This is a genomic window from Ancylobacter oerskovii, from assembly GCF_018390555.1.
Taxonomy (GTDB): domain Bacteria; phylum Pseudomonadota; class Alphaproteobacteria; order Rhizobiales; family Xanthobacteraceae; genus Ancylobacter; species Ancylobacter oerskovii.
In genome coordinates, this window is sequence record NZ_JAHBGB010000002.1 from 113905 (window position 1) to 563127 (window position 449223).

Here is a 449223-nt window from a genome sequence, read left to right on the forward strand (position 1 = left end):
GGCGCGTTCCCGCGCCGTAGCCGGCCGAGTCGAGACGCGCGACGTCGGGGCGCGCGATGCCGGGGCGCGACGCCGGCTCGTCGCCGATGACGAAGCGCAGGATCGCCGCCCCGGTCGGGGTGACGCGCTCGCCGCCGATCCCATCGTCCCGCCAGTCGAATCCCTTGAGGATCTCCACGGTGGCGGGCGCGGGCACCGGCAGCAGCCCGTGGGCGGTCTTCACCAGCCCCCCGCCCAGCGGCAGCGGCGCCACGCTCCAGCGCGCGGGAGCGAGAGCGGCGATGAGGCAGCCGGCGGCGACCACGTCCATCAGCGAATCCCAGTCGCCGATTTCGTGGAAATGCACCTCCTCCACGGGCATGCGATGCATGCGCGCTTCCGCCGCGGCGAGGATGGCGAGGATGCCGATGGCGGCCTCCGCCGTGCCCGGAGCCAGCGTCGCCGCACGGATGCGCCCGCGCATGGCGGCGAAGGTCGCGTGGGAGGAATGGCGGGCGCCGTCATGATGGGGCATCGCGTGAGGATGCCCCTCCTCATGGGAATGGCCGGCAGCGGCGCCAGCCGGCGGAGATGGCGCGTCGCCGGGCACCGCCAGCGAGAAATGCCGCGCGGCGATGCCGCCGGAGACGACATCGGCGAGGCGCGGCTTGCCGGCTTCCGGCGGCAGCACCGCCGCCACGTCGGCGAGCACCCGCGGCTCGAGCTCCGGTCGCGCGGCGAGAAGGGCGGCGACGAACATGTCGCCGGCGATGCCGCCGACCGGATCGAGATGGATGTGCATGGTCCCGCCCCTCACCTGCTCCCTCAGTGGCCGGACGGCGGCCACGGATCGAGGAGCTTGCCGCCGGCATCGAACTGCATCGGCACCGGCTCGCTCAGGATCTCCACCCCCGGACGTCCGGCGAGTTGCGGCAGCAGCGCCTCGGAGGCGTAGAGATATTCGAGGTGCAGCGTGTTGGGAATGCGGATCAGGGTGATCGCATCCGGCGTATGGGATTCGCAGGTCTTCACCGCCGCCTGGATCGCCGTCTTCTCATCCGGCATCGCCATGGGCAGCGAGGCGGCGATCAGGACGCCGGAGGTCAGCGAGTTGGTGTAGACCGATTCACGGTCGAAGCGGTCGAACAGCCGCTCGGTGATGACGTCGGCCCGCGCCACGCCGTTGGCGTTGCCCTGGCTCTTGTCGGTGACGTCCAGCACCACGATGCGCGACACCGACGGCCCGCCCTTGATCGCGGTGGTGGAGGGCCGGCCGGTGATGTTGGGGTCCATGCCGCTGCCGGAGAATTCCTTGCCGACATAATCGACCAGCAGCACGTCGAGCGGCCCGGAGGCCAGCGGCTGGTCGAGCGGGCCGAGCGGCAGGCGCGGCATGTTGCGCATCGCCTCGGCGAGGAAGACCCGCTCCTTCTCGATCATGCCCTCGGTGGGCAGCACCACCACCTTGGAGAGGCGGTCATAGGCGTTCTCCACCGTGCCGATGCCGAACAGCACCTTGCAGGTGGCGAGCTTCACCCGCGCCATCTCCACCACGAAGCGCCCGACATAGTTGAAGCCCCAGGCGTGGCAATTGTCGGCGCCGGATTGCTTGCCGAGACCGATGGCCAGCATCTTGGCGAGCCCGCTCTCGTTCTCCCAGCGAAAGGCACTGTGCGGCTTGATGCGGTTGAACAGCACGATGCCATCAGCCTCATAGGCGAGCCGGTCGATGCGCACCGACATGCCGTTGTCGAGCACGCCGACCTCCACCGTCTCCATGCTGGAGCGGATCGGGCAGCCGGCGCTGGCCTCGGTCACGCCGAGCTGCGCCAGCACCTTCACCTGCCCCTCGGCGGTGGCGCCGCCATGGCTGCCCATGGAGGGCACGATGAAGGGCTCGGCGCCGAGCGCGCGCAGCTCGGTCACGATGGCGCGCACCAGTTCCGGCAGGCTGGCGAGGCCGCGCGAGCCGACGGTGAGCGCCACCGACATGCCCGGGCGGATCGTGTCGCGCGCAAAGGCGGCGCCGGCGAGCACGTCATGCACGGCGCGGGCGGGATCCTCGACGTCCTGCGCCGCGAAATGCTGGCGCACCAGCGCCATGCGCGGCAGCTTCACATTCTCGACGAGCTTCACATAACCCGGCCGCATCGCATCCCCTCCCGCATTCTCGTCATTGGCCGGCAGGCGCCGCCCTATTCCTTGAACACCACCTCGCGCTTGCGCGAGATGGTCGGCAGCAGCACCACGACCAGGCTCACCAGGGCGATGCCGAGCAGGGTGGCGGTGAGCGGGCGGGTGAAGAACTGCCCGGCATCGCCGCGGAACAGCAGCATGGAGCGGCGCAGGTTCTCCTCCAGCATCGGGCCAAGGATGAAGCCCAGCAATAGCGGCGCCGGCTCGCAGTCCAGCTTGTAGAGGATGTAGCCGAACACGCCCATGCCGGCCATCACCAGCACGTCGGCGGTCGAATTGTTCACGCTGTAGACGCCGATCGCCGAGAACACGATGATCGCCGGGAACAGGTAGTTGTACGGCACGGTGAGCAGCCGCACCCAGATGCCGATCAGCGGCAGGTTGAGCACCACCAGCATCAGGTTGCCCACCCACATGGAGGCGATCAGCCCCCAGAACAGCTCCGGCTTCTCGGCGACGAAGGCCGGGCCGGGGGTGATGCCGTGGATGATGAGCGCGCCGACCATCAGCGCCATCACCGGGTTGGACGGGATGCCGAGGGTGAGCATCGGGATGAAGGAGGACTGCGCGCCGGCGTTGTTGGCGCTTTCCGGCCCCGCGACCCCTTCGATGGCGCCCTTGCCGAATTCCTGCGGATGCCGCGAGAGCTTCTTCTCGAGCGCGTAGGACGCGAAGGAGGACAGCAGCGCCCCTCCCCCCGGCAGGATGCCGAGCACGGCGCCGAGCCCGGTGCCGCGCAGCACCGGCGCGGCGATGCGACGGATGTCCGCCCAGCTCAGCATGAGGCCGCCCACCTTGGTGACGGCGACCGAGCGCGTCTCCGGCGCCTCCAGGTTCCGCACGATCTCGCCGATGCCGTAAATGCCCATGGCGAGGGCGACGAACTGCAGGCCGTCGCTGAGATTCTGCAGGTCGAAGGTGAAGCGCGCCTCGGTGGTGTAGATGTCGCGGCCCACGAGCCCCAGCAGCAGGCCCAGCAGGATCATCGCCAGCGCCTTGAGCAGCGAGCCGGAGGCCAGCGTGATCGAGGCGATGAGGCCGAGCACCATCAGCGCGAAATATTCCGGCGGCCCGAATTCCAGCGCCAGCTCGGCGAGCGGCGGGGCGAACAGCGCGATGAACACCGTCGCCACCGTGCCGGCGAAGAAGGAACCGAGCGCGGCGGTGGCCAGCGCGGTGCCGGCCCGACCCTGCCGCGCCATCTGGTAGCCGTCGATGGCGGTGACCACCGAGGTGCTTTCGCCCGGCAGGTTGATCAGGATCGCCGTGGTCGAGCCGCCATATTGCGCGCCGTAATAGATGCCGGCGAGCATGATCAGCGCCGAGACCGGCTCCAGCCCGAAGGTGATCGGCAGCAGCATGGCGATGGTCGCCACCGGCCCGAGGCCCGGCAGCACGCCGATCAGCGTGCCGAACAGCGCGCCCATGAAGCAATAGAGCAGGTTGTGGAGGCTCAGGCTGGTGGCAAAGCCCAGCGCCAGATTGCCGAGGAGATCCACGCGGTGATCCTTAGGTCAGGACAGCCAGGTTCCGATCGTCGGGATGGCGAGGCCAAGCCCGAGAATGAAGACGGCCCAGGTGAAGACGACCAGCAGCGCCGACAAGGCGAGCGCGCCGCGCCAGCCCACCTGCCCGCTCGCCAGCGTCGCGAGGAAGGCGGCGATGGCGACGCTGGGCGCCAGGCCGAGGCCGGAGAGGCCGAAGCCGAAGACGAGCACCGCCGCCACCACCAGCACCAGCGCGCGCCACGCGAAGGGCGCGACCCGCCCGCCCTCGCCGATCAGCGCGCGGACGAAGATGACGAGCCCGATGAGGCCGAGCAGGCCCGACAGCAGCAGCGGAAAATAGGCGGCCCCCATGCGCACGGCGGTGCCGAGCGACAGGTCTCTCGCCAGAAAGGCGAAGCCGCCGGCGAAGGCCATGAACATCAGGCCGGAAAGGGCATCCTGGCTGCACAGGGCCTGAAGCGGAGACTTGCCGTGCGGAAACTTGCCGTGCGGAGATTTGCCGTTCATCGCAGCGATCCGTTGGGCGGAAGGGAAAGGACGGGGAAGGGCTCGGCCGTTCCCCGGCGCAGCGGCCTCACTGGGGCTTGATGTTCCCCTTCTCGATGACCTCCTTCCACTGGGCGGTCATCGTCTTGATGAGGTCGGCGAACTGCTCGGGGGTGGAGGACACCGGCGTCATGCCGAGCTCCTGCATCTTCTTCACCGTCTCCGGCTGCTTCATGAAGGTCTGGAGTTCGGCCGAGAGCTTGTCGGTCACCGCGTCCGGCGTGCCGGCGGGCGCGAGGAAGCCGTGCCAGGCGGTCGCCTCGAAGCCGGGAATGGTCTCGGCGACGGTGGGCAGGTTCTTGTCGAAATCCTGCCGCTCCGGGGTCGCCACCGCCAGCGCCACCAGCTTGCCGGACTTCACATGCGGCAGCAGCAGCGGGACATTGTCGAAGGCGAGCTCGACATTGCCGGCCAGCAGGTCCGGCAGCATGGCGCTGGAGCCCTTGTAGGGGATGTGCACCATCTGGGTGCCGGTCCGCTGCATCAGCAGCTCGCCGGCGAGGTTCTGCGTGGTGCCGGTGCCGGCGGAACCGAAGCTCACCTTGTCGGGATTGGCCTTGAGATAGGCGATGAGCTCGGGCACCGAGCGCGCCGCGATCTTGTCGGGGTTGATGACGAGCACGTTCGGCACCACGCTCACCTGGCCGATCGGCTTCAGGTCGCGCAGCGTCTGGTAGGGGAACTTGGCGCCATAGAGCGTGGGATGGACCGCGAGATTGGAGGTCGAGGCCAGCACCAGCGTGTAGCCGTCCGGCGCCGCCCGCGTCACCTTCTCCACGCCCGAGACGCCGCCGCCGCCGCCGATGTTCTCGACGACGAAGGGCTGGCCGAACTTCTTCTGGAAGTGCTCGGCGGCCATGCGGGCGATGATGTCGGCCGTGCCGCCGGCGGAGAACGGCACGACGATGGTGACGGCCTTGTCGGGATAGGCCGTCTCGGCCAGGGCGGCATTCGCCAGCGGCCCGGCGAGCGGCGCGCCGGCGAGGGCGAACGACAGGCATGCGGCAGCGAGTGATGTCAGCTTCACAGTTTCCTCCGTTGTCGTCTGCACCCTTGTCGGCGGGCGCTTGGATGCGCGGGCGGACGGCCCTGCCGGCAACATGTCGGCGTGCGGGGGCAAGCTGCCGACCTGTCCACTATTTGTCAAGATGTAATGATCAGCACGACAAACGAAGCCGGTGGGGGCCATCGATGGCGCGGGCAGCCGGAAGCGCCGGCGGCCAGGCCGGCCACAGTCGTGTCACGCAGGCTGGAAATTATTTCATCTCAAAGGGATAGATCGAGGGTACGCCCCTCGAATATCCGGCCGCGCGAGCCTTCGAGATGCTGGCGCATCCTGTCGCGCGCCGCACCGGCATCGCGCTCGCGAATGGCGTCATAAATGCCCTGGTGCTCCTTGAACACGCCGACAAGTCCGGCATTCGGCCCCATTAGCGAGACGCCATGGAATTTCATGCCGACGGCGATGTGATCCTTCAGCGCCTGCATCGAGGAGATGTAATAATGGTTGTTCGTCGCCGCGGCGATGGCGCAATGGAAGGCGTAGTCGGCATCCTCGCGGTGGCGATGCACCTGGGTGGCGTCGCGCATCAGGTCGAGCGCAGCGGCGATGGCCTCCAGCGCCGCCCCGTTCCAGCGTAGCGCGGCGTAATAGGCATGGTCGGGCTCGATGGTCAGCCGAAACTCGTAGCAGCGCTGGATGTCGGCGATGGTCTCCACCGGCGAGAAGCCGATGGCACGCGCCTCTTCCACCCGCACCTTCACGAAGCTGCCGGCGCCTTGGCGGGAATAGATCAACCCTTCGTCGCGCAAGCGCTTGAGCGCCTCGCGGATGATCGGGCGCGAGACGAGGAAGGCCGCGGCAAGCTCGTGCTCGCCGGGCAGCTTCTCGTCGGGCTGATACTCGCCATTGCTAATTCTGGCGTGCAGCATCTGGTAGGCGCGCTGCACCAGCGGCGTGCGGTGCGCCCGGTCGGCACCGGGCTCCGCGCCCTCGGGGGTGATCGCGGTGGAAGCCTCTCCGGTCGTCTCGCCCAGGGCGTCGTGCTCAGCCATTGCCTGTGTCCAGAAGTCGGTTCCCGGCCGCGCGCGTCGCGGCCGATCCCGCAAAGCCGCTTCGACGGGGCGGTTCGCAACAATTTGCGCGATCGATCTCATTTTACAAGTCCAAGATGGCTCCATGTCGTACGCGCTCTTGCATGAGATTTCAACATTACAACATGTTGACATTTTAAGTATCGCCCCCTATGCCATTCCGCAAATAAGCGGCGAGCCTCGTCGCAACGGGAGGATGGCGGCTTTGGAACGGGCTCGGGCTCCTTGCGGGCAGGCGCGCCAGGTTGCGGCAGCGGAACGCGCGGAATCGGCGCACCCGCCGGTGCGCCTGATCGCCGACGACCTGACCGGCGCGCTCGATGCCGCGATCGCCTTCGTCCGCCCCTCCATCCGCGTGCCCGTATACTGGGATATTCCGCCCGCCGGCCTGCCGTCGGGCGGCGTCGCGTTCGACAGCGGCACCCGCGAGGCCGGGGCGGCCGCCAGCCGCCGCAAGGTGGCGGCGCTGGCCGGCCTCCTCCCTCGCGACGGCGCTTCCCTCTTCTATGCCAAGCTCGACAGCCTGCTGCGCGGGCAGGCGGCGGCCGACATCGCCGGCTGGATGGAGGCGATGGCGTTCGACCGCTGCATCGTCGCCCCGGCCTTTCCCCATCACGGCCGCATCACCCGCGGCGGCCTCCAGTTCGTCCGCCGCGGCGCCGGGGAGCAGCCGGTCGCCACCGATCTCGCCGGCGACCTCCGCAAGGAAGGGCTGGAAGTGCGCCTGTGCCGCCCCGGCGACGCGGTGCCGGACGGGGTCAGCCTGTGGGACGCCGAGAGCGACGCGGATCTCGCCCGCCTCGTCGCGGCCGGCCGGCCGCTCGGCGGCACCACCCTGTGGTGCGGCAGCGGCGGGCTCGCGCTCGCCCTCGCCGGCACGCAGGCGGAGGAGCGCCTATCGCCCGCCGCCCTGCCACGCCCGATCCTCGGCCTGTTCGGCACCGATCACCCGGTGACGCGCGAGCAGATCGCCGCCTGCGGGACGGCGGTCCTCGCCCTGCCCGACGGCGGCGACGACGCCGCGCGGGCCGTTGCCGACAGGCTCGCCCGTAAAGGGGCGGCCTTGGCTTTCATCGACATGCCGGATGCGCCGTCCCGCGCGGCGGCGGCGGCGCGCATCGCCCACGCATTCGACCGGCTCGTGCAGGCGCTCGATCCGCCGGGCACCCTCGTCGTCGCCGGCGGCGAGACGCTGCGCGGCCTGTGCGGCGCGCTCGGCGCCGAACGCCTCGAACTCTACGGGCAGATCGAGACCGGAATTCCGTGCTCGATCCTGCGCGGCGGCCGCTTCGACGGCGTGCATGTCGTGTCCAAATCGGGCGCCTTCGGCGACCCGCAGCTGCTCCGGCGGCTGATCGTTCCATTCGAGGGAGACCACGCATGACGCCGCATCTGGCGATCACCATGGGCGATCCGGCCGGCATCGGCCCGGAGATCATCGTCAAGGCCTGCGCCAGGCTGAAGCACCGGCTCGCCGGCGGCAGCCTCCGCCTGCTGATCATCGGCAGCAATCCGGCGCTCATGGCCGCGCGGGCGGCGCTCGGCACCGACATCGCCCTCCCCGAGGTCGGGCCGGACGACGCATGGCCGGCGCTGGCCTGCCTGCAGGCCGGCCCCGAGGGCGAGCCGATCCGGCCGGGCGTGCTGTCGGTCGATGGCGGGCGCTTCGCCTATCTCGCGGTGGAGCGCGCCGTGCGCCTCGCCCAGGCAGGCCGCATCCAGGGCATCGTCACCGGCCCCCTGAACAAGGAAACGCTGAACAAGGCCGGCTATCACTATGCCGGCCACACCGAGATGCTGGCCGAGCTCACCGGCGCGCGCGGCTCGGTGATGATGCTGGCGCACGGCAATATGCGCGTCAGCCACGTCACCACCCATGTCGCGCTCAAGGACGTGCCGAAGCGCCTCACCCCCGAGCGGCTGCGCTATGTGATCGAGCTCACCGATCAGGCGCTCGGCCGCCTCGGCCTCGACCGCCGCCGCATCGCGGTGGCCGCGCTCAATCCGCATGCCGGCGAGGGCGGGCTGTTCGGCCGCGAGGACATCGATGTCAGCGAGCCGACCATCGCCCGGGCGGTCGCCGACGGCTACGACGTGGTCGGCCCGGTGCCGGGCGACACCGTGTTCGTCAAGCTGCGCGCCGGCCAGTACGACGCGGTGGTCGCCATGTATCACGACCAGGGCCACATCCCGGTGAAGCTGCTCGGCTTCGACGTGAACCCGGAAACCGGCACCTGGGACGCGTTGTCCGGCGTCAACATCACCCTCGGCCTGCCGATCATCCGCACCTCGGTCGATCACGGCACCGCCTTCGACATCGCCGGCAAGGGCATCGCCAACGAGCTGAGCCTGATCGAGGCGATCGACTATGCCGAGAAGCTCGCCGCCACCCGCGACGCCTGAAGGAGCACGCAACTCATGACCCTCGGGCTTTCCACCCCGATCGACCTGGTGCGCCCCGCGCGCATCGCCTTCGGCTCCGGCACGCTGCCTTCCGTGCAGCGCTGGCTGGACGAGAAGGGGCTGACGCGCATCCTCGTGGTCGCCGACGCCTTCAATGCCGGCCGGGTCGATCTGCTCGGCCTCACCGGCGAGGTGACGGTGTTCGGCGCGGTGAAGCCCGAGCCGGACCTGCCGAACCTGGAGGCGCTCCTCGCGCTGGCGGAGCAGGCGCGCGCGCAGGCGGTGATCGGCTTCGGCGGCGGCAGCGCCATGGACCTCGCCAAGCTCGCCGCCGTGCTGCCCGGCTCCGGCCAGAGCCTGCACGATGTGGTGGGCCCGGAGAAGGTGGCGGCCAAGCGCGCCGCCCTCGTCCAGGTGCCGACCACCGCCGGTACGGGAAGCGAGGCCGGCACCCGCGCGCTGGTCACCGATCCGGCGACGCAGAACAAGCTCGCCGTGCAGAGCCTGCACATGCTCGCCGACCTCGCGGTGATCGATCCCGATCTCACCCTCACCGTGCCGCCGGCCGTCACCGCCGCGACCGGGGTCGATGCGCTCGCCCATTGCGTCGAGGCCTTCACCAGCCGCAAGGCGCACCCGGCCATCGACCTCTACGCGCTGGAAGGCGCGCGGCTCGCCGGGCGCTACCTCGCCCGCGCCATCGCCGATGGTTCCGACCGCGAGGCCCGCGCCGGCATGGCGCTCGCCTCGCTCTATGGCGGCTTCTGCCTCGGCCCGGTGAACACCACCGCCGGCCATGCGGTGGCCTATCCGCTCGGCACCCGCCACCACATCGCCCATGGCGCCGCCAATGCGCTGGTCTTCCCGCATGTGCTGGCCTTCAACGCCCCGGCCGTGCCGGAGAAGACCGCGCTGGTGCTGGAGGCGCTCGGCCTGCCGGCGTCGAGCGACCCGCAGGCAGTGCTCGCCAGCACCCATGGCTGGTGCCGCACGCTCGGCTGCGAGATGACGCTTTCCGCCTATAAGGTGCCGCAGGACGACCTGCCGGCAATGGCCGCCGAGGCCCACGCCATCCGCCGCCTGCTCGACAACAACCCGCGCGACATGAGCCGCGAGGACATCCTCGCGATCTACCGCGCCGCCTACTGAGCCCACCCCTTCCACTCGCCAAGGCCCGCAGAAATGACCCGCATCAAAGGTACTTTCGTCGCCATCGTCACCCCCTTCGACAAGAACGAGGCGCTCGACGCCGGCGCGCTGCGCCGCCAGGTGGAACGCCAGATCGGCGCCGGCAACGGCATCTTCTGCGCCGGCACCAATGGCGAGTTCTATGCGCTCTCCTTCGCGGAGAAGGTCGAGGTGGCGCGGATCTGCGTCGAGGCCGCGGCGGGGCGCCAGCCGGTGCTCGCCCATATCGGCGAGATCTCGACCCACCAGACCATCGCGCTCGGCAGGGAAGTCCAGAAGCTGGGCGTGAAGGCGGTCTCGGCGATCACCCCGTCCTTCATCGCCTGCTCGCAGGACGAGCTCATCGACCACTACCGCAAGGTGGCGGATGCGCTCTCGGTGCCGGTCTATCTCTACAACATCCCCGCCCGCACCGGGAACACCATCGCGCCCGAGACCGCCCGCATCCTCGCCGACCATCCGAACATCATCGGCATCAAGGACAGCGCCGGCTCGCAGGAGAGCCTCGACGGCTTCCTGGAGATCGCCCGCGCGCGCGACGACTTCGACGTGCTGGTCGGCCCGGACTCGCTCATCCTGCACGGGCTGAAGAACGGCGCGGCCGGCAATATTTCCGGGCTCGGCAATGTCTCGCCGGTCACGCTCAACGCGATCAGCACCGCCTTCGAGGCCGGCGACCTCGCCGCGGCCGAGGCGGCGCAGACCCGCTTCAGCGCGCTGCGCAAGGATCTCTATGCCTTCGGCTTCCCGCCGGCCCTGGTCAAGCGCGCGCTGCGCCACGCCATGCCGGAGGTCGGCGCCAGCCGCGCGCCGGTGCTGATCAGCGCCGAGGTCGATGCCCAGGTGGCGGCGATCTCGGCCGCCAATGCCGAAGCGACGGCGTGAGGAGCGGGCGATGAGCTTCACCGTCGTCAGCCTCGGCGGGCCGGTCGCCCCCGAAGGCGAGGAGATGCTGAAGGCGGCGGGGATCACCTCGCTCGCCACCAAGCCCTACCCGTCCAAGCCGGAGGCGATCGATCTCCTCGCCGCGCATCAGGCGGACGCGATCATCGTGCGCCTCGTCGAGCGCGTCGATGCGGACATCCTCGCCGCCTCGCCCAGGCTCAAGGTGGTGCACAAGCACGGCGCCGGCACCAACGACATCGACGTCGCGGCGGCGAAGGCGGCGGGCATTCCCGTGCTGGCGGCGGTGGGCGCCAACGCGCATTCGGTGGCCGAGCACGCGCTGGCGCTGATGTTCGCGCTGATCAAGGACATGCGCCGGCAGGACGCCTTCGTGCGCGGCGGCGGCTGGGCGAGCAAGGCCTATCAGGGCCATGAGCTGCGCGGGCGCACGCTCGGCCTCGTCGGCATGGGCCTGATCGGCCGCAACCTCGCCCGCATGGCGAGCGCGATCGGCATGCGCGTCGAGGCCTACGATCCCTATGCGCCGGACGATGCCTTCGGCCCCGACTGCGCCCGCGCCGGCGCTCTCGACGCGCTGTTGGCGGCCTCGGACGTGATCAGCCTGCACTGCCCGCTTACCGAGCAGACGCGCGGACTGATCAACGCCCGCACGCTCGGGCTGATGAAGCCGAGCGCGCTGCTGATCAACACCGCGCGCGGCGAGGTCGTCGACGAGCCGGCGCTGGTCGTGGCGCTGAAGGCCGGCATCATCGCCGGGGCAGGGCTCGACACCTTCTCCCCCGAGCCGCCGGCACCGGACAACCCGCTGTGGCAGCTCGACAATGTGGTGCTGTCGCCGCATATCGGCGGCGTGACCGAGGAGGCCCGCCGCGAGATCTCGCTGATCGCCTGCGGCAACGTCATCGCGCTGCTGAAGGGCGAGACGGTCGAGCCGCGCTTCTTCGTGCGCGGTTGAGCAGGCCGGCGGGCCGGGCCAGCCCCGGCCCCCGCGTCCGGCTAGGCGACGGCCGCGCTTCCGCCCTGCGGGAGCGTGCCGGCCGGCGTTTCGCGGCCATGGGCGGCGATCCCCGCCGCCAGTTCCCGGAGGATGGCGGGCAGCTTCGCGCTCAGGAAATCCTCCGCGACCAGCAGCGAGACGATCTCCGCATCCTCGGGCGAGGCCGGGCGCAGCCCCTCGGCGAGGGGCAGCCCGTCCAGCCATCGGCCCGGAAAGTCGCCGCGCCCGAAGGGCGGCAACCCGCCTCCCCGTGCGTCCGCGATCGCCTCCACCTCCTCGATCGTCACGGCAACCTGCGTGCCGATCACCAGATAGGTGACGGCACCGGGCGCGATGCCGATATGCACTCCAGGGCGCCATTCCCGTACGCGGCCGAAGGCATCGGGATTGGGTACACGCAAAGCGCGCATTTTTTCCTCGGAAATATCAGAGATAGAATGGTGTAGACTTACCTCGGCCGGCCCGCAATGTCTTTGCCGAAACACCGCGCGCCGGTCTCCTTCGCATCCTTGTGAGCGGCGGGCGCCGCCGCTTCGACAGGCCGATTCATTCGCGCCCGCAGCGCGGCTTTTTCATGTCTGGAAAGCCTGATTTTACGCGGTTTCCAGCCGCAAAAGCCCCCTGTCGCAACGGCAGGCCGGCCCTCTCCGCCGGGCTTCCCCAGCGTCGTCGTGAGGCGGGATCGGCCCGCGAGTTCGGCTAGGCCGGCAGGCGCATCTCCGCCTCCTCGGACCCGACGAGCCGCGACACCAAGGCGGGATGGCGGGAGGAGGCCAGCTCGACGATCTTGTTCCGCCGCTTCGGCCGCGCGATGCGGGCCGATCGGACGATGCTGTACAGATCGGCGTGATTGCCCTCCATGCAGGCCCGCACGATGCGGAACAGGTTGCTGGTTCCCGACAATGTGCCGGTCACGTTGTGCCCCACCCACGGCACGCTGAAGATCACCGAAGAAGGATACGCCGCCTGGATCTTCCCGGCATGGAAGCGATCCCGGCGGTCATAGGTGTCGAGGAACAGGTAGACGCGCCCCGCCACATCGGCCGGAACGATGCCCATGCCGGCCATGGCGCGGGTGAAATGGCCTCCCCATCCGGGGTCGACGCCGCCGCATTCCGCCGGATCGATGGACCATTGCGGACACAGCGAGACCACATGGCTCGCCTCGAACAGCGCGGAATACTTGACCGCCGCATAGCCGCCCATCGAGCCGCCATAGAGGACGCGCTGCCGATAGGCGTCGAGCTGGGGCCGCATCGCCTCCAGCGCCTTGCGCACGCTCTCGGGTGGGAACCAGTTCGGCTTCTTCGCCACCAGCCCGAGGCAGGGCATCGACATCTTCGCCGCCGGCCCCTGCGCGAAGAAGGTCCGCTTCTCGACGGGAAAGATCAGGTCGGAAAACGTGATCAGCAGGAAATCCAGCGTGCCCGGCTGGTAATACGCCAGTAGATGCCTGTCCTCGAAAAGCAGGACGCTGTTCTCGCCGGCCATGTCCGCGCTCATCCCCCCTTGAAAGACCTTGCCGGCCGCCTTGCGCCACCGCCGCCGCCCGCCCGGAGGCGACGCCGCGCCGGGCGTGATGGTCGGCAGGCCCGTCACGCCGGCGAGCCGCCGCATACCAAAAGATGCATGATTGAATTATACACGCAATGGTTATGGCAGGAATATCGCCCGCCGGCAGCGCCCATCGCTCGCGCCTCCCCCGCCGCGGGCATATCGGCCGGTCCTTTTCCCATCCGCACGGCGGCGGCCCGGCACAGTTTAGAGTTATGCCAATTTCTAGTTGGAAGCCGGCCGCCCTCCTATATGCTGGGTCGTGAAGCGCCCGCGGGGCACCGGTCGGTGCCTGATCCGCCGTCCGCCCGTCCCCGGCGACCGGATGTCCAAGCGGGCCGACCGGATGTTGCGAGGCTTCCATGTCCTTTACCCTGAAGATCAACGGTACCAGCCACGACGTCGACGTCGACGACGACACGCCGCTCCTCTGGGTGCTGCGCGACGTGCTCGGCATGACCGGCACCAAGTTCGGCTGCGGCGCCGCGCTGTGCGGCGCCTGCACCGTGCACCTCGACGGCGCGCCGGTCCGCTCCTGCGTCACCACCGTCGACAGCGTCGGCGATTCCGCCATCACCACCATCGAGGCGGTCGGCGCCTCGCCGGCGGGCCGCCATGTCCAGCAGGCCTGGCTCGACCTCGAGGTCGTTCAGTGCGGCTATTGCCAGTCCGGCCAGATCATGTCGGCCGCGGCGCTGATCGCCGAGAACAAGTCGCCCTCCGACGACGACATCGACAACGCCATGTCCGGCAATATCTGCCGCTGCGGCACCTATGCCCGCATCCGCGAGGCGGTGAAGCACGCCGCCACATCCTTTGCCGGCGAAACGAAGTGAGGCGGCCATGCTGAACATTCCCTCTCCCCGGCGCGCCACCCCCGAGACGGCCGCCCCCGGCCTGTCCCGCCGCACCTTCCTCACCGCCAGCCTCACCGCCGGCGGTGGGCTGCTGCTGGCCGTCAGCCTGCCGACGCTCGCCGGCGAGGCGCTGGCGGCCGATGGCCCCTTCGCCCCGGATGCCTTCATCCGCATCGATGCCGACGGCGCCGTCACCCTGGTCATGCCGCAGGTCGAGATGGGCCAGGGCACCTACACCGCGCTGCCGATGCTGATCGCCGAGGAGCTGGCGGTCGATCTCGCCGGGGTGCGGCTCGAGCACGCACCGCCCAGCGACAAGCTGTACGGCAACCCGGCCATCGGCTTCCAGGTCACCGGCGGCTCCACCTCGATCCGTGGCTTCTACGAGCCGCTGCGCAAGGCCGGGGCCACCGCGCGCACCATGCTGGTGACGGCGGCGGCGCAGACATGGGGCGTCGATCCCGCCAGCTGCGACGCCGCCAGGGGCGTCGTCCTGCATCCCGCCACCGGCCGCACCGCCACTTACGGCTCGCTCGCCGCCAAGGCCGCCGCGGTCGCGGTGCCGAAGGAGGTGGCGCTGAAGCCGGCCGACAAGTTCACCCTGATCGGCACCCCGGCAAAGCGCCTCGACGCCCCCGGCAAGGTCGACGGCACCGCCGCCTATGGCATCGACGTCAAGCTGCCCGGCCTGAAGATCGCCACCGTCGCCGCCTGCCCGGTGTTCGGCGGCAAGCTGAAGAGCGTCGACGATACAAAGGCCCGCGCGGTCAAGGGCGTGCGGCAGATCGTCAAGCTCGACGATGCCGTCGCGGTGGTCGCCGATCATATGGGCGCGGCGAAGAAGGGCCTCGCCGCCCTGACCATCGAGTGGGACGAGGGCCCCAACGCCAAGCTCTCCACCGGCGAGATCGTGCAGCAGATGCAGGCGCTGGCGGCCTCGGGGCCGGCGGTCGACGACAAGAAGGTGGGCGACGTCGCCGCCGCCGAGCGGGCCGCCGCCCGCACCGTCAAGGCGACCTACCAGATGCCGTTCCTCGCCCACACCACCATGGAGCCGCTGAACTGCACCGTGCATGTGCGGCCCGATGCCTGCGAGGTGTGGGTCGGCTCGCAGGTGCTGAGCCGGGCGCAGGCCACCGCCGCCGAGGTCACCGGCCTGCCGCTGGAAAAGGTGAGCGTGCACAATCACCTGCTCGGCGGCGGCTTCGGCCGGCGTCTCGAGGTCGACAGCGTCACCCAGGCGGTGAAGATCGCCAAGCAGGTGGACGGGCCGGTCAAGGTGGTGTGGACGCGCGAGGAGGACATCCAGCACGACATCTACCGCCCCTATTACTATGACGAGTTCGCCGCCGGGCTCGACGCGCAGGGCAAGGTGTCGAGCTTCCGCCACCGCGTGGTCGGCTCCTCCATCGTGGCGCGCTGGCTGCCGCAGGCCTTCACCAACGGCCTCGACTTCGACGCCGTCGACGGCGCCGCCGGCCCCTACACCTTCCCCAACCTGCATGTCGACTATGTCCGGCATGTGCTGCCGGAAGGTCTCGTCACCGGCTGGTGGCGCGGCGTCGGCATCACCCACAACGCCTTCATGGTCGAGGGCTTCGTCGACGAGCTCGCCGTGGAGGCCAAGGCCGATCCGGTCGCCTTCCGCAGCGGGCTGCTGGCCGGCGACGCGCGGGCGCGCGGCGTGCTGGAGCTCGCGGCGCAGAAGGCGGGCTGGGGCACGGCGATGCCGGCCCGCGCCGGGCGCGGTGTGTCGCTGCTGTTCGGCTTCGGCACCTATATGGCGCAGGTCGCCGAGGTGGAGATCGGCAAGGACGGCGCGGTCAAGGTGCCGCGCATCGTTTGCGTCGTGGATTGCGGCGTGGTGATCAACCCCGACACCATCAAGGCGCAGGTGCAGGGCGGCATCGTCTATGGCCTCACCGCCGCGCTCTATGGCGAGATCACTCTGAAGGACGGCCGCGTCGAGCAGAGCAACTTCGACAGCTACCAGGCGCTGCGCATCGAGGAGATGCCGCAGATCGAGGTGCACATCGTGGAGAGCCGCGAGGCGCCGGGCGGGCTCGGCGAGCCGTCGACGGCCGGCGTCGCCCCGGCGGTGGTCAATGCGGTGTTCGCCGCCACCGGCCAGCGCCTGCGCCAGCTGCCGATCGACCCGGACCGGCTCAAGGGAGCGTGAACGTGCGTCCGCGATAGAGCGGGCGCCGCCGACCTGCTCTACCCTGCGGGAAACGGGCGGGGATGAAAGCGATGGACCTGCAGGTCGGCGCCGGCAGCGGCGTGAGGAGCAGCGCAGCGGCGGCCGGCCTGCCGCTGGTGCCGGCGGCGTTCTTCGGCATGGTGCTGGGGCTGGTCGGCCTCGGCGGCAGCTGGCGGGCGGCGCATGCCCTGTGGGGCGTGCCGGCGGCCATCGGCGAGGCGCTCATGCTCGCCGGCACGGCGGTATGGGCGGCGGTCACGGTGCTGTTCGCGCTCAAATGGATCTTCGCCCGCGACAAGGCGCTGGAGGAGGCCGCGCACCCCGTGCAGTGCTGCTTCATCGGCCTCGCCGGCGTCGCCACCCTGCTGGTCAGCCTCGCCGCCGGCCCCTATTCCCGCCCGGCGGCGCTGGGGCTGCTGGGGCTCGGCGCGCTGTTCACTCTCGGCTTCGCGCTGTGGCGCACCGGGCTCCTGTGGCGCGGCGAACGCGATCCCGCCCACACCACGCCGGTGCTCTATCTTCCCACCGTCGCCGGCTCCTATGTCACCGCCATCGCCTGCGGCGCGCTGGGCTTCACGGATTGGGGGCAGCTCGCCTTCGGCGCCGGCGTGTTCTCCTGGCTCGCCATCGAGTCGGTGCTGCTCGGCCGGCTTTACACCGCCTCGCCGCTCGCCCCGGCGTTGCGGCCGACGCTCGGCATCCAGCTGGCGCCGCCGACGGTGGGCGCCCTCGCCTATCTCTCCGTGACGCAGGGACCGCCGGACATCTTCGCCCGCGCCCTGCTCGGCTACGGGCTGCTGCAGAGCTTGCTGCTGCTGCGCCTGCTGCCCTGGATCCTGCGGCAGCCACTCTCCCCCGGCTACTGGGCCTTCACCTTCGGCTGCACCGCCTTCGCCACCGCCGCGCTGCGGCTGGTCGAGCGCGGCGAGACCGGCGCCGTTGCCCTGCTGGCGCCGGTGCTGCTGGCGGGGGCGACGCTGGTGGTGGCGATCACCGCCGCCCATTCCCTCTGGCAGCTGGTCAATGGCCGGCTGCTGCCGACCCCCGCCCCGTCGCCCGCGGCGACGCGCTCCTGAACGAGCCGGCACCGGTATCCGGCCCCGCCCCGGGGATGGTTGGCAGACCGGGATTTCCTTCCCATATGCGCGAGGACGGTTCCCGGAAAGGGAGTCGCTTGGAGGCCTTTCATGCGAAATTCAGATCCGCGGCTGTGGATGTGGTCCGAGGCGCTCGCCATGGTATCGCGAGCCGAACGTCTGCGCGGGCAGATGTTCCAGCCGGCCCCGGCGCCGCAGCGCAGCCGCGCGGTGCATTGGGAGCCGCCGGTCGATCTTCTCGAGACCGAGCACGAGCTGCTCGTCTTCGCGGCGCTGCCCGGCGTCGATCCCGAGCGCATCCAGGTCACGATCACCGGCGGCACGCTGGTGCTGTCGGGCGACCGGGTGCTGCCGCCGGAACTGCGCACCGCCACCATTCATCGCCTCGAACTGCCGCAAGGCCGCTTCGAGCGGCAAATCTCGCTGCCGCCCGGCCGCTATGAGGTTGCCCGACCCCGCATGGTCAATGGCTGCCTCGTCGTCGCGCTGCACAAGCTGGCCTGAGGGGACCCTTTCATGACCCACCCCGCTTTCCTGAATACCCGCCCCGCCCATGCCGCCGATGCCGGCGGCGCCACCGGTGCCGAAGCCGGCGACCAGCCGCTGATCCTGCTGCCGGTGCGCGGCTTCGTGCTGTTCCCCGGCGTCGTGCTGCCGCTCGCCGTCACCCGCCCGGCCTCGGTCGCCGCCGCCCAGCAGGCGGTGCGCGAGGGCCGGCCGGTCGGCCTCGTCATGCAGCGCGATCCGGCGCTGGAGGAGCCCGGCCCGCACGACCTGCACCGCACCGGCGTGATCGCCAACATCCTGCGCTTCGTCACCGCGCCGGACGGCACGCATCACATCGTCCTTCAGGGCGAGCAGCGTTTCCGCATCGAGAGTTTCGTGCGCGAGAAGCCGTTCATCACCGCGCATGTCCAGCGCGTCGAGGAGGCCAGCGAGCGCAGCCCGCAGATGGAAGCGCGCTTCCTGCACCTGCAGGGCCAGGCCATCGAGGCGCTGGAGCTGCTGCCGCAGACGCCGGCCGAACTGGTGGCCGCCGTGCGCGGGGCGAGCGAGCCCGGCGCGCTCGCCGACATGGTCGCCGCCTATCTCGACATCAGCGCGGACGAGAAGCAGGAGCTTCTGGAGACCAGCGACGTCGCCACCCGCGTCGATCGCGTGGTGCGGCTGCTGGCCCAGCGCATCGAGGTGCTCAGACTGTCGCAGGAGATCGGCCGCCAGACCAAGGCGTCGCTGGACGAGCGCCAGCGCGAGGTGCTGCTGCGCGAGCAGATGGCGGCGATCCAGAAGCAGCTCGGCGAGGACGACGGCAACAGCCAGGAGATCGCCGATCTCGAAAAGGCGATCACCGAGGCCGGCATGCCGGAGGATGTCGACCAGATGGCCCGCAAGGAGCTGGGCCGGCTGCGCCGCATGTCCGATGCCGGCCCGGAATACGGCATGGTGCGCACCTATCTCGACTGGCTGATCGCCCTGCCGTGGAAGCTGCCGGAAGAGAAGGCCATCGACATCGCCGAGGCGCGCAAGATCCTCGACGAGGACCATTTCGGCCTCGACAAGATCAAGCGGCGCATCGTCGAATATCTCGCCGTGCGCAAGCTGGCGCCGAACGGCAAGGCGCCGATCCTGTGCTTCGCCGGCCCTCCGGGCGTCGGCAAGACCTCGCTCGGCCAGTCGATCGCCCGCGCCATGGGGCGCAAGTTCATCCGCGTCTCGCTCGGCGGCGTGCATGACGAGGCGGAGATCCGCGGCCATCGGCGCACCTATGTCGGCGCGCTGCCCGGCAACATCGTCCAGGGCATCCGCAAGGCGGGCACCCGCGACTGCGTGATGATGCTGGACGAGATCGACAAGATGGGCTCGGGCATCCAGGGCGACCCCTCGGCCGCCATGCTGGAAGTGCTCGACCCCGAGCAGAACGGCACCTTCCGCGACAATTATCTCGGCGTGCCGTTCGACCTGTCGCGCGTGGTGTTCATCGCCACCGCCAACATGCTCGACACCATCCCCGGGCCGCTGCGCGACCGCATGGAGATCATCACCCTGTCCGGCTACACCGATCAGGAGAAGCTGCAGATCGCCAAGCGCTATCTCGTCCGCCGCCAATTGGAGGCGAACGGGGTGACGCCCGAGCAGGTCGAGATCGACGACGCCGCGCTCACCGGCATGATCCGCGCCTATACGCGGGAGGCCGGCGTGCGCAATCTCGAGCGCGAGGTCGGCCGCGCCGTCCGCCATGTCGCGGTCGACATCGCCGAGGGCCGGACGGGCAAGGTGCATATCGGCGCGGCGGAGCTGCCCGAGCTGCTCGGCCCGCCGATCTTCGAGGACGAGGTGGGGCTGCGCGTCAGCGTGCCCGGCGTGGCCACCGGCCTCGCCTGGACGCCGGTCGGCGGCGACATCCTGTTCATCGAGGCGACGAAGATCCCCGGCCGCGGCGGGCTGATCCTCACCGGCCAGCTCGGCGACGTGATGAAGGAGAGCGCCCAGGCGGCGATGAGCCTCGTCAAGAGCCGCGCCGCCGAGTTCGGCATCGACCCGGCGGTGTTCACGACCAGCGACGTGCATGTGCACGTCCCGGCGGGGGCGACCCCGAAGGACGGGCCGAGCGCCGGCGTCGCCATGTTCACCGCGCTGGTCTCGCTGCTCTCCGGCCGCACGGTGCGCAAGGACACCGCGATGACCGGCGAGATCTCGCTGCGCGGCCTCGTCCTGCCGGTCGGCGGCATCAAGGAGAAGGTGGTGGCGGCCGCCCGCGCCGGCCTCACCCGCGTGATGCTGCCGGCCCGCAACCGCCGCGACTATGAGGACATCCCGCAGGACGTCCGCGACCGGCTGGACTTCGTCTGGCTGGAGCGGGTGGACGAGGCGATCGCCAACGCGCTGGAGCCGGCCGCCGTGCCGGCCTCCCCCGCCGAAGCCGCGGCCTGACGCGCCCCGGCTCCATGATCCGGCTCGGCCGCGAGGTCGGGCCGCAAGCCGCCCCGGCGAAGCTCGTCGGGGCGGCCTCCCTGCCCGGTCCGCGCAGGTTCAGCTCGCGGCCGCGGCCGCGGCGGCGAAGAAGCGGTTCTCCGGCCGCGGCAGGCCGAGATGCTCGCGCAGCGTCGTGCCCTCGTAGTCGCGCCGGTAGATGCCGCGCCGCTGCAGTTCCGGCACCACCCTGTCGACGAAATCGTCGAGCCCGGCCGGCAGGAACGGGAAGGTGATGTTGAAGCCGTCCGAGCCTTCGGTCTCCAGCCATTCCTCCATCTCGTCGGCGATGCTCTCCGCCGTGCCGACGAAGGCGAGGCCGGCATAGCCGCCGAGCCGCTGCGCCAGCTGGCGCACGGTGAGGTTGTCGCGGCGGGCGAGTTCGATCACCCGCTCGCGGGCGCTGCGGCTGGCATTGGTCTCCGGCACGTCGGGCAGCGGCCCGTCGGGGTCGAAGCGCGAGGCGTCGTGGCCGAGCGCGATGGACAGCGAGGCGATGGCGCTGTCGTAATGCACCAGCCCGTCGAGCCGCGCCCGCTTGGCGCGGGCCTCCTCGAGGCTGTCGCCCACCACCACGAAGGCGCCGGGCAGGATCTTCAGATGGTCGCGCGGCCGCCCCAGCCGGTCGAGCCGGCCCTTCACGTCGGCATAGAAGGCGCGGCCGGCGGCGAGGTTCGGCGCGGCGGCGAAGATCGCCTCCGCCGTCTCGGCGGCCAGCTGGCGCCCCGGCTCGGAGGCGCCCGCCTGCACGATCACCGGCCAGCCCTGCACCGGCCGGGCGATGTTGAGCGGTCCGCGCACCGAGAAATACGGCCCCTTGTGATCGAGCACATGCAGCCGCGCCGGATCGACATAGAGCCCGCTCTCCGGGTCGCGCGGGAAGGCGTCGTCGGCGAAGCTGTCCCACAGGCCGGTGACGACGTCGAAGAACTCGCGCGCCCGCACATAGCGCTCGTCATGCTCCATATGGTCGTCGAGGCCGAAATTCAGCGCCGCGTCGGGATTGGAGGTGGTGACGATGTTCCAGCCGGCGCGCCCGCCGCTGATATGGTCCAGCGAGGCGAAGCGCCGGGCGATGTGGAACGGCTCCTCGAAGGTGGTGGAAGCGGTGGCCACCAGCCCGATCCGCGAGGTCGCCATGGCCAGCGCCGAGAGCAAGGTGAAGGGCTCGAAGGAGGTGACGGTCTGGCTGCGCTTCAGCGCCTCCACCGGCATGTTCAGCACCGCGAGGTGGTCGGCCATGAAGAAGGCGTCGAACTTGCCCTCCTCCAGCTTCTGCGCCAGCCGGACGATGTGGCCGAGGTTGAAGTTGGCGTCCGGCCAGGCCCCGGGGTAGCGCCAGGCGCCGGTGTGGAGGCTCACCGGCCGCATGAAGGCGCCGAGGTGAAGCTGCTTGCGTGTGCTCATGCCGGTCATTCCCGATGCCGATTGCGGGCGGAAGCGAGCCTTATAGCTATGCGGCAACCGCACGGCCGCAAGCGGCGGAAGGCCAGTTGTCGCGACATAAGCTTCCGTATGAGCCGGCGATCGGAGAAGAACGTTCCGTCAGGTCTCGCCGCGCTGAGGCTGCGCGGCACGGCGCCGGCGCGGGGCCGGCTTGGTGAGCCGGTGCAGGATCACCGTCGTCACGCCGAGGAACAGCACGGTCAGCGCCGCCATCACCACCACCCATTCCATGCTGCCGAAGCTGCCGAGACGCGAGGCCGTGTGCCCGGCGAGCCAGCCGGGCGACAGCATCAGCGCCGCCCAGGCGAAGGCGGAGGTGACGTTGGCGATCTGGAACGGCCGGTGCTTCATCGCCATCATGCCGGCGACCAGCGGGATGGTCGAGCGGATGGGGCCGAGGAAGCGCCCGAAGAACACCGAGGCGAAGCCGTAGCGCCGGAAGAACAGCCGCGCCCGCGCCACGCTCGGGCGGTACTGCGCCAGCGGCCATTTATAGACGAGGCTGCGGCCGACGCGGCGTCCCAGCAGATAGGAGACGGCGTCGCCGAGGATGGCGCCGAGGATCGAGCCGGCGAGGATCGGCAACGGCTCGACGATGCCGGAGCCCATCAGCCCGCCGATCAGCATCATCAGTGCGGTGGCCGGGATGAACAGCCCGACGATGACGAGGGATTCGCCGAAGGCGATGATGCCCGCGAGGAGCAGGGCGTAGGATTGATGCGCCTCGATGAAGGCGCCGACCTGGCCGATGAATTGTTCCATGAATATCCGTCTTGCCCGATCCGTGCGTCAATTGATTGACACCCCGCACCGGTTCCGCCCCCAATCGGGTGCAACATAGCCACTGCGGCGTGCCGCCCGGCAGGGGTGGGGCGATCAAAAATCGGATAGCCGCGGCCTCATGGCGAACCGCCACGAGTACAAAACCGCTAGAAGCCGACGTGACGAAGGATTACGGCTCCGCTAGAATGGCGGGGCCGAGAATAGAGTAGCAGGGTGGTGTCTCCTGCGCCCGTCATCCGGGTTCTTCCCAGCCACGGCGTCAACCTGATCCAGTCGGGATGACGTCTTGCTGGACAAGGCGGCGTTCCGACGACCATGACGGAGCGCACATGAACTACGTTCTTCTTTCGGTGGCGATTATTTGCGAGGTGATCGGCACCAGCTTCATGAGACAGTCGGAAGGCTTCACCCGGCTGATCCCCAGTGTCGTCACCGCGCTCGCCTATATCGCCGCCTTCTATTGCCTGTCCCTGACGCTGAAGACGATCCCCACCGGCATCGCTTATGCGATCTGGTCGGGGACGGGCATCGTGCTCATCGCCGCCGTGGGATGGGCGTTTCAGGGGCAGAAGCTCGATGCGCCGGCCGTTCTCGGCATGACGCTGATCGTGGCGGGCGTCCTTGTCATCAACATGTTCTCGAAAGCCGCTGTGCATTGACGCGGCAGGCTGTCCGCTCCGCCACGGCGTCGCCGGGAGCGGACAGCCCGAAGCCGTCACGCCCAGTCGGCCCGATCTGTCGGTCGAGGGGCACGTCTCGCTCCCCCATGGTCCGTGAACCCACGGGTAGCCCGCAGCAGATTGATGAAAATTTCTCACTTCCTTGCGGAAATAATACCGGATTAATTCACGACGGTTCGGCCGCTACCGTCTCTCCATCAACACGGCACCGCGCTGCGGGCCATTCGGATGGAGATCGACATGCGTACCTGGTTCATCACCGGCGCCTCCCGTGGTTTCGGCGCCCTCATCGCCCGCGAGGCCCTTGCGGCCGGCGACAATGTGGTCGCCACCGCCCGCGACCCGCGCACTGTCGTCGACACGCTCGGCGAGCATCCCCGCCTGCTGGCCGTCGCCCTCGACGTCACCGACGAGGCGCAGGCCTTCGCCGCCGCCGGCGAGGCGGTGAAGCGCTTCGGCCGCATCGACACGCTGGTCAACAATGCCGGCTTCGGCCTGCTCGGCGCGGTGGAGGAATCCAGTGCCTCGGAGGTGGAGCGGGTGTTCCGCACCAATGTATTCGGCCTGCTCAACGTCACCCGCGCCGTGCTGCCGCACATGCGCCGCCAGCGCGCGGGGCACGTCGTCAACATCTCCTCGCTGGGCGGCTATGGCGCCTATCACGGCTGGGGTGTCTACGGCGCCACCAAATTCGCGGTGGAGGGCCTGTCGGAGGCGCTGTCGCAGGAACTCGCCCCGCTCGGCATCGACGTGACGGTGGTGGAGCCCGGCTTCTTCCGCACCGATTTCCTCGACGAGCGCTCGCTGGTGAAGACCCGGGCGGAGATCGCCGATTATCACGAGACGGTCGGCGCCATGCGCAGCTTCGCCGATGGCGCCAACCATGCCCAGCCGGGCGATCCGGCCAGGCTCGCCAAGGCGTTCATGGCGCTCGCCAATGCCGAGGTGAAGCCGCTGCGCCTGCCGCTCGGCAGCGACGCCGTGGCGCGCATCGAGGACAAGCACGCCTTCGTCGAGGGGGAACTCGCGACGTGGCGCGACCTCTCGCTCTCGACCGATTTCGCGAAGGCGGCCGGCTGATCGCGACGGCAGGCCGGCCGGTCATCCGGCCGGTCGCCCTAGCCGCCGCGCGAGAAATCGATGAAGGCGCGCAGCGGCGCCGGCATCTGCCGCCGGCTCGGATAATAGAGGTAGAAGCCCGGATAATGCGGGCACCAGTCCTCCAGCACCCGGACGAGCGCGCCGCTCGCGAGGTGGGCGCGCACCTGCTCCTCGAAGAGATAGGCCATGCCGAGGCCGTCCAGCGCCGCCTCCAGCATCAGGTCCTGCTCGCTCAGGGTCAGCGGGCCGTCCACCTCGACCGAGATTTCCTCGCCGCCGCGCTCGAATTCCCACGCATAGAGCGCGCCGCCGAGGAAGCGGAAGCGGATGCACGGCTTGCCGCGCAGCTCGCGGGGATCCTGCGGCACCCCGTGGCGAGCGAAATAGTCCGGCGTGGCGACCACCGCGAAGGCATGGCGCGGGCCGATCGGCACGGTGATCATGTCGGCGGCGATGCTCTCGCCGAAGCGGATGCCGGCATCGAACCCTTCTCCCACGATGTCGACGAGGGCATCGCTGATCACCAGTTCCACCCGGATGTCGGGATAGGCGGCCATGAACCGCGCCAGCAGCGGCATCAGCACCAGCCGCGCGCACAGGCGCGGCATGTTGAGGCGCAGCGTGCCGGCCGGGCGGTCCCGAAAGCTGTTCAGTTCGTCGATGGCGTCGTCTATGTCGCGGAAGGCCGGGCCGATGCGGGCGAGAAGGCGCCCGCCCGCCTCGGTCAGGGCGACGCTGCGGGTGGTGCGGTTGAACAGCCTTACCCCGAGCCGCTCCTCGACCAGCCGCATGGAATGGCTCAGTGCCGAGGGGGTCACGCCCAGCTCGGACGCGGCGCGGCGGAAGCTGCCATGCCGGGCGATGGCGAGGAAGACGCCGAGATCGGCCGGATCGATGCGCGACATTGCTGAACCGCCCTCGCCAATGAGCCTTCACACATTAGCCAGGATGCACAATCCTGCGATCCGGCGCCAGTTGCCTCGCGAGGAACTCTCACCGGCCGGTCGCATCGGTCATTCCGGCCGCATCGTACACCTCACCGGCCCGGAAAAGGCCCGCGCTGGCGGCAGGGAAACTCCTGCTCGTGCACCACGATGCCCTCCTCCCCGGCAAGGATCACCGCATAGGCCGGCGGCTCGAAACTCACCCGGTGCGGCCCGGAAAAAGCGAGTGCCGACTGATGGTTGGTGCTGCGCACGGTGGCGAAGGGGATGCCGTGCCACGCGCCGCTCGCCCGCCGATGCACATGGCCGGCGAAGAGATGACGGACATTGCCATGCCGCCGCAGCACCGCCGCCAGCCCTTCCGGCTCGGCGAGCCGGGAGCCGTCGAGGGAGGGAATGCCGATGGCAGCCGGCGGATGATGAAGGAATATCAATGCGTTACCCGCGCCGACCAACGCCCCGTCGAGCCAGCCGAGCCGCGTTTCACATAGCCGCCCCTCGACATGCCCCGGCTCGTGGGTGTCGAGCAGCACCGCCGTCCATCCCCCGAGATCGACGGCTGCCTGCACGAAACCATCCGCCCCCGCGGCATCCGGGAAGGTCGCGGCGAAGGCGGCGCGCTGATCGTGGTTGCCCATCATCAGCCGATACGGGGCCTCGAGCGCGGCCAGGCGCGTAGCCAGCGCCGCATAGGCCCCCGGCTCGCCATCGTCCGTGAGATCGCCGGAAAACACCACCAGATCGGCATCGCCATGATGGCGATTGAGGTCGGCAATGCAGTCCTCAAGCCGCAGCAGAGGGTCCGAACCCTGCAGCGCCCCGCCCGGCATCACCAGATGCAAGTCACTGACCTGAATGATCTTTATGGCATTCACGCCGTCATCTCCCGCCGGGTCGCCGCGATCAGGGCGAGGATTTCCTCCCGCACATGCGGCGCACAGCCGATGACCGGCCCGCCGGCGATCAGGTCGCCGGCCTCGAAGTCATTGGTCCAGCCTCCGGCCTCGCGGATCAGGCACAGACCGGCCAGGCAATCCCAGGCATGGATATGCGGCTCGTAATAGGCGGCGAGCCTCCCGCAGGCGACATGGGCGAGCCCGAGCGCACCGGAACCGTGGCGCACGAACATGCCCCCCGCCGCCAGCAGCCGCTCGATGAAACCCGTGACCGCGCGCGGCGGCACGCGCCCATTGGCGCCGACGCTGACCAGCCCGCCGCGCAGATCGTGGCGCGCATCGACACGGATCGGCGCGCCGTTCAGCGTCGCCCCCTGCCCGGCCACGGCGGCGAACAATTCGCCCGCATTCGGATCGAGGATGAAGCCGGCGACCGTCACTCCCTCCCGCATCAGCGCCAGCGAGAGGCACCAGTTGCGGATGCCGTGCAGGAAGCAGCTGGTACCGTCGATGGGATCGAGCACCCAGCTGTAGCCGGAGCCCGCCGGGGTGAAGCCGTATTCCTCGCCGAGGAAACCGTCCTGCGGGAAGGCGCCGCCGATCCGTCGGCGCACGAGCTGCTCGACCTCGCGATCGGCGACGCTCACCACGTCCTGCCCGCTGGTCTTGGTCTCGACGGCGAGGCTCGCGACCCGCGCGAAATAGCTCAGCGCCAGCGCGCCGGCTTCGTCGAGCACGCCGCGCGCCACGACAAGGCGCGCGGCAAGAGGATCGGGCTGGTTCACGAAGGCACTCCGTTCGCTGGGTCGACTTCTGGCAGGGGAAGCGTGCTCGCGCGCTCGACGAATACCGCCGAAAGCCGCGTCGTCGACGGCACTGCCGAGGCATCCGTCAGCCGACGGTCGAGATGGGCGATCGCGCAGGCGGCGATCTCCACCGGATCCTGCCGAAAGGTGCTGAGGCGGTAAGCATCCCAGCTCGCCTCGGGAATGTCGTCGAAACCGATCACCCTGAGGTCCTCGGGCACCCGCAGGCCCCAGCGGCGGCGGGCCATGTCCATCACCCCGAAGGCGACGGGATCGTTGACGCAGAACACCGCCTGCGGTCGCTCCGCTCCCGCGAACAGGGCCCGTGCGGCCTCCTGCCCGCCGGCATAGTCGGAATCGGCGCCGCGCGCGGAGGCGACATGCACCTGCAGGCGTCGTGCCTCGTCCAGGAAAGCCCGCTCGCGCTCGACGATGCTGGGCGTGCCCGACGCCGAGCCGGCCAGCGCGAGCCGCGTCAGCCCGCGCATGACGAACAGCCGAGCCGCCTCGCGGGCGGCGGTATCGTTGTCGATCCGCACATGATCGCAGCCGGGTTCGGAACGGCCGATGGAAATCAGAGGCTGGCCGTTGCGCCGCGCCAGCTCGACGAAGGAGGCCGGCGGCGAGCCGGACAGGATGATGGTCGCCTCGGCGCGATAGCCGAACAGCGCCGCCTGCGCCGCCTCCAGCTCCGCCGGGGACGATCCGGTGTTGATGAGGAAGGGCAGGTTGCCGCGCCGGATCAGCGCCGCGGTCAGTGCCGAAACCAGATGCGCGCGGAAGCCGACTTCCGGCCTGGTGGCCACCAGCCCGACGAGGCGGCTGCGATTGGCGAGCAGCCCCCGCGCGAGGTCGTTGACCTGGTAGCCGAGCTCGGCGGCGGCGCGCATGACCTTCTCGCGCGTCTGCGGCGATACGCTGGCGCCCGGGGTGAAGGCACGAGACACCGCGGAGCGCGAGACGCCGGCCCGCTCGGCCACCTGCTGCGCGCTGACGAAGCCGCGCCCGCTTTCATCGGTAGTCGACATGGTCAGCGACCGACCTTCGACAGCACGTCGGATTTGAGGAAGCGCTCCACCACCAGCATGAAGCCGATGGAGGGGACGAGAAGCAACAGGGCGGTGATCGAGGCTACCTGATAGTTGCCGCCGGCCCCGGCGGTGTAGAGCAGCAGCGGCAGCATGTTCACGTCCGGCGCGCCGACGAAGTAGCTGCCGGTGAACTCGTCCAGCGATTCGAGGAACACGAAGATCGCGCTCGCGAGCAGCCCCGGCGCTGCCAGTGGCAGAGTGACATCCATGAAGGCCCGCAGCGCCCCGGCGCCGATGGAGCGCGCCGCCTCCTCCAGCTCCGCATCCACCGCCGAGAAGGCGGCGGTGGCGATCCACACCGCATAGACGAGGCCGTGGGTGACATGCACCAGCACCACGCCGGGAACTGTGCCGTTGAGCCCCAGCTGATAGAACAGCCGCGCGACATTCACATAGACCGGCAGGTTGGGAAACGCCTGCGGGATCAGGAAGGCGACAAGGATCAGCGCGCGGAACGGCAGCCTCAGCCGCGCCAGCGCATAGCCGGCGGGAACGGCGAGCAGCAACGACACGACCACCGTCAAGCCGGCGACGGTGAGGCTGTTGGCGAGCGCCTCCATCGCATTGCCGCGCGGCGCAAAGACGCGCGCCCAATAGCTGAAGCCGTAGTCGAGCGGCAGCGCGTGAGGAAAGTACCAGCGCTCCGCCACCGTCCACAGCAGCAGGTTGGCCAGCGGCCCGAAGATGACGAAGGCGATCAGCCCGAGCACAATCCCGCGCGGAATCCACCACAGGTCGAGGCCGGGGCCGGCATGGACGGCTGGGCTTGCTTCAATGCTCATGCCCGCTCCCTCACGCTGTGGCGCAGATAGAGCACGGCGACGCCGGCGCTCAGCACCAGCGAGACGAGGCCCAGCGCGTTGGCGACGCCGTAGTCGCCATAGGCGTTGATGCGGAAGGCGATGTCGGCGGTGATCATCGTCGGCGACTGGGCGTTGATCATCAGCGGCACCGAGAGCACCGACATCATGGTGACGAAGGAGAGCACCAGCGCCACCATCAGCGTGCCCGCCACCTGCGGCACCAGGATCTCCACGAGGATGCGCACCCTCGAGGCGCCGAGATTGCGCGCCGCCTCGAGGGTGCCTCGGTCGACCGAGGCCATGGCGCCGGCCACCAGCAGCGCCACGAAGGGCGTCTGCTTCCACACGAAGGCGATGACGATACCGCGCCAGTCGAGGAAGCTCGCCGCCTGCAAGGGATCGATCAGCCCGGCCCCGATGAGCACATTGTTCATCAGCCCGTTCTTGGCGAGGAAGGTGCGCAGCACCTGCCCGACCACGATGAAGGGAATGAACATCGGCCAGCGATACAGCCAGCGCAGCAGGGCGACCGCGCGCGGATTCTCGCCCAGCGTCAGATAGCCGCCGATGGCGATGGCAAGGGCGCCGATGATCGCCGTCGACAGGGCGACGATGACCAGCGTGAAGACGATGTCGAGGGTGTAGAGCTCGAAGGTCTTGACGAAATTGCCGAAGCCGAACCCGCCGCCAACCTCGAAGGCGCCCGCCACCGAGGCGGCGAGCGGCACGACGAACAGCAGGAGGATCACCGCAAGCGCGGGCAGGACGAGGATCAGTCCCAGAAAGGGGAGAGGCATTGCGTGTCTTCGCGAGTACGGCGCTTGAGGTCGTCATGGCCGGGCTTGGCCCGGCCATCCACGCCTTTCACGATCGGCATCCGGTCGAAGGCGTGGATCCCCGGGCCGAGCCCGGGGATGACGGCGGCTCCGGCGCTCAGTTGGTCGCCTGGCGCTCGAAGGCTTCGAGGATCGCGCTGTTATAGGGAGCAATGGGGAACGGCTTGCCGTTCTTTGCGAGGTCCTCCGGGGTGATGTCGATGAACAGCTTGTCCCAGGTCGCCTTGTCGAGCTCGGGCTGGACGTACTGGGCGTCAATGCCCGGATACCAGTTGAAGCGCTTCACAATGCCCTCGGCCTGCACCTTCGGGCTGGTGGCGAGCGCGACAAACTTCTCGGCGAGTTCCTTGTTCGCGCTCTTGGCCGGAATGACATAGTGCATCGGCTGGCCGGGCATGCCCGGCGCCGGCAGCACCAGCTTGAAATCCGGCGGCAGCTGGCCGTTGGCCTGCCAGGAATAGAACATGTCGACCCACACCGGCCCCATGGCGATCTCGCCGCGCGAGAGCAGGTCGAGCGTGCCGGCATTGCCCGGCGTCAGGGTCGCGTTCCTGGTGAAGTCGCGCAGCGAGGCGAAGGCGGCGTCCCACTTCTTGGTCTCGGTCTCCTCGAAGGGACCGTTCATCAGCTTGCCCGCGTCGCCGCCGCCGAAAGCATAGATCCAGCCCATCACGAAGCTGACGCCGGAGGCGCCGCCCTTGATGCCGTTATAGCCGAACTGCTTGGGATGGGCTTGGGCCCATTCCGCCAGCTCGGCGTAGCTCTTCGGTGGGTTCGGCACCAGCGCCGGGTTGTAGGCAATGGCGGTCTGGCTGTTGAACATCGGCATGACATAGCCGGTGACCTTGGTGCCGAGCGCCATGTCGGCATTGGCGCGGCTCACCAGCTTGCCGGTGTCGATCCTGTCGCGATAGGCCTCGAGATAGGCGCCCTTGATCATCGGGCCGACGAACTTCTCGTGCACCACCGCGACATCGGTGTCCCAGGTGTTGCTGCCCGCCTGCTTCTGCGCCTCGAAGCGCTCGACGATCTTCTGCGAACCGGCATCGCCCGGGCCGGTGCCGACCACGCGCACCGTGTTGCCGGGATACTGCTTCTCGAACAGCGGCGCGAGGTACTGGTTGACGTAGTCGACCATGTTCTGGTCGCCGGCGGTGATGACGGTCAGCTCGGCGGCACCGGCCGGCGCGGCGTAAAGGCCGAGCGCCAGCGCCGAGGCGACGAGCGCAGGCTTGAGGAGGCTCTGCATGGATGGGGTCTCCATTGGGATCAGGACGCAGCGAGGACGCGCTCCGCGGCCATCCGCGGGGCAAGATCGGCCGGCGGCGACAGCGGCGCGCGCGCTGGCGCGGCTGCCGCGGCGGGCAGGTTGAACAGGAACAGCCTGTCGGCCGGAATCCGCAGCCGCACCGTGGCCCCGGCGGCGAAAGGATGCGGCGCGTCGGCGAACAGCACCTCGTTGCCGATCCGAACCGAATGGCGCCACGCACCGCCGAGATAGCTCGCCGCCTCGACGTTGCCGGCCAGTTCCAACGCGGCCGTCGTCTGGTCGGCGATGACATAAGAGGGAAGGATTTCCGCCGCCTCGGAGCGGAACCGCGCTTCCAGCCGGCCGCTCGCCAAGGCCCGGCCGGCGCGCGCCACCGCGACCGTGGCGTTATGCGACCCGGCCGCGACATGCACCGTGCCGCCACTGACGAGCCCATCGAGCGTCAGCGCGTTCTCCGCGCCCATGAAGGCCGCGACGAAAGGACTGGCCGGCCGGTTATAGACCTCCTCCGGCGCGCCCTGTTGCGCGATGCGTCCGGCATCCATGATGACGACGCGATCGGCCATCGCCATGGCCTCCTCGCGATCATGGGTGACGATGATGGCGGTGATGCCGAGCCGCTTCTGCAACGCGCCGATCTCGTGGCGCACCTTCAGCCGGATGCGGGCATCGAGATTGGAGAGCGGCTCGTCGAGCAGCAGGATCTGCGGATCGACCGCCAGCGCCCTGCCCAGCGCCACGCGCTGGCGCTGGCCGCCGGAGAGCGCCGCCGGCTTGCGTGCGCCGAGCCCTTCGAGCCCCAGCAAGGCTTCGATTTCCGCGACGCGACGGTCGATCGAGGCTCGCGGCAGCCCCTTCAGCTTCAGGCCGTAGCCGATGTTCCGCGCCACCGTCATATGCGGCCACAGCGCATAGGACTGGAACACCAGCGCCATGCCGCGCCGGTCCGGCGGCTGATGCGTCACGTCACGTCCTTCGACCGCGACCACGCCGGCGGAGGGAGCGACAAAGCCGGCAATGGTCCGAAGCAGCGTAGTCTTGCCGCAACCGGAAGCTCCCAGCAGCGCCACGAATTCGCCCTTGCCGATCGTCAGGTCGAGTCCTTCCAGGACGCGGGTCGCGCCATAGCCGACCGACAGGCCGGCGATGCGGAGGAAGGTATCGTCGTTCATCCCGGCCCCTTGCACAGCTGTGCAACATTGGGCGCGTCACAAGCGCCTCCGGCTCGGGACTAATTGCTTTTCATTGCAGCCGGATGACGGCCTCCTCTCGAGGGGCCTCCGGCGTCGCGAAACATGGGATGACCAGTTGCGCCTGCGGTCGACGCCGGCAAGCAGGCTCCTCGTACAGGAGGAGCATCGAGGAGCAAGACCGCTCCCCGGCGATCGCCACCGCGATCACCGGGGCGCCATCAGGCCTGCGTCGTCGGAAAGGGCTTCGCGAGAAGATACGCGATCGGTGCGACCGCGTTCACGCCTCGGCGGGTTTCGACAGGTCGACCACCGTTGCGCCGGGCGTGTTCTTCTTGATCGATTCGATGGCGCTCAACGCCGAGGCCTTGGCCTTGTAGCCCTCGGAAGTGAACATGCTCTCGCCGTTGGAAGCCTTGAAGCGAAAACGAAATTCGCCGGCTTTGTCCTTGTAGACCTCAAACTTGTACATTTCCTGCCTCGTCATTTTTTGACGTTAGGCGGACATGTCAGCATGAATTGACGGCTTTGGGTAGCCGGAGAGGGTCAGTCGTCCACCTTGAGCGCGGCGATGAAGGCTTCCTGGGGAATCTCGACGCGGCCGAACTGGCGCATCTTCTTCTTCCCTTCCTTCTGCTTTTCCAGAAGCTTGCGCTTGCGGGTGATGTCGCCGCCATAGCATTTGGCGGTGACGTCCTTGCGCAGGGCGCGGATCGTCTCGCGGGCGATGATCTTGGCGCCGATCGCCGCTTGGATCGGAATCTGGAACAGGTGCTGGGGAATCAGGTCCTTCAGCTTCTCGCACATCGCCCGGCCGCGATATTCCGCCCGCGAGCGATGCACCAGCATCGAGAGCGCGTCCACCGGCTCGGCATTGACGAGGATCGACATCTTCACGAGATCGCCCTGGCGATATTCGGTGATGTGATAGTCGAAGGAAGCGTAGCCCTTGGAGATCGACTTCAGCCGGTCGTAGAAGTCGAACACCACCTCGTTGAGCGGCAGGTCATAGGTGACCATGGCGCGGGCGCCGACATAGGTGAGCTCGATCTGGTTGCCGCGCCGGTCCTGGCAGAGCTTCAGCACCGCCCCGAGATAATCGTCCGGCGTCAGGATGGTGGCCCGGATCCACGGCTCGCGGATCTCCTTGATCTTCACCACGTCGGGCATGTCGGCCGGGTTGTGCAGGTCGAGCACGGTGCCGTCGTTCATCTCGATCTCGTAGATCACCGACGGCGCGGTGGCGATGAGGTCGAGATTGAACTCGCGCTCCAGCCGCTCCTGGATGATCTCGAGATGCAGCAGGCCGAGGAAGCCGCAGCGGAAGCCGAAGCCGAGCGCCGCCGAGGTCTCCATCTCGAAGGAGAAACTGGCGTCGTTGAGGCGCAGCTTGCCCATCGCCGCGCGCAGATCCTCGAAATCGGCGGCGTCGACCGGGAACAGGCCGCAGAACACCACCGGCTGCGCCGGCTTGAAGCCCGGCAACGCCTCGGTGGTCGGCCGCTTCTCCTCGGTGATGGTGTCGCCGACGCGGGTATCGGCGACTTCCTTGATCGAGCCGGTAAGGAAGCCGATCTCGCCCGGGCCGAGTTCGGCCATCGCCACCATCTTCGGGGTGAACACGCCGACGCGGTCGACGTCGTACACCGCCTCGGTACGCATCATCTTGATGCGCTGGCCCTTCTTCAGCACGCCGTCGACGATGCGCACCAGCACCACGACGCCGAGATAGACGTCGTACCAGCTGTCGACCAGCAGCGCCTTAAGGGGCGCCGCGCGGTCGCCCTTGGGTGGCGGCAGGCGGGTGACGATGGCTTCCAGCACGTCGGGAATGCCGAGGCCGGTCTTCGCCGAGATGAGCACCGAATCGGAGGCGTCGAGGCCGATCACGTCCTCGATCTGCGCCTTCACCTTGTCCGGCTCGGCGGCCGGCAGGTCGACCTTGTTGAGGACCGGGACGATCTCGTGATTGTTGTCGATGGCCTGGTAGACGTTCGCCAGCGTCTGCGCCTCGACGCCCTGCGAAGCGTCGACCACCAGCAGAGATCCTTCCACCGCGGCGAGCGAACGGTTCACCTCATAGGCGAAGTCGACATGGCCGGGCGTGTCGATGAGGTTGAGCACATAGTCCTGCCCGTTCTTGGCCTTGTAGGACAGCCGCACCGTCTGCGCCTTGATGGTGATGCCGCGCTCGCGCTCGATGTCCATGTTGTCGAGCACCTGATCGGTCATCTCGCGCTCGGACAACCCGCCCGTCGTTTGGATCAGACGGTCGGCAAGGGTCGATTTCCCATGATCGATATGGGCGACGATGGAAAAGTTGCGGATGTTGGCGACGGGCTCGGTGCTCATGGCGCGCGGGATAGCATTGCCGATGCGCGCTCACAAGCGTGGCAACGCCTTGCCCGTGGGCACATGATCGACCACATTCGCCGCTCCATGCCAAGGAGCCGTCATGCCCGAACTCAAGATCGCCGTCGTCCCGGTCACGCCCTACCAGCAGAACTGCTCGATCGTCTGGGACGAGAAGACCAAGCGCGGCGCCGTCGTCGACCCGGGCGGGGACCTGCCGCGCATCCTGGCGGCGCTGGAAGAACTCGAGGTGACGCCGGAGAAGATCGTGCTGACCCACGGCCATATCGACCATGCCGCCGGTGCCGCCGATCTCGCGGAGCAGCTGAAGGTGCCGGTGGAAGGCCCGCATATCGGCGACAAGTTCCTGCTGGACGACCTGCCGGTTGCTGGCGAGCGCACCGGCATTCCCGGCAAGGTAGTGACGCCGGAGCGCTGGCTCGAGGAAGGCGACAGCGTCGATATCGGCGGCATCCCCTTCGAGGTGTTGCATGTCCCCGGCCACACCCCCGGCCATATCGTGCTGGTGAGCCGCGACAACGCCTTCGCCCTTGTCGGCGACACGCTGTTCCAGCGCTCGGTCGGACGCACCGACTTTCCTTATGGAAACCATGACCAGCTGATCGCCGGCATCAAGACGAAGCTGCTGCCGCTGGGAGATTCCGTCACCATCCTGCCCGGCCATGGCAGCGCCTCGACCATCGGCACGGAAAAGCGGACCAATCCCTTCATTCGCTGACGTCCGGCAGGGTTGAACGGAACGTTACTCGCGCGGCGGCGCAGCACGGCCAATCATGACGAAACGCCTCACCGCCGGGGAGCTTCGCACATGCCGCCGTCGCCGCGCCTGCGCCATCTCTGCTTCGCCCTCGCCGCCATCGGCCTTGCCTTTGCCGCCACGCCGGCCGCCGCCCAGGCCGATCGCTGCCCGAAGCTCGTGGCACAGGCACCGGCGCGGATCATCCCGGCCGCCTTCCGGCCCGACGTTCCCGGACAGAGCCCGCTGTTCCCGCTGGTTGCCGGCGTGCCGAAGGAAGTGACGCTGAACTATATCGGTCACTCGACCTTCCTGATCGAGACCGCCGGTGGCGTCACCGTCGCGACCGACTACAACGACTATGTCCGCCCCGACGTCGTTCCCCGCGTCGCCACCATGAACCGGGCGCACAGCACCCACTACTCCCTCAGCCCCGATCCCGGCATCGAGCATGTGCTGAAGGGCTGGAGCGACACGCCCGGGCAACCGGTCCGCCACGATCTCGAGGTTGGGGATCTCTGGATCGGCAATCTCCCCACCAACACCCGCGATTGGGAAGGCGGAACGGTCCGCAACGGCAACTCCATCTTCGTGTTCCGCGCCGCCGACCTGTGCATCGCCCATCTCGGGCATCTGCACCACCTTCTCACCGAAGACGACGTCGCCGCACTCGGGCGCATCGACATCGTGCTCGCGCCGGTGGACGGCAGCTATACGCTGGACGTCGACGGCATGATCGAGGTGCTGAAGGCGCTGGAATCGCCGCTGGTCATCCCGATGCACTATTTCAACGAAGCCACGCTGAACGCCTTCCTGAACCGGCTCGGCGCGCGGGAATTCGCCGTCATGCGCGACACGGATCCGACCCTCGTGGTCTCGCGCGAAAGCCTGCCGGGCAAGCCGACGGTTATCGTGCTGCCTCAGCGCTGAAATTCGGCATGGCGCCCGGCTTGTGCCGCGCCAGCCAGTCCGTCGCCGTCTCGGCCGTCATCGGGCGGCCGAAAAGATATCCCTGCCCGCACTCGCAGCCGAGTTCCCGCACGGCCGTCGCCTGCTCCTCGGTCTCGATGCCCTCGGCGAGGACCCGCATGCCGAGATCCCGTCCCAAGGCGGCGACGGCCCGCACCAAGGCGCGATCGATGACGGAATCGGCCATCTCGACGATGAAGGACCGGTCGAGCTTGATGGTATCCACCGGCAGCCGATGCAGGTGCATCAACGATGCGTGCCCGGTGCCGAAATCGTCAAGGGCGATAGAGAAACCCTGGCGGCGCAATTCCAGCAGGACCTCGACGACCTCCTCCCCCCTTGTCCCGAACGCGACGGTTTCCGAGACCTCGAACTCGATCTGCGCGGGCTCGACCCCGGCCTCGACGATAGCTTCGGTCAGGCCGGCAATATTGGCGCCGAGCTGGAAATCGTTTCGCGACAGGTTGATGGCGATGCGGCCGGGACGGAGCCCGACCTCCCGCCAGATGCCGATCTGCCGGCACACCTGCTGGACGACGAACTCGCCGATCGGAACCATGAGGCCGATGCTTTCCGCCTCGGTGAGAAAGCTGCCCGGCAGCAGCAGGCCGCGGGTCGGGTGGCGCCAGCGCAGCAAGGCCTCGAAGCCGAACGGGCGTCGATCGGCCATGGTGACCAGCGGCTGGTAATGCACCTCGAAGGCGCCGGAGGTCAGCGAGACGCGCAGGTCCTCGATGCACCTGTAGCGCTCATCGGCCGCCTGGCGCATGGCGAGATCGAAGAGCTGAACGCGATGACCACCTTCCGCCTTGGCGGCGTACAGGGCGAGATCGGCGTTGCGTTGCAGGACATCGGGACTGCCGCCGTCATAGGGCCACCGGGCGGCCCCCAGGCTGGCCGTGACGATCAGCCTCGCCGCCGTGAGCGGATCCTCGATGACCGCCGACAATTCCCGGCTTATGCGGTCGGCGCGCTCCTTCAGTTCCTCCGACGCGGCAACGCCCGGCAGGATCATGGCGAACTCGTCGCCGCCCAGCCGGGCACCGACATCCAGAGGTCCGGCGGCCGCCAGCAGCCGCTTGCCGATTTCGAGCAGCACCCTGTCGCCGACGGCGTGCCCGTAGCTGTCGTTGATCTCCTTGAATCCGTTCAGGTCGATGACCAGGAGACTGCCGCTCGAGCCCGTTTCGGCCATCGCATGACCGAGGCGCTCGACGAAGCGGCGACGATTGGCGAGACCCGTCACCACATCATAGCCCGCGTAGAACTCGGCGCGGCTCGTCGCCTCCACGCGATCCGTCACATCGCGCTGATTGACCAGCACGGAGAGGTGGCCCGTCACCGGATCCGCGGTGGTGCGGGCATCGATGCCGTACCAGCGCTTGCCCTTCGCGGTGTTCAGGATGAAATCGCCCGAGACGGTCCGTCCCATGAAGGCATCGGGCCGGTCGGGGTCGCGGGCGACGACCGCCTGCCACATCTGCATCCCTTCCGCCGGCCGCGCGAACATCGAGGCGAAGCCGCATCGCTCCCCGGGAAAGCAGGCTTCGGCGGCAGGGTTCCGGTAGGAACTCCAGCCCTCCTCGTCGAACAGCAGCACATTCACCAGCGTATGACGCAGCGCTTCCCCGGCGCGTAATTCGTCGGTCGAACGTTCATAATGTTCGACCTCCATCAGCAGGCCGACATTGCCGTTGTCCAGCCTCACGCCGCTCATCAGAGCATCGACGGTGAAAGGGCGATGCCGGGGATAGAAGGTCCAGCGCTCCGCAACGACCTCGCCTGCGGATACCCGCTCGATCAGCCGGCCCAGGCGCTGGCGCATGGCGTCGGAATGAGGCGTGAAGTCGCGCGCGTAGAATTCGTCTTCCTGCCCCGGCTGGACGCCCCATAGCCACAGCGCGGACGCATTGGCGAAATGCTTTCGCATCCGCCCGGTGTCAAGAATCCACACCGGGCGCCGGAGCATCTCCAGCCCTTCCGTCCGACACCGCGGAAGGGTTCGTTCAGACAGATTGTCCGTCCTCGCCATACGCGCCGCCGATACGGCATGCCCCCGCCGGGATTCCAATGAATGGAAAATACGAGCAATTTTTCACGGCAGCAACGGCAGCGTCGGAGCCGTGCGAAGCGCGCGGGGCTCAGACCGGCGCATAGGAAGCCGGGTCGAGCACGCCGGGCCGCCCCGGCAGGTCGAGCACGCTTGCGCGGGGCGTGCCCTCGGAAATCACCCTCCCCCGACGCACGACGAACAGCCGCGATGCCTTGAGACGGATCGCCTCGATCGGATCGGCGGCCTGGAGCACCACCAGATCGGCATGGCATCCCGGCGCGATGCCGTAGCCGTCGAGGCCCATGATGCGGGCGGGATTGGCCGTCACCGCCTCGAGACACCACGCCATTGCCTCGCGCGAGGTCATCTGCCCCACATGCAGCGCCATATGCGCGACCTCCAGCATGTCGCCGGAGCCCAGCGAATACCAGGGATCCATCACGCAATCATGGCCGAAGGCGACATTGATGCCCGCCGCCCGCAGCTCCGGCACCCGCGTCATGCCGCGCCGCTTGGGATAGGTGTCGTGCCGCCCCTGCAACGTGATGTTGATGAGCGGATTGGCGATGGCGTGGACGCCGGCTTCGGCGATCAGCGGGATGAGCTTGGAGACATAGTAATTGTCCATGGAATGCATGGAGGTGAGATGCGAGCCGGCGACCCGGCCCTGCAAACCGAGCCGCTGCGTCTCATAGGCGAGCGCCTCGATATGACGGGACAGCGGATCGTCGCTTTCATCGCAATGAATGTCGACGCGCAGCCCGCGTTCCGCAGCGATCTCGCACAGCGCCCTGAGCGAGGCGGCACCCTCCGCCATGGTGCGCTCGAAATGCGGGATCCCGCCGACGACGTCGATCCCCATGTCCAGGGCGCGCACGAGGTTACGGGCGGCGTTCGGCGAGCGGTAATAGCCGTCCTGCGGGAAGGCGACGAGTTGCAGGTCGATATAGTCCTTCACCCTTTCGCGCACGTCGAGCAGAGCCTCGACCGCCAGCAGCCGATCGTCGCAGACATCGACATGCGAACGGATGGCCAGCAGGCCCTGGCTGACGGCGAGATCGCAATAGCGCAGCGCCCGCTCGATCACCGCCTCATGGGTCAGCAGCGGCTTCAGTTCGCCCCATAGCGCGATACCTTCCAGCAGCGTACCGGATTCGTTCATGCGCGGCAGGCCGAGGGAAAGCGTGGCATCCATGTGGAAATGGACATCGACGAAGGGCGGCGACACCAGCCGCCCGCCGGCATCGATCACCCGGCCCGCCTCGGCCTCGATGCCCGGCTCGACGGCGATGATGCGCCCGCCTTCGCAGGCGATGTCGAGACCGGAGCGGCCATCGGCCAGGCGGGCATTTCGAACCAGAAGATCGATACTCATCGCTGTCCCTTGAAATAAGGCTTCATCAGAGCGCGCGGATAGTCGGCGCGGCGGGCCACCAGCACCAGCGCCGCAATGGAGAACAGATAGGGCAGCATCAGGAAGATCTGGCTCGGCACCGCCCCTCCGGTGATGGTCTGCAGACGCAGTTGATAGGCGTCCAGAGCGCCGAACAGCAGCGCGCCGAGCAGCGCCTTGCCGGGCCGCCAGGAGGCGAAGACGGTCAGCGCGATGCACACCCAGCCGCGCCCGTTGATCATGCCGAAGTAGAAGGCGTTGAAGGCCGAGAGCGTGAGAAAGGCGCCCCCGAGCGCCATCAGCGCCGAGCCGGCCATCACCGCGCCGATACGCAACCCGACGACGGAGAGGCCCTGCGCCTCCACCGCCTCGGGATTGTCGCCTACCGCCCGCAAGGCGAGGCCGAGCGGCGTGCGCGCCAGCAGTACCGCCAGCAGGATCACGCAGGCGAAGGCCAGCACGGTGAACGCGGTCTGTTGCCCCAGGACCGGGCCGAGGAACGACACGTCGCGCAGCAACGGCACGTCGAGCGGCGGGAAGGGCTCGATGCGCGGTGGCGTCGCGACATTTGGAAACGCCACCCGGTAGCCGAAATAGGCAAGCGATGTCGCCAGCAGGGTCACGCCTATGCCGGTGACATGCTGGGACAGGCCGAGCGGCACGGTGAGCAGGCCGTGGATCAAGCCGAACAGGGCGCCGACCAGCGCGGCCACGACCACCCCGCCCCACAGCGGCAGGCCGAGATAGACCGCCAGCCAGCCCGACATGGCGCCGGCGACGAAGATCCCCTCGATGCCGAGGTTCAGCACCCCGGAACGCTCGCACAACAGCGCCCCCAGCACGCCGAAGATCAGCGGCGTGGCGATGCGGAGGGTGGCGGCCCAGAAATTGGCCTGGGTGAGAATATCGAGTGCGGCCCACATCAGGCAGTCTCCCGCCGCACGAGCACGATACGGAACCGGGCCAGCAAGCCCCCCACCAGCACGCTCAGCAGCGACAGCGCGACGACGAGGTCGGCGAGGTAGTTGGAGACACCGATGGCACGGCTCATCGAATCCGCGCCGACGAACACGCCGGCAATGAAGATTGCGGCCGGGATCACGCCGAGCGGCGACAGGTTCGCCAGCGTGGCCACCACGATGCCGGCATAGCCGAAGCCGGGCGACAGATCGGCCGTGAGATACCCCTTCAAACCCGCGACCTCGCTGGCGCCCGCCAGACCGGCGAGGCCGCCGGACAGCAGGCCGACCAGCGCCATCGCCCGGCCCACCGGCAGGCCGGCATAGCGGGCGGCGCGGGCATTCTCGCCGACCGCGCGGATGCGGAAGCCCCAAACGGTGCGGGTGATCAGCACATGCAGGGCAATGGCACAGACGATCGCCAGCACCAGCCCCCCATGCAGGCGCAGGCCGGAGACCAGCTTGGGAAGCGCCGCCTCGTCCAGCACGGGGGCCGATTGCGGCCAGCCGAGCGCCATCTCGTCCTTCATCGGCCCCTCCAGCATCATCTGCACGAAGAGCAGCACCACGAAATTGAGCAGCAGGGTGACCACCACCTCGTCGGCGCCGAAGCGCATCTTGAACAGCACCGGCACCAGCAGCAGCGCCGCGCCGGCGAGGGCCGCGCCGATAAGCACAATCGGCACAAGGAGATAGGGCGGAAGCTCCAACAGACCGGCCCCGAGCGCGACGGTGGCGAGCGCTCCGGCATAGAGTTGCCCCTCGGCACCGATGTTCCACAGCTTCGCCCGGAAGGCGACGGCGGCGGCAAGGCCGGTGAAGATCAGCGGCGTGGCGCGCGTCAAGGTTTCCGCGAAGGCGAAGCCGCTGCCGGCGGCCCCCTGCGCCATGAGCAGGAAGGCCTGGAGCACCGGGGCTCCCGACAGCGCCAGCGGAATCGCGGTGAGCACCAGCGCGACCACCCCCGCCCCCACGGAGACGGCCAGCGTGAGCCAGAGAGGCGTGCGTTCGCGCGGGACGAAGCGGATCATGCGGCCTCTCCCACGGAATGGCCGGCCATCATCAGGCCGACGGTACGAACATCGAGCCTTGCCGCCTCGATCGCCGGCGAGAGATGCCCGGCATGAATCACCGCGATGCGGTCGGACAGGGCGAAAAGCTCGTCAAGATCTTCCGAAATCAGCAGAATTCCCGATCCACGCTCGCGGGCGGCCAGCAGGCGGCGATGCACGTCGGTGGTGGCGCCGATATCGAGGCCGCGCGTCGGCTGGTGCGCGAGGATGAGTTTCGGCGCACGCTCCAGCACCCGGGCCAGCACCACCTTCTGCATGTTGCCCCCGGACAGGGCGCGGATCGGCGCGGAGGGGCCGGGGCAGCGTATGTCGTAGTCGCGGATCGCCTGCGCGGCGCGGGCCTGTATCGCCGCCCGCCGCAACAGGCCGTGCCGCTGGTTTTCAGGGGAACCGATCGTTTCCAACACGTAGTTCTCGGCGACGCTGAGCGCGCCGATGCTGCCGTCGCGATGCCGGTCCTCCGGGATGCGTCCCACGCCCGCCGCGAGCCGGGCACGCGGATCGGAACGCGTCGCCTGCTGTCCGACGATTTCACAGAGCCCGGAACGCGGCGGCTTCAGCCCGGCCACCAGTGCCGCCAGCGCCCCCTGCCCGTTGCCGGAAACGCCTGCGATTCCAACAATTTCGCCGCCGTTCAGTTCCAGATCGCCTGCCTCCAGCCGGTCCCGCTCACCGGGCGCGCCGACCTCGACGCCGACCAGCCGCAGCACCGGCGCGCCGAGGGAGGCGGGCATACGCTCGCGGGCGGGGATCTCGCGGCCCACCATCAACTCGGCCAGCGTCGCGCGATCGGCACCCGCCGTGGGCCGGTCGGCGACCTTGACGCCGCCACGCAACACCACCACCCGCTCGCACAAGGCCAGGACCTCATGCAGCTTATGGCTGATGAAGATGACCGCAAGCCCTTTTCCTGCAAGGGTTTTTACCGTTGCGGCCAAGCTGTCCGCCTCCTGCGGGGTGAGCACCGCGGTGGGCTCGTCGAGGATCAGCACCCGCACGTCCCGATAGAGCGCCTTGAGGATCTCGATGCGCTGCTGCTCCCCCACCGAGAGCTTGCCGATGGGCACATCGAGGTCCGCCTGCAACCCGGAGTCCCGCATCAGCCGCGCGACTTTCGACCGCGCGGCCGCCTTGCCGAAGCCGAGGCGCCAGAGCGGCACGGTGCCCAGCACGATATTCTCAAAGCCCGTGAGGTTCTCGGCCAGCGTAAAGTGCTGGTGCACCATACCAATTCCGGCCTTGAGCGCCGCCTCGGCGGAGCCCCCGGCCAAGGGCGCCAGCCGCCCCGCGGCATCGGCGACATGAACCGTGCCCTCGTCGGCGACATAGTGCCCGAACAGGATGCTCATCAGCGTGGTCTTGCCGGCACCGTTCTCGCCCAGAAGCGCGACGATCTCGCCGGCGCGGATGTCGAGATCGACGGCATCGTTCGCTACCATATTACCGAAGCGCTTGGTGATGCCGGACAGCGACAGCACCGGCGGACGGGTATGGTGGGGTGTACGATCAGGCCGATCCGGTGCAGTCGGTGCGATCATCGGGATATCTCTCAACCTTGCAGACGACGAGCGGCCGCGAAAGCGGGATCGGCTCTTCTCCTCCCGGGGCAGCGGGCCGGCACAGCGCCGGCTCCCGACCTTCCCTCCCTCTCCCCGTTGGGGAGAGGTGGCCCGCGAAGCGGGGTGGCGAGGAGGGACGTCGGGAAACCAGGAAGGCCCCTCACCCCACCCCTCTCCCACCGGAAGAGAGGGCATCGCGATCACCTCCGCTCGCTCCTCCTTGTGGGGAAAGCGGGGTTCCCGGCTGGTCGCCCCTCTTGCCCTTCTCCTCATCGGCAGCGGCCGGAGGGACGACACGGGTGCGGAGCGCCCGAAGACCCCTCGCTCACCCCTCTCCCCCACGGGGAGAGCGAGCCGGGGGCCCCTCCGAGGGTTCCCTCCCTCAGAGGGGGGAGGCCGCGTCGCCTTACAGGGTCGACTTCGGCTCGGCGTCGTTGACGTTGACGCGGAACAGGCCGTCCTTGATCTCCTTCTCGCGCAGCAGCACAAGCTCGATCACCTCCGGCGGCACCACCTTGGGGTCGAGCGGGGCGAGGCTGGCGCCGCCATGCGCCATGTAGGAGAACGGGCCGTAATCCTCGGCCGTGAAGGTGCCGTCCACCACCGCCTTGATGGCGCGGTCGACGGTGGGCTCCATCTGCCACAGCGCCGAGGCGATCACCGTGCCGGGATATTGCGAGGAGGTGTCGATGACGTTGCCGATCGCCTTCACGCCGCGCTCCTTGGCGGCATCGGACACGCCGAAGCGCTCGGCGTAGAGAATGTCCGCGCCCTTGTCGATCTGGGCGAAGGCGGCTTCCTTGGCCTTGGGCGGATCGTACCAGGAGTTGATGAAGGTCACGATGAACTTCACATTCGGGTTCACCGAGACCGCGCCCTCCATGAAGGCCTGCATCAGCCGGTTCACTTCGGGAATGGCATAGCCGCCGACCAGCCCGATGATGTTGGACTTGGTCATCTTGCCGGCCACCATGCCGGTGAGGAAGGACGGCTCGTGGATGAAATTGTCGAACACCGAGAGGTTCGGCTTGGTGGGGCCGAAGGACGAGCCCATGAGGTAGGCGGTGTTCGGATAATCCGCCGCCACCTTGCGGGCCGGACGCTCCACCGCGAAGATCTCGCCGACCACCAGATCGGCGCCCTCCTGCGAATATTGCCGCATCACCCGCTCATAGTCGGTATTGGCGACGTTCTCGGAGAATTTGTAGGTGATGTCGCCGCGCGCCTCGGCGGCCTTCAGCGCCTTGTGGATGCGCGACACCCATTGCTGCTCAACCGGGACGGTGTAGATGGCCGCCACCTTGATCGGCTTCGCCTTGGCCGCGAAGGCCGCGCCGCCGAAACCGCCGAGCGCCAGCGCGCCGGCTCCCAGCGCCAGAAGCTGGCGACGATCGAGACGGCCTGACGAAAAAAGCGGCACGGTTTCCGTTGATTTGCGCATCGTGTTCACTCTCCCGAGCCTCAGGCCCATCGGCCATTTTTTCTGCCGGACAGCTTATGCGAGCAACGTGCCAATTTCGAACTGTTTGGTCCGAAATTCACCGTTTCCGCCGCTCCTCCTCCCAAGAGGCCAGAAGATAGCTGCGAATGAAAGGCGGCATCTGCTCGCTGACATCCTGCGGGCCGCGGGCGACGACCACGTCCTCCAGTTCGGAGCGCTCCTCTGCCGCCACGAAGGCGCGGATGCGCGCGGCGAGCTCCTCCGCCGCGAGCGGGCTGCGCAACTCCCGCATCAGGGCGATGCGCGGGCCGGCGAATACGCCTGTCCAGCCCGGCGCGATCTCGACATCGGCGGCATCGAGCCCGGTCTCCTCGCCGAGTTCGCGCAGCACGCTGCCCGCCAGGTCGACCGTGCCATCGGGACGCAGATCGCTGAGGTCCGGCGTGCCGGCGGCGAAATAGACCTTCCCGGCATTGGCGGTCCACGACGCCATGCGGCCGAGCAGGAACGCGCCGTCGGCCGCCCGCAGCGCCGCCATGGAGAAGGCGTTGCAGACGCTCTCGCCGGGCTCTCCCTCACCCGGGCAATCATGGCGCAGCCACCAGAGCAGCGAGGCGAAATCCGCCTCGCGGTAGCGGCCGGCCAGCACGCCATCCGTGACCGCGTGACGGGCCAGCACCAGGACGCGCCCGTTCCACAGAGCGGGATTCCTCGCCGATTGCGCGGCGAAGAAGGCGTCGACCTCGGCGCGGCGGCTCTCGGCATAGTCCCAGGCGCCGGGCTCAATGCGCATGTCGAGATCCGCCAGCGCCATCACCCGCGGGATGGCGTCCCCGCCGCTCACGCGGCACCTGCCGGGACGCGCGCCCGGACGGCGCCCTCACACATGCAGGACGCCCTCGGCGACCACCACGGCACCGCCGCCGATGGTGACTCGCGACAGCTCGCCGCCGGCGACGTCGAGGCCGAGCCGCACCACGCTGGAGCGGCCCATCTCGACGCCCTGGAGAATGTCATAGGCATGGAAGCCATCGGCGGGCTTGTCGCCGGCCATCAGCACCGCCGCCAGCGAGGCGGCGGCGGACCCGGTCGCCGGGTCCTCGTGGATGCCCATATTGGCACCGAACATGCGGGCGCGCAGGTCGCCCTCCCCTTCCTCGTCACGGCAGAACACATAGACCGAATCCGCCGTGCCGCCGAAGGCGCCGATCAGCCGCCCGGCGCTCGGGCTGATGCGCGCCAGCGCCGAGCGCGAGGCCAGCGGGATGCACACGAAGGGAACCCCCGCCGAGGCGATGACCGGACGGTAATCGTCGAAGCCGATATCCGAGCGGTCGAGCCCCAGCGCCTGGGCGCAGGCCTCGACGCTGGGCGCCTCCTCCTCCAGGATCTCCGGCAGGCGGGGCACGGTGAAGGTGGCGCTGCCGGCACGCGGGCCGCGCAGGCTGACATGGCACGGCACCGGGCCGGCGCCTTCCTCCAGCACGAAATCCGCCGAGAGCTCGACCTCGTCGCGCAGCGCGAGCAGCACGGCGGTGCCGACCGTCGGGTGGCCGGCAAAAGGCAACTCGTGATTGGTGGTGAAGATGCGCAGCCGCGCGCGATGGTCCCCATCGGTCGGCGGCAACACGAACACCGTCTCCGACAGGTTGAACTCGCGGGCCAGCGCCTGCATCTGGTTGCCGTCGAGACCCTCGGCGTCGAGGACGACGGCGAGCGGGTTGCCCGAGAGGGCGCGGTCGGTGAAGACATCAAGCACGACGTAACGGCGGACCATGGCCTTACAGCTTCTCCGGGGTGAAAACGCGCGAAGGGGTCACGAACTCGTCCTGGGCGGCGACGGTGAGGATCTCCCGCGAGCCGGCCGCCGCCGTGCGGGCGAGCAGACCATAGGCCGAGGACGCCGCCTTGCCGAGCGCCTCCGCCGTCGAATGGCTTGCCTTCCAGTGCACGAAGAACAGCGCGGCGATGGCGTCGCCGGCGCCGTTGACGGCAATGCCGAGCCTGGGCGTGCGCACGCGGTAGCAGCCGTCCGGGCCCGAGGCGAGCATGTCGATGGAATCGGCGGGCGTGTCCTCGGTATGCAGGCTGGTGACGAGGATGACGCGCGGGCCGGTGGCGTGCACCGCCGCGCAGGCGAGCCGCGCCTCCTCGAGCGTCGTGGTGGAACGACCGGCGAGGAAATCGAGCTCGAACTGATTCGGGGTGATGATGTCGGCGGCCGGCACCGCGCGGTCGCGCATGAACTCGGGAATCCCCGGCCGCACATAGACGCCGGTGTCGGTATCGCCCATCACCGGGTCGCAGCAATAATGCGCGGCGCTGTTGGCCGCCTTCACCCGGGCGACGGCATCGAGGATGGCGTCGCCGATCTGCGCCGACCCCATATAGCCGGACAGCACGCCGTCGCAGCGCGGCAGCGCGCCGAGATCGGCGATGCCGTCGACGAGATCCTGGATGTGAGAGGCGCCGAACACCTCGCCGCGCCAGGCGCCATAGCCGGTGTGGTTGGAGAACTGCACGGTCTGCAGGCCCCAGACCTCATGGCCGAGCCTTTGCATCGGGAACATGGCCGATGCGTTGCCCACATGCCCGTAGGCAACCCACGACTGTATGGAAAGGATATTCATCTGCACGCGCCCCGGCCTTGCGAAGAACGATCCGCGCATACCGCCGGCGATGCAAGGGCACAAACGAAATTAAATGTGCCGATCCATAATGTTGGCGTTCGGCGTGTCGCATGCGATACGCTTGCGGCTGCCAATGTGCGGCGCGGTGCGACCCGCCGCCCCCTCACCCGTCCCCCCGCAAAGAGACCGTGCAAGAATTCATGACCGTGATGCTTTCCGCCTGCGCCCTCGCCGCCGCCGTCCGTTCCGGGGACCTCACCCCGGCCGAGGTCGCGGCACGCTGCGCGGCGGCGATCAACGCGCGGGAAAAGGAGATCCGCGCCTTCACCGCCCTGAATCTGGAGGCGATGCAGGCCGGCGCGCAGCGCGCCGGGCTCGCGGCGACGCCGCTCGCCGGCCTGCCGGTGGGCGTCAAGGACGTCTATGACACGGTGGATTTTCCCACCACCTACGGATCGCGGATCTACGCGCATCACCGACCGGCCGCCGATGCGGCGGTGGTGCGGATGATCGCCCGCGCCGGCGGTCTCGTGCCCGGCAAGACCACCACCACCGAATTCGCCTTCACCGCCCCGGCGACGACGCGCAACCCGCACCGCACTGGCCACACGCCGGGCGGCTCCTCCTCCGGCTCGGCGGCGGCGGTGGCGGCCGGCATGCTGCCGCTCGCCATCGGCTCGCAGACCGCCGGCTCGGTCATCCGCCCCGCCTCGTTCTGCGGCGTCACCGGCTTCAAGCCATCCTTCAAGCTGATCCCGATGCTGGGCAGCCGGACCTTCTCCTGGTCGCTCGACACGCTCGGCCTGTTCGCCGCCGGGGTGGAGGACGTCGCCTTCGGCGCCAGCGCCATCACCGGGCGCCCGCTGACCGTCGACCCGACCGCGCGGCTGCCGCGCCTCGCGGTGATCCGCACCCCGCGCGCCAGCTCCGCCAGCCCCGACGCCGACGCGGCGCTCACCACCGCGGCGCGCGCCGCCGAGAAGGGCCGCGCCACGGTGCGCGAGATCACGCTGCCGCCGGAGGTGGAGAGCGCCGACGACGCCCATGCCATCGTGCAGGGCTACGAGGCCGCGCTCGCGCTGGCCGACGAGTGGGACCGCCATCGCGGCCAGCTGTCGCCGCAGCTCGTCGCCTATCTGGAGCAGGCGACGACGGTGACGCCCGAGGCCTATGACGCGGCGCGGCGCGTGACGCGGCTGGCGCGCAACGCCTTCGCCGACCTCGTGGAGGGCTTCGACGCCGTGCTCACCTATTCGGCGCCGGGCGAGGCGCCGGAAGGGCTCGCCTCCACCGGCTCCTCGATCTTCAACCGGCTGTGGACGCTGCTCGGCGCGCCCTGCGTCAATGTCGCCGGGCTGACCGGCGCCAGCGGCCTGCCGATCGGCGTGCAGATCGTCGGCCGCTTCGGCCGCGACCGCGCCGCCCTCACCGCCGCCGCCTTCGTCGAGAAGGCGATCCGCGCGGCGTGAGCCGGCTCAGCTACCGCCGGCCCTATCGCCGATGACGCGCCACAGGCGGTCCTTGAGGCCGACGAGAGGCGGCGGGGCGATGAGGAGGGCCGGCCCCTCCGCCCGGGTGCCGCGAACGGCCAGCCGGCCGACATGGATCTCGCCATCGCTCCGGTAGCGCTCGCCGCCGGCGCTACCGAACAGCGTCGGACCGAGGCCGGTGACCTGATAGATCGCGGCCAGCGCGCGGGCGTCGTCGAGGTCGGCGATCAGCCGGTCGCGCGCGGCATCGATGTCGGGATCGAGCCGGCGGGTGGCGCTACCGGGCGGATCGGGGCGATCCGCGGTCGCGGCGCCGAGCCAGACCGGCCGGCGTTCGGCGCCGATGTCCAGCACCTTCCACAACAGCACGCGGTCGCGGCGGCCGGTTTCGGCCTGCTCGCCCGTCTCGAAGGCGAGGTCCGGCAGGCGGCCGGCATAGACCAGCCGCGCCGTCGCCGGATCGCCGGCCTGCCAGCCGGCAGCGGCCATGGCGTGCAGGATCTCCTCGCGCGTGCCGACGAGGCCGACATCGATCGGGTCGCCGGGCCGGCCCTGCAGGGTCGAGGCGACCCTCGGCAGCGGCCTCAGGCCCGGCTGCTCGCCGTGATGCGTCCACAGCCGCGGCGCCATCGCATAGGCAAGCGCCAGCCAGGCGAGGAAGGCGAGCAGCGCCCAGTGCCAGACGCGACGCGCCGGCCCACCCGGAGTGGCCATGCCCGCCCCTACTCCGCCGCCACCGACTTGTGGCTGGCCGGATCGTAATTGAGCACCGGCGCCAGCCAGCGCTCGGTCTCCTCGACGCTCATCCCCTTGCGGGCGGCATAGTCCTCGACCTGGTCGCGCTCGATGCGGCCGACACCGAAATAGGACGCCTCGGGATGGGCGAGGTAGAGCCCCGACACCGCGGCGCCCGGCCACATGGCGAAGCTCTCGGTGAGCTCGACCCCGATGGAGGGCGTGGCGTCGAGCAGCTTGAACAGCGTCGCCTTCTCGGTGTGATCGGGCTGGGCGGGGTAGCCCGGCGCCGGGCGGATGCCGCGATAGGCCTCCTTGATCAGCGCCTCGTTGTCGAGCGCCTCGTCGGGGGCATAGGCCCAGAACTCGCGGCGCACCCGCTCATGCATGCGCTCGGCGAAGGCCTCGGCGAGGCGGTCGGCCAGCGCCTTCAGGAGGATCGAGGAATAATCGTCATTGGCCTTCTTGAAGGCCTCCGAACGCTCATGCTCGCCGAAACCGGTGGTGACGCAGAAGCCGCCGACATAATCCGCCACGCCGCTGCCCTCGGGGGCGACGAAATCGGCCAGCGCCAGATTGTGCCGGCCCTCGCGCTTGCCCATCTGCTGGCGCAGCGTGTGCAGGGTGGCGAGCGGAGCGTTGCGGGTATCGCCGGCATAGAGCTCGATGTCGTCGCCGACCGTGTTGGCCGGCCAGAAGCCGATCACCGCGCGGGCGGTGAGCCACTTCTCCGCGACGATCCTCGCCAGCATCTTCTGCGCGTCGTCATAGAGCGCACGGGCGGCGACGCCGACCTTGGGATCGTCGAGGATGGCGGGGTAGTGGCCGGTGAGCTCCCAGGACTGGAAGAACGGCGTCCAGTCGATATAGGGCACCAGCTCGGCGAGATCGTAGCTCTCGAACACCCGCGTGCCGAGGAAGGTCGGCACCGGCGGTTCATAGCCGGCAAAGTCCAGGGCGAGCCGGTTGGCCCGCGCATCCTCCAGCTTCACCCGCACCTTGTTGCGATCGCTCTTCGCGTGCGCGTCGGCAAGCTTGGCGTATTCGGCGCGGATGTTCGCCGCATAGTCCGAGCGGGTATTGTCGTTGAGCAGGTTCGACACCACGCCCACTGCGCGCGAGGCATCGGTGACATAGACCGCCGGGCCGCGCAGATATTGCGGGGCGATCTTCACCGCCGTGTGGACGCGCGAGGTGGTGGCGCCGCCAATCAGCAGCGGCAGGTCGAAGCCCTCGCGCTCCATCTCGGCGGCGACATGCACCATCTCGTCCAGCGACGGGGTGATGAGGCCGGACAGGCCGATGACATCGACCTTCTCGGCGCGGGCGACTTCGAGGATCTTGGCGGTCGGCACCATCACCCCGAGGTCGATGACCTGGTAATTGTTGCACTGGAGCACGACGCCGACGATGTTCTTGCCGATGTCGTGCACGTCGCCCTTCACGGTGGCCATCAGGATCTTGCCGGCGGCGGGAGCGTCGGTAAGGCCCATCTCCTGCTTCTCCTGCTCCATGAAGGGCATGAGATAGGCCACCGCCTGCTTCATCACGCGGGCGGACTTCACCACCTGCGGCAGGAACATCTTGCCGGCACCGAACAGGTCGCCGACCACGTTCATGCCGGCCATCAGCGGGCCTTCGATGACATGCAGCGGCCGGGCGGCGGCGGCGCGGGCCTCCTCGGTGTCGGCCTCGACGAATTCGGTGATGCCGTTGACCAGCGCGTGCTCCAGCCGCTTCTCCACCGGCCAGGTGCGCCAGGTGAGGTCGGCCTCCTTCTTCTCGCGCCCACCGCCCTTGAAGCGCTCGGCAATGGCGAGCAGCCGCTCGGTGGCGTCGTCGCGGCGGTTGAGAACGACGTCCTCGCAGGCCTCGCGCAGCTCCGGCTCGATCTCGCTATAGGGTGCGAGCTGGCCGGCATTGACGATGCCCATGTCCATGCCCGCCGCGATGGCGTGATAGAGGAACACCGCGTGCATCGCCTCGCGCACCGGCTCGTTGCCGCGGAACGAGAAGGAGAGGTTCGACACGCCGCCGGACACATGGGCGTGCGGCAGGTTCTGGCGGATCCAGCGGGTGGCCTCGATGAAGGCGACGCCATAGCCGGCATGCTCCTCGATGCCGGTGGCCACCGCGAAGATGTTGGGATCGAAGATGATGTCCTCGGGCGGGAAGCCGACTTCCTCGACGAGGATACGGTAGGCGCGGGCGCAGATTTGCGTCTTGCGCTCGAAGGTGTCGGCCTGGCCCTGCTCATCGAAGGCCATGACGACGACGGCGGCGCCATAGGCGCGCACCAGTCGGGCGTGATGGCGGAAGGCTTCCTCGCCCTCCTTCATCGAGATCGAGTTCACGATCCCCTTGCCCTGGATGCACTTCAGGCCGGCCTCGATGACGCTCCACTTCGAGGAGTCCACCATGATCGGCACGCGGGCGATGTCCGGCTCGGCGGCGAGCAGGTTGAGGAACGTCACCATCGCCTTCTCAGAGTCGAGCAGGCCCTCGTCCATGTTGACGTCGAGCACCTGGGCGCCGTTCTCCACCTGGTCGCGCGCCACCGCCAGCGCGGCGGGGTAGTCGCCATTGGTGATGAGCTTCCGGAAGCGCGCCGAGCCGGTGACGTTGGTGCGCTCGCCGATGTTCACGAAGGTGGCGACGGGTGCGGTCATGACGCCTGCTCTCGATGCGGGGTGACGGAAGGACGGTGGAGACGGACGCGGGTGGCGGTTCTCATGCCTGCATCTCGAACGGTTCGAGGCCGGACAGGCGCAGCCGCGGCGCGATCTCCGGGAATTCGCGCGGGGCATGCGGGGCGACGGCGCGGGCGATGGCGCCGATATGGTCCGGCGTGGTGCCGCAGCAGCCGCCGACGATGTTGACGAGGCCGGAGGCGGCGAACTCGCCGACCAGCTTCGCCATCGCCTCCGGGCTCTCGTCATAGAGGCCGAACTCGTTGGGCAAGCCGGCATTGGGATAGGCGCAGACGAAGGTGTCGGCGAGGCGCGAGAGCTCGTCGATATGGCCGCGCATCTCCTTGGCGCCGAGCGCGCAGTTGAGCCCGATCGAGAAGGGCTGGGCGTGGCGCAGCGAGTTCCAGAACGCCGCCGGGGTCTGGCCGGACAACGTGCGGCCGGACAGATCGGTGATGGTGCCGGAGATCATCACCGGCACGCGGATGGAGCGCGCCTCGAACAGCCGCTCGATGGCGAACACCGCCGCCTTGGCGTTCAGCGTGTCGAAGATGGTCTCGATGAGCAGGAGGTCCGAGCCGCCGTCGATCAGCGCGCCGGCCTGCTCGCCATAGGCGGTGGCCAGCTCGTCGAAGGAGATGGCGCGGAAGCCGGGGTCGTTGACATCAGGCGAGATCGAGGCGGTGCGGTTGGTCGGCCCGATGGCGCCGGCGACGAAGCGGCGGCGGCCGTCCTTCGCCTCGGCCAGCTTCGCCGCCTCCTTCGCCAGTCTGGCGCCCTCGAAATTCAGCTCGTAGACGAGGCTTTCCATGCCGTAATCGGCCATGGCGATGGTGGTGCCGGAGAAGGTGTTGGTCTCGACGATATCCGCCCCGGCCATGAAATAGGCGAGGTGGATGTCGCGCACCGCGTCCGGCCGGGTGAGGTTCAGGAGGTCGTTATTGCCCTTGAGGTCGCGGTGCCACGCCTTGAAGCGCTCGCCGCGATAGCCGGCCTCGTCCAGCTTCAATTGCTGGATCATCGTGCCCATGGCGCCGTCGAGCACGAGAATGCGCTCGCGGGCGGCGGCACGCAGGGCGGCGAGGGTGTCGGTCGGCTGGGTCATGGAGCGGCTCCTACTCCCTCTCCCCGTCGGGGAGAGGGCTGGGGTGAGGGGCATCCACGCGCAAAGATTCCAAAATCCGCGCGAGAACGCCCTCGATATTGTCGTTCACGTCGTTATTCCAGAAACGGATGACCAGATAGCCATTGGCCTCGATCATCCGGGTTCGTTCGGCATCGGTCTCGACGCTGTGCTGGCCGCCGTCAAGTTCGACAATCAGTTTGGCGGCGGCACACAGAGGAAGTCGACGACAAAACATCCGACCGGCTCTTGTCGGCGGAACTTCCAGCCGTCGAGCTGGCGATTTCGGAGTCGTGACCACAGGAGCTGTTCAACATCCGTGTGATCACGGCGAAGGCGACGGGCTCGTGCGATCGGGTTGCTCATCACCTTCTCCCGTCGCTCCCCCTCACCCGCCGCTGCGCGGCGACCTCTCCCCCTCGGGGAGAGGTCAAGGCGCCGCTTTGACTTTCTCCATCCGAACGAACGAGCCCCTCCCCCTTCAGGGAGAGGTGAAGTCCGCGCGCCTGCCATGCACACACAACATCCCTGCCCGGGCGCGACCGGCTCCCTCTCCCCGTCGGGGTGAGGGGGAGCGCCGGCGGATCGGCTCTTCGCTCACGCCGCCGCCTGGCCGTTGCCCTGCCCGGCTGCCGCGCCCTGCGGCGGGCGCAGGCCCAGCAGGTGGCAGATGGCGTAGACGAGGTCGGCGCGGTTCAGCGTGTAGAAATGGAACTCCGTCACCCCGCGGTCGACGAGATCGAACACCTGCTCGGCCGCCACCGCGGCGGCGATCAGCTTGCGGGTCTCCGGGTCGTCGTCGAGCCCCTCGAAGCGGCCGGCGAGCCAGGCCGGCATGTAGCAGCCGGTCTTCTCGGCGAAATTGTTCGCCTGCTTGAAGTTCGATACCGGCAGGATGCCCGGCACCACGGGGACATCGATCCCCCGCGCGCGCACCCTGTCGAGGTAGCGGAAATACAGGTCGTTGTCGAAGAAGCACTGGGTGATCGCCCGCGTGGCGCCGGCGTCGACCTTGGCCTCGAGGATGTCGAGATCGGCGTCGAAGGACGGGCTTTCGGGGTGCTTCTCGGGATAGGCCGAGACCGACACCTCGAAATTGGCGGCCCGGCGCAGGCCGGCGACCAGATCCGCCGAGGTCTTGTAGCCCTCCGGGTGCGGCTCATAGGCCTGACCGACGCCGCCCGGCGGATCGCCACGCAGCGCCACGATGTGGCGCACGCCGGCATCCCAATAGCCGCGCACCACCTCGTCCACCTCGCCCTTCGAGGCGGCGACGCAGGTGAGATGCGCCGCCGGAGCGAGGCGGGTCTCCTTCACGATGCGCTCCACCGTGGCATGGGTGCGCTCGCGGGTGGAGCCGCCGGCACCATAGGTCACCGAGACGAATTTCGGCGCCAGCGGCGCCAGACGGGTGATGGAGTTCCACAGCGTGGCCTCCATCTCCGGCGTCTTGGGCGGGAAGAACTCGAACGACACCGAAATCGGCCGCCCGCCGGGGCGGCGGCTGCGGCGCTCGACATCCGACGACATCAGGCGACCTCCTTGTGCTTTTGGGCGGGCTGCGTCGCGCGCGGATCGCGGGCCAGCCAGAGAGAAACGGTGAGCTTGCCGTCGGCCTGCGGCGCCAACGGGCGATGCGATTGCGGCACCAGGCCGGCCTGCGCCAGCCAGTGCTCGACGACCTCGGGCGCGAAGCCGAGGCGGCGATGGGCGTGCGCCTCGCGCAGGAATTCCAGATCGTGCGGGGCGAAGTCCACCACCAGCAGATGCCCGCCGGGCTTCAGCACCCGCGCGGCCTCCTTCAGCGCCCGCGGCGCGTCCTCGAGGAAATGCAGCACCTGATGCACGATCACCACGTCGAAGGCGTCGCGGGGAAGCGCAAGATTGTAGATATCCCCCTGGCGCACCGAGCAGTTTTTCGCGCCGGCACGTTCCAGATTGGCGCGGGCGACCGCGAGCATGTCGGCCGACAGATCGATGCCCACGCCGCGATCGATGCGCGGGGCGAACAGTTCGAGGATGCGGCCGGTGCCGGTGCCGAGATCGAGCAGGGCGTCGATCCCGACGCCGGCCAGCGCCTCGACGATGGCCTGCTCGACCTGGTCGTCGGGGGCGTGCAGGCGGCGCAATGCGTCCCATTCATGGGCATGGGCGCGAAAGTAAGCCTGTGCCTGCGCGGCGCGGGCGGCGCGCACCGCCTCCAGCCGCTCGTGATCGCGCAGCAGGATGTCGTCGTCCGGTGCCATCAGGGCGAGCAGCGCGTCGGTGAGCGCGGCGGCGAGGGTATCGGTGGCGCGGCGGTAGAACACCCAGCTCGCCTCGCGGAAACGCTCCACCAGCCCCGCCTCGGCGAGAAGCTTGAGATGGCGCGAAATCCGGGGCTGCGACTGGCCGAGGATTTCGGTAAGCTCGGAGACCGTCAGCTCGCCCTCGCCCAGCAGGGCGAGCAGCCGCAGGCGCGTGTCCTCGCCGGCCGCCTTGAGGCCGTCGAGCAGGGACGCGAAGCTGAGCGACGAGGTCGGCATGACGCCTCCAACGAGATATAAAGATATCTTTATGTCTTTTCGCCAGGGGATGCAAGCGGCGTCGTGGGGGAGCCGGCGGCCGGGTCGGCGTAGCGCTCGAACGGCGTCGGTCCGGCGTCGGCACAGGCCAGTGAGGTGTAGGATGAAGACGATTTCCCCGGCCGAGGCGACCGATCCGACCGATCAGGCCGATGCGGCCGAATTCGGCGTGCGCCCCGGCGAGGTGACGCGGCCCCTGCCCGCCTCCCCCGATGCCGGCGTGAACTTCATCGGCCGGCTGCGCACGCCCTGGACCCGCCGGAAGGACTGCCCGCGGAACGGGCGCGAATCGGACGCCGTCTGCACCGTCGAGCTCGACCCCGCCTTCGTGCCGGCGCTGGAGGGGCTGGAGGGCACCACGCATCTGTGGCTGCTCTACTGGATGGACCGTGCACCGCGCGAATTGCTGGTCCAGGTGCCCCGCACCTATGGAAGGGGACGCGGCACCTTCGCGCTGAGGAGCCCGGCCCGGCCCAACCCGATCGCCATGAGCGCAGTGCGGCTGCTGGGAATGGACGGCAACCGCCTCTCGGTGGTCGGGCTCGACTGCCTCGACGGCACGCCGCTGCTCGACATCAAGCCCTATTTCGCCTCGACCGACTGCCATCCCGACGCGGTGGTGGGATGGCACCGCGCTCTCGATATCGAGCGGCAAGCGGCCGATTCCGGCGACGGCCGTGCGAACAGCAACGACTTTTCAATCATTTCGAAACCATAATCCCTCACTCGACGACGGCGACATAGGTCAGGGTTACTGTTGCTTATATGCATCGCCCATGCGCTTCGTGCATGGCTGGGCCGTACAGCACCATTGATGACTTGATCTTGTCTTGAACCCGCCTTGTTCCTGCGTCATGTCGTCGTCGCAAAGGTTGTGGCATTCACTCCGGCAGGCTTGATGATGGTGGTTCGCCTAGGTTTCGCTCCCGCGGTCGCTCTGGCCCTTCTGACGTCGGTCGGTACGGCCGGCGCCCAGTATTATCCGGTCGAGACGACCGCGCAGCCGGCCGAGCCGGCTCCGGGCACCGCCGAGGTACCGGCGGCCATCGATCCCTACGGCACGTCGGGTTCGGCGTCGCAGGGTGGCGTCGCCCCGATCATGGCGCCGCCCGCCCAGGCGTCCACCGGCGCCGTGCAGCCGCCGGCCCCGGTCTCCGGCTATGCAAATGGCGGCACCCCGGCGGCCGGCTATCCCTCGCAGGGTTATTCCTCGCAGGCCGCCGCGCCGGCGCAGTCCGGCTATCCCACCGGTGCCTATTCCGGCCAGCAGCCCGCCGGCTATCCCTCGCAGGGCTATTCCTCGCAGGCCGCCGCGCCGGCGCAGTCGGGCTATCCCACCGGCGCCTATTCCGGCCAGCAGCCGGCCGGCTATCCGGCGCCGAGCTATTCCTCGCAGGCCAATCCCTATGGCGCGCCGCCGGCGCCGGTGCATGCCGCCGCCCCGGCGACCCGCCAGCCGGCCTATTCCGGCCAGCAGGAGCAGGTGACCGGCGCCAACGGCGCCTCCGTCGCCATGCTGCCGCCGGAAGACCAGCCGGAGCAGGGCCCGCCGAAGGAGCTGCCGGCCAACCTGAAGCGGCAGACGGTCGACTACACGACCACCCAGCCGCCGGGCACCATCGTCATCGATACGCCGAACACCTATCTCTATTACGTGCTGCCCGGCGGCAAGGCCGAGCGCTACGGCATCGGCGTCGGCCGCGACGGCTTCACCTGGGCCGGCACCGAGAAGATCTCCGCCAAGAAGGAATGGGCCGACTGGCGCCCGCCGGCGGAGATGATCGAGCGCCAGCCCTATTTGCCGCGCTTCATGGCCGGCGGCCCGGGCAACCCGCTCGGCGCGCGCACCATGTATCTCGGCGCCACCATCTACCGCATCCACGGCACCAACCAGCCGTCCACCATCGGCCAGTTCATGTCCTCGGGCTGCATCCGCATGCTCAACGAGGATGTCGAGAACCTGTATGAGCGGGTGAAGATCGGCACCAAGGTGGTGGTGCTGCCGGGCAACCCGGCGGCCAAGACCGCCGATGGCAGCGCCGCCATGCAGGCGACGCCGGTAAGCGCCTCCGCCCCCAACGTGGCGGTGCGCTGAACAGGCCAGCCGGCAACGGGGCGCCGAGCGCTCCGGGACAACGAGATGACACCGCCCGGACGAGGGATCGTCCGGGCGGTTTTCGTTTGTGGCGGCTTTCCCTCGCCCCTCCCGTCCGCCGGCGCACCGGAAAGGCCTTCACCGCCCCCACAGTTTCTGTGCCGGCACCCGCAGCTCGACGGGACTGCCGGCGACGAGCTCGCCCGGCCGTTCCACCCAGGCGACGAGGCCGCGCCGTCCCCGCGCCGCCGTCACGAAGGCGAGGTCGAGGCCGGTCCGGCCGGGATGATGCCGCGCCACCGCCGCGCCGGCATGGCGGCACGGCGCGTTCTCCCCTTCCACCGCCAGGCAGGCGCCGCCCGGGAAATGCAGCCTTGTGCCCGGCGGCAGGGCGGTGAGATCGGCGACACCCTCCAGCACCAGATTGGCGCCGAGCCAGGCCGGCTCCACCGCCGGCACCTCCAGCCGGCGGGCGATGAGGGCGAGCTCGTCCGGCGCCACCAGCGTCACCTGCCGCGCATTGCGGATCGGCGTGCCGCGCGGATACCACGGCACCCGCGAATCGGCGGGACGGTACAGACCGCGATGGCGATCGCCCGCCAGCCCCTCGAAATCGAGCGTCGCACGCTCCACCGGGCGGGTGATGAAATCGGCGCCGTCGGCGATCATCAGCTGCGACAGCCGCGCCGCGACCTTGCGCGCCGGCACCGAACCGTCGTCGAACAGCTTCAGGGTTTCGTTCATGCGGGCGCTCCCGTGAGGACGCCGGATCTTAACCCCGCCGCGCGACGGCGCCCGCAAAATCTGCCGGCGTCAGAGGCCGCCGGCAGCCTGCCGGCGCTCCTGCGGGCGCCCGCCGGGAAGGGCGAGGCCGTAGCGGCCGCCGAGCGCCGCGAGATCGGCGGCGACGTCCGCCGACAGGGCGATGCCGGCCTCGCCGCGGGCCTCGGCGCCGCGCGCCTCCATCTCGCCGGGCAGAAAGATCGGGCCGCCATCCACCGAGGGCATCGCCTTGATGCCGGCGATCACGCTGTCGACCCGCTCGCGGAAGATGTCGAGCGGCATGAAGCGCGCGACGTCGATGGCGACGAACAGGTGCCCGGTCCGCGACGGGCCGGCGACATCGCTGATGTTGCGCACCTCGCCGGTGAGGCCGGTGCCGGTGAGCACGCCGGTCAGCAGATCGATGATCAGCGACAACCCCGCCCCCTTCGGGCCGCCGATCGGCGCCAGGCTGCCCTTCATCGCCGCGCGGGCGTCCTGCGTCGGGTTGCCGTCGGCATCGACGGCCCAGCCGGCGGGGATCTGCGCGCCGCTCCTCGCCGCCAGCCGGATCTTGCCGCGGGCGACGATGGAGGTCGACATGTCCAGTATGATCGGCCGGTGCCGCCCGGCCGGCACGCCGAAGGCGATGGGATTGGTGCCGACCAGCGGGATGCGGGCATTGTAGGGCGTCATCGCCGGCGAGGAATTGGTGAGCACCATGCCGACCATGCCGGCCTTCACCGCCTGCTCGGCGAAATAGGCGGCGACGCCGAAATGATTGGAATTGGCGACGCCGACCACGCCGGCGCCGGTCTCCCGGGCCTTGGCGACGGCCAGCTCCATCGCCCGCAGGCCGGCGAGCTGGCCGAAGCCGTTGCCGGCATCGAGCAGGACGCTGGCGGGGGCCTCGGAGACCACAGCCATTTCCGGGTCGAGCGCCATCACGCCGGCCCGCACCCGGTCGAGATAGGAGGACAGCCGCGCCACGCCATGCGAGCCGACGCCGCGCAGATCGGCATAGATCAGCGTGTCGGCCACGCGGACCGCCGGCGCCTCGCGCATGCCGGCGGCCCGCAGCACGGCTTCGGCAAATCGGCGCAGTTCGCCGGCCTCGATGAGGATCTTGTCGGACATCGGAAGGTTCTCGCGAATGAAGGAGTTCAGGCGGAAGCCAGCGCCCGGCGATGGCGCCGGTAGGCCAGCAGGGGCGGCGCGCTGAGCGCGATGACGGCCAGCACGAGCAGGGTCAGCGAGATCGGCCGGGTGAGGAACACCGAGAGATCGCCCTGCGACATGGTCATGGCGCGGCGGAACTGCTGCTCGGCCAGCGGCCCGAGGATCATGCCGATGATCACCGGACTGGTGGGGAAGGCGTAGCGGCGCATGAAGAAGCCGGCGAGGCCGACCGCGTAGAGCAGCACCAGGTCGAACACCGAACGGCTGATGCCATAGGTGCCCACCGTGGCGAACAAAAGGATGCCGCCATAGAGATAGGGGGTCGGCACGCGCAGGATCTGCACCCACAGCCCGACCAGCGGCAGGTTCAGCACCAGCAGCATTACATTGCCGATGTACAGGCTGGCGATCAGCGTCCAGACGAGGTCGGCGTGACTGGTGAGCAGCTGCGGCCCGGGATTGATGCCGTAGCTCTGGAAGGCGGAGAGCATCACCGCCGCCGTCGCCGAGGTGGGGATGCCGAGGGTGAGCAGCGGCACGAAGACGCCGGCGCCGGCGGCGTTGTTGGCGGCCTCCGGCCCGGCGACGCCCTCGATGGCGCCGCGGCCGAACTCCTCGGGATGCTTCGACAGCTTCTTCTCGACGAAATAGGACAGGAAGGTCGGGATCTCGGCGCCGCCGGCCGGCATGGCGCCGAGGGGAAAGCCGATGAAGGCGCCGCGGATCCACGCCTTCCACGAGCGCGCCCAATCCTGCGCCGTCATCCACAGCGAGCCTTCCACCGGGGTGATCTCCTCGCGGGTGGAGCGGTGGCGGGCGGCGAGGTGCAGGGTCTCCCCGACCGCGAACAGGCCGACCACGACGATGATCACGTCGATGCCGTCGAGCAGGTCGAGCGAGCCGAAGGTGAAGCGGGGCTGGCCGGATTGCAGGTCGACGCCGACCAGGCCGAGCAGCAGGCCGAGGCCGAGGCTCGCCAGCCCGCGCAGCAGCGAATTGCCGAGCACGGCGGCGACGGTGACGAAGGACAGCACCATCAGCGCGAAATAATCGGCCGGCGCGAAGGCGAGCGCGACGCGCACCACCACCGGCGCCAGCAGGCTGAGGCACAGCACGCCGATGGTGCCGGCGACGAAGGAACCGATGGCCGCGGTGGCGAGCGCCGGGCCGCCGCGGCCGCGCCGCGCCATCTGGTTGCCTTCCAGCGCGATGACGATGGAAGCGCTCTCACCCGGCGTGTTGATCAGGATCGAGGTGGTGGAGCCGCCGAATTGCGAGCCGAAATAGATGCCGCCGAACACGATGAAGGCGGCGGCCGGATCGACCTGGAAGGTGAGCGGCAGCAGCAGGGCGATGGTCAGCGCCGGGCCGAGGCCCGGCAGCACGCCGATGAAGGTGCCGAGCGTGGTGCCGAACAGCGCCCATAGCAGGTTCATCGGCGACAGGGCGTTGGCGAAGCCGTCCAGAAGTCCCGAGAGGCTACCCATCAGAACAGATCCTCGATGAGGCCGCCGCCGATGCGCAGGTCGAGCATGCGCGCGAAGCCGTAATAGGTGGCGAAGGCGAGCACGAAGCCGATCAGCAGCGACAGCCACAGGCGGCGGGCGCCGAAGGCCCGCGCGGTGAAGGCGAACATCAGCGTCGAGGCGACGATGAAGCCGGCGGCCTTGATCAGCAGGACGTTGACGAGCATGCCGGCGGCGAGGATCGCCAGCGGCACGAGGTCGAGCGGCGGCGCCTCGGGATCGGTCGCCTCGCACTCCCACGGCGTGCGCCAGGCTTCCAACAGCAGCAGCAACCCGCAGGACAGCAGCACCAGCCCGACGGCGACGGGGAAGGAACGCGCCCCGACCACCGCGCCGGCGGCATCCGGCGGGATGGTCAGCGCCACCAGCACGGCGCCGCCGCCCAGCGCCGCGATGGCGGCGGAGACGGCGACCAGCTGCGCCCTGCCCAGCGACAGCGCGCTCATTTGGCGAGCCCGAGATCGGCGAGGACGCTGCGGGTCGCGGCGACGTCCTGCTCGAGATAGGCGGCGAACGCGGCACCCGGCAGGAACTGGTCGGACCAGCCGCGGGTGGCGAGTTGCTGCTTCCAGTCCTGCGTCTGCACCATCGCGGTGGCGAGCTCGATCAGCGCCGCGGTCTCCGCCTCCCGCAGGTTCGGCGCGCCGAACACGCCGCGCCAGTTGGAGATGGTGACGTCGACGCCCTGCTCCACCAGCGTCGGGATCTCGATGCTGGCCACCCGCGACGGGGCAGAGATGGCGAGGGCGCGCAGATTGCCGGCCTTGATCTGCTCGGCGAACTCGCCATAGCCGGAGATGCCGGCCGAGACCTGGTTGCCCAGCAGCGAGGCCATCGCCTCGCCGCCGCCGCCGGTGAAGGCGACATAGGAGAGGCCGGAGAGCGGCACGCCGGCCGCCTTGGCGATCAGGCAGGCGAAGATGTGATCGGTACCGCCCGGCGCCCCGCCGGCCCAGGTCACGGCCTTGGGGTCCTGCTTCAGCAGCGCCATGAACTCCGCGAGGGTCTTCACCGGCGAGGCGGCCGGCACCACCAGCACCTGATACTCGCCGGTGAGCCGGGCGACCGGCTTCAGCAGCCCGAGATTGACCGGCGTCTTGTTGGTGATGATGGCCCCGACCATGATCGCGCCGGCGATGAACAGCGCATTGGGATCGCCGTCATACTGGTTGATGAACTGCGGCAGGCCGATGGTGCCGCCGGCGCCGCCGACATTGGTGATGCGCGAGGAACGGACCAGGCCGTTCTTCTTCAGCACCTCGTCGATGACCCGGCCGGTGATGTCCCAGCCGCCGCCCGGCGCGCCGGGGATGAACAGGCTGACCGAGCCGAACGGCTTGGCGGCGGCGGGAAGGCCCAGTCCGGCCGTCGCGGCGGCGAGGCCGGCCGTGGCGGCAAGGAACGAACGACGATCGAGCATGGCATTTCCTCCTGGCGATTATGTTCTGGCCGTTGGCGCGGCCGGCGGCACGGTCAGACCGGGCATCCCTTCTGCCGCAGCAGGGCGTTGAAGCGCTCCCAGTCCGGCTCGCCGGTGCGGTTCTTCTCGATGATGGCGCTCTCGCGGGCGGCGTGCGCACGGCATTTGGCGAGCAGGCCCTCGGCCTCGGCGGCGGGCACGGCGACCACGCCGTCGAGATCGCACAGCATCAGGTCGCCGGGCATCACCGACAGGCCGGCGCAGGCGACCGGCACGTTGAGCTCGCCCGGCCCGTCCTTGCTCGGCCCGCGATGCACATTGCCGCGCGCGAAGGCGCCGACGCCGCCCTCCTTCCATTCCGCCACGTCGCGCAGCGCCCCGTCGAGCACGAAGGCGCGGATGCCGCGGGCCAGCGCGCTGGTGCGCATCAGCCCGCCGAGCACGGCGGTGGAGAGATCGCCGCCGCCGTCGATGACGATCACGTCGCCCGGCTGGGCGGTCATGATGGCGAGATGGATCATCAGATTGTCGCCGGGGCGCGAGCGCACGGTGACGGCGGGGCCGCAGATCGTGCCGGCCTGGGCGCCGTGATAGGCGATGAGCCCGCGCGCGCCGATGTGGCGGCCCATGCTGTCGCTGGCATGCGGCACCGGCACGCCCTCGAAGGCGGCGACGAGTTCCTTCGGCAAGGTGCAGACGCGCGGATTGACGGTGTAGCCGATGGGCCAGGGAGCGTTCGGCGTGGCGCGTGTCGCGGCGGCGAGGGGCGTGTTGGCGAGGGGCGTGTTCATGGGAATCCGCTTCACTGGGCTGGCTGCCGTTCGAGGACGGCGGGATTGACGAGAAGGCGCCGGTCGATCTTCCGGTCGATCAGCACATCGATGACATTGCGCGCCGCGCTCACCGCGACGGCATCGAGCGCGGCGTCGGTGCTGCCCCCCATGTGCGGGGTCAGCACCACATTGGGCAGGGCGAGGAAGGGGTGTCCCGCCGGCAGCGGCTCGTCCTCGAAAGTATCGAGCCCGGCGCCGGCCAGCCGGCCGGACGCCAGCGCCTCGACCAGCGCCGCCTCGTCGACGAGGCCGCCGCGCGCGGTGTTGACGAGGATGGCGCCCCGGCGCAGGCGGGCGATCTGGGCCGGCCCGATCAGATGGCGGGTTTCCGGCGTGAGCGGGCAGTGCAGCGAGACGAGATCGCTGGCGGCGAGCAGATCGTCCAGCGTGTCGGCCCATTCGACATCGTGCCGCGCGCGATCGGCGATGTGCGGGTCGTGGACGACGATCCGCATGCCGATGGCGCGCAGCATGACGGCGACGCGCCGGCTGATCGCCCCGAAGGCGACGAGGCCGGCGGTGCGGCCGGCAAGCTGCTGCCCGGCCTGCGCCCGATCCCAGCGCCCGGCGCGGATGCCGGCGTCGAGCACGGCGATGCGCCGCGCCGCCGCAAGGGCGAGGCCGACCGTCAGCTCCGCCACCGACTGCCCGTTGCCGGCATCGGCGACCAGCACCGGGATGCCCCGGCGGGTGGCGCTGGCGAGATCGACATTGTTGTAGCCGACGCCGTGGCGGGCGATCAGCCGCAAGGCGGGAGCCGCCTCGATGAGCTCGCCCGGAAGCGCCAGCGTGCGGGAGATGATCGCGTCATAGGGCACCGAGCGGACCGCTTCCGCCAGTTCCGCCGCGGTTTCGCCGGGCAGGAAGGACAGGCTGCAGCCGGCCTCCTCCAGCAGGGCGACCCCGGGCGGCGCCAGCGTCCTCGCCGTCATCAGAACCTTCAGGGTCATGGCGTTCCTCGACGTTTCCCGTTCTGACCCGACTTGACATCCGAAGAGACCGACCGTCCAATTCATAAAATTCCTCAAAAGATAGCCACGAGGAATGAATGGAACTGCGCGACCTGCATTACTTCGAGGTCATCGCCAGCATCGGGCATGTCGGCCGCGCGGCGGAAAAGCTGGGCCGCACCCAGCCGGCGCTGAGCAAGTCGATCCGCCGGCTGGAAGCGGAGGTCGGCACGCGGCTGGTGGTGAAATCCGGCCGCGGCGTGCAACTGACCGCCGCCGGCCGCATCATGCTGGAGCGCGCCCGCAGCCTGCGGATGTCGGTCGAGCAGAACTTGCGCGAGATGACGGACATCGCCCGCGGCGCCGTCGGCAATGTGCGGATCGGCGCCGGGGCGACGACGGCCGAATATCTGCTGCCGCAGGTGTGCCGGCGCCTGCTGCGCGAGGCGCCCGGCGTGAAGTTCGACATCAGCATCGGCATGAACGACGTGCTGCGCGCGGCGCTGTCCGACGGCAAGGTCGACGTGGTGGTCGGCCCGATCACCCAGGGCGACGAGGAGAGCTATGCGGTCCGGCGGATCGGCAGCGACGCGGTGGTGGTGGCGGTCGCCAAGGGCCATCCGCTGACGCGGCGAAAGGTCGGCATCGCCGATCTCGCCGGCTATGGCTGGGTGCTGCCGGCGCGCTCGGTGGTGACGCGGCAATGGATCGACGCCGCCTTCGCCTCACGCGACCTGCCGGAGCCGCGCGTCGACATCCAGACCAACAACATCTCGCTGTCGCCACGGCTGGTCGCCGCCACCGACCTGCTGACCTTCATCTCCCGCCGCAATCTCGGCCGCAGCCGGGTCGGCGAGCCGCTGGTGGAGATCAGGCTCGCCGAGACCACCATGCATCGCGAGGTCGGCATCGTGCGCATGCCGTCGAGCTATGTTCCGCCCGCCGTCGAGCGCTTCATGGAGGTGTTCGGCGAGGAAGCCTCCACCGCGCTCGCCGAGTCCTGGGGATGAGCTCCCGGGGGAGCCGGCCGATCAGCCGCCCGCCGCGGGACGGAACGAGGCGGCCAGCGCCTCGGTGGCGCGGGCGAGCAGGCCGACATCCACGCCGACGGCGGTGAACACCGAGCCCAGCTCCATGCAGCGCCGCGCCAGCGCCGCGTCGCCGGTGAGCACGCCCGCCGGCTTGCCGGCGGCGGCGATGCGGGCGATGGCGCCGGTCACCGCCTCCACCACCGCCGGATGGCCGAGCTCGCCGATGTGACCCATGCTGGCCGCGAGATCGCCGGGACCGACGAACACGCCGTCGACGCCCTCCACCGCGGCGATGGCCTCGATCTGCCCGAGCGCCTCCTCGGTCTCCACCTGCACCAGCAGGCAGATTTCCTGCGCCGCGCGCCGGCCATAGCCGGAAACGCGGCCGAACTGCGTCGCCCGCGTCAGCGCCGAGACGCCGCGTATCCCCTCCGGCGGGTAGCGGGTGGCGGCGACGGCGGCGCGCGCCTCCTCGGCGTTCTGCACATAGGGGATGAGCAGCGTCTGCACGCCGATGTCGAGATAGCGCTTGATCAGCACCGGATCGTTGCTGGCCGGGCGGACCACCGGCGCGACGGCATGCCCGGACAGCGCCTGCAGCTGGCCGAGCACGGTCAGCACGTCGGCGGGCGAGTGCTCGGTGTCGAGCAGCAGCCAGTCGAAGCCGGCGCCGGCGACCACCTCGATGCCGAAGGCGCTCGACAGGGTGCACCACAGCCCGAGCTGCTGGCGTCCCTCGCGGAGGGCGTGCTTGAAGTGGTTGCGCGGCAGGTCGACGGGGCGTGTCATGGCGTGTCTCAGGTGAAGGCGACGCTGATCGCGCCGACCGGGCCGTAATCGGCGGTGATGACGTCGCCGGCGGCGATGTCGACGGGCCGGGTGAAGGATCCGGCGAGCACGATCTGGCCCTTCTTCAGCCCCGTGCCGACGGCGGACAGCTTGTTCACCAGCCAGGCGATGCCCGCCGCCGGATGGCCCATGATGGCGGCGGAGACGCCGGATTCCTCGATGGTGCCGTTCTTGGTCAGCGTGGCGCCGACCCAGCGAATGTCGATGTCCATCGGGCGGATCACCCGGCCGCCGACGACGATGGCGGCGAAGGCGGCATTGTCGGCGATGGTGTCGACGATGGCACGTGGCACCTCGGTGCGGTAGTCGATGATCTCCAGCGCCGGCACCACATATTCGGTGGCGCGCATCACGTCGTAGATGCGGCAGCCCGGCCCTTCGAGATCCTCGCCCATGATGAAGGCGAGCTCGACCTCCAGCCGCGGCTTGATGAAGCGGCTGGCCGGAATCTGGGCGCCGTCGTTGAACAGCGCGTCGTCGAGGATGCGGCCATAATCCGGCTCGGTCATCTTCGAGGCCATCTGCATGGCGCGCGAGGTCAGCCCGATCTTGTGGCCGACCATGCGGGCGCCGGCGGCGAGGCGCGCCTGCGCCCACAAATCCTGCACCCGGTAGGCGTCCTCGATCTCCATCGCCGGGAAGGTGCGGCTCGGCTGCACGATCGGCCGGCCCTCGCGCTCGGCGCGCAGGATGTCCTCCGCCGCGCGGCGGCGTTCCTCTTCGGTGAGCATGGAATGTCTCCTGGAGATCAGACGAGGGCGATCGGCCGGATCGGCGAGCCGGTGGCGCCGCTGATCCGCACCGGCAGGGCGACGAAGGCGAAGGCGCCGGCCGCCGCGCCGCTCAGTTCCTCGAGGTCGAGGTTCTCGATGATGTGGATGCCGTTCCGGGCGATCAGGATCATGTGCACCTCGAGGGTGATGTCGTGGTGGTTCATCACCTCGAAGGCGGAGGTGTCGGAGCCGACCGAGAAGGGCCGCCGCTCGGCGAGCCAGTGCCCGGCGGCGACGCCCGGCCCCGGCGCACCGGCGGAATCGAGCCCGAGATAGCGCGGTGAATCCGCCCAGAAGCGCGCCCAGCCGGTGCGCACCAGCGCGATGTCGCCGGGGCGCAGCTGCGTGCCCGACGCCTTCTCGGCGGCTTCGAGATCGGCGACGCTCACCTCATAGGCCGGCTCCAGCGCCTCGACGCCGAGGGTCTTGGCCACGTCGAGCAGTACCGCCCGCCGGAAGATCGGGCCGATGGTCTCGGCGCCGTGCACCTTGAACAGGCCGGTTCCCTGCTGCTCCTCGGCGGCGATGTGCTTGCCATAGAGCGCGCCGTGCTCGGAGACGTGGCACAGCGCGTCGATATGGGTGGAGGAGTGGGTGCTTGTGACCATCAGCTCGTTGGAGGAGGAATGGCCGCAGCAGCGCAGCACGTCGCCGTGCCGGTTGTTCAGGGTGATGTGGAAGGGCGGATGCGCCGGATGGATCGGCATGCCCTTCTGCATCGGGTGGCTGAGATCGATCTGCCGGGCGCCGGCAGCAGCGGCGAGCCACTCCTCCATGCGGAACGGTGGCGCGACGCGGGTTTCGATGTTCATTTAAGCGCGGCTCCCTTGGTTTCGGGCAGGAAGACGAGCACGATCAGCCCGGCCAGCAGGAAGAAGCCGGCGGTGAAGGCGAGCGCGCCTCCGAGGCCGAAGCTCGTCGAGAGAAGGCCGACAATGGCGGGCGCAAGCGCGCTCACGGCGCGGCCGGCATTGTAGATGAAGCCCTGGGCGGTCGCCCGGACATTGGTCGGGAACAGCTCGGCGAAGGTGGGGGCGAAGCCGCTGTAGAAGCCGGTGCCGAAGAAGGCGACCACCGGGCCGAAGACGAGCAGCATCGTCGGCGTCGAGATCAGCGTGTAGACCGGCACCGCCAGCGCCGAGAGCACGAAGTAGATGATGAAGGCGGCCTTCCGTCCGAGCGAATCCGCGACATAGCCGAAGGAGATGAAGCCGAGCGCGGCGCCCACCTGCATGATGACGATCCACGTCGTCGACTTCACGAGGTCGAGGCCGGGGCCGCCATTGGCGACGGGGGTGGCGAGCCAGGTGGGGATCCAGGTGAACAGGCCCCAATAGCCGCACATCGCCGCCGCGGTGAAGGCGAAGCCGACCGCCGTGCTGCGGCCGTGGTCGCGCAGCAGCATGCGGATGGTGGCGCCGAGCGACAGGCGCTCGGTCTGCTGCTTCCAGATCTCCGGCTCGGGCGTGTGGCGGCGGATCCAGAAGGCCAGCAATGCCGGGGCGAGGCCGAAGAAGAACACGCCCCGCCAGCCGACGAGCGGCAGGAACACCGCCGCGACGATCGCCGCCAGCGCGTAGCCGCTGGCAAAGGCGCTCTGCACCCAGGCCATCACCTTGCCGCGATGGCGGGCGGGCCAGGTCTCGGTGATCAGCGCCGCGCCGGCCGACCATTCGCCGCCGACGCCGAGGCCGACGACGATGCGGAACAGCAGCAGCTGCGTCACATCCTGCGACAGGCCGCACAGCAGCGTGCCGACCGAATAGCACAGGATCGACAGCACCATGGAGCGGGTGCGGCCGATACGGTCGGCGAGGAAGCCGAAGATCAGCCCGCCGAATGCCGTCGCCACCAGGCTCGCCGAGGCGATCATGCCGGCGGTGGAGCGCGACATGCCGAGATCGGCGCTGATATGGCTGAGCAGCATCGCGAAGAGCAGCAGGTCCATGATGTCCAGCGCCCAGCCCAGATAGGAGGACCAGAACGCCTGCCACTGGGCCTTGGTCGCGCCGACATACCAAGCAGTCTTCGGCCCGGACGCAGTTGTATTGTCTGCAACCTCGATCGTCACGAAATCCTCCCAAGGATTTTTATTGCTTTTATTATGTGATCCGGCGCGCCGAACGTTTCGCTCTGCGCGGCTCACGCCCGATGCGACGATCGTGGCGCGGCATTTGTTTGCCTGCTTCATAGGGCAGCGGCACGAGACGTCGCAATTGACCAATTTTCAACCCGGATGTGAGGCGAATTGACAGTGCGGCGCAGCGGCCGCATGGCTGCCGTCTCCGACGCGTTCGAGATGGTGCGCCATGACCCCTCCCTATCGCTCGCTGCCCACGCTGCAGGCGCTGCGCTGCTTCGAGGCCGCCGGCCGGCTGGGCAGCTTCTCCCTGGCGGCGGAGGAGATGTGCATCACCCACAGCGCCATCAGCCACCAGATCCGCGGGCTGGAGGAGGCGATCGGCCAGCCGCTGTTCCTGCGCCAGGGCAACCGGATGGCGCTGACCGAGGTCGGCCGCACGCTGCTGGCGGAGACCCGCCGCGCGCTCGACTATCTCAGCCACGCCTATGCCGTCGCCCATGAGGCGGCGATCCCGCGTCCGGCCGTGCTCAATCTCGCCGTGCAGATCGGCCTGATGGAGCACTGGCTGATGCCCCGGTTGTCCGAACTCGCCCGGCGGCTCGACGGGGTGGCGCTGCGCATCCGCAGCCTGCCCGACCTGTCGGAGGCCTGCGCCGATGATGTCGACGTGGCGCTGGTCTACGGCACCGGCGAGGTGCCGGGGATGATCTCGGAGAAGATCGCCGAGGAAGAGGTGTTTCCCGTCTGCAGCCCCGGCTTCCTCGAACGCCATCCCGCCATCAGCCTCGAGCGGATGCACGAGGCGCCGCTGCTGCTGCATTCGCGGGTGACGTGGAATTTGTGGCTCGAGCGGGCCGGGCTGCCGATCGTCTATCCGCAGCAGTCGATCATGCTCGACGATGTCGCCCTGACCGTGCGCGGGGCGCTGGCGGGCCAGGGCATCGCCATGGCGCGCTCGCTGCTGGTGCGCGACTATCTGGCCGACGGCTCGCTGGTGCGGCTGTTCGAGCTCTCGGTGCCCGGCATCTTCAGCTATCACCTCGCCTGCCGCTCCCGGGAGATACGCGAGCGCTACCGGGCGACGCTCGACTGGATCTGCGGGATGGCGCAGCCGGCGGCCGGCGGATCCTGACGGATCGGCCTCACGTCGCGGTTGCCGGGCAGCGGGCGGCGGCCCCATCCCCACCTTCTCGCGGCGGCCGTGCGACCAAGACTGCCGCTTTGCGCGGATACGGCCTAAGATACCTCTGCCCACCAGCCACGCGCCGGAACCCGGAGACGGGATGACGCGTTTGCGATCCGCCGGCGTGGCGCCAGCATGAAGGACGAGACACGATGTCGACCCCGACCGATTCCTTCCCCTCCACGCCCGCCGGTTCGCTCGCCGGCCATCTGCACGAACTGCGCGCCAAGTGGGGGTGGTTCGTCGCCCTCGGCATCCTGCTGATCATCGCCGGCGCCATCGCGCTCGGCAGCTCCTACGGCCTGGTGGTCGGCACGCTGGTCTCGGTCTACTACATCGGCGCGATGATGGTGGTGGGCGGCATCGCCCAGATCTTCCACGCCTTCGCGGTGAAGGGCTGGGGCGGCTTCTTCTTCTGGCTGCTCGACGGCCTGCTCTATCTGGTGGCCGGCGTCATCGCCTTCACCAATCCCGACCTCGCCGCCGCCGTGCTGACCCTGCTGCTCGGGGTGGCGCTCATCGTCGGCGGCATCTTCCGGCTGATCGCCGCCTTTCGCCTGCGCCCCGCCGCCGGCTGGGGCTGGATCCTGTTCTCGGCGGTGATCGCCATCCTCCTCGGCGTCGAGATCACCATCCAGTGGCCGATCAATTCCATGTGGATTCTCGGCCTGTTCCTCGGCATCGACCTCATTTTCAACGGCTTCACCGTATTGATGCTCGGCTTCGGACTGAAGAAGACGTGAGCGAGGTTTCGTGAGCCAGAGCGCCACCGCCCGACGTGTCGCGCAGGAACAGCCGACCGGGACGCCGGCTACGTCGACCGCCGTGTCGCCGGAGCCGGCCTCTTCGCCGCCGGCCGCCGGCGGCGCGCCGGGCACCGCCCCGGCCCCGCCGGCGCGGAGCGGGCGCGACCTGCGGCTCGACCTGTTCCGCGGGCTGGCGCTGTGGTTCATCTTCCTCAACCACATCCCCAACAATGTGGTGAACTGGATCACCAACCGGAATTTCGGCTTCTCCGACGCCACGGAGATCTTCGTCTTCATCTCCGGCTACACCGCCGCCATGGTCTATGGCCGCGAGATCGACCGCTCCGGCACGCTGGTGACGTCGGCGCGCATCCTGCGGCGGGCCTGGCAGCTCTACATCGCCTTCATCTTCCTGTTCGTGATCTATCTCGCCGAGATCTCCTACGTCGTCGGCTCCTTCTCCAACCCGCTCTATGCCGAGGAGATGGGCGCGCTGCAGTTCCTCTCCGAGCCGGACGTGGCGCTGGTGCAGGCGCTGCTGCTGAAGTTCCGGCCCGCCAACATGGACGTGCTGCCGCTCTACATCGTGCTGCTCGCCGGCTTCCCGCCGGTGCTGTGGATGCTGAAGCGCTGGCCGGACGCGACGCTCGCCGTCTCCTTCGCCGCCTATGCGCTGGCGCTCAATCTCGGCTTCAACCTGGCCGGCTATCCCGACGACCGGATGTGGTTCTTCAACCCGTTCTGCTGGCAATTCCTGTTCGTGTTCGGCGGCTGGTGCGGGCTCGGGGGCAGCGACCGGCTCGGCGGGCTGATCCAGAACCGCTTCGTCGTGGCGGCGGCGGTGGCCTATCTCGCCGTCTCGCTGGCGGTGGTGGTGAGCTGGTGGTGGCGCCCGCTGGAAGGGCTGGTGCCGGAAGCGATCGGCGCCCTCATCTACCCGATCAGCAAGACCGACCTCTCGCCGCTGCGCCTGCTGCACTTCCTCGCCCTGGCGGTGGTGGTGGTGAAGCTGGTGCCGGTGGATGCGCGCTGGCTGCGCTGGCCGCTGCTGCGCCCGATGATCCTGTGCGGGCAGAACTCGCTGGAAGTGTTCTGCTTCGGGGTCTTCCTTTCTTTCGCCGCACATTTCGTGTTGAACGAGATCGATAGCTCGCTGGCCATGCAGTTCATCATGAGCGTGGCGGGCATCTCCCTTATGGTGGCTCTTTCCGTGCTGTTGTCGTGGTATGCTCGCGTGGAGCGCGAGATGGCCGCGCGGAAATATGGGTAGACGGCGCGGATCCGACGTGAAACGCACGACGCTGGGACTGAGACTGGCCTGCATGGCGTTCCTGGCGGGCGGCGCTGCCGCTCCGGCCCGGGCCGAGCCCGTTTGCGCCGCGCCCTCCGAGCTCACCCGCGCCGGCTTCGGGCTGCCCCGCCTCGCCAAGTCGCTCGACGACAAGACGCCGACCACCATCCTGGTGATCAACTCCTCGGCCACGAGCGACAAGAAGCCGGCCAAGAGCACCGGCGCCGCCAAGGACGCGGTGCCGCGGCGCTTCCCCAGCTATATCGAGGAAATCCTGCGCGCCCGCTATCCCGACGGCGGCGTGGTGGTGGCGACGCAGAACCAGCCGCGCGCCACCGCGCAGGCGATTCTCACCGTGCTGCCCGACCTGCTGCGCGTCAACAAGCCCGCGCTGCTGATCTGGCAGACCGGCACCTATGACGCCATCCTCGGCGTCGATACCGGCGCCTTCGGCGACGCGGTGGGCGACGGCATCCGCCTCGCCCACGAGGCGAAGACCGACGTGATCGTGGTCGGCCCGCAATACAGCCCGCGCACCTCCTTCGCCTTCGACGTCGCGCCCTACACCACCGCGCTGCGCTGGACCGCGCGCGGCAACGGTGTGCCGTTCTTCGACCGTTACGACATCATGCTGTACTGGCAGGACGAGGGGATATTCGACCTCGATGCCGACCGCCCGTCGCCGACGCTGTTCGACGAGGTGCACAGCTGCATCGGCCGTCTGCTGGTCGGCATGATCGCCGACGGCGTCGACAAGAGAACCCTCGGCTCCCGCTAACCCCGAACCCCGACATCCGCCACGATGCACCTGACCCGCCTCGCGCTTCCGGGCCTCCTCGCCGCCTCGCTCGCCATACCGCTCCTGCCGCTGCCGGCGGGCGCCACGCCGCTGCTGGCGCCGAGCTGCCCGGCCGGCAATGTGGCGCTGACACGGCTCAGCCAGCCGCTGCCGCGCTTCGCCAAGGCGCTGCGCGAGGGCACGCCGGTGAAGATCGTCGCCATCGGCTCCTCCTCCACCGCCGGGGCGGGGGCGAGCTCGCGGGCGGCGAGCTATCCGAGCCGGCTGGAGGCGGCGCTGCGCCAGCGCTTCCCGGGCATCGACCTCACCGTGGTCAATCGCGGCATCAACGGCCAGGACGCGCCGGAAATGCTGGCGCGCTTCGACAAGGACGTCGCCGAGGAGAAGCCGACCCTGGTGCTGTGGCAGGCCGGGGTGAACGCGCTGTTCCGCGCCAACGGGCTCGACACCGCCGAGGCGCTGCTGCGCGAGGCGATCGCCCGCACCCGGGCGCTCGGCGCCGACATCGTGATCATCGATCCGCAATATTCGCCCAAGGTGATCGGCGATGCCGAGGCGCTCGACATGCTGCGGCTGCAGCAGCGCGTCGCCGACGAGGAAGGGATCGGCGTGTTCCACCGCTTCGCGCTGATGCGCGAATGGCACGAAGCCAAGGGGCTGGCCTTCGACGCCTTCACCTTCAAGGACGGCTTCCACATGAACGATTTCGGCTATGAGTGCTTCGCCAAGGGCCTTGGCGGATCGCTCGCGGCCAATGTGGACAGCCAGCTGCGCTCGGCCGATGTGAGCGGCCCGGCCTCGCTCGCCAAGCCGGCCAAGGCGGGCGCCGCGATGACCGGCACCGCCATTCCCGGCGCGGCGGCGCCGACCGGGAAGACCTCGAACCCGGCCACGACCGGCCCGGCGCCGGAAGGCCTGCCGGACAGCACGGCGACGCCGTAGGGGCGGTTCGGAGCCCCTCGATGGGTTGACGCGGGATACCCCGCGCCTCACTGGGCCGGTGTTCCCCCTCACCCCATCCCTCTCCCCAATGGGGAGAGGGAGCCGAGCGCCTGTCCAGCCATGTGACGCGGGAAGGCGAGGCTTCCATGGGTGGGGCGAGAGGGGAGCGGCGCGGGAAGGCGGACGACTCCGGTAGCGCGGGGCGAGCGCCGGTCCATACGTGTAACGGGGGCGGCGGGCGGCTTCACACCACCAGCGCGAGGGCGAAGCCGTCATAGCCCTTGGAGCCGACCGTCTGGACGGCGGTGGCGACGAGGCGCGGCTCGGCGGCGACCCTTTCCATGAAGCGGCGGATGCCCAGCACCGATTCGTCCGTGCTCGCGGGGTCGGCGGCGCGGCCGTCGCGCACCACATTGTCGGCGACGATCACCGTGCCGGGATGCGACAAAGCGAGCGCCGCCTCGAGGTAATGCGGGTTGTTCGGCTTGTCGGCGTCGATGAAGACGAGGTCGAACGACGCCTCGCCCGCCGCGATCATCGCCGCCAGCGTCGCCCGGGCGGGACCGACGCGGACCTCGACCCGGTCCGCCAGCCCGGCACGGGCGATATTGGCCTGCGCCACCTCGGCGTGATGCGGATCGAATTCCAGCGTGACGAGCCGGCCATCCGCCGGCAAAGCGCGCGCCAGCCAGATGGTGGAATAGCCGCCGAGGGTGCCGATCTCCAGGATGCGCCGGGCGCCGCGCATCAGCGCCAGCAGCATCAGCAGCTTGCCCTGGTTCGGCGCGACATTGATGGCCCGCAGCCCGGCGGCGTCGCTGGCTTCGAGCGCCGCCGCCAGCGCCGGATCGGGCGGCAGCAGCGTGTCCTCGATCCAGGTGTCGACCTGCGACCAGACCTCGTGGGTCATTCGTCGTCGCCGCGATCCGAGAAGGCTCCGCCGAAGCGCTTCATCACCGCCTCGCGGGCGGCCAGCACCTTCTTCTCGTAGTCTATCGCCATCGGCTCGGTCAGCACGCTCTCGAGGCCGGCGAGCAGCGCCCACAGCGCCGGCACCTCCGCCTCGTCCTCGACGAACTCGGCGAGCGCGTCGCCGTCCCCGTCGTCGACGGTGCGGGAGAGGAACTCGAACAGCACCACCGCCACCGAGCGGTCGATGTGCAAAACGATCTCTTCGGACGACTTGTCGGTGGGGCCGGTCGACGGCTTGGCGGCCATGGCATGCTCTCCGCGCGATTCCCCTCCATTCCTCTCATTTTCCGGGGCGCCACGCCACACGCTTTCGCAACAACTTGCTTTCGCGCGCCGGCCATGCTGCTAGACCGCGACCCCAGAGGAGAATCCCGGTGAGCGCGGAAGCAGACCTCCACACGGTGCGCGATTTCCTGCGCTACGCCATCAGCCGCTTCAATGCCGCCGAGCTCGGCTTCGGCCACGGCACCACCACCGCGCTCGACGAGGCCGCCTTCATCATCCTCGAGGCGCTGCACCTGCCGGTGGACGAGCTCGACCCCTGGCTCGACTGCCGGCTGACGGGGGGCGAGCGCGCCCGCCTCGCCGGGCTGATCGAGGAGCGCTGCCGCACCCGCCGGCCGGCGGCCTATCTCATGGGCCGCACCTATATTCGCGGCGTGCCGTTCAAGAGCGACGAGCGGGCGATCGTGCCGCGCTCCTTCATCGGCGAATTGCTGGCCGGCGACCTGTTCGGCGGCGAGGGCTTCGCGCTGGTGCCGGAGCCGGAGGCGATCGGACGGGTGCTCGATTTGTGCACCGGCTCGGGCTGCCTCGCCATCCTCGCGGCGATGCTGTTCAAGAATGCCGAGGTGGACGCGGTCGACCTCTCGCCCGAGGCGCTGTCGCTGGCGGCGGAGAACGTGGCGTTGCACGAGATGGAAGGGCGGGTGCGCCTGCACCAGGGCGACCTGTTCGCGCCGCTGAAGGGCAGGCGCTACGACCTGATCATCACCAACCCGCCCTATGTCGACGCCAAGACCTGCGCGGCGCTGCCGCCGGAACACCGCCACGAGCCGATGCTGGCCTTCGCCGGCGGGCCGGACGGGCTCGACATCGTCCGGCGCATCCTCGAGGAGGCGCCGAAGCACCTCGCCCGCGACGGCGGCCTCATCTGCGAGATCGGCACCGACCGGGAGATCCTCGAGGCCGAATACCCGCATCTGCCCTTCCTGTGGCTCGACACCGAGGACAGCGAGGGCGAGGTGTTCTGGCTGGCGGCCACGGATTTCGCCGCCGCGCGGTGAACCGGGCGGCCTCTTCGCGCTCATGGGGACAAGGGCGCGACTATCCGGCGCCGGCCGGATTTCCGCCACGAGACCGACGTGTCCTGCCGGGCAACGCCATCGCCCGAGAGGAAACCATGCGCCGCCCCCTCCCCCTCGCCCTGTCCGTCCTCGCCCTGTCCACCCTCGCCTTGCCCGTCCTGCTGCTGGCGGCCCCGGCCCAGGCGGCGACGCTATGCACCGCGCTTGCCGATGTGGCGACCGGCAAGGTGCTGAAGCAGGACGGCCCCGGCTGCGAGCAGCGGGTGAGCCCGGCCTCCACCTTCAAGATCCCCATCGCGCTGATGGGCTACGACGCCGGCATCCTCAAGGACGCGCACCAGCCGAGCTGGCCCTACAAGCCGGGTTATCCGGCCTGGCGCAAGGAATGGAAGGCGGATGTCGACCCCACCTACTGGATGAAGGAATCGGTGGTCTGGTATTCGCAGGAGATCACCCGCGCGCTCGGCATGGAGCGCTTCCGCCGCTATGTCGAGGGCTTCGGCTACGGCAACGAGGACGTCTCCGGCAACAAGGGCCGGAAGGACGGGCTGACCGAATCCTGGCTCTCCACCTCGCTGGACATCTCGCCCCGGGAACAGCTCGGCTTCCTCTCCCGCATGCTGCGCGGGGAACTGCCGGTATCGAGGCAGGCGGTGGCGATGACCGCGGAAATCATCCGCGTCGGCACCACGGCGAATGGCTGGGAGGTGCACGGCAAGACCGGCATGGGCTTCGCGCGCGATGCCAAGGGCAAGCTGGTGCGCGGCAAGCCCTATGGCTGGTTCGTCGGCTGGGCGACGAAGGACGGGCGCTCGGTGGCTTTCGCCCGGCTCGACCGCGACGCCGCGCGGCAGGACACGCCGACCAGCTGGCGGGCGCGGGACGCCCTGCTCGCCGAACTGCCAGCCCTGCTGGACGCGGTGAAGTGACGCCGGCGGCGCGCGGGGTATGGCGCCGCCAACCAAAGGATGAGGGCGCGATATCGATGTGTCAGGCGTCCCTCTCCCGCGGATGATGTCGGCGCGCGGCGACCCCGGCTAGGTTTTCTCCCACGGATTGCCGCCGTGGCGGCCGACCGGGGGGAGAACCACATGAACGCCCGCATGCTCATCGTCGTCGCCTGCGCCTATGTCGTCGCCGCGAGTCTCGTGGTGGCGCATCCGCCCGAGGATCCGAACGGCCCGGCGGTCCCGGCCGGCCGGCTGGCGCTGGCCCGGATGCCGGCCGACTAGCGGGACGGGTCGGCGCGGTTCCTCACCCGCCGCGCATGTGCTTCAGCACGGCGGCATCGGGCCAGCAATCGAGCGGCAGGCCATTGGCCTTCTGATAGGCGCCGAGCGCGGCGCGGGTCTTCATGCCGGCCTTGCCGTCGATCTTCTCGCCGTAGAAGCCCTGCCGCGTCAGCACCTGCTGCATGAATTCGAGGTCGCGGGTCTTCACCAGCGCGATCTCCTGCCAGGGCTGCGCGAAGGGGCGGTCCTCCTCGATGCGGTCGGCGAGATGGCCGACATAGAGCACGTAGAGATCGGCGAAGTTGTAGTTCTTCAGCGCGAAATAGTTGGCCGGCGTCAGGAAGGCGGGGCCGAACGGACCGGCCGGCATGATGATCGAGGCCTTGTCCTTCATCGCCGCGGGCGGGATGCGGCGGCCATCGGCGACCTTCACCCCGCGCTTCAGCCAGTCGGCGAGGGTGAGCGTCACCGCCGGCTCGGCCTGCGTGCAATCGAAGCCGGCCGGCACGGTGATCTCGTAGGCCCAGCGCTTGCCGGGCTGCCAGCCCTCCTCGCGCAGCAGGCTGGCGGTGGCGGCCAGCGCCTCGGGCACCGAGGTCCAGATATTGGCCGTGCCGTCGCCGTCGAGGTCGACGCCGTACTTCAGATAGCCGGTCGGCATGAACTGGGTGAGGCCCATGGCGCCGGCCCAGGAGCTCTTCATCTCCGCGCGCTTCACATGCCCCTCGTCGAGGATCTTCAGCGCGGCGAGGAATTCGGCGCGGAACTCATCCTTGCGACGGCCGACATAGGCCTGCGTGGCGACGACCCGCAGCGCGTCATGGTTCAGTTTGGCGCCGCCATAGGACGTCTCGCGCGCCCAGATGGCGAGCAGGATCGAACCCGGCACGCCGAACTGCTTCTCGATGGCGGCGAGTTCGCCCCGGTACTGCGCCGCCAGCTTGCGTCCGCGGGATGCATAGGAAGCGATCGCCTTGTCGGAGAGATAGGCGGCCGGGGTCTGCACGAATTCGGCCTGCGCCCCCGGCTTCTGCGGCTTGCCGGGAATGGCGAGGTCGGGGAGCGAATAGTCCGGCTCCAGCCCCCTCGTCTCGCGCTCGAAGGTGGCGCGGGAGATGCCCATCGCCTGCGCCGCCGGCCATTGCGCCGCCAGCCAGCGGTCGAAGGCGGCGTCCGCGCGGGCGGGGGCCGATGCCGCCACGAGGGCAAGCAGGGACAGGGTGCAGGCGGCGAAGCGGGTCAGGATGCGCATGCGCCCTATGTAGCCCAGCGGGGGCGATGTGGAAAATCACCGCCGGTTCAGGCACGGCTGTCGGATCGGCGCGCCGCCGGACGTCCTTGAAGCGCCGGCGCGACGCCGGCGATCAACGGGAGAGAGACGATGGGACTGAAGCAGGCGATCACCCCCTATCTGTGGTTCGACGGCACGGCGGAGGAGGCGGCGAACTTCTACGTCTCGGTGTTCCCCCATTCGCGCATCCTCACGGTGGCGCATTATTCCGGGATCGACCCCGAGCGGGAGGGCCAGGTGCTGGCGGTGCTGTTCGAGCTCGACGGCGTGAAGTTCGGCGCCATCAATGGCGGGCCGATGTTCAAGCTCAGCGAGGCGACCTCGTTCCTGATCGACTGCCGGACGCAGGAGGAAATCGACTTCTACTGGGAGAAGCTCGGCGCCGGCGGCCAGTACCAGGCCTGCGGCTGGCTGAAGGACCGCTTCGGTCTGTCCTGGCAGGTCAACAGCCAGGAACTGGTCGAGAAGGCGCATGCCGACCCCGCCATCTCGCGGCGGGTGATGGCGGTGATGATGGAGATGACGAAGATCGACCTCGCCGCGCTGGAGAAGGCGGCCGCGGGGGCGTGAGCCCCCCGCCTCAGCCCCCTCGCCTCGCCGGCCCTAGCGCACCGCGACGATGAACAGCCGCGGGAAGCGCAGCAGTACCTTGCCGTCCACCCGCGCCGGATAGGCCTCGGCGAGGCGCGCCGTGTAGGCGGCGAGAAAGGCCTGGCGCTCGGCGGCGTCGAGCGGATCGAGATAGGGGCGCAGCGCCGTCGACTTGAACCATTCGGCGATGGCGGCGGCGCCGTCGAGCGCGTGCTGGTAGTGGGTGTGCCAGATCTCGACCCGCTGCGCCTCGGACTTGAGCCGATCATAATAGGCGCCGACCTCCGGCAGCTCGTCGCGGGTGGCGCCGGCGATCTTGCTCGCCCAGGGCCCTTCCGCCGCCGTCCGGGCCATCAGCACATGCGAGGGTTCGGCGACATTGTCGGGCATCTGCACGGCGAGCACGCCCCCCTCGGGCAGCGCCGCCAGAAGACGGTGCAGGACGGCGGGATGATCCGGCACCCACTGGAACACGGCATTGCCGAAGATCAGGTCGGTGCCGGGTTCCGGCTGCCACGTCGCGACATCCGCCACCTCGAAGCGCGCGGCCGGCAGGCGCTCGCCGGCCTGCTTCACCATGTTCGGTGACGAATCGAGGCCGATCACCTCGGCGCCCGGCCAGCGCTCCGCCAGAAGCTGGGTGGAATTGCCCGGCCCGCAACCGACATCGACGACCCGGCGCGGCGCCTCGAGCGGCACCTGTGCGAGCAGGTCCCGCGAGGGCCGCGTGCGCTCGTCGGCGAATTTCAGGTAGAGGGCGGGGTTCCAGTCTTCGGTGGAGCTGCGCATGGGCCTGCCGTATCGATGAGGTGGCGGGAACATGCCGCATGCGTGGGACGAGGCCAAGAGCCGCCCCGCAAGAACGCGGGATGGCGCCGGCCCCGACGGGCCGTGACCCGATCCTCCGCAAGGGAACCATCGCTTCCGCCTGCCGTTGGCCCGGCATGCGCAGGCTTCGTGCGCGAGCTTCATGCGCAGGCTTCGGCCGCGACGGGAGGCTTCATGCGTCACCTCGACATCGATCTCGACGGCACCGCGATCTTCTACCGCGAGGACGGCCCGCGCGACGCCCCCGCCCTGCTGCTGCCGCACGGCTATCCCGGCTCCTCCTACCAGTTCCGACGACTGATGCCGGCGCTCGCCGACCGCTGGCGCACGCTGGCGCCGGATTTTCCCGGCTTCGGCTACAGCGCGACGCCGGACAGCTTCGGCTATGATTTCGACGCCTATGCCAGCTTCCTCGCCGCTTTCACCGACCGGCTCGGCCTCTCGCGCTACGCGCTGTGGCTGCACGACTATGGCTCGCAGATCGGCTTGCGGCACGCCATCGCCCATCCCGGGCGCATCGCGGCGCTGATCATCCAGAACGGTGACATCTACGCGGACGCGCTGGGGCCGAAATATGCGGCGATCCAGCGCTACTGGGCGGAGAAGTCGCCGCAGGCGCATCGCGTGCTGGAGGAGGCCGTGAGCGAGGAGGGCTTCCGGCACGAATTCATCGGCGAGGTCGATGCGCAGATCGCCGAGCGCGTGCCGCCGGACCTCTGGAAGCTGCACTGGCCGCTGATGGACACGCCGGCGCGGCGGGCGCTCTCGCTCGGGCTGATGGAGAAGCTGGAGGAGAATCTGGCCTGGTTCCCGCGCTACCAGGCCTATCTGCGCGCATATCAGCCGCCCACCCTGATCGTATGGGGGCCGAAGGACGGCTACATGCCGGCGGAAGCGGCGCTGGCCTATCGGCGCGATGTGCCGGAGGCGGAACTGCATCTCATCGACGGCGCCGGGCACTGGCTGCTGGAGACCCATTTCGACGCGGCGCTGCCGCTGGTCCGCGACTTCCTCGGCCGCGTGCATGCCGGATAGCGCGCGCCGGGAAGGAGACCCGCCATGAAAAAAGCCGGCACGGGGCGATCCGTGCCGGCTTTCGGTCGTGCCGGAGCGGCGGGCCGCCCCTCTCTCAGCGGGTGAACTTCTTGTACTTCAGCCGGTGCGGGATGATCGAATCCGTGCCGAGGCGACGCTTCTTGTCCTCCTCGTAATCGGCGAAGTTGCCCTCGAACCACTCCACATGGCTGTCGCCCTCGAAGGCGAGGATGTGGGTGGCTATGCGGTCGAGGAAGAAGCGGTCATGCGAGATGATGACCGCGCAGCCGGCGAAGTCCTCCAGCGCCTCTTCCAGTGCGCGCAGCGTCTCGACGTCGAGGTCGTTGGTCGGCTCGTCCAGCAGAAGGACGTTGGCGCCCTGCTGCAGAATCCGGGCGAGGTGGACGCGGTTGCGCTCGCCGCCCGACAGCATGCCGACCTTCTTCTGCTGGTCGCCGCCCTTGAAGTTGAACGCCGAGCAATAGCCGCGCGAATTGATCTCGCGCTTGCCGAGATACAGCACCTCGTTGCCGCCGGAGATCTCCTCCCAGACGGTCTTCTTGTCGTCGAGGGCGTCGCGGCTCTGGTCGACATAGCCGAGCTTCACGCTCTCGCCGATGGTGATCGAGCCGGCATCCGGCTTCTCGGCGCCGGTGATCATGCGGAACAGCGTGGTCTTGCCGGCGCCGTTGGCGCCGATGATGCCGACGATGCCGCCCGGCGGCAGCTTGAAGGACAGGTCGTCGATCAGCAGCTTGTCGCCGAAGCCCTTCTTCAGGCCGTCGAAGTCGATGACGTTGTTGCCGAGGCGCTCGGCCACCGGGATGATGATCTGCGCGGTGGTCGGCGCCTTGTCGGCCGCCTTGCGGACCAGCTCGTCATAGCGCTGGATACGCGCCTTGTTCTTGGCCTGGCGCGCCTTGGGCGAGGCGGAGATCCACTCCTGCTCGGCGGCCAGCGCCCGCTGGCGGGCCTCTTCCTCGCGGCCTTCCTGCGCCATGCGCTTCTGCTTCTGCGCCAGCCAGGAGGAGTAGTTGCCCTCATAGGGAATGCCGCGGCCGCGATCGAGCTCGAGGATCCAGCCGGTGACGTTGTCGAGGAAGTAGCGGTCATGGGTGACGATCAGGATCGCGCCCGGATAGTTCCGCAGATGGCCTTCCAGCCAGTTGGTGGTCTCGGCGTCGAGATGGTTGGTGGGCTCGTCGAGCAGCAAGAGCTCGGGCTGCTCCAGCAGCAGCCGGCACAGCGCGACGCGGCGGCGCTCGCCGCCCGACAGCTTGGTGACGTCGGCGTCGTCAGGCGGGCAGCCGAGCGAATCCATCGCCTGGTCGACCTTGCTGTCGAGGTCCCACAGGCCCTGCGCCTCGATCTCGTCCTGGAGGGCGGTCATCTCGTCCGCCGTCTCGTCCGAATAGTTCATGGCGAGCTCGTTGTAGCGATCGAGGATCGCCTTCTGCTTGCCGACGCCCTCCATGACGTTCTCGCGCACGGTCTTGGTGGGATCGAGCGCCGGCTCCTGCGGCAGGTAGCCGACGCGGGCGCCCTCGGCGACCCAGGCCTCGCCGGTGAAATCCTTGTCCATGCCGGCCATGATCTTGAGCAGGGTCGACTTGCCCGAGCCGTTGGGGCCGAGCACGCCGATCTTGGCCGTGGGGTAGAAGGAGAGATGGATGTTCTCCAGCACCTTCTTGCCGCCCGGATAGGCCTTGGTCATGCCGTGCATGTGGTAGACGTACTGGTAGGAAGCCATGAGCCGAACCTTGGATGCCGAGCCTTGGGGTGCCGACCGCGCGACGCGCGGCCTTGCGGAGTGCCGAAGCGGGAAATGTGAGGTCGGCCGCTATGTAACCTTCGTGCCGGCCAGCGGCAAGGCCGTCGGCCCTCGCCGGCAGCGCGCGGGATTTTTTCCATCGGTAACGGAACGCCGTCGACGGCCATGCGTTAACGAGGGCCGCGCCGAAGCCCGGAGCGGCGCCCTGCATTTCATTACCTCCTTGATCGGCCCGGGGGCGGCTATAGACCGACACGACGGTTGATCGAGACGGCATCAGGATAAGGCATGCACCCCACGCCCCGATCGGATTGGGCCCTCTTTCTCGACATTGACGGCACGCTGATCGAGCATGCCGACCATCCCGAAGGGATCACCATCCCCGAGGGCCTGCCGACGCTGCTGATGCGGTTGCAGACGACGTTCGCCGGCGCCGTCGCGCTGGTCTCCGGCCGCACCATCGAATGGATGGACCGGCGCTTCGCGCCCGCCCGCCTCGCCGCCGCCGGCCAGCATGGCGCGGAGCTGCGGCTGAAGGCCGATGGCAAGGCGGTGCCGCTCGCCATCCCGGCATGGCGCAAGCGACTGGAGACGGAGCTCGATACGGCGCTGACGGCCTGGCCGGGCGTCTATCTGGAGCACAAGCCGCTGTCGCTGGCGGTGCATTACCGCGCGGTGCCGCAATTCGAGGAAGAGGTGAAGGCGACGATCGCCGTCATCACCAACCGGCTCGGCTCGGATGTCGAATTGCTGGCCGGCCGCTTCGTGGTGGAGATCCGCCAGATCGGCCTCACCAAAGGCACGGCGGTGAAGCGCTTTCTCGAGACCGCGCCCTTCGCCGGCCGGCTGCCGGTGTTCCTCGGCGATGACGTGACCGATGAGGACGGCTTCGGCGCCGTCAAGGCGGCGGGCGGCCTCGCGGTGGCGGTGGGACCACGCCCGACCGACCAGGCGGATTTCCGCCTCGACGGGCCGGAGGAGGTGCGTTTCTGGCTCGCCTCGGTCGCCGCCGAGACCCTCGGGACGGCGGAGGCCACGCGATGAGCTCCAATCTCAACCTCGCCGCCATCGGCAACGGCACCATCGCGGCGCTGGTCGATCCGAACGGGCGCATCGCCTGGTGCTGCTGGCCGCGCATCGACGGCGACCCGATCTTCTCGGCGCTGCTCGGCGGCGAGGAGCCGGCCGGCGGCTTCTTCGACGTGGTGCTGGACGGGCAGGTGAAGGCGACCCGCCGCTACCAGGCCAATACCGCCATCATCGAGACGGTGCTGGAGAGCGCCGACGGCGCGAAGCTGCGCATCACCGACTTCGCCCCGCGCTTCAAGCTCTATGACCGCATCTACCGCCCGGCGACCCTGGTGCGGCGCATCGAGCCGCTGGCCGGCACCTGCCGCGTCACCATCCGCCTGCGGCCGCATTTCAACTGGGGCGAACAGAAGCCGCAACCGGTGCGCGGCTCCAACCACATGCGCTTTTCCGGCGAAGACTTCACCGTGCGCGCCACCACCGACCTGCCGATCGTCTACATCGCCGAGGAGCGCCCCTTCGTCCTCGGCAGGGCCGCGACGATCGTGCTGGGGCCGGACGAGCCGTTCGCCAATTCGCTCACCGACACCGCGCGCTCCTTCGAAGAGAAGACGCGCGACTACTGGCACGACTGGGTCCGCTATCTCTCCATCCCCTTCGAATGGCAGGACGCGGTGATCCGCGCCGCCATCTCGCTGAAGCTGTGCGCCTATGAGGAGACCGGCGGCATCGTCGCGGCGCTGACCACCTCGATCCCCGAGGCGCCGCATTCCATCCGCAACTGGGACTACCGGCACTGCTGGCTGCGCGACAGCTATTTCACCGTGCGGGCGCTGAACCTGCTCGGCGCCACCCGCACCATGGAAGACTATATCCGCTACCTCACCACCGTGATCGCCTCCGAGCCTTCCGGGCGGCTGGCGCCGGTCTATTCCATCGTGCCCGGCACGCCGCTGGAGGAACGCTTCGCCCCCGCCCTGCCCGGCTTCCGCGGCATGGGGCCGGTGCGCGTCGGCAATCAGGCGGCCGAGCAGGTGCAGAACGACGGCTATGGCCATGTGGTGCTGGCGGCGGCGCAGATGTTCTTCGACCATCGCCTGCCCAATCGCGGCGACCGGGCACTGTTCGAATTGCTGGAAGGCGTCGGGGCGCGGGCGGCGGAATTCGCCTTCGAGCCGGATGCCGGCCTGTGGGAGCTGCGCGGCAAGCGGCGGGTGCATACCTTCTCGTCGGTGATGAGCTGGGCCGCCTGCGCGCGTCTCGCCCGCATCGCGCGGGTGCTCGACCTGCCGGATCGCGCCACCTACTGGAAGGAGCAGGCGACCTCGATCCGCACCCGCATCCTCTCCTTCGCCTGGAACGAGAAGATGAACAGCTTCGTCGACGCCGATGTCGACGGGCAGATCGACGCCAGCCTGCTGCTGATCGCCGATCTCGGCTTCGTGCGGCCGGACGACCCGCGCTTCATCGCCACGGTGGAGCGGGTCGGCAGCGAGCTCAAGCGCAACGGCTATCTGATGCGCTATGCCAGCGAGGACGATTTCGGCCTGCCGGAGACGTCCTTCACCATCTGCTCCTTCTGGTATGCCGGCGCGCTCGACATGATCGGCCGCCGCGACGAGGCACGCGAGATGTTCCAGAGCCTGCTCGACCGCCGCAACGAGGCCGGGCTGCTCTCCGAGGACATCGACAACCAGACGCTGGAGCTGTGGGGCAACATTCCGCAGACCTATTCGATGGTGGGGCTTATCGACACGGCGATGCGCCTGTCGAAAACATGGGAGGAAGCGTTCTGGCGCGGCTCGTAATCGTATCGAACCGGGTGGCCTCGCCGAAGGAGCGCGGGGCCAAGGCGGGTGGACTGGCCGTCGCGCTGCGCGAAGCGCTGAACAAGCGCGGCGGGGTGTGGTTCGGCTGGAGCGGGGAGACCCAGGTCGACCCGCCGGCCGAGCCCAAGATCTTCCGCTCCGGCAAGGTGACCTATGCGCTGCAGACGCTCGATCCCGAGGACCAGCGCGACCACTATGCCGGCTATGCCAACGGCACGCTGTGGCCGCTGTGCCATTACCGGCTCGGCCTGCTGAACTTCCGCCGCACCGAGTGGGAAGGCTATCGCCGCGTCAACGCCACCTTCGCCCGGGCGCTGATGCCGCTCCTGAAGCCCGACGACATCGTCTGGGTGCATGACTACCACTTCATCCCGCTGGCCAGCGAATTGCGCGCGCTCGGCTTCGAGGGGCGGATCGGCTATTTCCACCACATCCCCTGGCCGACGCCCGAGGTGTTCCTCACCCTGCCCTCGCATGCGGCGCTGGTGCGGGACCTGTCGCGCTACGATCTGGTCGGCCTGCAGACCGAGCACGACGTGCGGGCGCTGCTCACCTATGTGTCCAGCGAGGCGCGCGGCTGGATCGCGCCGGGCGGCGTGGTGGGGCTGCGCGACCGGCGCTTCCGCGTCGCCACCTACCCGATCGGCATTGACGCCGACGCCTTCGTGCGCGACGCGCAGGCGGCGGCCGGCAGCGAGGACGAGGAGCGGCTGGAGGCCAGCCTCGCCGGGCGGGCCCTGGCGGTGGGCGTCGACCGGCTGGACTATTCCAAGGGCCTGCCGAACAAGTTCGCCGCCTTCGGCGAATTGCTGAAGAGCCACCCGGAGCGCCGTTCCACCGTCACCATGATGCAGATCGCTCCGTTCAGCCGCGGCGAGGTGGCCGAGTATCGGGCGCTGCGCCGCGAGCTGGAGGAGCTCGCCGGCTCGATCAACGGCGAATATGCCGAGTTCGACTGGGTACCGCTGCGCTACCTCAATCGGCCGTTCCAGCGCGCGACGCTGGCCGCCATCTACCGCACCGCCCGGCTCGGCGTGGTGACGCCGCTGCGCGACGGCATGAACCTCGTCGCCAAGGAATATGTGGCGGCGCAGAACCCCGAGGACCCCGGCGTGCTGGTGCTCTCGCGCTTCGCGGGCGCGGCCGACGAGCTCTCGGGCTCGGTGATCGTCAATCCCTACGACGTGGAGGGCATGGCCGACGCGCTCGACACGGCGCTGTCCATGCCGCTCGACGAGCGCCGCGACCGCTGGCGGGCCAATATGGACAAGGTGGCGCGCAACACCATCCACCGGTGGTGCGAAAGCTTCCTGCACGACCTGTCGGGGGTTGACGACTATGGTGCCGACGTCGAACCTGTGGGCAGTCCTCCCCCTGCGAAGAAACCGCGCAGCCGACGGTAGACGGCCAGCGGCGCGCCTTCCCGCCTCTCAACCTCTCGGCGACATATGTGGCAGGTTCCTCCCGATCCGGTGAATGAAGCCGAACGACTGGCCGTGCTGGAAGCCTGCCGGATGATGGACTCGCCGGGCGACGAGCGCTTCGACCGGCTGGCCTGGCTCGCCCAGCACGTCTATGAGGCGGACGTCGCCTTCCTCAGCTTCGTCGACGCGCACCGCCAATGGATGAAATCGCTGAGCGCGCCGCTGGTCGGCACCGCCATCGACCGCAAGCTGTCGGTGTGCCAGCACATCATCTCCACCGGCGCGCCGTTGATGTCGCCAGACCTGCAAAGCGACCCGCGCTTCGAGGGCCATCCCGTGGTGCCGAAGATCCCGCTGCGCTTCTATGCCGGGGTGCCGCTGATCGCCGCGCCCGACCTTGCGATCGGCTCGCTCTGCGTGATGCGTCGCGAGCCGGCGCCGCCGACGGCTCCCTTCGACTTCGCCCCGCTCGAGGCGCTCGCGGCCATCGCCGTCGACGCCGTGGCGCTGGCGCAGCGCAATGAGGAGCTGACCGCGGAATCGCGCATCGACGCCCTGACCGGCCTCGCCAATCGCCGCGGCTTCGACGACGCGCTGCTGCAGGCCGCCGGCATCTGCAACCGCAGCGGCGAGCCGCTGGCGGCGCTGCTCATCGATGTCGACCGCTTCAAGACCATCAACGACCAGCTCGGCCACCTCGCCGGCGACATGGTGCTGCGACGGGTCGGCGAGGCGCTTGCCGGCGTGGCCCTGCGCCAGGGCGACACCCTCGCCCGCTATGGCGGCGAGGAATTCGTGATGCTGCTGCCCGGCAGCGACCTCGCCGGCGCGATGGAAGTGGCGGCGCGCACCCGCGACCGGCTCGTCGCGGCCGGCATTCCCCGGCCGGAGAACGGCCTCGTCACCGTCAGCATCGGCGTGGCGGCGCAGCCCGGCGACGCGATAGACGGGCTCGGCCTGATCGCCCGCGCCGACGCCGCGCTCTACGCCGCCAAGCGCGCCGGGCGCGACCGCGTGGTCGGCGACGGCGCCGAGGCGAGCGTCAACTAGCCGGGCGCGACGCCGCGGCCGCCGTCAGGCTTCGATGCGCCCGACATCGGGCAGCCAGCGCACCGACATGGCGAAACCCTGCGTGCCGCCCGGCGGGACATGCACGAGGCCCGGCTTGTCCGTGAACTCGCCGGAGGCCCCTTCCGGGCTGGCATAGCCGTGCCACGGCTCGATGCACAGGAAGGGGGCGCCGGGCTTCGACCAGATGCCGAGCTGCGGCATGGTGGGAAACGCCACCTCCAGCCCCGGCAGGCCCGCTACGCCGAAGCGCACATGATGCGAGCGCGGCGCCGTGAAGATCAGCGCGTCGCGCTCGAACAGGGCATCGGTCGGCTCGAGCACATCGCCATGGATGAGCGGGCTCGGCTCGGTGGCGGCCGAGAGCAGGCCACCGACCGGACGGTGGATCGGCGCCACCTCCGCCTTCTCGAACACCAGCCGGTGCTCGGCACGGCTGCCGCCATAGGGCAAGGGCCAGAGGAAGGCCGGATGGAAGCCGAAGCTCGCCGGCAACGGCTCGGCGCCGGGATTGGAAACGGTGGCGGTGATGAGGAGGGTCGCCTCCGCCAGCGCGTAGGTGACGCGCAAGGCGAAATCGAACGGGTACTGCGCCCGGGTCTCGGCATCGGCATCGAGGCCGAAGGTCGCCGAGGACTCGGTCTTTTCCAGGAGGGTGAAGACCCGGCGGCGGGCGAGACCATGCTGCAGCATCTTGTAGCGCTGTCCGCGGTGCACCAGTTCGTCGCCCGGAAGCCGGCCGACGATGGGGAACAGCAGCGGCGCCCGCCCGCTCCAGAAGGCGGCATCGCCATGCCAGAGCAGATCGCGCCCCTGCGCGTCGCGCAGGCGGACCAGCTCGGCACCGAGCGGAGCGACCTGCGCCGACAGATGATCGGAGGCGATGGAAACCGCCGCTTCCACATCCCCCGCGACGGCAGCGTTAGGTGTCGGTTCGACGCTCATGGCGATCTCCGCTCGCTTCATCTCGCCCGAGACTACCGCGATTCCCGCGCGGGCGACCATCGGAAGGCACCCGCCCTTCGCAAGCGCGAAGAAATATATTGCATTGCAAAGTTTTCGAAAAAACTACATTGGAATTCATATAGTCTAAGCAGATCAACGCGAATGAATAGACGGAGGATATCCACGAATTACGATTGCCGTCCGCGCCTTTCGGTTGCATGATTTTGCCGTTCCGTGCGCAAGGAAGCGACAGACATCCATGCCCGCCGTCCTTGGTCCCGAAGACATCGCCGACATTCTCCATCGTTACTTCGAGCGAGGCGAACGATCGCCCGACATCGTTCTCGATACGATGCCGCGCTCCGATGTCAGCCCCTCGGTGGTCGACGAACTGCTCGCGCGTCCCGACGTGCATGATGACGACTATCTGGTCTTCCGGCACCTCACCGCCCCCCGCACCACCATTCTCGATGTCGGCGCGAATTTCGGCTATTCGGCCACCTCGATCTGGCGCGCGGGCTCGAAAGCCGCGGTGGTGTCGTTCGAGCCGATCCCGATGTATGCGCGGGTGCTCGAGGCGCTGGCGGAGCGCATCAACCCGCCGCCCGGCGGCCTGCTGCATCGCTGGCGACACCCGAAACGCTATGAATCGTTCAGCACCGGGATCTCCGACCGGGCCGGCACCATCACCTTCCATTTGTCGGTGCTGAACGGCGACCGCATCAACAGCGCGCTCACGACGGCATCGACGCGCGTCGATATCGAGAGCTATGTGCGGAACACGCTGTTCTTCGCCGAGGCCAACGGATTCGAGATCACCTCGTTCCGCCTGCACCCGTTCACCGCGCCGGTGACGACGCTCGACCAATGGGCCGCCGATGCGCCCTCCACGCTGAAGCGCCGGAAGATCGTCGCCATCAAGATCGACACCGAGGGCTATGAAGGCCACACGATGGTCGGCGCCGCCAAGCTGCTGCACCAGCACCGGCCGCTGGTCATGGCCGAATGCGGCCATGCCATCCCGCTGGCCGTCGAAACCATGAAGCAGCACGGCTATGCGATGCTCAGGCGAAGCGGCGACCGGCTGGAGATCGCGGAGGCGCCGTCCGGGGTCAACACGTTCTACGGCCACCCCAGCCAGTTCCGCCATTATCGCGACATCGGGCTGATGAGCTGAGCCTCCCGGCCTCACGCGGCAAGGTGCCCGGCCGGCCGCCGCTCGCCGGAAGGACGGGCTGGAGCGATCCATCGTCCGATAGGGAAAAAAGGCCAAAAAGCCAATAGTAGCAAGGCGCGAAATGTGGGATCTGAATCCTGCAGCCGATCTCGACGTTACGCTGCGTCCCTCGCCTCTCGACCTGACCGGATCCGCCATGGCCAAGACCCTCGGCCCCGTCGCCGCGCTGCTGCTCGGCGTGTTCTTCCTGGTGACCGGCAGCGGCCTGCAGAACACGCTGCTGCCGCTGCGCGGCGCCTTCGAGGGCTTCAGCGCCGTCAGCCTCGGCGTGCTCGGATCGAGCTACTATCTCGGCTTCGTCGGCGGCTGCCTGATCGTGCCCCGCCTGGTGCGGCGAACCGGCCATATCCGCGCCTTCGCCGTGCTCACCTCCGGGGCGGTGGCGGCGATGCTGGCGCATCCGCTCTGGATCGAGCCGAGCGTCTGGTTCCTGCTGCGCGCCATCACCGGCTTCTGCTTCGCCGGGCTCTACCTCGTCATCGAGAGCTGGCTGAACGACCGCGCCACCAACCAGACCCGCGGCTTCGTCATGAGCGCCTATGTCATCGTCGACTATGTGGCGCTGACCGCCGGCCAGATGATGATCACCCTGTCGCCGGTGCGCGGCTTCGAACTGTTCGCCGTCGCCGCCATCCTGTTCTCGCTGGCGACGCTGCCGGTGGCGATGACCGGCTCCGGCCAGCCGGCACCGATCGAGACCGCGCGCATCCGCCCGCTGCGCTTGATGCGCGCGGCGCCGGTTGGGGTGGTGGGCTGCTTCGTCGTCGGCCTCACCAACGGTTCGCTATGGTCGCTCGGGCCGATCTTCGGCATCGGACGCGGACTGACCGCCGACGGCGCCGCCACCTTCATGAGCGCCGCCGTGGTGGCCGGCGCCATCGCCCAGTGGCCGGTCGGCTTCTTCTCCGACCGCATGGACCGGCGGCGCATCCTGTCCTGGATCGTCGCCGGCGGCATGGTCGCCGGCGTGGTGCTGGGCGCGCTGCCGCTGGGGCTGTGGGGTCTCTCCGGCCTGGCCTTTCTCTATGGCGCCCTCACCCTGCCCGCCTATTCGCTGGCCGCCGCCCACGCCTATGACCGCACCCCGCCGGCGGAAGCGGTGGAGACCGCGGCGGGGTTGCTGCTCGCCTATGGCGTCGGCTCCGTGCTCGGCCCCTCCGTCGCCTCGGTGGGCATGCTGCATTGGGGGCCGGGAGCGCTCTTCTTCTTCACCGCAGCCTGCTACCTGCTGCTGCTGATCTTCGTGCAGTGGCGGCTGACCTGGCACAAGGAAGCGCCGCTCAACACCAAGACGTCGGAGACGGTTACCTGCTCGCCGACCGGCATGGTGCAGACGCCGGAGGTGGTTGCCGCGCCGGCGGCCGGCATGGCGGCCGAGCCGGTGATCGCCGACATCACCGGCGAGGAACCTCCTCCCCTTTCGCCGGCGCTGGCGGCGCAGGACCCGGTGCTGGCGCCGCAGGACGGGCGCTCCGACGGCGCGTGAGGCGGAACCCTCGCGCGACGCGCAGGTTACCGTTGCGCCCGCATGGCCCTGCCCGATGGAGATCCGCCGATGCTGAAATACGCCGTCATCTTCCTCGTCGTCTCGCTGATCGCCGGCGGCATCGGCTTCACCGGCGTCTCGGCGCTGGCGCGACGGATCTCCTTCATCCTGTTCGGCCTGTTCTTCCTCGGCTTCCTGGCTCTGATCGGCCTCGCCATGCTCGTCGACCGTGCCATGACGACGCCGAGCCCGGTCTAACCCGCGAGGCGCTCGCCGACAAAGCCCCAGTTCACCCGCTCGTCCAGCAGCGCCTTCACATGCGCGGTGCGCCGGTTCTCCCAATCGAGATAATAGGCGTGCTCCCAGACATCGATGCCGAGCAGCGGCGTCTTGCCCTCGGCGATGGGATTGCCGGCGTCCTGCAGGCCCAGCACCTCCAGCTTGCCGTTGTCCGCCACCAGCCACGCCCAGCCGGTGCCGAACACGCCGTCGGCGGTCTCGACGATCTTCGCCTTCAACGGATCGATGCCGCCGAAATCGCGGGTGGCCGCCTCGACGAAGGCGGCGGGCGGCGCGGCCGGGCCCTCCTTGAACTGCTGCCAGTAGAAATTGTGGTTCCACGCCTGGCCGGCATTGTTGAATACCGGGGCCGCCTTGTCCGCCTTCGCGCGGCGGATCACTTCCTCCAGCTCCATATCGGCATAGGGCTTGCCGGTGACGAGGGTGTTCAGCTTGTCGAAATAGGCCTTGTGATGCTTGCCGTAATGCAGTCCGACGGTTCGCGCGGATATGGTAGGGGCCAGCGCATCTTCGCCATAGGGCAGCGGCGGCTGCTGGAACGGCGCGGCGGCGCGGGCGAGATGCGGACGGGCAAGGCCGGCGGCGGCAGCGGCACCGGCCGCGGCAAGCAGGGTGCGACGTGAGATCATGACGGGCTCCTTCGGGACGGCTCCTGATCCAGGGGCGCTCAAGGGAAACCGCGCAGGCGGCGACTTCGTTCCTGACACATCGTCAGGAACGGGCGCCGCAGCCCGGCGCGTCCCCTAGGGCGGCGACGGGAAGGCGAGGATCTCGCGCGTATAGGTTTCGACGACGACGCTGAAGGCCTGCCCGTCCGGCCGCTTCAGCACCGCGCGATGTTCCAGCAGGAAGGGCGGCACATCGAGGCCTCCGGTGCCGGCGGGGATGGGCGCGCCCATCTCCCAGCCATCCGGCAGGGGCTGCCACAGCAGCTTCGCCGAAAGGGTGGAGCGGCTGAAGCCGAGCGGGCGCACCACGCGCCCGAAAGCGGCATCGGTGGTCTCCAGCTGCCGGTTCATCTCCGGCGTGAGCAAGGCGGGGCGGTACCAATTATCCGCCTCGGACAGCACGCGCCCCCCGCAAGCGAGCCGCACCCGGCGATAGGCGACCGGTTCCTGCGGCCCGGCGCCCAGCCACTCGCGGATGGCGGCGTCGGCCGGCTTGTCGGCATCGCGCACGCGGCCGGCCACGATCTTGCTGTCGGCCGGGGCGAGCCGATGAGACGCGCACCAGCGGTCGAGGGTCAATGTGGCGCTCGGGTTGGAGAGCAGCTCCGCGTTCAGCGTCTGCACCAGCGCATAGGCCTGAAGCCGCGCCAGCGACGTATCGGGCCATACCGGGCCGCCGGCCTCGAAGGCGAAGGCCGGGACGTGAAGGCCGACGGCAAGCAGCAGGGCGGATAGCAGCCGCCACACCGGGCGATGCGGCGAACGGCACGAAGGGCGAGGTGACGACATGACGAAGCCTGCAAATCTCGGGAAGGCCCGAAGCTAGGCCGCCCGTCGCCCGACGCCAAGCGCACCGTGCCTTCAGATGAAAGCGCGAATGAAAATAGTTAGGCATTGACCTAAGTTTCTACATGACCTAACGTCACGTCATGAACCCGGCCGATACCGCGCTCGACGGCACCTTCCGCGCCCTTGCCGATCCGACCCGCCGCGCCGTGGTGCAGGCGCTGGTGCGCGGCCCCACCTCGGTGAGCGAGCTCGCCCGCCCCTTCGCCATGGCGATGCCGAGCTTTCTCCAGCATCTCAGGGTGCTGGAGGCCTCCGGCCTCATCGCCACCCGCAAGGTGGGCCGGGTGCGCACCTGTTCGCTGCGCGCCGAGCCGCTCGCCGCCGCCGGCCAATGGCTCGACGGCCAGCGGACGCTGTGGACGCAGCGCCTCGACCAACTCGACGGCCTGCTGCTCGCCTTGAAGAACCAAGAGGAAACGCCATGACGACGACCACGCCCTATGCCGTCTTCGATCCGACGCTCGACCTGGAACTGCGGCGCGAGGTGGATGTCCCGCCGCGCCTGGTCTGGCGCGCCTGGACCGAGCCGGAACTGCTGAAGCAGTGGTTCACCCCCGCCCCCTGGAAGACCACGGCATGCGAGCTCGACCTCAGGCCCGGCGGCAAGTTCCGCACCGTGATGGAAGGGCCGAACGGCGAGAGGCATGACAGCACCGGCTGCGTGCTGTTCGTCATCCCGGAGAAGCTGATGCTGTTCACCGACGCGCTCGGCCCGGGCTACCGGCCAACCGGCAGCGCCTTCATGAGCGCCTCGGTGGAGATCTCCCCGACCGCCGCCGGCACGCTCTATGTCGCCCGCGCCTTCCACAAGGACGAGGAGGCGAGGCAGCAGCACGAGGAGATGGGCTTCCACCAGGGCTGGGGCACCGCGCTCGATCAGCTGGTGGCGCTGGCGAAGCGACTGTGACCCCCCGCGCGCGGCCGGCTCAAACCTTCTGTCCCAGCGTCGACAGGAGGTCTGCCGGCGCCGATGGATCGAGTTCGACGATCCCGCCGGTCTTTTGCCCGACCAGCTTCGGCTCCGCGCCGGAATTGTCGTAGATGCGGGCCCAATCCGCCTGCTCGAGGAACCAGGGCAACTGCCCGAGCGATCGGCGATGGCGGCCGAGAATCTTGTCTTCGGCCACCGCGTGGCCACCCTTGGCGACGCGCAGCCTCACCCGCTCGATGTTCAGTTCGACGGAACGCAGCATCACATAGAGCAGGCGCAGCTCGAATCCGCGCGACTTCGCGGCCGTCACGAGGGACTGGTACTTGTCCGTGGACAGGACCGTCTCGACGCCGATGGTCTGGTAGGTCTCGACCGAGGAGCGCAGCCAGTTCTCGATGCGCTCGACCGCCGCCAGATTGGCATCGAGCAGATCGAGACCTTCCCTGACCCGGATCCGCGCCGCGAGCAGATCCGGGTTGATGATCCAGACGGATTTGCCGAAGCCCTCGATATCGGTGGCGTCGTAAAGGGTGGACTTGCCGGAGCCGTTCGGGCCCGCCACGATCCAGAGCCGCGGAGAGGCGGCGACGACGGCCATCAGCTATCGGCGAGCAGCTTGTTCGCCTTGCGCGCCTTGCGGACATTCGCGCGGAAGACCCGGGTAAGGTCATCCGCGAAATTGGCGCTCTCCGCGTTCAGCGTGCGAATGCGGACCTTCTGCCCGTCGGCGCCGACCACGGTCTTGACCCTGATCGACGTCGAGGCCCCTGCCACCGGCACGCCGAGCTTCTTGACAACGACTTCGACCATGATCGTCTCCCGATGGTGCGATCCTGCGACGAAACCTGTCAGTTGTCGAGGAAGCTGCGCAGCTTGCGGGACCGCGAGGGATGCTTGAGCTTGCGCAGCGCCTTCGCCTCGATCTGGCGGATACGCTCGCGCGTCACCGAGAACTGCTGGCCGACCTCTTCCAGCGTATGGTCGGTGTTCATGCCGATGCCGAAGCGCATGCGCAGCACGCGCTCCTCGCGCGGGGTGAGCGAGGCGAGCACGCGGGTGGTGGTCTCGCGAAGATTGCTCTGGATCGCCGCGTCGATCGGCAGGATGGCGTTCTTGTCCTCGATGAAGTCGCCGAGGTGGCTGTCTTCCTCGTCGCCGATCGGCGTCTCCAGCGAGATCGGCTCCTTGGCGATCTTCAGGACCTTGCGGACCTTCTCCAGGGGCATGCCGAGCTTCTCGGCCAGTTCCTCGGGGGTCGGCTCGCGGCCGATCTCGTGCAGCATCTGGCGCGAGGTGCGCACGATCTTGTTGATCGTCTCGATCATGTGCACGGGGATGCGGATGGTGCGGGCCTGGTCGGCGATCGAGCGGGTGATCGCCTGCCGGATCCACCAGGTGGCGTAGGTCGAGAACTTGTAGCCGCGGCGGTACTCGAACTTGTCGACCGCCTTCATCAGGCCGATGTTGCCTTCCTGGATCAGGTCGAGGAACTGCAGGCCGCGATTGGTGTACTTCTTGGCGATGGAGATGACGAGGCGCAGATTGGCCTCGACCATCTCCTTCTTGGCCTGGCGGGCTTCCTTCTCGCCCTTCTGCACCATCTGCACGATCTTGCGGAATTCCTGGATCTCCAGCCCGGTCTCGGTGGCCAGCGCATGGATTTCCGAACGCAGATCCTTGATGCCGTCGAGCTCCTGGCCGACGAAGCCCTTCCAGCCGCGCGAGGTGAGGTTCTTCACGCGGTTGATCCACTTGGGATCGAGCTCGTAGCCCTGGTACTGGCGCAGGAAGTCCTCGCGGGCGACGCCGAAGCTCTCGGCGAGGCGCATCAGGCGGCCTTCCAGCGACACGAGGCGCTTGTTGATGTCGTAGAGCTGCTCCACGAGATTGTCGATGCGCGCCTGGTTCAGCGACAGCGACTTCACCTCGCCGATCAGCTGGTCCTTCAGCGTCTTGTACTTGCGGTCCTGCGAGGGCGAGAGGCTCTCGTTCTTGAGCTTCGACTCGACGTTCTGGTCCTGCAGGCGGCGCAGCTTCTTGTAGGCGTCGGCGATGTTGTCGAAGGTCTCCAGCACCTTCGGCTTGATCTCCGCTTCCATGGCGGCGAGGGAGAGCGAGTTCTCCATGTCCTCGTCGTCGTCGGCGGCGATGCTCTCGCCGATGGTCTGCTCGCGCACCTCGTCGCCATCCGGCGCGATCGGGCCGCCCTCGACGATCGGGCCGTTCTTCGCCTCGGGACCGGCATAGGTCGCCTCGAGGTCGATGATATCGCGCAGGAGGACCTTGCCCTCGACGAGTTCGTCGCGCCAGATGATGATCGCCTGGAAGGTAAGCGGGCTCTCGCAGAGCCCGGCGATCATCGCCTCGCGGCCGGCCTCGATGCGCTTGGCGATGGCGATTTCGCCCTCGCGCGAGAGCAACTCCACCGAGCCCATCTCGCGCAGATACATGCGGACCGGGTCGTCGGTGCGCTCGCCCGGCTCGGACTTGGTCTCGGAACGGATGACCGCGCGGGGAGCCGACTCGGCGATCTCGCCGCCGCCGCTCTCTTCCTCGTCGTCTCCGCCGCCCTCGCCTTCCTCCTCGCCCTCGGCCTCGGCCTCCTCGGCCTCGACGACGTTGATGCCCATCTCGTTGAGCATCGCGTAGATGTCCTCGATCTGGTCGGAGGTGTTCTGATCGGAGGGAAGAACCTCGTTCAGTTCGTCATAGGTGACGTAGCCGCGCTTCTTGGCAAGCTTGATCATCTTCCGGACGGCGGCGTCCGAAAGGTCGAGCAACGGGCTGTCCGGGGTGTCGCCGTCCTTCTCAGGGGCTTCGGTCGCTTCCGCTGCCTGCTTCGCCATGCGCGTGCTCCTTAGACCACCGGCGGCCAACGCCTCCGGTCCAAAGCGGCGGACGAACCGCCGCCTCTCCTAACATCCCGCCGCTGAGGAAATACGGACAGAACCCCGCCTGTTTACCGGCCGAACCGTAAACAGGCGCTTGCCTGCCCCATCCTTCCCCCGCGCCGGCCGGGACCCACCGACGCAAACAAGGGCCTCTCGCGCCACGGCGCCTTCACGCTCGCGGGCGGGTGACCCTGAACCTTCCTCACATCGACCGCCCCGGTCGTCCCGAGGCGACGCCGAACCCCTCTACCAAAGCTTCGGTCCCGTCAAGTGCCGCAAGCTGTCTTTGTACATCGAGGAAACGAGCCCAGTTGATCTCGTCGGGCTCCTCGGCGAGGCGCTTTTCCGCCTCCTTCATGTCCTTAGATAGAGCGTGGGCGCGGCGGTGCAAGACCAGTCGCTGATGCCACCACAGTTCCACGTCGCTGGGCGCGGCATTGGCAAAGGCCGGCCAATCGTGGCGCGGCACCGCCTGGCCGGCGAGGCGGCGGGCGAGATCGGCCAGCCCCTCCGCCTCGATGCGGGCGGCAACGCTCTCGGCGTCCTCGCAACCTTCCAGATGCGCGGCGAGCAATGTCTGGCGCAGCCGGTCGGCCTCCTTGTTGAGGATCGGCAGGGCGGCGACGTCCTCCGCCGAACGGTCCAGCAGCCAGGGATGGTTCATCAGCGCGAAGAGCAGCAGCGCCTCGTTGCGCGGCACCGCGCTCACGGCGCCCTGGATCAGGGCCGAGCGGCGCAGCCCCTCGCCGGGAACGGCATCGAGCGGGGACAAGGCCCGGTCGTTCCAGTTCTTGCCGGAACCGCCCCTGCCCTGCCCGCCCCTGGGAGCCTTGCGCCCCTCGCCGAACGGGCGACGGGCGCCGCCGGTGGAGATGTGGGCCGGCGCGAACAGGGCGCGGAAGCGCTCCATCAGGTCGGCGCGGTAATGCTTGCGCACCGTCTCGTCGCCGATGACACGGACGATCTCGCCGATACGCGCCTCCAGCGCCGCGCGACGCTCCGGGGTATCGTAGGTGGCGTTTTCCAGTTCGCGCGCCCACAGTACCTCGGCAAGCGGCCGGGCCTGCGCCAGCACCGCTTCCATCGCCTCGCGGCCACCGGACCGCACGAGGTCGTCCGGGTCCTGCCCCTCGGGCAGCGCGCCGATATTGAGGCTCATGCCGGGCTTCAGATGCGGCAGGGCGATATCGAGCGCCCGATAGGCGGCGCGGCGCCCGGCCTTGTCGCCGTCGAACAGCAGCAGCGGCTCCGGCGCCATTTTCCAGAGCAGCGCCAGCTGCTCCTCGGTGAGCGCGGTGCCGAGCGGGGCGACGGCGGCGGGAAAGCCGGCCTCCACCATCGCGATGACGTCGACATAGCCCTCGACCGCGATCACCCTTGCTCCCTTGTGGGCGGCGGCGCGGGCCTGGAAACCGTTATAGAGCAAGGCGCCCTTGTGGAAGAGCGGCGTCTCCGGCGAGTTGAGGTATTTCGCGGGGACGTCCTTTTCCAGCGCCCGGCCGCCGAAGGCGACGACGCGGCCGCGCAGATCGTGGATCGGGAACATGACGCGATCCCGGAACCGGTCATACGGCACCGGGATATCGTCGGCGGCGATGAGCAGGCCGGCCTCCACCATGTCCTCGACCGGAATGCCGCGGGCGCCGAGCGCCTCCTTGAGCGCGAAACGCTCGGGCAGCGCATAGCCGAGGCGGAAGCGCGCCTGCGTCGCCGGGCCCAGCCCGCGATCGGACAGATAGCCGCGCCCCTTGGCGCCGGCGCGCCCCTGCAGCGCCGCCTCGTAATATTTGGCCGCGAGCTCCATTACCTCGTGCAGCGTCTTGCGGCGGACCTCCTTCGCCTCCTCCTCGCGGGAAGAGACCGGCATCGGCACGCCGGCCATGCTGGCGAGCCGCTCCACCGCCTCGGGGAAGGCGAGGCCCTCGGTCTCCATCAGGAAATCGAACTGGTCGCCGTGCTTGCCGGAGGAGAAGCAGTGATAGAAGCCCTTCTGGTCGTTGACATAGAAGGACGGCGTCTTCTCGGCGTTGAAGGGCGACAGGCCGCGCCACTCACGGCCCTGCTTCTTCAGCTGCACGCGCTTGCCCACCACCTCCGACAGCGGGAGGCGTTGACGGATCTCGTCGAGGAACGAGGGCGGAAAGCGCATGGACTGGTTTGAACCGGTGTTCGCGGACGCCTGGCAACAGGCAAGAGCCGGGCCGAGTGACCTTAGAGGCACCCCGGCAGGAGGGACGGGTCGCCGATGCGGCCTGTCGGGACGCACAAAAACCACGCCCGCTATCCCCAGTATCCACCGTGGAAAAGAGTCGCGCAACACTCAACCAATCGGTTGACAATCGGATCGCCTTGGCAGATATTCAACCACATGGTTGAGCAACTTCCGATATCCACGCCGCTGGACCTCGTGTTCCACGCCCTCGCCGATCCGACGCGCCGGGCGATGCTGCACGCGCTCTCCAACGGGGAACGCACGGTCGGCGAACTCGCCGAGCCGTTCGCCATGACGCTTGCCGGCGCCTCCAAGCATGTGAAGACGCTGGAGTCCGCCGGCCTGATCCGCCGCGAGGTGAAGGGGCGCCAGCATCTGTGCCGCCTCGACGCCGCCCGGCTCGCCGACGCCGCCGAGTGGCTCAGCTTCTATGAACGCTTCTGGACCGAACGCCTCAACGTCCTCGACGCCCTGCTGCGCGAGGAGGACGCCCAATCGGACACACAGGGAGACCAGACATGAACCAGCACGCCACCGCCCGAACCTCCGCCCAAGCCTTCGCCGCCGACGGCTACGGCACCCGCCTCGCCCCCGACACGCTGCGCTTCGAGCGCCTGCTGCCCGGCCCGGTGGAACGGGTCTGGGCCTATCTCACCGAGCCGGAAAAGCGCCGCCGCTGGATGGCGGACGGCCCGATGGAGCTGACGCCCGGCGGACAGGTCAATCTCGTCTTCCGCAATGGCGAGCTGAACGGCGGCCAGCCGACGCCGGAGCGCTTCGCCAAATATGAGGGCGAGCACCACAATGACGGCATCGTGCTCGCCTGCGAGCCGAACCGGCTGCTGCGCTTCAGCTGGGACGGCTGCTCGGCCGGCGCCTCGGAAGTGACCTTCGAACTGACGCCGCGCGGCGAGAAGGTGCTGCTGACCGTCACCCACCAGCGCCTCGCCTCGCGCGACGCCATGCTCAGCGTGGCCGGCGGCTGGCATTCCCACCTCGCCCTGCTGGTCGAGGAGTTGGAAGGGCACGAGCGCCCGGCGATCTGGTCGCTCATGTCGCGCTATGTCGATGAGTACGACGCCCGGCTTCCCAAGTAGGGGCTCGCGTCAGGCGGCGGGGGCGACGCTGAGCTTGCCCTCGACGCCGTGCCGGGCGATCAGCCCGGCGACGAAGCCGGACGCCTTGGCGGCCTCGACGAAACGGACGATCTCGTCGAGCGCCGCCGCCTTGGCCTTCGGCGTGCCGATGGCCTGCTGCACGGCGGCATACTGGCCGGGCAGCAGCCGCCCGCCCGGCACGCGGGCGAGATCGGCGAGCAGGCCGGGACGCAGGCCGGCAAGCGCGTCGCGCTTGTTCTCGATGAAGTCGGCGAATGCCTCGGCCATGCTGTCGGAGGGGACCAGCCGCGCATGGGCAATATTGCGCTCCAGCCACAGGCCATAGGCGGTGCGGCGCGTCACCGCGATCTCGATGCCGGGCGCGTCGACCTCGGCCACCGCCTGCAGGGGCGAGCCGGCCGGCACCAGATAGGTCGCCTCGATCTCGCAATAGGCGGGCGTGAAGGCGATCACCTCTGCCCGCTGCGGCTCGGCGCCGATATTGGCGATGTCCCATTCGTCGCGGGCCGCCGCATCGGCGACGAGGCCCGGCGAGGCATAGGACACCAGCTTGAGCGCCACGCCGAGATGATCGGCGAAGGCGCGCGCCATGTCCGGCGAGACGCCCACGGGGTCGCCGGCCTCGGTGCGGCCGGTGACCAGCAGGAAGTTCGACAGGTTGATGCCGGCGCGCAGCACGCCGCCGGGCGCCAGCAGGTCGCGCACCGCGGGGGACGGCGGCGCAAGGTCGGGACGGGCGCTCATGGAAGGTGATCCTGTCGAACGATGCCGCCATGCGGCGGGCGCAGGGAAAATCCGGCCAGCGGGACGCCCCGCCGGCCGGCCTCGATCACGCGGTGAGCAGCGCCTTGACCGCGCCGCTCGCCTTGCCGAAATCCATCACGCCCGTGTAGCGCTCCTTCAGCGCCGCCATGGTGCGGCCCATGTCCTTGAGGCCATGGGCGTCGATCTCGGCGATCACCGCGGCGATGGCGGCCTGCGATTCGGCCTCGCTCATCTGGGCGGGCAGGAAGGAATGGATGACCGCGATCTCCTCGCGCTCCTGGGTGGCGAGATCGACGCGGCCGGCCTCCTCATAGACCTTGGCCGATTCCTCGCGCTGCTTGACCATCTTGGTGAGCAGGCCGAGCAGATCGTCGTCCGACAGCGGGTCCTTGCCCTGACCGCGCGCCTCGATGTCGCGGTCCTTGATCGCGGCGTTGATCAGCCGCAGCGTGCCCAGGCGCAGCTTGTCGCCGGCCTTCATCGATTCCTTCAGCGAAGTATTGATCTTCTCGCGCAGCACGTCTGCCTCTCTTCACATCCTATGTCCGGGCGGCGGCGGCGACCGGTGTCGCGCCGCTCCGTCACGCCCGAAGAACTTCGAAAATACCCCACGACCCGTTCAGGCCGCCCGATTTCCGCCGCGCCAGCCGTCCATGGCAATTCCCACGGCAAGCCTTGCACGCAGCTCCGCGCTGCACGAAGAGCCGATACGCAGCGTTGCGGGCTGGCATAAGGCGCGGCAAGCGATTAATTAGGCCACACTTAACCGAGGAACAAGACACATGAGCGGCAACGCACCCGATGCGGCCACCGATGACGTGTGGGCCGAACCGCTTCCCACCGCGCTTCTCGTTCTCGCCGACGGCACCGTGCTGGAAGGCTTCGGGCTGGGTGCCACCGGCCATGCGGTGGGCGAGGTGTGCTTCAACACCGCCATGACCGGCTACCAGGAAGTGCTGACCGACCCCTCCTATGCCGGGCAGATCATCACCTTCACCTTCCCGCATATCGGCAATGTCGGCACCAATGAGGAGGACATCGAGACCGTCTCGATGGCCGGCGCCTCCGGCGTGCGCGGCGTCGTGCTGCATTCCGCCATCACCGATCCGTCGAACTACCGCGCCACCCGCCATTTCGACCAGTGGCTGAAGGCGCGCGGCATCATCGCCATTTCCGGCATCGACACCCGCGCGCTCACCGCGCTGATCCGCGACAAGGGCATGCCCAACGCGGTGATCGCCCACGCGCCGGACGGCAAATTCGATCTCGACGCCCTGAAGAAGGAAGCGGCCGAGTGGCCGGGCCTCGTCGGCATGGATCTGGTGCCGATGGTGACCAGCGCCCAGCGCTTCACCTGGGACGAGACGCCCTGGCAGTGGTCGGAGGGCTATGGCCGGCAGACCGCGCCGGCGCATCACGTCGTCGCCATCGACTATGGCGTGAAGCGCAACATCCTGCGCCTGCTCGCCCGCGCCGGCTGCAAGGTGACGGTGGTGCCCGCCACCGCCTCGACCGAGGACATCCTGTCGCTGAAGCCGGACGGCGTGTTCCTGTCCAACGGCCCCGGCGACCCGGCGGCCACCGGCGAATATGCGGTGCCGGTGATTCGCGACATCATCGAGCGCGGTATTCCGACCTTCGGCATCTGCCTCGGCCACCAGATGCTCGGCCTCGCGGTGGGCGGGCGCACCATGAAGATGCATCAGGGCCATCACGGGGCGAACCACCCGGTGAAGGACATGACCACCGGCAAGGTCGAGATCACCTCGATGAACCACGGCTTCGCGGTCGACCGCGACAGCCTGCCGGCCACCGCGCAGGAGACGCATGTCTCGCTGTTCGACGGCTCCAATGCCGGCATCCAGCTGACCGACAAGCCGGTGTTCTCGGTGCAGTACCATCCCGAGGCGAGCCCCGGCCCGCAGGACAGCCACTATCTGTTCGACCGCTTCGTCGAGATGATCGCCAACACCAAGAAGGCGGCCTGACGAACAGGAAAGGCGGCGCGAGTGTTCGCACCGCCTTTCCACAATGGCAGACCGTCATGCCCGGGCCTGGCCCGGGCATTCACGTCTTCAGCCAGTCGCACGGAACCAAGGCATGGATGATGGCCGGGCCAAGCCCAACCATAACGGCGCATTGGCGGGGCGGCCGGTGTCTTCGCGTCAGTGGGTGCCGTCGTTGAGAATGGCGAAGACCTTGGCGTAATCGCCGCGTGCCTCGGCGCCGCGCAGGAAGCCGACCCGCTCGACGCAGATCTCCGGCCCCCGTGGATTGGCCTTCAGCAATTCCACCACCTCGGCGATGAAGGCATCGAGCGGCAGGGCGTTGGGATTCTGCGACTGCCCCGGCATCAGCTCGGTGGCCACCAGCGGCGGCACGATCTCGATGACGCCGACCGAGGTATCGGCGAGCTGCGCGCGCAGGCTCTGGCTCCAGGAATGGATCGCCGCCTTGGTGGCGTTGTAGGTCGGGGTGACGACCAGCGGCACGAAGGCGAGGCCGGACGAGACCGTCACCACGGTGGCGGCGGGTCGGCGCTTGAAATGCGGCAGCAGCGCCGTCGACAGCCGGATCGGGCCGAGCAGATTGGTGGTGATGATCGCCTCGCTGGCGGACAGGTCCACCGGCTCGGCATTCAGCTGCTCCGGCAGCATGATGCCGGCATTGTTGACGACGACGTTGAGCGCCGGGAAATCCCGGACGATCTGATCGGCGAAAGTCGCCACCGCCGCTGCGTCGGCGACATCGAGCACCCGCCAGTGCATGCCGGGATTGGCCGCGGCAGTCTCCTTCAGCGCCTCCTCGCGCCGGCCGGTGATGATGATCTCGTTGCCCTGCGCCTGCAGCGCCTCGGCGAGCGCCCGCCCGATGCCCGAATTGCCGCCGGTGATGAGAATGCTGTTGCCGGAAATGTCCATATCGGCCCTCACGAAAGCTGGTGTGCGTGGTGAGGGTGTTGTAATCCCTATGCTCTCCTATCGAAAGTAGGCACCTTTTCGTTCTGTAGTTACCTGATGGAGAGTGTCGATGCCCGCTCGATCCGAACGCCTCCCGCCGGTGGAGCCCGCCCCTCGCGACGCCGGGCACGCGGCGAAGGTCGAGGCGCTGGTGAACGAGGTGATCGGCCGCGTCGCCGACAAATGGACGATGATCGTGCTGGAGGTGCTGACCGAGCATGGCGAGCTGCGCTTCACCCGCATCGGCGAATTCGCCGGCGGCATCAGCCAGAAGATGCTCACCCAGACCTTGCGGCAGATGGAGCGCGACGGGCTGGTGCTGCGCACCGTGCATCCGGTGATTCCGCCACGGGTCGAATATCGCCTGACCGATCTCGGGCTCAGCCTTGCCGAGGCCTTTTGCGGCGTCTGGCTGTGGGCGGAGGCGAATATCGAGCGCATCGAGAATGCCCGCGCCGCCTTCGACGCCGCGAAGGCGGGATGAGGACCTGGGGGATGAGGACTGGGAGATGAGGACTGGGAGATGAGGACTTGGGATAAGCCGCGGCGGCTCCCTCGCCATGTCCGAACGGACGCGCTCCCGGGGAAGCTTTGCCGCGCCCATGTGGACGCGCGGGGCCGATCCGCGCCCCGCGCAGAGCCTTCTCCCACAGCCGCCCTTCCCCCTCGCGGGAATCTGGTTTAAGGGAAGCCCCCAATTGCGGGAACCCCCGCCAACAAACTGATCCGGGTTCACCAGGACGCGTCGCAAACGCGTCCTTTTTCGTGTGCCCGGTCGAATGCGCGAGCCGCACGGGATCCGATGCCGAAACGCACAGACATCTCCACCATCCTCATCATCGGCGCCGGCCCCATCGTCATCGGCCAGGCCTGCGAGTTCGATTACTCCGGCACCCAGGCGTGCAAGACGCTGAAGGCCGAGGGCTACCGCGTGGTGCTGGTGAACTCCAATCCGGCGACCATCATGACGGACCCGGATCTCGCCGATTCCACCTATATCGAGCCGATCACCCCGGAGATCGTCGCCAAGATCATCGCCAAGGAACGGCATGTGATCCCCGGCGGCTTCGCGCTGCTGCCCACCATGGGCGGCCAGACGGCGCTGAACTGCGCGCTGTCGCTGCGCAAGATGGGCGTGCTCGACGAGTACGACGTCGAGATGATCGGCGCCACGGCGGAGGCCATCGACAAGGCCGAGGATCGCGAGCTGTTCCGCGACGCCATGACCAAGATCGGCCTGGACACGCCGCGCTCGCGCCAGATCAAGAACCTGCCGCAGGCGCTGGAAGCGCTGGAAGAGGTCGGCCTGCCCGCCATCATCCGCCCGTCCTTCACCATGGGCGGCCAGGGCGGCGGCATCGCCTACAACAAGTCGGAATATATCGAGATCATCGAGCGCGGCATCGACGCCTCCCCCACCAACGAAGTGCTGGTGGAAGAGAGCGTGCTCGGCTGGAAGGAATACGAGATGGAGGTCGTCCGCGACAAGGCGGACAACTGCATCATCGTCTGCTCCATCGAGAACATCGACCCGATGGGCGTGCACACCGGCGATTCGATCACCGTCGCTCCGGCGCTGACGCTGACCGACAAGGAATACCAGATCATGCGCGACGCCTCGCTGGCGGTGCTGCGCGAGATCGGGGTGGAGACCGGCGGCTCCAACGTCCAGTTCGCCATCGACCCGGCCACCGGCCGGATGATCGTCATCGAGATGAACCCGCGCGTCTCGCGCTCCTCGGCGCTGGCCTCCAAGGCCACCGGCTTCCCGATCGCCAAGGTCGCCGCGCGCCTTGCGGTCGGCTACACGCTGGACGAGATCGCCAACGACATCACCGGCGGCGCCACCCCGGCCTCGTTCGAGCCGACCATCGACTACGTCGTCACCAAGATCCCCCGCTTCGCCTTCGAAAAGTTCCCCGGCGCCGACCCGGTGCTGACCACCTCGATGAAGTCGGTCGGCGAGGCGATGGCCATCGGCCGCACCTTCCAGGAATCGCTGCAGAAGGCGCTGCGCTCGCTGGAAACCGGTCTCACCGGCCTCGACGAGATCGAGATCGAGGGCCTCGGCCAGGGCGACGACAAGAACGCCATCCGCGCCGCCATCGGCACCCCGACGCCGAACCGCCTGTTGCAGGTGGCGCAGGCGATGCGGCTCGGCCTCGATGACGAGGCGATCCATGCCGGCTGCAAGATCGACCCCTGGTTCCTCGAGCAGATCCGCGAGATCGTCGACACCGAGGCGAAGATCCGCGCCCACGGCCTGCCCAGGACCGCCGGCGCCTTCCGCAAGCTGAAGGCGATGGGCTTCTCCGACCAGCGCCTCGCCAGCCTCACCCGCCAGCACGAGGCGGATGTGGCGGCGCAGCGCCGCGCGCTCGACGTGCGCCCCGCCTATAAGCGCATCGACACCTGCGCGGCGGAGTTCGCCTCCCCCACCGCCTACATGTACTCGACCTACGAGACGCCCTTTGCCGGCGTGCTCGCCGATGAGAGCCGCCCCTCCGACCGGAAGAAGGTGGCGATCCTCGGCGGCGGGCCGAACCGCATCGGCCAGGGCATCGAGTTCGACTATTGCTGCTGCCACGCCGCCTTCGCGCTGGACGAGGCCGGGTACGAGACCATCATGGTCAACTGCAACCCGGAGACCGTCTCGACCGACTATGACACCTCGGACCGGCTGTATTTCGAGCCGCTGACCGCCGAGGATGTGATCGAGGTGCTGGAGCGCGAGCGCTCCAACGGCACGCTGCACGGCGTCATCGTGCAGTTCGGCGGCCAGACGCCGCTGAAGCTCGCCCGCGCGCTGGAAGAGGCGGATATCCCGATCCTCGGCACCTCGCCGGACGCCATCGACCTCGCCGAGGACCGCGACCGCTTCAAGACGCTGCTCGACAAACTGAAGCTGAAGCAGCCGGCCAACGGCATCGCCTATTCGGTGGAGCAGGCGCGGCTCGTCACCGCCGACCTCGGCTATCCGCTCGTCGTCCGCCCCTCCTATGTGCTGGGCGGCCGGGCGATGCAGATCATCCATGAGGAGGCGCAGCTCGGCGACTACCTCCTGGAGACGCTGCCGGGGCTGGTGCCGAACGACATCAAGGCGCGCTACCCCAACGACAAGACCGGGCAGATCAACACGCTGCTCGGCAAGAACCCGCTGCTGTTCGACCGCTATCTGTCGGATGCCATCGAGGTGGATGTCGACTGCCTCGCCGACGGCACCGACACCTTCATCTGCGGCATCATGGAGCATATCGAGGAAGCCGGCATCCATTCGGGCGACAGCGCCTGCTCGCTGCCGCCCTACTCGCTCTCGGCCGCCACCCTCGCCGAGCTGGAGACCCAGACCCGCAAGATGGCGCTGGCGCTCGGCGTCGGCGGGCTGATGAACGTGCAGTACGCGATCAAGGACGGGGTGATCCACGTCCTCGAAGTGAACCCGCGCGCGTCGCGCACCGTGCCCTTCGTCGCCAAGGTGGTGGGCGAGCCCTTCGCCAAGATCGCCGCCCGCGTCATGGCCGGCGAGAAGCTGGCGTCGTTCGGGCTCAAGCCAGCGACGCTCGATCATGTGGCGGTGAAGGAGGCGGTGTTCCCCTTCGCCCGCTTCCCCGGCGTCGACACGGTGCTCGGCCCGGAGATGCGCTCCACCGGCGAGGTGATGGGCCTCGACCGCTCCTTCGAGATCGCCTTCGCCAAGAGCCAGCTCGGCGGCGGCACCAAGGTGCCGAAGGCCGGCACGGTGTTCATCTCGGTGCGCGAGCAGGACAAGCCGCGCATCCTCGACACCGCCCGGCTGCTGACCTCGCTCGGCTTCAAGGTGCTGGCGACCTCCGGCACCCAGCGCTACCTCGCGGAGAACGGCATCGAGGCCGCCAAGGTGAACAAGGTGCTGGAAGGCCGGCCGCACATCGTCGACGCGATCAAGAACGGCGACGTGCAACTGGTGTTCAACACCACCGAGGGCGCGCAGGCGCTGGCGGACAGCCGCTCGCTGCGGCGCGCCGCCCTCTTGCACAAAGTGCCGTATTACACCACCCTGTCCGGTGCCATCGCAGCGGCGCGCGGGATCAAGGCCTATATTGGCGGAGATCTGGAAGTGCGGGCCCTGCAGGATTACTTCAGGCACGACCGGGCCTGAATTCGCGTTTCGCGAATCAGGCCCGCCGACAACAGACAGACACCAGCCCGACGCGAAGGTCCTTTCGCCGAGACAAGGCGGCAGGATCACTCGCGGGGGCTGCGTTTGCTTTTTGGGAGGTCATAAGAGACCTATGGAAAAGATTCCGATGACCGCCGGCGGGCATGCCGCCCTCGAGGAGGAGCTGAAGCGCCGCCAGCAGGTGGAGCGCCCGCGCATCATCGACGCGATCTCCGAAGCCCGTGCCCATGGCGATCTCTCCGAGAATGCCGAATATCACGCGGCCAAGGAGCAGCAGGCTCTGAACGAAGGGCGCATCGCCGAGCTCGAGGACAAGCTGTCCCGCGCGGAGATCATCGACGTCGCCAAGCTCAATGGCGATATCGTGAAGTTCGGCGCCACGGTGAAGCTCATCGACGAGGACACCGAGGAAGAGCGCGTGTGGCAGATCGTCGGCGACATGGAAGCCGACGCCAAGGCCGGCCGCATCTCCATCTCCTCGCCGCTCGCCCGCGCGCTGATCGGCAAGAAGCTCGGCACCTCGGTGGAGGTGGTGACGCCCAAGGGCGCCCGCTCCTACGAGATCGCCGACGTGCGCTTCGCCTGATCTCCTGACAGACCATGGCGCGCGGCGGCTCCGAATCGAGGCTCGATCCGGGCGCGTTCCCGGAACCGACCACGGTCGAGGCCGTCGCGCCCAATCTCAAGCGCCGGCTTTCCGGCGTCACCTCGACGCTGGAACGCGTGGTGCCGGTGCAGGCTCGCAGCCTCCGCATCGCCGCGCTGGGGCCTAAGCTGGCCGCCGGCGTCCCCCGCATCTCCTGGACGGATCTCCGGCATTTCTGGCGTCCTCCGCCGGGCCGGCCGGCGCGCATCTGGCATGCGCGGCGCAATATCGAGATGCTGACCGGCCTCATACTGCGCGACCTACTGCGCATGAAGCTGCGCCTCGTCTTCACCTCCGCCTCGCAACGCCACCACACCGGCTGGACGCGCTTCCTGATCTCGCGCATGGACGCGGTGATCTCCACCTCGGCGAAGACGGCGACCTATCTCAGGCGCCCTTCCACCGTGATCCATCACGGGATCGACGCCGACATGTTCCGGCCACCGGAGAGCCGCGCGTCGGCGCGGGCGGCGCTCGGCTTGCCGGATCTGACTCTCATCGGCTGTTTCGGCCGCATCCGGGCGCAGAAGGGCACCGATGTTTTCGTCGAGGCGCTGATCCGCCTGTTGCCGGACCATCCCGGCTGGGGCGGCGTGGTGCTCGGCCGGGCGCTCGCCAAGGATGCCGGCTTTCTCGACGACCTGAAGGCGAAGGTGGCGGCGGCCGGCCTCCAGGATCGCCTCCTGTTTCCCAGCGAGGTGGAGACCTCGGCGACGCCGGACTGGTACCGCGCCCTCGACCTCTATGTCGCGCCGCAGCGCTGGGAGGGCTTCGGCGTCACCCCCATCGAGGCGATGGCCTGCGGCGTGCCGGTGATCGCCACCCGCGTCGGCGCCTTCGAGGAACTGGTGAAGGAGGGCGTCACCGGCGCGCTCGTGCCGCCCGGCGATATCGAGGCGATGACGGCGGCGCTGCGCGCCCATCTCGCACTCGACGACGACGCGCGGGCGGCGATGGCCGCGCGGGCGCGGGCGCATGCCGTCTCGACGTTCTCGCTGGAACGCGAGGCGGCGAAGATCAACGCCGTCTACGAGGCGGTGTGGGACGTCGCCCGGCGCGGCTGAGCCGTGTCGGCGGCGATGGCCTGGCGCGAGCCGTCGAGGCCCCGCTCCCAATAGGCCAGCACCCAGTCGACCGGGCCAAAGCCGGGACGGTTCCGGGTGCCCCACTGCTTGGCATCGGCGCGAGCCACGTCGCTCGGCTTGGGCACGCCGTGAAACACGACGAGCGGCACCCGTCGGGGCTTACGAACGGTTTTGAACACCGCGTTCAGCGGCCAGTGCGGCACGCAATGGCGGCGGAAGGACACCGCGAAACCTTCCGGGAAATAGTGCCGCTCCCGGGCGCGCACGCCGATATAGACCTGATCGTTCTTGGCGAGCGCATAGGCGGCGTCGGGGTCGGCCATCGCGTCGAGATAGAGATGGTCCTGCTCGCCCGGCCGCCAGGCGACCATCGAGCTCTGGGCGCCGCGATCCGGGCGCATGGAGACCGGCAGCAATTCCCAGATATTCGGGTTCCATTCGCGCAATATGTGCAGCCCCGGCGTCGCGCGGGCATGGGCGACGATGGGATCGAGCGGCGCCAGGATCACCACGTCGAGGTCGAGATAGAGCGCGAGGTCGACACCCTCGAAGAGACCCGGCGCGAACATGCCGAGCTTCGGCCAGCAGCCCCGCCAGCGCAGGTCCAGCGCACCTGTGCCGGGCAGGTCGGCGGTCTCGACCTCCGGGCGCAGCCCGTCGGGCCGGTCGGTGAGGCAGATGAAGCGGAACGGCTCGGAAAGATGGTCGCGCACGCCCTGATAGAGGACGTTCACGTCCTCGGCCGGATAGGCCTCGCCCCATTTGATGCAGATGACGGCGAGCGTCACGACGGTCTCCGGGTTTCGGGAACGGACTGGCCGAGCAATGGGGCGAGCGCGCGGGCGAGGATGTCGCGCGCATCCTCGGCCGGAGGCCTGAGGCGGATCAGCGTATCGGCGAACGGCCCGGGCGTCACGCTCGCCATGGGCAGGATGGCGAGGCTCTCCCCGGCCATGCCGGCGATGATCTCGTTGGCATAGTGCTTGTGCACCACCCGCGACTTCAGCGCGATGACCGGCCGGCGGGCGGCGAGCCCTTCCGCCAGCATGCTGAGCGAATCCTCAGTGACGACCACGGCATCCGCCCCAAACAGCGCCCGCACCGACCCCGGACCGGCCGTGCGATAATCGACGAACTCGGTGATCGCGCCGGAGGCGGCCAGGGCCTCGAAGCGATCGGAGATGTCGTCCGGCGTGCGGCGCGAGGTGGTGACGCGCCATTTCACCCCATAGCGCTGCGCCACGGCCGGCACGAAGGCGAGCAGCGCCTCCCACTCTTCCGGCGGAAATTCGCGGCGATAGGCCGAGCCGCCGACGAGCAGGGCCAGCGAGGCGCCGTCGAGCGACGCGATGTCGGCCAGCGCGCGCGGCGGCGGATAGGCGTCGGGATCGACCGTCGAGGGAATCGGCGCATAGGCGGCGCCAGCATCGCCCGCCTGGCGAGGCGAGGAGACGATGTTGAGCGCGATGGCCTTCGCGTCATAGCCATCGATGCCGCCGGAAACGACGAAGGGCACCGCGAAATGGCGCGACAGCAGCATGCCCGCGGCGATGGTCGGCCGGCCGGAAGCGACGATGATATCGGGCTTCTCGACGCTTGCGAGATCGATGCCGTAGATGAGCCTCAGCCAGAAGTCGGGATCCCTGCCCCAGCGGCGCATGATCAGCTTGCGGAGGTCGTCGCGCGCCCAGCGGGCGGGACGGATCTCCAGCCGCCGCGCCTCGACGGGTCCCAGCCGCGCCACGGCCAGCGCCATGCCCTCGGCCTGGTTGAAGTGGCCGGGCTGCCGGTCGCGCAGGATGAGGACGTGGATCACGCCGGCCGCCCCGCACCGGGAAGACGGCGTCTCAGCCAGGAGCGGAAGCGGCGCCATTTGCGCAGCCGCTTCTCGATCTTGCGTGACAGCTTGGTCTTCATCCTCGCCTGCGCGAAGGGCGTGCGGGCGCGATGCGAGAGGAAGCGGTCGCGGGCCGGATGCGCGCAATCAGCGTAGTTCGGCTTGATCTGGCCGATGAAATGGATGATGGCGGCATCGTCCCACTCGACGGGATCACCTTCATAGCGCCCCTTCACCAGCCGGCGATGCAGGTTCCAGCGCTCGTCCAGCACCAGCCAGTTGCCGCGCAGCGTGCCGTTCAGCGCGTCCTGGTCCATCATCGGCAGATCGGGATGATCGGCGGCGAAGGCCATCACCCGCTCGGACAATCCCTCGCGACGCCACTGGTCGAGATCGATGAGCAGCACGCCGCTGTTGAAGTAGCGCATCTCGCCCGGCAGGCCGATGGTCTGGTTGCGCTGGGCATGGCGGGCCGGATCGAGCCGGGCGATGTCGTCCACGGCCGCCACCGCGAAGCGCTGCATGTCGAGGCTCGCCAGCGGCGCCAGCGGCGCGTTGATCAGCGTATCGCAATCGACATAGAGCAGCCGTCCCTGCGCCTGCGGCAGCAGGAGCGGCATGAGGATGCGGGCATAGGCGGTGCGCGAGAGATGATGATTGACCGGCCGGGCGCCGAAATGCCGCTCCATCTCATGGGCGAGATCGACGAAATCGATTCGGCCCGGCGGATAGCTGGCGCGCATCCGCGCCTGGTCCTCGGCGTCGACATTGTCGCAGAACACCACGACGCGCTCGACCTCACCGCCCGCATGGGCCGCCAGCGAGGCGAGCAGCACCGCGGTGAGCTCGACATAGGCGGCATCGGTGGCGGTGGCGACGATCATGTCGCCGGGCCGTCCATCGGCACGATCGCCGCGTCCTTGGCCTGCTTGAGGGTCAGCGCGGTCTTCACCTTGCTGACATTGGGGGCGCTGGTGAGCTCCAGCACGAAGTTCTGGAAGGAACGCAGGTCCGGTGCCACGCAGAGCAGGATGAAATCGGTCTCGCCGGACAGCATCCAGCAGGAGCGCACCAGCGGCCAGCGTTCCACCCGCTCGGCAAAGGCGGTGAGGTCCGCCTCGGCCTGGCTGACCAGATGCACCATGGCGAAGGCCATCAGATCGAAGCCCAGCGCCTTCTCGTCGAGCAGGGCACGATAGCCCTTGATGATGCCCTCTTCCTCCAGTGCCCGCACCCGGCGCAGGCAGGGCGGGGCGGAGATGCCGACCCTCTGGGAAAGCTCGACATTGGTGATGCGGCCGTCTCCCTGAAGCTCGCGCAGGATGTTCCAGTCGATCGTGTCGATGCGGCGCGCCACGCGGCTCTCCCGGTTGGGGCGGCGAAAGGCGCCGCGCCCGGCGCGCACCATAGAGGAGCGGCCAAACAGCGCAATAATCTTTCGCGAGAAGCGGCGCAATCTTGCCTTGGGACAACTTTGGGATAAGCCATCAGCCGCTTGCAGAGCCGCGCACCAGCCCCTACATTTTCGCATGGCTGAATTCAGTCGGCCGGCCCGCCTTTTGCTAGCAGCTTTTGGTTGCTTCCCCTCTTGCAAGCGGTGACGCCACCGGCCAGATGCAGCGGTGCTGAAGGAGCGGCCGGTGCCGCTTCACGAGATTTGCGAGTGCATTCCATGTCGCCGGCCCCCAACCACGTCAAGGTGGCGATCATCGGCTCCGGCCCCGCCGGCTATACCGCCGCCATCTACGCCGCGCGCGCCATGCTGGAACCGGTGCTGTTCCAGGGCATCCAGCCCGGCGGGCAGCTGACCATCACCACCGATGTCGAGAACTACCCCGGCTTCAAGGACCCGATCCAGGGTCCCTGGCTGATGGAGCAGATGCAGGCGCAGGCCGAGCACATGGGCACGCGCATCGTCAGCGACATCGTGACCAAGGCGGATTTCTCCTCCCGTCCCTTCCGGCTGGAAACCGATTCCGGGCAGGTGTGGATCGCGGAGACGGTGATCCTGTCCACCGGCGCGCAGGCCCGCTGGCTCGACCTGCCGTCCGAGCAGGCCTATCGCGGCTTCGGCGTCTCCGCCTGCGCCACCTGCGACGGCTTCTTCTATCGCGGCAAGGACGTGTTCGTTATCGGCGGCGGCAATACCGCGGTCGAGGAAGCGCTGTTCCTCACCAATTTCGCCTCCAAGGTGACGGTGGTGCATCGCCGCGACCATTTCCGCGCCGAGCGCATCCTGCAGGACCGGCTGTTCGCCCATCCGAAGGTCGAGGTGGTGTGGAATTCCGTGCTTCACGAGGTGAAGGGCGAGAACGAGCCCACCAAGGTCACCGGCGTGACGCTGAAGAACGTCGAGACCGGCGCTTTCTCCGAGCACAAGGCCGACGGCGTGTTCATCGCCATCGGCCATGCCCCGGCGACCGAACTGGTGGCCGGCCAGCTCAAGCTGAAGCCGAGCGGCTATGTGTGGACCGCCCCCGACTCCACCGCCACCTCGGTGGAAGGCGTCTTCGCCGCTGGCGATGTCGCCGATGACGTGTTCCGGCAGGCGGTGACCGCGGCCGGCATGGGCTGCATGGCCGCGCTCGAGGCCGAGCGCTTCCTCGCCGCCCGACATCCCCTCGCACAGGCGGCTGAATGACATGGAAGGGTCGGGCAAGGCGCGGGCACGCGACATGGACTGGGACAAGCTCAAGGTCTTTCACGTCGCGGCGGAGGCCGGGTCCTTCACCCATGCCGGCGAGGCGCTCGGGCTGTCGCAATCGGCGGTGAGCCGGCAGGTCTCGGCACTGGAGCAGGAACTGAACATCCCGCTGTTCCATCGCCATGCCCGCGGCCTGATCCTGACCGAGCAGGGCGACCTGCTCTACCGCACCGCGCACGAAGTGTTCATGAAGTTGGAGGCGGCGCGCGCCAAGCTGACCGACAGCCGCGAGAAGCCGAACGGCGAATTGCGCGTCACCACCACCATGGGCCTCGGCACCCACTGGCTCACCGCGCGGATCGGCGAGTTCCTCGAGCTCTATCCCGACATCCGCATCACGCTGATCCTCACTGACGACGAGCTCGACCTCGCCATGCGCGAGGCCGACGTCGCCATCCGCCTGCGCCAGCCGGTGCAGCCGGACCTGATCCAGCGCAAGCTGTTCACCGTGCATTTCCATGCCTTCGCCTCGGCGGAATATCTGAAGCGCAACGGCCACCCGCGCACGCTGGACGAGATCGACAAGCACCGGATCATCCTGCTCGGCGGCCCGATCCCCTCCTATTTCCAGCCGCTCAACTGGCTGGAGCGGGCGGGACTGGAAGACGGGCAGGAAGGGCGCGTCCCCTCGCTGTCGGTCAACAACGTGCTCGGTCTGAAGCGCGCGGTGGAGCGCGGCGTCGGCATCGGCATCGTGCCGGACTATCTGCTGGAAGACTCCGCGACGCTGGTGCAGCTGTTCCCCGAACGGCCCACGCCGACGCTGGAAGCCTATTTCGTCTATCCGCAGGAAATGCGCTCCGTGGCGCGCATCCAGGTCTTCCGCGACTTCCTGGTGGCCAAGGCGCAGCGCTGGAATTTCTGACCAAGCACAACCGCCCGTTTCTTGGGCAGTCCGCGCCGAGGCATCGAGGCGAGGACGGGGCTTGGGCCGAAGGACTTTCGGAAATCGGCACAAACTCGACCCGAATCGTTATAAAATTGTCATAGATCTACTAATGTACGACAGATCGTTGCCGGCCCTCGCAAAACGCATGCCTGCCATGCGGGCATAATTCATTGCCAAATGCCTCATCAACAGTCATATCTAGTTTCGACGCTGTAGCACCGAGTGCTTCAGCTGTTCCCCTCTGGAAGGTCGCCGCTCTGCGGCGAAACTCGCCGGGCTCTTTCGAGCCCGGCTTTTTTCTTTCCGAGTGTGCTGGCACGACCTCGATCGTCGCGTCGTGATCTTCAAACGCCGAGTATGTTCTCGACCATGCGGCCGGCGACCTCGCGCTCGGCATAGACCACGAGGTCCGCGCCACGGCCGCGCAGATGCTCCACCCCGTCCTCGCTATGGGCCCGGGCGGTGATGAACAGGTCGCGGCGCATGCGGCGGGCCGCCTCGATCAACGCCCCGCCCTGCAGTTCGTCCGGCACCGTGACCATCAGCAGGCGGGCGCCGGCAATGCCGGCATTCTGCAGCACCTCCGCCGGACTGCCGACCGCGACGATCCCCCGCCCTCCCCTCTGGCGCCAGCGCTCGATCTTCAGGCGGTCCTGGTCCACCACCACGAGCGGCACCTTCGCATCGGTGAGCTGGGCGGCGATCGCCGAGCCGACACGCCCCAGGCCGATGAGGATGACGGGTCCGTCGCCATGAGGCTGGTGCGGCCCGTAGACCTCCTCGTCCACCGGCTCCGCCGCCCCCTCCTCCCGGACGAAGCGCGCGGCCCAGCGTTGGGCAAGCTTGAACACGAAGGGGTTGAGAGCGATCGAGATCATCGCGCCGGCCACGATGAGGTCGCGCGCCTCGGTCGGCACCAATCCCTGCTCGATGCCGAGGCCGATGAGAATGAAGGAGAACTCGCCGATCTGCGCGAGGCTCGCCGCCACCGTCGCCGCCATGGCATGCGAGCGGCCGAGCAGACGCACCAGCCCCACCGCCGCCGCCGACTTGACCAGCAGGATGACCGTCAGCACCGCCGCGACGTCGAGCGGGCGCCGAAGCAGGATGCTCGGGTCGAACAGCATCCCCACCGAGACGAAGAACAGCACCGCAAAGGCATCGCGCAGCGGCAGGGATCCCTCGGCGGCGCGATGGCTGAGATCGGATTCGCCGAGCACCAGCCCGGCGAAGAAGGCGCCAAGCGCGAAGGACACGCCGAACAGCAGCGCCGAGCCATAGGCGATGCCGAGCGCGACGCCGAGCACGGACAGCGTGAACAGCTCGCGCGAGCCGGTGCGGGCGACCAGCGCCAGCATGGCCGGAATGACCCGCCGCCCCACCACCAGCATCAGCGCCACGAACAGCGCGACGGCACCGAGCGTGGTGCCGATCGACACGGCGAGGCTCGACATGTCGGCCTGCTGGCCGCGCGCGAGGCCGGCCAGCACCGGCAGCAGCACCAGCACCAGCACCATGGCGAGGTCTTCGACCACCAGCCAGCCGATGGCGACGCGGCCCTTCTCGGTCTCCAGCGCGCGCTGCTCCTCCAGCGCGCGCAGCAGCACCACCGTCGAGGCGACCGACAGCGACAGGCCGAAGACGAGGCCCCCGGCGGCCGACCAGCCCCAGACCAGGGAAAGCCCGAGGCCGACAAGGGTGGCGACCGCGATCTGCGCCACCGCTCCCGGCACGGCGACGCTCCAGACGCGCAGGAGGTCGCGCGGCGTGAAGTGCAGGCCGACGCCGAACATCAGCAGGATGACGCCGAGTTCCGCCAGTTGCGGGGCAAGCGAGGTGTCGGCGACGAAGCCGGGCGTGTAGGGACCCACCATCAGCCCGGCGAACAGATAGCCGACGATGGGCGAGAGGCGCAGCCGCGTCGCGAGATAACCGAGGATCGCCGCCAGCACGAAGGCAAGACAGACGGTCGCGATCAACGGCACTTGATGCGGCATTGCGCGGCGCCTCCCTTGCGCGTGACGGATGGGGTGTCGGGTGAGGCGACGCAGATTCCCGTCGCGCCACCGCAAGGTGGCCGTCCCGACCGCCGGAGGCAAGGGCCGTCATCGACCGGGCGACGATTTGCCCGGTCGATCAGTCACATGAACAGCTTCTCGGTCTTGTCCATGCCGGCATAGAGGCCGGCGACCTGCTCGCCATAGCCGTTATAGAGCAGGGTCGGGCGCCGCTCGCCGGTGCCGATGTCGCGCTCGCTGGCCTGGCTCCAGCGCGGATGCGGCACCTCCGGGTTCACATTGGCCCAGAAGCCGTATTCGCGGCCCTGTACCTGCTCCCACAGCCCGACCGGCCGTTCGGCGACGAAGGAGATCCGCACGATCGACTTCACCGACTTGAAGCCGTATTTCCACGGCAGGGCGAGGCGCAGCGGCGCGCCATACTGGTTGGGCGCCGGCTTGCCGTAGACGCCGGTGACGAAGAAGGCGAGATCGTTCATCCCCTCGGCCATGGTGATGCCCTCGACATAGGGCCAGGGATAGATGAAGCGGTTCTGCGCCGGGGCGACCGCCGGGTTCACGAAGGTCTCCATGCGGATGTACTTCGCCCCCGACAGCGGCTTGGCGTAGTCGACGAAGGCCCGCACGGGGAACCCGGTCCACGGCACCGCCATCGACCAGGCCTCGACGCAGCGATGGCGATAGAGCCGCTCCTCCAGCGACATGGCGCGGATGATGTCGTCGATGCCGACCTCGCGCGGCGTCTCCACCAGCCCGTCGATCTTCACCGTCCAGGGCCGGCGCGGCATGCGCTCGGCGATGTCGGCGACCTGATAGTTGCGGCGGTCGGAGCCGAATTCGTAGAAATTGTTGTAGTTGCCGGAAATCTCCGCCGGAGTGACCGGCCGGTCGAGGGTGAAGGCCTCGTTCCGCTTCGCCGGGTAGAGATCCTTGGTCGGATCGAGGTCGGGATTGCCCGGCGTGGGCGCCGCGGTCGCGGGAAGCCCAACTCCGGCAGCCGCCAGGAGGCCTGCCCCGGCGCCGAGAAGATGGCGACGCGACAGATAGACGGCTTCGGGCGTGGCGGCGCTTTCCGGCAACTCCCATGGGCGGTGGCGGCGGATCAGCATGATCGTCTCCCATCAACTGGCACGTAGAGGATACGTCGGAAAAGCACCGGTCGTTACCCGCCCGCCGCGTCAACTCCCCGTGCACGTCAGTCGAACCGCTTCCACGGCGTGCAAACAGAAAACGGCCCGGCATCTTTCGACGCCGGGCCGTCCCTCATGCACGAGAAAGGCTCGATCAGTTCGGCCGCAGGGTCAGGTCGCCGACGCCGACGGCGAGATTGACGCCGGTCTGGCCTTCGACGCTGAAGGGCTGCAGGGCGATGGTGTTCCTGGAGCCGCCCAGCAGCGCATTGCCGCCGAGGCCGACGCCCAGTGCCACGCTGCCCGACACACCGGCATAGCGGCCGGCGAGATCGCTGGAATCGATGCGGGTGGTCGGCGCGAACACGCCCCAGATCAGCGCGTTGCGGCCGGTGATGCCGATGTCGAGGCCCCAGCGGCGAATGGTGCCTTCATAGGCGTAACGCGCACCGCGGCGCGTGACGAAGCGGCAATCCAGCGTGCGCTTCGAGCCGATGATGAAGCTCACCGACTTCGAGCCGGTGCACTCCAGCGTGCCAACCTGCACGCGGTTGATCTGCTGGGCGGAAGCCGGCGTCGCCAGGATGCCGCCAAAGCCGGCAACCAGCGTCGCCGCGAAGGCACCGAGCGTCACATATTTGCGGAACATGATCGATCTCCTTGAACCGGGCGCCCTGCGCCGGAAACGGGACCCTTGAAGACGGCCGGCGATTACCGGCCGCCCCATATGACTACCTCAGCGCAGCGAGCCACAGAAGCGCTGGATGCGCAGGCAGGCCTCTTCCAGATCCTTGGTGGCGGTCGCATAGGAAATGCGGAACGCCGGACCAAGGCCGAAGGCGGAACCATGCACCACGGCAACGCCCTCGGCGTCGAGAAGTTCGGTCGCGAACACCTCGTCGTCGATGATCACCTTGCCCGACGGTGTCGTCTTTCCGATGACACCGGCGCAGGACGGATAGACGTAGAACGCGCCTTCCGGCTTCGGGCAGGTGAGGCCGTTCGCCTGGTTGAGCATCGAGACCACGAGGTCGCGGCGCTCCTTGAACGACTTGTTGTTCTCGGCGATGAAGTCCTGCGGGCCGTTCAGCGCCTCGACCGCCGCCCACTGGGCGATGGACGAGGGGTTGGAGGTGGACTGCGACTGCAGCGTGCCCATGGCCTTGATCAGCTCTTCCGGCCCGCCGGCATAGCCGATGCGCCAGCCGGTCATGCAATAGGCCTTCGATACGCCGTTCATGGTCAGGGTGCGGTCGTACAGCGCCGGCTCGACCTGCGCCGGGGTGACGAACTTGAAGTCGTCATAGACGAGGTGCTCATACATGTCGTCGGTGAGGATCCACACATGCGGATGCTTCACCAGCACGTCGGTGAGCGCCTTCAGCTCGTCATAGCTGTAGGCCGCGCCGGAGGGGTTGGACGGCGAGTTGAAGATCAGCCACTTGGTCTTCGGGGTGATCGCCGCTTCCAGTGCCTCGGGACGAAGCTTGAAATTGTCCTCGAGCGTCGTCTCCACCGCCACCGGGGTGCCGCCGGCGAAGTTGACGATGTCCGGGTAGCTCACCCAGTACGGCGCCGGGATGATGACCTCGTCGCCGGCGTCGACCGTGGCGAGCAGCGCGTTGAACAGCACCTGCTTGCCGCCGGTGCCGACGGTGATCTGGCTCGGCTTGTAGGTGAGGCCGTTCTCGCGCTTGAACTTGGCGACGATCGCCGCCTTCAGCTCCGGGATGCCGTCCACCGCGGTATAGCGGGTCTGGCCGTCGCGGATCGCCTTGATCGCGGCTTCCTTCACATTGTCCGGCGTCTCGAAGTCCGGCTCGCCGGCCGACAGCGCGATGATGTCGCGGCCTTCCGCTTTCAGCACCCGCGCCTTGTTGGAAATGGCGATGGTCGCGGAAGGCTTGATGCGCTTCATGGCGGCGGATACGAGGCTCATGGCCGGACTCCGTATTGGATGTTTTGCGCGCGACAACTAGTCGAGCCCTTGCACGGCGGCAAGTCTTTCCCCACCTCACAACGCACCTATCGATGCGGTAAGCTGCCGCGATTGTCCCCGCCGTTGCCGGCCTTCCCTGGATTGCCCCCGTGCTCAAGCTTCATGCGATGCAGAGTTCCGGCAACTGCTACAAGGTGCGGCTGCTGCTGGCGCGGCTCGCCACGCCTTTCGAACTCGTGGATGTCGACCTGCTGCGCGGCGAGAATCGCACGCCGGAATTCCTGATGAAGAACCCGGAGGGCCGGGTGCCGCTGCTGGAAATGCCGGGCGGGCGCTTCCTGCCCGAATCCAACGCCATCCTGTTCTTCCTCGCCGAGGGAACGCCGCTGCTGCCAGCCGACCGGCTCGCCCGGGCCGAGGTGCTGCGCTGGATGTTCTTCGAGCAGCATTCGCACGAGCCGGCCATCGCCGCCGCCCGCTTCTGGCTGAAGCTGGTGCGCGGCGGTCGCGAGTTGCGCACCCATGACGTCGACCGCTGGATGGAGGAAGGCTACCGGGCGCTCCGGGTCATGGACCGGCATCTGCAGCGTCGCAATTTCTTCGTCGATTCGGTGCTCACCATCGCCGACATCGCCCTCTACGCCCATACCCATGTGGCGGATGAAGGCGACTTCGATCTCACCCCCTTTCCGGCGGTACGGGAATGGCTGGAGCGGGTGGCCGCGCAGCCCGGCCATGTCGACATGGACTGGCGCCCTCGGGTCACGGAAGCCGTCGGTTAACGGGCCTTAACCTCCTGCCGCGAAATCGCCCCGAAATCGCGCGGCATCGCCCGAATACCGTCGAAGGCGAGCCGCGTTCGGCATCGAAGCTCCTCTCCATCGCAACGGAATGCTCCGTCGCCGGACGGATGAGGGTTTCGCCATGTCGCACCACGATGTCGTCGCCGTCGCCGAGGTGAAGCACACCTCGGTCCGCCGCTTTCGCCGCGCGCTGATGGAAGCCGGCGTGGTGCTGACCCTCACCCTCGCCATCGTGGCGGTGCTGTGCCTGTTCGGGCTTCACACGGCTTCCGCCATGGAAATGGGCGTGCTCGACAATGTCGATCCCAGCGGGCGGCTGACCATCGGCGCCGTGCTGCTTGCCGCCTTCGTCGCCCTGTGCGGCCTGTCGAGCTACATGCTGCGCAACACCCTGCAGCCGGCCGAGCCGCGCTATCGGCGCCGGCAGGGCTGAGCCCGGCTTCCGCCGGGGCCGGTGACGCGGGTTTGACCGCGCCGCCGGCCGAACCGCCCGCCGAGCCATTGCCTGCCCCGCCCCGCCTGCTCTAACGATGCGTCACCTCGACCGGCCGGCAGGCCAATCGGAGAGCATCGTGATCCGCCGCTTTCGTCTCGCCGCCTTCCTCTCCCTCGCGCTCATCGGCGTCTCGGCGCCGGCCTCGGCATCGGCACAGGACGCCGCGCCCGTCAGCCTGCAGACCTCCGCCGGCAAGATGAGCCTGGAGACCGTTGCCGGACCATTCGAGACACCCTGGGGCCTCGCCTTCCTGCCGGACGGGCGCATGCTGGTGACCGAGCGGCCCGGTCGACTGCGCATCGTCAGCCGCTCGGGAACCATCTCGGCGCCGGTGGCCGGCGTGCCGCCGGTCTATGCCAGCGGCCAAGGCGGCCTGCTCGACATCGCGGTGGCACCGGATTTCGACACCAGCCGGCTGGTGTATTTCTCCTATGCCGAACCGCGCGAGGGCATATCGGGCACCAGCGTCGCCCGCGCCAAGCTCACCGAGAATGGCGGCGGTCCCCGGCTGGAGAATGTCGAGGTGATCTTCCGCCAGCAGCCAGCGGCGGGCGGATCGAGCCATTACGGCTCGCGCCTCGCCTTCGGCCGCGACGGCACGCTGTTCGTCACCCTCGGCGACCGCTATTCGCTGCGCCCCGAGGTGCAGAAGCTCTCGACCCATATCGGCAAGATCGTGCGCATCAACCCCGATGGCTCGGCCCCGGCCGACAATCCCTTCGCCAAGACGGCCAATGCACGGCCGGAGATCTGGAGCTTCGGCCACCGCAACGTGCAGGGCGCGGCGATCGATCCGCAGACCGGGCGGCTTTGGACGGTGGAGCACGGCGCGCGCGGCGGCGACGAGTTGAACCACCCCGAAGCCGGCAAGAATTACGGCTGGCCGGTGATCACCTATGGGCGCGACTATTCCGGCGCGACGATCGGCGAGGGCACGGAAAAGCCGGGCATGGAGCAGCCGGTAAAATATTGGGATCCGTCCATCTCGCCGGCTGGGCTCGCCTTCTATACCGGCAGCCTGATCCCGCGCTGGAAGGGCGACCTGTTCACCGGCGGCCTCTCGGGCACGCGGCTGGTGCGGCTGAAACTCGATCCCTCGCGCGAGCGCGTGGTGGAGGAGGAGCCGCTGCTCGCGGATCTCGGCGCGCGCATCCGCGACGTGCGGCAGGGACCGGACGGCGCGCTCTGGCTGCTCACCGACGACCCGGGCGACGGCCGGCTGCTGCGGCTGGCGCCGGCGGAGTGAGGCCCTCGCCTACCATTTCTGGAAGATGAACCACGCGCCGAGTGCGATGAAGGCGAAGCCGATGGCATGGTTCCAGCCCAGCGGCTCCTTCAGCCAGAACACCGAGAAGCCGGCGAACACCACCAGAGTGATGACCTCCTGCATCGTCTTGAGCTCGGCGGTGGCATAGACGGCCGAGCCGTAGCGATTGGCGGGCACCGCGAGGCAGTACTCGAAGAAGGCGATGCCCCAGCTCGCCAGCACCGCGATGACGAGCGGCGCCGATTTGTGCTTGAGATGCCCGTACCAGGCGAAGGTCATGAAGACGTTGGAGGCGGTCAGCAGCAGGATCGGCAACACCGACGGCGGAATGAACGACGTGAGCGCGGGCATGGATATCTCTCGCGGGAGGAACCGGCGACAGATAGCGTCCGCCACCACGGCGTCAATGCGGCAGCCGGCGCCGGCGCGTGACCGGCAGCCTCACATTTCCACCCATTGCCGCAGCAGGTTGTGATAGACGTTGGTCAGCGACAGCACCGCGGGGGAATCGATCGGCGCCACTTCGCGGGTCTGCACGATGGCGACGTCGAGATCGTAGAGCAGCGCCCGGCGGCCGTCGTCCTTGATCATCGACTGCGTCCAGAAGAAGCTGCCCCAGCGGCTGCCGCGGGTGATCGGCCGCACCGCGTGCAGGCTGCTCGACGGATAGACCACCATGTGGCCGGCCGGCAGCTTCACCTCATGGCCGCCGAACGTGTCCTCGATGACCAGCTCGCCGCCGTCATACTCCTCCGGGTCGGTGAGCGAGAGCGTGCTCGACACGTCGGCCCGCATGCGCATGCCGGTGCCCGGAATGGCACGGATGGCGCTGTCCACATGGGCGCCGAACTCCATGCCGACATCGTAGCGGTTGAACATCGGCGGCAGCACGCGCAGCGGCATGGCCGCGGAATTGAACACCGGGTTGCGGCCGAGCGCCCGCAGGACGATGTCGCCGAGCTCGCGGGCCTCCTTCGAATCCTCCGGGATCTGCAGGTTGTTCTTCGCCTTCGCCGCCTGCGCCCCGGCCGTGGTGCGGCCATCCACCCATTGCGAGGCTTCCAGCACGCGGCGGCAATAGGCGACCTCGTCGCGGGTCAGCACGTCGGGAATGGTCACGAGCATGGGCTTATCCGAATGAAAGAAGGGGAAAGCAGGCGTGGCCTGCCCTCCCCCGAAGTGAGACGGTCTTTGGAACGGCGGACGCTCAGAACGTCGCGCCCACCGTGAGGGTGAAGGTGCGGCCCGACGCCGGCACCGCACGATTGCCGAAGCCGGTGCTGTAGTTCAGCTCGTCCGTCAGGTTGTAGCCGTTGAGGGCCACCCGGTAATTGCCCTGCTTGTAGGACAGGAGGGCATCGAACGAGAACGTGTCGGGGATGATCGAGGTGTTGGCGCTGTTGGTGTAATATTCGTCGGCATAGGTGATACCGCCGCCGACCAGCAGTTCACCCGGAATCTGCGTCCACAACGTGCTGAGATTATAGGTGGTCCACAGGGTGAAGTTGTTCGGCGAGACGAAAGCGACCGCATTGCCGACATAGGTGTCGGTCGTCGAGGTCAGCACTTCGCTGTCGTAATAGGCATAGCCCGCCTGGACGGTCCACGCCGGGGTGATGTTGCCGGTCAGGCCGAGCTCCACGCCGCGCACGCGCTGCGTCTCGCCCGTGGGAATGGAGTCGCCCGTATCGGGGTTGGTATAGAAGGCGTTGCTCTTGTCGGTCTGGAAGATCGCGCCGGTAACGCCCAGCTTGCCCTCAAGGAACGACACCTTGAAGCCGGCCTCATAGGTTTCGTTGTCTTCCGGCTCCAGGTTGTCCTGCTCCGGGTTGATGACGGTGACATCGTTGCTCGGGAAGGCACCCTGCGGCGTGAACGACTTCGCCCACGATACGTAATAGGTCTGGAACGCCGTCGGCTCCCAGATAAGGCTCAGCTTCGGACTCCAGAAATCCGTCTTGCTGTCCTCATTCCGCCATTCGCGAGTATTCGTTGCCGTGTCCACGAACCAGTAGCGATAATCCGCGGTGTAGTTGTCATAGCGCGCACCGGCGAGCAGCGAGACCTGCTCGGTGAACCAGACGCGGTCGCTGATGAACAGACCAACGTCGTTGGCGCTGGAATAGCGTTGCCCGTTATTGGCCCACGGATTGGAGAAGAGATTGTAGCCCGTCGTGTTCTCGAAGATCGGATCGTAGATCGTCGAGGTTCCCTTGTTGCCATTGACCGAGATCAGGGTGCGGTCACTGTTCGTGGTGTTCACGTCGAGGCCGGCGACCAACTCATGGCGCAGCCCGCCGGTGTTGAACTTGGCGGTCAGCGTCGAGACGTTCTGCGCGCTCCACGTCTCCTGATAATAGCCGGGATTACCGCCCCCGAAGGCGATGGCCGGGTTCAGTCCGTTGAAGAACTGCCCCGTGCAGGTCGTCTCATACTGCTGTTCCGTCGGATTGGTCACACCCGAGGGGGTGTTCGCACAGCCCGGCACGGTGGTCGCGAAGTCGCGGGTGTAATAGCCGACCCGGGTATCGTTGTTGAAGGTCAACCAGTTGTTGACTTCCTTGTTGAAGCTCACCGTCAGCATATTGGTATCGGTGACGTCCTGATCGGTTACCTTGCCGTAGAAGGTCGACCGCGGAACGCCCCATTCGGTCACCGGCTGGCCCAGCGCGCCGACCTTGGCAACGTCCGAGAAGCGCGGCGTCACGATCGGCACGCCATAGTCCGGCGTGCGGTTGCCGTGCTGGTACAGGTAGTTGATGTGCAGCGTCTGATCGGTGCCGAGGCCGAAGCCGAGATCCGCGAGGAAGCCGTAACGGTTCGACTCCACATGGTCGCGGTCGGCGATGTCCTGCTCGTTGACCATGCCGACGATACGAAACGCCGTCGACTCGTTGAGCTGCTTGTTGATGTCGAACACGCCGCGATAAAGCGGGCCGGTGCCGAACTGGCCCTCGACATCGTATTTGTCGCCGAGATGCGCCTGCTTCAGCGTGGCGTTGATGGCGCCGCCGGTGGTGCCGAGGCCGAAGCTTTCCGAAGACGAGCCCTTGAACACCTCGACGCTCTCATAGGCGAAGCTGTCGCGGGTATAGACGCCGAAATCGCGCAGGCCGTTGACGAAGATGTCGCCCTTGGCCTGGAAGCCGCGGATGCGGAACTGGTCGCCGTTCATGCCGCCGCCACCTTCGCCGATGCTGGTGGTGACGCCGGGAACGTTGCGCAGCGCCTGCTCGAGCGTCGTCACGCCCTGTTGCTGCATCGTTTCCTGCGAGATGACGGTGATGGTCTGCGGGGTGTCCTGGATCGTGCCCGGCAGCCGGGCGATGCCGGTCGTCGCCTCCAGCGAGTTAGCCGGGGCGTTCTCCCCCTCGACGGTGACGGTGGGCAGCTCTTCCGTGGTGCCGGGAGCGGGCGCGGCCTGCTGGGCCTGCGCATCCAGCAACGGTATCGCCGACATGGTCATCGCCAGGCCGGTGGTCAACGCAGCCCCCGGCATCGATGGCCTGAGCGTCTTCATCTTCGTCATTCGTCCAACCCCTGCTAGCACGTCGCATGATGTCGGATAAATGAAGAGTCCAACCCAGTTCAAATCCTATGTTTTTTAGAGATTCAAAAACTGATCTTCCCTGTAATGCCAGACTTATCCAGTTTTTAATTCTTTAAAAGAAAATGAAATTCCAAACTCCTTGCCACTAAACGATTTCATGCCCTATTTCCGTCGCAATCAAACCACCTAAGCGCCACTGTTACCCTAACGACACAATCTCCCTCATTCGCAAGATCGTGATCCTGCATGGCCGACGACTGGATTTCCCTTGCGACGCTCAAGCGCCTGGGCGTCGATGAGATAAGGAACCGCATCGCCGAAAGCCCGCAATCGGCCGCCCGCTGGGTTCAGGCCGGTGCGCTCAACGGCCTCGTCAATGCGCAGCTTGCCTGGGGACAGATGCTGCTGGACGGTACCGGCACGGCGCGCGATGCCGCAACGGCGCTGCGCTGGTTCGGCATCGCCGCGCAGGCCGGCAGCGCGGAAGGCCTCAACATGGTGGGGCGATGCCATGAGCATGGCTGGGGCACCCCGGTCGACCCGGCCCGAGCCGCCGACTTCTATCGCCAGGCCGCGCAGAAGGACGACGCCTGGGGGCAGTTCAATCTCGCCGGGCTGCTGCTCGCCGGCAACGGCGTGCCGCCCGATCGCCGACAGGCGCTGGCGCTGTATGTGCGTGCCGCCCGCAGGGGTCACGCCAAGGCCGCCACCATGGTCGGGCGCTACCTCGAGAATGGCTGGGAAAGGCCGGCACGCCCCGCCGCCGCCCGTCGCTGGTATCGGCGCGGCGCCGAAGGCGGCGACTATCGCGGCCAGTTCGACCATGGGCGCCTCCTGCTGGCCGCCGGCCGGCGGGAGGAAGGTCTCGGCTGGATGCGCCGAAGCCTCGAAAACGCCGTACCGGCCTTCTGCCGCCTTGCCGGCGACGGCCTGCGCACCAGCGCGGATCCGGCGCTCGGCACCCTCGCCCTGCTGGCGCTGAAGCGCGCCTGCGAGAGCGGCACCGCGCAGGACCAGCGGGCTTATGCCACCGCCCTCGCCGAGGGGCTGGGCGGCCTGGCGCAGCCGGAAGCGGCACGGGCCGCCTTCGCACAGGCGCGACGGATCGAGGAACATGACAGGCTGGCCCGTAGCACCGACGAGGCAGGCGCCGCCCGTCGCCCGTCGGTGAAGGCTGCACCCCGGCTGGCACGGGCCATCCGCGCCCTGTTGGGCCGGGTCGGCTAGGACGTGCCCTCAGCCACGCCTCTCCGCCCAGGCGCGGAATTCACGCAGGAGATTGGCGAAATCCCAGAAGGCCGCCGCCAGCAGCACCGCGGCAATGAGAGCGAGGAACGCCGCCATGCCCTGCGACAGATCGACCGGCCCGCGCGCGAAATCGAAGGCGGTGAAGGCGCCGAACAGCGTCACGACCGCCGCGATGACAAGATAGGCGTTGCGGTCGAGCCGGCTGGCGGCCAGCGCCAGAAGCAGCGCGACCGCGATCCCGATCGCCGCCGCCCACAGGAAGCCCAGCGAGAACAGCGTCGCCATCCAGCGCCCCACCACGAAGGAGAGATAGGCGAGCGCGGCGAGCACCAGGAAACCCGCCCGCAGGCGCAGCATGGATTGTCCGCCGATCTGAGCCATTGCCGGCCGTTCCCCGCCCTGCCATCGTCGCACCCTAATCGGTGTTTCTCCTTCGCGTCGAGCCTGCAATGCCACCTCCTCGCCCACCTCGCTCCCTCCGGCTCCACGGGCCGCGTTCGGAACCGGCGTGCCCCCGCCGTCGTTGCCGACCTGCCCGTCGTTGAACCCTCCTCCTCCCTCCCCTCCGCCATTCCCGGATTCGCCAATGCGCCATGTCCTCGTCCTGCTGAACGCGAAGGCGGGCACCCTCCAGCATCGCGACGGCGAAGCGGTGTGCCGGGAGGTCGTAGAGCGGCTTTCCCGTGACGGGCGCGAGGTCGAGGTCCGGCTGCTCGCCGGCGAGCCGCTGCTCCGCGCCATCCGCGCCAGCGGACGCGGCCCGCACGACACGGTGATCGTCGGCGGCGGCGACGGCAGCGTCAGCCTGGCGGCACGCTGCCATGAGAATTCCGGCAAGGCGCTCGGCATTCTGCCGCTCGGCACCATGAACCTGCTGGCTCGCGACATCGGTATGCCGACCGATCTCGGCGCCGCGCTCGACGCGCTCGACACCGCCCGCCCGCATCGTATCGACATGGGAACGCTGAACGGGCGCCGGTTCCACACCATCTCTGGCTTCGGCTTCTTCAGCCAGATGGCGCGAGCGCGGGAAACCGCGCGTCGCTGGGGGCTCGGCCGTTTCTTCGCGGTGCCGATCGCCGCCTTTCTCGCCCTGCGGCGCACCGGCCGCATCCATATCGATGTCGAGGTCGACGGACGACAGCGGCATTTCGCGGCCTTCTCGGCACTGATCACCGTCAACCGCTTCACCGGACCGGGCTGGCATCGCGGACACCTCGACGACGGGCTGCTCGAAGTGCACATCGCCGAGGACCGCGGCGCTCTCGCCAGGCTGAAGGCCGGCGCCGACATGGTGACGGACAGTTGGCGCGACAATCCCGGCATCATCAGCCTGACCGGCCGCGACATCGTCATCCGTCGCGGCGGGCGGCGGCGCACCTGGGTGTCGACCGATGGCGAACTGGCGCGCGAGCGCCTGCCGCTTCACTATCGTGTGATGCCGCAGGCGCTGGAACTGCTGATCCCGGAGACGACGCCTCAGCGGGCCTCGATCTCATAGGAGACGGTGACGCTGGCCTGGATCTCCGCCTCGCCCGCCTCGACCGGCACCGAATCGGCCTTCATCATCATCGGCGCCGCCATGGCCCGCGCCATCGGCCGCACGCCGCCATTGCCGGTGACGGTGAGCACCCGCACCAGCCGCACGCCGCTCGCCTGGGCGATCAGCTCGGCCTGATGCCGGGCGTCCTCCACCGCCGCCACCCGCGCCTTGTCCTCCAGCTTGGACGGATCGGCGATCTCGAAGGCGATGCCGCCGATCTGGTTGGCGCCGGAGGTCACCATCTTGTCGAGCAGGTCGCCGAGACGCGCGAGATCGCGCAGCCTCACCGAAACAGTGTTCTGCACCTGGTAGCCGGTCACACGCGGAGGCTCGGTGGAATCCTTCTTGGGCGGCGCATATTGCGGCTGCACCGAAAAGCCGGAAGTGGCGATGTCGCGCGGCTCGAGCCCGGCTTCCTTGAGCGCCGCGATCATCTCGGCCACCGCCTTGCTGTTGGCATCGAGCGCCTCGCGCGCGGTCTTGCCCTCGCTGACGACGCCGGTGGAGAAGCGCGCCATGTCGGGGACGGCGGTCGCGCGGCCTTCGCCGGTGATGGTCAGCGTCGGCCGCCGGGACGGGTTGGACATGTCCTGCGCGGCAAGGGACGACATGCCACCGATCAGACTGGCGGAGACGAGGGTGGCGGCAAAGGCGGCCTTGGCGAGTTTCATATGCACATTCCCCGAAACAAGGATGGTATCGCGCCGACGCAGCGGCAGCAGACGAAAGCATCTCCCAATGGCGGCGGGAATACGGCGGTGGACGAAGGCGAGGGACAGGTCGACCGAGTGTTGGCGCCGCGATGGGTATTTGCTAGCGTTCGCCGCCTTTCTCGGAGCCGCTCGCGCTCCGCGGCGGGCCTGTAGCTCAATGGTTAGAGCCGGCCGCTCATAACGGTCTGGTTGCAGGTTCGAGTCCTGCCGGGCCCACCACTTTGCCGTCAAGGGAGCGTTGGCGCGAGACGTGCACTGCGATCGTCGGGCGCATTTCGACCGATACAGCAGAAGACGCTTGTTGCCGGCCGCCGAAATTGCATTGGCAATCAGCTCGCCGACTAGATGATAAATCCTCGCCATGTCGTCGGCATCGATGCGGAAGCAGGTGGGTTGTTGAGTCAGTGTCGGCCCTGTTATTGCGATGAGGCCAGCAAGAGCCGCACAAGATTCAACTTGCCGAAGAACTTCATGAATCCTTTCCGCTACGGGTGCCGGTGACCGCCAGATAACGATGGGACCCTCCCGTTGTGGCTCCAACAGGAGACGCATGAAGATTGCGTCCGACATCCCGGAAACAGTCGATCTGTACGCACATCCGACCGGTCCGGTGCGGCGGTCTTGCTGTCGGGCCGGGAATGTCCGACGAATCACCTTGCGTCGGCGGCCCGGTTTTCGCGGTGTGCAGGAGGTCGAAGCCGTTGCCATCCCCGGCCGCAAACTTGCATACTAGTTTTCTACATATTAGAATCGCGTTTTCTTATCGGGTGATGCAATGGGCAGCGACTCTCGCCTGGGCAAGTTCGACGGCATTCGGCGCGGCGAGGATGGACAACTCGTCGGCGCGCCACCGTCGACCGCCAGCATTCGCGATGCGATCCGCCGCGACATCATCGCCCTGAAGCTGAAACCGGGCACGCGCGTCTCGGAGAACGAGTTGGCCGCCCGCTTCGGCACCAGCCGCACCCCTGTGCGGGAGGCGCTGCTCGGTCTCGTCGATCAGGGGCTGATCGCGGTGCTGCCCCAGCGCGGCACCTACATCACCTATATCTCGCTGAAAGGCGTGCAGCGGGCGCGGTTCCTGCGCCTGGCGCTGGAAGTCGCCATCTTCCGAAGCGCCGCCGAGCAGGGCCTGTCGCGCGCGCTGATGGGCGCGGCGGAGGATGTCATCGACGAGCAGGTGGCGGCCGAGGCCGACCCGGAGCGCTTCACCCGCGCCGACGACGCCTTTCACCGGCTGTTCGCCGACGGCATCGGCATGGGCGACCTGTGGACGGTGCTGGAACAGGAGAAGGCGCAGTTCGACCGGATCCGCTTCCTCAGCCTGCCCAATGTGACGCCGATCGACACGCTGATCGGCCAGCACCGCGCCATGCTGGAGGCGGTGCGCACCCGCGATCCGGTGGCGGCGGAAGAGGCGGTAAAGATCCACCTGTCGGAAGTGCTCAAGGTGACGTTCGAACTCGCCGAACGTCACCCGGATCTGATCATCGACGATCTCGACGCGCCTCAGAGCCCGTGACGATCGAGGATGCGGCGCCCGCTCTGCGCCACCTCGTCGCCGTCGCGGAACAGCGGCCGCCAGGCGGCGACGCCGCGCGCCACGTCCGGTCCACTCACTGCCGAGGAGAATGCCTCGACGCCGATCAGCTTATCGTAGCCCGCTGCCTTCAGCCGGGCGAGGAACGGCGCGAAGTCGATCTGTCCGCGATCGAGCAGCCCGCGATCGTTCTGGTCGAGCTCGAAATAGGCGAGATGCGGTAGAGCGGCTTCCAGCGCCGCCATCGGATCGGCTTCCTCGATGTTCATGTGAAAGGTGTCGAGATGCAGCCAGAGATTGGCCGGGCGGCCGACCAGATCGAGAAAGGCCAGCCCCTCCTCCACCGTGGTCAGCATGTTGGTCTCGTAGCGGTTCAGCATTTCCATCGCGAAGCGCAGGCCGAAGCCTTTCGCCTCCTCGGAAATCTCGGCCAGCGCCTCGGCGCTGCGCTGGCGCATGTCGGGCGTGGCGACGGCGTCGGCCTTGCCGAACAGCCCGTAGGTGATGCCGCCGACATGGATGGCACCCATGTCTCGCGCGAGGCGCAGCGCGGCGCGGTGCCGCTCGATCCCCGCCTTGCGGATCGCCGGATCGGCGCTGGTGATGTCGGCGGTGGGCAGCTGGTTGGCCGAGCCGACCGCGGTGATGCCATGCGCACCGAATGTGCGCGCGATGGCCGGGGCGTCGATCACCGCATGGTCGCGCAACGGCACCACTACATGGTCGAAGCCGGCGGCGGCGGCACGGGGCGCGACATAGTCGGCCGCCTCGGCGGACCAGCCGGGTATCCACGAGAAGGAGTGGATCGAGCGGTTCGGCATGGTCACGCGCCTTCCAGCTGATCGATGGCGGCCATCACGCCGCGCAATTCGGCGAGCCCGCGCAGCCGGCCGATGATCGGGTAGCCAGGGTGGGTCTTTCGGCCGGCATCGTCGATCAGCTCGTGGCCATGGTCCGGGCGCATGGGAATTTCCCAGTCGGCGCGGCCTTCCGCCTTGCGACGGCGTTCCTCGGCCATCAGCGTGCGCACCAGCTTCACCATGTCGGTGTCGCCGCCGAGATGGTCGGCCTCCATGAACGAGCCGTCGGCGTCCTTGCGGACGTTGCGCAAATGGGCGAAGTGGATCTTGTCGGCGAAGCGGGCGGCGATGGCCGGCACGTCATTGGCCGGATTGGCGCCGAGCGAGCCGGAGCACAGCGTCAAGCCGTTTGACGGCGAGGGCACGCAGCCGAGGATGAAGGCGATGTCCTCGGCATTCGACACGATCCGGTCGAGCCCGAACAGGCTGCGCGGCGGATCGTCGGGATGCACGCACAGGCGGAGGCCGCATTCCTCGGCGGTCGGGATGATCTCCTCGAGGAAGTGCTTGTAGTTGGCCTTCAGGTCCTCGCGCGAGACCTCGTCATAGCGCTCCAGCATGGCACGGAGCTGCGGCACGTCATAGCGGTCATAGGCGCCGGGCAGGCCGGCCATGATGTTGGTGAGCAGCCCGTCGCGATCCGTCTCGCTGGAGCGCGCGAACCACTCGGCTGCCCGCGCCAGCACCTCCGGCGAGTGACCCTTCTCGGCGCCGGGACGCTTCAGGATGTGAAGGTCGAAGGCAACGTATTCGTGGATATTGAAGCGCAGCGCCGTGCCGCCGCCCGGCAGCGGCGCATGGAGTTGGGTGCGCGTCCAGTCGAGGATCGGCATGAAGTTGTAGCAGACGACCGAGATGCCCTCGGCGGCGAGATTGCGCAGCGATGCACGGTAATTGTCGAGCAGCGGCGCGAGGTCGCCGTCGCCGAGCTTGATGCGCTCGTGGATCGGCAGGCTTTCGACGACGCTCCACCGCAGGCCCAGGGCGGGGTTTTCCACCAGCGCCTTGCGCCTGCGGATCTCTTCGGGCGTCCACACCTCGCCATAGGGGATCTGATGCAGCGCCGTGACCACGCCGGTCGCGCCGGCCTGCACGATGTGCCTCAGTTCGACGGCATCGTCGGGGCCGAACCAGCGCCAGGTCTGTTCCATGAAAGTCTCCGGTTTATCGGGTGGGGGTCGCGTGGGCGAGGCCCCGAAGCGTGGCGCGGGTGCCGTGCGTCGACAGCCGGACATAGGCGTCGGTGACGGCGGCGGTGAAGGTCGGGTTCGCGCCCAGCGTGCCGAAGATCGGCTCGATGGCGACGGCGCGGCGCACGTAACCGGCAGCGTCGGTGGCGGGCGCCGCGGCCGACGCCAGAAGCGGAGCCAGCGGATCTGACACCCGCAGCGGCGCGCCCGCATCGCTCGTGCCGCGCGCATGGCGCAGGAACGCGGCGACGACGAGGGCGAGCCTTTCAATGCCCTGCCCCGCCGCCATGCGGTCGCGGATCGGCGCGAGGATGCGCTGCGGCAGCTTCTGCGAGCCGTCCATGGCGATCTGCGCCGTGAGATGGCGCACCCCGGGATTTTCGTAGCGCGCGCGCAGCTGCGCGGCATAGGCGGCAAGGTCGGCACCGGGCGGCGGCGGCACGGTGGGGATGATCTCCTCGCGCCACAGCGCCTCGACGAAGGCGCCGATATCCGGGTCGGCGATGGCGGCGCTGACCGTCTCCACGCCGGCGAGGGTGCCGAGATAGGCCATCGCCGAATGGGTGCCGTTGAGCATGCGCAGCTTCATGAGCTCGAACGGCTCGACGTCGGTCGTCATCTGCGCACCGGCGAGATCCCAGCGCGGGCGGCCGGACGGAAAATTGTCCTCGATCACCCATTGGCGGAACGGCTCGTGCAGCACCGGCGCCTCGTCGCGCAGGCCGATCAGCTCCGCCGTCGCGGCGATGCCTTCCGGCGTGACGGCCGGCACGATGCGGTCGACCATGGTGGAGGGAAAGGCCACCTCGCGCTCGATCCATACCGCCAGCGCCTCGCCCTTCAGCGCCGCGTACTCAGTGACGACGCGACGGGTGACATGGCCGTTGCCCGGCAGGTTGTCGCAGCACAGCACAGTGAACGGCGCGAGACCGGCCGCGCGGCGCGCCGCCAGTGCCGCGACGATCAGGCCGGGGGCGGTGGCGGGCCGGCTTCCGGCCGCGAGGTCGGCGCGGATCTCCGGGTGATCGGCGCGCAAATGTCCGGTCGCCGGGTCGTGGCAATAGCCCTTCTCGGTGATGGTCAGGCTGACGATCCGCGTCGCGGGATCGGCCAAGAGGGCGGCGAGCCGCTCACCCTCGCTCGGTGCGTGGATGGCCGCGGTGAGCGAGCCGATGATACGGGCATGGCTGCCTCCCGGCCCGCGCTCGACGGCGGTGTACAGGCCGTCCTGCGGCTCCAGCCGCGCCTTCTGGTCGGGGCTGCGCAGGCTGACGCCGGTGAGGCCCCAGGACAGGTCGCCGCTCGCCTCCATCGCCTCGTCGTTGAACGCGGCGACATGGGCCCGCACGAAGGCGCCGAGCCCGATATGCACGATACCGGTGCCGACACGGGCGGGATCGAAGCCGGGCAGCCGGGCGCGGACGCGCGGAAGGCTGCGCCGGTCGAGGCGCTCGAAGGAAGACGTGGTGTCGGTCATCGGTGTTTCCGGTTCAGTCGAACATCAGGCCGGGCAGCCACAGCGAGATGGCCGGCACGAAGGAGACCAGCATCAGCACCAGGATGTTGCACAGCAGGAAGGGCACCACCTCGCGCGCCACCGTGCCGAGCGGCACCCGGGCGATGTTGCCGGCGACGAACAGGCAGACGCCGACCGGCGGGGTGGTCAGGCCGAGCATCAGGTTGATGACGCAGATCATCGCGAAGTGGATCGGGTCGATGCCGACCGCCGTCGCCACCGCCAACAGCGGCGGGAACAGAATGATCAGCGCGGCGATCGTCTCCATGAAGGTGCCGACGATCAGCAGCAGAATGTTCACCAGGAGGATGATGACGTACTTGTTCTCCGTCATCGCCAGCATCGAGGCGGCGATCTGCTGCGGAATCTGCTCGGAGGTCAGGATCCAGCCGAACAGGTTGGCGAGACCGACCAAGAGGATCAGCGCGCCGGAGCCGACGGCGCTATCGAGCAGGATCTTGGGAAGTTCCCGCAGGCGGAAGCCCTTGTAGATGAACAGGCCCACCAGGAAGGCGTAGATCGACGCGACGATCGAAGCTTCGGTCGGGGTGAAGATGCCGCCGACGATGCCGTAGAGGATGATGACCGTCATCAGGATGGCCCAGAAGGCCGCCTTGCCGGAGTTGAAGATCTCGCCGAAGCCGGCCCATTCGCCCTTCGGGTAGTTGCGCGCCCGGGCGACGAGATAGCAGGTCACCATCATGGCGAGGCCCATCAGCACGCCGGGAATGGCGCCGGCAAGGAACATCCGTCCCACCGACAGGCCGGTCAGCGTGCCGACGATGATCATCGGTACCGAGGGCGGGATGATCGGGCCGACGGTGGAGGCCGAGGCGGTGAGCGCGGCGGCGAAGCCGGCGGAATAGCCGGACTTCTTCATCGCCGGGATCATCACCGCGCCGATCGAGGCGGTTTCCGACACCGCGGTGCCGGAGATGCCGGCGAAGATCATCGAGCCGCCGACATTGGCGAGGCCGAGGCCGCCGCGAATATGGCCGAGCACCGCGCTGGAGAACCGCACGATCTGGTCGGTGATGCCGCCGCGGTTCATCAAATTGCCGGCGAGCACGAAGCCGGGAATGCAGAGCAGCACGAAGCTGTCCATGCCGGTGTACATGAACTGCGGGATGACGGTGAGGTCGATGTCGGCCGCCAGCAGATAGGCCAGCGAGGCGACGCCGAGCGAGATGGCCACGGGCACGCCGAGCAACAGGCAGGCGGCGAAGGTGCCGAACAGGAGCGCGACGAGCATCAGACCAGCTCCTCAAGCGTGGGGGTACGGCCATAGCCGAGCAGCCGGGCCAGGGCGAAGAACACCAGGCACACCGGGATGATCATCACGTCGACATAGGACCACAGCATCGGCGCGTCGAAGGAACGCGCCCGCTCGCCGAGGCTCATCTCCAGATACACCCAGGCGCTGGGAATGATGGCGAGGCCGAACAGAAGGATGACCACGTCAACCAGCTTGGCGGCGAGGTTTCGCGCCGGCTCCGGCAGCATCGAGGTGACGATGTCGACATTGACCATCTCGCCGTCCAGCAGGGCCAGCCCGCAGGAGAACGACACCAGATGGATCAGCGCGAAGCGGGAGACTTCTTCCGTCCAGGCCGGCACGTAGACATTCGGCAGCCGCCCCAACACCTGCATGGTGACGACGGCGATCAGCACGACGAACGCGACCACCGTGCCGATCCGACAAATCCACTTCATGGCGCAGAGCGCCAGCTCGAACAGCGTACGCATCCAGGTGCTCCGCGACAGGCAGGAAGGCGCGGCCCCATCCCGGGCCGCGCCGCGGGAGGGCGTCACTTGGTCGAGAGGATCTGCTCGTAGAGCGGCCGCAGCTGGTCGCCGAGCGCCTTCGACACCGCGTCCTGGCCGGCCTTGGCGAAGGCCTCCTTGTCGACGGTGACGAACTCCATGCCGGCCTTCTCGAGGGCGGCGCGGTCCTCCGCGTCGGTCTTGGTGAACAGCTCGCGCTCATAGGCCTGCGCGATCTTGGCGGATTCGCGAATGGCCTCCTGCTGCTCCTTGGTCAGCTTGTTGAAGTTGCGCTCGCTGACCACGAGATAGATCCAGCTGCGCACGTGATCGGTGAGGTTCACGTATTTCTGGACTTCGTTGAAGCTCGCCGAGCGGATCAGCGCCAACGGGTTCTCCTGCGCATCGATGACGTGGCTCTGCAGGCCGGTGAACACTTCCGAGAACGCCATCGGCGTCGCCTTGGCGCCGACCGCGTTCCAGAACACCACGTGCAGCGGCACGTTGGAGACGCGCATCTTCAGCCCCTGCAGGTCGGCGGGGCTCTTGATCGGCCGGTTGGAGGTCAGCTCGCGCGGGCCGCGGGCGAAATAGGTCAGCGGGATGACGCGGACGCTCTTCTGGATCTCCTCGGCGATCTTCTGGCCGACCGGGCCGTCCACCACCTTCTGCAGGTGATCGAGGTCGCGGATCGCGTAGGGCACCGCCAACAGCGAGGCATAGGGCGTCCAGTTCTGCATGGATTCACCAGAGATGGTGAAGTCGACGGTGCCGAACTGCATGCCCTTGATCAGGTCGACTTCCTTGCCCAGCGTGTCGTTCGGGAAGACCTGGATCTCGACTTCGCCATTGGTGCGCTTCTTCACCTCCTCGGCGAATTTCAGCGAGGCGAGGTGCCACGAATTCTGCTCATTGGCGAGATGGCCGAGCTTCATCACCGTCTTGGCGTCGGCGGTGCCGGCGAACAGCGCGGCGGTCATCGCGCCGGCCAGAATAGCGCTCTTCAGATGTGCAAACACGTCTTTCCTCCCAGTTTTTTGATGTTCGGCTTGCCAGCAAGCCGACAGGCAGCGGCGTTACTGCGCGAAATCCAGCTGGATCTTGATGGTCTTGCCCGGCTCCTTCTCGAAGAGCTCGAAGGCGGCGGCGGCGTCCTTCGCCGCGAAGGTCTGGGTGATCATCGCCTCGGGCTTCAGCTTGCCGCCCTCCAACCACTCGACCACCTTTGGGATCAGCCGGCGGTTGAGCCGCGAGCCGTAGAGCGTGAGCTCCTTCTTGACGATCTCCTGCTGCGAGATGTTGCAGGGCGCCGGGGAGAACCCCATGATCCCGACGCGCCCGGCCGGAGAGGCGACGCGGCAGGCTTCCTCCAGCAACGCGGGAACCCCGGCGCAGTCGATCACCAGAGTCGGGCCGAGGCCGTCGGTCTCCGGGGCGACGCGGGCGGGAATGTCGTCGACGCCGGAGACCAGCACCTTGTCGGCGCCGAAGCCGAGCGCGCGCTCCAGCCGCGCCCGGTCGGGATCGGCGACGATGACGCGGGCGCCGTTCATCTTGGCGACCTGCATCACCGTCACCCCGACGGTGCCGGCGCCATAGAGCAGCACGGTGTCGTCCGGCCCGCAGCCGGTGCGCTCCAGAATGTTGGCGGCGATGGAGAACGGCTCGGCCAGCGCGCCGATGCCGATGGGGGTCTCGGCCTTGAGCTTCACCGCATTACCCGCCGGCACGGCGATGAAGTTGCGGAACCCGCCATCGCGGTGCACGCCCATCACTTCGAGATGGGCGCAGACATTCGAGCGGCCGATGCGGCAGGGATAGCAATGGCCGCAGGCGACCACCGGATCGACCACGACGCGATCGCCGGCTTTGAAGCCGGTGACGCTCGCGCCGACCTCGACGATCTCGCCGGCGAATTCATGGCCGATGACGCGCGGATAGCGGGCGAAAGGATTGCTGCCGTGGAAAATATGCATGTCCGAGCCGCAAATCCCAGCACGCAGCACACGGACCAACACTTCGCCTGATTCAACCGGGGGCATGTCGGCCTCGACGACGCGCAGATCGTGAGGGCGGACGACACTGACGGCAATCATGGCGCTTCCTCCTGCCTTATGGCTTGAGGCGACATTGCAACACTAGTATGCAAGTTGTCAATCAATGGTCGGCGACCTCTTATGTCACGCGGAATCTGCCATTCCGGCCGACTGTCCGGCGCATGTCACCGTTCGCAAGGCGTTGCCGTGCCTAGTTGCCGGAAGATATTCGAAGCCGTCCCCCGACGCGGATGTCCGCTTCCAGGCAAGTCTCGATGTCCGGAGCCGGCGGAATATGCCATGGCAACCTGTTCACGAGCCACGGCGAGTGACCGGGTGTGGGAGGCGGCCTGAAAGCCCCTCCCCGCTCGAGCCGCAGAATTGTGTTGGCACATTCGTTGGCATATGCCCGACAAACGGCAACCTATATCATTATTTCTATTGAATAATTTCCATGTGATATCCGTCCTGCCGGGCCACCATTTGCCCCTCCGCCAGTCTCGCCGATGTCTGCCGAGGCACCCGATCGGCTATCCGAATTGCTCAACCGCAAAATCGATAAATGCCCGGAGCTTGGGGGTTATCCGTCGGTCCGGCGCGAAAAGAAGATGCTTTGGGCGGGTTGCCGGCAGCCAATCGGACAGGATCGGCGTGAGGCCGCCGGTCGCGATGTCTTCCTGGAGAAGCTCTGCGGCCTGGAGGATGATGCCCGAGCCGGCCAATGCGGCCTGCCGCAATGCTTGTCCGCTATTGACCGAGAATTTCGGCTTGATCGGGACGACGACCTCACCCGACGCTCCGATGAAACGCCAGGACGTCTCCAGCACCGAGCCCGCGAAACCCAGACAGTCATGCCGCACCAGATCTTCCGGTGACGAGGGAACGCCCTGGCGCCGAAGATAGTCGGTCGAGGCGCAGGCAAGGAAACCTTGGGGGCGCAGGCCACGCGCAATAAGCGTGCTGTCGGACAGGCGTCCGATGCGGAACACGCAGTCGTAGCCTTCGTCGACCAGATCCACCAGACGATCGCTCAGGTTGAGCCGGATCGTGACGTCGGGATACTGCGCCATGAAATCGGGCAGCACCGGCGCAAGGCTGTAGGTGCCGAAGGTGAACGGCGCATTGATGCGCAATTCGCCGCGCGGTGCCGCGCGGTTTTGCGCCGCCATCGCTTCGGCCGCCTCGAGTTCCGCCAGAACGATCCGCGTCCGTTCGAGGAAATCCTTGCCCGCATCCGTCAGGCTCTGGCGTCGGGTCGTCCGGTTCAGCAGCCGGACGCCCAGATGCTCCTCGAGCAGGCGGATGTGCTTGCCCACCATCGGTCCCGAGATGCCCATGGCGTCGGCGGCCGCGGAAAACGAACCCGCCTCCGCCACCTTGGCGAATACCTCCATGCTGGTCAGGCGATCCATCGATTAAAAACCACCAGTTTCCAGTGTTGCTACTGGATGCGGATTTATCACGATCCCGGCGAGATCCATATTCCCTCCAACGCCGACAGGTTCGGCATCACACATGGAGGTCGCTATGACTGTCGCTGTCATCGGTACCGGCAAGATGGGTTCGGGCATCGCCAAACTGCTTGCCGGCAAGGGCGAGAAAATCGTTATCGGATCGCGGGACCCGGCGAAGGCCGCGCAGCTCGCTGCCGAGATCGGCCATGGCGCCGAGGGCGGAGGCATCGCCGCAGCGGCGAAGCTGGCCGACATCGTCGTGCTCGCCGTCACCTATCCTCAGATCGGCGACGCGATCAGGGAAGCGGGAGGCCTTGCCGGCAAGATCATCGTCGACATCTCAAATCCCATTACCGAGGACTTCAAGGCGTTGACGGTGGGACACACCACGTCCGCGGCTGAGGAAATTCAGAAGCTTGCGCCCGAAGCCAAGGTCGTGAAGGCCTTCAACACGATCTTCGCGCAGCTGCTACCGGCGGAATCGCGCGAGGGCCGCAAGGTGCAAGTGTTTGTCGCCGGCGACGACGAAGTCGCCAAGAAGAAAGTTTCCGATCTGGTGGCGAAGGGCGAGTTCGAACCGATCGACTCCGGTCCGCTGTCGAACTCGCGATATCTGGAGCCTGTCGGCGAAATCAACATCTGGTTCGGCTTCTTCCTCGGCTGGGGCACGAGCGCGGCCCCGGCCTGGATCAAATCCTGAGCGTGACGCGGGGCAGGAGCGCACGGCGCTTCTGCCCCATACTAAAGGCACAGCGGAGCGCCCATGCGCACGGCCGAGCTTTTCGAACCCCTGCCGCTGCGGCGTGGCCCCGCCATGAAGAACCGCTTCATGCTGGCACCGCTTACCAACCAGCAGAGCGCACCGGATGGCAGGGCGACGGACGACGACGTTGAATGGATGAAGCGCGTGGCTCGAGGCGGCTACGCGCTGGTGCAGACCTGCGCCACGACCGTCGAGGCGGGTGGCCGTGCCTTCAGGGGCCAGCTCGGCATCCATGATGACGACCTGGCCCCAGAGCTCAGCCGAATGGCTGACGCGATCCGCGCGGGCGGCGCTCTCTCGGCCGTGCAGATCCATCACGCCGGCCATCGGGCGCGGCCGGAACTGGGTGGCGTGCCGGCACCGGCATCGGAGGGCAATGCGCCGGGCTACGCGGCGCTGAACCTCGACGAGGTCGAGCGCATTCGCGACTCCTTCGTCCACGCAGCACGGCGTGCGGAAAGGGCCGGCTTCGACGGCGTGGCCGTCCACGGCGCCTTCGGCTGGATCCTTTCGGAATTCCTCTCGCCCCTGCTCAACCGGCGCACCGATCGCTATGGCGGCAGCCTGGAGAACCGGGCAAGGCTGATATTCGAGGTGATCGACGGTATTCGCGCGGCTTGCCGGCCGGACTTCCAGATCGGCCTGCGGCTGTCGGTGGAGCGTTACGGGCTCCGCTTCGAAGAACTGGTCGATGTCGCTGCGGAGGTCATGCACCAACAGAAGATCGATTACTTCGATCTGGCGCTGTGGGATTCCCGCCAGGCTGCACCGGAGGGCTCATACCGGGACCGCAGCATGTTGAGCGCCTTCACCGGACTGCCACGTCACGGGGTGCGTCTCGGTGTCGCCGGCAAAATCAGGGATGTCGCGCGATGTGCCGAGCTTCTGCAGGAAGGCTGTGATTTCGTGCTGATCGCACGCGCCGCCATCCTTTGCCCTGACTTCCCCCTGCGCGCCCGAGCGAACCCCGCCTATGTTTCACCGACATTGCCGGTGAGTGCGGCCCATCTTCGGGAAATGGGACTGAGCCTCCCTTTCATCGACTACATGCGTACAGCCTGGGACGGCTTCGTTGCCCGGGAGGATGCGGAACATTGCCCAACAAAAACAGACGACCAGCCGAGGATTTAACATGCTGAGCTATGTCATGGTCGGCTCGAACGATATAACGCAGTCCGAGCACTTCTACTCCGCTTTCCTTCCCGTACTTGGCTATGAGCTGAAGCGATGGAAAGGGAAACTGATCTATTCTCTTCCCGGCATCCCGGACCGGCACAACGGTCCCGGCGCCTTCTATGTCGTGCCGCCCTATGATGGCGAACCGGCCACGGTTGGCAATGGCACGATGATCGCCTTCCGCGCGCAGACCCACGATGACGTCCGCACTTTGCACGCAGCAGGACTGAAGGCCGGGGGAACGAATGAGGGAGCGCCGGGCTTCCGGGACGACTACGGACCCCGGTTCTACGCCGCCTATCTGCGCGATCCGCTTGGCAACAAGATCGCGATCTTCTGCACCAATCCACGCGAGCCGGCTCGAGGCGAGGAAGCCCGCGCCTAGGGGCGAGAAACGACGCCATCCTCCGCTCGATCGCAGGTAGTCAGGATCGCAGCGCCGATGGCGTCGCGGCCATGGTCGCCGATGGCCGCTCGGTAAAACCACGCGTTCCGGGGTGACAGGCCGCGTACGGCACGGTCAGCGCCGGACCACTCCCGGCACTGACCTGTCAGCCGACCTGCTCTCAAATCTGCGTCATGCCGCCGTCCACGAAGAGCTCGGCGCCGTTGACGAAACTGGCGGCGTCGGAGGCCAGGAACAGCACCGCGTCGGCGACGTCCTCGGGCTTGCCGACCCGGCCGGCGGGAATGGAAGCGACCATGCCGGTCTTCACGCCCTCGGCCTGCGCCCCGCCGCCGAACAGATCGTTGAGACCCGCCGTCTCGATCACGCCGGGGCTGACGACGTTCACCCGGATATGCCGATCCTTCAGGTCGAGGATCCAGTTGCGGGCGAAATTGCGTACCGCCGCCTTGGTGGCGCTGTAGACGCTGAAAGCCGGGTTGCCGGTGGACCCGGTGACCGAGCCGGTGAGCACCACCGAGCCCCCGTCGCGCAGCAGCGGCAGCGCCTTCTGCACGGTGAACAGCACGCCCTTCACATTCGTGGCGAAGGTCTCGTCGAAATGCGCCTCATCGATGGCGCCGAGCGGGGCGAAGCTGCCGCCCCCGGCATTGGCGAACACCACGTCGATCTGCGCATAGCGCTGCTGCACGGCGTCATAGAGGCGGTCGATATCGGCGAGCTTCGACATGTCGCCGCGCACGCCGGTGATGTCGCCGCCGATCGCCTTCACCGCGGCGTCGAGCGCCTCTTGCCTGCGGCCGGTGATGAAAACCGACGCCCCCTCCGCCACGAAGGCTTTCGCCGTCGCGAGCCCGATGCCGCTGGTGCCGCCGGTGACCACCACGACCTTGTTGCTGAACCTGCTCATGATCCGTCTCCATCTCTGCGGCCATGATGGGCCGCGCCTGATGTCGAGAGATATCGAACGGGAACGCTGATGCGTGTAGACGGCGAATATGGCACCTTGCGTTCCACAAATGGAACGATGATCGACGCGCCATGCCCGACCTCAACGACTATGCCTTCTTCGCCGAGGTGGTGAAGCATGGCGGCTTTGCCGCCGCCGGCCGGGCGCTGCGCCTGCCGAAGTCGCGGCTGAGCCGCCGCATTGCCGGTCTCGAGGCGCAGCTCGGCGTGCGCCTCATCGAGCGATCTTCGCGGCGCTTCCGGGTCACTGAGGTGGGCGAGGCGTTTTATGCGCGCTGCCGCGCCATGCTGGAGGAAGCCGAGCAGGCCGAGGCGCTGGTGGCGCAGGCACAGAGCGAGCCGCGCGGCCGGGTGCGCTTCGCCTGCCCGACTGGCATGGTGGAGGTGCTGTCGCCGGGACTTCCCGTCTTCCTGTCGCGCCATCCGAAGGTGCATCTGCAGGTGATCGTCGCCGACCAGCCAGTCGACCTGATCGCCGAGCACATTGATGTCGCGCTGCGGGTGCGCGTCGACATCACCACCGACGCCGCGCTCACCCTGCGCACGCTCGGCCGTTCGCAGCGCATACTGGTCGCCAGCCCGGCATGGGCGAACGCGCTGGGGGAGGCCGGTATCGGCGGGCTCGCGGACCTGCCGACGCTAGGCTCCAGCGACGAGACCGGAGAGATCGTCTGGGATCTCGCGGGGCTGGACGGTGCCACCTTCAGCCTGCGGCACGAGCCGCGGCTCACCTGCCGCGATTTCGCGGCGTTGCGCGAGGCGGCCGCCGCCGGCCTGGGGGTGGCGTTGTTGCCCGATCATGTCTGCCGCGACGACCTCGCGGCCGGCCGCCTCGTCCAGCTTTTGCCCGGCTGGGGCGGACAGATCGGCATCGTCCACCTCGTCTTCACCACGCGCCGCGGCCTGCCGCCCGCAGTCCGGGCCTTCATCGACCATCTCGCGGCAACGTTCCGACCTCTGAGGTTGGAACTCTGATCGCCGCGCTCTGGAGTGACACATCCTCGACGTCGAGAACGTACAGGAAACCAGCGGATGAACCTGTGATCGGTCTCGGAGGGGCTTTTCGAGACGCGCCGCTCGCAAATTCTCCCTGGTAACGAAGCACCGCTCAATAGTTTCCGCGCGTCCGTCGAACACATAGGCGGAGCCGTTCGCGGGGTGGCGCTCGCAGTGGCGGTGGGATTGAGCGCCGCCGTCGCCTCCGGTGTCGGCGTCATCGGCTTCATCGGCCTCGCGTCCAACGCCCTGTGCAATGCCATCGGCGTGCGTACGGTTCGGCAGCGCCTCATTGCCGCGCCGGCTGTCGGCGCCGCGCTGCTCGGCCTCACGGATCTCGCGGTACGTCATCTCGCGCTGCTGGACGGCGTTCCGACCGGCGCAGTCACCTCGCTCATCGGCGCGCCGCTGCTGCTGTTGATGATCGGGCGCCTGCCGGCGTCACGCCCCGGCGCCGGTTCGATACCTCAGGTCTCCCGGCTCGGCCCGTGACCGATCGCGATGAGCCTCATACTGATCGGCGCTTTCGCATTGGCCTCGATGGCCGGCCGCGATGCCGAGGGATGGCGGATCGATGCATGGTCCGACGCCGTGCTTCTTTGGCCATGGCGGGGACCGCGCCTGCTCGCCGCGTTCGGGTCAGGCGCCATGCTCGGCTGCGCCGGGGCGTTGATGCAACGTCTGACCAGAAACCCGATGGCATCGCCTGAAATGCTCGGCATTTCGCCGGGCGCGGCCATCGCCGTGATACTCGCGATGATGTGGTTCCCCCGGCTTAATACCGGCTGGGTATCGATCCTGGCGTTTGCCGGGGCGTTCGCGGCGGTGAGCACCCTTGTCACGATCTCCCTGCGAACCGGCTTTACCTCCGAGCGACTGCTGTTGACGGGGATCGCGATAGGATCCGTCAGCATGGCGCTGTGCGCGATGGTCCTGGCGACGGGCGATCCACGCTCGACGCTTCTGTTGTCGTGGATGGCAGAATCCACCTATCGGATCACCCAGGCGGAGGCCTATGTCGTCGTGGCGATGGCGGCGCTCGTCTCCCTCGCCTCCCTGCCGCTGGTCCGGTCCTTGGAAATCCTGGGGCTGGGCGAGCCAGGCGCCAAGGCTCTCGGTGTCGCGTTGACGCCCATCCGCCTGGCCATTGTCGTGCTGGCGGCCGCGGCGACGGCGACGCTGTCGGTAGGACCGCTCAGCTTCGTGGGGCTCGCAGGACCGCATATGGCCCGGCTGTTCGGCTTCCGGCGGATCGCCGGGCATCTCCTTGCCTCGGCCGCCTTCGGTGGATTGGTGATGATGATCGCGGACTGGATCGGCCGCACCGTCCTGTTTCCGTTGGAAATCCCGGCCGGCGGCGTCGCGTCGTTGATAGGCGGCCCGTATGTGCTGTGGCTGATGCGGAGGCGTTGACGAGGTAACAGCCACCTCAAAAGGGCTCGCCACGCAAATTCTCCGTCGGGAAGGCGGCCTGAAGGCCCCTCCTCCTTCGTTACGTCTTCGTCATGCTCCGGCAACCTTACAGCATGCTCGGCATCTGTAGTTTCCGGCGGCCTGCCGCGAGGCAGGCTGCGGACATTCGTGTCTGTGGAGATGGAGCGCATCGTGGGGAGACGGTGCGCTCCATCTTGCCCTTGCGGGCCTCGCCCCGGTATTTCGCGTCGCGGCACCGTCTCCGCGAAACCTGTCGGACCCGTCCTTCAGCTCGCCTGTTTCAGCACGTCCGGAACCTCCTCGTCCGGCGTGCCGAGCCAGACACCGAGGTCGCGAAGGCGCGCCTGCACCTCGGCGGCCGAAATCGCCGAGGTCGGCACGCCGCGCCCTGCCGCCATGGCGGCCGCGATCGCCGCCGCCTCGCCGGTCATGGTGCAGGCAGGGACATTGCGGGTGGAGCCGAAGGCGATCGCATCGACGGAGATGCAGCGGCCGGCGACGAGAAGGTTGTCGACGTCGAGCGGCACCAGCGTACGGTAGGGAATGCCGTAGCCGATGCCGACATGATCCATGATGGCGCGGCTGCCACCCGGCTCATGCACGTCCACGGGCGAATTGCAGAGCCCGATCGCATCGTCGAAGCGCCGGTTGCCGCGCGCGTCGGCTTCCGTCAGGACGTATTGCCCGGTGATGCGACGGGTCTCGCGCACGCCGAGTTTCGGCGCGACCTCGAGGAAGATCGCATCCTCGAACCCCTTCACATAGCGCTGCAGGAAATCGAAGGCGCAATAGGCCTGCTTGCGGATCTCGATTTCCGCCCGGCTCAGGTCCCGGTCGTCGAGCCCGTTGCCCTGGTACCGGGTCACGTTGACGCTGATCTCGCCGGGGATGAGTCCGGTCTTCATGGTAATGTGGTCCTTGGGGATGATCCAGTCGAACCCTTCCGCCACCTTGTCCTTGATGCGCTGCTGGAAGCCGGTGAGCAGGACCGCCATCGCATAGTCCTCGTTGCGGTCGCCCGCCTCCTTCGGATAGACGACCTCCCACATATCCGCCCGGTTCGCCTCGCAATCGGCGATGAGCGCGGGGACGTTGACGTTCAGCACCCTGAAATAGGAGGTGATCGGCTGGGTCAGCCCGTCGCCTTCGCGCCCGAGCATGAATCGCGCGCCGGCCAGCGCCGCGACATCGCCGTCGCCCGACGCATCGATGAAAGCCTTGGCGAGAACGAGACTTTCGCCCGATTTCGTGCGGATGATCAGCCCGTGGAGCACACCGTCCTTCATCACCGACTGGACCACATTGGCGCGCAGCAGGACCTCGACGCCCGATTCCTCGACCATCTCGATGATCACGCGCTGCATCACCTCGGCATCGAAGGTGCCGGTGTACTTGCCCCAGTAGGATTCCCGGATGCGCCCGTCCGCACCGCGATAGGCGACGCAGCGGTCGAGCATCTCTTCGAAGATCTTCGAGTTGATGAGCCCGGTCGGCTTGGTCAGTCGACCGCCGGTGATGAGGCCGCCGAGAAAGCCGGTCCCCTCCAGCAGCAACACCTTCGCCCCCTCGCGGGCCGCGCGGATGGCCGCGACGATGCCGGAAGAGCCGGCGCCGGTCACCACCACATCATAGGAGCCGAACAGATTCATTTTCATTCCTTCCGAAAAGCGTCCGAGCCGGCTCAGCCGAGATATTCCATGATGTAAAGACCGGCATTGTAGTCGGTGACATAGGCGAGCCCGGCCGTGTCGACGAAGATGTCGCAGGACTGGATGATCGGTTTCTTGCCGGGGCGCCGGTCCATCAGCCCGGAAGGCGGCGGCGGCACGAGCGCCCCCACTTCCTTCGGCTGATAGGCGTTGGAGATGTCGTAGACGCGCACGCCGGCATTCTGCCAAGTGGAGAAGATCAGCGAGGAACTCTGGAAGCTCCCCGGCCGGTTCTCGTGGATGTTGTGCGGCCCGTAATGGGCGCCCTTATGCGTATAGTCCTGATCCGACGGCGGCGGCATGGTCGCGATCGGAACGGGGTTTGCCGGATCCTTCACATCGAAGATCCAGATGTTCTTGAGCCCGTCCTCGAAGTCGTCGAGCACCGCCTCGTCGACGACGACGAGAATGTCGCGCCCGGCGATCGGCAGGCAATTATGCGTACCGCCCTGGAAGGGCGGCGACCAGTTGGTGTGGCGGATGAGGGAGGGCCTCGTCCGGTCGGAGACATCCATCACCACCAGGCCGGCATCGCGCCATGCCCCCCAGGCGATATTCCCGTCGACGATCGCGTGGTGCAGGCCGCACTTCGCGTTGGCCGGCCAGGCGGGCGTCTCGCCGGCCGCCTGATGCATGCCCGGCAGCGCGTAGCGCCCCGCCTCGCGCGGGTTCGCCGGATCGGACATGTCGACGGTCATGAAGATGAAATCGGTATAGCCGTCGAGCAGCGCCGACACATAGGCCCACTTGCCGCCCGTCCACCAGATGCGGTGAATGCCGCCGGAGACCGGCATGAAGCCGATGCGCCGGGGCTCGCCGGGCTTGGTGGCGATATCATAGATGGCGAGGCCGGCATCCCAGTCGCGGGCGGCCTTCGGCGCGGCGGTGCCGAGCGCGGTGCCGGCCGCGGCCTTGTAATAGGACGCCTCGTCGGCGAAGCCGGCATCGGCAAAGACATCCTTGCCGTGAACGACCAGGAGCAGGCCATCGGCGACCTGGAGATGCACGTTCCAGGTATTGGCCGGGGCCTTCACATAGCCGGCGGCTTTCGGATTGGCGGGATCGCGCACGTCGACGATCGAAAAACCCTGACTGAAAAGATGCCCCACATACGCAAATCCATCCTGGACCATGACCTGAATGCCGTCGCGCAATCCCCCCTGGTCCGAATGGCCGATCAGCCGCATGTTTCGGGCATGGTCGGGTTTCATGATGTCTTTCGCCATGGCTCATCCAATCCGTTCGAAATACATGCCGGCGGGGCGCGATCCGTCGCGCTCCGCCGCTGACTGCATGGATCAGCTCTTGACCTTGTTGCCCCAGTTATCCGGGCTGTTGACGTTCTCCTTCCAGATCATGACAGGCTGGATGAGCGTGTTCTTTTCGACCGGCTTGCCGGAGAAATGGTTCTCCATCTCCTTTACGATCGAACTGCCCATGGAGAACGGATCCTGGCCGACATCGGCGGTCTGCGTCCCCTCGCGGATACGCTGCAGGCCCAGCGGCGTGCCGTCGAAGCCGATGACCGGGATGTGCCCCTTTTCGCCGACCAGTTCCAACCGATTGATCTGGCGAAGCGCCGAGACGACCCCGCGGATCATCTCGTCATTATGCGCCCAGATGGCCGCGACGTTCGGATCGCGGGTAAAGGCGTCGACGGTCAGCGTCTGCGCGTTGTCCGCCGTCCATTCCGCCTTCAGCGTCTCGATGGTGATGTCGGGATATTTTTCCTTCATCTGCTGGTGGAAGCCGTCGTAGCGCTTCTGCGACTGGCCGGAGCCGATCGCGCCGCGCACTTCCAGCACCCGCCCCTTGCCGCCGGTCAGCTTCGCCACGGCATCGGCCGCCGCTCGGCCGCCGGCCACGTCGTCGAAGGTGTTGTAGGCCACCCACTCGCCTTCCGGCGGCAGGTTCTCGAGCATGAACAGCGGGATCTTGGCCTCGTTAGCCTTGCGCACGCCGCCCTGCAGCAGCTTGGCATCGACGGGGTTGAGCAGGATGATATCCGGCTGCTTGGACAGCACGTCGAGCAGCTGCGTCGTCTGCGTCGAGGCGTCGCCCTTGCCGTCATAGACGGAGATCTTCATCCCCTTCTCGGCGGCCAGCTTCCTGACGTGATCGACCAGCGTCACCTGGTATTCGTATTGCAGGCCGAAAGCGATATAGGCGAGGGTCTTGCCCTTGAGAACGCTGTCTGCCGCCGAGGCCGCACCCGGCAGGCCGAGGGCGCCCGTCAGCATGAAGGCCGCGCCTGCGGTGAGTTGCAGAACGGTGCGGCGTGTCGTCGGCATCGTGATCTTGTTATGCATTGTGCTTCCTCCCAATTGGACCTTGAGCCACCCTTTCCGGGTGTTATTGGCGTTGCTGCTGCACTTGGTTTCCAGGCGAAATGATCCCGTTTCCCCCGGACGTTTTGTCCGTCTGATCGCATCGGTACGGCTGGGCCGGAGGTCACCCTCGCGACATGTCAGGTTTTCGGCGTGCGCGCCGACTTGGTGGCGATCACCTTCCTGCGCATGCCCGCCTCCAGATAGTTGCGGCGATAGACATCGAGGGAGGCCGCCGCCGCGATGACCAGGCCGGAGACGACCGAGTCCCAGTTGGGCGGCACGTTCAGGAGATTGACCGCGTTCTGCACCAGGCCGAGCAGCACCACGCCGAGCAGCATGCTGCCAATGTTCCCCTCGCCGCCGAAAAGGCTGACGCCGCCGATGACCACCGCCGCGATGACAGCGAGTTCCAGGCCCTGCGCCGCCGTCGCCGCCCCCGCCTCGAAACGGGCGGTGATCAACAGGCCGGCGATGGCCGACATCAGGCCGGAAATCATGAAGGCGAGGACGATCACCCGCTCCGTCTTGATGCCGGCCAGCCGCGCCGCCAGCGGATTGCCGCCCGTCGCGTAGATCGACCGTCCGAAGGAGGTGCGGGAGAGCACGATCTGCGCGATCACCGCGAGCACCAGCGTCAGGACGATGACCGCCGGAATGCCGAGAATGCGCGCGGCCTGGAAATCGACGAAGAATCGCGGCACCGGCGCGATATTGGTACCGCCGGAATAGATGTAGGCGAGGCCGCGGGCGATCGTCATGGTGGCGAGCGTGGCGATCAGCGCGGGAATGCGCAGTTTCGTGACGGCGAGCCCGTTGATGAGGCCGATGCCGACGCCGGCGGCCAGCGCCACCACCACGCCGATTTCAGGCGAAAGCCCCTGAAACTGCACCAGCCCCACCGACAGCACGGAGGACAGGACGAGGACCGAGGCGACCGAGAGGTCGATGCCGGCCACGAGGATGACGAAGGTCTGTCCGATCGCGACGACGGCGATGATGGTTGCCGACTGAAGAACGTTCTCGATGTTGCGCGTCGTCGCGAACACCGGGCTGAGCACGCTCATGACGGCGCCGCCGAGCAGGATCACGCCGAGCAGGCCGACGCTCTGCATGAGGTCGATGAACGAGAGGCGACCGCGCAATCCCTGCAGTCCGGCCTGTCCGGCGGGGGCGAGGCTGCTCGCCTGAGTATTCTCCATTGTCATTCCGTGTCTCCCCAACGCTCAGCCTGTGGTCGCGTAGCTCATGATGGTCTCGCCGGTGGCCTCCGCCCGCGACAGCTTCGCGGAGATGCGCCCCGACCGCATGACGAGGACGCGATCCGACAGCGACAGGATTTCCGGCAGCTCCGAGCTGATGAGCAGGATCGCCATGCCGCTTTCCGCCAGCCGGACGATCAGTTCGCTGATTTCCGACTTGGCCCCGACATCGATCCCCTTTGTCGGCTCATCGAGGATCAGCAGCCTCGGCCGGCGCGCCAGCCAGCGGCCGAGAACGACCTTCTGCTGATTGCCGCCCGACAGCGTCGAGACGCGTACCTTCGAGGACGCCGCCTTGACCGCGAGGCTCTTCATCTCGCGCGCGGCGATCTCCTCTTCGATCCGGCTCGACAGGAAGCCGTAGCGCGTGACGCGATCGAAGATGCTGAGCGTCATGTTGCTGCGAACGCTCATCAGCCCGACGAGCGCCTGCCGGCGCCGGTCTTCCGGCACGAGACCGATGCCGGCATCGATCGCCGCCTTGGGGTCGTTCGACCGGATGGGTATTCCGCCGACCTCGACGGAGCCGCGATCGTAAGGGTCGATGCCGAAGATGCAGGCCGCGAGCTCGCTGCGGCCGGCCCCCACGAGGCCGGACATGCCGACGATCTCGCCGGCGCGGACCTCGAACGATATGTCGTCGAGAACGCCCTGCCGCGACAGCTTGTCGACGCGCATCACCACCTCGCCGACCGGGCGCGGCTTGTGCAGCGCCTCGCGCACCTCGCGGCCGACCATCATGCGGATGACCTTGTCGTGGTCGAGCTCGGCGATCGGCTTCGTGCCGACCAGCCGGCCGTCGCGCAGCACGGTGACGCGGTCGGCGATGGCGAAGACCTCCTCCAGCCAGTGCGAGACGAAGACGATGCCGAGGCCGTTCGACTTCAGATCCTCGACAACGCGGAAAAGCCGTTCGATCTCCGGCGGCGACAGCGAGGTCGTCGGCTCGTCCATGATGAGGATCTTGGAATCCTCGGAAATGGCACGCGCGATCTCCACCAGTTGCTGATCCGCGGGCGACAGGCGCCCGGCCGGCGTGGAGATGTTGAGATGCGGCGCGACGCGGTCGACGGCGGCACGCGCCTTCTGCTTCTGCGCCCGCCTCGAGACCCATCCATAGCGCCCGGGCCAACGGCCGAGCATGATGTTCTCGGCCACCGACATCGCCGGCACCAGATGGGCGTCCTGGTGGATGGTGGCAACGCCGATGCGATGCGCCGAGGCCGGATCGGCCTGCAAGGGCACGCCATCGACGGTGATCTCGCCGCGATCGGGAGCGTAGAACCCCGCCATGAGCTTGATCAGGGTGGATTTACCGGCGCCGTTCTCGCCGAGCAGCGCCGTGACTTCGCCGGAGCGAACGTCGAAATCGACATTGTCGAGTGCCAATACGCCCGGGAAACCCTTCGTGATGCCGTGAGCCACAAGGATATTTCGCGGTTCACCGCCCGCCGGCCGGATATTGGCCGACGGCCCGACCGCACTCACGACAGACCTCTCGCGGCCCGCGACAGGACGCGCCCAACCCGCAGCATGAAACTTCCTCCTCCGACGGGCACGCCACTCCTGGGAGCGGGCCCGGGGCGAGATCTTCCGCCTCGCCGATGACGGGACGCTAGAGACGCCCCCCTCACCTGTCAACTGGTCAAGGCACCAAACCAGTTAGATTCTTCTCCCAACCTCGGAATGAGCGCTTCCGGCCTTTACCGCCGGAACGAGGCCAGCCGGAAAATCAGCGCAAGCCGAACATATTCGCAAGGAAACGAACGACATACACACAGGAGATACCGACCTACCGGGCAATGTCGCGCAGAAAACTCACCAGTCCGGGCCACCCTATCCATCCGCGCTCCGCCGGGCGCTTTTATGCCGGCGATCAAAATTTCCGCACCGCGGGTGAGTGACAGCCGTTTCCGAATGGTTTAACTGGACTATAAATCAGTCCAGTTTGGAGTGACGCCATGCCGAGCCTTCCGCTGTCGCCTCTGCACGAGACGATCCACAAGCAGACCGCCAAGGGGATGATCCGGGACAAGATCGTCTCGATGATCGCCTCGGGCATCCTGCAATTGGGCGACGAACTGCCGAGCGAGCGCGAGCTTTCCACCATGCTCGCCGTCAGCCGGGAGACGGTACGCGGCGCGGTTCAGCTTCTGGCGGGCGAAGGCGTGGTTCAGGTATCCCAGGGTGCGCGCACGCGCGTCACCCGCGTCGACGTCACCGTCAGCACCCAACGGATCGGCGTCACCAATCCCACCTCCATCAACGGCTACAGCCTCGAGGCGGTGCATGCCGCGCGGCTTCTGGTGGAAACCGCCGTCGCCGCCGATGCGGCCCGCAACCTAGGCGCCGACGACATCCGGCGGCTGGAAGATTCGATCGCCGCACAGGAAGAGGCGCTGAACGATCCGGTGCGGTTTCTCATCTGCGACCGCGAATTCCACCTCACCATCTACTACGCCTCCACGAACCGGCTGCTCGCGGATTTCGTCGTGGATCTCTACACCTACATGCTCGACCATCGGCGCATCGCCATGGCCGAGCCGGGGGCCATCGAGAAGAGCCTCGAGGATCACCGCTTCATCGTCAGGGCGCTGAAGATGCGCAACCCGGATGCGGTCGCAGCGGCCTTCTCCGAGCACATTCTGAGAATTCACGACACGTCGCGCGCCATCGGCGAAGGCAGCCATGCCTCGGCCGCGAAGACCCCCGCGGAACCGGTGCCCTTCAAGACCGTCGGCAGACCCTGAGGAGCAGGCTTACATGGACATATTGATCATCGGCGCGGCCGGCATGATCGGCCGCAAGCTGGCGCGCGCGCTCGCGACGGCCGGAAAGGTCAGCGGTCGGCCGATCCGCCGCATGGTGCTTGCCGATATCGTGGTGCCGGAAAAGCCGGATTTTCCCGGCGAGATCGACGCCGTCGCGATCGACCTCTCCAACCCGGGCGCCGCGGCGGCGCTGGTCGCCTCGCGGCCCGACCTCATCTTCCACCTGGCCGCCGTGGTTTCCGGCGAGGCGGAAGCGGATTTCGACAAGGGCTACAGTGTCAATCTCGATGGCACCCGCGCGCTTTTCGAGGCGGTGCGCCGCGAGGGCATGCAGCGCCCCTATATGCCACGCCTCGTCTTCACCTCGTCGATCGTGGTCTTCGGAGAGCCCCTGCCCCCGATGATCAGCGACACCCAGTGTCTGACGCCGCTGACCAGCTACGGCACCCAGAAAGCCATCGGCGAACTTCTGCTGGCAGATTATTCGCGCCGGGGCATCTTCGACGGCATCGGCATCCGCCTGCCGACGATCTCGATCCGGCCCGGCAAGCCCAACAAGGCCGCCTCCGGCTTCTTCTCGTCGATCCTCCGCGAGCCGCTCATCGGCGAGGAAGCCGTATTGCCGGTCAGCGACACGGTGCGGCACTGGTTCGCGAGCCCGCGCGCCGCCAATGGCTTCCTGCTCCACGCCGCGGAGATCGACACCCGCTCGCTCGGCCAGCTCCGCACCATCACCATGCCCGGCCTTTCGGCCACGGTCGGCGACCAGATCGAGGCGCTACGCCGCGTGGCAGGGGACGCCGCGACGCGGCTGATCCGCCGGGAACCCAACGCGACGATCGCGAACATCATCGCCGGCTGGCCGCAGAATTTCGACGCCCGCCGCGCCGAGGCGCTGGGCTTCCGCGCCGAAACCTCCTTCGAGGAGATCATCCGCGTCCATATCGAGGACGAGCTGGAAAGCGCGGTTTCGGAGAGGGCCTGACATGCTGCTCGGCGCCATCGCGGACGATTTCACCGGTGCGAGCGACCTCGCGAACACACTCGCGCGGGGCGGCATGTCGACGGTGCAGTTCTCGGGCATCGGCCACGGCGCGCGCGCGTGCGATGCGGGCGTCGTGGCGCTGAAAACCCGTTCCATCCCTGTCGCGGATGCCGTTTCCCAATCCCTCGCGGCGGTCCGATGGCTGCTCGATCAAGGATGCGAGCAGATCGTCTTCAAATACTGCTCGACCTTCGATTCGACGCCCGAGGGCAATATCGGCCCGGTCGCGGAGGCGTTGCTGGACCTTCTCGGCGCAGACATGGCCGTCGTTTGCCCCGCCTTTCCGGGCACGGGCCGGCGCCTTTTCATGGGCCATCTCTTCGTCGGCGACCGGCTGCTCTCGGAAACCGGCATGCGGCACCACCCGCTGACACCGATGGTGGATCCCGACATTCGTCGCTGGCTCGCGCGTCAGACGCAGGGGGCCGTGGGCGCCGTTCATCTGGAGACGGTCCGGGCGGGATCGGATGCGGTCCGGGCGGCCCTTCGCGCAGAGCGCGAAGCCGGCCGGCGGCTGGTCGTAATCGACGCCGTGGCGGACGAGGATCTGCTGACCATCGGCAAGGCCGTCGCCGATCATCCCCTGGTGACGGGCGGATCGGGCATCGCGCAGGGCTTGCCGGCGAATTTCCGGGCCAAGGGCCGGCTTTCGGCCGCCTTGCCCGAAACGCCGGCGGTCGATGGGCCGGCCATCGTGCTGTGCGGGTCGTGCTCCACCGCCTCCCAGCAGCAGGTGGCGCTTTATGGCGCGCACCACCCCTCCTTCGCCATTGACCCTGCCGCCCTGATGCGCGGGGAAATCACCATAGAGGCCGTCGCCTGCTGGATCCGCGAGCGGGGGGATGAGACCCCCATCATCTATTCCACGGCGGTCGCCGAAACGGTTTCCGACGCCCAGGCCCGGTTCGGGCGGGAGACGATCGCCAGCCGGATCGAGGACTTCTTCGCCCGGCTCGCGCGCCTTCTGGTCGATACCGGCCTACGCCGCGTCGTCGTGGGCGGCGGCGAGACCTCGGGCGCGGTGGTGGAGGCGCTCCAATTGGGCAGCCTGCAGGTCGGCCGGGAGATAGACCCCGGCATACCCGTGCTCGTCGGCTGGCGCGACGGTCCGGTCGCGCTGGCGTTGAAGAGCGGCAATTTCGGCGCGCCGGATGTCTTCGAGAAATCCCTGAGAGCGATGGCACGGCCATGAACGAACCGGCGATCCGCGCGAATATCGTCCGATGGGGCAAGTCGTTCTTCGAGCGCGGCCTGACGGCCGGGTCCTCGGGCAACATCTCCGCCCGCATCGACGACGGGTTTATTGCCACACCGACCAATTCCTGCCTCGGCTTCCTCGACCCGGACAGGCTCTCGAAGCTCGATGCCGCCGGCCATCATGTCGCCGGCGACCCGCCCACCAAGGAACTGCCGCTGCACTTCGCCTTCTATGAAGGCCGCCCTTGCGGCGCGGTGGTGCACCTGCACGCGACCTACGCAACCGCGCTGTCCTGCCTCTCGGATACCGACCCCGCCAATGCCCTGATCCCGCTCACACCTTATGCGGTGATGCGCGTCGGCCGGGTCCCCGTCCTGCCCTATACGCGGCCGGGTTCGGCGGACATCAAGCCGCTGATCGTCGCGGTCGTCGCGGATCATTGCGCGGCGCTTCTCGAAAATCACGGGCCGATCGTCTCGTCCGCCACGCTCGATGCCGCGGCCTACGCCATCGAGGAACTGGAAGAAGCCGCGAAGCTCGCGATCATCCTCCGTGGCCTTCCACGCCGGCAACTGACGAAAGCCGCCATCGACGACCTCAACGCCACTTTCAGGCTCCGGTGATCCATACCGAGACGCCATTCTATCCCGGGGGAAGACATGCTTGCCACGAAAACCATGCTCACGCTCGAAGCGGCCAAGGCGATCGCAGCCGCAGCCGAGGCCGAGGCGAAGAAGCTCGGCCTCAGGCTCGTCATCGCCATCGTGGATGATGGCGGGCACCTCATCCTGCTCCACCGGGACGACGGCGCACAGGTCGGCAGTGTGGAGATCGCGACGCTCAAGGCGCGCACCGCGGTGCTTTTCCGCCGCGATACGAAAGACTTCCAGGATGTCGTCGAGGGCGAAGGGCGCCTCGCCTTGCTCTGCATCCCCAACGGCGTCCCGCTCGACGGCGGCGTCTTGCTGAAGGCCGGCACGGAAATCATCGGGGCGATCGGCGTATCCGGCGCCAGCGACGAAGCGGACGGCGATGTGGGCCGCGTCGGGGCGGCGATCCTCGGCGACTATTGACGGCACTCGCCGCCACGGCCGTGAAAGTCGGTCCACGGCCGTTACCTGTTACGAGGCGGGCGCCGAAACGATGCGCCCCCTCCGATGCGCTTTCCCGCCCTTCAGGGCTCGAAGGCCATCAGGCCTCTTCGTTCAATCACGGTCCAGCGCGGTCATGCCCTCCGCGACCGGGACATCGGACCGGAGGTGGTCGTGACGGGCGCTAGCGCCACTCATACCAGCAGCGCGTGCGCCGACGCCCCCAGCGATCCCGAACACGGCGACAGACGCGGACACGTCTGCGGCGGCGGCCCGGCACGCGACGCGGAGGGGGCGGGCCCCATTGGGTTGCCTCTACCGGCGTCCCATCCGGCGTTGCGCCTGCCGCCTCGGATGCGGGATCGAGGGGAACGGCGTCCTTCAACTGCCCCAGGACCGATGCCTCGGCGGACGACATGACCGCGCCGATAGTTGCTCCCGCCCCGGCAAGACCGAGCAATCCCAACAGAAATCCCCGACGATCCATTACGTCCTCCATCCGAATGCTCCAGAAGCAGATAGGGCGCGCTTCGGATTTTGGAACATCCCGCTCCGCCCCCGGCCGGGGCGAGCCAACCATGTTCCCGCCCGAATTGTCATCGTCCCGGTCTCGTGGGGTGATCTGGTGCAGCCCGGACGGCATGCTGCGGCATGAACCTGCCGCGGGGAGAGACGGCGCGTCCGCTGCCGGCGACCATTCGGGGGCGGCGGGCCGCACAGGTCGCGGCGTGTGGAGCGACAGCAGCGAGCCGAGCCGAGCCGCGCCGCCTCCGCATCCATGGTTGCGAAAGTTTAACTATTCGCGGCGGCGAAGACATCCTATTGAGACGCCGCCCCGTGTCGCGCCCGCCCCAGGCAGCGCGATGCTCGGCATGGCCGAGCGCGACCCGCAATGCGCTCGGCCACTCTCCTCGCGGTTCTGGCACTCACCGCCCGGCATCGCGACAGCTCAAGCCCTTCAGCTTCGTCCTATCGCCGGCACGCTCGACGTCATCGAGACGTTGCGCCAGACGTCTGCCTGCCCGTGACCGACATTGACTTTGGGGAAGGCAAGTACAAGGATCCCGGTCAAAGAGAAGAACAGTGCTCCATGATCCGCACGGATCAGGCCAAGGTCAGGTGCAAGTGCCCGAGCATGTCCGCCTCCATTCGGGACTGATTCCGCCGGCAGCTGCGCGCCTGTACCGATCTCGCCCTCACGCCCCGTCCCGACGCTCCGCCCCCTTGCCCGCCCGTTTCGCGGCATCCCCGGCGCGCGGAGATGAGGCCGAGTTGCGGAAGAGAGGAATCCTATCGTGAGCCACTCCGAAGCGCTGGATGAACGCGGTCATCTTGATGACGGCATCGATCCCTCTCCCGCGCCGGACAATGGCCTTGCCGGCAACAGCCTCGCCGCGGCCGCCGCGGCGGCGCCGGTCGACAAGACCGGCAATCCCTACATAGACGGCCTCATCTACGGCGTCAGGTGGACGAGCGCGCCGACATTCAGCTTTCCCACGGCCACGTCGCAATATCCCTTCGGCTACGGGATGAACAACCAGTATAACTACCACGAGCTGCAGAACAATTTCGCTCCCGTGACGCAGCAGCAGCAGAACGCCACGCGCGCGGCCCTTATCGGCCAGGTCGTCGGCAACACGACGCAGGTCCAGACCTACAACAGCGTTTCGGCCTTCACCAAGCTCGCGATCAGCGAGCAGGGCGGCCTCGGCCAGGGGGCGAACGGGCTGGGCGATATCCGGCTCGCCATCTCCTCGGCCGCCAATCCCACGGCCTATGGCTATTATCCGCGCCAGAGCAGCAATCCCGAAACCGACCGCGGCGAGAGCGGCGATATCTGGTTCGGCACGGTCTATAACGGAACGGAGTTCGATTACCGCAAGCCGGTGCTGGGCAACTATGCCTATTACGCGCTGGTTCATGAGCTGGGCCACACGCTCGGCCTGAAGCATGGCCATGACGGTGGAGCGGGCTTCACGCTGCTGCCGGAAGACCGGGACGCCGTCGAATTCTCGCTGATGAGCTACCGCTCATATCCCGGCGGCCCGCTCAATTACCTGACGGTCGAAACATATGGTCATCCGCAGACCTATATGATGATCGACATATTGGCGCTGCAGACGCTCTACGGCGCCAATTACGACTACAACAACGGCAACACCGCCTATTCATGGAACCCGTCCACTGGGCAGATGTCGGTCAACGGCGTCGGCCAGGGCGTGCCGGGCGCCAACAGGATCCTGCTGACCATCTGGGACGGCGGCGGCACCGACATCTACGACATGTCGAACTACCCTGCCGGCGTCGCGATCGACCTCGATCCGGGCTCCTGGAGCATCACCTCGCAGCAGCAGCGCTCCGATCTGGGATATGGTCATCTGGCGCTCGGGACCGTCTACAATTCCTACCTGTTCAACGGCGATCCCGCTTCGCTGATCGAGAACGCCCTCGGCGGCGGCGGCAACGATACGCTCCACGGCAATGCCGGCCACAACGTCCTGAACGGCAATGGCGGCGCCGACAGCATGGCCGGGCGCGACGGCGACGACAGCTATGTGGTCGATCATTCCGACGACACGGTCGTCGAGACGGCGAACCAGGGCACCGACACCGTCTATGTGCGGTTCAGCGGCTATGTGCTGCCGGCGAATGTCGAGCAGGGCAAGGCGGAGGAAGGCTTCGGCAACATCGAGTTGCGGGGCAACGACCTCGCCAACCTGCTGGCGGGCAATGCCGGCAGCAACGCGCTTTATGGCGGCGCCGATGCCGACGTGCTCTACGGCATGGGGGGCAACGACCATCTCGACGGCGGCAGCGGCGGCGACGCGCTGATCGGCGGCACCGGCAACGACACCTATATCGTCGACAGCCTCTCCGACGTGGTCTACGAGGCCCCCGCCCAGGGCACCGATACGCTGTGGACCTCGGTCAGCCGTGGGTTGGACAACGACTTCGAGAACATCGTGCTGTTCGGGACGGCGACCGATGCCGGCGGCAATGGCAGGAACAACATCGTCACCGGCAACGAACTCGGCAACAATCTCTATGGCGGCGGCGGAGCGGACAGTCTCTACGGCCATGACGGCAACGACCGGCTGTTCGGCGAGAGCGGCAACGACTACATGACCGGCGGCAAGGGCACCGACGCCTATTATGGCGGGCTGGGCTATGACTACGCCATTATCGAGCAGGGCGGCGGGGTCGACTATTTCGTCGACTGGAACGTCACCCGCGACCGGGTGGTGTTCGACAGCGCGATCTTCGCCTCGCTGGAGGTGGCGCTGGCGGCGGCGTTCCAGAGCGAGACGGATGTGGTGATCTGGGACGGCAGCGACGGCATCGTGCTGCAGAACGCCAAGCTCGCCTCCCTCACCGACAGCAATTTCCTGTTCGTCTGAGATCCGGGCGCCGGTGGCTGGCGCCTCGCCCGTTACGGCCCCTCGCCCGACACCACTCTCCCGCCGCGACGCCGCCATCGCCGCAGCCCGATCGGGCCTCCAGCGGCAAGCCGGCACCCGGAAATGTCCGCCTCAGGCGTCGGCCTTCTTCCCATATGCCGCCATGAAGACCCGCACCGCGCGGTCGACATGTTCTTCGATTTCCGCGGGCGTCGGCGTCGCGGTGGTGCCGCCGAACAACTGGCCCTTCACCAGCTTGCCCTGGCACATGTTGAGGAACATGTGCGCGGCCGAGATCTCGTCGTCCAGCACCAGGCGGCCGAGATCGGCCTGCTGGCGCAATATGTCGGCGAGCCGCCGCCCGCCGTGGCAGGGGCCGGCCTCGAAAAACACCTGTCCGATATGCGGCAGCTTCTCGGCAGCCCCGATCACCATGCGGATCAGCCGGATGTGATCGGGCTGCAGCATCATCGTCATGAAGGAAATGCCGATGCGGCGCAGGAACGCCACGGTATCGTCGGCCGACGGATCGACCACGAACAGATGCTCGGCCGAACGGGCGCGGTCATTGAGCACCAGCGCCTCGAAGAGATCTTCCTTGCTGCCGAAATAGACGTAGATCGTCGCTTTGGAGACGCCCGCCGCCTTGGCGACCTCGTCCATGCTGGCGCCGTCATAGCCCTTCTCGAAGAAGACCCGCCGCGCGCCGTCGATGATCTCGCGGCGCTTCGACGATTCCTGTTCGGTACGCGGGGCGGCTCGTCCCGTGGGCTTCTCGACGATCTCGTTCATGCTTGCCTCCGGCTTTTCGACAAAGGCCACGGCGGGCCTCGCTGTCAAGCCTATTGACTAAACTGTTTAGTTTGATATGCAACAGAGAAATTGAACTGAACGGTTTAGTTGCAGCGTCCAGCGCTGCCGGAGGGCGATCATGGCTCAAGTCGAAGCGAAGGCAGTGCAAGCCGTGGAGACGGAACAGCGGCGCGGCAGCGACCCGGTGCCGCTCACCCTGCGCAAGCCGGCAGCGGAAGCTCCCGCGCCGGGCGGCGCGGTCGAGGCGGCGCCCGCCCGGCCCAAGCGCTCGCGCAAGCGGCTCGTGCTCGGCGCCGTGCTGCTCGCCGTCATCGCCGGCGGCAGCTATTACGGGCTCGACTGGTGGAAGGTCGGCCGGTTCCAGGTGTCGACCGACGACGCCTATGTCGGCGCCGACACCTCCATCCTCGCGGCCAAGGTCAGCGGCCACATACTGGGCGTCGAGGTGGATACCAACCAGCCGGTCAAGGCGGGCGACGTCATCGCCCGCATCGACGATGGCGACTACAAGCTCGCCTTGCAGGCGGCGGAGAACAAGATCGCCACCCAGCAGGCGACGATCGACCGCTATGGCCGGCAGATCGACGCGGCGCAGGCGAGCGTCGACCAGGCGCAGGCGCAGCAGGCCTCCACCGAGGCGGAGCTCAAGCGCACCCAGCTCGAATTCGATCGGCAGTCGGAGCTGGTGAAGTCGCAATATTCCAGCCGGGCGACGCTCGACAACGCCCGTGCCGACCGCGACAAGGCGCAGGCCGCCGTCGATGCCGCCAAGGCGGCCGTGACCTCGGCACAGGCCAATGTCGCGGTGCTCGACGCCCAGCGCACCGAGGCCACCCGCCTGCTCGACGAGTACCGCACCTCGCGCGACCAGGCGCAGCGCGACCTCGACTTCACCGTGGTGCGCGCGCCCTTCGACGGCATCGTCGGCAATCGCGCCGTGCAGGTCGGCCAGCTGGTGCAGGCCGGCACCCGGCTGGCGGCGCTGGTGCCGATCAGCGAGGTCTATGTCGACGCCAATTTCAAGGAAACGCAGCTGGAGCGGCTGCATCCCGGCCAGCGGGTCGATATCTCCGTCGATGCCTATCCCGACGAGACGTTCCATGGCCAGGTGGTCAGCGTCGCGCCGGCCTCGGGCTCGGTGTTCAGCCTGCTGCCGCCGGAGAACGCCACCGGCAACTTCACCAAGATCGTCCAGCGCGTGCCGGTGCGCGTCGAGCTCGACGCGGCGGCGCGGGCCAAGGCGGAGCTGCGGCCCGGCATGTCGGTGATCGCCACCGTCAACACCCGCACCGGCGGCTGAGCGCACGCGCGATCACATCCTGTAGAGCGCCCAGGAGGGCGTCATGTCGGATACATTGACCCTCGGTGCCGCCGGCGCGCGTCCCGCCTCCTCGGAAGGGAGGCGGATGTTCGCCTTCCTGTGCATGGTCTTCGGCATGTTCATGGCGATCCTGGACATCCAGATCGTCTCGGCTTCGCTGTCGGAGATCCAGGCCGGCCTCGCCGCCAGTTCCGACGAGATCTCCTGGGTGCAGACCAGCTACCTCATCGCCGAAGTGGTGATGATCCCGCTCTCGGGCTTCCTGTCGCGCGCCCTCTCGACGCGCTGGCTGTTCGTCGCCTCGGCGGCCGGCTTCACGCTGATGAGCTTCCTGTGCGCCACGGCGACCAGCATCGAGCAGATGATCGTCTATCGCGCCCTGCAGGGCTTCCTCGGCGGCGGCATGATCCCCACCGTCTTCGCCGCCGCCTATTCGATCTTCCCGCGCGAGAAGCAGCCCATCGTCACGCCGATGATCGGCCTCGTCGCCACCCTCGCCCCCACCATCGGCCCGACCATCGGCGGCTATCTCACCGACCTGTTCTCCTGGCACTGGCTGTTCCTCGTCAACGTCGTGCCCGGCCTCTTCGTCATGGTGGCCACCGCGGTGCTGGTCGATTTCGACGAGCCGGACTTCTCGCTGCTGGAACGCTTCGACTGGTGGGGCCTGCTCTTCATGGCCGGCTTCCTCGGCAGTCTCGAATTCGTACTGGAGGAAGGCCCGACCAATGACTGGTTCGAGGACGAGGCCATCTTCGTCTTCGCCATCGTCGGCGCGGTGTCGTCCGTCGCCTTCTTCGCCCGCGTGCTGATGGCGAAGGAGCCGGTGGTGGATCTCAAGGCCTTCGCCAACCGCAATTTCTCGGTCGGCTCCGCCTTCAGCTTCGTGCTGGGCATCGGGCTTTACGGGCTCACCTATCTCTACCCGCTCTATCTCGCCCGGGTGCGCGGCTATTCGGCGCTGATGATCGGCGAGACCATGTTCGTCTCCGGCCTCGCCATGTTCCTCACCGCACCGCTGGCCGGGCGGCTGGTGGCGAAGGTCGATCCGCGGCTGATGATCGGCTTCGGCTTCACCGCCTTCGCCATCGGCACCTGGCAGGTCACCGGCCTCACCAAGGACTGGGACTTCTGGGAGCTGCTGGTGCCGCAGATCCTGCGCGGCGTCGGGCTGATGATGGCGATGATCCCCATCAACAACATCTCGCTCGGCACCCTGCCGCCGGCGCAGCTGAAGAACGCCTCGGGCCTGTTCAACCTGATGCGCAATCTCGGCGGCGCGGTCGGCCTCGCCCTCATCAACACCGTGCTGAACGATCGCTGGGACCTGCACCTCGCCCGGCTGCACGAGAAGGTGCAATGGGCCAGCGTGACCGCGGTCGAACGGCTCGATTCCATGACCAAGGCGCTGGCGCCGCTCGGCTCGGATGCGGATATCGCCGCCCTGAAGAAGATGGCCGCGCAGGTGCGTATCGAGGCGGAGGTGATGGCCTTCTCCGATGTGTTCCTGGTGCTGACCGGCCTGTTCTGCCTGCTGGTGATCGCCGCGCCGCTGATGCGCCGCCCCGTCCACAAGGGCGGCGGCGGCGGCCACTAGGCCCGCCATTTCAGGCCCGGCCCGCCGCCTCGGCCGGGCCTGCCGCGGCACCGCCCTGCCCCCGCGCGGCCGCTGGAAACGGTTGCGCCGCGCCAATGGCGGGCGCATAAGCGCGGCGAACAAATTGGAGGAATTCCATGCCGGCCTATCGCTCTCGCACCACCACCCATGGGCGGAACATGGCCGGTGCGCGCGGCCTCTGGCGCGCCACCGGCATGAAGGACGACGATTTCGGCAAGCCGATCATCGCGGTGGTCAACTCGTTCACCCAGTTCGTGCCCGGCCATGTCCACCTGAAGGACCTCGGCCAGCTGGTGGCGCGCGAGATCGAGGCGGCCGGCGGCGTCGCCAAGGAATTCAACACCATCGCGGTCGATGACGGCATCGCCATGGGCCATGACGGCATGCTCTATTCGCTGCCGTCGCGCGAGCTCATCGCCGACAGCGTGGAGTACATGGTCAACGCGCATTGCGCCGATGCCATGGTCTGCATTTCCAACTGCGACAAGATCACGCCGGGCATGCTGATGGCGTCGCTGCGCCTCAACATCCCCACCGTCTTCGTCTCCGGCGGCCCGATGGAGGCCGGCAAGGTGGTGCTGGGCGGCAAGACCAAGGCGCTCGACCTCGTCGACGCCATGGTGGCCGCCGCCGACGACCGCATCGCCGACGAGGATGTGAAGGCCATCGAGCGCTCGGCCTGCCCGACCTGCGGCTCCTGCTCGGGCATGTTCACCGCCAATTCGATGAACTGCCTCACCGAGGCGCTCGGCCTCTCGCTGCCGGGCAACGGCTCGACGCTGGCCACCCATGCCGACCGCAAGCGACTGTTCGTCGAGGCCGGCCATCTCATCGTCGATCTCGCCCGCCGCTATTACGAGCAGGAAGATGCCGGCGTGCTGCCGCGCGCCATCGCCAGCTTCGCCGCCTTCGAGAACGCCATGACGCTGGACATCGCCATGGGCGGTTCCACCAACACCGTGCTGCATCTGCTGGCGGCCGCGCATGAGGGCGAGGTGCCCTTCACCATGGCCGACATCGACCGCCTCTCGCGGCGGGTGCCGGTGCTGTGCAAGGTGGCGCCGGCGGTCGGCGACGTGCACATGGAAGACGTCCACCATGCTGGCGGCATCATGGGCATTCTCGGCGAACTCGACCGCGCGGGGCTGCTCGACACCAGCGTCGGCTCGGTCCATGCGACCAGCCTGAAGGCGGCGCTCGACCATTGGGACGTCAAGCGCAGCTCCAGCGAAGCGGTGCACGACTTCTACCGCGCCGGGCCGGGCGGCGTGCCCACCCAGGTCGCGTTCAGCCAGTCCGCCCGCTATGACGACGTCGACACCAACCGCGAAACCGGGGTGATCCGCGATCACGAGCACGCCTTCTCCAAGGATGGCGGCCTCGCGGTGCTCTACGGCAACCTCGCCGAGGACGGCTGCATCGTGAAGACGGCCGGCGTCGATGAGAGCATCCTCAAATTCACCGGCACCGCCACCGTGTTCGAGAGCCAGGACGACGCCGTCTCCGGCATTCTCGGCAACCGGGTCAAGCCGGGCCAGATCGTGCTGATCCGCTATGAGGGCCCGCGCGGCGGCCCGGGCATGCAGGAGATGCTCTATCCCACGAGCTACCTGAAGTCGAAGGGCCTCGGCAAGCTCTGCGCCCTCGTCACCGACGGGCGCTTCTCCGGCGGCTCCTCGGGCCTGTCCATCGGCCACGTCTCGCCGGAAGCGGCGGAAGGCGGCACCATCGGCCTGGTGCGCGAGGGCGACACCATCGAGATCGACATCCCCAACCGCCGCATCCACCTCGCGGTCGACGACGCCGAGCTCGCCGCCCGCCGGGAAGAGCAGGAAGCCAAGGGCTGGAAGCCGGCGGCGCCGCGCAAGCGCAACGTCACCACCGCGCTCAAGGCCTATGCGGCGCTGGCCACCAGCGCCGCCAAGGGCGCGGTCCGCCAGGTGCCGTGACGCGCGCCGCCGCAAGCTGACGCGAACGCGGCCGGCCACCGCTCGCCTCTCGGCGGGCGGCGTTCCGGCCGCGGCGTCGGACGGGGCGTTTCCCGTCCCGCCTCGGGACAAAGCCGCCCCTGCCCCGCACAGGCATTGCCCGCCCGATGCAGGGCCGACCGTCTCAGCTGGTGCCGAGGTCGATGTTCTTCAGCGGCAGCTGACGCACGCGCTTGCCGGTGGCGGCGAACACCGCGTTGAGCACCGCCGGCGCCGCGACCGCGATGGTCGGCTCGCCGACGCCGCCCCAGAAACCGCCCGACGGCACGGTGATCACCTCGACCTCCGGCATCTCGTCCAGCCGCATGACGTTGTAGGTGTCGAAATTCTCCTCGACGATGCGCCCGTCCTTCACCGTGCACTCGCCATAGAGCATGGCGGAGAGCCCGTAGACGAAGGAGCCGGCGATCTGCGCCTCCACCTGCTGCGGATTGACGACATAGCCGGGATCGGTCGCCGCCACGATGCGGTGGATCTTGAGCCGGCCACCCGTCACCGACACCTCCGCCGCCGCCGCCACATAGCTGCCGAAGCCCATGACCTGGGCGAGGCCGCGATGCACGCCGTCCGCCGGCTTGGTCGTCTCCCAGCCGATGCCCTTCGCGGCGGCCTCCAGCACGGCGAGGTGCTTGGGATGGTTCGCCATCAGCTTGCGGCGGAACACCAGCGGATCGGTATTGGCCGCCTGCGCCATCTCGTCGATGAAGCATTCGAGATAGACGGCGTTCTGGTTAAGATTGACGCCGCGCCAGGCGCCGGGCCGGATATGCGGGTTGCGCATCGCATGGTCGATGAGCAGGTTCGGGATGGTGTAGCCGATCGCCATCTCCGCCCCGCCGGGCAGCAATCCCTGGAAGGTGACCGGGTCGCCATTGGCGGTCATGATCGAGGGGCGCATATAGGCCATGATCGATTGGCCGGAAATGCGCATGTGCAACGCTTCCACATTGCCATCCGCATCCAGCACGCCGCGCAGGCGGCATTGGGTGACGGGGTGGAAGCGCCCCTGCACCATGTCCTCCTCGCGGGTCCACATCATCTTCACCGGCGTGCCGGGGATCTCCTTCGCGATGCGGGTCGCCATGGTCACGTATTCGGTGGTGAGCCGACGCCCGAAGCTGCCGCCGATGCGCGTGACATGCACCTCGCACGCCTCGACCGGCAGGCCGGCGGCACTCGCCAGCGCGTCGAGCGCCGCCTCGGCCACCTGCGTCGGGGCCCACATCTCGCAGCGCTCGGGCGTCCAGCGCACCGTGGCGTTGATGACCTCCATCGGCGCGTGATTCTGGTAGGGAAAGCCGTAATCCGCCTCGATCACCCGGCCGGCGCCGGCCAGCACCGCCTTGGCGTCGCCGACGCGGTTGCCGACGAACTGGGTGTCGGCGGTCAGGCCCTCCCGCAGCATCTCGGTGATGGTCTCGCTGGAGACATTGGCATTCGGCCCGTTGTCCCATTCGACGGGTAGCGCATCGAGCGCGGTCTTGGCGCGCCAGAAGGTATCGGCGACCACCGCCACCGTCTCGTCGTCGACGCGCAGCATATGCTTCACGCCGCGCATCTTCGCCACCGCCGCCGCGTCGAAGCTCTTCAGCTTGCCGCCATGCACCGGGCAGGCCTTGGGAATGGCGACCAGCATGCCCGGCATGGAAATGTCCATGCCATAGACCAGCGAGCCGTTGAGCTTGTCGAGCGTGTCGAGCCGCTTCACCGGCTGGCCGGCGATGGTCCAGTCCTTCGGGTCCTTCAGCGTGACGGCGGTCGGGGGCGCGATGCCGTTCGCCGCTGCCGCGACCGCGCCATAGGTGGTCGAGCGCCCGCTTGCCTGGTGGGTGACGACGCCCTTCGCCACGGTGCATTGCGCCGCCGGCACGCCCCAGCCTTGCGCCGCGGCCTGCACCAGCATGGCCCGCGCGGTGGCGCCGCCCGTGCGGACATATTCCTGCGAGCCGCGTATGGCGCGCGAACCGCCGGTCGACATGTCCCGCCAGACCCGCTCGCGGCGCCGGTTCTCGCTCGGCTTGACGAGTTCGAACCGCACCTTGTCCCAGTCGCAGTCGAGTTCTTCGGCGACGAGCTGGGCGAGGCCGGTCAGCGAGCCCTGCCCCATCTCGGCGCGGGCGATGCGGATGATCACCGTCTCGTCCGGCTGGATCACCACCCAGGCATTCACCTCCGGCGCGGCCGCCTGTGTCGCCGCCCGCACCGGGAGCGGAAAGGAGAAGCCGAAGCTGAAGGCGCCGGCGGCGGCACCCGCGCCGGCGAGGAAGCCGCGACGGGAGAGGCGGCCGGCGGCGCGCATCGCGGAAGTCCGTTCGTGCGTGGTCATCGACGCCTCCCTCAGCCGCGGCTCGTGGACATGATCTCGGCGGCGAGCTTCACCCCCGCCAGCACCCGCGGATAGGTCCCGCAGCGGCAGATATTGGTGATCTCGGCCCGGATATCGTCGTCGCTGGGATTGGGGTTCTGCGTCAGCAGCGAGGAGGCCGCCATGATCATGCCGACCTGGCAGTAGCCGCACTGGGCGACGTCGAGCTCGGCCCAGGCCTGCTGCACCGGGTGGGGCGTCTCCGCGCCGAGCCCCTCTATGGTGACGATCCTGTTCTCTTCGGTCACCGCACTGACCGGCAGCGCGCAGGAGCGCGTCGCCACCCCGTCCAGATGTACGGTGCAGGCGCCGCACTGGGCGACGCCGCAGCCATATTTGGTGCCGGTCAGCCCGACATGCTCGCGCAGGACCCACAGAAGAGGCGTGTCGTCCTCGACATCGACCTCGACCACTTTTCCGTTGACGTTGAGCTTCGCCATCTCTCGCTCCCGGCTTGAGGTGAAGGTGGGCTAGTTCGCGATCGCCAGCCCTTGCAGATAGGCGGCGATGTTCGCGCGGTCGGCGGCGTTGGCGATGGACACCGTCATCGTGGTGCCCGGCACCATCGCGCGCGGATTGGCAATGAAGGTTTCGAGCTGCGCCGCGTCCCAGGTCACGTCGAGCTCCCGCATCTTCTGCGAATAGCGCGCGCCCTCGACGCTGCCCGCCTTGCGCCCGACAATGCCGGCCAGCGAGGGGCCGATGCGGTTCTGTCCCGCCTCGATGGAATGACAGGAAGAGCAACGCTGCCGGTACAGCCGCTCGCCGACGGCGGCATCCTGGGCGGAAGCCAACCCGGCCGCCCCGGAAAACAGGAAAACCAGGCTCCAGAAGCCGACGATCCGCATCATGCTCATCTCGCTGCCCACATACCGCTCCGCGACCCGAGAGGGTCGCCCGCCCAGGACCATCGAGGCCGCACCTCGCCGTTGCCGGCTCGTGACGGACCGGATGGTCACCTTGGAATCGATCGACGTTAGGTTAGCTCAGGCCATGGCCGGCCATTAGACCCTCAGGAGCGCATACGCCTATGACGGCCGTTCATGAATGACCCAGCGTAAGGCACCGGGGCATGACGACGCGCCCCCGCCTCACCCCCTGTATCTCAGCGCATCGACAAGCACCGAAAACGCCGCGGAAGGTTGCCGCCGGCTGGGATAATAGAGGTGGTAGCCGGGAAATGGCGGGCACCAGTCCTCCAGCACGCGGATCAGCCGGCCCTCCGCTATATGTTCGGTCACCCGGTCTTCCATCACGAAGCCGAGACCGAAGCCCGCCAGGGCCGCCAGTGTGACCATGCGGATCCCGTTGAAGGCCAGCTGGCCTTCCACCCGCACCCGCAGTTCCCGGCCGTCCTTCTCCAGTTCCCAGGCATAGAGCCCGCCGGAGCTCAGCATGCGCAGGTTGATGCAGCGATGATCGGCGAGATCGTTGGGCGTGAGGGGTAGGGGATGGGTCTCGAAATAGGCGGGCGAGCCCACCACCGCCATCCGCAATTCCGGGCCGATGCGCACCGCCACCATGTCCTTGGCCAGCGCTTCGCCGAGGCGGACGCCGGCATCGAAACGCTCGGCGACGATATCGGTGAAGCTGGAATCCACGCCCAGCTCGACATGGATGTCGGGATAATTCGGCAGGAATTTCTCGAGCGCCGGCCAGAGAATGGTCTCCACCGCATGCTCGGCGGCGGTGATGCGGATGCTCCCGGCCGGCTTCTCGCGCAATTCGCTCAGCGAGGCGATTTCGGCGCTGATGCTCTCGAGCGCCGGGCGCAGGGTGCCGAGCAGGCGCTCGCCCGCCGCCGTCGGCGCGACGCTGCGGGTGGTGCGCATCAGGAGGCGCACGCCGAGCTGGGTTTCCAGCCGCCTGACGGTATGGCTGAGCGAGGATTGGGAGGTGCCCAGCCTGGCGGCGGCGCGGGTGAAGCTGCTTTCCTCGGCAACCGCCAGAAACGCATTGAGATCGGCGAGATCCTCGCGACGCATTCATGAACTCCGGATATAGCTCCATGCAGTCTATGGCCTCTATTTCCAAGAATGGCTCACGACTAGGTTATCGGCTCCGCTGCCGCGCCCGCCGTCGTCTCGGGACGCCGCGCGCCGTCGCACGCCTTGCCAGGGAGTCCCAGCTATGAAGACCACCGGTTACGCCGCCCAGTCCCCCCGGGACGCGCTCGCCCGCTTCGATTTCGAGCGACGCCCCCTGCGCGCCGATGATGTCGCCATGGAGGTGCTCTATTGCGGGGTCTGCCACAGCGACCTGCATCAGGCCCGCAACGACTGGGGCTTCAGCCAATATCCCATCGTGCCCGGGCACGAGATCGTCGGGCGCGTGATCGCCGTCGGCGAGGCCGTCCAGCGCTACGCGATCGGCGACCATGTCGCGGTCGGCTGCATGGTCGACAGCTGCCGGGACTGCGACCAGTGCCGCAAGGGGCTGGAGCAGCTGTGCCGCAAGGGCAATGTCCAGACCTATAACGGCAGGGATCGCTTCACCTGCGAGCCGACCTTTGGCGGCTATTCCAAGCACCTCGTGGTCAGCGAGGCCTTCACGCTGCGCGTGCCGGACGGGCTCGACCTCTCCAAAGCCGCCCCGCTGCTCTGCGCGGGCATCACCACCTATTCGCCGCTGCGCACATGGGGCGTCGGACCCGGCAGCCGCGTCGGGGTGATCGGCCTCGGCGGTCTCGGCCACATGGCGGTGAAGCTGGCCGCGGCCATGGGCGCCGACGTCACGGTGATGAGTCGCACCCCGGAAAAGGAGGCCGACGCGCGGGCGCTGGGCGCAGACCGGCTGCTGGTCTCGAGCGACCCGGAGGCGATGGCGAAGGCGGCCGACAGCTTCGACGTGATCATCGATACCGTTCCGGTGCGGCACGACATCAATCCCTACCTGCCGCTTCTGGACGTGGACGGCACACTGGTGATCGTCGGCCAGCTCGGCCCGCTCGACGAGCCATCCACCTTGCCGCTGCTGCTCGGCCGCCGGCGCATTGCCGGCTCGCCGATCGGCGGCATCGCGGAGACGCAGGAAATGCTGAATTTCTGCGCGAAGACGGGGGTGCTGCCCGATGTCGAGATGATCCGCATCGACGAGATCAACCAGGCCTTCGAGCGGCTCGAACGGGCCGATGTCCGCTACCGCTTCGTCATCGACATGGCGAGCCTGCCGGCCCCGCAGGGCACCGCGGCATAGCCGGAGCCCACCGCGACGGCACCTTCCTTGAAGGCGGCCTCGCGCGGATGCGCTATACGGCGCGGGCGGCGGGCCCATGATCAGCCCGCCGTCGGCCGCCTTCGAGGATGGATATCATGACCCGCGCACCCGACATCGTCATCGTCGGAGCCGGCGCGGCCGGCATCGGCGCCGCCCGCCGCCTGGCGGGGTCGGGCCTTTCCCTGTTGATGATCGAGGCGCTACCGCGCCTCGGCGGGCGCTCCTGGACCCGGCAGGCGGCGGGTGTTCCGCTCGACCTCGGCTGCGAGTGGCTGCATTCCGGCGACCGCAACCCTTGGACCCGCCTCGCCGGGGAAACCGGCTTCACGGTGGACCGTCGCCCGCCGGCATGGGGCGGCCAATATGGCGATCTCGGCTTTTCCGCCGCGGAGCAGGAAGAGGCCGACCACGCCCTCGCCGACTGGAACGCCCGGCTTGCCGCCCTTCGCCCCGCCAGCGACTGCGCCGCCGACGCGCTCGTCCCCGGCGGGCGCTGGAACGCCTATCTGCAGGCCATGAGCGGCTATGTCAGCGGCGACCGGCTGGAGCGCATTTCCGCCACCGACTACACCGCCTATGACGATGCCTCGACCGGCACCAACTGGCGGGTGCGGGAAGGGTACGGCACGCTGATCGCCGGAAGCCTTCCCACGGGAACCGAACTGCGTCTCGCCACCCCGGTCGAGGCGATCACGCTGGAAGGCTCCGGCGTGAAGCTCACGACCCCGGCCGGCACGATCCGGTCCCGCCTGGCGATCCTCACCGTCTCGACGAATGTCCTCGCGGGCGAGGCCATCCGGCTGCCGCCGGCCCTCGATCCGTGGCGCGAGGCCGCCGCCGGCCTGCCGCTCGGGCGCGACGAGAAGCTGTTCCTGGAGATCGTCGGCGACGGGCCTTTCGCGCCCGAGAGCCATGTGATCGGCGACCCGCACGACGCGACGACCGGCGCCTATTACATCCGCCCCTTCGGCTGGCCGGTGATCGAAGGCTTCTTCGGCGGCGAAGGGGCCGAGGCGGTCGCGGCAGCCGGCGCGGATGCCGCGTTCGAGCGCGCCATCGGGGAGATCGTGCGGCTGTTCGGCGCCGATGCGCGGCGCCATCTTCGGCCGCTGATCGCCTCGGACTGGTCGGGCACCCCTTCCATCGGCGGCGCCTACAGCCACGCCCTGCCGGGGCAGGTCGCCGCGCGCGGCCGGCTCGCGCGCCCTTTCGAGGACCGCCTTCTATTTGCCGGCGAAGCAACGCACGCGACCGATTTCTCGACCGCGCACGGCGCCTATGAAAGCGGCTTGCGCGCCGCGGAACAGGCTCTCGCCCTGCTCGGGCGAAAGAGCCGTTCCTAGCGCCGCACGCCTCAGCCCGGAGTGCGGTCCGCCGGGCGCGGGCCGGCGAGATAGGCCTCGTCGGAAACCTTCTCCATCCAGGTCACGACGCTGCCGTCGAGTGCCTCGGCAATGGCGAAATGCGTCATCGCCTCGTCGGCGGTCGCGCCGTGCCAATGGCGGACATGCGGCGGGATCCACACCACGTCGCCGGGACGCACCTCCATGACGGGGCCGCCCTCCTTCTGCACCCAGCCCCGGCCGGAGACGATGAACAGCGTCTGGCCGAGCGGATGCGTGTGCCAGGCGGTGCGCGCGCCGGGCGAGAAGGCGACGGTGGCACCGCCGATCCGTGCCGGCTCGTCGCCACGATAATTGCCGGAAACCCGCACCTCCCCGGTGAAATAGGCGGCGGGACCGGGCGTCCCCTCGCCGGCCGGCGCGGCCCGCACGATGCGCAGCTCCGCCGGCGCGGCACTGGCCGGCGCCTCGGTCGGCGCCTGGGCCTCGCGGCTCGCGAAGACGCGCTGCAGCACCGGCACCGCCGACATGGCCCGCGGCCAGCCGGCATAGAAGGCGATATGCGCCGCCACACCGGCGACCTCGGCGCGGCTCAGCCCGTTGTCCATGGCGCGATTGGCATGGAAGGGAAGCTGCTCCGGCTGGCCGATGGCGATCAGCGCTGCCATGGTGACGAGGCTGCGGTCGCGGGGCGCCAGATCGGGCCGCCGCCACAGATCGCCGAACAGCACGCGATTGGTGAGTTCCGCCAGTTCGGGCGCCGTAGGCGCCACCCCCGCCTCCACCGTGGCCGTCCGGGCCGCCTCGGCGGCGGCCTCGAGCTCGAGACGTGCCGCGTCGCTGTCGGCGACCGGGCCGATCTTCCGCTCGTCGAACACCTTCTTGACCTCGCCCACGGCGGAGATCGCGTTCGGCCAGCCCGAATAGAAGGCGAGCTGGGTGATGAGCTCGCCGAGCTCCGCCGGCGTCACGCCGTTGTCGAGCGCGCGGCGCGCATGGCTGCCGATCTGCGCGACCTTTCCGGTCGAGACCAGCGTCGCCACGGTAACCAGGCTGCGGTCGCGCGGGGCCAGCGTCGCGCCGGGCCATACCTCGCCGAACAGCACGTCGTCGGTGAAATGACCGAGCCCCGGCGCCACCTCATAGACGGCGGGAGGAGCGACCCGCGGATTGCGGCGCTCCTCGGCATCGGCGGCGGTCGCGGCGAGCGCGGAGATCGCCACGGTGGCGGCGATGTTCTTCATGCGAGCCTCTCCTTCTGTCTGTTGGAAGCGCCGGAACGCCGCCGGCCGGACCTCGGCCCGCGGCCGAACCGGAACGGTCCGGCCGGGCCGGCGGGGTCAGAATTCCTGGGCGGTCGGCCGGAACAGGATCTCGTTGACGTCGACCTCCTCCGGCTGGCCGATGGCGAACGCCACCACGCGCGCGAAGCTTTCCGCCGGAATGGCGACGGCCTCGTAGAAATCGCGGATGCCGGCGGCGACGTCGGCCTCGGTGATGCTCTGCGGCAGCTCGGATTCGACCGCGCCGGGCGAGATGATGGTGGTACGGATGTTGTACGGCTTCACCTCCTGGCGCAGCCCTTCCGACAGCATGCGCACCGCCGCCTTGGTCGCGGCATAGACCGCGCCGCCGGAACGCACCTTGTGCCCGGCGACCGAGGAGACGTTGATGATGTGGCCGCTCTTCTGCGCCTTCATAGGCGGCAGGGCGGCGGCGATGCCGTACAGCACGCCCTTGAGATTGACGTCGATCATCCGGTCCCAGTCGGCGATCTTTCCGCGTTCCAGCGGCGAATGCGGCATGAGCCCGGCATTGTTGACGAGCACGTCAAGGCGGCCGTGAGCGGCCACCGCCTGGTCGATGAGGCGCTGCACCTGGCCGGCGTCGGCGACATCCGTCTGGACCACCGCCTGCGGGCCCAGCCCCAGTTCCTGCGCCAGCGCCTGCAATCGGTCGAGACGCCGGGCGCCCAGCACCACCCGCGCGCCACGCGCGGCGAGATGGCGCGCGGTCGCCTCGCCGAGGCCGCTGCTGGCGCCGGTGATGACCACGACCTTGCCGTCGATGTTGTCCGTCATGTTCCTCATCCTTCGAGTGCCGGGCGTGCCGAAGATCGCCGGTCGCTCAGCGGCCGGTGGTCGCCATCAGATGCGCGGGGTAGCGCTCGCCCTCGATGACGATCGCATCGGCCGCCTGCTCGATGCCGGCGAGATCGCCGGCGCTGAGCACGAGATCCGCCGCCGCGACGTTCTCCTGCAGGCGGTGCAGCTTGGTGGTGCCGGGAATCGGCACGATCCAGGGCTTGCGGGCCAGCAGCCAGGCGAGCGCCACCTGCGCCGGGGTGGCCTGCTTCTCGGCGGCGATCGCCTTGAGCAGGTCGACCAGCGCCTGGTTCTTCTCCATGGCCGCCGGGGCGAAGCGCGGCAGGATCCGGCGGAAGTCGTCGTCGGCGAACTGCGTGTCCTTGGACATGGCCCCGGTCAGGAAGCCCTTGCCGAGCGGGCTGTAGGCCACGAGGCCGATGCCGAGCTCCTCGCAGGCCTCGAGGATGCCGTTGCCCTCGGGGCCGCGGGTCCACAGCGAATACTCGTTCTGCAGGGCGGTGACGGGCTGCACCGCATGCGCGCGCCGCACCGTCTGCGCTCCCGGCTCCGACAGGCCGAAATGCTTCACCTTGCCGGCGGCGATGAGGTCCTTGACCGTTCCGGCGACCTCCTCGATCGGCACCTCGGGATCCACCCGGTGCTGGTAGAGCAGGTCGATGACCTCGAGGCCGAGCCGCTTCAGCGAGGCGTCGACCACCTCGCGAATATGCTCGGGCCGGCTGTTCAGCCCGCTCTGCCGGCCGTCGACGATGTTGAAGCCGAACTTGGTGGCGATGACCACCTCGTCGCGCAGCGGCGCCAGCGCCTCGCCGACCACCTCTTCATTGGTGAACGGGCCATAGACCTCGGCGGTATCGAAGAAGGTGACGCCGAGCTCGACCGCCTCGCGGATGAGCCGGACGCTCTCGCGGCGATCGAGGGCCGCCCCGTAGCCGAAATCGAGCCCCATGCAGCCGAAGCCGATCGACGAGACCTCGAGGTCGCTCTTGCCAAGTGTACGTTTCCGCATGATCCGGCTCCCGAATGGCGGCGAAGAGCCGCTGCGCTGCGTCGGGCGGAAAGATAGGCGCGGCGGCGTCTATCGATTAGACGGCAGAACCGGCATGTCGTCATATCGAGGGTTCATGAATGGCCTCGCCCGGATCATGATGCCCGCGTCATCGCGGAGGTATCATCCGGCCACACCAAGCCGGAATTTACCGAACATTAACCATGCCGAGCCGATGCTGGCGCCGGAATCGGCCTCAATCGAGAAGGCTCGGCGGGGTGGGCGAGACGGTCATGCAGAGGACAGCACCGGAGTGGCCGCGCGGATGGACGCGATCCGCGTCCTTCGCCGTGCTTGCGCTTCTCCTTGCCGTGCCGGCGCAGGCGGCCGACATCACCTGCGATCTCACCGCCACGGCGCTGAGCTGCGCCGGCTCGGCCACCGGCACCGATTCGACCGCCATCGGCGAGAGCGCCGAAGCCACGCAGGACGGCACCACCGCCATCGGCCAGGGCAGCAAGGCCTTCGCCAGCAATGCCAGCGCCTTCGGCCAGCTGGCGGTGGCGAACGGCGTATCCTCCACCGCGGTCGGCCAGAACAGCGCCGCCAACGGGGCCTCCTCCACGGCAATAGGCCGCAACGCCGCCGCCAATGCCGACCAGACCACCGCCATCGGCACCGACGCCGCTGCCAATGCGGTGGCGGCCACCGCCATCGGCCAGGCGGCGAGCGCCAACGGGCTGAACGCCACGGCCATCGGCCAGGGCGCCAACGCCAATCTCGACTACACCACCGCGGTCGGCTCCGGCGCCGCCGCGCAGGGTACCAACGCCTCCGCCTTCGGCTATGGCGCCCAGGCCAATGCGGCGGACACCACCGCGCTGGGCCAGGGGGCGAGCGCCGGTGCGGCGCAAGCCACCGCCATCGGCCAGGGTGCCAATGCCAATGGCGTCGGCTCCACGGCGCTCGGGCAGGAAGCGATCGCCAATGGCGCGTCCTCCACCGCCCTCGGCCAGAACGCCACCGCCAATGCCGAAGGCGCCACCGCCGTCGGCACCATCGCCGCCGCCAATGCGGCAAGCTCCACCGCCCTCGGCTGGAACGCCACCGCCAACGGGGTGGGCTCGACGGCGCTCGGGCAAGGGTCCATCGCCGCCTTCGAGGGCTCGACCGCCGTGGGCCAGGGGGCCAATTCCTCGGCCGCCAACGCCACCGCCATCGGCACCGGCGCCAATGCCTCCTATGCCGGCTCGACCGCCATCGGCAGCGGCGCGACGACCACCCGCGCCAACCAGGTCGCGGTCGGCACCGATGCCAGCACCTATACGATGCCGGGCCTCACCTCGGCGGCGAGCCGCGCCGCCCAGTCCGGCGCGGTGCAGGTGGTGACCACCGACGCCTCGGGCAATCTCGCCTCCGCCTCGCTGAACGATCTCTTCAACCTTGACAGCGTCTATCAGGAGATCGATCGCGTGCAGGAAGGCGTCGCCATGGCCCTCGCCATGGACACGCCGAACCTGCCCGCCGGCAAGGACGTCGCGCTCAGCGCCCAATGGGGCACCTTCGGCGGCCAGAACGCCATGGCCTTCTCCGGCATTGCCCGGCTGATGGACGACACGCTGTTCCTCACCGGCGGCGTCGGCTTCGGCCTGCAGGAGGGCACCATCGGCGGCAAGGCCGGGCTGGTGATGGCATGGTGATCCTCCGCGTCGCCCTGCTCGCCCTCGCGGCCGGCGCCGGCCTGGTGCTCGGCTGGCCGGCCCAGACCAGCCAGCCCGCCGGCTTCGCCACCCCGGCGCCCGCCCCGCGGGCCGCCGCCCCCGCCATGGCGATGCCCCCGCTCCCGGGTGCCGTGCAGGACGAGGTGCGGCCGGCACCGGCCCCGCAGATCTCGGCGCCGCAGGTCTCTACGCCGCAGGCCTCCCCGCCGCAGGTCTCGGCACGGCCGGATCCGGCTGTGCAGGTGCCGCCGGCACCGGTGCTGCTCGCCTTGCTGCGCAGCACGCTGGCGGCGGTCAACCAGGCCAATGTCACCGGCAACTACTCGGTGCTGCGCGATCTCGGCGCCCCGGCCTTCCGCGAGAATTACAACGCCGCCCAGCTGGCCGACCAGTTCCGCCCCTGGCGCGACAACGCGCTGGATTTCGCCGCCATCCTGCTGCTCGACGCCAAGCTGTCGCAGCCGCCCGCCATCGACGGCAACGGCCTGCTGCGGCTCAAGGGTTACTTCCCCACCGCACCGCTGCGCATCGGCTTCGACCTCGGCTTCGCGGCCACCGCCGACAATTGGCGGCTGGCGACGATCTCCGTCGATGCCAGCAAATCGGAAGCCGGGCCCGAGGCCGCTCCCCTCGCCCGCCCCGCCGCGCCCGTGCCCGCCCCGGCGAAAATCGCCGCCGGCCACACGCAGCCGCCCGCCGCACCGGCGCCGCGCGCGGCTCCCGGCCAACCGGCGCCGTTCGACATGGGTCCGCTGCGTCGCGCCGGCACCTTGCTGAACTGACGCCGCGCGCCCGGCCTCAGCCCGCCCGGCCGAAGGCGAAGCGGATGCCGAGGTTGAGGCTGGCCGGCAGCACCGACATATGCGTCTCGCCGGGCAGCAGCACGTAATCGGCGCCGAACCCCTTCGCGCCGGCGAGACGCTCGGCCATCAGCCGGGTGTTGTCGACGATGCGGCTGTCCTCGAAGGCCGCGAGGCGCTTGGCCTCGTCCTCGGCGCCGATCTGGAACGGCGCCAGCGCCTGTTCATATTCGCCGACGATCAGCAGCGCCCGGCCGCTCGCCTCGCCGCCTTCGGCGAGGAAGGCCTCGGCCGCCGTCACGATGCCGGCGCCCTCCCACCAGACGGCCGGGCTCACAGAGATCCACCGCGAGAACGCTCGCGGCTTGCGGAACAGCGTGTGCAGCACGAACAGCCCGCCGAAGGAATGGCCGAGGATCGCCTGCCGGGCGGGGTCGACCGGCACGCGGCGGGCGATCTCCGGCTTCAGCTCCTCCTCGATGAAGGCGAGGAAATGGTCGGCGCCGCCGGTGCGCACTTCCGGCCCGTCTGGCGTGAAGGGCGGATAGCTCTGGCCCGGCGGCGGCGCCAGGTCCCAGGAGCGGCGCACCCCGTCATAGGCGCCGTCCACCGGATAGCCGATGCCGACCATCACCCCCCATTCGATGCCGGTGCCCAGCGGCCAGGCGGCCTGCACGCGCATGATGTCGGCGACGGTAGCGGCCATCGCATTGGCGTCGAGATAGTACATCACCGGCCAGCCGCCTTGCGGCGGCTCGCCCGGCGGGCGGTAGAGGAAGATGCGCCAGGGCTCGCCGCCCCCCGCGGGAGCCAGGTCGAAGGTGACGGTATCCGGGATGAAGGCGGCCGACGGGGAAGCGTTCATGGGGCGGTCTGCTTTCGCGACAGGAGCCAGAGGAAGGCGGGCGCGCCGATCATCGAGGCCACGAGGCCGGCGGGCAGTTGCCAGGGGAAGGCGACGACGCGGCCGGCGAAGTCGGCCAGCACCATGACGAGACCGCCGATCAGCGCCGCCCCCGCGAGTTCCGCCAGCGGCCGGCGCAGGCCGAACAGCCGGGCCAGATGCGGCGCGATCAGCCCGACGAAGGACAGCGGGCCGACCAGCAGCGTGGCGAAGGCGGTGGCGAGGGCGGCCAGCATCAGCATCAGCGAGCGGCTGAGCGCCGCCGGCACGCCGAGCGCCCGCGCGCCCGGCTCGCCGAGCGGCAGAATGTCGAGCCAGCGGGCGATGAGCGGCAGGGCCGCGAGCACCGCCAGCGTGGCGACGAGGCTCGACGCCGCGGCCGGCGCGCCCACGCCATAGGTCGAGCCGGTCATCCAGTTGAACAGCAGCGTGGCGCGCGGGTCGCCGCTCGCCATCAGCACGCTCACCAGGCTGTCGAGCAGCGCGCCGGTGGCGATGCCGACGAGGATCACCCGCTCCGGCGCGCCCTTGGCCACCCGCGCCAGCGCCAATATGGCGGCGAGCGCCGCCAGCGCCCCCAGAGAAGCGGCGAGCGTACGTTCCACCCGCCCGATCTCGTCGAACAGGAACAGCGCCGCGACGAGGCCGCAGGCGGCGCCGGCGCTCACCCCCATCACTTCCGGGCTCGCCATCGGGTTGCCGGTCATGCGCTGCAGGATGCCGCCGGCCACCGCCAGCATCACCCCGCCGGCGAAGGCGGCGAGCGCCCGCGGCAGCCGCAGGTCCCACAGCCCACTGTGCGGCCCGGCGAATGTCCAGCCGTCGAGCCCCTGCCCGAGGCTCGCCGAGAGGACCAGCGCCGCCACCAGCACCAGCACCAGGCCGGCGAACAGCGGGGCGACGGCGATGACCGGCCCGCCGATGCGCACCGATATCCCGGCCCCGACATGCGGCGGCAGCTTCAGGCGCGGTACCATCCAGAGGAGCAGCGGCGCCCCGAACATGGCGGTCACCGCGCCGGTGGGCAGCGGCGTGCCGAACTGCGACGACAGGAGCTGGACGCCCTGGTCGGTCAGCCACAGCAGGCTCGCCCCTACCAGCGTCGAGAAGAGGAGCCGGGAGCCGATCCGGCGCGCACCGCTGAACTGCGCCAGCACCGGCGCGGCGAGTCCGAGAAAGCCGATCACCCCGACGCTCGCCACCACCAGCACGGTGAGCGCCACCGCCACAAGCAGCGCGGCGAAACGGGCCGCGGCGAGGCCGAGGCCGAGGCTGCGGGCCACGCCGTCGTCCAGGTCGATCAGCGTCAGCGGCCGCACCAGCAGCGCCGCGCAGGCGATGGCGAGCGCGAGGCGGGGCGCGAGGAAGACCGGTTCCGACCAGTCCTGCAGGCTCAGCGAGCCGGCTCCCCACAGGAACAGCCCGGAAAGATAATGATTGTTGAAGAGGAACAGCAGCGCGGAAAAGGCGGCGCCGGCGAGGCTGGTGACCATGCCCGCCAGGATCACCACCAGCGGCGCGAAGCCGCTGCGCCGCGAGAGCAGCAGCACCATGCCGATGGCGGCCAGCCCGCCGCCGAGCGCCACCCATTCGCGGCCGAAGCCGATCAGGCCCGGCGCCCAGCTCAGCGTCACCGCCAGCGCCACCGTGGCACCCGCCTCGATGCCGAGCGTGGTGGGCGAGGCGATGGGGTTGCGCAGCACCACCTGCAGCATCGCGCCGGCGAGCCCCAGCGCCGCGCCGGCCAGCAGGCTCACCGCCAGCCGCGGCGCATAGGCGAAGGCGACGAACATCTGCGCCGGATCGTCGGCATCGGGCGCGATCAGCGCGGCCCACCAGCCGCCGGCCGGCAGATGCCGCGCCAGATTGACCAGGGTCAGCACCAGCGCCGCGCCGGCCAGCAGCGCGACCAGCCGCGCGGGCCCCGGCCTCGCCCGGCGGGCGGCACGCGCGGTCGCGACGCGTTCAGCCATGCGCGGTCTCTCCGGCCAGCACCCGTGCCAGCTCGCGCGCGAAGCGCATCGCCGAGGGCAGCATGCCGAACATCAGCGCCGCCGGCATGCGATCCACGCGCCCCGCCCGCACGAAGGGCAGGCTGTTCCACAGCGGGCTGGCGGCAAGCCGGTCGAGCGTGTCGGGGGCGATGGGCTCGAGATAGACGAGCCGGCTCGCCGACGCCCCCACCAGCGCCTCGATGCCCATGGTGCTGAAGCCCCAGTAATTGCCCGGCTGTGCCCAGCCATTGACGAGGCCGGTGCGCTCGATCACGTCGCCGAACAGGCCGCCGGGGCCGTAGACGCGCACATGTCGGGTGTCGAGAAACTGGACGATCAGCACCGGCCGGCCCTTGGCGCCGCTCGCGGCGAAGGCCCGCCCCGCCGCCTGCAGGGTCGCTTCCGCCCGGGCGATCAGCGCCTCGCCTTCGGCGACGCGGCCGACGGCGGCGGCAAGCTGCCGGGTGCCGGCGACGCTGCGGTCATAGGGGTGCCCCACCGGCGGCGCATAGACGGAGATCTCGTGCGTCGGCGCGCACGCCTCCAGCAACGGACGGACGCCGGCGAGATAGGGCGTGGTGACGATCAGATCCGGCTTCAGGGCGGCCAGCAATTCGAGGTTCGGCTCGAGATCGGCGCCGAGATTGACGAGGCCGGGCGGCAGCGCCGGCTCGACCACCCAATCCCCCCATATGCCGGGATTGGGAAGGGCAAGCGGCGGCACGCCGATCTCGATGAGGGTCTCGGCGAGGCCGAAATCCATCGAGACGACGCGCGGAAGCCGGGCCGGCGCCCCGCCCGCCGCCGCACCGGCAAGCGGCCCGGTGGCGAGCGGGGCGAGAGGAAGCGAGGCCAGCCCGCCGAGCAGCGCGGCCCGGCGGGACAGGAGCGGCGATCCGCTCACCAGCGGTACTTCAGGCCGGCGATGACGGTGCGCGGCGCACCGAGATAGCAGTAGCCGGCGTCGCAGGTGACGTATTCCTCGTCGAGCAGGTTCTGCGCGTTGATCTGCGCGCTCCAGCCCTTGAGCTTCGGGTTGAGGTACTCGAAGTCGTAGCTCAGCTTGGCGTCGACGAGGGTGTAGGCGTCGTTCTCGAAGCTGTTGAGCGAGTCGCCCCAGGTGGCGCCGGTGTAGCGCACGCCGGCACCGATCCCGAGACCGGCGAGCTTCGAGCCGGGCTGGAACTGGTAATCCGCCCAGATGGCGAAGGCATTCTGCGGCTGGCCGGAAGGCGCTAGGCCGATGGTGGTCGGGTCGCCGGCGACATTGGTCAGGTCGAGATAGGTATAGGCGCCGCGCACCTTGAGCCCGGCACCGAGATTGGCGACCGCCTCCAGTTCGAAGCCGCGCGCGCGCACCTCGCCGGTCTGCACCTGGAAGAGCGGGTTGGTGTCGTCAGTGACCAGCCCATTCTCCTGGTTGATCTGGAACACCGCGGCGGTGAAGTAGCCGTCGAAGCCGGTGGGCGCGTATTTCACGCCCGCCTCGATCTGCTTGGAGGTGGTCGGCGAGAAGGCGTCGCCGTTGACGTCGACGCCGAGATTGGGCGCGAAGGAGGTCGAATAGGTGACGTAGGGCGCGATGCCGTTGTCGAACACATAGGTCAGGCCGACGCGGCCGGTGAACTCGCTGTCGTCCGTATTCTCCGACGTGCCGTTCAGCAGGTCGTCGTCCTTGCTGTCGACCCAGTCCTGCCGGCCGGTCAGGGTCAGGATCCAGCGGTCGAACTTGGCCTGCTCCTGAATATAGAGGCCGGTCTGGTTCTGCGTCTGCTTGTAGCGGGAATAGTTGAACCCGGGATCGTAGGTCGGACCGAGCGGCTGCCCGGTGTTGAAGTCGAAATCGGCCGCCGTGCCGAAGCCGATGCCGCCATCCAGCGACAGATAGGTGTAGTCGAGGCCGAACAGCAGCTTGTGCTCGACGGCGCCGGTCACGAAGTCGGCCTGCACCTGGTTGTCGACGGCGAAGCTGTCGAGGATGTCGTGCACATAGCCGGTGCCGCGCGTGCCGATATTGGTGTCCGGGTCGATGCCGTACAGGCTGGTGTAGCGCACCGTGGTATCGGCGTTGCCGTAGCGCAGGTTCTGGCGGAAGGTGAAGACGTCGTTGAACTCGTGTTCGGCCGAATAGCCGATGCGCCACTGCTCCTGCGGCTGGCTGTTATAGTCGCCCGGAGAGCGGCTGAAGGTCTCCGTGCCGGTGCCGTCCCAGCCATAGAAGGGCAGCGAGGCCGGGGTCTCCGACTTCTGGTATTCGCCGAGGAAGGTGATCTTGGTCTGGTCGTTCGGCTTCCAGGTCAGCGCCGGGGCGATATAGGTCATGTCGTTGACCCCGCCGCCGAGCGTGTTCGGCGAGTCGGCGTCGCGCAGCAGGCCGGTCAGGCGGTAGAGCAGCGTGCCGTCCTTGTCGAGCGGCCCGCCAATGTCGAACTGCCCCTGCAGCCAGTCGTAATTGCCGGCCTGCAGCTCGATCTCGCCGAAGGCTTCCTCGGTCGGGCGCTTGGAGGTGACGTCGACCAGGCCGCCCGGCGAGCCGAGGCCGTACAGCGCCGAAGACGGGCCGCGCAGCACGGTGATGTTCTCGACGCCATAGGGCTCGATCTTGAACACCGACATGTTGGCGCCCGGCCAGCGCAGGCCGTCGCGGTAGATGCCGTTATAGGTGGTGTCGAAGCCGCGGATGGTAAAGACGTCGAAGCGCGGGTCGTAGCCGCTCTGGCCGGTGCGCACGCCGGGGGTGTAGGCCACCGCCTCGGTCAGCGTCTGCACGTTGCGATCGTCGAGTTCCTGGCGGGTGATCACCGAGACCGATTGCGGCGTCTCGAGCAGCGGCGTGTCGGTCTTGGTGCCGGCGGTGCTGCGGGTGGCGACATAGCCGACCGTGCCGTCGCCCGAGCCCTGCACGGCGATGGTGTCGAGCTCGATGCCGACGGTCTCGCCGGAGCTCGCCGTCGAGGCGGCGGGATCGACGATGGTCACGCGGTTCGGCGCGGTGAAGCGATAGGTCAGGCCGGTGCCGCGCAGCAGCGCGTCCAGCGCCTGCGGCGGGCTCATGGTGCCGGAGACGGCGGAGGAGCGCCGGCCGCCGAACTTGGCGGTGTCGAAGAACACCCGCACCCCCGCCTTCTGGGCGAAGGAGAGCACCGCGCCGTTGAGGTCCTGCGCGGGGATGTCGAAGGCGATCCGGGCGGGGGCGACGCTCGCCGTCGCCTGTGCCTGCGCATGGGCGGCCGGCGCCGAGGCGCCGAGGGCCGCCGCCATCAATCCGAGGGCCAGGGCATGGCGCGCCGTACCGCCGAGATAGTGCCGCCGCAGGCGCCGCGCGCCGCTCATCCCCCGAAGCCTCATGGATCGTCCTTCCTTCATTTCATCTCGCGCGCATGGCACGGCGGCGGCTCGCGCCGGCCTGCAGGAAGGAAGACAACTCACGCGCCCGTGACCGTAAAAATTTTTGCGATTTTGCGACGATTTTCAGTAAAGCACGGTGATCAGGGGATAAATCGACCGCGATCCGATGCCGAGCTCGGTGGTGATGGTGTCGATGGCGTCGTCCAGATCGCGGGTCGGGAACACGCCGCTCACCCGGCGCTGCGCCAGGGCGCTGTCGAGGATGACGATGCGCCCGCGCCGGTAGCGGTTGAGCGTCTCGACCACGCGGCCGAGGCGGGCCCCGTCGAACACCAGCAGTCCCCGCCGCCAGGCCGTCGCCGTCTCGACGTCGCGGCTGTGCACGCGGCCGAGGCCGCCGTCGCGCCGGTAGCGCACCTCCTGCCCCGGCGACAGCACCACACCGCGCCCTGCCCCGGTCGCCACCTCCACCTGATGCTCGACGGCGAGCACCTCGGCATCGGTCCCGTTCTCCTCGATCACGAATTTGGTGCCGAGGGCGGTGGTGGTGCCGCCGGCCGCCTCGGCGACGAACGGGCGGCTCTCCTCCCCCGCGCGCGGCGCCACCGAGAAGAACCCCTCGCCGGCCAGCAGCCGCACCCGGCGCTCGCCCTCGCTGTAGTCCAGCGCGATCGCGCTGGACGGGCCGAGCTCCACCACGCTGCCATCCGGCAGCGAGACCGTGCGCAGCTCGCCCGGCGCGGTGCGGTAGTCGGCGGCGACCAGCAGCCAGGGATCGCCGAGCTGGAAACGGGCGATGCCGGCGGCGAGCGCCAGCAGTCCCACCACCGCCCCGATCCGCACCGCCTTGCGCGCGGCGGAGACCTGTCGTCCCTGCCGTCCCGGCCGCACCACCGCGCGCAGCGGGCCGGGGTCGCGGCGCAGCGCGCCGAGCTCGCGCCAGGTCGCGCTGGCCTCCTCGAAGGCCGCCCGGTGCTCGGGATCCTCGCCCAGCCAGGCGCGCAGGGCGCCCGTCTCCCGCTCGCTCAGCGGCGCTCCATCGAGGCGCGCCACCCATTCGGCGGCCCGCAGCTCGATCTCTTCCGCCTGTTGCCCGCTGTCGCCCACTGCTCATTCCATGAAATGCCGCACCCGCCCTATACGACAACCGAGGCGGGGCATGACCGTAAAAATCGCCTCAGCGCGCGCGCAGGCGCCGCGTCATATGGGCGATGGCCATGGCAAGGTGCTTCTGCACCGCGCTCTCGGAAAGGCCGAGATGCCGGGCGACCTCGGCGTGGGTCAGGTTGTCGATGCGGTTCAGCACGAAGATTTCCTGCGTGCGCCGCGGCAGCTCCTGCACCATCAGATAGATGCGCTCGAGCTGCAGGCGGGAATCGACCGCCTCCTCCGGCGAGGGCTGGTCGGCGGCAATCTCGCCGAACGCCTCCGGCGCCACCACATCGGTGCGCCGGCGGGCTTCCTGCTTCAGATGGTTCAGCAGCAGGTTGCGGGCGACGGTGTAGAGATAGGCGCGGATGTCCTGGACACGGGTTTCCGGCCGCTCGATGACGCGCACGAACGTGTCCTGCACGAGGTCGTTCGCCATGTGCTGGTCGCCCAGCCGGCGATTGAGGTACCGCTTCAGCTCGGTCCCATGCGCCGAGAAGACGAGCGACAGGTCTGGCTGCATGCGCGGGCGATCCACCATCGGCCTCAAGAGGACATGAGGGGATTTAGCATGCACGGATATGGAACGTAAGCTCAGGGAGAATATTTGGAATTACTATAACTTGTCGGCTCGGCGCCTAAGTTGCGCCACCCCTCTTCTAGACTGTGCCGGACGCCGTAATTCGATGCCTCCATTTTGAGCGGAGCGCATGCGGGCCAACGCCCCCACCTCCTGCGACCGGCCTGTCCACCGGTCACGGAGTGGTGATTAGATGATGCTCGTCATGAAGCCTAGCCTTTTACCGGGAGCGTAGAGGCGACGGCCGCCGGCCGGGAAATTCGGCGGCGCGCGCTCGCGCGTCCTCATCCCCAATGGAGAGGGCGAAGATGAAATTCACACTCAATGGATCCGAACGCACCATCGAGGCCGATGGCGACATGCCGCTCTTGTGGGCCCTGCGTGACGTCGTCGGGCTGACCGGCACCAAGTTCGGCTGCGGCGCGGCGCTGTGCGGCGCCTGCACCGTGCATGTCGACGGCACGCCGGTACGCTCGTGCCAGACGGCGCTGTCCGATGTCGAGGGCAAGAGCGTCACCACCATCGAGGGCGTCGGCGGCGAGGTCGGCACCGCCGTCGTCGCGGCCTGGCGCAAGCTCGACGTGGTGCAGTGCGGCTACTGCCAGTCCGGCCAGATCATGTCCGCCGTCGGCCTGCTCAGCGAGAACCGCAAGCCGACCGACGAGGACATCGACGCCGCCATGGACGGCAATGTCTGCCGCTGCGCCACCTATCAGCGCATCCGCGCCGCCATCCACGAAGCCGCCTCCAACCTCGCGTGAGCGCCATGCACATCATCAAGCCTGCCGACTATGCCCGGATGCTTGAGCGCCTCGCTCCGGCCGCCGCGCGCGACACCGCCCTTGCCGCCCCCTCGCGCCGCGGCTTCCTCAAGGCCGCGGCGGCCGTCTCCGGCGCTCTGGTCATCGGGGTGCGGCTCGGCCCGTCCGAGGCGCTTGCCGCCGCGCCGACCGACGGCCCGATGCCGAACGCCTTCGTGAAGATCGCGCCCGACAACACCGTCACCGTGCTGATCAAGCACCTCGACATGGGCCAGGGCGTCACCACCGGGCTCACCACCCTCGTCGCCGAGGAACTGGACGCCGACTGGGGCCAGATGCGCGCCGCCTTCGCGCCGGCCGACGCCCAGCTCTACAACAACCTGCTCTTCGGGCCGGTGCAGGGCACCGGCGGCTCCACCTCGGTCGCCAACAGCTGGGAACAGCTGCGCAAGGCCGGCGCCGCCGCCCGCCAGATGCTGGTCGCCGCCGCCGCCGAGCAATGGGGCGTGCCGGCCGACAGCGTCACCGTCGAGAAGGGCACGCTGAAGAGCGGCAGCCACAGCGGCAATTTCGGCGCGTTCGCCGAGGCGGCCGCCCGCCAGCCGATCCCCAAGGACGTGAAGCTGAAGGACCCGAAGGACTTCAAGCTGATCGGCACGCGCCTGCCCCGCCTCGATTCCGCCGACAAGACGGATGGCAAGGCGGTCTATGCGCTCGACATCCGCGTCCCCGGCATGCTCACCGCCGTCATCCGGCGCCCGGACCGCTTCGGCGCCACGGTGAAGTCCTTCGACGCCGCCGCCGCCAGGAAGGTGCCGGGCGTGGTCGACGTGGTGGCGGTGCCGGCCGGCGTCGCCGTGCTGGCTGACAACACCTGGGCCGCGATCCGGGGCCGCGAGGCGCTCGCCGCCATCGAATGGGACGAGAGCCAGGCGGAGAACCGCGGCACCGCCGAATTGCTGGAGGAGTACAAGGCGCTCGCCGGCACCCCCGGCCTCAAGGCGGCGCGGCGGGGCGACGCGAGCGCCGGCCTCGCCGGCGCGGCCAAGACCATCGAGAGCGAGTTCGCCTTCCCCTATCTCGCCCATGCGCCGATGGAGCCGCTGAACTGCGTCATCGAGAAGACCGCCGACGGCGTCACCATCCATGCCGGCTCGCAGTTCCAGACCGTGGAGCAGGCGGTCACCGCCGGCATCCTCGGCCTCAAGCCGGAGCAGGTGAAGATCGAGACGGTATGGGCCGGCGGCTCCTTCGGCCGCCGCGCCAACCCGCCGGCCGACTACATCGCCGAGGCCGCCACCATCCTCAAGGCCATTGACGGGCGCGCGCCGGTGCACCTCGTCTGGACCCGCGAGGACGACATCAAGGGCGGCTATTACCGGCCGCTCTTCTACCACAAGGTCCGCGCCGGGCTGACGGCGGACGGCAAGGTCGCCGGCTGGGAGCAGAGCATCGTCGGCCAGTCCTTCATCACCGGCACGCCGTTCGAGGCCTTCATCATTAAGGAAGGCGTGGACGGCACCTCGGTGGAAGGCGCCTCCGACACCAACTACGCCATCGGCAACTTCGCCGTGGACCTGCACTCGCCGAAGGTGAAGGTGCCCACCCTGTGGTGGCGGTCGGTCGGCCACACCCACACCGCCCATGTGGTGGAGGTGACGATCGACGAACTCGCCCGCGCCGCCGGCCGCGACCCGGTGGAGTTCCGGCTCGAACTGCTCAAGGACAAGCCGCGCCACACCGCGGTGCTGAAGCTGCTGGCCGAGAAGGCGAACTGGGGGCCGAAGCCCGGCACCGGCAAGGGTCGCGGCCTCGCCTTGCACGAGAGCTTCAACACCGTGGTCGGCAGCGTGATCGACATCTCCATCGTCAACGGCCAGGTCAAGGTCGACAAGGTGGTGTGTGCCGTCGATTGCGGCATCGCGGTCAACCCGGACGTCATCGCCGCGCAGATCGAGGGCGGCGTCGGCTTCGGGCTGGGCGCGGCGCTGCATGACGAGATCACCATGGACAAGGGCGTGGTGGAGCAGTCCAACTTCGACGGCTACGTGCCGCTGCGGATGTCGGAGATGCCGAAGGTGGAGGTGCACATCCTGCCCTCGGCCAACCCGCCGACCGGCATCGGCGAGCCGGGCGTGCCGGGCGTCGCCCCGGCGCTGTCCAACGCCATCTTCGACGCCACCGGCCAGCGGCTGCGCTCGCTGCCGTTCCGGCTGGAAGACTTCAAGGCCTGATCGGCCCCGGGGGACGGCCGGCACCCACCGGCCGTCCCCCGCCAGCCGCTCGCTTGCCGGCCTCTCCGCGTCGCGCGTCCTTTCCGTCTATTTTCGAACGATACAAAGCTGACACTGGCGTTTTCCGGGAGGAACCGCTATGTCGGATTCTCGCGCTTGGGGGCGACGGACTAACGCGATGAAATGCCGAGGCTTATCCCCGGCGGAGTGAGAGACGCATGCTGACAAGTTCGACCGACCGGGCGGCGGTCATCGCGGCATATTTCGCTGAAACCGAAAAGCTGATGGGCCGCCTCACCGAGGTGGGCGACGAGGTGGCGCAGGCCGCCGACGCCTGGATGGCGGCACTCACCAAGGGTGGCAAGGTGATCTTCTGCGGCAATGGCGGCTCGGCCGCCGACGCCCAGCATCTCGCCGCCGAGCTGATGGGCCGCTTCCTGTTCGACCGCGAGCCCATGGCGGCGCTCTCCCTCACGGTGGACACCTCGGCGCTGACCGCCATCGGCAATGATTACGGCTACGAGAACACCTTCTCGCGCCAGCTGCGCGGCATCGGCCGGGCCGGCGACGTGCTGGTCGGCATGTCCACCAGCGGCAACAGCGCCAATGTGGTGAAGGCGTTCGAGGCGGCGCACGAGATGGGCATCGTCACCATCGGCCTCACCGGCGCCAATGGCGGCAAGATGACGGCGCTGTCGGACATCCTCATCGCCGTGCCGCACGGCCAGACCAACCATATCCAGGAAGCGCATATCGCGGTCGGGCACCTCATCTGCGCGCTCGTCGAGTCGACCCTGTGCTCTCCCAAGCGCTGATCCTGTGCGGCGGGCTCGGCACCCGCCTCGGTGAGCTGACGGCCACCACCCCCAAGCCGATGCTGCCGGTCGCCGGGCGTCCGTTCCTGGATCACCTGATCCAGGAGGTCGCCCGCTACGGCATCACGCGCATCGTGCTACTGGCGGGCCGCTTCGGCGACCAGGTCGTGGAAGCCTTCCACGGCCGCGAGCTTTATGGCGCGCGGATCGAGGTGCTGGTGGAGCCGGCGCCGCTCGGCACCGGCGGCGCGCTCGCCTTCGCCGCCGGCGCGCTCGACGACGACTTCCTGCTGCTGAACGGCGATTCCTGGATCGACGCCGATCTGGTGCGCTTCGCCGCCGCCTTCCGCGCGGCGAAGGCCGCCGAGCCGGACCTCGCCGCCCAGATGCTGCTGCAGCAGGTGCCGGATGCCGGGCGCTTCGGCAGCGTGACGCTGGACGGCCACCATGTCCGCGCCTTCCTGGAGAAGAGCCCGGAGCGCGCCGGCAAGCCCGGCCTCATCAATGCCGGCGTCTATCTGCTGACGCGGCAGGTGCTCGACCTCATCCCCGCCGGCATTGCCTGCTCGCTGGAGGCCGACGTGCTGCCGCGCCTCGTCGCGGCCGGGCGGGTGGCCGGCATCGCCGCGGCGCCGGGCAGCTACTTCATCGATATCGGCGTGCCCGAGACCTTCGCCCGCGTGCAGGAGGAACTGCCGCGCGTGCGCACCCGCCCGGCGGTGTTCTTCGACCGCGACGGCACGCTGAACCGCGATGCCGGCTACACGCACCGCGTCGAGGATCTCGACTGGATGCCCGGCGCGCGCGAGGCGATCGCCCACGCCAATACCGCGGGCTATCTTGTCTTCGTGGTGACGAACCAGGCCGGGGTCGCGCGCGGCCGCTATGACGAAGCCGCGGTCCTGGCCTTCCATCGGGCGATGCAGGGCCAGCTCGCCGACATTGGCGGGCATATCGACGCGCTGGAATATTGCCCGCACCATGTCGAGGGCACCGTCGAGGCCTATCGCCGCGACTGCCGCCGCCGCAAGCCGGGACCGGGCATGATCGAGGACCTCCTCGCCGCCTGGCCGGTCGATGCGGCGCGCAGCGTCATGCTCGGCGACACCGAGGCGGACATGCAGGCGGCGGCCGCGGCCGGCATCCGCGGCGTGCGCTATCAGGGCGGTTCCGTGCTGGATCTGCTGCGACAATCGATCTAGTTTCCGAGGCACGACATGTGGATCAGCAGAACCCCCCTGAGGGCCAGCTTTCTCGGCGGCGGCACCGACTACCCCTCGCATTTCCGCTCGCATCCCGGCGCCGTGCTCGGCGGCACGATCGATAAATACGTCTTCATCCAGGCGCTGCCGCTGGCGGCCATCGCCGAGCAGCATTTCCGCGTCACCTACCGCACCACCGAGAGCGTCGACCGCATCGAGGACATCCAGCATCCGGTGATCCGCGAGGCGCTGAAGCTGCACGGCTGGACCGCGCCGCTCAACATCGCCACCATGTCGGACCTGCCGGGCTCCACCGGCCTCGGCAGCTCCTCCTCCTTCACCGTCGGCTTCCTGAACCTGCTCAACCGCATGCGCGGCATCGAGCTGACGCGCTACGAGCTGGCGCGGCAGGCCATCCACATGGAGCAGGACATCCTCAAGGAGAATGTCGGCGTCCAGGACCAGATCCACGCCGCCTTCGGCGGGCTGGCGCGCTACGAGTTCACCGGCGACACCTTCTCCATCGAGCCGCTGCGGCTGACCACCAGCCGCCTCACGCTGCTGAACAGTTCGATGCTGCTGGTCTATACTGGCGGGCAACGCAGCGCGTCGGTCGTGCTCCAGAACCAGGATCAGCGTACGAAATCGGGCGCCAATGAGAGCTATCTGCGCGAGATGTACGAGATGACCCGCATCGGCGCGTCCCTGCTCGAATCGCCGGGCGACGACCTGTCGACCATCGTGCGCTTCGCCGAGCTCCTCGATCACGGCTGGCAGCTGAAGCGCCAGTTGGGCTCGTCGGTGTCGAACTCGGCGATCGACGAGCTCTATATTCACGGCAAGGAACTCGGCGCCTGGGGCGGCAAGCTGCTCGGCGCCGGCGGCGGCGGCTTCGTGCTGTTCCTTGCGGATCCGAACCTGCACCCGTTGTTCTCGGAGCGCTTCGGCCAGGGCAACGTCGTCAAGGTGGCGCTGACCAATGGCGGCTCCACCGTAACCCACATTCCCTGACGCGCGGCGGGCCGGCGGCGCGGGTCGCGCGCCGGGGCCAGCGGCGGAACGGGGATCGGCCTGTCCGCTTCCGGTCGATCGCAGACGCCGACAACGACGTGCCAAAGGACGTGCCATGAGCAAAGGCCGCATCATCCTCATTCCGCCCGCCGCGCCGGGCAGCAAGGGCGATGAGGGTATGGTGCGCGGCGCGCTGGAACTGTTCCGCGACCATCCCGTGGTGATCGTCAATCCCGCGCCGGAACGCATGTGGCTCGACCATCTGGCGCTCCAGGACGAGAACGGCACCGTCGGCGAGGCGCCCGGCCCGCTGCGGGATTTCGGCGGTCGGCTGGAGGCGGAAGACGTCCTGTTCCTGCTCGGGGCCGACGTCCTCGACGGCACCTGCGGGCTCGAACCCAGCTTCGAGCGGCTGGATCTCGCCACCGAGGCGCTGTTGCGCGGCTTGCCGGTGTTCGCCTCCTGCTCGTTCCGCTCGCAGGTCGCGCCGGAAATCCTCGAACGCCTGCGCCTGATGCCGGGCGTCGAGTTCCTGCTGCGCGACGACCATTCGTTGGCGAATTTTCGCCGGCAGACCGGCCTGAAGGGGCGCTACTTCCCCGACATCTCCTTCTTCTGCGCCCCCGCGCCCAGCGCCACGACGCAGGCCGTGCTGGCCGCCATCGCCGCGGCCGGGGACCGGCACCCGGTCATCGGCCTCAACTTCGCCGAGCATTCGTTCCGCTCGTTCTACGACGAGCACACCGAGGAGAACCGCCGCCTCTTCGTCGCCCGGGTGATCGAGGAGCTGGCGAACGTGCATCCGCAAGCCTTGTACGTGCTGCTGTCCAATGACGAGCGGCAGTGGGAGAATCACCCCTCCGACGCCTATTATCAGGACCTCGCGCTCGACTGGATCACCCGGAACCTCGATGCCGGGCGCGCGGTCAAGGCCCCGCCGGATATCGGTTACAGCGGCAACATCGTCGTGCTCGGTGCGGTGGACCTTCTGGTCACCGGGCGCATGCACCTGTCGCTGGCGGCGTTCCGGGCTCACACCGTGCCGCTGGTGATGATGTCGCAGGGCATCGGCTATACCTCCATCGACAAGATGCGCGGCGCCTTCGAGAAGCATCTCGGCACCACCGAGGCGGTCGTTTCCGACATCGGACGGCTCGGGGCGACCAGCGCGACCTTTCTGGCGGAGCGCCCGCACCTGCAGGCACGCCTTGCCGAGCTTGCCCTCGAACAGACATCATCAAACCTGCGGGACGTTGAACGACTCATGAGCGACATCGAGGGCAGCCGGGCTCCTGCGGCCGAAGACGACGACGCCGAGCTGCGGGCAGCGCTGGTGGCGGCGCTCGCCAGCATCGTCCGGCGGTCCGACGAGCTCGCCAGGGAGCGCACGCTCTCCGACCGGCTGCGCGAGCGCATCGATGCGCTCACCGCCGCCGCCCATGAAGAGCAGGCCAGGGCCGGCGACCTCGCGCTCCGGCTGCAGGCGAGCGAACAGGCACGGAACGAGGTGGCTGCCCAGCTCGAGGCCCAGAGGGAAAGCGTCGCCCGGCTCGGCGCGGCGCTCGACGTCTGCGAGCAGGAGTTGCAGGCGCGCGACACCGCGCAGCAGAACGAAGCCGCGACCGGCGCCAACCGCGAGCGCCAGGAGATCGACGAATTGCGCCGCCAGCTCGCCGAGGCGAAGTTCGCCGGCGACGCGGCGCTGCGCCAGGCCGAGCAGCGGATCGCCACCATGAGCACCGCCGGCGACCGGCTGGTGCGCGAGCTGCGCCGCGCCTATTCCAAGCCGTTCCGCCCGTTGCGCAAGAGCCTGGAGCGGGCGGCGCTGCGCTTCCTGCTGCTGCCGGAGCCGGTGCTGCCCCGGCGCAGCGCCTCCAGCCTGCGCCGCTCGCTGGAGAGCCGCCGGTCGGCACGCTTCCAGCGCGACTGGCTCACGGCCTGCGGCCATCTGGTCGAGCCCGACCGGCCGCGGCCGCCGGCGGGAACCTCGCTATATGCCTTCGCCCTGCGCGTGCTCGCCGCCTGCGTGGCGCCGGTCTCGATGCGCACCGCCGCGCGCTTCCGCCGCTCCGCCGACAAGCGCGACCCGGTGAAGATCGCCCAGGCGCAGCGCGACGCCGAGCTGCTGATGAACCTGAGCGCCGAGGGCTCGGACCAGGGCAAGGTCAACGAGCCGGTGGTGGATCCCCAGCGCGCCCGGCGGATCCTGGTCTCCGACTACCGCCTGCCGCGCCCGGACGTCTCGGCGGGCGAGCGGGCCACCTTCGGCGTCATCGCCGATCTCTGCACCCTCGGCTTCGAGGTGGTGTTCTGCGCCACCGATCTTTCCGACACCGCGCCCTACCGGCAGGATCTCGAGGCGCTCGGCGTCACCGTGATCACCCATGCCAGCGGCTATCACAGCGCCGGCGACTATGTGCGCGAGCACGGCGCGACCTTCGGCGCCTACTACCTCGTCCGCTTCGACGTGGCGGAAGCGCTGCTGCCGGCGGCGCGGCAGGTGGCGCCGGACGCGCTGGTGGTGCTGCACGCGCCCGACCTCTATTTCCTGCGCGAGGGACGCGCCGCCGATCTGAGCGGCGATCCGGCGATGCGCGCCAAGGCGGAGGCGACGCGTGAGCGCGAGATCGCCATGATGCGCGCCGTCGACCATGTCGTGCTGGTGAGCCCGGCCGAGCTGCCCTTCCTCGAGGCCCATCTCGACCGCGACAAGATCTCGGTCTTCCCCGCGCTCTACAGCCCGGTGGTGGAGGACCCGCCGGGCTATGAGGAGCGCAGCGACCTCTTCTTCCTCGGCGGCTTCAAGCACACGCCGAATGTCGACGCGGTGCTGTGGTTCGTCGGCAAGGTCTGGCCGCGCGTGCGCGCGGCGCTGCCGGACGTCGAGTTCCACATCGTCGGCGCCGAGGCGCCCCCGGAAGTGGTGGCGCTCGGCAACCAGCCGGGCGTGCGCCATGTAGGCTATGTCGCCGAACTCGATCCGGTGCTGGCCTGCTACCGGCTGAGCGTCGCGCCGCTGCTGTACGGCGCCGGCATCAAGGGCAAGCTCGGCGCCAGCCTCGGCGCCGGCGTGCCGTCGGTCTGCACCACCATCGGCGCCGAAGGCATGGGCATCGTCGACGGCCTGCACGCGCTGGTCCGCGACGAGCCGGAAGCCTTCGCCGACGCCGTCATCGCCCTCTATCGCGACCAGGCGCTATGGTCGCGCCTGGCGGAGAACGGCCGGGTCCTGGTGCGGGAGAATTTCGGCGAGCTCGCCAACCGCTCCTCCTTCCTGCGCATGCTGGACCGGGCGCGGGTGCTGCCGCTCGATCTCTATGTCCAGCACTGCCAGGCCGCCGAGCCGGCCGCCTTCCCGAGCTACGACGCCAGCACGCCGATCGACGTGTCGATCATCGTGCCCGCCTACAACAAATGGGAGCTCACCCGGCCCTGCCTCAGCTCGGTGCTGGTGGCGGGCCGCGCCACGGGCATCCGCTACGAGGTGATCCTCGCCGATGACGGCTCGACCGACGAGACGGTGAACGCGGCAGCGCTGTTCCCCGGGCTCCGGGTCGTCAAGGGCGAGCGCAACCAGGGCTTCCTGCTGAACTGCAAGACCGCGGCGGCGCGCGCCAGCGGCCGCCACCTGCTGTTCCTCAACAACGACACCGTGGTCCTGCCTGGCTGGCTGGAGCCGCTGCTGCAGGCGATGGACGAGGATCCCCGCATCGCCATCGCCGGCTCCAAGCTGGTCTACCCGGACGGCGCGATCCAGGAGACCGGCGCCGCGCTGTTCTCCGACGGTTCCGCGAGCAATATCGGCCGCGGGCGGGCGCGGCGCACGCCGCTCTATTCGGTCGCGCGCGAGGTGGATTACGCCACCGGCGCCTCGATGCTGGTGCGCGGCGCGTTCTGGCGCGAGATCGGCGGCTTCGACGAACGCTACGTGCCCGCCTATTGCGAGGATTCCGACCTCGCCATGACCGCCCGCGACAAGGGCCACCGCGTCGTCTGCGTGGCGGCGTCGGAGGCGGTCCATTTCGAGCACGGCTCCTATGCCGCCGAAAGCAAGGCCCGGCCCCGGCAGCTGGCGGTGAAGCACGGGAACATGCTGGTCAAGAAGTGGCGCAACACCTTCCTGATCGATCACATGCCGGCCGGCACGCCGCCGGATATCGCCGCCGCGCACGCCCAGCGCCAGCCGCCGCTGTCGGCGCTGGAACGGCGCCGGTCGGGGGCGCTGAACGTGCTCTATTTCAGCCCCTTCCCCTCGCACCCGGACAATCACGGCAACCAGGCGACCATCCAGGCCTTCGCCCGCAAGTTCCAGCAGATGGGCCACAAGGTGCATTTCGCCCTGCTGGAAAGCCACATGTACGACGCCGAGACGCTGGCGATGATGCAGGCGGCATGGGACAGCCTCGACCTGCTGCCGAACAGCTGCGGGCTCGGTTCCAGCGGCCAGCCGATCCCGTTCGACGGCTGGTACGAGGAGGGCCTGGGCGAGCGCATCCAGCTGCTCTGCGCCCGCTACGACATCGATATCGTGTTCTGCTCCTACGTGTTCCAGTCGCGGCTGCTCGACTATGTCCCGGCGCACATCCTCAAGGTCGTCGATACCCACGACAAGATGGGCGACCGCTACGAGATGCTGCGCCGGAACGGCCAGCCGCTCGAATTCTTCTCCTGCTCGCCGGAGGAGGAAGGCGCCTATCTGCGCCGCGCCGACCTCGTGGTCGCCCGCCGGGCCGAGGAGGCGGAATATTTCAACTCGGTGACGGGGCGCCAGACCGCCATCGTCATCCCGCATGTGGAGGAGGCCCGCTTCCTCGACCGCGCCTTCACCAAGATGACCGATGTCGGCATGGTGGCGAGCGCCAACCGCATCAATCTCGCCATCGCGCTGCAGCTGCTGCAGGCCATCGAGCGCCAGCTCGACGGGCGGCCCTCGCCCTTCACGCTGCACATTGCCGGCCAGGTCCGCGACATGGTGCAGGACCTCGCCCCGGAGGACGCCGAGCTGTTCACCCGTCCCTGGGTGAAGCTGCACGGCTTCGTGCCGGACATCGGCACCTTCTATGCGGATGCCGACGTCGTCGTCTCGCCCGTCACCATGGGCACCGGCATCAACGTGAAGACGGTGCAGGCCATGGCCTATGGCATGCCGCTGCTCACCACGAAATGGGGCGGCAAGGGCATCGAGACCGGCGACCCGATGCACGGGCATGAGGATCTCGATGCCCTCGTGGCCAGCCTGCTGAAGCTCGCCGAGGATCCCGCCCCGCTCTCCGCGCTCGCCGAGACCAGCCGGCGGCGCTACCAGGCCTTCTACGACGCCAGCATCCGCGCCATGGAAGGCATGTTCGCTTCCGTCGAACGCTAGCGCGACGCCGGCCGGAAACGGCTGGCCCGGCCGCTATCGCGGCCCCGGCCCGGCTTCCCTGCGCGGGGCGGCGGCGGCGATCTCCGCCGCCAGCCGTTCCACCTCTGTCCAGCGCTCCCAATCCGCGGCGATCGTCCAGCCGGGCCGGCCGACGCGGGCGAGCGGCAGCCGGTAGTGGAAGGCCGGGCGTGGCCGCACCTTGCCGGCGAAGCGCGGCAGCGACGTGCCGGCATGGAAGTGCAGCAGCAGCGGCAGCAGATCGAGCGAGCGCTTGCGGGTGGGATTGGCGGCCAGATAATCGTGCCGGAAGGTTTCGAGATCCGGCCAGTAATCGGGCGCCAGCACGCGCCGCACATAGGCGGGCGGATAAGGCGGAGGGGCATGAAGGCGGGTCAGCACGCCCTCGCCATTCGCGCGGCGAAGTTCCGGCTCCAGCGTCAGGAAGGCCTTGAAGGTCGCGACGATCTCCCGCTCGTCCTCGCTTGGCTGCGCGATGTTGAAATGCAGCCCCAGTGAATCGAGAAGCGTCGTTCCATCGCCGGATGCACCGGCCGCGCGGAGCGTGGCCACCACCTCGTCCACGCCGTCGAGCTCGGACCGTTCGAGCGGTCCGATGATGATCTCGCGCGGCACGAAGGGCGCCAGCAGGCTGCCCAGCGCCGTCGTCAGGCGCCGCGGCAGGCCGGCCAGCGGATTGCCGGCGCCGCGACCGGGATGGACATGGCGGACGTCGAGTTCGACGCGCATGGCGCCGAGGCGGCTGCCGATCAGATGGAACGCCTGCGGATCCTCCTCCACCAGTTGCCCGCCGAAGCGGCGCTCCAGCGCGAAGGCCGCATCGCGGACGGAGAGATCGACGAACTCGATCTCCACGCCGACCCGGCGGGACGAAGTCTGGGAGGCATTGTGCGCGATCGACGACACCTGCGAGGTTGAAACCGGCATCGGCCATGCATGGACCGGGGTTGCCGCAAGGTCAACAAACCGGAAGCCGTATCGGCGGGCCGCGGGCCCTCGTCCAGCCGCAGGCCAAGCCCCGAATGGCTTCCGGGCGCTGCCGCTCCGCCATTTGCGGGGCAGGCCGGCTCAAGGAGTCGTGATGATCTTCGGCGTGCCGCAATTGGGCGGGGTGCAATCGGGCGTCGGCATGTCGTTCACCGATCCCGATGGCGCCGTGCCGGTGGACGGCACCTGCCGGACCGGCGGCGCGGGAGGCGCCGGCATGACCGGCGTCGGCTCCGCCTGCGACGGCCGCTGCAGCGCGGGATTGCCCGCCGGCGGCGCGGAGAGCGCCGGCGCCGAGCTGTTGCCCGTCGAGGGGCCGGCGGTCTGCGCCCCGGCGAGGCCGCCGGCGGCCAGCACCAGCAGCGCCCCGGCGACGAAGGGGGTGAGAAGGGGTCTGTCCATGCGATCCTCCCTGAGGGGGAGGAACGCCGCAGCGGCCGGCCTGTTCCAAGGCGAAACCGCCCGCCGGCCCGGCCGCCCGCGGCGGGCGCGGCGGGTGAAGAAGGCGGCCGGGCTATTCCGGCAGCGTCTCCTTGAGCGCGTGGTAGCGGCGCAGGAAATACATCAGCCCCTCGCGCGTGCCGGCCTCGTCGAGGCCCACCACCTCGCAGAACAGCACGTCATGCGTGCCTACCTCGACGAAGCGGGAAATGCGGCAGTCGAAGGAGGCCAGCGCCCCCACCAGCACCGGCGCGCCGGTCACGCCCGGCCGCCACTGACCGGCCTGGAAGCGCTCGGACGGCGGCACGCGGCCGCCGAAGCGGTCGGACAACTCCTGCTGCCCGGCCGCCAGCGTGTTGACGCACAGCACCCCGTTGGCATGCACGATGGCACTCGCCGAGGAGCCGCGGTTGAGACACACCAGCAGGGTCGGCGGATCGTCGGTGACGCTGCACACGGCGGAGGCGGTGAAGCCGTGGCGCCCGCCGGGGCCGTCGGTCGTCACCACGTTCACCGCCGCGCCGAGCCGTGCCATGGCGTCGCGATACGCCTGACGCTCCACCGGCATCGGCGTCGGCGGCTCCGGCACGATGTCCCTGTGCTGGCAGGCTCCCATTGCGATCTCCTCGTCTCCGCGCGACATGGTCGTGTCGGCTCAGAATTCGCGCAGATTGTCGCGCAGTAGCTGGTGCTTGTACTGCGTGCGCACAAGCCCGCGCGCCTGCAGCTCAGGCACCAGCCCGTCGCAGATCTCGGTGATGTAGCGGCGCGAGACGCGCAGCACCGGGGTGGTGATCAGGAAGCCGTCGCCGCCGACCTCCTCCATCGCCTCGCCCATCTTCTGCGCCACCTGCGCCGGGGTGCCGATCAGCTCCATGGAGGAGACGAGCCCGCCGCCGCCCGCCGCCGCCAGCTGGCGCAGCGTCTTGCCGGAGCCCCATTGCTGGAACTTGTCGAGCGTGCCGGATTCGCCATTCGTCACCAGCTTTTCCGGCAGCGGCTTGTCGAGGTCGTACTTGGAGAAGTCGATCTCGGTGATGGCGGAGATCGAGATCAGCACGTCGGTGACGAAATTGTCGGACATGGTGACGTTCTCGTAGCGCGCGCGCGCCTCCGCCTCCGTCTCGCCCAGGCTGGGGCAGATGCAGAAGAACACCTTGATGTCGTCCGGGTTGCGGCCGAGCTTCTCGGCGCGGGCGCGGATATCGGCGCGGAACGCCTTCATCCCCTCGACGCCGTTCGCCACCGAGACGATGGCGTCGGCATGCTCCGCCGCGAAGTCGCGGCCGCGCGGCGAGGCGCCGGCCTGCAGGTACACCGGGCGGCGCTGCGGCGAGGGCACGGTGTTGAGCGGCCCGCGCACCTTGTAGAACCGGCCCTCATGGTCGACGGTATGCACCTTGGAGCCGTCGGCATAGATGCCGTTCTTGCGGTCGAGCACCACCGCGTCCGGCTCCCATGAGTCGAATAGCTTGCCGACCACCTCCATGTACTCGTCGGCCATGGCGTAGCGGTCCTCGCGCGGAGGCAGCTGGTCCATGCCGAAATTCTTCGCCATCAGGTCCTCGGCGGAGGTGACGACGTTCCAGCCGAAGCGGCCCTTGGTCAGGCTGTCGATGGTGGAGGACAGCCGCGCCAGCATGAAGGGCGGGTAGGCCATGGTCGACATGGTGGCGACGACGCCGAGATGCTTGGTGGCCATGCCCATGGCGACGGCGAGCGGCGCCGGGTCGGCCTTCGGCACCATCATGGCGTGTTTGAGCGACAGGTCGCGCGAGGCGCCGTAGGTCTCCGGCACCATCAGCTTGTCCTCGATCATGATGAGGTCGAAGCAGGCGCGCTCCATCGCCTGCGCCATCTCGATGTAGAACTGGCCGTCCCACGGATTGCCGCCCTGGCCGAAGGGTTCGCGCCATTCGTCGGGCGTGAAGTTCATGAACCAGGCGAGGTGGAAGCGCTTGTCGGCCATTTTCGTCAGTCCTTCACCAGTGCCGCCGCGGAGGTGCCGTCGGCGGGCAAGAAAGCATCGGGAACCAGGGTGAGACGTGCCTTGGCGCGGTCCGCCTCGAAGCGGCGCGAGTCGCGCACGATCCGGCACTTCGTCTCGTAGTCGGAGACGATGGTGGCGCCGAAGCGCTCGGGCGCCTGCGGATCCTTGCGCGGCCGCTCCACCGCGATGACGCGGGTGCCGAGCAGGAACGCCTCGGGCAGATCATGCGTCACCATGACGATGGTCATGGCGTTCTCTTCCCACAGCTCGCTGACCAGCTCGTGCATCTGCTTGCGGGTGCCGGGGTCGAGGGCGCCGAACGGCTCGTCGAGCAGCAGCACCTTCGGCTTCATGATCAGCGCCTGCGCCAGCGCCAGGCGCTGCTGCATGCCGCCGGACAGCTGGGCGGGGTATTTTTCCGCATGCTCGGCGAGGCCGACGCGGGTGAGCAGCGCCATGGCGCGCTCCTCCACCGCCCGGCGGCGAGCGCCGAACAGCCGGCCGAGCAGCGGGGACGCCGCCCATTGCGGGCCCATCATCACGTTGCCCAGCACGGTGCGGTGCGGGAACACCGAGTAGCGCTGAAACACCACGCCGCGATCGGCGGTGGGCTCGGGGGCGATCGGCTCGCCATCGATCAGGATGCGCCCGCGCGTCGGGGCCTCCTGCGAGAGCAGCATGCGCAGGAAGGTGGTCTTGCCGGCACCGGAAGGGCCGATCACCGCGAGGAATTCGTGGTCGTCGAGCGTCAGGTTGATGCGCTCGAGCACGATATGCTCGCCATATTCCTTCCACACGTCGTCGAAGATGATCTGGGTCATTCAGGCCGCCTTGATCCGGTCCCAGGGATAGGCGACGGCGGCCACTTTCCGCAGGGCATAGTCCATCAGGAAGGCGAGCAGGGTGATCCAGGCGACATAGGGCAGGATCACGTCCATCGCGAGATAGCGACGCACCAGGAAGATGCGGTAGCCGAGCCCGCCCTCGGCGGTGATCGCCTCGGCGGCGATGACGAACAGCCAGGCGGCGCCGAGCGAGAGGCGCACCGAATCGAGCAGGCGCGGCATCACCTGCGGCAGGATCACCCCAGTGATCATCTGCCAGGTGGAGGCGCCCAGCGTCTGCGCCTTGACGATCTGTTCGGTCGGCAGCGAGGCCACGCGCAGCATCACGTCGCGGGTGATGAAGGGGGCGATGCCGAACACGATCAGCACGATCTTGGAGAGTTCGCCGAGCCCGAACAGGATGAACAGGATCGGCAGCACGGCCAGCGGCGGGATCAGCGAGAAGGCGGCGAAGAACGGCTCGAAGGTGGCGCGCAGATAGGGCACGAAGCCGACGAGGATGCCGAGCACCAGCCCGATCAGCGCGGAGATGCCGAGGCCGAGGAACAGCCGCTGCAGGCTCAGCCAGGTGTCCCACCAGAGCAGGTACTGCTTGGTGGCGATGTCCAGCGTGGTGCCCAGCCTGACCATGCTGGCATAGAAGGAGGCGAAGCCCGGCATCAGCTTGTCGGCGGGATCGATGGCGAGCCGCGCGCTGGAGCCGAGGAAATAGACGCCAACCAGCAGCACGAAGGGCAAGGCGGCGAGGATCACCTTGGCGCCCGAGCTCGGCGCATAATTGATGATGCGACGCATGGATCGGCCTTTCCTGGCGGTAGATGGGCGAGTTCGCCCTCGTACTTCCTTCATCCCTCTCCCCGCCCGAACTCGGCTGCTGCCGAGTTCGGTTCCGGCAAGGTCGAAACCGGAAACATCCGGTTTCGACGGAGAGGTGGCCCGCGAAGCGGGTCGGTGAGGGGCTCTAGCGATTAGGAAGCCAAGTAGCCCCCTCACCCCACCCCTCTCCCCGACGGGGAGAGGGAGTCGACGGCTTCGCCGAGTTCGGTTCCGGCGAGCGGGACGTCGGCCCCCGGCTTCGGCGGAGAGCCGGCCCACGCAAGGCCTCTTCCGCTTCTTTCTTTCCCTCTCCCCGTCGGGGAGAGGTGGCCCGCGCAGCGGGTCGGTGAGGGGCTCTGGCGATTGGGAGCCGGGAAGACCCCTCACCCCACCCCTCTCCCCCACGGGGAGAGGGAGCCTGCGGCTTCGCCGGACTACAGCCTCAGAGCTTCCCGTCGGCGGCGAGCTTGGTGAAGGTCGGGTTGATCCGCATCTTGATGTTGGCCTTGTCGCCCAGCACCGTGCCGTCGGCGACCTCGATGCCGATGCTGTCGACGCTGGCGGCGCCCTGGCCGAACAGGCCCTGCGAGAAGCAGAACTGGCGGATGCTGTCCCAGATCTTGGCGTTGTCCGCCGCGGTCAGGAAGGCGAGCGCCTCGGCCGGGGTATAGAAGAAGTGGGTGGTGTCGAGCTGGCTCTGCAGGCCGCCGGCATCGGTGCCCATGGCGCTGGTCATCACCGCGCGCATCTCCGCGCCCTTCTCGCCGCCGGCCTTGAGAATGCCGAGCGCCTCGTACCAGGCGCCGAGCACCGCCTTGGCGAAGTCGGGGTTGTCCTTCAGCACCTCGGTCTTGCCGACGAACACGTCCATGATCTCGCCGGGGATCTTCGACGAGTCGAACAGCACGGTGGTGCCGGCGACCTTCTGCATGTCCTCGGTCAGCGGCTTCCACGACACCGCGTGCTTCAGGTCCGGCTGCGACACATAGGCGGCGGCGATCTCGCTGTCGGAGATGTTCACCGTCTTGGTCGCCGTCGGGTCGGTGATGCCCGCCTGCTGCAGGCCGCGATTCAGCAGGTAGTGCGAAACGCTGTACTGCAGCAGGTAGACGTCCTGCCCGGCCAGTTCCTTGATGTCCTTGGCGGTCTTGGAAAGGACGATGTCGTTGCCGTTGGAATAGTCGGTGATCAGGAACACCGAGGTGTCGACCCCGCCCGCCGCCGGCATGGTGAGACCGTCCATCGAGGCGACACCCACCGCGTCGATCTCGCCGGCGATGAACTGGTTGACCGAGCCGACATAGTCGTTGGCCTGGATCAGCTCGACCTCGATGCCGTATTTGTCGGCCCACTTCTTCATGATGCCGGACGACTTCATGTAGGCCAGCGGCATGAAGCCGATATAGACCGTGTAGGCGACCTTGAAACTCTTCTTGGGGGCGGCATGCGCCGGGCTCTCGGCACCGGCGAGGACGACGGCGGCGAGGCCGGCGGCAAGCGCGGCGGCTCTCAGGAAACGCTTCATGGGCGGGGCTCCGGTCGCGGGAATACCCCACTATTAAGCGTTGACTTAATATGGCATGCAAGCCTAACAAATAAGCACGCATAGCATATGAGCAAGGCACAAAAATCGATGCTTTCGCCATCCGCCGTACAGGGGAGAGGCCCATGACCGCAAAAGCGGCACGCCGGCGCCTGCCGCCGGCCGAGCGCCGGGCCATGATTCTCGACGAGGCGCTGCGGCTGTTCGCCGAGCGGCATTATTCCATCGTGACGGTGCGCGACATCGCGCAGGTCTGCGAGATGAATGTCGGGCTGCTCTATCATTATTTCGACAGCAAGGACGATCTGGTCCGGCGCGCCCTGGAGCACGCGATCGGCCAGCTGATGCTCGGCTATGAGGAGCGCCGCACCCAGCAGCCCGACCCGCTGGCCGAACTCCTCGCCTGGCTGGAAATCCATGCCGAGATCGCCCCGACGCTGATCCGCATGGTGAAGCTGATGGCGGATTATGCCAGCTCCGGCATGCGCGACGAGGTGCTGGACGCGCTGATCGCCGGCTTCTATCGCGGCGAGCAGGACGTGCTGGAAGGGGCGCTGCGGCGTGGCGTCGAGGCCGGCCTGTTCGCCCCGCACGACGTCGCCCGCACCGCCCGCCGCATCGGCCTGATGCTCGACGGCATCTTCTTCGCCTCCACCAGTCGCGGCGACGATCGCGTCGAGGCGGACATACGCGACCTCGCCGACGTGCTGCCCGCCTGGGTCGGCGCCGGGACGGTCGCCGCCGCGCCCGCCTCCTGACGCCGCAGCGGCATCTTGGAACCGGCGGCCGATTGCGGCATGGTCGGCGCCGACAAACCCCGCCCGACCGCTCCCGACATGACCGGCGTCGTCGCCGACTGCGCGGCAGTCATTGCGGCGCTGACCCGATCATGAAGGGACGAGAGAAAATGGAAGCGGTTTTCGACGGCCACAACGACGTATTGCTGCGGCTGTGGGAGCATGCGAAGGCGGGCGCCGATCCGGTACGCGAGTTCGGCGAGGGCACCGACAAGGGCCATATCGACGCCCCCCGCGCCCGCAAGGGCGGGCTCGCCGGCGGGCTCTGCGCCATCTACATCCCGTCCGGCGAGCTCATCCTCAAGCAGGCCGACGCGAGCGGCCACTACGCCACCCCGCTCGCCGAGCCGCTGGAGCGCTCACCCTCACTGGACACCGCACTGGACATGGCGGCGATCGCCTTCCGGCTGGAGCGCGCCGGCCTGTGGAAGCTCTGCCGCTCCACCGCCGAGATCCGCGCCGCCATGGCCGAAGACACCTTCGCCGCGGTGCTGCACATGGAGGGCTGCGAGCCCATCGATGCCGATCTCGCGGCGCTGGAGACCTTCTACGCCGCCGGCCTGCGCTCGCTCGGCCCGGTCTGGAGCCGCAACAACATGTTCGGCCACGGCGTGCCCTTCGCCTTCCCGATGAGCCCCGACACCGGCCCCGGCCTCACCGAGGCGGGCTTCGAACTGGTCCGCACCTGCAACCGCCTGGGAATCCTCATAGATCTCGCTCATATCACCGAGCGGGGCTTCTGGGACGTCGCGAAGACCACCGACCAGCCGCTGGTCGCCAGTCACTCCAACGCCCATGCGCTCACCCCGGTGGCGCGCAACCTCACCGACCGCCAGCTCGACGCCATCCGGGAAAGCAAGGGCCTGGTGGGGCTCAACTACGCCACCACCATGCTGCGCCCGGACGGCCGCGAGGACGCCGACACGCCGCTCGACGCCATGGTCGCGCATATCCGCCATCTGGTGGAGCGCGTCGGCATCGACGGCGTGGCGCTCGGCTCGGATTACGACGGCGCCACCATCCCCGCCGCCATCGGCGACGCCGCCGGCCAGCAGGCGCTGGTCGAGGCGCTGGCCGCCGACGGCTTCGGCGCCGACGACCTCGCCAAACTGTGCCGGGAGAACTGGCTGCGGGTGCTCGCCCGCGCCTGGCATGAATGAAGGCCGGCGCGGCGGAAGCTAGTCGCCCTTCTCGCCGGTGATCTCCCCGAGCCGCCGGCTCATCTCGGCGCTGTAGCGGCGGATGGCGCGGGTCTCGCTCAGCAGGCCGACGACCCGGCGGCTGCCGTCATCCACCACCACCGCCAGCGCCTCGGCCTCCGCCCCCTCGAAGGCGGCCAGCGCCTCGCGGATGGTCATGCCGGGCGTGAGCGCGGTCGAGGCGAGCCGCAGCAGCGGACGCAGCGTCGCCGGCGCGTCGCCCTCCGCGGCATAGAGCGCGGCGGGCGGCACCATGCCGGCATAGCGGCCGTCCGCCTCGGTAGCGACGAGATCGGCCGTCGCGCCCGGCGGACACAGGCGGCGCGCCTCCCCCGGCGACATGTCGACGGCAAGCCGTGGCACGTCGGAACGCATCAGCTCGCCGACCGTGAGCTCGCGCAGCCAGCCTATGTCATAGGCCCCGCGTATGCTCTCGCCGCGCAGATGGAAGCGCCAGGTGGCGAAGGAGAAGCCGAACAGCCGGCGCGTCATCAGCGAGGAGACGCCGGAGGCCGCCAGCACCGCCAGCGTCAGATTGAGGTCGCCGGTCATCTCCAGCGCCAGCAGGGTCATGGTCATCGGCCCGCCCACGACCGAGACCGCCAGCGCGCTCATGCCGATCAGCCCATAGAGCGACACGTCGGCCGGGAGCGCCGGCAGCGCCAAGGCGAGCGCGGCGGCATAGCTGCGCCCGGCCAGCACGCCCATCAGCAGCGAGGCGAAGAACAGGCCGCCGCGAAAACCCGAGCCGATGGAGATCGAGGAGGCCGCCATCTTGGCGAGGAGCAGCAGCGCGAGCGTGCCCGGCAAGGCGTCGGCGGCGAGGAAGTGATAGACCGCGCCGTGCCCGGCGGAGAGCACGGTCGGGCTCGCCAGCGCCATCATTCCCACCGCCAGCCCGCCCAGCGCCGGCCGCAGGGCGACGGGCAGCGGCACGCGGCGGAAGCCCGCCTCGACCAGGGTGGCGCCGCGCATCACCGCGATGCCGGCGAGCGCGCAGAACGCGCCCAGCAGCAGCACCGCCGGCAGGTCGGCGAGGCCCGGCGCCGAGAGCGGCGCCAGCACCGGCAGCGCCTCCGGTGCCAGCAGGCGGCGCGTGACCGCGGCGGTGAAGCTCGCCGTCATCATCGGCACGAAGGCGGGGATCGCATAGGTGCCGATGATCAGTTCGAAGCCGTAGAAGGCGCCCATCAGCGGCGCATCGAACGCCGCGCCGATCGCCGCGCCCGCCGCGCATCCCACCAGCGTGCGCAGGTCGGCGCGGCGCAGGTGCAGGCGCTGGCCGAGGAAGGAGGCGATGCCGCTCGCCCCCTGCGTATAGCCGGCCTCCAGCCCGACCGAGGCGCCGACGCCCGAGGAGAACAGCGTCTGCACCGCCACCACGACGCTGTCCTTCAGCGACATACGCCCGCCCTGCAGCGCGTTCGCCTCGATGGGATCCACGGGCGCCGAAGCGGCCCCGCGCCGGATCCATTGGCTCGCAAGGCCGAAGACGAGCCCACCCAGCGCGGGCACGAGAACGAGCAGCAGCGGCGCGACGCCGGCGGTGACGGAGAGATGCGCATCGGGCGCGATGCCGAACAGCACCACATGCAGGAACTGCGTCGCCGCCCCCATGGCGACCACCACCAGCCCGGCGAGCACGCCGATCGCCGCCGCCAGCGCGACCAGAGCGAACTCGCTCTCGCGCAGGCCCATGCGCAGGCGGACGAGCATGGACGGGGAGGCACCAGGAGGGGACGCGGCGGGATCTGCGGTCACGGGGCGGCCTTGGCGATCGGCGGCGGGGCGGCCCCATGTCTAGGCGGTGCGCCGGCCGGGGGCAACGCGCGAGGCCGCAGCGCCGGATCGCTCCCGGCTTCCAGGCGCTTCCAGAGCGGCCGCCGCCCGGGATGACGGCCGACAGCCCTCCGGGGTGACCGCCTACAGCTCGTCATGGCCGGGCTTGGCCCGGCCGTTCCCGCAGTTCCACCGGACCCACCCGGACCAAGACATGGATCCCCGGGCCAAGCCCGGGGATGACGCGGCTCGAAGGGAACCCGCGCGAAAAGCGAAGCGCGTTCCGCGCCCTCCCGTGCCTTCATCGTCATTCCGGCTGGAGGCCGCAGCCTCATCCCGAGCGGGGGCCGCAGCGTCATCCCGGCCGGAAGCCACAGCCTGATCCCGGCTGGAGGCGAGGCCGCGGCGTCGAGATCGCTCCCGGTTTTCAGGCGCTTCCAGATCGGCTGCCAGCCGTCCGGGATGACCGCCTACAACCCGTCATGGCCGGGCTTGGCCCGGCCATCCACGCCTTGGACCCGGGTGCATCCGGCAGGATCGGGCGGATGGCCGCGCGCCCCCCGACCATGACACCTGCCGGCCATGACACCTGCCAACCCCGACCATGACACCTGCCGCCCACACCCCCCTGCCGCCCATAACCACCTGCCGGCCATGCCCCGCCGGTCGTGCCCCCTGCCGGGCCGTCCCGCGTTCGGGCGGGCGGAAGGCATCACCCCGGCGTCAGCGCCTGCCCGCGTCCGGGTCGTCTATGTCCGCCTCCGGCCGGTCGCTGCCGTCGGCGGTTTCCTGATGCCAGACGCCGGCGGCGTCCTGATAGAGGATCGGCCGGGTCTCCCCCGCCAGCGACTGGCGCGCGGCCGCCTCGCGCGCGGCCCGCAGCGCCCCTTCATGCGTGGCGTGCGTTTCGGAAAACACGTCGCCCAGCTTGTAGGCCCAGCCGCCGTCATGCTCGACGATCTCGTAGCGTATATGGCTCATGTCGCATCCTCCCGGGCTTGGAAAACCACCGGCGCCAACGCCGGTTCCCCACAGGGCCATGCGGCCAGCCTAGCACCATCCCGCCGGCGGAACTTGCTCCTTCCCATCGTCCTTGAAACGGCTTCCTCACGGGAAAGCGGGTGGCGGGATCGGGCGGAATGGTCTATCGAGCCACGCCCCGGCCGAGCGGCCGTGCGTGCAGAGTGCGGAGTGCCGACCATGCGTGCCGACCCCTACCAGCCGACCGAACCCGGCCTGCGGGCGACGCGCAAGGAATGGACCGGCCTCGCCGTCATCGCCCTGCCCTGCCTCGTCTATGCGATGGACCTGACGGTGCTCAACCTCGCGGTGCCGCAGCTCGCGCTGCATCTCGCCCCGAGCGCCACCCAGCTTTTGTGGATCATCGACATCTACGGCTTCATGGTGGCAGGCATGCTGATGCTGATGGGCACGCTCGGCGACCGCATCGGCCGCCGGCGCCTGCTGCTCATCGGCGCCGCGGCATTCGCCGCCGCCTCGGTGCTCGCCGCCTTCTCCCGCTCGGCGCAGGAGCTCATCGCGGCGCGGGCCCTGCTCGGCATCGCCGGGGCGACGCTGGCACCCTCCACCCTCTCGCTGATCCGCAACATGTTCCTCGACGAGCGCGAGCGCACGCTGGCCATCGGGGTGTGGATCGCCTGCTTCTCCGCCGGCGCCGCCATCGGGCCGCTGGTCGGCGGCGCGGTGCTGGCGCATTTCTGGTGGGGGGCGGTGTTCCTGCTGGCGGTGCCAGTGATGATCGGCCTGCTCCTGGTCGGCCCGTTCCTGCTGCCGGAATATCGCGACGCGCATGCCGGCCGGCTCGACATCGTCAGCGCCGTGCAATCGGTGGCGGCGGTGCTGGCGCTGATCTATGGCATGAAGCACGTCGCCGAGGCGGGACCGGACGCGCAGACGGCGCTCGCCGTTGCGCTCGGCCTGGTCATCGGCTTTTTCTTCGTCGCCCGCCAGAAGCGCCTCGCCGACCCGATGATCGACCTGTCGCTGCTGCGGCACCCGAGGATCGGCGCCGCGCTCACCGTCAACATCATGGCGATGTTCGGCGCCATGGGCATCTTCCTCGCCTTGTCGCAATATCTCCAGCTGGTGCTCGGCATGGGCCCGTTCGAGGCCGGGCTGTGGACGGCGCCTTCCGGCGTGTGCTTCGCCATCGGCTCGCTGGCGACGCCGCACATCGTGCGGCGGGTGCGGCCGGTCGACCTGCTGGTGGCGAGCCTCCTGCTGTCCGCCGCCGGCTTCGCGCTGCTGAGCCAGATCGAGCGCGCGCCGCTGCCGGTCATGACCGCCTCGATCGTGATGTTCTGCCTCGGCCTGTCGCCGGTCGGCACCCTCACCACCGATCTGATGATGCGGGTCGCCCCGGCGGAGCGGGCGGGCGCGGCCTCGGCGATCTCGGAGACCAGCTTCGAGTTCGGCGGCGCGCTCGGCATCGCCGTGCTCGGCAGCATCGTGGCGGCAACCTACCGGGTGAACATGGAAGGTCTCAGCCTGCCCGGTGCCGATGCCGGGCTGCTGGCCGACGCCCGCCGCACGCTGGACGGCGCCGTCGCCGCGGCGCGGCAGCTCGGCGGACCGTCGGGCGAGGCACTGATGCGGGCCTCGCACGACGCGTTCTCGCGCGGGCTGAGCCTTGCGACGCTCGCCTGCGCCGCGCTCACCCTCGCGGCGGCGCTGCTGGCGCGCCGGCTGCTCGGCGCGACGCGCTAGCCGCGCGGGCAAAGGATCGAGTTGCGGCGGAACCGGCGAGGTTTCATAGTCGCGCCAACGGATTCCCCGATCGATGATCGCGGCGCGTGCGGCCCGGCCGGGGCCACGGGCGAGCGGAGGGAGGCGAGGCGTCCGTCCCGCCTCTCCCAATCTCCCGGTGCCTCCCTTCATGCCGCGCAAACCGTCCAACATCGTCTACGCCGCCGACGACAAGATGCCGCTCGGCACGCTGCTGGTCCTCGGCGTGCAGCACGCGACGCTCGCCCTGCTCTTCGTGGTCTATCCGCTGGTCGCCGCCACCGAGGCCGGCCTGTCGTTCACCGACACGCAGATCCTGATCACCAGCTGCATCATCTTCATGGGGGTGGCGACCATCCTCGAATGCCTGCCGCGCTCGAAATCCGGCGCCGGCATGCTGCTGGTGCAGATCCCCAATACCGCGCATCTGCCGCTGGCGGTGCAGGCGCTCTCGGCCGGCGGCACGGCGCTCTATGCGGCGATGAGCCTGATCGCGGCGGTCTCGCAGTTCTCGCTCACCCGGTTCCAGAACGCGATGCGGGCGATGTTCCCGCCGGAGATCTGCGGCGTCGCCGTGACGATGCTGGGCGTGGCGCTGGCCGCGCCGGCGCTGCGCCGCATGTTCGGCCTCAGCGCCCATGAGGCGACGACGCTGCTCGACCTGCGCTACCCGCTGGTGAGCTTCACCGCGCTCCTGATCATCATCGTGCTGGCCATCTTCTCGCGCGGCGCGCTGCGGCTGTTCGCGGTGGCCATCGGCGCCGGCGTCGGCTGGGCGCTGGCCGCCTATGTCGGGGTCGCCCGCGCGCCGGCGGAGCCGGGTCTCGACGCCCTCGCCTTCATCGACCTGCCGCAGCTCGGCTGGCCCGGCCTCGCCTTCTCCTGGGCCATGCTGCCGGCCGCGGTGCTGACCGGCATCATCTCCGCCGTCGACATGCTCGGCACGGTGGTGTCGATGCAGCGCATGGACGACGCCGACTGGCGCCGCGCCGACATGGGACAGGCGGCCCGCGCCATCCGCGCCAACACGCTGAGCGACGCTGGCGCCGCCGTTACCGGCGGCTTCGCCAGCGCCTCCTCCTCGGCGGCCATCGGCGTCGCCTTCGCCACCGGCGCCACCGCCTGGCGCATCGGCGTCGTCTCCGGCGTGATGATCCTGCTCGCCGCCTTCTCGCCGAAGCTCATCGGCGCGCTGACGGTGATCCCCGATCCGGTCGTCGGCGCCATCCTGGTCTACAGCGCGGCGTTCCTGATCGTGGCCGGCATGGAGCTCATCCTGTCCCGCCGGCTGAGCGACCGGCGCATCTTCACCGTCGGCCTGGCGGTGATGGCCGGGCTGGCGGTGGCGATCCTGCCCGAGCTGGTCCATGCCGCGCCGACCTGGGCGCAGCCGATCCTGGAATCGCCGCTGTCGGTGTCGACGGCGGTGGCCGTCGCCCTCAACCTGTTCTTCCGCATCGGCATCCGCCAGGAGGCGGCGGTGACGGTGACGACCGACGACAACCCGTTCACCGCCGCCACCGAGTTCCTGGAGCTCCAGGGCGACGTGTGGGGCGCCCGGCGCGACGTGGTGGCCGCCGCCATCCCGGTGGTGGCGGAGGCGGTGGAGATGCTGCTCGACACCGGCGTCGCCCCCGGCGAGCTGGAGATGCGGGCGAAGTTCGACGAGATGAATTTCGACGTCGTGCTCGCCTATCGGGGCGAGGCGATCGAGATCCCCACGCTGCGCCCCTCGCCCGAGGACCTGCTCGGCGACAGCGCGGCGGTGGCGCGCTTCGTCGGCTACATGCTGAGCAAACGCGCCGACAAGCTGGTGATCGGCAAGACCGGCGACCGCCAGGCGCTCACCCTGCGCTTCGAGCATTGAGACCGTGCAGCGCCCGCTTGCCGGCGGGCGTCGATGTCGGATAGTTCTGATGCGGTTCGAGGCGGCCTGTGCCGCCTTGCCCGCCCCCTTGAGCCGGAGCCGTGTCTTCGATGCAGATCGACCGTTTTGTCGAGAAGGATGTGGTGATCACCGCGGTCAGGGGGCGGCTCGACAGCTCCACCTCGCCGAAGCTCGACGAGTTCATGGCGGTGATCCCCGATGGCAGCAGCGCGCTGCTGCTGGATTTCGCCGAGCTCACCTATATCTCCTCGGCGGGGCTGCGCGTGGTGCTGAAGGCCGCGAAGCTGGCCAAGGGCTCCGGCGTCACCCTCGCCATTTGCGGGCTGATCCCGCCGGTGCACGAGGTCTTCGACGTCAGCGGCTTCTCGACCCTCATCCCCATCCACCCGACCCGCGACGCCGCGCTGGCCATCCTGGCCTGAGCGTTTCCTCGAGAGCGGCAGCGGAGAGCCCATGATCATCGCGCAGCTCGATCTCCGCCTCGCGAATGACCTAGCGGAACTCGAGCCGCTGGTGCGGGCGCTGGAGTTCTTCGCCGAGGCCTCGGCGCTGCCGGAGAAGGTGGCCCATCGCCTCACCCTCGCGGTCGACGAGTTCGTCAACAACGCCGTCGACTACGGCTATGCCGACCGGCGGGCCGGCGAGATCACCGTGTCGGTCCGCCATCGCGGCGAGGAGGTGGAGGTCGTGCTCGCCGACGACGGCGATGCCTTCGATCCCTTCACCGCCCCGGCGCCGGACCTCACCAGTTCCATCGAGGAGCGCCGCATCGGCGGCCTCGGCGTGCATCTGGTGCGCACGCTGGCGGCCCGCTTCGCCTATCGGCGCGAGGACGGATGCAACGTGGTCACGCTCGCCTTCACCCTCGACGGCTAGCCAAGCGCGCCGGAGCCGCGGGCGTCAGGCGCGGTGGGCATCAGGCGCGGTGGGCCTGACTGAAGCTGTTCACCACCTGCCGCGCCAGCCAGACGATGCGCTCGAACAGCAATGTCATGCGGAAGAGCGCGTCCTGCTGCAGCGGCGTAAGCGCCTGCTGGGCGGACAGCCGCTGGCGCAGTGCCTCCATCACCTGGTCCCGATGGCCGAGCAGGCTGAGCACCAGCTCGGGATCCTCGACACCCAGGCTCTCCCCGTGCTCGGCGACGGCCCCCAGCAGGGCGTGGAGGGATTCGATCAGCCGCCGCGCGGTCGGCAGCGCCTGGGCCGGGCCGGCGACCTCGGCGAATTCGCCCAGCGCCTCGTGCAGCGCCCCGACGCTGCCGGCGGCATCGTCCAGCAGCAGCGCCACCGCGACCTGCCGGCGGCTCATCTGGCCGTCCAGCAGCGTGGCGAGATAGGACCGGACCGTGCCGGCAAGGGCGATGCCCGCCGCCCGCAACGTCGCCGGCGCGGGGGTCGTCGGATCCGCCTCCTCGCGCACCTTGTCGAGCATCATCGGCAGGCGGTCGGTCAGCCGGGCCAGTTCGCGCACGGTGAGGTCGAGCGCGGCGGCGGGATCGGACAGGGATTCGCGCAGCAGGAAGGCCGGCTGCGCCAGCGTCTCCGCCGGGCTGGCCGGCAGATAGCGCTCCAGCAGCCGGCGCGTCGCCGGCTGGGCGAGCCCGGCGAGGAAGGCGCCGCCGATCTGCGCCAGCAGGAAGATCACCGCGATCTGCGCCCGGGTGTCGTCATCCGCCGGCAGCAGCACGGCGACGGCATCGGGGAGGACGGCGGCGACGACGCAGAGCACCGCCAGCAGCAGCGAGCCGGCTCCCTTCTGCACCACCTGGATGGCGAAGATGAGCCGCCCCGCCATGGTCTCGCCGGGCACCATCAGCGCATTGTTGATCATGCCGGCGGCATTGGCGCCGGCCACCAGCGGCAAGGCCGAGTTCAGGTCGAGCAGCCCGCCGCCCACCGCGGCGACGGCGATCGCCGCCGCCACCGAGGAGGACTGCGCCGCCACCGAGAAGGCGAAGCCGATCAGCGCCAGCAGCAGCGGATGCGCGAGCGCGACGGTCCACAAGGGATTGTGCATCAGGCTGTCGCGCACCGGCCCCACCGCCACCGCGACCAGATGCATGCCGAACAGCAGCAGCCCCGCCCCCAGCGCCGCTTCCACCACATGGCGCATGCGGTCGCCGCGGGCGAGCTTGAAATAGGTGATGAAGCCGCCGAGGCCGATGACGATCCCCGCCGCCGTCGAGGTGTCGATGGCGACGATCAGCGGCAGCAGCGCGGTGCCGACATTCGCCCAGTTCGGCGCCCCCAGCGCCGGGCCGGCGGGCAGCACGCCGCCGCGCACGAAGGAGACGATGATCCAGGCTACCGCCGTCGAGCTCTGGGTGACGATGCCGGCGATGACGCCGCTGACGGCGCAACTCACCGGGCCGCGCAGCGCGCGGGAAAAGGCGGCGCGGCCGCGGCGGCCGACCAGCGGCACCAGATTGGCGGACAGGGAGCGCACGCCGATGAAGAACAGGCCGAGGCCGCTGAGCAGCAATGCCAGGGTCGCCATGCGGTCAACGACCCCTCAGGAGCAAGCGCGGCATGCCATTCCTCATCGATTGCGCGGGACGAGCGCGCCGGGGCGCGCCGCCGCCCCGTGCAAGAGCGGGGCCGATCCGGGCAAGCGCCACGCCGGGCGCATCACCCTTCCTCGCCGAGCAACGCCCGGATCTTGCCCAGCAGCCGCGGCAGCTCGACCGGCTTGGTATCGAACTCGTCGCAGCCGGCCGCCATCGCCGCCTCGCGGTCCTGTTCCATCGCATGGGCGGTCAGCGCGATCACCGGTATGGCGGCGGTCTCGGGCGCCGCCTTCACCCGCCGGGTCGCCTCCCAGCCGTCGAGCACCGGCAGGCTCATATCCATGAGAATGAGGTCGGGCCGGCGCGAGGTGGCGAGATCCACGCCCTGCTGCCCGTCCACCGCCAGCAGCACCTCGTAGCCGTTGCGCGTGAGGCGCCGCGAAAGCATGTCGCGGTTCATCTCGTTGTCTTCGACAAGCAGGATCGTCGCCATGGCCTAGCCCGCCCCGCCCGGCGCGGCCTTGCCGGCCGCGCTTTTGCCGCCCACGCCCCGGCTGCGCCCGGCGATCGCCGACAGGGCCGCCCCCAGCGTGCCGATCGGCTGCGCGCTCTTGTTGAGGATCAGCAGCGTGTTCTGCGCCAGATAGCTGCGTTCGCTCTCGGTCAGCTCCTTTGCCGTCAGCACCACGATGGGCAGGTCGGCATAGGCGGAGTTGGCGCGCACCTCGCTGAGGAAGGCGAAGCCGTCCATCACCGGCATCATCAGGTCGAGCAGCACCAGCGACGGCAGCGGATGGGCACCGAGCCAGACAAGCGCCTCGCGGCCGTTGCCGGCCTCGGCGGCGTGGAGCCCGCCATCCTCGATGGCCGCCCGCACCATCGCCCGCACGTCCGGGTCGTCGTCCACCACCAGCACCTGTCCCCCCTCCTCGCCGGGGGTGAATTTGTGGATCAGCCCCAGCAGGCGCTGCCGGTCGATCGGCTTGGTCATGTATTCGGAGGCGCCGAGCGCGTAGCCGAGGTTCCGGTCGTCGACGATGGTGAGCATGATCACCGGGATATGCGCCAGCTCCGGCTCGGACTTCATGATGCCCAGCACCGACCAGCCATCGATCTTCGGCATCATCACGTCGAGCGTGACGATGTCCGGCGGATCCCGGCGCATGATGTCGAGCGCGTCGATGCCGTCGCGCGCATGGCGCAGCACATAGCCCTCCTTGCCGAGGGTGGCCGCCAGCACTTCGTGGACGGCGGGATCGTCATCGACCACCAGCACGGTGATGGCGCCCGCCTCGACCGGGGCTCCCCCGTCGATCACCGGCGCCTCCGCCGGCGGGGCCTCGGCCGCCTCGGCCGGCAGCTCGATGGCGAAGACCGACCCCTCGCCGGGCACGCTGCTCACCGTGATGGTGCCGCCCAGCATGGCGACGAAATGCTTGGTGATGGTGAGGCCCAGCCCGGTGCCGCCGAAATTGCGGGTGGTGGAGGAATCCGCCTGGGTGAAGGCCTGGAACAGCCGGCCGATCTGCTCCTCGGTCATGCCGATGCCGGTGTCGCGCACCTCGAAGCGCACCGTGCCGACCTCCCCTTCCTGGCGGCGCGTGACGGAAAGGCTCACCTGCCCGCCCTTGGTGAATTTGGCGGCGTTGGAGAGCAGGTTGATCAGGCTCTGCTTGAGCTTGGTGACGTCGGTGCGCAGCGAGCCGAGATCGAGCGGGCAGTCGATGACGAAGCGGTTGCCGTTCTTCTCCATCATCGGGCCGACGATGGTGCGCACCTCGTCCACCGTGCGGTTCAGGAACACCTGCTCCAGATAGACGTCCATGCGCCCCGCCTCGATCTTCGACAGATCGAGGATGTCGTTGATGAGGCCGAGCAGATGCTTGCCGGCCGCCTGGATCTTGTCGAGGTCGGCCACCATGGCGGTGTCGCCATTGTCGGCGGCGTCTTCGCTGAGGATCTCGCTGTAGCCGATGATGGCGTTGAGCGGCGTGCGCAGCTCATGGCTCATATTGGCGAGGAAGGCGGATTTCACCTGGCTCGCCGATTCCGCCGCCTCCTTGGCCTCGCGCAGCTGCTGCTCCATCTGCACGCGGTCGGTGATGTCGACGAAGGTGGCGATGATGGCCGGCTCGCCGCGGAAATCGAGATCGCCATGCGCCACCATGGTCCAGATGGGCGCGCCGTCCGGGCCGGGCAGGATGAATTCGCGCCGCTCGACAGGTGGGCCGGCGAGAATGTCCCACAGCTCCCGCCCCTTGTCGGGATCGGCGAACATCGCCTCCACCGGACGGCCGGCAAGGGTGGCGGCCTCGCGGCCGATGAGCCGGCTCATCCCGCCGTTCAGATGCCGGATCAGGTGGCTGGCACGGTCGATGATGACGAGGCCCACCGGCGCGGCGGCATCCACCGCCCGCAGCTGCTCCTCGTCCTCGCGCAGCTTCATCTCGGCGAGCTTGCGCTCGGTGATGTCGGTGTAGATGGCGATGAAGCCGCCGCCCGGCACCGGGTCGCGCCGCACCTCGAGGATGGTGCCGTCGGGGCGGGTGCGCTCGAAGCGGTGGGAATGGTCGAGCTGGGCGAGGCGCCTGGCGAGCACGGCCTCTATGTCGACCTGGTCGCCGAACTCGCCCCGCGCGCCGAGATAGCGGATGTAGTCCTGGAAGGTGTGGGCGTTGTCGAAGAACTCGTCGGGCATGTCGAGATATTCGCGGAACAGCTGGTTCCAGGTGACGAGCCGGTAACTGGCATCGTACATGGCGACGCCCTGCGCCATGTTCTCCAGCGTCGCCCGCAGCAGCGTCGCCTCCCGGCCCAGGCCGCCGGGATCATAGGGGCAGGCATCGCCGTCCTGCTGTGCCGCCTCGCCGTCCATCTTCCCGTTCCCCCGACCTCTTGCGCGACCAGCAGTAAAGCCCGGCCGCGATTCCGGCTAGATCACATCCACGCTCAGCAGGATGGCCGCCATGTCGTCCGATGGCGGCTCCCCGGCCTCGAAGGCGCGCACCGCCCCGACCAGGCTCTGCAGCACGGCGCCCGGCCCGGTGCCGGAGGCGGCGAGCAGTTCGCCGACCGGCGCCTCGCCGAACAGCGTCCCCGCCGGATCCTGCGCCTCGGTGAAGCCGTCGGTCACGATGAGCAGCCGGTCGCCCGCCGCCAGCTCGGCGCGGTCGGCGCGATAGGCGAAGCCCTCGACGATGCCGAGCGCCGGGCCGCTCCCCCCGGCGAGCCGAAGGACCGCACCGTCCCGGCGGGCGAGATAGGGCGGCACATGGCCGGCCCGCACATAGGCGAGCGCGCCGGTGGCGAGATCGACGCTGACCAGCGCGAAGGTGACGAACATGCAGCCGGCATTGCCGCGCGCCAGCGCCTCGTTGACCAACCCGACCGCCCGCGCCGGATCGGCGAACAGCTCCGGTGCGTCGGGCCGCGCCGCCAGCGCCCGGAAGAGCGCATGGGTGCGCGCCATCATCAGCGCCGCGCCGGCGCCCTTGTCGGAAACGTCGCCGAGGGCCAGCACCACCCGGTCGTCGTCGATGAAGAAATAGTCGACGAGATCGCCGCCGACCTCCTTGGCCGGATCCAGCAGCGCCTCGACGGCGATCCGCCGTCCCGCCGCCTCGCCGGCGAAGGGCGGCGGCACCAGGTCGAGCTGCAGGGTCCGCGCCTCGTTGAGCTCGGCCTGCTTGCGCTTCAGCTCGTCGCGGGTGCGGTCGCGCAGCGCCTTCTTCTCCAGCGTGGCGAGCACGCGGGCGCGCAGCAGCGTCGGGTTGAACGGCTTGAAGATGAAGTCGTCGGCGCCGAGCTCGATGCAGCGCACCACCGGGTCGAGCTCGTTGAGCGCGGAAACCACGATCACCGGCAGGTCGTTGAGCCGGCCGTCGCGGCGCAGGGCTTCCAGCACGCCGAAGCCGTCGAGCTCCGGCATCATGATGTCGAGCAGCACGAGGTCGTAGGGGGTCTTGGCGATGGCCGCCAGCGCCTCATGGCCATTGGCGGCCTCGTCGATGCGGTTCAGCCCCAGCCGGCGCAGGCGACGAGCCAGAAGATCGCGGTTTTCCGCCACGTCGTCGACCACCAGAATGGTCGCATTCTGGTCCACCATGACTGCGATACCACCGTACTGCGCTTGAAAGGAAAAGCGCCGAACGACGCCGGGCGGGACTATCCGCGCAATCGTCCGGCTTCGCAACGGCCTGAATGCGCCGGAACCTGCCCGCCCCTTCCGGCATTCACAGGGAGAAGCGGAGGGGCTGCCATGCTGACGATCATCGTGCTGATCCTGATCCTCGTGCTTCTGGGCGGCGGCTATGCCGGCCACCGGGCCTATGGGCTGCGCGGCCTCATCGGCGTGCTGGTGATCGTGCTGCTGGTGCTCGCGGTGCTCGGCTTCGTCAGCGACGAGGTCGCGGTCGGGCCGGGCGTCGCGCCGATCATGCGGGAATAGGCCGTCAGCGCGCCGTCCAGCCGCCGTCGACCCGCAGGCTGTCGCCGGTGACGAAGCGGGCGCCGGGCGAGACGAGGAACAGGATGGATTGCGCGATATCCTCTGGCGCCGGCAGCTCGCCCAGCGGCACCATGTCGTAGACGAAGCGCTTGAACTCGGGGTCCTCGAACATGTCCTGCGTCATCGGCGTCACCACGAAGGTCGGCGCCACCGAGACCACGCGGATGCCGCGCGGGGCGAGTTCCACCGCCATCGCCTTGGTCAGCCCCTCCACCGCATGCTTGGTCATGCAATAGACCGTACGCTTGGGCGAGCCGACATGGCCCATCTGCGAGGACATATTGACGATCACCCCGCCGGCGCCCATCGCCCGCGCCGCCGCCCGCGCCACGCGATAGACCGAGCGGATATTGAGGTCGATCATCCAGTCGAGCGTCTCGTCGTCGACATCGACCATCAGCTTCGGCCGGTTGCCGCCGGCATTGTTCACGAGGATGTCGAGGTCTTCCATCGCCTCGATGCGGGCGAGAAAGGCCTCGTCGCGCACGTCGGCGGCCAGCGGCTCGATGCGCCCTGCGCCCTCGCGGGCCAGTTCGTCCAGATCCGCCTGCGTGCGTGCCACCGCGATCACCCGCGCGCCCGCCTGCGCCAGGGCGAGCGCGGTGGCGCGGCCGATGCCGCGCCCGGCGCCGGTGACCAGCGCCGTCTTTCCGTCGAGCGCCGCCACCTCAGCGCTCCTCGATATCGGGCGCGAGGCCGGCCGCCTCGATGCCGGCGACGGCGCAGAACTCGTCAATGTCCGAGGTGTCGCCGCTGATGCCGACGGCGCCGACGATGCGCTGCTCCGCGTCGCGCACCAGCACGCCGCCCGGCACCGGCACCACGCGGCCATCGGTGGCGGCGGCGAGGGCGGCGAAGAACGTGCCCATCGTCGCCGCCCGCGCCGCCAGCCCGCGCGAGGAGATGCCCATGCCGAGCGCGCCCCAGGCCTTGCCATAGGCGATCTCGAAGCGGGCGATGCCGCTGCCGTCCTCGCGGCGCACCAGCTTCACATGGCCGCCGGCGTCCAGCACCACCACGGTGAGCGGCCGGGCGCCGCGCGCCCGCGCATCCTCCAGCGCGACGCGGCCGATGATGTCGGCCTTGTCGAGGGTGAGATCGCTCATCTCATTCTCCCTTGTCGCCTGACGAGTTTCTGGGCTCGGTCATGCCCTTGAGCACCGCGAAGAGCGAGGCGGTGTCCTCCTTGCCGCGCCCTTCCGCCAGCGCCGCGAAATAGAAGGGCAGGCTCGCCGCCATCAGCGGGGTGGGCGAGCGCATCTCGCGGGCGAAGTCCATGATGAGCTGCAGGTCCTTGATGTAGATGTCCATCTTCATCGTCGCCGGCTCGTAGCGGTTCTCGATCATCATCGGCGCGCGCACGTCGAACATGCGCGAGCCGCCCGCGCCCGGACGGATCGCGTCGTAGACGAGGTTGAGGTCGAGCCCGGCCCGGTCGGCGAGCAGCAGCGCCTCGGCGGTGGAGAGGTTGTGGATCGTCACCAGCAGGTTGGCGATGTATTTCAGCTTCATGCCGGTGCCGAAGCCGCCGCAGTAGCGCACGTCGCGGGCGAAGCCGGCGAAGGCCGCCTCCACCTTGCGGAACGCCGCCTCGTCGCCGCTGGCATAGATGGAGAGGTCGCGCCGCGCCGCCTGCGCGCCGGTGCCGCTCACCGGGCAATCGAGCACATGCGCGCCCCGGCCCTCCAGCGCGAGGCGGCACGCCTCCTTGGCCTCGATCGGCAGCGTGCCCATCTCGCACACCACCGCGCCGTACCGCACCGCGCCGGCGATCTCCTTCGTCACCGCCTCCAGCGCCTTCACCGAGGGCAGCGCCAGCAGCAGGATATCGGCCGCCTCGGCCACCTCGCGGGCGGAGCCGGCCCGCCGGCCGCCCTGCGCGGCCAGCGTCGCCAGCGCCTCCTCGGCGACGTCGGTGCCGACCACGCCGAACCCGCTCTCCAGCAAGTTCTTCGCATAGGCCGTGCCCATGATGCCGAGACCGATGATGCCGACGGTCTCCTTCGTCTCGCTCGTCACGCGCGTCACTCCGCCGCTTGCCTGGAAATGTCGAGAAACTCCGCCACCCGTGCGTTGAAGCTGGCGACGTCCTCCATGTTCGCGATATGCGCGACGCCGGGCAGGATCTCGAACTGCGCGCCGGGCGTCTCCGCGGCCATGGCGCGCATCGCCTCGGGCGGCGCGCCGGCGTCCTCGGCGCCGACGATGTACAGCGTCTCCGGCTCCATCCGCGCGAGATGGCGCAGATAATCGAGCCCCTGCAGCGCCCTCGCGCAGCCGATATAGCCGACCGGCGAGGTGGCGAGCACCATGCGCGAGGCCCGGTCCACCACCTCCGGCCGGTGCTGCCGCGTTACGGCGGTGAACCAGCGCTCCATGGTGCCGGCCAGCACCGCGCCCATGCCGCCCGCCTCCACCGCCGCGATGCGTTGGTCCCAGCCGGCGACAAAGGGCGGCGGGGCGTCGGCGCGGGCATCGGCGCAGATGAGGCGATTCACCCGCTCGGGATAAGCGAGCCCGAGGCCGAGCGCCGTCATGCCGCCCATGGACAGGCCGAGAATATCCGCCTGCGCGATGCCGAAGCGATCCATCACCGCGACGAGGTCGCCGACCAGCAGCTCGAAGCTGTAGGCCCCCGCCGGGGCGCTGCTGCGCCCATGGCCGCGCGTATCGTAGCGCAGCACCCGGTAGCTCCGGGTCAGGAAGGGGATCTGGTCGTCCCACATGCTCAGATCGGCGGCCAGCGAGTTGGACAGCACGATCCACGGCAGGTGCTCCGGCCCGTCGACCCGCACCGCGATCTCGGCGCCGCCGGAGGCGACGATCTCCGTGATAGGCGTCATAGGCGTCTCCTCTCCGTTTCCCTTGTCTTCCGGGGCGTTTGCCGCCTCCGGCCCGCGGCGACGCTATCGGCGGCGCCTTCGGGCGGCGAAACCATAAGTTCTGATCCCGCCGATCACGAATGCTGATCGTCGTCCGCCACCGCCGTGCGCCGGGCGAAAAACGGAAGCTTCCTTTCGATTGCCGCAGCCGGGCGATTGACAAGAGCGGCGGTTGGATTTGATATTTATCAAACGATAAACAAATCGGACGCGGTTGAAAAGCCCATCCCGCCTTCCCGGAGCCCGCACATCCGGGGCCGTGCCGCACCGCCTTTCCTCCGGCCGGATGAGACGTCAGGCCGGACGCAAAAATCCAGAAAACCGAGGAAGCCCCATGGATATCACCGTCGGTCTCGCCGCCATCGAAGAAGCCTCGCGCAAGCTCTCCAACTGGGGACGCTGGGGAGCGGACGACCACAGCGGCACGCTCAACCATGTCACGCCGCAGGACGTCGTCGAGGCGGCCGGGCTGATCAGGACCGGCAAGGTGTTCGCTCTCGGCATCCCGCTCGATCGCGAGGGGCCGCAGAACGGCCTGTTCGGCGGGCGCTTCAACCCGATCCACCAGATGCTCGCCACCGGCACCGACGCCGTCACCGGCCAGCAGGACTGGAACAGGATCCGCTACGCCGACGACACGCTGAATCTCTGCGTGCAGGGCGCCACCCACTGGGACGCGCTCGGCCACATCTTCTACGAGGACAAGGCCTATAACGGCCACGACCCGCGCCTCATCAACTCGCGCGGGCTCAACGTGCTCGGCATCGAGCACTCCAAGTCGAAGATGAACGGGCGCGGCGTGCTGCTCGACATCGCCCGCTTCCGCGGCGTCGACTGGCTGCAGGACGGCGAATCCATCTCCAATGACGAGCTCGATGCCTGCGCGAAAAAGCAGGGCGTGGAGATCCGCCGCGCCGATTTCGTCATCGTCCGCACCGGCCAGATGGAGCGCTGCCTCGCGGAGGGCGAATGGGGCGGCTATGCCGGCGGCGACGCGCCGGGCGTGAAGTTCGAGAACTGCTACTGGTGCCACGAGAAGGAGGTCGCGGCGATCTGCTCCGACACCTGGGGCGTCGAGGTGCGGCCGAACGAGACCACCGAGGCCAACCAGCCCTGGCACTGGGTGGTGATCCCCGCCATGGGCCTGTGCATGGGCGAGATCTTCTACGTGAAGGAACTCGCCGAGGATTGCGCCAGGGACGGCGTCTACGAGTTCTTCTTCTGCGGCCCGCCGCTGATCATCACCGGCGGCACCGGCTCGCCGATCAACCCGCAGGCGATCAAGTAGCGCCGCATCGGCCGATCAGCCGGGGGACGGCGCGACAGCCGCCCTCCTTTCGCCGCTCATTGCATTGGAGCCGACCATGGCTGCCGCCCGCAAGGTCATCGTCACCTGCGCCTGCACCGGCGCGATCCACACGCCTTCCATGTCGCCGCATCTGCCGGTGACGCCGGACGAGATCATCGCCGATGCGCTCGGCGCCGCCGAGGCCGGCGCGGCGATCCTGCATCTGCACGCCCGCAACCCGGAGACCGGCAAGCCGGACCAGACGCCGGAGGCGTTCGGCCGCTTCCTGCCGCAGCTGAAGCAGCAGACCGATGCCGCCATCAACATCACCACCGGCGGCAGCCCCTACATGAAGGTGGAGGAGCGCGTCCTGCCGGCGGCGCGGTTCAAGCCGGAGGTCGCCTCCCTCAACATGGGCTCGATCAATTTCGGCCTGTACCACCTGCTCGACCGCTACAAGGACTTCAAGTTCGAGTGGGAGCGCCAGCATCTGGAAGCCACGCGCGACCTGGTGTTCCGCAACTCGTTCAAGGACATCGAGTACATACTCGAGACCTGCTACGGCAACGGCACCCGCTTCGAGTTCGAGTGCTACGACATCGCCCATCTCTACAATCTCAAGCACTTCCTCGATCGCGGCCTCGTCAGGCCGCCGCTGTTCGTGCAGTCGGTGTTCGGCATTCTCGGCGGCATCGGCACCCATCCCGAGGACATCATCCACATGAAGCGCACCGCCGACCGGCTGTTCGGCGACCAGTACCGCTGGTCGGTGCTGGGCGCCGGCGCCTCGCAGTTGCGCGTCGCCGCCATGGCCGCCTCGATGGGGGCCAATGTCCGCGTCGGGCTGGAGGATTCGCTGTGGATCGGGCCGGGCGAGCTCGCCCCGTCGAGCGGCGCGCAGGTGAAGAAGGCGCGGCAGATCCTCGAAGGCATGGGACTGGAACTCGCCACGCCCGACGAGGCGCGTGCCATGCTGGATCTGAAGGGCGCCGACCAGGTAGCGTTCTGACCCTCGATTCCAAACGGAGCCGGACATGCTGAACGCCGCCATCATCGGGCTCGGCCGCTGGGGCCAGACCCTCGTCGGGTCGGTGCAGGGCACCAGCGGCCTGCTCCGCTTCACCAGCGGGGCCACCGGCAATCGCGCCAGGGCGGAGGCCTTCGCCGCCTCCGCCGGCATCGCCCTGAAGGACAGCTATGAGGAGGTGCTGGCCGATCCCGCCATCGAGGCGGTGGTGCTGGCGACGCCGCATCTCCAGCATGCGGCGCAGATCGAGCAGGCCGCGGCGGCCGGCAAGCACGTCTTCGTCGAGAAGCCCTTCACCATGAGCAAGGCGAGCGCCGCGGCGGCGGTGGCGGCGAGCGAGGCGGCCGGCATCACGCTCGCCCTCGGCCACAACCGGCGCTTCCATCCGCACATGCAGCGCCTGCGTGCGCTGGTGCGGGCGGGCGAGCTCGGCACCCTCCTGCATTGCCATGGCGAGATGAGCTCGCCCACCGGCCTGTTCCTGCCCAAGGGCGTGTGGCGCACCGATCCCGATCAGTCGCCGGCCGGCGGCATGACCGGGCTCGGCATCCATCTCGTCGATTCGATGATCGACCTGTTCGGCGCGATCGAGGCCGTCGCCTGCCAGAGCGTCAACCGCGCCGCGCCGTCGGGGGCACAGGACACCACCTCGGTGCTGCTGCGCTTCGCGAGCGGGCAGACCGGCACCCTGCTCGCCTTCACGGCGACGGCGCCGGTGTTCCGCTTCGTTGCCTATGGCTCCCGGGCCGTGGCCGGCATCGCCACGCCGACGCTGGACCATTTCACCCTTGAGCCGGCGCCGACCGCGCCGGGCCAGCCGCCGGCCGCGGCCGTCCATGAGACGCTCGCCGGCTTCGACACGCTGCGCGCCGAGCTGGAAGCTTTCGCCGGCGCCGTGCGCGGGCAGGCGCCCTACCCCATCGCCCCCACAGAGATGATCCACGGCGTCGCGGTGCTGGAAGCCATCGTCGCCGCCGTCGGACAGGATCGCTTCGTCACCGTCGCCTGAGGGAGATCGCCATGAGCGTCGTCACGCCCCGCACCCTGATCGTCACTGGAGGCTCCAAGGGCATCGGCGCCGCCATCGCCCGCGCCGCCGGCCTCGCCGGCTTCCGCGTGGCGCTCAGCTACAAGGGCGACGCCGCCGGCGCCGAGCAGGTCGCCCGGGCCGTCGAAGGCGCCGGCGCCGAGGCGCTGATCGTCAAGGCCGACGTGGCGCGCGAAGAGGATGTCCTCGCCCTCTTCGCCGCCGTCGATGCCCGCTTCGGCGCGCCCGACGTGCTGGTCAACAATGCCGGCGGCGTCGGCCCGCTCGGCCGGGTGGACGCCCTCAGCGCGCAGGCCCTCGCCGAGGTGATGGCGGTGAACGTGATCGGCAGCTTCCTGTGCTGCCGCGAGGCGGTCAGGCGCATGTCGACCCGCCATGGCGGGCGTGGCGGCGTCATCGTCAACATGTCCTCGCGCGCCGCCGCGCTCGGCGGCGGCGGCGAATGGGTGCATTACGCCGCCAGCAAGGGCGCGGTGGACAGCCTCACCATCGGCCTCGCCCGCGAGGTGGCGGCGGAAGGAATCCGCGTCAACGCCGTCGCCCCCGGCCTCATCGCCACCGACCTGCACGCCAATGCCGGCGCCCCCGACCGGCTGGAGCGGCTCGGTCCGTCCATCCCGATGCAGCGCCCCGGCACCGCCCAGGAAGTTGCCGACATCGTGATGTGGCTCGCCTCCCCCGCCAGCACCTATGTGACCGGCGCCATCGTGCCGGTGGCGGGCGGCCGCTGAGGCCTCTTCCCCTTGCTACGCCTCGATGACGCGCGGGCCGCCGGCCGGGCCGCGCACGCTGCGGCGCGGCACCGATTCAGCTTGCGAACGATGCGCAAATCATCTTGCATCGTTGACATGATCGAAAATCCACGTGATTATCTATCGATAAATAAGCGACCGCTGCCGCACTGGAAACCGGCGGCAGGCAACGCCAAGCCGACGACGACAGCCTGACGACGACGCCAAGCCGACCGGGACGCCCATTGCCCGCGCGGGGTTCGTGGAACTGCCCGGCCGACACTGCCCAGAACAACAAGCCGCCCGGCAACGATCCGGGGGCATCGGGAGAAGACGACCATGGCAACACGACGCGGCGCGCTGGCGCTCGCGGCCGCATTGGCGGCCCTCATCATCGCACCCGCCGGCCTGACGCCCGCCAGGGCCGATCCGGTGAAGATCCGCATCGGCTGGTCGACCATGCCGGGGCACCTCATCCCGGTGCTCTACAGCAAGCCGGAAATCCTGAAATATTACGGCAAGAGCTATACGGTGGAGCCGATCCGCTTCCGTGGCTCCTCGCCGCAGATCACCGCCATGGCGGCGGGCGAGATCGACATGGCCGCCTTCGGCCCGCTGGTGCTGGCGCTCGCCGTCACCAATGCCCGGCTCGACGTGAAGGTGGTGGCCGACATCATCCAGGACGGCGTCGGGGACTATCACAGCGAGACCTTCATGGTCCGCGCCGATTCCGGCATCGGCAAGGTGACGGACATGAAGGGCAAGCGGGTCGGCACCAATGCCATCGGCTCGGCCTCCGACACCGCCATGCGGGCGATGTTCCGCAAGAACAACATGCAGGACAAGCGCGACTACACCATGGTGGAGGTCGCCTTCCCGAACATCCCGGCGATGATCGACGAGAAGAAGATCGATCTCGGCACCGTGCTGCAGCCGATGTCGGACCAGCTGCTCGCCACCGGCAAGTACAAGGTGCTGTTCACCTCCAAGGACGCCATGGGCCCCTCGCAGCTGGTGTTCCTCGCCGCCAACGGCAAGTTCCTCAACGACAATCGCGCCGCGCTGATGGACTTCTTCGAGGACCATGTGCGCGCGGTGCGCTGGTTCACCGATCCGAAGAACCATGACGAGGCGGTGAAGATCATCGCCAACTTCATGCAGCAGCCGCCGGAGACGCTCGGCTACCTGTTCACCAAGGAAGACTATTTCCGCGACCCCTTCATGGTGCCGAACGTCAAGGCGCTGCAGGAGAGCATCGACATCGCCGTCGATCTCGGCCTCGCCCCGCGCGCCATCAAGGTCGACCCGGACTATGTCGACCTCAGCTTCGTCAAGGAAGCGCAGAAGCGCATCGAGGCCGGCCAATGAGCGTGACGCATCTCTCCGCCTCCCCGCGCAGCCGCGCCCACACCGCCAGCGGCATCTCCGTCCGCGGCGTGTCCCACACCTATGGCGCCCGCACCGCCGGCGGCATGCTGGCGCTCGACGGCATCGACCTCGAGATCGCCGATGGCGAGTTCCATTGCCTGCTCGGCCCCTCCGGCTGCGGCAAGAGCACGCTGCTCTATCTGATCGGCGGCTTCATCCCGGTGCAGGCGGGAGTGATCGCCACATCGGCCGGACCGGTCACCTCACCGGGCCCGGACCGGAGCATCGTTTTCCAGAACTTCGCGCTGTTTCCCTGGAAGACCGTGAAGGACAACGTGCTCTACGGCCTCAAGAAAGCCGGCTTCAACGCCGCCGAGCGCGAGCAGCGCGCCCGGCATTACATCGACATGGTGCACCTCACCGGCTTCGAGAACGCCTACCCCTCCCAACTTTCCGGCGGCATGCAGCAGCGGGCCGCCATCGCCCGCACATTGGCGGTCGATCCCGGCATCCTCCTGATGGACGAGCCGTTCGGCGCGCTGGACGCCCAGACGCGGCGCGTCATGCAGGAGGAACTGCGCGCCATCTGGCGCGACAGCCGCAAGACGGTGGTGTTCGTCACCCATGACGTGCAGGAGGCGGTGTTCCTCGCCGACCGCATCTCGATCATGAGCGCCCGCCCCGGCCGCATCCAGCATGTGATCGACGTCGACCTGCCAAAGGATCGCGGCGAGGAAATACTGGAGAACCGCGAGTTCATCCGCCTCAGCGAACAGATCTGGCGGCTGGTGCGCGAGCAGGCCGTGGCCGCGACCCGGGGGGCGCATTGATGAGCGACATCCTCGCCGGCGGCCGGACTGGGCCGCCGCTCGCCTATGCGATCGTCAACACGGCGGTACGGTTTTCCCCGCTCCTGCTGCTAGCGCTCGGCTGGGAATTCCTCGGGCTCACCGGCCTCGTCTCGCAGCAGATGCTGCCGGGTCTGGGCGAAATCGCCGACGCGTTCTCCTCCATGCTGTTCGGCGGCGAGCTCCTCTACAACACCGCGCGCTCCATCAGTCGCGCCGCGGCCGGCCTCGGCGGGGCCGTGGTGGTGGGCGTGCTGCTCGGCCTGCTCATGGCGCAGTTTCGCCCGGTGCGGCTGCTGTTCAACCCGATCGTGCAGATCTTCTACCCGATGCCGAAATCGGCGCTCATCCCGGTGGTGATGATCTGGCTCGGGCTGGGGGATTCCTCGAAGATCCTCTTGATCTTCCTCGGCTGCCTGCTCCCCGTGGTGGTCGGCACCTATAATGGCGCCCGCGGGGTGAACCCGTTCCTGCTCTGGTCGGCCGCCAGCCTCGGCGCCTCGCGCGTCGACGTGCTGCGCGAGGTGGTGCTGCGCGCGGCGATGCCGGACATCCTCAATGGCTGCCGCACCGCGCTCGCCTTCTCCTTCATCCTGATGGTGAGCTCGGAATTCGTCATCGCCACCGACGGCGTCGGCTTCATGATCTCCTCGCTCGGCGACGGCGGGCAGTACCCCGCCATGTTCGCCGCCATCTTCTTCGTCGCCGGCATCGGATTTGCGGCCGATCGCCTCTACGCGATGTTCGCCCGGCGCGCCCTTCGCTGGAGGGAGGCATGATGAACATGGCCCAGGCCCGGCCCATCGCTCCCAACTCGCCGTCGCAGAAGCAGAAGCTGCCGGCACCCCGCCGGGGGCTGCACCTCTCGCCGCATATGGTCGACGTCGCCGTGCAGGTGGCGGTGGTCGCGGCGCTCGCCGGCATCTGGGAGTTCGGCGCCCGCTTCGGCGCGCTGAACCCCTTCCTGCTGCCGCCGCTCAGCGTGGTGCTGGGGCGGATCTGGGAAGATCTCATCGCCGGCACGGTGCCGGTCGATCTCGGCCTCACCCTCTACCGTGCGCTTCTCGGCTTCGCGATCGGCGCGGTGATCGGCATACCCGCCGGCATCCTGATGGCGCGCTCGAACGTGGTGCGCTGGTTCCTCGACCCGCTGGTGTCCATCGGCTTCCCGATGCCGAAGATCGCCTTCCTGCCGATCTTCATCCTGTGGTTCGACATCTACGACACCTCGAAGATCATCATGGTGGCGTTCTCCTGCTTCTTTCCCATCGTGGCGGCGACCTATGCCGGCTGCTCCAGCCTCGACAAATGGCCGATCTGGTCGGCCCGCTCCTTCGGGGCCGGGGAACGCGAACTGCTGTGGGAGGTCTACCTGCCGATGGCGATGCCGCAGATCCTCACCGGCCTGCAGGTGGCGCTGCCGGTGGGCATGATCACCACCATCGTCACCGAGATGCTGATGGGCGGGCGCGGGGTCGGCGGCGCGATGATCATGGCCGGGCGCTTCGCCGACTCCGTCGGGGTGTTTGCCGGCATCGTGCAGATCATCATCCTCGGCTTCGTGGTGGTGAAGAGCGTCGAGATGATCCGCCGCCGCATCCTGATCTGGCATCCCGAGAGCCGCCGGTGACGCAGGAGACATTGGGGCTGGCCGGCTCACCGCCGCTGGTCTTCTACGGCCTCGACAAGGCGCCGCAGGATGCGGGCCGGTTCGATCATCTCCCCCGGGTGCCGCTGCTTCCGGGGGAGGCGCTGCGGCTGAACGCGGAGGCGTTCGACCTGCCCGCTCCCGCCATCGGCCAGGACATCGCGCCCGGCCCGCGCCTCGCCGGGCATCTCAAGCATCTGTCCGGCAATTGGAGCCGCCTCGGCGGCCTGTTCATCGACGGCTATTTCGCGCATCTGCAGGGGCTCATCGCCGCCCATCGCGCGGAAATCGCCGCGCGATGGGCGGCGATGGCCGGACTGTTCGCGCCGGAGGACGTGCTCTATTCCGCGCCGCTGCCGCTGCCGCGCGCGCTGCTGCCGCTGCCGGCGGAGGGCGGAGGCATCGACCATGTGCCGGTCGACATGTTCTTCTGGCTGGGCGCCGGCCATGCGAAGGCGGTGCTGTTCGCCCCTTCGCCGCTGCTGCCGGCCGCCGAACGCCGCCGCCGCGAGAGGCTCGCCGCCGCGGGCCTCGAGGTGCGTGTGCTCGCCGCTGCCGATCTTGCGCGGCCCGGGGCCTTCGCCGACCTGCTGGGCGAGCGCGGCAACGGCTTCTGGCGCGACGAGGTGCTTCCCGCCGCGCCCGGTGCGCCGCGCCTGCCGGAATTCTAGCCCGGCCCGGCGCCGCTACTGGCACGATACCAGTCGGCGATCTCCTCGCCGGTCATCATCGCCACCTGCCGGCGCGACAGCACATAGTCGAGCAATTCCTCGAAATAGCCGATCCGGTGCGGCACGCCGGTCAGGTAGGGATGGGTGCTGATCGCCATCACCCTGGCGTTGTCCGCCCCCTCCTCCCACAGCCGGTCGAACTGGTCCACGCAGCGGCGCTGGAAGGCGTCGGAGGGCTGGTGCTGGACGGCATGCACGACGATGTCGTTGGTCTCCACCGAATAGGGCACCGACAAGATCGGCCCATGCGCGGTAGACAGCTCCAGCGGCAGATCGTCGATCACCCAATTGGCGACATAGCCGACGCCCGCTTCCTTGAGCAGGTCGAGCGTCTCGTCGTTTTCGGTGAGACCGGGGCTTTCCCAGCCCGGCGGCGGCCGGCCGGTGAAATCGCGTATGGTAGCCACCGTGTCGAAGATCGCCTTCCGCTGGTCCTCCACATGGTGCATGGGCTGCTGCACATAGCCATGGCCCATGAACTCCCAGCCGGCATCGCGCGCCGCCCGCGCCACCCGCTCATAAGAGCGGCACACATGCCCGTTCACCGCGAAGGTGGCGCGCAGGCCGCGGCTCTCGATGGCCTTGAGCAGCCGCCAGAAGCCGACCCGCATGCCGTATTCGTGCCAGGCCCAGTTGGGCAGGTCCGGCATCAGCGGCTGCCCCATGGGCGGCGGCAGCACGGTGCGCGGCATGGCGCGGGCGATGGACCACTCCTCGACATTGACGATGATCCACACCGCCACGCGGGCGTCGTCCGGCAGATGCAGGCGCGGCCGGTCCGGGAAGGCCAGATACGGCGCGCGTTCGCTCAGCAGTCCCATGCTCACAGCCCCAGCAGCGTGCGGGCGGTGCCGCCGGCGATCTTGGCGCGGGTCTCGTCGTCGAAGCTCTCGACGCTGAGAACGTGCTGCACCGGGTCGTAATCGGCCATGTCGTAGGGATAGTCGGTGCCCATCACGATATGGTCGGCGCCATAGGTCTTCACCAGATATTCCAGCTGGTGCGGGGTGAACACCACGCTGTCGAAATAGACCCGCCGCAGATAGTCGGTCGGCGGCTTGGGCAACCCGCCATTCGAATCCTTGCGCGCCCCCCAGGCATGGTCGATGCGCCCGGAATAGGCCGGCAGATAGCCGCCGCCATGCACGGCCAGCAGCTTCAGCTTCGGGTGCCGCTCCAGCACGCCGTCGAAGATCAGGTAGTGCAGCGCCACCGTGGTCTCGAGCGGATTGCCGATGATGTTGCTGAAATAGAAGCGCGAGAACCGCTCCCCGCCGGTGAAGCCGTTGGGGTGGATCATGATCAGCGCGCCGAGCTCTTCCGCCTTGGCGAAGACCGGCTCGAATTCGGGCGAGGACAGCTCGCGTCCGTTCACATTGGTGAGCAGCTGCACGCCCTTGAGACCGAGCTCGCGCACGCAGCGCTCCAGCTCGGCCGGCGCGCTGGCCGGGTCCTGCATGGCGAGCGTGCCCAGCCCGGCGAAACGGTCCGGCCGCTTGGCGACGAAGGCGGCGATGCCGTCATTCACCATGCGGTTGGCGATGACGCCATGCTCGGCATCGACGGTGTAGTAGCACTGGAAGGGCGGCGGGGCGACGACCTGGATGGAGATGCCGAGCTTGTCCAGCACCTTCAGCCGGTCGTCCATGTCGACCATGGTGACGGCCCGGTCCTGGTCCTGGCGCTGGTTCACCTTCCGCGTCTCGTCGTTGGAATGCCTGACCATCGCGATCTGGCTGACATCGAGATGCGGGGCGACATAGGCCTGCGCCTCCGGCACCGCGACATGGGCGTGGATATCGACCGTCACCGTGTCGAGCCGGGCCGGCGTCGCGGAGGGCTGGCGCGCGGAAGTGGGGCCGTAGCGGTTCACATTGCCGCCCAGCGTCGCGGCATCGATGATGCTGTGGTCCATGAAACGTCCTTTCGGGAAAATGATCGCGGCGCGCATGACCTTTTGCGCGGCCGGGTGCGGCGCCGGCGGAGGCCGGCGCCAGCCGGGCTCAGATGCTGCGGCCTCACATGCTCAGGCCTCACATGCTGCGGTCTCACATGCTCTTGGCCTTCCAGGCGGCGACGTCGGCGGCCACCTGCTCGCGCGAGAAGTCGTTGGCCGGGTCGATCAGGCTGCGGTCGAGGAAGCTGGCCGGGTCGATCTCCTTCTGCAGCTCGCCGAGCTTGACCATCGGCCCCTGCACGCGCTTCCACACCTCGGGCTGGAGATCGCCGAGCTTGGGCGTCACCGAGTAGTTCATCGGGATCGAGGCATCGAGGAATTCGCGGCCGAAGGTGGCGTTCTCCCACTCCTCCGGCACCGCCTTGCGGCACATCGCCGCCAGCGCCTCGACATCGACCTTGCCGACCTGCATGCCCTTCGACCAGGCGCGGAAGAAGCCCACCAGCGGCTGGCGCAGTTCATCGAGCTTGCCGCCATTCACCACGAAGGAGTTGGCCGGCGTGTCGGCGACCTCGGGCGGGGTGATCAGCCGGATCTTCATGCCGTTGGCCTGCAGGGACAGCCAATCCGGCACCGCACCGGCGATGGCGGAGACGGTCTGCTTGCGGAAGGCATTGGCGAGCGTCGGCCCCGCTTCGCCCACCACCACCGTCTTCACCTCGTCTATGGTGATGCCGGCAGTGTCGAGCGCGATGGCCAGCGTGGTGCGGTCGCGGTCGGAGACGAGGCCGACCGTGGTGCCCTTCAGCTGCTCCACCGACTTGATCGGACTATCGGCGCTCACCGCGATGCCCTCCGGCGCCCGCTGCATCGCCTCATAGACCACCTTGATGGGGATGCCCGCCTGCACCGACTGGAAGGTCTGCGGCGCATCGAGCATGGCGAGCTCGGCCTGGCCGTTCTGCACGAAGGCGACATAGGGCACGGTGGTGGAGGACGGCAGCAAATTGACCTTGATGCCCTCCTTCTCGAAATAGCCCAGCGCCTCGCCGGCGATCAGCGGATAGAAATTGGCCGACCGCGGCAGCGGCATGATCACGTTGATCGTGCGCAGCCCCTGCGCTGCCGCGCGGCCGGCCGCCATCGGGCCGAGCGCGAGGCCGGCGGCGGTCCCGGCCATCAGGCCGAGGCAGCCGCGACGTGAAATGAAAGCGTTGTCCGTCAGCATGACGCATCCTCCCCTTCGGCGCCTTGCGCGCCGTTGTTCTGTTCGTGCGGTCTCAACGGAAAAGCGGGCGGCGGGCGCGCCGTCGCCCGGCATGTCGCGCGGCGCTCACGCCTGCCGGCGGCCGATGATACCGGCCCAGGCCCTGGCCTTCTTGCGGCTGATCGCCGTCATCCGGGTATCGTGCCGCCAGTAGACCAGCCAGTTGTCGGCCCACTCCATCAGCACGAACAGCGCGTAGCCCATGACGGTGAGGATCACGAGCACCGCGAAGGACGAGGCCATGTTGAGCGCGAAGGTGTAGCGCTGCATCAGCACGCCCATGCCCTCGCTCGCCGAGATGAACTCGCCGACGATGGCGCCGATCAAGGCGAGCGAGATCGCCGTCTTCAGGCCGGCCATGATGATCGGCATGGCGTTGGGCAGCATCAGGCTGAAGAAGATCTGCCGCTTCTTGGCGCCCAGCGAGCGGAACATCTCATTGGCATCTTCATCGACGTTGAGCAGCCCCGTCAGCGTGTTGATGAAGGGCGGGAAGAAGCAGATCAGCGCGCCGATGGCGATCTTCGGCATCATGCCGAAGCCGAGCCAGGCGATGACGATCGGCGCCAGCGCGATGCGCGGCGTCACCTGCAGCGCGATGATGTAGGGCGAGATGTAGCGGCGGAAGCTCTCGTTCAGCCCCGCCGCCACCGCGAGCCCGATGCCGATCACCGAGCCGATCACGAAGCCGGCCACCGCCTCCCACAACGTGACGCCGAGATGGAACCACACCGTGCCCTGGTAGAGCACCATGTTGACCAGCGCGGTGGCGATCGCGCTCGGGCGCGGCAGGATCAGCGGATCGACGAGCTCATAGGTGCTGGCGAATTCCCATACCAGCATCACGGCGAGGAACAGCGCTATGTGGCGGGCGACCTGCCCGATCAGGCGGCCCCGCGCGGGTGCCACATCGGTCATGGAGAGGTTGCCGTCGGTTGCGAGGCTCATCTCAATGCCCTCCCAGGATGGAGCGGACCTCGCCGACCAGCCGGTTGAATTCCGGCGTCTGCATCAGGCCGATCTCGCGCGGGCGCTCGAACGGCACGTCGACGATCTTCGCCAGGCGGCCGGGACGTGGCGTCATCACCATCACCTGGTCGGCGAGGAAGATCGCCTCGGAAATGTTGTGGGTGACGAACAAAACGGTGGCGTCGACATCGTCGACGATGCGCAGCAATTCGAGGTTCAGCCGCTCGCGGGTGAACTCGTCGAGCGCGCCGAACGGCTCGTCGAGCAACAGGATGTTGGCGCCGGTCTGCAGCAGCCGGGCGAGCGCCACGCGCTGCTGCATGCCGCCGGAGAGCTGGCGCGGGAAGCTGAACTCGAAATCCTTCAGCCCGACCAGTTGCAGCAGCTCGATGGCCCGCTTGCGGTCGGCATCGGTAGTGGTGCCCTGCACCTCGGTGGGCAGCAGCACGTTCTCCACCGCGGTGCGCCATTCCAGCAGCGTCGGGCGCTGGAACATCATGCCGACCTCGTGCGAGGGGCCGCTCACCCCGTGGCCGAGCACGCTCAATTCGCCGGCCGACTTGCCGATGAGACCCGCGACCAGCCGCAGCAAGGTGGATTTCCCGCAGCCGCTCGGTCCCACCAGCGAGACGAAGCTGCCGCGCTTGATGTCGAAGCTGGCGCGATCGAGCGCCACCACCTGGCTGTTGAAGGCCTTCACCAGGTCGCGGGCGGAAATGACGATGTCGGGGTCGATATGGCTGGTCGAGGCGGCGACCAGATGGCTGGCAATCGCGTTCATCTCGCTCCTCCGCGTCGCGCGCGCAGCCGGCTTCATTCGCCGGTCAGGCGTCGGGACGGCATGTGGCGTTTCCTTGGCCCTCGGCCCGTCTTCTGCATGATGCGGACGGGTCCGGGGCACCCCCGTTCGGGGTCGTAGGCGCGGGCGGCGGCGAACCGGCCGCGTAGGCGATCCGTCCGTCAGGCGACGATCGGACGGCTTTCGAGGGCTCGCAGGATCTGGCTCTGCGAGCGGCCGATATGGCGCTTCAGCATGCGCGCGGCGGCGTTGCCGTTGCGGGCCTGCAGGGCGTCGATGATGTCGTTGTGTTCGCGCAGCGGCCCCTCATTGTGGTCGTGCGCCACCACCGCCGACAGGCTGATCATGCAAAGCCGCTCATAGAGATCCATCACCCGGCTCATCTCCTCGGCGAGCCGCCGGTTGCGCGAGAGACCGGCCAGATGATGGTGGAAGCGGCGATTATATTCGGTGAACACCGGGATCGAGGCGGTGTCGGCATCGCGGAAGGCGTCGAGCGCCGCGAGTTCCTCGTCGGTGGCGACCAGCGCCACCTTGCGCACCCCGGCGGTTTCGAGGATCAGCCGCAGCTCCAGCATGTCGGCGGCGTCGCTGACCGAGATCTGCCGCACGCGATGGCCGCGCCGCGGCTCGATCTCCACGAGGCCTTCGAGTTCCAGCTTCTGCATGGCGTCGCGCACCGGCGACTTGCTCACGCCGAAACGCTCGGCAAGGTCGGCCTCCCGCAGCTCCGCGCCGGGCACGATGGCACAGGACAGGATGTCCCGCCGCACCATCTCATACACCCTATTGCGAACCAGGTTCATGGGAACCGCCTCACCTCTGAGATATCACGAAGCGTATATTGATCGATCGATAACGTCAATATGCCATCGCCATTCCCTTGCGGAATTCACCCCAATCACTTGCCAGCAAGCCTTTATCCGAAACAGAGCGACTGGCGAGCCGGCCATGAGCCATCCGCCTCAGCTCCTGAGAGCAGAGTCTTGAAATATCTCACGCATCAGAAAAAATGGGCCGGAGCATAGGCTCCGGCCCGAGGGGAAGCTCACGGGAGACAGGCCGCCCGAAGGCGGCGCCGGGCTCAGCCGGTCCGGCGGGCGGCGGTCGCGTAGTCGACATTGCCGCCGCCATAGCGGCGCACGCGCACATTCGCCTGCTCGGCATGGCCGAGAAAACCTTCGAGCACGCAGAGCCGCGAGCAATATGCGCCCACCTCGGCGCTGGCCGCGTCGCTGATCACCTTCTGGTAGGTGCAGGTCTTGAGGAACTTGCCGACCCACAGCCCGCCGGTGTAGCGCGCCGCCTTCTTGGTCGGCAGCGTGTGGTTGGTGCCGATCACCTTGTCGCCATAGGCGACATTGGTGCGCGGGCCCAGGAACAGCGCACCGTAATTGCGCATGTTGTTCAGGAAATAATCCGGGTCGGCGGTCATCACCTGCACATGTTCGGAGGCGATGCGATCGGCCTCGACGACCATCTCGTCGACACTGTCACAGACGATCACCTCGCCGAAATCGCGCCACGCCGCCGCGGCGATCTCCGCCGTCGGCAGGATGGTGAGCAGCCGCTCCACCTCCGCCATGGTCTCGCGCGCCAGCCTTTCCGAATTGGTGAGCAGCACCGCCGGTGAGGTCGGCCCGTGCTCGGCCTGCCCGAGCAGGTCGGTCGCGCAGATCTCCGCATCCACCGTTTCGTCGGCGATCACCAGCGTCTCGGTCGGACCGGCGAAAAGGTCGATGCCGACCCGGCCATAGAGCTGGCGCTTCGCTTCGGCGACGAAGGCGTTGCCCGGTCCCACCAGCATGTCGACCGGCGCGATGGTCTCGGTGCCCAGCGCCATCGCCGCCACCGCCTGCACGCCGCCCAGCACCAGGATCTCTTCGGCGCCGGCGAGATGCATCGCCGCCACGATGGCCGGGTGCGGCCCGTTCTGGAACGGCGGCGCCGCCGCCACCACGCTCTTCACGCCCGCCACCTTGGCGGTCACCACGCTCATATGCGCGGAGGCGACCATCGGATATTTGCCGCCCGGCACATAGCAGCCGACCCGCTCCACCGGCACGTTCCTGTGCCCCAGGATCACCCCCGGCAGCGTCTCCACCTCGAGGTCGAGCATGCAGGCGCGCTGCTTCTCGGCGAAGTTGCGCACCTGCGCCTGCGCGAAGCGGATGTCGTCGAGATCGGCCTTCGATACCCGGGACAGCGCCGCCTCGATCTCCTGTTCCGACAGGCGGAAGCTCGCCGGCGACCAGGCGTCGAAGCGCTCGGAATAGGCGCGCACCGCCGCGTCGCCCCCCGCCTCGATTTCCTTGAGCAGGGTCTCGACGGTGGCGCGCACCTGCGCGTCGGCATCGGCGCGCTCCTCGACGGAGCGCGCGGTCTTGAGATGGCGGGCCATGTTTTCCTCCCGGCGCCGGCTGCGGTACCGATCCGGTACACCCTTGTATCCGGTCGCGATCAGTTGTTATTTATCGAGTGAAAACTAAATCCGGCGAGAGTGTCAAGCCTCGCTTGCCCGCCGTCCGCCTCCATGTTATTTATCAAGCGATAATTAATAGGAGGAACGCCATGCGAGCCACCGGCCTGAACCACCTCTCCATCGGCGCGAAGGACGTCGATGCCTCCGTGCGTTTCTATGTCGAGATGTTCGGCATGGAGGTGATCCCCACCTACAATTTCGGCTTCCGCACCCAGTATCTGCGCTGCGGCAGCCAGCAGCTGCACATTTTCGGCCTGCCCGACGCCACGCCGCACTACCAGCACTTCGCGATCAACGTCGACGACTTCATGGGCGTGTATGAGCGTGCCCGCGACGCCGGCCTCATCGACCACGCCACCTTCGGCAACGGCGTCAACGAGATGCCGGATGGCACGGTGCAGCTCTATCTGCGCGATCCCGGCGGCAATCTCGTCGAGGTCGACTGGCCGGATGTCGCCAGCCTCGACACCGCGCGCATCCCCGAGCTGAAGCGCCTTGCCGACCGCTTCGAGCAGGTGGGCGAGAATCTCGAGGCGACGCTGTTCCTCGACCGCCGCCGCGCATGAAGGGAGGCGACGATGAGCGATATGACGACGGCCCCCCTCGCCTCCCCGCGCGCGATGCGCTCGCCTGTCGAGCAGCGCCACGACGAGATGCTCCAGCGCGCCATCGATCTCGCCTCGGTCCTTGCCGGCCGCGCGCCGCGCGCCGAGGAACTGCGCCGCCTGCCGCCGGAAAGCGAGCGCGACCTGCATGAGAGCGGCCTCTACCGCATGCTGCAGCCGGCCGCGCTCGGCGGGTCCGAGCTCGGCTATGAGAGCCTGATCACCATCGGTGCCGCGCTGGCCGCCGGCTGCGCCTCCACGGCGTGGAACCTCACCAATCTCGCCAGCCATCACTGGATGCTGGCGATGTTCCCGCCCGCGGCGCAGGACCGCATCTGGAAGGAGGATCCCGACGCGCTGATCGCCTCGTCCTTCGTCTTTCCGGCGGCGAAGGTGGCGAAGGCTCCCGGCGGCTATGTGGTTTCCGGGCGCTGGCCGTTTTCCTCCGGCGTCGACGTCTGCTCCTGGAACATGCTGGCGGGCATCGTCCGCGCCGAGGGCGAGGCACCCGACCATCGCGTCTTCCTCATCCCCCGTTCCGACTACCGCATCCTCGACACCTGGCACGTCACCGGCCTCAAGGGCACCGGCTCCAACGACGTGGTGTGCGAGGAGGTGTTCGTGCCGGAAGCGATGAGCGTCTCGGTCGCGGATCTGAAGGGCGGCGCCACGCCCGGCAGCGAGCGCCACCCCGCCCCGCTCTACCGGCTGCCGGTGTTCGCGCTGTTCCCGGCGATTCTCTCCGGGGTAGGGCTCGGCAATGGCGAGGGCGCGCTCACCGATTATGTGGGCTCCACCCGCAAGCGGTCGGCCAATTACACCGGCGCCCGCCTCGCCGAATTGCAGAGCATCCAGATCCACATCGGCAGCGCCGCCACTCGGCTCAGCCATGCCCGGCGGATGATGCTCGGCATTTGCGAGGAGGCGATGCGCGACGCCGAGCGCGGACATGTCCCGGACACGGTGACGAAATTCGCCTATCGGCGCGACCTCGCCCACGCGACCGGGCTGGCGCGGGAAGCGGTCGACGAGATCAACGCCGGCAGCGGCGCCCAGGGGTTGTATCTCGCCGGTAGCCAGCAGCGCCGTTTTCGCGATGCTCATGCTATAACGGCGCATATCGCCTTCAGCACCGATGTCGCCAACGCCGCCTTCGGGCGCCTGGCCCTGGGGATGGAAAGCGACAATCCGGTCGTGTGACAGCGCGACACCGGAAAGGACGAGATGATGACACCACGCTCATCCCTATCGCCCGCCGCCGCGAAGCCGGTGGCGGCGCGGCGCACCCGCAACAAGCCCGAGGAACGGCACAGGGAGTTCGTCCGCAAGGCCGTCGAATTGTTCGCCGAGATCGGCTTCGAAGCCGGCACCCGCGAGCTCGCCCAGCGGCTCGGCGTCACCCAGCCCCTGCTCTACCGCTATTTCCCCAGCAAGGACGACCTGATCGCCGCCGTCTACCAGGAGATCTACGTCAATCGCTGGAAGAAGGAATGGCGCGAAGGCCTCATCGACGACACCCGCCCGATTCGCGAGCGCATCATCGCCTTCTACGAGGATTACACGGCGACGATCTTCACGCCGGAATGGATCCGCATCTATCTCTTCGCCGGCCTGCGCGGCGTCGACATCAACCGCCGCTACGCCGCCACCGTGGAGGAGGAGATCCTGCGGCCGATCACCCTCGCCACCCGCCACAGCTTCGGCCTTGGCGAGGAGCCGCCGACGCCGGAGGAGGTCGAGCTGTTCTGGACCCTGCAGGGCGGCATCTTCTACTATGGCGTGCGGGAGATCGTGTACCAGTTCCCGATGCCGGTGGACCGTTCGGCCATGATCCGCAACGCCGTCGACACCTTCCTCGCCGGCGTCGGCCCGGTGCTGAAGCGGCTGGCCGAGCGCGTGGAGGTTCCGGCTTAGACCATTCGACGATGGACGCTCGAACATCTCCGCTTTGATCGAAGATGCCGCGCGCCTATGATCGGCGCGGAGTCCATCGCCCGAGCGGAGAGCGCCGTGTCCCTTCAATCCGTTTCGCCCGGCGACGACGATGCCACCACGCTGGGCATCGAGATCTATGCCCGCCTGCGGCGCGATCTCATCGCCGGACATTTGAAGCCGGGCGAGCGCCTGCGCTTCCGCCAGCTCAGCGCCGCCTATGGCGTCGGCATCGCGCCGCTGCGCGAGGCGCTCTCGCGGCTGGTGTCCGACCAGCTGGTGCGCTTCGAAGGCCATCGCGGCTACACGGTGGCGCCGCTGTCGCTGTCCGATCTCCACGATCTGTGCGCGCTGCGCACCGAGCTCAGCTGCAACGCGCTGCGCCGCTCCATCGCCGGCGGCGACGAGGATTGGGAGGCCGAGATCCTCGCCGCCCTGCACCGGCTGGAGCGCACGCCGCTCCCGCATTCGGTGGAGGACCGCAAGACCGTGGACGAATGGGAGCAGCGGCACGATCGTTTCCACCACAGCCTCATCGCCGCCTGCGGCTCGCCGTGGCTACTGCATTTCTGCGGCGCGCTCTCCGATCATTTCCAGCGCTACCGCCGGGCGGTGATCGTCGTCACCTCCTCGTCGGAAGCGCTGCTCAAGCGGGTGCGCGAGCAGCACCGCACCGTCGCCGAGGCGGCGATCGCCCGCGACGCCGAGCGCGCCACCACCATCCTCGCCGAGCATTTCCAGGGCAGCGTCGAGGTGGTGATCCGCAATTACGAGGAGGTCTCGCGCAGCCTCTCCGCGGGCAATGGCGACTGAGGCTTCCGCGAACCACCAAGCTCCAACTTTATTGACATCGATATTTTGTTCGAACATCCTTGCGATTAACAATCACAAGGACCGTTCGACGGGCGCCTGCTCGCGACGATCCGTCGGGAGGACGCCGCATGCTCGACCACACCAAGGCCGCCGACGTCAAAATCGACCTCATCTCCGGCATGCGGCTGATCGCGCATGACCCGCTGGCCGGTTTCGGCGGCGTGGGGGAAGGCATGTCGCTGCAGCGCGCGCCCGATGGCCGGCGCATATTGTGGGTGGCGCATGAAGGGCCGCCGAAGAACTTCACCGGCGTCGACGTCACCGATCCCTCCCGTCCGAAGGTGATCGTGCAGACCGAGCTGCCGCACAACAAGGTGCGTTCCAACTCGCTGGAAACCACCGGCGACATCATGGCCGTCGCCTACCAGACCGCGCAGCCGGGCCTGCAACCGGCGGGCATCGAGCTGTTCGACATCTCCGTGCCGGAGAACCCGCGCTCGATCAGCTTCTTCGACTGTTCGGGCCCGCATTCGCGCGGCGTGCACCAGGTGTGGTTCGTCGATGGCGAGTTCATCCATTGCGCCGCCGGCGCCGCCGACTTCACCCCGCGCAACCCGCTCGACGACCAGGCCTACCGCATCATCGACGTGCGCAACCCGTCGAAGCCGGTGGAGGCCGGCCGCTGGTGGATGCCCGGCACCGCCGAGGGCGACGACGCCCCGCCGCCGGAACGGCTGAAGATCGACAGCGGCTTTCGCTGCCACAACACCAATGTCTACCCGGACCGCCCCGACCGCGCCTATGTCGGCTATATCGACGGCGGCTTCTATGTGATGGACATCTCCGACAAGTCGCGCCCCACCGTCATTTCCCGCTTCAGCCCGAACCCGCCCTTCCCCGGCTTCGCCCACACGCTGATGCCGCTGTTCGGCCGCGACCTCGCGGTGGCCAGCCACGAATGCATCCACGATGACGGCTTCGACTGGCCCAAGCTCACCTGGCTGCTCGACATCCGCCGCGAGGACAATCCGGTGCCGCTCTCCACCCTGCCCATGCCCTCCTTCGAGGAATATGGCCGCAAGGGCGGGCGCTTCGGTTGCCACAACCTGCACGAGAACCCGCCGCGCGACACCGCGCTGCATTCGGAGACGCTGCTGTTCTCGACGCTGTTCAATGGCGGCCTGCGCGTGCACGACATTTCCGACCCGCTGATCCCCCGCGAAGTCGCCGCCTTCGTGCCCTCCGCCCCGCCCGGCGCCCGCGTGCCGGCGATCCAGATCAACGAGGTCTATGTCGACGAGAACGGCATCGTCTATTGCGGCGACCGCCATGCCGGCGGCATCTACATACTGGAACTCGACATCTGAGCCGGCGGGGAGGCACGGGCATGACCATCCCCCGCGATCCCCTGCCCGTCGTCCTGATCACCGGCTTCCTCGGCAGCGGCAAGACCACGCTGCTCAACCATCTCCTGCGCGATCCCGGCATGGCCGACACCGCGGTGATCGTCAACGAGTTCGGCGACATCGCCATCGATCATCTGCTGGTCGAGAGCGCCATCGAGAACACGGTGGTGCTGCAGAGCGGCTGCATCTGCTGCACGGTGCGCGGCGATCTCGTCGATACGCTCGACGATCTCTGCACCAAAGTCGCGCAGGGCGAGGTGCCGGCCTTCTCCCGCATCGTCATCGAGACCACCGGCCTCGCCGACCCCGCCGCCCTCGTCCGCGCCTTCCTCACCGAGCGGACGCTGGTGGCGCGCTTCGCGCTGCGCGCCGTCGTGACCACCGTCGACGCCGTCAACGGCGCCGGCCAGCTCGACGGTTTCGCGGAGGCCCGTCACCAGGCGGCGCTCGCCGACATCCTGGTGCTGACCAAATCCGATCTCGCCCCGCCCGAGGCGGTCGCCACCCTCACCGCCCGCCTGAAGGCGATCAACCCGGGGGCTGGCCTGGTTCCGGTGGTGCAGGGGGCCATCGCGCCGGACGATCTGTTCGCGCGCGTGCCGGAAAATCCCTCGCGCACCGGCTCCGATGTCCTCGCCTGGCTCAACGGCGACGCCTTCGCCGGCAGGCCCGGCGATCCCCGCTCGCCCCATGACGACGGAATCCGCGCCTTCGCCGTCACGCTGGACCGGCCGGTGGAACGCGAGGCGCTGCGCGGCTGGCTGCGGTCGATCCTGTCGCTGCGGGGCGACGACCTGCTGCGGATGAAGGGGATCGTCGCCCTTCGCGGCGAAGCCTCGCCGATGGTCGTGCATGCGGTGCAGGCCGTGCTGCATCCGCCGGTGCGTCTGGCCAATTGGCCGAGCGAGGATCACACGACGCGCATCGTGTTCATCACCCGCAACATGGAGCCGGAAGCCTTACGCAACAGTCTCGAAGTTCTCGCCACCCGGACGGCAGCGTGAATCGCGCCATTCATCCGGCCAGACGTCGGCCTCATATCCGGGATCGTAACCATGTATGCAATACGCGCCACCGACAACAACCAGGCATCTGCGCACATAAAACAACAATTTAGTCAGTATTCCTGACATTTTCCTACCCCTGACATTCTTGTTCATTTCCCTGAATCCTATCACACACCTCTCGATCATGTCGACGGTATACAGAAATTAGACAGGAAAATCAGCAAATAACTCCGCCATATACCTCATATAACGCCATATAAACTTACAGATATTCCACGGTTACGGATAAATCCTGTCCGGGACAGACTTGCGCCCGCATCCAGGCTTGATAAACCTGTTTCCCCGGATACACGATAAATACCTCATTCATGCCGAGAAGTACTGTAGGTATGCCGTCCCGATATGGATCGATCCTGAATAAATATTTCATTTTAACTTGACAGTTCCGCAACAGCATCTTCTCTTCATGCCACAAGACGTCACAAGACGCTGTGTCACTGCCATGCCTGGGAAGGAACGCCACATGATCCAGCTTCACGTCGCTCCGCCGTTTCATTTGCGCCTCAAGCAATCCGCGGTCGCCATCGCGCTCGGCGCCGCGCTGGTCGCGGCACCGGCCGCGCTCAGGGCGCAGACCGCCCCCACCGGCCCCATCGAGATCACCACCGGCACCAGCCCCGGCGGCACGCCGGACGTGCTGATGCGCCGGGCCGCCAAGATCCTCAACGAGCAGAAGATCATCACCAACCCGCTGGTGGTGCAGAACCGCACCGGTGGCTCGTGGATGGTCGCGGCCAATTTCGTGATGGGCAAGAAGGGCGACCGCAACGTCGTGCTGTGCATCGCCCAGCCGATCCTCACCACCCCGATCACCCAGGGCCTGCCGACGCTCTATGACAAGCTCACCCCGATCAGCATGTTCATCCAGGGCGATCTGGTGCTGGTGGTGCAGCCCTCCTCGCCGGTGAAGGACCTGAAGCAGCTGGTCGCGCTCGCCGCCCAGCGCGAGCGCTCGGTGAAGGTGGCCGGCGCCCAGTCCGGTTCCACCGACCACATGGTGGCCGGCCTCGTCGAGAAGGCCGGCAAGGTGAAGCTGAACTACGTGCCCTTCGACGGTGGCGGCGCCGCCCAGGCCGCCTTCCTCGGCGGCAATGTCGACCTGATGACCCTCACCCCCAGCGAGGCGCTGCCGCTGGTGAAGAGCGGCAAGGCCCGCATCCTCGCCATCCTGTCGACCGAGCGCAGCACGGCGGCGGAGCTGAAGGATATCCCGACCGCCAGGGAGCAGGGCTTCGACATCGTCTGGGGTCAGTCCTGGGGCCTCGCCGGCCCGCCCGGCCTCGACGCCGACACGGTGAAGTTCTGGGACGACGCCATCGCCAAGCTGGTGGCCAACCCGGAATGGCAGGCGAGCCTCAAGGAAAACTTCCTGCGCAGCCGCATGGTGCCGGCCGCCGAGGTGAAACCCTACATGCAGAAGCTGCATGACGAACATCTGGCGCTGCTGCGCGACCTCGGCCTCGCCAAGCAGCCGGCGGTGCAGTGAGCGACGGGTGAAGTTCGCCCCGGCCGGCCGGGGGCCCCTCACCCCATCCCTCTCCCCCACGGGGAGAGGGGGCCGGTCGGGCCGGGTGGAACCGACGGCAGCTCTGGTGAAACGGATGCCGCATCGAACGTCGCCGCGTCTTTTCCCTCGCCCATGGGAGAGGGGCAGCAAGCCTCCCGATGCCTCGTCCGGCTCAAGCAAGCTCACCGACCGTGCCGCCGGGAACAACCTGCTCCCTCTCCCCGGTGGGGAGAGGGGTGGGGTGAGGGGGAAGCAACGCGTCCCAATCGCGCCCCCTCACCGACCCGCTTTGCGGGCCACCTCTCCGTCGAAGCTGGATGTTTCCGGCTTCGACCTTGACGGAACCGAACTCGGCAACAGCCGGGTTCGGGCGGGGAGAGGAAAACAAAGCGCCGGACGCTCCGTCCGCCCGGCCGCCTCTGCGCCTGAACGGAACCGGCAACGGAGCCTCGCATGAAAGCCGTCAACGTCATCACCGCCCTGACGCTGCTCGCTCTCTCGGCCCTGGTGCTGCTCGGCACCTGGGAGCTGCCCTATTGGGCCGAGTTCGCGCCCGGCTCGGCCTTCGCCGCCTTCTGGGTGGCGGTGGTCGGCATCGTGCTCGCCATCGCGCTGCTGGTGACGACGGCGATGGACCATGGCGGCGAGCCGCACAGCTTCCCGGACCGGCGCGGCCTCGTGCGCGTCGCCGCGCTCGCCGCCGGCTTGTGGGTGATGGTGCTCGTCATCCCGCTCATCGGCTTCGTGCCCGCCGCCATCGCCTTTTCCCTGTTTCTGCTGCTCGGCATCGAACGGCGACCGCTGGTCCCCAGCCTGTTCACCACCGCGGTGATCACCGGCCTCGTCTATGGCGTGTTCATCGCGTGGCTCGGCATCGCCCTGCCCACCGGCCCGTTCGGCATCTGACAGCGCGGGAGCTTTCAATGGACGCCCTTGCCTCCCTCGCCCAGGGCTTCGCCGTCGCCATGACGCCGACGAACCTCCTGTTCGTGTTCATCGGCGTGACGCTCGGCCAGCTCATCGGCGCCCTGCCCGGCATCGGCCCTTCGGCCGGCATGGCGCTCTTGCTGCCCGTCACCTTCGGCCTCGATCCGGTCACCGCGCTGGTGATGCTCTCCGGCATCATGTATGGCGGCATGTATGGCGGCACCCTCACCTCGGTGCTGGTGAACGTGCCCGGCGAGGCGGCGAGCGTGATGACCGCCGTCGACGGCAACCAGCTCGCCCGGCAGGGCCGCGCCGGGCAGGCGCTGGCCGCGGCCGCCATCGGCTCCTTCCTCGCCGGCATCGGTGCCGTCACCGCGCTCGTCTTCCTCACCCCGGCGCTCAGCGCCTTCGCGCTCGGCTTCTCCGCCCCGGAATATTTCCTGCTGGCGCTGCTGGGCATCACCGCCACCGCCAGCCTCGGCACCGGCTCGGCGGTGAAGGCGATGATCGGCGCCACCCTCGGCCTGATGATCGCACTGGTCGGCACCGATCCGATCCAGGGCACCTCGCGCCTCACCTTCGGCTCGCTGGAGCTGCTGGAAGGCGTCGACTTCCTGCCCGTCGCCATCGGCGTGTTCGGCATCGCCGAGATCCTGGTCTCGATGGAGCAGACGCAGGCCAGCGCGGCGGTGCGCACGCGGCTGCGCGACATGTGGCTGACCCGCAAGGACTGGGTCGAGTGCCGCATGGCGATGCTGCGCGGCGGGGTGATCGGCTTCGTCATCGGCCTGATGCCCGGCGCCGGCCCGACGGTGGCGGCCCTGCTCGCCTATGTCGTCGAGAAGAAGGCCAGCCCGCACCCGGAGAAATTCGGCCATGGCGCGCTGGACGGCGTGGCGGCGGCGGAATCGGCCAACAACTCCGCCGCGCACGGCGCCATGGTGCCGATGCTGGCGCTCGGCATTCCCGGCTCGGCCTCCACCGCGGTGCTGCTGGCGGCGCTGGTGCTGCTCGGCATCCGCCCCGGCCCGATGCTGCTCACCGAGCAGGCCGACCTGGTGTGGGGCCTCATCGCCTCGATGTTCATCGGCAATGTGATCCTGCTGATCATGAACCTGCCGCTCGCCCCGCTCTTCGCCAGCGTGCTGCGCATTCCCTATTCCTATCTGGTGCCGGGCATCCTCGTCGTGTCGCTGGTCGGCGCCTACGCGATCAGCCTCAGCCTGTTCAATGTCGGGCTGACGCTGTTCTTCGGCATGGTCGGCTACCTGATGATCCGCGCCGACATCCCCCGCGCGCCGCTGGTGCTCGCCGTGGTGCTGGCGCCGCTGATGGAGAGCTCGCTGCGCCAGAGCCTGATGCTGTCGGAAGGCAGCCCGGCGATCTTCGTCCAGCGCCCGCTCTCCGCCGTGCTGGCACTGCTGGTGATCGGCTCGCTCGTGCTGCCGCTGTTCGGCTTCTTCCTCGCCCGCCGCGCGGCGCGCCGTGCCGGCGTCGCCGAGGCGCTGTCCCATTCCTCCGACTAGGACCTGACGATGACCGCACCCGTGATCGACGTCCACGCCCATATCCTCACCGAGGAGATGATGGCCCGCATGCGCCGCGAGGCGCCCGAGATCGGCCCCACCCTCTCGGAGGTCGATGCCGAGGGCGGCGTGCTGAAGGTCGGCGACATCGTGCAGCGCCCCTTCCCGCGCGGCGGCTGGGATCTCGACCGGCGCCTCGCCGACCTCGACATCGCCGGCTTCGACCTGCAGGTGCTGTCCAACTGCCCGCAGACCTTCCTCTATGAGCGCGAGGCGGCACTCACCGGCGCGCTCTGCCAGATCCAGAACGAGGCGATCGCCGAGCTGGTGCGCCGCCGGCCCGACCGCTTCCTCGGCATCGCCACCCTGCCGATGCAGGACCCCGCCCGCGCCGCCGACGAACTGCGCCGCGCCGTCACCAAGCTCGGGCTGAAGGGCGCGCAGATCGGCTCGCATATCGAGGGCAGGAATCTCGACGACCCGGCGCTGGAACCGATCTGGGCCACCGCCGAGGAGCTCGGCGCCTTCATCCTCATCCATCCGCAGAAGACGGCGGCGGGCGAGCGCACCAAGGAATTCTATCTCAAGAACCTGATCGGCAACCCCCTGGAGACCACCATTGCGAGCGCCTCGCTGGTGTTCGGCGGCGTGCTGGAGCGCTATCCCGATCTCAGGATCTGCCTCGTGCATGGCGGCGGCTTCCTGCCCTTCCAGACCGGGCGGATGATCCATGGCTGGAAGGAGCGCCCGGAATGCCGGCGCTTCATCAAGGAGAGCCCGGAAGTCTCGATCCGCCGGCTCTATTTCGACACGCTGACCCATTTCGGCCCGGCGCTGCGCTACCTCACCGATACGTTCGGCGCCGATCACATCCTGCTCGGCAGCGACTATCCGTTCGACATGGGCACGCTGGAAGGCGCCCGGCAGGTGCGCGCCGCCGGCCTGCCAAAGCCCGACGAGGCCGCCATTCTCGGCACCACCGCGGCCGGCTGGTTCGGCCTCCCCGCCGCCTCGCGCCAGGCGGTGAACGCATGAGCACCGAGACCCGCAACGCCGCCATCCTGCGCCCCAGCGAGTTGCCCGTCACCGAGCGCGGCGGCGGCGCGCGCACCGTGCGGCTCGTCACCGCCGAGCTCGGCTCAACGAGGCTGCTCAACGGCATCACCCGCTTCGGTCCCGGCGCGGCGATCCCGCTGCACAGCCATAATTGCGAGGAGAGCGTCATCATCCTCGAAGGCGATGCGGTGTTCGAGATCGACGGCGTCACCCACGAGTTGACCACGCACGACACCACCTGGATCCCGCCGGACGTGCCGCACCGCTTCCGCAACGCCTCGGACAGCGCGCCGCTCGCCATCTTCTGGACCTATGCCGACACCGCCGCCACCCGCACACTGGCGGCGACCGGCGAGACCCGTTCCATCGCCTCCGAACATGCCGCGGACAAGCAGGCCGGAGACAAAGCCGCCGGAGGCCGCCCATGAACGCCGCCGTGAAACCCGATCCCGGCATCGCCGCCACCGCGCCGGCACAGGCGATCGAGGACCTTGTCGCCGATGCCATGCGCGTCTGCGGCCTTCCCGCCGAGGACGCGCAGCGCGTCGGCAAGCTGATGGCCGAGGCCGATCTCACCGGCGCCGACGGCCACGGCATCTTCCGCCTGCCGCAATATGTGCGGCGGCTGAAGGGCGGCGCGGTCAACCCGACACCGCGCATCGAGGTGGAGCGCGCCGCGCCCGGCGTCGCCCTGGTCGACGGCGACAACGGCATGGGTCATCTGGTGATGAGCGTCGCCGCCGACACCGCCACCGCCATCGCCCGCGAGATCGGCATCGCCTGGGTCGGGGTGCGCCGCTCCAACCATGCCGGCCCGGCGGCGCTTTATGTCGACATGCTCGCGCAGCGCGGCCTTGTCGGCATCTATTCGGTGGTGGCGAGCTCCAACCACATGGCGCCCTGGGGCGGTACCTCCTCGCTGCTCGGCACCAACCCGCTCGCCATCGCCATTCCCGCCGGCGAGGGCAAGCCGCCGGTGCTGCTCGACATCGCCACCACCGTGGTGTCCTACGGCACCGTCAAGAAGCATGTCCTCAACGACGTCCCGATGCCCGAGGGCTGGCTGGTCAGCAGGAAGGACGGCAGCGCCATCACCGATCCCAAGCGCAGCGGCGAGGGCCTGCTGCTGCCGATCGGCGGCCACAAGGGCTCCGGCCTCGCACTGATGCTCGGCCTGCTGGCCGGCACGCTCAACGCCGCCGCCTTCGGCAGCGAGGTGATCGACTTCAACGCCGATTCCACCTCCGAGACCAATACCGGCCATTTCCTGGTGGCGCTGGACGTCGCCCGCTTCATGCCGCCGGCCGCCTTCGCCGCCGTCCTACAGCGCCAGCTCGACGAACTGCGCCATGACGCGCCGCTGCCGGGCACCGACGGGGTGCGCATTCCCGGCGACCGCCGCGCGGTCTTGCGCGAGGCCCGCATCCGCGACGGCGTGCCGATCCCGCCGCCGCTGCGCCGCCAGCTCGACGAGCTCGCCACGACGCTCGGCATCGAGCCGCTCGCCGCCCGGCAGTCCTAGATCCCAGGAGACCAGCCATGCCCGCCACCACCACGGCGACCGAACGCCGGACCATCAACGAAGGCGCCTTCAAGGCCGGCGACGGTGCCTATCTGTTCCAGCTCGATCAGCTTTCCGCCATCGAGGGCGGCCCCGGCTATTCCACCGCCATCGGCTCGGTGGTGGAAGGCATCCGCACCCAGTGCGGGCTGATGCGCAAGGCGGCGGGCACCGGCGCCCGCCCGCATTCCCACCCCAACGAGCAATGGAACTATGTGGTGAAGGGCCGGCTCAGGGTGAACATCGAGGGCCAGCCCGAGCAGATCGCCGGCCCCGGCACGCTCATCTACTTCCCGCCCGGCATCATCCACTCGACGGTGGCGCTGCCGGAGGAGGACGTGCTGTTCTTCGTGGTGAAGGACACCACCCACGGCATCGCCGGCAGGGCCGCCGACGGCACCATGAGCGGCGGGCACTACGACAAGCCGGCCTCTTCATAGAGCCCGGCCCGCTCGCCCCACACCTCGCCGATCCGCGCGGTCTCCTGCGCCAGTACGTCGAGGAAGGCGGCGGCCACCGGCTCCAGCGGCCGGCGCGCCGGCTCGATCAGCACGAGGTCCATGCCGAGCGGCGGGTCGGCGATGGGGTTGATGGTGAAGCGCCGGGGCATGTCCCATCCGGCCGGCCGCGCGGCCGACCGCTCGACCTCCTGCGCCATCATCAGGCCCGGCAATATCGCCACCCAGTCGGTCGAGGCGACGAAATCGAGCGTGCCCATCATGGCGTCCAGCTCCAGTCGCCGTTCCACCGCCACCGCGTTGGAAGCGAGATAGGTCTCGATATTGGCGCGCCGCGCATTCTGGCCGCTCGGCACCACCACCTTCATCGGCCCGAGATCGGCGAGCCGCACCGGCTGCATATGCGCCCGCCCCGACGCCGCGCCGGAAACCAGCACCTCCGGCGTATAGGCGAAGCGCGTCGTCTTCACCCCCACCGTGCCGGTGGAGGCCGGGACGATGGCGAAGGCGAGCTCGCCCGCCCGCACCTGCTGGGTGAGGGTCGCCGAATAGGCCTCGGTGATCCGCACCACCACATTGGGATGCAGCGCGACGAAGCGCGCCAGCGCCGGCGCCAGCACCGAGCGGGTCATGGTCGGCATCAGCCCCACCACCATCTCGCCGTCGAGCCCGACGCCGAAGCGTCCCACCGAGCGGTTGGCCGCCTCGTTCAGCCGCAGCAATTCGATGCAGTGGCGATAGTAGCTCTCGCCGGCCGGGGTCGGCTGCACGCTGCCGCCGCCGCGCGCGAACAGTTTCACGCCGAAGCGGTCCTCGATCTTGCGGATATGCTGGGAGACGCCGGATTGCGTGGCGTTCTCCCGCTCGGCCGCGGCCGTGAAGGAGCGTTCCTCATAGGCCGCCACGAACAGCCGGACATCCCGCAGCGTATCGCTCATCGCCATTACGTTTCCTGATGGAGACGAGCAGATCATATCATTTCTGAAGCGTCCGGCGCCACCGTAAGCTCATCTCCATGAGCGAACATGTCATCGATTTCCGATCCAGCGACGATCATGGCCACTTCCGGCGCGCGCTCGGGCGCTTCGCCACCGGCGTCACCATCGTCACCACGCGCACCGCCGACGGAAAGCTCGAGGGCCTAACCGCCAACAGCTTCTCGTCGGTCTCCCTCGATCCGCCGCTGGTGCTGTGGAGCCTGCGCAAGCAGGCGCCGTCGCTGGCGAGCTTCACCTCGGCCGGCCATTTCGCGGTGAACGTGCTCGGCACGCACCAGAAGCATCTGTGCCGCCACTTCGCCACCCCGCATGCCGACAAGTTCGGATCGGTCGCGCATCGCATCGGCGACCATGGCGCGCCGCTCATCGAGGACACCATCGCCCGCTTCGAATGCCGCACCGAGCAGGTCATCGAGGCCGGCGACCATCTCATCTTCCTCGGCCGGGTGCTGCGCGCCGCCCATCGCGACGGCGAGCCGCTGATCTACGCCACCGGCGCCCTGTGCGGCCCGGCGCTGCTGCCCGCCGATCCGCCGGCCAACGACCTTTCCTCGAAAGACATTTCCGCGAACCGGGAACGCGCCTCATGAAACTCGGCTTCTTCACCATGCCGATCCACCCGCTGCACCGTCCGCTCGCCGAGACGCTGCGGGAGGACCGGGAATTCTGCCTCATCGCCGAGAAGCTCGGCTTCTGCGAGGGCTATTTCGGCGAACACGTCACCGACGGCGCCGAGACCATCACCTCCTCGCTGATCTTCATCGCCTGGCTGCTGGAAGAGACCAGGACCATCAAGCTGGGCTCCGGCACCATCAACCTGCCGAACCAGCACCCCGCCCGGGTCGCCGGCGAGGTGGCGATGCTCGATCACATGGCGAAGGGCCGCTACATCATGGGCATCAGCCCCGGCGGCCTTCTGTCGGACGCCGAGTTGTTCGGCAATCTCGACAAGAACCGCACCGAGATGTTCGTCGAGGCCATCGACCACATACTCGGCATCTGGTCCGGCGAGGCGCCCTACAAGCGGGTCGGCCAGCACTGGACCATCACCACCGAGCGCACCTACCTGCCGGCGCTCGGCCAGGGGGTGATGCACAAGCCCTACCAGACCCCGCACCCGCCGATCGTCGTCACCGCGGTGGCGCCGTTCTCCAAGGGCGTCACCGAGGCGGCCGCGCGCGGCTGGGAGCCGATCTCGGCCAATTTCCTGCTGCCGTGCTGGGTGAAGACCCACTGGCCGAAATATGTCGAGGGCTGCGAGAAGGGCGGGCGTCCGGCCGATCCGGCGAACTGGCGGGTGGCGAAGAGCATCTTCGTCGCCGACGACCTCGCCACCGCGAAGCGCTACGCCACCGAGCCCGGCAGCCCGTATTATGCCTATTACAACTCGCTGGCGACCAAGCTGGTCGGCAATGGCCGCGCCAACCTGTTCAAGCGCGACCAGAGCGCGCCGGATTCATCGGTGACGGTGGACAGCGTGCTGGCCGACCTCGTCATCTGGGGCACGCCGGACAAGGTGGCCGACGAGCTCGCCGCCTTCGAGGAGGAGATCGGCGAATTCGGCACCCTGCTCTATGCCGGCCATGACTGGGCCGACAAGGGGCTCGCCATCCGCTCGCTGGAGCTGATGGCCGAGAAGGTGATGCCGGCGGTGAATGCCGGCCGCCGCTCCGCCGCCGCCGAGTGACCGTCGAAGATCAAGAGCCGCCGCCGCAGGCGGCGAAGGGAGGACACATGATCCGCGCCGCAATTGCCGGCCTCGGCTGGTGGGGCAAGCACATGATCCGCCGCATGGCGGATTCCGGCGAACTGCGCATCGTCGCCGCCATCGATACCTCGGAGGCGCAGGCCGCCTTCGCCGCCGAGCATGGCATCCCGCTGACGACGAACTGGGACGACGTGCTGAACGATGCTTCCATCGATGCGGTGATCCTGTGCACGCCGCACTCGCTGCACACCGCGCAGGTGGCGCAGGTTGCCCGCGCGGGCAAGCATGTGTTCTGCGAGAAGCCGCTGGCGCTCACCCGTGCCGACGCCGAGCGCTCGGTCGCCGCCTGCCGCGCCGCCGGGGTGAAGCTCGGCATCGGCCATGAGCGCCGCTACGAGCTCGCCATGCTGCAGATCAAGGAGCTGGTGCAATCGGGCGCCCTCGGCACGCTCATGCATGTCGAGGCGAATTTCAGCCACGACAAGCTCGCCGCCGTACCGAAGGGCGACTGGCGCGCCTCGCCGGTCGACGCTCCCGCCGCCGGCATGACCGCTATGGGCATCCACCTCACCGACGGCTTCCTCGAGCTGTTCGGGCCGATCTCCGAGGTCTACGCCGCCACCGCCAGCCGCGCCTCCGACCGGCCGAATGGCGACGTGGTGTCGGTGCATACCCGCTTCGCCTCTGGCGCCACCGGCTATCTCAACGCGATCCTGGTGACGCCGCTCTATATCGGCATCACCGTGTTCGGCACCGACGCCTGGGTCGAGGCGCGCAACCACACGCATCCCGACACCCCCGGCCCGACGACGCTAACCATCCAGCACAAGGACGGCCGGCGCGAGGTGCGCGAATATGAATGGACCGACACGGTGCGCGCCAATCTCGAAGCCTTTGCGCGGTCGATCGAGACTGATGCACCCTATGTGTTCACCGACGCGCAGAAGGTCGGCAACATCGCGGTGCTGGAAGCGATCTGCCGCTCGGTGGCGACCAACATGCCGGTGAAGGTGGAGGCAGGGGAGACCGTGGATCGCCCCGCGCTCAAAGCCAGTGCGTGAGACTTATACCGGCGGTCGCCCGTGCGACGCTGATCATGAAGATGCTCCCTCTCCCCGTGGGGGAGAGGGGTGGGGTGAGGGGCCTTCTTCATTCCCCAATCACTAGAGCCCCTCACCGACCCGCTTCGCGGGCCACCTCTCCCCAACGGGGAGAGGAAAAGACAGAAAACACCGAGGACACCGCACAGGATGAACCGCCCCACCGACCCCGCCCCCCGCTACCGCGAGCTGGACCCCGCCGCGCTCGACGCCGAGCAGCGCCGCATCTTCGAGGAGATCGGCCGCCCGCGCGCCGGCGCGGTGCCGGCGCCGTTTCACATCTATGTCGAGAGCCCCGAGCTCGCCGCCACCGCTCAGGCGGTCGGCGCCTTCTGCCGTTACCGCACCGGCCTGCCGCCGCGCCTGTCCGAGCTCGCCATCCTCACGACGGCAGCCTATTGGGGCGCCGAATACGAGTTCGGCGTCCATTCCCGCGAGGCGCGCAAGGCCGGGGTGCCGGAGATCGAGATCGAGGCGCTGGCGGAGGGACGCCGGCCCGATTTCACCGAGGCCGACGCCGCGCTGGTGCATGATTTCGCCAGCGCCGTCTATCGGCAGAAGGACGTGCCGGACGAGCTCTTCGCCGCCGCGGTCGCCCGCTTCGGGCGCCGCACGGTGATCGAGCTCACCGGCCTGCTCGGCTATTATTCCATGCTTGCCATCGCGCTGCGCGTGTTTCGCGTACCGCCGCCCGCGTGAGAGGATCAGCAGCAAAGAGCCCGCATCACAACAAAACAGGGGCTCTCTCGGAGGAAACGCCATGGAACTGCGCAGCATCGAGGCTTTCGTGCGCGTTGCCGAGCTCGGCAGCATCACCCGGGCCTCCCGCGATCTCGGCATCGTCCAGCCGGCGCTCAGCCGGCACATCCAGCGCATCGAGACCGAGGTGGGCACTCCCCTCCTCGTCCGGCTGCCGCGCGGGGTGCAGCTCACCCTTGCCGGCCGCCGCTTCCTGCAGCACAGCCGCCGGATCCTGCAGGAAGTCGCCCGCGCCACCGAGGAGATGAACATCGGCGGCGACGGCGTGTCCGGCCGGGTGGTGGTCGGCATCTCCCCGACCCTGTCCTCGCTGCTCACGCCCGGCCTCATCGAGCGCTGCGCCTCCGCCTATCCGGCGATCAACCTCACCATCGTCGAGGAATTCACCCGCCGACTGCAGGTCGATCTCGTCAACAGCCAGGTCGACCTCGCTTTGCTCACCAACCCGCCGCCCAACCGTGCGCTGCGCTTCACCGCCGTGCTCACCGAGCCGATCGTGGTGGTGATGCCCCGCCTGTCGCGCGGCGTCTCGCCGGTGGTGACGCTGGACGAGCTCGCCTCCACCCCGATGCTGGTCACGCGCGGCATCCGGGCGCTGGTCGACGAGCAGCTCGCCTCGCATGGCGTGTGCATCGAGGTCGATTGCGAGATCGACGCGGTGGAGGCGATCAGGCGCATGCTGCTGCGCGGGCGCGGCGCCTCGATCATGCCGATCTCCGCCTTCCGCAAGGAGATCGACGAGGGCCTGCTTACCGGTCTCGCGGTGGGCGGGGTCAATCTCAGCCGCACCATCATGCTCTCGCATGTCGGCGACAATGTCAGCGCCGCCGCCCATGCGGTGATGGGCCTGCTGCGCGCCGAGATCGACGCGCTCGCCCAGCGCGGCATCTTCAGCGCCCTGCCGGACAACGCGCCCCATTGGGCGCCGCCGCAGCAGCGCACGCTGGCCGGCGTCGCCTGAGCAAAGCCGGCTTCTTCCACGCGAAACGGCCGGGCTCCATGCCCGGCCGTCGTCGTTTAAACCCTACATTGCCCCGCTTCAGTCGGTGCTTTCCTCGAAGGCGCGCTGGCGCGTCACCCGGATCATCGGCGCCACCAGCACGATGAGCAGAAGGAAGGTCAGCACCAGGAAACTCAGGCTGATCGGCCGCTCGACGAACACCATCGGGTCGCCATGCGAGATCAGCAGCGCCCGGCGCAGCGTCTCCTCGATCATCGGCCCGAGGATGAAGCCGAGCAGCAGCGGCGCCGGCTCGCAATGCAGCTTCTTGGCGAGGAAGCCGAAGCCGCCGAAGATCGCCGCCAGCACCACGTCGAGCGCGTTGTTGTGGATCGAATACACGCCGATGCAGCAGAACAGCATGATCGCCGGATAGAGCATGCGATAGGGCACCGAGAGCAGCTTCACCCAGATGCCGACCAGCGGCAGGTTGAGGATGACCAGCATCAGATTGCCCAGCCACATCGAGGCGATCAGCCCCCAGAACAGGTCCGGCCGCTGGTTCATCAATTGCGGCCCCGGCGACAGGCCCTGCATCATCAGGGCGCCGATCATCAGCGCCATCACCGCGCTGGAGGGCAGGCCGAGGGTGAGCATCGGGATGAAGGCGGTCTGCGCCGCGGCGTTGTTGGCGGCCTCCGGCCCGGCGACGCCCTCGATGGCGCCCTTGCCGAATTCGCCCGGCGTCTTGGAGAGCTTCTTCTCCAGCGCATAGGTGGAGAAGGAGGCCAGCACCGGCCCGCCGCCCGGCAGCAGGCCGAGGCAGCCGCCGAGCGCGGTGCCGCGCAGCGCCGGCCGGATGAAGCGCTTGATGTCCGCCCAGCGCGGCCAGAGGTTCTTCACCTCCTTCACGAAGGTGCGGCTCTGGTCGGTGCCGCCGAGATTGGAGATGGTCTCGCCGATGCCGAACATGCCCATGGCGATCACCGCGAAGTCGATGCCGTCGCCGAAGGAGGGAACGCCGAAGGTGAAGCGCTCGACGCTGGTATTGGCGTCGATGCCGATGGTGCCGAGCAGGATGCCGACCAGGATCATGCCGATCGCCTTGACGATCGAGCCATGGGCGAGGATCACCGCCGCCACCAGGCCGAACAGCATCAGCGAGAAATAGTCGGCCGGCCCGAAGTCGAGCGCCACCTCGGCGAGCGCCGGCGCCGCTACCGCGATCACCACGGTGGCCAGCGTGCCGGCGATGAAGGAGCACAAGGCGGCGGTGGCCAGCGCCAGCCCGGCCTGTCCCTTGCGGGCCATCTGGTAGCCGTCGATGGCGGTCACCACCGACGAGCTCTCGCCCGGCAGGTTGACCAGGATCGCCGTGGTCGAGCCGCCATATTGCGCGCCGTAATAGATGCCGGCCAGCATGATCAGCGCCGCCGGCGCCGGCAGCGCGAAGGTCACGGGCAGCAGGATCGAGATGGTCGCCACCGGCCCGAGGCCGGGCAGCACGCCGATCACCGTGCCGAGCAGCACGCCGAGGAAGCCGTAGACGAGGTTCATCGGCGTCAGGGCGACGGAGAAGCCGAGCAGAAGGTCGTTGAAGAGTTCCATGCCCTGCCCTCACCAGAACCGCGTATGGGGAAGATTGAGGCCGAGACCGTAGGAGAACAGCGCGACGCAGAAGATCACCAGGCCGACGGCGAGCAGCCCGGTCTGCAGCGGCTTGAAGTCGCGCCCGGCAATGTGCGCGGCGATCACCACCGCCAGCCCGGCGAGCGGGAAGCCCCAATCCTCGATCAGGAAGCCGAACAGCAGCACGCCGCCCAGCAGGACGATCAGCGGGCGCAGGTCGACGGCCCCGACCTCCTCGGTCTCGCTCACCATGGAGCGGACGATCAGCACGCCGCCCAAGAGGATGAGCCCGATGCTCACCACCAGCGGGAAATAGCCCGCCCCCATGCGGGACGTGGTGCCGATGGGATAGTCCGAGCCGATGATGATGGCGAGCGCGCCGAGACCGCAGAACAGCAGCCCGGTGAGGAAATCCGACGAAAGCCTGATGTTCATGAGGCACCCCCTGGGTGATCCGCGCCGGATGCGGCGCGCGGGCCGCATCGAAGCGCGGGTGGCCGGAAAGCGGAGGCGGGAAGAGGGCCGGCGCGGCCTCGCCGCCCGGCCCTCGCCCGTCCGCCGGCGTCGGTCGGCCGGATCAGTCGGCTTTCGCGCCGATCTCCTTGATGATGCCGCTCCACTTGTCGGCATCGGCCTGGATATAGGCCTTGAAGTCCGCCGGGCTGGGACTCGACACCGCGATCACCCCGGATTCGCCCATGCGCTCGCGGATGGTCGGGTCCTTCATCGCCTCGACCACCGCGGCATGCAGCTTGTCGATGATCGGCTGCGGCGTGCCGGCCGGCGCCAGCACGCCCTGCCAGGACGACGACACGCTCTTGGGGAAGCCCTGCTCGGTCATGGTCGGCACGTCCGGCAGCTGCGGCACGCGCTGCTTGGTGGAGACGCCGAGCGCCTTCAGGCGGCCGCCCTTCACATGGTTGATGCCGGAAGAGATGGTCACGAACATCAGGCTGACATGCCCGCCCATCACGTCGGCGGTGGCCGGCCCCGCGCCGCCCTTGTAGGGAACGTGGATCATGTCGAGCCCGGCCTCGCGGCGGAACGCCTCCATCTCCAGCCGGTTCACCGAGCCGGTGCCGGGCGAGGCGAAGTTCACCTGCCCCGGCCGCGCCTTCACATACTCCACCAGTTCCTTGACGTTGTTGGGCGGGAATTTCGGGTTGGCGATCAGCAGGCCGGGCGTGTCGGCGACGATGGAGATCGGCACGAAGTCCTGCAGCGGCTTCACCCGCAGGTTGGAGAAGATGTACGGGTTGATCGAGACGGTGCCGACATTGCCGAGGAACAGCGTGTAGCCGTCGGGCTTGGCGCGCGCGGCGAGGTCCATGCCGACATTGCCGGCGGCGCCGTCGCGGTTCTCCACCACGATCTGCTGGCCGAGGATCTGCGACAGCCGCGGCTGCAGCAGGCGGGCGGCGAAGTCCGAGGCGCCGCCCGGCGCGAAGGGCACGATCAGGGTGATCGGCTGGTTGGGGTAGTCGGACTGCGCCCGCGCCGGACCGGCGACGGCAAGGCCGGCGGCGACGAGGGCGGCTCCGGCAAGAACGGCACGGCGTGTGACGGACGGACAGGCTTTCATCGTTCCCTCCCAGGAATCGCGGCGCCGCTTGTTGTTCTGGCTGGCGCCGTTTTCAGCTTGCGGTGACAGGCACGCTTCGTCGGGCAGATCGTGCGGCGGGCCGCGAGCCCTCAGGCCATGGCGGCCTCGCGCATCATCTCGCGCTCGCCCTCGACCTCCAGCGGCAGCTTCACCGGCCGCTTCAGCTTGGCGGAGAGGTCGAGCGCCTTGGTCAGCATCAGCCGGTTGTGCGCTTCCGCCGCCGTGGCGTGCTGGGTGGGCAGGTCGAGCGCGATGCGGTTGAGCCAGGATTCGGTCTCGGTGCGCATCGGCCCGCGCAATTCGCCGAGCGCCATGTCGCCGGGCGGGTAGCTGCCCATGAAGTCGACCAGCCGGGTCTTGTCCGGCAGGTAGCCCTCTTCCTGCGGCGCCGAGACGGCGAGCACGATGTCGCGATGGGTGTCGTCGATGGTCAGCACGCCGGTGGTGCCGACGATGCCGACCTCCAGGCTGTACACCGCGCCGGGCCATGTCACCGGCAGCGCCCAGGAAATGTTGAGGTGGTAGATCGAGCCGTCGCTCATCATGATCATGCCGGCGGTGCCGTCGATGCCGCGCCAGTCCGGGCCCAGCACCTTGTCCACCGAGCGGGCATAGACCTCCACCGGAGTCTTGGCCTCCAGGTACCACATGACGATGTCGAGGGCGTGGGTGCCGGAGATCACCATCGGCGAGATGGTCTCCGGCGCGTTGGAGCGGCGGTAATTGTCGATGGCGACCAGCCGGTTCATGAAGGCGCGCGACGTCACCATGGTCACGTCGCCGAGCGCCCCGGTGCGCACCTTCTCCTTCGCCGCCAGCCAGCGGCGGCGGAAGCGCTGGGTGTAGCCGACCACCGCATCGACGCCGGACGCCTCGATCTCCCGCAGCACCCGCGCGGAATCGTCGAGATGCGTCGCCAGCGGCTTCTCGATCAGCATCGGCAGGTCGCGTTCCAGCGCCGCCATCACCGGGTCGACATGCAGATGCTCGTCGGTGGCGACGATCACCGCCGTCACCTCCGGCCGCTTCAGCAATTCGCGATGGTCGGTGGTGACGAAATCGGCGCCGATCTCGGCGCCGACGCGCTGGCCGCGCTCGGGATTGATCTCGGCGAGGCCGATCCATTCCACCGCCGGATGGCGGGCGGCGACCGCGCCGCGGAACAGGCCGACGCGTCCGGCGCCGACGATGGCGAGACCGATGCCCTTCGGAGACTGGCGGCGCATCACAGGGCTCCTTCCGGCTTGGCGCCCGTACGGCGAAGGCTCTGCGTCATCATTCTCTCCCGACCTCGTTTTTCCTGCCTGTTTCGGAGCGGACCATCCGTCGACGGAGCGCGCAAATACTCTTTCACCATCGGCACATAGCGAACCGGCATGGGTCCGCTGCCGGGAACGGCCGCGCCTGCGGCCCCGTTCAGGAGGCGGCGAGCGAGGCCGCCTTCAGGTCGCTGATCTGCGCCAGCGCGCGGTTCGACAGCGGCAGGTCGACCGGCTCGTTGACCGCCGCCGAGAGATCGGCCGCCATGTAGCTCTGCATCACCATGCGGGCGTGCTCGGGCGCCACCATCACCGGGCGGTCGCGCAGCACGGATTCGAGGAAATGGATGGTCTCCGGTCCCATCTGCCCGGCGAACACATGGTCGACCTGCTCGCCCGGCATGGTCGACATCGGAAAGCGTGTGCCCTCGCTCACCGTGCTCAGCCAGTTGTCGCGCTGGGTGTCGTCGAGGATCAGCGCCCCCTCGGTGCCGGTGATCTCGATCCAGGTGCCGCAATAATTCGGATAGGCGGGCGGCAGGTTCCAGCCGCCGCCGATCACCACCAGCGTGCCGTTGTCCATCGTCACCGTGGACCACATGCAGTCATAGGAGCCGTTGATCTCCTGCATGTAGCCATAGGCGCCCTGCGAATAGACCCGCAGCGGCTTGGCCGGCTCCAGCAGCCAGAACACGAAGTCGAGGTCGTGCGTCGATTCCATCGCCGCCGGCGAGAGCTTGGTACGCGAGGCGATCTTCTTGCCGAGACTGCGCGACAGATGCCGCGACACCATCACATTGACGACCCGCCCCAGCGTGCCGTCGGCGATCTTCTTCTTGGCATAGGCGATCTTGGGGTTGAAGCGCTGCGAATAGCCGATGGTGAACTTCACCCGGTTGCGCTGGGAGAGCTCGATCAGCTCATTGGCCTCCCAGAGCTCCATGGCGATCGGCTTTTCCAGCAGCACATGCTTGCCGGCTCTCAGGCAGTCGCGGGCGATCGGGTAGTGCGTGCTCTCCGGCGTCGTCGAGATGTAGACCACCCCGATGGCGTCGTTCTCCACGATGTCGCGATAGTCGAGCGTCGCGGTGGCCGGCTTGGTGAGAAGGCGCACTTCCTCCAGCCGCTCGGGGCGGATCTCGCAGATGTGCAGCTTGTCCACCAGCGCCGAGCGCGAAAGGGTCTCGGCGCGAATGCCTCCGCACCACCCGGTCCCGATGACCGCGACCTCGACCTGCCTCTTCACGTTCCACCCTCGGCCATTGTTCTGCTTGACCGCGAGCGGACCATGCGTTGCTGAGCCGCGCAAATGCTCTTTCGCCATTGGGACATAGTGAAAGGGCATGGGTGGACGAACGGGCGAGGCGCCGCCGCGCGACGCCGCGGCCGCATCGAACCAGGTCATGGATCCGGCGATTCCGGGGCTGTCGACCATGGAGCGACCTGCCAGCCCGCATTAAGGAGGTGTTCTGACACCACGCTCCAAGACCTCCGCCCCTGCCTGTCGACCATGGAGGACGCCGGCGTCGATGCTATAAGCGGGCATGTCGCACCGGAGCTTCCGGGCCATCGAGGGAGGCCGCCATGACCATCGCCGCATCCGATACCGGCGCGTCTCCCCTGGCCGCTCCCGCCGCCGCCGTCGTGACGCTCGGCATGTACGACCCGCCCTTCCTGCATGCCGAGCAGGACGCGCTCTGGGCGGCGCTGCGCCGCGCCCTCGTCGCCGAGGGGGTGGAGGCGTTCGCCGGCCGGCTGCCATCGGCGCTCGACCGCACGCGGCCGATCGGCGAGGCGCTCGCCGATCCCCGCCTCGCGCTCGGCCATACCTGCGGCTATCCGCTGCGCACCCGCTATGCCGGCCGGCTGAAGCCGGTCGCCACCCCCGTCTATGCCACGCCCTATACCGAGGGCGGCTGGCACCGCAGCGCCATCGTGGTGCGCGCCGACGAGCCGGCGGGCAGCCTCGCCGAATGGCGCGGGCGGGTCGCGGCGATCAACGGCCCCGACAGCAATAGCGGCATGAACCTGTTTCGCGCCGCGCTGGCCCCGCTCGCCGGCGGGCGTCCCTTCTTCTCCGCGGTGGTGGAGACCGGCGCGCATCTCGCCAGCGTCGAGGCGGTGGCGCAGGGACGCGCCGATGTCGCCGCCATAGACGGCGTCACCTTCACCCTCGCCGCCCGCCACGCGCCGGAGCGGGTCGCCGGCGTCCGCGTGCTCGCGGTGACGCCGGCCAGCCCCGGCCTGCCGCTGGTGGTGCCGGTGGCGACGCCGGAGCCGCAGGTCGCGGCGATCCGCCGGGCGCTCGACGCCCTCCTCGTCGACGAGGCCGCCGCCCCCGCCCGCGCCGCCTTCGGCCTTGTCGGCTTCGAGGCGATCCCGGAGGCGACCTATGACCGGGTGATCGAGCTGGAGAACGCCGCCATCGCCGCCTTCTATCCCCGGCTGGCGTGAGACGGCGGCGCGGATGCCGGCATCTTCGCCGCCGCCCGCCTGTCGGCATGATCCCCCTGTGCCGCCCGTGCAGCGTAGCGTCGGTCAGAAGGTCGGCGGCGTGCAGGCGCTCACCACCTCGCACGGCACCGGCCCGATGCAGCGGAAGCGGTGCGGCCGCCGGCTCTCGAAATAATAGGCGTCGCCCGGCCCCAGCACCCGCCTGTCGCCGTCCACCGTCACCTCCAGCCGGCCGGAGAGGATGATGCCTCCCTCCTCGCCGTCATGCACCAGCGGGATGATGCCGGTATCGGCGCCGGGCTGGTAGCATTCCTTCAGGATCTGCAGCGCCCGCCCGAAGGCGCTCTCGCCCACCTGGCGATAGGAGACGGCGCCCTTGCCGATCTCGGTCAGTTCGTCCTCGCGGTAGAAGGCCTGCTTCGGCAGCGTCGGCGTCAGGCCGAAGAAATCCGCCATGCTGATCGGGATGCCGTCGAGAATGCGCTTCAGCGCCCCCACCGACGGGTTGCTGGTGTTGGATTCGATCAGCGAGATGGTGGAATTGGTGACGCCGGCCCGCCGGGCCAGCTCGCGCTGCGACAGCTTGTGCAGCTGGCGGACATAGCGGAGCCGCCCCCCGAGATCGTCCTCGACCATATCGGTGTTTCACCCGTTGCGAATAGCGCAAACTCCTCGACACGATCGCCTATATATCAACGGCTTACTTCACGCCAGAAAAGGACTTGTTCCGCGCTGCCCATCGTGGCCAAGGTCGACCTCCGCAAAAGGAGACCCGCCGTGAACATCCGCGCCAATACCCCGTCCCTCGACGCCTTCTGGATGCCGTTCACGGCGAACCGCCAGTTCAAGGCCGCGCCGCGCCTGCTCGCCGCCGCCGAGGGCATGTACTACACCAGCGACGACGGCCGCCGGGTGCTCGACGGCACCGCCGGCCTGTGGTGCGTCAATGCCGGCCACGGGCGGCGGCAGATCACCGAGGCGGTCGAGCGCCAGCTCTCCACCCTCGACTTCGCGCCGACCTTCCAGATGGGCCACCCCATCGCCTTTGATTTCGCCGAGCGCCTCGCCGCCATCGCGCCGGGCGGGCTCGACCGGGTGTTCTTCACCAATTCCGGCTCGGAATCGGTCGATACCGCGCTGAAGATCGCCATCGCCTATCAGCGCGCCATCGGCCAGGGCACCCGCACCCGCGTCATCGGCCGCGAGCGCGGCTATCACGGCGTCGGCTTCGGCGGCATCACCGTCGGCGGCCTGGTCAACAACCGCCGGGTGTTCCCGCTGCTGCCCGGCGCCGACCATCTGCGCCACACCCATGATCCGGCGCGCAACGCCTTCACCAAGGGCGGCCTGCCCGCCCATGGCGCCGAACTCGCCGACGATCTCGAGCGCCTGGTCGCCCTGCACGGCGCCGAGACCATCGCTGCGGTGATCGTCGAGCCAATGGCCGGTTCCACCGGCGTGCTGCTGCCGCCCAAGGGCTATCTGGAGCGGCTGCGCGAGATCGCCACCCGCCATGGCATCCTGCTGATCTTCGACGAGGTCATCACCGGCTTCGGCCGCCTCGGCGCGCCGTTCGCCACCGACTTCTTCGGCGTGACGCCGGATCTCGTGACCACCGCCAAGGGCATCACCAACGGCACCATCCCGATGGGCGCGGTGTTCGCCAGCCGCAAGGTGCATGACGGGCTGATGACCGGCCCGGAGGCGGCCATCGAGCTGTTCCACGGCTACACCTATTCCGGCCACCCGGTGGCCTGCGCCGCCGGCATCGCCACGCTGGACATCTATGCCGAAGAGGGCCTGCTCACCCGCGCGGCCGAGCTCGCCCCGCATTGGGAGGAGGCGATGCATGCGCTGCGCGGTCTGCCCAACGTCGTCGACATCCGCACCCTCGGCCTCGTCGCCGGCATCGAGCTCGCCCCGCGCGAGGGCGCGCCCGGCGCCCGCGCCTATGACGTCTTCACCGACTGCTTCGAGAAGGGCCTCCTGATCCGCGTCACCGGCGACATCATCGCGCTGTCGCCGCCGCTGATCGCCGAGACCGGGCATATCGACGACATCGCCTCCATGCTCGGCGACGCGCTCAAGCGCGCCGCCTGACCGGAACGTCCGGCCCGCTCCCGCTCATTCGGCGGGTGCGGGCTGCGCCGTCGCCTGCGGCTCCCTGGCGAAGCGCCGCTGCAGCTTCGCCAGATAGATGTAGACCACCGGCGTCGTGTAGAGCGTCAGCACCTGGCTGAGCGCCAGCCCGCCGACCATGGCGTAGCCGAGCGGCTGGCGCAGCTCCGATCCGGTGCCGGTGCCGAGCATCAGCGGCACGCCGGCCAGCAGCGCCGCCAGCGTCGTCATCAGGATCGGCCGGAAGCGCAGCCGGCACGCCTCGGCGATGGCGTCCTCCGGCGTCCTGCCCCGCTCCCGCTCGGCGGCGATGGCGAAGTCCACCAGCATGATGCCGTTCTTCTTCACGATGCCGATGAGGAGGATGATGCCGATGATGCCGATGACCGACAGGTCGAAGCCGCCGGCCCACAGCGCCAGCAGCGCGCCGATGCCGGCCGAGGGCAGCGTCGACAGGATGGTCAGCGGGTGGATGTAGCTCTCATAGAGCACGCCGAGGATGACATAGACCGCGAACAATGCCGCGGCGATCAAGGCGGGCTCGCTGGCGAGCGCGCTCTGGAACACCTGCGCGCTGCCCTGGAAGCTGCCGGTGATCGTCGCGGGCGCGCCGAGATCGGCCGAGGCGGCGTTGATCGCCGCCACCGCCTCGCCGAGCGACACGCCCTGCTTCAGGTTGAACGACAGCGTCACCGCCGGGAACTGCGCCTGGTGCGACACCGAGAGCGGCCCCACCGCCTTGGCGTCGATCGTCACGAAGGTGGAGAGCGGGATCGCCACGCCGGTGTTCGGCGACTTCACATAGATCTGGTCGAGCGTGCCGATGTGCTTCTGCTGCTCCGGCGTCGCCTCGATGATCACCGAGTAGGAATCCAGCTGGGTGAAGTACTGCGTCGCCTGGCGCTGGCCGAAGGCGTCGTTCAGCGTGGCGTCGATCAGCTCCGGCTGGATGCCGAAGCGGGCGGCGCGGTCGCGGTCGATGCTGATCTTCAGCTGCGGCGCGTTGCCCTGCTGGTCGCTGGTGACGTCGGTCAGCTCGGGCAGCTGGCGCAGCCGGGCCAGCAGCTTCGGCGCCCAGTTGTTCAGCTCGTCCAGATCGACGTCGGTCAGGGTATATTGGTACTGCGCCCGCGAGATGCGCCCGCCGACGCTGATGTCCTGCGAGGGTTGCAGGAACACATTGGCACCGGAGACCTGCATCAGCTTCGGCCGCAGCCGGTCGATCACTTGCCGGGCATTGACGTCGCGCTCCTCGCGCGGCTTGAGCGCGATGAAGAACCGCCCGGTATTGGTGGTGTTGGCGCCGCCGGCGCCGAGCATGGAGCCGAAGGCGGCCACTGCGGGGTCCTTGGCGATCACCGCCCCCAGCGCGGTCTGCAGCCGCTTCATCTCGTCCGGCGAGACATCCTGCGCCGCCTCGGAAAGCCCGGTGATGACGCCGATGTCCTGCGTCGGGAAGAAGCCCTTCGGCACCACGACGAACAGCCATCCGGTGAGCGCGATGGTGGCGAAGAACACCATCAGCGTCAGGAAGCGGAAGCGCAGGGCGATGGTCAGGGTGCGTGCATAGAAGCCGAGGATGCCGTCGAAGCCGGCCTCGACCAGGCGATAGAGCCGCCCGTGCTCATGCGCGGGGGCCTTGAGGAAGCGCGAGCACAGCATCGGGGTGAGCGTCAGCGACACCAGGGCGGAGACCGCGATGGCGGCGGTGACGGTGAGCGCGAATTCGCGGAACAGCCGCCCGACGATGCCGCCCATCAGCAGCAGCGGGATAAACACCGCCACCAGCGAGATGCTGATCGACAGCACGGTGAAGCCGATCTCGCGGGCGCCCTTCATCGCCGCCGGGAAGGCCGCCTCGCCCTCCTCCATGTGGCGCACGATGTTCTCCACCACCACGATGGCGTCGTCGACCACGAAGCCCACCGCGATGGTGAGCGCCATCAGCGACAAATTGTCGAGGCTGAAGTTCAGCGCGTACATCACCGCCGCCGAGCCGGCCAGCGAGATCGGCACCACCACCGCCGGGATCAGCGTCGCCCTTATGTTGCGCAGGAACAAAAGGATCACCAGCACCACCAGCGCGATGGTGATGGCGAGGGTGAACTGCACGTCCTCCACCGAGGCGCGGATGGTGGTGGTGCGGTCGATGATGGTATCGAGGGTGATGCCGGCGGGGATGATGCCGTCGAGCTTGGGCAGCGTCGCCTTGATGGCGTCCACCGTCTCGATGACGTTGGCGCCCGGCTGCTTGAAGATCAGCAGCACCACCGCGCGCTTGTCGGTGCTCCAGGCCGCGACGTTGACGTTCTCCGGCCCCTCCACCGCATGGCCGACGTCGCGCACGCGGATCGGCGCGCCGTTGCGATAGGCGAGGATCACGTCGTCATAGTCGGCCGGCTTCACGATCTGGTCGTTGGCGGCGATGGTGAAGCTGCGCACCGCATTGTTGATCGTGCCCTTCGCCGCCAGCGCGGTGGAATCGGCAAGCGTGCCGCGCACATCCTCGAAGGTCAGCCCGCTGGCGGCCAGCCGGGCCGGGTCGAGCTGCACCCGCACCGCCGGCTTCTGCTCGCCGCCGATGATCACCTGCGCCACGCCCTGCACCTGCGACAGGCGCTGGGCCAGCACATTGTCGGCAAAGTCGTCCACCGCCGTCATCGGCATGGTGTCCGAGCGGGCGGCGAGGATCATGATCGGTGAATCGGCGGGATTCACCTTGCGATAGCTCGGCGGCGAGGACAGGTCGTCGGGCAATTGCCGCTGCGCCGCGGTGATCGCCGCCTGCACGTCCTGCGCCGCCGCGTCGATGTTGCGCGAGAGGTCGAACTGCAGCGTGATCGAGGTCGATCCCAGCGTCGAGGTCGAGGTCATCTGGTCGAGGCCGGCGATCTGGCCGAAGCGCCGCTCCAGCGGCGCGGCGACCGCCGAGGCCATGGTGTCGGGGCTGGCGCCGGGCAGGCTGGCCGAGACCTGCACGGTGGGGAAGTCGACCTGCGGCAGCGGCGCCACCGGCAGCAGCGGATAGGCGACGACGCCGAGCACGGCGAGCGCCGCCATCATCAGCGAGGTGGCGATCGGGCGTTCGATGAAGGGGGCCGAGAGGTTCACGACGCCGTCCTCACCGGGTGACCTTGCCGCTCTCGCTCTCGGCGAGATGCTCGGCGGGAGTGCCCTTGCTTCCGATCACCGCCACCCTGGCGTTCGGGCGCAGGCGATACTGGCCGTCGATGATGACGCGGTCGCCATCGGCGAGCCCGCTGGTCACCACGCTGATCCCATCGGCCACCCGACCGGTCTCGATCGGCTTCACCGTGGCGGTATCCCCGTCGCCCAGCACCCAGGCGAAAAGCCCGTCCGGTCCCCGCTGCACGGCTGCCACCGGCACGGTCAAAGCGTCCTTCACCGTGCCCACCGGGAGGTTCACATGCACGAAGGCGCCCGGCCACAGCCGCTCGTCCTCATTGGGAAACACCGCCTTCAATTTCAGCGTCGCGGTGGCGGCATCGATCTGGTTGTCGATCACCGACAGCGTCCCGGTGCCGAGCACGGTGCCGTCGTCGCGGGTCGCCACCGCCGCCACCTGCCCGCGCGCGGCCGCCTGCTGCACGGCATCCAAGTCCTTCTCCGGCAATGAGAAAACCACCGAGATCGGCTTCAGAGTCGCCAGCACCGCGATGGGCGTGCTGTCGCTCGAATGCACGATGTTGCCGGCATCGAGCTGGCGCATGCCCATCCGCCCGTCCACCGGCGCGACCACTGTCGTGTAGTCGAGATTGGTCTGCGCCGTCTCGATCGCCGCCTCGTCGGCGACGATGGACGCCTTCAGCCCGTCGACGGTCGCCTGCTGCTGGTCCACCGACTGCCGGCTGGCATAGTCCTTCTGCACCAGTTGCGAATAGCGCGTGAGATCCGCTTCGGCGCCCTTCAGCTGGGCCTCGTCCTTGGCCTTGGCGGCCCGCGCCTGGTCGAGGCTCGCCTGCGCCAGCCGCGGATCCAGCCTGGCCAGCACGTCGCCGGCCTTCACATTCTGCCCCTCGGTGAAGTTCACCGATTGCAGCGTGCCGTCCACCCGCGCATGGATGTTGACGGTCTGCGAGGCCTGCACCGTGCCGAGCCCGTTGAGCACCACCGGCACGTCGCGCCGCTCCACCGCCACCGCATGCACGCTCACCGGCGGCGCCTTCGCAGCCGTCACCGTCGCCGGCTGGGCGGCCTGCACCCGGCTTTCGCGCCAGGCATAGGCGCCACCACCCAGCGCCAGTGCGGCGACCAGCAATGGGATGGCACGGCGGCCTCTCCGAGGCGGCGTGGTTGCAGTCTCCGTCATCTCTACTCCGCGGGGCTCCGGTCTCCGCGCCATTGTGCCCTGCAACACGCCGGGAACGGTAATTAAATCTTGTTTAGTTTCAGGACGTTACGTAAGCCTTGGCCGGAGCATGCCGCCTCGCTTCGCCCCCGTGCCTAAGCGCCTTCCGCCGCTCGACAATCGCCGTCTCGCCGATGTCACGTCACCGACCGAGGATGAGTGGCCGATGACATCGGAAGCCCGCCGTTCAGGCAGACGTGAATTCGGCACCGCCATCGCCGGCCTAGGATACCCGGCCGCAACGCGGCGCTCGGCTGGCGCCGCCACCATCGCCAGCGCCCCGGCGATACCCCTCTGGAAAGGCAAGACGCATGCGCTATCACACGCTCGGCCCCTCGGGCCTGCTGGTCTCCGAGATCTGTCTGGGCACCATGACCTTCGGCGGTCAGGGCGGCATCTGGACCGCCATCGGCGACGCCGATCAGCAGGCGGCGGACGCCATCGTCGCCCGCGCGCTCGAGGCGGGGGTCAACTTCATCGACACCGCCGACGTCTATTCGGAAGGCCTGTCGGAAGAGATCACCGGCCGGGCGATGCGCAATTCCGGCCACCCGCGCACCGACGTCGTGCTCGCCACCAAGGTGCTCGGCCAGCTCGGCCCGGGAGTGAACGACCGCGGCGCCTCGCGCGGCCATATCATGGACGGCGTCAAGGCCAGCCTGAAGCGGCTCGGCACCGACTATATCGATCTCTACCAGATCCACGGCCTCGATCCCGTCACGCCGATCGAGGAGACGATGCGGGCGCTGGAAGACCTCGTGCGCCAGGGCCATGTCCGCTACGTCGGGCTATCCAACTGGTCGGCCTGGACCCTCATGAAGGCGCTCGGCATCGCCGACCGGCACGGCTGGACACGGCCGGTGACGCTGCAGGCCTATTACACCATCGCCGGCCGCGACCTCGAGCGCGAGATCGCCCCGCTGCTGGAGGCCGAGAAGCTCGGCCTGATGGTGTGGAGCCCGCTGGCCGGCGGCCTGCTGTCCGGCAAATACGACCGCGACGGCAACGGCCCGCAAGGGTCGCGACGGGTGTCCTTCGACTTCCCGCCGGTGAACCGCGACCGCGCCTTCGACTGCATCGATGCCATGCGCGTCATCGCCGAGGCCCGCGGCGTCTCGGTGGCGCGGGTGGCCCTCGCCTATGTGCTGGCGAAGCGCTTCGTGATGTCGATCATCGTCGGCGCCCGTTCGGTCGAGCAGCTCGACGACAATCTGGCCGCCGCCGAACTCAAGCTCACGCCGGAGGAAATGGCGGCGCTCGACAAGGTCAGCGCCCTGCCGGCGGAATATCCTGGCTGGATGATCGAGCGGCAGGACCGCCGCCCCGCCATCACCGGTTGATCGAGGTGACGCCCGGTCCGGGGCCGGGAATCCCCGGACCGGGCAAATCCCGCCGGCTCACCACGCCGGCAGGATGGCGCCCTTGAAGCGGGTGAGGAGGAAATCCTTCACTTCCGGCGACTGATAGGCCTTCACCAGCTTCGCCACCGCCGGCTTGCCCTCGTCACCGGCGCGCACGGCGATGAAGTTGCCATACGGGTTGTCGGTACGGCTCTCCTGGATCAGCGCGTCCTTGCGGGGATCGAGCTTGGCGCCGAGCGCGTAATTGGTGTTGATCACCGCGCCGTCGAGGTCGGCGAGCTGCTTGGGCAGCAGCGCGGCGTCGAGCTCGCGGAACTTCACCTTCTTCGGGTTGTCGGTGACGTCGAGCACGGTCGGCTGCAGCCCCTTCCCGGGCGCGAGCTTGATGAGCCCGTTGGCCGCGAACAGGTTCAGCGCCCGCCCGCCATTGGACGGATCGTTGGGAATGCCGATCTGCGCGCCTTCGGGCAGGTCCTTGAAATCCTTGACCTTCAGCGAATAGAAGCCGATCGGCTCGACGATGGTGAACCCGGCCGGCACGATCTTGTAGCCGCGCGCCGCGATCTGCGCGTCGAGATAGGGCTTGTGCTGGAAGGCGTTGGCATCGAGATCGCCGCGCGACAGCGCCTCGTTGGGCAGCGTGTAGTCGGAGAAGGTGACGACCTCGATGTCGAGCCCGTCCTTCGCCGCCACCTTCTTCGCCACTTCGGCGATCTCCTCCTCGTCGCCGCCGATCACGCCGAGCTTGACCTTGTCGGCGGCATGGGCGGGCAGGATGGCGAAGGCGGCCAGCGTCGCGCCGAGGCCGATGCCGAGCCAGCGGCGGGTAAGGGCGGTCATGTGTTCTCTCCTCGATGTCGTGAGGCGTCCGGCGCCTCGGCATCCTCAGGGAAGCCGGCCTCGCCCGAATAGTCTATTGAATTTATGGAATACAAGCCATGCATATTTGTTATGCGATTTGCGCACGGATTGTGCAGGTTCCGCCTGTCGCACCCACTAACCCGGCGGCGGCATTAATCTATAAGTTTGATTGACTTCTCGCATCAACATGCTAGATAGGTCGCCATCCGAGGGTAAAACCGTCGGGTCGCGGGATTTGACACCCGGCAGCTTGCACCGCGTCATCAACGCTAAAGCGCCACGGAGCGACTTCGTGGTCGGGCAACGAGCTTGAGGAGCTGAGCCATGACCATGTGTTGTCGACGTCCCAAACGGGCCTGAGGCCCCTTCTCCGCCCTTCCGCCGAGACTGCAGGATGACCCGCCCGGCGGGCATTCGACCATTGGGATATTCGCCATGAGCTCCGCATCCCTGTCGGGCGCCATCGAGGCGCCGCTGAACCTTTCCGAACCCACCCTCGACGAGATCCTCGCCGATCCGCTCGTCAGCCTGATCCTGCGCCGCGACGGGCTTACACCCGGCGTCGTGCGGGTGAAGCTCGACCGCGAGCGGCGGCGCCTCGCCACGCGCCTGGGCCCGGCCCTGCCCCGCGCGGCCTGAAACCGCCCCGACGGACATGATGCTCCAGAACGTTTCCGCCCCTTCCTTCCCGCCGGCCCTGTTCCGCGATTTCGCCGCCGCCCCGTCGGCGGCCGGCGAGGTCGCGCAAGCCCGGCCCGGCGTCGGGAACGGCCGCCGCAGCGACGCGGCCGGCGGCGGCGCCATCGTGCTGCGCGAGGTCTGCAAGACCTTCCCCGCCCGCGGATCCGACGCGGCGGTGGAGGCGCTGGCCGACATTTCGCTCGACATCCCCAGCGGCGAGATCTACGGCGTCATCGGCCGTTCCGGCGCCGGCAAGTCGACGCTGATCCGCACCATCAACGGGCTGGAGCGCCCGACGAGCGGCGAGGTGATCGTCGACGGCGTCACCGTCAACCGGCTCGACGAGGCGGCGTTGCGCGCCGAGCGGCGGAAGATCGGCATGATCTTCCAGCACTTCAACCTGCTGTCCTCCCGCAGCGCCTTCGACAATGTGGCGCTGCCGCTGGAGCTTGCCGGCCTGTCCCGTGCGGCGATCCGCACCAGGGTGGACCGCCTGCTCGATCTCGTCGGCCTCGCCGACAAGCGCGACCGCTACCCGGTCGAGCTGTCCGGCGGGCAGAAGCAGCGCGTCGGCATCGCCCGCGCCCTCGCCACCGATCCCAAGGTGCTGCTGTCCGACGAGGCGACCAGCGCCCTCGACCCCGAGACCACCCGCTCCATCCTCGCTTTGCTGGCGCGGGTGAATGCCGAGCTCGGCGTCACCATCGTGCTGATCACCCACGAGATGGCGGTGATCAAGGAGATCTGCCACCGCGTCGGCGTCATCGAGGCCGGGCGCATCATCGAGGAAGGCCCGGTCGCGGAGGTGTTCGCGCATCCGCGCACCACCACCGCCCGCTCCTTCATCGGCAGCCTGCCCGGCCGCGAGATCCCCGCCTCGCTGGCCGGCCGCCTCACCGACGACCCGGCCGGGGCGCGCCAGAGCGTGCTGCGGCTCACCCTCACCGGCGAGACGGCCAGCCAGCCCCTCGTCACCCGCCTCGCGCGCGAGCTCGGCATCGACATCGCGCTGCTCGGCGGCCAGATCGACAGCATCGGCACCCTGCCCTTCGCGCTGCTCTATGTCGGCGTGCCGACCGCGGCCTGGGCGAGCGGCGCGGTCGGCGCGGCGCTCGACGCCGCCGGCGCCACCACGGAGGTGATCGGCCATGTTCTCTGACCTCATCTCGCCGGCCATCCTCAGCCTGATCGTCGATTCGACGCTCGAGACCCTCTACATGGTCGCCATCGCGGCGCTGATCGGCACGCTGGCCGGCCTGCCGCTCGGCATCTTCCTGGCAACCAGCGGCAAGGGCGAATTGTTCGAGGCGGTGACGGTCAACCGCGTGCTCGGCCTCGTCGTCAACGCGACGCGCTCGACGCCGTTCATCATCCTCGTCGTCGCCATCATCCCCTTCACCCGCCTCGTCGCGGGCACCTCGATCGGCACCACCGCCGCCATCGTGCCGCTCTCCCTCGCCGCCACGCCCTTCATCGCCCGCATCGTCGAAGCGGCGGTGCGCGAGGTCGACCAGGGCCTCGTCGAGGCCTCGCTGGCCATGGGCGCGACGCCCTTGCAGATCGTGCGCAAGGTGCTGATCCCGGAGGCGCTGCCCGGCCTGGTGCTCGGCGTCACCCTCTCGGTGGTCAGCCTGCTGTCCAACTCCGCCATGGTCGGCGCGGTGGGCGGCGGCGGGCTCGGCGACCTCGGCATACGCTACGGCTACCAGCGCTTCATGCCCGAGGTGATGCTGATGGTGGTGGTGGTGCTCATCGTCCTCGTGCAGACCGTCCAGTCGTTCGGCGAGACGCTGGCGAAGAAGGTCAACCGCCGGCTGCGGCGTCACTGAAATCCCGTCCGATCCCGGAGAACCCCATGCTCACGCGCTCCACCCTTGCGGCGCTTGCCTTCCTTCTCGCGGCCGGCGGCGCCGAGGCCGAGACCATCCGCATCGCCGCCACGCCCGGCCCGCACGCGCAGATCCTGGAGGCGGTGAAGCCGGTCGCCGCCGCCAAGGGCCTCGACATCAAGATCCTCGAATTCTCCGACTATGTGGTGCCGAACCAGGCGCTCGACGCCGGCGAGATCGAGGCCAACTCGTTCCAGAACCTGCCCTATCTCGACAACCAGAAGGCCGACCGCGGCTACAAGATCGAGCCGGTGGCGCTCACGGTGAACTTCCCGCTCGGCATCTATTCCAGGAAGTGGAAGAGCTGGGCCGAGGTGCCGGACGGCGCCAGCATCGCCATCCAGAACGACCCCACCAATGGCGGGCGCTCGCTGCTGCTCCTGCAGGACAAGGGCGTCATCAAGCTGAAGGACGGCGTCGGCTTCAAGCCGACCATCATCGACATCGTCGAGAACCCGAAGAAGCTGCGCTTCGTCGAGCTCGAGGCGGCGCAGACGCCGCGCGCGCTGGACGATGTCGACGCCGCCGCCATCAACACCAATTACGCGGTGTCGGCCGGCCTCGACCCTGTGAAGGGGCCGATCCTCAAGGAGGAGGCCAAGGGCCCCTATGTGAACCTCATTGCCGTGCGCAGCGTCGACAAGGACAAGCCCTGGGTGAAGACGCTGGTCGAGGCCTACCACTCGCCGGAGGTGAAGGCGTTCGTCGCGGAGAAGTTCAAGGGCTCGGTGCTGACCTCCTGGTGACGCCGTCCCGGCAGCCTGGACACCGGCGTCCGCGCCGGCGTGTCTGCGCCGCCATCGGCCGGCCGGCGCCCTCGGCCTGAGGGCAAGGGCGGGCCGCCACTGGCGCCGCCGCGCGCATGCGGGCATGTTTGCGCCATGCGCAGCAGCAAGATTCGCCCGTGGACCGGACCCAACCTGCCGAGACCGCGGCGCGGCGCCCCGGAGCGCGGCCCGGCGGACACGTTCCAGCGCCGGACAGGGGATCGACCGGGTCTCGCATGAGCTTCCGCTTCCTCCATTCCAGCGACCTGCATCTCGGCAAGCGCTTCGGCAACATCGCCGACGAGACGCTGCGCGGGCGCCTGCGCGACGCCCGCCACACCGTGCTCGGCCGGCTCGCCGCCCGCGCCCGCGAGCAGGGCGCCGGCACGATCCTGCTCGCGGGCGACAGCTTCGACACCGAAACGCCCTCGCCCGATATCCGCCGGCAGGCGCTGGCCGAGATGGGTCATCACGCCCCGCTCCGCTGGGTGCTGCTGCCCGGCAACCACGATTCGCTGCAGGCGAGCCAGCTGTGGAGCGCCATCCGCGCCGAGGCGCCGCCCAATGTCGTGTTCGCCACCGAGCCCGCGCCCGTCGAGCTGGCGCCCGGCGTCGTGCTGCTGCCCGCCCCCTGCACCGCCCGCCGCCCCGGCCGCGACCTCACCGAATGGATGGACGCCGCGCCGACGCCGGAGGGCACGCTGCGCCTCGGCCTCGCCCATGGCGCCATGCGCGACTTCTCCGAGGAGGGCGTCGGCCTCGACGTGCTCGCCCCCGACCGCGCCGCCCGCGCCGGGCTCGCCTATCTCGCGCTCGGCGACTGGCACGGCGCGATGGCCCTCGATGCCCGCACCCGCTACAGCGGCACGCCGGAGCCGGACCGCTTCAAGCACGACCGCCCCGGCGAGGCCCTCGTCGTCAGCCTGTCCGCCCCCGCCGCCGCGCCGGAGGTGATGCCGGTCGAGACCGCGAGCTTTTCCTGGCGCATGTTGCCGCTGCACCTCCTCTCCGGGGATGACGGTGCGGAAAGGCTCGCCGGCCTGCTGCCGCCCGGCCCCGCCCGCCGGCAGACGCTGGCGCGCCTCGTCGCCACCGGCCGCGCCAGCCTCGCCGGGCGCAGCGCGCTCGCCGCCGCCATCGACCATGCCGCACCGGAATTCGCCCTGCTGGAACTCGACGAGTCCGGCCTGATGAACGATATCGAGGCCGAGGATCTCGATCTCATCGACCGCGCCGGCGCCCTGCGCGAGGCCGCCGAGGCGCTGCGCGCCGAAAGCCTCGATGCCGCCCGTCCCGCCGCCGAGCGCGCCATCGCCCGCGCCGCGCTGGCGCGGCTGTTCTCGCTGAGCCAGCGGGTGGGCTCATGAAGATCGCGGCGCTGCGGCTCTACAATGTCAGGCGCTTCGCCCGGCAGGGCATTGCCATCGAGGGCATCGGCGACGGCGTCAACGTGCTGTGCGCCGCCAACGAATTCGGCAAGTCGACCAGCTTCGAGGCGCTGCACGCGCTGTTCTTCCAGCCGCATACCGGCGTGCCGAAGGATGTGCGGCGCCTGCAGCCCTATAGCGGCGGCAATCCGCTGGTCGAGGCCGACATCGTGGTGCCCGAGGGCCGCTTCCGCCTGACCAAACAGTTCATCGGCGGCAAGCGCGCCAGCGTCGTCGATCTCGCCATCGGCCGGCTCGTCGCGCAGGCGGACGAGGCCGAACGCTTCATCGCCGGCCTCATTCGCGGCGGCACCGCCGGCCCGGCCGGCCTGCTCTGGGTGCGGCAGGGCAATACCGGCCTCGAGAAGCGCAAGGAGGACGAGGACGAGCGGCAGGTCCGCGAGAGCCTGCTCACCTCGGTGCAGGGCGAGGTCGAGGCGATCACCGGCGGCCGGCGCATGTCGGAGATCATCGCCGCCTGCGAGGAGGAACTCGGCCTTCTCGTCACGCCGACGCTGAAGCCGAAAAGCGGCGGCCCTTATCTCAAGGCCATCGGCGAGCGCGATCTTCTTGCAGAGGAGGAACGGCGTCTCGCCGCCGAGGTGGAGGCGCTGCGCCAGGCGCTGGACGAGCGCGCGAAGACCCTCCGGCGCCTTGCCGAGCTCGGCAATGCCGAGGAGAAGGCCGCCCGCCGCGCCGCCGTCGAGAAGGCCGCCGCCGCCTTCGAGGCGGCCAAGGCCCATGCCGAGAAGCTGAAGGCCGCCGAGGCCGAGGCCGCCCTCGCGCGCCACCGCCACGACGGGGCCGAGCGCGAGCTCGCCGCCTTCCGCGAGGCGCTGGCGCGCGCCGGCGCCCTGCGCGCCGAACTCGCCGGCGCCGAAACCCGGCGCGTCGAGGCACTTTCCCGGCGCGGCGATGCCGCCGCCGCCGTGGAGGCCGCCACCGCCGAGGTGCATGCCGCCGAGACCGAGGAGCGCGAGGCGCGCGATTTGCTCGCCCGGCTCGATGCCGCCCTCAGGGCCCGGCAGGCGGCGCAGGAACTGGAGGTGCTGCGCGACCGCCTGCGGCAGGCGGAAGCGCGGCGCGGCGGCGTCGAGCAGGCCGAGGCGGCGCTGGCGCTGCTCGCCATTCCCGCCGAGGCGGTCGAGCAGTTGCAACGCCTCGAGGTCGAGATCGCCCGGCTGCGCGCCGCCGAGGAGGCGCGGCTGCCCTCGCTGCGTCTTGCCTATGAACCCGGGAGCGCGCCGCTCATGCTCGACGGCGAGCCGCTCGGGCCGGACGAGGAGCGGGCGATCCACGATGTCGCGCGGCTCGCCCTGCCCGGCATCGGCACGCTCACCATCCGCACCAATCGCCCCGCCGGTGCCGACACGGCGCGCAAGACCGCCGAGCGCGGCCGCGCCGAGCTGCTGGAAAGCCTCGGCGTTTCCGATCTCGCCGCCGCGCGTCGCCGGCAGGTGGAGGCGCAGGAGAAGGCCGCCGAACGCGACCGCCTGCGCCTCGAACTGCGCCATCTGGCCCCGGACGGGCTGCCCAAACTGCGTGAAGAGGTGGCCCGCCGCGCCGCGGTGCTGCCCGAGGCTTTGGAACTCAAGGCCGACCCGGAGGAGACGCACGCCGCCGTCCAGCGTGCCGAGGCGCGCGTCGGGACGGCCCGCAACAGGGCCCGCGAGACGCAGCCGCTTCAGGCCCGCGCCATCGAGGCCCACGCCGAGGTCGAGGCCGTGCTCAAGGCCCATGCCGGCGAGCGCGCCCGCCTCGATGCCCTGCTCGGCCCGGAAGCCGGACGCGAGGCGCGGGAGCAGGCCCTCGCCGCCGCCCATGCCGACGGCCAGGCGGTGTTCGGGAGCGCCGCCGCCCATGCCGACGGGCTGCGCGCGGCCGCCCCCGACCTCGCCTCCGCCGAGGCGGCGCTGCGCCGGGCGACATCGGCCGAGGACGCCGCCACGCAGGAGGAAAGCCGGCTCAATGTCGCCCTGGCCGACCTCAACGGACGGATCCGCACCCGCTCGGACGAGGCGGTGGAGGAAGTCTGGCAGGAAGCGCGCGACAGGCTCGCCGCCGCCGAGGCACGCGTGAGCGCCTTCGAGACCGAGGTCGCGGTGCTCGACCGCCTGCGCACGGCGCTGCAGGAGTCGCGCTCGGCCGCGCGCGACCTCTATCTGCGGCCGGTGCTGACGGAACTGAGGCCCCTGCTCGGCCTCCTGTTCGACGACATCGACATCACCTTCGACGAGAAGACCCTGCTGCCGCAGGCCGTGCGCCGCAACGGCCAGGAAGAGGAAGTGGACCGGCTCTCGGGCGGCATGCGCGAGCAGCTCTCCGTGCTCACCCGCCTCGCCTTCGCGCGGCTGCTCGCCCATGACGGCCGTCCGGCGCCGGTGATCCTCGACGATGCGCTGGTCTATTCCGACGACGACCGCATCGAGCGGATGTTCGACGCGCTGCACCGGCAGGCCCGCGAGCAGCAGATCATCGTGTTCTCCTGCCGCCAGCGGGCCTTTTCCCGGCTCGGCGGCACGGTGTTGCAGATGCAGCCCTGGCAGCCGGACCTCGCCTAGTCTCGATCGCCCTCCCGATCGCCGCCCCCCTGTGCGATGAATTTTCCCGCCCGCCGCCGCCGACGTTGCGGAAGGCGGCGGCCGCGATGCTAGTCTGCCTCATCCCTTGCAGCCGGAAGAAGGGCTCATGCTGTTCGAATGGATTGCCGATCCCGCCGCCTGGGTCGGGCTGGCGACGCTGATCGTCCTCGAAGTCGTCCTCGGCATCGACAATCTCGTCTTCATCGCCATTCTCGCGGACAAGCTGCCCCCGGATCAGCGCGACCGGGCGCGGCTGACGGGATTGTCGCTGGCGCTGATCACCCGCCTCGCCCTGCTGGCCTCGGTGTCGTGGATCGTCACCCTCACCTATCCGCTGTTCACCCTGCTGGGCAGCGAGATCTCCTGGCGCGACATCATCCTCATCGCCGGCGGCCTGTTCCTGCTGTTCAAGGGCACCACCGAGCTGCACGAGCGGCTGGAGGGCGGCCATGCGGACGAGCGGCGCAGCAGCGGCCAGGCGGTGTTCTGGCAGGTGATCGTGCAGATCATCGTGCTCGACGCGGTGTTCTCGCTCGACAGCGTCATCACCGCGGTGGGCATTGCGCGCGAGCTGCCGATCATGATGATCGCCGTGGTCATCGCCGTCGGGGTGATGATGCTGGCGAGCCGGCCATTGGCGGCCTTCGTCGGCGCACACCCCACCGTCGTCATCCTCTGCCTCGGCTTCCTGTTGATGATCGGCTTCAGCCTGATCGTCGAGGGCTTCGGCGTCCATGTCCCCAAGGGCTATCTCTACGCCGCCATCGGCTTCTCCATCCTCATCGAGGCGGCGAACCAGGTGGCCCGCCGCAACCTGCGCCGGCGCGTCACCACCCTGGATCTGCGCGAGCGCACCTCCCGCGCGGTGCTGCGCCTGCTGCGCGGCGGGGAGAGCGCGCCGGAGAGCTCCGCCGAAATCGCCGTCATCGCCTCCACCATGGGCGAGGCCGGCGCCTTCAGCCCGGAGGAAAGCGCGATGATCGAGCGGGTCCTCACCCTCGCCGAACGGCCGGTCCGCGCCATCATGGTGCCGCGGGTCGATACGGTGTGGCTGGATGTGGAAGATCCGCCGGAGGCGCTCCTCGACGAGATCCGCAGCAGCGGGCGCTCGCGCTTCCCGGTGTGCCGGGGGGAGATCGACGAGGTGATGGGCGTGGTGCACGCCAAGGACCTGCTGGCACAGTACGACGCCGACGGCCGGCTCGATATCGGCAAGGTGGCGCGCCAGCCGCTCTACATCGCCGAGACGCTGCCGGTGCTGCGCCTGCTCGAACAGTTCAAGGGCTCGCCCGTGCACATGGCGGTGGTGGTGGACGAGCGCGGCACCTTCGAAGGCATCGTCACGCCGACCGACATATTGATCGCCATCGCCGGCGACCTGCCCGAGCTTGCCGGCGAGGAGGCACCCCATGCCCAGCGGCAGGAGGACGGCTCCTGGCGGCTCGACGCCCGCATGCCCGTCGACGAGGTGGAACGCACCCTCGGCCTCGACGGATTGCGCGGCGAGGACGACGATTTCGAGACGCTGGCCGGCTTCGTGCTGGAGCGTTTCGGCCGGCTGCCGGAGGTCGGCGAGACGCTGGAATGGCATGGCTGGCGGTTCGAGGTGCTGGCGCTGAAGGGGCATCGCATCGATCGGGTGCGTGCCTGGCGCGTCGCCTAGCCCGCCTGCCAGGCGAAGTCCGGTGCCTCGGTGACGAGGCGCAGCTCCGGGAACAGCGCCTTCAGCCCGGCGAGGCGCGCCTTCGGCAGGAAGGCCGGCAGCATCACCGAAGGCCGCACCGCCGCGACGAGCACCCGCAGGCCCTCGCGGGTCGGGTGCACGTTCCAGCGCCGCAGCGTCGCCTGCCCGCCGGCGACGAGGCGTTCGGCGGCGGATCCCGCGGCGACATGGCCGGTGAAGACCACGTCCGCCTCGCCGCTGGCGACGAAGCGCTGCGCCAGCGCCGCGGACAGCCCCCGCTCGGCCTGCGCCCCGGCGACGATCATGACGCCGGCGGCCGGGCTGCGTGCCGTCAGCGTGCCGGCGGTCTCCAGCACCTGCGCCGGCCAGTCGCGAAGCTCCGCCACGGCGGTCGCGGGCCGCTCGGCCATCGCCTGCGCCACTGCCCGCGTGGCCGGACAGAGCGAGACCGGCACCCCGGCGCGCTGGAAGGCCAGCGCCATCTCCAGCGCCCGCCCGGCCGGCGGCGCCGGCAGCAGCAGCGCCCGCGCGCGGGCCAGCGCCACGAGAGCGGCCGCCTGCCGGTCGAGCGGCTCCTCGGCGTCGCCATAGGAGGCGTCGCAGACCAGCGCCGCCGCCGGCAAGGGCGGCACCACCGGAAACAGCGCGCTCTCGGCGGAATAGTCGCCGCTATAGAGGAGGCCCGAGGCCCCGCCGATGCGCATCCACACCGCGCCCGGCGCATGGCCGGCCGGCCCGGTCTCGACGTCGAGGCCGGCGATCCGCGTCGTCCCGCCGAATGGCAGGTCCTGTGCCTGCCGCAGCCGGTCCTCGCCCGCCAGCGCCCGCACCGCCTCGGTGGCGTAGACCGGCGGATCGCCGATCTCCGGCGCGAGGTCCAGCGCCCCGACATGGTCGGGATGGCCGTGCGAGATGAGGATGGCGTCCACCTTGCCGATGCCGCCCAGAGACGGTCGCCGCCCGGCATCCGGCCCCTCGCCGAGGTCGAGCAGCAGGCGCCGGCCGTCCATCTCGAGGAGGAAGCAGGCCGGCCCCTTCATGCCCCATCCCGACAGCGCGGCCAGACGTTTCATCACTGCAGCCCCGTGAAGCGGGCGCCGGCGAAGCGGCGCAGCGCGGCGATCAGCAGCATGGGGATCAACGTCGTCAGCACGATGGCGATGAAGCTCATGGTCATGCCGAGCCCCACCGAGCCCTGCTCGAATTGCCGCCAGATGAAGCCGGCAATGGTCATCATCCCCACCGGCGCCACCAGCAGCGAGGCGACCAGTTCGCGCGAGGCCACCGCGAAGACCAGCAGCATGGAGGTGACGAGGCTGGGCAGGATCAGTGGCAGCATGATGCGGCGGAACACGGTGAGCGGCCGCGCGCCCGCCACCCGCGCCGCCGCCTCCAGATTGTCGCCGATCTGCTGGAAGGCCGCGGTGGCGTAGCGCACCGGCTGCGGCAGCAGGATGCAGCAATAGGCTATGAGCAGGATGAAGGCGGTGTTGTAGGGGGTCAGCGGCAGCCAGGGCTGGTTCCAGGCGAGGATCATGCCCACTGCCACCACCACTCCGGGCAGCGCGCTCGGCAGCATGGCCAGCACTTCCAGCCCAAGCCGCCCGCGCCCGCGCCCCTTCACCACCGCATAGGCAGTGAGCGCCCCCAGGGCGCCGGCGACCAGTGCGGTGCCGATGCCCAGGCTCAGCGAATTGCCCAGCGCCTGCAAGGCGCCGCCGGCATTGAAGAGCACTTCCTCGAAGTTCTGCAGCCCCATATTGGACGGCTTCAGCCCGCCGGAAATGGTCTTGGACAGCGCGGTGGCGAGGATGGCGGCGAGCGGCAGCCCGGTCGCCAGCAGCGCGACCAGCGCGAAGGCGAGCCCCACCGGCACCGCCCACGGGCCGAGCGCCCGCTTGTCCTTCGCCTGCGGCTTGCCGCCGACGGTGTCGAAGTTGCGCCCGGAGAGGATGCGCCGCTGGATCAGGAAGGCCACCAGCGACAGCCCGACCAGCAGCAGCGACAGGATGGCGGCGCCGGGCAGGTCGATCGGCCAGTCGGAGATGCGGGTCTCGATGCCGGTCACCAGCACCTCGAAGCCGAAACGGGTGCCGAGCGCCGCCGGCGTGCCGTATTCCTCGATGGCGAGTGCGAACACCAGAAGCAGGCTCGCCGCCAGCCCCGGCGTCGCCAGCGGCAGGGTGATGCGCCAGAACGCCCGCGCCGGCCGCGCCCCGAACACCCGGCCGACATCGGCATAGCGGGTGCCCACCGCCTCAATGGTGCGCGACACCGCGAAATACACCACCGGGAACAGGTTGAGGGTCATGATCAGGATCATGCCCGGCACCGAGAACAGCAGCGGCCCGAGATTGATCCCCGTCAATTGCTGGAGATAGCCGCGCGGCTGCATCGTCATGATCCAGCCCAGCGTGGCGATGTAGGGCGGGATCATGAACGGCACGAGGAAGGCGACGTCCCACACCAGCGCGCCGGGCACCCTGAACAGCGCCCGCGCCACCGCCAGCGGCACGCCGATCAGCGTGCAGCCGGCGACGACGCCCAGCCCGATGAGCAGCGTGTGGCCGGCGAGGCGGATGAGCGCCGGGTCGGCCAGCGTCTTCGGCAGATGCTGCAGGGGCTTGGCGAAGGAGCCGCGCCCGAGCTCCGGGAAGATCGCCTGCAGCACGATGAAGACGAAGGGCACGGCGACGATCAGCGCGAGGCTCACCCCCGCCACCCAGCCGATCGGGCCGTGGCCGCTCGTCCTCGCCGCTGCCGCGCGCATGTCGAGCGCCTTACTTGCCGAACACCTTGCCGAATTCGGCCAGCGTGGCGTCGCGCTTGCCATAGACCGCCGCCGCGTCGACGGGCAGGATCTTCAGCTCGGAGATCAGCGGCCGGTTGGCCTTTACGTCGGCGCGGGCCGGCATCAGATAGGTCGCCGCCACCGCCTTCTGGCCCTCGTCGGAAAGCACGTAGTCGATGAACTTCTTGGCGTCGTCCTGCTGCTTCGACCAGTTGAGGATCATCATCGGGCGCGGAGCGATCACCGTGCCGGAGGCCGGGAAGATCACGTCGATCGACTCGCCCTTGGCCTTGGCGGCCAGCGAGATGTAGTCGACGGCGCCGAACACCGCCGCCTTGGCGCCCTGCATCACCGGGTTGAGCGCCTCGGCATTGGCGCCGGCGACGATGGCGCCGTTGGCGGCGAGACCCTTGAACAGCTCCCAGCCATCCTTGGCCTGCAACGCGGCGGTGAGCTCAAACGAAGCGCCGGACTGCGCCGGATCCGGGATCGTCACGAGGTCCTTGTACTCCGGCTTGGTCAGGTCGGCCCACTCCGCCGGCTTCGGCGTGCCCGAGGCCGGGTTCCAGGCGATGCCGAGCGCCGAGATGCCCTGCGCTACCGCGGTGTCGTTCTTCAGGAAGGCCGGCACTTTCTCGGCGTTGGGGCTGGTGTAAGCAACCAGCCAGCCGCGCCTGGCGAAGTCGGTGGCGGTGTCCCAGGAGGCGGAGATCAGCACGTCGACCACCGGGTTGGCGGCCTCGGATTCGATGCGCGCCATGATCTTGCCGGTGGTGGCCTGGAAGACGTTGACCTTCACGCCGGTCTTGGCGGTGTAGCCGGCCGCCAGCTTGTCGATCAGCCCGCCGGGGCCGGCGGAATAGACGGTGATGTCGGCCAGGGCGGCGCTCGTCGCGAGCAGCGACGCCCCGAGGGCGAGGGCGAGGGAAAAGGCGCGCATGATCGGCTCCTGCAGCTAGGCGGCGGCGGAAGAGGTCCCGGAGGACGAGGCCGCGTTGGTTGGGGACGACGTGACGGGATCGGCGAACCAGCGCAGGTCCTGCGGCGGACAGAACAGGCCGACGATCTCGCCGATGGCGGCGCGGCGCGGGCTGGCGAGCTGGATGTCGAGCGCGGTGCCGCAGAGGCGCAGCGTCAGCACATGGCCATCGCCGCGGAAGCGGGTGCGGATCACCTCGGCGCGGGGACGCCCTTCTATCGCCGGGCCGACCAGCGTCGCCCGGGCGGGCAGCAGCAGCCGGGCCGCCTCCGCCGCCGGACCGCCGGGGCCGATGCTCATGTCGGTGCCCTCGATCAGCCACCCGGCCTCGGAGCGGCGCATCGGCAGCAGGCAGCCGAGATTGAGGAACTCAGCCACTTCCGGGCTGGCCGGCTCGGCGATCAGCGTCTCCGGCGCCGCCATCTGGACGATCCGCCCGCCGCGCATCACCGCCACCTGATGGGCGAGCGCGAAGGCCTCGGTGCGGTCGTGCGTCACATAGAGGGCGGTGAGGCCGAGCTGGGCGACCAGCGCCCCGATCTCGCCCACCATCGCCTCGCGCAGCTCGGGATCGAGATTGGACAGCGGCTCGTCGAACAGCACCAGCGGCGGCTCGGCGACGATGGCGCGGGCCAGCGCCACCCGCTGCTGCTGGCCGCCGGACATGTCGGAGGGCCGGCGCTCCGCCATGGCGCCGAGCCCGACGCGTTCCAGCGCCGCCGCCACGCGGGCGCGCCGCTCGGCCGACGGCACGCCGCGCATCTCCAGCGGGAAGCCGACATTGCCGGCGACGCTCATATGCGGCCACAGCGCATAGTCCTGGAACACCATGCCGAGCCCGCGCGCCTCCGGCGGCACGAAACGGCCGAGGGCGGCGTCGGCGACCGGCACGCCGAGGATCTCGATCCGCCCGGCGCTGGGCGCCAGCAGCCCGGCGACCAGTTGCAGCAGCGTGGTCTTGCCGCAGCCGGAAGGGCCGAGCAGCGCCAGCACCTTGCCGGGCGCCACGTCGAAGCCGACCTCGTCGAGGATCCGCGCCGGGCCATAGCTCAGGCCGAGGCCGCGGACCGAGACCGCTGGGCTTGTGTCGGAGGACATGAGGGATCCGGATGCGAACGATCCGGGCACAGCTAAGCGAGCCGCATGACACTTGCGTGACGGCTACGCGACACCGACGCCACCGGCACGGCGCAAGCCGCCGCTGCCCCGCCGCCAATCCGGCGCCGGCAACGGGAGGCACTCCCGCCGCCGGCCGGTTCGGATACCCGCACGGATCATCGCGCGAGCGGGAAGCCCGTACGCCTCAGCCGGGTTCCGCCCCTTGGTCCGACACCACCCCATGCCCCAGCGTGGCGATGAAGCGCGCGGTGCGCTCCTGCCGCGGCCGGGTGAAGAGCTCGGCCGCCGGCCCGCCTTCCACCACCTCGCCGGCTTCCAGCAGCACCGCGTCCTGCGCCACCCGCGCGGCGAGGCGCAGGTCATGGGTGGCGATCAGCATGGTGGTGCCTTCGCGGGCGAGCTGCGCCAGCACCTCCACCACTTCCAGCGACAATTCCGGGTCGAGCGCCGAGGTCGGCTCGTCGCACAGCAGCACCCGCGGCGAGGAGGCAAGCGCGCGGGCGATGGCGACGCGCTGCTGCTGGCCGCCGGAAAGCTGCGCCGGCCAGGCCTGCGCCTTGTCCGCCAGCCCCACCTTGTCGAGCAGCTCCAGCGCCCGGGCCCGCGCCTTCGCCTCCGGCCATTTCAGCACCACGATCAGGCTTTCCATGACGTTGCCGAGCGCGGTGCGGTGCGGGAACAGCTGGAAGTTCTGGAACACCATGCCGGTCTGGCGCCGCACCCGGCGCAGCGTCTCGCGCTCGGGCGGGCGGCCGGTGAAGCGCACCGTCTCCCCGCCGATGACCAGCTGTCCCGCCTCCGGGATCTCCAGCAGGTTCACGCAGCGCAGCAGCGTCGACTTGCCGGAGCCGGACGGGCCGATCAGCGCCGTCACGCTGCCCTCGCGCACCGCGAGGCTCACGCCCTTCAGCACCGTCAGGTCGCCGAAGCTCTTCACGATGTCGGCGAGGCGGATCATCGCGCCGCCTCCGGGGCAAGGCCGCTGGCGCGGGCGAGCCGGTGCTCCAGCCGGTCCTGCAGCGCCGACAGCACCGAACTCAGCGCCAGATAGATCAACGCCGCCTCGATATAGATGATCAGCGGCTCGTAGCTGGTGGCGACGATGCGCTGCGCCGCCTGGAACAGCTCCGGCACGGTGACGGCGGCGGCGAGCGAGGTGTCCTTCACCAGCGAGATGAAGGTGTTGGACAGCGGCGGCACCGCCGTGCGCGCCGCCTGCGGCAGCACGGTGCGCCGCAGCGCCTGCGCCCAGTTCATGCCGATGGAATAGCTCGCCTCCCACTGGCCCTTGGGGATGGAGGCGATCACCGCCCGCACGATCTCGGAACTGTAGGCGCCGACATTCAGCGTGAAGCCGATCAGCGCCGCCGGGAAGGCGTCGAGCAGGATGCCGACGCTGGGCAGGCCGTAGAAGATCACGAAGAGCTGCACCAGCAGCGGCGTGCCGCGGATGATCCACACATAGAAGCGCGCGAGCGCCACCAGCGGGCGCGGCCCGTAGAGCCGCGCGAGCGCGGTCAGGAAGCCGAGCGTCAGGCCGAAGGCGAAGGACAGCAGCGTCAGCGGTACGGTGAAGACGAGACAGGCCCACAGGAGCGGCGCGAGCGAGTCGAGCATGAGTTGCAGCCAGTGCGGCACGGCGGTCCTTCCCAGATGCGACAGAACCGGCCCTGCGGCCGGTCCTCGAGGTGATGCGCCGGCGCGGGGCCGCCTCCGGGGTCGACCCGAGAACCACCTCATCCCTAGGTGCCCGGCCGCAGGCCGGGCCTCGAAGGATGCTCCTCCGGGCGCGCTTTACCGAGCATCCTTCGAGGCTCGCCACGCCCGCGCCTCAGGATGAGGACGGCTTACGGATCGGGTCGGCAGGCGGAGGCGACGGTCGGGCCGCCCCGACCAGCTTACTTCGAAACGTCCGCGCCGAAATAGGCGTCGGAGATGCGCGCATAGGTGCCGTCGGCCTTGATCGCGTCGAGCGCCTTGTTGATGGCGGCGACGAGATCGGGATTGCCCTTGCGCAGGATGATGCCGGAATAGTCGGCGTCCTTCTGCTCGGCGACGATCTTCACCGGTGCATCCGGCTTGTGCTTCTTGAAGTCGAGGAAGGACAGGCTGTCGTTCAGCGTGGCGTCGGCCCGCCCGTTGAGCACCAGCTGGATCGACTGGTCGAAGCCGTCGGTGCCGACGAGGCTGGCGCCGTAGCCCTCCGCCAGCTTGCCGAAATTGGAGGTCAGCGACTGCGCCGCCCGCTTGCCCTTCAGGTCCTCGAAGCTCTTGATCGTGTCGTTGCCGTCGCGCACGATCAGCACCGCCTTGGAGGCGATGTAGGGCTGCGAGAAGTCGTACTTCGCCTTGCGCGCCTCGGTGATGCCGACCTGGTTGATCACCACGTCGTAGCGGCGGGCATCGAGGCCGGCGATCAGCCCGTCCCATTTGCCTTCCAGGAATTCGGGATTCACGCCGAGGCGCTTGGCGATCTCCTGCCCGATCTCGACGTCGAAGCCGACCAGCTTGTTGGCCGAGTCGTGATAGGTGAAGGGCGGATAGGTGCCCTCGGTGCCGATGCGGATGACGCCGGCCTGCTTGATGCTGGCCAGCTCGTCCGCCCGGGCGACGGCCGCCAGCGGCACGAGCGCGGCGATCGCAACGGCGAACAGGGTCTTGCTGATGAAGCTCATGATCTCACCTCACGGCGGCAGGCCGCGCACATGCGCGCGGGAACCCCTGGTCCAGTTGGGGCCCGCGCGCGGTTTTCGCCAGGGCACGAGGCCGCGGCAATGGACGGCATCGGTCGCATAACGACCGAAAATTGTCTACTGAATTTATAGTCTACCTTGCCCCTCATGCGAGCGGCCCCGCGGCGGCGCCCGCTTCCGCGAGGGCCTGCTGCAGCGGGCGCGGACGGCCGAGATAATAGCCCTGGCCCTCGGTGCAGCCCGCGCGCCGGACGACGTCCAGTTGCTCGGCGGTCTCGATCCCCTCGGCGGTGGTGGTCATGCCGAGGCGCAGCGCGAGCGCGGCCAGGGCATCGACGATGGCGGCGCTGTCCGCCCGGTGCGGCATTTCCTGCACGAAGGACCGGTCGATCTTGATCTTGTCCAGCGGGAACAGCCGCAGATGGCTGAGGCTGGAATAGCCGGTGCCGAAATCGTCGAGCACGATGCGCACGCCCAGCAGCCGCAGCCGCCGCAGCACGTCGAGATTGCGCTGGTTGTCGGCGAAGAGCGTGGTCTCGGTGATCTCCAGCTCCAGCCGGCCGGGATCGAGGCCGGTGGCGCGCAGCACCTCGCCCACCGTTTCCACGATGCCGCCGAAAGCCAGCTGGACGGGCGAGATGTTGATCGCCACCTTCAGCTCGCCCGGCTGCCCGGCGATGTCCTCGCAGGCGCGGCGCAGCACCCAGGCGCCGATCTCGACGATGAGCCCGGTTTCCTCGGCCAGCGGAATGAACAGGCCCGGGCAGACGGTACCGCGCCGGGGATGCGTCCAGCGCAGCAGCGCCTCGAACCCGCTCAGCCGCGCCTGCGCCAGCTGGAAGATCGGCTGGTAGGCGAGCTCGAACTGCCCGGCCGCCAGCGCCTGGCGCAAATCCGCCTCCATCTCCAGCCGGGCGCGCAGATGCTCGTCCATCTCCGGCGCGAAAATCCGGTAGGTGCCCCGCCCTTGGGCCTTCGCCTCGTAGAGGGCGAGGTCGGCCTGCTTCAGCAGGGCGTCGGCATCGGTTCCCATCCCGTCGGCGAGCGCGATGCCGACGCTGACGCTGATGGCGATGGAATGGCCGAGAATGCTGTAGGGCGCGCTCAGCGTCTCGATGATGCGCCCGCTGAGAATCTGCGCTTCCGCCGAGGCGGCCGGCGCGAGGCTGATGACCGCGAACTCGTCGCCGCCGAGCCGGGCGATGCGGTCGGAATCGCCGACGCAGCCGAGCAGCCGGTCGGCCGCGGCGCGCAGCAGCGCGTCGCCGATCGGGTGGCCGAGCGTATCGTTGACGTCCTTGAAGCGGTCGAGATCGAGATAGAGCAGCGCCATGCGGACGCCCTGCTCCTTGGCGCCGTGCAGCGCCGCCTCGGCGCGCTCGCGGAACAGCACCCGGTTCGGCAGGCGGGTCAGGTCGTCGTGATGGGCGAGGAAGCGGATGCGGCTCTCACGCTCGGTCAGTGCCGCGTTCTGCCGCTGCGCCTCCTGGGCGGCCTCGTTCGCCCGTACATTGGCCTCGGCGAGCTCGGCCAGCGCGGTCTTGAGCATGGTGACGTCGGTGCGGATGCCGACGATGCCGCCATCGGCGGTGTGCCGCTCGCGCACCAGGATCCAGCGCCCGTCCGGCAGCCGGCGTTCATCCGTGCCGGTGCCGCTCCGATGCCAGGCGACCATGCCGGCGACGAACGCCTCGGCATCCGGCCCGGCATCGGGGAACTGGCCGACCTCGACGCCCTTGCGGATGAGCTCCTCATAGCGGATGCCCGGCAGCATGAACGGCGCGACGATCGGGTAGATGTCGCGGTAGCGCTGGTTGCAGGTGACGAGGCGATCCTGCTCGTCCCACATGACGAAGCCGTCCGACATCGCCTCGATGGCGTTCCTCAGCACCGCCGCCGCGCGGGCGCGCTCGGCGTCGGCACGTTCGCGCTGCCTCAGCGCGAAGAGCAGCGCCGCCGCGAAGGCGACGAGCAGCAGCGCGGCGGCGCCGGTGGCGAAGGTCAGGCGGTCGCGGTCGCGGTGCCAGTCGTCCAGCATCGCCCGGCGATTGGCGGTGAGGATCACCCGGACGTCGTCATAGAGCGACGCCCGCACCACCGCGAGCTGCGGCCCCTCCGCGCCGTCCGGCACCAGGAACACCCGGCCGTCCGGCATGCGCCCACCGAGCGCCGAGGGCGGCACCTCGCCGGTGTGCAGTTCGTCATGCGGCAGCGCCGCGATCAGCTGCCCGTCCGGCCGCTCCAGCTGGATCTGCATCCGCGGGTCGATGCCCGCCTCGCCGAGCACCCCCATCAGCCCGGCCAGCGGCACTTCCGCGACGGGGGTCACGCCCTTCCACTCCGGTACCCGGCGGGAGATGTAGAGCGACCATTCGCCGGTCACGCGGTTGCGCACCGGGCCGATGAGCGCCGCCGTGCCGGCGCCGAACTCGCGGGCGCCGAAGGGCAGCGTCCGTCCCAGGCTGCGGGTGCGGGCGGCGGCGATGACCCGGCCTTCCGCATTGACCAGCATCAGGTCGTTATAGGCGAGGGTCTGGAAGTTGACGCCCCGCAGCAGCTCGCCGGCGATCTCCGGCGTCTGCGGCGATGCCTTGGCGGCGGCGAACAGGGTGGACAGGCTGGCAAGCGCGCCGTGAACCTGCAGGAGCTGCCGGTTGAGGGCGTTCTCCACCGCCTGCGAGGCCCGCTCCAGCGAGGCTTCCGCCGTGGCCATGGCCCCGCGCTGGCCCCGGTCGAGCAGAATTCCCAGGCCGACCGCCATCACCAGCAAGAAAACGGCCGTCCCAACGATGACGATCAGCTGAAGGCGATGCCGGATCATCTCTCACTTCTGGCTGCAGCGTACACGTTCACTTCGCCTTGGCTTGGATGCCGAGGGCGGGGGCGAAATAGGTGTTCCAGGCTTTCACGCAGTTCTCGCCGCAGCGTTCGATCCAGCGCGGCAGCACCACCTCGGCGAGCAGGTGGCTGCGACGGGCCTCGTCGGCGGCGGAGGTCGGCACCAGCGCCATCGGCGGCTGCGGCGTGCCGGCACAGGCGAGCTTGCCGGTGTTGCAGGCAAGCCCCCGCTCGGTATCGGCCTCCGCCTGCCGCCAGATGCGCTGCTCGAGGTCGGCCACCCCGGTGCGGATGATCTCCTGCACATCGGGCGGCAGCGCGTTCCACGCCGCGAGATTGGCGCCGAAGAAGGACAATCCCCAGCTGAGCGCCATGGCATGCACATGGGTGGTGACGGCCGGCAGGCCGATCTCGTAGCCGCTCAGCGTCCCGGTGATGGCGCAGTCCACCACGCCGTCGCGCAACGCCTTGGTGATCTCGGCGAAGGGAACCACCACCGGCACCGCGCCGAGCGCGTTCATCAGCTCGAACTGCGCCACCGAGGAGGTCCGCACCTTGCGGCCGGCGAGGTCGTCGAGCCCGGCGAAGGGCTGGTCGCAATAGAGCACCTGCGCGGGATAGGCATAGACCGCCAGCAGCTCGATGCCGTAGCGGTTGCGCAGCACCGTGCCCAGATGCTCGCGGAACAGGCCGAGCGTGCGCCGCAGCGTCGCCATGTCGGGATTGAGCACCGGCAGGTCGACGGCGCTCAATTCGGGATCGTCGGCCGAGGCGACGCTGAGCAGCACGGTGCCGAACGGCACCACGCCCATGCGGATCAGCTGCAGCATCTCCTGGCCGCGCAGCCCGCCGGCATCGAAGGATTTGATGGTCGCCGTCACCCGCCCCCCGGAACGGGTGGCGATCTCCTTCTCCCAGAAGGGTTTTTCCAGCCGGGTGAACTGGGTGACGCCCGCCAGGCCGCCGACGACCTGGAGCTTGATGGGACCGTTCTCGGCGCCGCCGGCCGCTCCCGCGCCGACGCAGAGCGCCAGCGCGATGAAGAGAATCGGCAGTTGCCGCCTCAGGCTGCCCCCCAGGCCCATCAACTCTCCCTGCATTTCCAGGCACGGTCGTGCACGCCCCGGCCGGCGCGGCGCGCATCTATTTCGACAATAGGCGCGATTTCATGGGCAAGGAATAGTAAAACTAATGGTTTGCACATGGTTGCCCCCGCTTGCGGCGTTGTGTCCGCCGGCAAGGGATACCGCCCGGGATACCGTCCGCGGGAAGCCGTGCCGCGAGGCCCCCGAAGCCCACCCCTCGGCCCGCACGATGTCGGCCGGCGCATCAGAAGGCGTCGCGCCGGGCCCGGAACCGCTCGGCCGCCAGCCGGTCGAGCAGGCGGGGCAGGTCGGTGGAATCGCGCAGCTCGATATCGAGGGAAACCGAGCTTTCCTTGGCCCGGCTCGCCGCCGCCAGCCGCTCGTGGCGCAGTTCGTAGATGTTGCCGCCCTCGGCCGCCACCGCGGCGGTCAGCCGTGCCAGCGCGCCGGGATGATCCGGCAGTTCCACGCGGATGCGCACCATGCGTCCGATACGGGTGAGATGGCGCTGCAGCACCGCCACCAGCACGCGGGTATCGACATTGCCGCCGGACAGGATCACCCCGACCTTGCGGCCGCGGAACAGGTCCGGCCGGGCGAGCATGGCGGCGATGCCGGCGGCGCCGGCTCCCTCGCACAGGGTCTTCTCGACGCCGAGCAGCAGCGCGATCGCCTCCTCGATGGCGTCCTCGCCCACCACCGCGATCTCGTCGACGCCCGCCGCCACGATGGCGCGGGTGATCCGGCCGGGATCGGCGACGGCAATGCCCTCCGCCACCGACGAGCCGGGCTCCGCCTCGCCGTCGAAGCGCCCGGTCGCCCGCGCCATGCCGGGAAACATCTCGGACTGCACGCCGACGATGCGCATGTCCGGGCGCAGCGCCCGCGCCACCACCGCCGCGCCGGCGATCAGCCCGCCGCCGCCGATCGGCACGGCGAGGGTGTCGAGTGCCGGCTGCGCCTGCAGCATCTCCAGCGTCGCCGTCCCCTGCCCGGCGATGACGGCGGGATCGTCGAAGGGGTGCACGATGGTCCGCCCTTCCTCCCGGGCCAGCCTGATCATCTCGGCGGCCGCCTCGGCGAAGCCCTCGCCGTGCAGCACCACCCGGGCGCCGTGCTCGCGCACGCGCTCCACCTTGAGATTGGGAGTGGTGGTGGGCATCACGATGGTGGCGCTCACCCCGGTGCGGCGGGCGTGATAGGCGACGCCCTGCGCATGGTTGCCGGCGGACGCCGCGATCACGCCGCGCGCCTGCTCGGCGGCCGACAGCGACAGCAGCTTGTTGAGCGCGCCACGTTCCTTGAACGAGGCGGTGAACTGCAGATTCTCGAATTTCAGCCAGACCTCGGCACCGAGCTGGCGGGACAGGGTCTGCGACGGCACGAAGGGCGTCGCCGCCACCGCGCCCGCGATACGCGCCGCCGCCGCCTCGACATCGGCGAGGCTTACATCAGGAAACGTCACGGCCCTTCACACTCCCGGTCGCCAGTGCGCCAGCCTAGCCCGGCCGGTGGCGCGGCAATAGTGGCGGGCGCCGGCGGCACGGTCGAAATTCCAATCCGGCAGCATTCATGCTGCAATGAGCCATACCATATCCAGATTGGAAACTCGGATGCAGCGGCTGGATTGCGACCGGATGCTGGTGGCGGTGCTGGACCTCGGCAGCTTCGCCGCTGCCGCCCGCCGGCTCGGCACCTCGAGCGGACAGGCCTCGAAGCTGGTCTCGCGGCTCGAGGCCGATCTCGGCGTGCAGCTCATCCGGCGCAGCACCCGGGCGCTGGCGCCCACCGAGGCCGGCGCCGCCTATTACCAGCGCATCAAGGCGCTGCTGGAGGAGTTCGAGGCGCTCGATGCCGCGGTCCGCAACGCGTCGGCCACGCCGGCGGGCACGCTGCGCCTCACCGCGCCGATGTCGTTCGGCTCGATCCAGCTCACCCCGGCGCTGCTCGATTTCGCCCGCGCCTATCCGCAGATACGCCTCGATGTCGGCTTCACCGACCGGGTGGTCGATCTCGTCGAGGAAGGCTACGACGCCGCGGTGCGGATCGGCACGCCGGGCGACAGCAGCCTCGTCGCCCGCAAGCTGTGCGACGCCCGCGTGGTGCTGGTGGCCGCCGCCGCCTATCTCGCCGCCCGCGGCGAGCCGGGCCGCCCGCAGGACCTCACGGGGCATGAATGCCTCGTCGACACCAATTTCCGCGACCCGCTCAACTGGCGGTTCCGCAGCCCGGCGGGCGAGGTCGTCGACGTGCCGATCTCCGGCCGCCTGCGCTTTTCCAGCGGCGAGGCCTGTCTCGCCGCCGCCGCCGCCGGGCTCGGCATCGCCAATGTGCCAAGCTTCATCGCCGGTGCCTCCCTGCGCGCCGGCCATGTCCGGCGGCTCCTGCCGGAATGCGAGGCGCCGCCGCACGGCCTGTTCGCGGTCTACCCGCCGGGGCGGCATCTCGCCGCCAAGGTCCGGGTGCTGGTCGATTTCCTCGTCGCCCGCTTCCGCGGCCGGCCGGCATGGGATCGGGGCTGGTGATCTCCATTCCTTCCGAAATGGAAGGAAACTTCCGCTCTCCGCCCGGATAATCACCCGGTCGCGATGGGAGCAGGATCCGCGGCGACCGATTCCCCGAAAGGATCCTGCCATGATCGATAGCCGCACGGCTCCCTATGCCGTCCTGGTGCTGCGCCTCGCGCTCGGCATCCTCTTCCTCGCCCATGCCGGGCTGAAGCTCTTCGTGTTCACCCCGGCCGGCACCGCCGGCTTCTTCTCCTCGCTCGGCCTGCCCGGCTGGCTCGCCTATGTCACCATCGCCTGGGAGCTCATCGGCGCGGTGGCGCTGATCCTCGGCCTGTGGCCGCGCCTCGCCGCCCTCGCGCTCATCCCGATCCTGCTCGGCGCCATCGTCACCGTGCATGGCCCGGCCGGCTTCTTCTTCACCAATCCGAATGGCGGCTGGGAATTCCTGGCGCTGTGGATCGTCGCCCTGCTCGGCGTGGCGCTCGGCGGCGACGGCGCGCTGGCGCTGAAGCCGACCACCTCGGCCACCCGCTGACGCGCGACGCGCCCTTGCGAAATTGCCGGCGCCGCCGGCAATTTCCGGCGTCGGACACCCGGAACCCACACGGAGGAGACGCCCATGCTGGTCGACGGAAAATGGACGGCCGACTGGCACCCGGTGCAGGCCAAGGATGCCAAGGGCGGCTTCGTGCGGCAGGTCTCCGGCTTCCGCAGCTGGGTGACGCCGGACGGCGCCCCCGGCCCCACCGGCGAGGGCGGCTTTGCCGCCGAACCCGGCCGCTACCATCTCTATGTCGCGCTGATCTGCCCCTGGGCGTCGCGCACGCTGATCGCCCGCAAGCTCAAGAAGCTGGAGGAGGTCGTCTCGCTCTCGGTGGTCGAGCCGGCGCTCACCGATCAGGGCTGGCGCTTCGGCATGCCGCAGAGCCCGCCCGGCGCCACCGCCGACACGGTCAACGGCGCCACCTATCTGCACGAGATCTATACCCGCGCCGACCCGAATTATACCGGCCGCGCCACCGTGCCGGTGCTGTGGGACAGGCAGCGCGGCACCATCGTCAACAACGAATCCGCCGACATATTGCGCATGTTCGATTCCGGCTTCGGTGCGCTGGCGGATGATGGCGTCGACCTCTACCCCGCGGATCTGCGCGAGGCGATCGACGCGCTGAACGAGCGCGTCTATCCGCGCCTCAACAACGGCGTCTACCGCGCCGGCTTCGCCACCACCCAGCTCGCCTATGAGGAAGCCTTCGCCGAGGTGTTCGCCATGCTGGCGGAGCTGGAGCGGCGCCTTTCCGGCGCCGGCCCCTTCCTGTTCGGCGATCGCCTCACCGAGGCCGACATCCGGCTGTTCGTGACGCTGGTGCGCTTCGACGCCGCCTATCACGGCCTGTTCAAGTGCAACCTGAAGCGCCTCGCCGATCATCCGGCGCTGCAGGCCTACATGCTGCGGGTGCTGGACGTGCCCGGCATCCGCGACACGGTGAGCATCGACCACATCAAGCGCGGCTACTATTCCATCAAGTCGCTGAACCCGGACGGCATCGTGCCGGTCGGGCCGGACCTGCCCGGCCTCGCCCCGGTGCAGGTTCCCCTCGCGGATTGAGGTGGCGCCGGCGGGTACGCCTTCCGCCGGCCACGGTGTCAAAAGATTGTCACGGACATACTTGCCCGCCGGCGGCAATCGCTCCACTTTTGGCGCCTGACGCTGCGGCCGGTCCCGGTGCGGGCCGGCAGGCCGATGCGTAGGCGTGAGGGTACGATGCCGGCGAGGATTCCCCTGCTCCAGGGCTTTGCGGGCTACAGGGCACAATGGTTCGGGCGCGATGCCATGGCGGGGCTCGCCATTGCTGCCGTCGCCATTCCCAGCGCCATCGCCTATCCCGCCATTGCCGGCCTGCCGCCGGAAGTCGGCGTCTACGCCTCGATCTTTCCGCTGATCGGCTATGCCCTGCTCGGCCCCTCGCATCGCCTGGTGGTGGGGCCGGACGCTGCCACCATGACCGTGCTCGCCGCCGTGCTGGCGAGCCTCGTCGCCCAGCAGCCGACGGCGGATCGCGTCGGCATCGCGGCGCTGCTGGCGCTCGTCGTGGGCGGGATGTGCCTCATCGCCAGCGCGCTGCGCCTGGGAGCCGTCGCCGCCTTCCTGTCGCGGCCGATCCTCATCGGCTTCATCGGCGGCATCGCCATCTCCATCATGGTCGGCCAGATCGGCCGCCTCACCGGGCTGAAGATCAAATCGGACGGCCTCGTCGCGCCGCTGGTCGATCTGGTGCAGCAATGGCATGCCATCCACTGGCCGTCGCTGGCGCTGGGCCTCGGCCTGCTGGCGCTGACGCTGCTGCTGCAACGGCTGAAATCGCCGGTGCCGGGCCCGCTGGTCGTGGTGGTGCTCGGCATCGCCGCCTCCGCGCTGTTCGATTTCGAAGGGCGCGGCATCAAGGTGGTCGGCGCGCTGCCGCAGGCGCTGCCGTCGCTGGCGCTGCCCTCCCCGTCCGGCCTGCCGCTACAGGAGCTACTGCTCGGCGCCGGCGCGCTGTGGCTGGTGAGCTTCAGCTCCGGCATCGTCGCCGCCCGCAGCTTCGGCGCCCGCGGCGGCTTTCCGGTGGATACCAATCGCGAGCTGGTCGGCCTCGGCGGCGCCAATATCGCCGCCGGGCTGTTCAGCGGCTTTCCGGTGACGGTCTCGGATTCGCGCACCGCCATCAACCTGTCGGTCGGCGGGCGCAGCCAGATGGCGGGCCTCGTCGCCGCGCTGGCGCTGGCCAGCGTCATGCTGTTCCTGAACGACGCGCTGCGCCTGCTTCCCTCGCCGGCGCTGGGGGCGATCCTCGTCGCCGCCTCGATCGGCCTCATCGATGTCGGCAGCCTCAGGGAATTGTGGCGGATCAGCCGCATGGAGTTCGGCTTCGCGCTGATCGGCATGTGGGGCGCGGTCAGCCTCGGCGTGCTCAACGGCGTCATCGTCGCGGTGGCGGCCACCCTGCTCTATGTGCTGATCAAGGAGATGCGCCCGCACGACGCGCTGCTCGGGCGGCTGCCGGGCCGGCCCGGCTTCTACAAGCTGCACCGCTTCAGGGAAGCGCGGCCGGTGCCGGGCCTCGCCATCTATCTGATCCAGGGCAGCCTGCTGTTCTTCAATGTCGATTATGTCCGCGCGCGGCTGCAGGAGGTGATGGAGGCGCTGCCGGCCGACACGCGCTGGTTCCTGCTCGATGCCAGCGCCGTGACGCAGATCGACAGCACGGCGGCGGCGATGCTCGACGAGGTGCGCGCCGCCCTCGCCGAACGCGGCATCGCCTTCGGCATCGTGGAACTGCACACCGATCCGCTGACGCTTCTGGAACGGGCCGGCGTCGTCGACCGGATCGGCCGCGACATGGTGTTCGACGACGTCGAGGAAGCCGCCGCCCGCTTCGATCGGCTGGCGGCGCAGGAACGCAGGGCCGCGGCGGCGACGTAGCGGCCGCGGCAGGAAATCGACCGCCTTTCACTTCCGGGGAGCCACGTGTCATGGAAACCGCCATCGGGAAGCCGGCCGCCGCGCCGGACAAGATGTCCCGCAAGACCTACGAGCAGGAGCTCTACAAGCTGCATGTCGAGCTGGTGAAGCTGCAGGAATGGGCGAAGGCGACCGGCGCCAAGATCTGCGTGCTGTTCGAGGGACGCGACGGCGCCGGCAAGGGCGGCGTCATCAAGGCGATCACCGAGCGCGTCAGCCCGCGCGTGTTCCGCGTGGTCGCGCTGCCCCCGCCGAGCGACCGCGAGAAATCGCAGATGTACGCCCAGCGCTACGTGCCGCATCTGCCGGCGGCGGGCGAGATCGTGATCTTCGACCGCAGCTGGTACAACCGGGCCGGCGTCGAGCGGGTGATGGGCTTCTGCACCGACAAGCAGGCGCGCCGCTTCCTCGAGACCATCGGCTCGATGGAGAAGACCATCATCGATTCCGGCATCCTCCTGATCAAATACTGGCTGGAGGTCAGCCAGGAGGAGCAGACCCGCCGCATCGAGCAGCGCATCAGCGACCCGCGCAAGATCTGGAAGCTCTCGCCGATGGACCTCAAATCCTATAATCGCTGGTACGATTATTCGCGGGCGCGCGACGAGATGTTCGCCATGTCGGACACCGAATGGGCGCCGTGGCACGTCGTCCAGTCCGACGACAAGAAGCGCACGCGGCTGAACGTCATCACCCACCTGCTGTCGAAGGTGCCCTACGAGCCGCCGAAGCGGGAACCCATCAAGCTGCCCAAGCGCCAGAAGCCGAAGGGCTACACCGAGCCTCCCTATGCCCGCCACCGGGTGCCGGAAGTGTTCTGACGCGTCCCGAGGCCGCGGGCCCCTCGCCACCTCCGGCGTGCCGCAACCGGCCTGCGCGGTGCCGGCCATTGCCGATATGCCCGCGCGCCGGCCTCCCCTGCGGTCATTCGTCGGGAAAAGACGCCGCCGCCCGGCGGGCTCATCCTGTTTCCAGCCTCGGAGATCCATCCGCGAGGAGGAAACCATGGAAGACCTGTCCCGCCGCAGCCTGCTCGCCGCCGGTGCCATCGGCGGCGCCGCGCTCGCCGCCGGCACGGCCCACGCCGCCAGCTTCGGCAATCCCGACCAGCCGCCCCAGGGCGCGATCAACTCCACGCCCGGCGCCCTGTCCAATCCCGGCCCGCGCAACCCGGTGCTGGAGGAGCAGCTGCCCTCCTTCCAGAACCAGCCGCCCACCGATGTCGGCAACATGCCGATGATGTGGTCGTCCTTCAACATCATGCCGAAGCGCATCCAGGCCGGCGGCTGGGCCCGGCAGGCCACCGCCACCGAGTTCCCGGCGGCCAAGGAGGTCTCGGGCGTCAACATGCGCCTCGGGCCGGGCGGCATCCGCGAGATGCACTGGCACCTCGCCGGCGAATGGGCGCTGATGACCAACGGCAAGTGCCGCATCACCGTGCTCGACCCGGAGGGCCGCGCCTATGTGCGCGACGTCGGCGCCGGCGACATCTGGTTCTTCCCGGCGGGCTACCCGCATTCGCTGCAGGGCCTCGGGCCGGAGGGCTGCGAGTTCGTCATCGTCTTCGACGATGCCTATCAGTCGGAATACAATACCCTGCTGCTGACCGACTGGTTCATCCACACCCCGCCCAAGGTGCTCGGCCAGAATTTCGGCGTGCCGCCGGAGACGTTCAAGGACATCGCGCTGCACGACCTCTGGATCTTCCAGGGCAAGGAGCCGCCCCCGCTCGCCGTCGATCAGGCGGCCGTCGCCGCCGGCGGCACCCCGCCCGAGCCCTTCACCTTCTCGCTCACCGGCACCAAGCCGGTCATCGACGGTCCCGGAGGCAGCATCCATCTCGCCGACAGCCGCAGCTTCAAGGTGTCCAAGACCGTGGCGGCGGCGATCGAGACCATCAAGCCCGGCGCGCTCCGGCGCATGCACTGGCATCCCAATGCCGACGAGTGGCAGTACTGGATCAAGGGCAAGGGCCGGATGACGGTGTTCAATGCCGGCCCGCGCGCGCAGACCATCGACTTCCAGGCCGGCGACCTCGGCGTGGTGCCGAAGAGCCAGGGCCACTACATCGAGAACACCGGCACCGAGGACGTGCAGGTGCTGGCGGTGTTCCGGGCCCCGGAATATCAGGAGATCGACCTGTCCAACTGGCTGGCTCACGCGCCGCCGGAGCTGGTCGCCCAGCACCTGAACATCGATCCGGCCGTCCTCGCCCGCTTTCCCACCGGCCAGCCCGGCATCCAGCCGGGCTGATCGTACGCCGCATCGAATCGACGGCTTTCCTCCGCCCGGCGGACGGGGCTACAAGGTCATCCTTGCTTCGCCCCGCCCGCCTCCGGCGCGCCGGCCCGACCGGCGGCCGCCTTTCGGAGAACTGCCGTGCTGAAACTGAAGGATGCCAGCCTGCTGCGCCAGGAATGCCTCGTGGGCGGAAGCTGGATCGGTTCCGAGAGCACCATCGAGGTCCGCAACCCCGCCACCGGCGAGGTCGTGGGCACCGTGCCGAATTTCGGCGCCAAGGAAACCCGCGACGCCATCGAGGCCGCCAATGCCGCCTGGCCGGAATGGCGCGCCCGCACCGCCAAGGAGCGCGCCGCCGTGCTGCGCCGCTGGTTCGAGCTGATCCTCGCCAACCAGGACGACCTCGGCGCCATCATGACCGCCGAGCAGGGCAAGCCGCTGGCCGAGGCCAAGGGCGAGATCGCCTATGCCGGCTCCTTCGTCGAATGGTTCGCCGAAGAGGGCAAGCGCATCTATGGCGACATCATCCCGGCCCCCGCCAAGGGCCAGCGCATCGTCGTCACCAAGGAGCCGATCGGCGTCTGCGCCGCCATCACCCCGTGGAACTTTCCCGCCGCGATGATCACCCGCAAGGCCGGGCCGGCGCTCGCCGCCGGCTGCACCATGGTGGTGAAGCCGGCCTCGCAGACCCCGCTCACCGCCCTGGCGCTGGCCGTGCTCGCCGAGCGGGCCGGGGTGCCGGCCGGCGTGCTCTCGGTGATCACCGGCTCGGCGCGCGCCATCGGCGGCGAGATGACCTCCAACCCGATCGTGCGCAAGCTCACCTTCACCGGCTCCACCGAGATCGGCCGGGTGCTGATGGAGCAGACCGCCGCCACCATCAAGAAGGTGTCGATGGAGCTCGGCGGCAACGCCCCCTTCATCGTCTTCGACGATGCCGATCTCGACGCCGCGGTGGAAGGTGCCATCCTCTCCAAGTACCGCAATGCCGGCCAGACCTGCGTCTGCGCCAACCGGCTCTACGTCCACGCCAAGGTCTACGATGCCTTCGCCGAGAAGCTGGTGAAGGCGGTCGCGGCGCTGAAGGTCGGCGACGGCACGGGCGAGGGCGTGCGCATCGGACCGCTGATCGACGAGAAGGCGGTGGAGAAGGTGGAGGAGCACATCGCCGACGCCGTGTCGAAGGGCGCCAAGGTGGCGCTCGGCGGCAAGCGCCACGCGCTCGGCCACTCCTTCTTCGAGCCGACCATCCTCGTCGACGTGAAGCCGGAAATGGCGGTCTCGCGCGAGGAGACCTTCGGCCCGCTGGCGCCGCTGTTCCGCTTCGAGACCGAGGACGAGGTCGTCGCGCTCGCCAACGACACCGAGTTCGGCCTCGCCAGCTATTTCTACGCCCGCGACCTCGGCCGGGTGTGGCGGGTGGCGGAGCGGCTGGAATACGGCATTGTCGGCGTGAACACCGGGCTGATCTCCAACGAGGTCGCTCCCTTCGGCGGCGTCAAGCAGTCCGGCCTCGGCCGCGAAGGCTCGCATTACGGCATCGAGGACTATGTCGTGGTGAAGTACATCAACATGGCCGGCATCTGAGGGAGCCGGTCGTTTCCCCGGCACCCTGCCGAAGACCGCCCCTTCTCCCTCTCCCCGCGGGGGAGAGGGGTGGGGTGAGGGGGCTCTGCGCGTCCCCATGTCGTCTCCCCTCGCCGACCCGCTGCGCGGGCCACCTCTCCGCCGAAACCGGACATATCCGGTTTCGACCTTGCCTGAACCGAACCCGGCAACAGCCGGGTTCGGGCGGGGAGAGGAAATAGAGAAGGGACTTGAGGACGCCCCCGCCCTCACCCCTTCGGCTTCGACGGCACATGCGCCTCGATCGCGTCAAGCGCCTTGCCGATCTCGTCGAACCAGCCCCGCCCCGCGAGATAGGCGCGCCCGCATTCGTTGAGCCCGCCCGCCGTCTCGTGATGCGCGGGATCGACCGGCTCGCCCTTCCGCGCCGCGTCGAGCCCCAGTTCGCCGAGCCCGGCGAACAGCGAGCGCACATAGAGCGCCGCCGTCGCCTCGGCGAGACCACGCGATTGCAGCCAGCCGATGACGGTGTTCTGCACTTCGTAGTGCGACGACATCACCGCGCTGGCATGGCCGATGGCGGCGAGCTCGCTCTCGCGCTCGACGACGATCAGCTCGCCCAGCCCGCCGAACAAGTCCTCGACCATCTCATTGCCCGGGTAGAGCACGACCGGCCCCTTGCGGAAGCGGATCGGCGGCAGCGGAATCACCCGCACCACCGTCTCGGCCGGCGCCACCAGCGCCTTCACGCTGTCCACCGGCGCGCCGGCGATGAAGCTCACCACCCGTTGCCCGCGACGGAACGGCAGGCCTGCCGTCACCTCGGCCAGTTGCTTGGGCAGCACCGCGAGCACGACGACGTCGCTGCGCTCCACCACCTCCTCGTTGCCGGCGCAGCGCTCCACCGCCTCATGCGCCTGCGCCAGCCGGCGCGAGACCGCCTCCGAGCGCGGCGACAGCAGGATGCGGCAGCGGCCGGCAAGATCCTGCTGAGACTGGGTCTGCAGGAGGCCGGTGACCACGGCCTCGGTGAGGATGCCGGTGCCGACGAATCCGATGGTGAGCATGATGCGGTCCGCGTTTGGGGAGCCGCCGGTATAGGCCGGCCCGCACCGGCTGGGAACCGCCGACATGCGGCGCGCGCTCCCACGGCAGCGGCCTGCGTCCTTCGAGGCTCGCTGCGCTCGCACCTCAGGATGAGGAGAGGTCGGTCAGGCGTCAGGTATCTCCACGAGTCCGCAACCTTCCTCATGCTGAGGTGCCGGCCACCGGCCGGCCTCGAAGCACGCAATCCTTCTCCCGCCCCCCTCAGCGCCGGCGCGACGCCATCACGTTGCGGATCGAGAAGCTGGAATGGATGCGCAGTACGCCGGGCAGGGTCGAGAGGATCTCGGTATGCACCCGCTCGAACTCGCCGGCATTCTCCACCTCCACGCGCAGGAGGTAGTCCGAGCCGCCGGTCATCAGGTAGCACTCGCGGATTTCCGGGTGGCGCCGCACCGCGGTTTCGAAGCGGGTGAGATAGTCCTCGGTCTGACGTTCCAGCGTGATGTTGACGATCACCGCCATGCCGGGATCGCGCGCCGAATGGTCGACGATCGCCGTGTAGCCGCGGATCACCCCGCTATGCTCCATCAGCTTGATGCGCCGGAGGCAGCTCGATGGCGACAGCCCGACCTCCTCGGCGATTTTCGCCGTGCTCATGCGCGCATTGAGGCGCAGCAGCCGTAGGATGTTACGGTCGGCGGGGTCGAGGGCGGACATGGCGCATTCGTCCAATTCATGATCGATACATGCATGAAATACCAAATACCGGAATTTCCAAGCATGAAATGACCGGCAATTGCACGATTGGCGCGCTAGGCTACTTCGTCCCGTCCAGAGGAGTGGCTGATGTTCGCGGATATTGCCGAGCGGCCGATCGTCGATGCCGCCTCGGGGGTGCTCACCATCGATCTCACCGCCCTGGCCGCGAATTACCGCCTGCTCCAGGCACGGCTCGCCCCCGCCCGCACCGCCGGCGTGGTGAAGGCCGATGCCTATGGGCTGGGCGCCGCCCGCGTCGCGCCCACGCTCTATGCCGCCGGCTGCCGCGATTTCTTCGTCGCCCATCTCGGCGAGGCGCTGAAGCTGCGCCCGCTGCTGGCGCCCCATGCCCGTCTCTACGTGCTCAACGGCCTTCAGCCCGGCGCGGAAGCCGCCTGCGCCGCGGCCGGCATCGTGCCGGTGCTCAACTCGCTAGAGCAGCTCGACAACTGGGCCGGCCTCGCCCGCGCGCGCGGCATCACCCTGCCCGCCCTGCTGCAATTCGACAGCGGCATGTGCCGCCTCGGGCTGGAACCGCAGGAAGCCGAGGCGCTGGCCGCCGATCCGGCCCGGCTCGCCGGCGTCGAGATCCTGCATGTCATGAGCCACCTCGCCTGTGCCGACGAGCCGGACAATGCGCAGAACGCCGCGCAGCTTGCCGCCTTCGAGCGCCTCGCCGCGCTGTTTCCGCAAGCGACGCCCTGCTTCGCCAATTCCGGCGGCAGCTTCCTGGGACCGGCTTATGCGGGGTCCCTTGCCCGCCCCGGCATCGCGCTCTATGGCGGCGCCCCCATTGGCGGCCGGCCCAACCCGATGGCACCGGTGGTGCGCCTCGACGTGCCGGTGATCCAGACCCGCACCGTGCCGGCGGGTGCGCGCATCGGCTATGGCGGGCGCTTCGTCGCCCCCACGCAGATGCGCCTCGCCACCGTCGCCGCCGGCTATGCCGACGGCCTGCCGCGCCATCTCACCGACCATGGCGCCGCCTTCCTCGGCGACACCCGCCTGCCCTTCGTCGGCCGGGTGTCGATGGACAGCATCATCCTCGACATCAGCGCCCTGCCACCGGACGCGCTGAAGCTCGGCAGCCTCGTCGAGATCGTCGGCCCGCACCAGACGCTCGAAGACGTCGCCGAAGCCTCCGGCACCATCGCCTACGAGATCCTCACCCGTCTCGGCGCGCGTTACCATCGCGTCTATCGCTGACGGCCGGCACAAGTCCTGCAAGACACCTGCGGATACCTGCAAGAACAACGAGACCTTCCATGAAGATCGTCATCCTCGGCGCCGGCGTCATCGGCATCACCAGCGCCTGGTATCTCGCCAAGGCCGGCCACCAGGTCACGGTCCTCGACCGGCAGGCCGGCCCGGCGCTGGAGACCAGCTTCGCCAATGCCGGCGAGGTCTCTCCCGGCTATTCCTCGCCCTGGGCGGCGCCCGGCATTCCCGTGAAGGCGATGAAGTGGCTGTTCATGAAGCACGCGCCGCTGATCATCCGGCCGATGGCGGATGCCGCCACCTGGCGCTGGGTGTTCGCCATGCTGCGCAACTGCACCGCCGAGCGCTACGCGGTGAACAAGAGCCGCATGGTGCGCATCGCCGAATACAGCCGCGACTGCCTGGAGGAACTGCGCGCCGAGACCGGCATCCATTATGACGAGCGCATGCAGGGCACGCTTCAGGTCTTCCGCGACCAGAAGCAGCTCGACGGCATCGGCAAGGATGTCGAGGTGCTCAAGGCTGACGGCGTGCCGTTCAACGTGCTGGACCCGGCCGGCTGCGTCGCCGCCGAGCCCGGCCTCGCCCCGGTGAAGCACAAGATCGTCGGCGGCCTGCAACTGCCCGGCGACGAGACCGGCGACTGCTTCAAGTTCACCAACGCCCTGCACAAGCTCTGCGAGGCCGCCGGCGTCAGCTTCCGCTTCGGCGTCGACATCCGCCGGCTCAAGCATGAGCGCGACCGCGTGGTCGCCGTGGAGACCAGTCTCGGCGACATCGAGGCCGACGCCTATGTGCTGGCGCTCGGCAGCTACGCCCCGGCGCTGGCGAAGCCCCTCGGGCTCGATCTGCCGGTCTATCCGGTGAAGGGCTATTCCATCACCGTGCCGATCGTGAACGAGGCGCGCGCCCCGGTCTCCACCGTGATGGACGAGACCTACAAGGTCGCGATCACCCGCCTCGGCGACCGCATCCGCGTCGGCGGCATGGCGGAGATCGCCGGCTTCAACCTCGATCTGCCCCCCGCCCGCCGCGCCACGCTCGAGCATTCGGTGGAAGACCTGTTCGGCGGGGCCGGTGACCAGAAGCGGGCCACCTTCTGGACCGGCCTCCGGCCGATGACGCCGGACGGCACTCCGGTGATCGGCGGCACGCGCTATGGCAACCTCTACATCAATGGCGGGCACGGCACGCTGGGCTGGACCATGTCCTGCGGCTCCGGCAAGGTGCTGGCCGACCTCGTCAACCGGGTGAAGCCGGCCATCGAGACCGCGGACCTCGCCCTGTCGCGCTATCGTTAACCGCCGCCGCGAGCGGGGCCGACATCCGCCCCCTCATCTGGCTCGCCTCCCGGCATCGTGAGCCCTGCATGGCAGGGTCCATGATCTTGGGGGTTGCCGGCGGCGCGGAATTCCGCGATGCGAGGGGAAGGGTCGCCCTGCGCTGCGGCCCGGTTCACGAGCCTGCCATGCCGCTCCCCCTCCCGGTTCCGCGTTTTCCATCGTCCCGTACCGCCGGGCGCACCGCCATGCCCGGCGCCGGCCGGTCGGGCAGCGGCCCGGGGCGCTTCCGATGAACGCGCCCGCCCTGGCGGTGATCGAGCCTCCCCTCGACGCCGAGCGCCACGACCACCCGGCAAGGGCGGCAGGCACCGTGCCGACGGCGCCGCGGCCGCGCGTCAATCTGATGCTGATGGCGATGACCACCGCCGTCGCCACCTTCAGCATGCATGTCTTCGTACCGGCGTTGCCGGCCGCCGCCGCGGCATTGGCGGTCACGCCGTCGCAGATCCAGCTCACGGTGACGCTCTATCTCATCGGCCTCGCCCTCGGCCAGATCGTGCACGGCCCGCTCTCCGATCGCTTCGGCCGCCGCCCGGTCATCCTCGGCGGCATCGGCGTCTATCTCGTCGGCACGGTGGGCGCGCTGCTGGCCCCCAGCCTCTCCACCCTGCTGCTGGCGCGGGTGCTGCAATCGGTGGGAAGCTGCGCCGGGCTGGTGATCGGGCGCGCCACCATCCGCGAGACGTCGACAGGGCGGGACGCCGTCGCCGCGCTCGCCGTGCTCGCCTCGGCGATCACGCTGTCCTCGGCCGTCGCGCCGCTGGTCGGCAGCTATCTCACGTTGCTCATCGGCTGGCGCATGCTGTTCGCGGTGCTGCTCGCCGCGGCGGCGGTGATCCTCCTGCTGCTCTATCTGCGCTTTCCCGAAACCAATACGGAACGCGGCGCACCGCTCAGCCTGCCCGGCATGGTCCGCACCTACGGCCTGCTCCTGCGCATGCCGGCCTTCATGGGCTATTCGCTGTGCGGCGCCGCCTGCACCGTCACCGCCTATGCCTTCTACGCGGCGCTGCCCTTCCTCATCGGCGAGGAGCTGCCGCATGCCAGCCTCGGCATCGGCTTCATCTATCTCGCCGTCGTGACCGGCTCCATCCTGGGCGCCCTCGCCGCCCGGCAGGCTTCCCGCCGGATGAGCCTCGGCGCCATCGCCCTGATTGGAACCACGGCCGCCACGCTGGCCGCCCTCGCCTTCCTCGGCGGGCGCCTGCTGGCGCCGGACGCGGTGGCGACGGTGGTGGCGCCGCTCTTCGTCATGACCTTCGCCGGCGGCTTCGCCAATCCGGGTGCGGCGACGCTGGCGATGAGCGCCAATCCGCATGCGGTCGGCACCGCCTCAAGCCTCTACGGCTTCATCCAGATGGCGGTCGGGGCGCTGGTGACGCTGTGCGTCGGCCTCATCGGCCACGACTCCCTGTCCGTCGGCGGAATCGTGACCGCCTCGATGAGCATCGGCCTCGCCGGCCTGCTGATCGCCCGCCGCGCCGGCCGCGCCGATCAGTAGGCGGCCGCCGGCACGCCGGCCGCGGCGATGGCCGCATCCCTCGCATCGTCGCCGGGCGGCGGCAGATAGGCGAGGTTGCTCACATAGGGGCCGCCGCCTTCGCCGTTGCCCGGCACCATGTTGAACCGCTCGACGAGGAACGCCTCGTAGCGCGGGACATCGGTCCGCTCGAGCGCGGTGAGCACCACCCGGCGCGGCCCCTTGCGCTCCATCGCCGTCCAGCGCTTCCAGTCCAGGGTGAAATTCTTGATGCGGAATTTTTCCGGCGTCTTGACGAGCTCGACATGGGCGGTGTGGAGCAACACGGGCCGCTCGCCCTCCTCCTCCAGCAGCAGCGGCCGGGAATCCGCGGTGGCAAGGAAGGACAGGCAGATCAGCGGCCCGGGCAGTTCCACCGCCAGCGGCCGCGCCGGCTGCAGCACGCTGCCCGTCCGGGCGAAGCGGCTATTGGAGAAGGCGCGCCTGTCGAGGTCGCCCGACATCTCGCTCACCGGCCAGAGCACCGCGCGGTCGAAGGCCTGCGCGTGCAGCGGCGCCGGGCACGGCGCCGGAAGGCGCGTGGGCGCGGCGGTCAGATGCTTGGCGACATAGCGGCCGAGCATGGGCGCGCCCTTTTCGAGATCGTAGTGAACCTCGTCTTTGTAATGGGTGCTGATCCGCGCCTGGTCGTTATCGAGCAGGTTGCGGAGCGAGAGGTCGAAATCGAGCAGCCTCACATCGCGCGCGCCGGCATAGTGCCGCACGATCTCCCTCATCCCGGCGCGGATCCGCTCGGTGCGGTCGCGATAGCGCTCGGAACGCCGCCCCAGCAGCAGATGGAAGACCTGCGCCCGCGCATTGTGCTGCAGGATGTGGCGCAGCAGGCCCTCATAGGCGCATTGCCAGGTGTCGAAGCCTTCCGGCGTCGCCAGCGACATGTCGTTGATGGCGAATTCGACGACGATCTTGTCGAATTCCTCCAGCGATCCGCTCGTCTTCAGGTTTTCGAGCCCGATCAGGCAATTATTGGCGCCGACGCTCAGATTGGTCAGCCTGGCGGCGACCCGCGCCTTCTTTTTTAGCCACTCCGAGGTATGGCTCAGATATCCCGGCTTCATCACGGAATTCGAGCCGCCGATCACCAGGATCTTCATCGCAACACGCCGATCCGACCAGAAGGATTTCCGGCGGATCTTGGCCACGCCCTTCACATTACGCAAGGTAATATGACGGAGGCATCGTTCATACGGGATCGATCGGCCGCGGCCGGCGGTTCTTGTCGATCGCCACGAAGGTGAAGGTGGCCTCGGTGACCTTGATCATCTCCTCGCCTTCGCGCTTGCGGCGCCAGGCTTCGATACGGATCTTCAGCGAGGTGCGGCCGACCGCGATGATGGTGCCGTAGAAGCTCACCTCGTCGCCCACCAGCACCGGGCTGAGGAACGCCATGGCCTCCACCGCCACCGTGGCGGCGCGCCCCTTGACGCGGCGGGTGGCGACATTGCCGGCGGCGAGGTCCATATGCGCCATGAGCCAGCCGCCGAAAATATCGCCCGCGGGATTGGTATCGGCCGGCATGGCGATGGTGCGGATGACCGGGCTGTCATTCGGCGGCGGCGGGGCGTGGTCTGTCATGTCCGGCCTACCCTTCGGGCATCTGTGATCGAGCCGGGCTACCGAACGGCGAAGCCGCCAATCTGGAAATAGTAGAATAGTATGAACGGGGCATCGGCCCGGTCGATGCAGCGCAAGATGCCGCCTAATTTTTAATCAACAAGATCAGTTTGCGAGCAGACCATAAAAAAGGGCCGGACACGAGGTGCCGGCCCTTTTGGGAAGAGACCACCGTACCGGGTACGGGCAAGCATCGGACATTGGTGTCACGCCGGTCACGACCGCTTGTCGGTCGGCCGATCCTGCTTGATCGCCTCTTCATGATACCAGCCGGCATCAAAAGCCACCGGCACCGCGCGCAGGGCGGCGGCATTGGCATCGAGGCGCTCATTCTCGCGGCGACCGACCAGGCTGGCCCGCCCGCCCCGGGGGAACTCGTAAATCTTGGCGGAGCCGCCAATGGGACTGACATTCATCGTTTCTTCTCCTGTTTACGCCGCGCCTGCCGGCAGCGGCGGTCACTCCTATATAGCACGAGATGCCCGAACATCGATCAGTATGAGTAAAAAAATATCATTGAATGCATATTATTTAATCACACGCTCGATTGCCCGGCCGACCGGCACTCCGGCCGCACCGCCCCAAGGTCAACGCCGCCGCGCCCGATGGGTTCACGACCCGCTTCGGACACCGGCAAAGCCCGGCGCGACAGCATCCCGTCGCCGGCCGGCCATCGGCGCGCGACGCGTCTCTCCGCACGGGCGACCACATACGGAGATACCGAACGCATCTCGCCCGCAGGAACTGGCACGGATAATGCTTGATAGGCGGCAGGCCGTTGGCGACCGAACCCACGACGGTCACTGGCAGCAACCTTGTTGGCGTCGCCAGCTCACGAGAGACCTGATATGACGAAGTACAAGCTCGAATACATCTGGCTGGACGGCTACAAGCCGGTCCCCAACCTGCGCGGCAAGACGCAGATCAAGGAATTCGACCATTTCCCGGCGCTTGAAGAGCTGCCGCTCTGGGGCTTCGACGGCTCCTCGACCGAGCAGGCCGAAGGCCGCTCCTCGGATTGCGTGCTGAAGCCGGTCGCCGTCTATCCCGATCCCGCCCGCAAGAACGGCGTGCTGGTGATGTGCGAAGTGATGATGCCCGATGGCGTCACCCCGCATGTGTCCAACGCCCGCGCCACCATTCTCGACGATGAAGGCGCCTGGTTCGGCTTCGAGCAGGAATACTTCTTCTACAAGGACGGCCGTCCGCTCGGCTTCCCCGAGCATGGTTATCCCGCGCCGCAGGGCCCCTATTACACCGGCGTCGGCTACAAGAATGTCGGCGACGTCGCCCGCCAGATCGTGGAAGAGCATCTCGAGCTCTGCCTCGAGGCCGGCATCAACCACGAAGGCATCAACGCGGAAGTCGCGAAGGGCCAGTGGGAATTCCAGATCTTCGGCAAGGGCTCCAAGAAGGCCGCCGACGAAGTGTGGATGGCCCGCTACCTGCTGCAGCGCCTGACCGAGAAGTACGGCATCGACATCGAGTGGCACTGCAAGCCGCTCGGCGACACCGACTGGAACGGCTCGGGCATGCACTGCAACTTCTCCACGAAGTTCATGCGCGAAGTGGGCGGCAAGGCCTATTTCGAGGCGCTGATGGCGCAGTTCGCCACGAACCTCGAGGACCACATCGCCGTCTACGGCCCGGACAACCACATGCGCCTCACCGGCAAGCATGAGACCGCGCCGTGGAACAAGTTCTCCTACGGCGTGGCCGACCGCGGCGCCTCGATCCGCGTGCCCCACTCCTTCATCAAGAACGACTACAAGGGCTATCTCGAGGATCGCCGCCCCAACTCCCAGGGCGACCCCTACCAGATCGCCTCCCAGGTTCTGAAGACCATTTCCGAGGTCTCGACCGCCGCTTCCGCGGCCGCGTGAGCCTTCATGACGATGCGGGCTCCCCGCATCGTCCCTCGCCTTGGAAAGCCCGGCGCGCCCTGCGGTGCGCCGGGCTTTTCCATGCGCCTCGCCTGTCCATGCGCCCTCGCCTGTCCATGCGCCCCTCGTCCATGCGTCCTCGCCTGCGCGGGGCACCGCGCTGATGAACCGGCGGCCACGCCGCCGCCCATCTCACGCCGCGGGCGGCGCCCAGAAGCTCGTCAAGGCGGCGACATCGGGTCTCGGACGCTCCGGCGGCACGCTGACGGCCGTGCCGACATGCACGATGCCGGCGATCCTCTCGCCCTCCCCGGCGCCGATCGACGCCGCGGCCTCCGGGTGGGTGGCCGCCCAGCCGGTGACCCACATCGCCCCGAAGCCGGAAGCATGTGCCGCCTGCATCAGGTTCATGCACACGGCGCCGGCGGAAAGCTCCTGCTCGAACACCGGGATCGCGCAGGCACGGTCGGGCCGGCTGATCACCACCACCGCCATGGGGGAAGCGAGAAACAGGCGCTCCATGATCCCGGCGAACTTCTCCCGCTTGGCCGGCTCCATCTGCGGATTGGCGGCGCGGTAGAGCGGCGCCAGGCGGCGGCCGAGCTCCGCCCGCGCCTCGCCGGCGACGATGACGAAGCGCCACGGCTCGCGCAGGCCGTGATCGGGCACCCGCACCGCCAGGGCGAGCATGTCGCGCAATTGTGCGTCGGAGGGAGCCGGCAGCGTCAGCGCCGCCGGCGGCACCGAGCGCCGGCACGCCATGGCGGCCAGCATCTGCGGCAGCGCAGGCAGGAGCGCCGCAGCGGGAGCGGCGAGGGTTTCGGACGGTGACGTGTCGGAAATGGCGAATCCTCCAGGCTGGCACCGCGGGAATCCCGGCCGTCCGCGGAGGTTGACGACGGTTCCGGCATAGCCCAGCCCCACCGGGCGGTCAAAAGCGTGCCGACGGCCGCTTCGCGGGCCTCGTCCGCGCCGATCGCAAAGAATCATCCGGCGCGGGGGCGACGCAACGGCGGTTTTGGTCGACAATATCCCATCCGCCGTCGGGCGACCGGCGCGGACAACCCGAAAACGGGGCACAGCCTCCAAGGAGCATGAAATGAGCATGAACGGCGAAATCCCGGTCCGCGACAACCGCGCCCAGGACCGTTTCGAGATCGAGATCGACGGGCATCTCGCCATCGCCCAGTATGTGCTGGCACCGGACCACATCATCTTCACCCACACCGAGGTCCCGCCGGAACTCGGCGGCCGCGGCCTCGCCACCCGGCTGGTGGAGGCCGGCCTCGCCAGCGCCCGCGAGCGGCACCTCTCGGTCATCCCGCGCTGCTCGGTATTCGGCCGCTACATGATCAAGCACCCGGAAACCCATAATCTGATGGCGCCGGAAATCCGCGCCACTCTGGGCCTTCCGGTCTGATCGTCCACCGCATCGGCGTGGCGCCGGCGCATCACCCGCTGGGGAAAGCGCCGGCTCCAAACGCTTCATTAACGCTGATCTTCTATGCCTGAAGCCAGTTGAGAGGCGGGCCGCCAATGGCGGTCCGTCACGGTTCCAGCGGCACAGGTTTGGCGGCTCATGCGTTTCCCGGATCGTCCTTCCGATCGGAATGATTCCCCATCCACCGGCACGTCGGACGACGCCGCGCGCGCCGCGCGCCTGGTCTCGCGCGCCAATCACAAGCTGAACGCGCCACCGCCGCCCCAGGTGAAGAATCCGGCCGGCGGCCCCGGCACCACCTTGCCGGCGCCCTCGCTCTATGCCGGCGCGCCGCTCGCCGAGCCGCCCGCCCGGCCGGCTTCCGCCGGCTATCCCGCCACCGGCATGCCGCGCGTGCCCGCCGTGCCGCGGGATCCCGCGCCGCTGCGCGAGCCGGCCTATGCCGGCAACCCCGTTCCCGCCGTGGCGCCCGGCCCGCGCGTGGTGATTCCGAGCTGGCTGCAGCCCTTCACCATGCCGCCCAATACCCGTTTCACCCGCACCCCGGACTATCTGCTGCGCCAGCCGCCGGCCCCCGAGCCCGCGCCGGCCGCGGAGGTTCCGGCCGTGCCGACCGCCGCACCGGCGGCCGCGGCGGCACGCCCGCCGGCGCTGGTGGTGCAGCCGCGCAAGCCGCCGGCCTCGCCCATCCTGCAGCCGGCGACCCCCAACAGCGCCCTGTCGACGGTCCATGCGGCCGCCGAGCCGGCGCCGGCAGCGACGGTGCCGGAGCCCTCTCCCGCCGCGCCGGCCCCCACCGCCACCTTCCAGCCGCAGCCCGGCGAGGGCCTGCCGAGCTCCATCCAGCGTATTGCCGGGCTGATCCAGCTCGGCTGGGCGGAGCCGCCGGCGGTGGCCGCGCATCAGGACATGGCGGTGGCGCTCGACGCGCCGGCCGTGTCCCCGGTCGAGGACGGACCCGCATCCGACGACGCCTTCGACGACGTTCTGGAGATGGCGGCGGAGCTCGACATCGAGGAGGACGACGCGTTCGAGCAAGACGAGGACGTCGAGGACTTCGACGACGACGAGACAGACGATCTCGCGATCCTGCCGGATTCCGCCGATGCGGGGGCTCCGCTCGCCGCCGCGACGGCGGTGATCGTGGAAAGCACGCCGGTCGAGGAGATGCTTGCCACCGTCGCTCCGGCGCCGGAAGCCGCGCAGCAGGATGCCGCCGGAGCCTTCGATGCCGCCTATGGCCTCGGGGGCGCCGCCGTCACCTTCTCCTGGCCGGCCTTCGCCATCGCGGCCTCGGCTCCGGCCCCGGCACCGGAACGCCCGGCGCCGGTCGCCGCCCAGCCGGCCCCGGCTCCCGAGCCCGCGGCGGTGCCGGCGCCGCGGCCCGTCGCGGCACCTCCGGTCCCCGCGGTCCCCACGCGCATCGGCTATGATCTGCCGCCGCTCGACCTGCTCACCGTCCCCCCGGAAGTCGAGCCGGATTACCAGCTCTCGGAAGAATTCCTGGAGCGCAATTCGGTGAAGCTGCAGCAGGTGCTGCACGATTTCGGCGTGCGCGGCGAGATCATCGACGCCAATCCCGGTCCGGTGGTGACGCTCTACGAGCTGGAGCCGGCGCCCGGCATCAAGTCGAGCCGGGTCATCGGCCTCTCCGCGGACATCTCCCGCTCAATGAGCGCGATCTCCGCCCGCGTCGCGGTGGTGGAGGGGCGCAACGTCATCGGCATCGAGCTGCCCAACCAGCGCCGCGAGACGGTATGGCTGCGCGAGATGCTGTCGAGCCACGAATTCGAGGCGGCTAAGGCCAAGCTCGGCATCGCGCTCGGCAAGACCATCGGCGGCGAGCCGGTGATCGTCGACCTCGCCAAGATGCCGCATCTGCTCGTTGCCGGCACCACCGGCTCCGGCAAGTCGGTTGCCATCAACACCATGATCCTGAGCCTGCTCTACCGGCACCGCCCGGACCAGTGCCGGCTGATCATGATCGACCCGAAGATGCTGGAACTCTCGGTCTATGAGGGCATCCCGCACCTCCTCACCCCCGTCGTCACCGACCCGAAGAAGGCGATCGTCGCCCTCAAATGGGCGGTGCGCGAGATGGAGGAGCGCTACAAGAAGATGAGCCGCCTCGGCGTGCGCAACATCGACGGCTTCAATGCCCGCGTGGCGGAGGCGGCGGCCAAGGGCGAGATCATCACCCGCACCGTGCAGAAGGGCTTCGACCGCGAGACCGGGGAGATGATGGAGGAAGAGGAGATCATGGATCTCTCGCCCCTCCCCTACATCGTGATCGTGGTCGACGAGATGGCCGACCTGATGATGGTGGCCGGCAAGGACATCGAGGGCGCCATCCAGCGCCTCGCCCAGATGGCCCGCGCCGCCGGCATCCACCTGATCATGGCGACCCAGCGCCCGAGCGTCGACGTCATCACCGGCACCATCAAGGCCAACTTCCCCACCCGCATCTCCTTCCAGGTGACGAGCAAGATCGACAGTCGGACCATCCTCGGCGAGATGGGCGCCGAGCAGCTGCTCGGCCAGGGCGACATGCTCTACATGGCCGGCGGCGGGCGCATCTCCCGCGTGCACGGCCCGTTCGTCTCCGACCAGGAGGTCGAGCGCGTCGTCGAGCATCTGAAGGCGCAGGGCCGGCCGGACTATCTCGACGAGGTGACGGCCGAGGACGACGAGGAGGTCGTGCCGCCGGCGGGCGGGGACGCGGCGGTGTTCGACGCCACCGCCATGGGCGCCGAGCCGGGCGATCTCTACGACCAGGCCGTCGCCGTGGTGATGCGCGACCGCAAGGCCTCCACCAGCTACATCCAGCGCCGGCTGCAGATCGGCTACAACCGCGCCGCCTCGATCATGGAGCGGATGGAGAATGAGGGGCTGGTGGGTCCCGCCAACCATGCCGGCAAGCGCGAGATCATCTCGGACGGCCGCTCGGGTCACTAACCCCGCGCCATGATTGCCTGCAACAAAGGCCCCGGCTCGCATGCCGGGGCCTTTTTCATGGGCCGGTCGCGCCCGCCATCCGGCACCGCCGCGGGGATCCTAGCCTCCGAACGGCGCCGCCTCGCTCCACAGGGTCAGGGCCAGTCCCATCAACAGGGCGGCGCCGGCCAGCATCAGCACCGCGCCCCAGCTGCGCTGCCACCAGGGCCGGTCGTCGCGCTCGGATACCGGCCGGCGAGCCGGCGTCCCGTCGCGCTGCGCGTCGCCTTGGCTGTTGCTGTTCATGTGCCCCCGATCGGCCGGTGCGGAAACGAGGCCGGGCCGCAGCCCGCTCGCCGTCAACGCCGGCAGCCGGTCCGGGTTCCCGCACCGGTGAACAACCGTCCCGCGCAAATCCCGGATCCAATCGCCGCCTGGGCTCTTCCAACCGGACAGCCGGACCATTAGGTGTGGAGGACTGCGACGCCCCGGAGCCCTCCTCGGGCTTCCCACGACGGCGCCTTCTTTCCGAGAGGTTCCCATGTCCACGGCTTCCTACCCCGATGTCCTCCTGTTCATCGACGGCGTCTGGCGCGAAGGCTCGCGTCATGGCGGCAGCCCCGCCAGCCAGCCCATCGTCGACCCCGCGACGGAGGAGGTCATCGGCACCCTCGCGCATGCCTCGATCGCCGATCTCGACGACGCCCTCGCCGCGGCAGAGAAGGGCTTTGCGACGTGGAAGCGCGTGCCGGCGCATGAGCGCTACAAGATCATGCGCAAGGCGGCGGACATCCTGCGCGAGCGCGCCGAGGACATCTCGCGCATCATGACCATGGAGCAGGGCAAGCCGCTCGCCGAGGCGCGGGTGGAGACGCTGGCCGCCGCCGACATCATCGACTGGTTCGCCGAGGAAGGTCGCCGGCAATATGGCCGGGTGATCGCCCCGCGCGCCGAAAACATCCATCAGGTGGTCGTCCGCGAGCCGGTCGGCGTCGTCGCCGCCTTCACGCCGTGGAACTTCCCGATCAACCAGGCGGTCCGCAAGGCCTCCGCCGCGCTGGCGGCCGGCTGCTCGATCATCCTCAAGGGACCGGAGGACACCCCCGCCTCCTGCGCCGCGCTGTTCAAGGCCTATCAGGATGCCGGCGTGCCGGCCGGCGTGGTCAACCTGGTGTTCGGCGTGCCGTCGGAGATCTCGCAGTACCTGATCCCGCATCCGATCGTGAAGAAGATCACCTTCACCGGCTCCACCGTGGTCGGCAAGCAGCTCGCCGCGCTCGCCGGCGCACATATGAAGCGCGTCACCATGGAGCTCGGCGGCCACGCCCCGGCGGTGGTGTTCGAGGATGCCGATCTCGACCATGCGGTGAAGCTCTTGTCCGGCGCCAAGTTCCGCAATGCCGGCCAGGTCTGCGTCTCGCCCACCCGCTTCCTGGTGCACGAGAACCTCTATGACAAGTTCGTCGACGGCTTCACCGAGGCGGTGAAGGGCATGAAGGTCGGCAACGGCCTGGAAGACGGCGTGCGCATGGGCCCGCTGGTCAATTCCCGCCGCATCGACGCCATGGAGGCGCTCACCGCCGACGCGGTGCAGAAGGGCGCCACGCTGCGCACCGGCGGCTCGCGCATCGGCAACAAGGGCTACTTCTTCGAGCCGACCGTGCTCACCGATCTTCCCCCGGATGCGCGCATCCTCAACGAGGAGCCGTTCGGCCCGCTGGTGCCGATCCAGCCCTTCACCTCCACCGAGGCGGTCATCGCCGAGGCGAACCGGCTGCCCTACGGCCTCGCCGCCTATGCCTACACGACCTCTTCCGCCACCGCGGAAGATTTCTCCCGGCGGGTCGAGAGCGGCATGATCTCGATCAACCATCACGGCCTCGCCCTCCCCGAGGTGCCGTTCGGCGGCATCAAGGATTCCGGCTATGGCTCAGAAGGCGGCACCGAGGCGATGGAAGCCTATGTGAACACCAAGTTCGTCACCCGTTTCGCAGTGTGACAAATCCGTCATGACGGCTCGGCGGCGGGCGCGGAATCACGTATCACCGCGTCCGCCGCTCCAACGGGACCGGCCCTCCTCCGCGAGCCCGTCGCCGCATGGAACCCAGCGTCTTCATGGCGATCATCGCCGCCGCCGCGATGCATGCGGGCTGGAACGCCCTGCTGAAGATCCGTCTGGATCCCTTCGTCGCCATGGCGCTGATCACCGGCGCCTCCAGCGTCATCGTCCTGCCGGTCGCGCTGGCGCTGGGCCCGCCGCCCCCGCATGCCTGGGCATGGATCGCCGGTTCGATCGCCGTGCATCTCGTCTATTACCTGACGCTGACCGGCGCCTATCGCCGCGCCGACATGGGCTTCGTCTACCCGGTGGCGCGTGGCGGCTCGCCGCTCATCACCACCCTGTTCTCGCTGGTGCGGCTCGGCGAGCCGATCGACGCCCAGGGCGTGGCCGGCGTCGCCCTGCTCGCCACCGGGGTGTTCGCCATCGCCTGGCCGCGCGGCGGCCATCTCGACCGGCGGGCGCTCGTTCTTGCCGGGGCCTGCGCCCTGTCCATCGCCGTCTATTCGATCATCGACGGAACCGGCGCGCGCGCCACCGGCAATCCGCATCTCTACGCCGCCTGGCTGTTCCTGGCGGAAGGCCCCATCGTGCTCGCGGTGGCGCTGCTGCGCCACGGCTCCGGCGCCCTGCGGCCGATGCTCGGCTTCCTCGGCCCCGGCGCGGCCGGCGGGGCCATGTCGCTCACCGCCTACTGGATCACCATCTGGGCGATGACCAAGGCCCCGATCGGCCTCGTCTCGGCGGTGCGGGAATCCAGCGTGCTGTTCGCCGCGCTCATCGCCGTATTCCTGCTGAAGGAGCCGCCGCGCCCGAGCCGCCTTGCCGGGGCGGCGCTCATCGTCGCCGGCCTCGCGCTGATCAAGCTGCATTGAGGCCCGCCGATTTGGGCTATCGCCGTGGCTGTGCTCAATTGGCCCGATGAGCACGACCGCCACCGAAACTGACGTGATTCGCCCCGCCGGCCATGAGGAGGCCTTCGCCCGACCGCTGGCGATGCTGCGCGAGCAGGCGCCGGTGACCATGGTGCTCGGCGGCGCCGGCACCGGCAAGACCACCTTCCTGCACATGCTGCGCAAGCATGGCGGCTCGCGGCAGGTCTTCCTCGCGCCCACCGGCGTGGCGGCGCTGCAGCTTGGCGGCCAGACCATCCATTCCTTCTTCGGCCTGCCGCCGCGCCTCGTCGATCCCGATCAGGTCCGCCCGCGCTCGCCCAAGCGCACCCTGATGAAGAAGCTCGACCGGCTGGTCATCGACGAGGTGTCGATGGTGCGCGCCGACGTGCTCGACGCGGTGGATCGCTGCCTGCGCATCGTCCGCGGCCGGCCGGAGCCCTTCGGCGGCGTGCAGATGGTGCTGGTCGGCGATTTCCTGCAATTGCCGCCGGTGGTGCCGATGGCCGAGCGCGAGATCCTCGAGCATTTCGGCTATGAGGGGCCCTTCGCCTTCGATGCCCGCGTGCTGCGCGAGACGCCCGTCGCCCGCCTGCCCTTCACCAAGGTCTGGCGCCAGTCCGACATCCATTTCGTCGAGCATCTCGCCGCGCTCCGCTCCGGGCGCTTCGTCGCCGATGCGGTGGCGGCGATCAACGAGGCCTGTTTCCGTCCGCATCGCGACGGACGCATCCCGGTGGTGCTCGCCCCCACCAATGCCCGCGTCGATGCCTATAACCGCCGCGGCCTCGAGGGCCTCGCCGATGGCGGGCGCGTCTATGAGGGCGCGAGCCAGGGCGAGTTCGACCTCGCCAATGACCGCCTCCCGGTGCCGGAGGCGCTGCTGCTGAAGGTCGGCGCCCGCGTCATGACGGTGCGCAACGACCCGGAGCGGCAATGGGTCAACGGCTCGGTCGGCACGGTGATCGGCCTCGCCCCCGACCGCGCCTTTGTGCGGCTCGACGCCGGCGGCGTGGCGGAAATCGAGCGCGTGAGCTGGGAGCGCATCCGCTACGACTGGGACGAGACGACCGGCAAGGTCGAGGCCAAGGTGGTCGGCACCTATACCCAGCTGCCGCTGGTGCCCGCCTGGGCCGTCACCGTGCACAAGGCGCAGGGGCTGACGCTGGAAGACGTGCGGATCGACTTCGATTCCGGTGCCTTCGCGGCGGGGCAGGCCTATGTCGCCCTCTCCCGCGCCCGCTCGCTGGAGGGGCTTTCGCTGGTCCGGCCGCTGCGGGCCAGCGACATTCGCATCGACCGGCGGGTGGCGGCCTTCGCCTCCGCCTTCGAGGCGGAAGCCGAACTTTTCCCGTTACGGCAGCAATAACACATATAAATTACGTTAAATAAGACGACATGCAAAAAATCTCGTGATTGATCCGATTTCCACTTTACATAGTCGATGGTGTCCATAGACTATGATGGAAGAGGATTTCATGAGCCGCATCGTCCGCCATCGCCACACCCTGATGTTCGCACTCGCCTATGGCGCCATCGCCGCGGCGGTGCTGTTCGTGCATCCCGGCGCAAGCGAGGCGGAAGCCCCGGCGGCGGCCGTCACGGCTTCCGCGACGTCGCGCTGAGCCTCCCCGCCTCTTGCATCCCCTTTAAAAAGCCGCTTGATCTATCATCTATGAAGAAAGGCCGGAGGCGGATTCGCCCCGGCGCAATGGGATTCATAGCGGCGATGTTGACCAATAAGGGCAAGTACGGGCTTAAGGCGATGCTGTTCCTCGCCGGCTTGCCCCAGGGGCAGAGCGCCATGGGCGCCGAGATCGCCAGCGCCAACAACATTCCGAAGAAATTCCTCGACGCCATCCTTCTCGAACTGCGCAACGCCGGCATGCTGCGTTCCAAGAAGGGGCCGGGCGGTGGCTACGCGCTGTCGCGGCTGCCGAAGGAAATCCGCGTCGGCCACATCATCCGTACGCTGGACGGGCCGCTGGCGCCGATCAACTGCGCCTCCAAGAGCGCCTATGTGCCTTGCCAGGATTGCCAGGATCTCAAGATCTGCGCGGTTCAGGTCACCATGAGCAAGGTGCGCGACGCGATGAGCGACATTCTCGACCGCATGACGCTGGAAGAGATGATGGCCTTCGCCCGCAATGCCGACGCCGACCTCATGTACCACATATGAGCGTACCGCCCGCTTCCGATGCGGCCGCCGGGCTGCTCGGCCTCGTCGCCCATGACAGCAAGAAGCACGACATGGTCGCCTGGGCGGTGGAGCACCGCGCGACACTGGCGCGTTTCGACATCGTCGCCACCGGCACCACCGGCGGGCGCATTCTCGATGCCTGCCCGGAATTGCGGTTGACCCGGCTGAAGAGCGGCCCGCTCGGCGGCGACCAGCAGATCGGCGCGCTGATCGCCGAGGGACGGGTGCGGGCGCTGGTCTTTCTCGTCGATCCGCTCACCGCCCAGCCGCACGATGTCGACGTGAAGGCGCTGATGCGCGTCGCCCTCGTCTACGACATCCCGATCGCGCTCAACCTCTCCACCGCGGAAATGCTGATCGCGGCGCTGGAAGCCGAGGCGGGCTGAGAGACACTTCTTTCCCGAGTTAATCGCAGGAGCAGGCCAGTTCCCTCTCCCCGACGGGGAGAGGGAAAGAAAGAGGGGTCGTTCTTGCCGACGAGGTGGGGCGGACATCTTTCCCGACGAGACAAGACGAGGCTGGGGCTGTCCTTTTTCCCTCTCCCCGTCGGGGAGAGGGGTAGGGTGAGGGGCCTTCTTCGTTTCCCCCATGCCCCCACCGGGGAGAGGAAAAGAAGGGCACGCCCTGCCCCAATAGCCGGCTCAAGAACGGGCAATATCTCAGAAGAACGCCTGAATCCCGGTGATCGCCCGGCCGAGGATCAGCGCGTGGATGTCGTGCGTGCCCTCATAGGTGTTCACCGTCTCCAGGTTCACCATGTGGCGCATCACCGGATATTCCGACGAGATGCCGTTGCCGCCATGCATGTCGCGGGCGACGCGGGCGATGTCGAGCGCCTTGCCGCAATTGTTGCGCTTCAGCACCGAGATCGCTTCCGGCGGCAGCCGGCCCTCGTCGAACAGCCGGCCGGCGCGAAGCGCCAGCTGCAGGCCGAGCGCGATCTCGGTCGCCATGTCCGCGAGCTTCTTCTGGATCAGCTGGTTGGCCGCCAGCGGCCGGTTGAACTGCACGCGATCGAGCGTGTAGACGCGCGCCGCGGCGTAGCAGGCTTCCGCCGCGCCCATGGTGCCCCAGCCGATGCCGTAGCGGGCGCGGTTGAGGCAGCCGAACGGCCCCTTCAACCCGGCGACGTTCGGCAGCAGCGCCTCCTCCGGCACCTCGACGTCGTCCATCACGATCTCGCCGGTGACGGAGGCGCGCAGCGAGAGCTTGCCCTCGATTTTCGGCAGCGACAGCCCCTTGGTGCCGCGCTCCAGCACGAAGCCGCGAATGGCGTTGTCATGCGCCGCCGACTTCGCCCACACCACCGCGATGTCGGCGATCGGGGAGTTGGTGATCCACATCTTGGCGCCCTTGAGCCGGTAGCCGCCGTCGATCTTCTCGGCGCGGGTGCGCATGCCCGCCGGGTCGGAGCCGGCGTCGGGCTCGGTCAGGCCGAAGCAGCCGACGATCTCGCCGGTGGCGAGCCTGGGCAGGTATTTGCGCTTCTGCTCCTCGCTGCCATAGGCGTGGATCGGGTGCATTACCAGCGAGGACTGCACGCTCATCGCCGAGCGATAGCCGGAATCGACCCGCTCGACTTCCCGCGCCACCAGCCCATAGGCGACATAGCCGAGACCGGCGCCGCCATATTCCTCGGGAATCGTCGGCCCGAGCAGACCGAGCGCGCCCATCTCGCTCATGATCTCGCGGTCGAAGCGCTCCTCTCGATAGGCGGAGGCTACCCGCGGCATCAGATTTTCCTGGGCATAATCGCGCGCCGTGTCGCGCACCATGCGCTCGTCCTCGGTGAGCTGGCCGTCGAGGTCGAACGGATCCTCCCAATCGAAGATCGCCTTGGGGGCGGCATGCGGCGCGGCGTTCATTCGTCTCGTCTCCCTTATGCGTCCGCGCCTGTGGCCGGCGCGACCTCCCTCCTCTTACACCCGCGGCACGGCGGCGCCCAGCGTCGCCCGGAAATGTCTAGACATACGACTTTGGTAGGACCCCGCAGCCTTATTGCGCAAGTGATCAAGGCGTGTTTGATTTCGCGCTATGGGTGCGACGAACCGTCAATAATCCAGCCCGCGTGCACGGGCTACCGCCGCACATCCAAATAAGGGGAACCCATTATGTCGGTATTCAATGCCAAACTGGCCGCCACCGCGGCCGTACTGGTGGCGCTGTCCGCGCCTGCCTACGCCGCCAAGACGCTCGTCTACTGCTCGGAAGGCAGCCCCGAGAACTTCACCCCGGCGCTCAACACCACCGGCACCAGCTTCGACGCCGCCCGCCCGGTCTACAACCAGCTGGTCGAGTTCGAGCGCGGCACCACCAAGGTGGTGCCCGGCCTCGCCGAGAGCTGGACGGTGTCGGACGACGGCAAGGAAATCACCTTCAAGCTGCGCAAGGGCGTGAAGTGGCACGCCGGCGTCAACGGCTTCACGCCGACCCGCGACTTCAATGCCGACGACGTGCTGTTCTCCTTCGACCGCCAGTGGAAGGCCGACAACCCCTACCACAAGGTCACCGGCGGCGCGTATGACTACTTCAACGACATGAGCATGCCCGACCTGCTCAAGTCGATCGACAAGGTGGACGACTACACGGTGAAGTTCACGCTCACCGAGCCGAACTCGCCGATGCTGGCCAACCTCGCCATGGACTTCGGCACCATCATGTCGAAGGAATATGCCGACTTCCTGCTCAAGAAGGGCACCCCCGAGCAGTTCGACCAGATCCCGGTCGGCACCGGCCCGTTCACCTTCGTGAACTACCAGAAGGACGCGGTGATCCGCTACAAGGCCAACCCGACCTATTTCGAGGGCAAGCCGGCGCTGGACAACCTCGTCTTCGCCATCACCCCGGATCCGACCGCCCGCTACGCCAAGGTGAAGAAGGGCGAGTGCCATGTGATGATCGCGCCGAACCCGGCCGACATCGCGGCGATGAAGACCGATCCGGCGCTGAACCTGCTGTCGCAGCCGGGCCTCAACATCGCCTATCTGTCCTTCAACACCCAGAAGCCGCCCTTCGACAAGAAGGAGGTCCGCCAGGCCTTCAACATGGCGATCGACAAGGCGGCGATCATCAAGGACGTCTATCAGGGCGCCGGCCAGGCGGCCGTCAATCCGATCCCGCCGACCATCTGGTCCTACAACACCGCGGTGAAGGACTATCCCTACGATCCCGAGAAGGCCAAGAAGATGCTGGCCGATGCGGGTGTCAAAACGCCGCTCGACATCGACCTGTGGTGGATGCCGGTGCAGCGCCCCTACAACCCGAACGCCAAGCGCATCGCCGAGATGATGCAGTCGGACCTCGCCAAGCTCGGCATCAATGCCAAGCTGGTCTCCTATGAGTGGGGCGAGTACCGCAAGCGCCTGCAGCAGGGCGAGCACATGACGGGCCAGCTCGGCTGGACCGGCGACAATGGCGACCCGGACAACTTCTTCTTCCTGCTCGGCTGCGCCGCGGCCCGTCCGGGCGGCCAGAACCTCGCCAAGTGGTGCAACAAGGACTTCGACGCGCTGATCAACAAGGCGAAGACCATCCCGGACGTCGCCGAGCGCACCAAGCTCTACGAGCAGGCGCAGGTCATCGTGAAGGAAGACGCGCCGTGGTTCACCATCGCCCATTCGGTGGTCTATGAGCCGACCCGCAAGGAAGTCGTCGACTACAAGGTCAGCCCGTTCGGCCGCCACGAGTTCTACGGCGTCGACCTGAAGTGACGTGATGCCGGTGCCGGCGGAAGGAGCGCTCCGCCGGCACCGTGCCTTTTCGAAAACGCACGACCGCGCTGATGCGCTAGAGCATGCCGGCCTTCGTCCGGTCGGCCTCAGCCGTTCCGCATTCACCTGTGTCGCGCGCCGCGCATGAGCGCCCCGTCCGTGATGTGACGCCCCCGATCCGCCTCCTGCAGCGCCCCGAAGCTCCCCGAGGGAGCGGGACGCGCCGGATATGGCGCATCGCAAGCCCGGGATATCGATGTTCCGCTTTTTCATACGTCGCGTCGCCCTGACGCTGCCGACTTTCGTGGCGCTGATGTTCGTGACCTTCGTCGCGGTGCGCCTCGTGCCCGGCGATCCGATCGAGGCCCGCACCGGCGAGCGCGGCATCGCCCCCGAGCGCCTCGCCATGCTGCGCCACGAACTCGGCCTCGACCGGCCGGTGTGGCAACAGTTCCTCGATTACGCCAACGGCATCGTCCATGGCGATTTCGGCGTCTCCATCGTCACCAAGACGCCGGTGCTCAGCGAATTCGCCACCCTGTTCCCGGCGACGCTGGAACTCACTTTGTGCGGGCTGGCCTTCGCCATCGTGCTCGGCATTCCCGCCGGCGTCATCGCGGCGGTGAAGCGCGGCAGCGTGTTCGACCACACCATGATGACGATAGCGCTCACCGGCTATTCCATGCCGATCTTCTGGTGGGGCCTGCTGCTCATCATGTTCATGTCGGAATATCTCGGCCTCACGCCGGTGTCCGGCCGCATGGACCTGATCAATTTCTACTTCGAGCCCGTCACCGGCTTCATGCTGGTGGATAGCCTGCTGTCGGATCAGGAAGGCGCCTTCAGTTCGGCGGTCTCGCACCTCATCCTGCCTGCCATCGTGCTCGGCACGGTGCCGCTGGCGGTGATCGCGCGCATGACGCGGTCCTCCATGCTGGAAGTGCTGGGCGAGGACTATGTGCGCACCGCCCGCGCCAAGGGCCTGTCGCCCTTCCGGGTGGTCGGGCTGCACGCGCTGCGCAACGCGCTGATCCCGGTCGTCACCGTCATCGGCCTGCAGACCGGCACGCTGCTCGGCGGCGCGGTGCTCACCGAAACCATCTTCGCCTGGCCCGGGGTCGGCAAATGGCTGATCGAGTCGATCGCCCGCCGCGATTACCCGGCGCTGCAGGGAGGCATCATGCTGATCACCAGCATCGTCATCCTGGTCAATCTCATCGTCGACCTCACCTACGTCGCGATCAACCCGAGGATCCGCCATGGTTGATCAGCCCTTGCCCGGCGAGACGATCCTCCCCGACGGCGCCATCATCGAGACGGTGCCACCCGCGCCCTCCTCGTTGAAGGCGTTCTGGTCGGCCTTCAGCGAGAACCGCGGCGCGGTGCTCGGCCTCGCCGTGGTGCTGTTCATCGCCTTTCTGGCACTGTTCGCACCGCTGGTGGCCCCGCATTCGCCGATCGAGCAGTTCCGTGCCTCGGTGCAGCAGCCGCCCGTCTGGGCGGGCGGCACCTGGGCCTTCCCCTTCGGCACCGATGCCGTCGGCCGCGACATCCTCTCGCGGCTGATCTACGGCGCCCGCATTTCGCTCGGCATCGGCCTGTCGGTGATGATCGTCTCGGTGGCGCTCGGCATCGTGCTCGGCCTCGCCAGCGCCTTCCTGCGCGGCATCGTCGAGGTGGTGGTGATGCGGATCATGGACCTCATCGTCGCCATTCCCTCGCTGGTTCTCGCCATTCTGGTGGTGGCGGTGCTCGGCCCGAGCCTGGTCAACACCATCGTGGCGGTGACGGTGGTGTACCTGCCGCGCTATGTGCGGCTGGTGCGCGCCGCTGCCATGGCGGAGCTGTCGAAGGAATATGTCGTAGCCGCCCGCGTCGCCGGCGTCGGCCGCATCCGGCTGATGTTCGTCACCGTGCTGCCGAACTGCCTCGCCCCGCTCATCGTGCAGGCGGCGCTCGGCATCTCCGACGCCATCCTCGAGGCGGCGGCGCTCGGCTTCCTCGGCCTCGGCGCCCAGCCACCGATCCCGGAATGGGGCGCCATGCTGGCGGATTCGCGCGAGTTCATCCGCGCCGCACCGTGGATCGTCACCCTGCCCGGCCTCGCCATCCTCATCACCGTGGTCGCCATCAACCTGATGGGCGACGGCCTGCGCGACGCGCTCGATCCCAAGCTGCGGAGGAGCTGAGCCATGAACGCCACGTCCACTCCCCTCCTCTCGATCCGCAATCTCAGCGTCACCTTCGCCACCGGCCGCGGCCCGTTCCGCGCGGTGGACAAGGTGGACCTCGACGTCGCCGCCGGCGAACTGGTGGCCATCGTCGGCGAGTCGGGTTCCGGCAAGTCGGTTGCCATGCTGGCGGTGATGGGCCTCCTGCCCTGGACCGCCACCGTCACCGCCGACCGGCTGAGCTTCGACGGCAAGGACCTGCTCGCGCTGACGCCGCGCGAGCGCCGGAAGATCATCGGCCGCGACCTGTCGATGATCTTCCAGGAGCCGATGTCGAGCCTCAATCCCTGCTTCACCGTCGGCTTCCAGCTGCGCGAGGCGATGAAGGCGCATCTCGACCTCGACAAGACCGCCCGGCAGAAGCGGGCGGTCGAACTGCTGGACCTCGTCGGCATCCCGGAGCCGGAGCGGCGGCTGAAGGCCTTCCCGCACCAGCTCTCCGGCGGCATGAGCCAGCGGGTGATGATCGCCATGGCGCTGGCCTGCAATCCCAAGCTGATCATCGCCGACGAGCCGACCACCGCGCTCGACGTCACCATCCAGGCGCAGATCCTGGATTTGCTGCTCCGCCTGCAGAAGGACAGCGGCGTCGGCCTCGTCCTGATCACCCACGACATGGGCGTGGTGGCGGAGACGGCGCAGCGCGTCTGCGTCCACTATGCCGGCCAGCAGGTGGAGATGCAGGACACGCGCGGCCTGTTCCGCGATCCGCACCACCCCTACACCTCCGCCCTGCTGGCGGCGCTGCCGGAGCGGGCGAGCGGGCGCATCCTGCCCTCCATTCCCGGCGTGGTGCCGGGCCTCGCGGACCGGCCGGCCGGCTGCCTGTTCTCGCCGCGCTGCCGCTTCGCCACCCAGACCTGCCGCACCATCCCGCCGCCCCGCGCGGGCGCCGATCTCGGCTATGCCCTCTGCCACACGCCGCTCGTCGACGGCCATCCGCGCGCGCTGAAGAAACTGGAGATGCCGGCATGACTCCGACAGTCCCGCAGGCGGTGATGGAGGCGATCGACCTCGCCCAGTCCTATGAGGTCACGCGCGGCCTGCTCGCCAAGCCGGCGACGGTGAAGGCGGTGGCGGGCATCAGCTTCGCGCTGGCCCCGCGCTCGACGCTGGCGGTGGTCGGCGAGTCCGGCTCCGGCAAGTCGACGCTGGCGCGCATGCTCACCATGATCGAGAAGCCCGGCACCGGCGCGCTGATGATCGACAATGTCGATGTCGCCGATGCCGATGCCGGCACCCGCCGCCGCTATCGCGGCGAGGTGCAGATGGTGTTCCAGAATCCCTATGGCTCGCTCAATCCGCGCCAGACCATCGGCGCCGCCATCGAGGAGCCGCTGCTGGTCAACACCTCGCTCTCCGCCGCCGAGCGCCGCGAGCGTGCCATCGACATGATGAAGCGGGTCGGCCTGCGCCCCGAGCATCACGGCCGCTACCCGCACATGTTCTCCGGCGGCCAGCGCCAGCGCATCGCCATCGCCCGCGCTCTGGTGCTGCGCCCGAAGATCCTGGTGCTCGACGAGCCGGTCTCGGCGCTCGACGTCTCCGTGCGCGCCCAGGTGCTGAACCTGCTGGTGGAGCTGCAGGAAAGCCTCGGCGTCGCCTATGTGTTCGTCTCGCACGATCTCGGCGTGGTCCGCCACATGGCCGACGAGGTGATGGTGATGTATCTCGGCCGCGCCGTGGAGCACGGCCCGCGCGACGCCATCTTCGACGACCCCAGGCACCCCTATACGCGGGCGCTGATGTCGGCCACCCCGGTCGCCGACCCGGAAGCGAAGAAGGAGCGCATCGTGCTGGAGGGCGAGCTCCCCTCGCCCTTCGATCCGCCGGCCGGCTGCCCGTTCAACCCGCGCTGCCCGCTCGCCTTCGACCGCTGCCGCCGCGAGAATCCGCCGCTGGAGATGAAGTCCGGCCGCATGGTCGCCTGCTGGGCGGTGGATTAGCGACAGCTCGAGAGAAGGGGCCGGCCATGCGCGACGCCACGCAATGCGTGCATCATCCCGAGGTGTCGCAGGAAGGCTATGCCAGCCTCGCCGTGCCCACGCACCGCGCCTCCACCATCGTCTATCCCGATGGCGAGGCCTTCCTGCATCGGGCCGCACGCGGGGTCGACGGCTATACCTACGGCCTGCACGGCACGCCGACCACGCGCGTCCTCGCCGAGCAGATCACCCGGCTGCAGGGCGGCCTGCGCAGCCTCGTCGTGCCCTCCGGGCAGGCCGCCATCTCGATCCCGATGCTGACGCTGCTGGTGCCGGGCGACCGGGTGCTAATCCCGGACAACGCCTATCCGCCGGTGCGCACGCTCGGCGCCCAGTATCTCGCCCCGCGCGGCATCGAGGCCGCCGTCTACGACCCGATGATCGGCGCCGGCATCGCCGATCTCATCGACGATCGCACCCGCCTCGTCTGGATCGAGGCGCCCGGCTCCGGCACCATGGAGGTGGCGGATATCCCCGCCCTCGTCACGGCGGCGAAGGCGCGCGGCGTGCTCACCGGCTGCGACAACACCTGGGCGACGCCACTCCTGTTCAAGCCGCTCGCCCATGGCGTCGACATCGTCGCCGAGGCGCTGACCAAATATGCCGGCGGCCATTCCGACCTGCTGCTCGGCTCGATCACCGTCGCCGACATGGATCTGTACCGGCGGCTGCGCCAGACGCTGTCGGCGCTGGGCATCGGCGTCTCGCCGGACGAGTGCGCCCTCGCCCTGCGCGGCATCGAGACCATGGCGGTGCGCCTTGCCCATTGCGGCCGGGTAGCGGAGGATTTCGCCCGCCGCCTCGCCCCCCTGCCGCAGGTCGAGAAGGTGCTGCATCCGGCGCTGCCGGAATGCCCAGGCCACGAGGCCTTCCGCCGCGATTTCAAGGGCGCCTCCGGCGTGTTCAGCCTCGTGCTGACGCCGGAAAGCGATGCCCGCCTGCAGACGGCGCTGTCGGGGCTCAGGGTCTTCTCCATCGGCGCGTCCTGGGGCGGCACCCACAGCCTGATCGCGCCGATGGGCCTCGCGCCGCCACGCAGCACGACGCCCTGGCCGCACCGGGGACCGCTCGTCCGCCTCAGCATCGGCCTGGAGGATGCCGAGGAGCTGTGGGAGGATCTCGCCGGCTTCCTCGCCCGCCTCGCCCCCTAGGAGACCCCGCATGATTGTTCGCGACGAGCGCCCCGACGAGGCCGCCGCCATCCACGCGCTGCTGCGCGACGCCTTTGACGGGCCGGACGAGGCCGATCTGGTGAACCGGCTGCGCGACGCCGGCGATGCCACCTTCTCGCTCGTCGCGGAGGAGGACGGCGAGATCGTCGGCCATGTGCTGCTCTCGCCCATCGCCGCCGCCTTCCCGGCCCTCGCCCTCGCCCCGCTCGCCGTCGGGCCGGACTACCGCGCCCACGGCATCGGCGGCGCGCTGGTCAGGGCGGCGATCGGGCGTGCCGAGGCGATGGGCTGGCGGGCGGTCTTCGTGCTCGGCGATCCCGGCTATTACGGCCGCTTCGGCTTTTCCGTCGCGACGGCGGCCGGCTTCGCCTCGCCCTATGCCGGGCCTCATTTCATGGCGCTGGCGCTCGGCGGCGCGCTGCCGGCCACCGCCGGCACGCTGCGCCACGCCCCCGCCTTCGCGGCGCTCGGCTGAACGTCCACCGCCTCACCTCACCGCAGGGTGAAGTCCACCGGCACGGTGAAGGCGATGGAGCCTCCCGGCACTTCCGGGGGCGGAGCCGGCACCGGCGAGGCGCGGCGCACCATCGCCACCGCCTCCTCGTCGAAGCGCGAATTGCCCGACGAGCCCACCAGCCGCGCGCTCAGCACCTGGCCGGCGCGGTTGATGGTGAAGGCGACCCGCGCCTTGCCCGAACCGCTCTCGCCGGTCGGGTAGCGCTTGTGGCGGTTGAGATGCGCCATCAGCCGCGAGCGCCAGTTGGCCGGCGTCATCGAGCGCGCATTGGCCGCCCCCGCCGTCGGCGCGGCGATGCGCTCGGAGTTCTCCGCCTGCATCTGCGGGGCGGCGGAGGTCCGCGGCGCCGGCGGCTTCTCGTTCTTCTCGCGCGGCTTCGGCTTCTTCTTCGGCGGTTCCTTCTTGGGTTCGATCTTCTTCTCCGGCGGCGTCAGCTCGGAGGCGAGCGGGGCCGGCGGCGGCAGCGGCACCTCGATGTCGGGGGCGGGAGATTCCGTCACCTCCGGCAGCGGCTCCTCCTGCTTGATCGGCTCGGGAGGCGGCGGCTCGACTTCTTCTTCGGGCTGCTCGTCCGGCTTGACCTCTTCCTCGACCTCCTTGGGCGCCTCGACCATCTGTGGGCCGGGCGCCACATCGACGGGCTCGGAGGGCGGCGCCACCGGCACTTCCGCCAGCTCGATCATGATCGCCGCCGGCTCCTGCAGCGGCACCGGCGGCGGCGCGGAAAGGAGATAGGCCAGCGCGCCGCCATGCGCGCCGAGCACCAGCACGCCGCAGCCGACCCAGCAGCCGGCGCGGGCCACCCGGTCGAGCGCCCGGCCACGCAGCAGCAGCAGGCTCATTGAGCGGCACCCGCGGGCGCGGCAGGCGCCGGGGCGGCAGGGGCGGCAGAGGCCGGCGCGGCGGAAGCGGGAGACCCGGGAACCGCCCCCGCTCCGGTCGCCGCTGGCGCGGCCGCGGCGGCCGGGGCCGCCTCCAGTCCCACCAGCGCGATCTTGAGATAGCCGGCGGCGCGCAGGAGGTTCATCACCTCCATCAGGTCGCCATAGGCGACGCTCTTGTCGGCGCGCAGGAAGATACGGGTATCCTTCTTGCCTTCCGTGGTGCGGTCGAGCTCCGGGCCGAGGCCCCCGCGCGGAATGTCGTCATTGCCGATGGCGAGGCCGAGATCGCTCTTCACGCTGAGATAGACCGGCTTGTCGGGGCGCGGCTGCACCGCCGCCGTCGACGCCGGCAGGTCGACCTTCACGTCGACGGTGGAGAGCGGCGCCGCCACCATGAAGATGATGAGCAGCACCAGGATGACGTCGATGAAGGGCGTGACGTTGATCTCGTGGTTCTCGCCGAGATCGTCGACGTCGCTGCTCTGGAGCTTGGCACCCATCGGCTCACCTCACTCGGCGGCGGCGTGCAGCCGCGCGGCGGCCGGCTGGCGCGGCGCGGTCGCGCGCGCGTCGCGGCGGTCGAGGTCGCGCGACAGCAGGCGCAGCACCTCGGCCGAGGCGTCGCCCATCAGGATGCGGTAGCCGGAAACCTGCCGGGCGAAGTGATTATAGATCACCACCGCCGGAATGGCGGCGACGAGGCCGATAGCGGTGGCGAGCAGCGCCTCGGCGATGCCCGGCGCCACCACGGCGAGATTGGTGGTCTGCGCCTTCGAGATGCCGATGAAGGAATTCATGATGCCCCACACCGTGCCGAACAGGCCGACGAAGGGGGCGGTGGCGCCGATAGTGGCGAGCAGACCGGTGCCGCGGTTGATGGCGCGGCCGGTCGCCACCTCGATGCGGCCGAGCGAGATCGAGACGCGCTCCTTGATGCCATCAGCCGGCAGGTCGCCGGAACGCTTCAGTTCGAGATCGGTGGCGCGCAGCATGGCCGCCGTCGGCCCCTTGGCGCCCACCCGGCGGGCCTCTTCCAGCGTGGCGCTGGCGAGCAGGCCCTTCACCGCCTTGCGCACCCGGCCCTGCGCCGCCATCAGCTCGACGCTCTTGGCCAGCCACACCGTCCAGGTGACCACCGAGGCGAAGGCGAGGCCGATCATCACCGCCTTCACCACCCAGTCGGCGGCCATGAACATGCCCCAGGGCGACAGGTCGTGCGGCAGCTGCGCGGAGACGCTGACGTCCTCGCCCTCCGCGCCCGGCGCCGCGGCATCGGCGGGAGCGCCGGCGGCTTCGGGAGCGGTAGGCACCGGGGAGGCCCCGGGAGCAGTGGCCTCGCCCGGCAGGCCGTTGCCAGCGGGAGCGGTGGCGGGAGGCGCGATCGTGGACGCCGCCGGCGCGGGGGCGCTCGTCGTTGGCACGGTCGTCGTCGGGGCGGCGGGAGCCTGCGCCTGGGCGGGAGCCTGCGCCTGCGGCTGAGCGGGAGCGGCCGGGGCCGCCTGCGTCGTCGTCGGCGCCACGCCCTGCGCGAAGGCCACCGGCGGTCCCGCGAGCACCGACAGCGCCACGAGCGCGATCAGCGAATGGCGGGGCGAGGCGGCGAGCCGCAGCATCGAAAGGCGTGTCGTCGGCAGACGAAGGGTCGGCATGGGTCTACCCGTCATTGGCAGCCCGCCCATGGCCCCGCGCAACGCGGCTTGCGCCGTGCCCGGAGGCCAAAGGGTGGGCGACTGGTCAATTAACGGTTTCCTTAAACCCCTCTATACGCTCCCGACAACCTCAAAATGCCCATTCTTCAAACAGTAGAACCGTTCAAAAGAGGACGAATACTTCGATTTCCTACCTTATGATCGTTCTAGACTAGGCACGGAGACCGCTACACATCCAGTACCTTGCCGGGGTTCAGCAGCCCTTGCGGATCGAGGGCCCGCTTCAGCCGGCCCATCAGCTCCAGCGCCAGCGGGTCGGCATAGTGCGCGAGCTCGTGCGCCTTCAATCGGCCGATGCCGTGCTCGGCGGCGATGGAGCCGTCCATCTCGGTCACGATATCGTGCACGATGCGGTTGAAATGTTCCCACATGTCGATGAACGCCGCCTTCTCCATCCCCACCGGCTGGCTGAGGTTGAAATGGATATTGCCGTCGCCGACATGGCCGAACGGGCACGGGCGCAGCCCCGGTAGCTCGGCCGTCACCGCCGGCAGCGCGCGGGCGAGGAACTCCGGCACGCGGGACACCGGCACCGAGACGTCGTGCTTGATCGAGCCGCCCTCGTGCTTCTGCGCCTCGCTCATGTCCTCGCGCAGCCGCCACAGCGCATCCGCCTGCGCCTCGCTCGCGGCGATGACCGCATCGGTCACCTCACCGGCCTCCATCGCCGCCTCCAGCCCGGTCTCCATCAGCGCTCCGAGATCGAAGGCACGGGTGGGCGCCGAGAACTCGGCGAGCACGTACCAGTCATGGCGATCGGCGAAGGGCCGCACCGTGCCGGGCATGTGCTTCAGCACCGTCTCGATGCCGAAATCCGCCATCAGCTCGAAGGTGGTCAGCCCGTCGCCGGCAAGCCCGCGCAGCCGGTGCAGCAGCTTGAGCGCATGCTCGGGGTCGGGCACGGCGAGGAAGGCGGTGGTGCGCTGCGCCGGCGCCGGGAACAGCTTCAGCACGGCGGCGGTGATGATGCCGAGCGTGCCCTCGGTGCCGAGAAACAGCTGCTTGAGGTCGTAGCCGGCATTGTTCTTGCGCAGCCGCTTCAGCCCGTTCCAGACGCGGCCATCGGCGAGCACCACCTCGAGGCCGAGCACCAGCTCTTTGGCGTTGCCGTAGCGCAGCACCGCGGTGCCGCCGGCATTGGTCGAGAGGTTGCCGCCGATGCGGCAGGAGCCCTGCGCCGCAATGTGCAGCGGGAACAGGCAGTTCACCGCTTCCGCCGCCTTGTGGATGCTGTCGAGGATGCAGCCCGCCTCCACCGTCATCGTCATGTCGACGGGATCGACATGACGGATCTTGTCGAGCCGCGCCAGCGAGACCACGAGTTCGCCGAACGGCATCTGCCCACCAACGAGGCCGGTATTGCCGCCCTGGGGCACCACCGGCACCCCGGCTTCGGCGCAGGCCGCGAGGATGAAGGCGACGTCCTCCGTGTTGCCCGGCCGCAGCACCGCCGGCGTGCGGCCGTCATAGAGCCCGCGCTCCTCGCGCAGATAGGCGGCGGTGTCCCCCGGCTCGGTCAGCACATGCGGGGCGCCGATGCGCCGGGCGATCTTTTCCAGGAGCGGGGCGAGGTCGGCGGCTGTCGTCGAGGTCATGGCAACGTCCGATTATCTGCAAAGGCGGTCGCCCGGCTGTTTACACGGCCGCGCCGCTTGCCGCCATATGACGCCGGGCGTCCGCCGGGCCCTTGTCCGCCTCCCGGGCGCCCGGCGTCCCCGGTCGTGAACCGCCGCGGGAAGATCCGTTCCGCAGGAGACCCGGCATGTCCTCGCTCATTCTCTACGTCACCCTCGGCATCTCGGCATTCGACCGCACCCTCGCCTTCTACGACCCGGTGATGGCGACGCTGGATCATGTCCGCAGCGAGGATGCCACGCCCGGCTGGGCGGGTTACGGCCCCGATTATGACGGCGGCGTCAGCCTGTGGCTGTGCCATCCCTTCGACGGTGGCGCCCCCGCGCCCGGCAATGGCCCGATGGTGGCCTTTCGCGCCGCGAGCGCGGAGCAGGTCGATGCCTTCCACGCCGCCGCCCTCGCCCATGGCGGCACGAGCGAGGGCGCTCCCGGCCTGCGTCCGCATTACACCCCGCATTTCTACGTCGCCTATGTGCGGGACCCGGACGGCAACAAGCTCGCCGCCGTCTTCCACCGCTACGGGCTGGAGGAATGAGCTCCGGCGGAGCCCTTGGCGCCCGCCCACACGCGCCTTGCCCACACGCCCCTTGCCCCGCGCGGGTTCATCCCCTATGCCCCGCGCATGGCGCCCCCTCTGCTTCTTCTCCAGGACACCCGGCTCACCTTCGGCGGCACGCCGCTGCTGCAGGGGGCGGAGCTGTCCGTCTCCGCCGGCGAGCGCGTCGGCCTCGTCGGCCGCAACGGCTCGGGCAAGTCGACCCTGCTCAAGATCGCCGCCGGCCTCGTGCAGGCGGATTCCGGCACGCGCTTCGTGCAGCCCGGCGCCACGGTGCGCTACCTGCCGCAGGAGCCGGATCTCTCCGGCTTCCCGAACGTGCTCGCCTATGTCGAGGCCGGCCTCGGGCCGGGCGATCCCGACTACCGCGCCCGCTATCTGCTCGAGCAGCTCGGCCTCACCGGCGACGAGGCGCCTGCGAGCCTGTCCGGCGGCGAGGCCCGCCGTGCCGCGCTCGCCCGCGTGCTCGCCCCCGAGCCGGACATCCTGTTGCTCGACGAACCCACCAACCATCTCGACCTGCCGGCCATCGAATGGCTGGAGAGCGAGATCGCGTCCTCCCGCTCGGCGCTGGTGCTGATCAGCCACGACCGCCGCTTCCTGGAGGACCTCACCCGCGCCACCGTCTGGCTCGATCGCGGCACCACTAGACGCATGGAGCGCGGCTTCAAGTTCTTCGAGGAATGGCGTGACGCCGTGCTCGAGGAAGAAGAGCGCGACCAGCAGAAGCTCGCCCGCAAGATCGTCGCCGAGGAGCACTGGATGCGCTACGGCGTCACCGCCCGGCGCAAGCGCAACATGCGCCGCGTCGGCGAACTCGCCGACCTGCGCCAGCAGTTCCGCGAGCATCGCCGCGCGCTCGGCACAGTGACGCTCACCTCCACCGAGGCGGAGACCTCCGGCAAGCTGGTGGTGGAGGCCGAGCACATCGCCAAGGCCTATGACGGCCGCCCCATCGTGCGCGACCTCTCGATCCGCATCCAGCGCGGCGACCGCATCGGCATCGTCGGCCCCAACGGCGCCGGCAAGACCACGCTGCTGAAGATGCTCACCGGCGAGCTCGCCCCCGACTCGGGCACGATCAAGCTCGGCACCAATATCGAGATGGCGACGCTCGACCAGCGCCGCGCTGCCCTCGACCCCACCCGCTCGGTGCGCGACACACTCACCGACGGGCGCGGCGACCAGGTGTTCATCGGCGGCAATCCGCGCCATGTCATCGGCTACATGAAGGACTTCCTGTTCACACCGGAGCAGGCCGGCACGCCGGTCTCCTCGCTGTCGGGCGGCGAGCGCGGGCGGCTTTTGCTCGCCTGCGCCCTCGCCCAGGCGTCGAATCTCATGGTGCTGGACGAGCCGACCAACGACCTCGACCTCGAGACGCTCGACCTCCTGGAAGAGATGATCGACGACTATGCCGGCACGGTGCTCCTCGTCAGCCACGACCGCGACTTCCTCGACCGTACGGTGACCGCCACCATCGCCTATGAGGGCGACGGCAACTGGACCGTCTATGCCGGCGGCTATTCGGACATGGTCGCCCAGCGCGGCCATGGCGTTCAGTCCCGCGCCGGCGAGAAGCCCGCCAAGGAAGTCCCGAAGCCGGCAGAGAAGCCCGCCGCCGAGAAATCCGCCGGCAAGCGCAAGCTCTCCTTCAAGGAGAAGCACGCGCTGGAGCAATTGCCGAAGACCATCGCCAGGCTGGAAACCGAGATCGGCAAGCTCGCCGAGAAGATGCAGGCGGCGGATTTCTATACCAGGGATCCCGCCGGCTTCGCCAAGACCTCGGCGGCGCTGGAAAAGGCACAGGGCGAGCTGTCCCGGGCCGAGGAGCAATGGCTGGAGCTGGAGATGCTGCGCGAGGAACTGGGGGGATAGGGCGGCTCTCTCCCGCCACCCTCGTTATCGCGGCCCTCGGGTTTGCCTTTGGCAAGCCCGAGGGCAGGCTCCGCACAGCGGAGAGCCAGGATCGCTCTCCCATGTCTGCGCGATCCCGGATCGGCCTGTCGGCCGTCCGGGATGATGAGGGATAAAGTCCGCGATGACGGCGGATAAACAACCATCCTCATGCTGAGGCGCGAGCGCAAGCGAGCCTCGAAGCACGCAGGCGACATCCCGCCGCGAAACGGCTAAGACGCGCGCATGCCCTGCCCCGCCCCCCGCCTCATCGCCCTCGCCTCGCCGGACGATCCCCGCATCGACGCCTATCGTGTCATCAAGGAGCGCGATCTCGTCGGGCGTGGCGGGCGCTTCATCGTCGAGGGCCGGACGGTGCTCGACGTCGCCCTGTCGCCGCGCAACCGTTTCCGCCTCGAATCCCTGCTCATCGCCGAGAGCCGCGCCGCCGCCCTCGCCCCGCTGCTGGCGCAGGCGCCGGCCGACCTGCCGATCCATACCGCCAGCCAGGAGATCCTCGACGGCATCACCGGCTTCCACATCCATCGCGGCCTGCTCGGCGTCGGCCTGCGCGGGGAGGAGCCCTCCGCCGCCGAGCTCGTCGCCTCCCTGCCGGAACGGGCGCTCGTCGTCATGGCGCTCGGCATCACCAATCACGACAATGTCGGCGGCATCATGCGCAATGCCGCCGCCTTCGGGGCGGATGCGGTGCTGCTCGACTTCGCCTCCTGCGACCCGCTGTATCGCAAGGCGATCCGGGTCTCGGTCGGCGGCAGCCTCGTCGTGCCCTTCGCCCGCGAAGGCAATGCGGCCACCCTGCTCGACCTCTTGGTGGCGGAGGGTTTCGAGCTGCTCGCCTTCAGCCCGGCGGGAGAGACGAAGCTGAAGGATGTCGTCGCCGCGCCCCGTACGGCGCTGATGGTGGGAGCGGAGGGACCCGGCCTGTCCGCGGCGGTCATGGTCCGGGCCCGGACGGTCAGCATCCCGATGGCCGGCGGCTTCGATTCCCTCAACGTCGCCACGGCCGCCGGCATCGCCCTGTATCATCTCGCCGACCTCTGACGGCGACGTCCGGCCGGCGCGGCGGGCGGCTCCCCGCCGCGCCGGCCGGAGCTTCGCGGCGGAAGGTGATCTGCAATTCCCGAATACGTGATCGGCACGAATCACCCTCGACAAGCCGGGGGAACGGGCCCATCTTCGGATGGGAATACGGAGCGGCGTGCCGCTCTATGACCGTCTTACCTATCAAAGCCCGGGCATCGCTCCGGGCTTTTTTTTGTGCTCCGACGCTCGTGTCCGCCCCGCCCGCCTTTCGGAAACGCGAAAGCCGAATGCGTGTCAATATTATTGGTACTGGTAAGTTTCTCAATTTGGAACTAGGGTGCCTTCGTCTTCGCGGCGGAGACGTTTCGACGTCCGCCCCGCCGCCGGCCGTTCCGCATACCGCCCCCCGCAGTGGAATGCCGGTCCGGTGCCGCCGCGAGACAGGTAGGTGCTGCGTTCCGACGCAGCGGCCTCATGCCGGACCGCCCCCGCCAGGGCGGTCCGGCTACCGGCCCCCTCCGATCACCGCCGCCGTTTCGGCTCGCCACACGGGTTTCCGGCGCCCGCCGCGGCCTCCAGTGCCACGGAATGGCAAGGCGCGGAAACCAAAAGGTTTTCCCGTCCGACCTTTTGTCGCATAAGCATCGCGGCGCATCCGTGCTCAATGAAGCGGGATGCGAGCCGCGGGACGTGACCTCATGCACCAGACGCCTCTGCCGGAAGCGGTCATCGTCAAGCTCGGCGGCAGCCTCGCCGCCGCGCCCGGCCTTGCCGGGCTGCTGGCCCGCCTGGCAGAGACCGGCGCGCCGCTGGTGGTGGTGCCCGGCGGCGGTCCGCTAGCCGATGCGGTGCGCGATCTGCAGCCTCGGCTTTCGCTCAGCGACCGCGCCTGCCACCACATGGCGATCCTCGCGATGGAGAGCTTCGCCCTGGCGCTGGGCGACCTGGAGCCCCGCCTGCTTCCCTGCACCGACGCCGCCGCCATGGCCCGCGCCCACGCGGCAGGCCGTGCCGCCCTGTGGCTGCCGGCGGAAATGGGCCGCGCCGCCGATCTCCCGGCGAGCTGGAACGTCACCTCCGACAGCCTCGCCCTGTGGCTGGCGCTGCATCTCGGGGCCCGCCGGCTCGCCTTCGTGAAGTCCGCGCCATCCCACGGCACCGCGCCCGGGGAATGGGCCGCGGCCGGCCTCGTCGACCCGTTCGTCCCAACGCTGGCCGCCCGCTATGCCGGCCGCCTCGAACTGCTGTCGGTCGAGGAGGCGCTGGCCGCCTTCCCCTGCAACCGGAGTGCGGCATGAGCGACGCCGGAACCCGCCGCGACACCGCACCCCGCCCGCGCGAGGCGGCCCGCTGGGCCTGGGCGTTCACCGGCTCCGGCCATTTCTTCGTCGAGTCGCTGGCGCTGATCGCCACGCTCGACCCGGTCGACCTGTTCGTCTCCAAGGCGGCGGAGGAGGTGCTGCGCATGTACCGGCAGGAACTGCCGGAACATCTGCGCATCTATCACGATCTCTCCGCCTCCGCGGTGCCGGTCGGCCGCTTCTATGAAGGGCGCTACCACACGCTCGTCGTCTCGCCCGCCTCGGCCAACACCGTGGCGAAATGCGTCTACGGCATCGCGGATTCGCTGGTCACCAACTGCTTCGCCCAGGCCGGCAAGTGCCGGGTGCCGAGCATCGTCTTCGCCTGCGACACCTCGCCGGAAATGATCACCATGGCGCCGCGCGGGCCGGTGCCGGTCTATCCGCGCGCCATCGACCTGGAGAACACCGACCGCCTGTCGCGCTTCGACTATTGCACGGTGGTAGAGACCATCGGCGCGCTGGAGCAGTCGATCGCCGCCCGCAAGGCGGAGCTTGCCGCCGGAGTATCCTCCGATGGCTGACGAGCCGGCAAACCCTGCCGGCCGGGCGGAACGGGTCGCCCTGGTCACCGGTTCGCTCGCCGAGCCGCGCCTCGCCAAGGTGGCGGGCGAGATCGCCTCGCCGGCCCTCGATCCGGTGGTGGTGAATGTCGGCGTCAAGGTCGCGGCACTGATGACCGCCGAGATCGTCGAGCGCCGGCTGAAGGTCCCCGAGGGTGCGGCCCGCGTAGTCATGCCCGGCCGCTTCCGCGGCGATCTCTCGCGGCTGGAGCGGCATTTCGGCCTGCCCTTCGAGCGCGGGCCCGACGAGCTCGCCGACCTGCCGGAGCATTTCGGTAAGGCGCGCGCCCGCGCCGATCTCTCCCGCCACGACGTGACGATCTTCGCCGAGATCGTCGACGCCTCGGCGCTGTCGCTTCCCGACCTCCTCGCCCGCGCGAAAAGCCTGGCGGCCGACGGCGCCGAGGTGATCGATCTCGGCTGCCTGCCCGATACCCCGTTCCCGCATCTGGAAGAGGCGATCGCGCTGGTGCGGGCCGAGGGGCTGAAGGTCAGCGTCGACAGCTTCAACCCGGAGGAACTGTCCCGCGCCACCCGCGCCGGGGCCGACTATCTGCTGAGCCTCACCGAAGCGACCCTCGACATTGTCGACGAAGGCCCGGCCGCGCCGGTGCTCGTCCCCTCGCCGCCGCACGATCTCGATTCCCTCGTCCGTGCCATCGAGGCCTGCCGCGCCAAGGGCCGGGCCTTCCTCGCCGACCCGATCCTGGAGCCGATCCATTACGGCTTCACCGCCTCGCTGGAGCGCTATGCCGAACTGCGCCGGCGCTACCCGGACATCGGGATCCTGATGGGCATCGGCAACGTCACCGAGCTCACCGACGCCGACACCACCGGCATCAACGCCATCCTGATGGGGGTGATCTCGGAACTGAGGCTGAACGCCGTGCTGGCGGTGCAGGTCAGCCCGCATTGCCGCACGGCGGTGAAGGAATTCGACCGCGCGCGGCGCGAATTCTTCGCCGCCCGCGAGGCCGGGGCGCTGCCGCAAGGCTTCGGCGGCGGGCTGATGGCGCTGCGCGACCGGCGGCCCTGGCCGGCGAGCCCGGCGGAGATCGCCGACCTTGCCGGCGAGGTGCGCGACCGCAACTACCGCATCATGGTCGGCGAGGACGGCGTGCACGTCTTCAACCGCGACGGCCACCACATCGGCGCCGACCCGTTCGCCTTCTTCCCCTCCCTCGGGGTGGAGGGCGACGCGGCCCATGCCTTCTATCTCGGCGTGGAAACCGCCCGCGCCGAGATCGCCTTCCGCCTCGGCAAGCGCTACGCGCAGGACGAGGCGCTCAAATGGGGCGTCGCCGGCCGCGGCGACGGCCGCGCGGAGGACGGAAACGCCGACCCGCACCGTTTGACTTTCGACAAGGCGGGTTCGACGCTGGCAAGCTCGACGCCGCCGGCGAAGCCCGATAAGAGCGAACCATGATCCGCGAAACCATCGTCACCACCCGTTCGCGCTCCGGCGAGCGCCACATCGCCCCCATGGGCGCGACGGTGATCGAGGGCGGCTATCTGCTGCAGCCCTTCCGGCCTTCGCGCACGCTCGACAATCTCGTCGACACCCAGATCGGCGTCATCAACTTCACCGACGATGTGCGCCTCATCGCCGCTTGCGTGCTCGGCAAGCGCGTGCCGGTCGAGACGCAGAAGGCGACCCATATCGATTGCCCGCGCCTCGTCGGCGCGCTCTCTCATGACGAGATCACCGTCGAGAAGGTCGAGGATCATCCGCAGCGCCCGCGCATCTTCTGCAAGACCTATCACAGCGAGGGGCATCACCGTTTCCTCGGCATGAACCGCGCCAAGGCGGCGGTGCTGGAGGCGGCGGTGCTGGTCAGCCGCCTTCATATCCTTCCCGACGACAAGGTGGATGCCGAGATGGCCTATCTCGCCATCGCCGTCGAGAAGACCGCCGGACCGGAGGAGCAGGAGGCCTGGGAGTGGATGGTGGAGGCGGTCGCCGCCCATCGTCGCCAGCGCGACGACCGCTCCTCCCCGGACCCAACGGTCTCATGAGGGGCGCGCCATGGAACCGAGGCTCATGAGCCGCCACGTCTCGCATCTGCGCCCGGTCGCTCCCGGCTCGGCGCCGGGCCTGCTCGCCAGCGTCGCCGACCTCGCAGAAATGCGCGCCGCCATCGCCGGCGGCGCCGACATCGTCGATCTCAAGCAGCCGGCCTTCGGCGCGCTCGGCGCTTGGAGCACGGACGCGCTGGAAGCCGCGGTGATGCTGTGGAACGCCTGCGGCGAGGGGCGCCCGGCGCTCAGCGCCACCGCCGGCGACCAGCCCATGGTGCCGGCGATCCTTGCCAGCGCCTGTGCCCGCGTCGCCGCCACCGGCGTGCCGATCGTCAAGGCCGGGCTGTTCGCCAGCCCGCATGCCGGCGCCTGCATCGCTGCATTGGCGCCGCTGGCGGCGAGAACCCGCCTCGTCGGCGTGCTGTTCGCCGATCAGGACCCGGATTTCTCGCTGGTTGCCGAGGCCGGCGCCGCCGGCTTCTACGGCATCATGCTCGATACCGCCGACAAGAAGGCCGGGCCGCTCACCGCCCATCTCGACCCGCTCACCCTCGGCCAGTTCGTCGAGGAGGCCCGCCGCAACGGCCTCATGACCGGCCTCGCCGGCTCGCTCACCCTCGACGACATCCCCGCGCTCGGCGGCATCGGCGCCGATTATCTCGGCTTCCGCGGCGCGCTCTGCGTCGAGGGGCGCACCGGCCGCTTCGACCCGGTGCGCCTCGCCCAGGCGCGGGTCCTGGTTCGCGCGCTCGGCTGAGGCGAAGACCGCCGCCGAGGCCAGGCGGCCGAAAACCCTCCATCGATCTGGACTCCGCAGCGGGATAGAGTTACCGTCACGTCAATATAAAAAATCGAAATAAATTGCGGAGTATTTCGATGCAGTCCGAACAGGACGAAACCAGCGGCAGCCGCTCCTTCGGGGGCTTTGCGTCCCTCGCGGTCGTGCTGCTCCTACTGGTCTGGCTGGTGATCTGATCCCCGGCCGGCATGCCCGTTCGCCGTGCCGGCCGCAAGCCCCGCGCCCCCTATCGGAACGGGTGATCGAACCCTCGCCGCCCCGCCGTCCGCCTCTCCAAGCGATGAGGCTTGACAGATGCACGGGCCGGGTTCACTGACATCGTCATGATGCAGTGCATCATCGATGCAATGCTCTCCACAACCTTCAAGATTCAACCCATGCCCAGCGACAGTGACAGTCGATTGTCCGGCCCGTGGCGGCCGGCGTTTGTGAGCCGCTCGCAGGCATGACCTGAGCGCTCGGCTCACCCGCGCCGCCCTCCCGGGACGGACGACGGAAAGTGAGCCGAGATGGACGATATCCGCAACACGGCCGAAGACCGTCGCGACGATCCCCGTCGCGACGACGAATTCGTCGACGCCGCCGCCCTTGCCGCCGAACTCGCCGAGGAACATCCCGCCGACATCGCCGAGGCCCTCGACGAGGAGGAGCCGGAGGTTGCCTCGGCGGTGCTGGCCAGCCTGCCCCGCGACAAGCAGATCGAGATCCTCGACCTGCCCGATTTCGACCTCTCCGGCGACCTCATCGAGGCGCTGCCGGTCGAGGAGGCCGTGCGCCTCATCTCCGAGCTCTCCGCCGACCGTGCCGCCGACCTGTTCCGCTGGATGGAGGAGCCGGCCCGCTCGCACCTGTTCGCCCGCCTCCCGGCGGCGACGCAGGCCGAGCTCAATCGGCTGCTCTCCTGGCCGGAGCACACCGCCGGCAGCCTGATGACCACCGAATTCGTCTCCGTCCCCTCCAGCTGGACGATCGGCGACACGCTGCGCCACATCCGCGCCATCGAGCGCACGCGCGAGACCATCTACGCCATCTATGTGCTCGATCCCGCCACCCACAAATTGCTGCAGGCGGTGACGCTGCGCCGGCTCATCTCCGGCGAGCCGCAGCAGCCGATCCTCACCTGCGCGCCCGCCCACGACCCCATCACCGTCGATCCGCTGATGGACCGGGAGGAAGTGGCGCGCCTCATCTCCAAATACGACCTGCTCGCCGTACCGGTCGTCGATGCCAACGAGCAGGTGCTCGGCATCGTCACCGTCGACGACATGATCGACGCCATCATCGAGGAAGGCACCGAGGACGCGCAGAAATTCGGCGGCATGGAAGCGCTGGATGAGCCCTATATGGAGATCGGCTTCCTCGACATGCTGAAGAAGCGGGCCGGCTGGCTCTCCATCCTCTTCCTCGGCGAGATGCTCACCGCCAGCGCCATGCAGCATTTCGAGGACGAGCTGGAGCGCGCCATCGTGCTCACGCTGTTCATCCCGCTGATCATGAGCTCGGGCGGCAATTCCGGGTCGCAGGCCACCTCGCTGATCATCCGGGCGCTGGCGTTGCACGAGATCAAGCTCGGCGACTGGTGGCGGGTCGCCTTGCGCGAACTGCCCTCCGGCCTTGTGCTCGGCTCGATTCTCGGCACGCTGGGCATGACGCGCATCGCCATCTGGCAGCTTGCCGGCTTCCATGATTATGGCGAGCACTGGGTGCTGGTGGCCCTCACCGTCGGCTCGGCGCTGGTGGCCATCGTCACCTTCGGCTCGCTGATCGGCTCGATGCTGCCCTTCGTGCTCAGGCGCGCCGGCTTCGATCCCGCGAGCGCCTCGGCCCCGTTCGTCGCCACCTTCATCGACGTCACCGGCCTCGTCATCTATTTCAGCGTCGCGCTGGCCATCCTGCACGGCACGCTGCTCTAGGCCCGGGCCGGCCCTCCCGCTCTCGCAACGCAGCGGCGGGAGGGCCGGCCTTGCGGCGTGCCGTCAGGCCGCGCGCGGCGCCGCGGCCGGCGGCGTGCCGCGGTGGATGGCCTTCTTCATCTCGCTGCGGAGCTCGGGCGTGTCCTTGTGGCCGTGCATGGCGACCGCATGCTGCACGGCCGCCTCCATCAGCTCGCCCTCGCTGTCGGCGGCCATTGCCAGCGTGCACTTCTTGTCGCTGGGCATTTCCCGGCAATCGATGAAATAGCGTCCCATATGCGCCTCCCTTGTCAGGGCGCCGCCCGGGCAACACTCCCTCATGCGGTCGGCTTCCACCGCATGGCGGCGCCGGTCGGAACGCTACGCCCGCCGGCGGGGCCCGGCAAATCACGAAGGCCGCAGCGTCGCCCCTTTCGGCATTCGCCCCGCCCACCGGCAAATGGTCGCGGCCCGGTTGCCCCTTGTGGCGGCCGGGCTCTACCATGGCGGCGAGGAAATGCCCGTGAACGAAAATACCCAGTCCATCGCCCGCCCCCGCCGGCCGACCCAAGCGAACGGGGTTCGCGTCGTCGCGCCGGCGCGGCTGCATCTCGGCTTCCTCGATCTCTCCGGCAGTCTCGGCCGCCGCTTCGGCAGCCTCGGCCTCACGCTCGACCAGCCGACACTGTCGCTGAGGATGGAGCCGGCGGAGGTGCTCGCCGCCACCGGGCCGGATGCCGCCCGCGCCCGCGCCGCCGTCGAACGGGTGGCGACGCAGTTCGATCTCGACCCGCGCGTGGCGATCACGGTGGAACGGGCGCTGCCGCCGCATGCCGGCCTCGGCTCGGGCACGCAGCTGGCGCTGGCCGCCGGCTCGGCGGTGGCGACGCTGCGCGGCCACCCGCTGGACGCCCGCGTCCTCACCGCGGCGCTCGACCGCGGTGCCCGCTCGGGCATCGGCATGGGGGCCTTCGCGGAAGGAGGCGTGCTGCTCGACGGCGGCAAGGCCTCCGGCCGCGACGACCCGCCTCCCATTCTCGCCCGCCACCCCTTTCCGGCGGATTGGCGGCTCCTGCTCGCCTTCGACGACAAGTCGCAGGGGCTGAGCGGCAGCGAGGAGGTGACGGCGATGAACACGCTGCCCCCCTTCGACGAGGCGCTGGCCGGGCATTTCTGCCGCCTGACGCTGATGAAGGCGCTGCCCGCGCTGATCGAGCGCGATTGCGCGGCCTTCGGCGCCGCCATCGGCGAGATCCAGGCCCGGCTCGGGGATCACTATGCCCGCGCACAGGGCGGGCGCTACACCAGTCGGGATGTCGAGGCGGCGATGCAGCTCGCCGCCGCCGAGGGCGCCGCCGGCGTCGGCCAGAGCTCCTGGGGCCCGACCGGCTTCGCCATTCTCGGCTCGCCCGACGCCGCCGACCGGCTCGCGAGCCTGCTGCGCGAGCGCTTCGCCGATCGGCCGAACCTGTCCTTCGTGGTGGCGCGCGGCCGCAACACCGGTGCCCGCACCGACTGGCTCGGCATGGACTGACATTCCCGGGAGAACCATCGAATGGACGAGCACGCGCCGATCCTGCACATCGTCTCGCCCCTGCGCCACATCAGCCCCTTCGACGTCAACATGGCGGTGGATGCCGGCTATGCGACCATCCTGCCCTATGGCCAGGTGGCGCTGGAGGAGATCGGCGGCCTGGTCCAGGACATGATGTTCTCGCGTCCCCCGGCCGGCGCGCCGCGCACCGGGCTGTTCATCGGCGGCAAGGACGCGGCGCTGGCGCTCGACATGGCCGACCGCGCGCGGGAGGTGCTGTTCCCGCCGTTCCAGATCTCGATCTTCGTCGATCCGGCGGGCTCCTTCACCACCGCGGCCGCCATGGTGGCGGAAGTGGAACGTCATCTGCGCGCCAGCCGCCCGCAAGGGCTGGAAGGCGCCAGGGTGCAGGTCTATGGCGCGACCGGGGTGGTCGGCGGCATTGCCGGCGTGCTGGCCGCCCGCGCCGGCGCCGACGTGACGCTGGTCAGCCATCGCGACATCGAAAGCGTCGAGGCCAAGGCCCGCGATTTCGCCGGGCGCTTCAGCGTCTCGCTCGCCTGCGCCGCCGCCCGCAGCGAGGAGGACAAGCGCGCCCTGCTCCCGGAGGCGGAGGTGGTGCTCGCCTGCGGCAAGGCCGGCGTCGAAATTCTTTCCGCCGATGCGCTGGCCGCCGCCTCCGCCCTGCAGGTCGCCGCCGACATCAACGCGGTGCCGCCCGCCGGCATTGACGGCATCGACGCGATGGCGAACGGCACCGCGCTGCCGGGCGGTGCCCGCGGCATCGGCGCCCTCACCATCGGCCAGCTCAAATATCAGGTGCAGCACGAGCTTCTGAAGCGCATGCGGGTCGCCGAGGGGCCGCTCGACATCGGCGTCGAGGTCGCCTTCGACCTCGCCCGCTCGCTCGCCGTCTGAAGGCGCATGCCCGCGATCGCGGTGGCCGCGCTTTCCGCCCGCGCCCTGGCGGCGGCGGCGCGGCGTGCCGGCCTGGAGCCGCTGGTGTTCGATCTGTTCGGCGACGCCGACACACGCGAACTCGCGGCCACCCTGGTGACGCTGCGCCGCCGCGCCGGCTTCGCCATCGATGCCGACGACCTGCTCCTCCAGCTCGATACCCATGTCGACGGATCCTGCCCGCTGGTGCTGGGATCGGGCTTCGAGGCGATGCCGGATCTGGTCGACCGACTGGCCGCGCGCGGCCGGCTGGCCGGCAATGACGGCGCGGTAGTGCGGCGGCTGAAGGATCCGTTCGTCTTCAGCGATCTCCTGTCCGCCCTCGGCATTCCGCATCCCCGCGTCTTCGCCGAGGAGGCACCGCTCGGCGTCGAGACGCTGGAGAAGGCCATCGGCGCGTCCGGCGGCGGCCATGTCCACCCGGCGCGCCGGACGCGCGGCCCCGGCCACTATCTGCAGGAGCGGATCGAGGGCGGTTCCGCCTCGGCGCTGTTCCTCGCCAATGGGCGCGACATCCGCCTTGTCGCCTTCTCCGAGCAATGGTGCGCGCCGGATGCCGCCTCGCCCTTTCGCTATGGCGGCGCCGCCGGCCCCATCGCGCTAGAGCCGGCGGTCGAGGCAGAGGTCACTCGGGCGCTGGGCCGGCTTGCCGAGGCCACCGGCCTTGTCGGGCTCGCCAGCGCCGACCTCATCCTGTCGCGTGAGGGCTGGAGCCTGATCGAGCTCAATCCGCGCCCCGGCGCGACGCTCGACCTGTTCGACCGCCCCCCGCTGCCCCCGCTACTTCGCCTGCATCTCGACGCCTGTGCGGGCCGCCTGCCCGACCTCGTGCCGCTGCGCCCCGGCCCGGAGGTCGGCGCACGTGCCGCCGGCATCTTCTATGCGCCGATCACCTTCGACATGCGCCTCGCCCATCTGCCGCCGCATGCCGCCGACCGCCCCGCCCCCGGCACGCGCCTGCATCGCGGCGAGCCGGTCTGCACCGTCTTCGGCGAGGGACGCGATGCCGAGGAGGCACGCGGCGTGATGCTGCTGCGCATGGACGCGCTGTGGCACGAGATGCAAGGCGCAGCGGGAGAGACGCCATGACGACGATCGACATCGCCGACGCTTTCCTTCGCTCCTGCCTCGCCGAACTCGATGCGCTCAAGCCCGGCAACGTCCACCGCTTCGCGGCCGGCCACGGCATGGAGGTCGCGCATTTCGAGGCGGCGGCGCGCGCCGCGGCCCCCGCCATCGCCCGGCCGGACGAGCGCGTCGGCACGCGGATCGAGACCGCGGTCGCCGCCTCGCTCGGCGTCACCGGCCTCAACACCAATCTCGGCATCCTGCTGCTCTGCGCGCCGCTGGCGGCCGCCGCCGAGCGGCCCCGGCCCTTGCGCGCCGCGCTGGTCGAGACGCTGGCGGCGCTCGACAGGCAGGACGCCGCCGCCGTGTTCCGCGCCATCGCCGCCGCCAATCCCGGCGGGCTCGGGCGCCGCACCGAGCATGACGTCGCGGCTCCCGCCACCATCGGCCTCGTCGAGGCGATGCAGCTCGCCGCCGGCGACGACCGCATCGCCCGGCAATATACGAGCGGTTTCGCGGACGTCTTCGACATCGGCGTCGCCCGGCTGCACCAGCTCGCCGGCGCCGAGCCGCAGGCGCGCACCGAGGCCGCCTATCTCGCCTTCCTCTGCGCCTTCCCGGACAGCCATATCGGCCGCAAGTTCGGCCGCGCCGCCGCCGAGGCGGTACAGGAAGAGGCGCGGCAACTCGTCGCCGGCATCGACTGGCACGCCCCGGCCGCCCGGCGCCATCCCCCGCTCGCCGCCTTCGACGCCGGCCTGAAGGCGCGCGGCCTCAATCCCGGCACCAGCGCCGACCTGACGGTCGCCAGCCTGTTCGCCGCCGCCCTCAGCCCATGAACGCGGCGAGATCTTCCGCGCCGAGCCGCCCGTCATGCAGCGCGCTCGCCAGCAGCACCCCGGCGACGCCGATCTCCGCGAGCCGGCGCAGGTCCGCCGCATCGCGCACCCCGCCGGCGGCATAGACCCGGCGCCCGCCCGCCCGCGCCAGAACGCCCCGCAGGCGGTCGTAATCGGGGCCAGCATCGCCGCCGACGCGGGCGAGCGTCATCACGATCACCTCGCCGGGCCACAGATCGGCCCGCTCATGCAGCTCGGCCGGCCCGCGCCGGCCTTCCGGGCCGTGGTCGAGCGAGAGCACCGCCGGCCCCTCGCGCAGCGCCGCCAGCCCGCCTTCCGCATCCGCCATCGATTCGGTGCCGAGCACCCGGTGCAGGCCCGGCCCGGCAAGCCGCGCCTCCCCGGCATCCACCCACAGCCGCGCGAAATGCCCGGCGAGCCCGCCCAGCTCCGCCCGGTGCGGCTCCCGGCCGGCGATGGCGTCGAGATCGGCGACATAGAGCGTGCGGAACGGCGCCAGCGCCCGCAGCGCCCGCGCGATGTCGTCCGGCGCGGCGCCCTCGCAGAGGCGGGAGGCGATGGGACGATAATTCGCACGATCGCCGCGCCGCGCATGCACGACGACGCCTCCCATCAGGTCGATCACCGGTATAAGTTCCACGCGAAATGGCTCCGCCGTGAAGGGTTCGATGCGGGTTCTGGTGTGCGAGTTTGTAACCGGAGGCGGGCTCCGGCGCGAGGCGCTTTCGCCCTCGCTCGCCGCCGAGGGCGCGCTGATGCGCGACACGCTGGTCGGCGATCTCGAGGACCTGCCCGGCATCCGCGTCCTCACCACCCATGACGACCGCCTGCCGCCGCCCCTCCGCGGCGACAGCCGGCCGGTGGCCGCCGGCGACGACGCCGGGGCGATCTGGGCCGAGCTAGCCGCCGGGGCGGATCTCGCCTGGCCGATCGCCCCGGAAACCGACGGCGCGATGGAGGCGGTGGTCGCCCGGCTGCGCCAGCGCTGCCGCCGCGTCGTCGCGTCGGATGAGGAGGCGTTGCGCATCGGCGCCAGCAAGCAGGCCACCGCGGCCCGCTTTGCCGCCGCCGGCGTCCCCGTCGTGCCCTGCTGGCAGCCCGGCGCCATTCCGCCGCACGCGGCCGGCCCGCTGGTGGTCAAGCCCGATGACGGCGCCGGCAGCCTCGGCATCCGCCTGTGCCCGTCGCGCGAGGACGCCGCGGCCGCCGGCCCGGGCATGGTGGTCCAGCCTCATGTGGCGGGCGCGGCCGAAAGCCTCACCCTGCTCTGCCAGTCCGGTCGCGCGGAGGTGCTCGGCATCAACCGCCAGCATGTGACGCTTGCCGACGGACGCTTCGGCTTCCATGGCGTCACCGTCGGCATCCGGCCGCCGGGCGAGGTCGAGGCCGGGCTGGCGCAGGCGATCCTCGCCGCACTTCCGGGCTTGCACGGCCTCGTCGGCGTCGATTATCTGGCGACGCCGGACGGGCCGGTGGTGGTCGAGGTCAATCCGCGGCTGACCACCTCCTATGCCGGCCTGCGGCGGTCGCTCGGCATCAACCCCCTCGCCTTCGTCGCCGATCTGGTGCGCGACGGCGTGGTGCCGAAGCTGCCGCATCTTCCCCCGCCTGTTCCGGTCGAGGTGCTTGTGTGACGACGATTACACGTTTGGGCTGGGACATTGGCGGCGCCCATGTGAAGCTGGCCGCCTTCGGCGAGGATGGCCGCCTCGCGGCGGTACGCATCGCCCCGTGCCCGGTCTGGAAGGGCGCGCACCATCTCGCGGAAGCCGTGCGCCGGCTGCGGGCGGAATTCCCGGCGAGCGCCACCTCCGCCGTCACCATGACCGCCGAGGGCGCCGATCTCTGGCCGGACAGGCATGCCGGCGTGGTCGGTACCGCCGCCGTGCTGATCGAGGAGCTCGGGAGCGCGCCGCTGGCGCTGTTCGCGGGCCCGGAAGGCTTCGTGCCGGCCGAGCAGGCCGCCGCCCATTCCGCCACCATCGGCTCGGCGAACTGGTACGCCACCGCGGCGGTGCTGGCGCATCTGCTGCCGGCCGGCGTGCTGGTCGATATCGGCTCCACCACCGCCGATCTCATCGCCTTCGGCGAGGGCCGGGTCGCGGCGCGCGGCTTCAGCGACGCCGAGCGCCTCGGCCATGGCGAGCTGCTCTATACCGGCATCGTGCGCACGCCGGTGATGGCGCTCGCCGAGCGCGTGCCCTTCGCCGGCCGCCTCGTGCCGCTGATGGCCGAGCTCTACGCCACCTCCGCCGACATCTACCACGTGCTCGACCTCCTGCCCGACGAAGCCGACCTGCACCCGGCCGCCGATGGCGGCGAGAAGACCGCCGAGGCCAGCGCCCGCCGGCTGCTGCGGATGGTGGGGGAAGACCTCACCGCGGCGAACCGGGGCCGCGCGCGCCGCCTCGCCTATCATCTGGGCCAGCAGCAATTGCACCGGCTCGCCACGGCGCTGGACACGGTCGCCTCGGCGCAGGAGGAGGATGTCGGCCTGGTGGTCGGCGCCGGCATCGGCCGCTTCCTGTCGCGCCAGCTCGCCGAGCGGCGCGGCGCCGCCTATCTCGATCTCGCCGACGTGCTGACCGACGATGCCTCGCTCGCCGGCCCGGCGGCCGATTGCGCGCCGGCGGTGGCGGTGGGACTGCTGTCCGCCGCCCTCGCGGCGGAATGAACCGACATAATGACCGGGAGCGCCTTCATGTCCGACCGTATCTTCCTGCGCGGCATCGAGCTGCACGCCTATCACGGTCTCTATGAGGAAGAGGCGCGCCTCGGCCAGCGCTTCGTGATCGATGTCGACTGGTGGCTCGACGCCCATCCGGCCGCCCAGCACGACGATTATGCGGAAACCGTCGGCTACGAGAAGGTGTTCGAGACCGTGCACGCCGTTTCGGCGGGGCACCGCTTCCACATCATCGAGGCCTTCGCCGAGGCCATCGCCGCCGAGATCCTGCGCCGCTATGCCCGCGTCGAGCGCGTGCGGGTCGAAGTGCACAAGCCGAACGCCCCGATCCCCGGCGTGCTGCGCGACGTCGGGGTCGAGATCGTCCGCCAGCGCGACTGAACGGTCAGCGGCGCTTGACGCGCACCGGCACCGGGGCGCCGTAGCGCGGGGCCATCCGGGCCGACGGCAGCAGGCGCAGCGGCTTCTCCTGCACCCGCGCCAGCCGCGCGAAGCGGTCGCGCCACGGCACCTCGACGAGGCGGAAGCTCAGCGCCGCCAGCGCCACCACCAGCGCCACCACGAGAACCAGCAGGACCCCGGCGCCCACCGGGCCGACGTCGTAGAGCTGCTTGGCGACCCCGTCCACGATCACCTCGCGGCGCAGATCGATGCCGGCGAGGTCGCCATGCAGCCAGAGCCCGTAGCTCACCGCCAGCACCAGCACCGGCATGTGGATGAGGTAGATGGAGAACGACCAGCGGCCGAGCGCCTGAAGAGGGTCGAGCCGCATGAGCCGCGAGGCCAGCCCGCCCTCCCGTGCGAAAACGAGGATCGGCAGCGCGAAAGCCAGCGGTGCCAGCACGCTCAGCACATGCGCCTTGTCGGGACCGCGGCCGGCGGCGACGATGAACGCCGCCGCCAGTGCCAGGGAGGCCAGCTCCAGCGGGGTGGCGAAGGGCAGCCGGCGGTGGCGCAGCGCCGCATGCAGATGATAGGCGCCCACCCCGGTGAAGAAGCCGGCAATGCAGCGTATGTAACCGAAATCGGCGGTGGAATTCATATAGGCCGGCGCGAAGACGACGATGATCGCCACCGCCCCCACGGCCAGCGCCGACGACACCAGCAGCAGTTTCCGGCGCGCCGTCAGCACCACCAGGGCGAACAGGAAATAGGTGTAGAACTCGGCGCCGATGCTCCAGGCCGGCCCGTTCCACGCCGAGCCGTAGAACCCCATCGAATTGAGCAGGAAGGCGTTGAGCAGCAGCGCCCGCAGCGAATAATTGCCGCTCTTGGCGTCGATCAGCAGCCGCTCGGGATGATAGCCGATCACGTTGATCGCCATCACGCCCAGCATCATCGCGAACAGGATGGCGAGGTGCAGCGGCCACAGCCGGCCGATGCGCCGCAGCAGGAAGCCGGTGAACTGCCGCCGGTCGCGGATCCTGTCGCGATAGGCGTGGCAGACGACGAAGCCCGACAGCACAAAGAAAAAATCGACAAACAGATATGAATTCAAAATAAATTCATTCTGCAAAAACGGCGTATCGACGATGAAAATGAAATGATAGATGACTACCATGATAGCGCATACGCCGCGCCAGGAGTCGAGAACCTCGAATCTTTCGCCCGTCGCGGCAGAATTCATGTCGCTAACCTCTCAGGTACCATCCTGCCGTCAGGCATGAACAGGCGCATGACTGTCGGCACTCCCCCGAATCACTAACGGGACAATGTGGCGAGAGTTCCGTTTTCGATTACGTGCGCTCCCGATGCGAAGGGACTTCCGAACGCCGGCCCGACGTTCTACAGCTTGATCCTCGTGCATGCGGGAGTGAGCGACGATGCGTGATGCCGATCCGAAGCCCATCCGTCTCGTGGATTACCGGCCGCCGGACTGGCTGGTGGATACCGTCGATCTCGACATCGGCCTCCATCCGACCGCCACGGTCATCCGCGCCCGGCTCGGCATGCGGCCGAACCCGGCCGGCCGCGAGGGCGCGCCCATCGTGCTCGACGGCGACGAACTGGTGTTGAAGTCACTGGCGCTCGACGGCGAGACGCTGGCCGGCAACGCCTACAGCGTCACGCCCTCCTCGCTCACCCTGCTGGCCCCGCCCCAGCGCGCCCTCACGCTGGAGATCGAGACGCTGCTCGATCCCTCCGCCAACACCAAGCTGATGGGGCTCTACCGTTCCAGCGGCACCTATTGCACCCAGTGCGAGGCCGAGGGATTCCGCCGCATCACCTATTTCCCGGACCGGCCGGACGTGCTCGCCGTCTACACCACCCGCATCGAGGCCGAGCGCGAGGAAGCGCCGGTGCTGCTGGGCAACGGCAACAAGGTCGAGGAAGGCGAGCTGCCCGGCACCACCCGCCATTTCGCGGTGTGGCACGATCCGTGGCCGAAGCCCTGCTATCTGTTCGCGCTGGTCGGGGGCCGGCTTGACCGCGTGGGCGACCGCTTCGTCACCGCCACCGGGCGCGACGTCGAGCTCGGCATCTATGTCGAGCCCGGCAAGGCGGCGCGCGCCGGCTACGCGATGGACGCGCTGAAGCGCTCCATGCGCTGGGACGAAGAGGCCTTCGGCTGCGAATACGATCTCGACGTGTTCAACATCGTCGCCGTGGCCGATTTCAACATGGGCGCGATGGAGAACAAGGGCCTCAACATCTTCAACGACAAATACGTGCTCGCCAGCCCGGAGACCGCCACCGACAACGACTATGCGAGCATCGAGGGCATCATCGCCCACGAATATTTCCACAACTGGACCGGCAACCGCATCACCTGCCGCGACTGGTTCCAGCTGTGCCTGAAGGAAGGGCTCACCGTCTTCCGAGACCAGGAATTCTCCGCCGACCAGCGCTCGCGCCCGGTGAAGCGCATCATCGACGTGCGGCTGCTGAAGGCCTACCAGTTCACCGAGGATGCCGGCCCGCTGGCGCATCCGGTGCGACCGGCCACCTATCGCGAGATCAACAACTTCTACACCGCCACCGTCTACGAGAAGGGCGCCGAGGTGGTGCGGATGCTGAAGACCCTGCTGGGGTCGGAAGGCTTCCGCAACGGCATGGACCTCTATTTCGAGCGCCATGACGGGCAGGCGGCGACCATCGAGGACTTCCTCGCCTGCTTCGCCGATGCCACCGGCACCGATCTCGCCCAGTTCGCGCTGTGGTACGCCCAGTCCGGCACGCCGCAGCTCGCCATCACCGGCGAGTGGAACCCGGCCGAGCGCAGCTATCGCCTCGATGTCGAGCAGTCCGTGCCGCCGACGCCCGGCCAGCCGGACAAGCAGCCCATGGTGATCCCGCTCGCCCTGGGCCTCGTCGGACCGTCCGGCGAGGACCTCCCCCTCACCCTCGCCGACGGCACCTCGCCGGCGGGCGGCGTGCTCACCGTCGACGCCCCCCGCCACAGCTTCGTGTTCCGCGACGTGGCCGAGCGTCCGGTGCCCTCGCTCAACCGCGGCTTCGCGGCGCCGGTGCGGCTCGCCAGCAACCTGTCGAGCGACGACCTCGTCTTCCTCGCCCGCCACGACCGCGACCCGTTCAACCGCTTCGAGGCGGTACAGACCCTCGCCCTCGGCTATCTCATCGAGGCGACGCAGGCGGTGCGCTCCGGCCGCAACCTGCCGGAGCCGGCGGCGCTGATCGCCGCCATGGGCGCGAGCCTCGCCGATCCGGCGCTCGATCCGGCCTTCGTCGGCCAGGTCCTCACCGTGCCGTCGGAAAGCGACATCGCCCGCGAGATCGGCCGCGATGTCGATCCCGACGCGGTCTATGCCGCGCGCGCCACCCTGCGCCGTGCCGTCGGCACCGCGCTCGCCGAGCCGCTGGCCGGCGCCTTCGAGCGCTTCGCCGCCCCCGGCCCCTATTCCCCGGACGCCGCCTCGGCCGGCCGGCGCACGCTGCGCAACACCTGCCTCAGCCTGCTGGCGGAAGCCGGGGCCGGCGAGGGCGTCGCCCGCGCCCTCGGCCTCTACCGCGCCGCCGACAACATGACCGATCGCCTGCAGTCGCTGATGACGCTCTGCCACCATGCGCCGGGGCAGCGCGCCGAGGTGCTCGCCGACTTCTACGAGCGCTTCCGCGACGACCCGCTGGTGCTCGACAAATGGTTCGGCATCCAGTCGCAGATCCCCGAGCCGGGCACGCTCGATCGGGTCAGGGAGCTCACCGGCCACCCGGCCTTCTCCCTGCGCAACCCCAACCGGGTGCGGGCGCTGATCGGCAGCTTCGCCACCGGCAATCCGACGCAGTTCAACCGCGCCGACGGCGCCGGCTACGACTTCCTCGCCGACACTGTGCTTGGGCTCGACGGCTCGAATCCGCAGCTCGCGGCTCGCCTGCTCGGCGCCCTCAAGAGCTGGCGGGTGCTCGAGGAGGGGCGTCGCGGCAAGGCGGAGGCGGCCCTGCGGCGCATCGCCGGCACGGCCGGCCTGTCGCCGGACGTCTCCGACATCGTCACCCGCTCGCTGGCCTGAGGAGCCCCCGCCGAACTTCCACCATACGACGGGGCGCGATCGTGCTAGGCTTCGGGCAGCGCGGCAAGGAAGGCCATCGGCCATCATGGGCGAGAGGACATCCGATGTGTTCGACCCTCCCTTCGGGACCCTCGCCGGGCCGGCCTATGAATGCGCCCCGATAGGCCTCTGCACCCTCGACGACCGGCTGCGGGTCCTCGCCTGCAACCAGCGCTTCCAAGACCTTGCCGCCGCAACCGCGCCCCTCGTGGGACAAGCGCTGGACGAATGCCTGCCCGGCGCCGGCGACTTTCTCGCCGGCCTGGTCGCCGGCCCCCCGTCCTCCGGCGAGATCGATCTCGCGGTCGATCGCGCCGGCATCCGGCAGGTCCTGCGCCTGTCGGCGACGCGCTTCGAGGGCGGCGTGTCGCTGGCCCTTGCCGACATCACCGCCTCGACCGAGGCGCATGAGGCCCTGCAGCGTGCCGCCGAGCGGTCGAGCTTCGCGCTGGAAAGCGCCGGCCAGTGGGTCTGGGACTTCGACATCGTCGAGAACCGTGTCTGGCGCTCGCAGCAGTGGAAGCGCGCCCTGGGCTACACGACCGAGGAGCTTGCCGATCAGGACGAGCCCTGGCGCATCGTGCACCCGTCCGACCGCCGGGTCGTGCAGGCGGCGATGGCGCCGATCCTCGCCGGCACCCGCAGCGATTTCGAGGCCACCTATCGGCTGCGCCACAAGGATGGCGACTGGCGGTTCATCCTCAGCCGCGGCAAGGTCATCGCCCACACGCCGGAAGGCCGCCCGGCCCGCATGCTGGCCACCAGCATCGACATCACCCGCCAGAAGCAGGTCGAGCGGGAGCTGGAGGCGACCATCCGCCAGCGCCGGGCCCTCGAGCACGACCTCATCGTCGCCAATCGCCGGCTGCGCCTGCTGGCGGAGATCGACAGCCTCACCGAGCTGCCGAACCGCCGCAAGTTCGACAAATGCCTCGAGCGCGAGTTCCGCCGCACCAAGCGCGAGCGCCCGAGCATCGCGCTCGCCATGATCGATGTCGATTACTTCAAGTCGTTCAACGATCTGTACGGGCACCAGGCCGGCGACGACTGCCTGCGCCAGGTCGCCGAGGCGTTGCAGCAGGTGGGGCGCCCCTCCCGCGACATCGTCACCCGCTATGGCGGCGAGGAATTTGCCGCCATCTTCGTCGATATCGACGCCCCCGAGGCGGTCGCGATCGCCCGCCGCATGGCCGAGGCGGTGGACCGGCTCGCCGTGCCGCATCGCGGCAGCCCGTTCGGCCGGGTCACCATCTGCACCGGCCTGACCCTGTTCCGCTTCGGCCAGCCGCGCCGGCTGCGCACGCCCTACCAGTTGGTGCAGATCGCCGACCGCGCCCTGTATGCCGCCAAGGCGGCCGGGCGCGATCACATCGCCGTCGCCAGCCAGCTGGAGGACGGCCGCTTCGAGATCGGCCTCATCGGGCGCGACGTCGATGTCGACATCGCGCCCGCCGACTGAGTTCCCTCAGTACTCCACCACGCCGTCGAGCGCGTAATGCTTGACGCTCTTGCGGTTGGCGATCAGCTCGTCCGCGGTCGGCTTGCCGGTGAGCGCACGCTCGATGGCGATCTTCATCGCCTCGTAATTGGTCCGGTAGAGATCCTTCTGGTCGAGGTTCGGATCTTCCGGGCAGCGCGGGTCGAGCCACACCATGACGATCATGCACAGCTCGTCGGCCTCATCCTTCGGCAGGATGCCCTCGGCCAGGCAATCGACGATGGCGTCGCCGATCGCCGCCTGCACCACGCCGCCCAGGAGCTCCACATAGGCGGCCGAGGGGATAGTGACCTTGGAGGTCATCATGGTCGCCGGGCGCACCATCTGGTTGAGGTCGCGGATGACGAACATGCGGGTATGGCCCGCCGCCTGCCCCATCATCGACGCGAAGGCCTGACCCGCCGGGCCCCGGACCGAGCCGATGAGGATCTCCGGCATGGCGTCGGTGAACTGTCCGTCGGCGGCGAGAACCGTCGCTTCTCCGGTGCGAAACCAAATGTCGGTCATTGATCTGTCCCTCTGGATCCTGACTGATGCGGCCATAGCATCCCGCTCGGATCATCGTCCATGCGGCTGATGCGCTGTCCCGGCGTAACTGTCTGGCGCGACTCGATTTGCCGCAGCTCCCACCCCTTAAAGTTGCTGAATCATTAACTTGACTCTCCGGGACTCTGGACAGGGGGGGCCCGTTTCGATTCAAATCAACGGTGATTCGGCGGGCAGGGATGGTCCCGCCGGGTCTGGGATCAGGGCAAGTTTGTCAGGGGGAGGCCGGCGATGGCGCGCGCCAACGCTGCGGGCGCGTCCGTGCGCGTTCAGGCCATGCGCGGCCTGGCGCGCTCGGTCGCACGACCCGCCTATCAGCGGCTGGTCGATGCCGAGCCCTTCATGCGCCGCGCGGTGCCGGCGCTCATCGTCGCCTTCATCGCCATCGTCGCCGTGGCCGCCGTGGTGCAGATCCGCGCCTATCGTGCCGATTCCATCACCGATGCCAAGGACGAGCTGGCGCTGTTCACCCTCGCCGTCGCCAGCGAGCTGCGCCAGCACCAGGGACAGGGAAACGCGGACGCCGCCACCCTCGTCACCGCCCTCAAGGCGAGCCTGCCGGTTCGGGCCGCCGAGGCCCGGCGACGCTATGCCGTCACCGATGCCAACGGCAATGTCCGCGCCTCCAGCGACGATGATCCCGCCATTGCCGCCGACATCCGCTTCGTCCTCGCCAATGCCCAGGCGCTGACGATCTTCGCCGAAAGCGCCGGCGTGCTCGACGTCACGCTCAGCGACGGCCGCGACGGCCTCGCCACCGTCCGCAACATTCCCGGCCAGCCGCTCCAGCTGGTCGCGATCCAGCCGCTGGCCGGCGCCCTGTCGACCTGGCAGTCGGACACCATCCTCACCGTCACCCTGCTCTCGACCACCGGCGGCGTGCTGCTCATCCTCGGCTTCGCCTTCCACTGGCAGGCGACGCGGGCGCGCGAGGCGGACGGCATCTACGACACCGTGCGGGCCCGCATCGACACCGCGCTGTCGCGCGGGCGCTGCGGTCTCTGGGACTGGGACATGGGCCGCGGGCGCATGTTCTGGTCGGAATCGATGTTCGAGATGCTCGGTCTCGAGCCTCGCGACGACCTCGTCTCCTTCGGCGATGTCAGCGGCCTCGTACATCCCGACGACGTCGATCTCTACGACATGGCCAAGGAGATCGCCGACAAGCCGGGGCGCATCATCGAGCGCGTGTTCCGCATGCGCCATGCTGACGGCCACTGGGTGTGGCTGCGAGCGCGGGCGGAAGTGGTCGCGCAGGAGAATGGTGAGCCGCCGCATCTCATCGGCATCGCCGTCGACGTCACCGAGGAACGCCGCCTCGCCGAGCGCACCGCCACCGCCGACATGCGGCTGCGCGACGCCATCGAGAGCATCTCGGAATCCTTCGTGCTGTGGGACACCACCAACCGCCTGGTGCTCTGCAATTCCAAGTTCCAGGCCCTGCACGGCTTCGGCGATACCATGCTGGTGCCTGGCACGCCGTTCGATACCATCGCCGCGCAGCTGCGCCAGCCGGTGGTGCGCATCCCCTTGCGCTCCGAGGACCGGCCCGAGGAAGGCGCGCGCTCCTTCGAGGCGCAGATCGAGGGCGGGCGCTGGCTGAAGATCGCCGAGCGCCGCACCAAGGACGGCGGCTACGTCTCGGTCGGCACCGACATCACCACGCTGAAGCGCCACGAAGAGCGGCTGATGGACAGCGAGAAGCGCCTGATGGCGCTGGTCGCCGACCTGCGCAAATCGCAGCAGACGCTGGAGATGCAGGCCCTCCAGCTCGCCGAGCTCGCCCAGAACTACGCCGACGAGAAGACCAAGGCCGAGGACGCCAACCGCGCCAAGTCGGAATTCCTCGCCAATATGAGCCATGAGCTGCGCACGCCGCTCAACGCCATCATCGGCTTCTCCGAATTGATGGAAAGCGGCCTGTTCGGGCCGCTCGGCAGCGAGAAGTACAACGAGTACTGCCGCGACATCCGCGATTCCGGCCGCTACCTCCTCGACGTCATCAACGACATCCTCGACATGTCGCGCATCGAGGCCGGCCGCATGCAGCTCTCCCTGCAGCCGGTGAAACTCGACGAGGTCGTCGCCGACGCCATCCGCGTCATGTCGGTGCGGGCGGACGAGAAGCACCTCGCCGTCGTCTCCGAGGCCGACCCCGAGCTGATGGTGGAGGCCGACAAGCGGGCGCTGAAGCAGATCGCGCTCAACCTGATCTCCAACGCCATCAAGTTCACCCCCGAGCACGGCCGCATCACCCTGCGCACGCGCCGGACCAAGCAGTCGGCGCTGCTCGTCATCGAGGATACCGGCATCGGCATCCCCAAGAGCGCCCTCGCCAAGATCGGCCGGCCCTTCGAGCAGGTGGAAAGCCAGTTCACCAAGACGCACAAGGGATCCGGCCTCGGCCTCGCCATCGCCAAGTCGCTCGTCGAGCTGCATGGCGGCACCATGCGCATCCGCTCCTCCGAGGGCGTCGGCACCACGGTGATCATCCGCCTGCCGCTGAACGGCCGTCCCGGACTGCAGTACAGGAATGCGGCGGGCGAATTGGCCGACGAGACCGAAGCAGGCTAGTTTCGGCCTCACCGTACACCGGATCGATCTCCATGCCCGCTCTCTCCATCGATGAAGCCGTCCCGGTCGACTGCGTGGTGGCCGGGGCCGGGGTGGTGGGCCTCGCCGTCGCGCGGGCGCTGGCGCTGGCCGGGCGCGAGGTGCTGGTGCTGGAAGCCACCGGCCTCATCGGTTCGGAGACCTCCGCCCGCAACAGCGAGGTCATCCATGCCGGAATCTACTACCCGCCCGGCTCGCTGAAGGCCCGGCTCTGCGTCGCCGGCCGCGAGGCGCTCTATGCCTATTGCGCCGAACGCCGCATCGGCCACAAGCGCTGCGGCAAGCTGATCGTCGCCCATGGCGACGCGGAAATCGCCCGGCTCGACGCCATCCGCGCCCGGGCCCAAGCCTGCGGCGTCGACGATCTCGAACCGCTGGACCGCGCGGCGCTGCGCGACATGGAGCCGGCGCTGAAGGCCGAGGCCGCGCTGCTCTCGCCCTCGACCGGCATCATCGACAGCCATGGCCTGATGCTGGCTCTGCAGGGCGACATCGAGGACCATGGCGGCTCCGTCGCCTTCAACGCCCCGATCCTCGGCGGCTCCCTCGCGACCGACGGCATCCTTCTCGAGGTCGGCGGCGCCGAGCCGATGACGCTGCTGGCCGCAAGCTTCGTCAACAGCGCGGGCCACGGCGCCGTCGCCCTTGCCCGCGCCCTCGAAGGGTTCGATCCGCGGCACGTTCCTCCGGCCTATCTGTGCAAGGGTTCCTATTATTCCCTGCCCGGCCGGGCTCCCTTTGCGCGGCTGGTCTATCCGGTGCCGGAGGCGGCGGGGCTCGGCGTCCATCTCACCCTCGACCTCGGCGGGCAGGCACGGTTCGGCCCCGACACCGAATGGATCGAGACGATCGACTACAATGTCGATCCCGCCCGCGCCGAGCGCTTCTACGAGGCGATCCGCCGCTACTGGCCGGCCTTGCCGGATGGCGTCCTCGCCCCCGCCTATGCTGGCATCCGGCCTAAGATCACCCCGCCGGGCGCCGCGGCTGCCGATTTTCGCATCGATAGCCCCGCCGAACATGGCGTGCCCGGGCTGGTGAACCTGTTCGGCATCGAATCCCCCGGCCTCACCGCCAGTCTCGCGATCGGCGATCTGGTCGCGGAGAAACTGCGCCGCTGAGGCTTACGAACGCCGCTTCGAGGGCACGCCCGACAGCAGGCGCAGGAACAAGGCCCGCACCTCCTGCTGGGTCTCGCGCAGATGGGCGTCGAGCGTGGCGAAATCCGGCATGGTGCCGGCCCGTGCCAGCAATTGCCGCAGCGCCGGGCTGGCCTGAGCCGGATCGAAGCCGCCGGTGACGGCCAGGCGCAGCACCTGCGTCAGATCGTGCAGCAGGGAGCAGGCACGGGTGAGCAGTTGCGCATCGGCGGCCTCGATCACCCCCGCGCGCCCGGCGCTCGCGAGCACCCGCACCGTCGAGGTCTGCATGATCTCGGGATAGCTCCCGCCATAGGCCAGCACGAGGTACTGGGCGAGGAATTCGAGGTCGACAAGCCCGCCCTGGCTGTATTTGAGGTCCCAGGCCTGGCCGTCGCCCTTCTCCTCGGCAATGGCCATGCGCATGTCGAGTATGTCGGCCGCCAGCCGCTCGGGATCGCGCCGGCGGCAAAGAACCCCCGCGATCGTCTGCTCTACCCGCTCCCGAAAGGCCGGCGTCGCCAGTACCACTCGCGCCCGCGTCAGGGCCATGTGCTCCCAGGTCCAGGCCTCCTCCGCCTGATAGACCTCGAAGGCCGGCAAGCGCGTGGCGATCGGCCCGGCCCGGCCGGAGGGCCGCAGGCGCAGATCCACCTCATAGAGACGGCCGGCATTGGTGGGGGTGGTCAGCGCGCTTACCAGCCTCTGCGTGAGCCGGGCATAGTACTGCGTACCGTGCAGCGGCCGCGGCCCGTCGGATTCGGGGGCCTCGTCGTCGAAATCATACAGCACGATGAGGTCGAGATCGGACCCCGCCGTCATCTCCCTTCCGCCCAGCTTGCCCATGGCAAGCACCGCCACCTCGCCGCCTGCGAGGACTCCATGGGCCTCGCGGAAACGGGCCATCACCGCCTCGCCGAGCACCCGGATCACCACGTCGGCGAGGCGCGCGAACGCATCGCCCGCCTGTGCCGCCGGCAACGTGCCCGACAGCACCCGCACCCCCATCAGCACATGCTGCTCCTGGCGGAAGCGGCGGGCGCGATCCAGCAGATCCTCCTCGTCGCTCGCCTCGGCGAGCTGGGAACGCAGCCTCGCCTCCAGCGCCGCCTCGTCCGGCAAGGCGCCGAAGAAGGCCGGATCGAGCAAGGCGTCGAACAGCACCGGGCGCCGCGCGAGGATCTCGCCAAGGCGCGGCGCGGTGGAGAGGATGGTGGCGAGCAGCCGGACGAGATCGGGGTGACGGGACAGGGCCGAGAGGAGGCGCAGACCGCTGGTCAGCTGGCGGAAGAAGCGATCGGCGGCGATGAGCGCGAGATCCGGCTCGCCGCCGCGGGCCAGCGCGTCGAGCAGCGGCGGCACGATCACCGCCAGCCGCTCGCGCGCGACGGTGTTGCGCAGCGCGCGCGCCTCGCCCGACAACCAGCCCCGTATGGTGGCGCTGGCCTGCTGCGGCTGCTGGTAGCCGAGGCGATGCAGCGTCGCCAGCGTCTCGCGGTCGTCGGCCTCGGCAGGGAATTCGAGACGGCCTTCCACCGCCGCGCGCGGAGGCGCGTCCTCGAACAGGCGGGAATAATGCCGCTGCACGCGGGTAAGGCGCCGGGTGAGCTCGGCGGCGAAAGTTTCGGGCGAGGCATAGCCCATGAAGGCGGTAAAATCCGAGAGCGCCTGCGGTTCATCGGGCAGGGTGTGTGTCTGCTCGTCGGCGACCATCTGCAGCCGATGCTCGACCCGGCGCAGATAGAGATAGGCTTCGGTCAGCTCATCGCGGGCGACCTTGCCGATCCAGCCATCCTCGGCGAGACGCTCCAGCGCCTCCAGCGTCCGCGGCGTGCGCAGCCGGGCGTCGCGGCCGCCGGCGATCAGCTGCTGGGTCTGGGCGAAGAATTCGATCTCCCGTATGCCTCCCCGCCCGAGCTTGACGTTGTGCCCCTCCACCGCCACCGCGTCATGACCGCGAAAGGCATGGATCTCCTGCTTCATCGCGTGCACGTCGGCCACGGCCGCATAGTCGAGCGAGCGGCGCCACACGAAAGGCGCCATCTGCTTCAGGAAGCTCTGTCCCAGCGCGAGATCGCCGGCGATCGGCCGCGCCTTGATGTAGGCGGCGCGCTCCCAGGTGGCGCCTTCGCGCTCGTAATAATCGAGGGCGCTGTCGACCGAGAGGGCCGCCTGCGTTGATGCCGGATCCGGTCGCAACCGCAGATCGACGCGCGCCACATAGCCGTCCGCGGTGCGCTCCTGGATCAGCCGCACCAATTGGCGGGTGAGCCGCACGAAGAACGACGCCGCCTCGACCTCCTCGCCGAGTGGCGCGCGTGCGGGATCGTAGAGCACGATGAGGTCGACATCGCTGGAATAGTTGAGCTCGCGCGCACCGTGCTTGCCCATGGCGAGCACCACATAGCCGCTGGCGCCACGGGTGAATTTCCGCAGCTTGCCCGCCTCCACCGCCTCGCGCAGCAGATGGTCGACCGCCGCCGAGATCGCCGCATCGGCGGTGGCGGTAAGGGCGGCGGTGATCGCATCGAGGTCGAACACCCCGCCTATGTCGGCAAGCGCCACCGTCAGCGCCGTCTCGGCGCGCAGCTGCCGCAACGCCGCCATCGCCACGGCTTCATCCGCCGCCGCGCCCACCGCCTCGGCCATCGCCGAACGCGCATGGACCAGGCTGTCCTCGGGGTCGGTGGTCAGCAGGCGCAGAAGCCGCGCCGGGTCCCGGCGTATCAGTTCCGACAGGAAAGGCGAATGCGCCGCGACATTTGCGAGAACCGTCGCCGCGGCCGGACAGCTCGCCAACAGGTCGGCGAGAGCACGGCGGAGAGCGGCCGGGGCCGTCTCGATCAGGCTGGCGAAGGATGTCGCGGCCTTCGAAACGTCCGGCCCGGCTTCTTCCACGCGCATGCGCGCCGCCAGTCCGCTCAGTTCCTTCCGCGCCGCCTTTCGCCTGCCCTGTCGTTCCGCCATGTCGTCCGTGCACCTCCAACCCACCGCCCAGTCTATAGGCAAAGAATTGTCAAAGTGCTGCATCCCCGGAGGAAAGCTGCAGATCGGCCGGCTCCGCCTCGGCGGGCAGCTCGATCACCACCCGCAGCCCGGGCGCGTTGTCTTCCAGGCGCATCGTGCCGCCATGCAGATGCACCACCGCGGCGACCAGCGACAGGCCGAGCCCGGAACCCGGCTGCGTCCGGCTTTTTTCCAGCCTGACGAAGCGCTGCAGCACATGCGTGCGTTCCTCGGGCGGGATGCCCGCGCCGCCATCGGCGACGACAAGGCGCACCGTTTCGCCGTCGCGACCGGCGGAAATGGCGATGCGCCCGCGCCCACCCGGCACATCCGGCGCGCCGTACTTGATCGCGTTGTCGACGAGATTGGACAGCGCCTGCCCCAGCAGCTCGCGCACGCCCCGCACCATCAGCGGACCGTCGATCGTCGCCTCGATATCCAGCCCCTGCTCGTCGGCGAGCGGCTCGTAGAGCTCGGCGACGCCGGTCGCGGTCTCGGCGAGGTCCAGCGGCTGCATCGCCGACTGCCCCTGCCCCGCCTCCACCCGCGCGATCATCAGCAGGGCGTCGAAGGTGCGGATCAGCCCGTCGGATTCGTCGATGGTCTGCTCGGTCGCCAGCCGCCAGTCCTCGTCGGTGCGCGCGGTACGCAGCGCGTCCTCCGCGCGGTTGCGCAGCCGGGTCAGCGGCGTCTTGAGATCGTGGGCAATGTTGTCGGAGACCTGCTTCAGCCCGGTCATCAGCGCCTCGATGCGCTCCAGCATGGCGTTGAGGCTCAGCGCCAGCCGGTCGAACTCGTCGCCGGTACCGGCAACCGCCAGGCGGCCGGAAAGATTGCCGGCCATGATGCTCTCGGAGGTCGCGGTCATCTGGTCGATGCGCTTGAGCACCCGGCGCGTCACGAAGATGCCGCCGGCGACGCCGAGCACCACCAGCAGGACCAGCCCCCACACGGCCGGGCCGATGATGATCTTGCGCAATTCCTCGCGCTCGACCACGTCGCGGCCGATCAGTAGCCGGAACTCGCCGGGCAGATAGATGACATGCACCAGCGCCCGCCCGCCGGGACGCACCGCCTCGTCGGAGCGCAGATAGTCGATTTCCTGCCAGCCCTCCTGGGACAGGAAATTCAGCGGCAGGTTCAGCACGTTGCCGGCAAGCGGCTCGCCATTGAAGCTGGTCAGCAGCAGCAGGCCGGCATCGGGCGCGCGGGAACGGCGGTTGACCACCTGCACGAGGCGGGAAATGCCGCCGCGCTCGAACTGGCTTTTCATGAAGTCGGTATCGGCCTGGATGGCCTCGCTGGCCTGGCGCGTCACCAGGCGCTGGGTGTGCCAGCCGAGATAGCCGATCAGCGAGCCGGCAAAGACCGCGAAGACCAGGAGATAAGCGGCGATCAGCTTGAACGCCGTGGTGCGGACCAGCCTACCGAGCGATGTCACGAACGACATATCCAGCCCCGCGCACCGTATGCAGAAGCGGCGGATCGAACCCCTTGTCGATCTTGGAGCGCAGCCGCGAGACATGCACGTCGATCACGTTGGTCTGCGGATCGAAATGGTAGTCCCAGACATTTTCCAGCAGCATGGTGCGCGTCACCACCTGCCCGGCATGGCGCATGAGATATTCGAGCAAGCGGAATTCGCGCGGCTGCAGCACGATCTCCTGCCCGCCGCGGGTGACGCGATGCGCCAGCCGGTCGAGCTCGAGATCCGCGACGCGATAGAGCGTGTCCGCCGCCTGCGGCCCGCCGCGACGCGCCAGCGCCTCGACCCGGGCGAGCAGCTCGGAAAAGGCATAGGGCTTGGGCAGGTAGTCGTCGCCGCCGGCCCGCAGCCCGGTCACCCGGTCGTCGACCTGGCCGAGGGCCGAGAGGATCAGCACCGGCGTCGCGTCGCCGCGCCCGCGCAGTTCGGTGATCAGCGACAGCCCGTCGCGGCGCGGCAGCATGCGGTCGACCACCAGCACGTCGTAGCCGCCGTCCAGCGCGAGGGCGAGGCCCTCTTCGCCGTCCCCGGCCAGATCGACGATGTGTCCCGCCTCGCGAAATGCCTTGCGCAGGTAGTCGGCGGCGGAGCGGTCGTCTTCGACGATGAGCAGACGCATGGTGAAGTCTTCAGAGCAAAAGGCGCCGTCCGTCGACGCGTCGGCCACGCCGGCCGGGCGCAGCGGCGGCCGAAGGGAATCGGCGGCACAGGTCGGTTTCGACATGATGTACGGCATAATCGGCCTCCCGCCTATCGCAGAGGCACCTTGCGGCGCTCTTTACACCTGCTTGCAAACGACAGACGCGGGAGCCCTTTCGGACCCCCGCGCCATCGGACCGGCTGCAACCCAAGGGGCGACGGAACGGACCGCAGCCGGAACCGATCGAAACCGATCGGCTGATCGGAGCGGCCGGGATCAGCCGCGCTGCTGGCCGAGCGAGATGGCGACGAAGCGCGTGCCCTGCTCGGACTTCACCCGCATCAGCACCGCCTTGCGGTTCTCCTTGCGGGCGTCGGCGAGGCCGGCGCGCACATCGGCCGGCGACGTGACCGGCTTGCCGCCGACGTCGAGGATGACGTCGCCCGCCTTGATGCCGCGCTCGGCCGCCGGGCCGTTCGGGTCGACCTCGGTCACCACCACGCCCTGGTCGCCGGCACCGGCGACGCCCTTGGCGGGAGCGAGCGACAGGCCGAGACGGGGACCGTTGCGGTCACCCTTCTCCTGCTCGCCGTCCTTCTGGTCGTTGGAGGCGACATCGGTGGGCAGCTGTTCGAGGCTGACCGACACGTTGATCGGCTTGCTGTCACGCAGCACGCTCAGCTTCACGCTGGTGCCGGGCTTCAGCTTGGCGATCTCGCGCGACATCTCGCGGGAGTCCTTGACCTCCTTGCCGTCGATGGCGGTGACGACGTCGCCCGCCTTCAGGCCGGCCTTCTCGCCGGGCGTGCCCGGCTGCACCTGGGCGATCAGCGCGCCCTGGGCGTCCTTCATGCCGAGCGCCTCGGCGACGTCCTCGCTCACCGGCTGGATCTGGACGCCGACATAGCCGCGCGCCACCGTTCCGCCGCTCTTGAGAGCCTCCACCACTTCCGACACCGTCTCCGACGGGATCGCGAAGGCGATGCCGACATTGCCGCCCGAGGGCGAGACGATGGCGGTGTTCACGCCGATGACCTCGCCGTTGAGGCCGAAGGTCGGGCCGCCCGAATTGCCGCGGTTGATCGGCGCGTCGATCTGGATGAAGTCGTCATAGGGACCCGAGCCGATGTCGCGGCCGCGGGCCGAGACGATGCCGGCGGTCACGGTGCCGCCGAGGCCGAACGGGTTGCCGACCGCGACCACCCAGTCGCCGACGCGCGGCGGGGCACCGGCCAGCTTCACCCAGGGAAAGTTATCCTTGCCCTCGACCTTGAGCAGCGCCACGTCGGTGCGCGGATCGGTGCCGATCACCTTGGCGGTGTAGCTCTTGCCGTCGGTGGTGGTCACGTCGACCTCGGAGGCACCATCGACCACGTGATTGTTGGTCACGACATAGCCGTCGGCGGAGATGAAGAAGCCGGAACCCTGGCCGACGACGCGACCATGGCCCTGCGGGCCGGGACCGCGGCCGGGACCACCCTGGCCGCCCGGACCGAAGCCGAAGCGGCGCATGAAACGCTCGATCTGCGGCGGCACGTTCTGGGCGCCGGGCTCGTCGTCGTTCGAGGCCATCTCATCCGCCTCGTCCTTCTTCACCTTCACGCTCACCACGGCGGGCGAGACCTTCTCGACGATGTCGGCGAAGGAGAAGGTGTTGGTCGGCTGGTTGGTGGTGATCTGGGCGAAAGCCGGCGTCACCGCCTCCGGCACGACGAAGGCGCCGACGGCACCGCCGGCGAGCGCCAGGGTGAACACGCCGGCCAGCAGCCGGCTGCGGCTCTTGCGCAGGGTAGAGGTCTTGCTGGATTCGGGAAGCGCATTACGCGACATGGATCAGTCCTCGTTCATCGACCTTCGCTGCCTCTTGCAGGAGGCTTGAACGAGAAACTAGGGCGCGTCGCCTTAACGCAGACTGGCGGGGAACTTAAACATTTGTAATGCTGTCGTCCGACTTGCTCATCAGTTCGTCAAACTTCCGCCGCTCTTCGGCGGAAAGCGCCGGCACCGTCGCCGCCGCGCTCTCGCGCCAGCGCGCGCGCAGCCAGATCGCCAGCCCGCCCCCGATCAGGATGAGGAACGGCGCGGTCCACAGGATGACGTTCGCGCCGTGCCAGCTCGGGCGCAGCAGCACGAACTCCCCGTAACGGGTGACAAGGAAGTCGAGCACCGCCCGGTCGTCGTCGCCGGCCTTGATGCGCTCGCGCACGAGAAGGCGCAGGTCCTTGGCGAGCGGTGCGTCGGAATCGTCGATCGACTGGTTCTGGCAGACCATGCAGCGAAGTTCTCGGGACAGCGCGCGGGCGCGCGCCTCCTGCGCCGGATCGGGCAGCACCTCGTCCGGTTGCACCGCGCGCAGCGGGCTCGCGGCGATGAGCGCGACGAGAACCGCGAGGAAGAGGGTCGCGCGCTTCTTCATTCCGCCGCCACCGGCCTTGCGGCGGCCACCGCCTTGCGGGCCGGCTTGGGAGCGCCGACGCGCAGCCGCCGGTCGCTCAGCGACAAGGCGCCCCCCAGCGCCATGATGACGGCGCCGATCCAGATCAGCGTCACCAGCGGCTTCCAATAGGCGCGGATGGCGAGGCCGCCGCCCGGCAATTCGTCGCCGAGGCTGACATAGAGCTGGCTCAAGCCGAAGGTGCGGATGCCGGCCTCGGTGGTCGGCATGTTGCGGGCGGTGAACAGGCGCTTGGACGATTCGATGGTCCCGACGCTCGCCCCGCCCCGGCGGATGTCGAAGACGCCCGCCAATTCGCGGTAGTTCGGCCCGGTGCGGGGTTCGAGACGGGCGAGCGTCAGCTCGTAGCGCCCGACCGCGAAGCTGTCGCCGACCTTGGCGCCGACGATGGTCTCGCTGTTCCAGCTGGTCTCCGCCACGATGCCGAGCAGGCAGATGCCGATGCCGGCATGGGCGAGCGCCGCGCCCAGCGCCGCGCGCGGCAGTCCCCTGAAGCGGGCGAAGGCGGTCGCCGCCGGCACCCGCCCGAGGCCGGACCGCTCGGCGATGTCGATGATCGCGCCGAGAATCACGAAAGCGCCGAGCCCGATGCCGATCGGCGCCAGCGCCGGCCCGCCGCTCTCCGCATAGGCGGCCGCTCCGGCCGCCGCCAGGCCGATGAGGAAGGCGAGCATCAGCCGCTGCGCCGCGCCGGGCAGATCGCCGCGCTTCCAGGCCAGCAGCGGCCCGAACGGCATGGCGAACACCACCGGCAGCATCAGCGCCCCGACCGTCAGGTTGAAATAGGGCGGCCCGACGGTGATCTTCGCACCCGTCGTCGCCTCCAGCGCCAGCGGGTAGAGCGTGCCGACGAACACCGCCGCCGCCGCCGCGGTGAGCAGCAGGTTGTTCAGCACCAGCGCCCCCTCGCGGGAGATCGGCGCGAAGATGCCCCCCTGCCGCAGATTGCCGGCCCGCGCGGCGAACAGGGTCAGCGAGCCGCCGATGAAGAACACCAGGATGCCGAGGATGAACACGCCGCGCGTGGGATCGGTGGCGAAGGCATGCACCGAGGTCAGCACGCCCGAGCGCACCAGGAAGGTGCCGAGCAGCGACAGCGAAAAGGCGAGGATGGCGAGCAGCACCGTCCACACCTTCAGCGCGTCGCGCTTTTCCATGACGACGGCGGAATGGATCAGCGCCGTGCCGGCCAGCCACGGCATCAGCGAGGCGTTCTCCACCGGGTCCCAGAACCACCAGCCGCCCCAGCCGAGCTCGTAATAGGCCCAGTAGGACCCCATGGCGATGCCCAGCGTCAGGAACGCCCAGGCTCCCAGCGCCCAGGGCCGCACCCAGCGCGCCCAGGCGGCGTCGATGCGCCCGTCGATCAGCGCCGCCACCGCGAAGGCGAAGGTGACGGAGAAGCCGACATAGCCGAGATAGAGCAGCGGCGGATGGATGGCGAGGCCGATATCCTGCAGCACCGGGTTGAGGTCGTTGCCCTCGGCCGGCGCCGGGATCACCCGGGTGAACGGGTTGGAGGTCAGCAGCAGGAAGGCGATGAAGGCGACGCCGATCGAGCCCTGCACGCCCAGCACATTCGCCTTGAGCCGCGCCGGCAGGTTGCCGCCGAACAGCGCCACGGTGGCGCCGAAGATGGCGAGCACCAGCGCCCAGAGCAGCATCGAGCCCTCATGGTTGCCCCAGGTTCCGGTGATCCGGTAGAGCAGCGGCTTCAGGGAGTGCGAGTTCTCGACGACGTTCAGCACCGAGAAATCGGACGTCACATAGGCGACGACCAGCACCGCGAAGGACAGCGCGACGAAACCGCAGAAGGCCAGCGCCAGCGAGGGCCCCACCCGCATCAGCGCCGCGTCGTTGGTGCGCGCGCCCCAGATCGGCAGCACGGTCTGCAGGATGGCGACGGCGAGCGCCAGCACCAGCGCGTAATGGCCGATCTCCGGGTTCATGGCGCGGCACTCCCCTGGGTGGCCTTGACCGGATTGCCGTTCGCGCCTTCCTGCCAGACGCCCTGCTTCTTGAGGGCATCGACCACTTCGCGCGGCATGTATTTCTCGTCGTGCTTGGCGAGCACGCTGTCGGCGGTGAAGCTCATCGGGCCGGTCAGCCGGCCTTCCACGATCACCCCCTGCCCCTCGCGGAACAGGTCGGGCAGGATGCCGACATAGGCGACCTCGACATCGGCGCCGCCATCGGTGATGGCGAAGCGCACATGCACATTGTCGCTCTTCACCACGCTGCCGTCCTTCACCAGCCCGCCGACGCGCAGCCGCGTGCCCGGCGCCGTGTGCTCCTGGGCAATCTCGCTCGGCGAGCGGAAGAACACGATGGTGTCGTTGAGCGCGAACAGCACCAGCCCGGCGGCGATGGCCAGCACGCCGAGCGCGGAGGAGATGAGGACGAGGCGGCGGCCCTTGCGGGTCATGCGGCTAACTCCCGAGCCCTAGTTCGCGGGCGAGCGCGTCGATGCGGCCGAGCGCCTGGCCGTCGGCGGCGAACTGCACCCGCGCCTTGGCGGCGGCATCGCGGGCCTTGGCGCCCTCGCCCAGCACGTTCCACGCCCGCATCAGCCGCAGCCAGCCGTCGAGATCGTCGCCCTTCTCGGCGAGGCGCTGCGACAGCCGGTCGACCATGCCGCGGATCATGGCATCGCGATCCTGCGCGCTCATCTGCTGGGACGCCGCGACATCCTCGGCGCTCGGTCCCGGAGCCGGCGCCGCGGGCGCTCCCACCCGCGCCAGCGCGGCCGCCAGCATCGGCTGCCAGGGGGCGTCGGCGGGCGTATCGGCGGCCAGCGCCGACCAGATCGCCGCCGCGTCCTGCGGCCGCCCGTCCTGTTCGGCGGCCAGCCCCAGGAAATAGCGGGCGCGGGGATCCTTGGCATCGGCAGCCTGCGCCGCCTCGAAGGCGGCCTTCGCCTCGGCGGTGACGACCCCGCCGGACTGGGCGAGCAGCGCCTCGCCGAGCCCGTTCTGCCGGCGGACATCGGAACCGTCCAGCCGGATGGCGTTCTGCCAGGCCCGCGCCGCATCCTCATAGCGCCCGAGGCGCATATAGACCGGCGCGATCACCTCATAGCCGCGGCCGTCATCGGGATTGGTGGCGAGGTGCTCCTCGACGCGCCGGACCAGGATGGCGACGTCCGCCCCGCTCGGCTGGGCGTCGAGGCGCGCGGCCAGCGGCTGGCCGTCGAGCTGCGGCGAGCCGAGCGCGAAATAGAGCCCGCCCGCGAAGAGCGGCACGCCGATCAGCGCCACCACCGCCGCGACGCGCCGCCGCCGGTCGGCGCCGCCCGCCGCGCGTTCGGCGGCCTCGGCGCCGGCGACGCGCAGGATGCGGCGCGCGACCTCGTTGCGGGCCGCCTCGCTCTCGGCGGCGCCGATCAGCCCGGAGGCGCGGTCGCGCTCGATCTCGGCAAGCTGGTCGCGATAGACGGCGAGATCGGCCTGCCCATCGGACACGCCGTCGCCCGCGCGCGAGCGCAGGGGCCAGAGCACCGCCATGATGGCGGCGCCGGTCATCAGTGAAATGGCCAGCCACAGCAACATTAGTCTTCCTCTAATGCGCTCAGGTAGCCGACGCGACGGGCGCCGCCAATCCGTAACGACCTCGGTCCGATCGCCGCAGCCTCACAGTCGCGCGAGGAATCGGCCCGTTCTCACGCGACTGTGAGGTCGCGGGAAACACGAACCGCCCGCCTGCACCGGCAGGCGGGCGGTCGGATTCGCCATCGGCGGTCGGCCCGGACGAGCCGAAAGTCAGCCCGCCACCGGCGCCCAGGTGCCGTCCGGGTTGCGGCAGGCGGTGCCGCGCGCGGTCTGCGGCTGGCCGTCGATATAAATGGTGTGGGTGAATTCGCGGCAGCGCGGCGAACCGCCGCGGGCATAGGTCGGGCCGGGCACGATGGTGCCGTAATTGCCGTCCTCGCCGCGCCAGCTCACCGGGGCGCCGGGGCTGCCATATTCCAGCGCCTGCATCTCGGCCTGCCGGGCGCGCTGGCGGTCCTGCTCGTCGAGGGCGCTGCCGATGGCGCCGCCGATCAGGCCGCCGGCCAGGGCGCCGATCGCGGCACCCGCCACGTTGCGCCCGGCGATGGCGCCGATCACGCCGCCCGCAAGGGCGCCCGTCGCCGCGCCGCCCACCATGTTGGGATTTTCCTGGGTGGCGGTGCAGCCGGCCAGCGTGGCGCCGATCAGCGCGACGGCGACGAATTGGATAGCGCGCATAAAAGTCCCTTCCGAATCTTCCCAGCCTCAGCGGTGCGGCGCAGAAGGCGGGAGGATTAGGGCAAAACCGCGGCTCCCGCCTCAGGCGGCCGGCAGCCGCACCACGCAGCGTAACCCACCGAAAGGGGAACGGTCGAGCGCAAGCGAGCCTCCATACAGCCCGACCAGTTCGGAAACGATCGACAGGCCCAGCCCCGAGCCCGGCGTGGTCTCGTCCAGCCGTCGCCCGCGCTTCATCGCCTCGTGCCGCTGCTCCTCGGTGAGGCCCGGCCCGTCATCGTCGATGGTGATCTCGAAGACGCGCCGGCCCGCCGTCTCCCCCGCCGCACGGACGCTGATCTCGACCAGCGTGCGGGCCCATTTGCAGCCATTGTCGACGAGGTTGCCGACGATCTCCTCGAGGTCCTGCCGCTCGCCGCGGAAGCGCACCGCCCCGGCGATGTCGGTTTCCACGTCGATGCCGCGGCCGCGATAGACCTTGCCGAGCGAGGCGGCGAGCTTCTCGATCACCGGCCCCACCTCCTCCACGGTGGTGACGACCTTGGCGCGGGCGGCGATGCGGGCGCGCTCCAGATGGTGCGCCACCTGCCCCTTCATCACCTCCACCTGCTCCTGCACCTTGAGGGCGAGCGGGGAATCGGCGCCGCCGGCGGGCAGGCGCAGCGCCTCGTTCTGCAACACGGAGATCGGCGTCTTCAGCGCATGGGCGAGGTTGCCGACATGGGTGCGCGCCCGCTCGACGATCTCCCGGTTGGTGTCGATCAGGGCGTTCATCTCCGCCACCACCGGCGCCACCTCGATCGGGTAGTCGCCCTCCAGCCGCTCGGCGCGCCCCTCGCGCACGGCGGCCAGCGCGGCGAGCATCCGCTTGAGCGGCCGCAGCCCGAACAGTACTTGGAACGCCACCGTCATCAGGAAGACGAGGCCCAGCACGGCGAGGGTGATGGCGAGCGCGGTGTCGAAGCCCTCCACCTCGTCGTCGATCTCGCCGGCATCGGCGGCGACCGCGATGGCGTAGCGCCCGTCCTCGCCGAGATCGACCACGCGCTCGACGATGCGCAGCCGCTGGTCGGCCGGTCCCTTGGCATAGTCCTCGCGCAGGCCGGTCAGGTCGGAATCGGTGCCCTTCTCCACCAGCACCGGCAACGTGCCCTCGGGCATGGAGCGCGAGGTCTTCACTTCCTTGGCGGTGCGGTCCAGCCGCACGATCTGCCAGTACCAGCCGGAGAGCGGAAACGAGAAGATGGGGTCGCCCAGCGTCGTCGGCTCCGGCATCTGGCCGGCGGTGGAATTGGCGACGTCGGCGACGATGGTCTTGAGATAGACGTCGAGCCGCCGGTCGAAGGCGCGCTCCACCGCCTGCCGATAGGCGGTGGACAGCACCAGCCCGGTGAGGGTGAGCACCACCACGATCACCAGCGTGGCGGAGACGAACAGCCGAAGCGCCAGCGAGCGCGCGCGCATCAGCGCGGCGCGTCCGGCAGGGCGAGCAGGTAGCCGAGCCCGCGCACGGTCTGGATCACCTCGATGCCGAGCTTCTTGCGCAGGCGCCCGACGAACACCTCTATGGTGTTGGAATCGCGGTCGAAATCCTGATCGTAGAGATGCTCGACCAGTTCGGTGCGCGACACCACCCGCCCGGCATGGTGCATGAGATAGGCGAGCAGCCGGTATTCGTGCGAGGTCAGCTTCACCGCCTTGCCATCCACCGTCACCCGGCCGGAGCGGGTGTCGAGCATCACCGGGCCGCAGCTCAGCTCGCTGGCGGCATGGCCGGTGGCGCGGCGCAGCAGCGCGCGGATGCGGGCGAGCACCTCCTCCATGTGGAAGGGCTTGGCCACATAGTCGTCGGCGCCGGCGTCGAAGCCCTGCACCTTGTCGCTCCAGCGGTCGCGGGCGGTGAGGATGAGCACCGGCATCTTCTTGCCGTCGCGCCGCCAGGCTTCCAGCACCGAGAGCCCGTCCATCTTCGGCAGGCCGATGTCCAGCACCACCGCGTCATAGGGCTCGCTGTCGCCGAGATAATGCCCCTCCTCGCCGTCATGGGCGCGGTCGACGGCATAGCCGGCGTCGGTCAGCGCCTCGGTGAGCTGCCGGTTGAGATCGGGATCGTCCTCGACGACAAGCAAACGCACAGCCAGGCCCCTTCATACGACGAATCGCCACGCCGCTGCCGGCGGCGTGGCCTTCGTCAGGGAGCATGCCATTGCGGCACCGGCTTGTCAGGCGAGGCCCGCTTCCTCCCGTGCCCGGCGCAGGGCCCCGAGGAGCGAGAGGCCGATGCCGAGCACGGTGAGGGCGACGAAGGCCTGCTGGGCGATGCGCGACATCTCGGCGAAGGGCGAGAGCTGCTGCGCCGCCTCCGTCACCATGGCCCCGACGGTGCCCAGCGTCGCGGTCAGGGCCCCCTTGCCTTCGAGGCCCGCGCCCGTCGTCGGCCGGGCAGCCGGCTCGACATAGTTGGAGGCGACGAAATCGCCGCGCGCCCACAGCCCGGCCTCGGCGGCGCGGCGGTTGGCGAGCCCGGCCAGCACCTTGCCGCCGGCCCGGTTCCATTTGGCGAGCTCGCCCGGCACGGCGGCACGGTCGCCGGCATTGAGCTGCTTCAGCAGCGTCGAGGCCCGAAAGTTCCCCGATCCCACATTGAAGCAGAACGACACCAGCGCCGCGAACTGGTTGTCGGAAAGCGGCACGTCCACCGCCTCCTCCACCGCCGCCTCGTACTGGGCGAGATCGGCGCGCAGCATCGCCTCGGCCTGCGCCTCGGTGATCTTCTGGCCGCGCTTCACCGCCGGCGGGCCGGCGGCGTCGGTATGGCCGTAGCCGATGGTCCAGACGCCGACCGGATCGCGATAGGCCGTCAGGCGCCGGCCCTCCCACTGCTTGATGAGGGCGAGGCCGGCGTCGTTCACGCTGCGCGCCATGGGGGTCTCCTGATGAATGGGCACAAAAAAGCCGCCCGGCGGGCGGCGGCGGACGAATGGGCGTGCCGGCCGATCAGGCGAATTGCGCCGTGTCGATCGCCCCGGAGGCGGCCACCGTCACATTGGTGAAGCGGGTGGGATGGATGCCGTCGGCGGTGTATTTGCCGGCGGTGCCGTCCACCTTCCACTTGCCGGAGTTGCGGCTGCTTTCCACCACGTCGGCGACGTCGAACACCCCGTGCAGCGGATGGTCCGTCTCGCCGGCGCGCAGGGCGCCGACGGTGCCGGCCGCCACGGGGACGCCGGCAAGGAGCGGCGCCCCGTCGCGCAGCCAGTCGTTCAGCTGCTCGCGCACGCCGCTGCCGGAAATCGAGAAATTGGTGCGCGCCGTCTGGTTCTCCAGCGTCGCCCAGCTGTCGGTCGAGTTGGTCTCGGGGGTGAGCGTGGTCTGGAACAGCCGGGCGCCGGTCCGGGCGCTCCCGGCGCCGCGCGTCCACAGCGCCAGCATGTTGGCCTGCATCGCGGCGAGGGTGGCGCCGCCGGCGATGCTGTTCACGCCATGCTCGAAGACGATGTTCTTCACATAGCGCGCCAGGGCGAGGCGGTTGCTGCAGCTGCGGGTGGCCGTCTCGAGATCGTCGCCGGCCATGGCGCCGCTGATATAGGCGTGGCTGGAGGAGACGGCGCGCCCGATCAGCCCGAAGCCGCCATCGCTGGCATCGTCGGCCGCATAGGCATCGCCGGTGCCTTCGACGATGCTGTCGCCGATGCCGAGCACGCCGCCATGGGTGGTGCGCGCGATGATGCCGACCGGCCAGGTTCCCACCGAGCGGGTCGCCGGATCGGGGGTGCCGAAGCGCCGCGTCAGGTCCGCCGTGCGCGAGGTCGAGGCGGTGCAGCCTTCCGCCGCATAGTCGTTCTGGCGGAAATTGGCATGGACATAGCCGACCGAGCCATAGACCGCGATACGGACATGGATCTCCGCGCCCGCCGCCAGCGTGATCGGCAGGAAGTCGGTGCACAGGTCGCCGCCGGCGTCGATGAAGCCCTGCGAGGCGCCGGCGAAGGACATCTGGGTGAGCGTGCCCGTCGGGTATTCGATCGATGCCGAGACCGCCACCTGCGCCTGAACGGCGGTCTCGAACTTGTCGCCCGCCCGGTTGGCGAACCAGTTGGGGAAGCGCACCGCCAGCTCGGTGACATCGGCGCGCAGCGTGTGGCGGGTGCGGGTGAAGGTGCTGATGCCGTCGGTCGCCTGCGCGGTGGCGATGCGGCAATTGGTGGCGACCTGCCCGTAATATTCCTCGGCGCTGCGCAAGGGGAACGCCCCGCTATTGGCCGGCAGGTCGCCGGTCCGCGCGCGCAGCGCCGCGAGCGAGTGGCGGCCAAAGAACCCGTCCGCGTCATGGCCGACGAGATGGGTGAGCGCGCGCTGCGGCGCGAGTTCGATTTCGCCCGACATCAACTGGTCTTTCCTGAGAGTGGGGAATGAGAGAGGTCCGGCATCCGGCCGGCGAGCGGCGACACGCCCTCCGACACGCGGCCGGCCAGCAGGACGCGGCCTTCCGGCAGCTCGGGCGCCGGTCCACCCGGCGCGGCGAGCACGAGGGTGGTGAGCGCGAGGCGCACCCGCCCGCCGGTGAAGGTGCCGCCGCCGGCGGACACCACCACCGGCGTATCGGCGTAGAAGGCCTGCGCGCCGATGGCGCCGATGGTGGTCGCCCCGACGCCGGTCGCGAGGCCGGTGCCGAACTTGCTGGCCTCGCCGGCAATGCCGAGGCTCCAGCCGGCGGTGCCGGCGAGGGCGACGAGCACGCGGCTCGCCACGCCCAGGCAGATCGCCCGGTCGGGGATCACCAGCGCCGTCGTCACCGCGGCGCCGGCGAGATCGACCTCGATCTCCTCGACCCGCAGCCCGACCCCGGCGCCGGAGGGCGAGAAGGCCAGCGCGTCGCGCCAGGCCGTGCCGTCGAAGCCGACGCTGCGCCCCTCGGCGACCACATGCGCCCGCCAGCCCGCCCGGGGGGTGAGGAAGCGCCAGCCGGAGCCGTCATGCACCGCCACCGCGCCCGCGCGTCCGGCCCAGTCGCCGCCGGCGCCGGCGGCGACGATATGGCGGTCGCCGAGGACGGGCGTCGGCGGCGGCGTGGCGCGCGTGCGGTCGAGCACCGCCAGTTGCACGGCGGCGTCGAGCAGCAGCAGCGCCTCGTTATGGGTGACGTGCTTCTGCGCCTGCGCCGCCGCGAGCAGCGGCAGCGCCAGCGACGGGGTCGTCTCGCTCATGGTGATCTCGTGCTGTTGCGGCGTTCAGGCCGGAGGATCAGGTCGCCAGCCGCGCAAGGAGCGGCGCTCCCGCCCCGGCGCTCGCGGAAAGCTGCGCGACGCGCAGGTCGATGAAGGGCTGCGCGGCGCCGAAATCGACGATCTCCGCCGCCGCCGCATAGAGGAAGGCCGGCGAGGTCACGGTCGCGGTCCGCACCACGGCGGCGCCGTTCAGGATCTCGACGCGGTAGGCCTCCGCCGCCTCGCCGAGCGGCACCTCGACGACGTCCCAATTGTCGCCGCCCTGGCGGGTGCGCCGGGTCCAGCTCATCTCGACGCCCGCCGGCGTGCGCCGCGCGCGGGCATGCACCGGCGCGAGCGGCGCCAGGGCGAGAGCGCCGACGGTCGTCCCGGTTTCGGAGACCGCCGGATCGCCATGGTCGCGATCGGCCCGCCCCGCCCGCAGGGTGAGCGCGCGACCGATCTGCTCGGCTCCGGTCGCCACGCCGGCGAGGTTGCGGTCGAGCCGCACGAACAGCGTGCCGGCCGGCCATTCGGCGGCCGCCCGCGCCTCGGTGCCGCCCTGCCCGCGCAGCAGGGTGCCGAGCGACCACACCCGCTGGCCGACCAGCTCGGCCTCGGCGAACTGGATCACCTCCACTGCGCCGTCCGGCGCCACCAGCGCCGCGAGATTGGCGCCGTTCAGCACCGCCTCCTCGCTCGCCGCCGCCAGCAGCCCGCCGTAAAGCTCCACCGTCAGCCGCGCGCCCGGTTGCCATAGCCAGGGCGCTCCCGGCGCCAGCGGCCCGGTGAGCCGCCCCATCACCGAAGGCGCCGGCAGCGTCGCCACCCGCTCGAAGCTCGCCCCGTCGATCCCGCGCCACACCGCCAGCGCCCCCGGCCAGGGGGAGGTGAAGGCCGCCAGCCAGGCCAGCGTCGGCGCCTCGCCGGAAGAGGGCAATGCCGGCAGGGTCAGCACCGCCAGCTCCGGCGGCCCGGCCGCCACGGGCAGGGTCACGCCGGTCGCGCGCGGCTCGCGCACCGCCAGCGCGAACACGCCGGGATCGATGCTGCGTCCCGTCACCTCCCGCGCCTCGGTGTCGCTGACCTCGGTGATCTCGACCAGCCGCCGCCGGCCGTCGCGGGTGAGGCCGACGATATCGCCCGGCTCCAGCGCGAGCCGCGAGGGCGGCAGCGCGAAGCGCAGGCTCTCGCGCGTTGCCCAGGCATCCTGCAGCCACATCTCGGCGAGGCCGGAGACCAGCCCGTCATGCGCCGCCATGGCGACATCGAGGCTCGTCTCCACCCGCGCGGCGCCGGCGAGCCGGCGCGAGGCGGCGGTGGAGCGGCGATATTCCGCCATCGCATCGACGAAGCCGATGGTCACGGAGAGCGGCAGCTCGCCCTCCGATGCCCGGGTGACGCTCGGTGCCGGCCGGTCCTCGTCGGCGAGGACATCCTCGTCGGCGAGTTCCGCCGCCAGCCGGCCGCCGCGCGGGCGCAGCGCCAGCCCGTCGCCATTTTCCATCAGGTCGAAGCCGAAGACGCGGCCCAGCGGCTCCAGCGCCGCCCGCACGCTCATCGGCCGGTCGACGACATAGCCGTCGATCACGCCGGCCAGCCGCGAGGCGTCCAGCCCCTCGATGCCGGCATCAGCCGCGAGCGCCGCGCACATCTCGGCGAGCGGCGCCGAGCCCAGCCGCCCGGTCAGCCAGTGGCCGGTCGTCCAGTTCGTCCCGTCCGCCCACACATCGGTGGCGAGCGGAAAGGCGGGGAACGGCCGCGCATCCCATGTCCAGGCATAGACGCCCGCGAGGTCGATCATCCGCCCGCCCGGCAGGCCGGCGGCCGGCGGATTGGCGGCATCGGACGCAAGCGCGTCGAAGGAGGCTTCGAGATGCCGGCGCTGGATCAGGTCGTCGCGCTGTCCATTGGAGAAGGGCGGCAGGCCGTTCTCCACCGATTTCGGATCGGGGAACACGCTCGGCCGGTTCGCTCCCTTGTCGACCGCCGCGCAGCCGATCTCGGTCAGCCGCACCGGCTTCGCCCCCGGCACATAGGCGGTCGGGCCCGCCTGCCGGACGCCGCCGATGCGCTCGTGATGGGCATGGCCCCACCAGGAGGCGATGTCCTTCTGGCGGAACACCCAGGGCTCGCCATAGGCGCCGTCGGTGATCGGGGTGCGGGCCTGCGTGGCGCGCGCGTCCTCGTCGGCATAGTACCAGTCGAAGCCCTCGCCGCCGGCGACATTCGCCGCGAGATAGGCGGGATCATAGCCGCTGCCGAAGCTCGCGGCGTCGAGATGGACGTCGCCGTCGCGCCAGTCGGCGATCGGCGCGTACCAGTCGATGCCGATGAAGTCGATGGCCGGCGACGCCCAGAGTGGATCGAGCGGAAAACGCACCTCTTCCCCGCCATCGAGCGAATGGGCGCCATATTCCGTCCAGTCGGCCGCATAGGAGACGAGGGTCCCCGCCCCCACCGTGGCCTTCACCTCGGCCGCCAGCGCCGCATAGTGCTGCGCCGCCGGATAGACGCCCGGGCTCGAGCGCACCCGCGTCAGCGCCGCCATCTCCGAGCCGATCAGCAGCGCCTCCACCCCGCCGGCGAGCACGCTCAGCCGGGCATAGTGCAGCGCCATCCGCCGCAGCCCCCAATCGGCCGGGCCGGCATAGATCACCTCGCCGCCGGAAATCGCGAACTGCGCCGCCGTGGCGGTGCCGAACAGCGCGGCGATCTGCGCGCCGGCGCCGGCGGTGCCGTCCGGCGTGCCGGGCCGTCCCGGCGCGGGATCGCAGGTAATGCGCCCGCGCCAGGGATAGGCCGGCTGGTCGGCATTGCCGGTCCAGGGGTCGGCCAGGCCGCTGCCGGCCGGCACGTCCATCATGATGAACGGGTAGAGCGTCACCTTCAGCCCGCGGGCCTTCAGCGCCTGGATGGCGCGCACCACGCTGGCGTCGGAAGGCGTGCCGCCATAGGCCGGGCGTCCCTCATGCGCGCTCACCAGATGCGCGTCGGCCCGCGTGCGGCCGGCGACCCGCCAGGCCTGCGTCGTGCCGCCGGCCTTCACCGTCTTGTCCCGCCGCTCGACGCCGGGATGCACCTCGCACCGCCCCGCCCGCAGGTCGGTGCCGAACCACGACACCACCAGCGCCACCCGTTCGAGGTTCGGGCAGCAGGCCATGAGCCGGTCGAGCGACGCCTCGACATCGGTCGCGGCGATCGTCGCATGGCGGTTCTCCGCCGCGTAGCTGCCCGCCCGTTCGACGCGCTTGAGCTCGGTGGTGTCGTAGCCGAACTCGGTGGCGGCGGGGATCATCGTCACCGCCTTCAGGCGCGGCTCCAGCGCCCCGACGGCCCGCTCCACCTCCACCGAGAGCTGCGGCAGCCGGTTGCCGAAATCGGCGAGCGGCAGTCGCTCGAAGACGAGATAGACCAGCCCGCGATAGGCCGGCGCCCCCTCGCCTTCCAGCGCCGCGACCAGCGGATCGGGCATCTGGTCCTCGCCGCCGAGATAGGTGCGGACGTTGAGCCCTTCCAGATCCAGCTCGCGCCCGTCGGCCCAGATGCGGCCGATCCACGTCGCCGGCCCCTCGCACAGGCCGACCGCGAAATTCGCGTAATAGGAATAGGTGGTCGTGGTGGTGCCGCCACCGAGCGACGAGCCCTTGCCGCCGGCGGAACCGGTCTGCGTGGAGACCACCTCCTCCACCTCGCTCGCCCAGATCAGCTGCGCCGAGAGCCGGGCGCGGCCATAGAGCCGCGGCATGGGGGCGCCGTCCACCGAGGTCATGATGTCGAGATCGGCCAGCCGCGGCCCCTCGACATTCTTGCCGGGCGTGAGCAGCGCACGGTCGATCACCGCCCCGCCCAGCGCGCCGATGGCACGGCCGGCAATGGCGCCGAGCGGCCCGAACAGCGAGCCGCCCAGCGCCGCCCCCGCGCCGCCGAGAAGAAGTGTCGCCATGGATGAGGTTCCGATGTCAGAGAAAGACGCAATCGCGGTGCGGTTTCTTGTCCCCTACCCCGCGCCGGGAAAGGCGAAGGCGAAGGCGAGGCGCCGCCGCCACCAGGGCGCGAAGGCGACCTCCGCCACGCTCGCCCCGTCATGGGCGTGCACCATGCGATCATCAGCCACCAGGATCGCCGCATGCTTGGCCGGCAGATGCGCCCGCCAGCGGAACAGCAGCACGTCGCCGGGCCGGACGGCCTCCACCGCCACCGGCGCCAGATGCCGGAACCCGGCCTGCGCCAGTTGCTCGGTCCGCGTCGCCTCCGCCCAGTCCGGCGCATAGGCCGGCAGGGTCTCGGGCTCGGCGCCGAGCACCGCCCGCCACACCCCGCGCACCAGCCCGAGGCAATCGGCGCCCTCGCCGGCGAGCGAGGCACGATGCAGATAGGGCGTGCCGATCCACCGGCGGGCCTCGGCGATGATCTTCGCCCGCAGCTCCGTCTCGCTCATGTCAGGAGGCCCCCGGCCGGGAGATGCGCAGCACCGCGTCATTGCCCGGCATGTGCGGCATGCCGCGGAAGTTCGGCGTGTTGGCGAAGCGGTCGCGGCAGGTGGAGAACCGCTTGTCGCAACCGGCGCTCACCGTGAAGGCGTCGCCTGCCGCCAGCGGCTCCGGCGGGCGCTGCCACATGTCGAGCCGCACCGTGCCGCCGGCCATGCCATGCGCCTTCACCTCGCTGGCGAAGCCCGCATTGGCCCCGCCGGTGAAGACGAGCCGTCCCTGCGTGAACCAGCCGGCGGCGAAGCCGTCGAGCCCGCTCGCCGTGAACCGCCCGGCCGCCTCCACCGCGACCACCGCCCCCTCGCCGCGGAACGCCGGCGCGGCAAGATCGATCCGGCAGCGCACGTCGCCGAGATCGGCGTCGCAGCTGCGGGTGAACAGCCGCCCGCGCACCTGCCCGAGCGCGTCGGCGAGCCCGCGCAGCTCGGCGACGAAGGTGCCGTTCTCGCGCCGCACCTCGCCGAGGCTACCCCGGCGCAGCCGCACGAAGCTCGCCGGGTTCGACCAGTCGACCAGCAGCAGCTCCACCGCCGCCCCGTCATAGAGGCCGGCGGCGAGGTCGCGCTCGTCGAGCTGGTCGGCGGCGAGCGCGCCGGCCATCTCCCCGGCCGCGGCCGCGAAGCCGAGCGCCGCCGCCGTCTCGCTTCCCGTCACCCCCGCCGCGGCGTGGAAGGGCGTGCCGTCCACCTCGAGGTCGCGGTCGTGCTCGGTCAGCCCCAGCACCGTGCCGTCGCGGCGGGTGAGACGCCAGCAGCGTGCCAGCGTGGTGGCGCCGGAGGCCAGGGCGGCGGCGAGGTCCGGTGGCAAGGTCCTCATGGTCTTATCTCCAGCACGGGAATGCGCGGGATCTGCCCGGCCTCGAAGGCGGTCAGGTTCACCTCGAGGAAATCGGTGTCGAAGCGCACGGGCACGTCGAACAGGAATCCGGCGGTCACGCCCGCTCCCGCCGCCGGCACATGGCCGGCGAGGAAGGTGACGGTGCCGAGCGTGGCGTCGAGGGCGTAATGCGTTCCCTCGGTCTGCTCGGCCCCGTCCACCGCCACCCGCACCGTGCCGGCGACCGGCTTGGCGATCGGCCGCGCATAGGGCGCGTGCGCGCCGCCATAGGTCTTGGCGAGCTGGAACTGCGCCCGCGCCCCGGTGCCGGCGCCGAGCGCCTGGTCGAGCGGCGTCACCGCCGTTCCCGGCGCGGCGGAGGAATGGTCGAGCCGGTCGCGCCAGCGAAAGCCATAGAGTCGCCCGCGCCGCTCCTCGAAGAAGGCGACGACGCCGGCCAGCTGCGCCAGCGAGGTGACGCCGTAGCCGGCGTCCCAGCGCCGGCGGGAATGGGCGAGGCGCGTGTTGCGCTCCTCGCGGCCGGTCAGCGTGGTGACGATCTCGGTCGCCCGCTCCGGCCCGCCCGCCGCGCCGAGCGCGATGTCGAGCGGAAACAGCACCTCGTGGAAGGCGGCCATGGCATGCCTTTCATTGCGAATATCGGAATGGCGGCACGGCGGCGGCGCCTCAGCCGCTGCGCTCCCCGCGGGCGACCGCCCGGCTCACCAGCCCGGCGAGATAGGCCTCGGACCGGCGGAACGAGCCGGCATCGGGCGTCGCGACATTGACGGTGACGTTCACCGCCCGGCCGCCGCCGCCCGCCGCCACGCCGAGCCGCCCGTCGGGCCCGCGCCGCAGCGGCAGGATCGCCTCGGCGCCGGCCTCGCCCATCAGCCCGGTACGTCCGCCGGCGAGCGGGAAATAGGTCGGGCTCGCCACCACGCCGCCGCTCGCGAACGGCACCACCCGCCCGCCCTCGAAGGCGCCACCCTTCGCAAAGCCCAGCGCCCCGCCGAACAGGCCCTGCACCAGGCTGGCGAAGCCCTGCTCCACCGGCCTCAGGGCGATGTCGAGCGCCAGCGAGGAAAGCCTGAGCCCCAGCGCGCGGATCACGTCGCCGGCCTCCTTGCCCTTCACCACCGCGCCGGTCAGCGCGTCGCCCACCGACCGGCCGAAGCCGCGCGCCAGGCGCTCGGCTTCGGAAAGCTCGCGGCGGAAGGCGCTCGTGTCCGCCGATATCTCGACGGTGAGATCCGCCGCCGTCAGACTGTCATCCTCGGTCATGTCGGCTCCATGCGATCGGTCGGAAGGTCGGGGATCAGTCGGGAAACCGCGCCATCAGCGCCGCCAGGCCGCTGCGGTCGAGCGGCGCCCGCTCCGGGCCGGCGAAGGCGCGCATGGCGGCGGCGAGTTCGCGCGGCGTCAGCGCCCAGAAGTCGCGGGCGGCAAGCCGCAGCCGGCCGAAGCCGAACGCCATGGCCTCCGCCCAGGGAAACGCCGCGACGGGCCGCGACAGCTCGGTCGCGTTCAGTCCCGCCGCGGCACGCGAGGGTCCGGCACGGCCTCCGCGGCCGCCGGCAGGTCCGGTCGCCCTTCCTCCGGCACCGCCCCGAAGGTGGCGGCGATCAGGTCGCCGACGATGCGGGCGAAGCCGGTGGCCCCGCCCGGCGTCGTCATCCGCGCCACCTCCGCCGCGCCGATCTCCTCGCCGGCACCGCCGAGGCCGGCGGCGATCACCCGCGCCGCGTCGCGGGCGGAGAGCCGCCCGGCGCCGAAGCGCTCGGCCAGCGCCACCAGGTCGGCGGCCCCGAAGGCCTCCTCCAGCTCCGCCAGCGCGCCCAGGGTAAGCACCAGCCGCCGCCGGCGCCCGTCGAGCTCGGCGACGATCTCGCCGCGATAACGGTTGGCCGCGAAAACGTTCATGTCCGGTCCCTCACAGCGCCACGAAGGCGAGTTCGCCCGCGCTTTCCAGCGCGATGTCGAACGTCACCTCGCCGTCGTGCTCGGCGGCGATCTCCAGCGAGACGATCTGGAACGGCCCGGTGACGGTGCCGAAATCGGGCACCACCAGCTGCGCGTTCTGCACCGCGCCGTCGAAGAAGCTCTGGCGGATCAGCGCGTCGGAGGCGGCATCCTTGAACACGCCGGAACCGGAGACGGAGGCGCGCTTCACCCCCGCCCCCGCCAGCAGTTCGCGCCAGCGCCCGGCGCTCTCGGCATGGGTCACGTCGACCGTCTCGGTGTTGAAGGCGATCTGCCGCGAGCGCAGCCCGGCCACCGTCACATAGGCGGTGCCGTCGTGGATCTTCAAAAGCAGGTCCTTGCCCTTCTGCGCGGCCATGGCCGTCTCCCGTCTTGGTATTTAGGAACCGTTAACCGCGATGCGGCAACCTAGGGCCAGGGTCGGCGATCAGGTGATCGCCGCCAGCGCCCGTCTCATGTTCTGAATCAGGATGAGGAATCGCCGCCAAGTGAGCTCATCCTCCGATTCAGGATGAAGGCGCTTTCCCGAGTCCCCGCCGGATATTAGCCGGCTTTCCTGAGATTCGTCCTGCCCGTTCAAGTCGTTTCCGTCACAGCGCGAAACCGGACGATCGCACGATAGGTGCGCCCGCCCGCCTCGCGCCGGATCTCCGCGCCGGTGGTGCGCAGGTTGACGAGCCGCCCCTCGGCCAGCGGCAGCGCCGCATCGTGCAGCGCTTCCTGCACCAGCGCGGCGATCCGGTGCGCCTCGCCGTGCCCACCCTGGCGCGACCACACATGCAGGGTGAGCCGGTGTTCCTCGCCACGCTCGGTGGCGGTGGACCAGTCGAGCACCTGCGCGTCTCCCAGCGTCACATAGGGAAACACCGGCGCCGCCGGCGGCACATCGTAGATGCGCGCGCCGCCCAGCGCGGCAAGCAGCGGCGCATCGGCGCCGAGCGCCGCGTGAAGTGCGGCCCGCAAGGCCGCCGCCGCGCTCATCGCCCGCCCTCCCGCGCGGCCACCTCGCGCGCAACCTCCGCACGCAAAGCCGTTTGCCGGCGCAGCACGGCGATCAGCCGGGCAAGCGTCGCGCTCTTCAGGCTGGATGAAAACCTCATGGCGCCTCCTCCCGGCAGCGGCAGGAAAGCCGCCGCCCGCGTCCGTCCGGGTCGCTCACCGCCTCGACCAGCAGCACCCGCGCGCCGAGCCGCAGCCGGTCGCCCGGCTTCACCGCCGCCGGCGCCCGCAGCGTCACGCGATGCGTCAGCACCGCCCCCGGCCGGTCGGCGATCTCGGCCGGCGCGGCGTCGCTGCGCAGCGCGCCCCACAGCTGCCCCGCCGCCACATAGGCGAGCACGGCCCCGCCGAGCCCATCGGGCGTCGCCACCGGCGTCTCATGGACCAGCCGGTGGCGCAGTCCGCCGAGCCCGCTCACAGCCGCGCCACCCGCCAGGGGGCGACCAGCGTGCCCAGCGCGGCGGGAAAGGCCGCGGCCGGGCCGGCGAGGTCGCGATGCTCGTGGAAATGCGCCAGCACGAGGCGCACCGCCTCGATCAGCGGCGCCGGCACCTCGGCGGCGCTCGGCCCGTGCCCGGCGGTGATGTCGAGCGCGATGCCGGCGAGCGGGCGCGGGGGCGGTGCCACCGCCCCCCGGTCGACGCGGATCAGCCCCGGCAGCCGCGCGGCATCGACATTGAAAGCCGTCCCGGGCACCTCGATCTCCACGCCGGCGGCGTCGATCAGCGCCACCCTGTCGAGCGTGCGCAGCGGCGACACCGGCACCGGGATCAGCCCGCTCGCCGGCCAGGCGTCGCGGACGATCCGCCATTTCTGGTCGATCAGCGCCCGGCGGGTCAGCGTCTCCACCGTCGCCCGCGCGGCGGTGATCATCGAGGCGATCAGCGCGTCCTCGCCGTCATGGTCGACGCGCAGATACGCCTTCGCCTCGGCGAGCGTCAGCGGTTCGCTCGCGGGTCCCGCGAGCAGCAAGGCGGGCATCGGCCCCTCCCCTCTTGTGCTGTGAAACGATGCAGCGACGTGCCTCGGCCCGACGCCCGCCATGACTTGACGCGGCGGGAGCCGGCCGGCAGAACCGCGCCACCCCCTCATCGAGGAAGCCCGATGCCGCGCCCCTCCTTCTTCCGCCTCGCCCGGATCGCCGCCGTCGCCGCCCCCCTGCTGGCCTGCGCCGCGCCGGCCCTCGCCATTGTCGGCGGCCGCCCGGCGGACGAGGCGACGAAGGCGCAGACGGCGCTCATCGTCTCGACGCGGGGCGCCTCCTGCACCGGCGTCGTCGTCGCCCCGCAGGTGCTGCTCACCGCGGCGCATTGCGTGCAGCCCTCGGCGAACTATGCGGCGGTGGTGTTCGAGGCGTCCGGCCCGCGCCTCGTCGAGGCGAGCCGCATCGCGCTGCATCCGCGCTTCGACCCTGCCTCCTTCGAGACCCGCCGGCCGACGCCGGACCTCGCTTTGGTGAAGCTCTCGGCGCCGCTGCCCGGCGTGCGCCCGGCGCAGCTGTCGAGCGAGCCGGCGCTGCCGGCCCGCCGCACCGCCTTCACCCTCGCCGGCTACGGCGTGACGAAGGACGGCGACGGCAAGTCGGCCGGCACGCTGCGCGTGGTGAGCCTGCCGAGCATCGGCACCACCGGCGGCATCATGATCCGCCTCTCCGATGGCGCGGCCGCCGGCGGCTGCACCGGCGACAGCGGCGGCCCGGTCTTCCTCGACGGCACGGTGGCCGGGATCATCGGCTGGTCGACGGCGGCCGGCGGCGCGCGCGGCTGCGGCGGCGTCACCGGCGCGACGCTGGTCGGTCCCCAGCGCGCCTGGGTCGATGCCACCGCGCGGAGCATGGGCGCGCAGTGATCCCCCTTTCCCGCTGGGGAGAAGAGATCGCGCCCGTCCGTTCCCTCTCCCCGACGGGAAGCGGGAGCTTGCTGCGTCTGGCCCCGGCGCCGCACGGTCCGACCTGCCCCCTCCCCTGGCGGGAGAGGGAGCAGGTCGCGCCCGTTACGACGCGGCGAACTTCAGCAGCTTGATGGCGTCGAAGTCCTGCACGCCGCCGCCGACGCGCTTCGTGGTGTAGAACAGCACATAGGGCTTGGCGGAATAGGGATCGCGCAGCACCCGCACCCCGGCGCGGTCCACCACCAGATAGCCGCGGCGGAAATCGCCGAACGCCACCGAAAGGCTGTCGGCGCCGATATTCGGCATCTCCTCCGCCTCGTGGACGGCGAAGTTCATCAGGCTCGGCGGCTGGCCGGGGCCGACGGGCGGCGCCCAGAGATAATGGCCGTTCTCGTCCTTCAGCTTGCGCACCGCGCCTTGCGTACGGCGGTTCATCACGAAGCTGCCGTTCTGGCGATAGCCGGCCTTCAGCGCATAGACGAGATCGACCAGCGGATCGGCGGGATTGGCGCTCGGGAAGCCGCCGGCCGCGCCCGTCGCCACGAAGCCGAGCGAACCCCACGCCCAGGCGCTCTCGGCCACGCTCGCATAGCTCAGGAAGCCCTTCGGCTTGCCGGTGCCGTCGCCGGTGACGAAGGCGGTGCCTTCCTGGCTGGCGAAGGCCGCCTCCACCTCGATGGCGAGCCATTCGTCGATGTTCACCGCCGCGTCGTCGAGCAGGGTCTGGGTGGCCGCCGGCATGGCGTAGAGTTCCATCGCCGGGAAGGCGAGTTCGTCCAGCACCGGGCTGGCGGTCTGCGCGCGGGCCGCCGTCTCGGCCACCCAGCCGACCGCCGGGCCGGAGGTCATGAACGGCTTCTTGTAGGTGCCGGCGGAAATCGTCCGCACGTCGGAGATGGCGCGGATCGGCGAGAGCGCGGCGAGCCTTTTGCCGATCTCGCGCTCGGTCTCGCCCGGCACCACATAGCCGCCATCGGCGGCGACGCCGGCCGACATCGCCTTCGCCTCGATGCGCTTGAGGCCGGCCGCCTCGCCATGCCGGACATAGGCGTCGAAGGCGGCCTTGTGCTCGCGCGCCGCGAGGTCGCCCGCCAGGTCGGCGCGGCCGGAGAGCCCGGGCCGGCGCGCTTTGAGCACCAGCTCGTCGATCAGCGCCTTCTGGGTGTCGAGCGCGGCGTTGATGCGCTCCACCTTGTCGGCGGTCACCGCATCGACGCCGCGCCGCTCCAGCTCGCCGAGGCGCTGGTCGTTGGCGTCCTTGAACGCCTCGAAGGCGCCCATGAATTCCTCGAAGGCGGCGCTCACCTCCGGGCCGGCGGATTTGGTCTCGAGGCCGGCTTTGGTTTCAGGATTGCTGGACATGAAGGGTCATCCTTTCAGGGGAGAGAGGGAGCCGGGTGTCGGCAGGGCGCCGAGGGCGCGCAGGCGCCGGGCGCCGCGGCGGATGGCGGCGACGAGCGGGGTATTGGAGCCGCCGAGCCGCTTCACCGCGTCGATGCGGGCGTCGGGCTGCATGGGGAAGGTGACGACCGACACCTCCCACAAATCGATGCGCGAGAGCCGGCGCACCCGCGAGCGCGGGTCGGTACGGCCCTCCACAGCGCGGAAGCCGATGGAGAGCCCGTCGATCGCCCCGGCACGCATCAGCGCCAGCACCTCGCGGGCACGCGCCACGTCCGACATCAGCCGGCCGCGCACGAACAGGCCGGTCGCATCCTCGCGGATCTCGGTCCACACGCCGATCGGCTCGGCCGGATCGTGCTGGAACAGCATGCGCACCCCGCCGGCGCCGCGTTCGGCGAGCGAGCGGGAGAAGGCGCCGTGCAGGATCAGGTCGCGGCCGAGATCGACGCGGCCGAACAGCGCCGCATAGCCCTCGAAGCTGCCGTCGGCCTCGATCTGCGCCAGCGCCGCCGGGCGGGCCTTCACCTCCGGCGGCGCGAGCGCCGGCGCCCGGCGGGCGGCATCGATGCGAAAGGAACTCATGCGCCGCCCTTCCCGCCATCCTTGGCCGATCGGGCGGCGGAGGTGGCCGCCGGCTTGTCGACATGGGCGGCGCGGTCGAGTCTGCCGAGGGTCCGGCCGAAATCGCGGAAGACTTTCGGCGCGTCGCCGGCGCGCGTCGGCGCCGGCAGCCGCGGCCGTCCGGGCAGGAAGGCCCGGATGCGGGGTGTGACCTTCATTCGTCGTCTCCGAAGGTGGCTTTGGTGTCAGCCGTGAACCGGGCATTGAAGCTGGCGTTGAAGCGCGCGATCTCGCGCACGAAGTCGTCGAAGCGCCGCACGCCGGCGGCGAGCTCGCGAAACAGCACATAGGCGAAGCCGGAGGCGCCGAGCGCCCAGGCGAGCAAGGCCAGATGCGCGAGATCGCCCCGCGCCACGAAGGCGTCGATGAGGTGGTCCATGGGCGGTCTCGGTTGCAGCCGGATTGGCCGCGCGCGGCGGCGGGCCGGTCGAAAAGACGACGGTGATGCCCCCGCTCCCCGTCCTCCCGGCCGGAGGCGAAACCTTCGAGCCGGGATCACGTCCCGATATCCCGACTGGCGGCGTAGGCTTCGAGCCGGGATCGCGTCCCGATGCGCGGCGGCATGCCCGAAGACGTGGATGGCCGGGTCAAGCCCAGCCATGACGATATCCGGCTTCAATCCCGGTCCGGCGGCGGCCCCGCGCACCCGAACGTCAACGGGCACGATCTTCCGCCGCATCACACCACAACCACGTCAAGCCCGGCCATGACGATATCCGGCGTCCGTTCCGTCACGCCGGAACGTTGACCAATCCTCTCTCTTTCGCGACGCTACACTGACAAAGCCACGTCATGCCCGGGCTTGACCCGGGCATCCACGCGGCCCAGCCAATGCCGCGACGCCGCTCTTCTTCATCCGGCCAAAGGCGTAGCCCTCGAGCCGGGATCGTTCCGATATCTGCGCGATCCCGGACCGACCTGCGGCCGCCCGGGACGACCCCGGCATACCGCAACGAATGCCAGGCTCCCCGCGTCCCACAAGGAGCTCCGCCATGTCCGGCGTGTTCGATCTGTTCGTCCGCTCGGCGCGCGAGAAACGTCCTCTCGCCTGCCGCTATGACGGCCATGAGCGTGAGCTCTGCGTGCATGTGGTCGGCTACAAGCACGGCGACGCAAGGGCGCTCGCCTTCCAGTTCGCCGGCGGCAGCGCCAGCGGCCTGCCGTCGGGCGGCGAATGGCGCTGCCTGTTCCTGGAGCGCGTCCGCGATGCCCGATTGATCGACGGCGACTGGCGCAGCCCCCCCTGGACGCAGCCGCAGAGCTGCGTCGACGAGATCGTCGTCGAGGTGGGGAAGAAGGACTGAGAAACGCGCAAGTGAGGCGCGATCACGGGTTTTTCTTCCCTCTCCCCGAGGGGGAGAGGTGGCCCGCGAAGCGGGTCGGTGAGGGGGAACGACATCGGGAAGCCGGTAAGCCCCTTCACCCCATCCCTCTCCCCGACGGAGAGAGGGGGGCCGGTCGCTCCGTCGCCCCCAGCGCCTCTTCTACCCCTCGCCATACCCCACGGCCGCGCGTTTCTCCGCCTCGCTGAGGAACGCCGCGTCGCCGACGCGGCGCCACAGCGCCTCGCGTTCGGACGACAGCGCCTCGATGGCGTCGAGGTCCGGCACCAACTCCAGCGGCGCGTCGCCGAAGCCCGGCGCCAGCCAGCGCGCCAGTCCCTCACCGATGCGCCGCGCCATCGGCAGTACCGCCTGGCGCCAGAACACCCGGTTGGCCTCGGAATAATTGGCGTAGGTCGCGTCGCCGGGAATGCCCAGCAGCATCGGCGGCACGCCGAAGGCGAGCGCGATCTCCCGCGCCGCGGCGTTGCGCGCCTCGAGGAAATCCATGTCCTTCGGCGACAGCGACAGCGGGCGCCAGTCGAGCCCGCCCTCCAGCAGCAGCGGCCGGCCGGCATTGGGGGCGCCGGAGAAATTCGCCTCCAGCTCCTCCTTCAGCCGGTCGAACTGCTCGTCGGAGAGATTGCCCGCCCCGCCATAGACCAAGGCGCCGGACGGCCGGGCGGCATTGTCGATCAGCGCCTTGTTCCAGGCGCCGGCGGCGTTGTGCAGGTCGAGCGCGGTCTGCGCCGCCTCCAAGGGCGCCGTGCCGTAATGGTCGTCGAGCGGGTTGAACAAGGCGAGATGCAGGATCGGCGGCACGCCGTTCCCCGCTTGCCCGTCCTGCAGGAAACGCAGCGTGCGCCCGCCCACCGTGTAGTCATAGGCCTCCGCCCAGCCGTCAATGCCGGGCACCACCTTCATGCGGTCGGGGCGCAGCACATGCAGCTCGCGCACCCGGCCGTCGAGGCTCACCGCCTCGACATAGGCATTGCCGGCGAGCAGCAGATGCCCCGCCACCGCCTCGATGAGGCCGGCCCCCGTCGCCCGCATGTTGGGACGCGCCAGCAGGTCGAGCAGCGGATGGCCGGCATGTTCCTGCGCGCCCTCCATCAGGCTGAAGCGCACCTGCGCCGCGCCCTCGGCGATCATCCTGACGCAGCGATGGGCGACGGCGTTGCGCAGATAGCCCTCGCCGGCGAGCGCGGCATAGTCGCGCGGCGTCCAGCGCGGCCGTCCCGCGGCGAGCAGCGCGACCAGCGGCGCCGCCCGCGAGGCCTTCGCCTCGGGGGGAGCGGCGGGACGGAAAAAGCGAAAGGGCAGACGCATCGGAGTATCCCGCGCTTCGGAGGAACACCGGCCGGCCGGAGAGGTGGCGGCCACGAAAAAGGCCGGCGTGCACCGGCCTCGAGACATGTCGGTTCACGGTCGGGCCGGCGCGATGCACCGCGCGGTCAGACGCGGCGCACCCGCGGCGCCGCTTCCCCCGGTCCCAGCGCCAGCGCGGTGATCGCCCACACCAGCGCGTCGAGCCTGTCGGGCGAGCGCCCGCCCGACAGGCCGTCCGGCCCGAAGTCGCAGAGCTCGTCCTCCAGCGCCGGGAAGGTGCCGGCGTGGCGCACCCGGCCGCGCTCGTAGAGCGCCGCCACCGGCTCGGCGCGCAGCCACTTGCCGCGCGTCGCCCGTACCTCGGCCACCGGCAGGCCGGGATCGAGGCCGGCGAGGATGGTGCGCACCATCTCCCCGCCCTGGTTCACCTCCACCACCACCCGGTCGGCGGCGAGCTTGTGGAACAGAGCCACCACCCGTGCCCCCCAGGCGCCCGGCGTCAGGCCCTGCGCGCTCTCGTCGGCGAGCACATGCACCAGCCCCTCGCCGTCGAGCCCGGCGGCGACGATGCCGCAGGCATCCGCCCCCTTGCGCGAGGAGGCCGGCGGGTCGACCGCCACCACGATGCGGGTGAGCGCCGGCGCCGCCTCCTCCCGGGCGGTCTCGATCCCCGCCCGGTTCCACAGCGCGTCGGCGCGGTCCTCGATCAGCTCGCCCTCCAGCTCCTGCCGGCCGAGCCGCGTGCCGGCATAGCGGGAGACCACCGCCTCCAGGAAGGTCGGCGCCAGATGCGCGGCGTTCTCCGCCGTGCCCATCCGCGTGACCGCGGTCGTCGGATCGGCGATGAGCCGGCGCATCAATTGGGTGGCGCGGGGCGTCGTCGTCACCATCTGGCGCGGCCGGTCGCCGAGGCGCAGGCCGAATTGCAGCATGTCGAAGCTCGCCTGCGCATAGCGCCACTTGGCGAGCTCGTCGCACCAGGCGGCGTCGAATTGCGGCCCGCGCAGGCTTTCCGGGTCGTCGGCGGAAAAGCCCTGGGCGATCGCCCCGTTCGGCCATTCGAGCCGCCGTCGCGTCGGCTCCCAGCGCGGGCGCTCCGCGCGGGGATGGATGGCGAGCAGGCCGGAGACGCCCTCCACCATCACCTCGCGCACATCGGCGAAGGTCTCCGCCACCAGGGCGATCCGGCCCACCGGCCGGGCGGAAAATCCCGGCGTGCCGAGCGCCAGCCCGCGCACCCATTCGGCGCCGGCGCGGGTCTTGCCGGCGCCGCGCCCGCCCATCACCAGCCAGGTGGTCCAGTCGCCGCCGCCCTGCGCGGCAGCGGGAGGCAGCTGCGCCGGCCGCGCCAGCAGGCTCCAGCAGTGCAGCAGCCAGTGCGAGACGCCGGGGCTCAGCCCGGCGACCGCTGCGTCAAGCCGCCCGCTCCGCCAGCACGCGCTCAAGAGCTTCCGCAAGCTCGCGTCGGTAGGCGTCGGCATTGCGGAACACGTCGTCATGGGCGCCCTCGTCCCCGGCATCCTCGTTGGCGTCGCGGGAGATGGCGGCGAGCTCGCGCATCGCCCGCACCAGTATGGCGAGGGTGCGCGCCGCCCGCTCGGCATCGGCGCCGCTGCGGCCGGCATGCAGCCCGGCGCGGGCCAGCAGCCGCTCCACGGCGGCGAGCTCGCCCTCCATCCGCGCCACCAGCCGGGCGATGAGCAGCCGGCGCGACACCGGCCCGTCCGCCTCCGTGGCGACGGCCGCCGCCGCCGCCGGCTCCGGTGCTCCCGGTTCCGGCCCCGGCCCCATCAGGGCCAGCCGGTCCTTGCGGCGCCTCCAGCCCCATTGGCCGATGCGGACGCTCAGCGTCGAGCGGCTGATGCCGAGCAGATCGGCAATGTGCTGGTTCGACACGCGGGTATGTTCGTAGAGGCGGCGGGCTTCCTCGATCGCCTCGGGCGGGACGTCGCGCTTGGGTATGGTCATGATCCGTGGTTTCCCCTCGAATTATCGGCCCCGCCACAATAAAAAAGCCGGCCTTACCGGCCGGCTGACGACTGCGGCGTCCCCTGCCGGCCCCGCCGGCTTCGGACGCAATTGTGGAGCATGGCCAGAACCTACCGGAGCAGCGCGACGCTGTCAAGGCATATATTCCTACACGTCTGGATTTTATCAGAACCCGCACTCGCCCGATGATCGCATTGCCGGGCATGCCGCCTTGCTATATTCATCCATGCATAGCTTTCGAGGTGCCGCATGCCGCCTTTCCTCCGCCGCCTGCGCCGGGCCGGCTGCCTTGCCGCCACGCTCGCCATGCTCTCGGCGACGGCGGTGCCGGCGCAGGATCTGCGCCTGTCCGCCCCGGAAGCCGGCACCCGCATGCTGGCGCCGGACGCGCTGCGCGCCCTGCCGGCGGTAACGCTGGAGACGAGCTTCCTCACCTCGCGCGGCGAGGAGACCGGGCGCTTCACCGGCGCCCGCCTGTGGGACGTGCTCACGGCCGCCGGCCTCGTCGATCCGAAGGATCATCACGGCATCGCCCGCAGCGCGGTGCTGGTCACCGCCCGCGACGGCTATGCCGCCCTGCTCGGCCTCGGCGAGCTTGCCCCGGATCTCGAAGCCAAGGCCGTGCTGGTCGCCTATGAGCGCGACGGCGCCGCCCTCCCTGAGGACAGGCAACCCCGCCTGGTGATACCCGGCGACCGTCGCGGTTCGCGGGCGGTGTTCGCCATCGCCCGCATCGACATCCTCAAACCGGAGTCCCCGAAATGAAGCTCAGCGCCCGCAACGTCGTCCCCGGCAAGGTCGTGGCCATCCAGAAGGGTGCCACCACCGCCCATGTCCGCATCGAGATCGCGGGTGGCCAGGTGCTCACCTCCTCCATCACCAACGAGGCGGTGGACGAGCTCGGCCTCACCGTCGGCGGCCCCGCCTATGCGGTGATCAAGGCCTCCGACGTGCTGGTCGCGGTCGACTGATCGCTTCCCTGTAGCGGGAGGGCCGGCATGGTCCGCCTCGACGAAGTCCGCGCCGGCGAGGTCCTCGCGGCCCCGCCGGCCGCCGACGATGCCGGCCTCGCCTTCATCGGCCGCATCCGCACGCCCTGGGTGTCGCGGCTGGAGACGCCCCGCCTCGGCCGGCCGGACGGGCCGGAATGCACCCTCGAGATCTTCGAGCCCTGGCGGCCGGCGCTCCGGGGCATCGAGGCCTATGCGCGCATCGAGGTGCTGTTCTGGATGCACCTGTCGCGCCGCGATCTCGTCATCCAGAGCCCGGCCAATGACGGGCGCGGCCACGGCACCTTCGCGCTGCGCTCGCCGGCCCGGCCCAATCCCATCGGCACCACCATCGCCACGCTGGTGCGGGTGGAGCCGGAGCGGCTCATCGTGCGCGGGCTCGATTGCATCGACGGCACGCCGCTGCTCGACCTCAAGCCCGAGCGCAGCCTCTTCACCCCCATCGCCCCGGAGCAGCCGGGGGACCGCCAGACCTTCCGGCCGTAGTGAGGCGCGGCGGCATCTCCGGGCGTGGGCTCGCGGATCGCGGCCCCACCGGCTAGGCTGGCGCAGCCGCGGGCCGTCCCGTCCTGCGGCAAGGTGCCGATGGAGACGTGCCACATGTCGGAAAGCGAGCCGAGCGCCTCCGCGCTGATCGACGCCCGTATCGCGGCGCTGGACGATTGGCGGGGCCGAACGCTGTCGCAGGTCCGCGCCCTCATCCGCGAGGCGATCCCGGATGTGGTCGAGGAGTGGAAATGGCGGGGCGTTCCGGTGTGGTCGCGCCACGGCATCCTCTGCACCGGCGAAACCTATAAGAGCGTCGTGAAGCTCACCTTCGCCAAGGGTGCCGCGCTGCCCGATCCGTCCGGCCTGTTCAATGCCAGTCTGGAGGGCAACACCCGGCGGGCCATCGACCTTCGTGAAGGCGAGATCCTCGATGCGGAAGCCTTCGGGGCGCTGCTCCGCGCCGCCGCGGCGCTGAATGCCTCGCCGAAGCGCCCGAAGCCACGGCCGGGGGCTTGATCCTTCCGGCCCGCCACGGCAGCCGGCATCGACAAAGCCTATCCGCGACGCGCGACCAGCGCCTCGACCGCCCGAACGGCCGCCGCCACTGCCGCCGCCCGCTCGGCCACGCCGGCCGGCTCGGTCTCGAACAGCGCCCGCTGCTGCAGGTCGCCCGCCACCATGTCGTGGAACAGCCGCGCCAGCACCGCGATCTCCGACGGGTCGCCGGGCGCGCGCCCGGCGTCCTCCCCTGCGGCCAGCGCGCGGGCGAGGAAGCCGGCGAAGGCGGCCTGCGAGGTCGCCGGCCCCGCGGCGTACCAGGCGGCCCCGAGCCGCGGGAAACGGCCGGTCTCGCCGATCAGCGTGCGATGAAGCGCCAGCGCCTTCGGGCTGAGCAGCGCGTCGATGAGCGCCTGGCCCAGTCGCGTCAGCCCCTCCTCGAGCGCGAGCCCGCGCGTATCCGCCTCGGTGAGCGGACGCAGCACCTCGCCGAGGGCGGCCTCGATGGCGGCGACGAACAGCCCCTCCTTGCCGCCATAGAAGGCATAGATGTTGGTCTTGGAACCGCCGGCCGCCTGCACGATCTCGTCCAGGCTCACCCCGTCATAGCCGCGGGCGACGAACAGGCAGGCGGCGACGCGGCGCAGCCGGTCGCAGGTCGCCTGCCCGCGCCCGGTGCGGCGGGTCGGGCAGCGGCGCCCGGTGGAAGCTCCTGCCTCCCCGGCCACGGGCGGCGCCGGCTCGCCGGCACCGCTATGGTCGTCCGCGGCCGTATCAGGCCCCCTTCTTCAGGTGCTCGACGAAGCGGATCTCGGTGATCAGCGCATCGACGCCACTCAGCACGAAGCTCTTGGTCTTCTCGTCGATGAAGGCGCCGTCCTTCACCTTGTCGGCGACGCTCGGCACCGCCACATGCGGCACCACCGCCACGCGGGCACCGGCGGCGGTCAGCGATTCACGCAGCTGCGCCTGGGCGCGGATGCCGCCGGTCGAGCCGGGCGAGGAGGTGACGACCAGCACCGGCTTGCCGAGCAGCGCGCCCTTGGAATAAGGGCGCGACCCCCAGTCGATGGCGTTCTTCATCGCGCCGGACGTGCCGAAATTATATTCCGGCGAGGCGAAGATCACCCCGTCCGCCTCGGCGATGGCCGCGCGCAGCGCCGCCGCGCCGGCCGGCGGGGTCGCGGTATCCTCGTCCTGGTTGTAGAGCGGCACGTCGTTCAGGCGGAACACGGTCAGCTCGGCCTTGTCGGTGGCCGCGGCCTTGATGGCCTCGAGCAGGGCGGTGGAATAGGACGCGGCGCGCAGGCTGCCGGAAATGCCGAGAAGCTTGAAACGGGCGGTCATGGGGAAGAACGTCTCCTGAGTATGAACGATACTGGTCGGTATCATTTCATATGTAGCAATGTCCGCGCAAGGGCCGCTTCGCGGTGGCAGCAGGGTTGCGCGGCGACGCCGCGCTCGCGCCGCCCCGGCATTCATGTTACCGATCATGGGCTTGTCTCGCGTAAACGGGGATACCCGCCTTGATCCTGACCGATCGCGACATTCGCGACGCGCTGGCCGCCGGCCTGCTCGCCATCGACCCGCCGCCCCCGGCGGAGTTCTACGCGCCGAACGGCGTCGACCTGCGCCTCGATTCCCGCCTCACCCTCTATCGCGCCCCGGCGGAGGGCGAGGATCCGGTCATCGATCCGGCGGGTCCCGGCTACAGCTTCCGCGAGGCGATCCTCGCCATGGCCGACGATATCGAGATCGGCGCCGACGGCTTCGTGCTCGATCCCGGCCGGCTGGTGCTGGGCTGGACCTGCGAGAAGGTCGACCTCACGCCCGGCGCCCGCCTTGCCGCGCGGGTGGAGGGCAAGAGCTCGCTGGCCCGCATCGGCCTCATCGTCCACCTCACCGCGCCGACCATCCATGCCGGCTCCACCGGGCGCATCCAGCTCGAGATCATCAATCTGGGCCCGCGCCCCATCCGCCTCAGGACCGGCATGAAGGTGTGCCAGCTCATCCTCGAGCAGACGCTGGGGGTACCGGAGGTCGGCTATCGCGGCCAGTTCGCCGGCCAGCGCGCCGCCGGCTGAGAAGAATAGGCGGTGAAACCCCTCGTCAGCCGCCGGAGATCAGCGTCGAACGGTTGAGCCGCCGCAGCGCGAGGCTGGTGCGCGCCTCGTCGCGGCGGAAGCGCTCGACGCTCTGGCCGGTATAGACGAGGTGCCGCAGCGCCGCCTCCTCCGCCGCCGCCACGTCGCCTCCCACCACCGCCTCGCCTATCGCCTTGTGCTGGCTCAGCAATTCCTCGCGGAACTCGTCGATGGCGAAGAGCTGCGTGCGGTTGAAGAAGATGTCCCGCCGCAGCATCTCGCTGAAGGCGCGCATGACATGCAGGATGACGAGGTTGTGCGAGGCGCCGTAGATCAGCCGGTGCAGCACGATGTCCGCCTCCGCCTCGCGGGTGGCGTCGTTGGCGTCGTAGGCCGCCTGCATCTCGCCGAGGCACTCGCGGATCGCCTGCCGCTCCGGGTCGCTGGCCCGCACCGCGGCAAGGGCGGTGGCCTTGCGCTCCACCGCCTCGCGATACTCGAAATAATCCGCCGTCACCTGCTCGTTGGAGTTGAGCAGCCCCGCCAGCGGCTCGGTGAGCGGGGCGAGGAACTGCGTCACCCGCGTGCCGTCGCGGCCGATCGCCAGCAGCCCGCGCTCCTCGAGGATCTGCAGCGCGTCGCGCAGCGAGGGGCGCGAGACCTCCAGCTGCTCGGAAAGGTCGCGCTCGCTCGCCAGCCGCTCGCCGGGGCGCAGCACGCCTTCGAGGATAAGCCGCTCAATATGCCCGGCAATGGCCTCTGCCAGTTTGGGCGTGCGCAGCCGCGCGGTCATCTGGGTCGAGCTCCGAGCTGAATTCCCGCTGCTTTTTCCATTTTCCGGCCCGCGCGTCTACAACCAAGAGCTAAGCTCTTAACCAGTTGACTCGTTTGGTAAGGCAATTTTACCAAGCAGGTCTCCTGTTAACGCCTTCCCTAGCGGGCAGGGTTAAGGTGCCGCCGGGGCGGCTCCCAATCGCGAACGCGCAAAACGGACGCCAAGTCCGCTGCTCTCTAGGAGGAAACGGATCTTGACCTGGAACCAGATATACGACCCGTTCGGTAGCCTTGCGCTGTCGACGCTGTTCGCCGCGGTACCCGTGGTGGTGATGCTCGTCGGCCTCGGCTTCCTGCACATGAAGGCGCATGTCGCCGCCTTTGCCGGCCTCGTCGCCGCCTTCGTGATCGCGGTGTTCGCCTTCGGCATGCCGACGGAGAAGGCCGGCATCGCCGCCGGCTACGGCGCCATGTACGGGTTGATGCCGATCGGCTGGATCGTCCTCAACATCATCTTCCTGCACCAGATGACCGAGGCGAACGGGTCCTTCACCACCCTGCAGCGCTCCATCGCCGGCATCACCGGCGACCGGCGGCTCCAGCTCCTCCTGATCGCGTTCTCCTTCGGCGCCTTCTTCGAGGGCGCGGCAGGCTTCGGCACCCCGGTGGCCGTCACCGCGGCGCTCCTGATCGGCCTCGGCTTCTCGCCGCTCGCCGCCTCCGGCCTGTCGCTGATCGCCAACACCGCGCCGGTTGCCTATGGCGCGCTCGGCACCCCCGTGATCGCGCTCGCCGCCGTCACCGGCCTCGACCTGATGGACCTGTCGGCGATGATCGGCCGCCAGTTGCCCTTCTTCTCGCTGATCGTGCCGTTCTGGCTGATCTGGGCCTTCGCCGGCTGGCGCGGCATGATGGAGATCTGGCCGGCCATCCTGGTCTGCGGCGTCTCCTTCGCCGTCCCGCAGTTCCTGGTCTCCAACTTCCATGGCCCCTGGCTGGTCGACGTGGTCGCCGCCATCGTCTCCATGCTGTGCCTGGTCGCCTTCCTGCGCGTGTGGCAGCCGAAGACGATCTGGACCTCGACGGCGCTGAAGGGCCGCGAGAACGGCGACGGCTCGGAAGGCGGCACCACCAAGGCCGCCACCGACTTCACCACCGCCCGCCCCTCCACCGGCGCGCTGGTCAAGGCCTGGCTGCCCTGGGGCATCCTCACCGTGTTCGTGTTCGCCTGGGGCATCCCGCAGGTGAAGGCGCTGCTCGACGGCTTCTTCATTCAGAAATTCGAGATGGCCGGCCTGCACAACATGGTCATCAAGATGCCACCGGTGGTCGCCACCGCGCATGCGGAACCCGCGGTATTCAACTTCAACATCATGTCGATGACCGGCACCGGCATCTTCCTGTCGGCCATCGTCGCCGGCCTCGCCATGGGCTTCTCGCCGGTGGCGCTGGTGAAGATCTATGGCCGCACGCTGTGGAAGGTGCGCTACTCGCTCGCCACCATCGCCATCATGCTGGCCCTGGGCTTCCTCACCCGCTATTCCGGCCTCGACGCTACGCTGGGCCTCGCCTTCGCGGCGACCGGGCCGTTCTACCCGCTGTTCGGCACGCTGCTCGGCTGGCTGGGCGTCGCGCTCACCGGTTCGGACACCGCGTCCAACGTGCTGTTCGGCGGCCTGCAGAAGATCACCTCGCAGCAGCTCGGCCTGTCGCCGGTGCTGATGGCGGCGGCGAACTCCTCGGGCGGCGTGATGGGCAAGATGATCGACGCCCAGTCGATCGTCGTCGCCTCCACCGCCACCGGCTGGCAGAACTCGGAGGGCACCATCCTGCGCTACGTGTTCTTCCACTCCATCGCGCTGGCGGTGCTGGTAGGCCTCCTGGTCAGCGCCCAGGCTCACCTGTGGCCGTTCACGGCGCTGGTGATCCATAATTGACGTCACGAAGGGGAGGCCGCGGCGCCTCCCCTCCTCTTTGGAACTATAGGAGCCGGGCCAATGGCCACCGTCACCAATATCCAGGATCTTCGCGCCATCGCCATGAAGAAGGTGCCGCGCGCGATCTTCCACTATGCCGACCGCGGCTCCTATGACGAGACCACTCTCCGGGCCAACAAGGCCGACCTCGACGCCATCGCGCTGCGCCAGCGGGTGATGATCGACGTGTCCGAGCGCTCGACCCGGACGACGATGATCGGTGAGGACGTCGCGCTGCCGCTCGCCATCGCCCCCACCGGCCTCACCGGCCTGTTCCATGGCGACGGCGAGATCCATGGCTGCCGCGCCGCCCATGCCGCCGGCATTCCCTTCACCCTGTCCACCATGTCGATCTGCTCGATCGAGGACGTGGCGGCGGCGGTGAACAAGCCGTTCTGGTTCCAGCTCTATGTGATGCGCGACCGCAAATTCTCCGAGTCGCTGATCGAGCGCGCCAAGGCGGCCAAGTGCTCGGCGCTGGTGCTGACGCTGGACCTGCAGATCCAGGGCCAGCGCCACATGGACATCAAGAACGGCCTCGCCGTTCCGCCCAAGCTGACCGTCGCCAACGCGCTCGACATCGCCACCAAGCCGGCCTGGGCGCTGAGCGTGCTGATGGGCAAGCGCCATTCCTTCGGCAATCTCGCGGTGCGCAAGGAGAGCGACAGCCTCACCACCCTGTCGCAGTGGATCGCCGGCCAGTTCGATCCCTCGCTGTCGTGGAAGGATGTCGAGTGGGTGCGCTCCATCTGGCCGGGCAAGCTGATCCTCAAGGGCGTGCTCGACGTCGAGGACGCGAAGATCGCCGCCGAGACCGGCGCCGACGCCATCGTGGTGTCCAACCATGGCGGCCGCCAGCTGGACGGCGCGGTGTCCTCCATCTCGGCGCTGCCGAAGATCGTCGACGCCATCGGCGGCGGCAGGAACGGCGGCACCAGCGAGATCTGGTTCGACGGCGGCATCCAGTCCGGCCAGGACGTGCTCAAGGCCGTGGCGCTCGGCGCCAAGGGCTGCATGATGGGCAAGTCGTTCCTGTGGTCGCTGGCCGCCGGCGGCCAGGCCGGCGTCGCCAAGGCGATCGAGATCATCCGCAAGGAGCTCGACGTCTCCATGGCGCTCACCGGCACCAAGGACATCAACAAGGTCGACAAGAGCGTGCTGGCGCTCTGATCACCCTCTGGCGGGCCGGCGCGGCCGGCCCGCTTCTCCCTTGCGCTGCCGGCTCGCCGCCCCCTTGGGCAGGCGCAGCGGCCAGCGCACCATGTGGTCGACGAAGTCCTCCAGCGGCAGCTCGTCCTCCAGCGCGGCGACGCGACCGCGCACCGAGACGCCGGCGGCATGCACCGTCTCGCGGTCGCCGGAGACGAGGTGATGCCACCAATAGAGGTCGCGTCCCTCGGCGACCAGCCGGTAGCCGCAGGAAGGCGGCAGCCATTCCAGCGTGCGGACCACCTCCGGCGTCAGCCGCACGCAATCGGGCACCTGCGCCTGCCGGTTGGGGTAGTCGCGGCAGCGGCAGCCGAAATCGTCCAGCAGCTGGCAGCCTATGTCGGTATAGGCAATCGCCTCGGTGTCCTCGTCCTGCAGCTTGACGAGGCAGCAGCGCCCGCAGCCGTCGCACAGGCTTTCCCATTCCCCCGCGCTCATGTCCTCCAGCGACTTGCGCTTCCAGAACGGCAGTTGCGGGGCGGTGGCGAGATCGGCGGTCATCGGGTCTCCCGGGAGGGGCAAAGGCGGCCCCGCTTCACGGCTTGTCAATCAAACCTTAGATAGCTTCCACGCCCGCCAATGGCGAGAGCGCAGCGCGAAGTGGTGCGCACAGGGCGTCTCGGCTATAAGGGCGGACTGTTAGAGTACCTCGCGGAGATCGCGGCTTGCACGACGGGTCGAAGAAGGACGACGCCCCTGCGGGACAAGCGACGCCGGACGGCACCCGCTCCCCCGAGGAGCGGCCGGGCCGGATGCGCCGGCTTCGGAACGTCCTCCTCGCCATCGACTCCTGGATCGACTCGAGCATCTATTCCGGCGGCGTGCGCCTGCGCGCCGCATGGGACGGCTTCGTCGCCTTCACCGAGCGCTTCAACCTGCAGGGCCCGGCCCGCTGGGGCGTCGAGATCGCCTCGGAGGGCATGACCTGGGGCGCGGTCGGCGCGGTGCTGATGCTGGCGCTCGCCATCCCCGCCTTCCAGGAGACCTCGGACGACTGGCTGAAGCGCTCCGAGCTCTCCGTCACCTTCCTCGACCGCTATGGCAACACCATCGGCGAGCGCGGCATCCGCCACAACGACACCGTGCCGCTGGAAGAGTTCCCCGATCACCTGATCAAGGCGGTGCTCGCCACCGAGGACCGCCGCTTCTACGAGCATTTCGGCATCGACATCCCCGGCACCTTCCGCGCCGTGCTGTCGAATGCCCGCGCCGGCGGCGTGGTGCAGGGCGGCTCCTCGCTCACCCAGCAGCTCGCCAAGAACCTGTTCCTGTCCAACGAGCGCACGCTGGAGCGCAAGATCAAGGAAGCGTTCCTGGCGCTGTGGCTGGAGTTCCACCTCACCAAGAACCAGATCCTGAAGCTCTATCTCGACCGCGCCTATATGGGCGGCGGCGCCTTCGGCGTCGACGCGGCGGCGCAGTATTATTTCGGCAAGTCCGCGCGGGAAGTGACGCTCGCCGAGGCGGCCATGCTGGCCGGCCTGTTCAAGGCGCCGTCGAAATTCGCCCCGCACGTCAACCTGCCCGCCGCGCGCGGGCGCGCCTCGGTGGTGCTCGACAATCTCGTCGATGCCGGCTTCATGACCGAGGGCCAGGTGTTCGGCGCCCGGCGCAATCCGGCCACCCCCATCGACCGCAAGCAGGAAGACACGCCGGACTATTATCTCGACTACGCCTTCGACCAGGTGAAGACCATCGTCGAGACGCTGCCGAAGAACTATGCCGAGCGCTCCTTCGTTGTGCGCACCGCGCTCGACCCCAACATCCAGAAGGCCGCCGACACCGCCATCCGCGAAAGCCTCAAGCAGTTCGGCAAGGATTACGGCACCAGCCAGTCCGCCATGGTGGTGCTGGAGCCCAACGGCGCCGTGCGCGCCATGGTCGGCGGGCGCGATTATGGCGAGAGCCAGTTCAACCGCGCCACCGACGCGCTGCGCCAGCCCGGCTCGTCCTTCAAGCCCTATGTCTACACCGCGGCGCTGATGACCGGGAAATTCACCCCGCAGACCATGGTGGTGGACGGCCCGATCTGCATCGGCAACTGGTGCCCGCAGAATTACGGCCGCTCCTATGCCGGGCGGCTGCCGCTGATCCAGGCGCTCACCCGCTCGCTCAACACCGTGGCGGTGAAGCTCGCCGAGGCGATCGGGCGCGGGCGCATCGTCGACCTCGCCCACGCCATGGGCGTGAAGAGCGAACTGAAGATCACCCGCGCCCTGCCGCTCGGCGCCGCCGAGGTGACGGTGATCGACCAGGCGACCGGCTATGCCGTCTTCGCCAATAACGGCATGTCGGTGGACCCGCACGCGGTGCTGGAGATGCGCACCCCCGCCGGCGACCCGGTCTGGAGCTTCGACCGCAACGGGCCGAAGCCGCACCGCGTGATCCCGGAGAACATCATCGCCATGATCAACCCGATGCTGAACAGCGTGGTGGAGAACGGCACCGGCCGGCGCGCCATGATCCCCGGCACCAAGGTCTCCGGCAAGACCGGCACCACCAATGCCTATCGCGACGCCTGGTTCGTCGGGTTCACCGGCAACTATGCCGGCGCCATCTGGTTCGGCAATGACGACTTCACCCCCACCCGCAAGATGACCGGCGGCTCGCTGCCGGCGATGACCTGGCAGAAGGTGATGGCCTTCGCGCATCAGGGCATCGAGCTCAAGCCGACGCCGGGGCTGGGCAACCAGCCGGCGCCGAAGCTCGACGGCGCGGTGGCGGAGGCCTCGTCGCTCGACATCGAGGGCTTTCAGCGCCCGGTGACGCTCTCCCCGATGGCGGCGACGCGGCTCATGGCGCTGTCCGACCGGATGCGGGCGGCGGCCGAGGCCCCGCGCCGCTCGCCGAGCGCCGCGCTGCCCGGTTCCGCGCCGACCGGCGAGCAGCTGGCCGGCTCCGCCCCTCGCTCCGCCACCGACCGCAATTGACCCGCGCCGCCGGCAAGCCCATGGCTGGCCCCCTGCCCCCGAGACCGGATTCGTCCCGACCGTGCGTCCGCTCCTGTTCATCCTGACCCTCGTCATCGGCGCCGTGGTGGGCCTCGGCCTCACCTGGTTCGCCACGGCGAACGGCTACGGTCCCGGCCTGGTGCGCGCCGGCGCCTGGAAGGCGTGGCCCAAGGCCGGCACCGAGGAGGCCGATCCCTATGCGCGCGCAGCGCTCGCCCGCGCCGGGGAACTGCCGCTGGAGCTCGCCGACGGGCTCGCCTTCGTCGCCGTCACCGACGATGCCGGCCGGCCGCTGGACGGGCGCTGCGACATCCGCCTCTCCGGTACGGTGCCGCAGGCCCGGTTCTGGACGCTGACGCTCACCGATCGCGACGGCAATCTCGTCGACAACGCCGCCGACCGCCACGGCTTCACCTCGACGGAAGTGGTGTGGAATCGCGACGGCATGGTGGATGTGGTGCTGGGCCCGCGCGCCCGGGCCGGCAACTGGCTGCCGACCGGCGCCCGCGACCGCCTCGCGCTGACGCTTCGCCTCTACGATGCCCCGGTCGGCCTCGCCAGCCGCACCAGCGACGCGCCGGAAATGCCGAAGCTGATCACGGAGCGCTGCCCGTGAAGCGCGTCGTCATCCCCATCCTCGCCGGGCTGGTGCTGGGCACGCTGGTGCATCTCGTCGGGGTGCTGATGATGCCCTATGTCGCGGAACAGGATGCCTATGCCCGCCTGTCCGGGGTCAGCCAGGTGAACGCGGCCACGCTCATCGAGGACCCGCGCACCCTTGCCACGGTGCTGCCCGCCTCCGATCCGGCCTTCGTGACGGCCGTGTGCCTGTACGATCTCGCCGAGGGGCCGCTGAAGGTGAAGGTACCGACCACCGAGGACTACACCTCGATTTCCTTCTACACCCGCTACGGCCTGCCCTTCTACGCGATCAACGACCGCTCCGCCGGCCGCACCGTCATTGAGCTCGACCTGATGAACGCCCGCCAGAAGGCGGCGATGCCGGAAGACGAGGAAGTCACCGTCGCCGACCGGCTGGTGGTGGAATCGCCGGCCGAGGAAGGCATCGTGCTCATCCGCGCCATGGCCCGCGAGCGCGGCGCGCGCGACGAGGTGAAGGCCGCCGTCGCCGCGGCGAGCTGCACGCCCGTGCCCTGATCCCGCCTGCGCGCCCAGGCAGCACGCATGCCACGCGCGCCGCTCACGCCTTGGGCGGCGCGGCGGCGACGCTGGAGGTCGCCGGCGCCGGCGCGGGCGGCGGCACCGAGCGGGATATGCGGATTGCCGGCAGGATCACCACCTGCGCCGGCCCAGGCACGGCCTCCCGGCGGCGATCACGCCGCGTGCGCAGCTTGCGGGAGGCAGGAAACGGTACGACCGAACCCATTCTGCATCCTCCGATCTTCAGCCAAACCGGACCAATGGGAAGCTAGTTTCGGCATGGTTAACGCGTTGCTAACGTTCATGGCGCAATTTGGTTCGGCCGGCCCGGTGCCGCCTCCCCCCATCCTGTCGAGCCCCCTCGTCCTCCATGCTTTCGAATGACGGCCCCAGTCTCAAGGCCCCCATCGAGGAGGCGCGCCGTCGCGATCCCGATACGCGCCCGGCCTTGCTGACCCTGCTGGTCGACCGGGTGGTCGAGCAGGGGGCCGGCGGGGATGACGAGGCGGTGGCCCGGCTCGGGGTGCTGCTGCCGCGGCTGATGCAGGCGGTGCCGCCGGCGCTGGCACGGCAGGCCGCCGAGCGGCTGGCCCGGCGGCCCGACCTGCCGGCGGCGCTCGCCCGCCTCCTCGCCTCCGGCCCCATCGACATCGCCGCGCCGCTGCTGCGCCTGTCGCCGGCGCTGGACGAGGCGGCGCTGATCGCCCTGGCCACCGGGGCGGAACCCGCGCGGCTGCAGGCCATCGCCGCCCGTCGCGATGTCTCGCCGGAACTCGCCAAGCGCCTCGCCTCCACCGTCCACCGGGCGCGCGAAAGCCACCAGCGTCCCGCGCCGGCGGGGCCGGATTTCTTCACGGCAGCGCCGGAAGAGCGCGCGGGCATGCTGCATCGCCTGCTGGCCCTGCCGCCGCTGCCCTTGGCCGAGCGGGTCGGCGCCCAGGGCGACGCCTTCACCGACAGCCTGCTCGCGGCTGCCAAGCGCGAGGATCGCGCCGCGCTGGCCCTGCTGCTCGAACGGGCGCTGGCGGTGCCGGCCGACGTCGCCCCCCGCATTGTCGGCGACGAGGCGGGCCAGGCGCTGGCGGTCGCGGCACGGGCGCTCGGGCTCAGCTTCGCGGTGCTGTCGCGGATCCTGTTCCGGCTTCACCCCGGGGTCGGCCGCTCCTCCAGCGACATGGCGCGCCTCGCGGATCTGTTCGATTCGCTGCCGCTGGCGAGCGCGCAGCACATGGTGGCGATCTGGCGCGGCAGCCGCCGCCCCGGCGCGCCGCGCGGCGCGGCGGAAGCGCCGTCCATGCGCGATTTCGCCGTGCCCCGCCCCGCCGCCGCGCCCGCCGGCGAGAGCGCCGCCGAGCCGCGCCGGCAGGCCTGAGGCCGGCTCAGGCGAGGTCGAGGAAGCTGCGTCCCGCGCGGTCCTCGATCTCGACGAACCACAAATCGGGGTCGAAGCGGATCTCCTTGCCCATCCGCTCTTCCGCCTCGGCTTCCGGCCGGTCGGCCACGAGCGGCGTGAAGCGGCGCTCCGGGCTTGCCTCGTCGTCGAAGGAGGGAGGCGCCGGCCCGTACAGGCTCGCCTTGCCGTCCAGCGTCGCGACCTTGACGAAGACCGCCCCCGCCTCCTCGGCGCCGCGGCGGCGCACGGCGGCGAAAGCACCCGCCCCATTGGCGCGCCGCAGCAGGGCGGAAACCCAGATGGCGCTCTTCAGCCGCATGGTGCCGCTACTGGATGGAGAAGCCGGCGACGGCGTTGAGCTCGCGCACCAGCCGGTCGGAAATCTGGCCCGTCACCGGCAGGCGACGGTCGCGCTCGAAGTCCTTGATGGCCTTTTCCGTCGCCTCGCTGGCGCGCCCGTCGATGCGGACCGGGCCGTAGCCGAGGCGGGCCAGCGCCTTCTGCACCTCCAGCATCCGCGCGGAGACGGCGACATCGGCGGGCGGGCGCACCGGCGCGGCCGCCGCCGCCGGGTTCGCGGCGCCCGCCTGGTTGGCCAGCGCGGCGATGCCGCCATCGGGCTTGGCGACGGATTCGGCCTTGGCGGCGGGCTTGGGCGCCGGCGGCTTCACCGGCGGCAACGGGGTCGCCGCGGCCACCGGCGCGGCCGGCGTCTCGACAGGAGCGCCGGCGCGGGCGGCCGGTTCGGGAGCCGGCGCCGCGGCGGCGGGGCGGCTTGCGGCCGGGGTGGGCGTCGGCACCGGCGTGCCACCGCTCTCGCGCCGGCCGTCCTGGAACACGAAGGCATTGGCGAGCACGGTGCCGCTGGCGAGGGCGGCCAGGAGCAGCATGAACAGGTCCGAGCGCCGGTGGCGCGGCCGGTCCGGCAGGACGAGGCTGCGCTGCGCGCCGAGATCGATCCCGTCCACGAGAAGATCGCTCGCATAAGACCGCGGCATCCGCTGCTCCCTCGCCGCCGGCCTTGCCGGCCGGCCATCCCTGACGCCGCCTGCGGCGCCCTGCGCGACGATCTTGCGGCCGACGTGCTTAACATCGGCTTTCCGCAATCGGCTGATTTCGCGCGAATGCGAGGCAGGTTGCGCAACGTCTGCCCGCTAGTATCGCCGAAGATGGGCGAGAGAGGGGCGTGCGAGGAACGCCGGCCGCGCCTGTCCGCAAACGAGAGACAGGGCGATGTTCTTCCTTCTGCGTATCGCGTTCTGGCTGACCGTCGTGCTGCTGCTGCTGCCCGCCATTCCCGGAACGCGGCTGTCGGAGACGCCGTCCCCGGGCCTGCAGGCATCGAACGCGCAGCCGTCGGAACATGCGGCGTCGGGCGGGCAGATCGACCCGCTCCGGGCGCTGTCCGCCGCCACCTCCGCCGTGTCGGATGCCGGCAGCTTCTGCGAGCGCCAGCCGCAGGCCTGCGCCATCGGCAGCGAGATCCTCACCCAGCTCGGCACGCGGGCACAAGCCGGGGCGCAGCTCCTGCTCGGCTATATCGGCGACCAGATCGCCGAACAGAAGCGCAAGGCCGCCGAGCGCGCGGCCGCCAATCCGAGCGGCGATACCCTCACCGCCCACGATCTCAGCCCGGCCTGGCAGGCCCCGGGCGACACCGGCCCGCGCGCCGATTCGTCCTCCACCATCTTCGGCCCGCCTGCGGCCGTGCAGGGCGGGGCCTCTCCCGCCGCCGCGACGCCGGCGGTTCCCACCCCGCCGCGCCGCCCGAGCTGACCGGCGCCATTGCGCTCGGGGCGGGCTCGCCCCTATATGCGGGACGAGGGGCGGATCCACATGGCCATGACCATCGACCACATCATCGACGATTTCGAGCTGCTCGACAGCTGGGACGACCGCTATCGCTACCTGATCGAGCTCGGCCGCAAGCTGCCGCCCTTCCCGGAGGACGAGCGCGGCGACGCCACCAAGGTGCAGGGCTGCGCCAGCCAGGTGTGGCTGGTGAGCCGCCCGGCGGAGGGCAGCGACGGCCCGCGCCTCGCCTTCATCGGCGATTCCGACGCCCATATCGTGCGCGGGCTCATCGCCATCCTGCTGGCGCTCTATTCCGGCCGCTCCGCCCGCGACATCCTCGCCGTCGATCCCGCCGCCACCTTCGATCGCATCGGCCTGCGCGAGCATCTCACCCCGCAGCGCTCCAACGGGCTGCGCTCCATGGTGGAGCGCATCCGCGCCGATGCCCGCGAGGCGCTAGCCGCCGTCTGACCGCTCCGGCTGCGCCTCCGCCCTCCAGTGCCGCATGGGGCCGCGCGCCGGCCCCTTCAGCTCGCGCGACAGGCCGTAATGGCGCGCCAGCCGGTCGAGGCCGAGGCCGAGCACCACCTTGCCGGCGCGCGCGGGCCATCCCCTCTCCTGCTCCACCGTCTCCAGCCCCTTCAGGAAGCAGCACACGTCGAGCAGCGTGCCGGAGAATTCCGGCCCGACCGCCTCCATCGCCCGGTCCACCCGCTGCCGGGCGGCGAGCCGCATCTCCGGCATGTCGAGCCCGGTGCGGGCGGCATGGCGGGCGGGCGCCCGGCCGCCGCCGCTCCAGTCCGCGGTGGTGCGGGGCATCATCTGCGCCCGGGTGAAATCGGCCCGCAACCTTTCCCCGGCCATGAGCTGCATCGCGTCGATGAAGCAGCGCCCGTCGCGGCCGCGCCGGCGCGCCAGCCAGACGAGCGGGCTTTCGGTGAGGTCCACCTCCACCCAGTTCCGCTGGCCGTCGATCACGATCTCCAGGCGCTCGACGATACGCCCCGCCCTGCGCTCATCCGCCATGGCCGACCTCCGTCCGCCCGCGCAGCTGCTGCTCCAGCGCGGCGATCCGGTCGTCGCAGCCGCGCTCGTCCCGGTCATCCTCGATGCGGCGGCAGGCATGGGCCACGGTGGAGCGGTGGCGGCGAAAATCCCGCGCCACCCGCCCGATCGGCTCGCCGAGGCCGACATGGGCGAGATACATGGCGAGCGCCCGGGCGGCGGCACTGGCCCGCCGCCCCCGCCGGACGTGCAGGATCTCGTGCACCGGCAGGCCGGAACTCTCGGCAGCGAGGCAGGCGGCCAGCAGGCTGGGACGTCCCATCGGCTCGGCACGCGACATGGAAGAAGGCTGCGCCATTGGCATAAACTATTGGTTGCAGGAATTTAAACCTACATCCAAAAGTTGACCCCTGGCAAGACACCATCGACAGGTGCGCCACGCCCTGCGCCGGCAGGAAAGCCGACTTATCCGCACGCCTCCGCCCCGCCTCACAATGGAGGCGACCAGGGAGGTTTCGATGGAAAGACCACAACCGAGACGTGTCCGGCTCCGCGCCATGCGCAGCCATGAGCCCGCCGAGGAGATCGCCGCCAGGGCGGCGGCGCTCCGGCCGTTTCTCGGCCAGGGCGCCGAGCGGCGCGCCCGCCTCGCCCGGCTGCTGCGCGCCGAACGCCGCGCCGCCCTCACCGGCATCGGCTACGACGCCGCCCGCCACGCCGCGTTGCGGCGCCTCGAGAACGAGAGGCGGGCGGACGAGAGGCGAGCGGACGAGAGGCGGGCGGACGTGAAAAAGGCCGCCGCGGCACCCGCGACGGCCTGTTCCATCAAGACATGATCGACGCCGCCGGCGCCGGCGCCGTCAGCGGGCGCCGCGCCGGCGCTGCTGGCCGAGCCCCATCTGCTTGGCGAGCTCGGAGCGGGCGGCGGCATAGTTCGGCGCCACCATCGGGTAATCCGCCGGCAGGCCCCACTTCTCGCGATACTGCTCCGGCGTCATGCCATACTGGGTCCGCAGGTGCCGCTTGAGCGACTTGAACTTCTTGCCGTCCTCGAGACAGACGAGGAAATCCGGCGCGATCGACCTCTTCACCGACACCGCCGGCTTCAACGGCTCGGGCGCCGCGTCCTCGACCACCTTGCCGAGGGACTGCAACGCCGCATGCACGTCGCCGATCAGCGCCGGCAGATCGTTCGACATCACCGCATTGTTGCTCACATAAGCGGAGACGATGTCTGCGGCGAGTTCAATATATTTCTCGATATCAGTATTTTCGCTCATGGGTCGTTCTTTTCCGCCAGGTCGACAGAATAACCGTCGACCAACCATCCGCCGCAACGTCGCCCCGAGGACAAATCCGAACGGGGATCAGCAGCCATATGCGTTTCTACCCTTTTTAAATAGGATTGTTTGCGGCCGGCATCAAGAACTTTCGATTTTGAATCATCTTTCAGCATCCGGCCGCATGTGTAGCGGCATCCGAGCGCTCCGAACACCGCTCGCTCAACTGATCGTGTTCGCCCGAATGTGCCCTGGCGTGCGATCGCCGCACCGATATACCCGATCCTCGACGGACGTTTCATGAAATTTCCGCAAGAATCCGGCCCGCTGTCGGCAGGACCGGCAAGGCCCGGCAAGGTCCGGCCGGCGCGCAGGCTTGAAGAGCGGCCGGGCGGCGCCTATCTCAAGCCCCGTTCAGCAGGAATTTCCATATGGTCGAGACAGCCCGCCGTCCCAAGGTCGTGAAAACGGAGGCCGAATGGCGCGCACTGCTCACACCGGAGCAGTTCCGCGTCACCCGTGGCCACGGCACCGAATGCGCCTTCAGCGGCCCGCATCTGTCGCAGAAGGAAGCCGGCATTTATAGCTGCGTGTGCTGCGGCGAGCCGCTGTTCCACTCCTCCGCCAAGTTCGAATCGGGCACCGGCTGGCCGAGCTTCTTCCAGCCGGTCTCGAAGGAGGCGGTCAGCGCCGTCCACGATCACTCGCACGGCATGCACCGCATCGAGATTCGCTGCGCCAGCTGCGACGCGCATCTCGGCCATGTCTTTCCCGACGGCCCGCGCCCGACCGGCATGCGCTTCTGCATGAACGGCGTCGCCCTCACCTTCCGCGCCGATGCCGGCACCGAGGCCAGCGAGGGCGCCGGTGAGCGCTGACAGCCCGGCGGATGCCGTCCATGCCCCGCTCGTCCGCTCCTTCCACGGCGAGACGCTGACCGATCCCTATGCCTGGCTGCGCGCCGACAATTGGCGCGAGGTCATGCGCGACCCCGCGGTGCTGCCGGCGGATATCCGCACCCATCTGGAGGCCGAGAACCGGGCCGCCGATGCCTGGTTCGCCCCGCATGCCGCGCTATGCCGCACCCTGGTCGGGGAGATGCGCGGCCGCATCAAGGAGGACGATTCCGCCGTCCCGTCGGTGGATGGGCCCTTCGCCTATTACACGCGCTTCCGCGAAGGCGGCCAGCATCCGCTCTATTGCCGCATTCCCGCCGCCGGCGGCGACGAGCAGGTGCTGCTCGACGGCGATGCGCTCGGGGCCGGGCTGGCCTATTTCAGCTTCGGCGACGTGCAGCCCTCGCCGGACCACCGCCTCGTCGCCTGGACGGCCGACACCGCCGGCTCGGAATATTACACGCTGCGGATCGGCGACATCGACGCCGGCACCGAACGGCCGGACCGCGTCGAGGAGACCACCGGCGACGTGCTGTGGAGCGCCGACGGCCGCTACCTGTTCTACATCCGCCGCGACGCCGAGCATCGCCCGAGCTTCGTCTACCGCCACGCGCTCGGCGCAGATCCGTCGAGCGACGTGCTGATCTATGAGGAGCCGGACAAGGGCTTCTTCGTCTCGCTGGGCCGCACCCAGTCGGAGCGGTTCGGGCTGATCTCCTGCGGCGATCACGACACCAGCGAGGTGCTTCTCCTCGACCTCGCCGATCCGCTGGCCGCCCCGCGGCGGGTCGAGCCGCGCCATCCCGGCCTGCGCTACGGCGTCGAGCATCACCCGGATCTCGCCGGCGCCGACAGGCTGGTGCTGCTCACCAATGCGGACGGCGCCGAGGACTTCAAGATCGTGTCGGCCCCCCTCGCCGCCCCCGGCCGGGAGAACTGGCGCGACCTCGTGCCGCACCGATCCGGCCGGCTGATCCTGTCGCACAGCGTCTTCCGCGACCATCTGGTGCGGCTGGAGCGGGAGGATGGCCTGCCCCGCCTGGTGGTGCGCGGCCTCGCCGATGGCGCCGAGCATGTGGTCGCCTTCGCCGAGGAGGCCTACTCGCTCGGCTTCGATCCCGGCCACGGCTTCGACAAGACGCTGGTGCGCTTCACCTATTCCTCCATGACCACCCCCGCCGAGGTGTGGGACTACGACCTCGCCTCGCGCGAGCGGGTGCTGCGCAAGCGTCAGGAAGTGCCTTCCGGCCACGATCCGGCCCGCTACGTCACCCGCCGGCTGATGGTGGAAGCGGCGGACGGCGCCCGCATTCCCGTCTCGCTGCTGTTCGCGCGCGACACCCCGCTGGACGGCACCGCCCCCTGCCTGCTCTATGGCTACGGCGCCTACGGCATCTCCATCCCCGCCGGCTTCTCCACCTCGCGGCTGTCGCTGGTCGATCGCGGCTTCGTCTATGCCATCGCGCATATACGCGGCGGCACCGAGAAGGGCTGGCGCTGGTATCTCGACGGCAAGCTGGCGAAGAAGACCAACACCTTCCACGATTTCATCGCGGCCGCCGACCATCTCGCCGCCGGCAAGATCGTGGCGCCCGACCGCATCGTCGCCCATGGCGGCTCGGCCGGCGGCATGCTGATGGGCGCGGTCGCCAATCTGCGGCCGGACCGGTTCGCCGGCATCGTGGCGGAGGTGCCCTTCGTCGACGTGCTGAACACCATGCTGGACGACACGCTGCCGCTCACCCCGCCGGAATGGCCGGAATGGGGCAATCCGATCGCCGATGCGGAGGCGTTCCGCTTCATCCGCTCCTATTCGCCCTACGACAATGTCGCGGCGACGGCCTATCCGGCCATCCTGGCGCTGGCCGGGCTCACCGATCCCCGCGTCACCTATTGGGAGCCGGCGAAGTGGGTGGCGAAGCTGCGGGCCACCCGCACCAATGACGCGCCGCTGCTCATGAAGACCAATATGGACGCCGGCCATGGCGGCGCCGCCGGCCGGTTCGACCGGCTGGAGGAAACCGCGCTGGTCTATGCCTTCGCGCTGGCGGCGGTACGGGTGGCGGCCCCCGCCGCCTGACAATGGAAAAGGGCGCCGCGACCCTCGTCGCGGCGCCCTGGCCTCTCATTCCCGCCGAACGGCTCAGCCCTGGCCGACACCGGAGACGTGGTCGCGCAGTTCCTGCAGCGACGCGAAGCGCAGCGTGCCGTCCGGCAGCTCGGCCTCGATCGATCCGTCCGAGAACAGCTTGTAGGCCATGCCGCCGATCACCCCGGCCTTGAGCACGGTGATCGAGGCGGGCGCCGGCTCGTCGACGAGATCGTTGACATGCAGGAACGCCGGCGGCGCGCCGGGGCCGTCATCGGCATCGGCGGGCAAGGCCTCTTGCGCCACCGGCGAAACGGGACGGGCCGCCTCGCCGGCACCCGGCTTCGGAGCGAGGGGAGCCGGCTTAGGCTCGGCAGGCTTGGCTTCAATCGGCTTGGGTTCAGTAGGCTTGGCCGCCGGCGGCACGATCGGCGAGGCGGCCGGCGAGGCGATCGGCGGCTTGGGCGCCGCGGGAGCCGGCTTCGGCGCGGCCGGTGCCTTGCTCTCCGGCTGCGGCTTGGTCTCGGGCTGCGGCTTGGCTTCCGGCTTGGGCGCGGGCTCGTGCCTGGGCGCGGGCTCCGGCTCCAGCAGGTCCGACAATTCGAACGGCGGCAGTTCCAGCGCCTCCCCGGCCGGCTCGCCGAGGGCCGGCGTCTCGTCGAACGCCGTCTCCGGCTCCAGCTCCGGCTCGTCCGCGGGCTCGGCGCGCTTGCGGCGGAACCAGGCCGGCAGGCTGCCGGACAGGCTCCCCGCCAGCCCCTTGATGGCCGCCTGCGGCACGGGCGTCGCCGGTCCGGCGGGCAAGGGAGCGGCGGGCAAGGGGGCGACAGGCGCGGGCGCCGCCACCGGCGGCAGCGCCGTCTCCGCCACGCTCTCGGCATGCCGCGCGGGCTCCCGAACGGGCTCCACCGGCGTCACGGCACGCTCGGCCTCCTCGTGGAACGCGATCGGCCGGGCGCCCTCGCTCTCGTAATAATCCTCCGCCTCGACATGCACGACGCCGTCGAGCTTCTGTCCGATGTCGACGAGCGCGCGATGGATGGATCCCAGCGCCAGCAACAGCAATCCTCCGACGAAGCCGAGAGTGCCGACGATGACGAGCGTGGGCCCGGAAGGTTGAGCCAGGGATTGCACGCCGATCAGCCCGATCACGACGCCGATCGCGCCGACCACCAGACCGATGCCGATGATGATTGCACCCATAGAAAAACTCCGCCGGGCTGATTCGCGACCAGCCCTCCCTCCATTCAAACTTACGTCGCGCATGGCTTTTACGAAAGCTCGGCACGATTACCAAGATGATTTGCTTTCGCAGCGTCGCCAAATCCGCCGGCGTCGCCGCCGCGCCGTGGAAATTCTTCCCGGGGAAACGCCGGCTCGGCGCACCGATCGGTTGTCGCGGACGGCGGACCGCCCTATCTAGTCACCGTCGATCTCTTTTCGGTGCGCACGCACCTTTGGGAGGAAGCCGCCCGGCGCATTGCCGCCGGGGCGGCAGAGCCGGTTTTACATTGCGGAGACAGAATCGATGTCCTTCACGCTTCCCGATCTGCCCTATTCCTATGATGCTCTCGCTCCCTACATGTCGCGCGAGACGCTCGAATATCATCACGACAAGCATCACCTCGCCTATGTGAACAACGGCAACAACCTGCTGAAGGGCACCGAGTTCGAGGGCAAGTCGCTCGAGGAGATCGTCAAGGGCTCCTACGGCAAGAATCCCGGCCTCTTCAACAATGCCGGCCAGCACTACAACCACCTGCACTTCTGGCACTGGCTGAAGCCCAATGGCGGCGGCGCCATTCCCGGCGAGCTCGAGAAGAAGATCGTCGAGGACCTCGGCTCGGTGGAGAAGTTCAAGGAAGACTTCATCCAGGCCGGCGTCACCCAGTTCGGCTCCGGCTGGGCCTGGCTGGCGGTGAAGGACGGCAAGCTCATCGTCGCCAAGACCCCGAACGGCGAGAGCCCGCTGGTCTCCGGCGCCACCCCGATCCTCGGCGTCGACGTGTGGGAGCACTCCTACTACATCGACTACCGCAACCGCCGCCCCGACTATCTGAAGGCGTTCGTCGAGAACCTGGTGAACTGGGAATACGTCGCCGAGCTGTATTCCAAGGCCGTCTGAGCCGGCTCGATCCGACCATGCGAAAGGCGTCGGCCCGGCGGGCCGGCGCCTTTTTCACGTCTGGCGCCGGAGAGCGCGCCTTGCGCCCGCCTACCCTCGCCGGGCTCAGCCGGCATAGGGGCGCCGCGGCCGCGGCTGGTTGCTGATCACGCAGTAGTCGTTCCAGAAATTGTACTGGAAGGTGGAGCGCCACTGGTACAGCCAGTTGTCGCATTCGGCCCGGGTCCTGAAGCAGCCTTCCACGGTGCGCGTCTGGATCCGCTCCTCGAAGGTTCCCCACTGGCGCTGGCCGGTGAAATGGCCGTACCAGAGCTTCGAGGGCGGAATGGTCCGCGACATGGCGACGCAGTCGCCGCCGGGAAACGCGCCGGTGAATTCATAGGCGGCGGCGCCGGTCGGCAGCGCCACGGCGGCCAGAGCCAATGTGGCAACTCCCAGCGCAGCAAGCCCCAGAGTAGCAAACCCCAGGGCGGCAGATCTCAGGCTGGCAGATCCCAGGCTGGCCAGGCCCCTTCCGGCTGCCCGGGCCGGCATCGGCAGGATGTGCATCTCGCGCCTCGCGCAATGGCCCCCGCGGCCCGCCGCCGCAGCACCATCCTACCCCTGCGGCAGCCCTATAGCCAGCGCACCCAGCGGAACAGCAGCACCATCGCCACGCCGGCGATGCCCGCCAGCACGGTGACGGCCCAGAAGCCGACCGGATCGTCGGCGCCGGGAATGCCGCCGACATTCATGCCCATCAGGCCGGTGATCAGGGTGAGCGGGGCGAAGATCACCGTCACCGCCGCCAGGATCTGCATGGAGCGGTTCATCTGCTCGGCGCGGCGTTCCACCATCTGGTCGTAGATCACCGCCGCGCGGTCGCGGACCGAATCGAGTTCTTCGGCGAAGCGCGTCACCCGGTCGCCGGCCTCGCGCAGCCGGTTGCGGTCGCGCACGGTGATCCACTCGGCGTCCTCGAGCGAGAAATGGTTCAGGGCCTCGCGCTGCGGCGCGATGTAGCGGCGCAGGATGATCGCCACGCGCCGCAGCTCCGAGACCTTGGGGCTCAGATTGGCCAGCGTCGCGCTCCAGGCATGTTCCTCGAGCTCGTCGGCCTGCTCGGCCAGCGCGGTGATCACCGTGTCCATGCGGTCGACGAGGCGCAGCGACAGGTCGGCGATGAATTCGCCCGGCGTGCGCGGTGCCCGTCCGCGCGCCAGCGCGTCCTCGAAATCGGCGAGGGCGGAAAGCGGATGCGTGCGCACCGAGATGATCCGCTTCGGCTCCACCCAGAAGCGGATGGAATGCATCTCGTCCGGCAGCGAATAGGGCTTGAAGTTGATGCCGCGCAGATTGAGGAAGGCGCCGGAATCGAACAGCACGCAGCGCGGGCGGGTCTCCTCGGCGGTCAGCGACTCGGCGATGCCCGGCTCGATGCCGGCATCGGCCTCCAGCCAGGGCTGCTGGCGGCGGTCCATGAGCTGCAGATGGATCCAGATATAGCCGCGCTCCCCGGCCTGGTAGCCGCCGCGCAGCTCGGCCCAGCCGATCCTGCGCGCTCCGCCCGCGCCATCGAAGGCCCAGGCCGCGATGAACCCCTCATTGTCGTAATCCGGCACCGGCCACCTCCCCGCTCGCGGGATGAACGCTAGATGAACGAACCCGAAGGATTGCGTTCAGTTTGATGAACCTTTTGCAACAGCGGGTTCAGATTGAGTTGAGGCGACGGGGATTAGCTTCATTCCATCGACAGGCCGATCCCCGGCCGAGACCGAGATGCAAGAGGTCGTCATGAGCCGCTTCGCTCACAGCACCAAGATTGCCGCGATCGCCCTCGCGGGCGTCGCCCTGGCCAGCGCCCTCCCCACCCCGTCGCAGGCCCGCGACCATCGCAACAACGGCGCCGCCGTCGCTGCCGGCGTGGTCGGCGGCCTCATCGTCGGCGGCCTCGTCGCCGGCGCCGCCAGCAATGCCTATGGCGGCGGCTATGGCGGTGGCTATTACGACCCGCCCCCGCCGCGCCCCTATCGGCCCGGCCCGGCCTATGCCTACGGGCCCGGCCCCGGCTATGGCCCGGGCTACGGCTACCGCGCCTATCGCCCGCGTTGCTGGGTGGAGACGCAGACCTTCTACAATCGCTGGGGCCGCCCCTATTACCGCGATGTCGAGGTCTGCCGCTGAGTTGCGTGAAATCGGCAGAGCTTGACGAGGCGAAAGGGCGACGGGGCGATCCGTCGCCCTTTCCGCGTCAGGCGGCATCGGCGACCCGCAGGATGCCGGTGGTGTCGAGCCCGGCCAGCGCATCGCGCACCAGCACGCCGCCCACAGCGAGGTCCGGGGCGATCTCGGCCAGCGGCAACAGCGCGAAGGCGCGCTCCATCATGCGCGGATGCGGGATCTCGAGGTCCGGCTCGTCGATCTTCTCCTCGCCATAGAGCAGGATGTCGATGTCGATGGTGCGCGGGCCGAAGCGCACCTCCCGGGTGCGGTCGCGCCCGAAGGCATGCTCGACGCCGAGCAGCATGTGCAGGAGCTCGCGGGCCGAGAGCACCGTCTCTATGGCGACCACGAGATTGAGATACGGCCCCTGCGGCACCGGCCCCCAGGGCGGCGTCTCGTAGAGCGAGGACCGCTGCAATATGGTCACGCCGCCGGTGCGGGCGATCAGCCCCACCGCCTTCGCCATGGTCTTCGCCCGGTCGCCGAGATTGGAGCCGAGGCAGAGATAGGCGACGTGTTTCTCGACCTTGCGCGGCCGGCGGATGAAGAATTCAGGCGGCACCCTGGTTCGCCCCCTTGATGGCTTCCGTCACCCGCGCCGCCTGCACATGCTCGGCGACGTCATGCACGCGGATGATCGCGCAGCCGGCCATGATGCCGATCACGTTGGAGGCGATGGTGCCCGGCAGCCGCTCGGCGGGCGTCGCCACCACCACCTTGCCGATCAGCGATTTGCGCGAGGTGCCGAGCAGCACCGGGAAGCCGAGCCTGACGATGTCGCCGAGCCGCGCAAGGGCGGTGAGGTTCTGCTCGAAGCTCTTGCCGAAGCCGATGCCGGGATCGAGGCTGATGCGGTCGGCGCGGATGCCGGCCCGTGCCGCCCGCTCCAGCGCCGCCTCGAAGAAGGCCAGCATGTCGGCGACGATGTCGATCGAGGGGTCGACGGTGGCGCGGTTGTGCATCGCCACCACCCCGGCGTCGAAATCGGCCGCCACCCGCGCCATCTCCGGGTCGCCCATCAGCCCCCAGATGTCGTTGACGATATGCACCCCCGCCTTGAGCGCCGCCTCGGCGACCCGCGCCTTCTGGGTGTCGATCGACACCGGCACGCCGAGGCCGGCGATCTCCCCGAGCACCGGCAGCACCCGGCGCATCTCCTCCTCCACCGGCACCGGCGTGTGGCCCGGCCGGGTCGATTCGCCGCCTATGTCGAGAATATCGGCCCCATCGGCCACCAGCCTGGACGCATTGGTCACCGCATCGGCCAGCGCGGCGCTGCGCCCGCCATCGGAAAACGAGTCCGGCGTGACGTTGAGAATGCCCATCACCAGCGTGCGCCCGGCATAGTCCAGCCGCCGCCCGCGCGCATCGAACACCGCCTCCGCCGGGGGCGGCAAAGGCAGGCGGCGCACGGTCGACGCGACCGGCGACGTGGCAGTCAGTGACGCAGGCGACGACGCAGACATGGCAGGATCCCGCATTTTCTCTCAAATTGCGCGCCGCGCCGGCGAAAGCAAGGCGCCGGCGGCCATCGGCGACAATCTGCGCAGGTCCCGCTTGCCGAATGCCCCGCCCCCGCGCTCTATAGGCGCCGATGAATCCACACGGGGAGACCCTCATGACCGGGGATGTCGACGGCAAGATCCTGGTGGGGCGTTCGGAAAAGCCCGAATTTCTCACGCTGAAGCTCGCCAATCGCCACGGCCTCGCCACCGGCGCCACCGGCACCGGCAAGACGGTGACGCTGCAGACGCTGGCGGAGGGCTTTTCCCGCGCCGGCGTGCCGGTATTCGCCGCCGACATCAAGGGAGACCTCTCCGGCGTCGCCATGAAGGGCGACGGGGTGGACTGGATTCTCAAGCGCTGCAAGGAGATAGGCGTCGAGTATCAGGCCGACGAGTTCCCGGTGGTGTTCTGGGACCTGTTCGGCGAGCAGGGCCATCCGGTGCGCGCCACCGTCACCGAGATGGGGCCGCTGCTGCTCGCCCGGCTGATGGGGCTCAACGAGGTGCAGGAGGGCGTACTCAACGTCGTCTTCCGCGTCGCCGACGAGAACGGCTTCCTGCTGCTCGACCTGAAGGACCTCAGGGCGATGCTCGCCTTCGTGGCCGAGAACGCTGCCAAGCTCACCACCACCTATGGCAATGTCTCGCCGGCCACGGTCGGCGCCATCCAGCGCGCCCTGCTGGTGCTGGAGAATCAGGGCGCCGACAAGTTCTTCGGCGAGCCGGCGCTGAAGATCACCGACCTGATGCAGGTCGATCGCTCCGGCTACGGCACCATCAACATCCTCGCCGCGGACAAGCTGATGGGCTCGCCGCAGCTTTACGCCTCCTTCCTGCTCTGGCTGCTCTCCGAGCTGTTCGAGGAACTGCCGGAGGTCGGCGACCCGGACAAGCCCAAGCTGGTGTTCTTCTTCGACGAGGCGCATCTCGTCTTCGACGAGGCACCCAAGGCGCTCCTGCAGAAGATCGAGCAGGTGGTGCGTCTGATCCGCTCCAAGGGCGTCGGCGTCTATTTCGTCACCCAGAACCCGCTCGACGTGCCGGAAACCGTGCTGGCCCAGCTCGGCAACCGCGTGCAGCATGCGCTGCGCGCCTTCACCCCGCGCGACCAGAAGGCGGTGAAGGCGGCGGCCGACACGTTCCGCCCCAACCCCAAGCTCAACACGGCGCAGGTCATCACCGAGCTCGGCAAGGGCGAGGCGCTGGTCTCCATGCTGGAAGGCAACGGCACGCCCTCCATCGTCGAGCGCACGCTGATCGCCCCGCCCTCCGGCCGCGTCGGGCCGGTGACGCCGCAGGAACGCGCGGCGATCCTCGCCAAAAGCCCCTTCAAGGGCACCTATGACGAGACGCTCGACCGCGAATCCGCCTTCGAGATGCTGGCGAAGCGGGCCGAGGAGACCACGCCCGAGGCCGCGCCCGGAAAGCCGGCTCCCGACGCCCCCGCGCCCACCGAAGCCGGCACCGCGTCCGGCGGCGGCTGGATCAGCGACGTGCTCGGCGGCATTTTCGGCACCCCGTCGCGCGGACGCATGAGCGTCGGCGAGCAGGTCACGCGGCAGGTGGCGCGCGAAGTCACCAACCAAGTGACCAAGGCGATCCTGCGCAACGTGCTCGGCGGGCGCTCCCGCTCGACCCGCGCGGTCTCCTCCACCTCCACGCGCCGCGCTTCCGGCGGTGGCAACGACTTCGCGCAGATCTTCGACGACTTCTCCGGCACCGGGCGCAAATGACCGGGCATGAACGCCTTTTCTACCAATGACTTGCCACAGATGATCCGCCGCAACTGAGTTTTATCGCCATGTCCGATCTCGACCGCGTCCTCGCCGCCGTGGATGCCGATCTCGATGCCAGCCTGCAGCGCCTGTTCGCCTTCCTGCGCATCCCCTCGATCTCCACCGACCGCGCCTATGCCGAGGATTGCCGCAAGGCCGGCCAGTGGCTGGCGGACGACCTCGCCGGCCTCGGTCTCGTCGCCAGGCTGAACGACACGCCCGGCCATCCCATCGTCACCGGCACGTCGAATGTCGGCGCCGGACACCGCGTCCTGTTCTACGGCCATTACGACGTGCAGCCGGTCGACCCGCTGAACCTGTGGGAAAACCCGCCCTTCGAGCCCAAGATCGTCGACGGGCCGGACGGGGTGAAGCGGATCGTCGCCCGCGGCTCCTCCGACGACAAGGGTCAGGTGATGACCTTCGTCGAGGCCTGCCGCGCCTATCTGAAGGTCACTGGCACGCTGCCGGTGGACGTCACCATCATGGTCGAGGGCGAGGAGGAGAACGGCTCCGGCAACCTGCCGCCGTTCCTCGAAACCCACCGGGACGAGTTGAAGGCCGACGTCGCTTTGGTCTGCGACACCAGCATGTGGGACGCGAAGACTCCCGCCATCACCGTCTCGCTGCGCGGCCTGATGCATGACGAGATCGTCGTCACCTGCGCCAATCGCGACCTGCATTCCGGCTATTACGGCGGCGCCGCGGCCAACCCGCTGCATGTGCTGTCGAAGATCATCGCCGGCGTGCACGGGCCGGATGGGCGGATCACCATCCCCGGCTTCTATGACGGTGTCGTCGAGCCCCCGGACGAGGTGAAGGCGCAGTGGAACGCGCTCGGCATGACGCCCGAGAGCTTCCTCGGCCCGATCGGCCTCGCCGAACCGGTCGGCGAGAAGGGCCGCTCGCTCGTCGAGATGACCACCTCGCGGCCGACCTTCGAGGTGAACGGCCTGTGGGGCGGCTACACGGGCGACGGCACCAAGACGGTGATCCCTTCCATCGCCACCGCGAAGATCTCCTGCCGTCTCGTCGCCGGCCAGGATCCGGCGCATGTCCGCGACGCGGTGCGCGCCTTCGTGCGGGCGCATCTGCCGGCGGATTGCTCGGTCGAGTTCCTCGGCGGCGAAGGCTCGCCGGCCGTCGCCGTCTCGCACGACAATCCCAATCTCGCCAAGGCGACCGCAGCGCTTGCCGACGAATGGGGCAGGCCCGCCGTGGTCATCGGCGCCGGCGGCTCGATCCCGATCGTCGGCCATTTCAAGAAGACGCTGGGGCAGGACACGCTGCTGGTCGGCTTCGCCCTCGACGACGACCGCATCCACTCGCCGAACGAGAAGTACAACCTCGCCTCGTTCCACAAGGGCATCCGCAGCTGGGTGCGCATCCTCGCCTCCCTGGCGGCCTGAGGCCCGGGTCGCCTGCCGGGCGGCATCCCTCGCCGAAAGGACGAGAAGGGATGTCGCCCGTCATCTCCATCTTTGGCTATGGTGCCCTCGGCTGACATTCGGGAGTGCGTGAGATGACCGGCGACTGGTCGCGGACCTGGACCTTCCTCGATGGCGCGTGGCACGAGGGCAACGTGCCGATCATGGGCGTGCGCACCCATGCCTCTTGGCTCGGCACCTCGGTATTCGACGGCGCCCGCGCCTTCGAGGGGGTGACGCCGGATCTCGACCTGCACTGCGCCCGCGTCAATCGCTCGGCGCTCGCCATGGGGCTGAAGCCGGTCGTGTCCGTCGAGCGCTGGATGGAACTGGCCGCCGAAGGGCTGAAGCGCTTCGCCCCCGATGCGGCGCTCTACATCCGGCCGATGTACTGGGCCGAGCTTCCCGGCGCGCGCACCGTGGATGCCGATGCGGAATCCACCCGCTGGTGCCTCAGCCTCTACGAGGCGCCGATGCCGACGCCGGAGCGCGGCACCTCGATTACCCTGTCGCCGTTCCGCCGCCCGACGGTGGAATGCGCCGTGACCGAGGCCAAGACCGGCGCCCTCTATCCCAACAATGCCCGCGCGCTCGTCGAGTGCCACCGCCGCGGCTTCGACAATGCGGCGCTGTGCGACATGCTTGGCAACGTCGCCGAGCTCGCCACCGCCAACCTCTTCATGGCGAAGGACGGCGTGGCCTTCACCCCGGCCGCCAACGGCACCTTTCTCGCGGGGATCACCCGCACCCGCACCATCGGGCTGATGCGACAGGCCGGCATCGAGGTGGTGGAGACGACGCTGCGCTGGGACGATTTCAGGGCCGCCGACGAATTGTTCACCACCGGCAACTATTCCAAGGTCACGCCGATCACCGGCATCGAGGATCGCGAGCTGCAACCCGGCCCGGTGTTCCGGCGCGCCCGCGAGCTCTACTGGGACTTTGCCCACACCTGATCCGCGGCCCTAACGGCAAACGGCCGGGGAGAGCCCCGGCCGCATCTGTCGGCGGACATCCGCCATGCCACAACCGCCTCACATGCGGTAGCGGGTGCTCCATTCGTCGACCTGGCGCTTGGCCTCGTCCTTGGCGATGCCGTAGCGCTCCTGCAGCACGCCCTCGAGCTCCTCGCGCTTGCCGTGCAGGCGATCGATGTCGTCATCGGTCAGCTTGCCCCATTGCTGGCGCACCTGCCCCTTGATCTGTTTCCAGTTGCCTTCGATACGGTCCCAGTTCATGGCGTTATCTCCGTGAAAACATTGGCTTGCCGTGCCTCGTCAGGCACGGCCGCGGCTGCTAGCATCGCTTCGACAACGCTCGGAGCCCGATTTTGATCCACGCCCCGGCCCTCCCCTCGCTCGACGAACTGGTCGATGGCGTCCGCGCCGGACGACGCGCGATGCTGGCAAGGGCCATCACCCTCGTCGAATCGCGCAAGGCCGCGCATCGGGCCCTTGCCGAGCCGTTGCTTCAGGCCCTGCTGCCCTTCACCGGCGGTGCCGTGCGGGTCGGGATCACCGGCGTACCCGGGGTCGGCAAGTCCACCGCCATCGATTCGCTGGGGACGCTTCTCACCGGCAAGGGCCATCGCGTGGCGGTGCTGGCGGTGGATCCGTCATCGGCGCGCACCGGCGGCTCGATCCTGGGCGACAAGACCCGCATGGCGCGGCTGGCGGTGGACGAGCGCGCCTTCGTGCGGCCCTCGCCCTCCGCCGGCACGCTTGGCGGCGTCGCCGCCCGCACCCGCGAGACGCTGCTCATCTGCGAGGCCGCCGGATACGACGTGGTGCTGGTGGAGACGGTCGGCGTCGGCCAGTCCGAGACCGCCGTCGCCGAGATGACGGATACGTTCCTGGTCCTGATGCTGCCGGGCGCCGGCGACGAATTGCAGGGCCTCAAGAAGGGCATCATCGAGCTCGCCGACATCGTCGCCGTGAACAAGGCGGATGGCGACGGCGGCACCCGCGCCCGCGCCGCCGCCGGCGATTATCGCGCGGCGCTGCATGTGCTGGGCGCGCGCGAGGCTCATTGGTCGACGCCGGTCCTCGCCTGCTCCGGCCTCACCGGCGAGGGGCTGGAAGAGCTGTGGGCGCAGGTGCGGCTGCATGGCGAGCGGTCGCGGCAGGCCGGGGCCTTCGCCGCGCGGCGCAGCGCCCAGCAGGTCGGCTGGATGTGGACGCTGTTGGACGAGCGCATGCGCGAGCGGATCCGCACCCATGCCGGGCTGCGCGAGGACGTACCGAAGATCACCGCCGAGGTGGCGGCCGGCCGACTGGCGCCGGGCCTCGCCGCCGCGCGCATCGCCGTGCGCCTCGGACTTGAGCCGACCTGAAAAAGACGGAATGTTTGGTTCACTTCTGTGCAGTCTTCCGAGGCGCCGTACGCTTGCATGGGGCGACGGCGTGCCGGCCAGGATGACGGGGCGATGGGATTGACGATGGGCAATGACAACCGGCTCGCCGGACGGGGCGTTTTCGTCGTCGAGGACGAGCCGTTGGTCGCGCTGATGATCGAGGCCATGATCGAGGAACTGGGCGCGGTGGTGATCGGCAGCGCACGGCGCCTGCCCGATGCGCTGGATTTCGTCGCCGCGCGTCACCAGGAGATCGACGTGGCTCTCCTCGATCTCAATCTCGGCGGCATCGCCAGCTATGACGTCGCGCAGGCGGCCAGCGACCAGGGCATCCCGGTGGTGTTCTCCACCGGCTATGACGACGAGGCGATCAGCGAGCCGTGGCGCAGCCTGCCGCTGCTGTCCAAGCCCTTCCAGCTCGCCCAGCTGGAGGATGCCCTCGCCTCCGCCGTCGTAACCCGCCGCGCCCGGGGCCGCGCCCAGGGATGATCCGGCCCGGCGGCCCGCACATCCTGATCACCGGCTTCGGTCCCTTTCCTGGCGCACCGGCCAATCCGGCGGCCGGGCTGGCCGGCGATCTCGCGCGGCTGCGACGGCCGGCGCTCGCCGGCACCCGCCGCAGCCTGCGCCTGCTGCCGACCTCGTGGGAGGAGGCTGCCGGCTTCCCGGCCGTGCTCGACGCGCTGGCGCCCGACATCGTGCTGATGATCGGCCTCGCCGCCCGCCGCCGGGCGGTGTCGGTGGAGCTCCTGGGGCGCAACCGCACCCGGCTTTCGCCGGATGCGACGCGGCGGCGCCCGCCCGGAGCCCGCTTCGATCCCGGCGCGGGCGCCACGCGCCGCTGCGCCGTCGATCCCGCGCCATTGCTGCGGGCGCTTGCCGTCGCCGGCCTGCCGGCACGGCCGTCGCGCGATGCCGGCGGCTATGTCTGCAATGCGCTGAGCTGGCGCGCCTATGGCTGGGCGCAGGGCGCGCCGGGCCGCCTCGCGGTGTTCGTCCACATCCCGCAACCACGCGCCGGCGGCCGTCTCGGCCGCGCCCGGCTGCTGCGCGGCTTCGGCAACCTCCTGGCGGCGCTCGTCGCCCAGCACCGGCTCAGGGCGGTGCCTGCACGGTGATCTCGATCGAGTTGTACCAGGCGGCGAAATTGGCGATGTCGTCGTCGGAAAGATCCTTGGTCACCACGGTCATCATCTCGTTGACCCGCTTGCCGGAGCGAAACTCCTCCAGCGCCTTGGCGAGATACATCTCGACCTGACCGGCGAGGTTCGGCGCTTCCGGGTGCTGGGACATGCCGTTGGCGCCATGGCACACCGCGCATTGCTGGCTCGCCTTGGCCCGCCCGGCGGCCGCGTCGCCGGCAAGGGCGGGACCGCCCAAGGCGAAGATGAAGGCCGGGATCGCACAGGCGAGGGTCGGGTAGATCAGTCGTACCGCCGCGCCCAGCGGCGGGCTCCACATCCGCATCATCAACTCTTTCCGCGGTTGGCCGGGAGAACGGCCGCGACGGCATGCGCCGCCGCGGCCATCGGCTTCTTCGCCTCGCACGGGCAAGGCCTCGTACAGGCAGGCCTCATTCGCCGTAGGAGATGCGGTAGATCGCCCCGGACGTGTCGTCGGATACCAGCAGCGAGCCGTCATTGAGCTGCGCCACCGAGGCCGGGCGGCCGAGATACTCGCCGTTCGGCGTCAGCCAGCCCTCGGCGAAGGGCTCGCTCTTGCCGGCGGTGCCGTCCTCCTTCACCTCGGTGAACATCACCCGCGCCCCCACCGGCGTGGTGCGGTTCCACGAACCGTGCTGCACCGAGAAGACGCCGCCGCGATATTTTTCCGGGAACTGGCTGCCGGTGTAGAAGGTCATGCCGAGATCGGCGGCATGCGCCACCATCTCCACCTGCGGCTTCACCGAATCCGCCGGCGGCTCCTTGTCCTTGTATTCGACGGTACGCACCGAGCCGCCGCCATAATAGGGGAAGCCGAAGGTCTGCCCGGCCTTCTCGGCGCGGTTGAGCTCGCCGGGCGGGATGTCGTCGCCCATGCCGTCGACCTGGTTGTCGGTGAACCAGAGCGTCTTGTCCTTCGGGTTGAAGTCCATGCCGACGGAGTTGCGGATACCCCACGCATAGACATTCCGGTTCTTGCCGTCGCGATCCATCTGGACGATGCCGCCGATGCCGACCTTCTTGTAGAGGTCGTACTTCTCCGGCGCGAACACGTTGAACGGCTGGCCGAGCGTGATGTAGAGCTTGTCGTCCGGCCCGATCCGGCACACCCGGGCGGTGTGGTTGTAGGATTCCTCCTCCTTCGGGATGAGGTCGCCCTGCTTCACCACCTGGAAGGCGGCGACATCCGGCCCCTCATAGAAGAATTCGGCCGCCGGGAAGAGCAGCACGCGATTCTGCTCAGCGACGAACAGGAAACCGTCCTTCGAGAAGCACACCCCATGCGGCAGCTTCATCTGGATCGACGGCGCGAAGGGTTTCACCTCGTCGGCCACCCGGTCCTTGTCGCGGTCGGTCACTGCCCACACGCGCGACTTGCGGGTACCGACGAACACCACGCCGGCCGACGGGCCCACCGCCATCTCGCGCGCATCCGGCACGATGGCATAGAGCTTGATCTTGAACCCGTCGGGCAGCTTGATGCCGGACAGCGTCTTGTTGAAGGCGGCGACGCGCGGCCCGTCCTGCGGCACCGTCGGAATTTCCATCGGCGCGCCGGTCGACTGGAAATTCGACAGCTTCTCCAGATTGTCGGTGGCTTGCGCGCTCGCCGCGCTGTGCCCCATAGCCAGCAGCGCGCCGGCCAGCATCGTCGAGGTCAGCAGCGTGCGCAGGCGCACGCCTGTTGCAGAGGTCGTCATGCAGTATCCTCCCAGGCATTCGGGCCTCGTTCGGACCCGTTCCGGCAAGGAGTATTGCCATGCCCACGCGAAAGGAAAGGACATTCTACAACATTTTGACGATGTAATAATTTATACTACATTGCATCGCACCATAACAATGAAATACACCCAACGCCGATACTTAAAAACAGGCGAAGATACTCTCTTCCGTTACGGCGGCGCGGAACGGCGGGCGATGGCTGCGGGCGCGACGGCGGCCTGCTCTCGATGCCCTCATCTCCTGTTAGCGGAAATCTGCTAAGCGGGGAGCACGCCCTATCTCCCCACCCTGGGATCCGACGCGCGTGACCATCTATCTGCCGATCGCCGAACTGCCGGTGAACATCTTCACCCTGCTCGCCCTGGGCATCGCGGTCGGCTTCATCTCCGGCATGTTCGGGGTGGGCGGCGGCTTCCTGATGACGCCGCTCCTGATCTTCCTCGGCGTCGCCCCGGCGGTGGCGGTGGCGAGCGTGTCGACCCACATGGCGGCCTCGTCGCTGTCCGGCACGCTGAACTACCTGCGGCGAAGACTTGTCGACGTGCAGCTGGGATGCGTCCTGCTCGTGGGCGGATTGACGGGCACGCTGACGGGCGTGATCACCTTCATGCTGCTGCGCCGCTTCGGCCAGCTCGACCTGTTCATCGCCATCTCCTACATCGCGCTGCTCGGCACGATCGGCACGCTGATGGTGATCGAGAGCCTGAGGGCGCTGCTGCGCAACTGGCGGGGCGAGCCGGCGCGCATCCGCCGCCCGGGCGCCCATCCCTGGTTCCTGCGCATGCCGTTCAAGATGCGGTTCCGGCAGTCGCGCATCTATGTCTCGATCATCCCGGTCCTCGCCATCGGCTTTGCCATCGGCTTCCTCGGCGCCTTGATGGGCATTGGTGGCGGCTTTCTGCTGGTACCGGCGCTCATCTATCTCCTGCGGGTACCGACGCTGACCTCGGTCGCCACCTCGCTCATGCTCACCCTCGTCACCATGGCGGCGGCGATCGTCATGCACGCGGTGCTCAACCAGACGGTGGACGCGGTGCTCGGCCTGGTACTGATGGTAGGCGGCACCATCGGCGCCCAGTTCGGCGCCCGCGCCGGCCAGGCGATGAAGGCGGAGAACCTGCGCCTTCTGCTCGGCCTCCTGGTGCTGGGCGTCGGCCTCAGGGTCGCCATCGACCAGATCCGGCAGCCGGCCGACCTCTACGCCGTAACCCTCGACGAGGCGAACCGGTGAGGCCCGCCCACCTCATCGCCCTGCTCGGGCTTCTCGCCCTCGGCCTCGCGCCCGCCGCGGCGCAGAATGAGACGGCCGAGCGCCAGGGCCTCGTCCTGTCGCTGTCCAAGGCGCGGGTGACGATCACCTCCAGCTTTTCCGGCGACAGCATCGTGCTGTTCGGCGTCGTCCCCGAGGATGTCGTGGACGCACCGGATGTCGTGGTCAGCGTGCGCGGCCCCAACCAGAGCTTCATCACCTGGAAGAAGGAACGCCGCTTCGGCCTGTGGACCAATGTCGAGAGCCGTTCCTTCCTCGCCGCCCCCTCCTATCTCGCCGTCTTGAGCAACCGGCCCCCGGCGGAGATGGCGGATGCCGAGACGCTCCGCCAGGAGCAGGCCGGCTTCACCAATAACCGCCTGCTCCAGCGCGTCGGCACCGATTATGCCGATGTCGTGCCGGGCGATCCGTTCCGGCAGGCCTTCCTGCGGGTGAAGCAGTCGCAGGGCCTCTATTTCGAGCGCACCGACGCGGTGGAGTTCATCGCCCCGCACGTCTTCCGCACGGTGATACCCATTCCCGGCACCGCGCCGATCGGCGTCTACGAGGTGCAGGTCAAGCTGTTCGCGAAGGGCGAACGCGTCGCCAGCGGCCGGCTGGCGCTGGAGGTGGCGAAGATCGATTTCGAGCAATCGGTGGCCACCGCCGCGCAGGACCACGCGCTGCTCTACGGCCTCGCCACCATGCTCGGCGCCCTCGCGGTCGGCTTCGTCGCCAATGTCGTGTTCCGGCGCGACTGAAGATCCCCGCGCGGCGTTCTACACCACCGGCTCCGGCGCATAGGCGACGCCAGCCGTCTCCAGCGCCCGCGCCGCCCGCAGCGCGACATCCTCCCGCCAGGGGGCTGCGATCAGCTGCACGCCGATCGGCAGCGGCCCGCCGCCGGGGATCGGCGCCGCCGCCACCGGCAGGCCGATGAAGGAGATGGGCTGGGTGTAGATGCCGATATTCGGCCGCACCAGCATCTCCCGGCCATCGAGCACGAAGGTCGCCTGCCCGCTCCGCGGCGCCGGCACCGGCGTCGACGGCGCGACCAGCACGTCGAACTGCGAGAACAGCTCCAGCGCCCGGTCGCGGAACCAGCGGCGGAAATTCTGCGCCTTGACGACCATGGCGGCCGGCAGCGCCGCGCCGGCGAGAAGCCGCTCGCGCACCGCCGGGTCGAAATCGGCCGGCCGGTCGCGCAGCCGGTCGCGGTGCAGCGCCGCGCCCTCCGCCATGGTGATGAGATAGGCGCTCGCCCGCGCCCGCTCGACCTCCGGCAGTTCGACCGTCCGTTCCGCACCCAGCGCCGCAGCCGCGCGGGCCACCGCGTCATAGGCCTGGGGCGTACCCTGCCGGGCGAACCAGCCCCCGAGAATGCCGACGCGCAGGCCGTCGGCGCCGCGCTCCAGCTCCGGCAGCGCCGGCAAGGCCTCGATATCGGCAAGCGCCGGGTCGTCCGCATCCGGCCCCACAAGCGCGTCATAGGTGGCGGCGAGGTCGGCGACGTTGCGGGCGAAAGGACCGAGATGGTCGAGGCTCGCCACGAACGGAAAGCTGCGCGCCCGCGACAGCCGCCCATAGGTCGGCTTCAGCCCGAAGATGCCGCAGAAGGAGGACGGCACCCGTATCGACCCGTTGGTGTCGGAGCCGAGCGACAGCGGCACCAGCCTGCCCCCCACCGCCGCCCCCGAGCCGCCGGAAGAGCCTCCCGACATGTGGCCGAGGTCGTGAGGGTTGCGGGAATGGCCGGCATGCAGGTTCTCGCCGGTGAAATCATAGGCATATTCGCCCATATTGAGCGCGCCGAGGCACACCGCCCCCGCCGCGCGCAGGCGCTCCACCAGCGTCGCATCCCGGTCCGCCGCCGGCCGGTCCGCATTGATCTTCGAGCCGGCCAGCGTCGGCAATCCCTTGAGGTCGAACAGGTTCTTGACCGCATAGGGCACGCCGGCGAGCGGGCCGGGCGCGGCGCCCGCCGCCCGGGCGGCATCCACCGCATCGGCCTCGGCGAGGGCACGCACCGCGGTGACATGGGTAAAGGCGTTGAGCTTCGGATCCACCGCGGCGATCCGCTCCAGCGCCGCCTCGCATATGGCGCGGGCGGAGACGCGGCCGGCGCGCACCGCCGCGGCGATGGCAAGCGCCGGCCCAGCGGCGAGATCGGCGATGGTGGTCGGCGACGGTTCGGTCACGGGAGCGCTCATGGACGGTAGACCGGCGCCGGCTCCGCCTCGTCGGGGAGCGGGAAGTCGAGCACCAGGGCGCCCATCTGCAGCGCGGTCTCGAGGTGCAGGAGCACCCTCGGCCGCAGCTCCGGCTCCAGCGGCAGGCCGGCCAGCGCCAGCGCCGCATCGAGATAGGCCCCTGCTTGGCCCGGCATGCCGCCGGCCTGTTGATCCGTCACATCGTCCTCCCTGGCACCGCGGCCGCCGGGCACCGCATCGGGGATATCGCCCCTCGCCCTCCGACCGGTGCCGTCCAATTCAGGAAACGTGCCATGCCGACCCGGGACAGAGGAGGCCAAACCCGGCAGCTATCCCAAGGATTTTGCTCGGCAGCGCTTGCCGGCCTTGCAAAGCGGCACTCGCCCGATTAGGTTCCGCGCCATTCTGGCATGCAGGTGTAGCTCAGTTGGTTAGAGCGCCGGTCTGTGGAACCGGAGGTCGGTGGTTCAAGTCCACCCACCTGTACCATGAATAATGCCAAGGATATCAATCCTTTATCACAAGACGGCCACCATGAGCCGGCGGCTCTGGCGCGAAAGCCGGCTTCCGCGCCGATCGTTGTTTTTCAACGCCTTCCCGCGCCTTGCCAGCATCCCTGCAACACGGATGTGCGATGTTCGCGGCGTTCCGCAGCGGCGTAGCGACCGCGCCTCCATCTGACGCATCATGAGGGCATGGAAGGGCAGCCCCTGGAGCGTAGCCTGCCATCCGCTCGGCCACGGCCCTCAAGGCGGCGCCTTCTCCTCGACACCGACCGTGCAGGCGCCGCCCCCCCGCACCCGGCAGCGTGACCAGCCGCCGACAGGTCGAGCCAGCAGATATCGCCGCCATCCTCGGATGCGAGCGGCTGTCGCGTAAGTCTCGACATTCGCATGACGCTGCGTCATGTTTCTCCGGCATGTGCATTGGGGGCTGTGATGCGGTGCGTTGCTTGGGCCTTGGCAGTGGTCGCGGTCGGATGCGGCGAGGCATCTGCGCAGGACAGCCCACCCAAGCGACGCTTTGACGCCACGGGCGGGATCGTCTTCACATGCAGCCCCGCCACGGGAATCGCATGGACGGGGAAGGCCTGTAGCGAGTTGAGCAGCGACTTCAAGAAGCGGGCGCAGGCGGCCGGCCTCAACTTTACCGAGGTCATGATCACAGCCGACTTCAAGACCAAGAGGTTCCCCGTTTCCGATGCGTTCAACCAGGACAGGGCGGTGCGCGTCTTCTGGTTCATGCACGCCGCGTCGGGCCCGTCCGGCCCCATGAGCGCCAAATTGATGAGCAATGTCGTTTTCGAGCCGACGTCGGCCGACATACCCAACGTCGTTCCCGGGCAGCGGATACCGATAAACTTCTACACTCAATCGGTCTCGCTCGATCCCGGCGCCACTCATGCGGATGCCCGGCCCTACCTGAAGCAGATCACCGACGCCTTTTTCCAATCGGGCGAGATGGCCCTGCCGAAGTGAGGGAAAGCGGCGCCGGACGGCTGCCCGTGCTGGCCCGTGCGTGATCGTGCTGCTACTTCATCGCCCTCACGCCTGCCGGAGTTCCGCGCGATGACACCCGAAGACTTCAAAGCCGCCCTGGACACCCTTGGCCTTTCGCCCGCTGCCATCGCGAAAATGCTGGGCGTCGACGTCCGCACGGCCCGCCGGTGGGCGACGGGCGGCAAGGGCATTCCCGATACCGTGGCCGCCCAGGTCGCCGACCTGTTGACGAACGGCATCACCCCGGAGGCGCGGGTGAAATCGCCGGCTGCCGATGCGGTGATGGCCTTCCTGTGGGTTCGGCGGCAGGGCGACCAGGAATGGACCGTCGCGGAACATGACCGCGTCGCCGACTTCTATTATCTGCCAGGGCGCATCGAACGCTATGTGGCGTCGGAACTGGTCCTCGGCCCCGCGATCGAGGTGCCGGGGCTCTGACGGCCCGAACCGTCATGCCACCTCGCGGCATCCACCAGGCTCGCCGGATCCGCGACGTGGAAATGGCGAGCGCCGCCCGATGCCGGGGTCACTCTACGCAACCGCACTAGGTTGCGGCGGCGCTCTTCATCGAACAGGGCGTCGTTCTCAAGAAGATCCAGGCGTTCATCGGTCGCTCGTCGATCCGAAGGACCTTTGACCTCGGCAGTGCCCTGTTCCTGTCGGAGACGAACGATTGCCACGCCGCGCTCTCGCACGACGAGCAGGCGGCGAATGGCGGCATATGCCCCCGGATGTGAACTGAGCCGTCCGAGATCCATTTCGCACATGCGAGCTTTAGACAGCGCCTGCTGTACCGCCTCCTGGCTCGATGGCAATGAAACCATAGAGAGAAACAACAAGCTCCCGAGGTGGCGGAATCGTTCGCGCCAACGGCTGAATCACTAATCTGCCTTCTGCTGCCGGGTCAGATTATGCTGCGCTAGCGCACTAATCGAATTTCCATCATGACGCTTACATATGATTATAAAATTGAAATAACCTCGTATTATTATTTTGCAATCTGGAATCGTCTTGCGGAACGAACCCGATGCATTAAAGTTCGGAATGCTTTCGGTTTTTTGTTCCGACTTTAGTCGGAACTGGTCGGCATAGCCGCCATCCATCTATTTATGAGGGGAAGTCATGGCCACGTATGATTTCGAATATTATTACGGCGTCAGCGCGCCGGCCGGGAACGTCAACACGGTCAATGCAGAATCCGCGTCCATCACGATCGACGACGGCGATACGCTCGAGCCGGGGGAAGTCATCACCGTCACCTTCACCGACGGTTCCACGACCAGCGTGACGTATCAGGGCATTTCCGATGCCGGAGAGCCCTATTTCACCAGCATCCCGGGCAATCAGTATTATTTCGCCTCCAATACGGTCTATTCCACGCAGCCTCCCGGCAGCGCGCCCGAGATGAACGTGGAAGACTTCTTCTGCTTCCTCTCCGGCACGATGATCGCGACGCCGACCGGCGACGTGGCGGTCGAGGATCTCGCCATCGGTGATCTGGTGCTGACCGCGACCGGCGTCGCGGTACCGGTGAAGTGGATCGGCATGCAGACGGTCGTCAGCCGGTTCGGCATGCCGGAACGGCGGCGGCCGGTGCTCGTCTCGGCCGGTGCGCTCGGCGCCGACCTGCCGGCGCGCGACCTGAAGCTCACCGCCGACCACGCCCTGCTGCTGGACGGCGTCCTCGTCCAGGCTGGCGCGCTGGTGAACCAGACCACGATCCGCCACATGACGACGGCCGAGCTCGGCGCGCGCTTCACGGTCTATCATGTGGAGCTCGAGAACCATGAGCTGGTCCTCGCCGAGGGCGTGGCCGCCGAGACCTTCGTCGACAATGTCAGCCGTCGCCGCTTCGACAACTACGCCGAGTTCGAGGCGCTCTACGGCACCGAACGCCAGGGCACCGGCGAGATGGACCTGCCGCGGGTGAAGTCGGCCCGCCAGCTGCCCATCGAGATCCGGGCGCGGATCACCGCCGGCGCGGAGGCATCGGCGGCGGCGTGAGCCCTGCCGGCCTGTCGAGCCTGAGCGTCAGGAACCCGGTCGCGGGCTCCTGACGCAGCAGGGCACGTCGCCCGCTGTCGCGAAGTGGCGCCAACCGCCGGCCCGGATGGACGCGAACACGCGCAATTTACTGTTCTTCCATGTAAGTGCGACGATGATCGTCGCGAAAGCGGCAGTTGTCGGCGAGGCAAAACGATGCGGGTTCTTCTTCTCTGTCTGCCTCTGGTCATGGCGGCGGCGCCGGCGGCGCTGGCCCAGGCAATGCCCAACTCCCTGCAGATGACCTGCACGCAGGTCGCCGACCTCGTCAAGCGCCAGGGAGCGGTGGTGATCGGCACCGGCCCGAACCTGTTCGACCGCTACGTGGCCAACCAGGGCTATTGCGACAACCAGTCGGTCACCACGCCCGCCTGGCTCGCCACCTCGGACAATCCCCAGTGCTTCATCGGCTATCGCTGCCGCAACCGTTATCTCCACGGCCGCTGAGCCGGGAGACGGGGCGGCGCGCCCCTCCCCCGGCCCGTCGGCTCAATGGGCGAGCAGCAGCGGCACGGTCATCCGCTCCAGCATGTCGCGGGTGACGCCGCCCAGCACGAATTCGCGCAGCCGCGAATGGCCGTAGCCGCCCATCACCACCAGATCGATGTCGCGCTCGGCGATTTCCTTCAGCAGCACGTCGACGATGCCCTCGTCGCTCGCGGGGACCAGCCGGCGCAGCTCGACATTCTTGTCGTGGCGCGCCAGATGCTCGGCGAGGTCCGCCCCCGCCAGCCGGCCCGGCTTGGATTTGCCGGTCTCCACCACCGCCACCTCGACGAGTTCCGCCTTCTCGACCAGCGCGCGCGCCTCGGCCACCGCGCGCGCGGCGGCGCGCCCGCCGTCCCACGCCACCAGGATGCGGCGGGCGGCGAAGGGCTTCTGCTGCTTGCGCGGCACCAGCAGCACCGACCGGCCGGATTCGAACAGCACCGCCTCGGCGATCACCTCTTCCGGCCCCATCCTCTCGGGATCGGACTGGCCGACGATGGTGAGGTCGAACAGCCGCGCCATGGCGCCGATCTGCTCGGCGGCCCCGCCGGGGGTGCCGTCGATGCTTCTCACCTCGGGGGTGATGCCCACCGCGCGCGCCGCCTCGCCGAAGCGCTCGACCGCCAGCTTCGCCAGCCGCTGCCCCTCGGCACGCTGCGCCTCGAGGAAATCGGTGGAGAAGGCCTCGGTATAGACCGGCGGAATGTCGATGTCGTAGCTCACCGCCACGGCGGTCAGGTGCGCGCCCAGCGCCGCGGCCGCGGATACGGCATAATCCTTCGTGGCGTCCACGCCCTCGCCGACGCTCAGACTGACGAGAATGTCCTTGATCATGCCTTCCTCCACTGTCCAGACGTCATCGTTGTTACCTCTCAAAAGGTGGCCCCGCATCGACGGGCGTCAAGTCCATCACGCACGCGGAATATTTTTCGTCGTGCCGGCTATCGATCCGCCCGGAGAAGACGCGCTAAGACGATAGGCGGGCTTGCGCCGCGACCGCGTGCGGCCGGGCGGAGCCACCGGGCGACACGATATCCGAACGCCCTCGAACGGAGAACGTCTCATGGCCGGCCTCGCACGTGGCTGCCTCGTCGCGGCCCTCCTGTTGGGCATATGGGAAATCGCGGTGCGGCTTGCCGGCGTGCCGGCCTATATCCTGCCCGCTCCCTCGCGCATCGGCCTCGCCCTGTGGCTCAATCGCGGCGTGCTGTTCGACAATGCACGGATCACACTCGGGGAAATGCTGCTGGGCCTCGTCTGCGGCGCCGGGCTGGGCATCGCCTGCGCGCTCGCCATGGCCACCTCGCCGGCGGTACGGCGCGCCATGCGGCCGGTGCTGCTGGTGGCGCAGGCGCTGCCGGTCTTCGCCATCGCCCCGCTGCTGGTCATCTGGTTCGGCTTCGGCCTCGCCTCCAAGATCGTGATGGCCAGCCTGATCATCTTCTTCCCCGTCGCCTCCGCCTTCCATGACGGGCTCGCCCGCACCGACCGGGGGCTGGTCGATCTCGGGCGGCTCTACGGCGCCGGCGATCTCGCCATGCTGCGCTTCATCCGCGTGCCCTCGGCACTGCCGGCGCTGGCGTCCGGGCTGCGGGTCGCTACGGCGGTCGCCCCCATCGGGGCGGTGGTGGGCGAATGGGTCGGGGCCTCGGCGGGGCTCGGCTATCTGATGGTCTATTCTAATGCCCGCATGCAGACCGACATGGTGTTCGCGGCGCTCGCCATCCTGCTGGCGGTGGCGCTGATCCTGTTCGCCCTGGTGGACCGCGCCCTCGCCCGGCTGGTTCCCTGGGCGCCGGAGACGGGGTCGGCGCGCGAGTGAGTGGCGCGGGACGGTGGACTCATGCTGTGCTGATGCGCAACGCTGGGCTGCCGCCGGTCCTGTGAGGATCCATGATTCCCCGCCAAGTCGTCTATGAAGCGCTGGTCGACGTGTTCGAGCTCTCGCCGGTCGCCATCTGCATCTCGACGGCCGAATACGTCTCCCGCTACATCATGGCCAATCCCGCCTATCTGCGGCTGATCGGCCGGAGCTGGTAGGAGATCGCCGGCCAGCCCATGTATCTCGACACGGTGCGCAGCCTCGACGACCCGGAGCGGCTGCGCCGGCTGCACGAGCTGGAAACGGTCGGCCTCTACCAGCTGGAAGAAGTCGACCTGCGGCATTCCTCCGGCCGCGTCATCCCCACCCTCATCTCGACCCAGCGCCGCACCATCAATGGCGAGCGGCTCGACATCGAGATCATCATCGACAATTCGGAGCGCAAGGCGGTCGAGCGGCGCATATTGGAAGCCGCCTATACCGACGTGGTGACCGGGCTGCCGAACCGCGCCGCCTTCGACCACCGGCTGCGCAACCTCTCCACCCAGCGGCCGTCCGGGCAGGGCCTCGCCCTCGCCTATATCGACCTGAACGGCTTCAAGTCGGTGAATGATCGCTACGGGCATCTGGTCGGCGACCGGGTGCTGCGCGGCGTGGCCGAACGCCTGCGCGCCTATGTCGATCCGCAGCATTTCGCGGCGCGGATCGGGGGCGACGAGTTCGTGCTGCTTTCCACCTTCCCGCGCGACGAGCCGCCGACCGCCGCCGAGTTGCAGGCCATCGCCGAGGCGATCTGCGCGGTGATGCTCGTCGACGACAGCCGGATCACCATCGGCGCCGCCCTGGGCGTGGCCCTCACCGGCGAGGCGGTGGATGCCGACGCGCTGCTCCGCCGGGCCGACATATTGATGTACGCCGCCAAGGCGACCGGCCGGGCCGTCGCGGTGGACCTCAAATGGATCGACGGCACATGAGCCTGCACCTCTCCAACCACGATGCGCGACGCATCTTCCTGGCGAAGCAGGGCCTGTCCCGCCCGCCCGGCCGCGCGCTCACCAAGGCCGGGCTGCTGGAGCTGGTGCATGATCTCGGCTTCGTGCAGGTGGACAGCATCGCCACGGTGGAGCGCGCGCATCATCACATCCTGTTCGCCCGCGCCCAGACCTACCGGCCCGAACATCTCGCTACATTGCTCGAGCGCGACGGCGACCTGTTCGAGCACTGGACGCACGACGCCGCCATCATCCCCTCGGCCTTCTATCCCTATTGGAAGCACCGCTTCGACCATGCGCGGGAAAACCTCGCGGCGCGCTGGCGCAACTGGCACGAGAACGGCTTCGAGCAATCGGTCGATCATGTGCTCGAGCGCATCACCGCCGAGGGGCCGTTGATGACCCGGCATTTCGAGGCGGAGGAGCGCCTGCCGGGCGGCTGGTGGAACTGGCACCCGGCCAAGACGGCGCTGGAATATCTCTGGCGCACCGGCCGCCTCGCCATTGCCGGGCGCGACGGCTTCCAGAAGATCTACGACCTCGCCGAGCGGGTCATTCCCGCCCGTCACTATGGCCGCGAGGTGACGCGCGAGGATTTCGTCGACTGGGCCTGCGCCTCGGCGCTGGAGCGGCTCGGCTTCGCCACCCATGGCGAGATCGCCGCCTTCTGGGATCTGGTGTCGCCGGAGGAGGCCCGGGCCTGGGTGACGCGCAATCGCGAGAAGCTGGAAGAGGTCAGCATCGTGACGGCGGATGGCGGCAGGCCCCGCGCCTCCTTCGCCGTCGCCGGCAGCGGCCCGGCCCTCGAGGCGCTGCCGGAACCGCCGGCGCGGCTGCGGGTGCTCAGCCCCTTCGACCCGCTGCTGCGCGACCGCAACCGCGCCGAGCGGCTGTTCGGCTTCTCCTACCGCATCGAGGTATTCGTGCCGGCGGAGAAGCGCGTCTACGGCTATTACGTCTTCCCGCTCATGGAAGGCGACCGCATGATCGGCCGCATCGACATGAAGGCGGACCGCAAGGCGGGCACGCTCGACGTCAGGAAGCTCTGGCTGGAGCCGGGGGTGCGCGCCTCCTCCGGCCGGCTGGAGCGGCTCGATGCCGAGCTTGCCCGCGTCGCCCGCTTCGCCGGCGTCGAGAGCGTGCGCTATCTCGACGGCTGGCGCGGGAATTGAGCCGCAAGGCGGCTTTCCCGACCTCTCCCCGAAAAGGAAAGGTCGACCGGGACGCGGTGGGGTGAGGGGCCGGGCCATTTCGAGGCGCCATGCGCCCCTCCCACACCTCGGGGGAGATGAAGCAGCGCGAGACCCACCCGCCTCCGATCACCGCCGGCCGATTGCCGTGGCATACCAGCTCTGCTAGATTCCGTCCGTCCGAGGGGTGTCCCGCCGGCCTGAAAGGGCCAAGGGGCTGAGATGGCGTCCGCCAGACCCTTAGAACCTGATCCGGGTCATGCCGGCGAAGGGACGGAACCACGGCGGGGCCGGCCATGACGGGCCTCCCGCGCCGGATTTCCCCCGACAGCTCATGCGCCGGATCTCCGAAACGGGAGGAGATCCATATGTTCGTCAAGACCATCGCCGCCGCCGGCCTCGCCCTGGCGCTCTCGCTGGCCCCCGCCGCCGCGGCCGACAAGCTCACCGTGCTGCTCGACTGGTACGTCAATCCCGACCATGCGCCGCTGGTCATCGCCAAGGAAAAGGGCTTCTTCGCCGCCCATGGCCTCGACGTCGAGCTCGTGGCCCCGGCCGATCCCTCCGCCCCGCCGCGCCTCGTCGCCGCCGGGCAGGCGGAAGTCGCGGTCAGCTACCAGCCGAACCTCTATCTGTCGGTGAAGGAAGGCCTGCCGCTGGTACGCTTCGGCACGCTGGTCTCGACCCCGCTTACCGCGCTGGTGGCGCTGAAGGACGGCCCGGTCAAGTCGCTCGCCGACCTCAAGGGCAAGACCGTCGGCTTCTCGGTGGCCGGCTTCGAGGACGCGCTGCTCGGCACCATGCTGGCCAGCGCCGGGCTCAAGCCTTCCGACGTCACCATGGTGAACGTCAATTTCGCCCTCTCCCCGGCGCTGGTCGCCGGCAAGGTCGATGCGGTCATCGGCGCCTATCGCAATTTCGAGCTCACCCAGATCAAGCTGGAAGGCAAGGAGGGCGTCGCCTTCTTTCCCGAGGAGCACGGCGTGCCGGTGTTCGACGAGCTGATCTACGTCACCCGCAAGGATCTCGTCGCCGATCCGCGCCTCAAGCGCTTCCTCGCCGCGGTGGAGGACGCCACCATCTATGTCCTCAACCACCCCGACGAGGCCTGGGGCGTATTCGTGAAGGCCAATCCGAAGCTCGACGACGAGCTCAACCGCACCGCCTGGACTGACACGCTGCGCCGCTTCTCCCACGCGCCGGCGGCGCTGGATGCCGGCCGCTATACCCGCTTCGGCGATTTCATGAAGCAGCACGGGCTGATCGACACCGTCGAGCCGGTCGCCACCTACGCCCCCGTCCTGCCGTGAGAGCCGCCCGGCTGTCTGCCCCATAGCGAGCCTCATCCTGAGGTGCCCGGCCGCGGGCCGGGCCTCGCAGGACGGTCATCGGGAGCGCCCCGACGCGCAACCTTCGAGGCTCGCTTCCGCTCGCAGCTCGGGATGGAGGTGCTCTTGCGGGGGAACCCGGAAGCGATGCAGGCGGGCTCCGCCGTGCATCCGGGAACCCCACCCGCCCCATCCGCCGCTTCCAGCCTGCGCCCGGCGATGCTACCCAGCACATCGGGCCATCGAGCGGGGACAGGGGCAAGGCGGCATGGGCAATGGCGGTTATCATGCGGTAGCGGTTCTCGTCGGCGTGGCGGTCGGCCTCGCCGGCGTCGCCTTCCATCTCGGCGTCGAAAGCCTGACCGCCGCCTGGCCCGCTTTGCTGCGCGACACGCTCGCCCTGTCCGGCACCGCGCTCTACCTCGCCGCCGCCCTGGTCGCCGCCGCCATGGCGGTGGCGTCGCTTTATCTGGTGCGACGCTTCGCACCGGAAGCCGGCGGCTCCGGCGTGCCGGAAATCGAGGGCGCGATGGAAGGCCTGCGCGAGGTGCGCTGGAAGCGGGTGCTGCCGGTGAAATTCGTGGCCGGCCTGCTGTCGCTGTCCTCCGGCATGGTGCTCGGCCGCGAGGGGCCGACCATCCATATCGGCGCCTCCATCGCCAAGGCCGCCGCCGATCTCGCCAGGCTCTCCTCCGAGGACATGCGCGGCCTGCTCGCCGCCGGCGGCGCCGCCGGGCTGGCCGCCGCCTTCAACGCGCCGCTCGCCGCGGTGCTGTTCGTCATCGAGGAGACGCGCCGGCAATTCCCCTACAGCGCCCGCACCTATGTCGGCGTCATCCTCGCCTCGCTCGCCGCCGCCATCGTCACCAGCCAGCTGACCGGCAACGTGCCCTATATGCTGCTGCCCGCCTCGGCATTGCCGCACAGCGTGCTGCCGGCCTTCCTCGTGCTCGGCGCCCTGCTCGGCGCGGTCGGCGTCGGATTCAACCGGATGCTGGTCTGGTCGCTCGATCATGTGCGCCGGCTGGGCCTCGCCACCTCCTTCTACCTGTTCCCGGTCGCCATCGGGCTCGCGGTCGGCCCGCTCGTCTTCCTGCTTCCCGAGGCGACGCAGGGCGGCGAGGCGCTGGCGGTGCAGCTGGCGACGGAAAGCCGGCCGCTCGCCGTGCTGGCGGCCATCGTGCTCATCCGCTTCGTCATGACCATGGCCAGCTATTCCACCGGGGTGGCCGGCGGCATCTTCGCGCCGATCCTGGCGCTGGCCACCACCATCGGCCTCACCTTCGGCACGGCGCTGGAGAGCGCGGTGCCGCTGCCCGAGAGCACCCATGTGGCGCTCGCCATCGCCGCCATGGGCGGGCTGTTCGCGGCGACCATCGGCGCGCCGCTGGTCGGCATGGTGCTGGTGATGGAGCTTACCGGCGCCTATGGCCTGCTGGTGCCGGTGATGCTCACCACCATCGTCTCCAACATGGTGGCGCAGCGGCTCGGCGGCCGGCCGATCTACGAGATCCTGCTGGAGCGCACGCTGGCCATCGAGGCCGAGGGCCAGCCGGCGCCGCGGCGGCGCTTCCGCCTGCGCCGGCCCCGCAGCGACCTCACCGGCATGGCGGCGCCGAAGGCGCAGGACTAAGCGGCCCACTGACCGGCTGTGGGCAACTGCTGCCCGGCGCGGCCTCAGCCCGCCGCCGCCAGCGCTCCGGCGCCGTCGAGCCGCGCCGGCCCGCTCTCCGTCGGCTGAAGCTCGAGGTGCCGGCCATGCAGCGCGTGCAGGCTGGAACGGTGGCCGATGGACAGGATCGCCGCCGCCGGCAGCCGCTGGCGCAGCACATGATAGAGCGCCGCCTCGCCTTCCTCGTCGAGCGCCGAGGTCGCCTCGTCGAGCAGCAGCACGTCCGGCTTGATCAGCAGCGCGCGGGCGACGGCCAGCCGCTGCTGCTCGCCGCCCGACATCACCGAAGGCCACAGCGCCCGCTCGTCGAGCCGGGCGGCGAAGGCGTCGAGGCCCACCGTC

At 69.2% G+C, this 449223-nt stretch carries 422 protein-coding genes, 2 tRNA genes, 2 pseudogenes and 1 riboswitch (2 of these 427 cut by a window edge); of the genes and pseudogenes, 207 read left to right on the plus strand and 219 right to left on the minus strand.

The window, feature by feature from the left end:
- The 6 genes from larC to KHC19_RS00840 form a co-directional block, all read right to left on the minus strand.
- On the minus strand, window positions 1–781 hold the 5' portion of the coding sequence (gene larC, locus KHC19_RS00815; RefSeq protein WP_213350131.1) for a nickel pincer cofactor biosynthesis protein LarC. Its footprint begins 470 nt before the window's first position; 781 of the gene's 1251 nt are visible here — the first part of the coding sequence; its start codon is at window positions 779–781; its stop codon lies beyond the left edge, outside the window.
- Between the two features lie 23 nt (window positions 782–804).
- Window positions 805–2130 (minus strand): nickel pincer cofactor-dependent isomerase, group 22, encoded by a 1326-nt coding sequence (locus KHC19_RS00820; RefSeq protein WP_213350132.1) that lies wholly within the window; start codon window positions 2128–2130, stop codon window positions 805–807.
- Window positions 2131–2174: 44 nt separating this feature from the next.
- The gene (locus tag KHC19_RS00825; protein ID WP_213350133.1) at window positions 2175–3674 is read right to left on the minus strand and encodes a tripartite tricarboxylate transporter permease; all 1500 of its coding nucleotides are present in this window, start codon (window positions 3672–3674) and stop codon (window positions 2175–2177) included.
- A gap of 15 nt (window positions 3675–3689) precedes the next feature.
- Window positions 3690–4190 (minus strand): tripartite tricarboxylate transporter TctB family protein, encoded by a 501-nt coding sequence (locus tag KHC19_RS00830; protein ID WP_213350134.1) that lies wholly within the window; start codon window positions 4188–4190, stop codon window positions 3690–3692.
- Between the two features lie 67 nt (window positions 4191–4257).
- A complete protein-coding gene (locus KHC19_RS00835; protein WP_343207619.1) occupies window positions 4258–5256 on the minus strand; it encodes a Bug family tripartite tricarboxylate transporter substrate binding protein in 999 nt (332 codons plus the stop codon).
- Between the two features lie 239 nt (window positions 5257–5495).
- A complete protein-coding gene (locus KHC19_RS00840; protein ID WP_213350135.1) occupies window positions 5496–6284 on the minus strand; it encodes a FadR/GntR family transcriptional regulator in 789 nt (262 codons plus the stop codon).
- A gap of 322 nt (window positions 6285–6606) precedes the next feature.
- Between KHC19_RS00840 and KHC19_RS00845 the strand changes: the two genes are divergently transcribed.
- Genes KHC19_RS00845 through KHC19_RS00865 form a run of 5 tightly spaced genes read left to right on the plus strand, consistent with a single transcriptional unit; the run spans window position 6607 to window position 11775 of the window.
- Window positions 6607–7707: a four-carbon acid sugar kinase family protein gene (locus tag KHC19_RS00845; protein WP_343207620.1), complete on the plus strand. Its 1101-nt coding sequence runs from the start codon at window positions 6607–6609 to the stop codon at window positions 7705–7707.
- The gene (pdxA, locus tag KHC19_RS00850; RefSeq protein ID WP_213350136.1) at window positions 7704–8726 is read left to right on the plus strand and encodes a 4-hydroxythreonine-4-phosphate dehydrogenase PdxA; all 1023 of its coding nucleotides are present in this window, start codon (window positions 7704–7706) and stop codon (window positions 8724–8726) included. Before KHC19_RS00845 ends, pdxA begins: the two co-directional genes overlap by 4 nt.
- A 15-nt stretch (window positions 8727–8741) precedes the next feature.
- Complete coding sequence (locus tag KHC19_RS00855) at window positions 8742–9875, plus strand: iron-containing alcohol dehydrogenase (RefSeq protein WP_213350137.1); 1134 nt, start codon at window positions 8742–8744, stop codon at window positions 9873–9875.
- Between the two features lie 33 nt (window positions 9876–9908).
- Window positions 9909–10799: a dihydrodipicolinate synthase family protein gene (locus KHC19_RS00860; protein ID WP_213350138.1), complete on the plus strand. Its 891-nt coding sequence runs from the start codon at window positions 9909–9911 to the stop codon at window positions 10797–10799.
- A 10-nt stretch (window positions 10800–10809) separates the two neighbouring features.
- Entirely contained in the window at window positions 10810–11775 is a 966-nt protein-coding gene (locus KHC19_RS00865; RefSeq protein ID WP_213350139.1) for a hydroxyacid dehydrogenase, read from the plus strand.
- 41 nt (window positions 11776–11816) lie between these two features.
- Here the strand turns inward: KHC19_RS00865 and KHC19_RS00870 are convergent, their stop codons facing one another.
- Together KHC19_RS00870 and KHC19_RS00875 are read right to left on the minus strand one after the other, a co-directional pair.
- The gene (locus KHC19_RS00870; protein WP_213350140.1) at window positions 11817–12227 is read right to left on the minus strand and encodes a hypothetical protein; all 411 of its coding nucleotides are present in this window, start codon (window positions 12225–12227) and stop codon (window positions 11817–11819) included.
- A gap of 289 nt (window positions 12228–12516) precedes the next feature.
- Window positions 12517–13308: a hypothetical protein gene (locus tag KHC19_RS00875; RefSeq protein ID WP_213350141.1), complete on the minus strand. Its 792-nt coding sequence runs from the start codon at window positions 13306–13308 to the stop codon at window positions 12517–12519.
- A gap of 425 nt (window positions 13309–13733) precedes the next feature.
- Between KHC19_RS00875 and KHC19_RS00880 the strand changes: the two genes are divergently transcribed.
- The 5 genes from KHC19_RS00880 to lon all read left to right on the plus strand — a co-directional run bounded on the left by KHC19_RS00880 (window position 13734) and on the right by lon (window position 20456).
- Complete coding sequence (locus KHC19_RS00880) at window positions 13734–14207, plus strand: (2Fe-2S)-binding protein (RefSeq protein WP_213350142.1); 474 nt, start codon at window positions 13734–13736, stop codon at window positions 14205–14207.
- 7 nt (window positions 14208–14214) lie between these two features.
- Window positions 14215–16407 carry a xanthine dehydrogenase family protein molybdopterin-binding subunit gene (locus KHC19_RS00885; protein ID WP_213350143.1) on the plus strand — a complete coding sequence of 731 codons (2193 nt, stop codon included), beginning with the start codon at window positions 14215–14217 and terminating at the stop codon, window positions 16405–16407.
- 71 nt (window positions 16408–16478) lie between these two features.
- Window positions 16479–17504, plus strand: coding sequence for a dicarboxylate transporter/tellurite-resistance protein TehA (tehA, locus tag KHC19_RS00890; protein WP_213350982.1), 1026 nt, complete (start codon window positions 16479–16481; stop codon window positions 17502–17504).
- Window positions 17505–17615: 111 nt separating this feature from the next.
- Window positions 17616–18029, plus strand: coding sequence for an Hsp20/alpha crystallin family protein (locus tag KHC19_RS00895; RefSeq protein WP_213350144.1), 414 nt, complete (start codon window positions 17616–17618; stop codon window positions 18027–18029).
- Window positions 18030–18041: 12 nt separating this feature from the next.
- Window positions 18042–20456 (plus strand): endopeptidase La, encoded by a 2415-nt coding sequence (gene lon, locus KHC19_RS00900; RefSeq protein WP_213350145.1) that lies wholly within the window; start codon window positions 18042–18044, stop codon window positions 20454–20456.
- 99 nt (window positions 20457–20555) lie between these two features.
- Here lon and KHC19_RS00905 read toward each other — a convergent pair whose 3' ends face one another.
- Together KHC19_RS00905 and KHC19_RS00910 are read right to left on the minus strand one after the other, a co-directional pair.
- Window positions 20556–21902 carry an LLM class flavin-dependent oxidoreductase gene (locus KHC19_RS00905; RefSeq protein WP_213350146.1) on the minus strand — a complete coding sequence of 449 codons (1347 nt, stop codon included), beginning with the start codon at window positions 21900–21902 and terminating at the stop codon, window positions 20556–20558.
- A gap of 138 nt (window positions 21903–22040) precedes the next feature.
- Window positions 22041–22703, minus strand: coding sequence for a DedA family protein (locus KHC19_RS00910; protein WP_213350147.1), 663 nt, complete (start codon window positions 22701–22703; stop codon window positions 22041–22043).
- 350 nt (window positions 22704–23053) lie between these two features.
- Between KHC19_RS00910 and KHC19_RS00915 the strand changes: the two genes are divergently transcribed.
- Together KHC19_RS00915 and KHC19_RS00920 are read left to right on the plus strand one after the other, a co-directional pair.
- Entirely contained in the window at window positions 23054–23383 is a 330-nt protein-coding gene (locus KHC19_RS00915; RefSeq protein ID WP_213350148.1) for an SMR family transporter, read from the plus strand.
- Between the two features lie 261 nt (window positions 23384–23644).
- Window positions 23645–24484, plus strand: a complete 840-nt coding sequence (locus KHC19_RS00920) for an oxidoreductase (RefSeq protein WP_213350149.1) — start codon at window positions 23645–23647, stop codon at window positions 24482–24484.
- A gap of 38 nt (window positions 24485–24522) precedes the next feature.
- Here the strand turns inward: KHC19_RS00920 and KHC19_RS00925 are convergent, their stop codons facing one another.
- The 10 genes from KHC19_RS00925 to lepA form a co-directional block, all read right to left on the minus strand.
- Window positions 24523–25410, minus strand: a complete 888-nt coding sequence (locus KHC19_RS00925; RefSeq protein WP_213350150.1) for a LysR family transcriptional regulator — start codon at window positions 25408–25410, stop codon at window positions 24523–24525.
- A gap of 131 nt (window positions 25411–25541) precedes the next feature.
- Window positions 25542–26324 (minus strand): phosphodiesterase, encoded by a 783-nt coding sequence (locus KHC19_RS00930; RefSeq protein ID WP_343207621.1) that lies wholly within the window; start codon window positions 26322–26324, stop codon window positions 25542–25544.
- Window positions 26321–27130 carry an inositol monophosphatase family protein gene (locus KHC19_RS00935; protein WP_343207622.1) on the minus strand — a complete coding sequence of 270 codons (810 nt, stop codon included), beginning with the start codon at window positions 27128–27130 and terminating at the stop codon, window positions 26321–26323. Before KHC19_RS00935 ends, KHC19_RS00930 begins: the two co-directional genes overlap by 4 nt.
- Window positions 27127–28179, minus strand: coding sequence for a LacI family DNA-binding transcriptional regulator (locus KHC19_RS00940; RefSeq protein WP_213350151.1), 1053 nt, complete (start codon window positions 28177–28179; stop codon window positions 27127–27129). The genes KHC19_RS00935 and KHC19_RS00940 overlap by 4 nt, the downstream gene beginning before the upstream one ends.
- 2 nt (window positions 28180–28181) lie before the next feature.
- The gene (locus KHC19_RS00945) at window positions 28182–29024 is read right to left on the minus strand and encodes an ABC transporter permease (protein ID WP_213350152.1); all 843 of its coding nucleotides are present in this window, start codon (window positions 29022–29024) and stop codon (window positions 28182–28184) included.
- Window positions 29021–29842 carry an ABC transporter permease gene (locus tag KHC19_RS00950; protein ID WP_213350153.1) on the minus strand — a complete coding sequence of 274 codons (822 nt, stop codon included), beginning with the start codon at window positions 29840–29842 and terminating at the stop codon, window positions 29021–29023. Before KHC19_RS00950 ends, KHC19_RS00945 begins: the two co-directional genes overlap by 4 nt.
- Before the next feature lie 136 nt (window positions 29843–29978).
- Window positions 29979–31130, minus strand: a complete 1152-nt coding sequence (locus KHC19_RS00955; RefSeq protein WP_213350154.1) for an ABC transporter substrate-binding protein — start codon at window positions 31128–31130, stop codon at window positions 29979–29981.
- A gap of 20 nt (window positions 31131–31150) precedes the next feature.
- On the minus strand, window positions 31151–32323 hold the full coding sequence (locus KHC19_RS00960; protein WP_213350155.1) for an ABC transporter ATP-binding protein: 1173 nt from the start codon (window positions 32321–32323) through the stop codon (window positions 31151–31153).
- Window positions 32324–32621: 298 nt separating this feature from the next.
- Window positions 32622–32813, minus strand: coding sequence for a YegP family protein (locus KHC19_RS00965; RefSeq protein WP_213350156.1), 192 nt, complete (start codon window positions 32811–32813; stop codon window positions 32622–32624).
- Between the two features lie 74 nt (window positions 32814–32887).
- Window positions 32888–34693, minus strand: coding sequence for a translation elongation factor 4 (gene lepA, locus KHC19_RS00970; protein ID WP_213350157.1), 1806 nt, complete (start codon window positions 34691–34693; stop codon window positions 32888–32890).
- A gap of 103 nt (window positions 34694–34796) precedes the next feature.
- Between lepA and KHC19_RS00975 the strand changes: the two genes are divergently transcribed.
- On the plus strand, window positions 34797–35432 hold the full coding sequence (locus KHC19_RS00975) for an MBL fold metallo-hydrolase (RefSeq protein ID WP_213350158.1): 636 nt from the start codon (window positions 34797–34799) through the stop codon (window positions 35430–35432).
- A gap of 90 nt (window positions 35433–35522) precedes the next feature.
- Window positions 35523–36380 carry an MBL fold metallo-hydrolase gene (locus tag KHC19_RS00980; protein ID WP_213350159.1) on the plus strand — a complete coding sequence of 286 codons (858 nt, stop codon included), beginning with the start codon at window positions 35523–35525 and terminating at the stop codon, window positions 36378–36380.
- Here the strand turns inward: KHC19_RS00980 and KHC19_RS00985 are convergent.
- From KHC19_RS00985 to pdxY, 9 genes are all read right to left on the minus strand, one after another.
- A complete protein-coding gene (locus KHC19_RS00985; protein ID WP_213350160.1) occupies window positions 36358–38490 on the minus strand; it encodes a putative bifunctional diguanylate cyclase/phosphodiesterase in 2133 nt (710 codons plus the stop codon). The genes KHC19_RS00980 and KHC19_RS00985 overlap by 23 nt on opposite strands.
- A gap of 70 nt (window positions 38491–38560) precedes the next feature.
- A complete protein-coding gene (locus tag KHC19_RS00990) occupies window positions 38561–39847 on the minus strand; it encodes an amidohydrolase family protein (protein WP_213350161.1) in 1287 nt (428 codons plus the stop codon).
- Window positions 39844–40788: an ABC transporter permease gene (locus tag KHC19_RS00995; RefSeq protein ID WP_213350162.1), complete on the minus strand. Its 945-nt coding sequence runs from the start codon at window positions 40786–40788 to the stop codon at window positions 39844–39846. Before KHC19_RS00995 ends, KHC19_RS00990 begins: the two co-directional genes overlap by 4 nt.
- Window positions 40788–41855, minus strand: a complete 1068-nt coding sequence (locus KHC19_RS01000) for an ABC transporter permease (protein WP_213350163.1) — start codon at window positions 41853–41855, stop codon at window positions 40788–40790. Before KHC19_RS01000 ends, KHC19_RS00995 begins: the two co-directional genes overlap by 1 nt.
- Window positions 41852–43435 carry an ABC transporter ATP-binding protein gene (locus KHC19_RS01005; protein ID WP_213350164.1) on the minus strand — a complete coding sequence of 528 codons (1584 nt, stop codon included), beginning with the start codon at window positions 43433–43435 and terminating at the stop codon, window positions 41852–41854. The genes KHC19_RS01000 and KHC19_RS01005 overlap by 4 nt, the downstream gene beginning before the upstream one ends.
- A gap of 427 nt (window positions 43436–43862) precedes the next feature.
- The gene (locus tag KHC19_RS01010; RefSeq protein WP_213350165.1) at window positions 43863–44897 is read right to left on the minus strand and encodes a BMP family protein; all 1035 of its coding nucleotides are present in this window, start codon (window positions 44895–44897) and stop codon (window positions 43863–43865) included.
- A gap of 97 nt (window positions 44898–44994) precedes the next feature.
- Window positions 44995–45741, minus strand: a complete 747-nt coding sequence (locus KHC19_RS01015) for an NUDIX hydrolase (RefSeq protein WP_343207623.1) — start codon at window positions 45739–45741, stop codon at window positions 44995–44997.
- A 36-nt stretch (window positions 45742–45777) separates the two neighbouring features.
- Window positions 45778–46674, minus strand: coding sequence for a PhzF family phenazine biosynthesis protein (locus KHC19_RS01020; protein ID WP_213350166.1), 897 nt, complete (start codon window positions 46672–46674; stop codon window positions 45778–45780).
- Window positions 46675–46678: 4 nt separating this feature from the next.
- Window positions 46679–47527, minus strand: coding sequence for a pyridoxal kinase PdxY (gene pdxY / locus KHC19_RS01025; RefSeq protein ID WP_213350167.1), 849 nt, complete (start codon window positions 47525–47527; stop codon window positions 46679–46681).
- A 200-nt stretch (window positions 47528–47727) separates the two neighbouring features.
- Between pdxY and KHC19_RS01030 the strand changes: the two genes are divergently transcribed.
- Window positions 47728–48996 (plus strand): amidase, encoded by a 1269-nt coding sequence (locus KHC19_RS01030; protein WP_213350168.1) that lies wholly within the window; start codon window positions 47728–47730, stop codon window positions 48994–48996.
- Between the two features lie 6 nt (window positions 48997–49002).
- Here KHC19_RS01030 and KHC19_RS01035 read toward each other — a convergent pair whose 3' ends face one another.
- From KHC19_RS01035 to KHC19_RS01055, 7 genes and pseudogenes are all read right to left on the minus strand, one after another.
- Complete coding sequence (locus KHC19_RS01035) at window positions 49003–49731, minus strand: LssY C-terminal domain-containing protein (RefSeq protein ID WP_213350169.1); 729 nt, start codon at window positions 49729–49731, stop codon at window positions 49003–49005.
- Between the two features lie 8 nt (window positions 49732–49739).
- Window positions 49740–52403: pseudogene (gene metH / locus KHC19_RS01040) on the minus strand (methionine synthase); the annotation flags it as partial.
- Window positions 52404–52493: 90 nt separating this feature from the next.
- Window positions 52494–53547, minus strand: a pseudogene (locus KHC19_RS26415) (homocysteine S-methyltransferase family protein); the annotation flags it as partial.
- 10 nt (window positions 53548–53557) lie between these two features.
- Window positions 53558–53803: an endonuclease domain-containing protein gene (locus KHC19_RS01045; protein ID WP_343207624.1), complete on the minus strand. Its 246-nt coding sequence runs from the start codon at window positions 53801–53803 to the stop codon at window positions 53558–53560.
- Window positions 53761–54078 carry an endonuclease domain-containing protein gene (locus KHC19_RS26275; RefSeq protein WP_343207625.1) on the minus strand — a complete coding sequence of 106 codons (318 nt, stop codon included), beginning with the start codon at window positions 54076–54078 and terminating at the stop codon, window positions 53761–53763. The genes KHC19_RS01045 and KHC19_RS26275 overlap by 43 nt, the downstream gene beginning before the upstream one ends.
- 84 nt (window positions 54079–54162) lie before the next feature.
- Window positions 54163–55095 (minus strand): methylenetetrahydrofolate reductase [NAD(P)H], encoded by a 933-nt coding sequence (gene metF, locus KHC19_RS01050; protein WP_213350170.1) that lies wholly within the window; start codon window positions 55093–55095, stop codon window positions 54163–54165.
- A complete protein-coding gene (locus KHC19_RS01055) occupies window positions 55095–56090 on the minus strand; it encodes an ArsR/SmtB family transcription factor (protein ID WP_213350171.1) in 996 nt (331 codons plus the stop codon). The genes metF and KHC19_RS01055 overlap by 1 nt, the downstream gene beginning before the upstream one ends.
- 142 nt (window positions 56091–56232) lie before the next feature.
- Here KHC19_RS01055 and tsaA point away from each other — a divergent pair, with 142 nt between their 5' ends.
- Window positions 56233–56847, plus strand: coding sequence for a tRNA (N6-threonylcarbamoyladenosine(37)-N6)-methyltransferase TrmO (tsaA, locus tag KHC19_RS01060; protein ID WP_213350172.1), 615 nt, complete (start codon window positions 56233–56235; stop codon window positions 56845–56847).
- A 180-nt stretch (window positions 56848–57027) separates the two neighbouring features.
- Window positions 57028–58224, plus strand: a complete 1197-nt coding sequence (locus tag KHC19_RS01065) for a L,D-transpeptidase family protein (protein ID WP_213350173.1) — start codon at window positions 57028–57030, stop codon at window positions 58222–58224.
- A gap of 138 nt (window positions 58225–58362) precedes the next feature.
- Here the strand turns inward: KHC19_RS01065 and KHC19_RS01070 are convergent, their stop codons facing one another.
- From KHC19_RS01070 to KHC19_RS01100, 7 genes are all read right to left on the minus strand, one after another.
- Entirely contained in the window at window positions 58363–58968 is a 606-nt protein-coding gene (locus tag KHC19_RS01070; protein WP_213350174.1) for an MOSC domain-containing protein, read from the minus strand.
- Between the two features lie 69 nt (window positions 58969–59037).
- Window positions 59038–60123: an Ldh family oxidoreductase gene (locus tag KHC19_RS01075; protein WP_213350175.1), complete on the minus strand. Its 1086-nt coding sequence runs from the start codon at window positions 60121–60123 to the stop codon at window positions 59038–59040.
- A gap of 26 nt (window positions 60124–60149) precedes the next feature.
- On the minus strand, window positions 60150–61652 hold the full coding sequence (locus KHC19_RS01080; RefSeq protein ID WP_213350176.1) for a tripartite tricarboxylate transporter permease: 1503 nt from the start codon (window positions 61650–61652) through the stop codon (window positions 60150–60152).
- Window positions 61652–62137, minus strand: a complete 486-nt coding sequence (locus tag KHC19_RS01085; RefSeq protein ID WP_213350177.1) for a tripartite tricarboxylate transporter TctB family protein — start codon at window positions 62135–62137, stop codon at window positions 61652–61654. The genes KHC19_RS01080 and KHC19_RS01085 overlap by 1 nt, the downstream gene beginning before the upstream one ends.
- The gene (locus tag KHC19_RS01090; protein WP_213350178.1) at window positions 62134–63111 is read right to left on the minus strand and encodes a Bug family tripartite tricarboxylate transporter substrate binding protein; all 978 of its coding nucleotides are present in this window, start codon (window positions 63109–63111) and stop codon (window positions 62134–62136) included. The genes KHC19_RS01085 and KHC19_RS01090 overlap by 4 nt, the downstream gene beginning before the upstream one ends.
- Before the next feature lie 53 nt (window positions 63112–63164).
- The gene (locus KHC19_RS01095) at window positions 63165–63902 is read right to left on the minus strand and encodes an RraA family protein (RefSeq protein ID WP_213350179.1); all 738 of its coding nucleotides are present in this window, start codon (window positions 63900–63902) and stop codon (window positions 63165–63167) included.
- A gap of 11 nt (window positions 63903–63913) precedes the next feature.
- Window positions 63914–64894 (minus strand): hydroxyacid dehydrogenase, encoded by a 981-nt coding sequence (locus KHC19_RS01100; protein ID WP_213350180.1) that lies wholly within the window; start codon window positions 64892–64894, stop codon window positions 63914–63916.
- 98 nt (window positions 64895–64992) lie between these two features.
- Between KHC19_RS01100 and KHC19_RS01105 the strand changes: the two genes are divergently transcribed.
- A complete protein-coding gene (locus tag KHC19_RS01105; protein ID WP_213350181.1) occupies window positions 64993–65904 on the plus strand; it encodes a LysR family transcriptional regulator in 912 nt (303 codons plus the stop codon).
- 21 nt (window positions 65905–65925) lie between these two features.
- Here KHC19_RS01105 and hpaI read toward each other — a convergent pair whose 3' ends face one another.
- The 4 genes from hpaI to KHC19_RS01125 are packed head-to-tail and all read right to left on the minus strand — an operon-like array spanning window position 65926 to window position 69618.
- Entirely contained in the window at window positions 65926–66714 is a 789-nt protein-coding gene (gene hpaI / locus KHC19_RS01110) for a 4-hydroxy-2-oxoheptanedioate aldolase (RefSeq protein ID WP_213350182.1), read from the minus strand.
- A gap of 8 nt (window positions 66715–66722) precedes the next feature.
- Window positions 66723–67505, minus strand: a complete 783-nt coding sequence (gene hpaH / locus KHC19_RS01115; RefSeq protein WP_213350183.1) for a 2-oxo-hept-4-ene-1,7-dioate hydratase — start codon at window positions 67503–67505, stop codon at window positions 66723–66725.
- A gap of 17 nt (window positions 67506–67522) precedes the next feature.
- A complete protein-coding gene (locus KHC19_RS01120) occupies window positions 67523–68359 on the minus strand; it encodes a cyclase family protein (RefSeq protein WP_213350184.1) in 837 nt (278 codons plus the stop codon).
- Complete coding sequence (locus KHC19_RS01125) at window positions 68356–69618, minus strand: MFS transporter (RefSeq protein ID WP_213350185.1); 1263 nt, start codon at window positions 69616–69618, stop codon at window positions 68356–68358. Before KHC19_RS01125 ends, KHC19_RS01120 begins: the two co-directional genes overlap by 4 nt.
- 238 nt (window positions 69619–69856) lie before the next feature.
- Between KHC19_RS01125 and KHC19_RS01130 the strand changes: the two genes are divergently transcribed.
- The 5 genes from KHC19_RS01130 (at window position 69857) to KHC19_RS01150 (ending at window position 74591) form a co-directional block, all read left to right on the plus strand.
- Window positions 69857–70762: a LysR substrate-binding domain-containing protein gene (locus KHC19_RS01130; protein ID WP_213350186.1), complete on the plus strand. Its 906-nt coding sequence runs from the start codon at window positions 69857–69859 to the stop codon at window positions 70760–70762.
- 203 nt (window positions 70763–70965) lie between these two features.
- Entirely contained in the window at window positions 70966–71556 is a 591-nt protein-coding gene (locus KHC19_RS01135) for an HdeD family acid-resistance protein (RefSeq protein ID WP_213350187.1), read from the plus strand.
- Between the two features lie 82 nt (window positions 71557–71638).
- Window positions 71639–72829 (plus strand): OpgC family protein, encoded by a 1191-nt coding sequence (locus KHC19_RS01140; RefSeq protein ID WP_213350989.1) that lies wholly within the window; start codon window positions 71639–71641, stop codon window positions 72827–72829.
- Between the two features lie 16 nt (window positions 72830–72845).
- Complete coding sequence (locus KHC19_RS01145; RefSeq protein ID WP_343207627.1) at window positions 72846–73628, plus strand: SGNH/GDSL hydrolase family protein; 783 nt, start codon at window positions 72846–72848, stop codon at window positions 73626–73628.
- A 24-nt stretch (window positions 73629–73652) separates the two neighbouring features.
- Window positions 73653–74591 (plus strand): SGNH/GDSL hydrolase family protein, encoded by a 939-nt coding sequence (locus KHC19_RS01150; RefSeq protein ID WP_213350188.1) that lies wholly within the window; start codon window positions 73653–73655, stop codon window positions 74589–74591.
- Window positions 74592–74835: 244 nt separating this feature from the next.
- Here KHC19_RS01150 and KHC19_RS01155 read toward each other — a convergent pair whose 3' ends face one another.
- Window positions 74836–75501: an O-methyltransferase gene (locus KHC19_RS01155; RefSeq protein ID WP_213350189.1), complete on the minus strand. Its 666-nt coding sequence runs from the start codon at window positions 75499–75501 to the stop codon at window positions 74836–74838.
- Entirely contained in the window at window positions 75498–75809 is a 312-nt protein-coding gene (locus tag KHC19_RS01160) for a hypothetical protein (RefSeq protein WP_213350190.1), read from the minus strand. The genes KHC19_RS01155 and KHC19_RS01160 overlap by 4 nt, the downstream gene beginning before the upstream one ends.
- A 128-nt stretch (window positions 75810–75937) precedes the next feature.
- Here KHC19_RS01160 and prmB point away from each other — a divergent pair, with 128 nt between their 5' ends.
- The 3 genes from prmB (at window position 75938) to KHC19_RS01175 (ending at window position 78102) form a co-directional block, all read left to right on the plus strand.
- Window positions 75938–76849, plus strand: coding sequence for a 50S ribosomal protein L3 N(5)-glutamine methyltransferase (gene prmB, locus KHC19_RS01165; protein ID WP_213350191.1), 912 nt, complete (start codon window positions 75938–75940; stop codon window positions 76847–76849).
- A gap of 116 nt (window positions 76850–76965) precedes the next feature.
- Window positions 76966–77799: a class D beta-lactamase gene (gene blaOXA, locus KHC19_RS01170; protein WP_213350192.1), complete on the plus strand. Its 834-nt coding sequence runs from the start codon at window positions 76966–76968 to the stop codon at window positions 77797–77799.
- Between the two features lie 162 nt (window positions 77800–77961).
- Window positions 77962–78102: a hypothetical protein gene (locus KHC19_RS01175; RefSeq protein ID WP_213350193.1), complete on the plus strand. Its 141-nt coding sequence runs from the start codon at window positions 77962–77964 to the stop codon at window positions 78100–78102.
- Window positions 78103–78124: 22 nt separating this feature from the next.
- On the opposite strand, the gene KHC19_RS01180 is transcribed toward KHC19_RS01175, so the two are convergent.
- Window positions 78125–79354 carry a lytic murein transglycosylase gene (locus KHC19_RS01180; protein ID WP_213350194.1) on the minus strand — a complete coding sequence of 410 codons (1230 nt, stop codon included), beginning with the start codon at window positions 79352–79354 and terminating at the stop codon, window positions 78125–78127.
- A 129-nt stretch (window positions 79355–79483) separates the two neighbouring features.
- Between KHC19_RS01180 and KHC19_RS01185 the strand changes: the two genes are divergently transcribed.
- A complete protein-coding gene (locus KHC19_RS01185; protein ID WP_213350195.1) occupies window positions 79484–79963 on the plus strand; it encodes a VOC family protein in 480 nt (159 codons plus the stop codon).
- Between the two features lie 33 nt (window positions 79964–79996).
- On the opposite strand, the gene tam is transcribed toward KHC19_RS01185, so the two are convergent.
- Window positions 79997–80773: a trans-aconitate 2-methyltransferase gene (gene tam, locus KHC19_RS01190; protein ID WP_213350196.1), complete on the minus strand. Its 777-nt coding sequence runs from the start codon at window positions 80771–80773 to the stop codon at window positions 79997–79999.
- 213 nt (window positions 80774–80986) lie between these two features.
- Here tam and KHC19_RS01195 point away from each other — a divergent pair, with 213 nt between their 5' ends.
- Window positions 80987–81847 (plus strand): alpha/beta fold hydrolase, encoded by an 861-nt coding sequence (locus KHC19_RS01195; RefSeq protein WP_213350197.1) that lies wholly within the window; start codon window positions 80987–80989, stop codon window positions 81845–81847.
- A gap of 94 nt (window positions 81848–81941) precedes the next feature.
- On the opposite strand, the gene ettA is transcribed toward KHC19_RS01195, so the two are convergent.
- Window positions 81942–83597: an energy-dependent translational throttle protein EttA gene (ettA, locus tag KHC19_RS01200; protein ID WP_213350198.1), complete on the minus strand. Its 1656-nt coding sequence runs from the start codon at window positions 83595–83597 to the stop codon at window positions 81942–81944.
- Between the two features lie 309 nt (window positions 83598–83906).
- Between ettA and otsB the strand changes: the two genes are divergently transcribed.
- The 4 genes from otsB to KHC19_RS01220 are packed head-to-tail and all read left to right on the plus strand — an operon-like array spanning window position 83907 to window position 88950.
- Entirely contained in the window at window positions 83907–84662 is a 756-nt protein-coding gene (gene otsB / locus KHC19_RS01205) for a trehalose-phosphatase (RefSeq protein WP_213350199.1), read from the plus strand.
- A complete protein-coding gene (locus tag KHC19_RS01210) occupies window positions 84659–86455 on the plus strand; it encodes a glycoside hydrolase family 15 protein (protein ID WP_213350200.1) in 1797 nt (598 codons plus the stop codon). The genes otsB and KHC19_RS01210 overlap by 4 nt, the downstream gene beginning before the upstream one ends.
- On the plus strand, window positions 86440–87879 hold the full coding sequence (otsA, locus tag KHC19_RS01215) for an alpha,alpha-trehalose-phosphate synthase (UDP-forming) (RefSeq protein WP_213350991.1): 1440 nt from the start codon (window positions 86440–86442) through the stop codon (window positions 87877–87879). Before KHC19_RS01210 ends, otsA begins: the two co-directional genes overlap by 16 nt.
- 45 nt (window positions 87880–87924) lie before the next feature.
- On the plus strand, window positions 87925–88950 hold the full coding sequence (locus KHC19_RS01220) for a sensor domain-containing diguanylate cyclase (protein ID WP_213350201.1): 1026 nt from the start codon (window positions 87925–87927) through the stop codon (window positions 88948–88950).
- Window positions 88951–88974: 24 nt separating this feature from the next.
- Here KHC19_RS01220 and KHC19_RS01225 read toward each other — a convergent pair whose 3' ends face one another.
- Window positions 88975–89913: an aldose 1-epimerase family protein gene (locus KHC19_RS01225; RefSeq protein ID WP_213350202.1), complete on the minus strand. Its 939-nt coding sequence runs from the start codon at window positions 89911–89913 to the stop codon at window positions 88975–88977.
- A 259-nt stretch (window positions 89914–90172) separates the two neighbouring features.
- Here KHC19_RS01225 and KHC19_RS01230 point away from each other — a divergent pair, with 259 nt between their 5' ends.
- From KHC19_RS01230 to KHC19_RS01240, 3 genes are all read left to right on the plus strand, one after another.
- Window positions 90173–91090 (plus strand): FkbM family methyltransferase, encoded by a 918-nt coding sequence (locus KHC19_RS01230; protein WP_213350203.1) that lies wholly within the window; start codon window positions 90173–90175, stop codon window positions 91088–91090.
- Between the two features lie 196 nt (window positions 91091–91286).
- Entirely contained in the window at window positions 91287–92636 is a 1350-nt protein-coding gene (locus KHC19_RS01235) for an MFS transporter (protein ID WP_213350204.1), read from the plus strand.
- A gap of 69 nt (window positions 92637–92705) precedes the next feature.
- Window positions 92706–92894, plus strand: a complete 189-nt coding sequence (locus KHC19_RS01240) for a DUF1328 domain-containing protein (protein WP_213350205.1) — start codon at window positions 92706–92708, stop codon at window positions 92892–92894.
- Here the strand turns inward: KHC19_RS01240 and KHC19_RS01245 are convergent.
- Together KHC19_RS01245 and KHC19_RS01250 are read right to left on the minus strand one after the other, a co-directional pair.
- A complete protein-coding gene (locus tag KHC19_RS01245; RefSeq protein WP_213350206.1) occupies window positions 92891–93565 on the minus strand; it encodes a superoxide dismutase in 675 nt (224 codons plus the stop codon). The two genes, KHC19_RS01240 and KHC19_RS01245, sit on opposite strands and share 4 nt — an antisense overlap.
- Window positions 93566–93679: 114 nt before the next feature.
- A complete protein-coding gene (locus KHC19_RS01250; protein ID WP_213350207.1) occupies window positions 93680–94393 on the minus strand; it encodes a hypothetical protein in 714 nt (237 codons plus the stop codon).
- 140 nt (window positions 94394–94533) lie between these two features.
- Between KHC19_RS01250 and KHC19_RS01255 the strand changes: the two genes are divergently transcribed.
- Both KHC19_RS01255 and KHC19_RS01260 read left to right on the plus strand, forming a co-directional pair.
- Window positions 94534–94878: an ArsR/SmtB family transcription factor gene (locus tag KHC19_RS01255; RefSeq protein ID WP_213350208.1), complete on the plus strand. Its 345-nt coding sequence runs from the start codon at window positions 94534–94536 to the stop codon at window positions 94876–94878.
- On the plus strand, window positions 94875–95360 hold the full coding sequence (locus KHC19_RS01260; protein ID WP_213350209.1) for an SRPBCC family protein: 486 nt from the start codon (window positions 94875–94877) through the stop codon (window positions 95358–95360). Before KHC19_RS01255 ends, KHC19_RS01260 begins: the two co-directional genes overlap by 4 nt.
- Before the next feature lie 19 nt (window positions 95361–95379).
- On the opposite strand, the gene KHC19_RS01265 is transcribed toward KHC19_RS01260, so the two are convergent.
- From KHC19_RS01265 to dnaG, 4 genes are all read right to left on the minus strand, one after another.
- The gene (locus KHC19_RS01265; RefSeq protein WP_213350210.1) at window positions 95380–95982 is read right to left on the minus strand and encodes an ATPase; all 603 of its coding nucleotides are present in this window, start codon (window positions 95980–95982) and stop codon (window positions 95380–95382) included.
- The gene (locus tag KHC19_RS01270; protein WP_213350211.1) at window positions 95982–96194 is read right to left on the minus strand and encodes a hypothetical protein; all 213 of its coding nucleotides are present in this window, start codon (window positions 96192–96194) and stop codon (window positions 95982–95984) included. Before KHC19_RS01270 ends, KHC19_RS01265 begins: the two co-directional genes overlap by 1 nt.
- Before the next feature lie 38 nt (window positions 96195–96232).
- Window positions 96233–98230, minus strand: a complete 1998-nt coding sequence (gene rpoD, locus KHC19_RS01275) for an RNA polymerase sigma factor RpoD (protein WP_213350212.1) — start codon at window positions 98228–98230, stop codon at window positions 96233–96235.
- Between the two features lie 247 nt (window positions 98231–98477).
- The gene (dnaG, locus tag KHC19_RS01280) at window positions 98478–100424 is read right to left on the minus strand and encodes a DNA primase (protein ID WP_213350213.1); all 1947 of its coding nucleotides are present in this window, start codon (window positions 100422–100424) and stop codon (window positions 98478–98480) included.
- A 219-nt stretch (window positions 100425–100643) separates the two neighbouring features.
- On the opposite strand from dnaG, the gene KHC19_RS01285 reads away from it, so the two are divergent.
- Complete coding sequence (locus KHC19_RS01285) at window positions 100644–101009, plus strand: ArsR/SmtB family transcription factor (RefSeq protein WP_213350214.1); 366 nt, start codon at window positions 100644–100646, stop codon at window positions 101007–101009.
- Entirely contained in the window at window positions 101006–101584 is a 579-nt protein-coding gene (locus tag KHC19_RS01290; protein ID WP_213350215.1) for an SRPBCC family protein, read from the plus strand. The genes KHC19_RS01285 and KHC19_RS01290 overlap by 4 nt, the downstream gene beginning before the upstream one ends.
- A 9-nt stretch (window positions 101585–101593) precedes the next feature.
- On the opposite strand, the gene KHC19_RS01295 is transcribed toward KHC19_RS01290, so the two are convergent.
- Together KHC19_RS01295 and KHC19_RS01300 are read right to left on the minus strand one after the other, a co-directional pair.
- A complete protein-coding gene (locus KHC19_RS01295) occupies window positions 101594–102349 on the minus strand; it encodes a transporter substrate-binding domain-containing protein (protein ID WP_213350216.1) in 756 nt (251 codons plus the stop codon).
- Window positions 102350–102434: 85 nt separating this feature from the next.
- Window positions 102435–102890, minus strand: a complete 456-nt coding sequence (locus tag KHC19_RS01300; RefSeq protein ID WP_213350217.1) for a GatB/YqeY domain-containing protein — start codon at window positions 102888–102890, stop codon at window positions 102435–102437.
- A 262-nt stretch (window positions 102891–103152) separates the two neighbouring features.
- On the opposite strand from KHC19_RS01300, the gene carA reads away from it, so the two are divergent.
- The gene (gene carA / locus KHC19_RS01305) at window positions 103153–104358 is read left to right on the plus strand and encodes a glutamine-hydrolyzing carbamoyl-phosphate synthase small subunit (protein ID WP_213350218.1); all 1206 of its coding nucleotides are present in this window, start codon (window positions 103153–103155) and stop codon (window positions 104356–104358) included.
- A gap of 177 nt (window positions 104359–104535) precedes the next feature.
- Here the strand turns inward: carA and KHC19_RS01310 are convergent, their stop codons facing one another.
- Window positions 104536–105291 carry an SDR family oxidoreductase gene (locus tag KHC19_RS01310; protein ID WP_213350219.1) on the minus strand — a complete coding sequence of 252 codons (756 nt, stop codon included), beginning with the start codon at window positions 105289–105291 and terminating at the stop codon, window positions 104536–104538.
- Between the two features lie 109 nt (window positions 105292–105400).
- Here KHC19_RS01310 and KHC19_RS01315 point away from each other — a divergent pair, with 109 nt between their 5' ends.
- From KHC19_RS01315 to KHC19_RS01330, 4 genes are all read left to right on the plus strand, one after another.
- Window positions 105401–105814 carry a winged helix-turn-helix transcriptional regulator gene (locus KHC19_RS01315; protein WP_213350220.1) on the plus strand — a complete coding sequence of 138 codons (414 nt, stop codon included), beginning with the start codon at window positions 105401–105403 and terminating at the stop codon, window positions 105812–105814.
- A gap of 318 nt (window positions 105815–106132) precedes the next feature.
- Window positions 106133–109468 carry a carbamoyl-phosphate synthase large subunit gene (carB, locus tag KHC19_RS01320; RefSeq protein WP_213350221.1) on the plus strand — a complete coding sequence of 1112 codons (3336 nt, stop codon included), beginning with the start codon at window positions 106133–106135 and terminating at the stop codon, window positions 109466–109468.
- Window positions 109469–109601: 133 nt separating this feature from the next.
- The gene (gene greA / locus KHC19_RS01325; RefSeq protein WP_213350222.1) at window positions 109602–110075 is read left to right on the plus strand and encodes a transcription elongation factor GreA; all 474 of its coding nucleotides are present in this window, start codon (window positions 109602–109604) and stop codon (window positions 110073–110075) included.
- A 14-nt stretch (window positions 110076–110089) separates the two neighbouring features.
- Window positions 110090–111199, plus strand: coding sequence for a glycosyltransferase family 4 protein (locus KHC19_RS01330; RefSeq protein WP_213350223.1), 1110 nt, complete (start codon window positions 110090–110092; stop codon window positions 111197–111199).
- Here the strand turns inward: KHC19_RS01330 and KHC19_RS01335 are convergent.
- From KHC19_RS01335 to KHC19_RS01350, 4 genes are read right to left on the minus strand one after another with little or no spacing between them, the layout of a single operon-like run.
- Window positions 111163–112008, minus strand: a complete 846-nt coding sequence (locus KHC19_RS01335) for a hypothetical protein (protein WP_213350224.1) — start codon at window positions 112006–112008, stop codon at window positions 111163–111165. The two genes, KHC19_RS01330 and KHC19_RS01335, sit on opposite strands and share 37 nt — an antisense overlap.
- Window positions 112005–113036, minus strand: coding sequence for an ELM1/GtrOC1 family putative glycosyltransferase (locus KHC19_RS01340; RefSeq protein WP_343207628.1), 1032 nt, complete (start codon window positions 113034–113036; stop codon window positions 112005–112007). Before KHC19_RS01340 ends, KHC19_RS01335 begins: the two co-directional genes overlap by 4 nt.
- Window positions 113033–113941, minus strand: coding sequence for a glycosyltransferase family 8 protein (locus tag KHC19_RS01345; protein ID WP_213350225.1), 909 nt, complete (start codon window positions 113939–113941; stop codon window positions 113033–113035). The genes KHC19_RS01340 and KHC19_RS01345 overlap by 4 nt, the downstream gene beginning before the upstream one ends.
- Window positions 113938–114414, minus strand: coding sequence for an Lrp/AsnC family transcriptional regulator (locus tag KHC19_RS01350; RefSeq protein WP_213350226.1), 477 nt, complete (start codon window positions 114412–114414; stop codon window positions 113938–113940). Before KHC19_RS01350 ends, KHC19_RS01345 begins: the two co-directional genes overlap by 4 nt.
- 315 nt (window positions 114415–114729) lie before the next feature.
- Between KHC19_RS01350 and trxB the strand changes: the two genes are divergently transcribed.
- Both trxB and KHC19_RS01360 read left to right on the plus strand, forming a co-directional pair.
- Window positions 114730–115698, plus strand: a complete 969-nt coding sequence (gene trxB / locus KHC19_RS01355) for a thioredoxin-disulfide reductase (RefSeq protein ID WP_213350227.1) — start codon at window positions 114730–114732, stop codon at window positions 115696–115698.
- Window positions 115699–115732: 34 nt separating this feature from the next.
- Window positions 115733–116626: a LysR family transcriptional regulator gene (locus KHC19_RS01360; protein WP_213350993.1), complete on the plus strand. Its 894-nt coding sequence runs from the start codon at window positions 115733–115735 to the stop codon at window positions 116624–116626.
- 368 nt (window positions 116627–116994) lie between these two features.
- Here KHC19_RS01360 and KHC19_RS01365 read toward each other — a convergent pair whose 3' ends face one another.
- The 4 genes from KHC19_RS01365 to KHC19_RS01380 all read right to left on the minus strand — a co-directional run bounded on the left by KHC19_RS01365 (window position 116995) and on the right by KHC19_RS01380 (window position 121737).
- Entirely contained in the window at window positions 116995–118647 is a 1653-nt protein-coding gene (locus KHC19_RS01365; protein WP_213350228.1) for a cation:proton antiporter domain-containing protein, read from the minus strand.
- A 143-nt stretch (window positions 118648–118790) separates the two neighbouring features.
- On the minus strand, window positions 118791–119777 hold the full coding sequence (gene msrP, locus KHC19_RS01370) for a protein-methionine-sulfoxide reductase catalytic subunit MsrP (protein ID WP_213350229.1): 987 nt from the start codon (window positions 119775–119777) through the stop codon (window positions 118791–118793).
- Window positions 119778–119952: 175 nt separating this feature from the next.
- Window positions 119953–120447 (minus strand): DUF992 domain-containing protein, encoded by a 495-nt coding sequence (locus tag KHC19_RS01375; RefSeq protein WP_213350230.1) that lies wholly within the window; start codon window positions 120445–120447, stop codon window positions 119953–119955.
- Between the two features lie 87 nt (window positions 120448–120534).
- Window positions 120535–121737 carry a pyridoxal phosphate-dependent aminotransferase gene (locus tag KHC19_RS01380; protein ID WP_213350231.1) on the minus strand — a complete coding sequence of 401 codons (1203 nt, stop codon included), beginning with the start codon at window positions 121735–121737 and terminating at the stop codon, window positions 120535–120537.
- Window positions 121738–121886: 149 nt separating this feature from the next.
- On the opposite strand from KHC19_RS01380, the gene KHC19_RS01385 reads away from it, so the two are divergent.
- From KHC19_RS01385 to KHC19_RS01395, 3 genes are all read left to right on the plus strand, one after another.
- Window positions 121887–122519 carry a glutathione S-transferase family protein gene (locus KHC19_RS01385; protein WP_213350232.1) on the plus strand — a complete coding sequence of 211 codons (633 nt, stop codon included), beginning with the start codon at window positions 121887–121889 and terminating at the stop codon, window positions 122517–122519.
- Window positions 122520–122661: 142 nt separating this feature from the next.
- A complete protein-coding gene (locus tag KHC19_RS01390; protein WP_213350233.1) occupies window positions 122662–122973 on the plus strand; it encodes a hypothetical protein in 312 nt (103 codons plus the stop codon).
- 142 nt (window positions 122974–123115) lie between these two features.
- On the plus strand, window positions 123116–124282 hold the full coding sequence (locus KHC19_RS01395) for a PQQ-dependent sugar dehydrogenase (protein WP_343207653.1): 1167 nt from the start codon (window positions 123116–123118) through the stop codon (window positions 124280–124282).
- A 9-nt stretch (window positions 124283–124291) separates the two neighbouring features.
- Here the strand turns inward: KHC19_RS01395 and KHC19_RS01400 are convergent, their stop codons facing one another.
- From KHC19_RS01400 to KHC19_RS01410, 3 genes are all read right to left on the minus strand, one after another.
- Window positions 124292–124654: a DMT family protein gene (locus KHC19_RS01400; RefSeq protein WP_213350235.1), complete on the minus strand. Its 363-nt coding sequence runs from the start codon at window positions 124652–124654 to the stop codon at window positions 124292–124294.
- A gap of 90 nt (window positions 124655–124744) precedes the next feature.
- Window positions 124745–125428: a Fe2+-dependent dioxygenase gene (locus KHC19_RS01405; RefSeq protein ID WP_213350236.1), complete on the minus strand. Its 684-nt coding sequence runs from the start codon at window positions 125426–125428 to the stop codon at window positions 124745–124747.
- 82 nt (window positions 125429–125510) lie between these two features.
- Window positions 125511–127832, minus strand: coding sequence for a TonB-dependent receptor (locus KHC19_RS01410; RefSeq protein WP_246548074.1), 2322 nt, complete (start codon window positions 127830–127832; stop codon window positions 125511–125513).
- Between the two features lie 267 nt (window positions 127833–128099).
- Here KHC19_RS01410 and KHC19_RS01415 point away from each other — a divergent pair, with 267 nt between their 5' ends.
- The gene (locus KHC19_RS01415; protein ID WP_213350237.1) at window positions 128100–129080 is read left to right on the plus strand and encodes a tetratricopeptide repeat protein; all 981 of its coding nucleotides are present in this window, start codon (window positions 128100–128102) and stop codon (window positions 129078–129080) included.
- Between the two features lie 9 nt (window positions 129081–129089).
- On the opposite strand, the gene KHC19_RS01420 is transcribed toward KHC19_RS01415, so the two are convergent.
- Entirely contained in the window at window positions 129090–129482 is a 393-nt protein-coding gene (locus KHC19_RS01420) for a hypothetical protein (RefSeq protein ID WP_213350238.1), read from the minus strand.
- A gap of 205 nt (window positions 129483–129687) precedes the next feature.
- Here KHC19_RS01420 and KHC19_RS01425 point away from each other — a divergent pair, with 205 nt between their 5' ends.
- Window positions 129688–130602, plus strand: coding sequence for a diacylglycerol/lipid kinase family protein (locus tag KHC19_RS01425; protein ID WP_213350239.1), 915 nt, complete (start codon window positions 129688–129690; stop codon window positions 130600–130602).
- Here KHC19_RS01425 and KHC19_RS01430 read toward each other — a convergent pair.
- Entirely contained in the window at window positions 130581–131315 is a 735-nt protein-coding gene (locus KHC19_RS01430) for an SIMPL domain-containing protein (protein ID WP_213350240.1), read from the minus strand. The two genes, KHC19_RS01425 and KHC19_RS01430, sit on opposite strands and share 22 nt — an antisense overlap.
- 185 nt (window positions 131316–131500) lie before the next feature.
- Between KHC19_RS01430 and KHC19_RS01435 the strand changes: the two genes are divergently transcribed.
- A tRNA-Ile gene (locus tag KHC19_RS01435) sits at window positions 131501–131576 on the plus strand.
- A gap of 556 nt (window positions 131577–132132) precedes the next feature.
- Window positions 132133–132879, plus strand: a complete 747-nt coding sequence (locus KHC19_RS01440; RefSeq protein ID WP_213350241.1) for a GntR family transcriptional regulator — start codon at window positions 132133–132135, stop codon at window positions 132877–132879.
- Here KHC19_RS01440 and KHC19_RS01445 read toward each other — a convergent pair.
- The 8 genes from KHC19_RS01445 to KHC19_RS01480 form a co-directional block, all read right to left on the minus strand.
- Window positions 132867–133718: a sugar phosphate isomerase/epimerase family protein gene (locus tag KHC19_RS01445; protein ID WP_246548178.1), complete on the minus strand. Its 852-nt coding sequence runs from the start codon at window positions 133716–133718 to the stop codon at window positions 132867–132869. The genes KHC19_RS01440 and KHC19_RS01445 overlap by 13 nt on opposite strands.
- 2 nt (window positions 133719–133720) lie before the next feature.
- Entirely contained in the window at window positions 133721–134908 is a 1188-nt protein-coding gene (gene uxuA / locus KHC19_RS01450) for a mannonate dehydratase (protein WP_213350243.1), read from the minus strand.
- 13 nt (window positions 134909–134921) lie between these two features.
- Window positions 134922–136424: a mannitol dehydrogenase family protein gene (locus tag KHC19_RS01455; protein ID WP_213350244.1), complete on the minus strand. Its 1503-nt coding sequence runs from the start codon at window positions 136422–136424 to the stop codon at window positions 134922–134924.
- Between the two features lie 13 nt (window positions 136425–136437).
- Window positions 136438–137715 carry a TRAP transporter large permease gene (locus KHC19_RS01460; protein WP_213350245.1) on the minus strand — a complete coding sequence of 426 codons (1278 nt, stop codon included), beginning with the start codon at window positions 137713–137715 and terminating at the stop codon, window positions 136438–136440.
- A complete protein-coding gene (locus KHC19_RS01465; protein ID WP_213350246.1) occupies window positions 137715–138209 on the minus strand; it encodes a TRAP transporter small permease in 495 nt (164 codons plus the stop codon). Before KHC19_RS01465 ends, KHC19_RS01460 begins: the two co-directional genes overlap by 1 nt.
- A gap of 62 nt (window positions 138210–138271) precedes the next feature.
- Window positions 138272–139246 (minus strand): TRAP transporter substrate-binding protein, encoded by a 975-nt coding sequence (locus KHC19_RS01470; RefSeq protein WP_343207629.1) that lies wholly within the window; start codon window positions 139244–139246, stop codon window positions 138272–138274.
- Window positions 139247–139303: 57 nt separating this feature from the next.
- A complete protein-coding gene (locus KHC19_RS01475; RefSeq protein ID WP_213350247.1) occupies window positions 139304–140323 on the minus strand; it encodes a Zn-dependent oxidoreductase in 1020 nt (339 codons plus the stop codon).
- A gap of 470 nt (window positions 140324–140793) precedes the next feature.
- A complete protein-coding gene (locus tag KHC19_RS01480; protein WP_213350248.1) occupies window positions 140794–141675 on the minus strand; it encodes a LysR family transcriptional regulator in 882 nt (293 codons plus the stop codon).
- A 115-nt stretch (window positions 141676–141790) separates the two neighbouring features.
- On the opposite strand from KHC19_RS01480, the gene KHC19_RS01485 reads away from it, so the two are divergent.
- The 3 genes from KHC19_RS01485 to KHC19_RS01495 all read left to right on the plus strand — a co-directional run bounded on the left by KHC19_RS01485 (window position 141791) and on the right by KHC19_RS01495 (window position 144041).
- Window positions 141791–142417, plus strand: coding sequence for an NADPH-dependent F420 reductase (locus KHC19_RS01485; RefSeq protein ID WP_213350249.1), 627 nt, complete (start codon window positions 141791–141793; stop codon window positions 142415–142417).
- 63 nt (window positions 142418–142480) lie between these two features.
- A complete protein-coding gene (locus KHC19_RS01490; RefSeq protein WP_213350250.1) occupies window positions 142481–143611 on the plus strand; it encodes an NADH:flavin oxidoreductase in 1131 nt (376 codons plus the stop codon).
- Between the two features lies 1 nt (window position 143612).
- On the plus strand, window positions 143613–144041 hold the full coding sequence (locus KHC19_RS01495; RefSeq protein WP_213350251.1) for a VOC family protein: 429 nt from the start codon (window positions 143613–143615) through the stop codon (window positions 144039–144041).
- Between the two features lie 181 nt (window positions 144042–144222).
- Here the strand turns inward: KHC19_RS01495 and KHC19_RS01500 are convergent, their stop codons facing one another.
- The gene (locus KHC19_RS01500; protein ID WP_246548076.1) at window positions 144223–144972 is read right to left on the minus strand and encodes an SDR family NAD(P)-dependent oxidoreductase; all 750 of its coding nucleotides are present in this window, start codon (window positions 144970–144972) and stop codon (window positions 144223–144225) included.
- Window positions 144973–145103: 131 nt separating this feature from the next.
- Between KHC19_RS01500 and KHC19_RS01505 the strand changes: the two genes are divergently transcribed.
- The 3 genes from KHC19_RS01505 (at window position 145104) to KHC19_RS01515 (ending at window position 147440) form a co-directional block, all read left to right on the plus strand.
- Window positions 145104–146006 carry a LysR substrate-binding domain-containing protein gene (locus KHC19_RS01505; protein WP_213350252.1) on the plus strand — a complete coding sequence of 301 codons (903 nt, stop codon included), beginning with the start codon at window positions 145104–145106 and terminating at the stop codon, window positions 146004–146006.
- Window positions 146007–146189: 183 nt separating this feature from the next.
- Complete coding sequence (locus KHC19_RS01510; protein WP_343207630.1) at window positions 146190–146519, plus strand: iron chelate uptake ABC transporter family permease subunit; 330 nt, start codon at window positions 146190–146192, stop codon at window positions 146517–146519.
- Between the two features lie 9 nt (window positions 146520–146528).
- Entirely contained in the window at window positions 146529–147440 is a 912-nt protein-coding gene (locus KHC19_RS01515; protein ID WP_213350254.1) for an iron chelate uptake ABC transporter family permease subunit, read from the plus strand.
- Between the two features lie 287 nt (window positions 147441–147727).
- Here KHC19_RS01515 and KHC19_RS01520 read toward each other — a convergent pair whose 3' ends face one another.
- From KHC19_RS01520 to KHC19_RS01540, 5 genes are all read right to left on the minus strand, one after another.
- On the minus strand, window positions 147728–149110 hold the full coding sequence (locus KHC19_RS01520) for an FAD-dependent oxidoreductase (protein WP_246548078.1): 1383 nt from the start codon (window positions 149108–149110) through the stop codon (window positions 147728–147730).
- Window positions 149111–149142: 32 nt separating this feature from the next.
- Entirely contained in the window at window positions 149143–150396 is a 1254-nt protein-coding gene (locus KHC19_RS01525) for an LVIVD repeat-containing protein (protein ID WP_246548080.1), read from the minus strand.
- 72 nt (window positions 150397–150468) lie between these two features.
- Entirely contained in the window at window positions 150469–151479 is a 1011-nt protein-coding gene (locus KHC19_RS01530; RefSeq protein ID WP_213350256.1) for a sugar ABC transporter substrate-binding protein, read from the minus strand.
- A gap of 158 nt (window positions 151480–151637) precedes the next feature.
- On the minus strand, window positions 151638–152705 hold the full coding sequence (locus KHC19_RS01535; protein WP_246548082.1) for an ABC transporter permease: 1068 nt from the start codon (window positions 152703–152705) through the stop codon (window positions 151638–151640).
- An 18-nt stretch (window positions 152706–152723) separates the two neighbouring features.
- The gene (locus tag KHC19_RS01540) at window positions 152724–154184 is read right to left on the minus strand and encodes a sugar ABC transporter ATP-binding protein (RefSeq protein WP_343207631.1); all 1461 of its coding nucleotides are present in this window, start codon (window positions 154182–154184) and stop codon (window positions 152724–152726) included.
- 536 nt (window positions 154185–154720) lie between these two features.
- On the opposite strand from KHC19_RS01540, the gene KHC19_RS01545 reads away from it, so the two are divergent.
- The 6 genes from KHC19_RS01545 to KHC19_RS26280 all read left to right on the plus strand — a co-directional run bounded on the left by KHC19_RS01545 (window position 154721) and on the right by KHC19_RS26280 (window position 162262).
- The gene (locus KHC19_RS01545; RefSeq protein ID WP_213350257.1) at window positions 154721–155509 is read left to right on the plus strand and encodes a FadR/GntR family transcriptional regulator; all 789 of its coding nucleotides are present in this window, start codon (window positions 154721–154723) and stop codon (window positions 155507–155509) included.
- A 13-nt stretch (window positions 155510–155522) separates the two neighbouring features.
- Window positions 155523–156515 (plus strand): D-erythronate dehydrogenase, encoded by a 993-nt coding sequence (denD, locus tag KHC19_RS01550; RefSeq protein WP_213350258.1) that lies wholly within the window; start codon window positions 155523–155525, stop codon window positions 156513–156515.
- A gap of 1 nt (window position 156516) precedes the next feature.
- Window positions 156517–157767: a 3-oxo-tetronate kinase gene (gene otnK / locus KHC19_RS01555; protein WP_213350259.1), complete on the plus strand. Its 1251-nt coding sequence runs from the start codon at window positions 156517–156519 to the stop codon at window positions 157765–157767.
- Complete coding sequence (gene otnC, locus KHC19_RS01560) at window positions 157764–158396, plus strand: 3-oxo-tetronate 4-phosphate decarboxylase (protein WP_213350260.1); 633 nt, start codon at window positions 157764–157766, stop codon at window positions 158394–158396. Before otnK ends, otnC begins: the two co-directional genes overlap by 4 nt.
- Before the next feature lie 36 nt (window positions 158397–158432).
- The gene (locus tag KHC19_RS01565) at window positions 158433–158846 is read left to right on the plus strand and encodes a GlcG/HbpS family heme-binding protein (protein ID WP_213350261.1); all 414 of its coding nucleotides are present in this window, start codon (window positions 158433–158435) and stop codon (window positions 158844–158846) included.
- 1313 nt (window positions 158847–160159) lie between these two features.
- Window positions 160160–162262, plus strand: a complete 2103-nt coding sequence (locus KHC19_RS26280; RefSeq protein ID WP_213350262.1) for a M10 family metallopeptidase C-terminal domain-containing protein — start codon at window positions 160160–160162, stop codon at window positions 162260–162262.
- A gap of 132 nt (window positions 162263–162394) precedes the next feature.
- Here the strand turns inward: KHC19_RS26280 and KHC19_RS01575 are convergent, their stop codons facing one another.
- Entirely contained in the window at window positions 162395–163054 is a 660-nt protein-coding gene (locus KHC19_RS01575) for a TetR/AcrR family transcriptional regulator (RefSeq protein ID WP_213350263.1), read from the minus strand.
- Window positions 163055–163193: 139 nt separating this feature from the next.
- Here KHC19_RS01575 and KHC19_RS01580 point away from each other — a divergent pair, with 139 nt between their 5' ends.
- The 3 genes from KHC19_RS01580 to ilvD all read left to right on the plus strand — a co-directional run bounded on the left by KHC19_RS01580 (window position 163194) and on the right by ilvD (window position 167963).
- Window positions 163194–164375, plus strand: a complete 1182-nt coding sequence (locus KHC19_RS01580) for an HlyD family secretion protein (RefSeq protein WP_213350264.1) — start codon at window positions 163194–163196, stop codon at window positions 164373–164375.
- A 43-nt stretch (window positions 164376–164418) separates the two neighbouring features.
- Window positions 164419–165993, plus strand: a complete 1575-nt coding sequence (locus KHC19_RS01585; RefSeq protein ID WP_213350265.1) for a DHA2 family efflux MFS transporter permease subunit — start codon at window positions 164419–164421, stop codon at window positions 165991–165993.
- Window positions 165994–166130: 137 nt separating this feature from the next.
- The gene (gene ilvD, locus KHC19_RS01590; RefSeq protein WP_213350266.1) at window positions 166131–167963 is read left to right on the plus strand and encodes a dihydroxy-acid dehydratase; all 1833 of its coding nucleotides are present in this window, start codon (window positions 166131–166133) and stop codon (window positions 167961–167963) included.
- 163 nt (window positions 167964–168126) lie between these two features.
- Here the strand turns inward: ilvD and KHC19_RS01595 are convergent, their stop codons facing one another.
- The 4 genes from KHC19_RS01595 to KHC19_RS01610 form a co-directional block, all read right to left on the minus strand.
- Window positions 168127–170328, minus strand: a complete 2202-nt coding sequence (locus tag KHC19_RS01595) for a xanthine dehydrogenase family protein molybdopterin-binding subunit (RefSeq protein ID WP_246548084.1) — start codon at window positions 170326–170328, stop codon at window positions 168127–168129.
- A gap of 11 nt (window positions 170329–170339) precedes the next feature.
- Window positions 170340–170807: a (2Fe-2S)-binding protein gene (locus tag KHC19_RS01600; protein ID WP_213350267.1), complete on the minus strand. Its 468-nt coding sequence runs from the start codon at window positions 170805–170807 to the stop codon at window positions 170340–170342.
- A 30-nt stretch (window positions 170808–170837) separates the two neighbouring features.
- Window positions 170838–171218, minus strand: a complete 381-nt coding sequence (locus tag KHC19_RS01605; protein WP_246548086.1) for a c-type cytochrome — start codon at window positions 171216–171218, stop codon at window positions 170838–170840.
- A gap of 240 nt (window positions 171219–171458) precedes the next feature.
- The gene (locus tag KHC19_RS01610; RefSeq protein ID WP_213350268.1) at window positions 171459–172352 is read right to left on the minus strand and encodes a LysR family transcriptional regulator; all 894 of its coding nucleotides are present in this window, start codon (window positions 172350–172352) and stop codon (window positions 171459–171461) included.
- A gap of 145 nt (window positions 172353–172497) precedes the next feature.
- Here KHC19_RS01610 and KHC19_RS01615 point away from each other — a divergent pair, with 145 nt between their 5' ends.
- Together KHC19_RS01615 and KHC19_RS01620 are read left to right on the plus strand one after the other, a co-directional pair.
- On the plus strand, window positions 172498–173562 hold the full coding sequence (locus KHC19_RS01615) for an NAD(P)-dependent alcohol dehydrogenase (protein ID WP_213350269.1): 1065 nt from the start codon (window positions 172498–172500) through the stop codon (window positions 173560–173562).
- A 116-nt stretch (window positions 173563–173678) separates the two neighbouring features.
- Complete coding sequence (locus KHC19_RS01620) at window positions 173679–174926, plus strand: flavin monoamine oxidase family protein (protein WP_213350270.1); 1248 nt, start codon at window positions 173679–173681, stop codon at window positions 174924–174926.
- Between the two features lie 11 nt (window positions 174927–174937).
- On the opposite strand, the gene KHC19_RS01625 is transcribed toward KHC19_RS01620, so the two are convergent.
- From KHC19_RS01625 to KHC19_RS01635, 3 genes are all read right to left on the minus strand, one after another.
- Window positions 174938–176170 carry a (R)-mandelonitrile lyase gene (locus tag KHC19_RS01625; RefSeq protein WP_213350271.1) on the minus strand — a complete coding sequence of 411 codons (1233 nt, stop codon included), beginning with the start codon at window positions 176168–176170 and terminating at the stop codon, window positions 174938–174940.
- Window positions 176171–176266: 96 nt separating this feature from the next.
- The gene (locus KHC19_RS01630; RefSeq protein WP_213350272.1) at window positions 176267–177007 is read right to left on the minus strand and encodes an SDR family oxidoreductase; all 741 of its coding nucleotides are present in this window, start codon (window positions 177005–177007) and stop codon (window positions 176267–176269) included.
- Window positions 177008–177053: 46 nt separating this feature from the next.
- Window positions 177054–178043, minus strand: a complete 990-nt coding sequence (locus tag KHC19_RS01635; RefSeq protein ID WP_213350273.1) for an aldo/keto reductase — start codon at window positions 178041–178043, stop codon at window positions 177054–177056.
- A 272-nt stretch (window positions 178044–178315) separates the two neighbouring features.
- Here KHC19_RS01635 and KHC19_RS26120 point away from each other — a divergent pair, with 272 nt between their 5' ends.
- Window positions 178316–179722 (plus strand): hypothetical protein, encoded by a 1407-nt coding sequence (locus tag KHC19_RS26120; RefSeq protein ID WP_213350274.1) that lies wholly within the window; start codon window positions 178316–178318, stop codon window positions 179720–179722.
- Window positions 179716–180525, plus strand: coding sequence for a hypothetical protein (locus KHC19_RS01645; protein WP_213350275.1), 810 nt, complete (start codon window positions 179716–179718; stop codon window positions 180523–180525). The genes KHC19_RS26120 and KHC19_RS01645 overlap by 7 nt, the downstream gene beginning before the upstream one ends.
- A gap of 16 nt (window positions 180526–180541) precedes the next feature.
- On the opposite strand, the gene KHC19_RS01650 is transcribed toward KHC19_RS01645, so the two are convergent.
- From KHC19_RS01650 to KHC19_RS01675, 6 genes are all read right to left on the minus strand, one after another.
- Entirely contained in the window at window positions 180542–181408 is an 867-nt protein-coding gene (locus KHC19_RS01650) for an alpha/beta hydrolase (protein WP_213350276.1), read from the minus strand.
- Window positions 181405–183420 carry a Fe(3+)-hydroxamate ABC transporter permease FhuB gene (fhuB, locus tag KHC19_RS01655; RefSeq protein WP_213350277.1) on the minus strand — a complete coding sequence of 672 codons (2016 nt, stop codon included), beginning with the start codon at window positions 183418–183420 and terminating at the stop codon, window positions 181405–181407. Before fhuB ends, KHC19_RS01650 begins: the two co-directional genes overlap by 4 nt.
- The gene (locus tag KHC19_RS01660) at window positions 183413–184345 is read right to left on the minus strand and encodes an iron-siderophore ABC transporter substrate-binding protein (protein WP_343207632.1); all 933 of its coding nucleotides are present in this window, start codon (window positions 184343–184345) and stop codon (window positions 183413–183415) included. Before KHC19_RS01660 ends, fhuB begins: the two co-directional genes overlap by 8 nt.
- Complete coding sequence (locus KHC19_RS01665; protein WP_246548088.1) at window positions 184342–186789, minus strand: TonB-dependent siderophore receptor; 2448 nt, start codon at window positions 186787–186789, stop codon at window positions 184342–184344. The genes KHC19_RS01660 and KHC19_RS01665 overlap by 4 nt, the downstream gene beginning before the upstream one ends.
- A gap of 123 nt (window positions 186790–186912) precedes the next feature.
- On the minus strand, window positions 186913–187896 hold the full coding sequence (locus KHC19_RS01670; RefSeq protein ID WP_213350278.1) for a FecR family protein: 984 nt from the start codon (window positions 187894–187896) through the stop codon (window positions 186913–186915).
- A 70-nt stretch (window positions 187897–187966) separates the two neighbouring features.
- Window positions 187967–188461: an RNA polymerase sigma factor gene (locus tag KHC19_RS01675; RefSeq protein ID WP_213350279.1), complete on the minus strand. Its 495-nt coding sequence runs from the start codon at window positions 188459–188461 to the stop codon at window positions 187967–187969.
- A gap of 365 nt (window positions 188462–188826) precedes the next feature.
- Between KHC19_RS01675 and KHC19_RS01680 the strand changes: the two genes are divergently transcribed.
- The 6 genes from KHC19_RS01680 to KHC19_RS01705 all read left to right on the plus strand — a co-directional run bounded on the left by KHC19_RS01680 (window position 188827) and on the right by KHC19_RS01705 (window position 199906).
- Complete coding sequence (locus KHC19_RS01680) at window positions 188827–189279, plus strand: (2Fe-2S)-binding protein (RefSeq protein WP_213350280.1); 453 nt, start codon at window positions 188827–188829, stop codon at window positions 189277–189279.
- A gap of 5 nt (window positions 189280–189284) precedes the next feature.
- Window positions 189285–191513, plus strand: coding sequence for a xanthine dehydrogenase family protein molybdopterin-binding subunit (locus tag KHC19_RS01685; protein ID WP_213350281.1), 2229 nt, complete (start codon window positions 189285–189287; stop codon window positions 191511–191513).
- Between the two features lie 218 nt (window positions 191514–191731).
- Window positions 191732–192328, plus strand: a complete 597-nt coding sequence (locus tag KHC19_RS01690) for a D-sedoheptulose-7-phosphate isomerase (RefSeq protein ID WP_213350282.1) — start codon at window positions 191732–191734, stop codon at window positions 192326–192328.
- Window positions 192310–193530, plus strand: a complete 1221-nt coding sequence (locus tag KHC19_RS01695; protein ID WP_213350283.1) for an HAD-IIIA family hydrolase — start codon at window positions 192310–192312, stop codon at window positions 193528–193530. The genes KHC19_RS01690 and KHC19_RS01695 overlap by 19 nt, the downstream gene beginning before the upstream one ends.
- Before the next feature lie 15 nt (window positions 193531–193545).
- Window positions 193546–194541 carry a GHMP family kinase ATP-binding protein gene (locus tag KHC19_RS01700; RefSeq protein ID WP_213350284.1) on the plus strand — a complete coding sequence of 332 codons (996 nt, stop codon included), beginning with the start codon at window positions 193546–193548 and terminating at the stop codon, window positions 194539–194541.
- A gap of 115 nt (window positions 194542–194656) precedes the next feature.
- The gene (locus tag KHC19_RS01705; protein WP_213350285.1) at window positions 194657–199906 is read left to right on the plus strand and encodes a glycosyltransferase; all 5250 of its coding nucleotides are present in this window, start codon (window positions 194657–194659) and stop codon (window positions 199904–199906) included.
- A gap of 33 nt (window positions 199907–199939) precedes the next feature.
- Here KHC19_RS01705 and KHC19_RS01710 read toward each other — a convergent pair whose 3' ends face one another.
- The 7 genes from KHC19_RS01710 to KHC19_RS01740 form a co-directional block, all read right to left on the minus strand.
- Window positions 199940–200851, minus strand: coding sequence for an amidoligase family protein (locus KHC19_RS01710; RefSeq protein ID WP_213350286.1), 912 nt, complete (start codon window positions 200849–200851; stop codon window positions 199940–199942).
- A 141-nt stretch (window positions 200852–200992) separates the two neighbouring features.
- A complete protein-coding gene (locus KHC19_RS01715; protein ID WP_213350287.1) occupies window positions 200993–201313 on the minus strand; it encodes a hypothetical protein in 321 nt (106 codons plus the stop codon).
- A gap of 112 nt (window positions 201314–201425) precedes the next feature.
- Entirely contained in the window at window positions 201426–201968 is a 543-nt protein-coding gene (locus tag KHC19_RS01720; RefSeq protein WP_246548090.1) for a flavin reductase, read from the minus strand.
- Between the two features lie 39 nt (window positions 201969–202007).
- Window positions 202008–203321 carry an NtaA/DmoA family FMN-dependent monooxygenase gene (locus KHC19_RS01725; RefSeq protein ID WP_213350288.1) on the minus strand — a complete coding sequence of 438 codons (1314 nt, stop codon included), beginning with the start codon at window positions 203319–203321 and terminating at the stop codon, window positions 202008–202010.
- Between the two features lie 5 nt (window positions 203322–203326).
- Window positions 203327–204163 (minus strand): ABC transporter ATP-binding protein, encoded by an 837-nt coding sequence (locus KHC19_RS01730; protein WP_213350289.1) that lies wholly within the window; start codon window positions 204161–204163, stop codon window positions 203327–203329.
- Window positions 204164–204982 (minus strand): ABC transporter permease, encoded by an 819-nt coding sequence (locus KHC19_RS01735; RefSeq protein ID WP_213350290.1) that lies wholly within the window; start codon window positions 204980–204982, stop codon window positions 204164–204166. It lies immediately after the preceding gene.
- A gap of 463 nt (window positions 204983–205445) precedes the next feature.
- Window positions 205446–206528, minus strand: a complete 1083-nt coding sequence (locus KHC19_RS01740) for a putative urea ABC transporter substrate-binding protein (protein ID WP_213350291.1) — start codon at window positions 206526–206528, stop codon at window positions 205446–205448.
- A 143-nt stretch (window positions 206529–206671) separates the two neighbouring features.
- Here KHC19_RS01740 and KHC19_RS01745 point away from each other — a divergent pair, with 143 nt between their 5' ends.
- Together KHC19_RS01745 and KHC19_RS01750 are read left to right on the plus strand one after the other, a co-directional pair.
- Window positions 206672–207304, plus strand: a complete 633-nt coding sequence (locus KHC19_RS01745) for a TetR/AcrR family transcriptional regulator (protein ID WP_213350292.1) — start codon at window positions 206672–206674, stop codon at window positions 207302–207304.
- Window positions 207305–207453: 149 nt separating this feature from the next.
- Complete coding sequence (locus KHC19_RS01750) at window positions 207454–208503, plus strand: dipeptidase (RefSeq protein ID WP_213350293.1); 1050 nt, start codon at window positions 207454–207456, stop codon at window positions 208501–208503.
- An 18-nt stretch (window positions 208504–208521) separates the two neighbouring features.
- On the opposite strand, the gene KHC19_RS01755 is transcribed toward KHC19_RS01750, so the two are convergent.
- Together KHC19_RS01755 and KHC19_RS01760 are read right to left on the minus strand one after the other, a co-directional pair.
- Window positions 208522–210258 (minus strand): chloride channel protein, encoded by a 1737-nt coding sequence (locus tag KHC19_RS01755; RefSeq protein WP_213350294.1) that lies wholly within the window; start codon window positions 210256–210258, stop codon window positions 208522–208524.
- Between the two features lie 786 nt (window positions 210259–211044).
- Complete coding sequence (locus KHC19_RS01760; RefSeq protein WP_213350295.1) at window positions 211045–211302, minus strand: DUF2188 domain-containing protein; 258 nt, start codon at window positions 211300–211302, stop codon at window positions 211045–211047.
- A gap of 219 nt (window positions 211303–211521) precedes the next feature.
- Between KHC19_RS01760 and KHC19_RS01765 the strand changes: the two genes are divergently transcribed.
- From KHC19_RS01765 to KHC19_RS01780, 4 genes are all read left to right on the plus strand, one after another.
- Complete coding sequence (locus KHC19_RS01765) at window positions 211522–213048, plus strand: MFS transporter (protein WP_213350296.1); 1527 nt, start codon at window positions 211522–211524, stop codon at window positions 213046–213048.
- 169 nt (window positions 213049–213217) lie between these two features.
- The gene (locus KHC19_RS01770) at window positions 213218–214933 is read left to right on the plus strand and encodes a solute carrier family 23 protein (RefSeq protein WP_213350297.1); all 1716 of its coding nucleotides are present in this window, start codon (window positions 213218–213220) and stop codon (window positions 214931–214933) included.
- Between the two features lie 110 nt (window positions 214934–215043).
- Window positions 215044–215376: an STAS domain-containing protein gene (locus KHC19_RS01775; protein WP_213350298.1), complete on the plus strand. Its 333-nt coding sequence runs from the start codon at window positions 215044–215046 to the stop codon at window positions 215374–215376.
- A gap of 31 nt (window positions 215377–215407) precedes the next feature.
- On the plus strand, window positions 215408–215830 hold the full coding sequence (locus tag KHC19_RS01780; protein WP_213350299.1) for an ATP-binding protein: 423 nt from the start codon (window positions 215408–215410) through the stop codon (window positions 215828–215830).
- A 40-nt stretch (window positions 215831–215870) separates the two neighbouring features.
- On the opposite strand, the gene KHC19_RS01785 is transcribed toward KHC19_RS01780, so the two are convergent.
- From KHC19_RS01785 to KHC19_RS01800, 4 genes are all read right to left on the minus strand, one after another.
- Complete coding sequence (locus KHC19_RS01785) at window positions 215871–217451, minus strand: Na/Pi cotransporter family protein (RefSeq protein ID WP_213350300.1); 1581 nt, start codon at window positions 217449–217451, stop codon at window positions 215871–215873.
- A 131-nt stretch (window positions 217452–217582) separates the two neighbouring features.
- Window positions 217583–217954, minus strand: coding sequence for a response regulator (locus KHC19_RS01790; RefSeq protein ID WP_213350301.1), 372 nt, complete (start codon window positions 217952–217954; stop codon window positions 217583–217585).
- Between the two features lie 3 nt (window positions 217955–217957).
- Window positions 217958–220336 (minus strand): response regulator, encoded by a 2379-nt coding sequence (locus tag KHC19_RS01795; RefSeq protein WP_213350302.1) that lies wholly within the window; start codon window positions 220334–220336, stop codon window positions 217958–217960.
- A 57-nt stretch (window positions 220337–220393) separates the two neighbouring features.
- Window positions 220394–221566 (minus strand): PP2C family protein-serine/threonine phosphatase, encoded by a 1173-nt coding sequence (locus tag KHC19_RS01800; protein ID WP_213350303.1) that lies wholly within the window; start codon window positions 221564–221566, stop codon window positions 220394–220396.
- 153 nt (window positions 221567–221719) lie between these two features.
- On the opposite strand from KHC19_RS01800, the gene KHC19_RS01805 reads away from it, so the two are divergent.
- A complete protein-coding gene (locus tag KHC19_RS01805; protein WP_213350304.1) occupies window positions 221720–221908 on the plus strand; it encodes a hypothetical protein in 189 nt (62 codons plus the stop codon).
- 4 nt (window positions 221909–221912) lie between these two features.
- Here the strand turns inward: KHC19_RS01805 and KHC19_RS01810 are convergent, their stop codons facing one another.
- The 4 genes from KHC19_RS01810 to KHC19_RS01825 are packed head-to-tail and all read right to left on the minus strand — an operon-like array spanning window position 221913 to window position 224811.
- A complete protein-coding gene (locus KHC19_RS01810) occupies window positions 221913–222635 on the minus strand; it encodes an SDR family NAD(P)-dependent oxidoreductase (RefSeq protein WP_213350305.1) in 723 nt (240 codons plus the stop codon).
- Between the two features lies 1 nt (window position 222636).
- Window positions 222637–223074: a GlcG/HbpS family heme-binding protein gene (locus KHC19_RS01815; protein ID WP_213350306.1), complete on the minus strand. Its 438-nt coding sequence runs from the start codon at window positions 223072–223074 to the stop codon at window positions 222637–222639.
- 1 nt (window position 223075) lies between these two features.
- Window positions 223076–223987, minus strand: a complete 912-nt coding sequence (locus tag KHC19_RS26285) for an NAD(P)-dependent oxidoreductase (protein WP_213350307.1) — start codon at window positions 223985–223987, stop codon at window positions 223076–223078.
- Between the two features lie 5 nt (window positions 223988–223992).
- A complete protein-coding gene (locus KHC19_RS01825; protein ID WP_213350308.1) occupies window positions 223993–224811 on the minus strand; it encodes an alpha/beta fold hydrolase in 819 nt (272 codons plus the stop codon).
- A gap of 373 nt (window positions 224812–225184) precedes the next feature.
- On the opposite strand from KHC19_RS01825, the gene KHC19_RS01830 reads away from it, so the two are divergent.
- The 9 genes from KHC19_RS01830 (at window position 225185) to KHC19_RS01870 (ending at window position 233479) form a co-directional block, all read left to right on the plus strand.
- A complete protein-coding gene (locus KHC19_RS01830) occupies window positions 225185–226138 on the plus strand; it encodes a cyclase family protein (protein ID WP_213350309.1) in 954 nt (317 codons plus the stop codon).
- 76 nt (window positions 226139–226214) lie between these two features.
- Window positions 226215–227147, plus strand: coding sequence for a 3,5-dioxohexanoate:acetyl-CoA acetone transferase (gene kce, locus KHC19_RS01835; protein ID WP_213350310.1), 933 nt, complete (start codon window positions 226215–226217; stop codon window positions 227145–227147).
- A 25-nt stretch (window positions 227148–227172) separates the two neighbouring features.
- Complete coding sequence (locus KHC19_RS01840; protein ID WP_213350311.1) at window positions 227173–228174, plus strand: Gfo/Idh/MocA family protein; 1002 nt, start codon at window positions 227173–227175, stop codon at window positions 228172–228174.
- A gap of 11 nt (window positions 228175–228185) precedes the next feature.
- Window positions 228186–228944, plus strand: a complete 759-nt coding sequence (locus KHC19_RS01845) for an SDR family oxidoreductase (RefSeq protein ID WP_213350312.1) — start codon at window positions 228186–228188, stop codon at window positions 228942–228944.
- A gap of 339 nt (window positions 228945–229283) precedes the next feature.
- A complete protein-coding gene (locus KHC19_RS01850) occupies window positions 229284–230312 on the plus strand; it encodes an ABC transporter substrate-binding protein (RefSeq protein WP_213350313.1) in 1029 nt (342 codons plus the stop codon).
- Window positions 230309–231142: an ABC transporter ATP-binding protein gene (locus tag KHC19_RS01855; protein WP_213350314.1), complete on the plus strand. Its 834-nt coding sequence runs from the start codon at window positions 230309–230311 to the stop codon at window positions 231140–231142. The genes KHC19_RS01850 and KHC19_RS01855 overlap by 4 nt, the downstream gene beginning before the upstream one ends.
- Complete coding sequence (locus KHC19_RS01860) at window positions 231142–231939, plus strand: ABC transporter permease (protein ID WP_213350315.1); 798 nt, start codon at window positions 231142–231144, stop codon at window positions 231937–231939. Before KHC19_RS01855 ends, KHC19_RS01860 begins: the two co-directional genes overlap by 1 nt.
- Complete coding sequence (locus KHC19_RS01865) at window positions 231936–232790, plus strand: ABC transporter permease (RefSeq protein WP_213350316.1); 855 nt, start codon at window positions 231936–231938, stop codon at window positions 232788–232790. The genes KHC19_RS01860 and KHC19_RS01865 overlap by 4 nt, the downstream gene beginning before the upstream one ends.
- The gene (locus KHC19_RS01870; protein WP_213350317.1) at window positions 232787–233479 is read left to right on the plus strand and encodes a hypothetical protein; all 693 of its coding nucleotides are present in this window, start codon (window positions 232787–232789) and stop codon (window positions 233477–233479) included. Before KHC19_RS01865 ends, KHC19_RS01870 begins: the two co-directional genes overlap by 4 nt.
- Here the strand turns inward: KHC19_RS01870 and KHC19_RS01875 are convergent.
- From KHC19_RS01875 to hisD, 7 genes are all read right to left on the minus strand, one after another.
- Entirely contained in the window at window positions 233476–234360 is an 885-nt protein-coding gene (locus tag KHC19_RS01875; protein ID WP_213350318.1) for a polysaccharide deacetylase family protein, read from the minus strand. The two genes, KHC19_RS01870 and KHC19_RS01875, sit on opposite strands and share 4 nt — an antisense overlap.
- A gap of 2 nt (window positions 234361–234362) precedes the next feature.
- Window positions 234363–235454 (minus strand): amidohydrolase family protein, encoded by a 1092-nt coding sequence (locus KHC19_RS01880; RefSeq protein ID WP_213350319.1) that lies wholly within the window; start codon window positions 235452–235454, stop codon window positions 234363–234365.
- Window positions 235455–235587: 133 nt separating this feature from the next.
- Window positions 235588–236664 carry an ABC transporter substrate-binding protein gene (locus KHC19_RS01885; protein ID WP_213350320.1) on the minus strand — a complete coding sequence of 359 codons (1077 nt, stop codon included), beginning with the start codon at window positions 236662–236664 and terminating at the stop codon, window positions 235588–235590.
- A gap of 105 nt (window positions 236665–236769) precedes the next feature.
- Window positions 236770–237651, minus strand: coding sequence for an ABC transporter permease (locus KHC19_RS01890; RefSeq protein WP_213350321.1), 882 nt, complete (start codon window positions 237649–237651; stop codon window positions 236770–236772).
- Window position 237652: 1 nt separating this feature from the next.
- Window positions 237653–238453 (minus strand): ABC transporter ATP-binding protein, encoded by an 801-nt coding sequence (locus tag KHC19_RS01895; RefSeq protein WP_213350322.1) that lies wholly within the window; start codon window positions 238451–238453, stop codon window positions 237653–237655.
- 179 nt (window positions 238454–238632) lie between these two features.
- A complete protein-coding gene (locus KHC19_RS01900; protein WP_213350323.1) occupies window positions 238633–239277 on the minus strand; it encodes a GntR family transcriptional regulator in 645 nt (214 codons plus the stop codon).
- A gap of 278 nt (window positions 239278–239555) precedes the next feature.
- Complete coding sequence (gene hisD / locus KHC19_RS01905; protein ID WP_213350324.1) at window positions 239556–240872, minus strand: histidinol dehydrogenase; 1317 nt, start codon at window positions 240870–240872, stop codon at window positions 239556–239558.
- 170 nt (window positions 240873–241042) lie between these two features.
- Here hisD and KHC19_RS01910 point away from each other — a divergent pair, with 170 nt between their 5' ends.
- The 13 genes from KHC19_RS01910 (at window position 241043) to KHC19_RS01970 (ending at window position 253793) form a co-directional block, all read left to right on the plus strand.
- Window positions 241043–241519, plus strand: coding sequence for a VOC family protein (locus KHC19_RS01910; RefSeq protein ID WP_213350325.1), 477 nt, complete (start codon window positions 241043–241045; stop codon window positions 241517–241519).
- A gap of 12 nt (window positions 241520–241531) precedes the next feature.
- The gene (locus KHC19_RS01915; protein ID WP_213350326.1) at window positions 241532–242758 is read left to right on the plus strand and encodes an acyl-CoA dehydrogenase family protein; all 1227 of its coding nucleotides are present in this window, start codon (window positions 241532–241534) and stop codon (window positions 242756–242758) included.
- 24 nt (window positions 242759–242782) lie between these two features.
- The gene (locus tag KHC19_RS01920; RefSeq protein ID WP_246548092.1) at window positions 242783–243472 is read left to right on the plus strand and encodes a TetR/AcrR family transcriptional regulator; all 690 of its coding nucleotides are present in this window, start codon (window positions 242783–242785) and stop codon (window positions 243470–243472) included.
- A 96-nt stretch (window positions 243473–243568) separates the two neighbouring features.
- Window positions 243569–244303 carry an FCD domain-containing protein gene (locus KHC19_RS01925; protein ID WP_213350327.1) on the plus strand — a complete coding sequence of 245 codons (735 nt, stop codon included), beginning with the start codon at window positions 243569–243571 and terminating at the stop codon, window positions 244301–244303.
- Between the two features lie 128 nt (window positions 244304–244431).
- The gene (locus KHC19_RS01930; protein ID WP_213350328.1) at window positions 244432–245670 is read left to right on the plus strand and encodes an LVIVD repeat-containing protein; all 1239 of its coding nucleotides are present in this window, start codon (window positions 244432–244434) and stop codon (window positions 245668–245670) included.
- A 20-nt stretch (window positions 245671–245690) separates the two neighbouring features.
- Window positions 245691–246713: a CobW family GTP-binding protein gene (locus KHC19_RS01935; protein ID WP_213350329.1), complete on the plus strand. Its 1023-nt coding sequence runs from the start codon at window positions 245691–245693 to the stop codon at window positions 246711–246713.
- A 526-nt stretch (window positions 246714–247239) separates the two neighbouring features.
- A complete protein-coding gene (locus KHC19_RS01940) occupies window positions 247240–248262 on the plus strand; it encodes a Bug family tripartite tricarboxylate transporter substrate binding protein (RefSeq protein WP_213350330.1) in 1023 nt (340 codons plus the stop codon).
- A gap of 474 nt (window positions 248263–248736) precedes the next feature.
- Window positions 248737–249189, plus strand: coding sequence for a tripartite tricarboxylate transporter TctB family protein (locus tag KHC19_RS01945; RefSeq protein WP_213350331.1), 453 nt, complete (start codon window positions 248737–248739; stop codon window positions 249187–249189).
- 17 nt (window positions 249190–249206) lie between these two features.
- Window positions 249207–250736 carry a tripartite tricarboxylate transporter permease gene (locus tag KHC19_RS01950; RefSeq protein WP_213350332.1) on the plus strand — a complete coding sequence of 510 codons (1530 nt, stop codon included), beginning with the start codon at window positions 249207–249209 and terminating at the stop codon, window positions 250734–250736.
- Between the two features lie 9 nt (window positions 250737–250745).
- Complete coding sequence (locus tag KHC19_RS01955) at window positions 250746–251771, plus strand: amidohydrolase family protein (RefSeq protein ID WP_213350333.1); 1026 nt, start codon at window positions 250746–250748, stop codon at window positions 251769–251771.
- Entirely contained in the window at window positions 251768–252220 is a 453-nt protein-coding gene (locus tag KHC19_RS01960) for a cupin domain-containing protein (protein ID WP_213350334.1), read from the plus strand. Before KHC19_RS01955 ends, KHC19_RS01960 begins: the two co-directional genes overlap by 4 nt.
- The gene (locus KHC19_RS01965) at window positions 252217–253314 is read left to right on the plus strand and encodes an Ldh family oxidoreductase (protein ID WP_213350335.1); all 1098 of its coding nucleotides are present in this window, start codon (window positions 252217–252219) and stop codon (window positions 253312–253314) included. The genes KHC19_RS01960 and KHC19_RS01965 overlap by 4 nt, the downstream gene beginning before the upstream one ends.
- 17 nt (window positions 253315–253331) lie before the next feature.
- Window positions 253332–253793: a cupin domain-containing protein gene (locus KHC19_RS01970; RefSeq protein WP_213350336.1), complete on the plus strand. Its 462-nt coding sequence runs from the start codon at window positions 253332–253334 to the stop codon at window positions 253791–253793.
- Here the strand turns inward: KHC19_RS01970 and KHC19_RS01975 are convergent.
- The gene (locus KHC19_RS01975; protein ID WP_246548096.1) at window positions 253769–254749 is read right to left on the minus strand and encodes a LysR family transcriptional regulator; all 981 of its coding nucleotides are present in this window, start codon (window positions 254747–254749) and stop codon (window positions 253769–253771) included. The two genes, KHC19_RS01970 and KHC19_RS01975, sit on opposite strands and share 25 nt — an antisense overlap.
- 77 nt (window positions 254750–254826) lie before the next feature.
- Here KHC19_RS01975 and KHC19_RS01980 point away from each other — a divergent pair, with 77 nt between their 5' ends.
- The 5 genes from KHC19_RS01980 (at window position 254827) to KHC19_RS02000 (ending at window position 259337) form a co-directional block, all read left to right on the plus strand.
- Window positions 254827–255399 carry a flavin reductase family protein gene (locus tag KHC19_RS01980; protein WP_213350338.1) on the plus strand — a complete coding sequence of 191 codons (573 nt, stop codon included), beginning with the start codon at window positions 254827–254829 and terminating at the stop codon, window positions 255397–255399.
- The gene (locus KHC19_RS01985; RefSeq protein ID WP_213350339.1) at window positions 255396–256496 is read left to right on the plus strand and encodes an LLM class flavin-dependent oxidoreductase; all 1101 of its coding nucleotides are present in this window, start codon (window positions 255396–255398) and stop codon (window positions 256494–256496) included. The genes KHC19_RS01980 and KHC19_RS01985 overlap by 4 nt, the downstream gene beginning before the upstream one ends.
- Before the next feature lie 47 nt (window positions 256497–256543).
- Window positions 256544–257578, plus strand: coding sequence for a Gfo/Idh/MocA family protein (locus tag KHC19_RS01990; protein WP_213350340.1), 1035 nt, complete (start codon window positions 256544–256546; stop codon window positions 257576–257578).
- Window positions 257579–257767: 189 nt separating this feature from the next.
- Entirely contained in the window at window positions 257768–258316 is a 549-nt protein-coding gene (locus KHC19_RS01995; RefSeq protein ID WP_213350341.1) for a carboxymuconolactone decarboxylase family protein, read from the plus strand.
- Between the two features lie 61 nt (window positions 258317–258377).
- Complete coding sequence (locus tag KHC19_RS02000) at window positions 258378–259337, plus strand: LysR family transcriptional regulator (protein ID WP_213350342.1); 960 nt, start codon at window positions 258378–258380, stop codon at window positions 259335–259337.
- Window positions 259338–259415: 78 nt separating this feature from the next.
- On the opposite strand, the gene KHC19_RS02005 is transcribed toward KHC19_RS02000, so the two are convergent.
- The 5 genes from KHC19_RS02005 to KHC19_RS02025 all read right to left on the minus strand — a co-directional run bounded on the left by KHC19_RS02005 (window position 259416) and on the right by KHC19_RS02025 (window position 265053).
- Complete coding sequence (locus KHC19_RS02005; RefSeq protein ID WP_213350343.1) at window positions 259416–260924, minus strand: tripartite tricarboxylate transporter permease; 1509 nt, start codon at window positions 260922–260924, stop codon at window positions 259416–259418.
- 9 nt (window positions 260925–260933) lie between these two features.
- The gene (locus KHC19_RS02010; protein ID WP_213350344.1) at window positions 260934–261380 is read right to left on the minus strand and encodes a tripartite tricarboxylate transporter TctB family protein; all 447 of its coding nucleotides are present in this window, start codon (window positions 261378–261380) and stop codon (window positions 260934–260936) included.
- A 142-nt stretch (window positions 261381–261522) separates the two neighbouring features.
- The gene (locus KHC19_RS02015) at window positions 261523–262527 is read right to left on the minus strand and encodes a Bug family tripartite tricarboxylate transporter substrate binding protein (protein ID WP_213350345.1); all 1005 of its coding nucleotides are present in this window, start codon (window positions 262525–262527) and stop codon (window positions 261523–261525) included.
- Window positions 262528–262637: 110 nt separating this feature from the next.
- The gene (locus KHC19_RS02020; protein WP_213350346.1) at window positions 262638–263774 is read right to left on the minus strand and encodes a Gfo/Idh/MocA family protein; all 1137 of its coding nucleotides are present in this window, start codon (window positions 263772–263774) and stop codon (window positions 262638–262640) included.
- 190 nt (window positions 263775–263964) lie between these two features.
- Window positions 263965–265053, minus strand: coding sequence for a Gfo/Idh/MocA family protein (locus KHC19_RS02025; RefSeq protein ID WP_213350347.1), 1089 nt, complete (start codon window positions 265051–265053; stop codon window positions 263965–263967).
- A gap of 338 nt (window positions 265054–265391) precedes the next feature.
- Between KHC19_RS02025 and KHC19_RS02030 the strand changes: the two genes are divergently transcribed.
- Entirely contained in the window at window positions 265392–266261 is an 870-nt protein-coding gene (locus KHC19_RS02030) for a phosphate/phosphite/phosphonate ABC transporter substrate-binding protein (protein ID WP_213350348.1), read from the plus strand.
- Window positions 266262–266345: 84 nt separating this feature from the next.
- Here the strand turns inward: KHC19_RS02030 and KHC19_RS02035 are convergent, their stop codons facing one another.
- Window positions 266346–266897 (minus strand): cupin domain-containing protein, encoded by a 552-nt coding sequence (locus KHC19_RS02035; protein ID WP_213350349.1) that lies wholly within the window; start codon window positions 266895–266897, stop codon window positions 266346–266348.
- A gap of 183 nt (window positions 266898–267080) precedes the next feature.
- Between KHC19_RS02035 and aptA the strand changes: the two genes are divergently transcribed.
- A complete protein-coding gene (gene aptA / locus KHC19_RS02040) occupies window positions 267081–268361 on the plus strand; it encodes an omega-aminotransferase AptA (RefSeq protein ID WP_213351006.1) in 1281 nt (426 codons plus the stop codon).
- A gap of 24 nt (window positions 268362–268385) precedes the next feature.
- On the opposite strand, the gene KHC19_RS02045 is transcribed toward aptA, so the two are convergent.
- Together KHC19_RS02045 and KHC19_RS02050 are read right to left on the minus strand one after the other, a co-directional pair.
- Window positions 268386–271490 (minus strand): multidrug efflux RND transporter permease subunit, encoded by a 3105-nt coding sequence (locus KHC19_RS02045; RefSeq protein WP_213350350.1) that lies wholly within the window; start codon window positions 271488–271490, stop codon window positions 268386–268388.
- Window positions 271491–271500: 10 nt separating this feature from the next.
- Window positions 271501–272709: an efflux RND transporter periplasmic adaptor subunit gene (locus tag KHC19_RS02050; protein ID WP_213350351.1), complete on the minus strand. Its 1209-nt coding sequence runs from the start codon at window positions 272707–272709 to the stop codon at window positions 271501–271503.
- 350 nt (window positions 272710–273059) lie between these two features.
- Here KHC19_RS02050 and KHC19_RS02055 point away from each other — a divergent pair, with 350 nt between their 5' ends.
- Entirely contained in the window at window positions 273060–274088 is a 1029-nt protein-coding gene (locus KHC19_RS02055) for an aldo/keto reductase (RefSeq protein ID WP_213350352.1), read from the plus strand.
- A 57-nt stretch (window positions 274089–274145) separates the two neighbouring features.
- On the opposite strand, the gene KHC19_RS02060 is transcribed toward KHC19_RS02055, so the two are convergent.
- Window positions 274146–274949, minus strand: coding sequence for a MetQ/NlpA family ABC transporter substrate-binding protein (locus tag KHC19_RS02060; RefSeq protein ID WP_213350353.1), 804 nt, complete (start codon window positions 274947–274949; stop codon window positions 274146–274148).
- A gap of 456 nt (window positions 274950–275405) precedes the next feature.
- Between KHC19_RS02060 and KHC19_RS02065 the strand changes: the two genes are divergently transcribed.
- From KHC19_RS02065 to KHC19_RS02095, 7 genes are all read left to right on the plus strand, one after another.
- On the plus strand, window positions 275406–275609 hold the full coding sequence (locus tag KHC19_RS02065) for a hypothetical protein (RefSeq protein WP_213350354.1): 204 nt from the start codon (window positions 275406–275408) through the stop codon (window positions 275607–275609).
- A gap of 19 nt (window positions 275610–275628) precedes the next feature.
- Complete coding sequence (locus tag KHC19_RS02070) at window positions 275629–276810, plus strand: methionine ABC transporter ATP-binding protein (protein ID WP_425514508.1); 1182 nt, start codon at window positions 275629–275631, stop codon at window positions 276808–276810.
- Entirely contained in the window at window positions 276800–277480 is a 681-nt protein-coding gene (locus KHC19_RS02075) for a methionine ABC transporter permease (RefSeq protein WP_246548098.1), read from the plus strand. The genes KHC19_RS02070 and KHC19_RS02075 overlap by 11 nt, the downstream gene beginning before the upstream one ends.
- Window positions 277481–277506: 26 nt before the next feature.
- Entirely contained in the window at window positions 277507–278286 is a 780-nt protein-coding gene (locus KHC19_RS02080) for a MetQ/NlpA family ABC transporter substrate-binding protein (RefSeq protein ID WP_213350356.1), read from the plus strand.
- 257 nt (window positions 278287–278543) lie between these two features.
- Window positions 278544–279674, plus strand: a complete 1131-nt coding sequence (locus tag KHC19_RS02085; RefSeq protein ID WP_213350357.1) for a metallophosphoesterase family protein — start codon at window positions 278544–278546, stop codon at window positions 279672–279674.
- On the plus strand, window positions 279671–282295 hold the full coding sequence (locus KHC19_RS02090) for an AAA family ATPase (RefSeq protein WP_213350358.1): 2625 nt from the start codon (window positions 279671–279673) through the stop codon (window positions 282293–282295). Before KHC19_RS02085 ends, KHC19_RS02090 begins: the two co-directional genes overlap by 4 nt.
- A 127-nt stretch (window positions 282296–282422) precedes the next feature.
- Window positions 282423–283979: a TerC family protein gene (locus KHC19_RS02095; RefSeq protein WP_213350359.1), complete on the plus strand. Its 1557-nt coding sequence runs from the start codon at window positions 282423–282425 to the stop codon at window positions 283977–283979.
- Here the strand turns inward: KHC19_RS02095 and KHC19_RS02100 are convergent.
- From KHC19_RS02100 to KHC19_RS02145, 10 genes are all read right to left on the minus strand, one after another.
- Window positions 283976–285073: an MBL fold metallo-hydrolase gene (locus KHC19_RS02100; protein WP_213350360.1), complete on the minus strand. Its 1098-nt coding sequence runs from the start codon at window positions 285071–285073 to the stop codon at window positions 283976–283978. The genes KHC19_RS02095 and KHC19_RS02100 overlap by 4 nt on opposite strands.
- Entirely contained in the window at window positions 285073–286770 is a 1698-nt protein-coding gene (locus tag KHC19_RS02105; RefSeq protein WP_213350361.1) for an ABC transporter permease, read from the minus strand. The genes KHC19_RS02100 and KHC19_RS02105 overlap by 1 nt, the downstream gene beginning before the upstream one ends.
- Before the next feature lie 10 nt (window positions 286771–286780).
- Window positions 286781–287731, minus strand: coding sequence for an ABC transporter substrate-binding protein (locus KHC19_RS02110; RefSeq protein WP_378296260.1), 951 nt, complete (start codon window positions 287729–287731; stop codon window positions 286781–286783).
- Between the two features lie 15 nt (window positions 287732–287746).
- Window positions 287747–288868 carry an ABC transporter ATP-binding protein gene (locus tag KHC19_RS02115; RefSeq protein ID WP_213350362.1) on the minus strand — a complete coding sequence of 374 codons (1122 nt, stop codon included), beginning with the start codon at window positions 288866–288868 and terminating at the stop codon, window positions 287747–287749.
- 205 nt (window positions 288869–289073) lie between these two features.
- Window positions 289074–289847, minus strand: coding sequence for an amino acid ABC transporter ATP-binding protein (locus KHC19_RS02120; protein WP_213350363.1), 774 nt, complete (start codon window positions 289845–289847; stop codon window positions 289074–289076).
- Window positions 289844–290527 carry an amino acid ABC transporter permease gene (locus KHC19_RS02125; RefSeq protein ID WP_213350364.1) on the minus strand — a complete coding sequence of 228 codons (684 nt, stop codon included), beginning with the start codon at window positions 290525–290527 and terminating at the stop codon, window positions 289844–289846. The genes KHC19_RS02120 and KHC19_RS02125 overlap by 4 nt, the downstream gene beginning before the upstream one ends.
- A 260-nt stretch (window positions 290528–290787) precedes the next feature.
- On the minus strand, window positions 290788–291564 hold the full coding sequence (locus KHC19_RS02130; RefSeq protein WP_213350365.1) for an amino acid ABC transporter substrate-binding protein: 777 nt from the start codon (window positions 291562–291564) through the stop codon (window positions 290788–290790).
- A gap of 163 nt (window positions 291565–291727) precedes the next feature.
- Window positions 291728–294403 (minus strand): bifunctional diguanylate cyclase/phosphodiesterase, encoded by a 2676-nt coding sequence (locus tag KHC19_RS02135; RefSeq protein WP_213350366.1) that lies wholly within the window; start codon window positions 294401–294403, stop codon window positions 291728–291730.
- Between the two features lie 28 nt (window positions 294404–294431).
- Window positions 294432–295505: a TRAP transporter substrate-binding protein gene (locus KHC19_RS02140; RefSeq protein WP_213350367.1), complete on the minus strand. Its 1074-nt coding sequence runs from the start codon at window positions 295503–295505 to the stop codon at window positions 294432–294434.
- A gap of 244 nt (window positions 295506–295749) precedes the next feature.
- Window positions 295750–296970, minus strand: a complete 1221-nt coding sequence (locus tag KHC19_RS02145; protein WP_213350368.1) for a threonine ammonia-lyase — start codon at window positions 296968–296970, stop codon at window positions 295750–295752.
- 148 nt (window positions 296971–297118) lie between these two features.
- Between KHC19_RS02145 and KHC19_RS02150 the strand changes: the two genes are divergently transcribed.
- The 7 genes from KHC19_RS02150 (at window position 297119) to gabD (ending at window position 305348) form a co-directional block, all read left to right on the plus strand.
- Window positions 297119–298030 carry a LysR family transcriptional regulator gene (locus tag KHC19_RS02150; RefSeq protein WP_213350369.1) on the plus strand — a complete coding sequence of 304 codons (912 nt, stop codon included), beginning with the start codon at window positions 297119–297121 and terminating at the stop codon, window positions 298028–298030.
- Between the two features lie 109 nt (window positions 298031–298139).
- Entirely contained in the window at window positions 298140–298550 is a 411-nt protein-coding gene (locus tag KHC19_RS02155; RefSeq protein ID WP_213350370.1) for a DoxX family protein, read from the plus strand.
- A gap of 84 nt (window positions 298551–298634) precedes the next feature.
- Window positions 298635–299624, plus strand: a complete 990-nt coding sequence (locus KHC19_RS02160) for a glutathione S-transferase family protein (protein WP_213350371.1) — start codon at window positions 298635–298637, stop codon at window positions 299622–299624.
- Window positions 299625–299780: 156 nt separating this feature from the next.
- Window positions 299781–301481, plus strand: coding sequence for a SulP family inorganic anion transporter (locus tag KHC19_RS02165; protein ID WP_213350372.1), 1701 nt, complete (start codon window positions 299781–299783; stop codon window positions 301479–301481).
- 50 nt (window positions 301482–301531) lie between these two features.
- The gene (ppk2, locus tag KHC19_RS02170; RefSeq protein WP_213350373.1) at window positions 301532–302341 is read left to right on the plus strand and encodes a polyphosphate kinase 2; all 810 of its coding nucleotides are present in this window, start codon (window positions 301532–301534) and stop codon (window positions 302339–302341) included.
- A gap of 184 nt (window positions 302342–302525) precedes the next feature.
- Entirely contained in the window at window positions 302526–303773 is a 1248-nt protein-coding gene (locus KHC19_RS02175) for a cupin domain-containing protein (RefSeq protein ID WP_213350374.1), read from the plus strand.
- A gap of 129 nt (window positions 303774–303902) precedes the next feature.
- The gene (gabD, locus tag KHC19_RS02180; protein ID WP_213351009.1) at window positions 303903–305348 is read left to right on the plus strand and encodes an NADP-dependent succinate-semialdehyde dehydrogenase; all 1446 of its coding nucleotides are present in this window, start codon (window positions 303903–303905) and stop codon (window positions 305346–305348) included.
- Between the two features lie 248 nt (window positions 305349–305596).
- Here gabD and KHC19_RS02185 read toward each other — a convergent pair whose 3' ends face one another.
- A complete protein-coding gene (locus KHC19_RS02185; RefSeq protein WP_213350375.1) occupies window positions 305597–306394 on the minus strand; it encodes an NAD(P)-binding domain-containing protein in 798 nt (265 codons plus the stop codon).
- Between the two features lie 241 nt (window positions 306395–306635).
- The gene (locus tag KHC19_RS02190; protein ID WP_213350376.1) at window positions 306636–307091 is read right to left on the minus strand and encodes an Lrp/AsnC family transcriptional regulator; all 456 of its coding nucleotides are present in this window, start codon (window positions 307089–307091) and stop codon (window positions 306636–306638) included.
- 129 nt (window positions 307092–307220) lie between these two features.
- Between KHC19_RS02190 and alr the strand changes: the two genes are divergently transcribed.
- The 3 genes from alr (at window position 307221) to KHC19_RS02205 (ending at window position 311195) form a co-directional block, all read left to right on the plus strand.
- On the plus strand, window positions 307221–308339 hold the full coding sequence (gene alr, locus KHC19_RS02195) for an alanine racemase (RefSeq protein ID WP_213350377.1): 1119 nt from the start codon (window positions 307221–307223) through the stop codon (window positions 308337–308339).
- Between the two features lie 59 nt (window positions 308340–308398).
- Window positions 308399–309652, plus strand: a complete 1254-nt coding sequence (locus KHC19_RS02200; RefSeq protein WP_213350378.1) for a D-amino acid dehydrogenase — start codon at window positions 308399–308401, stop codon at window positions 309650–309652.
- Between the two features lie 271 nt (window positions 309653–309923).
- Window positions 309924–311195, plus strand: coding sequence for a Bcr/CflA family efflux MFS transporter (locus KHC19_RS02205; RefSeq protein WP_213350379.1), 1272 nt, complete (start codon window positions 309924–309926; stop codon window positions 311193–311195).
- On the opposite strand, the gene KHC19_RS02210 is transcribed toward KHC19_RS02205, so the two are convergent.
- From KHC19_RS02210 to KHC19_RS02225, 3 genes are all read right to left on the minus strand, one after another.
- Complete coding sequence (locus KHC19_RS02210; RefSeq protein WP_213350380.1) at window positions 311189–312328, minus strand: SGNH/GDSL hydrolase family protein; 1140 nt, start codon at window positions 312326–312328, stop codon at window positions 311189–311191. The genes KHC19_RS02205 and KHC19_RS02210 overlap by 7 nt on opposite strands.
- A gap of 88 nt (window positions 312329–312416) precedes the next feature.
- A complete protein-coding gene (locus tag KHC19_RS02215; RefSeq protein WP_213350381.1) occupies window positions 312417–312809 on the minus strand; it encodes an acyl-CoA thioesterase in 393 nt (130 codons plus the stop codon).
- A gap of 254 nt (window positions 312810–313063) precedes the next feature.
- On the minus strand, window positions 313064–313264 hold the full coding sequence (locus tag KHC19_RS02225; protein WP_213350382.1) for a DUF2735 domain-containing protein: 201 nt from the start codon (window positions 313262–313264) through the stop codon (window positions 313064–313066).
- Window positions 313265–313696: 432 nt separating this feature from the next.
- Here KHC19_RS02225 and KHC19_RS02230 point away from each other — a divergent pair, with 432 nt between their 5' ends.
- Window positions 313697–314731, plus strand: a complete 1035-nt coding sequence (locus KHC19_RS02230) for a glutamine synthetase beta-grasp domain-containing protein (protein WP_213350383.1) — start codon at window positions 313697–313699, stop codon at window positions 314729–314731.
- A 192-nt stretch (window positions 314732–314923) separates the two neighbouring features.
- Here the strand turns inward: KHC19_RS02230 and KHC19_RS02235 are convergent, their stop codons facing one another.
- The gene (locus KHC19_RS02235) at window positions 314924–315505 is read right to left on the minus strand and encodes a nitroreductase family protein (RefSeq protein WP_213350384.1); all 582 of its coding nucleotides are present in this window, start codon (window positions 315503–315505) and stop codon (window positions 314924–314926) included.
- Between the two features lie 325 nt (window positions 315506–315830).
- Between KHC19_RS02235 and KHC19_RS02240 the strand changes: the two genes are divergently transcribed.
- Together KHC19_RS02240 and KHC19_RS02245 are read left to right on the plus strand one after the other, a co-directional pair.
- Entirely contained in the window at window positions 315831–316151 is a 321-nt protein-coding gene (locus KHC19_RS02240) for a GNAT family N-acetyltransferase (protein ID WP_213350385.1), read from the plus strand.
- A 159-nt stretch (window positions 316152–316310) separates the two neighbouring features.
- On the plus strand, window positions 316311–319127 hold the full coding sequence (locus KHC19_RS02245) for a DNA translocase FtsK (protein ID WP_246548101.1): 2817 nt from the start codon (window positions 316311–316313) through the stop codon (window positions 319125–319127).
- Window positions 319128–319226: 99 nt separating this feature from the next.
- Here the strand turns inward: KHC19_RS02245 and KHC19_RS02250 are convergent, their stop codons facing one another.
- Complete coding sequence (locus tag KHC19_RS02250) at window positions 319227–319412, minus strand: hypothetical protein (RefSeq protein ID WP_213350386.1); 186 nt, start codon at window positions 319410–319412, stop codon at window positions 319227–319229.
- A 235-nt stretch (window positions 319413–319647) separates the two neighbouring features.
- On the opposite strand from KHC19_RS02250, the gene KHC19_RS02255 reads away from it, so the two are divergent.
- The 6 genes from KHC19_RS02255 (at window position 319648) to KHC19_RS02280 (ending at window position 324644) form a co-directional block, all read left to right on the plus strand.
- Window positions 319648–321105, plus strand: a complete 1458-nt coding sequence (locus KHC19_RS02255) for an NAD-dependent succinate-semialdehyde dehydrogenase (protein ID WP_213350387.1) — start codon at window positions 319648–319650, stop codon at window positions 321103–321105.
- Between the two features lie 98 nt (window positions 321106–321203).
- Window positions 321204–322040, plus strand: a complete 837-nt coding sequence (locus KHC19_RS02260) for an EamA family transporter (protein WP_213350388.1) — start codon at window positions 321204–321206, stop codon at window positions 322038–322040.
- Between the two features lie 73 nt (window positions 322041–322113).
- Window positions 322114–323427: an ATP-dependent DNA helicase gene (locus KHC19_RS02265; protein ID WP_343207633.1), complete on the plus strand. Its 1314-nt coding sequence runs from the start codon at window positions 322114–322116 to the stop codon at window positions 323425–323427.
- A gap of 109 nt (window positions 323428–323536) precedes the next feature.
- The gene (locus tag KHC19_RS02270; protein ID WP_213350390.1) at window positions 323537–323683 is read left to right on the plus strand and encodes a hypothetical protein; all 147 of its coding nucleotides are present in this window, start codon (window positions 323537–323539) and stop codon (window positions 323681–323683) included.
- A 104-nt stretch (window positions 323684–323787) separates the two neighbouring features.
- Window positions 323788–324237 (plus strand): RrF2 family transcriptional regulator, encoded by a 450-nt coding sequence (locus tag KHC19_RS02275; protein ID WP_213350391.1) that lies wholly within the window; start codon window positions 323788–323790, stop codon window positions 324235–324237.
- Window positions 324234–324644, plus strand: coding sequence for a methylglyoxal synthase (locus tag KHC19_RS02280; protein ID WP_213350392.1), 411 nt, complete (start codon window positions 324234–324236; stop codon window positions 324642–324644). Before KHC19_RS02275 ends, KHC19_RS02280 begins: the two co-directional genes overlap by 4 nt.
- 273 nt (window positions 324645–324917) lie before the next feature.
- Here the strand turns inward: KHC19_RS02280 and KHC19_RS02285 are convergent, their stop codons facing one another.
- Window positions 324918–326123: an acyl-CoA dehydrogenase gene (locus KHC19_RS02285; protein WP_213350393.1), complete on the minus strand. Its 1206-nt coding sequence runs from the start codon at window positions 326121–326123 to the stop codon at window positions 324918–324920.
- A 246-nt stretch (window positions 326124–326369) separates the two neighbouring features.
- Between KHC19_RS02285 and KHC19_RS02290 the strand changes: the two genes are divergently transcribed.
- The 7 genes from KHC19_RS02290 to KHC19_RS02320 all read left to right on the plus strand — a co-directional run bounded on the left by KHC19_RS02290 (window position 326370) and on the right by KHC19_RS02320 (window position 333831).
- Entirely contained in the window at window positions 326370–327968 is a 1599-nt protein-coding gene (locus KHC19_RS02290) for an ABC transporter substrate-binding protein (RefSeq protein WP_213350394.1), read from the plus strand.
- Window positions 327969–328224: 256 nt separating this feature from the next.
- Entirely contained in the window at window positions 328225–329235 is a 1011-nt protein-coding gene (locus KHC19_RS02295) for an ABC transporter permease subunit (protein WP_213350395.1), read from the plus strand.
- The gene (locus KHC19_RS02300; protein WP_213350396.1) at window positions 329228–330157 is read left to right on the plus strand and encodes an ABC transporter permease subunit; all 930 of its coding nucleotides are present in this window, start codon (window positions 329228–329230) and stop codon (window positions 330155–330157) included. The genes KHC19_RS02295 and KHC19_RS02300 overlap by 8 nt, the downstream gene beginning before the upstream one ends.
- Before the next feature lie 3 nt (window positions 330158–330160).
- Window positions 330161–331174 carry an ABC transporter ATP-binding protein gene (locus tag KHC19_RS02305; RefSeq protein WP_213350397.1) on the plus strand — a complete coding sequence of 338 codons (1014 nt, stop codon included), beginning with the start codon at window positions 330161–330163 and terminating at the stop codon, window positions 331172–331174.
- The gene (locus KHC19_RS02310; RefSeq protein WP_213350398.1) at window positions 331171–332145 is read left to right on the plus strand and encodes a dipeptide ABC transporter ATP-binding protein; all 975 of its coding nucleotides are present in this window, start codon (window positions 331171–331173) and stop codon (window positions 332143–332145) included. The genes KHC19_RS02305 and KHC19_RS02310 overlap by 4 nt, the downstream gene beginning before the upstream one ends.
- Window positions 332146–332171: 26 nt before the next feature.
- Complete coding sequence (locus tag KHC19_RS02315) at window positions 332172–333335, plus strand: trans-sulfuration enzyme family protein (protein ID WP_213350399.1); 1164 nt, start codon at window positions 332172–332174, stop codon at window positions 333333–333335.
- A 10-nt stretch (window positions 333336–333345) separates the two neighbouring features.
- The gene (locus KHC19_RS02320; RefSeq protein WP_213350400.1) at window positions 333346–333831 is read left to right on the plus strand and encodes a GNAT family N-acetyltransferase; all 486 of its coding nucleotides are present in this window, start codon (window positions 333346–333348) and stop codon (window positions 333829–333831) included.
- Window positions 333832–333848: 17 nt separating this feature from the next.
- Here the strand turns inward: KHC19_RS02320 and KHC19_RS02325 are convergent, their stop codons facing one another.
- From KHC19_RS02325 to KHC19_RS02340, 4 genes are all read right to left on the minus strand, one after another.
- Window positions 333849–334715: an energy transducer TonB family protein gene (locus KHC19_RS02325; protein WP_213350401.1), complete on the minus strand. Its 867-nt coding sequence runs from the start codon at window positions 334713–334715 to the stop codon at window positions 333849–333851.
- Window positions 334712–335257 (minus strand): TonB system transport protein ExbD, encoded by a 546-nt coding sequence (gene exbD, locus KHC19_RS02330; RefSeq protein ID WP_213350402.1) that lies wholly within the window; start codon window positions 335255–335257, stop codon window positions 334712–334714. The genes KHC19_RS02325 and exbD overlap by 4 nt, the downstream gene beginning before the upstream one ends.
- Before the next feature lie 9 nt (window positions 335258–335266).
- Entirely contained in the window at window positions 335267–336406 is a 1140-nt protein-coding gene (gene exbB, locus KHC19_RS02335) for a tonB-system energizer ExbB (RefSeq protein ID WP_246548103.1), read from the minus strand.
- A gap of 227 nt (window positions 336407–336633) precedes the next feature.
- Window positions 336634–338061, minus strand: coding sequence for an FAD-binding oxidoreductase (locus KHC19_RS02340; RefSeq protein ID WP_213350403.1), 1428 nt, complete (start codon window positions 338059–338061; stop codon window positions 336634–336636).
- Window positions 338062–338228: 167 nt separating this feature from the next.
- Here KHC19_RS02340 and KHC19_RS02345 point away from each other — a divergent pair, with 167 nt between their 5' ends.
- The 9 genes from KHC19_RS02345 to mgtE all read left to right on the plus strand — a co-directional run bounded on the left by KHC19_RS02345 (window position 338229) and on the right by mgtE (window position 348252).
- Complete coding sequence (locus KHC19_RS02345) at window positions 338229–338636, plus strand: VOC family protein (protein WP_213350404.1); 408 nt, start codon at window positions 338229–338231, stop codon at window positions 338634–338636.
- 87 nt (window positions 338637–338723) lie between these two features.
- On the plus strand, window positions 338724–340535 hold the full coding sequence (locus tag KHC19_RS02350) for an ABC-F family ATP-binding cassette domain-containing protein (protein ID WP_213350405.1): 1812 nt from the start codon (window positions 338724–338726) through the stop codon (window positions 340533–340535).
- A 264-nt stretch (window positions 340536–340799) separates the two neighbouring features.
- Entirely contained in the window at window positions 340800–341615 is an 816-nt protein-coding gene (locus tag KHC19_RS02355; RefSeq protein ID WP_213350406.1) for a TrmH family RNA methyltransferase, read from the plus strand.
- Window positions 341616–342295: 680 nt separating this feature from the next.
- Complete coding sequence (locus KHC19_RS02360) at window positions 342296–342895, plus strand: amino acid kinase family protein (RefSeq protein WP_213350407.1); 600 nt, start codon at window positions 342296–342298, stop codon at window positions 342893–342895.
- A complete protein-coding gene (locus tag KHC19_RS02365; RefSeq protein WP_213350408.1) occupies window positions 342892–343482 on the plus strand; it encodes a flavoprotein in 591 nt (196 codons plus the stop codon). The genes KHC19_RS02360 and KHC19_RS02365 overlap by 4 nt, the downstream gene beginning before the upstream one ends.
- Window positions 343475–344947 (plus strand): DUF6513 domain-containing protein, encoded by a 1473-nt coding sequence (locus tag KHC19_RS02370; RefSeq protein WP_213350409.1) that lies wholly within the window; start codon window positions 343475–343477, stop codon window positions 344945–344947. Before KHC19_RS02365 ends, KHC19_RS02370 begins: the two co-directional genes overlap by 8 nt.
- Window positions 344944–345537 carry a DUF447 domain-containing protein gene (locus KHC19_RS02375; RefSeq protein WP_213350410.1) on the plus strand — a complete coding sequence of 198 codons (594 nt, stop codon included), beginning with the start codon at window positions 344944–344946 and terminating at the stop codon, window positions 345535–345537. Before KHC19_RS02370 ends, KHC19_RS02375 begins: the two co-directional genes overlap by 4 nt.
- 25 nt (window positions 345538–345562) lie before the next feature.
- Window positions 345563–346297, plus strand: coding sequence for a (5-formylfuran-3-yl)methyl phosphate synthase (locus tag KHC19_RS02380; RefSeq protein ID WP_213350411.1), 735 nt, complete (start codon window positions 345563–345565; stop codon window positions 346295–346297).
- 551 nt (window positions 346298–346848) lie between these two features.
- Window positions 346849–348252: a magnesium transporter gene (mgtE, locus tag KHC19_RS02385; RefSeq protein ID WP_213350412.1), complete on the plus strand. Its 1404-nt coding sequence runs from the start codon at window positions 346849–346851 to the stop codon at window positions 348250–348252.
- 63 nt (window positions 348253–348315) lie between these two features.
- On the opposite strand, the gene KHC19_RS02390 is transcribed toward mgtE, so the two are convergent.
- Window positions 348316–348528: a DUF1059 domain-containing protein gene (locus tag KHC19_RS02390; protein WP_213350413.1), complete on the minus strand. Its 213-nt coding sequence runs from the start codon at window positions 348526–348528 to the stop codon at window positions 348316–348318.
- 220 nt (window positions 348529–348748) lie between these two features.
- Between KHC19_RS02390 and KHC19_RS02395 the strand changes: the two genes are divergently transcribed.
- The 4 genes from KHC19_RS02395 to KHC19_RS02410 are packed head-to-tail and all read left to right on the plus strand — an operon-like array spanning window position 348749 to window position 352629.
- Window positions 348749–349765 (plus strand): beta-ribofuranosylaminobenzene 5'-phosphate synthase family protein, encoded by a 1017-nt coding sequence (locus KHC19_RS02395; protein WP_213350414.1) that lies wholly within the window; start codon window positions 348749–348751, stop codon window positions 349763–349765.
- Between the two features lie 21 nt (window positions 349766–349786).
- A complete protein-coding gene (locus tag KHC19_RS02400; protein ID WP_213350415.1) occupies window positions 349787–350683 on the plus strand; it encodes an NAD(P)-dependent methylenetetrahydromethanopterin dehydrogenase in 897 nt (298 codons plus the stop codon).
- Window positions 350684–350689: 6 nt separating this feature from the next.
- Complete coding sequence (locus KHC19_RS02405) at window positions 350690–351811, plus strand: ATP-grasp domain-containing protein (protein ID WP_213350416.1); 1122 nt, start codon at window positions 350690–350692, stop codon at window positions 351809–351811.
- Entirely contained in the window at window positions 351808–352629 is an 822-nt protein-coding gene (locus KHC19_RS02410; protein WP_213350417.1) for a triphosphoribosyl-dephospho-CoA synthase, read from the plus strand. Before KHC19_RS02405 ends, KHC19_RS02410 begins: the two co-directional genes overlap by 4 nt.
- On the opposite strand, the gene KHC19_RS02415 is transcribed toward KHC19_RS02410, so the two are convergent.
- The gene (locus KHC19_RS02415; protein WP_213350418.1) at window positions 352619–353290 is read right to left on the minus strand and encodes a HisA/HisF-related TIM barrel protein; all 672 of its coding nucleotides are present in this window, start codon (window positions 353288–353290) and stop codon (window positions 352619–352621) included. The genes KHC19_RS02410 and KHC19_RS02415 overlap by 11 nt on opposite strands.
- A 28-nt stretch (window positions 353291–353318) precedes the next feature.
- On the opposite strand from KHC19_RS02415, the gene KHC19_RS02420 reads away from it, so the two are divergent.
- Genes KHC19_RS02420 through folB form a run of 3 tightly spaced genes read left to right on the plus strand, consistent with a single transcriptional unit; the run spans window position 353319 to window position 355717 of the window.
- Window positions 353319–354284, plus strand: a complete 966-nt coding sequence (locus tag KHC19_RS02420; RefSeq protein WP_213350419.1) for an ATP-grasp domain-containing protein — start codon at window positions 353319–353321, stop codon at window positions 354282–354284.
- Window positions 354281–355324 carry a hydantoinase/oxoprolinase family protein gene (locus KHC19_RS02425; RefSeq protein WP_213350420.1) on the plus strand — a complete coding sequence of 348 codons (1044 nt, stop codon included), beginning with the start codon at window positions 354281–354283 and terminating at the stop codon, window positions 355322–355324. Before KHC19_RS02420 ends, KHC19_RS02425 begins: the two co-directional genes overlap by 4 nt.
- A 27-nt stretch (window positions 355325–355351) precedes the next feature.
- Complete coding sequence (gene folB / locus KHC19_RS02430; protein ID WP_213350421.1) at window positions 355352–355717, plus strand: dihydroneopterin aldolase; 366 nt, start codon at window positions 355352–355354, stop codon at window positions 355715–355717.
- Window positions 355718–355721: 4 nt separating this feature from the next.
- On the opposite strand, the gene KHC19_RS02435 is transcribed toward folB, so the two are convergent.
- A complete protein-coding gene (locus tag KHC19_RS02435; protein WP_281418520.1) occupies window positions 355722–356963 on the minus strand; it encodes an acyltransferase family protein in 1242 nt (413 codons plus the stop codon).
- Window positions 356964–357159: 196 nt separating this feature from the next.
- Between KHC19_RS02435 and pepN the strand changes: the two genes are divergently transcribed.
- Both pepN and KHC19_RS02445 read left to right on the plus strand, forming a co-directional pair.
- The gene (pepN, locus tag KHC19_RS02440) at window positions 357160–359805 is read left to right on the plus strand and encodes an aminopeptidase N (protein ID WP_213350423.1); all 2646 of its coding nucleotides are present in this window, start codon (window positions 357160–357162) and stop codon (window positions 359803–359805) included.
- 106 nt (window positions 359806–359911) lie between these two features.
- Window positions 359912–361303 carry a sensor domain-containing diguanylate cyclase gene (locus KHC19_RS02445; protein ID WP_213350424.1) on the plus strand — a complete coding sequence of 464 codons (1392 nt, stop codon included), beginning with the start codon at window positions 359912–359914 and terminating at the stop codon, window positions 361301–361303.
- Window positions 361304–361309: 6 nt separating this feature from the next.
- On the opposite strand, the gene fae is transcribed toward KHC19_RS02445, so the two are convergent.
- Window positions 361310–361849, minus strand: a complete 540-nt coding sequence (gene fae, locus KHC19_RS02450; RefSeq protein ID WP_213350425.1) for a formaldehyde-activating enzyme — start codon at window positions 361847–361849, stop codon at window positions 361310–361312.
- A gap of 270 nt (window positions 361850–362119) precedes the next feature.
- Between fae and KHC19_RS02455 the strand changes: the two genes are divergently transcribed.
- Window positions 362120–364462, plus strand: coding sequence for an ATP-binding protein (locus KHC19_RS02455; protein WP_213350426.1), 2343 nt, complete (start codon window positions 362120–362122; stop codon window positions 364460–364462).
- A gap of 32 nt (window positions 364463–364494) precedes the next feature.
- Window positions 364495–365622 carry an NAD(P)/FAD-dependent oxidoreductase gene (locus KHC19_RS02460; RefSeq protein ID WP_213350427.1) on the plus strand — a complete coding sequence of 376 codons (1128 nt, stop codon included), beginning with the start codon at window positions 364495–364497 and terminating at the stop codon, window positions 365620–365622.
- Window positions 365623–365625: 3 nt separating this feature from the next.
- Here KHC19_RS02460 and KHC19_RS02465 read toward each other — a convergent pair whose 3' ends face one another.
- The 26 genes from KHC19_RS02465 to KHC19_RS02585 form a co-directional block, all read right to left on the minus strand.
- A complete protein-coding gene (locus KHC19_RS02465) occupies window positions 365626–368607 on the minus strand; it encodes a bifunctional [glutamine synthetase] adenylyltransferase/[glutamine synthetase]-adenylyl-L-tyrosine phosphorylase (protein ID WP_213350428.1) in 2982 nt (993 codons plus the stop codon).
- A gap of 49 nt (window positions 368608–368656) precedes the next feature.
- Window positions 368657–370087, minus strand: a complete 1431-nt coding sequence (locus tag KHC19_RS02470) for a sensor histidine kinase (RefSeq protein WP_213350429.1) — start codon at window positions 370085–370087, stop codon at window positions 368657–368659.
- Entirely contained in the window at window positions 370071–370751 is a 681-nt protein-coding gene (locus tag KHC19_RS02475) for a response regulator transcription factor (protein ID WP_213351012.1), read from the minus strand. The genes KHC19_RS02470 and KHC19_RS02475 overlap by 17 nt, the downstream gene beginning before the upstream one ends.
- A gap of 297 nt (window positions 370752–371048) precedes the next feature.
- Entirely contained in the window at window positions 371049–372602 is a 1554-nt protein-coding gene (locus KHC19_RS02480; RefSeq protein WP_213350430.1) for a Do family serine endopeptidase, read from the minus strand.
- Between the two features lie 94 nt (window positions 372603–372696).
- Window positions 372697–373188, minus strand: a complete 492-nt coding sequence (locus KHC19_RS02485; protein WP_213350431.1) for a cytochrome c-type biogenesis protein — start codon at window positions 373186–373188, stop codon at window positions 372697–372699.
- Window positions 373185–375176: a heme lyase CcmF/NrfE family subunit gene (locus tag KHC19_RS02490; RefSeq protein WP_213350432.1), complete on the minus strand. Its 1992-nt coding sequence runs from the start codon at window positions 375174–375176 to the stop codon at window positions 373185–373187. The genes KHC19_RS02485 and KHC19_RS02490 overlap by 4 nt, the downstream gene beginning before the upstream one ends.
- Window positions 375173–375652 carry a cytochrome c maturation protein CcmE gene (ccmE, locus tag KHC19_RS02495; RefSeq protein ID WP_213350433.1) on the minus strand — a complete coding sequence of 160 codons (480 nt, stop codon included), beginning with the start codon at window positions 375650–375652 and terminating at the stop codon, window positions 375173–375175. The genes KHC19_RS02490 and ccmE overlap by 4 nt, the downstream gene beginning before the upstream one ends.
- A 4-nt stretch (window positions 375653–375656) precedes the next feature.
- Window positions 375657–376775 carry a c-type cytochrome biogenesis protein CcmI gene (ccmI, locus tag KHC19_RS02500; protein WP_213350434.1) on the minus strand — a complete coding sequence of 373 codons (1119 nt, stop codon included), beginning with the start codon at window positions 376773–376775 and terminating at the stop codon, window positions 375657–375659.
- A gap of 210 nt (window positions 376776–376985) precedes the next feature.
- Window positions 376986–377453 (minus strand): glycine zipper domain-containing protein, encoded by a 468-nt coding sequence (locus KHC19_RS02505; protein ID WP_213350435.1) that lies wholly within the window; start codon window positions 377451–377453, stop codon window positions 376986–376988.
- Window positions 377454–377534: 81 nt separating this feature from the next.
- Window positions 377535–378917, minus strand: coding sequence for an ATP-binding protein (locus KHC19_RS02510; protein ID WP_213350436.1), 1383 nt, complete (start codon window positions 378915–378917; stop codon window positions 377535–377537).
- Window positions 378917–379588, minus strand: coding sequence for a response regulator transcription factor (locus KHC19_RS02515; protein ID WP_213350437.1), 672 nt, complete (start codon window positions 379586–379588; stop codon window positions 378917–378919). The genes KHC19_RS02510 and KHC19_RS02515 overlap by 1 nt, the downstream gene beginning before the upstream one ends.
- Before the next feature lie 87 nt (window positions 379589–379675).
- Complete coding sequence (locus KHC19_RS02520; RefSeq protein WP_213350438.1) at window positions 379676–380377, minus strand: lysozyme; 702 nt, start codon at window positions 380375–380377, stop codon at window positions 379676–379678.
- 73 nt (window positions 380378–380450) lie between these two features.
- Window positions 380451–381839: an SGNH/GDSL hydrolase family protein gene (locus tag KHC19_RS02525; RefSeq protein WP_213350439.1), complete on the minus strand. Its 1389-nt coding sequence runs from the start codon at window positions 381837–381839 to the stop codon at window positions 380451–380453.
- The gene (locus KHC19_RS02530; protein ID WP_213350440.1) at window positions 381839–382660 is read right to left on the minus strand and encodes a DUF2793 domain-containing protein; all 822 of its coding nucleotides are present in this window, start codon (window positions 382658–382660) and stop codon (window positions 381839–381841) included. Before KHC19_RS02530 ends, KHC19_RS02525 begins: the two co-directional genes overlap by 1 nt.
- Before the next feature lie 37 nt (window positions 382661–382697).
- Entirely contained in the window at window positions 382698–386606 is a 3909-nt protein-coding gene (locus KHC19_RS02535; RefSeq protein ID WP_213350441.1) for a baseplate multidomain protein megatron, read from the minus strand.
- Window positions 386607–386660: 54 nt separating this feature from the next.
- Complete coding sequence (locus KHC19_RS02540) at window positions 386661–387101, minus strand: NlpC/P60 family protein (protein ID WP_213350442.1); 441 nt, start codon at window positions 387099–387101, stop codon at window positions 386661–386663.
- Window position 387102: 1 nt separating this feature from the next.
- Window positions 387103–387969 (minus strand): DUF2163 domain-containing protein, encoded by an 867-nt coding sequence (locus KHC19_RS02545; RefSeq protein ID WP_213350443.1) that lies wholly within the window; start codon window positions 387967–387969, stop codon window positions 387103–387105.
- Complete coding sequence (locus KHC19_RS02550; RefSeq protein ID WP_213350444.1) at window positions 387966–388607, minus strand: DUF2460 domain-containing protein; 642 nt, start codon at window positions 388605–388607, stop codon at window positions 387966–387968. Before KHC19_RS02550 ends, KHC19_RS02545 begins: the two co-directional genes overlap by 4 nt.
- Window positions 388608–388656: 49 nt before the next feature.
- Complete coding sequence (locus KHC19_RS02555; RefSeq protein WP_213350445.1) at window positions 388657–389253, minus strand: phage tail tape measure protein; 597 nt, start codon at window positions 389251–389253, stop codon at window positions 388657–388659.
- A 34-nt stretch (window positions 389254–389287) separates the two neighbouring features.
- Window positions 389288–389500, minus strand: coding sequence for a rcc01693 family protein (locus KHC19_RS02560; protein WP_425514510.1), 213 nt, complete (start codon window positions 389498–389500; stop codon window positions 389288–389290).
- Window positions 389497–389892: a gene transfer agent family protein gene (locus KHC19_RS02565; protein WP_213350447.1), complete on the minus strand. Its 396-nt coding sequence runs from the start codon at window positions 389890–389892 to the stop codon at window positions 389497–389499. The genes KHC19_RS02560 and KHC19_RS02565 overlap by 4 nt, the downstream gene beginning before the upstream one ends.
- Before the next feature lie 10 nt (window positions 389893–389902).
- The gene (locus tag KHC19_RS02570; RefSeq protein ID WP_213350448.1) at window positions 389903–390310 is read right to left on the minus strand and encodes a phage major tail protein, TP901-1 family; all 408 of its coding nucleotides are present in this window, start codon (window positions 390308–390310) and stop codon (window positions 389903–389905) included.
- A 218-nt stretch (window positions 390311–390528) separates the two neighbouring features.
- A complete protein-coding gene (locus tag KHC19_RS02575; protein ID WP_213350449.1) occupies window positions 390529–390933 on the minus strand; it encodes a DUF3168 domain-containing protein in 405 nt (134 codons plus the stop codon).
- Entirely contained in the window at window positions 390930–391052 is a 123-nt protein-coding gene (locus KHC19_RS26135) for a hypothetical protein (RefSeq protein WP_281418522.1), read from the minus strand. Before KHC19_RS26135 ends, KHC19_RS02575 begins: the two co-directional genes overlap by 4 nt.
- Window positions 391049–391369 (minus strand): head-tail adaptor protein, encoded by a 321-nt coding sequence (locus KHC19_RS02580; RefSeq protein ID WP_213350450.1) that lies wholly within the window; start codon window positions 391367–391369, stop codon window positions 391049–391051. The genes KHC19_RS26135 and KHC19_RS02580 overlap by 4 nt, the downstream gene beginning before the upstream one ends.
- Window positions 391366–391932, minus strand: coding sequence for a head-tail connector protein (locus KHC19_RS02585; protein ID WP_213350451.1), 567 nt, complete (start codon window positions 391930–391932; stop codon window positions 391366–391368). The genes KHC19_RS02580 and KHC19_RS02585 overlap by 4 nt, the downstream gene beginning before the upstream one ends.
- A 123-nt stretch (window positions 391933–392055) precedes the next feature.
- On the opposite strand from KHC19_RS02585, the gene KHC19_RS02590 reads away from it, so the two are divergent.
- Entirely contained in the window at window positions 392056–392799 is a 744-nt protein-coding gene (locus KHC19_RS02590) for a S1 family peptidase (RefSeq protein WP_213350452.1), read from the plus strand.
- A gap of 144 nt (window positions 392800–392943) precedes the next feature.
- Here KHC19_RS02590 and KHC19_RS02595 read toward each other — a convergent pair whose 3' ends face one another.
- From KHC19_RS02595 to KHC19_RS02610, 4 genes are read right to left on the minus strand one after another with little or no spacing between them, the layout of a single operon-like run.
- Window positions 392944–394203, minus strand: coding sequence for a phage major capsid protein (locus tag KHC19_RS02595; RefSeq protein WP_213350453.1), 1260 nt, complete (start codon window positions 394201–394203; stop codon window positions 392944–392946).
- A gap of 6 nt (window positions 394204–394209) precedes the next feature.
- Window positions 394210–394827: an HK97 family phage prohead protease gene (locus KHC19_RS02600; RefSeq protein ID WP_213350454.1), complete on the minus strand. Its 618-nt coding sequence runs from the start codon at window positions 394825–394827 to the stop codon at window positions 394210–394212.
- Window positions 394824–395024: a hypothetical protein gene (locus KHC19_RS02605; RefSeq protein WP_213351062.1), complete on the minus strand. Its 201-nt coding sequence runs from the start codon at window positions 395022–395024 to the stop codon at window positions 394824–394826. The genes KHC19_RS02600 and KHC19_RS02605 overlap by 4 nt, the downstream gene beginning before the upstream one ends.
- Window positions 395021–395245 carry a hypothetical protein gene (locus tag KHC19_RS02610; protein WP_213350455.1) on the minus strand — a complete coding sequence of 75 codons (225 nt, stop codon included), beginning with the start codon at window positions 395243–395245 and terminating at the stop codon, window positions 395021–395023. The genes KHC19_RS02605 and KHC19_RS02610 overlap by 4 nt, the downstream gene beginning before the upstream one ends.
- Window positions 395246–395858: 613 nt before the next feature.
- Between KHC19_RS02610 and KHC19_RS02615 the strand changes: the two genes are divergently transcribed.
- A complete protein-coding gene (locus tag KHC19_RS02615; protein WP_213350456.1) occupies window positions 395859–396170 on the plus strand; it encodes a hypothetical protein in 312 nt (103 codons plus the stop codon).
- 180 nt (window positions 396171–396350) lie between these two features.
- Here KHC19_RS02615 and KHC19_RS02620 read toward each other — a convergent pair whose 3' ends face one another.
- The 3 genes from KHC19_RS02620 to KHC19_RS02630 form a co-directional block, all read right to left on the minus strand.
- Entirely contained in the window at window positions 396351–397517 is a 1167-nt protein-coding gene (locus KHC19_RS02620) for a phage portal protein (protein WP_213350457.1), read from the minus strand.
- Window positions 397518–397642: 125 nt separating this feature from the next.
- Window positions 397643–398962, minus strand: a complete 1320-nt coding sequence (locus KHC19_RS02625) for a DNA-packaging protein (protein WP_246548107.1) — start codon at window positions 398960–398962, stop codon at window positions 397643–397645.
- A complete protein-coding gene (locus KHC19_RS02630; RefSeq protein WP_213350459.1) occupies window positions 398931–399485 on the minus strand; it encodes a hypothetical protein in 555 nt (184 codons plus the stop codon). The genes KHC19_RS02625 and KHC19_RS02630 overlap by 32 nt, the downstream gene beginning before the upstream one ends.
- A 270-nt stretch (window positions 399486–399755) precedes the next feature.
- Here KHC19_RS02630 and KHC19_RS02635 point away from each other — a divergent pair, with 270 nt between their 5' ends.
- The 4 genes from KHC19_RS02635 to KHC19_RS02650 all read left to right on the plus strand — a co-directional run bounded on the left by KHC19_RS02635 (window position 399756) and on the right by KHC19_RS02650 (window position 401521).
- Complete coding sequence (locus KHC19_RS02635) at window positions 399756–400271, plus strand: molybdopterin-dependent oxidoreductase (RefSeq protein ID WP_213350460.1); 516 nt, start codon at window positions 399756–399758, stop codon at window positions 400269–400271.
- Window positions 400268–400477 (plus strand): TOBE domain-containing protein, encoded by a 210-nt coding sequence (locus KHC19_RS02640; protein WP_213350461.1) that lies wholly within the window; start codon window positions 400268–400270, stop codon window positions 400475–400477. Before KHC19_RS02635 ends, KHC19_RS02640 begins: the two co-directional genes overlap by 4 nt.
- A gap of 27 nt (window positions 400478–400504) precedes the next feature.
- On the plus strand, window positions 400505–401002 hold the full coding sequence (locus KHC19_RS02645; protein WP_213350462.1) for an SAM-dependent methyltransferase: 498 nt from the start codon (window positions 400505–400507) through the stop codon (window positions 401000–401002).
- A gap of 114 nt (window positions 401003–401116) precedes the next feature.
- On the plus strand, window positions 401117–401521 hold the full coding sequence (locus tag KHC19_RS02650; protein ID WP_246548109.1) for a DUF1801 domain-containing protein: 405 nt from the start codon (window positions 401117–401119) through the stop codon (window positions 401519–401521).
- Between the two features lie 38 nt (window positions 401522–401559).
- On the opposite strand, the gene KHC19_RS26140 is transcribed toward KHC19_RS02650, so the two are convergent.
- Both KHC19_RS26140 and KHC19_RS02660 read right to left on the minus strand, forming a co-directional pair.
- The gene (locus KHC19_RS26140; protein ID WP_213350464.1) at window positions 401560–402231 is read right to left on the minus strand and encodes a TetR/AcrR family transcriptional regulator; all 672 of its coding nucleotides are present in this window, start codon (window positions 402229–402231) and stop codon (window positions 401560–401562) included.
- A gap of 46 nt (window positions 402232–402277) precedes the next feature.
- Window positions 402278–402850 carry an NADPH-dependent FMN reductase gene (locus tag KHC19_RS02660; RefSeq protein ID WP_213350465.1) on the minus strand — a complete coding sequence of 191 codons (573 nt, stop codon included), beginning with the start codon at window positions 402848–402850 and terminating at the stop codon, window positions 402278–402280.
- A 179-nt stretch (window positions 402851–403029) separates the two neighbouring features.
- On the opposite strand from KHC19_RS02660, the gene dcd reads away from it, so the two are divergent.
- A complete protein-coding gene (gene dcd / locus KHC19_RS02665) occupies window positions 403030–403587 on the plus strand; it encodes a dCTP deaminase (protein ID WP_213350466.1) in 558 nt (185 codons plus the stop codon).
- A 25-nt stretch (window positions 403588–403612) separates the two neighbouring features.
- On the opposite strand, the gene KHC19_RS02670 is transcribed toward dcd, so the two are convergent.
- Complete coding sequence (locus KHC19_RS02670; protein WP_213350467.1) at window positions 403613–404380, minus strand: FadR/GntR family transcriptional regulator; 768 nt, start codon at window positions 404378–404380, stop codon at window positions 403613–403615.
- 235 nt (window positions 404381–404615) lie between these two features.
- Between KHC19_RS02670 and KHC19_RS02675 the strand changes: the two genes are divergently transcribed.
- Entirely contained in the window at window positions 404616–406298 is a 1683-nt protein-coding gene (locus KHC19_RS02675; RefSeq protein WP_213350468.1) for an L-lactate permease, read from the plus strand.
- 60 nt (window positions 406299–406358) lie between these two features.
- A complete protein-coding gene (locus KHC19_RS02680) occupies window positions 406359–407507 on the plus strand; it encodes an alpha-hydroxy acid oxidase (RefSeq protein WP_213350469.1) in 1149 nt (382 codons plus the stop codon).
- Here the strand turns inward: KHC19_RS02680 and KHC19_RS02685 are convergent, their stop codons facing one another.
- Window positions 407508–408047, minus strand: coding sequence for a YcgN family cysteine cluster protein (locus tag KHC19_RS02685; RefSeq protein ID WP_213350470.1), 540 nt, complete (start codon window positions 408045–408047; stop codon window positions 407508–407510).
- 251 nt (window positions 408048–408298) lie between these two features.
- On the opposite strand from KHC19_RS02685, the gene KHC19_RS02690 reads away from it, so the two are divergent.
- The 3 genes from KHC19_RS02690 to KHC19_RS02700 all read left to right on the plus strand — a co-directional run bounded on the left by KHC19_RS02690 (window position 408299) and on the right by KHC19_RS02700 (window position 411655).
- Window positions 408299–410476 (plus strand): transglycosylase domain-containing protein, encoded by a 2178-nt coding sequence (locus KHC19_RS02690; protein WP_246548202.1) that lies wholly within the window; start codon window positions 408299–408301, stop codon window positions 410474–410476.
- Window positions 410477–410537: 61 nt separating this feature from the next.
- Window positions 410538–411113: a DUF1214 domain-containing protein gene (locus tag KHC19_RS02695; protein ID WP_213350471.1), complete on the plus strand. Its 576-nt coding sequence runs from the start codon at window positions 410538–410540 to the stop codon at window positions 411111–411113.
- The gene (locus KHC19_RS02700) at window positions 411110–411655 is read left to right on the plus strand and encodes a DUF1254 domain-containing protein (protein WP_343207634.1); all 546 of its coding nucleotides are present in this window, start codon (window positions 411110–411112) and stop codon (window positions 411653–411655) included. The genes KHC19_RS02695 and KHC19_RS02700 overlap by 4 nt, the downstream gene beginning before the upstream one ends.
- A gap of 43 nt (window positions 411656–411698) precedes the next feature.
- On the opposite strand, the gene KHC19_RS02705 is transcribed toward KHC19_RS02700, so the two are convergent.
- Window positions 411699–411884, minus strand: a complete 186-nt coding sequence (locus tag KHC19_RS02705) for a hypothetical protein (protein ID WP_213350472.1) — start codon at window positions 411882–411884, stop codon at window positions 411699–411701.
- Window positions 411885–412028: 144 nt separating this feature from the next.
- Here KHC19_RS02705 and KHC19_RS02710 point away from each other — a divergent pair, with 144 nt between their 5' ends.
- Complete coding sequence (locus KHC19_RS02710; RefSeq protein WP_213350473.1) at window positions 412029–413030, plus strand: hypothetical protein; 1002 nt, start codon at window positions 412029–412031, stop codon at window positions 413028–413030.
- Window positions 413031–413037: 7 nt separating this feature from the next.
- Here KHC19_RS02710 and KHC19_RS02715 read toward each other — a convergent pair whose 3' ends face one another.
- Window positions 413038–413370, minus strand: a complete 333-nt coding sequence (locus tag KHC19_RS02715) for a DUF1491 family protein (RefSeq protein ID WP_213350474.1) — start codon at window positions 413368–413370, stop codon at window positions 413038–413040.
- A gap of 7 nt (window positions 413371–413377) precedes the next feature.
- Entirely contained in the window at window positions 413378–414049 is a 672-nt protein-coding gene (locus tag KHC19_RS02720) for a peptidoglycan-binding domain-containing protein (protein ID WP_213350475.1), read from the minus strand.
- A gap of 235 nt (window positions 414050–414284) precedes the next feature.
- On the opposite strand from KHC19_RS02720, the gene KHC19_RS02725 reads away from it, so the two are divergent.
- Window positions 414285–414827, plus strand: coding sequence for a DUF5330 domain-containing protein (locus tag KHC19_RS02725; protein WP_213350476.1), 543 nt, complete (start codon window positions 414285–414287; stop codon window positions 414825–414827).
- A gap of 66 nt (window positions 414828–414893) precedes the next feature.
- On the plus strand, window positions 414894–415316 hold the full coding sequence (locus tag KHC19_RS02730; RefSeq protein WP_213350477.1) for a SufE family protein: 423 nt from the start codon (window positions 414894–414896) through the stop codon (window positions 415314–415316).
- Here the strand turns inward: KHC19_RS02730 and KHC19_RS02735 are convergent.
- Together KHC19_RS02735 and KHC19_RS02740 are read right to left on the minus strand one after the other, a co-directional pair.
- Window positions 415302–415871, minus strand: coding sequence for a DUF6456 domain-containing protein (locus KHC19_RS02735; protein WP_213350478.1), 570 nt, complete (start codon window positions 415869–415871; stop codon window positions 415302–415304). The two genes, KHC19_RS02730 and KHC19_RS02735, sit on opposite strands and share 15 nt — an antisense overlap.
- Window positions 415861–416190, minus strand: coding sequence for a helix-turn-helix domain-containing protein (locus KHC19_RS02740; protein ID WP_246548110.1), 330 nt, complete (start codon window positions 416188–416190; stop codon window positions 415861–415863). Before KHC19_RS02740 ends, KHC19_RS02735 begins: the two co-directional genes overlap by 11 nt.
- A 217-nt stretch (window positions 416191–416407) precedes the next feature.
- On the opposite strand from KHC19_RS02740, the gene KHC19_RS02745 reads away from it, so the two are divergent.
- On the plus strand, window positions 416408–416686 hold the full coding sequence (locus tag KHC19_RS02745; RefSeq protein ID WP_213350480.1) for a hypothetical protein: 279 nt from the start codon (window positions 416408–416410) through the stop codon (window positions 416684–416686).
- 24 nt (window positions 416687–416710) lie between these two features.
- On the opposite strand, the gene KHC19_RS02750 is transcribed toward KHC19_RS02745, so the two are convergent.
- Both KHC19_RS02750 and KHC19_RS02755 read right to left on the minus strand, forming a co-directional pair.
- Window positions 416711–417130, minus strand: coding sequence for a Ros/MucR family transcriptional regulator (locus tag KHC19_RS02750; RefSeq protein WP_213350481.1), 420 nt, complete (start codon window positions 417128–417130; stop codon window positions 416711–416713).
- Window positions 417127–417432, minus strand: a complete 306-nt coding sequence (locus tag KHC19_RS02755; RefSeq protein ID WP_213350482.1) for a hypothetical protein — start codon at window positions 417430–417432, stop codon at window positions 417127–417129. Before KHC19_RS02755 ends, KHC19_RS02750 begins: the two co-directional genes overlap by 4 nt.
- A gap of 129 nt (window positions 417433–417561) precedes the next feature.
- On the opposite strand from KHC19_RS02755, the gene msrB reads away from it, so the two are divergent.
- The gene (gene msrB / locus KHC19_RS02760) at window positions 417562–418008 is read left to right on the plus strand and encodes a peptide-methionine (R)-S-oxide reductase MsrB (RefSeq protein WP_213350483.1); all 447 of its coding nucleotides are present in this window, start codon (window positions 417562–417564) and stop codon (window positions 418006–418008) included.
- The gene (locus KHC19_RS02765) at window positions 417968–420106 is read left to right on the plus strand and encodes a S9 family peptidase (RefSeq protein WP_213350484.1); all 2139 of its coding nucleotides are present in this window, start codon (window positions 417968–417970) and stop codon (window positions 420104–420106) included. The genes msrB and KHC19_RS02765 overlap by 41 nt, the downstream gene beginning before the upstream one ends.
- 63 nt (window positions 420107–420169) lie before the next feature.
- Here KHC19_RS02765 and KHC19_RS02770 read toward each other — a convergent pair whose 3' ends face one another.
- On the minus strand, window positions 420170–421318 hold the full coding sequence (locus KHC19_RS02770) for a hypothetical protein (protein ID WP_213350485.1): 1149 nt from the start codon (window positions 421316–421318) through the stop codon (window positions 420170–420172).
- Between the two features lie 325 nt (window positions 421319–421643).
- Between KHC19_RS02770 and KHC19_RS02775 the strand changes: the two genes are divergently transcribed.
- On the plus strand, window positions 421644–422240 hold the full coding sequence (locus tag KHC19_RS02775; RefSeq protein WP_213350486.1) for a superoxide dismutase: 597 nt from the start codon (window positions 421644–421646) through the stop codon (window positions 422238–422240).
- A gap of 105 nt (window positions 422241–422345) precedes the next feature.
- Here the strand turns inward: KHC19_RS02775 and KHC19_RS02780 are convergent, their stop codons facing one another.
- On the minus strand, window positions 422346–422663 hold the full coding sequence (locus KHC19_RS02780; RefSeq protein ID WP_246548112.1) for a hypothetical protein: 318 nt from the start codon (window positions 422661–422663) through the stop codon (window positions 422346–422348).
- Window positions 422664–422854: 191 nt separating this feature from the next.
- Entirely contained in the window at window positions 422855–423841 is a 987-nt protein-coding gene (locus KHC19_RS02785; RefSeq protein ID WP_213350487.1) for a zinc transporter ZntB, read from the minus strand.
- A 172-nt stretch (window positions 423842–424013) separates the two neighbouring features.
- Here KHC19_RS02785 and KHC19_RS02790 point away from each other — a divergent pair, with 172 nt between their 5' ends.
- The gene (locus KHC19_RS02790; RefSeq protein ID WP_213350488.1) at window positions 424014–424403 is read left to right on the plus strand and encodes a hypothetical protein; all 390 of its coding nucleotides are present in this window, start codon (window positions 424014–424016) and stop codon (window positions 424401–424403) included.
- Between the two features lie 67 nt (window positions 424404–424470).
- Here the strand turns inward: KHC19_RS02790 and folK are convergent, their stop codons facing one another.
- Window positions 424471–425004 carry a 2-amino-4-hydroxy-6-hydroxymethyldihydropteridine diphosphokinase gene (gene folK, locus KHC19_RS02795; protein ID WP_213350489.1) on the minus strand — a complete coding sequence of 178 codons (534 nt, stop codon included), beginning with the start codon at window positions 425002–425004 and terminating at the stop codon, window positions 424471–424473.
- A complete protein-coding gene (gene folP / locus KHC19_RS02800; RefSeq protein WP_213350490.1) occupies window positions 424994–425908 on the minus strand; it encodes a dihydropteroate synthase in 915 nt (304 codons plus the stop codon). Before folP ends, folK begins: the two co-directional genes overlap by 11 nt.
- A gap of 152 nt (window positions 425909–426060) precedes the next feature.
- Between folP and KHC19_RS02805 the strand changes: the two genes are divergently transcribed.
- From KHC19_RS02805 to KHC19_RS02815, 3 genes are all read left to right on the plus strand, one after another.
- Window positions 426061–427680, plus strand: coding sequence for a helicase HerA-like C-terminal domain-containing protein (locus KHC19_RS02805; RefSeq protein ID WP_213350491.1), 1620 nt, complete (start codon window positions 426061–426063; stop codon window positions 427678–427680).
- A gap of 68 nt (window positions 427681–427748) precedes the next feature.
- Complete coding sequence (locus KHC19_RS02810; protein ID WP_213350492.1) at window positions 427749–429131, plus strand: dipeptidase; 1383 nt, start codon at window positions 427749–427751, stop codon at window positions 429129–429131.
- Window positions 429132–429244: 113 nt separating this feature from the next.
- A complete protein-coding gene (locus tag KHC19_RS02815) occupies window positions 429245–430105 on the plus strand; it encodes a branched-chain amino acid aminotransferase (RefSeq protein WP_213350493.1) in 861 nt (286 codons plus the stop codon).
- Window positions 430106–430183: 78 nt separating this feature from the next.
- Here the strand turns inward: KHC19_RS02815 and KHC19_RS02820 are convergent, their stop codons facing one another.
- Window positions 430184–430387, minus strand: coding sequence for a CsbD family protein (locus KHC19_RS02820; RefSeq protein ID WP_213350494.1), 204 nt, complete (start codon window positions 430385–430387; stop codon window positions 430184–430186).
- Between the two features lie 92 nt (window positions 430388–430479).
- Between KHC19_RS02820 and meaB the strand changes: the two genes are divergently transcribed.
- The 3 genes from meaB (at window position 430480) to KHC19_RS02835 (ending at window position 432620) form a co-directional block, all read left to right on the plus strand.
- Window positions 430480–431481 carry a methylmalonyl Co-A mutase-associated GTPase MeaB gene (gene meaB / locus KHC19_RS02825; protein ID WP_213350495.1) on the plus strand — a complete coding sequence of 334 codons (1002 nt, stop codon included), beginning with the start codon at window positions 430480–430482 and terminating at the stop codon, window positions 431479–431481.
- Window positions 431482–431574: 93 nt separating this feature from the next.
- Window positions 431575–431991: a response regulator gene (locus KHC19_RS02830; RefSeq protein WP_246548114.1), complete on the plus strand. Its 417-nt coding sequence runs from the start codon at window positions 431575–431577 to the stop codon at window positions 431989–431991.
- Window positions 431988–432620, plus strand: a complete 633-nt coding sequence (locus tag KHC19_RS02835) for a pyroglutamyl-peptidase I (protein WP_213350496.1) — start codon at window positions 431988–431990, stop codon at window positions 432618–432620. The genes KHC19_RS02830 and KHC19_RS02835 overlap by 4 nt, the downstream gene beginning before the upstream one ends.
- Here the strand turns inward: KHC19_RS02835 and KHC19_RS02840 are convergent.
- Both KHC19_RS02840 and KHC19_RS02845 read right to left on the minus strand, forming a co-directional pair.
- The gene (locus tag KHC19_RS02840) at window positions 432598–432972 is read right to left on the minus strand and encodes a c-type cytochrome (protein ID WP_246548116.1); all 375 of its coding nucleotides are present in this window, start codon (window positions 432970–432972) and stop codon (window positions 432598–432600) included. The genes KHC19_RS02835 and KHC19_RS02840 overlap by 23 nt on opposite strands.
- Window positions 432973–433075: 103 nt before the next feature.
- Entirely contained in the window at window positions 433076–434314 is a 1239-nt protein-coding gene (locus tag KHC19_RS02845) for a PQQ-dependent sugar dehydrogenase (protein ID WP_213351017.1), read from the minus strand.
- Between the two features lie 377 nt (window positions 434315–434691).
- Here KHC19_RS02845 and KHC19_RS02850 point away from each other — a divergent pair, with 377 nt between their 5' ends.
- Entirely contained in the window at window positions 434692–435618 is a 927-nt protein-coding gene (locus KHC19_RS02850) for a sulfite exporter TauE/SafE family protein (protein ID WP_213350497.1), read from the plus strand.
- On the plus strand, window positions 435615–436397 hold the full coding sequence (locus tag KHC19_RS02855; protein WP_213350498.1) for a TIGR02186 family protein: 783 nt from the start codon (window positions 435615–435617) through the stop codon (window positions 436395–436397). Before KHC19_RS02850 ends, KHC19_RS02855 begins: the two co-directional genes overlap by 4 nt.
- 18 nt (window positions 436398–436415) lie before the next feature.
- Here KHC19_RS02855 and KHC19_RS02860 read toward each other — a convergent pair whose 3' ends face one another.
- Window positions 436416–437846 carry an AtzE family amidohydrolase gene (locus tag KHC19_RS02860; protein ID WP_213350499.1) on the minus strand — a complete coding sequence of 477 codons (1431 nt, stop codon included), beginning with the start codon at window positions 437844–437846 and terminating at the stop codon, window positions 436416–436418.
- On the minus strand, window positions 437843–438046 hold the full coding sequence (locus KHC19_RS02865; RefSeq protein ID WP_378296201.1) for a DUF4089 domain-containing protein: 204 nt from the start codon (window positions 438044–438046) through the stop codon (window positions 437843–437845). The genes KHC19_RS02860 and KHC19_RS02865 overlap by 4 nt, the downstream gene beginning before the upstream one ends.
- 212 nt (window positions 438047–438258) lie before the next feature.
- Between KHC19_RS02865 and KHC19_RS02870 the strand changes: the two genes are divergently transcribed.
- From KHC19_RS02870 to KHC19_RS02890, 5 genes are all read left to right on the plus strand, one after another.
- Window positions 438259–438335 (plus strand) — tRNA-His (locus KHC19_RS02870).
- A gap of 404 nt (window positions 438336–438739) precedes the next feature.
- Window positions 438740–439324, plus strand: coding sequence for a hypothetical protein (locus KHC19_RS02875; protein ID WP_213350500.1), 585 nt, complete (start codon window positions 438740–438742; stop codon window positions 439322–439324).
- Window positions 439325–439414: 90 nt separating this feature from the next.
- On the plus strand, window positions 439415–439783 hold the full coding sequence (locus tag KHC19_RS02880) for a helix-turn-helix domain-containing protein (protein ID WP_213350501.1): 369 nt from the start codon (window positions 439415–439417) through the stop codon (window positions 439781–439783).
- A gap of 684 nt (window positions 439784–440467) precedes the next feature.
- Window positions 440468–441349 carry a Hint domain-containing protein gene (locus KHC19_RS02885; RefSeq protein ID WP_213350502.1) on the plus strand — a complete coding sequence of 294 codons (882 nt, stop codon included), beginning with the start codon at window positions 440468–440470 and terminating at the stop codon, window positions 441347–441349.
- 195 nt (window positions 441350–441544) lie between these two features.
- Complete coding sequence (locus tag KHC19_RS02890) at window positions 441545–441835, plus strand: hypothetical protein (protein ID WP_213350503.1); 291 nt, start codon at window positions 441545–441547, stop codon at window positions 441833–441835.
- 42 nt (window positions 441836–441877) lie between these two features.
- On the opposite strand, the gene KHC19_RS02895 is transcribed toward KHC19_RS02890, so the two are convergent.
- Window positions 441878–442711 (minus strand): universal stress protein, encoded by an 834-nt coding sequence (locus KHC19_RS02895; RefSeq protein WP_213350504.1) that lies wholly within the window; start codon window positions 442709–442711, stop codon window positions 441878–441880.
- 229 nt (window positions 442712–442940) lie between these two features.
- Here KHC19_RS02895 and KHC19_RS02900 point away from each other — a divergent pair, with 229 nt between their 5' ends.
- The 6 genes from KHC19_RS02900 (at window position 442941) to clcA (ending at window position 448842) form a co-directional block, all read left to right on the plus strand.
- On the plus strand, window positions 442941–443699 hold the full coding sequence (locus KHC19_RS02900; protein ID WP_213350505.1) for an ABC transporter permease: 759 nt from the start codon (window positions 442941–442943) through the stop codon (window positions 443697–443699).
- Window positions 443700–443770: 71 nt separating this feature from the next.
- Entirely contained in the window at window positions 443771–443917 is a 147-nt protein-coding gene (locus tag KHC19_RS02905; protein WP_213350506.1) for a PAS domain-containing protein, read from the plus strand.
- Between the two features lie 18 nt (window positions 443918–443935).
- Window positions 443936–444673, plus strand: coding sequence for a GGDEF domain-containing protein (locus KHC19_RS02910; protein ID WP_213350507.1), 738 nt, complete (start codon window positions 443936–443938; stop codon window positions 444671–444673).
- Window positions 444670–445863 carry a winged helix-turn-helix domain-containing protein gene (locus KHC19_RS02915; protein ID WP_213350508.1) on the plus strand — a complete coding sequence of 398 codons (1194 nt, stop codon included), beginning with the start codon at window positions 444670–444672 and terminating at the stop codon, window positions 445861–445863. The genes KHC19_RS02910 and KHC19_RS02915 overlap by 4 nt, the downstream gene beginning before the upstream one ends.
- Window positions 445864–446054: 191 nt before the next feature.
- Window positions 446055–446172, plus strand: a riboswitch (TPP riboswitch).
- Between the two features lie 77 nt (window positions 446173–446249).
- The gene (locus KHC19_RS02920; protein WP_213350509.1) at window positions 446250–447191 is read left to right on the plus strand and encodes an ABC transporter substrate-binding protein; all 942 of its coding nucleotides are present in this window, start codon (window positions 446250–446252) and stop codon (window positions 447189–447191) included.
- Between the two features lie 286 nt (window positions 447192–447477).
- The gene (clcA, locus tag KHC19_RS02925) at window positions 447478–448842 is read left to right on the plus strand and encodes a H(+)/Cl(-) exchange transporter ClcA (protein WP_213350510.1); all 1365 of its coding nucleotides are present in this window, start codon (window positions 447478–447480) and stop codon (window positions 448840–448842) included.
- A 44-nt stretch (window positions 448843–448886) separates the two neighbouring features.
- Here the strand turns inward: clcA and KHC19_RS02930 are convergent, their stop codons facing one another.
- Window positions 448887–449223, minus strand: partial view of an ABC transporter ATP-binding protein/permease gene (locus KHC19_RS02930; protein WP_213351019.1) — the final stretch only. 1403 nt of this gene lie beyond the right edge of the window; 337 of the gene's 1740 nt are visible here — the last part of the coding sequence; its start codon lies off the right edge, out of view; its stop codon occupies window positions 448887–448889.

Excerpts from the sequence above, each read along its gene's own strand:
- KHC19_RS00820 (WP_213350132.1), bottom strand. The coding sequence starts at position 2,130 with ATGCGGCCGGGTTATGTGAAGCTCGTCGAGAATGTGAAGCTGCCGCGC.
- KHC19_RS00830 (WP_213350134.1), bottom strand. The coding sequence starts at position 4,190 with ATGAACGGCAAATCTCCGCACGGCAAGTTTCCGCACGGCAAGTCTCCG.
- KHC19_RS00840 (WP_213350135.1), bottom strand. The coding sequence starts at position 6,284 with ATGGCTGAGCACGACGCCCTGGGCGAGACGACCGGAGAGGCTTCCACC.
- pdxA (WP_213350136.1), top strand. The coding sequence starts at position 7,704 with ATGACGCCGCATCTGGCGATCACCATGGGCGATCCGGCCGGCATCGGC.
- KHC19_RS00855 (WP_213350137.1), top strand. The coding sequence starts at position 8,742 with ATGACCCTCGGGCTTTCCACCCCGATCGACCTGGTGCGCCCCGCGCGC.
- KHC19_RS00860 (WP_213350138.1), top strand. The coding sequence starts at position 9,909 with ATGACCCGCATCAAAGGTACTTTCGTCGCCATCGTCACCCCCTTCGAC.
- KHC19_RS00865 (WP_213350139.1), top strand. The coding sequence starts at position 10,810 with ATGAGCTTCACCGTCGTCAGCCTCGGCGGGCCGGTCGCCCCCGAAGGC.
- KHC19_RS00870 (WP_213350140.1), bottom strand. The coding sequence starts at position 12,227 with ATGCGCGCTTTGCGTGTACCCAATCCCGATGCCTTCGGCCGCGTACGG.
- KHC19_RS00875 (WP_213350141.1), bottom strand. The coding sequence starts at position 13,308 with ATGGCCGGCGAGAACAGCGTCCTGCTTTTCGAGGACAGGCATCTACTG.
- KHC19_RS00880 (WP_213350142.1), top strand. The coding sequence starts at position 13,734 with ATGTCCTTTACCCTGAAGATCAACGGTACCAGCCACGACGTCGACGTC.
- KHC19_RS00885 (WP_213350143.1), top strand. The coding sequence starts at position 14,215 with ATGCTGAACATTCCCTCTCCCCGGCGCGCCACCCCCGAGACGGCCGCC.
- tehA (WP_213350982.1), top strand. The coding sequence starts at position 16,479 with ATGGACCTGCAGGTCGGCGCCGGCAGCGGCGTGAGGAGCAGCGCAGCG.
- KHC19_RS00895 (WP_213350144.1), top strand. The coding sequence starts at position 17,616 with ATGCGAAATTCAGATCCGCGGCTGTGGATGTGGTCCGAGGCGCTCGCC.
- lon (WP_213350145.1), top strand. The coding sequence starts at position 18,042 with ATGACCCACCCCGCTTTCCTGAATACCCGCCCCGCCCATGCCGCCGAT.
- KHC19_RS00905 (WP_213350146.1), bottom strand. The coding sequence starts at position 21,902 with ATGAGCACACGCAAGCAGCTTCACCTCGGCGCCTTCATGCGGCCGGTG.
- KHC19_RS00910 (WP_213350147.1), bottom strand. The coding sequence starts at position 22,703 with ATGGAACAATTCATCGGCCAGGTCGGCGCCTTCATCGAGGCGCATCAA.
- KHC19_RS00915 (WP_213350148.1), top strand. The coding sequence starts at position 23,054 with ATGAACTACGTTCTTCTTTCGGTGGCGATTATTTGCGAGGTGATCGGC.
- KHC19_RS00920 (WP_213350149.1), top strand. The coding sequence starts at position 23,645 with ATGCGTACCTGGTTCATCACCGGCGCCTCCCGTGGTTTCGGCGCCCTC.
- KHC19_RS00925 (WP_213350150.1), bottom strand. The coding sequence starts at position 25,410 with ATGTCGCGCATCGATCCGGCCGATCTCGGCGTCTTCCTCGCCATCGCC.
- KHC19_RS00940 (WP_213350151.1), bottom strand. The coding sequence starts at position 28,179 with ATGTCGACTACCGATGAAAGCGGGCGCGGCTTCGTCAGCGCGCAGCAG.
- KHC19_RS00945 (WP_213350152.1), bottom strand. The coding sequence starts at position 29,024 with ATGAGCATTGAAGCAAGCCCAGCCGTCCATGCCGGCCCCGGCCTCGAC.
- KHC19_RS00950 (WP_213350153.1), bottom strand. The coding sequence starts at position 29,842 with ATGCCTCTCCCCTTTCTGGGACTGATCCTCGTCCTGCCCGCGCTTGCG.
- KHC19_RS00955 (WP_213350154.1), bottom strand. The coding sequence starts at position 31,130 with ATGCAGAGCCTCCTCAAGCCTGCGCTCGTCGCCTCGGCGCTGGCGCTC.
- KHC19_RS00960 (WP_213350155.1), bottom strand. The coding sequence starts at position 32,323 with ATGAACGACGATACCTTCCTCCGCATCGCCGGCCTGTCGGTCGGCTAT.
- KHC19_RS00965 (WP_213350156.1), bottom strand. The coding sequence starts at position 32,813 with ATGTACAAGTTTGAGGTCTACAAGGACAAAGCCGGCGAATTTCGTTTT.
- lepA (WP_213350157.1), bottom strand. The coding sequence starts at position 34,693 with ATGAGCACCGAGCCCGTCGCCAACATCCGCAACTTTTCCATCGTCGCC.
- KHC19_RS00975 (WP_213350158.1), top strand. The coding sequence starts at position 34,797 with ATGCCCGAACTCAAGATCGCCGTCGTCCCGGTCACGCCCTACCAGCAG.
- KHC19_RS00980 (WP_213350159.1), top strand. The coding sequence starts at position 35,523 with ATGCCGCCGTCGCCGCGCCTGCGCCATCTCTGCTTCGCCCTCGCCGCC.
- KHC19_RS00990 (WP_213350161.1), bottom strand. The coding sequence starts at position 39,847 with ATGAGTATCGATCTTCTGGTTCGAAATGCCCGCCTGGCCGATGGCCGC.
- KHC19_RS00995 (WP_213350162.1), bottom strand. The coding sequence starts at position 40,788 with ATGTGGGCCGCACTCGATATTCTCACCCAGGCCAATTTCTGGGCCGCC.
- KHC19_RS01000 (WP_213350163.1), bottom strand. The coding sequence starts at position 41,855 with ATGATCCGCTTCGTCCCGCGCGAACGCACGCCTCTCTGGCTCACGCTG.
- KHC19_RS01005 (WP_213350164.1), bottom strand. The coding sequence starts at position 43,435 with ATGATCGCACCGACTGCACCGGATCGGCCTGATCGTACACCCCACCAT.
- KHC19_RS01010 (WP_213350165.1), bottom strand. The coding sequence starts at position 44,897 with ATGCGCAAATCAACGGAAACCGTGCCGCTTTTTTCGTCAGGCCGTCTC.
- KHC19_RS01020 (WP_213350166.1), bottom strand. The coding sequence starts at position 46,674 with ATGGTCCGCCGTTACGTCGTGCTTGATGTCTTCACCGACCGCGCCCTC.
- pdxY (WP_213350167.1), bottom strand. The coding sequence starts at position 47,527 with ATGAATATCCTTTCCATACAGTCGTGGGTTGCCTACGGGCATGTGGGC.
- KHC19_RS01030 (WP_213350168.1), top strand. The coding sequence starts at position 47,728 with ATGACCGTGATGCTTTCCGCCTGCGCCCTCGCCGCCGCCGTCCGTTCC.
- KHC19_RS01035 (WP_213350169.1), bottom strand. The coding sequence starts at position 49,731 with ATGGCCACTCCGGGTGGGCCGGCGCGTCGCGTCTGGCACTGGGCGCTG.
- KHC19_RS01045 (WP_343207624.1), bottom strand. The coding sequence starts at position 53,803 with ATGTTTTGTCGTCGACTTCCTCTGTGTGCCGCCGCCAAACTGATTGTC.
- KHC19_RS26275 (WP_343207625.1), bottom strand. The coding sequence starts at position 54,078 with ATGGCAGGCGCGCGGACTTCACCTCTCCCTGAAGGGGGAGGGGCTCGT.
- metF (WP_213350170.1), bottom strand. The coding sequence starts at position 55,095 with ATGTCGTCGGATGTCGAGCGCCGCAGCCGCCGCCCCGGCGGGCGGCCG.
- KHC19_RS01055 (WP_213350171.1), bottom strand. The coding sequence starts at position 56,090 with ATGCCGACCTCGTCGCTCAGCTTCGCGTCCCTGCTCGACGGCCTCAAG.
- tsaA (WP_213350172.1), top strand. The coding sequence starts at position 56,233 with ATGAAGACGATTTCCCCGGCCGAGGCGACCGATCCGACCGATCAGGCC.
- KHC19_RS01065 (WP_213350173.1), top strand. The coding sequence starts at position 57,028 with ATGATGGTGGTTCGCCTAGGTTTCGCTCCCGCGGTCGCTCTGGCCCTT.
- KHC19_RS01070 (WP_213350174.1), bottom strand. The coding sequence starts at position 58,968 with ATGAACGAAACCCTGAAGCTGTTCGACGACGGTTCGGTGCCGGCGCGC.
- KHC19_RS01075 (WP_213350175.1), bottom strand. The coding sequence starts at position 60,123 with ATGTCCGACAAGATCCTCATCGAGGCCGGCGAACTGCGCCGATTTGCC.
- KHC19_RS01080 (WP_213350176.1), bottom strand. The coding sequence starts at position 61,652 with ATGGGTAGCCTCTCGGGACTTCTGGACGGCTTCGCCAACGCCCTGTCG.
- KHC19_RS01085 (WP_213350177.1), bottom strand. The coding sequence starts at position 62,137 with ATGAGCGCGCTGTCGCTGGGCAGGGCGCAGCTGGTCGCCGTCTCCGCC.
- KHC19_RS01090 (WP_213350178.1), bottom strand. The coding sequence starts at position 63,111 with ATGCTCGATCGTCGTTCGTTCCTTGCCGCCACGGCCGGCCTCGCCGCC.
- KHC19_RS01095 (WP_213350179.1), bottom strand. The coding sequence starts at position 63,902 with ATGAACACGCCCCTCGCCAACACGCCCCTCGCCGCCGCGACACGCGCC.
- KHC19_RS01100 (WP_213350180.1), bottom strand. The coding sequence starts at position 64,894 with ATGACCCTGAAGGTTCTGATGACGGCGAGGACGCTGGCGCCGCCCGGG.
- KHC19_RS01105 (WP_213350181.1), top strand. The coding sequence starts at position 64,993 with ATGGAACTGCGCGACCTGCATTACTTCGAGGTCATCGCCAGCATCGGG.
- hpaI (WP_213350182.1), bottom strand. The coding sequence starts at position 66,714 with ATGACACGCCCCGTCGACCTGCCGCGCAACCACTTCAAGCACGCCCTC.
- hpaH (WP_213350183.1), bottom strand. The coding sequence starts at position 67,505 with ATGCTCACCGAAGAGGAACGCCGCCGCGCGGCGGAGGACATCCTGCGC.
- KHC19_RS01120 (WP_213350184.1), bottom strand. The coding sequence starts at position 68,359 with ATGAACATCGAAACCCGCGTCGCGCCACCGTTCCGCATGGAGGAGTGG.
- KHC19_RS01130 (WP_213350186.1), top strand. The coding sequence starts at position 69,857 with ATGACCCCTCCCTATCGCTCGCTGCCCACGCTGCAGGCGCTGCGCTGC.
- KHC19_RS01135 (WP_213350187.1), top strand. The coding sequence starts at position 70,966 with ATGTCGACCCCGACCGATTCCTTCCCCTCCACGCCCGCCGGTTCGCTC.
- KHC19_RS01150 (WP_213350188.1), top strand. The coding sequence starts at position 73,653 with ATGCACCTGACCCGCCTCGCGCTTCCGGGCCTCCTCGCCGCCTCGCTC.
- KHC19_RS01155 (WP_213350189.1), bottom strand. The coding sequence starts at position 75,501 with ATGACCCACGAGGTCTGGTCGCAGGTCGACACCTGGATCGAGGACACG.
- KHC19_RS01160 (WP_213350190.1), bottom strand. The coding sequence starts at position 75,809 with ATGGCCGCCAAGCCGTCGACCGGCCCCACCGACAAGTCGTCCGAAGAG.
- blaOXA (WP_213350192.1), top strand. The coding sequence starts at position 76,966 with ATGCGCCGCCCCCTCCCCCTCGCCCTGTCCGTCCTCGCCCTGTCCACC.
- KHC19_RS01175 (WP_213350193.1), top strand. The coding sequence starts at position 77,962 with ATGAACGCCCGCATGCTCATCGTCGTCGCCTGCGCCTATGTCGTCGCC.
- KHC19_RS01180 (WP_213350194.1), bottom strand. The coding sequence starts at position 79,354 with ATGCGCATCCTGACCCGCTTCGCCGCCTGCACCCTGTCCCTGCTTGCC.
- KHC19_RS01185 (WP_213350195.1), top strand. The coding sequence starts at position 79,484 with ATGGGACTGAAGCAGGCGATCACCCCCTATCTGTGGTTCGACGGCACG.
- tam (WP_213350196.1), bottom strand. The coding sequence starts at position 80,773 with ATGCGCAGCTCCACCGAAGACTGGAACCCCGCCCTCTACCTGAAATTC.
- KHC19_RS01195 (WP_213350197.1), top strand. The coding sequence starts at position 80,987 with ATGCGTCACCTCGACATCGATCTCGACGGCACCGCGATCTTCTACCGC.
- ettA (WP_213350198.1), bottom strand. The coding sequence starts at position 83,597 with ATGGCTTCCTACCAGTACGTCTACCACATGCACGGCATGACCAAGGCC.
- otsB (WP_213350199.1), top strand. The coding sequence starts at position 83,907 with ATGCACCCCACGCCCCGATCGGATTGGGCCCTCTTTCTCGACATTGAC.
- KHC19_RS01210 (WP_213350200.1), top strand. The coding sequence starts at position 84,659 with ATGAGCTCCAATCTCAACCTCGCCGCCATCGGCAACGGCACCATCGCG.
- KHC19_RS01220 (WP_213350201.1), top strand. The coding sequence starts at position 87,925 with ATGTGGCAGGTTCCTCCCGATCCGGTGAATGAAGCCGAACGACTGGCC.
- KHC19_RS01225 (WP_213350202.1), bottom strand. The coding sequence starts at position 89,913 with ATGAGCGTCGAACCGACACCTAACGCTGCCGTCGCGGGGGATGTGGAA.
- KHC19_RS01230 (WP_213350203.1), top strand. The coding sequence starts at position 90,173 with ATGCCCGCCGTCCTTGGTCCCGAAGACATCGCCGACATTCTCCATCGT.
- KHC19_RS01235 (WP_213350204.1), top strand. The coding sequence starts at position 91,287 with ATGGCCAAGACCCTCGGCCCCGTCGCCGCGCTGCTGCTCGGCGTGTTC.
- KHC19_RS01240 (WP_213350205.1), top strand. The coding sequence starts at position 92,706 with ATGCTGAAATACGCCGTCATCTTCCTCGTCGTCTCGCTGATCGCCGGC.
- KHC19_RS01245 (WP_213350206.1), bottom strand. The coding sequence starts at position 93,565 with ATGATCTCACGTCGCACCCTGCTTGCCGCGGCCGGTGCCGCTGCCGCC.
- KHC19_RS01250 (WP_213350207.1), bottom strand. The coding sequence starts at position 94,393 with ATGTCGTCACCTCGCCCTTCGTGCCGTTCGCCGCATCGCCCGGTGTGG.
- KHC19_RS01255 (WP_213350208.1), top strand. The coding sequence starts at position 94,534 with ATGAACCCGGCCGATACCGCGCTCGACGGCACCTTCCGCGCCCTTGCC.
- KHC19_RS01260 (WP_213350209.1), top strand. The coding sequence starts at position 94,875 with ATGACGACGACCACGCCCTATGCCGTCTTCGATCCGACGCTCGACCTG.
- KHC19_RS01265 (WP_213350210.1), bottom strand. The coding sequence starts at position 95,982 with ATGGCCGTCGTCGCCGCCTCTCCGCGGCTCTGGATCGTGGCGGGCCCG.
- KHC19_RS01270 (WP_213350211.1), bottom strand. The coding sequence starts at position 96,194 with ATGGTCGAAGTCGTTGTCAAGAAGCTCGGCGTGCCGGTGGCAGGGGCC.
- rpoD (WP_213350212.1), bottom strand. The coding sequence starts at position 98,230 with ATGGCGAAGCAGGCAGCGGAAGCGACCGAAGCCCCTGAGAAGGACGGC.
- dnaG (WP_213350213.1), bottom strand. The coding sequence starts at position 100,424 with ATGCGCTTTCCGCCCTCGTTCCTCGACGAGATCCGTCAACGCCTCCCG.
- KHC19_RS01285 (WP_213350214.1), top strand. The coding sequence starts at position 100,644 with ATGGTTGAGCAACTTCCGATATCCACGCCGCTGGACCTCGTGTTCCAC.
- KHC19_RS01290 (WP_213350215.1), top strand. The coding sequence starts at position 101,006 with ATGAACCAGCACGCCACCGCCCGAACCTCCGCCCAAGCCTTCGCCGCC.
- KHC19_RS01295 (WP_213350216.1), bottom strand. The coding sequence starts at position 102,349 with ATGAGCGCCCGTCCCGACCTTGCGCCGCCGTCCCCCGCGGTGCGCGAC.
- carA (WP_213350218.1), top strand. The coding sequence starts at position 103,153 with ATGAGCGGCAACGCACCCGATGCGGCCACCGATGACGTGTGGGCCGAA.
- KHC19_RS01310 (WP_213350219.1), bottom strand. The coding sequence starts at position 105,291 with ATGGACATTTCCGGCAACAGCATTCTCATCACCGGCGGCAATTCGGGC.
- KHC19_RS01315 (WP_213350220.1), top strand. The coding sequence starts at position 105,401 with ATGCCCGCTCGATCCGAACGCCTCCCGCCGGTGGAGCCCGCCCCTCGC.
- carB (WP_213350221.1), top strand. The coding sequence starts at position 106,133 with ATGCCGAAACGCACAGACATCTCCACCATCCTCATCATCGGCGCCGGC.
- greA (WP_213350222.1), top strand. The coding sequence starts at position 109,602 with ATGGAAAAGATTCCGATGACCGCCGGCGGGCATGCCGCCCTCGAGGAG.
- KHC19_RS01330 (WP_213350223.1), top strand. The coding sequence starts at position 110,090 with ATGGCGCGCGGCGGCTCCGAATCGAGGCTCGATCCGGGCGCGTTCCCG.
- KHC19_RS01345 (WP_213350225.1), bottom strand. The coding sequence starts at position 113,941 with ATGATCGTCGCCACCGCCACCGATGCCGCCTATGTCGAGCTCACCGCG.
- trxB (WP_213350227.1), top strand. The coding sequence starts at position 114,730 with ATGTCGCCGGCCCCCAACCACGTCAAGGTGGCGATCATCGGCTCCGGC.
- KHC19_RS01360 (WP_213350993.1), top strand. The coding sequence starts at position 115,733 with ATGGACTGGGACAAGCTCAAGGTCTTTCACGTCGCGGCGGAGGCCGGG.
- KHC19_RS01365 (WP_213350228.1), bottom strand. The coding sequence starts at position 118,647 with ATGCCGCATCAAGTGCCGTTGATCGCGACCGTCTGTCTTGCCTTCGTG.
- msrP (WP_213350229.1), bottom strand. The coding sequence starts at position 119,777 with ATGCTGATCCGCCGCCACCGCCCATGGGAGTTGCCGGAAAGCGCCGCC.
- KHC19_RS01375 (WP_213350230.1), bottom strand. The coding sequence starts at position 120,447 with ATGTTCCGCAAATATGTGACGCTCGGTGCCTTCGCGGCGACGCTGGTT.
- KHC19_RS01380 (WP_213350231.1), bottom strand. The coding sequence starts at position 121,737 with ATGAGCCTCGTATCCGCCGCCATGAAGCGCATCAAGCCTTCCGCGACC.
- KHC19_RS01390 (WP_213350233.1), top strand. The coding sequence starts at position 122,662 with ATGTCGCACCACGATGTCGTCGCCGTCGCCGAGGTGAAGCACACCTCG.
- KHC19_RS01400 (WP_213350235.1), bottom strand. The coding sequence starts at position 124,654 with ATGCCCGCGCTCACGTCGTTCATTCCGCCGTCGGTGTTGCCGATCCTG.
- KHC19_RS01405 (WP_213350236.1), bottom strand. The coding sequence starts at position 125,428 with ATGCTCGTGACCATTCCCGACGTGCTGACCCGCGACGAGGTCGCCTAT.
- KHC19_RS01410 (WP_246548074.1), bottom strand. The coding sequence starts at position 127,832 with ATGACGAAGATGAAGACGCTCAGGCCATCGATGCCGGGGGCTGCGTTG.
- KHC19_RS01415 (WP_213350237.1), top strand. The coding sequence starts at position 128,100 with ATGGCCGACGACTGGATTTCCCTTGCGACGCTCAAGCGCCTGGGCGTC.
- KHC19_RS01420 (WP_213350238.1), bottom strand. The coding sequence starts at position 129,482 with ATGGCTCAGATCGGCGGACAATCCATGCTGCGCCTGCGGGCGGGTTTC.
- KHC19_RS01425 (WP_213350239.1), top strand. The coding sequence starts at position 129,688 with ATGCGCCATGTCCTCGTCCTGCTGAACGCGAAGGCGGGCACCCTCCAG.
- KHC19_RS01430 (WP_213350240.1), bottom strand. The coding sequence starts at position 131,315 with ATGAAACTCGCCAAGGCCGCCTTTGCCGCCACCCTCGTCTCCGCCAGT.
- KHC19_RS01440 (WP_213350241.1), top strand. The coding sequence starts at position 132,133 with ATGGGCAGCGACTCTCGCCTGGGCAAGTTCGACGGCATTCGGCGCGGC.
- KHC19_RS01445 (WP_246548178.1), bottom strand. The coding sequence starts at position 133,718 with ATGCCGAACCGCTCGATCCACTCCTTCTCGTGGATACCCGGCTGGTCC.
- uxuA (WP_213350243.1), bottom strand. The coding sequence starts at position 134,908 with ATGGAACAGACCTGGCGCTGGTTCGGCCCCGACGATGCCGTCGAACTG.
- KHC19_RS01455 (WP_213350244.1), bottom strand. The coding sequence starts at position 136,424 with ATGACCGACACCACGTCTTCCTTCGAGCGCCTCGACCGGCGCAGCCTT.
- KHC19_RS01460 (WP_213350245.1), bottom strand. The coding sequence starts at position 137,715 with ATGCTCGTCGCGCTCCTGTTCGGCACCTTCGCCGCCTGCCTGTTGCTC.
- KHC19_RS01465 (WP_213350246.1), bottom strand. The coding sequence starts at position 138,209 with ATGCGTACGCTGTTCGAGCTGGCGCTCTGCGCCATGAAGTGGATTTGT.
- KHC19_RS01475 (WP_213350247.1), bottom strand. The coding sequence starts at position 140,323 with ATGATTGCCGTCAGTGTCGTCCGCCCTCACGATCTGCGCGTCGTCGAG.
- KHC19_RS01480 (WP_213350248.1), bottom strand. The coding sequence starts at position 141,675 with ATGGATCGCCTGACCAGCATGGAGGTATTCGCCAAGGTGGCGGAGGCG.
- KHC19_RS01485 (WP_213350249.1), top strand. The coding sequence starts at position 141,791 with ATGACTGTCGCTGTCATCGGTACCGGCAAGATGGGTTCGGGCATCGCC.
- KHC19_RS01490 (WP_213350250.1), top strand. The coding sequence starts at position 142,481 with ATGCGCACGGCCGAGCTTTTCGAACCCCTGCCGCTGCGGCGTGGCCCC.
- KHC19_RS01495 (WP_213350251.1), top strand. The coding sequence starts at position 143,613 with ATGCTGAGCTATGTCATGGTCGGCTCGAACGATATAACGCAGTCCGAG.
- KHC19_RS01500 (WP_246548076.1), bottom strand. The coding sequence starts at position 144,972 with ATGAGCAGGTTCAGCAACAAGGTCGTGGTGGTCACCGGCGGCACCAGC.
- KHC19_RS01505 (WP_213350252.1), top strand. The coding sequence starts at position 145,104 with ATGCCCGACCTCAACGACTATGCCTTCTTCGCCGAGGTGGTGAAGCAT.
- KHC19_RS01515 (WP_213350254.1), top strand. The coding sequence starts at position 146,529 with ATGAGCCTCATACTGATCGGCGCTTTCGCATTGGCCTCGATGGCCGGC.
- KHC19_RS01520 (WP_246548078.1), bottom strand. The coding sequence starts at position 149,110 with ATGAATCTGTTCGGCTCCTATGATGTGGTGGTGACCGGCGCCGGCTCT.
- KHC19_RS01525 (WP_246548080.1), bottom strand. The coding sequence starts at position 150,396 with ATGGCGAAAGACATCATGAAACCCGACCATGCCCGAAACATGCGGCTG.
- KHC19_RS01530 (WP_213350256.1), bottom strand. The coding sequence starts at position 151,479 with ATGCATAACAAGATCACGATGCCGACGACACGCCGCACCGTTCTGCAA.
- KHC19_RS01535 (WP_246548082.1), bottom strand. The coding sequence starts at position 152,705 with ATGACAATGGAGAATACTCAGGCGAGCAGCCTCGCCCCCGCCGGACAG.
- KHC19_RS01545 (WP_213350257.1), top strand. The coding sequence starts at position 154,721 with ATGCCGAGCCTTCCGCTGTCGCCTCTGCACGAGACGATCCACAAGCAG.
- denD (WP_213350258.1), top strand. The coding sequence starts at position 155,523 with ATGGACATATTGATCATCGGCGCGGCCGGCATGATCGGCCGCAAGCTG.
- otnK (WP_213350259.1), top strand. The coding sequence starts at position 156,517 with ATGCTGCTCGGCGCCATCGCGGACGATTTCACCGGTGCGAGCGACCTC.
- otnC (WP_213350260.1), top strand. The coding sequence starts at position 157,764 with ATGAACGAACCGGCGATCCGCGCGAATATCGTCCGATGGGGCAAGTCG.
- KHC19_RS01565 (WP_213350261.1), top strand. The coding sequence starts at position 158,433 with ATGCTTGCCACGAAAACCATGCTCACGCTCGAAGCGGCCAAGGCGATC.
- KHC19_RS01575 (WP_213350263.1), bottom strand. The coding sequence starts at position 163,054 with ATGAACGAGATCGTCGAGAAGCCCACGGGACGAGCCGCCCCGCGTACC.
- KHC19_RS01580 (WP_213350264.1), top strand. The coding sequence starts at position 163,194 with ATGGCTCAAGTCGAAGCGAAGGCAGTGCAAGCCGTGGAGACGGAACAG.
- KHC19_RS01585 (WP_213350265.1), top strand. The coding sequence starts at position 164,419 with ATGTCGGATACATTGACCCTCGGTGCCGCCGGCGCGCGTCCCGCCTCC.
- ilvD (WP_213350266.1), top strand. The coding sequence starts at position 166,131 with ATGCCGGCCTATCGCTCTCGCACCACCACCCATGGGCGGAACATGGCC.
- KHC19_RS01595 (WP_246548084.1), bottom strand. The coding sequence starts at position 170,328 with ATGACCACGCACGAACGGACTTCCGCGATGCGCGCCGCCGGCCGCCTC.
- KHC19_RS01600 (WP_213350267.1), bottom strand. The coding sequence starts at position 170,807 with ATGGCGAAGCTCAACGTCAACGGAAAAGTGGTCGAGGTCGATGTCGAG.
- KHC19_RS01605 (WP_246548086.1), bottom strand. The coding sequence starts at position 171,218 with ATGATGCGGATCGTCGGCTTCTGGAGCCTGGTTTTCCTGTTTTCCGGG.
- KHC19_RS01610 (WP_213350268.1), bottom strand. The coding sequence starts at position 172,352 with ATGCGTCGCGAGGATCTCGCCGATCTCAATGCGTTTCTGGCGGTTGCC.
- KHC19_RS01615 (WP_213350269.1), top strand. The coding sequence starts at position 172,498 with ATGAAGACCACCGGTTACGCCGCCCAGTCCCCCCGGGACGCGCTCGCC.
- KHC19_RS01620 (WP_213350270.1), top strand. The coding sequence starts at position 173,679 with ATGACCCGCGCACCCGACATCGTCATCGTCGGAGCCGGCGCGGCCGGC.
- KHC19_RS01625 (WP_213350271.1), bottom strand. The coding sequence starts at position 176,170 with ATGAAGAACATCGCCGCCACCGTGGCGATCTCCGCGCTCGCCGCGACC.
- KHC19_RS01630 (WP_213350272.1), bottom strand. The coding sequence starts at position 177,007 with ATGACGGACAACATCGACGGCAAGGTCGTGGTCATCACCGGCGCCAGC.
- KHC19_RS01635 (WP_213350273.1), bottom strand. The coding sequence starts at position 178,043 with ATGCGGAAACGTACACTTGGCAAGAGCGACCTCGAGGTCTCGTCGATC.
- KHC19_RS26120 (WP_213350274.1), top strand. The coding sequence starts at position 178,316 with ATGCAGAGGACAGCACCGGAGTGGCCGCGCGGATGGACGCGATCCGCG.
- KHC19_RS01645 (WP_213350275.1), top strand. The coding sequence starts at position 179,716 with ATGGTGATCCTCCGCGTCGCCCTGCTCGCCCTCGCGGCCGGCGCCGGC.
- KHC19_RS01650 (WP_213350276.1), bottom strand. The coding sequence starts at position 181,408 with ATGAACGCTTCCCCGTCGGCCGCCTTCATCCCGGATACCGTCACCTTC.
- fhuB (WP_213350277.1), bottom strand. The coding sequence starts at position 183,420 with ATGGCTGAACGCGTCGCGACCGCGCGTGCCGCCCGCCGGGCGAGGCCG.
- KHC19_RS01665 (WP_246548088.1), bottom strand. The coding sequence starts at position 186,789 with ATGAGGCTTCGGGGGATGAGCGGCGCGCGGCGCCTGCGGCGGCACTAT.
- KHC19_RS01675 (WP_213350279.1), bottom strand. The coding sequence starts at position 188,461 with ATGCAGCCAGACCTGTCGCTCGTCTTCTCGGCGCATGGGACCGAGCTG.
- KHC19_RS01680 (WP_213350280.1), top strand. The coding sequence starts at position 188,827 with ATGAAATTCACACTCAATGGATCCGAACGCACCATCGAGGCCGATGGC.
- KHC19_RS01685 (WP_213350281.1), top strand. The coding sequence starts at position 189,285 with ATGCACATCATCAAGCCTGCCGACTATGCCCGGATGCTTGAGCGCCTC.
- KHC19_RS01690 (WP_213350282.1), top strand. The coding sequence starts at position 191,732 with ATGCTGACAAGTTCGACCGACCGGGCGGCGGTCATCGCGGCATATTTC.
- KHC19_RS01700 (WP_213350284.1), top strand. The coding sequence starts at position 193,546 with ATGTGGATCAGCAGAACCCCCCTGAGGGCCAGCTTTCTCGGCGGCGGC.
- KHC19_RS01705 (WP_213350285.1), top strand. The coding sequence starts at position 194,657 with ATGAGCAAAGGCCGCATCATCCTCATTCCGCCCGCCGCGCCGGGCAGC.
- KHC19_RS01710 (WP_213350286.1), bottom strand. The coding sequence starts at position 200,851 with ATGCCGGTTTCAACCTCGCAGGTGTCGTCGATCGCGCACAATGCCTCC.
- KHC19_RS01715 (WP_213350287.1), bottom strand. The coding sequence starts at position 201,313 with ATGGACAGACCCCTTCTCACCCCCTTCGTCGCCGGGGCGCTGCTGGTG.
- KHC19_RS01720 (WP_246548090.1), bottom strand. The coding sequence starts at position 201,968 with ATGGGAGCCTGCCAGCACAGGGACATCGTGCCGGAGCCGCCGACGCCG.
- KHC19_RS01725 (WP_213350288.1), bottom strand. The coding sequence starts at position 203,321 with ATGGCCGACAAGCGCTTCCACCTCGCCTGGTTCATGAACTTCACGCCC.
- KHC19_RS01730 (WP_213350289.1), bottom strand. The coding sequence starts at position 204,163 with ATGACCCAGATCATCTTCGACGACGTGTGGAAGGAATATGGCGAGCAT.
- KHC19_RS01735 (WP_213350290.1), bottom strand. The coding sequence starts at position 204,982 with ATGCGTCGCATCATCAATTATGCGCCGAGCTCGGGCGCCAAGGTGATC.
- KHC19_RS01740 (WP_213350291.1), bottom strand. The coding sequence starts at position 206,528 with ATGAAGCGTTTCCTGAGAGCCGCCGCGCTTGCCGCCGGCCTCGCCGCC.
- KHC19_RS01745 (WP_213350292.1), top strand. The coding sequence starts at position 206,672 with ATGACCGCAAAAGCGGCACGCCGGCGCCTGCCGCCGGCCGAGCGCCGG.
- KHC19_RS01750 (WP_213350293.1), top strand. The coding sequence starts at position 207,454 with ATGGAAGCGGTTTTCGACGGCCACAACGACGTATTGCTGCGGCTGTGG.
- KHC19_RS01755 (WP_213350294.1), bottom strand. The coding sequence starts at position 210,258 with ATGCTCGTCCGCCTGCGCATGGGCCTGCGCGAGAGCGAGTTCGCTCTG.
- KHC19_RS01760 (WP_213350295.1), bottom strand. The coding sequence starts at position 211,302 with ATGAGCCATATACGCTACGAGATCGTCGAGCATGACGGCGGCTGGGCC.
- KHC19_RS01765 (WP_213350296.1), top strand. The coding sequence starts at position 211,522 with ATGCGTGCCGACCCCTACCAGCCGACCGAACCCGGCCTGCGGGCGACG.
- KHC19_RS01770 (WP_213350297.1), top strand. The coding sequence starts at position 213,218 with ATGCCGCGCAAACCGTCCAACATCGTCTACGCCGCCGACGACAAGATG.
- KHC19_RS01775 (WP_213350298.1), top strand. The coding sequence starts at position 215,044 with ATGCAGATCGACCGTTTTGTCGAGAAGGATGTGGTGATCACCGCGGTC.
- KHC19_RS01780 (WP_213350299.1), top strand. The coding sequence starts at position 215,408 with ATGATCATCGCGCAGCTCGATCTCCGCCTCGCGAATGACCTAGCGGAA.
- KHC19_RS01785 (WP_213350300.1), bottom strand. The coding sequence starts at position 217,451 with ATGGCGACCCTGGCATTGCTGCTCAGCGGCCTCGGCCTGTTCTTCATC.
- KHC19_RS01790 (WP_213350301.1), bottom strand. The coding sequence starts at position 217,954 with ATGGCGACGATCCTGCTTGTCGAAGACAACGAGATGAACCGCGACATG.
- KHC19_RS01795 (WP_213350302.1), bottom strand. The coding sequence starts at position 220,336 with ATGGACGGCGAGGCGGCACAGCAGGACGGCGATGCCTGCCCCTATGAT.
- KHC19_RS01800 (WP_213350303.1), bottom strand. The coding sequence starts at position 221,566 with ATGGTGGACCAGAATGCGACCATTCTGGTGGTCGACGACGTGGCGGAA.
- KHC19_RS01805 (WP_213350304.1), top strand. The coding sequence starts at position 221,720 with ATGCTGACGATCATCGTGCTGATCCTGATCCTCGTGCTTCTGGGCGGC.
- KHC19_RS01815 (WP_213350306.1), bottom strand. The coding sequence starts at position 223,074 with ATGAGCGATCTCACCCTCGACAAGGCCGACATCATCGGCCGCGTCGCG.
- KHC19_RS01825 (WP_213350308.1), bottom strand. The coding sequence starts at position 224,811 with ATGACGCCTATCACGGAGATCGTCGCCTCCGGCGGCGCCGAGATCGCG.
- KHC19_RS01830 (WP_213350309.1), top strand. The coding sequence starts at position 225,185 with ATGGATATCACCGTCGGTCTCGCCGCCATCGAAGAAGCCTCGCGCAAG.
- kce (WP_213350310.1), top strand. The coding sequence starts at position 226,215 with ATGGCTGCCGCCCGCAAGGTCATCGTCACCTGCGCCTGCACCGGCGCG.
- KHC19_RS01840 (WP_213350311.1), top strand. The coding sequence starts at position 227,173 with ATGCTGAACGCCGCCATCATCGGGCTCGGCCGCTGGGGCCAGACCCTC.
- KHC19_RS01845 (WP_213350312.1), top strand. The coding sequence starts at position 228,186 with ATGAGCGTCGTCACGCCCCGCACCCTGATCGTCACTGGAGGCTCCAAG.
- KHC19_RS01850 (WP_213350313.1), top strand. The coding sequence starts at position 229,284 with ATGGCAACACGACGCGGCGCGCTGGCGCTCGCGGCCGCATTGGCGGCC.
- KHC19_RS01855 (WP_213350314.1), top strand. The coding sequence starts at position 230,309 with ATGAGCGTGACGCATCTCTCCGCCTCCCCGCGCAGCCGCGCCCACACC.
- KHC19_RS01860 (WP_213350315.1), top strand. The coding sequence starts at position 231,142 with ATGAGCGACATCCTCGCCGGCGGCCGGACTGGGCCGCCGCTCGCCTAT.
- KHC19_RS01865 (WP_213350316.1), top strand. The coding sequence starts at position 231,936 with ATGATGAACATGGCCCAGGCCCGGCCCATCGCTCCCAACTCGCCGTCG.
- KHC19_RS01875 (WP_213350318.1), bottom strand. The coding sequence starts at position 234,360 with ATGGGACTGCTGAGCGAACGCGCGCCGTATCTGGCCTTCCCGGACCGG.
- KHC19_RS01880 (WP_213350319.1), bottom strand. The coding sequence starts at position 235,454 with ATGGACCACAGCATCATCGATGCCGCGACGCTGGGCGGCAATGTGAAC.
- KHC19_RS01885 (WP_213350320.1), bottom strand. The coding sequence starts at position 236,664 with ATGCTGACGGACAACGCTTTCATTTCACGTCGCGGCTGCCTCGGCCTG.
- KHC19_RS01890 (WP_213350321.1), bottom strand. The coding sequence starts at position 237,651 with ATGAGCCTCGCAACCGACGGCAACCTCTCCATGACCGATGTGGCACCC.
- KHC19_RS01895 (WP_213350322.1), bottom strand. The coding sequence starts at position 238,453 with ATGAACGCGATTGCCAGCCATCTGGTCGCCGCCTCGACCAGCCATATC.
- KHC19_RS01900 (WP_213350323.1), bottom strand. The coding sequence starts at position 239,277 with ATGAACCTGGTTCGCAATAGGGTGTATGAGATGGTGCGGCGGGACATC.
- hisD (WP_213350324.1), bottom strand. The coding sequence starts at position 240,872 with ATGGCCCGCCATCTCAAGACCGCGCGCTCCGTCGAGGAGCGCGCCGAT.
- KHC19_RS01910 (WP_213350325.1), top strand. The coding sequence starts at position 241,043 with ATGCGAGCCACCGGCCTGAACCACCTCTCCATCGGCGCGAAGGACGTC.
- KHC19_RS01915 (WP_213350326.1), top strand. The coding sequence starts at position 241,532 with ATGAGCGATATGACGACGGCCCCCCTCGCCTCCCCGCGCGCGATGCGC.
- KHC19_RS01920 (WP_246548092.1), top strand. The coding sequence starts at position 242,783 with ATGATGACACCACGCTCATCCCTATCGCCCGCCGCCGCGAAGCCGGTG.
- KHC19_RS01930 (WP_213350328.1), top strand. The coding sequence starts at position 244,432 with ATGCTCGACCACACCAAGGCCGCCGACGTCAAAATCGACCTCATCTCC.
- KHC19_RS01935 (WP_213350329.1), top strand. The coding sequence starts at position 245,691 with ATGACCATCCCCCGCGATCCCCTGCCCGTCGTCCTGATCACCGGCTTC.
- KHC19_RS01940 (WP_213350330.1), top strand. The coding sequence starts at position 247,240 with ATGATCCAGCTTCACGTCGCTCCGCCGTTTCATTTGCGCCTCAAGCAA.
- KHC19_RS01945 (WP_213350331.1), top strand. The coding sequence starts at position 248,737 with ATGAAAGCCGTCAACGTCATCACCGCCCTGACGCTGCTCGCTCTCTCG.
- KHC19_RS01950 (WP_213350332.1), top strand. The coding sequence starts at position 249,207 with ATGGACGCCCTTGCCTCCCTCGCCCAGGGCTTCGCCGTCGCCATGACG.
- KHC19_RS01955 (WP_213350333.1), top strand. The coding sequence starts at position 250,746 with ATGACCGCACCCGTGATCGACGTCCACGCCCATATCCTCACCGAGGAG.
- KHC19_RS01960 (WP_213350334.1), top strand. The coding sequence starts at position 251,768 with ATGAGCACCGAGACCCGCAACGCCGCCATCCTGCGCCCCAGCGAGTTG.
- KHC19_RS01965 (WP_213350335.1), top strand. The coding sequence starts at position 252,217 with ATGAACGCCGCCGTGAAACCCGATCCCGGCATCGCCGCCACCGCGCCG.
- KHC19_RS01970 (WP_213350336.1), top strand. The coding sequence starts at position 253,332 with ATGCCCGCCACCACCACGGCGACCGAACGCCGGACCATCAACGAAGGC.
- KHC19_RS01975 (WP_246548096.1), bottom strand. The coding sequence starts at position 254,749 with ATGAGCGATACGCTGCGGGATGTCCGGCTGTTCGTGGCGGCCTATGAG.
- KHC19_RS01980 (WP_213350338.1), top strand. The coding sequence starts at position 254,827 with ATGAGCGAACATGTCATCGATTTCCGATCCAGCGACGATCATGGCCAC.
- KHC19_RS01985 (WP_213350339.1), top strand. The coding sequence starts at position 255,396 with ATGAAACTCGGCTTCTTCACCATGCCGATCCACCCGCTGCACCGTCCG.
- KHC19_RS01990 (WP_213350340.1), top strand. The coding sequence starts at position 256,544 with ATGATCCGCGCCGCAATTGCCGGCCTCGGCTGGTGGGGCAAGCACATG.
- KHC19_RS01995 (WP_213350341.1), top strand. The coding sequence starts at position 257,768 with ATGAACCGCCCCACCGACCCCGCCCCCCGCTACCGCGAGCTGGACCCC.
- KHC19_RS02000 (WP_213350342.1), top strand. The coding sequence starts at position 258,378 with ATGGAACTGCGCAGCATCGAGGCTTTCGTGCGCGTTGCCGAGCTCGGC.
- KHC19_RS02005 (WP_213350343.1), bottom strand. The coding sequence starts at position 260,924 with ATGGAACTCTTCAACGACCTTCTGCTCGGCTTCTCCGTCGCCCTGACG.
- KHC19_RS02010 (WP_213350344.1), bottom strand. The coding sequence starts at position 261,380 with ATGAACATCAGGCTTTCGTCGGATTTCCTCACCGGGCTGCTGTTCTGC.
- KHC19_RS02015 (WP_213350345.1), bottom strand. The coding sequence starts at position 262,527 with ATGAAAGCCTGTCCGTCCGTCACACGCCGTGCCGTTCTTGCCGGAGCC.
- KHC19_RS02020 (WP_213350346.1), bottom strand. The coding sequence starts at position 263,774 with ATGCGCCGCCAGTCTCCGAAGGGCATCGGTCTCGCCATCGTCGGCGCC.
- KHC19_RS02030 (WP_213350348.1), top strand. The coding sequence starts at position 265,392 with ATGACCATCGCCGCATCCGATACCGGCGCGTCTCCCCTGGCCGCTCCC.
- KHC19_RS02035 (WP_213350349.1), bottom strand. The coding sequence starts at position 266,897 with ATGGTCGAGGACGATCTCGGGGGGCGGCTCCGCTATGTCCGCCAGCTG.
- aptA (WP_213351006.1), top strand. The coding sequence starts at position 267,081 with ATGCCGTTCACGGCGAACCGCCAGTTCAAGGCCGCGCCGCGCCTGCTC.
- KHC19_RS02050 (WP_213350351.1), bottom strand. The coding sequence starts at position 272,709 with ATGACGGAGACTGCAACCACGCCGCCTCGGAGAGGCCGCCGTGCCATC.
- KHC19_RS02055 (WP_213350352.1), top strand. The coding sequence starts at position 273,060 with ATGCGCTATCACACGCTCGGCCCCTCGGGCCTGCTGGTCTCCGAGATC.
- KHC19_RS02060 (WP_213350353.1), bottom strand. The coding sequence starts at position 274,949 with ATGACCGCCCTTACCCGCCGCTGGCTCGGCATCGGCCTCGGCGCGACG.
- KHC19_RS02065 (WP_213350354.1), top strand. The coding sequence starts at position 275,406 with ATGAGCTCCGCATCCCTGTCGGGCGCCATCGAGGCGCCGCTGAACCTT.
- KHC19_RS02070 (WP_425514508.1), top strand. The coding sequence starts at position 275,629 with ATGCTCCAGAACGTTTCCGCCCCTTCCTTCCCGCCGGCCCTGTTCCGC.
- KHC19_RS02075 (WP_246548098.1), top strand. The coding sequence starts at position 276,800 with ATGTTCTCTGACCTCATCTCGCCGGCCATCCTCAGCCTGATCGTCGAT.
- KHC19_RS02080 (WP_213350356.1), top strand. The coding sequence starts at position 277,507 with ATGCTCACGCGCTCCACCCTTGCGGCGCTTGCCTTCCTTCTCGCGGCC.
- KHC19_RS02085 (WP_213350357.1), top strand. The coding sequence starts at position 278,544 with ATGAGCTTCCGCTTCCTCCATTCCAGCGACCTGCATCTCGGCAAGCGC.
- KHC19_RS02090 (WP_213350358.1), top strand. The coding sequence starts at position 279,671 with ATGAAGATCGCGGCGCTGCGGCTCTACAATGTCAGGCGCTTCGCCCGG.
- KHC19_RS02095 (WP_213350359.1), top strand. The coding sequence starts at position 282,423 with ATGCTGTTCGAATGGATTGCCGATCCCGCCGCCTGGGTCGGGCTGGCG.
- KHC19_RS02100 (WP_213350360.1), bottom strand. The coding sequence starts at position 285,073 with ATGAAACGTCTGGCCGCGCTGTCGGGATGGGGCATGAAGGGGCCGGCC.
- KHC19_RS02105 (WP_213350361.1), bottom strand. The coding sequence starts at position 286,770 with ATGCGCGCGGCAGCGGCGAGGACGAGCGGCCACGGCCCGATCGGCTGG.
- KHC19_RS02110 (WP_378296260.1), bottom strand. The coding sequence starts at position 287,731 with ATGCGCGCCTTTTCCCTCGCCCTCGCCCTCGGGGCGTCGCTGCTCGCG.
- KHC19_RS02115 (WP_213350362.1), bottom strand. The coding sequence starts at position 288,868 with ATGTCCTCCGACACAAGCCCAGCGGTCTCGGTCCGCGGCCTCGGCCTG.
- KHC19_RS02120 (WP_213350363.1), bottom strand. The coding sequence starts at position 289,847 with ATGATCCGCCTCGCCGACATCGTGAAGAGCTTCGGCGACCTGACGGTG.
- KHC19_RS02130 (WP_213350365.1), bottom strand. The coding sequence starts at position 291,564 with ATGAGCTTCATCAGCAAGACCCTGTTCGCCGTTGCGATCGCCGCGCTC.
- KHC19_RS02135 (WP_213350366.1), bottom strand. The coding sequence starts at position 294,403 with ATGATCCGGCATCGCCTTCAGCTGATCGTCATCGTTGGGACGGCCGTT.
- KHC19_RS02140 (WP_213350367.1), bottom strand. The coding sequence starts at position 295,505 with ATGGGCCTGGGGGGCAGCCTGAGGCGGCAACTGCCGATTCTCTTCATC.
- KHC19_RS02150 (WP_213350369.1), top strand. The coding sequence starts at position 297,119 with ATGCAGCGGCTGGATTGCGACCGGATGCTGGTGGCGGTGCTGGACCTC.
- KHC19_RS02155 (WP_213350370.1), top strand. The coding sequence starts at position 298,140 with ATGATCGATAGCCGCACGGCTCCCTATGCCGTCCTGGTGCTGCGCCTC.
- KHC19_RS02160 (WP_213350371.1), top strand. The coding sequence starts at position 298,635 with ATGCTGGTCGACGGAAAATGGACGGCCGACTGGCACCCGGTGCAGGCC.
- KHC19_RS02165 (WP_213350372.1), top strand. The coding sequence starts at position 299,781 with ATGCCGGCGAGGATTCCCCTGCTCCAGGGCTTTGCGGGCTACAGGGCA.
- ppk2 (WP_213350373.1), top strand. The coding sequence starts at position 301,532 with ATGGAAACCGCCATCGGGAAGCCGGCCGCCGCGCCGGACAAGATGTCC.
- KHC19_RS02175 (WP_213350374.1), top strand. The coding sequence starts at position 302,526 with ATGGAAGACCTGTCCCGCCGCAGCCTGCTCGCCGCCGGTGCCATCGGC.
- KHC19_RS02185 (WP_213350375.1), bottom strand. The coding sequence starts at position 306,394 with ATGCTCACCATCGGATTCGTCGGCACCGGCATCCTCACCGAGGCCGTG.
- KHC19_RS02190 (WP_213350376.1), bottom strand. The coding sequence starts at position 307,091 with ATGTCCGCCCTCGACCCCGCCGACCGTAACATCCTACGGCTGCTGCGC.
- alr (WP_213350377.1), top strand. The coding sequence starts at position 307,221 with ATGTTCGCGGATATTGCCGAGCGGCCGATCGTCGATGCCGCCTCGGGG.
- KHC19_RS02200 (WP_213350378.1), top strand. The coding sequence starts at position 308,399 with ATGAAGATCGTCATCCTCGGCGCCGGCGTCATCGGCATCACCAGCGCC.
- KHC19_RS02205 (WP_213350379.1), top strand. The coding sequence starts at position 309,924 with ATGAACGCGCCCGCCCTGGCGGTGATCGAGCCTCCCCTCGACGCCGAG.
- KHC19_RS02210 (WP_213350380.1), bottom strand. The coding sequence starts at position 312,328 with ATGAAGATCCTGGTGATCGGCGGCTCGAATTCCGTGATGAAGCCGGGA.
- KHC19_RS02215 (WP_213350381.1), bottom strand. The coding sequence starts at position 312,809 with ATGACAGACCACGCCCCGCCGCCGCCGAATGACAGCCCGGTCATCCGC.
- KHC19_RS02225 (WP_213350382.1), bottom strand. The coding sequence starts at position 313,264 with ATGAATGTCAGTCCCATTGGCGGCTCCGCCAAGATTTACGAGTTCCCC.
- KHC19_RS02230 (WP_213350383.1), top strand. The coding sequence starts at position 313,697 with ATGACGAAGTACAAGCTCGAATACATCTGGCTGGACGGCTACAAGCCG.
- KHC19_RS02235 (WP_213350384.1), bottom strand. The coding sequence starts at position 315,505 with ATGCTGGCCGCCATGGCGTGCCGGCGCTCGGTGCCGCCGGCGGCGCTG.
- KHC19_RS02240 (WP_213350385.1), top strand. The coding sequence starts at position 315,831 with ATGAGCATGAACGGCGAAATCCCGGTCCGCGACAACCGCGCCCAGGAC.
- KHC19_RS02245 (WP_246548101.1), top strand. The coding sequence starts at position 316,311 with ATGCGTTTCCCGGATCGTCCTTCCGATCGGAATGATTCCCCATCCACC.
- KHC19_RS02250 (WP_213350386.1), bottom strand. The coding sequence starts at position 319,412 with ATGAACAGCAACAGCCAAGGCGACGCGCAGCGCGACGGGACGCCGGCT.
- KHC19_RS02255 (WP_213350387.1), top strand. The coding sequence starts at position 319,648 with ATGTCCACGGCTTCCTACCCCGATGTCCTCCTGTTCATCGACGGCGTC.
- KHC19_RS02260 (WP_213350388.1), top strand. The coding sequence starts at position 321,204 with ATGGAACCCAGCGTCTTCATGGCGATCATCGCCGCCGCCGCGATGCAT.
- KHC19_RS02270 (WP_213350390.1), top strand. The coding sequence starts at position 323,537 with ATGAGCCGCATCGTCCGCCATCGCCACACCCTGATGTTCGCACTCGCC.
- KHC19_RS02275 (WP_213350391.1), top strand. The coding sequence starts at position 323,788 with ATGTTGACCAATAAGGGCAAGTACGGGCTTAAGGCGATGCTGTTCCTC.
- KHC19_RS02280 (WP_213350392.1), top strand. The coding sequence starts at position 324,234 with ATGAGCGTACCGCCCGCTTCCGATGCGGCCGCCGGGCTGCTCGGCCTC.
- KHC19_RS02285 (WP_213350393.1), bottom strand. The coding sequence starts at position 326,123 with ATGAACGCCGCGCCGCATGCCGCCCCCAAGGCGATCTTCGATTGGGAG.
- KHC19_RS02290 (WP_213350394.1), top strand. The coding sequence starts at position 326,370 with ATGTCGGTATTCAATGCCAAACTGGCCGCCACCGCGGCCGTACTGGTG.
- KHC19_RS02295 (WP_213350395.1), top strand. The coding sequence starts at position 328,225 with ATGTTCCGCTTTTTCATACGTCGCGTCGCCCTGACGCTGCCGACTTTC.
- KHC19_RS02300 (WP_213350396.1), top strand. The coding sequence starts at position 329,228 with ATGGTTGATCAGCCCTTGCCCGGCGAGACGATCCTCCCCGACGGCGCC.
- KHC19_RS02305 (WP_213350397.1), top strand. The coding sequence starts at position 330,161 with ATGAACGCCACGTCCACTCCCCTCCTCTCGATCCGCAATCTCAGCGTC.
- KHC19_RS02310 (WP_213350398.1), top strand. The coding sequence starts at position 331,171 with ATGACTCCGACAGTCCCGCAGGCGGTGATGGAGGCGATCGACCTCGCC.
- KHC19_RS02315 (WP_213350399.1), top strand. The coding sequence starts at position 332,172 with ATGCGCGACGCCACGCAATGCGTGCATCATCCCGAGGTGTCGCAGGAA.
- KHC19_RS02320 (WP_213350400.1), top strand. The coding sequence starts at position 333,346 with ATGATTGTTCGCGACGAGCGCCCCGACGAGGCCGCCGCCATCCACGCG.
- KHC19_RS02325 (WP_213350401.1), bottom strand. The coding sequence starts at position 334,715 with ATGAGCCTGCTGCTGCTGCGTGGCCGGGCGCTCGACCGGGTGGCCCGC.
- exbD (WP_213350402.1), bottom strand. The coding sequence starts at position 335,257 with ATGGGTGCCAAGCTCCAGAGCAGCGACGTCGACGATCTCGGCGAGAAC.
- exbB (WP_246548103.1), bottom strand. The coding sequence starts at position 336,406 with ATGCCGACCCTTCGTCTGCCGACGACACGCCTTTCGATGCTGCGGCTC.
- KHC19_RS02340 (WP_213350403.1), bottom strand. The coding sequence starts at position 338,061 with ATGACCTCGACGACAGCCGCCGACCTCGCCCCGCTCCTGGAAAAGATC.
- KHC19_RS02345 (WP_213350404.1), top strand. The coding sequence starts at position 338,229 with ATGTCCTCGCTCATTCTCTACGTCACCCTCGGCATCTCGGCATTCGAC.
- KHC19_RS02350 (WP_213350405.1), top strand. The coding sequence starts at position 338,724 with ATGGCGCCCCCTCTGCTTCTTCTCCAGGACACCCGGCTCACCTTCGGC.
- KHC19_RS02355 (WP_213350406.1), top strand. The coding sequence starts at position 340,800 with ATGCCCTGCCCCGCCCCCCGCCTCATCGCCCTCGCCTCGCCGGACGAT.
- KHC19_RS02360 (WP_213350407.1), top strand. The coding sequence starts at position 342,296 with ATGCACCAGACGCCTCTGCCGGAAGCGGTCATCGTCAAGCTCGGCGGC.
- KHC19_RS02365 (WP_213350408.1), top strand. The coding sequence starts at position 342,892 with ATGAGCGACGCCGGAACCCGCCGCGACACCGCACCCCGCCCGCGCGAG.
- KHC19_RS02370 (WP_213350409.1), top strand. The coding sequence starts at position 343,475 with ATGGCTGACGAGCCGGCAAACCCTGCCGGCCGGGCGGAACGGGTCGCC.
- KHC19_RS02375 (WP_213350410.1), top strand. The coding sequence starts at position 344,944 with ATGATCCGCGAAACCATCGTCACCACCCGTTCGCGCTCCGGCGAGCGC.
- KHC19_RS02380 (WP_213350411.1), top strand. The coding sequence starts at position 345,563 with ATGAGCCGCCACGTCTCGCATCTGCGCCCGGTCGCTCCCGGCTCGGCG.
- mgtE (WP_213350412.1), top strand. The coding sequence starts at position 346,849 with ATGGACGATATCCGCAACACGGCCGAAGACCGTCGCGACGATCCCCGT.
- KHC19_RS02390 (WP_213350413.1), bottom strand. The coding sequence starts at position 348,528 with ATGGGACGCTATTTCATCGATTGCCGGGAAATGCCCAGCGACAAGAAG.
- KHC19_RS02395 (WP_213350414.1), top strand. The coding sequence starts at position 348,749 with ATGCCCGTGAACGAAAATACCCAGTCCATCGCCCGCCCCCGCCGGCCG.
- KHC19_RS02400 (WP_213350415.1), top strand. The coding sequence starts at position 349,787 with ATGGACGAGCACGCGCCGATCCTGCACATCGTCTCGCCCCTGCGCCAC.
- KHC19_RS02405 (WP_213350416.1), top strand. The coding sequence starts at position 350,690 with ATGCCCGCGATCGCGGTGGCCGCGCTTTCCGCCCGCGCCCTGGCGGCG.
- KHC19_RS02410 (WP_213350417.1), top strand. The coding sequence starts at position 351,808 with ATGACGACGATCGACATCGCCGACGCTTTCCTTCGCTCCTGCCTCGCC.
- KHC19_RS02420 (WP_213350419.1), top strand. The coding sequence starts at position 353,319 with ATGCGGGTTCTGGTGTGCGAGTTTGTAACCGGAGGCGGGCTCCGGCGC.
- folB (WP_213350421.1), top strand. The coding sequence starts at position 355,352 with ATGTCCGACCGTATCTTCCTGCGCGGCATCGAGCTGCACGCCTATCAC.
- KHC19_RS02435 (WP_281418520.1), bottom strand. The coding sequence starts at position 356,963 with ATGAATTCTGCCGCGACGGGCGAAAGATTCGAGGTTCTCGACTCCTGG.
- pepN (WP_213350423.1), top strand. The coding sequence starts at position 357,160 with ATGCGTGATGCCGATCCGAAGCCCATCCGTCTCGTGGATTACCGGCCG.
- fae (WP_213350425.1), bottom strand. The coding sequence starts at position 361,849 with ATGACCGACATTTGGTTTCGCACCGGAGAAGCGACGGTTCTCGCCGCC.
- KHC19_RS02455 (WP_213350426.1), top strand. The coding sequence starts at position 362,120 with ATGGCGCGCGCCAACGCTGCGGGCGCGTCCGTGCGCGTTCAGGCCATG.
- KHC19_RS02460 (WP_213350427.1), top strand. The coding sequence starts at position 364,495 with ATGCCCGCTCTCTCCATCGATGAAGCCGTCCCGGTCGACTGCGTGGTG.
- KHC19_RS02465 (WP_213350428.1), bottom strand. The coding sequence starts at position 368,607 with ATGGCGGAACGACAGGGCAGGCGAAAGGCGGCGCGGAAGGAACTGAGC.
- KHC19_RS02475 (WP_213351012.1), bottom strand. The coding sequence starts at position 370,751 with ATGCGTCTGCTCATCGTCGAAGACGACCGCTCCGCCGCCGACTACCTG.
- KHC19_RS02480 (WP_213350430.1), bottom strand. The coding sequence starts at position 372,602 with ATGTCGCGTAATGCGCTTCCCGAATCCAGCAAGACCTCTACCCTGCGC.
- KHC19_RS02485 (WP_213350431.1), bottom strand. The coding sequence starts at position 373,188 with ATGAAGAAGCGCGCGACCCTCTTCCTCGCGGTTCTCGTCGCGCTCATC.
- KHC19_RS02490 (WP_213350432.1), bottom strand. The coding sequence starts at position 375,176 with ATGAACCCGGAGATCGGCCATTACGCGCTGGTGCTGGCGCTCGCCGTC.
- ccmE (WP_213350433.1), bottom strand. The coding sequence starts at position 375,652 with ATGACCCGCAAGGGCCGCCGCCTCGTCCTCATCTCCTCCGCGCTCGGC.
- ccmI (WP_213350434.1), bottom strand. The coding sequence starts at position 376,775 with ATGTTGCTGTGGCTGGCCATTTCACTGATGACCGGCGCCGCCATCATG.
- KHC19_RS02505 (WP_213350435.1), bottom strand. The coding sequence starts at position 377,453 with ATGCGCGCTATCCAATTCGTCGCCGTCGCGCTGATCGGCGCCACGCTG.
- KHC19_RS02510 (WP_213350436.1), bottom strand. The coding sequence starts at position 378,917 with ATGCGCGCGCGCTCGCTGGCGCTTCGGCTGTTCGTCTCCGCCACGCTG.
- KHC19_RS02520 (WP_213350438.1), bottom strand. The coding sequence starts at position 380,377 with ATGGCGCGCAGCGTGAACGACGCCGGCCTCGCCCTCATCAAGCAGTGG.
- KHC19_RS02525 (WP_213350439.1), bottom strand. The coding sequence starts at position 381,839 with ATGTCGGGCGAAATCGAACTCGCGCCGCAGCGCGCGCTCACCCATCTC.
- KHC19_RS02530 (WP_213350440.1), bottom strand. The coding sequence starts at position 382,660 with ATGAGCGAGACGACCCCGTCGCTGGCGCTGCCGCTGCTCGCGGCGGCG.
- KHC19_RS02535 (WP_213350441.1), bottom strand. The coding sequence starts at position 386,606 with ATGGCGACACTTCTTCTCGGCGGCGCGGGGGCGGCGCTGGGCGGCTCG.
- KHC19_RS02540 (WP_213350442.1), bottom strand. The coding sequence starts at position 387,101 with ATGAGCGAGACGGAGCTGCGGGCGAAGATCATCGCCGAGGCCCGCCGG.
- KHC19_RS02545 (WP_213350443.1), bottom strand. The coding sequence starts at position 387,969 with ATGAGGACCTTGCCACCGGACCTCGCCGCCGCCCTGGCCTCCGGCGCC.
- KHC19_RS02550 (WP_213350444.1), bottom strand. The coding sequence starts at position 388,607 with ATGGCCGCCTTCCACGAGGTGCTGTTTCCGCTCGACATCGCGCTCGGC.
- KHC19_RS02555 (WP_213350445.1), bottom strand. The coding sequence starts at position 389,253 with ATGACCGAGGATGACAGTCTGACGGCGGCGGATCTCACCGTCGAGATA.
- KHC19_RS02565 (WP_213350447.1), bottom strand. The coding sequence starts at position 389,892 with ATGAACGTTTTCGCGGCCAACCGTTATCGCGGCGAGATCGTCGCCGAG.
- KHC19_RS02570 (WP_213350448.1), bottom strand. The coding sequence starts at position 390,310 with ATGGCCGCGCAGAAGGGCAAGGACCTGCTTTTGAAGATCCACGACGGC.
- KHC19_RS02575 (WP_213350449.1), bottom strand. The coding sequence starts at position 390,933 with ATGAGCGCGGCGGCGGCCTTGCGGGCCGCACTTCACGCGGCGCTCGGC.
- KHC19_RS26135 (WP_281418522.1), bottom strand. The coding sequence starts at position 391,052 with ATGAGGTTTTCATCCAGCCTGAAGAGCGCGACGCTTGCCCGGCTGATC.
- KHC19_RS02585 (WP_213350451.1), bottom strand. The coding sequence starts at position 391,932 with ATGCCCGCCTTGCTGCTCGCGGGACCCGCGAGCGAACCGCTGACGCTC.
- KHC19_RS02590 (WP_213350452.1), top strand. The coding sequence starts at position 392,056 with ATGCCGCGCCCCTCCTTCTTCCGCCTCGCCCGGATCGCCGCCGTCGCC.
- KHC19_RS02595 (WP_213350453.1), bottom strand. The coding sequence starts at position 394,203 with ATGTCCAGCAATCCTGAAACCAAAGCCGGCCTCGAGACCAAATCCGCC.
- KHC19_RS02600 (WP_213350454.1), bottom strand. The coding sequence starts at position 394,827 with ATGAGTTCCTTTCGCATCGATGCCGCCCGCCGGGCGCCGGCGCTCGCG.
- KHC19_RS02605 (WP_213351062.1), bottom strand. The coding sequence starts at position 395,024 with ATGAAGGTCACACCCCGCATCCGGGCCTTCCTGCCCGGACGGCCGCGG.
- KHC19_RS02610 (WP_213350455.1), bottom strand. The coding sequence starts at position 395,245 with ATGGACCACCTCATCGACGCCTTCGTGGCGCGGGGCGATCTCGCGCAT.
- KHC19_RS02615 (WP_213350456.1), top strand. The coding sequence starts at position 395,859 with ATGTCCGGCGTGTTCGATCTGTTCGTCCGCTCGGCGCGCGAGAAACGT.
- KHC19_RS02620 (WP_213350457.1), bottom strand. The coding sequence starts at position 397,517 with ATGCGTCTGCCCTTTCGCTTTTTCCGTCCCGCCGCTCCCCCCGAGGCG.
- KHC19_RS02630 (WP_213350459.1), bottom strand. The coding sequence starts at position 399,485 with ATGACCATACCCAAGCGCGACGTCCCGCCCGAGGCGATCGAGGAAGCC.
- KHC19_RS02635 (WP_213350460.1), top strand. The coding sequence starts at position 399,756 with ATGCCGCCTTTCCTCCGCCGCCTGCGCCGGGCCGGCTGCCTTGCCGCC.
- KHC19_RS02640 (WP_213350461.1), top strand. The coding sequence starts at position 400,268 with ATGAAGCTCAGCGCCCGCAACGTCGTCCCCGGCAAGGTCGTGGCCATC.
- KHC19_RS02645 (WP_213350462.1), top strand. The coding sequence starts at position 400,505 with ATGGTCCGCCTCGACGAAGTCCGCGCCGGCGAGGTCCTCGCGGCCCCG.
- KHC19_RS02650 (WP_246548109.1), top strand. The coding sequence starts at position 401,117 with ATGTCGGAAAGCGAGCCGAGCGCCTCCGCGCTGATCGACGCCCGTATC.
- KHC19_RS02660 (WP_213350465.1), bottom strand. The coding sequence starts at position 402,850 with ATGACCGCCCGTTTCAAGCTTCTCGGCATTTCCGGCAGCCTGCGCGCC.
- KHC19_RS02670 (WP_213350467.1), bottom strand. The coding sequence starts at position 404,380 with ATGACCGCGCGGCTGCGCACGCCCAAACTGGCAGAGGCCATTGCCGGG.
- KHC19_RS02680 (WP_213350469.1), top strand. The coding sequence starts at position 406,359 with ATGGCCACCGTCACCAATATCCAGGATCTTCGCGCCATCGCCATGAAG.
- KHC19_RS02685 (WP_213350470.1), bottom strand. The coding sequence starts at position 408,047 with ATGACCGCCGATCTCGCCACCGCCCCGCAACTGCCGTTCTGGAAGCGC.
- KHC19_RS02690 (WP_246548202.1), top strand. The coding sequence starts at position 408,299 with ATGCGCCGGCTTCGGAACGTCCTCCTCGCCATCGACTCCTGGATCGAC.
- KHC19_RS02705 (WP_213350472.1), bottom strand. The coding sequence starts at position 411,884 with ATGGGTTCGGTCGTACCGTTTCCTGCCTCCCGCAAGCTGCGCACGCGG.
- KHC19_RS02710 (WP_213350473.1), top strand. The coding sequence starts at position 412,029 with ATGCTTTCGAATGACGGCCCCAGTCTCAAGGCCCCCATCGAGGAGGCG.
- KHC19_RS02715 (WP_213350474.1), bottom strand. The coding sequence starts at position 413,370 with ATGCGGCTGAAGAGCGCCATCTGGGTTTCCGCCCTGCTGCGGCGCGCC.
- KHC19_RS02720 (WP_213350475.1), bottom strand. The coding sequence starts at position 414,049 with ATGCCGCGGTCTTATGCGAGCGATCTTCTCGTGGACGGGATCGATCTC.
- KHC19_RS02725 (WP_213350476.1), top strand. The coding sequence starts at position 414,285 with ATGTTCTTCCTTCTGCGTATCGCGTTCTGGCTGACCGTCGTGCTGCTG.
- KHC19_RS02730 (WP_213350477.1), top strand. The coding sequence starts at position 414,894 with ATGACCATCGACCACATCATCGACGATTTCGAGCTGCTCGACAGCTGG.
- KHC19_RS02735 (WP_213350478.1), bottom strand. The coding sequence starts at position 415,871 with ATGGCGGATGAGCGCAGGGCGGGGCGTATCGTCGAGCGCCTGGAGATC.
- KHC19_RS02740 (WP_246548110.1), bottom strand. The coding sequence starts at position 416,190 with ATGTCGCGTGCCGAGCCGATGGGACGTCCCAGCCTGCTGGCCGCCTGC.
- KHC19_RS02745 (WP_213350480.1), top strand. The coding sequence starts at position 416,408 with ATGCGCAGCCATGAGCCCGCCGAGGAGATCGCCGCCAGGGCGGCGGCG.
- KHC19_RS02750 (WP_213350481.1), bottom strand. The coding sequence starts at position 417,130 with ATGAGCGAAAATACTGATATCGAGAAATATATTGAACTCGCCGCAGAC.
- KHC19_RS02755 (WP_213350482.1), bottom strand. The coding sequence starts at position 417,432 with ATGAAACGTCCGTCGAGGATCGGGTATATCGGTGCGGCGATCGCACGC.
- msrB (WP_213350483.1), top strand. The coding sequence starts at position 417,562 with ATGGTCGAGACAGCCCGCCGTCCCAAGGTCGTGAAAACGGAGGCCGAA.
- KHC19_RS02765 (WP_213350484.1), top strand. The coding sequence starts at position 417,968 with ATGCCGGCACCGAGGCCAGCGAGGGCGCCGGTGAGCGCTGACAGCCCG.
- KHC19_RS02770 (WP_213350485.1), bottom strand. The coding sequence starts at position 421,318 with ATGGGTGCAATCATCATCGGCATCGGTCTGGTGGTCGGCGCGATCGGC.
- KHC19_RS02775 (WP_213350486.1), top strand. The coding sequence starts at position 421,644 with ATGTCCTTCACGCTTCCCGATCTGCCCTATTCCTATGATGCTCTCGCT.
- KHC19_RS02790 (WP_213350488.1), top strand. The coding sequence starts at position 424,014 with ATGAGCCGCTTCGCTCACAGCACCAAGATTGCCGCGATCGCCCTCGCG.
- folP (WP_213350490.1), bottom strand. The coding sequence starts at position 425,908 with ATGTCTGCGTCGTCGCCTGCGTCACTGACTGCCACGTCGCCGGTCGCG.
- KHC19_RS02805 (WP_213350491.1), top strand. The coding sequence starts at position 426,061 with ATGACCGGGGATGTCGACGGCAAGATCCTGGTGGGGCGTTCGGAAAAG.
- KHC19_RS02810 (WP_213350492.1), top strand. The coding sequence starts at position 427,749 with ATGTCCGATCTCGACCGCGTCCTCGCCGCCGTGGATGCCGATCTCGAT.
- KHC19_RS02815 (WP_213350493.1), top strand. The coding sequence starts at position 429,245 with ATGACCGGCGACTGGTCGCGGACCTGGACCTTCCTCGATGGCGCGTGG.
- KHC19_RS02820 (WP_213350494.1), bottom strand. The coding sequence starts at position 430,387 with ATGAACTGGGACCGTATCGAAGGCAACTGGAAACAGATCAAGGGGCAG.
- KHC19_RS02830 (WP_246548114.1), top strand. The coding sequence starts at position 431,575 with ATGGGATTGACGATGGGCAATGACAACCGGCTCGCCGGACGGGGCGTT.
- KHC19_RS02835 (WP_213350496.1), top strand. The coding sequence starts at position 431,988 with ATGATCCGGCCCGGCGGCCCGCACATCCTGATCACCGGCTTCGGTCCC.
- KHC19_RS02840 (WP_246548116.1), bottom strand. The coding sequence starts at position 432,972 with ATGATGCGGATGTGGAGCCCGCCGCTGGGCGCGGCGGTACGACTGATC.
- KHC19_RS02845 (WP_213351017.1), bottom strand. The coding sequence starts at position 434,314 with ATGCTGGCCGGCGCGCTGCTGGCTATGGGGCACAGCGCGGCGAGCGCG.
- KHC19_RS02860 (WP_213350499.1), bottom strand. The coding sequence starts at position 437,846 with ATGAGCGCTCCCGTGACCGAACCGTCGCCGACCACCATCGCCGATCTC.
- KHC19_RS02875 (WP_213350500.1), top strand. The coding sequence starts at position 438,740 with ATGACGCTGCGTCATGTTTCTCCGGCATGTGCATTGGGGGCTGTGATG.
- KHC19_RS02880 (WP_213350501.1), top strand. The coding sequence starts at position 439,415 with ATGACACCCGAAGACTTCAAAGCCGCCCTGGACACCCTTGGCCTTTCG.
- KHC19_RS02885 (WP_213350502.1), top strand. The coding sequence starts at position 440,468 with ATGGCCACGTATGATTTCGAATATTATTACGGCGTCAGCGCGCCGGCC.
- KHC19_RS02890 (WP_213350503.1), top strand. The coding sequence starts at position 441,545 with ATGCGGGTTCTTCTTCTCTGTCTGCCTCTGGTCATGGCGGCGGCGCCG.
- KHC19_RS02895 (WP_213350504.1), bottom strand. The coding sequence starts at position 442,711 with ATGATCAAGGACATTCTCGTCAGTCTGAGCGTCGGCGAGGGCGTGGAC.
- KHC19_RS02900 (WP_213350505.1), top strand. The coding sequence starts at position 442,941 with ATGGCCGGCCTCGCACGTGGCTGCCTCGTCGCGGCCCTCCTGTTGGGC.
- KHC19_RS02905 (WP_213350506.1), top strand. The coding sequence starts at position 443,771 with ATGATTCCCCGCCAAGTCGTCTATGAAGCGCTGGTCGACGTGTTCGAG.
- KHC19_RS02910 (WP_213350507.1), top strand. The coding sequence starts at position 443,936 with ATGTATCTCGACACGGTGCGCAGCCTCGACGACCCGGAGCGGCTGCGC.
- KHC19_RS02915 (WP_213350508.1), top strand. The coding sequence starts at position 444,670 with ATGAGCCTGCACCTCTCCAACCACGATGCGCGACGCATCTTCCTGGCG.
- KHC19_RS02920 (WP_213350509.1), top strand. The coding sequence starts at position 446,250 with ATGTTCGTCAAGACCATCGCCGCCGCCGGCCTCGCCCTGGCGCTCTCG.
- clcA (WP_213350510.1), top strand. The coding sequence starts at position 447,478 with ATGGGCAATGGCGGTTATCATGCGGTAGCGGTTCTCGTCGGCGTGGCG.